Source organism: Chryseobacterium sp. OSA05B (genome assembly GCF_019970065.1).
In the GTDB taxonomy this organism is placed as follows: Bacteria; Bacteroidota; Bacteroidia; order Flavobacteriales; family Weeksellaceae; genus Chryseobacterium.
Window position 1 is genome coordinate 633,165 of record NZ_JAHXYH010000001.1, and the last position, 461,373, is coordinate 1,094,537.

The window sequence follows — 461,373 nt, forward strand, 5'->3', positions numbered from 1 at the left end:
AATCGCTTTCAGGATTATTTTATACCCTTGAATTTTAAACTTTAAGCTTTAAACCATATACTTGAATTTAAATTAGAAATTATGAAGTACATTCTTGAGTTAGTACTCTCAGCCATTGTTATTTTCTTTGTCTGGAATATCCTGAGAAGGGTGTTCTATAAATCTTTTTACAGTTATAGGTTTAATAACAATAGGGATAACAAACAGCAGCAGGATCTCAACAACTCGAATAAGAATAAACAGAACCTCAACTGGGATGCAGAAACAGTTGACTATGAAGAGGTAAAAGAAAGTAAAGATAAAAGGTAAATATTCCAAGAAATAAAAGATAATAACCAGCATGGCTAAAAATAAAAACTTAATTTATATTGCAATTTCACTCGTTGTATTTATAGTTTTAGCATTTTTATACTCCACCCCTGTTTTTTCAGGAAAACAGCTTTTTCAACATGATATCGTACAGTACAGAGGAGGCGCAAAAGAACTCCTCGACTACAGAGCCGATACCGGAAACGAAACCTACTGGAGTGATTCCATGTTTGGCGGAATGCCCACCTATCAGATGGGAAGCCAGTTCAAAGGTGACATCATCAAAAAGATCGACAGCAACCTGAACTTCCTGCCAAGACCGGTCAATTATCTTTTCCTCCTTTTTGCAGGATTTTTCTTCCTTGGAATGGTAGCCGTCAGAAACTGGAAGTACGCTTTACTGGGCGCCACTTTCTTTGGCTTATCCACCTATTTTTATATCATTATAGCGGCAGGACACAACGGTAAAGTAAATACTATAGAGTATTTCGCACCGCTTCTGGCCGGAATTATATTAGTCTATATCCGGAAACAATATATCTGGGGATTCATTGCAACTACCCTGTTTATGGGGCTTCAGATTGCAGCCAATCACCCTCAGATGACGTATTATCTCTTCCTGGCCTTAGGATTTTTATTCCTTTCTGAGCTGGTAAGAGCGATTCAGAAAAAAATTCCGATGAAGCATTTTCTGATTTCATCAGGAATTATTGCTGCTTCATGCGCGATTGGGGTCGGGATGAACTCTCAAAGGATTATGGCCAATTCCGAGTACATCAAAGAAACAGTACGTGGAAAGCAGATCCTTACCAATGACAGCCATACTTCAGGAGAAACAGGACTGGATAAAACCAGTATTCTGATGTGGAGCTACGGAAAACTGGAAACACTGAATCTTTTCATTCCAAGGTTGATGGGTGGCGGAAGCCAGGAACCTGAAGCTAAAGAAATGATGAATAAAGTTCAGGAAATTATTCAGGAAAATGTAGGCTCACAGGCTGAAATGGACAGGATCTCAAAAGGATTCAACGGGGTGACCTATTGGGGAGACCAGCCAGGAACTTCAGGCCCCGCCTATCAGGGAGCCGTGGTATGTTTCCTTGCTTTATTAGGATTCTTCTTTGCATGGAAAAAGTACCGTTACTGGATCCTCGGAGCATCCATTCTGACTGTTCTATTGGCGTGGGGAAGCAACTTTATGCCGCTGTCTGACTTCTTTATCGACTACGTTCCTTTTTACAGCAAATTCAGAGCACCATCTTCTATTCTGGTCGTTGTGGAATTATTATTCCCGCTGATCGCTATTATCGGGATCTACAGGTTCTTTACCGATGAAAAATTAACGGAGGAATACAAAAAGAAAATCCTTATGTATGTAAGCGGAGGAACTTTAGGGTTTCTTCTGATTCTTCTTCTTTTTGGAAAATCACTGCTTGGCTTTTATACAGACGGTGAGAAGACCTATTTCCCGCCTTTCCTTTTGGATTATCTATCTGAAGAGCGATTTAAATTATTCAGAATTGATGCGATAAAAGCATTACTCTATGTAGCTATAACAGCCGCAGTTCTTTTCATGACCATGAAGAAGAAACTGAGCCAGAATATCGCTTTGATCATCATCGGAGCCGTGAGTTTATTCGATCTTTGGACGGTAAACAAACGTTATCTGAATGATGAAAATTATGTAGACAAAGTATTTGCTGAAAATCCTTTCCAGACGGAAAGTTCAGATCTTCTGGCGGAAAAAGTTCAGGGAAATCCGAATTTAGAATCTATCGTGGCGAATGTGAACGTTAATAAAACGCTTGAAACCATTGCCGAAAAAGACAAAACACACTACAGAGTTTTCAATAATATTTTAGGAACATTCAGCGAGACGAATACGTCTTATTTCAAATCTTCAATCGGAGGCTATCATGCCGTAAAACTGAGAAGATATGATGACGTGATCAATGAATATTTCCAGGTGATGGACTCTGTGAAAGTACCCAATATCCTTAATCTTCTTAATGCAAAATACTGGGTAATGGGCGGTCCGGACAAGCCTCAGGCCATGCCGAATGCTAAAGCCAACGGAAATGCATGGTTTGTAAGCGACCTTAAGTTCGTGAACACCCCTGACGAAGAAATCAAGTCTATCGGGGTCATCGACAGTAAGAAAACAGCTGTGATGGCAGCAGAAGATAAAGCCTATTTCACAGGGAAAACAGTGCAGACAGATTCAACGGCATTTATCAATTTAACGAAATATCAGCCGAACGAACTGGAATTCAAATCTCAATCGAAAACCCCGCAGTTAGCTGTATTCTCTGAGATCTATTATCCTCACGGATGGAAAATGTTTGTCGACGAAAAGGAAGTTCCTTATATCAAGGCAGATTATCTTTTGCGTGCGGTACATGTTCCTGCAGGAACTCACAACATCAGAATGGTCTTTGAACCGGAAGTGATTGAAAAAGGTAAATGGCTGTCGCTGCTATGCTTCGGACTGTTTATCGCACTGAGTGCATTCGGGATCTTCTGGACGAATAAGAATAAGAAAAAAGAACAGCTCGTTGAGAAAACTGTTTAACGTTTAAAAGTTATTGTTCAAGGTTAATGGAACAAAAAAAAATACTGATTATCACCTATTACTGGCCTCCTGCGGGAGGTCCTGGTGTTCAAAGATGGCTGAAGTTTGCAAAATATCTGCCCGAATCCGGCTGGAGCCCGGTGATCTACACGCCCGAAAATCCAAGTTATCCCCTACTCGATGAAAGTCTTTTAAAAGACGTTCCGCAAAATATAGAGATTGTAAAAACCAAAATCTGGGAACCTTATCAGCTGGCTGAAAAGCTGAATAAAAGCAATAAAAAGTTCAAAGCCGGACAGTTTGATGTCGGCAAAAACCAAAGCTGGAAATCTAAGCTTTCGATCTGGGTGAGAGGAAATTTCTTCATTCCGGATGCCAGAGTTTTTTGGGTAAAGCCGTCCGTTAAATTCTTAGAACAGTATTTAAAAGAAAATAAAATAGATGTGATCGTGACTTCCGGGCCGCCCCACTCTCTTCATATGATTGGTCTCGGACTGAAAAAGAAGTTTACGGATCTGAAATGGATTGCCGACTTCCGTGATCCGTGGACAGAGATTTCCTATTACAAACATTTAAAGCTCACCAAAAGTTCCGACAACAAACACCGCCAGCTTGAAAGTGCTGTTTTTAAAACTGCTGATATCACTCTGGCTACAAGCTATACCGATGCTGAAAATTTCAGAAAAGCGGGAGCCAATGCCGTTTGTATCACGAATGGGTTTGATGAAAGTGATGCTTCTGCTCCACACATCGAAACAGCAAACAGACAAAATAGTGATTCTTTTACATTAAGCTATATCGGAGTTCTCGAGCAGTTAAGAAATCCTGAAAATCTGTGGAAAGTTCTTGATGAATTAGTCAAGGAAAATAAAGACTTTGCAGACCATTTTACATTGAAATTTGCGGGAAGGGTTGATGATAAAATTCTTCAGTCAATAGAAAATTCAAGCCTGAAAAACCACATCCTGAATTTGGGTTATATTTCCCATGACAAAGCTGTGGAAGAAATGGCGAGCTCCAACCTGTTACTGATCACCAACTTCCCAAATCAATCTTCGAAAGGAATTATTCCCGGGAAAATATTTGAATATCTGGCGACCGGAAAACAGATTATCTCTTTCGGTCCTAATGAAGCAGATGTGTCGAGGATACTTGAAGAAACTGCCTCAGGAAAACACTTCAGCTACGAAGATTTTAAAGCGGTTAAAGATTTCATCCTTGAGAAATATGAGCTTTGGAAAAAAGGAGATCTGCTTGAAAACACTCAGAATATAGAGCAGTTCTCAAGAAGAAATCTGACTAAAAAACTTGTTGAGATTTTAGGTTAATTTGGAACAAAACAAGAACAAAATATAATAGATGCTTCGACTACGCTCAGCATGACACTTAGTAAACTTTACGTTATATATTAGAGATGTCATGCTGAGCGTAGTCGAAGCATTCTTATTATAATCTTGCGTTATTTAATGATAATGAATTCACTAAATTGTCCACTGGTCATTCACAACAGCCACCAGATATTGTTTACCCTGAAATTCTTCAAAAACAAAACGGATGGTTTTCCAATCCATTTCACCATTCTTTTCAGTACCTTTTATATAGTTTTCGGTGAAGTCTTTGCCGGGATATATTTCCTTTAAATTATTAAGTGAATTTCCGCCAGCCTGAAATTTGTTTAATGAATATTGTGATCCTGTGAAATCTTTGGAGAAGACCCATTTCGTCAGATAATCATTGATGCTGGCTTTGTAAGGATCTCCTGAACCGTCCTGAGCACCCCAGGTAAATAAAGTCTTTGTCGGCTGAAACTTTTCGAAATCTTCTTTAGAAAAATGTTGGTCTTCCTTAGGATTTACAAATCCATACATTGAAAAACTGATTCCTTTTTCAGGATGAATGAATGATGTGAAGGTTTTATAATCTTTATTTTTCAAAGCCTGCAGAATTAAATCATTAGTTGCTTTTACAGCTGCTTCATCTGTTTTCTTCTTCTGTGCCGTGTTTTCAATATTCTTTTCCTTAGCCAGAGCCATAGAATCTACCACGTTGGGAACAGGCTTTTCCGGGGTTTTCTTACAGCCCGTCAATAGTGCTAATACGAATATTGGAATAATAAGGTTCTTCATCTTTTCAATTTTTTAATGCTGAAGAAACACCAAAACTGGTGCCAATACAATCGTATTCATAGATAAGTTCTGTTGTCTATTTTTCGCTTCATATCGTGGTTTTAAGTAAATTTGTTCTATGGAAATTTTAGACATCCTCATCATCGGAGGCGGCCCCATCGGTCTTAATTGTGCCCTTGAAGCCCAGAAAAATAATTTAACCCATCTGATCATAGAAAAAGGAACCATCGTCAATTCCTTATACAATTACCCTTTATACATGCGTTTTTTCTCTACGGCTGAAAAACTGGAGATAGATGGCATTCCTTTCATTTCTACAGCGCCCAAACCCGGACGTCAGGAAGCATTGGAATATTATCAGGGGATTGCAAGACAGAGGGAGGTCAATATCAATCTGTATGAAAGAGTTCTGAAAGTTTCCAAAAGCGGGAATATTTTTGATATTGAAACGTCAAAAGCAGTTTACAAAGCAAAGAACGTTGTTATTTCCACAGGATTTTATGACATTCCGAATCTGATGAATATTCCCGGAGAAGACCTTTCAAAAGTGAAGCATTATTATACAGAACCTTATCCTTATGCAAAGCAGAAAGTCGTTGTGGTGGGATCAAGTAATTCTGCAGTAGATGCAGCCCTAGAAACATATAGAAAAGGAGCCGATGTAACGATGATCATCCGACACTCTGAAATTTCACAAAGTGTCAAATATTGGGTAAAACCGGATATCGAAAACAGGATTGCCGAAGGAAGTATCAAAGCATATTTTAATTCAGAAATAAAAGAAATCACAGAAAAAACCGTCATTTTTAAAGATAAAAACGGGCAAACCAATGAAATTGACAATGATTTTGTTTTGGCACTGACCGGATATCTCCCTGATTTTGATTTTCTCAAAAACTCAGGAATAGAACTGCAAGGTGATTGTCTGAATCCACTCTATCATCCGGAAACGATGGAGACCAATGTCCCGAATTTATATCTGGCAGGCGTTGTTTGTGGAGGAAAGGATACGCATCTTTGGTTTATTGAGAACTCGCGTATTCATGCGGAGATGATTGTGGGGAATGTTATTTTAAAAAAAGAACCGAGAGCCTAGAAACAAGATTTAGATGCCAGATTTCAGACATCAGATATCAGATGTTCTTGTTATACTATACAAAATTCGTTAATCGAAAGATATACGGCTCAACACTATACAGTAACCCTTGCGCCCCTTCTGGTATATTCAATGTTTGAATAAAAATCTTTGATTTTTTGAGAACTTATGTGATTTGTTGTTGATACTTTTTCCCACAGATTTTCACTGATGTTTGCGCATATTCTCCTGTATAAAAGACACTCTAAACTCTCCAACCCTAAGACTCTCCCACTCTCTTCTTCAGCATCCACGGGATTACAAAATAAAACCCAAGTGCAATGCCTATCGCTAGTACACCGGTTCCTATCCATAGCGTATTGAACCCTAGCTTATCTGCAGTCATAGTCCCTACATAAGGTGTAATGATAAAGGCTAAAGCTACGGATATCCCGTTCATTCCCATGTATGCCCCTTTGTTGTTTTCACCGGAACGTAAAGCGGTTATCGTAGACATAAACGGCAGAGTCCAGATTTCACCGATACACAGCAGCGTCATGGAAACAATAAGAGTAAGGATGGAATAGTCAAATGCAAGCATTGCATAGGAAATACCGCACAATACAGTTCCTATGAGTAGCGTAAAGGCCAGACTGAAATACTTTTCCGCGATCTGTACAAAACCCATTTCAAGCAAAACAATTAGGAAACCGCTATAACCAAGGATATACCCAATATTTTGTTGGCTTAAATGTGCCGTATCTTTATAGAAAATAGTCAGTGTGCTGAATAACTGGAAAAAACAGATAGAAAACAGCATACAGAAGAAACTGTAAAGCAGGAATTTTCCATCGCGGTACGGGGAGTTCTCTTTTTTTACAGCAATGGCTTCTTTTACTTTTTTCGGTTTCAATGAGGCAAGCTTATTTCTTTTTCCAAAGAATCTGATGTACATCAAACCAGCCAGCAATGCGGCAAGGGCATTACTGAAAAATAAAAATTCATAAGAAATGGCAGATAATATTCCACCCAGTGCTGGACCTATAGAAAACCCAAGGTTGACAGCCATACGGTTAAGCGAGAAAGCTCTGGTGATATTTTCGGGTTTAGCATATTTAGTGATCGCCACAGAGTTCGCGGGACGGAAAGTTTCGCTGACAATACTCTGAATCAGAATAATAGCAGCCAGCCCCACTTCTGTTTTAAAAAGCGGAATCAGACAGAACAGAGGTACACTCAGCAGTAAACTCAGGCTTTGCACACGGTATTCTCCGATTTTATCCGTAATCAAACCTCCAAGCCATGAGCCCAATACGGAACCTATTCCGAAAAAACTCAGAATAATTCCTGAATTTTCTATACTGAAATGGAGATGACCCGTCATGTACACTCCTAAAAAAGGAAGTACCATAGAACCTGCACGATTGATGAGCATGACCAGCGCCAACATCCAGCTCTCTTCTGAGAGTCCTTTGAAAGAACTCGTATATACGCTAATTAATTTCACAATATTATTTTTTGGGGAGACAATCGAGTAAGCTGCAAATTTAAGCAAATTGGTCCGGAAAGCCCTTTAAAAGGTACTTTTTTTATCAATCACCTCAATAGAGGCAAGAATATACCACTTTGGGATAAAATCAATAAATATTCCACTCCTAACGTACGATCAGATTTTATAATTTTCGTAAATTGCAGTAACAATGGGATTTTTAAACTTAAAATTATAAAATCATAAGTAAAATTTCAACCTAATCAATACACACAAATGATAACTTACGAGAATTTACATGATACGCTATCGTTTTACAGTATTGACTGCCGGCAGTCTTATTACATCTCTTCCGGAAATCCTATTTTCGATTTTCCTGAGATGCCGTTCCGTATGGATTATTATGCCTTATGCATCTGTACGGCCGGAGATATAAACATTGAAATTGATAATCACAAATACCAGGTGGATGCCCACTCCTTTCTTGTTGCTGCCCCTTCTACCATCGTCAGGTTTCTGGAGACCAGCAGAGATTTTAAAATGAAACTGCTCTTTTTTGACAAAAACTTCCTGATCAAAAATATTTCCGATCCTTTTATCATTGAAAAGATGAATCTGTTTCCGAACGGGTCCTACAGCCTTGTCAAGACGAATGAGAAAAACTCGGCACTGCTGCAGAATCTCTTAGACTATCTGAAGAAAAAATCCAGAAAACAGGGAAAATTTACCGAAGACATTGTCCGCACCATTATTTTTAATCTGCTCTTGGAAACCGCTGACATTATGGAAACGGAACATGACAGCCTTGCTGATAAGGAGGAAAGCAAAAAAGATATTTTTCTCAAGTTCAGTCAACTGATCCGGGAAAATATAAGAAAGGACCGGACGGTTCAGTTCTATGCCGACCAGCTTTTCGTTTCCAGTAAATACCTTATCGAGGTCATTAAAAAGTCAAGCGGCAGAACACCTCACCAGGTCATTGACGAAGCGCTCCTGAAGGAAGCTTATATGATGCTGGGCAGTCCTGACCTGATGATCTCAGAAATTGCTTTTGAACTTCAGTTTAATTCGGCATCCGCTTTCGGTCGCTTTTTCAAAAAACACACTTCCATCTCCCCTTCTGAGTACAGAAACCGGGAAAATATACAGGTGTGAGAATTTGGGGATAGTAATTCTGACATTAGGGATAGACCCTGCATTTTGAATAGAGGTACCTTTATACTGTTAATTAAAACAATACATAATGAGTACGATCAATTCAAAATTCGACCAGGTTTTAAATGCTTCTGAACAATTCGGAAAAGTAAACCACGAACCGGATTCCAGTAAAGAAGTTCAGATTAACACTCCTGAAAAGACGATGCCTTTTTCAGACCAAATCGGAAACTATCAGCGTAATAAAGGAATTCCTTTAAAATCTTATGAAAACAGTAAAATTTATATTGTAGGGAGCGGTATTGCAGGAATGTCTGCAGCTTACTATTTCATCCGTGACGGCCGTGTTCCGGGAAAAAATATTATTTTCCTCGACCAGCTTAATGTAGAGGGCGGCTCATTGGACGGTGCCGGAAATGCAAAAGACGGCTACATCATCAGAGGCGGACGTGAAATGGACATGACCTATGAAAACTTATGGGATATGTTCCAGGATATTCCTGCCCTTGAACTTCCTGCACCATACAGCGTTCTGGACGAATACCGTCTGATTAATGATAATGACCCGAACTATTCCAAAGCAAGACTGATCCACAATCAGGGAGAGATCCAGGATTTCAGTAAATTCGGACTTGATAAAAAAGACCAGCTGGCCATCGTGAAACTTTTATTAAAGAAAAAAGAGGAGCTTGATGACCTTACGATTGAAGATTATTTTGCGGAATCTTTCCTTAACAGTAATTTCTGGTTCTTCTGGCGTTCTATGTTCGCTTTTGAAAACTGGCACAGTTTATTGGAACTGAAACTGTATATGCACAGATTCCTTCACGCTATTGACGGAATGAAAGACTTCTCCTGTCTGGTATTCCCGAAATACAATCAGTTTGACACTTACGTTACGCCTTTAAAAAACTTCCTTGTTGAAAAAGGGGTACAGATCCAGTTTAATACTTTGGTTAAAGATCTCGATATCCACATCAATACGGAGGGAAAAACAGTGGAAGGTATCATCACGGAACAGGATGGTAAAGAAGTGAAAATTCCTGTCGGAAAAGAGGATTACGTAATTGTCACAACAGGATCTATGACTGAAAGTACGTTCTATGGCGATAATAACACAGCTCCTGAAATCACACTGGACAACAGCAGTGCAGGACAAGGTCCAGGATGGATGCTTTGGAAAAACCTGGCCGCTAAATCAGAAGTCTTCGGAAAACCTGAAAAATTCTTCAGCAACATTGAAAAATCTTCATGGGAATCTGCTACACTGACTTGCCGACCTTCTGCTTTTACGGAGAAATTAAAAGAATTATGTGTGAACGATCCCTATTCTGGAAGAACCGCTACCGGAGGAATTATTACGATCACGGATTCAAACTGGGTAATGAGTTTTACCTGTAACAGACAGCCGCACTTCCCTACTCAGCCGGATGATATTCTTGTGGTATGGGTATATTCCCTTCTGATGGACAAAGAAGGAAACTACATCAAAAAAACAATGCCTGAATGTACCGGAAATGAAATCCTTGCGGAGCTTTGCTATCATTTGGGAATTACAGATCAGCTGGATAACGTGGTGGAAAATACAATTGTACGCATCTCATTCATGCCGTATATCACTTCTATGTTTATGCCAAGAGCTCAGGGCGACCGTCCGAGAGTAGTTCCAGAAGGCTGTACGAATTTAGGGCTGGTAGGACAGTTTGTAGAAACAAATAATGATGTGGTCTTCACCATGGAAAGTTCTGTAAGAACGGCAAGAATTGCGGTATATCATCTTCTTAATCTTAATAAACAAGTTCCGGATATCAACCCGTTACAGTACGACATCCGACATTTGTTAAAGGCTACCCAAGCCCTGAATGACTACAAGCCATTCATAGGGGAAGGTATTTTAAGAAAAGTATTGAAAGGAAGCTACTTTGAGCATATTCTGGTAGACCGTCCGGAGGAAAAAGAAGAACATGAATCTTTTATTATGGAACAGTTCGGCAGATTTCAGGACTGGATCAAAGGAGTAAAAGGATAACATTAAAAGGCTGGAAGAAGGAGGCTGGAAGCTACTATCGTACATCAATTTTCAATAGTTGTTCCAAAATTTGATAACACAGCCTTAAACAATTAACAAAACCGGGCGGATCATATATCAGTCCGGTTTTCTTATTAAAACTTTAAAAAACAAACCATTACACATAAATATCACTTGATTGGCATGATCATTTTGCTATTTTATCGTCCGTTCAAGGCTTTAAAATAAGTTTTTGTTTTTAGTTATATTGTTTTTAATTAGTCTAAATAAAGTGATATATATCATATGCAAAAATATCTCTATCGATTGGGATTTATAGTCTTATCACCTACATTTGTGCTGTTACATTATAAAACTAAACTATTGTACCATGAAAAAAATTAAAATCATTTCATTTGCAGTTTCTGCATTTACATTTTTATTAGCTGCCAATTCGTGCAGTACGGACAGTACAACAATGTCTGAGGAAGCAAACACCAATCATATTGCGTCTTCTTCTGCATAAAAAAATGCAGTTGAAGGAGGTCAGATTTATTACTTAAGCCCGGAAGATTTAGCGAAATGCGGTCTGACCAATCTTACCAATACTCCTGTGTACAAAAATCAGCTGCCAATACATCACCCGACCATAACTACCCCAAAATGGTATTCGCAGACCCCCAACAGCAATACTTCGCTGCCAGCAGACGATTGGTATTTTGATGCCCTTCAGAAACACATTACCACTGAATATTTATTACCGGCGGATCTGATCAAATTCAATACTTCAAGTATTACCCATCTTGAAAATGATCCCACTATTAAAAAGGCAACCATCAATATTTATCCTAACCAGCCTTATTACGATTTCGTTCCTCAAACCTATATCAGTGCTGCTACTGCTACTACGGTGATGCATGTGCTGTTTTTGAGAATAGAAGAGTTTATGAAAGGTTATAAAAAACCTTTGGTAGGTATTACGCTTTACATCGAACATACCATGTGCGGAGGGTATGCGGGAATGAGTGCAAAACTGTATTATGGTGATATCTAATTGATCGTACAAATAATAAAACCCCAGCTGAACTGTTTCAGCTGGGGTTTTTTTATGTTTTTTATTCCGGATAAAGATTATTCCGGTTTAAAAGAATCTTTCAAAGTTACAGTACGGTTAAATACCAGATTAGAATCCGTAGAATCCTGGTCTTTTGTAAAGTACCCGATTCTCTGGAACTGTAATGGTTCTCCTACAGCTACATCTTTTAAGCTTGGTTCAGCAAATCCTTTAATCGTAGTTACGGATTCCGGATTGATGAAGTTAAGGAAATCTACATCTTTCTCGGCATCAGGCTGCTCTACGGTAAAGAGTTTGTCATAAATCCTCACATCTACCGGGATCGCATGAGTAGCAGACACCCAGTGAAGTGTACCTTTTACTTTTCTTAAGCTTTCTTCAGTTCCGCTTCCGGACTTGCTCTTTTCATCATAAGTAGCATAGATTGTAGTAATCTCACCATTTTCATCCTTCTCTACTCTTTCCGCTTTGATGATGTACGCTGATTTTAAGCGAACTTCTCCACCTAATTTCAGTCTGAAGAATTTATTATTCGCTTCCTCTTTAAAGTCTTCTCTTTCGATATATAATTCTCTTGAGAAAGGAACTTCTCTTGTCCCTGCATTTTCCTGTTCAGGATTATTTTCCGTTTCAAGCCACTCTTCCTTGCCTTCAGGATAGTTTTCAATCACCAGTTTTACAGGATCTACCACTGCCATTACACGTTTCGCTACCTTGTTCAGGTCTTCACGAACACAGAAATCAAGCAATTGGATCTCGATCAGGTTTTCTCTTTTCGCAACCCCCACTTTTTCAATGAAATTTTTAATAGATGCAGGAGTGAAACCCTTTCTTCTCATCCCTGAAATCGTAGGCATTCTCGGATCATCCCAGCCTGTCACTGCATTTTCAGCAACCAGTCTCTGTAATTTTCTTTTAGACGTGATCATATAAGAGACATTCATCCTAGCGAATTCTCTCTGCTTCGGTGCCACTTTAGATTTGTCGTATACCTGCTCCAGATACCAGTTATAAAGGGGTCTGTGGTTTTCAAATTCCAATGAACATAATGAGTGTGACACTTGCTCTAAATAATCGGATTCACCATGTGCCCAGTCGTACATAGGATAAATTTTCCATGCTGTTCCGGTTCTGTGGTGAGGTCTTTTCAGGATTCTGTACATCACAGGATCACGTAAGTTCATATTCGGGGAAACCATATCGATCTGTGCACGAAGAGACATTGAACCTTCTTCAAATTCTCCGTTCTTCATTCTTTCAAACAGATCAAGGGATTCTTCTACCGGACGGTTTCTGAACGGCGACTCGATTCCCGGTTCTGCAGGATTCTTTCTCTGCTCAGTGATCACTTCAGAAGGCTGCTCATCTACGTAAGCTTTCCCATCCTTAATCATTTGTACGGCCCATTCGTAAAGCTGCTGGAAGTAGTCGGATGCATATAGCTCTTTATCCCATTTGAAACCTAGCCATTCAACGTCTTTCTTGATAGAATCTACGAATTCCTGTTCTTCTTTCTCAGGGTTCGTATCGTCGAAACGAAGGTTTACGGGAGCGTTGTATTTTTCGCCCAGACCAAAGTTGATGCAGATGGCTTTTGTGTGGCCAATATGCAAGTATCCATTGGGTTCAGGGGGAAAACGGAAACGGATCTGATCTTTATTCAGACCGTTTGCCATATCATCTTCAATAATTTGCTCAATAAAATTGAGTGATTTTTTTTCTTCTTCCATTATTAAATTAGCTTTTATTGTATGCAAAAAAAGTTTGACAAAGTTACGGAAAATTTAGGGCTTACGAAAATGATAATTTAAAAGCAAAACTGATGATAATTCAATATTTTTCATTAATTTAGATCAAACTAAAAACCGTTTGTAAAAATTACTGACTATGGCTGTTTATATCCTAAGCAATCGTAAGATCGTTCGCCATAAGGGTGAAAAAATAGACTCATTTTCCAATGATGAATACTCTATTCCCAATTTCAGGATCGCAAAATGTGATTTTGACACCTACAAAGAGCCTACCGCAGCAGCCAAAAAGAAGAAAGATTACACCAACAGAAATATTTTAAACTACAAATTATTTTCTGAGCCTGAAAAACAGGGCTATCAGGATGTTCTGGAAGTTTTACAGAACGAAAAAGGAATTAAAAAATCGGCACTTACAGCCAATAATCTCGGCGGAACCCAGCGAATGTTCTATGAACTCTATAAGAATATGTCTTCCACAAAAGACCGAAGTGATGTTCTGATCTTTATCCATGGATATGCCTATGATTTTGATGATGAATTAAAAGCCATCATTGATCTTAAAAAGCTGTTTATTGACAATCCGGCATCGCCTGTTGAACACATTCTGTTTGTAAGCTGGCCGGCTTCGAGTAGTATTGTTCCCCTCACTTATTTTGATGATAAGGCATCAAGCATCAATTCAGGATCATCACTGATGAGACTGTTTTATTTTTACACCCAATTTTTAAAAGACATTTTTTCTAACCGGGATCTGGCTCCCTGCAATCAGAGGATACATCTGATGGCCCATTCTATGGGAAACAGAGTGCTGCAAAGTATGCTGTACAGCTTAAAAAAGGAAAATATTCTGCGTGTGATTGATCAGGTACTCCTTCTGAACGCCGATGTGACGTATAAAGTATTTGAAGATTCCGAAGATTCTTTCAATAAACTGCCGCTACTGGCGAATCGCGTTTCTATTTATTTAAACAGAAAAGATACCATATTGGGAATTTCACAGTTCACCAAAAACATTCTGACTCCGAGGTTGGGTAAAAACGGACCGGGCGATCTTGAAAAGTTCAAAGATATTGTTTCCGTCATCGACTGCACTTTCGCAGAAGATGATGTGCTGAACAGTTTTAAATATGAAGTGGGAAACCATTGGGGATACCTTTCCAGTTCTATGGTACAAAAGGATATTTACCAGAATTTACATGGTGTGGACCGGAACCTAATCACCGGAAGATCAAAGAATAACGAGAATACATTTACAATTATTTCTTAACAATATATTAAAAAAAAGGCCATGAGATGAATCATATGTTAAACTTTAAACCTGTGTTTAAATTGGCACAAAGATTGTAAATTTTCATTAAACAGAGAAATACAAATTTTATCATGAGAAGAATAAAAAGCAAGTTTTCTTACTTATTGAATTATATTAAGAAAGCAATTTTCGTAAAAGACGTGATTTAATTGAAAATTATTAACCCTTAAAAAAACAAAGGCTATCCGACCCTAATACTACTTTTACCCCTACTTTCGAATACCCTGCTATCTTCCATATTAATTTCTGGAAGTATATTTTCATTTTATATTATTCACACCTTTTTTCAGGTACATAAAAATACATCACACAATCCACAAGTCCCAGATGGGTGAATTTAGTTAATTTACGTTAAATTTTTGTATAATAAAAAAAAGAGATTGATATTTACTATACCAATCCAATAAAAATCTTTATTATGAAAAATCAAACCGACAACATGAGAAAACTAAAAAAGGGTGAATTAAAAACCATCAAAGGAGGAATTGTCCCGATCGGCTGCGATAGCTGGGACCCAAGAAAAAGATGCTGCAGAGCATGGGATGATGAACACATGAACAATCCTGTATGCCCTGAGCTTTAATTCATCTTCTTAGATCGTTTTAAACCTGAGCAGTTCATTGCTCAATTCTAAGCTAGATTCAAAATTATTGACAAATAAAGATCCGGTGCCCAAACCTTGCGGCATCGGACTTTTTTTGGTGAAAGTATACTGTGCGATGGCATTAAGCCCAATATTGCTTTCCAGGGCTGAAGTGATCCACCATCCGATATTCTGTTCTTCTGCCAGAGAAATCCATTCGTCTGAACCTGCAAAACCGCCAACCAGCGCCGGCTTCAGAATAATATATTGTGGTTTGATAGCTTCCAAAAGTTTTTTCTTTTCGGCAAGATCTGTAATCCCAATCAATTCCTCATCCAAAGCGATAGGAGTTGGAGCCACCGCACATAATGATGCCATATCTTTCCAATTCCCTGCTTTAATAGGCTGTTCAATAGAATGAATATGAAGGTCGGCAAGCTGCTGTAAAACGATCCCAGCCTCTTCCCTGCTGAACCCGCCGTTGGCATCTACGCGAAGTTCCAGCTGATCTTTTGAAAACTTCTCTCTTAATTTCTGAAGAACCTTATGCTCAGATTCCCAATCCACTCCGATCTTCAGTTTGATGCAATGAAAACCTTTTTCAAGTTTTTCGCGGATCTGCTCTTCCATATAATGAACATCTCCCATCCAGATCAGTCCATTGATGACAATCGCAGATTTTCCTTCCGTAAATTCACTTGGGAAATACAGATGATCTCCATGTTTCAGATTCAAAACGGCCTGTTCATATCCGAACCATATGGATGGAAATTCTTTCAGTTCATCTTTTAGATACAAAACATCCTGATTGATATTTTCACAAAGCCACTGCAGTTTTTCCTCATAATCCGGCCGGTCATCAAAACTCAATCCTCTGAACACGGCGCACTCTCCTGTTCCTTTTTTCCCGTTGTCTTCAACTTCTAGAATAAAGGTCTCCTTTTCATGCAAAACGCCGCGAGATGTTCCGCTCGGGCGTTTGAATTCTAATAAATATCTGAAATATTTTGCTGTCATTATTTTACACTGTCGATCCGCATAAACTCCTCTGCTTTTTCCACCATGTTGATGCTTCCGCAGAAAAACGGAATTCTCTGGTGAAGCTCTGTAGGTTCTACTTCAAGAATTCTTCTGAATCCGTCTGTGGCTTTTCCTCCGGCCTGTTCAGCAAGGAATGCCATCGGATTACATTCATACAGTAATCTCAGTTTTCCGTTCGGAGCCTGAGAATATGAAGGATAAATATAGATTCCTCCTTTCAGCATATTTCTGTGGAAATCTGCCACTAAAGAACCGATGTATCTTGAAGTGTAAGGACGGTCTCCTTCTTCCATCTGGCAATACTTAAGATAGTTTTTTACGCCCTGAGGAAATTTGATATAGTTTCCTTCGTTGATGGAATAAATTTTTCCACTGGTAGGAAATGTCATGTTCGGATGAGAAAGATAGTAAGTTCCCAGTGATGGATCCAGAGTAAATCCGTTTACTCCATTTCCTGTAGTGTACACAATCATGGTAGAAGAACCGTAGATCACATATCCTGCAGCGATCTGGTTGATTCCTTTTTGAAGGAAATCTTCCAGCTGAACCGGAGTTCCCGGTTCTGTTACTCTTCTGTAAATAGAGAAAATAGTTCCTACGGATACGTTGACATCGATATTTGAAGATCCGTCCAAAGGATCGATCAGTACTACATATTTACTTAAATGACCATTTTCACCACACTTAATGTCAATAAAATCATCATTTTCCTCAGAAGCAATACCACAAACCACCTCTCTCTGAGACAAAGCCGTAATAAAAATTTCATTGGCAATCACATCTAGTTTCTGCTGTTCTTCCCCCTGAATATTCTGGTTGCCGGCAGCTCCTGTAATATCTACAATTCCGGCTTTATTTACTTCTCTGTTTACCACTTTCGAAGCCAATCTTATAGCGCTCAGTAGACGGGAAAATTCACCCGTAGAATACTGAAAATCGTCCTGCTTATCTATAAGAAATTCTCCTAAAGTCTGTAATGGTTGATTTGACATATTTTTCTTTTTACGTTTTCCCCAAATTTCGGAAAATTTATCGGAGAAATAAAGCTTTTATTACAAAAGACCTTAACCACTGTATACCAATACAATACAAATACACCCATCGGGTACGCTTAAATTTTTTATTACATTATTAATCCCCATTTGATGACAATAAATCAATAAAATTCTGATAATCCTCATCAAGTCTCAATTTTAATAAAATCTTAATTTCTTCCAATCGCCGGATACTTTCATATCTCGTTGTAAATTTATAATTTTGACCTCCGTAAAAAACTCATGTAATTTTTAATCTAACAATTTTATTTTAAACAAATTAATGAAAATTTTCAAGTTTGGTGGAGCATCTGTGAAAGATGCCGAAAGTGTAAAAAATGTGTCTATGGTTTTACAAAGCCAGGGATTTGCTAAGTGTTTGCTGGTTATTTCAGCAATGGGCAAGACGACGAATGAATTGGAAAAGGTTGTAGAACTTTATTTCAAGAAGGATAACTATCAAACTGAGATTGAAAAGATAAAACGAAAACACATTGAGATTGCGGAAGGTCTGTTTCCTGAAAACCATGCCGTTTTTGCTGAGATCAATGTATTTTTCGATGACATCGATTCTTTTTTACGAAGAAACAAATCTCCCAATTACAGCTTTGTCTATGACCAGGTGGTAAGCTGCGGGGAAATGATCTCTACAAAAATCTTAAGTGAGTACCTGAACGAAATTCAGTTTACCAATCAATGGCTGGATGCCAGAGATTATATCAAAACCGATAATTCTTACAGAGAAGGTACGGTAGACTGGGCAAAAACAGAAGAATTTATTGCAACTTTAAATCCTGAAATCTGCTATGTAACGCAGGGATTCATTGGGTCTGATGATAATAACTTCACTGTTACTTTAGGAAGAGAAGGTTCCGATTATTCTGCCGCTATTTTCGCTTACTGCCTTAATGCGGATGCCATGACGATCTGGAAAGATGTACCGGGAGTAATGACCGGAGATCCTAGAAAATTCAGTGATGTGACTCTTCTTTCCAATATTTCTTATGAGGAAGCAATCGAATTGGCTTATTACGGAGCCAGTGTGATTCACCCTAAAACCTTACAGCCCCTTCAGCAAAAAGCAATTCCTTTTTATGTAAAATCTTTCGTAGATCCTACCAAAGAAGGAACTAAAGTAGGAGCTTCAGACCACAATCAGCACGAAGAATCCTATATTTTAAAAGAAAATCAGGTCCTGCTAAAAATATCAACAAGAGACTTCTCATTCATTGCAGAAGATCATATGAGTCTTATTTTCGGGTACCTTTCCAAATATAAAATCAAAGTATCTCTGATGCAGAATTCTGCTATCTCACTGGCTTTATGTCTGGAAGATAAATTTGACCATGTAGATGAGCTTAATGAAGAACTTCAAAAAATATTTAAAACCAAAGCTGTTAAAAATGTATCTTTATTCACAGTAAGAAATGCGAAAATGGATCATATTGACAAATTTTACCAGGAAAAAAATGTATTATTGGAACAGATTTCTAAAAATACGGTTCAAATGGTAACACAATAATTTTAACTGCGACTAAACACATATGAGTTTAATTTCGAAAAACGATCTTATCACAGCTTCCGGCTTAAGCAAAATCGGGTTCCTGAAAAACCCGGTAGCATCTGCCGTGATGAGCATTGCCAAAATAAATGAAGTTAATAGATTATACGATAAACTAAAAGATAAAGAAGGCAAAGACTTTTTCGACTCATTTGTAAGAGAAAGAAACTTAAGTTATATCGCTTTTGAGGAAGATCTTGCAAAAGTTCCCAAAACGGGACCGTTCATTCTGGTTTCGAATCATCCGCTGGGTGCCATCGACGGAATTTTAATGTGCAAGATCCTCTCGGAAGTACGTCCAGATTTTAAGGTGATGGGAAATTTCCTTCTGGAAAAGATCAAACCTATGGAACCGTACGTGATTTCTGTGAATCCTTTTGAAAACAGAAAAGAAGCATATAGCAGTACTTCCGGCATGCGTGAAACCCTGAAACACCTTCAGAACGGAGGTTGTGTTGGTATTTTCCCTGCTGGCGAAGTTTCCAATAAAAATAATCCTTACGGAGAAATTCTCGACAGAGAATGGGAGAAACCCGCTCTTAAGCTGATCAGAATGGCTAAAGTACCGGTAGTTCCTTTGTATTTTCATGCTAAAAACAGTCGCCTTTTTTATCAGGTGGCCAAGCTTCATCCAAGTTTACAGACGCTGATGCTTCCTGCCGAAATGATGAATGACAGGGAGAAACCAATCAGAATCAGAATCGGAAAACCCATCACGGTGAAAGCAATGGATGAAAGTGAGACCATTGAAGAGCTTGGTGAGTTTCTGAAGCGTAAAGTGTATATGATGAAATCTTACTACGAAAAGAGAAAATCATTAGCACAAAGCATCAATCTTAAAAATTTAACGGTCAAATTTCCTCTTTTAAAAGAAGAAAACATCGTTCAGAACATCATTGATGAAACTCCTAAAGAAGACATTCTTAAGGATATCAACAGACTGAAAGGAACTGATAAAATGCTTTTCAGTAACGGAAACTACGAGATTTATTTCACGACTTACGAGGAAATCCCTTCTGTCATGAGAGAAATCGGGCGTCAGAGAGAGCTCACTTTCCGTGCTGTAGGTGAAGGAAGTAATCTTCCGTTTGATCTGGATGAATATGATAAGCATTATCATCACCTTTTTCTTTGGGACAGCAGTGCGGAGAAACTTGCCGGAGCCTACAGAATGGCTTTGGGTAAAGAGGTTATGAAGAAATACGGGATCAAAGGATTCTATACAAGCTCTTTATTTGAGTTTGAGCAGGATATCCACCCGTTCTTCAAGAAAGTAATCGAAATGGGCCGCGCCTACATCTGTGAAGAATATCAGCAGAAACCACTCCCGCTTTTCCTTTTATGGAGAGGAATTGTGCATGTATGTTTAAGAAATTCCGACCATAAATTTTTAATGGGTGGCGTAAGTATTTCCAATAAATTCTCAGAATTCTCGAAATCTCTGATGATTGAATTCATGCGTTCCAATTATTTTGATTCCGCAGTTGCACAATATATTACGCCTAAAAATGAGTATAAAGTAAAGTTGCGTGACAGGGATAAAAATATCTTTTTTGAGGAAATGGAGTCTGACCTTAATAAGCTGGACAAGATCATTGATGACCTTGAACCTGAATTAAGGCTGCCTGTTCTGATCAAAAAGTACATCAAGCAGAATGCAAAAGTAATTGCTTTTAATGTAGACCCGAACTTCAATGATGCCATCGACGGATTGATGTATATCCGGATCAGCGATCTTCCCGAAAGCACGATCAAGCCTGTATTGGAGGAGATGAGCGATCATATCAGAAAAGAACAGGAAAATAATTCGGCTGAAAATCAGTAAGTTTTATTTTTATTAAAAAAAAGTACGGTGAATACTTGCTTCATATGGGAAAACTTACTACTTTTGCATCACTTTAAAACAACGAAGTAAGTCAACAAAAATATAATGGTTTCTTAGCTCAGTTGGTAGAGCAATGGATTGAAAATCCATGTGTCCCTGGTTCGATTCCTGGAGAAACCACTTTAAAACCTCTAATTCATTTTAGAGGTTTTTTTGTGCTTATTAATTATGACATTTTCTATTTTTTGATCGTCTGCAATATTTGGGGAACAAATAAAGTTTTTACCACGCAAAGAAGAAGTCAATTTCATTGATCCTGATGAAGGGAATGGATACAGATTATGTAATTTTAATATTTCACGCAGATTATGGAGATTTGCAAATTCTTACTTTTACAAATCTGCTTTATACGCATCATCTGCTTGAAGAAAAATCCCAACCATCAAGATTCTCTTAAGCTTTTAAGAATATTAAGTTTTAGCTTTGCTTTAAGACGTCCAACTTAAAAAAATATACGTAAGATTTCCACCTGTAATACATTTTATACTTGGGAATGTAATATTTTTATACATTTACGCCACCAAACTATAATCAAATTCAAAATACATGAACAAAAAGATTCGCTTCCTGACTTTTCTTTTGCTGCTGTTTGCCGTAAAAACATTTTCACAGACCACTGACAACCCTGAACTTCAGAAAATGGCAGATGATGACCAGAATGCAAGGAAAATAAGTCCAATCAACTGGGAAGTTCTAAGCAAGGAAGACAGCCTGAGACGTGTCAGAATTTTCACGCTATTAAAGGAAGACAAAGTAAAGACCGCAAAAGACCATTTTAACTCCGGTATCGTGTTTCAACATGGCGGAGATACCATTTCTTCTGGAATGGCAGTCAAAAGCTTTGAAAACGCACTAAAAATGGATCCGAGCCTGAATAGATGGTGGTACGCCGCCGCAGTAGACAGAGATCTTATGTACAAAAAGAAGCCTCAGATCTACGGAACACAATTCTTCAAAGATAAAACCACCAATGGCAAATGGGCCAGATACAAAATGGATCCTTCAAAAATTACTGATGAACAGAGGAAATATTACCGTGTAGAAACTCTAAAGGAACAAGAACAAAAAGAAAGGGAAATGAATCAGACTCCATTAAATGATGCTTACGCTTCTGAAAAATCTGTTGACAAAATCATTAACCTCATTAAATCAGAACATAAAAAAGGGATCCAGTCTGTATATAATGTCAGTGAAAAGCAGATCAATAGTTTCGGTTACCAGCTGATTCGTGAGAAAAAAACTGATGATGCCTTGAAGATCTTTAAATTAAATATTCAGCTCTATCCGAAAGCATGGAACACGTATGACAGCTATGGGGAAGCGCTTTTACAAGTAGGACAAAAGAAGGAAGCCTTGGAAAATTATAAAAAATCACTGGAGCTGAATCCTGAAAATGAAAATGCAAAGAAAATTTTAAATGAATCCAAATAACTGACGACCAAATTGTTAAAATAAAAAATCGCCCTACTTAGGGCGATTTTTAAAAATAAATAATAAAAAAAGTTGCGCGGTATTGGAAAATATTATACTTTTGCACCCACGTTAAACAACGAAACAATTGGTTTCTTAGCTCAGTTGGTAGAGCAATGGATTGAAAATCCATGTGTCCCTGGTTCGATTCCTGGAGAAACCACAAACCGCCTTATTAAAGGCGGTTTTTTTATGTCCTTACCCCAACGTTTCTACAATTTATAATTGTATCCGATCTGAACGTAAAAAGGAAGCAAAGGCTTGGTTTTAAAATCCTGAGAAACCATATTTCCGAATTTTAAATAAATATCCTGATTTCCGAAAGAATATCCGCCCTGAGCACCATAGTAAAAATTCCCACCTGTTGCCGGTTCATACCATCCGTTTTTAACCTCAGGATATATTTCTTTGTAATGTTCGGAATGTTTAAAGTGCGTAACGATCGCTTTATCAAATCCTACTTCCACTCCGCCAAACCATTTGGGTCTGTAATATCCTACGACACCCGCCATGTCAAGCCCGAAATTCATTATGGCCGCATTTTCATTTTCAAATCGCCTGAAAACTCCCTGAACTCTGGTGGAAAACTGGAAACCATGAACCTTGATCCATCTTACATTGGCTCCGGCCTTTGCTTTATAATCATCCAATAGTGTACTCCCCGAAGGAATGGAAAATTCAGCACCGACCGTCATCGGAAACAATTTACTGTTCAATTTATAAGCATAACCTACGCCAAAAACCACTCCGTACTCAGCACCAATGTTAGCATTAAGGATATGTTTTTCTTTCCCCGTATTACCCCAATTGATAACCTGCGCATTCACCGTATTAAGCATCAGTCCCAGAAACAGGGCCGTTTTATATATTATATTCTTCATTTGTATTGTATTAAAGACCGTTCATCAGGTTAATTATTTTCGGTTTCGTCTGATTGTTCCAGGCAGTAGAATTAGTAACAATCCCGTCATGACCTACTCCTGATACTTTGACAACAGAAGGATTGTGGTAGCTTGCCGTAATCTTTTGAGCCCAGGAATCCGGATAGGCTTTATTTCGTTCACTGTAAAAGAATAAGACAGGTCCATTGTAATTCTGAATTCCTTGGGAAAAATCAATATTGTACTGTTCACCGATATCAAAAAGGGCATCCATAATCACAGCACCGCTTCTCCAGCTCATACTGGAATCAAAATCTCCTTCCCCTGTAATATCATTTTTGGAAGCAAGCATCGACATTTTATAGTCTAAGACCTCATGTTGGTCTTCTTTCCCTGAAATAAACTGATCCATATAAGCAGCATCATTAAGAATCTCACTCCAAAGCTTGAATGATCTGGATTCTTTCACGTAATCTTCAATATCATTCCACTTAAGTCCGCCGGGCTCGCATACAATCAGCCCCTGAATATCATCCGGATATTTTCCAGCATATCCGGAAGCCAGTATTGCTCCCCATGAATGCCCAAACAGAACTACTTTTTGTCCCGGCGTTTTGCGGTAATGAGCAATAATAGCATGCAATTCATTATAGATCAGATCCATGGCTCCGGCACCAAGTGAGGTATAGGATTTCTTGGAAAACCGCTGGGAAAGCCCCGAACCTCTCTGATCATAAAACACTACACGGAAACCTTCCGCTGCGAGATCTTTTCCATTGAGAAGATAGCGGTAATCTCCTCCAGGCCCGCCGTGAAGCGCGATAACAATCGTACCGTTTTCGGGACCGAAAGCCTCAGAATGAAGCATGGCCCCGTTGGCATATATTGAGGGCAGTGAAGAATCCTGATCCACTGTTTTGGGAACCAGATTTCCCGGCCCGTCAATGGTGCGTCCATCGGTGCAGGAAAATAATAAAGTAAAAATGGTGAAGGTTGCCAGAACGGCATTCCTTTTCTTAAAAGCTGTCATACTTTAGGGTTTAAAATTATGATGCAAAGATTCATCATTCCCTACAGCCAATCGCCCCAACAGGAAAGTTGAGACATCTTAAAACAACTATATAAGATTTTGATTTAAAACCACTTATGAAACATGAAACCTTTCCCCTGAAAGTTGAAACCTGAGATCATGGAGTTTTCTGATACTCACTGGGAGTCACTCCCGTATATTTTTTAAAATTACGGTTGAAAGATGTTTTGGAATTAAACCCGCATTCAAAAGCGATGGAAAGCAATGTATACTGCCTGCTTTCAGGTTGTGAAATCCTGTTTAAGAATTCCTCTATCCTTTTTTCATTGATGAGTTCATAGAAGTTTTTCTCCTCTTTAGAATTGATGACCTGTGAAAGATAATTCGGATGTGCATTCAGCATTGCTGCAAGCTCATTCAATGTAAGATTGGGATTGACAAATGGCTTTTCATCATTGAGAAGATTCATTAACCTTAAATGGATATCATCAATGTTTTCTTCCGTTAACGTAGATTTCTGATATTTCTTTTCAGCTAAAACAAGCGGTTCTTGTTCATTTTTATTTTCAGAAATAAGGTCTGCATTTTCAGTATTGGCTGCTAAAACAGATGTCGGCTGATTAAACACCTGAACCTGCTTGATCCCAAAATACCCCAGCCACAGGATAAATATGGTTACTGCCCCATAAATAACATTTACCTGCTCAGTAAAAAGAACGAGCCCCCAGATCACTGCAATCCAAATAATAAGATACAGCAGCCAGTTAAAATTGATTTTCTCCGTGTTGGAAAACTGCTGAACCATATTTTTTCTGAAACGATACAGAGCCGAGAACGAAAGAATGACATATACAATCCCTGAAAAATAAATGGAATATAATTTCAGAAACATTTCCGTCTCATATTCTCTTCCGTGATGTCTGAATATTTCCACCCTTTCTTCAAATGGAGCCATGTAAAATGAAAGAAACAAAAGATTACAAACTACCAATGGCACAAAATGCAGCAGGTATTTCCACGAAAACAGCTTAGGAGAAGTCTGTCTTTTGATATACAGGTATAAAAACGGACCATACACCAAGGGAAGTGAAAATCCAAAAAAGATAAACGACGGATAGAGTGTATACTGATTTGTGAGAAGCATATAATGCCCTGCCAAATTGAGTCCGATTGCCAAAAGCCATGCTGACAGCAGAAAATCTGCAGTATTTTTATTTCTTTTGGTGATTAAAAGAAAAGCTAAAAAAAAGGCTAGAAAAACTCCGGACAGGAAAAGCATAGGAAAGCTTCAGTATTTTATTAAGTGAAATATGATTAATAGTGTCACGGCAAAAATAGATATAATTTTAAAGCAAATTCATTCACAAGACATTTTAATGTGAAAAGTCAATTTTGCTTCGCAATTCAATAGTCAATGATGGACGGCTAGTAAAATTAACCAGTGACGATTTACGATTTACAATATACTTTAATGTGAAAAGTCAATTTTGCTTCGCAAGTCAATTGTCAATGATGAGCGGTAGTAAAATTCACCATTGACTATTCACTATTCACCATTGAAAACTACACATTAGCCCATTACTTGTTACGAAAACCAATGTTTTATTTTCTATTAATTTATACATTACATCCTGATTTTTGTTTAGTTTTTAATAATTTAGTTCTGAAGTATGTTAGTTTTTATTAAAATCATTAAGCATACCATTGACCCATGCACATACAATATGAAAAATATTCTTAACGAGTATTCTAAATATGGACCTTTGTTTCTGGTAGACGAAGAGCACTATGAAGAATTCTGCAGCCACCTCCGGGAAACAGTTTATAAAAAATCTGATTTTTTTCTTAAAGAAGGTGAAGAATGCCAGTACTTAGGTTTTTTGAAAACCGGATTTATGAGAACTTTTTACATTAATGAAGGTGGCGAAGATGTGAACTTCAATTTTCATTTCGACAATTATTTCTTCACGGATTATGAAAGCATCCTTTGTCATACCAAATCCAAAATGAATATTAAAGCAGTTAAGGATTCAGAAGTTCTGTTACTGCATAAAGATGATCTTCAGAAACTTTATAAAAAGGATGTGTATTGGCAGGAATTCGGAAGAAAAATGACAGAAGTAATTTACCTGAATGCGAAAAAAAGAATCGAAGAACTACTCTATTATTCTCCTGAAAGAAGATACAACAACTTATTGACTGAGAATCCAAGAATCTTTCAATTGGTAGCCCAGAAACATATCGCAAGCTATCTCGGAGTAAAACCACAGTCATTAAGCAGAATCCGGAACAGAACTTTAAAACGTTAACTAAAGTGAACATTTTTTAGAAAGTATACTTCTAAATTTGTGGTACAAAATGTAAAGAATAAAAATATGGAAAACAAAAATGTAACAATTATTTTAGTTCACGGAGCCTGGGGAGACGGATCTCACTGGAGACACATTATTGAAAATCTTCACAGCGAAGGCTATAAAGTACGCAGTGTTCAGAATCCATTGACTTCTATGGATGACGACATTCAGAAAACAAAAGACCTGATCGATTTACAGGAAGGAAAAGTTCTGTTGGTAGGACATTCTTACGGTGGAGCCGTTATTTCAGGAGCCGGACATCATGATAAAGTAGTGGGGTTGGTTTATATTGCTGCTTTTGCCCCGGATAAAGGAGAAAGCTTAGGCGGTATTTTCGGACGCAGAGAACAGCCTTCCGGAGGAGCTAATATCATTCCTGATGAAAAAGGATTTTTATGGATTAAATATGACAAATTCCATGAGAGTTTTGCTCAGGACCTGAATCCTGAAGACTCTGTGGTGATGTCTTTATCTCAAAAACCAATTCACGGAAGTATCTTCGCTGCTGAAGCCGGAGAACCAGCATGGAAAACAAAACCAAGCTGGTACCAGGTTTCTGACAATGACAGAATGATCCCGCCTGCTACGGAAAAGGAAATGGCAGAAAGGATGAATCCTAAGAAAATCATCCATCTGGATGCCAGTCATGCTTCATTGGCTACGCATCCGAAAGAAATCACAGAACTAATAAAGGAAGCTGTAGAAGCTGTTTCATAATCCGCTATTGATCTTAAAAATAATAAAAAGCAATAAACAGGTTTCGGCCTGTTTATTTTATTTTAAGAAAATCACGGCTGTCTTAAAATTCGTTAATATAGAGCCTTCCGGCATAAAATCGTCGTCTATATTTTGGAAAATAACTATCTTCGCCTACAAATCTAATTTGAAAATGAAGAAGATCATCTCCGGAGTATTGGCGTTCTGTTCTGTCGTTATCATGGCTCAGGAAGCTATACAATTTCAGGAATTACCGTTCAAAGACGTTATAGCAAAGGCAAAAAAAGAAAAAAAACTGGTTTTTGTCGATGCTTACACGACCTGGTGTGGACCATGCAAGATGATGGAGAAGAACGTGTTTACTAAAAAATCTGTCGGGGATTATTTCAATGCGAATTTTGTGAATGCCAGATTCGATATGGAAAAAGGGGAAGGAAGAGAAATCGCTGCCAAATACGGAGTGCGCTCCTATCCTACTTACCTGTTCCTGAATGGTGAAGGTGAGATTGTTTCCCAAAACACCGGGTATATGGAGGAAAGTATGTTTGTCACTATGGCTCAGGATATCAATTCGCCAGGAAATAAAAAAGGTTCTTTAAAAGAACGTTTTGCCAAAGGAGAAAAAGATCCGGAATTCCTTACCAATATTATGAAGCTGAACTCTTCTTCGGATTATGATTTTGCCAAAAAAGCTTCCGAGCGTTATTTTGAAAACAAAAAGAAAACGGAAGAAATTTCGAAAGAAGAAATCGGTCTTCTTTTATTTTTTGTAAAGTCTACAGAAGACAAAAACTACAGCACCTTTACCTCCAGAAAAGCGGATATCATCAAATATCTGCCTGAAGAAACCTATAACGAATTTGATAATCAACTTAAGCTTTCAAAAATCGTAGAGCAATCTATTGATGATAAAAATAAGAGAATCAACGATGAGTATTTCATGAAAACGGCCGAGCCATTAGTAGGAAAACAAATCGCTCAATCTAAACTAAACCAGACGAAACTCAGTTACTACGAGCAAAATGCCAATTTCCCCGAATTTGAAAAAGCAGCGTTAGAATATTACAAAAATTCCGATGCATTCGAGCCTAATGAGCTGCTGAGAGCGGCATGGGTATTCGGTGATCACATCAAAAATCCTGCATCATTAAAGAAAGCCTCAGAATGGGCTGAAAAATCAGTGATGCGCGGTGAAACACCGGAAAACACTTATATTCTTGCCAAGCTTTATTTTCTGACAGGAAACAAGGAAATGGCCCAAAACTATGCTGAAATGTCCAGAAATATGGCTACTCAGACAGGTAAAGACTCCAAACTCGCAGAAGAATTACTGAAACAAATAAAATAATGCTGAAACACAAATTTCTTACGACATCTATCGCACTCCTTTCTGTAGTAGCTCTTACCGCTCAGGAACAAGAACAGGAAAAAAGTCTGTACATTAAAGGAAATGCTCTTTTGGCTCCGATTGGAGTAATTAATGTAGGTGTGGAAAAACAATTAACATCAAAGATCACCCTGCAAGGTGACGTTCTGGTTTCACCATGGAAATCTTTCGCGGGACATGAAATGCAGTACTACTCGCTTTCTGCTGAAGGGAGATATTATTTCAATCATGCATTCAAAGGTTTTTACCTTGGTGCAAACATAGCAGTATCTGCTTTCAATGCTCAAAAATGGAGCTATTGGTCTGACGATCCTATAATAGACGACCGTGGAAAAACTTTCATCACCTCCAATCTATATCAAAAAGGATATTCTTTCATATTAGGTATCACCGGAGGTTACCAATTTAGATTGTCGGACCGCCTGAACATGGATATCTATGCTACAGTAGGTTCTTCTCAGGATTTCTATAAAGGATATGACCGTTCCACAGGTGATCGCTATGATTATGCACAAAAGTTCAACAAAAGTGGAGAATTCATTCCATATAGAGGCGGTGTGATGATCTCTTATAAACTAAAATAACAGCATGAAACTGCTCGGAAAAAATCATATTATCATTTCAGTGATCACTTTTGTGATCCTTTTTTCAATGAACTATATCGGAAACGATCTGCCCGATAAGCTTGAAAGAGCCTTAATGACAGCTTTTGCCGGAGTTATAGGATTATCTCTTGGGCTTTTCATTCTAAATAAGGGTAAGAACGATAAGAATCCTCCGCAGAATTTTGACTGATAAAAAAGTGAATTGTTAAATGTGAATTTGGCTTCGCCAGTGAATTTTTACAATCTCTAGATTCATGATTGGCCGGCGAAATCAAATTGACTATGACTTTCAAAATTACTCCTGATACATCACATACTTCGTACGAATCTTTTCAAATTTTTCCAAATCGCTTTTCCATGAAGATTTGATTTCCTGGATTGATTTTCCGGCGACAATCTGTTTTCTGAACTCATCAGTCCCGGCCAGCTTATCAAAGAACAGGTTCTCAAGAAAGAATCCCTGTTGTGGATTTTTATAGCTTTTATAAGATTTAATCAACCAGTCAAGATTCAATTCTCTCAGATCTTTTGAATAGGCTGAAAGATCTTCGCCGTAACATAACTTCCCGTTCAGGAAAGGATCTTTAGCTCCAAAATTCGGTTTTGGTGTAAACTGATAAGGTAATCCCTGTGTCCATGGAGATCCGTAGATCTGAAACGGAAGATTGGTTCCTCTTCCCACAGAAACCTGAGTTCCCTCAAAGAAGCATAAGCTTGGATACAAATTGATCGATTTATCGTTGGGCAGATTGGGAGAAGGTTTATCTAAGATCGGATAACGCTGTTTTTTGTGGTAATTTTTCATAGGAATCAGGGTATATTTAGCCTGAACTCCATTTTTCAGCCACTTTTCGCCATTCACCATTTTCCCGTACTCACCTATTGTTAATCCATAGACTACAGGAACTTCATGCATTCCTACAAAACTTGACCATTTCTTCTTTAAAACCGGTCCGTCTGTGTAGCCATCATGTGGATTCGGGCGATCCAGCACCATTATCTCAACATTATTTTCGGCTCCGGCTTCCATTAAATAAGCTAAAGTCGAAATATAAGTATAGAATCTTACCCCCACATCCTGAATATCGAAAACCACAATATCAATCCCTTTTAACTGTTCAGGTTTTGGCTTCTTATTGTTTCCATACAGAGAAATAATCGGGATTCCTGTTTTGGTATCCACTCCGTTTTTCACTTTTTCGCCGGCATCAGCATCTCCTCTGAAACCATGCTCCGGAGCGAATATCGCTTTGATTTTAATATTGTTTTTCACTAAAAAATCTACGACGTGGTCTTTATCACTCATCAGCCCGGTTTGATTCGTTACCACACCGATCGTTTTATTTTTTAGCAGGGGCAGATAAAGTTCGGATTGGTCCGCTCCGGTTTTAAAATCCGGTTTTACTTGAACCTGAGAATAATATTGGTTGAATACTCCTAAAAAAATTAGGCAAATCAGAAGTAAATTTTTAATTTTGAAATCTAAATTCATAAGCTTGAAATTTCCTTTATATTTCTCTAGAAAAATAGCGTTTTCCAAAGATAACAAAAATAACCTTTCAAGAGTTATCATCTTCATCGGCAGGCTTTCTGTAGCTTTGGGGATCATTGTTTCTCTGATTACGGTATCTACGGGCTTCGGTTCAAAGAAAGCCATCAAAGAGAGACTGGCAGATTTCAGCGGACATATTACGATTCGGTCTACCAGATCCAATTCTTCATACAACACCTCAGTTCTTGACAATCAGGGATTAAATATTCAAAAGATCAAAGAACTTCCCGATGTAGAAAGTGTTCAGAAATATGCTACGGTAACCGGAATTATGCGTAATGAACACAATTTTTCAGGCATAATATTCAAAGGAATCGGAAAGGATTTTGACAGCCTGAGATTCAAAAAATTCCTTGTAGCCGGAACGACTCCAAAAGTAACGGAGAAAGGATTTAACAATGATGTGACGGTTTCACAGAAGATCGCCAATGATCTTCATCTTAAAGTGAATGACAGCATTGTAACCGTATTTTCAAAAGCTGACCAAAAACCGATCTACCGTAAATTCAGAATTATCGGGATTTATAAAACGGATATCAAAATGATTGATGAACAGTTCGTTATCGGCGGAATCAATCATGTTCGAAAAATTCAGGAAATGAAGCCGGACGAAATAGGCGGCATCGATATATTCTTTAAAAACGTCAATGATATAGACAAAGATTTTCCGGACATTGAAAAACTGATCGGCTATAAAAACTACGCTGAAAAAGCGACAGAAAAATTCCCGCAAATCAATGACTGGATCAGTATCTTCGACACCAATATCGCCCTGATTATCATTATTATGCTGATCGTTGTGGTGATTAATATTATTATGGTTCTTCTGATTCTGATCATTGAAAGAACGAATTCAATCGGACTTCTAAAGACTCTTGGAGCCAGCAATTCACAGATAAGAGCGACTTTCATCAATTATACCCTGATCATCATGATCCCGGGACTTCTGTATGGAAATGCCATTGGTCTGGGTCTTATCTTACTTCAGAAGTTCTTCGGTATTATTAAACTGAATCCTGAAAATTACTACGTAAGTACCGTTCCGGTGGATTTAAATCCGGTTGCCATCATTTCTATTTCAGTAGGAATTCTTATTATTTCAGGTTTGGCTTTGATTATTCCAAGTTACCTGATCAGTAAGATCTCTCCGGTGAAAGCGATTAAGTATAACTAAAGGAAATGGCAAGTTCTGAAAGGTCAATGGTCAATTGCGAATAGTCAATGACTAATAACAGTGATTAATTTTATTGCAGTTGAAAATTCACTATTGACTTTTCGTCATTCACAATAATATGCAAAGGCATTTTTTAATAAAATTCACCATTAACCTTTCATCATTGACTTTATAAATCATAATCTTTAAATTACGCAGCTAAATTTTAAAGCATTATCTTTGCACCGCTTATAAAACATTTATGAAATACGCAAAAAATATTCTTGAAACGATAGGGAATACGCCTCTTGTAAAACTTAACAAAGTATTAGGAGAAGACTTTCCTGCATTGGTTTTAGCAAAAGTAGAGACATTCAATCCAGGAAATTCTGTAAAGGACAGAATGGCTCTTAAAATGATAGAAGATGCCGAAAAAGACGGCAGATTAAAGCCAGGAGGTACCATTATTGAGGGAACTTCAGGAAATACAGGAATGGGACTGGCGCTTGCAGCCATCATCAAAGGCTACAAATGTATCTTTGTAACCAATTCCAAGCAGTCTAAGGAGAAATGTGATATCCTTCGTGCTGTAGGAGCGGAAGTTATTGTCTGTCCTACTGACGTGAAGCCTACCGATCCGCGTTCTTATTATTCAGTGTCTAAAAGACTGGCTAAGGAAACGGAAAACGGATGGTATGTGAACCAATATGACAACTTATCCAACAGAACTGCCCACTATGAATCTACAGCTCCTGAAATCTGGGAACAGACGGAAGGAAAGCTTACCCATTTTGTGGCAGGTGCCGGAACAGGGGGTACAGTGACAGGTTGTGGTACATTCTTCAAAGAGAAAAATCCAAATATTAAAGTAATCGGTGTTGATACCTACGGTTCTATTCTGAAGGAATTCCACGAAACAGGTGAACTTCATTATGATCATGCTTATACGTACATTACGGAAGGAATCGGGGAAGATATTATTCCTGAGAACTACGATATGTCTGTCATTGATCATTTCGAGAAGGTCACTGATAAAGACGGTGCTGTCTATGCAAGAAAACTGGCTAAGGAAGAAGGAATTTTCTGTGGCTATTCTGCAGGAAGTGCAATTGCTTCTCTGATCCAGATGAAAGACCAGTTCACAAAAGATGATGTGATCGTAGTCCTTTTCCATGACCACGGTTCAAGATATGTAGGAAAAGTCTACAATGATGAATGGATGAAAGAAATGGGTTGGTTAGATTAATCAAAACCAGGAAGGTGAATCCTTTATATAAATAGAAAATCAGAGCAAATGCTCTGATTTTTTTATGATTTGATCTTTTTCTTTGCTACCTGTTTGAGTGTATCATAATCTGCTTTACTCATGGATTTCATTGGGAACATATAATTGAACTTTCCTTCTAAAGAAAGAAATTCATCATTGACATCAAAGTACTTAAAATCTTCCCATTTACTCATTTCTTCCTGATGATTGAGATTAACATTAAAAATCTCATCATTAAATCTGATCTCATAAATTTCAGAATCTTCCAGAGATTTTAAATATCTGTTCACCTCTTTTTTCCAACGGGAAACTTTGTTGATGCTCAAAGAAAGATACACCGTACACAGCAGAAATAAAAAGCTTACAAAATATAGGATTCCAAATTTTTCTTTGCTTAAATCATCTTTAAAAAAGAATAAAATCAATAGAATTAATCCTACAACGGCAGTAGTAACGGTTTTTCCTTGGGTCGTCTGTGAAAAAAATAAACTTCCCTGGTTACCACTGAAATAAATTTCTTCAAAATCCTTTCTGTTTACATGTAATTTAATGACTTTCTCTCCATTCATTTTTTAGAAATATTTAGTTTGTTTTAAAGATGTACAAAACTAAATTAAATATCTTCATATTGATCATTTATTGCAGAAAGTTTATTCATCAGATCACGGTTTCTCCGTTTTAAATCCTCCATTTTACGAAGCATATCACTGATGACTTCCAACCCGGGAAGATTGATTTCCAGGTCGTAATACCAGTTGGTAAACCTTTCGAAAACGGGCAGATCTTCATATAATAAATACCGGATTTCATTCTCTGTTTCCACGTTCAGTAAACCAACATCCACCAGTTCATCAAAAAAAGTGATCTCTATATTATAGATTTTTACGAGTTCCTCTCGCGATATTCTTTCACTCATGGCTTAGGAATTTTTAAGTTGTTCAAAAAGTTCTTTCTGCTTGTCTGTAAGATCAGTTGGCAGTTTCACCTCATAGGTCACGAAAAGATCTCCTGAATGACCTTCTTTTTTATACACCGGAAAACCTTTTCCTTTTAGTCTTACCGTTGTCCCGTTCTGGGTTTCAGGTTTTACTTTAAGATTAACACTTCCATCCAGTGTATTCACTTTTACGTCGCCTCCCAAAAGAGCGGTATACAAATCAATGGACACTTTGGTTTTCAAATCATCCCCGATTCTTTCAAAATTGGGATCTACCGGAATATTGAATGTGATGTATAGATCCCCGTTTGGGCCTCCATTAAATCCGGGGCTTCCATGGCCTTTCAGTTTGATTTGCTGACCATCGTAAACACCTGCAGGAATTGTAATTCTCACTTTCTTCCCATTGATATCAAAAGTCTGCGGATGAGTCCGTGCAGCATCTTTTAAGTTTAAATTCAGTTCAGCATTCACATCCTGTCCTTTGAATTTCCCGGAAGAACTTCCTCTTGAAGTTTTCCCAAAGCCACTACCTGCACCGCCAAACATACTCTGGAAAAAATCTGAAAAATCTTCCCCTTCACCGAAATCAGCACCGGAAAATCCGCCACTGCCTCCATAATTCTGCTGCTGGTACTGCCTTTGCTGTTGCTGAGCCTTTTCATATTCTTCACCATGTTTCCAATTCTCTCCGTATTTATCGTACTTGGCACGGTTTTCCGGATTGCTGAGAACTTCGTTGGCTTCATTCAGCTCTTTAAATTTCTTTTCGGATTCTTTGTCGTCCGGATTGAGATCAGGATGCAGTTTTCTCGCCATTTTTCGGTAAGCTTTTTTGATGTCATCCTGGGTTGCGCTTTTATCTACGCCTAAAATTTTATAGTAATCTATATAAGCCATAGAAATGGGGTTTACTCAAATTTATGAAATTTACACCTGAAGATTGTATAAAACAATGTTAAAAATAAACCTATCTTTGATAAAAAGCGATACATGAAAGAAGTACTGAACAACTACTCAGGAATTATACTTTTACTTTTAGGAATTGTTGCAGGAAGCATTATAGGCATTACTGCACCGGGTATTGTGGAATATATTAAACCACTGGGAGATATTTTCCTTAACCTTCTTTTCGTGAGTGTAGTACCGTTGGTATTTTTTGCTGTTTCCAATTCTATCGCATCTCTGGAACAACAGTCTAAGTTTGGAAAAATCATCCTTGTGATGTCCTTCACTTTTCTGTTTTTTATTTTAACGGCGGCAGTTTTTACGATTTGTGCGGTTTATGTATTTCCTGTTTCGGGAGTTTCCGGGAGTTCGGAAATGATTTCTGAAGCCGCCAGTGAAGACAGTTGGGGCAACAGAATCGTAAGTTTCTTCACCGTTGGAGAATTCACCCAGCTTTTTTCAAGACAAAATATGCTGGCTCTGCTGATCTTCGCTTTTATGACCGGATTTGCAGCCCGAAAGTCCGGAGAAAAAGGCCAGCCGTTCAGGCTTTTTATCGCTTCCGGATATGAGGTGATGAAGGAGCTTCTTTTATTGATCATGAAACTGGCGCCTATTGGTCTTGGAGCTTATTTTGCTTACCAGGTGGCCACACTGGGGCCTCAGCTTTTTGGATTTTATGCTAAACCGTTAGGACTTTATTATATTGCGGGAATCGTTTATTTCTTTGTCTTCTTTTCGCTGTACGCTTTTATGGCAAACGGACAAAAGGGGATCAAAAGTTTCTGGAAAAACGCAGTTTATCCTACTCTGACTGCCCTGAGCACATGTAGCAGCTTTGCCACAATGCCGGCGAATCTTCAGGCTGCCTCGAAGATCGGCATTCCGAATTCTATTGCGAACTTGGTAATCCCTATCGGAACCACGCTTCATAAGAATGGATCTTCCATGTCCTCTATTATCAAGATCTATGTTGCTTTTCTGATTATTGGAAAAGACTTTTTTGATCCGGCTAATTTACTGCTTGCCTTAGGAATCACAGTATTTGTAAGCATTGTAGCCGGTGGAATTCCAAACGGTGGCTATATTGGTGAGATGCTGATGATCTCGGTATATAAATTACCACAGGAAGCTATTCCGGCAGTGATGATCATTGGAACATTGGTGGATCCGTTAGCAACCGTTCTGAATGCTGTAGGAGATATAGTGGCGGCGATGTTTGTGAACCGGTTTGTGAAGGTGTGATGGAGAGAACACAGAACAAAGAATAAAGAGACATTTTTTTCCGGGTTCTTTTTCACTGTTATGTTTAAGCTTTCACAAGCTATCATATCAAAGAATATCAGACTATACCCATTTTATTCACTGCGTTTTACGGGTTCCAGGTTTTCATATTCTTCTTTGGTGAAAAGTCTGTAGTTGACTTTGAATGTTTTGCCTAAAGGGGTTTCCAGAGAAAATCCTCCCGGTCCGAAACCATCTGTTACATCCAATGTGAAGTGAGAATATTTCCAGTATTCGAATAAATCACGGTCTATCCAGAATTCATGGCCGTTGATAGTTCCAATCATAGCATCATTCATCCGGGGGAAAAATCCGCCTTTCTCGAAGCATTGCGGTTGGGTCCCTTCGCAGCATCCGCCTGCCTGGTAAAACATCAATGCTCCGTATTTATCTTCCAGTTGATAAATGACATCAAGTGCTTTTTCTGTTGCTGATAGTCTGGATATTGTGGTTTCCATTTTTTTCTTTTAATTAAACAGGTTTATTTGTATTAAGATACGAAGATTTTGATTAATTTTTTCTCTATAGCCTTCATTTTTTATAATTGCAAAGGCACTAAAGTTTTTTATCTTCATTCAGTTTTATGGGGAAAAGATTTTATCTCCGATTAAAATTGTATACTGCTGTTATGCTGATAAATGCAGCTTGTGCCTTCGCGCTGAAGAAATTCATAAGTTTTGTCTTCACGCAGATCACACAAATGACGCCGATTTTTCCTTGCTACCGAATGAATATTTAGATAGTGCATGTTTTCATAAACACTGTAACATCAGGAAGAAAAAAGCCCGGCAAATGATTTCGCCGGGTACATTAACTCATTATTTAATTTGAGCCGGCAATATCCAGGACGATTCTGCCGTCTATCTGTCCTTTCTTCATTTTATCAAAAACATCATTGATATCTTCCAGTTTTGCAGAGGTTACCGTTGCTTTTACAAGGCCTTCATTGGCGAAATCCAGCGCTTCCTGAAGATCTTTTCTTGTGCCGACAATAGATCCTCTCACGGTTATTCTCTTTAGTACGGTTTCAAATATAGGGAGTTCAAAAGAACCGGGTGGAAGTCCGTTGAGCGCAATGGTTCCTTTTCTTCTCAGCACATCTATTCCCTGTTTGAAGGCAATTGGGGAAACGGCTGTGATCAGGGCACCGTGCATTCCACCGACTTCTTTATGTAAATATTGTCCGGGATCTGTGGTTTTTGCATTAACTACAAGATCTGCTCCTAATTTCTTCGCCAGCTCCAGTTTGTCATCCGCTACATCAATAGCCGCCACATGCATTCCCATCGCTTTGGCATACTGAACAGCCACGTGCCCCAATCCTCCTATTCCGGAAATGGCTACCCATTCTCCGGGTTTTGTTTCGGTTTCTTTCAACCCTTTATAAACGGTTACTCCCGCGCATAAAATAGGGGCAATCTCTAAAAAGTTGACATCAGATTTTAAATGTCCTACATATCTTGAATCCGCAATAACGTATTCTGCAAATCCTCCATCTACACTGTAACCTCCATTTTTCTGAGCTTCACACAATGTTTCCCAACCGGTAATACAGTAATCACAGCATCCGCAGGCACTATACAGCCACGGAACTCCTACAGCATCTCCTTCCTTAACCTGTGCTTCGGGTCCGCAGGCGACTACGATTCCTACTCCTTCATGTCCGGGAATCAGGGGCATTTTGGGTTTTGCCGGCCAGTCGCCATCTACAGCATGTAAATCTGTATGGCAAACTCCACAGGCGATTACCTTGACCAATACTTCATATCTTCCGGGTACTTTTACCGGAACTTCTTCTATTTTCAGGGGTTGCCCGTAGCCCTGAACTACAGCAGCTTTCATTGTTTTTGGAATCATATTTTTTGAGTTTATTTGGTTATTTGGAGTCAATTGTCAATGGTGAATTGTAAATTTTACTATCAGTCGATTCATTGACTATTGACTTGCGTAGCAAAATTGACTTTTCACATTTAACTTTACTGTCTGTCACGGTAACAGAATTCCTGCTTACCCGAAATATTTCAGATAAGGAAGTCTATTTTCTGCGTGAGGGATAGGAAGGGCGGCGAGGAACGAGCCGGTGCGGAATGAAATGGAGCACCGAAACGAAGTGAAGCCCTGGAATAGCCCGACCGTTTTGCCCCGGCTCCGCCGGGGCAAACGGGCACGCCCTAATATTTAAAAATTAAAAGAAACCTAATTTATTTTTGTTGTAGGAGATCAGCATATTTTTAGTCTGACGGTAATGGTCAAGCATCATTTTGTGATTTTCTCTACCGATTCCCGACTGCTTATATCCTCCGAAAGGAGCTCCTGCCGGATACGAATGGTACTGATTCACCCAAACTCTTCCCGCCTGAATCTGACGCGGAACATTGTACAACTGGTGGGCATCTCTTGTCCAGACTCCGGCACCAAGTCCGTAGATGGTATCATTGGCGATTTTTACAGCTTCTTCCTCATCTTTGAAAGTCGTGAATGCCAATACAGGTCCGAAGATCTCTTCCTGGAAAATTCTCATTCTGTTATTACCTTTGAAAATAGTCGGCTGAATATAGAATCCGTCCTCAAGGTTTTCCCCTACATTGTTGATGTCTCCGCCTACAAGAACCTCTGCTCCTTCTTCTTTTCCAAGCTGGATGTAGGAAAGGATTTTATCTTTCTGGATCTGGGAAGCCTGAGCACCCATCATCACGGTCTTATCCAATGGATTTCCTACTTTGATGGCTTTTACTCTTTCGATTACTTTTTCAATGAAGGCATCTGCAATATCTTCCTGAACCAACAGTCTTGAAGGACACGTACAAATTTCTCCCTGATTAAGGGCAAAAAGTACAGCCCCTTCAATTGCTTTATCCAGGAATGCATCATCTGCATCCATTACTGAGCTGAAGAAAACGTTTGGAGATTTTCCACCCAGCTCAAGGGTTACCGGAATGATGTTTTCTGTAGCGTACTGCATGACAAGACGTCCTGTAGCTGTAGAACCTGTGAATGCGGCCTTTGATACTTTAGGATTAGTTACCAAAGCTCTTCCCAGTTCTGCTCCGAAGCCATTAACGATATTAATAACACCAGCAGGTAACAGATCTCCGATGATCTCCATTAAAACCATAATAGAAACCGGCGTACTTTCTGCAGGTTTCAGTACTACGCAATTTCCTGCCGCTAAAGCCGGAGCCAGCTTCCATACTGCCATTAAGATCGGGAAATTCCAAGGGATGATCTGCGCGATTACACCCAGTGGTTCGTGAACGATCAGGGAAACGGTATCTTTATCAAGTTCGTTGTGAGAACCTTCTTCCGCACGTACTACAGAAGCAAAGTATCTGAAATGGTCTATGGCAAGAGGTAAATCGGCAGCTAATGTTTCTCTTACAGCCTTTCCGTTATCGATGGTTTCAACGATGGCAAGGTGCTCAAGATTTTGCTCTATCCTGTCTGCAATTTTATTCAGTATGATGCTTCTTTCTGTAGAAGACGTATTTTTCCAGGTTTGGAATGCTTTGTCTGCAGCATTGACTGCCAATTCCAAATCTTCTTTGGATGAATGGGCTACCTGGGTGAAATTTTTCCCGTTAACCGGTGAAACTACATTGAAATACTGTCCGTTAACCGGAGGTGTAAATTTACCGTCAATATAATTATCATATTTGTTTTTGAATTCAGGCCACTGGAATGCGGTCTCTGATTTCGGTTCTGTAATTGTGCTCATATTAATGTAATTTTAATTTTTTCGTAATGCCAATTTACATTTACCCATGAAAAACGGATAGCACAATCGTATAAAAAAACATCACAATAGTGCAGATGTTCAATTTTATAGTTTTATTAACAACAGTGTAGGGCTAAAATTTATATATTTGAGTGATTGGGTTTTACAAAATGTTTAGAAATGAATAACGATAATAAATTTTTATTGAATACTCCTGAATTGAAGAAGGAGAGCCAATTATTGAACCTTGTTGAAAACCAGACAAAATTCAATCTAAACAACTGTGAGTTCAGCATATACGAAACTCATAAAGCCGCTTTCGGTGTCAAACTTCACTTTGAAAATATTGCGTTCACGGCTATGCTGAGAGGCAAAAAACACATGAAACTGGATAATAAAACGAATTATTTTGATTATTTTCCTGGTGAAAGTGTTCTGGTAGCACCCGGTGAAACTATGGTCATCGATTTTCCTGAAGCAGATGAGGCTCCTACCCAATGTATTTCTTTAAGCCTTAATCCTGAATTTATAGAGGATTCTCTTAATTATTTAAATTACACCCTTCCTAAAGTGGACGAAACTTCACAATGGAATATCCAGTTGGATGAATTTTTTCTCTTTAATAATCAGTCCTTAACTTCTGCAACCAACAACATTATGAGAATTGCTATGGATGATAATTCCCAAAAGGATATCATGGCAGATTTCGCTTTAAAAGAACTCCTGATCAGGCTTATGCAAACCCAGGCAAGAAGTATGGTGGAAAAGAATATTGCTAAGAATAAATCCAGAATAGGTTTTGCGGTAGATTATATCAGAAAGAACCTTCATCAGAAATTGTCTATTGACAGTATGGCAAAACTAGCTTACGTCAGCAAGTCTAATTTCTTTAAAATGTTCAAAGACGAATTGGGAACTTCCCCTAATGATTTTATCCTGCAGGAAAGAATCAATAGGGCAAAAGAATTATTAGCAACGCAGAATAGTATTAAGGAAACTGCCTATCAAACTGGTTTTTCGGATACGAATTATTTTACGAGGGTGTTTAAGCAACTGGTGGGTGTGACTCCGAAGAGTTATCAGACAAGCGTCATTTTTTCTAAATAATCTCCTATAATAGAAAACAAAAGCCCTGCTGTGCAGGGCTTTTATTAATTTATTGATATTTTTTAGTATCCGGGGAATTGTTTAATATTAGGATTACTTAAAATTTCTCCTAATGGGATAGGAAATGCTTTAAACTGATATTTAGATGAATTTAATGCAACTCCAGTCTGCGAATTAGTAAATCCTATACCATTTCTTTTAAGATCACGATATCTGAAACCTTCTAAAAATAATTCAACATTCTTTTGAAACAAGATCTCTTCCAGTAAATTCTGTCCTGTCCCTGTAAAAGTGTATCCCGGCACTCTGTACGTTGAAACATAAGCGTTAAGCTTAGCCAGAGCTGAAGTAGGATTTGTATAGTACAATGCTTCCAATTGATTGAATACAGCTTCAGATTCTCTCATTAAGATAACATCCGTCGCAGGAGTCTTATATTTAGCAACATCAACAGGTTTAGGATTGTCAGGAAAAGCAGATATTGCTGGTGAACCTACACTTGTTAAAGTAAACCAACTATTCTTTCTGACATCTGTATTGGGAAGCTTATTATAAAAAGCTCTAGTTGCAAAATTTTGTCTATACCTTCCTCCTGAATACCAAGTTGCTGTAATACCATCATTAGCTCCCGGAAGATCTTTATCATTAAACTCAAGCTTAAAAATAGTTTCACTTCCTCCTTCCACTGTAGCATCAAATATCGTTGGAGCCTGCGTAGCAGTGGCAATGTCTGAGAAATTACTGTTTAATATTTTCTGAGAATAAGTATCAGCTTGAGAATAATTCTTAATTGCTAAATAATATCTGCTAAACAACATATCTACAGCCGAATTGTTTATTTGTCTTTTATTGGTATTCAAAATTTTTCCTTCTGCAGCCGTAAGATCAGATAGAATCTGATTATAAACCTGAGCAACTGTAGACCTTGAAAGTCTTGAATTTACATCCAAAACCAAAGGAAGTGGAACACCCATATCCTGATTTCCATTCCCCGAAATTTCAGAAAAATGAGTAATAAGATCGTAAAAAGCCATTGCTCTGATAGCATGTGCTTGTGCAAAAAGACTGCCTGGAGTTTCGGATGTAGTAATGTCATCCTGAATTTTTCCTTCATAGCTCAATACGAAGTTTGCATTGGCAATGATACTATACAGGCCAGTCCATAAGGTAACAAAACCTGTCTGCTGTGGTACATAATATGATAAATCAGTCTGACGGGTACCCGCAAATCTATTTGAGTTTCTTAAACTGACAAAACTGTTATCTGCCAAAAGTTCATTCAGGGTAGGAATCATCGCTCCATAAGAATCCGTACTTTGTAGTGAATGATGTAATCCGAGGATGGCAACAGCAAGGTTTTTTTCATTGGTAATACCCTCTTTTAGTTCTACATCAACTTGTGGTTTTTCTTCTAAAAATTCATTACTGCAAGAAGTGGCTGAAACAATTATTAACAATGATTTTATAATATATTTTATGTTTTTCATTTTTTTCTTAATTAAATTAAAAATCTATACTAATTCCCAGCATGTACTGTCTAAGATTGGGTTGTGTTTGATCATAAACACCTAAATTAGAAGCAGTGTAGGTAAATGCATTTGAGTTGGATTCCGGATCGAAGTAAAGATTTTTATCAAATGCATAAGTGAACAAATTAACTCCTCTTGCATATACATAAATACCTTTAACCCTATCTATTTTTAAAACATCCTTTGTAAATCTGTATCCAAATTCAATATTTCTTAACCGGATATGGTCTCCATCAAACAAGTACCTTGTAGAAGCTGAATTGGCATTTTTGTTTCCACCGTACACATATTTTGGCTGAGAGGCGTTGGGATTATCAGGTGTCCATGAATCATGTAAAGCCGAGGATAATTGATTGAGATAGCCATACTGGCCACTGGAATCATAAACGAATGCCCATCTGTCAAATACTGAATAATTTCCCTGATAATTAATCAGGAATGATAATTTAAAATTTTTATAGTTCAATTCATTATACCAACTTCCAATATGGGTAGGAAGTGCATGCTTACCGGTAAAAGAAAGTTTGGCTAAACCGGAATTATTGGTCGTAGCAGTTTTTGAATCATCAGTATACCATAAAGGATCTCCATTTTTGGGATCAACGCCTGCCCAGAGTCTTGTGTAAAATTCAGTTGGATTATGACCTGGAAAAAAGGCTTTAAAACCTTCAATAGAAGTTGGATTAGCTTCTCCATTCAAGCTTTTAATTTTGCTGTCATTATAAGCATAATTAAATCTCGTATTCCAATTGAGCCCCTCACTATTTCCAACTTTAAATCCTAGAGTAGCTTCCAGTCCTTTTGAATAAGAATCTGCGATATTTTTTGTGATAGATGTAAAACCGGTAGATGGAGGATTGGGTACACTAAAAATTTGATCCGTATTATTATTTTTATATACCTCTACAGTACCATATATTAAGCCGTTTTTACCAAATGTAAAATCTAAACCTATATTAGATTTATCAGATTTCTCCCAATATAAACCATCAATCGGAGCCACATTAGAAACGTATCCTGCGTTGGAAGAGATATAGGCAGCTCTGTAAGAATACTGATCATATTTTGCGTAGGGACCAACAGCCTGGTTCCCATTTTCGCCATAGCTGGCTCTAAGTTTTAAGCTTTTAAAAAAGCCGGGAAGAATATTGGCTTTACCAAAATCGAAGCTTAGTCCTGCCCCCCAAAAATTACCGTTATACCCTGTAAACCCGGAATAACCATCTCTTCTGAAAGACCCGGTAAATGTCAAAAATTTATTGAATGTATAGGAAGCTCTAGTCACATAGCCTACTAAACTTCTAAAATCAGCAGATCCTCCGGCTCCGGTTGGGTTCGCGCCCACATCAGCATATTTTAATCTTGTCCCGGCGGGAAATCCCTGTTTGGAAAGAGAATTATATTCCCGTTCAGTTCTTGTGGCTTCAAGACCGACCGAAATAGAGACATCATGTTTATCTGCAAAAACTTTGTTATAATGCACAAAATTATACCAGTTCCAAGTTAGATAATTATTGAATTGTCTTGCAAGATATCCGTTCCCGTTCGTATCACCGTCAAATGTTCCGTCTCCAAAATCAGGATTCCAGTAAACCAGTTCATTTCCTGATGTATAATCCAATCCAAAATTAGAAGTGTATCTAAAATGAGGAAGAAACTGATAATCACTTCCAATACTTGTAATAACTTTATTAAAAGTACCTTTTTCTAAATTTTCATTCTGAATTCCAATAGGATTAAATTCTTCATTAATGTAATAAAGCTTAGTATTATAAGTTCCGTTTGCATTATAAAATGACTGGGTAGGTGATAGTAGTCTACCTGTAAATACAGGGTTACTAAATGAAGAACCATCTGTTGCACCCGTCTGAACTGATCTTGATAAATTAACAGACATATTCATCTTTAATTTATCACTTGCTTTCCAATCCGCCCTTAAAGCCGCATTATACCTGTCAAATTTAGAATCCCTGGAGACTCCTTCCTGCTGGAGATATCCTAATGATGCGAAAATCAAAAGATTTTCAACTCCCCCACTGTAATTAAAATTATATCTGCTGAATGCAGGATTTGCTCTTCTTACCGCGCGATTCCAATCATAATCTGAAACACCATCCCAGTTATATTCGGATTTTGCTAAATTATAGCCGTTTTGAAGCGTAGAAGCTTGTCCGGCGTTAAATAAACTGAGTCCAAATAATTTTGTTGACTCCTCTGCATTAAGCATTTTAAATTTTTCAAAAGCTACCTCACCTGATCCTATTTCACTGGTGAAATTAAGATCCGATCGTCCTTTTTTACCCGTTTTGGTAGTTATCACAATAACTCCATTTGCTCCTCTCGAACCGTAAACAGCAGTGGCTACCCCATCTTTTAATACTTCAATATTTTCAATATCTGCCGGATTAATTAGTGATAATGAGTTTTGTGACGTAAGCAGCCCTGAGACATCTCCTGAAGGAATAGGAACTCCATCTAAAATATACAAAGGATTATTCCCGGATGTTAATGAGCCAAGTCCTCTAATCAGCGTAATACTATTTGCCCCTGGCTGCCCGCTACTTGCTGTGGACATCAACCCTGCAACCTGTCCTTGTAATGCATTTTCTATAGAAATTGCTGAAGGCCTAACGAGTTTATCTGCTCCGATCTTAACACTTGATCCCGTAACCTGTTCAGCGGTCTGTCTGAATCCATAAGATCCAGTCAATACCACCTCATCAATCTCTCCCCGAATGGTGTCATTCTTCGCTTTCTGCGCAGACACAGCATGTCCTATAAAGAACAAAACTCCTGCACTTAACACACGTAATTTTACATTCATGTTTTTAATTTTAGCATTTAGAAAGCAAATATGTTAATAAAGCTTAACAATGTCAAAATTTAAAATACTGAAATACAAATAGATACGGCGTATTAATTTAATTAAAAGACAAGTAAAAGGAGTTTTTTAAAAAGTATTTGCATTGAAAAAATAAAAAATAATCTAAGAAAAGCAATTAGATAGAAATTTTAACCCGTGAAAAAAAAATCATCACAATTAAACAAAATCTACAAAATGATAAATAATATAAATGATTAATGAATTGATTAACAAATAAAATAAAGATTCGGTTTTAGCAATTCGTAAACAAAATCAAGCTTTACCCTATAATTTCCTCAAAAAATAAACAATAAAACACTAAAAAAGAAAAACCGTCTCTAATAAAAAGTACTTTTTTATGATTAATTAAGAATAAAATAACAATAAGTTCAATAATTTAATGGACGTATTTTGCATAAAAAGGACTTTTAATATAATCAGACTTGGTACAAAAGGAAGATTGTTTTAAATTTATTTGTAAATACATCTATGAGAACCTTCATTATCCTAGTCATTGTATTATTAACAGGAAGCAGATATACAGCCCAGCTTCAGGAAAATAAGTTTCAGATTTCAAAAAAACTGGAACAAATCCCTTTGTATACAAACCAAATGCCTGACAGACCCGGACCACTAGGAGCGGAAGTAATAACCGCCAAAGGCTCTGTAACAAACATCTCAACACCAAGATTGATTGTTCACCGTCCTGCAAAACCTAACGGAACCGCTATTTTAGTGATCAGCGGCGGCGGATACGCTCATATTGAAATTGGTAAGGAAAGCACCCCCACAGCCAACTGGCTTCAATCTGAAGGTGTAACTGCCTTCGAACTTATCTACAGACTGCCTTCAGAAAACTGGAAAAGCACCAATGTACCCTTTGAAGATGCTCAACGGGCCATGCGTATCATCAGAAGCCTTGCAGAAAAGTATAAGATTGATGCCAATAAGATAGGAATACTTGGGTTTTCTGCAGGAGGACATTTAGCTGGATTTATCTCAGCTCAACCAGATAAAAAGCTCTACAGTCCTTTTGATGAGATAGATTCTTTATCTGCAAGACCCAATTTTACAGGACTAATCTATCCTGTAATTTCTATGCTTCCTCCCAATAATAAGACCCATGCAAGGAAAAGTATTTTGGGAACAAATCCTTCTGTTCCAGAAGAAGCTGCATTTTCAGTAGAAAAACTTGTAAATTCCAATATGCCCGTTACTTTTTTGGCGCAGGCAATTGATGATCCTATTTCTTCTGTTGATAATAGTTTGCTGCTATATTCTGCTCTAAAGAAGGTGAATGTAAAAGCTGAAATGCATCTTTTTCCAACCGGTGGTCACGGCTGGGGATTAGGTAAAAAAGGAAGTCCTGTAGCTGTCTGGCCGGAACTTTTTAAAACCTGGATGAAGAATAATGGTTTGTGGAAATAGACATGTAAGGAAGTTGAAAGCTGGAATTGGGAAGTTATTATATTCCTACCCAGATCTATCGTCCAGTTTTATTAATTTTTTTTTAAATGAATAACCAACATTAACTTCCAACTTCCCTCCTCCAGCTTCCATCCAGATAAACATTAATTATTGATCCTGCTGATATATCTTAATCCTGATAACGATAATATCTCGCTCCTTTCAAAACAGGGTTTTCCGATTCTACCGATACTAAGCCAAAACCTTTGTATTGGCTGTTGACAGACTGGTCAAGCCGCTTTCTATGTAATTTTTCGTAGGTTTCAAAATCAATTGCTGTTCTGTTTTTTAAATGTTCAAACACCTTCCATTTTGAAACGGCTGTTTTCCAGTTTTCAGATATTTTACCGGCAAAAACCTTAGATTTTGATCCGCTTCCATAGCCCAAAAAGCCAATTTCTCTCCCGGTCAATTCTTCACCTTCATCATAAGAAACCTGAATAGCAGACAATAATGCCATAAAAATTGAAGCCGTATACATATTCCCTATTTCCGAAGAGGCTCTTTGTGATCGTTCTATTTTTTCATTAATAAAATTCAGGTAGTCTTCAGATTTTGCAACCGCTTTCTGCTCCTCAGACGTTTGATAAGGAAGTCCGTTTTCCATACTGTATATCTCCGTAAAAACTCTTTTGCCATGAAAGGCATATGGAAGGTGGAAGATAAGATACCTCCAGTCCTCATAAGGCTTTTCTATCCCTGAAATTTCTTTATAATGCTGATAAGCTTCCCTGATTCTATCCTGATAACACTGGTTTGAATACTGTCCGTCAAAAACGGGTTCATCCGTAAAGATTTCGATCTTGTCCGGAAAAGCATCCGGTGCTGCATTTAAATCTTCCTTGCTATATGATCTTCTCGGTTTGAAAAAATCAAAAACACTTTCGGTAGCAACGCCCCAGTTGTTTTCAATTTCAAGCAGATCCGGTTTTGATGAAACCAGTAGTGCTACTGCTCCTCCACCCTGCGTATATTCGCCGGAAGAAGCCAGTTCATATTTAGCATAATCGCTGGCAATGACCACGGCTTTTTTGTCCGGATTTACTCTTACAAAATCAAGAGAATTGTGAAGCGCATCCACCGCTCCGATGCAGGCAAAAGTCATATCCACAACATCACAGTTCCTGAAACATCTTTCACCAAACTCCTTTTCCAGCACTTGCTCTACCATCTGCATTGCATAAGAAGCGGTAGGTTTCGCGGCATCCAGCGCGCTTTCCGTTCCCAGATAAATTCTTGCGATATCTTTCGGATTGAGATGATGGTCTTTGATCAGTTTTAATAAAGCCTCTGCTGCCAATGTAGCTGCATCTTCATGAACATCCGGGAAACCCATTTTATGCAATCCCAGTCCTTTTTCCAGTTTTGCGGGTTCAATTCCCCTTTTCTCCGCCAGGTCTTTGATCTCTAAGTACAAAGACGGCACATAATAGCCCGCAGCCTCAATTCCAAAAGTCATTCTATTCTAAATTTTTATACGAATTTATAAAATGATGTTTGAATATGCCTCCCATTTATTATCCTAATTTCGTTTTTAAAAATAAAAATCATAAAAAAACTGCTGTTTTTCACAGCAGTTTTATATTCTCAATAATTGAAAGGATTTTTTTACTTAAAATCTTCAATGGTTTTATTAATTGCATCGATCTGTTTATTGATGCTTGCTGCATTTTGAGGATTCTGTCTCAGAAGTTCCATTTTTTTATTTAACCCATCTTTCAGCATCTGGGAAATCATCATTTTCACCTGAGGATTATCTCCCATCTCACCTTTTGCATGACTAATGATTTTTGTAATGTTTTCAGTAGCCTTCAGATTATCCGAGCTCATGATCCAGTTATACCCTTCTTCTGCAGATTTCCCCAGTTCCGGGTTTTGGAATTTAATGAAAGGATAAAATGCCACAAGAGGCGTGATATTGGACATCTGAGAAGTCACTTTATTTTTTACAATCACCGGTAACAGCTGGCCCAATAACTCGTCTGAAGCACCTTCAAGGTCGATCTTGTCAGCCAGCGTATTGGCTTTTGACGGGTCTATGCTTAAAACAGCGCTTAATGAAGTTCCCTTGACAGCATTGGACACCGCATTCACTCCTTTTTCAAAAACAGGAAGGTACTTTTTATCTTTAGTTTTAGCCAAAGCCGTAATCGCAGCTGCCTGAACCAAAGTTTTCGGATCATTGGACGCCAGCTTCTCTACATCAGCACCTAAAGCTTTCATCTGTTCAGTATTGGAAAGATCCATCAACTGAAGGGCCTTGATTCTTGTTCTGAAGTAAGGATCTTTTAACGCTGCAGCCAATAATTTCGTTGCAGCCGGACTTTTTCCGACCTGATCTTTTATAGCAGCTAACGCTTTGTATCTGCTCTTAAATTCTTTAGAGTTGGTGAACTGCATCAGGTTTTGTTCCGGAGTCTTGGTATCGGTAATTTCCGCCAGTAAAATTCCGTCTGCATTGATATTGATCAGATCCGGAGTTTTTGAAACATCAAAATTGAATGTATTCTTTGCTTCAGCATTGACCCATACGTTATATCTTTTTGGCTTTCCATTGTCATATACATCGATGGCAAGAGGGAATTCGAATGGCTGATCCTGCGTTTGATTAATCGTTACGGCTACCTGCTTTTTCACCGGCTCGAAAGTAAACGAGTAGTTCAGCTTTGGATTTCCGCTTCCGAAATACCATTGATTGAAGAACCAGTTCAGATCTTTTCCGGAAACCTTTTCAAAAGAAAGTCTCAGCTGATGAGCTTCTGCGTTTTGGTATTCATTGCTTTTCAGATAATCATTCATTCCTGCAAAGAAAGCATCGTCACCCAGATAATTTCTCAGCATATGAAGGATCCCGCCACCTTTCTGATAGGTCACCAGATCAAAAACATCTTCACGGGAATCATAATTAAATCTCACGAGGTCTTTCTTGAAATCAGAAGGATTATGGATGTACATATTCACATCGGTCATCTGGTGATAATCTGCTTGGTCTTTTCCGTATTTATATTCGTTCCATAAATATTCGGAATAATTGGCGAAAGATTCGTTCACGGTAAGGTTGCTCCAGCTTTCTGCCGTCACAAGATCTCCGAACCAGTGGTGGAACAATTCGTGGGCAATTGTATCTTCCCATTTGTTTTCATCGATCAATTGTCCCGGTTTCTGAAGGATATCGCTTCCGTGAAGAGTGGCCGTTGTATTTTCCATGGCACCGCTCACATAGTCTCTTCCTGAGATCTGAGCATATTTTGCCCAAGGATAATCGTACCCCATCTTTTTAGAGAAAAACTCGATCATTTCCGGTGTATTTCCGTAGATCTGTTTTGCATAAGGTTCGTATTCTTTTTCGATATAATAATCTACCGGAATATTTTTCCATTTGTCTTTAACGATGGCATATTCGCCTACACCCATAAAGAACAGATACGTAGCATGTCTTTTATCCATGACCCAATGGTCCGTTCTTAAGCTTCCTTCTTTCTGTGAATCTTTAAGAATTCCATTGGAAAGGGTGACATATTTATCAGGAACGGTCATATAGATCTCCTGCGTAGTCTTCTGATTCGGTTTATCGATGGTTGGGAACCATGCTGAAGAAGATTCCGTTTCCCCTTGTGTCCAGATCTGAGTCGGCATATCCGGATCCTGCCCCTGTGCATTGACGAAATAAAGACCTTTGGCATCATTGATGGCCATGCTTCCTTTCTGCTTTACCTCATTCGGACGTGCCGTATACTTGATATATACTGTATATTCCTGATTTTTCTGATAGGTTTTATCCAGGGTAATCTTCAGGATCTCGTCCTTATATTCATATTTCAGAGGTGACTTTTTTCCGTTGCTATCAAGAGCTACTTCGTGAATCAGCATTCCTTTTGCATCAAGCGTCAGTTCGTTGGTAGGATAGAAATACGGAGTGGCAGTCAGCCATTCTTCCCCGCCCATTTGCTCTTTCTGATAATCAAAATTGACTTTAAGCTTGGTATGTTTAAGTTCCGTTACTTTGGTATGTGTGGCTCTGTACGCCTTTTCTCTTCCTGAAGTTTCGGTCTGTGCTGATACGTTTGCGGAAAAGAAAATTCCGAGTATAGCAATGGACAAAATCGCCTTTTTCATCTGTTACTTTATTATTTTTTAGAATTATTTTTTGTTATTATATCAAAAATATCATTAACCAGGGTTTCATAGTCACCCGTTTTCAGCTGCTCTTTGGTCTTAGCAAAGGCTTTTTTCAGTTCGCTTTCCGGGTTTTCATCATCAATGATCTCTACCGAGGCTACTCCTTTCAGCTGCAGAACTGCATTTTGAAGTGCTGTAAGATCTGCATTATCTTCTGTATTGATTTTTAAATATTTCATTTTTATTGTTTCTTAAAGGTAAAATTATTGGCACCCTGCGAGAAGTCCATGGTTCCTTTTTCAGCATTGAACTTCATTTTGATGCCTGCCATTTCAAATTTAAATTCGATTTCAGAGACTGCTTCCAGCGGAAACGCACCCTGTCCTGTAGCCTGCCCCATCAGTTTTCCTTCTTCCTGGAAAATTTTTATATCCAGCGGGAAGCCTTCTGTCTTGTAAAGTCCTTCATATTTTTTCAGAATTCCAGTCGCTACGGAAACTTCTTTAAAATTAGGCATTTTAAAATCTTTTCCAACTGCTGTCTGGATCATTTTGATCGAAATATCATTATTATCGTAATCTGATTGATTGGTGATGGCGCTCACTGCTACTTTCAGGTCAGGAAAATAATACAATACCGATCGGAACTGATCAATTCCACCGTTATGTCCGTAGCCCGAATATTTTTCAAAAGGTACCTGTGCAATTCCGTAGCCATAGCCGTCGATAAAGTTTTTCATCCCGGAAAGGCTGGCTTTACTGATGAGTTTTCCGTTTTCCAGAGCAATGATAAACTTCAAAAGTTCAGTAGGCGTAGAAATAATATCTCCTGCACCCAGCGGAACGCTCATATCTGTTTCCTGCCATGGCTGATAGCTCCCGTTGGAATAGGTATAGGAAAGCGCCTGGTTTTTGGAAGGATCAATCTTTCCGCCCACTTCAGTAAGTGTCAACTTCAGAGGATTTGTAATTTTAGCCTTAAGCAGCTCTGCGTACGTTTTTTTATAGACCTTTTCCAGTATAAAGGTCAGCAGAATATAGTTGGAATTGCTGTATTCGTATTTGGTTCCCGGAGCAAAGTCGCTTTTATATTTTTTGATGATTGAGAACAGGGATTGCTCTGTCTGGGGTTTTGTATTGTACATCCAGTAATCCTGTTCATCCGTCAGATTATGAATTCCGCTTCTGTGCTGCAAAAGATTTTCCACGGTAATTTTATCTGCATTTTCTATTTCCGGATACCAGGCAGAAAGCTTGGTGTCAAGGGAGATTTTTTTCTCTTCAACAGCTTTCATCACAAGAACTGCGGTGAAGGTTTTGGAAATAGAACCTATGCGGTATTGGGTATTGATATTGGCTTTCTGCTGTTTTGAGGCATCGGAGAATCCCGTAGTTTTCAGAAAAGTAGACTGGCCGTTCTCTGCAATGGCAAAGCTTCCCATTACTTTATGACGAACAGAAAGTGAATCGAGATAATCCATTAATTTCTGTTTGTTTGCAATTTGAGAAAATGCCATACACGAAATACTTGCTGTTGCCACAAAAAACAGTTTTTTCAGAATCATATTATTAATTTTCCAATCAGTAGTAAAATTAAGGATTCTGTTACAGCAGGGAGCGTAGGAATATTAGTCGTAATCTTCAGAAGAGATCCCGTTATTTTCCAGCTGAGACATAATCTGATGATCCTCTTTCCACAGGCTGTCTTTTTTAAGGTAACTCAGGACTGTCTTTTTATTTCCCGGATTATTAAAAGAAAGAAGCATGGACACGTAACCTCTTTTATGATAAGTATTAATAGAATCATTTTCGATCAGATTTGCAAATTCTTTCTGCAACAGGTCTTTGTATTCCCTTTTGTGCCATGAGTTAAGGTATTGCAAAGCCGGTTGTCTATGATTTTCAAAGGCCTGTTTTGCGATCTGGCTTTTCAGTCCGTCGGAATACGTTCTGTTTTTCAATGCTGTTGCAAGGATAAGTTCCGAAGAATCCGGCATAAACAGAATCATGCTGTCGAGCTGTTTCAAATTTGGATCGGAGTGGAGTTCTTCCGGTTTCAGTTTGTAATACTGTGTCCAGTAGACCGGTTCTGCCGGATGATCATGACTAAGAATACACCCATTCTGTACGTGTACGATCCCTTTTCTGGAAAGCATTTTTTGGAAAACCGGAATTGTATATTGACTGTCCTTTTCTGACAGCCCGATGACAGCGTACACCGCGACTGCACTATTTTTATTATCTACTAATGACAGCAACTCCTCATTGGAAGCTGCTTTATATAATTTTTTGAAATTCCTGAAATTAGCAGGCGTGTCTGTGGCGCCTTTTCCTCCCTGTTCTGTTTCATAGATGTTTAAAGACGAAATATCTTTAACGATCTTTCTTAAATGCTGTGGCACATTTAAAGTATCAAAGACAGCATCTTTTGTATAATCAAAATCGTCGATCAACAGATTTGTAACAACCTGTTCTTTCTCTTCTTTTTTATGACAGCTGAAGAGAGCAATGGCAAGAATAACAGCGAAAATTCCCGGAATCTTCATTATACCGCCACAGGAGCTTTAATGCCCGGATGCGGATCATAATTTTCAAGGGTAAAATCTTCAAATGTAAATCCGAAAATATCTTTGATCTCAGGATTCAGTTTCATTACAGGAAGTGGTCTTGGGTCTCTGGAAAGCTGCTTATTCACCTGCTCAAAATGATTGTTATAAATATGTACATCCCCGAAACTGTGAACATAATCTCCAACTTCCAGGTCACATACCTGCGCCACCATCATCAGCAATAATGCATAGCTCGCAATATTGAAAGGCACTCCAAGAAATACATCAGCACTTCTCTGGTACAGCTGCAGCGACAGCTTTCCATCTGCTACATAAAACTGAAATAAAGCGTGACAGGGTGCCAGCGCCATATTAGGAATTTCGGCAGCGTTCCATGCAGAAACAATCAACCTTCTGGAATCCGGATTTTTTTTAATCTGATCAATTACTTCTGTGATCTGATCCACGATTTTTCCATCCGCTCCCTGCCAGCTTCTCCACTGCGCACCGTAAACAGGACCTAAGTCTCCATTTTCGTCTGCCCATTCGTCCCAAATACTTACTCCGTTGTCATTCAGATATTTGACATTGGTATCTCCTTTCAAAAACCAAAGCAGTTCATAAATAATGGATTTCAGGTGTACTTTTTTAGTGGTCACCATTGGAAAACCTTTAGATAGATCATACCTCAACTGGTACCCGAAAACACTTCTGGTTCCGGTCCCTGTTCTGTCCGTTTTATCTGTTCCATTGTCTAAAATATGCTGTAAAAGGTCTAGGTAGTTCTGCATTTTTGAAAGCGGGTTTTGATGGTTCAAATTTAGAAAAAACTAACCGATTTTGAGTTATCATAGATCATAAAAAAACAGCTGTGAAATTATTTTCACAACTGTTTACTATTATTTTTTACTTATTGAATCCCGAAGGATCCGTTAAAAATCAATGATTAATTTTTAATAATTTTCAGGCTAATTTTCTCTTTTCCATTATCCAATGAAAGAATATAAACACCCTGAAGCAATGCTTCCACGTTGATAGACTGGGATTTGGTTTCGCCAGACTGAACTACGCTTCCACGGGCATCAACAAGCTGATATCTGAATTCTGAACCGGATTGAGATTTGATCTTAATGATATCTTTTACCGGATTTGGATAAACACTGATTGTACTGTTCTCACCTGAAGTTTCGGCAATCAATGAAGAGACAGCTCCTGCAGAGTTGATTTTTAAGGTATAATCTTCAACCTGTCCATAGTTAAATGTTCCACACGATGAAGAAGGCACCGCATTGTATCTCATGATCACCCTCATTCTTGTATTTCCTGTAAGTGCAGTACTTGGAATGGTGATATTTCCGGACACAGGAGATGTTGTGCTCGCTGTTTTAGACCATGCTAGTTCTCCGCTATCTGTAAAGTCTCCATCGCCGTTATAATCAATATAAACCGCATATCCCTCACTGTATTTTATAGAGGTCCATGATGGTGTGATGGAAACGGTATAAGAAGTTCCTTTCGTCACACTTCCAATAACAGAAGTAAAGTTCTCATATCCTGCTGTACCTGTTGATGATTGATTAATATCCGCAAATTTCACATTACTGATACGTTCATCGGCCGTAGAGTTACCAGAAGATGAGCAATAGGTGACAGTACCTCCGCCAGATTGTGTGGTTATGCTCACCGCATTACTTGCTGCTGAAATATTTCCTGCTGCATCTTTTGCTTTCACGGTGAAGCTGTAGGCAGTAGCCGGCGTCAATCCTGTTACGGAGTACGTTGCAGAAGCCGTAGATCCAAGAAGACTTGTCCCTCTGTAAACATCATATCCTGTTACTGCTACGTTATCAGTAGATCCGTTCCAGGAAAGTATTGTGGAGGTTTGCGTGGTCCCTGAAGCAGTCAATTGAGGTGCAGTAGGTGCCTGAGTATCTGTTGTGGTTCCGCCGGAATAGGCTGTTCCTAATCCTACCGCATAAAATGCATTCTGAGTAGCCTGATGCTCTGCTGAATCTGCACCGTAAAGATCTTTTGCAGATTGAATTCCATAAGTTAAAGCGTTGTTATAATTAGAATTGGCGGTCAGATAAGAGGTTTCTAATCTGTAAACAATTTTTGCTGCTTTTTCAAATCCGATTCCTGCAACGGTGAAGTTGTTTCCAATATCATTGGTTCCTGAACCTCCCTGTACCAGAAGATAGAACCAATGATTCAGCACACCGCTGTTGTAGTGAACCCCACAGTTATCGTTAGTGTCAGGATTGGGAATACAGGAATTGCTGGCATCTTTCCAATAGGTTCCTTTGTAGGTATCCGGCTGTTTGGACAATCCTGAATTGGGATTGCTCATAGATCTTAAATAATTAGGCGCTACTTTAGTAATATCCTCCCCGATTAAAAAGTTTTGTTTCTCGGGGGCATAAGCATTTTCAATCACGGTTCCCCAGATATCGGAAAGCCCCTCATTCAATGCTCCTGATTCTCTTTGATACACCAGATTAGCCGTTTCCTGACATACGGCATGTCCTAATTCGTGAGCGGTTACGTCAAATGCCCCAAGAGGTTTAAATGTGCTGGCTCCATCACCATACACCATTGCACTTCCCGTCCAGGCTGCATTTTCCCATGAGTTTCTTACATGAACATAACTGTCAAGTACGGCTCCTTGATTATCATAACTATTTCTATTGAATGTATCTTTGAAATAATCGTATGTTTTTTCTACTCCCCAATGAACATCCAGTGCTACATCATTCCCTGTTGAAGAATGTTCTGCCGTTGTCCAGTTGTTGTCCGTATCCGTAATATTATTTTTTGTAAGACTGGTATAGTTTGCATTATTGTTATTGTAGGTATTGACCCCACCTCCTCTTGTGTTGTCTTTTAATGCATATTTTCCACTTACAAGGGTGGTTTCAATTGATTTTGTTCCACTGTATTTTGTCTGGGCGCTTCCGGCAACAAAAATTGATGCAAAATCCTTTTTTGACTGGTTCTCCGGTCCTGCAGGAGAAATACCGCTCATTCCCTTGCCATGAGAATGCTCTCCGGTATGCTTCATAATCTGGTCATTAAGCAATACAGCACCTGACTTGGCATCCACATATACATTAGACCTCAGGAAAGGTTCAGCGGAAAAGATATCAAACTTATAGGACAGTAAAAGTCTGTATTTACCATTGGCAGCTTCAACCGGTAATAATACAAGCTCTCCTTTTGGCTGATAATTAATCTCTCTGCCGTACTCTGTGTTGGTCATTAAAGCTTTCGCGCCAATATGTTTCACGGCAGTTTTAAGTGCAGCAGATTCTGAAACATCAGGCTGGGTATTCAGATCGTTGGTATCATAGAATTCTCCATTCATACTTACCAGATTACCTTTTACGTAATGCAGCATATAATTGGCAAATTCAACCTTAATCCCATTGTGATAGAGCTGATATTTTTCATCAGAAAAATCACTGAAGAGTTTTGCGGAATTAATTTTAACCATTTTAGATCCTGCGGGAAGATTTAAGATCTCGGAGAAGAATTTTCCGTTGTCGGATAATGCAAGATCTCTTGCATTGGTTCCTGGTTTGAATGTGATCATTGATGAATTACCCTCATCAATTCTTTGCTCAACATATCTTTGAGCCTGTAGGCTAAGTCCGCTTATCAAAAGCGGAACAAAAACCATAAGTGTTAATTTGTTTTTCATAAAAAATATTATTTTGGTGTGTTGTCAACCCAAATATAATAATTGAACTAATACAATTAACAAAAAAATTAAAATATAATTACGATATTCACATTTTTAACCAAACATGTTTGAAAAATAATTAATCAAAATTAATAATTAATATAAAAAAAATTAACTAAAATATTTCAAATTAAGAAAAAATGATCCATCAAAACTCTTAGATTAATTTAAATTTTTAACGATAAAAATTTATTAATATTTACGCTCAAATTTCCTTTATTTCTTTAAATCAGACCATGAATTTATCCTATTGATTCAAAAATTCTATTAATTTTTTAACGATAATTTATCACAAAAGGAATAAAAATTAATATCCCATGGTCGGATTTAAAAATTTTTACTTAGATTTCTTGTTTTCACCCCCATAATCTACCAGATATCTACAATCTTTTGGTGAATATTATTTACAACAAACCCTTCTGTAGATTTTTTACCTGACATCGCTTTCACCAGTGGAGATTCTGCAGAGACCGTCATAATCTTTTGTGCGCCTGAAATAATTTCACCTACAGATACCGTAATATAAAATAAACCCTTATCTGTTTTGACTAGAGCTCCGGTCTGTACCTTATCGGAAGGCTCAGTTGATATTTTCTGGATAACTGCCAGCTGATTCAAAGATTCGTTAAGCTGTCGCTGGAGATTATTAATTTCCTGCTGAAGCATTTCCCGGCCGGTTTCATACTTATCGCCCATGGAACTTTTGGTATCATTGCTCGAAGCACGGGTTTCTGCAATAAGGTCTTCAAAGGTTTGAATCTTGGTGGTAACTTTTGTTTTTATGATATTTAATAATTCCTGTTTGTTCATGTCATGAAAGTTTTCGTGTGAAAATCTCTTAATTTATCTTTCAAGAGGATGACCGTCCTCAAAAATAGATATTGGGCTAAAGCCCCTCTGCAAATATGCGTAAAAAAGCGGGCTAAAACCCGCTCCTATTGAATATTGTATTTCAGATAAGCTATTTATTTTTCAAAAACTGCGTAATCTGAAACTTTGAAAGCGAAATCTTTTCCACTGTCAAAATCTCTTTTTGTTCTGTCGAAAATATTGTGAAAAGTTCCCGACAGGTTTTGGTCTTCGATGGTAAAATTAACGGGTTCCTTTGACATATTCAGCACAACCAGAACTTCATCTTTTCCGTTTTTTCTTACGTAAGCCAGAATCTTGTCATTGGCTGTTGTATTCAGCAGATAAGTCGACACACGAGTATCTCCGCCCCTTAATGCAGGGTTGGAAGCTTTTAGGTCCAGTAATGTTCTATAGAATTCGGCCATCTGATAATCAGTGGTCCATTTGATCGCATCTTTTTCAAAGAATTCAAGTCTTTTCATATTGGGAAGTTCCTGGCCTGAATACAACAGTGGAACACCATTCCATGTTGCTGAGAATATCGCCATCGCCTTGGTAATTACTCCGTATTTTTCATATTCCGTTCCATTCCAGGAATTTTCGTCGTGGTTGGCTGTAAACCAAGCTCTCATGGAAGCATCTCCGATATTGGAATATTGCTGTAACAGATCTTTCAGTTCCTGCAGAGGCTCATTTTTCTTGTAATAATCTGCAGATTTATGCATCCATTTCCATGAATAGCTGGCGTCAAATACTTTTCCATATTCAGGACTTTCCAGTTCATCAAATTCACCCAGCCAGAAAAGTGGTTTTATTTTTTCCAATTCCGGACGGGCCTGCTGCCAGAAATCCACTTCCACCCACGAAGCGAGGTCACATCTGAAACCATCAATGCCCGTTTCTTTTACCCAGAATTTCATCGCCTCAATCATGGCGAGTCTCATTTCCTTGTTTTTATAATCCAGTTCAATAATGTCATCCATTCCGGAAGCAATATGGAATTTCCCGTCGGCATCTTTCAGGTAGAATTCAGGATGTGTTTTTGTCCAAATATGATCCCAACCGGTATGATTGGCTACCCAGTCTATGATGACTTTGAATCCAAGCCTGTGGGCCTCGTTCACCATATGTTTGAAATCGTTCATGGTTCCAAACTCCGGATTAATGGAAGTATAATCGGATGCTGCATAAGGGCTTCCGAGGCTTCCTTTCTTGTTCTGCTGAGCGATAGGAGTTACCGGCATGAACCAAAGTGTTCTGACCCCCATTTTTTTCAGGCGTGGCATTTCTTTTTCAAATGCCTTGAACGTTCCTTCGGGTGTATATTGTCTGATGTTTACTTCATATATATTGGTGGTGTGCTTCCATTCTTTCGGAGAATCCATAGTGTGTGTTGTATTTTGAGTGGTACAGGAAACAATTCCCAGACCAATTACTGCTAGTAGAATTAATTTCTTCATTCATCTATTTTTAACAAAAGTAAGGAAAATGAACTGTGTGAAGGTGAATTGTGAATTGTAAACCGTGAATTTTATGTGAATGGTGAATTGTCAATAGTGAATTTTACCAGCGGACCATCATTGACTATTGACTTGCGAAGCAAAATTCACAATTGACATAAAAAAAGCCCCGGACAAAAAATCCAGGGCCTTGTATTGTATTCAGATATTATCTTTCGTCATCGTTATCTTCTTCGTCTTCGAAAACATCATCGTTGTAGTTTTCTTCTTCCTCGTCATCGAAGTTGTCATCATCTTCATCTTCAAAATTGGTGCTTCCGCCAAAGTCATCTTCAAAGTTGAAATCATCATCAATCAAAGGCATTGCTGATCTCTTTTTGGATCCTCCAGAACCGCTTTTGCTTGGTGCTTTTAATGGAACGTTTCCGAATCTGTATACTGTGATTGGGTAAATAACCCCTTTTGTCTCGTCGATTACCTCTACAAGCTCGCAGAAGAATTCCCAAAGGTCAAGAAGCCCGTATTGAAACTGAGCTTTATCTCCTACACTTTCAAAAGCTTCATCAATGTACACATCTGACATAATTTCGCCATCACCATCGTCACTCATATCTTCCAGGGGAACACTTTTAACAATTGTTCCGTCATCTTCCAACATATTAAAAGTGGAAAGTTCATCGCCCTGAAGACTGAACGCACTTTTAATTCCCAAATGTAAGTTCCATAGTGATTGTTTTCCTTTTACTTCAATATCACGGAAAATATCCTCTTTCGCATCTAATATTACGCGGATCTTGTAAACCATATCAGTTTCTTAAATTACTTTTTTGCCTTAATTATTATGATAAATCTCTGTTGCAAATATATAATAAATGACATGTGACAAAAAAATATTTCAGGATTTTTTAAAATATTTTTTTTTCTTACATTTTACCGGAATTATTTGCTTTTTTCAAGCATAAAACTGAATTTAGTTCCTTCAAGATAAACACTTTCTACGGTTATATTTTCGCTATGGGCTTCCAGGATGTGCTTTACGATTGCAAGTCCGAGGCCGGAACCTCCTTCCCTTCTGCTTCTGCTGGTTTCCACGCGGTAGAATCTTTCGAAGATCCTTGGAAGAATCTCTGCTTTGATTCCCATTCCGTTATCGATGACCTCGATCAGGACTTTATTTTTAAGAACACTGGTTTTGACTACAACTCTCGCTTCCTGCCTGTTGGCATAATGGATGGCATTGGAAATTAAATTGATGAAAACCTGTGAAATCTTCTGTTTGTCGGCATCTACAAAGATTTGCGGATGTAGGGTCTGGATCTGTAGTGTGGTATTGTGTTTTTCCGCTTCAAACTCGAGAAGTTCAAAAATTTCTTTAATTAAAAGATTGACATCAAATTTTGAATTGGTGATACTGATCTCTCCTGCTTCCAGACGGTTGATCATATCCAGATCTGTAACAATAGCGATCAGCCTTTCCACTGATTTATCGATTCTTTCCAGGTATTTATCACGAATGGTAAGATTGTCCACACCGCCGTCTCTAAGGGTTTCTACATATCCCTGAATAGAAAACAAAGGGGTTTTAAGTTCATGGGAAACATTTCCGATGTATTCTTTACGGTAGCTTTCCATTTCTTTCATCATATCAATCTCCGTTACCTGCTGCTGGTTAAGATCCGAAAACCTTTCGCCCAGTTCTTTAATGGTGATGTTTTCGTTATTGTCATGAACAATTTCCTGCGGAAGCATCTGTGAAAGTCCACGAACCTGCTTTTTTCCGTAGTAGTTGAAGAGAAGCTCCAGAACAACGTAATTGATGATGAAAATAAGAATCAGACAGATAAAAAGGCCGATTTTAAAGAAAGGCGTCCGGTAATAGATATCCTTCAGCGAATCAAAGATGATCACTAAAAGAAACATCACCAGTGTCAGAAGACACGAGGCGACGAGTGTAAGTCTGTAAAATTTCAATTTTACAAGTTTTTATAGGTTATGTAAAGGTAGGAATTTAAGGTATTAAACGATAAGCTTATAACCGATTCCTTTTAATGTCTGGATGGTATTAATTCCCAGTTTTTCTCTTAATCTTCTGATGTGAACGTCAATGGTTCTTTCTCCCACGATCACGTCATTTCCCCATACTTTTTCAAGAATTTCTTCTCTTTTAAATACTTTTTCAGTGTTTGAAGCCAGAAGATACAACAAGTCGAATTCTTTTTTAGGAAGAAGGAACTGCTGTCCGCTTTTGGAAACTCTGAAATTGTCTTTATCGATAATCAGGTCACCAATTTCGATCAGTTTTGCATTATCAGATACCTGAGAAGTCAACTGTAATAAAGCATTTACTTTAGAAATCAGAATTTTTGGTTTGATCAGCTTTACAATATAATCATTAGCTCCGGCCTGGAATCCTGCAAGCTGTGAGAACTCTTCGCTTCTTGCGGAAAGGAAAACGATGAGTGTTTTCTGAAGTTCTTTTACTTTGCGAAGTTCCTGACATGTTTCGATACCGTCTTTTTCAGGCATCATAACATCTAACAGGATAAGGTCCGGGATGATCTCCTTGGCTTTATCTATACCTTCATTACCGTTTGTGGCAGTATAGATATCGTAGCCTTCTTTTTCCAGATTATAAGACAGAATCTCTAAAATATCCAGTTCGTCGTCTATTAAGAGTATTTTCTTTTGGTTCATTTTAAATTTTTACAGAGTCAAAGTTAATAAATTTTAAAGCACAGATGAACAAATCTATTATCGTTCACATAAAGTTAACAATAACTCCCTTTTATTAATGTTTAGTTAAAAAAAAATTAAAACACCCTAAACCATTTACCCCGTTAATCTTTTATTCCTTTGCACCGAAAGAATCTAGTAAATAAAGTAAGTAAAATAATGAAAATTAATAAACTTAGCATTGCAGTCGTATTTTTATCCGGATCAATGTTTTACGCTCAGGAAACGAAGCAGGACACGATTATAAAGGAGAAAAAAATTGATGGCGTAGTAATCCAGGGAAGCAGTAACAAGAAAACTGAAACTGCGGTATTAGGAGAACAAAAAAAAGCGGTTATTCAAAAACAGGCTGTAAGTGCTGAAGAGATATCCAGAAAAGGAATCTCTAACGTAGAACAGGGACTTACGAAAGTAACGGGAATCACTACGGTAGAAGGAAGAGGACTTTTCGTGAGAGGTCTTGAAGAACGATACAATTATTTATTGATCAACGGTCTTGGATCTCCTTCCAACAACCCATTCCAAAAGATCATTGCGCTGAAGCAGTTCCCAACGGATGTGGTAGGAAAATTAAATATCTATAAAACCTTCAACTCGAATCTTTACGGAGATTTTGCAGGAGCTACTTTTGATATCGAAACACTTACGATTGATAAGCCTTTTACAAAGGTGGAATTTAGTGTGGGAGTGAATACTTTGAGCACATTCAGAAATAATTTCAAAGTGGCTGAAGGCGCAGACGGAATGAACGGATATTTAGGATTAAATTCTAAAGACAGAAGACTTCCGGATGAGATTAGAAATTCAAGACCAAGCAACTATAGATTTACAGCGAATGAATCGACAAATTCATTCAAAGACTCCTGGAATGTAGATAATGTAAAAACAATGCCTAATACAAGTCTTGGATTTACTACTGCACAGAAAGTAAAAATGGGATCAGGAAATTTAGGCGTTTTATTCTCTTTAAACCAAGGGAGTAAGTTTGAATATAAAAACGGAGACAACAATCAGTTCAGATCGCTAGGTAAAGATTCATTCATTGATAATATGAATTTTCTTAACCGTAAACAATACACTTATGAAACAGAATCTTCCGTTTTATTAGGTTTAGGCTATAAGAACAAAGGGACCAGCGTTAACTTAAATGCTATTTATTTACAGAATACAAATAATATCATAGAGGATAACTTCGGATATAAAGACGGCCAGGTCCGTAACAAAGAAAGTGGTTTTTTCAGAACCAATCAGTTAGATATTTCAAGATTTTTAGACTTGCAGTTAACAGCTTCTCAAAAAATAGCAGACAGACATCAGGTAAAGGCCGGAGCGAGTTATGTAATGAATAATTATCAGCAACCTGACAGAAAGATTATAGAAGCTAACCGTATTGATCCTGTAACAAATCAAATGCTTCCTGACGGGTATGTTCAGATGCGTTACGGAGGAAATAACCTTATCCGTCAGTATCTGGATGTCGATTCAAGATTCTACGGTTCAGCTTTCGCAGAATATCAGTTATCACTGGGTGAAAAAGGAGACAGAAAAGACTACCCTATTCAGATTGCTGTAGGTTACAATGGTTTCTCTGATTTCAGAAAAACTTCTTACCGATTTATCTTCGGACGTACGTCAGGAACCTCAAATCAGGCTCATGTAGTTAATATTGACAGTCCACAGGATGTCTTTAATGCTTCAATAAATGATGGAAGTTTATTTTATCAGGAAGGTTCTGATACATCTCAGTTCTATTCCAGTTTTTATCAGATCATCAATGGTGGTTATGCCAATATCAATCTTAAACCGAATGATTCATGGGATATCTTATTGGGAGCAAGATATGAAAATGATATGACCCTGATCCGTTATTCCAAACAAAGTGAAGATAATAAGCAGAATTTAGAAAAAAATAAAGATTTCTTCCTTCCTTCATTATCCATTAAAAAGGCAATAAACAATAAACATAATTTAAGATTCTCTTTCAGCAAAACGGTTACACGCCCTATCCTGATCGAGACTATGCCAATTACCTATATTAACCCGGATAACGTAAACATTGTAGGTAACCCTGAAATTAAAAACAGTGAAAACTATAACTTCGACTTGAAATGGGAATATTTCCCTACCAACAAGGAAATGTTTGCTGTTAACCTATTTGCAAAAAGAATCGACAACGCTATTGAACGTTCATTAGTAGCGTCAGGAAATGCAACAGGTTCTACGATCACATTCTTCAATGCTAAAAAAGCTGATTTATTCGGAGTAGAACTGGAAGGGATTTTAAATTTAAGCAGAATCTCTGAATCTCTTCACAATTTCACTTTGGGTGCCAATGCAACCATCATGTATTCGGATGTTGAAAGAAGTGCAGATCAGTTGAAAATGGAAGAACCTGAATGGTTTAAAACAACTGGAGAAAAACTGCGTAAAAGAGGTTTACAGGGAGCTGCTCCTTATACTATCAATGCTGATTTAAAGTACGAACTTAAAAACCGCAATAACTTAGCGCATACATTCTCTCTTGTTTACAATGTATCAGGAAGTAAAATATATGCAACAGGAGGTGCAGGTACGGATAACTACTACGAAAAGCCGTTCAGCCAAATCGATTTTGTATACCAGGGACAGTTATCTAAAAACTGGAATGTAAAGTTTGGAGTCCAGAATATCTTAGACAGCAAATATAAAATCTTATTGGGTGACAAAAATTATCTCCCGCTTAATTTAGAGGAAGGAAATAATACATTGGTCAACTATTACAGAGGTATAACATTCAACTTTACCGTAGGATATACATTCTAAATAAATAAATTAATAAAAAATAAAAATAAAGTATAAAAATGAAAAGAAGAGTTTTATCATTACTATCGTTAACAGCCGTGTTAACATTAGCCTTAAATTCATGTACTATCGAGGTAAATGATGGCTTAGGAGACGGTACTACAGTTACTACTCCTGGAACTACTGAAAGTGTATTAAGCGGAAGCGGAACATTGTCAGGAACTATCTCAAAAGATATCCTTATCAAAAAAGGAAGCTATACATTAGACGGAATCGTAAAAATTACAAATAACGCTACCATCACTATCGAAGCAGGAGCTACTTTCAATGTAGTAACTTCTAAAACAAGTGGTTTAGTGATTCTTCAGGACGGAAAGATCAACGCTGTAGGTACGGCTGCTGAGCCAATTGTATTTACAACTTCTACCAAAACTCCTGGAGACTGGGGTGGAATTACCATCTACGGAAGCGCTCCTATCAAAGCGGTGAATGGAAATACACAGGCTCTTTCTGAAGACGGAAATAACGTTTACTACGGAGGGACTGATGCCAATTCAAATTCAGGAACCATGAAGTTTGTAAGAGTGGAATATGCAGGTAAAAAGATTGGTGATGGTACTTCTGAAACCAACTCTATGACGTTCTACGCTGTAGGAGCAGGAACTACTTTAGAGAACCTTGTAACCTACAAAGGAACTGACGACGGATATGAATTCTTCGGTGGAACTGTAAGTGCTAAAAACATCGTGTCTTACGGTAACTTCGATGATTCTTTCGACTGGCAGGATGCATGGAGCGGACAGAACAATACCAACTGGTACGCTTTCCAGACAGGAACAGGGAACTTCGGAATGGAAATCGAAGCTTCAGGTAATGCTGATAACGTAGCACCAAAAGTATCCAACATCACTTTAATCAGAGATACGAATACTAACCCGGAATCTGCAAACTCTCCCGAAATTTCTGCAATCCAATTCAAAAAACACGGAACAGGAATTTTCTCAAACGTTTATATCAGCGGTTATAAAAATATTGGAACGCAGAAAGGGTATGCTGTACTGATCCAGGATGATGCAACCAATACAAGCCAGGTAAATACAGGAAAAGTAGTAGTATCACCTCTTACTTACTTGAATTCGGACAATCCGGGAGTTTGGGGCTATGCTCAAACTAATGGTGGAAAAACGTTCACCAATGCTGCTACAGTTACCAAAGTATCTCTAACTCCTGGAGCTTGGGCTACAGTAGACGGAGTAAACCTTTTAGCAGGATTACAATAAGTAACTAGTTTCTTCATATCAAATTTTAAAAGCCATCAGGAATTTTTTCTGATGGCTTTTTATTGTATATTGGTTTTAATCATTTTTAATACTAATCTAAATATAGCATCATTCTAAAAACTTATTACCGGTACATACCTATTTTCGCAGAACCTGATGAACGCTTCAGAATTTCCGGGAGGCGGTTCTTCTCCGGTGATGCAGGCATAATCCGGCTTCAGATATCTTTTCATGCTGTAGTACATCAGCAAGCTCTCCCTCGAATCTACTTCGTTTCCATAAATAGAGGCTCCAAAAATCATTTTCCCATCATCAGTATACTGTAATGTAAACTGCTTTAACTCAGAAGTGTCAGCGAGGTTTTGCCAATACATAATATATTCAACATCCGGATTTTGATCGAGATAAATCAGCAGGTCTTTCAAATTATCAAAAATTTTCTCTTCTTCATTACCATATTGAGGTATCGGATAATCTGCATATAATTCTTCGTTTTGGGGTAAAAAATCATCAAGAAACTTGTAGACAAGGCCGGAATCTCTCGCATTAACCAAATAATATGAATCTATATATTGAAGCATCTTCCTATTTATTAGTTATTAATTATTGTCTGCAAAGTATAAACTAATAATCATTATTACAATACAAAGAAAAAGCCATCAGAAAATCCAATGGCTTTATTCACAAAAAACAAGTATATTAAAAAATATATATTTCAATTAAGGTCTCCAAAAAAGATTTCCTTCGTTCATGAAGGCTTCTGTTTTGGATATTCTGGAAACCGCTTCTGCAGAACATGAAGCATCAGCCAGCACAATGGAGGCTTCGTCACCCGGCTTTGGCCATTGCTGTTGTCCTTTGCCATCCAGCGGAAGAATACTTTGAGTCGCAAACTGAAGGGATCTGGACAGTTCAAATTCAGTTTCATATCCGTAAAGTTCGGCAATCAGATTCGCTTTCTGAAGCATGTTTCCCGAACCGAAGGTACTCCAGTAGTCCTGGACATTATCATTTCCGATCAGAACATTCACTCCATACTTTTTTAAGACAGGAATTGGCATTACCGTTCCTCTGAAGGGTACAGAAGAGGCAATTCCCACTTTTCCTTCAGCCAGTCTTTCTGCAATCTTTTCCGTTTCTTTTGGCGAAAGATGTCCTAAAGCAAAAGCGTGGCTTACAAATGTTTTTCCCTGCAACTGCGGATTTTCAATCGCTTTATCAATCAGATAATTGATTGTTTTCATCCCGGACTCTCCTGCTTCATGAAGATGGATGTCAATTCCCTTTTGATAGTCTAAAGCCAGCTGTACCGTAAAATCAAGCACTTTTTCAATATGACCGTCGATACTTAAAGGATCAAGTCCTCCGATAAAACCTACACTTTTCAGTTGGGCAGCTTCTTTCATCAAAGGAGCCGTATCTGTATAATACAACCCATGCTGTGGAAAAGCCACAAGTTCAGCTTTGAAAGAATCTTTTTTATGCTCCAAAGCCTTTTCCAGATTTTCCAAAGATTTTAACCCTGAAGTAGGATCAATATTAAAATGAGTTCTCGCAAAATGAGTTCCGTAATGCTGCAGCAGACTGATCAGTTGCTCCGCCCTTTCCACGGAGGTTTTTAAAAGTTCAGGAATGATTTCCTGTTCGTAAGCAATCATATCCTTTACGGTTCTCCGTTTGGGTGAAAGTGCCTGCCACGGAAGTCCGTACAATGTTTTATCCAGATGGATATGCATATCTCTGAAAGCAGGAAGCATCAGAAGACCTTTGGCATCCAACGCATCGGAAGCCGGATTATTCGGCTTTACAGCTTTGATTTTTCCACCTTCTATCTCCATACTGAAAAGATCAGTTGTTGTCCTGATCACTTCTCCTTCATCATATTCAAAACCCGTTTCAAGACGGACATTTTTGAGCGAATATGTTCCTTTTGCAACCAATTGATAGGGAAACTGCATAACTTATCTTTTAACAGGACAAAGTTACGCCGGCTTTGCTTCAAGACCGGTGTATCAATTATGCTTTGTTTTGTATGGATTATTATTTGAACTGCGACGGTGTCATTCCCGTCTGTGCTTTGAAGAACTTGGAAAAGCTCGCATGATCATAGAAACCAAGATCATAAACAATATCTTTTACCGACATTTCGGATACTTTTAAAAGCCGTTTTGCCTCCAGCAGAATTCTGTCCTGGATAAGAGAAGAAGCCGAAGCGTTCAGATTTTTTTTACAGACGATATTTAAATAATTGGCGGAAATATTAAGCTTCTCCGCATAGAAAGACACCGATCTTTCCGTTCTGAAATGCGCATCGATAAGCTGCAAAAACTTAGAAATAATAGGATTGGAATGGTACATTTCAAAATCTTTAAAAGTCCCCTCGACCGATTTACTGACCAGTAATCCGATCAGCTCACTCCTTTTTTGGATGACTTCCCAAAATATATGCTCCTCACTCACCTCTTTCTGAATGGCCTGAAATTCATACAGGAAAGTGCCAAAAGTTTCTTTGGAAAGACTGATAACCGGATGACTCTGATAATATGAGGCAGAAAACCTCAGCGAAGGCAGAAAACTCTCAAACCAGTCTCTGCTGATCATCAGCTGATACCCTACCGTTTCCTTTTCAATGACCCACTGATGGACCTGATCCGGAAAAACAAGATGAATCTGGCTGTTTCCCACTTCATATTCCGTAAAATCAATGGTGTGGCTACCTTTTCCGTGTTCAAAAAGATTAATGATAAAAAAATCATGTTTGTGGGGTTCATCAATGGAACGTTCACCATTCAGTTCATTAAACAGCAGATGACAGCCCTGAAGGTGGTTTTCGCTGAACTCCTGAATCCCTAAAATTGGAAAATGATCTGTATGATGACCCACTTGATCTGATTTTCTCTTAAAATTAGTAAAATTTATGCGAGAAATCTGAACGGATGGAGATATTTTCATTTTTAAACAGATATAATATTTTCTTAATCATAAAAGGAGCAAAAGTTTTAACCCTTTTAGTTCAATGAAGCTGACAATAAAACCACATAAAAAAACACATAAGTCTTTCAAAAATCTAAGATTTTTATACTTTCAAAGCAGTAGAAAACGTTCTCAATCATCTGTGAACTTCTGTGAAATCTGTGGGCAATAAATAACCACAAAGCAGTATTTTTTTAAAACACTTAAGTTATTTTAAGCTGAAAATATTGAGAAAAGATGATCACTTAAGCTTTTTTTAAAATCAAAGATTTTCAAAAGAAAGGATACAACTTTCATCTTATTCTTTTTAATACACCACATTTCCCTGATGAACCAATGATTCCACATTTGAAATTCTTGACACCGCTTCTGCAGAGCAGCTTGCGTTCATCAGCACAAAATTTGCCTGATCTCCGGCTTTTGGCCACTGTTGGTTTCCTTTATCATCCAATGGAAGAATATTTGCCGTTGCCAGCTTCAGACTTCTGGATAACAAAAATTCTGTAGAATATCCATACAGTTGCGCCATCTGATTTGCTTTCTGAAGTACACTCCCCGTCCCGAAAGTATTCCAGTGGTCTACAATACTATCATTTCCGGTTAGAACCGTTACATTATGCTTGTACAGCGCAGGAATCGGCATGATGAGGTTTCCGAAAGGGATGGTAGAGACAATCCCGATCTGAGCTCCCGCTAGTTTTTCAGCCATTTCTTCCTGTTTTGTTTTGTCTAATTTGGCTAAAATAAAACAGTGACTCAGGTATGTTTTTCCTTTCAGGGAAGGATTTTCATTGACTTTTTTAATAAGATATTCTACCGTATTCAACCCTGATTCCCCTATTTCATGAAGGTGAATATCAATTCCTTTTTTATGATCCAGTGCCAGCTGAACCGTAAAATCAACCGTTTTTTCAATGGCTCCGTCAATAGTAAACGGATCTACTCCACCGATAAAATCAATATCCATCTGAGCCGCTTCTTTCAGATAAGGCACCGAATCTGTATAAAAAACGCCATGCTGGGGAAAAGCTACCAGTTCAGCTCCGAATCCTTTCTTTTTATTTTCCAAAGCCTTCTGAAGGTTCTTTAATGAGTCCAGTTTTGAAGTAGGCTCAATATTGACATGACTCCTCGCAAAAGATGTTCCCTTTGACTGCAGCAGTTCAATCATTTTTTCTGCTTTGAACGTTGAGTTTTTAAGCATTTCGGGAAGCATTTTCTGCTCAAGCGCAATCATCCCTTTTACACCGCCTGTTCTTTTTCTGACTGCCTGCCATTTATCGCCGTAAAACGTTTTATCCAGATGAATATGCATGTCTTTAAATGCAGGAAGCATCAACCTACCTTTTGCGTCAGTGGCTTTAGCATTCGGTTGATTCGGAGCTATACTTTTGATTTTCCCGTTTTCGATTTCAATATAAAACAGATCGGTTTTGGTAGAAATGACTTCTCCTTCTTCATAGTCAAAACCGGTTTCCAGACGAACATTTTTAAGGCTTAATTTTCCTTTTGCCGAAACATTTTGTTCTCCAAGAAAAGGAGATGCTGCCATGATATTGGGCATTAAACTAAGTCCGGCTGCGGCCAGTGCTGAATTTCTTATAAAATCTTTACGGGATATCGTATTGTCAGAGGTCTTCATTTCCAATCTATTTCATACAAAAATAGAAAGAACGGAAAGGATGAAGGTGTATGGTTTATTACAATATCTGTATAATTTATTGAATGGCTTAATTTGTAGATGGTTTTCTTGAACCACCCCGTCAAAAATCCGTTGAATTTTTGCCACCCCTCCAGAGGATGGGAATTTAGATTTTTATAAAAATTTTTCTTTTTTGAGCAAAAAAAGAACCGGATTTTAAAACCCGGTTCTATTATAATTGATTTGTTTAAATCTTAAGAATATTCAAATTTTCTTACTGCTTCAAGCGTCATATCAATTTCTCTATCCTTGATCGCATCACTGATGAAATAGGTTTCATAACCGCTTGGAGGAAGATATACTCCATTCTGAAGCATCTGATGAAAGAAATTATTGAACAACGAATGATTGGAAGCCGCTGCTTCATCAAAATTGGAGACGCTGTTGATGTGGAAAAACACAGACATCATCGATCCTTTTCTGTTGATTTTGTGGGCAATTCCTTTTTCATTCAGAATTTTTCCGATTCCAAAATCTAGTGTTTCCGCCGTTTTGTTGATTCTGTTAAAGAATTCCGGATCATTTTTGATCAGCTGTAATGTTTTCAATCCAGCTCTCATCGCCAATGGATTTCCGCTTAAAGTTCCAGCCTGATAAACACCTCCTTTAGGTGCCAGATTGTCCATAATTTCGTTTCTTCCTGCAAATGCTCCTACCGGAAGTCCTCCACCAATCACTTTTCCGTAAGTAACAAGATCAGCCTTCACATTGTACAATTCCTGTGCTCCACCGAAAGCCAGTCTGAAACCGGTCATTACCTCATCAAAAATCAATAAGGCTCCGTTTTCATCGCAGATCTTTCTTAAGTTCTGAAGGAAGTTGTTTTCAGGAAGTACGCACCCCATATTTCCGGCAACCGGCTCAATGATTACGGCTGCAATTTGTCCCTGATTGTGACGGAAAAGGTCTTCTACCTGCTCAAAGTCGTTGTAACGGGCTAAAAGAGTGTCTTTGGCTGTTCCTTCTGTTACTCCAGGAGAATTCGGGTTTCCGAAAGTAGCTGCACCGCTTCCTGCCTTGATCAGGAATGAATCTGAGTGACCATGATAACAGCCTTCAAATTTAACGATCTTGTCTCTTTTTGTAAAACCTCTGGCCAGTCTTACGGCACTCATACATGCTTCAGTACCGGAAGAAACCATTCTGATCTGGTCAATATTCGGGACGTTTTCTATGATGAATTTTGCAATTTCTGTTTCCAGCTCTGTAGGGGCTCCGAAAGAAAAGCCTTTTTCAGCCTGTATTTTCAGCTCTTCCAGTACTTCGGGATGGGTGTGGCCTAAAATAGCCGGTCCCCATGAATTGATATAGTCGATATAGGTATTGTCATCTGCATCGGTAAGGTAGGCTCCTTTTGCCGATTTCATGAATACAGGAACTCCTCCTACTGATTTGAATGCTCGAACCGGAGAATTAACTCCTCCCGGAATGTATTTGTAGGCTTCATCAAATAAAGCCGAACTTCTTTGGTATTTCATATTTTAGTTGAACGTTGAGCGTCTATGATTAGCCAATTAACTAAAAACTGACAACCATAAATTAAACAACAAAAAATTAGTTTCGTGGTTTTTTATCAATCAAATAAATCAGCTGGCCTGCAGAAGGCTTTTGTCCTTCATCCATTCTGTTTTTTGCGTATAATTTATTTAATTTGATTCCGAATTTCTGAGCGATATCGTGCATATCTTCACCGGATTCGGCTTTATAGATGGCTGTATTTCCGGCAGAATTTTTAGATTCCAGGAATACAATATCGTTTTTCTTTAGTACATCGCTATCCAATTCATTCCATTTGATCAGTCTGCTTTCGCTCACTCTGAATTTATCTGCTATGAATTTAACGTTGGTATCTTCAGGAATGACAATGTATCTTAAACCTTCGTTCGGGTGGGTTTTGATAAGAATTGAATTAAGAATTTCAGCCTTTGTTTTGATTCTTTCCACTCTTTTTTGCTGCTGAGCATAAGAAGTCTGCTTATAAGGAACTTCTACAGTAACCTGATCTTTAGCTTTTTTGGTAACCGTTTTTGAAGGCTCCAACTGAGCCATAAATGTACGGTCATCTTTCAGGTCCGGATACATTTTAAGAACGGCGTACAGAACTTCTCTTGAGCTGGTATCATCAAATTCATACAGTCTGTATTTCTCAATTTTGGTGATCAGGATCGAAGCGTACCGGGGATTGGTTGCATACCCTGCTTTCTTAAGACCATGTGCCCACGCTTTGTAATCTTTCATATTCAGATTGAAAAGATTCGCGTAATATTTTCTTGTGGATAAAAATATGGAGTGATCTTCGTAAGACTGTCTTGGATCGTCGTAGACACGGAAACATTCATTAGGAGCGTCATCCGTATGCTTCATTGTTTTTCCTGTCCAGTCTTCTTTACATTTTATTCCGAAGTGATTTTTGCCTTCCTGAGCCAGTCTGCTCTGCCCTCCTCCGGTCTCTAAGAGTCCCTGAGCCAATGTGATAGAAGCCGGAATTTTGTATTTTTCCATTTCCTCTACCGCATATTTAGCGAATTTCTGAATGTACTGGTCTTCAGTAGCCCAAACTTGAGCTGAGAATTTTGATAAAACTAAAAGGCTTATGAGTAAGAAAAGTCTTTTCATGTTTTTCAATTTTTACTTATATAATTAAATTTCTATTCTGTTTTTCCAAAAGCAGATTAGCTCCTTCAATACCCTGCAATCCGCCGGTATGAAAGCACAAAATCCTGCTGTTCTCAGGAAAATATCCTTCATCTATCAGTTCGAAAACTTTCTGCATCATTTTTCCTGTATATACTGGTTCCAAAGGGATCCCGTATTTCTCTTTAAAATCATTGATAAAACGGATGTTTTCATCTTTTATTTTACCATAACCTCCAAAACATGAATCTATTAGATTAAAATTCCGTCCTGAAGTTAATTCTAAGATTTTATTCTCCAGTGAAGCATCGTCAACGACCTTAAATCCTATAACTTTCTGATTTTCTTCACAAAATTTTGCAATTCCGGCCACCGTTCCTCCGGTTCCGACTGCGGTGCAAAGATAATCAAAATCTTTTGTTTGGTCATTCAGCATCATTTTTACACCTTCTACAGCTTCTTCATTGGTACCTCCTTCAGGGATGATCAGGGCATTTGGAAATTCGTTTTGTAAAAATTCCGTCAGTTTTTCTTTATGGCGGTATTCCTCACGGGTGACAAATTTCAGATTCATTCCGTTTCTTTTCGCAAACAGCAATGTGGGATTATCACGCCATTTATATTCCAGTTCCTCCCCTCTGATGATTCCCAATGTCTGAATACCTGATAAATTACCTGTTGCAGAAACCGCAGCAATGTGATTGGAGTAGGCTCCTCCGAAGGTAATGAGATAAGGGTTTTCCGGGTTTTTCTCCAGATAATTATTGATATTATGGAACAGTTTCCAGTATTTGTTTCCCGAGATTTGGGGATGAATGAGGTCTTCTCTTTTAATGAAGAGTTTTATATTGTTCTGAAGAGGTATTTCCTGAATGGGAATGGGTTCTGCTGGGGCTTTTAATAGCATTTTTGTTGTTTAACTATTATCTGCAAAATTAGTAAAAGATTTACGTTTCTGTGGATTTATATAAATGATGCTAATCATTTTGTTTTTTACGTTAATGAAAGCAGAAAAATTTAAGGTTATTTCTTTAACCACGGATGACACAGATTTTCACAGATAATAATGCTAAATGCGTTTGTGATTATTTGTGGGAATATTTGTGCAATTTGTGTTTAAGTTTTTTTTGGTTTTGGCTAAAGCCCCTCCTATTGAATTTTAAGGTAAACATTTTACATTTTACATTTTACATTTTACATTTTACATTATTACAAATACTTCCTGAAATTCCAGAACTTTCTTTTCTTCAGATAATCCAGATCCCGTTCATTGGCATAGGCTTCCCGTTCAAATGAGATCCTTTTATAGGCCAGGAAACCGTCTTTGAGTTTGAAAAACCAGTAGTAATATTCGATGACATAAACAATATAAAAGAAAATAATAAGCATTTCCAGCTGCTGTCTCAAATGGATTCTTTCGTGATTGATAAGTACATTATTTTCCTTATCTTCGGGTTTCCTAATGAAGATAAAGGGAAAGAGAGCAATGCCGTTAATTTTTAATTTTTTTAAGGGCTTTTGGCATATAATTATCATACTAACAAATATAAAGTTTTTTAACTTAGAGATTTAACTTATGGCCCAATATGACATCAAAGAAGGTGAAGACTTCTACTACAATGAACAGGGGTACAAGGTTTTTACGGAAAAATTCCATCTGAAAAGAGGATATTGCTGTAAAAGCGGCTGCAGACACTGTCCTTACGGGTACGATAAAAAGACGGATACATTCATTAAAAACGATAAAAAAAATAAATAAAATGAAAAAATATATTTTTATTTTGTTAGCCACGGCTGCATTAGGCCTTACATCGTGTAGTCCTTTCCAGGTACGTTCAGATTATGCGGAAACGGCCAATTTTACGACTTATAAAACCTATAAGATCAGAATTGACGATCTGAAACTGAATGATATTGATAAAGACCGAGTTTTAAACGAGTTATCGAGACAGCTTCAGAGCAAAGGGCTTCAGTCCGGAGAGAATCCTGATTTGATCGTTAATGTAAAAGCGAATCATAAAAAAGTAACAGACATCACCAACAATGCTTCTCCTTACGGAATGTGGGGATGGGGCGGTCCTTTCGGATGGGGCGTAGGCATGAGCAGAACATGGACCAGCAACTATAATGAAGGTGCACTGATCGTTGACCTGATTGATTCTAAAACGAACAAACTGGTTTGGCAGGGAATCGGAAGCGGAATTTCTGTAGATTCTCCAAAATCCAAGCAGAGACAAATTCCTGAGATTATGGCTGAGATCATGAAAAATTATCCTCCTCAGAGAAAGTAAGATGTATTTAAATCAATTTGATATATATTCCGGTGCAGTTTTTCTGTGCTGGATTTTTTTCGTTCAAAATAACTGAAATTTCTTTTATCTGTCCTTTTGTCTTGAAATCATAGATTCGACGTAGTCAAACAAAAGAACGAAAAATTCAAGACTGGAATCTTCCGCTAAAAATTATTTATATTCTCTAAAAATTCTACAACTTCCGCGACTTCAATATTTGTTTTCGATTCAATATTCTTTTCGTGCTTCAAACAGTAGAATTTTCTTAATACCCCATCTTCCCAGAGTCGATTAGATTTTCCCTCTAAAGAAATCGTCTGCCTTTGACATAGATTTCCAATGGTCCAAAGTAAATTCTAGTCTTCATAAACTGCATGCTTTACATTTTAAAATTAACAATTATGTAATTTCTTATTCGTGAAAATATAGTATTCTTACAGAAATTTTATTGATATGAAAAAATTGATCTTATGTACTGTAATAGCGGGGTTTGCCAATGCCCAGGCTCCTGCAGGGTATTACAATTCAGCCAATGGATTAAGCGGTGCCGCGCTGAAAACGGCATTAAGTTCTATCATTACAAACGGACATCAGGACAAAGGTTACGGAGGTCTTTGGACAGGTTATAAAACGACTGACATTGACAAAAACTACGAAAATGACGGTTCGATCATGGATATTTATTCAGAAAAACCTTCAGGAGCCGATCCTTACAAATATACACCGGGGACCAATCAGTGTGGAACCTATTCTGTAGAAGGAAACTGCTACAACAGGGAGCATATTGTTCCTCAGAGTTTATTCAATGAATCTTCGCCTATGGTTTCCGATATTCACTTTATCAGAGCTACTGATGGAAAGGTGAATGGAATGAGAAGCAATTATCCTTTCGGGAAGGTGGGTTCAGCCACATTTACTTCTAAAAACGGATCCAAACTGGGAAGTTCTTCTTCTTCAGGATATGCGGGGACGGTATTTGAGCCAATCGACGAGTTTAAAGGAGATGTAGCCAGAATGATCTTCTATTTTGTAACCCGTTATCAGAGCAAGCTTTCTTCTTTTTCTTCAGGTAATATGTTAGGCAGTTCTACATTTCCGGGACTACAGACCTGGGAGCTGAATGTGCTTCTCGCATGGCACAATCAGGATCCTGTTTCGGCAGCTGAGATTGGCAGAAATAATGCATCTTACACTTATCAGGGGAACAGAAACCCTTTCATCGACAATCCTAATTATGTGAATCAAATCTGGGGTTCTTCCAATCCTGGACCTACAGATCCGGGAACACCAAACCCAGGAACAGGCTGTGTGAACGAAACGTTTGAAACAATTCCTGCTGCCAATGCTTCTTATACGACAAGAACATGGACTGGAAGCGGTATTTCATGGACTGCAACTGACTCCAGAACGGACCAGACTATTAACAGCAAAGCCATTACGGTAAGATCAGGATCTTTAACTTCGGGAAGTTCTGCGAACGGTATAGGATCACTTACGGTAACTACTCAGCTTAAATTTTCAGGAAACAACGGAACTTTTGATGTGAAAGTCAACGGAACAACGGTAGGTACGTTACCTTACACCACTACCGCGACCACTACCACTATCAATAATATCAATATTTCAGGAAATGTAACGGTCAGTCTTGTTAATGGCTCATCCAGCAACAGAGTGGCGATTGATGATCTTAAATGGACCTGCTATCCGGGAACGGCAAAACAGGCTCAGAAAACAGCCGCTGACGAAACTACAGTTCAGGTGCTTCAGGTGTACCCTAACCCAATCTCAGGACAGGAAATCTTCATAAAAGGAGACACTAAGGATGTCAAAAAAGCAGAGATCTATAATCTTCAGGGGAAAACACTTCAGACGATTAACAATCCTTTTAAAAATGGAAATTCTATTAAGATCAAAAATCTTGAGCAGGGAATTTATATTTTAAAGCTTGATCAGTCTACTTTGAAATTCATTGTAAAATAATCTGTTGATTAAAAATAATACAGCCGGTTCAAAACATTGAACCGGCATTTTTTTGCTGTAAAGTTTAATCTTAAAAAGTCTTTAATCTATTTACTGCTTAAGTTTGATGTACTTATTTTCCATCCCTTCATATGTAATGATCAATGTATCATTTTTAATGGTGTATTTACTTTCCGCCTTTTCTTTCGTATCTTTCTCAATAGTGATTATTTTATCATCCCGTAATTCGTAGGTTGATTCTACTGTGTTTTTCATTTGACCTTCCCCTACATGCTGAAGAAATTTCCCATCTTTGGTAAACTCCAAAACAATATGATCTATTAAACCTCCTGTTTTAGAATCTTTGAGACCTCCCTGCCATTTACCTATAAGTCTTACATCCTCTTTCTTTTGAGAATTACAGCTAAGTGCTATAAGACATCCTAAGATCATTAAAATATGTCTTGCTCTATTTTTCATTATATATCTAATTATATTCAGCATTATTTCATGTACTGATACCAGGGAGATCCCTGTGGAGTAGGATATTTCAATCCGAAGACTGCATCACTTCTGTAGGCATCTTTGGTCACGGTTACATATTTATTTCTGATTCTTCCATCGTCTTCAATAGAAATACTCAGGATGGAATAGTTTTTCCCGTCGTCCCAGAAAAAAGAAGTGGGATAGGTAAATGAGTTTTTCTCACCCTGGTTCCAGGACACTTTATCCGGTGCCACTTTCTTCAGCTTTTCAAAAATCTGCTTTACTATTTTAGCATCTACAGTGGCTTTGTCTGTCACGGTAGCGGTAGGTTTTCCATGTTTTCCTGCCATTTTTTCTACAAACTCCAGAGAGCTTTTTTCAGCGGCATTGGTATCAATGGCACCTACTTTTCCTTTGTATACGGTAATTCTTGTCCCCATTGTATTGTCCAAAGGAATTCCCGCATAGGTCAAACCTTTATTTTCATCTGCATAATATTGAACGACATCCGGTTTGCTGCCTTTATCTTTAAGAAATACATCTTTATTTTCAAGATCATATTTTTTTGAATCTTCGCCTAAAGAGACGGATGAAAGATCAAATGATTTATTTCCACAGCAGATATTGATCAATACCACGAAAATCAATACCAGGAATTTTCCTTTTTTCATAATAGTTTATATTTTGATTTATTAATGTCGCTCACATGTTCTTTGGAGAGAAACAGGTCAACTATTTTACTGTTTTAAATAGATGAACAGGATGCAGCATACATTGATCAAAGTGAGTGCCAGCCCTGCGGTCAGGGACCATCTTATTCTTTTTTTCATACCAGAAGATGTCCCGTAAGTGGCAAGTAGTGTTCCGAAAAATGCAACAACTCCTGTAAATATACCTCCAGCGGCCAGCATGATCCAATCCAGTTCTACAGCATTTGTACTATCCCGATTCTCAGCATCTGTAATTTTCACTTTTTCACCCAGAGCCGGCGGATCATTACTGGTGATATCGAGTGTTTTTATAATTTTTTTGCCATTGGCATCGGTATATTCCACTCTCGGAAAGAAGATCAATCTGTCGCTGTATGAGGAGTTGGAAAAGTTTTTACCTTTTGTGATTTCTTTTTTATATCCGATCACGGTTGCTGTATATTGGGGTTCATCAAAAGTTCTGTAGGCTTTCTCCCAAAAAAATGAGTAGGATAAAATAAATGTTAATGCATTTATGCAAACCATGATTAACGAAACAAAAAACAAAAGAAAGGCCTTCTCAAGAAAACCTCCTGTTTTTCCGGAATCTTGTTTTTTATCCGAAATTTTTGAAAAAATCCTGTATCCCAAGAATATGAAAAACAGAACAACCACCGCTACAAAACATCCAAAAAAAGTCATCAATTTGAAACTTTAAATAATACTAAATCCTTTTTCCTTCGTTCTCATGTGAAGCTTGATTTCCATTTCAATATTGCCCTGTTTTTCAAGGTCAGGACTTTTGAACTGAAGTGGCTGAGACCCGTCTTTTCTCATGAGTCTTACCAATTTACCATAGCCCATAATTTCAAGATGCAAATCGGCTTCATTAAGTTCCTCAACAGCTAAATTTTGGCCAAACAACTGACCTGCACTGTCTAAAAACCTTTTTTTCCGGTCTTCGGAATAATATAAAGCCTGCTCCTGGAGCTGCATTTTGTCATGAGACATTTCCAGGTACTTTCCGGCATTATGCTCAACCAATACTGCACGTATCTGTTTATAATATTTGAAAACATCACTGAAAAGGTCTTCTTTTTTTACGTCTTTAAAATCTACCGAATGCTGCCAACCGTCCAGTACAAAAGGAAGTTCTACTTCGATTTCGCTGGCCACATTAAATGTCGGATGCTGAACATTCTCTGTCAGTCCGTCCCATGGAGATTCCATTTTAGGGCGAAATTCAGCACGGGATGCCTTCCAGTTATCAAAATCTGCACAAAAGAAATCCACCGACAGGGTATCATCTTCATCCAAAACATTTTTTCCCAAACGCGGATACATTTTTCCGACCACCTGATATTTCCCGCTCTGAAGCAGCGCCTGGTTGATCATGGTATCTCCTCCGAATCCGCCTTCTTTGGTCTCATCTCCGTACCAGTCTATGACAGGAACATCATTCACATAGATGGTTCCCGAACAATACATTCTGGGATAAACGGAATATAATGGTTTTTTAAAATTATGCATACCTGAATTTAAGTTAAATATTTTTTATCCATATAGTAAGTTTCTTCTTTCATCACCTTTTCTTCTACTTTGAAATTACTTTTCCACCAGCCTACTTCACCTTCTATCTCTACAGAAAGAACGACTCCTGAAAATTTCAGAACAGGCTGGATAAATAATCCTGTCGTATCAGAATCCAGTACAATATCACCTCCAAAATAGGAATCTGCTTTGGCGGCGGCTTTAAAGGTTACAATGGGTTTTGCTTTGGTTCCTTTTACAGTTCCTACTTCAATACTGATACTAAGTTCTATGGTAGCTCCCATTTTCCCTCCGATCGTGGTTTTCCCCAGCATATTGATCCCGTTAATACTGTCAATTTTCAGGGCATCCACCATGATTTCCAGCTCACCATAAAATGTAGCGGTAAAGGTTACCGAGGCGCCCAGTTTTTCCAGTCCGCCTCTGAATTTATTGATAATTTTCGCTGCGGCAGGGTTCCCGGTTGCTCCGTAAGAAGCTACCGCAATGGCTGCACCTATGATATCAATAACGACTTCTGCGCCTATCAGGGGTTTGAAGCCAAAACCTACTTCTCCGATGACACTTAACGAAGCTCTCTCATTGACTCTCTCCAGATACCATTTTCCTACAACAGTAAATTTAGGATATCTGAGATTAAAGCCAACGGGAATAGCGGTTTCTTTTGCGGCACTCTGAGCATAGTTGATGGCATTCTGAACGATATTTACAGCCGTGGCGATCATTCTTGCGACTACCTCTATTTTATCTGCAAACTCGTTGGTAAAACTTCTTTTTTCCCGGCCGGCATCCCATTCTGCGGATAATCCTACACCTACATTGATCGGAACTTTTCCATCTTTATTCAGCTGCATTCTTTTGTACCCTGCCTGCCTGGACTTTTCCTGATGCTTGGCATAGATATTCCCCGGTGGCATATTGGATGCTTTATAATTGGAAACATTCACCTGGAATTCCAGTGCGAGTTCCCATTTAATATCCGGATAGGCTTTAATTAAAACCGTGGTTCTTTTATCGTTACTGAAATATCTGCAACTATGAATGTTCATATGGAACTGATTCGGATTGGTTGCTATAGGCCAGATATACTGTATGGGAGCAGCATTGAACCTTGACATGTTCGAGTAGACTTTATAGTTAAAAGAGGATGGCGCAAAAGTCTGTTTGGTATCTCCTTTATCTACCGCCTGACCTACATCGATCATCAGGATCTGCTTTTTATGCTTGTTTTTACTTCCGTGGTAGCATTCATTCGTATCAAATCCGGAGATATCAATCGTGAGGTCTTTTTTCGTTGACTCCGTCGGAGCTACGACTTCATAATTAATGGTTTGGGCATCGTGAGCATTGAATACAAAAGAAATATCTACTCTTCTGTTACTTTCGTAGTCCTTTTCATTTTTGAACCGGATGTTATCCTTCCCCATTTTATCGTCTGTAGGATCCACTTCTCCTTTCCCAACGGAAATGATCCTGCTTGGATCAAGACCTCCGTCTGCAAAAAATTTCTTTACGACATCGGCTCTTCTCTGGGACAGTCCTTTATTGTAATTCTGTTTTCCGATCACACAGGCATAACCGCTCAGATTCATGGTTGAATCTCTATGTTCCAGAAGAAACTTGAGTACATTATTGAGGATGGCTACTCCATCTTTATCGATGACCGTAGAGTCAAATTTATAATAGATTGTTCTCTCGATACGTTCCTGAAGGGCAGCTGACTGTATTTTTTTAATTCCTTTACCATTATCAAAAACAGTTACCGTCGTATTACTGGCTTTTCCGTCTTTGACTTCGCTTTCTGTGATCTTGATCATTTCGAAGCGGCACGGTTCCTGACGGACGGAATTTACATCCGGCTTGTATACTTTGGTAGGAGTCTGATTCTTACTGACATTGGCATTGGTAGTCACCACTTTATTTTTCACATTCAGATAAATGGCGTGAAGATCATCACCCAAATTATCTTTAATGTACTGTTTGGAAGCGGTATCTTTTACTTTGATATAAAATTCTTCTACATTCTGGATGTTATCTACATGAGCCATCCATGAGTAGGTATTTTCTATTTTTAAATTGACTTCCCCGTCTATTACCTGAACATTATTGTAGACATGAACCAGCTTATCTTTTTTTGCAGTCTGCTGATTCCAGAGTTCTATTGTTACTGTATTTCCGTTAAGGCCCTCTGTCATAAGATTAAGATAAACAACATGGCCGTAAGAAATGAAATTTCCCTTATTCTGGTTTTTGATACTGGTTTTACTTCCTCTTTGAGTCGTCCATTTGCTGGTAACAATTTTAGGATCACACCAGCCTTTTACATAGAGTCCTGTATTGTTTTTAGGGTCTCTTTTTCCGGACAGACTTGCTTCAATATAATAATGATAGCTTCCGCAAAACTGTTTGGAGATAAGGAATTTGTAGCCGCCTTTTGAGGGCGCCTGATTGATGATGATTTTCCGGTTATTGGTCTGCCTCATCCAGATAATTTCTTTCTTTTTATCTTCGGCAGTAGTCCCGGGCAGCCATTCTTCAACGCCAAAATAAACCCACTGATCAGGTTTTAATGTCACTCTCTGGCCTTTCACCGACATATCGGGATAGTAAAGTCCTTTTGTAACCTGTATTTTTTTTACACCTTTAGCCATTTGTCTGTCGTTTAGATTACACCATCCTGCCCACCGTAGGTAGGCTGCTCATTATACATTTCTTCTGAATCCACCAATGGATTGATCTGCTGCTGTACATCCTTATCCGCATTTTTAAAATTTTGCGGGCTGCCTTCCGTTCTCTGTCCGTGGTCTATGATCTCAATACACGGCGTGCCGGCAATGGCACAGATGGCTTTGCTGGTTTCTACAATAATATAGCCGCCATTGTTAAGCTGTACTTTTTCATAAAAATCTTTCCACTCTGTTACCATGATTTTGCAGGGCGGTGGCGGAACTCCCATTTTGATGCAGTTCCCGAATGTATTTTTCTCGAATGTGGCCGCTCCTATTTCTTTCGTGGTGACGATGAGTTTTTTGGAAGCGTTTTTATCATTCGCGTATTCTTTCTGGTGTGAGAGCACTTTGAGTTTGTCCGGAAGCTGTCCGAACTGGCATTTGCACATAGCACCCTGTACTACAATATGTTTTTCTGCCATGGTTAAAATTCTTTATTTGAAATTACTAGTCGGGTTAAATACTCATTCCCAAATTCAAGGCGGACAAAGGAAGAGTTCATCTTGAACGTCACAACAGTAAGAGCTTTTTCTGAATTTTCTTCCGTTTCTCCTACGGTCTGATAAAGCTGTGCGTTATATCTGGCAAAATTCCGTTTACATTCTGACGGTGAGCTACCGTTGAAAACCAAACCATGAGGTAATCCTGATACCATATCCTCCCCGTAATACTGAATGGCATAATATTCCAAACCGGTGCTCATATGGGCATAAATCATATTAAAATCATCGAAATCCCAGTTGGAATATTTTCCACCTTTGCAGTCTTTGCATTCCGGCTGAGTGGGCTGTACCTGTAAAAGTTTTGTAAAGGTCTCGGACGATGCCGGTAATGCTATAAACTGCTTCTTCCCGAACAGGTTCTGCAGTTTTTTTGATGCTTTTTTCTGCTTCGGATTTTCTGCGATCATATCCGTTGTCATTACAGCGGTAGTATAGGTAGTGGCTGTGCTGTCAGTTAGTGATTCATCATCATTTGAAGGTTCCGGGCGTTTGTAGGTTAAAAGAAATTCTTTAATCTCTTTCTCCACTTTACCGGTAGATTTGGTCAGTTTTGTATCTACTTCTTTCTTCGACCAGCTGTCCGGAATCACTTTTTCAAGAAAGACAGTGACTTTCGTGCTCTTTGCAGAGACTTTTTTCATATTGACATTCCATACGGCCTGTTGGATAAACTGTTTAGATTTAGCGCCATTTTTTAAAGCTAAATTCAGATAAGGATTTTTCTGGTCGCCTTCATATTTCAAATGATAAAGATCAACAGTGGTTGAGAAATCGGTATCTGATGCCGCGGCAGCTTTCGGTTCATCCTGGGTGAAATCATTTTTAAAATCAAAAATAGAATTCTGTAAGGTCTCGATATCTTTCGGGACATTAAATTCCACTTTTTGCCCGAAATGAAGGTTAAAGCTCAATATAAAAACAAGGATGGACAATTTATGATTTGGTTTAATTTTCATTTTGTTAGTTTTTTTTCCAATTATTCAGTCAGCATCGCAATGACTAGTGATATTTTCTTTTTCTTCTCAAGTTGCAGGTCACATTCTAAATACATTGATTTCACCAGTAAATTCTGCCCGTTCAGATAATACACGATCCTGAAATTTCCTTCCTGATTCATCACCGGAGTATCTTCAATGATCATCGAAAAGGGGGCTTTATTTATAAAATCATATACACTCCTTTCATCATTTAATTTCCCTTCGCCTTCTATATTAACCAGACCGGATTCTCCTTTCAGCGGATCAATCTCCAGTTTTATTTCATATTTCGGTTCTACCGGATTATCTGCCACCGGGAAACTTTCCTTTAATTCTGTTTCATAATCCTGTCCGAAACTCTGATAAACCCCGAAAAACAATGTTCTGATGAAATAGTCATTTCTAAGATAAAGACTAATTACCTCCGGCTCATCTATTATTTTTTCAATCTTTTCACAGTAGTTGTCTACCGTTTCTCCTTCAAATTCTTTATAAACTTCCTTTTTTACCGCTGCCCATCTTTCTTTAAACACTGAAGTATTTTCCACCGCATTGAATTTCCCCTGCTCATCCACACTGATCTGTAAGGGATACAAAACTTTGGATGTTTTATAGGCCAGCAGATCGGCTATTTCATTCACTTCCTCTTCGTTCAGAAAAAGATTGGACGTTCTGTCTATTTCAAAAAAATGCAGCCTTCTATCCATTTTCAGCCAACGTACTGAGGTTTCATATTTCAGTTCATTGTTATGGTCACTACTATCCATATTGATAGAAACTCCATATCTGTAGAATGAATTTTCAGGTTGAAAAACAAGACTGTTTCCTCTACCGAACGGTACCAGCCGGCTTTTATCCGTCACTGCTGTTCTTGGAAGAAAAAGTTCCTTCTGACCGGTAAGCTCAATCAGGATTATATCCTTGACATCGCAGTGGTTATTGTGAAATAATTTTAAAGCTCCTGCGTCTACCTGGTACATTGAAGCTATACTTTTCAGGCTCTCCCCTGCTTGGACGGTATGTATGTTAAATTTCTGCATAAAAATGATCCGGCATCCCTATTCTCTGTCAGTATTTCCTACTTAATGCTCATTATGTAAATGATCAGCAGCACGATGCCCGACACGATCAATATTAAATTTGTACTTCTGTTCTTATTATTTTTGGTAAAAAAGCTCACTACAATCTCTATCAAAAGCAATAAACACCATAAAGCGGTCCAGCAGACATTTAAGACCAGATGCATCGGAATGGACATCCCGCTGTTTCCTCCTATGGACTGAACCGGATGGAACCATGAGTCCCAATGGTCATAGACATAGATCAGGATAAATCCCAGTAATAAAATTCCTACTCTTAACGCCAGATGTTTATTCATGTTGCTAAGCTTTATGAATTACCCTTTCTCTGTCTGATGTAGGATCCATTCCGATGCCTTCTCTTCTTGCAGACCAGTGGAGATATTTATTTCTGAGGGTCCTCAGGTCATCCTGTTCCTTCATTTCTTTCTGGTAATCGGCATATTTCTGTTCCGGTATGGATGCCCCACCGTACGCGGTCTCAACATCTTTATATCTTTTAAAAACGTATTGTTTTCCATCTGCCATGGCATAAGGTCTCAAACGGTCTTTCACTCTTAGCAGCAACTGATCCCCTGAAATGGAATAGGTTTCGTCGGTAAGTTTTTTTATTTTGAGCGGAACGGTTTTTTCAACGCCGTACTCCGCCATAAAATGCAAGGGAATATAGCTGTATGTCTTTTTCAAAAGTTTACGTTCTCCTCTTAATGACAGATAAAATCCTGGGGTAATGGTAAGCTCTTCTTCCGTATACCAGGAATCATTGATCAGCTGCTGTCTTAAGGTTTTTAATTTTGCACTGGTGGTCCATGAGGTTTCCACTTCTTCCCAGACTTCAGGTCCTTCTTCATAAGCTCCGCCTACATCACAGTGTACACCGGGAAATATTTTTTCAACTCCTACACTTACATTCGTAAGGTCAAAATTTTCCCTGTGCTCATTTTCCGCGACAAAATGGATAATGGTTTGTGCTCTTCCGATATCATCCAGTCCCAGTTCTTCCACATCATTGTGGAAGTTGGGCTTTGGAGAAAAGTTTTTGGAGTAAGACGAAACCGTATCATAAATCCCCAGAAATCTCACTTTCAGTACACCTACTTCAATTCCGGCTTCCTGCAGTTTCAGCCCCAGATGTCCCCATTTCGGAAGATCCTCACCTTCTACACCGGTTCCATCACTGTCCGAGTGGGAAGTAATGGTGGTACCTTCATATGAAACCGTGGTGGTTTTAGCTTTATATTTTGATTTTCCTATTTCATGAACGAAATTTCTTGCTGCGGCGGCACCACGGCTGAAACCGAAAACATCAAAAGTAAGGACAGCAATTTTATCGGCTTTTTTTGAGCTTTTAATGTTCTTTACTTTTTTCACGATTTCTTCGCAGCCCTTTCTCACTTTTCCGCGAATCCCGGTATCTCCTGTTCCGAAGGCATATCCAAGCATAGAATCTTCCTCCTTATCTTCCGTTCCGATCCCTTCTATATAAATGCCAAAATTTTTATCGTAATTATCCCATAAACGCGCTACATTACTCCAGTCGTTATTATAACTGTTGTTGTCACTGGGTTTCCCTCCATTTTTCTTGTAGTCGGCCGTTTTATCCCTTCTTTCAACGGTATTGGTTTTGTTGTTCAAAGTTCCGTCAAAAAACACCCCAAGAGTAATATCTAACACTTCCTCTTTGGATATCTCAGGTGAATAATCTCCAAATTTATTATTGTGCATGGTTTTATTTTAATTTTTATTGACAGATTTTAACAGATACAGAAAATTCTTTTCACTGTTGCTTCTTACTCTATTTTACGGGAAAATCTGACCTTCGAATTTTTGATCGGCAGTTCTTCCTTTTCGTTCTTTAATGATAAACTCGCGCCGGTATTATCTGCATTCACTTTAATGATAAGATCTATATTCTTTCCTTTTCCAAGCTTATGGAACAGTTCAAAGATTTCTTTCTCGTCAAAAGCATCCACCCATACGGCGTATCTGTTTTTATTCTTATCTCTCCAGTAAAAACCGCAGAATTTCGGAACTGCGCGATTTTTATAGGTATCACTTTTCAGGCTTTCTCCGAAAAGGTTTTCCTGTTCGCCGTTATAGTTATTAAACCCGAAATCGATCCATTCACTTCCTTCCGGCAAGATCACTGTGGGTTTCCAGTTAAATTTTTCTCTGTACGCCTCATAGATATCCGGAGCGGGATAGCCTTCTTTTTCTATTTTAGCTCTGGTTTCCGGCTTGAATGTTTCATAGGAAGGATCTTTGAGCATTCTTTCTGCAAAACCTTCTTTCAACATATATTTCGCGTTATCATATGCCTTTTCCTGAGTAATAATGGTATCATGAGCCTGAAAAACACCCACTTCTTTCTGGTTTCCCGGACCGTTGATCCATAGAACGACCTTTCCTTTTGGAGCAAGTCCAACAATAAAATTGGTGTAGGTCGTTTTTTTACCGTTATCCTGATCGATAAAACCTTTTTCAAAAAGTCCCTTTATTTTTTCTTTATCCAGGTCCCATTTTCCGGTATAAAATGTATTTTCCACCAAAGAATACCAGGTAAATTCCAGCTTATTAGGAATATCCATCTGACGGGTTTCTACGCTCATGGTTCCGCCTTCATTTCCCCAGCCTGTATTTTGTGTGCCCCAGATCGCATCGAAACTGTAGGTAAAATCATCTGCAATGATGCCTCCTTTGTACACTTCCATAGGATATTCCATGGGTGCCGAAACGGTGCCTAGCCAGCTGTATTTTTGTTCCATTTTTTTATTTTGACAATTGATGAGTGAGAAACTTCCAGCAATAAAAAGAATCAGAATTCTTAATTTACTTGTTCCCATGAGACATTATTTTCTTATTGCTTGCCAAAACAAGGTTGTTCTTCTGTGCTTCCACATTGATCTTCTGCGCAATTTTTTCAACCTTTTTGCCTACATTCAGATGGTAAGTGTCATTGACCTTGATCTGTATATTTTTAGCTGTTTTGATGATCGCCATATCAGAAAAGTTTTGATTTTTCAGCACTGTTGAATTCTACAATCTTGCCGCTCTGCATCGTCATGTTCTCCAGTTCGCTGAACATGGATATTTCTCCGGCTATTTCATTGGACGTCTCAGACTGTCTTTTGAATTCTTTTTCTACCATTTCTGTTCTGGTATCCGAAGATTCACGGATATCACCTGTAGCGGTCTGAACTATATCTTTTCCAGCTGTAGAAATAATGCTGTCGTTCGCTGAACTGTTGATGCCTTCTCCCGCACTGATCGAAATTTCTTTTCCTGCGGTGATATTGATATTATCTCCGGCATTCAATGTAAAGTTTTTAGGAGCTTTCATGCTGATATTTCCTGCGCCATCCATAAAATAGATGTTTCCGCTGGGATCCATTATTTTTACGCTTCCTTCTTCATCATTCATTAAAATCCTGATTCCGCTTCGGGTCTGGATAGACTTCAAATGATTATTGATACCCCCACCTAAAGCGATTCCACCATGAAACATTCCTCCCATGACGAAAGGTCTGTCGGGATGGCTGTGAACGAAATTCACCATCACCTGATCCCCAACTTCGGGAATGGCTACATAGCCTCTGTTCTGTGTGATCTGATCTGTTCCTCCCGCATCAGGGCTCATCATTCTGATAAAATGGGTAGTATCGCTGGTCTGCCAGTCAAACTGCACCTGTATTCTTCCCTGTCCTTCCGGATCTGTATTGGAGATAACGGTGGCCGTCTGTGGCTCAGCTTTAGGAATTTTGTATTCCGGTCTTGGAAGAAATCCTGTATCGGCTGCTATTCCTGCAAAACTTCCTTTGTAATGACCTATGGTATCAATTTCATGCTCAGCTTCCGTGATCATAATTCTTGTAAAATAAGACGTCTCATTGGAATCCTGTTTACGCATCTGAACATCGGCTACACATCCCGGATGAAGAAACGGAACCGTAGTGTTTCCTGAAATAGAAAAAACATTGACCGCTTCACTTCCTGAAGCGCTTTTCTGTGAATATTCCACATCAAGATGGGTCGATGCTTTGATAGGCGCTATCTGAAGCGCAGGGGTTTTGTAGATGCTGTTATTATGATCGTAAGCTGTTTTTGCAATATCACTTACATGCTGGATCGGTGTAGATCCTGAAGTAAGTTTTTCATGTTTGTTGCTATTGTACCCGTAGTACTGGGGTTTGGTGTGTACAGCTTTCAGTTCCACCTTAATATCATTGGCACTGCTTCCGTAGGTCAGGGTAATGGGTTTGTTCTGAGGCGGAAGTTTCCCGAAATGCAGGACTTCGCCATCATAAAAGAACTGTTCACCATATGCTTCGGCCATTCTTGCCAGATAGTTGTAGTGAGTTTCGTCGTATTGGCTGCTGTAGATGATCTGGGAAAAATTATTGGCATCGATTCTTATATCAAAACGGCCTCTGTCAATTCCCTGTTTGATTACTTCTTCCGCGATAATTCCCATATTAACGGATTGATTTCCTCCAAAACTCTGGATATGGGCCGCTCCGTCCAATAGTATCGTGGGACTGCACCCGGTAAGGACAATATTCCCAAGGCTCATTTTCTCCTGGCTGAATGCCACTCCGGTGATGATTCCCACAAAAGTTCGTTCCGGGCTGTTCTCTATATCTTTATAGGAAATAACTGCTGTAAGACGTTTCCCGAGGAATTTATTGGCATCCTCCAGTGAGTGCGTCTGGCGGTCTCCCAAAGTATCGTGAGCCAGAGTCAGCGTGAATTCGTGGTGACGCTGGGTACTCTGTTTAAGTTTAAAATGCTTATAAAATTTGATAATTTTTCCTTCGATGACTAAGGAAAGCTTTACCAGACGGTTGATGCCGGTATGATGATTCTCGGATACCCCATCTGCATTCTGTGCCGGGCGAAAAGCTGCACCCTTTGGTTGTTCTGGTGTAGTAGACATATTTTATAAAGTGATTTGTGTTAAAATGTGTATATTATTCATCTAATCGGGAATTTTTGAAAATAAACAAAGATTCCTTGTCAGAAAATAGCGTTCACAACAGGTAAAAAAAGACCGTCTTGAGGGACAGTCTCTTTATATTTTTTACTAATCGGGACCTAGCTTAACGGCCAGAATCCTTCATAAAGTGAATTTCCGTATGAAATAGTTTCTGCACTTATTACAAAGCTTATCAGCATACTATTGGTATCGATCGCATCAAAATCCACTTCATGTTGGATCACGTATCCATTTTCCCACTTCAGGGCAATCAGTGTTCCTTCTTCATGAGATTTATTTAACGTAATTTCACCGCTTGTAGGCTTGTATTTACCGTTTAATAAGCTTTCCAGAATATCAGATTTTTCAGTCGCTTCTACGGTTACTTTGATCAATGCGTTTGATGGGTCAGACGCTACACGTCCTGAAACATCAGTAGATCTTGATACGCTGTAATTAAGCTTTAACAACTTTTGTCCTTCACCTCCATTGAATTTTAAGATTCCTCTTGAATTTCCTGCCATATTCTTATATTTTAATCATTTATGATTATACTATTCATAAAGTTAGTCTAACAAAGATAGAGTTCATGCTCTAATTTAAAAAGTTTTTATGTAAGAGATTTATATTTTGTAGTAATTCTACGACTTTTTTTTGAGTATCTTCAATTGCTATTAAAAAATATTGTCCCATTCTGATCTTTTTGTTTATTGATGAGCATGCAAATAAAAATGTCTATAATAATACGATATGATCATAATGACCAGATTGACAACAACCATGATTATCAGAATATTTCCGTACTTCCTTTTTTTATCTACAAAACTCAGGCCTAATGTAAACAGAAACAGGAGCAATGTATAAACAGCCGGGTACAGATGAAAAGCCTCTGAAAACTTCCCTTCAAAAACGAGCACAATGGCTCTCTGGGCACCGCATCCCAAACATTCAATTCCCAGAAATTTCTTGCTGGGACAGGTCAGCATAAAGTCTTCAATTTTCATCCGAAACGTTATGATGAAATTTTTGCTCTGGTATACTGATGGGGAAAGAAGCAGTCTTCTTGCATCTCAAATGATCCCTGCACAGCAATGTAGGGATTTCTCAGAATCTCTCTTGCCACAAAAATCAGATCTGCCTCTCCTTTTTCAAGAATCTCTTCAGCCTGTTCCACTTTGGTGATCAAACCTACAGCTCCGGTTTTCACTCCAGCTTCGTTTCTGATCTGGGATGAAAAAGGAACCTGATAGCCATCAAAAACAGGTATTTTGGCTCCATGAATATTTCCACCGCTTGAAACATCTACAAGGTCTACGGAATGTTCTTTTAAAATCTTAGCCAACTCCACACTATCGTTAATATTCCAACCATTTTCAGCGTATTCGGTAGCGGAAATACGGACAAAAAGAGCCACATCTTCATTCAACTCTTCATTGACTACATCTACAATTTCCAAAAGAAAACGAATCCTGTTTTCAAAGCTTCCTCCATATTCGTCGGTCCTGATATTGGAAAGCGGGGATAAAAACTGATGAATCAGATATCCGTGCGCCCCGTGAATTTCTATGAGATCAAAACCTGCTTTTACGGCTCTTTTAGCTGCTTCCTTAAAATTTCCGACCTGTTCTTTGATTTCTTCAACCGTAAGAACGTGTGGAATTCTTTCGGAAGGATGATACGGAATAGCACTGGGCGCAACGGTTTCCCAGCCCTCTTCAAGCGGAATCTGCAGATTGTTCCAGGTGGACCCTTTTCTTCCGGCATGAGCCAGCTGGATCCCGATCTTACTTTCTGATCTCGAATGCACAAAATCAACGATTTTCCCAAGTTCTCCTGCCTGCTGGTCGTTCCAGATTCCCATACAGTGATTGGTAATTCTCCCACGTGGTTCTACTCCGGTAGCCTCAACCATAATTAATCCTGTTCCGCCCTGAGACCTGCTTCCATAGTGTACAAAATGGAAATCATTGGCTAAACCATTTTCGCATGAGTACATACACATGGGAGACATGACCCATCTGTTTTTTAGCTCTATATTTCTGAATTGTATTGGTGTATATAGCATTTTATTTTTTTGAATTTCAATTTAATTATGGATAAAAAAAACATTGTCCACCTGATGAAAAAGAAGTAAATTTAGCCCCCCTTTTTAGTCTGACTAATATATGAAAAAAGACATACAGATCAGTTACGAGCACTTTAAAAACAGCAGTGAACTGAACGATATAGAAAAAACTCTTTTTGAAAGAGCAATCCAGGCCCGTGAAAATGCCTATGCCCCCTATTCCAACTTCCTGGTAGGATGTGCCGTTTTACTCGAAAACGGTGAGATTTACTCCGGAAACAATCAAGAAAATGCAGCCTATCCATCAGGATTATGTGCAGAAAGAACGACTCTTTTCTGGGTAGCCGCCAACTTTCCGAATATGAAAGTAAAGAAGATTTTCGTCGTAGGCGGTCCTAAGGAATTTCATGAGAAAAACCCTCCGATTCCACCTTGCGGAGCCTGCCGACAAAGCTTAATAGAATATGAAACAAAGCAAAATGAAGATATCGATCTTTATTTTTCAAGCATGAATGATGAAGTGGTTAAGGTGCACTCGATCAAGGATCTGCTGCCGTTTTATTTTGATTCAACGTTTTTGTAGAAGGAATTAAGAGTCAAGAACCAAGATACAAGAATCTAGATTTTAAATACGAACGCCTGGATTTTTGTCAAGAGTCAATTTTGCTTCGCAAGTCAATAGTGAATTTTAATGCTGTATATGTATGATTATCATTGACGATTCACTTGCGAAGCAAAATTCACCATTCACAATTTACCATTCACTTTTAGTTTTTTTTCAATTTCGCAGTATTGTATTCATTGGTGATCATTTATACATTAAAAAAAATTCTTTGCGAAGCAAAATTGACAATTCACCATTCACTTTTCTGCCTTTTTGTGCAATAGATTTAAAAAGTTATCTTTGCAAAAATTTTGGTTTCCAGCGTATTGGAAATAATAGGGAATTGGGTGAAACTCCCAAGCTGTCCCCGCAACTGTAAATCGCAATAAGATTTTCTGCAAAAAACCACTGTTCATACGGGAAGGTGCAGAAAGCGAAAGTCAGGAGACCTGCCAAAATACTAACTAAAAAACATATTACTTTCGGAGGAAAAGTAAAATAGTATGGATATAAAAAGATCTTTATTACTGCTTTGTTCGTCTTACGGCAGCTTTCTTTTCGGACAGGAGAAGGCCCTTGACACTATTTATATTTTTGACAGCCAGATGAGCAAGGTGAAACTTTTTCATCCGGTTCGTACAATCACTCAAAAAGACATCGAGAAAAACTCAACCAATCTTTCTGAACTTTTACGTTATCAATCTTCTATTTATATCAAAGAAAATGGCCGCGGTGCTGTTTCTTCGCCATCTTTCCGTGGAACTACTGCACAGCAGACCGCTTTTGTATGGAACGGAATCAACATCAATTCCAGTTTTTTAGGACAGGGAGATGTCAATAATATTCCACTGTTCGGATATGATCAGATCGACGTCAAAGCCGGCGGCGGAAGTGTTGTTTACGGAAGCGGAGCTATAGGTGGGAGTATTCATTTAAACAATGTTTTAGATTTTAACAGAGGTTTTAAAGGTTCTGTTTTCTCAGAAGTGGCTTCTTTTGACACCTATAATAATTTTGCACAGGCTTCCTTCAGCAATGAAAAGTTAAGTGTTAAGGTTTCCGGAAGTTATTTAACGAGTAAAAATGACTATAAAGTCCCTGAATTTGTAGTCGGAAGCACACCATTCGATAATATAAACGGAAAGTATTTTAATACTTCAGTCAACATTGGGGTTTCCTATAAAATTGCTGATCATCAGACTCTTTCGTGGCAAAACCAGATCTTTGATGCTTCACAGCACTATCCTATTTTCGAGGAGAATGGCAACAGAACAAAATATAATGCACAGACCTTAAGAAGTCTGATTGCATGGGATATCAAAAAAAGCGATCTTTCCAACAGCTTAAAAGTGGCTTACACAGAGGATAATTTCCAGTATTTTTCAGATGTCAACCAGCCTAAAGCAAGTGGTGCAGAGGGAAAGAATTACATTTTTAAAAATGATTTTAATTATTTCATCACACCAAAGATTAATATCAATGCTATAGGAGAATTTCAGTTGAATAAAGGGGAAGGTTACAAATCCGGAATCGGAGTCATCAGCAGAAATGTGGGATCATTAGCTGGATTGATAAGATATTTTGCGACTAAAGATCTTCGCTTTGAAGCCGGGATTAAAAAGGATTTTGTAGAAGATATCTCTTCTCCTCTTCTGTATTCTTTTTCAGGAAAATGGGATGCTACACCATGGTATCACGCCGGGATCAATTTTTCAAGGAACTTTAGATTCCCTTCATTTAATGATCTTTACTGGCAACCGGGAGGGAATCTGGATTTACTTCCTGAAACCTCCACCAATATTGATATGAACCATGAGTTCAGCCTGGGAGATTTTAAAATTACATTAAGTCCTTACTATATGGACATCAAAAATCTTATTACCTGGCTTCCTACTTCTTTTGGATATTGGGCACCGGTAAATACGTACAGAGTTCAATCTTACGGTCTGGAGTCGCAAGCCACCTGGAATAAAACATTCGGAAAGCATACTTTGAAGCTGGATGCGGGCTATACCTACACAAAATCTATTAATAAGGAGACTCAGATGCAGATGATGTATGTTCCGACTCACAAGGCTGTCGGAAATATCGAGTATGGATATTCTTTCCTTAAGCTGTATGCTCAGGGGTTATTCAACGGGCTTACCTATACTGCTTCCGATGAACGGAAATCTACAGCTATTGATCCTTATTTCATTTTAAATACAGGAATCTCTGCAACAGTCTTCAAAAAATACACCGTAGGGTTTAAGGTGAACAACCTTACCAACAAGATTTATCAGACGGTATCTCTCTATCCGATGCCGAAGAGAAATTACAGTGTTTATGCAACAATCAATTTTTAAACTTAAAATATTATGAAACTGAACAAACTTCTACATTTTCTTTTTGCTTTTACGCTTCTTTTAGGCATCGTGTCTTGTAGCAATGATAATAATGACGAACAGGAAGTATTCTATGGCAACGGTTTTTTAATCGCCAATGAAGGTACCTACGGAAAACCTGAAGGAGACGTCACTTTTGTAAGTGCAGACCTAAACTTTAAACAGGATAATCTTTTCGCACTTAACAACGGCGCACTATTGGGCGATGTTTTACAAATGATCGCTTTCAAAGGTGAAAACGCTTATCTGCTATTGAATAATTCCAACAGAATCCAGATCGTAAACCGTTTTAACTTTAAAGCCACAGGTGAAATTAAAGCTGAACTTAATAGTCCCCGCTACATGGCTTTTGCAAACAACAATATCTATGTAACGAATGATAAATTCAACGGCGATAAGTTTGTAAGTATTTATAAAGCTTCGGACCTTTCTTTCATCAAAAAAATTACTTTCACCGATGCTGTTGAGAGAGTAGTGGAAGCAGGAAATAACATCTTTGTACAGAATGCATCATTCGGTTTTGGGAATAAGATTACTTATATCAATACTTCTTCCAACGACATACAGTCCACCATCACATTACCGAACGGAAACATCAATAAAATTATTTCCAATAATCAGAATGTGTATGCTATTGCCGGTGGAACGACAGATTCTTATATCTATCAGATCTCCAGTACAGGTAGTATTACAAAAACAACTACTTTGACCGGTATCGCGAATGCTAAAAATCTTGAGATTTCGAATGGTAAGTTTTATTTTTCTTCGGATAAAAAAGTGTACACAATGGATATGAGTGCTACTACAGTACCTACAGCACCATTATTTACAGTAGCTAACAGTGTTGATAATTACTCTGCTTTATACGGATTCAGCGTGATCAATGACAAAATTTTCACTTCGGATTCCAATGGATTTACCCAGGCCAGCAAAATTGTGGTTTATTCCACTACAGGATCTGTTATCAGAACATTTACTTCAGGTATAGGTTCAAATTCAGTTTACGCAAACTAAGATATTAATACTTCGGTATTATCTATAAATTTTTATTTTTTTTCATCATTTGTGTTTTTTATCAGGCCGCTTCTTTGAAGCGGCCTGATTTTGTTTTTACAATGTATAAAAATCTTCGGCGGGACAAAGTCCCGCCGAAGATTTCTTATTTAATTTTAACTTAATTGTATTTTAATCCCAGCTTTTCCGCCTCAGCGATCACAAACTTTTCAGCTTCTTCCTTATCATTAAGGATCTCACCTTCAAGAATGGCTTCTTTTACTTTCTCTTTCAGGATTCCGATCTCTTTTCCGGGCTTAAGATTAAACATCTGCATGATTTCTTCTCCGGTAATGGGTGGCTGGAAATTACGTACCTGGTCTTTCTCCTCCACTTCCTTAATCTTCACCGCAACATATTCGAAATTCTTTTTGAATCGTTCCTGTTTTTTGGAGTTTTTAGTGGTAATATCTGCTTTACACAGTGTGAAAAGATCTTCCAGGTTTTCTCCGGCATCAAATAAAAGCCTTCTCAGTGCGGAGTCTGAAGCATCATCGGTGATCAGGGCAATCGGACGTGAGGAAAGCTTGACCATTTTCTGAACATATTTCATGTCACTTCCCAGCGGCTGTTTCAGTCTGTGAAAAAGGGTTTTTACCATTTTTGAGCCTAAAAACTCATGTCCATGGAAAGTCCATCCCGTTCCTTCCAAGAATTTTTTGGTTGGCGCTTTTCCTATATCATGCAGCAATGCCGACCAACGCAGCCAAAGGTTGTCTGTATTTTCAGAAATATTGTCTACAACCTCCAACGTGTGGTAAAAATTATCTTTGTGAGTCTGTCCTTCTACTTCTTCCACTCCCTTCAGCTCGATCAGCTCAGGGATGATAAGTTTCAGAAGACCTGTTGCTTCCATTAACCCCAGTCCGATGGATGGTTTTTTAGACATCATGATTTTGTTGAATTCCACCATAATTCTTTCCATAGAAACGATCTTAATCCTTTCTGCTTCCTGCTTAATAGCGTTAAGAGATTTCTCTTCGATGACAAAATTCAAGGTAGATGCAAAACGAACCGCTCTCATCATCCTCAACGGATCATCAGAATAGGTTTGGGTCGGTTCTAAAGGTGTTCTCAAAATACCTTTTTCAAGATCTTCAACCCCATTGAAAGGGTCTATAAGCTCACCGAAATTAGCTTTATTTAAAGAAATCGCCATTGCATTGATCGTAAAATCTCTTCTCTTCTGATCGTCTTCCAGTGTACCGCCTTCCACTTCAGGCTTGCGGCTGTTCTCGGTATAACTTTCTTTTCTGGCGCCTACAAATTCCAGCTCAAGATCTTTATATTTGATCATGGCCGTTCCGTAGGTTTTAAAAACAGAAACTTTTAACTTGGGGTCAATATCTTTTGCTACAGTTTGTGCAAGCTCAATCCCGCTTTGTTCCGTTACAAAATCAATATCCGTAGAGGCAGTTCTCTTCATCAAAAGATCACGTACATAACCACCGACGATATATACGGACTGATTATTTTTTTCCGCAGCATCAGCAATGATTTTGAATAGTTTTAAGTTTTTATTTTGGGTAAGATTAATTTTCATCGTAATAAATAGATCGTCTTTTTTCTGTCAATGTATCTTTTCCATTAATCATAATGGGCATACATTTTATTAATTTTTCCTTCATCGTCAAAAAACATGATTTCCACAGCATGTTTATCCATTATGGAGGTATAAAACAAAGCCACCGAATTCACACCTGCTGTTGATCTGATCAGTTCGAAATGCAGGTCCGGGAATTGAGCCAGTGCTTTTTCCCAATAATCACGGACAGCTGTTTTTCCCTTTAATGTGCTTTCTTTTCCTCCTGTTGCCAACGAAATCATGGGCGTTGTCACTTCAATATCTTCTGCATAATGGGACAGTATATCCTCAAGATCATGAGAATTCCAGGCACGGATCCATTCTTCAGCAAACTTTTGGTGGTTCATGGCAGTCTTTTATCAGTTGAAGAATGCAAAGATAGAAATTAAAAAAAAGAAATCCTGCCGATATACATGGACAAGATTTTAAAATGAAGGAATTATTATAGAATTTTATTCACGAAGAACCTTAATTCTATTATCACTCCATACCTTAATCACTGAAGATCCTGAATATTTCGAAACTTTATCTCTGTCTTCCTCTACCGCATAATCTACCAGCTTAATCATTTCCGGAGAAATATCCGAAAACTTCAACGGGCTTTTTTCACCGCTGAAATTGGCGGAAGTAGAAACCAAAGGTCTGTTTAGCTTGGTGATCAGTTTTTTACAGAAATCAGTTTTTATCAGTCTGATACCAATGCTTCCGTCTTCAGCAAGCAGTTCTTTCGGAAGTCCGCGGGGATTTTCATAAACAATCGTAACCGGTTTTTCGCTAAGGTCAATGATTTCCCATGCCATTTCCGGGACATCCACCAAATCCTGAAGCCTCTTTTGAGACTCTACCAGAATGATCATCGATTTATTTTTTTCTCTTTTTTTGATGTCAAAAATTTTATTGACCGCTTCTATATTGGTAGCATCACATCCTATTCCCCAGATGGTATCTGTAGGATAAAGAATGGTTCCGCCTGATTTGAGTATTTCAACAATATTTTCCATAATTTAAAAGAGTATTAAACCCGTGGATAAAGGTAAAAAAACGGGAAGGTTCAGCCAAGAAATATGGGATAAATGTTTGGTTTGGGTGAATTTTTTAGATTTCGGCTAAAGCCAGAATCAATTTATCTTTTTTATTAAATGGGCTAAAGCAAATTTCTATAGAATCTTTTTTTCATTACAATTCATTAAAAAATGCACTGAAATAGCTTTTTTTAGTTTCGACTTTGGTTTGATTCAAGATTTTCGTGAATTCTCTTTTTTCAAAATGTTGAGAAAACAATACAGGAAAATTGCCTTTTGCTCCTTCTTTTATTAATGTGTATAAAATTTCGTTGTCTTTAAAAAATACCAGTGTAGTTCGTTCATATAATTTTAAGCTAAAACCATCAGTAGGTTCATTAAGTAGTATGAGGTTGCCGGACCATTTTGAAATCCTGAAATTGTATTTTTTCCCATATTCAATAATTCTCTTTTTGGCTTCTTCTTTATGGATACTAAATTTTATTTTTTTTAATTTTTTCTCTGAAAACTTACAATATAAAACATATAAACAAAATGCAATTACACCAGTCAGGATAATATATTCAAATCTATTTTTTGAAAACGACTCTAATTCTGAAAAGCAAACGATCATTTCAAACATCAATACTATGAATAAAAAATAAACCAAAAATGTATCTAATCTTTCATTCCAGCTTTCTTCAAAAACCAGTTTTTTTGATTCAATGCTTTTATTGATGTCTAAATTTTTTAATGTCCTCATTGCGATTCGTCTAAAATCTTGTTTGAACTTTCTATCATTGAAAAACGGGCTAAAGCCCGTTCCTATCCAATATTTTTTATGTTACAGTTCATTAAAGCGTAGAGAAGTTCTCCCTGTATCCACCATCTTGGCTCTTGGCTCTTGGTTCTACAAACCTATTTCACCCCCGGCAAATACCTCTCTTTAATAATGCCTAAATGATGATAATTGTGTCCCACGATCAGTTTCCCGATTGTTTCCACAGCCAGTTTATTGCCGTTGGCGATACCTGTATTATTTAAAACACCGGGTTCAAGGGTTTCAATAAGGATTTGTGAAGACTTTCTTACAAGTTTATATTCTTCCAACAAGGATTCTAATGATCTGTCATTGGCAAAAGAGGCCGCAGCATATTCTTCTTCATCAAAACCTGGCAATTGGGCCTTATCTCCTCTTGCAAAGGCCAGAATTCTGTATTGGAATATTCTTTCGGTATCAGACAGGTGGAGTAAAAGTTCTTTCAGCGTCCATTTTCCGTCTGCGTAGGCAAAAAGAGACTGTCCTTCTGTAAGAGCTGCGTATATTTCTACTGTTTTTTCTCCTGATATTTTTAATTCTCCGATCCAGTCCTCTGAAGGGATCTGATCCAGATATCTTTGTACGTATTTTTGAAAATCAGACATGGGTTTTTGAGTTATAAGTTATGAGTGATAAATGATAATTGATAAATAATGAATGATCTATACCATGAATTCACAATTGACCATTCACAATTGACCTTTTCACTTCTCTTTGTTCGTCCATTCGTAAAAATTCACAGAGTCATAGAGTTCAAAGCCGCAGGCGGGATACAACTGGTTTCCCACATCGTTGCTTTTTCCTGTTTCCAGGAGAACTCCACAGGCATTGGATGATCTGCACAATTCTTTTGCTTCTTCGATCAGTTCTTTGGAATAGCCTTTCCCTCTATAGTTCTCATTGACATAAAGGTCATTCAAAAGCCAGTATCGCTGCATTCTTGTGGATGAAAATATCGGATACAGCTGAACAAAGCCAGTCAGTCTACCCTCTTCTTCTGCCACAAAAATTTCGGAATCTTTGCTTTCTATTCTTTCTCTGAGAAAATGTTCAGCAGCAGGAATATCAGATTCTTTGTGATAAAAAATCCTGTATTGGTCGAATAATTCCGCCAACTGATTCACATCTTCAAAGATTGCTTTTCTGGTATTTTTCATATGATTATAAATGATGATCGTAGCTCAATACCCTTTTCATTTTCCACTGCTTATCTTCCTGAATCCATAAAATGGTAAATTTGGCACGACTTCCCTGATTCCATTTTCCATTTGAAAGTTCGAAGAAATCATGTTCTCCTTCTTCTATGAAAGCGTACAGAACATTATTATTGTATAAAGGATAGACTTTCATGCTGTTCGGCACAAGGTCACGCCTTACTTTGTTTCGGTTACCACAGATATTATTTTTAATGGAAGCGGTAAAAGCAGGCTCACCGGAAGTAATTCCTCCTTTATCATGATAAAACTCCAAGTCTTTGCTGACTATAGATTTATAATGAGAAAGATCACACTTATTAAATCCTATATCAAATATCAGACTGTCCAGCTTTTTGGCCGTTTTATATAATTCATCGGTAGTTTTTACCTGTGAGTATACCATCTGACTGACAAAACTTAAGATCAAAAAAAATTGAATCTTTCTCATTATATTTTATTTTAAGGTGTTAAGAAAAAGCTTTCTCAAGATCTGCGATCAAATCTTCAGCATCTTCGATACCCACGCTTAAACGAACTAAGTCATCTGTAATACCAAGTTCCTCACGTTTATCGGCAGGAATGGAAGCGTGTGTCATCAATGCAGGGTGATTCGCTAAAGATTCTACTCCTCCTAAAGATTCAGCCAAAGTGAACACTCTTACTTTCTCAAGGAATTTTACAGCATCTTCTTTTTTACCGGATTTGAAAGTGAAGGAAACCATTCCTCCTGATTCTTTCATTTGAGATTTAGCAAGCTCGTACTGAGGGTGAGATTCCAGTCCCGGATAAATTACTTTATCCACTGCAGGATGCGTTTCAAGATATTTCGCTACAGCAAGTCCATTGTCAGAATGACGCTGCATTCTTAATGCCAATGTTTTGATTCCTCTTAAAACAAGATAAGAATCGTGAGGTCCTAAAATACCGCCGCTCGCAAACTGAATAAAGTGAAGTTTTTCTCCCAGTTCGGCATCTTTTGCGATCAGTGCTCCGGCGATAACATCTGAATGTCCGCCTAAATATTTTGTAGCCGAGTGCATCACGATATCTGCTCCCAAATCAATAGGTCTCTGGATATATGGTGTTGCAAAAGTATTGTCCACAGCAACCAGGATATCTTTTCCTTTTGCCATTTCCACTACTGCCTTGATATCTACCAGTTTCATCAGAGGATTGGTAGGGGTTTCTACCCAGATCAGTTTTGTTTTGTCCGTGATTACATCAGCAATTTTCGAAACATCATCAAAATTCACGAAAGTAAATTTAAGCTGATATTTTTCGAAAAGTCTTGTAAACATTCTGTAAGTTCCTCCATAAAGGTCATCTACCGCTACTACCTCATCCCCGGGATTCAGTAATTTCAAAACACAGTCGATGGCAGCCAGTCCTGAACCGAAAGCAAGACCTCTCGCTCCGTTCTCAATGCTTGCCAAAGAGTCTTCCAATGCCTGTCTTGTAGGGTTGGCAGCTCTTGAATATTCATATCCGGAATGTACTCCCGGGCTTTTCTGTGCGAATGTAGAAGTTAAAAATACAGGAACATTGACAGATCCTGTTGCAGACTCATGATGCTGCCCTCCGTGAATTACTTTTGTATTAAAATTCATAATATTTTTATTTTTTATAAGCCTCCCATGAAAAAATCAAGGCTCTTTGAAACGTTATCGGATTTCCTTTTCACTTCCAGCTTTCCGTTAAAGGCATAGGCCAGAACTTCTATATCTTCAGGAACTTTTTCAGGAACAGTAGTGGTAAAAGAAGCCTGATACTCACTGTTTTCATATTGATCCTTACCTGTTTCTTTCAATTCCTCAAATTTTCCGTTGATTTTGAGAATTATTTTTTTCAGGGAATCATCTATATAAGCAATATCCGAGCCGTTTCCTTTGATAAAATCATCCATACTGGGAACAAGCTCCATGATAGATTCACCTTCCATGTCGTGGGGATGAAGACTTCCTTTTAACATCGCAGCAGGAATCTCCTTTTCTTTGAATAAAGCGATATCCATAGCTGCGTTTTCAGAAACATTCTCTGTGCCGGAAACCTCTTTATTTTCAGAAGCCGGAAGTTTTTCTGCCGTGATAGCGGAATCCCCCGTTTTGCTTTCTTTGAGCTCCGTTTTTTTACTGCATGCGGCCAACAATACCGCTGTACTGATGAGTAAAAGTGCTTTTTTCATATAATTTTGTGATTGGTGTGGAGTTTGGGTCTTAAGATCTGATGGCTGATTTAATAGCGAATTCATCCGCTATCTGCTCCAACCATTCTGCTACATCCTCTTCTCCGGTAGCTCTCTGGTACGTACTCCCTAAAGATACCAAAATCTGGTGAATGAACATCTTCATCTGATCTACCGGCATTTCTTTGGTCCAAAGATCGATTCTTAAAGCTTCCATTGTTTTGTCATCCCACACAGAGATCATCGTCGCTTTTGTTTCCTCTTTTTCCACACCGCCGTCCTGAGCGTTCCAGGTTATGCTTTCAGGAATGTGGTTCTCATCCAACTCTACATCTATTGTAATCTGAGTTTTTCTCATATCAATCTAAAATTTTTCCGCAAAGTTAATACTTCTTAAGCTTATCTAAAATTTCTACGAAATTATCTTCATCAGGAAATGGTGTATTAAAATTAAAAATCTTTCCTTCCGGATCTATAATGATAAACCTTGGAATAGACTGTATCTTGTATTTATTCATAAACTGCTCTGTATTAGTCAGCCAGAACTGCGGAATATTGGATTTTTTGGTCTTCAGATAATTCTGCCATTTGGATTTATCCTGATCCAGACTTATAGAAATAAACTGAATATTGTCATAATATCGGTACTGATAACTTCTGGTTTCAAACACAGGACGGATCTGCTTACATGGACCGCACCAGGTTGCCCAGAAATCGATCACTACATATTTCCCCTTATATTTTGAAAGTTGATTCTTTTTATCCTGATCATTAAGCATCACAAGATCCGGAAATGCAGCCCCTTTCTGAGACCTGTTGATCTGGTCGATCTTTGAATATAGCATTTCTTTATAATCCTTATCGTTTACTTTTCCGATTTCAGCAGTAAAAAGTTGATTTCTTTTCAGAATGTCAGATTGCAGTTCAATGGCTTTTGCAAGATGTTTGGCCATCAGCTGATCTCTGGAAATTCCCTTAGGCATCTGATCGATTTTTACAAACAGAATGCTGTCAGGATTTGAAGCCTGGTCTTTATCTGAAAGCAATTGATCCAGTTTGTACTGAAGATAGTTGTCATTTTTACTTAAAAGAATTCCCGGTTTCTGAATATTTTCATTAAGTTCCTTCATAAAAGATGCCGGAGCTGCGAATTTCGGGTCGTTCCATGAGGTCATTTTTCTGTAATTATTGATCTCATTCAGGTATTCTATGGCCATCAGTTGTCTTCTGTATATTTTATACTCTTCTGAAACGGCATTATTTTCAGCATCGGCAAAAACATTTAAAACCCTTTTGTTCTCTTTCCAGTCAGATTCTGCCAGTTCATAGAACGTTTGTGGATCATTATTATAGTTTTGTTTCTCAAGAGCGTAACTGAATTCATCGCCAAAAGAGTTTTCCGTATTTCTATATACCTGATCGGCCTTCCGGTTAGATTTCACATAAGATACCATGTTCGCGCCATTAAGCTGAATCTCAAAATTAAACCAGTCACCACCGCCCATGAAGACAGGCAGTTTTTTATTCCCGACTTCCAGTACATATTCGTCCAGCGGAAGCACCTTCTTAGTCACCCAACTGAAGGTGTTGTCTTTAACTGCTGCCGCTCCGATCTTTTTGTGAAAGTCCTTCGAGTAAATCCGTACAGAATCGATTTTAAGATCCGTTTCCAGTTTTCCTTTGATCACAATGCCGCTTCCGTCACTTTGATATGGTTTCGGATTTTTAAACATATAAAGAAATCCTGCTGCTATGATCAGTGAAACTGCTGAAAATATAATCTGCTTCTTACTTTTAAGGAATGCATTCTTAAATCCTTTTTTGCTGTACCAAAAATAGCCTAGTGTAAGGAAAACAACCATCCAGAAAAGGCTCATATATTCTGAATAGGAGATAAAATGGTTCAGGTTTCTCACTTCCGGCGCCTTCCAGAAAGCGTATAATGAACTGTATGGATTAAAGAAATAAGACTGTTTCTGCACCACAGAAGTAATATTGGATGCCAGCCCAAGTATACCAATGAGAAATGACCAGATAAATCCCTGAAATACCACAGACACACAAAGCTGTAAAGCGGCAATTCCCAAAATGGTCATACAAACTCTTACAAAAGTCTGGATCATCCAAAAGGCATCGAAAGTCAATAGTTTAGCCGGATCCGGATGGATATAATAGTCTGCAAGTACTAAAACAATATTAAATCCAAAGTAGGAAATCACACAGATAAAACTTAGCAGCAGTAGAATAATATATTTGGAAAAATAAAGATCAAATCTGCTTACCGGCTGCGTCTCCATCAGTTGCCAGCCATTGTTTTTATGATCAGTTTGGGCTATCCGGTTGGCAGCAATAATCATAAACAGAAGCAGGATAAAAAGAATAAAAGATCGGATAGCATCTCCTCCTATCGCATCTTCAAAAATAGAATACGGAAGATCTCCTTCCTTTGCGATCTGAGATTTAAAAAAACCGGGAATAAAGCCTATCAAAGGAATCAAAGCTCCTAAAGCAATAGCAATATAAGTAAGTCCGAGACCTTTTGTTTTCAGCCATTCTACGTTGATGGCGGTCAGTAATTTTTTCATTTGTGTTTTAATTTTTAGTGATTTCCATGAACCAGTCTTCAAGACCTGCACTGTTTTTAATTTCAAAAATTTCAGCATCATTCATCACCAGCTTTTTAATGAGAACAGCAATATTCTCCTTCGATTCAGCGGTAATTTCAATGGTTGCCGAATCAATCATTTTCGGCGAATAGCTTTCAGGAATCCAGTCAATGAATTCGGAGGCATTGTTCAGACCGATCCTTATATGATCGTATCTGTACAGTTCATTCAAATCTTTGATGCTTCCGGTAAAACGGATTTCACCATGAGAAATAATCGCAAGATGCGTGATCATTTTTTCAATTTCCTGAAGAAGGTGGCTCGAAATAAATATGGTAACCCCTTCTTCCCTGTTAAGTTTGATCAAAAGTTCGCGTATTTCAAGCATTCCGTTCGGATCGAGACCGTTCACAGGCTCGTCAAGAATCAGCAGATCAGGTTTTCCCAGAAGGGTCATCGCTATGGAAAGGCGTTGTTTCATTCCCAGAGAATACCTTTTCATCTTCATATGTCTGCTTTCCCAGAGGTCTACAAGATGAAGCACTCTTTCACATTCAGATTCGGGCAGGTTTCTGAGTCTGGAAATAATAAGGAGATTTTCCCATCCGGAAAGATGGTCGTAGAAAGCTGCCGTATCGATAAGGCTTCCGATTTTATGAAACCCGTCAGGATAAAGCTCTGCCAAGCCTTGATCAAATATTCTGATGGCGCCCGATTCATCAGGAATACTGCCGATCAGCATTTTCATCGTCGTAGATTTGCCAGCACCGTTAGCTCCTAAAAATCCGAAAATACTTCCCTTTGGAACTGAAAGATTTATATTTTTAAGAACGGGTTTATGCCTGGAAAATTCAAAGTTTAAGTTTTGAATCTGAATTATATTTCCCATAAATGTGTATTTCTTTAGAGCAAAAATACAAATTAAATAGTAATATGCAATACAAAGTAGTATGTTTTTAAAAATTATTTCAAAAAAAAGCCTTCAAACTGATTTGAAGGCTGTTAATTATAGGAATACTTAAGGCTTTTTAGGTTTATACACCGCTTCATTAAAGATTTTGGTGGCATCAAGTTTTATGAATTCTTGAAGTTTAGTTTCCGGTTTTTGCTTGAAATAAGCTTTACAGATCTGCCATCCGGTAAAAATTCCAATCATAGGCGAAGACTCATTATCAATTTCCGTATAAAACTTTGAGAAAGGTCCGGGAGAAATGAAACGCTCTACCAGTCTTGGATCATCTCCGAAGATCAGATTACTTTCCACAAAATAATTCCAAATGTTCGATTCATTCGCTACAGCCCAATCGTATTGTTTTTTGGTGTAATTCATTTTCAGATAATCCGGTGTATCAGGAAGAAAAGCATCCTGCAACATCATGATTTTTCCGTTCAGAATAACTTTGTCAATGAATTTCTGATGATCAGGAGATTCTGTCACAATACTTTCAGCGAAAATCTGTGAAACTTTCGGAATGATATTCTGCGGGTTCATGGACTTCTGAAAATACAGCTCAAGTCCTTTGTAATTGGCATTGCCATCACCCATAAACCCTGTTAAATCAATAAACAGAAGATTTCCTTTTGAATCATAAAAAATAGGATCCTGAACCATCTGCAATGCCGAAGAAAACAGGTAAACTTTAGGATTTTTGAACTGCGGAAAATAATATTTCATATGAGCAAACAGATCCTGAAGCTCCTTCTGAAGTTTTGCTTCATCTATTTTTCCGGCAGCTTCTTTATAAATCTTAATTTCTTCTGCATCGGCTCTTCTTTTCCCGAAATCGGCATCAGAAACCGTTCCCTGGAACCATGGAAATTGGGCTTTAAACTGATCCAGAGGAATATTCTGATCATAAAACTCTTTGGAAATATCAGTTACTTCAACTTTTTCTGTGGTATTTTTCACTTCTACTTTCCATATGTTTTCAGGTTCTTTTTTACAGGAATCCAAAGCCAGAACTAAAATGGAAGAAAGGGCAATAATTTTAAAAATCTTCATTATTTTTACATGAAATTTAAGGACACAAAAATAAGGATTAAAAACACAACCGTTGATGAAAATTAAAATATTTGCAAGCCTTTGCCTGTTTATTTCAGGATTTTCTGTTTTCTATGCCCAAAAACTTAATTTTAAAGATCAAAACTTTGAAAAGGCAGCACTGGAAAATTTTGATCTTAATAAAAACGGTTCACTGGAACAGCTAGAAGCAGACATGGTTACCAATCTGTTTTTGGTTCAAAAGGGAATACGGTCAGCTGACGACATCAAGCTTTTTCCCAATGCTAAAATGATCATGTTGGATGATAATACCATTTCCGGTATTTCGATTACAGGTCTCCCAAATCTTGAGCTGTTTTCCTGCACGGGATGCAAGATGTCTTCTTTTAAGGGAGAAAGGCTTAAAAGCTTAGCTTCACTGTATCTTGACAATAACCTTCTGGAGAATATTTCGTTGAAGGAAACACCAAGAATTGATCAATTAACATTATCTTTAAATCAATTAAAAACCATCGATATCACTACGTTCAAAAATTTAAGAAAGCTGAACGTCGAACACAATAAGATCCAAAAGCTTGATATCTCCGGAAATCCAGCTCTTCAGACCCTGAATGTAGGCGGAAATAAAATGAAGGAAACGGATATTAAGATGGGAACGAAGACTGACGTGACGATTTTCGGAACTGAGCCCTAAAATATGAGCATGAAAATAGAAACAAAAAGACTTATCCTACGAAAGATTGAAGAAACAGATGTTGAAAGAATGTTTCTGCTGGATTCCAACCCGGAAGTCATGAAATACATCGGTGTTCCGGTACTTACCCATGTAGATGAAGCAAAAAATGTGATCAAAATGATCCGCGATCAGTATACTGAAAACGGCACCGGAAGGCTTGCCGTTATCGAAAAAGAAAGTGGTCTGCTGATCGGCTGGAGCGGTTTAAAACTGCTGACACAGCCAGTCAACGGCTATAAAGACGTTCTGGAGCTGGGCTACCGCTTCATTCCTGAATTCTGGGGAAAAGGTTATGCATTAGAAGCAGCTGAAGCGGCTCTTTATCTCGGATTTAGGGAGATGAATGCAGAGATCATCTACGCCTGCGCCCATTCTGAGAATAACGGATCCAATCATATACTAAGAAAATTAGGCTTTGAAAAAACTGGCGAATTTGGGGAATCGGACGGTATTTGTAACTGGTACGAACTCCAACGCAATAAATATGTCCCATAATAAGGTCTGATCGGGCAAGAAAATTATTATCCTAAGTTTGGTTACGAAAAAACCAGTAATTTTGAGATCTCATTTCCGTTTGAAATTCCATAGGTGAATGGTATGGCCGTTGAACTGATGAAGGACGGATTGAAAAATGTAAAGGGTGTTCTAAAATACCCCGAAGAATTTGGACTATTTTAAGAATTCTATCAACATGAAGAAGGTAAGAAGATTGCTTTCGGGTTGAAAAACAATAAATGTAAACACACTAAAAAATAAACAATGCAGACTCAAAAAGTAACAGATCATATTGTACAGTGGTTAAAGGATTATGCTGTAAAAGCTAACGTAAAAGGATATGTCATCGGTGTTTCCGGAGGTGTAGATTCCGGTGTGGTTTCTACTCTTGCTGCCATGACAGGCTTAAAAACCCTTCTGATTGAAATGCCGATACGCCAGAAACCGGATCAGATCGACCGTGCCTGGGAGCATATGAATGATCTGAAATCCAGGTTTCCTAATGTGGAAGCGATGTCCGTGAACCTTACCCCGGCTTTTGAAGAACTTTATAAAGCATTTGATGTAAAAGATGATCTGTATCCTAATGAAAAGCTGGCTTTTGCTAATACCAGATCGCGTCTGAGAATGCTTACCCTATATTATTACGGACAGATCAACGGTCTTTTGGTATGTGGAACCGGAAATAAAGTAGAGGATTTCGGCATTGGATTTTATACAAAATACGGTGATGGCGGTGTAGATGTCTCTCCAATTGCAGACCTTTACAAAACAGAAGTATATACGCTTGCAAGAGCCTTGAATCTGGTTAAAAATATTCAGGAAGCCATTCCTACGGACGGACTTTGGGATGTGGACAGAACAGATGAGCAGCAAATCGGAGCCACCTATCCTGAACTGGAAAAAATTCAGAAGGAATATGGAACCAAAACAGCCGATGATTATGAAGGCCGTGACAAAGAAGTCTTTTTAATTTTCGATAGAATGCACAAAGCAGCTCAGCATAAAATCAATCCTATCCCGGTTTGCGATATTCCTGAGGAATGGAGAGAAAGCTAATTCTGAGTGATGAATTATGAGTTATGAGTTACTAATGATAAGTTATAAGTTGATATGAACGGTAAAATAAGATCGGTGTTTTTTATTTGTCTGGGGCTTCTCTTCGGGATGTCTGTGATGTATATCTACAATAATTTTATTGCAGACAAAAAAGGAAATACAGAGATCACAAAAACAGAGGCTTCCGCCAACGGAAACATTTCTACTGATTCTCAAAGCTCCGGTGTAAATTCTTCGTCCCAGTCCATTGACCAGCTGACGGAGGAAAAAACAGTCATTAATTATGTAAAGCAGAACCACAGACTTCCTGATTATTACATCACTAAAAATGAGGCGAGAAAGTTCGGCTGGAATCCTTCAAAAGGTAATCTCTGTGATGTACTGCCGGGAAAAGCTATTGGCGGTGATTATTTCAGCAACCGTGAGAAAAAACTTCCCCAAGGTGAAAAATATTTTGAAGCAGATGTGAACTACAGCTGTGGAAACCGGAATGCAGACCGCATTATCTTTACAGGAAACGGTGATGTTTATCTGACTAAGAACCATTATAAAAGTTTTGAAAAGCAATAGTCTTTATGGCCTGCTGGCAATAGCATTTATGGGATTTTCATGCTCGGAAAAACAACTGCAACAGCCTGCGAAAAGCAGTAAGCCGATGACCATACTGATTCAGCCTTTCAAAGATTTCAATGCTGAAAATGTCACGAAAACAGCCGAAGAAATCAGGAAAATCTACCCCAATATAAAAATCCTTGAGGCTATTGATTTTCCGGAAAATGCTTATTACAAAGCAAGAAACCGTTACCGAGCGGATTCTATCATTAAATTTCTGGACAGCCGGACAAAAGACGGTTTTGTTACCATTGGACTGACCACAAAAGATATCAGCGTCACCAAAGGAAAGATAAAAGACTACGGAATCATGGGACTGGGCTACAGACCCGGAAAAGCCTGCGTAGCTTCAAAATTCAGGCTGAACAAAAAGAATGCGGATGAGCAGTTCTTTAAAATAGCTATCCACGAGCTGGGACATACTCAGGGACTGAAACACTGCCCTGAAAAAATATGCTTTATGAGGGATGCAGAAGGCGGAAATCCTACCGATGAAGAAACAGATTTCTGCCAGAAATGCAAAACCTTTTTAATCAGTAAAAACTGGAAATTTAATTCTATATGAAGACAATATATATCGATTTTACAGACATAGGCGACTATGAAGATTTTTATGCTCAATTAAAGGAAAAGTTAACTCTTCCTGAATATTTCGGGGACAATCTGGATGCACTGTCTGACGTTATTACCGGCGAACTGGAAATGCCGCTTGACCTTGAATTCGTTAATATGACGGTAGACCAGCTGGAAATCTTTGAAGATCTGCTGACCACTCTGGAAGATGCGGAGGATGACATGGAAGATTTCAGTTTCACTTATTATCTGGAACAATACGAAGATGATGAGAATGAGAATGAGGATCAGGATCAGGACGGGAAGAAAGAAGAAATATAATCATAGTCTCAACTGAAATAGTTTAACTAAATATTATCCTCTTTTCTAGTGTTTTTTCAAAATAAAAGATTAATATTTGCAGTATATCAATCATTAATCTCCTTGTAACATCAAACTATGAAAAGAGTACAATTTTCTATGATATTCTTATTGGTGAACTCTTTGTTCATCAATGCGCAAGTAGGCTTAAACAATCCATCTCCCGCTTCCACACTGGACATCAGTGCAAAGAATGCCACCGGAGCTTCTGCTAACACAGATGGATTGTTGGTACCTCGTGTAGACAGGCAAAGAGCCCAAAGTATGTCTGCCGTTCCCATATCAACACTGATTTATGTAAACAGTATCGCTACAGGAACACTAGCGGGTACAGCAGCTAATATTGATTCTGTGGGGTATTATTATTTTAATGGAACCATCTGGACAAAACTGGTTACTCCTCTGAATATCTATAGTTCGGATGGAACCTTAAACGGCCCGCGAACTGTAACGACCAACGGAAATGTTTTAAGATTTGTAAATGGGGCCAATAACATAAGAATATTTACCTCTGCAACCGAAGGGTTACTTTCGGCTAACGGCTCTTCAAGAGGATTTCTAAATCTGGTCGGAGGCTCTTCAAACCTTGATTATTATATAGAAACCAATGGTATTGCCCAGTTCAATTCTTCCGGAAATTCGACTAAGCTCAGTGTGGGTTCCACCAATGCAACTCCTCTTAGCTTAAAAACAAACGGCGTCGAAAGACTTACGGTTTTAAGTGGAGGAAATGTTGGCGTCGGAACTTCAGCACCCAATACAAAACTTGAAATATCTTCGGGTACAGCCAATGTTTCAGGAACAAGACTTACCAATCTCAATTCGGCATCTCCTATCAGTACAGGGCAAACCTTAGGCGTAGACAATCTTGGAAATGTGATAACAGTTGCCAACCCTACTGCTGCCAGTGTGACAACCGCGTCAGTTAACAGTACCACAGGAGCCACTTTCAACGTGAATGATACGACGGTTACCCTGATACCGGGAACCTCACAGCCTATCACCATTCCCACAGGCGGAAAAGCATTATTCATCAATTTTATGCTCGGAATTGATTACGGAAACAGTCCTGCCGGAAGTGGTGCATCGTATTATGAAGCAAGATTATACATAGACGGCGTTGCTACAGATTGTTATATGCGTACTCAGGAATATGGTCCGGGTGGATTCAGTGCCCAGTTCAGCTTTAATACGGTGAAATTTCTTGCGGCCGGAAACCATACAATAGATGTAAGAATGACAAGAACCTTTAATAACGGAGTGGCTTCAGGAGTTAATATGCTTTGTATCCCGATTTCCATGTCATTTAATGCTACTTATTTGAATTAATTTAAATAACAACAGCACAGACAGTTCTTACTGTATAAAATGAATTTTCATCTTAAAAAATTTCCCATGAAAAGAATACAACTTTCTATCATACTCTCTATTTTCGGTTCCTCACTCATCTTTGCGCAAATGGGCACCAATACCACTACCCCGCTTGCCACATTAGACATTACCGCTAAAAATACTACAGGTACTTCCACCAATGTAGATGGGATTTTGGTACCCAGAGTAGACAGACAAAGAGCCCAGAGCATGAGCAGTGTTCCGGTTTCCACCATGATCTATGTGAACAGCATTGCTACAGGAACCCAGGCCGGCACCGCTGCCAATATAGATGCAGTGGGATATTACTATTACAACGGAACTTCCTGGATCAAACTAAATCCTCTTAACAATATCTACACCTCAGACGGTACTTTAAGCGGAATGAGAACGGTAACCACCAATGGAAATACTGTAAATTTTGTCAACGGAACCAGCAGCGTAGGAATCACCACCACAGCAACAGAAGGAAGATTTTCCGCCAATGGCCCCACAAGAGGTACCCTAACTTTATCCTCCGGGACCAATATAGTGGATACCTATGTGGACAATGCTAATGCAGCCCAGATCAATACTTCGGGAACTTCCACAAAATTAAGTATCGGAACAACCAATGCAACCCCTCTTGCCCTTAAAACAAACAGTACAGACAAGCTGACTCTTCTGAGTAGCGGAAATGTAGGTGTCGGAACTACAGCCCCCTCCTCAGCATTTGAACTAGCCTCAGGAACGGCAAATACATCGGGATTAAGAATGACTAATCTTACTTCTTCCTCTCCCATAAGTACTGGTCAGGCACTCGGTGTAGATGCCGGGGGGAATCTGGTGACCGTTGCCAATCCCAGCCCCACGAATGTAAGCACTTCTTCGGTAAACAGTACGGTTGCATCCAACTTTAATGTCACTGATCTGGCTGCAACCATTGTATCCGGGACATCGCAGACGATAGCTGTGCCAACGGGTGGAAAAGCTTTATTTATCAATTTCATGCTTGGGGTAGATTACGTTAATAATCCTGCAGGTAGCGGAACAGCCTATTACGAAGCCAGATTATACATAGACGGAGTGGCCACAGACTGCTATATGAGGACTCAGGAAGTAGGGATAAGTACCAATGCGTCTTTCACCATCAGTACGATTAAGTTTCTTGCTGCAGGAAATCATACGATTGATGTCAGAATGCAGAGAACATTCAATAATGGTACGACTTCAGGAGCTACTATGATCTGTGCTCCCATATCGATGTCGTTTAATGCCTCTTATTTAAATTAAGCTTAAGCACAATAAGGTAGAGCAGTGTAAGCATTGCAAAAATTAATCATTATCTTAAACTTACGTCATGAAAAGATTTCAACTTTCAATTATATTTTTATTAACAGGCATTTCACTTGCCATGGCACAGACGGGAATTAATAATAACACTCCTTTGTCTACGCTGGATATCACGGCAAAGAATGCAACCGGAACCACCACCAATGTAGACGGCCTGCTGATCCCAAAAGTAGACAGACAAAGAGCGCAAAGTATGACCGCAGTTCCCACTTCAACATTGATCTATGTAAACAGCATCGCAACGGGAACATTAGCCGGAACGGCTGCCAATATAGATGCCACAGGATATTATTATTTTAACGGAACTGTCTGGACCAAAATAGATGCCTCTGTGAATATATATAACTCAGACGGATCATTGCCGGGTCAAAGAACAGTAACAACCAATGGAAGCCCTTTACTTTTTGTAAACGGAAATACTACTGTTGGAATCGTTACAAGTTCAGGTTTAGGAACAGTCGCTACAACCGCATCCACAAGAGGATCTGTCACCTTAACCGGAGGAACGGCTAACCTTGATATTTACACCGATGATGCCAGTCAGACACAGATCAATTCATATGGAAGTTCAACCAAATTAAGCATAGGAACTACTAATGCCGGCTCTCTTGCCTTAAAAGCCAACGGAGCAGAAAAAATTACCATCCTGAGTAACGGAAATGTCGGAATAGGCACTGCCACTCCCAATACAAAACTTGAAATAGCTTCCGGTACCGCCAATGTTTCGGGAGTAAAATTCACTAATCTTACTTCTGCTTCACCTATTGGAACAGGACAGTCTATAGGTGTGGATGCATCGGGAAATATCATCACGGTAGCCAATCCTACTCCTGCCAGTATTAACACATCCACGGTGAACAGTACTACCGGTGCCGATTATAATGTCAATGATCTGGGTGCTACTATCGTGACAGGAACCTCTCAATCTGTTACAATTCCAGCAGGCGGTAAAGCACTGTTTATTAATTTCATGCTTGGAATCGATTATGTAGGAAGTCCCGCCGGAGGTGGACAGGCCACTTATGAAGCAAGACTTTACATTGATGGAGTCGCAACAGACTGTTATCTTCGTATCCAGGAAGCTTCAGCCGGAGCTAATACGCAATTTACCATCAATACCGTAAAATTTCTTACCGCAGGAAATCATACTTTGGATGTAAGGATGACCAGAGCAGTGAATAACGGAACAACCTCCGGCGTTGACATGCCCTGCAGACCTATTTCTATGTCTTTCAATGCTTCTTATATCAACTAAGACTGAGTTGGAGAGTTTTCTTGTTTGAGGGTTTCGGGTTGAGAGCTTCGGGAAGTTATGAGTTATGGGTTATAAATTATGAGTTTTGTGATACGGGTTTGAGAGTTGAGTGTTACAAGGTGGTTTTGATTGCCAGTTACTGGTTCGTTAGTTGCTGGTTAGCAGTAATTAAACTAATGAGCTATTGTCTGAAATCTGATGTCTGAAATCTAGCATCTTGATTCTTGGCTCTTGACTCTTGATTCTCCAACCTACCATTGACTTTTTGACAACCTCAACCTTAATATCTCATGTCTAGTGTCTGAAATCTCACATCTAATCACATCATACACAAAACCCGCAGAAAATTCCTGCAGGTTCTTTTTGGTCAAGCCTTTTTAAGTACGTCTAATTTTTACTTTACTGTTTGATCAATTTAAAACTCTGTGAAGTCTCCCCTTTCACGAAAATCTGCAGAATATAATTTCCTTTTGACAAAGAAGAAACATCTATTCTGCTTTCCACAGCATTGTCTGTTTTTACTTTTTGGCCGACCATATTGTATATTTCCACTTTCTCAATCTTTGAGATTCCTTTGAAATAAAGAACATCTTTTACAGGATTTGGATAAATGGACAGGTTATTGTTCCGTTTTGTACTTTCATCAGTAGAAAGCTGTATTTTAGAAAGATCGAGATAAAAGGCAACGATCTGACTGGACGCATTGGTTCCTATGCCAGCAATTCTTTTTCCATCTCCGGAAATGGCAAGAGGAAGTGACATATTTACACCCTGGGTATTGATTCCCATACTGACTGCATAATCATTCAGGTTTACACGACCACCTGCGGCAGTCCATATAAAGCCTTCTCCGGACATTGGAGGCGCTGCGAAAGGTCTGAAAAATCCGACTACTTTTTTACCGTCGGCAGAGATTCCGGTTGCTCCTCCTCTGAAGAAGGCTGAGGAATTTGGATGGGTTATGTATGTAAGGCCGCTTACGCTGTTCCATACGTATGGATTGGGCATAGCAGATCCTATAATTGTCGTTCCGTCGGCAGAAACATCTCCTGCTTCGCCTACATATTCTCCGTTACTGTCTGTGATAAAACTTTCTACTCCATTGACCCATTTGGCACCGCTTCTGGTCCCGTTATCCTGATCCTGCCATCCCACAATTACGGATCCGTCGGAATTGATGGCATTCGCTCTTGAACTTCTGTTGGGTACAATACTTCCAAGATCTGTCACTCCGGTGGCAGCATTCCATTTTACAGCATGTGCGCTTCCTGCGGTGATCCATCCCAGTCCTACAATCGTATTTCCGTCTGAAGTCATTCCCCAAGTAGAACTTACATGTCCATCCCAGCCTGTAGGAACCAAACCTCCGTGATTGCTCCAAGAGGTTGAAGCCGTATCGTAAGTGGATATCTCATTAAATCCTGTTCCTGCATTGGTGGTGGAAGAGGCTATTTTAGTACCATCTCCGGTGATCAGTGTTCTTCCTGCTGCAGGATATCCGTTGGAGATTGAACCGATCTGTACCAGACCGTTGATCTCATCCCATTTAAAAATCTGCCCGCCACTGGTGTGCATGCTTACAATTCCACCATCAGAAATACCGCCTACGGTATAATTTCCAACCGCCATCACAGTGAGCTGGGCATCAGCCGATGCAAACCCAAACAGAAAGCAAGCATATAAAGCTTTCATTGAAATTTTGTAAATCTTTTTCATAATTACTTAAGTTTAATATTTTGAATTGGCAGAAACAATATTAATATTATATTTGCCTTTTCAAAAGAGTTTGGCTTACATAATTCGTGAAATTTAAAAGAATAAAAAATATAAATCATTAAAATACAACTATATAACAAAAATCTATTTTGAGGACAGATCGCCGGAAAGCTGTAAGTAAAACCGAAAAAAAATCTATTTTTTGTCGTACTATTTGGATTCAAACCGTTCAAATTTTACTGATCATTCTCTGTTCAGTTTGGACGAAGGGACAGTCCGGTCCCGACTTCAGCATTTTGGCTGACAAAGCATTTCAGAAATTATATCAGAATCCGGATGACTGTATCAGCTATTCACAAAGCCTTCTGATCAGCGACCAGAATCCTGAGCACAGAGTCGTACTGCAGAATATCATCTCCCAGGCCTATGCTATGAAGGGAGACTATATCCAGTCTGTCAATATTTACAGCCAGAAGGAAGATTCAAAGGAAAAAGAGAACCTCTCCTATTTCCTTCAGGCCGCCGGTGATTACAATCTCGCCGACCAGTACCAGAATCTGGATCTTTACAGCCAGTCGCAACGGATTATTTCCGGACTATTAGCGGACAATAAATTACTGAAAGGAGACATTCCACGGATGAATGTTATTACAGCCAAACTTTACCAGCTTCAGGCCCTTAATTTCGGAATTAACAGAAATTATAATGACGCATTGGAGAACCTCAGCAAAAGTGATCAGTACCTTGGTTTCAACAATCAGGAAAACAGGATTCTTGAAATGGAGAACAAGATTTTCAGAGCTTCTTTTTTTATGAGACAGAATAAACCGGAGGAAGCGAAGTATCTTCTTGAACGCACACTTGCTTTAGCTGAAAAAAGTACAGATTACTCCTTTATTCAGGCATTGGCTTATGAAAACCTGTCCCGTTATTATTTTTTTAAGGAAGACTATCATACTGCTGTGGACATTCTTGAGAAAGGACTGTCCAAAATAGAAAATCTTCCTTACAACAGCCTGAAAGCAAAAATCTATGAATCATTGTCCAAAAATTACTTCGCCCTTCATCACGACGAAAAATACCATCAATACAACAAACTTTACACTGAACTTAGGACCAGGCTGGACTCCAGCACCAAAGAAGGCATCCGCTATATCGTCAAACTCGTGGAAACCAACCAGAATAATAATCTGGAGTTTCAGAAACAGAAGCAACTGAAAAAGATAAGTCTGATCTCCGGAGGTTTCCTTATCATGATTATGGGTCTTCTGATTTATTTCTTAATTCTGAACAACAGCCTTAAGGATCTTAAAAAGCAGTCTGATTTTTTTGAAAAACAGAAAAATATGGAGCAGATCATCAATAAGGATGTTTCCAAAGAAGAATCTGCTATCGATAAAACCACCGAAAAAGATCCCAATAAAATTTCAAAGGAAAAAGAAGACGAGATCCTCCAGAAACTCGAAGAATGGGAAAAACAGCAACGGTATCTGGATAAAAGCATGACGCTTTCTGCATTGTCTTCGCAGATGGGCGTGAATACAAAATATCTTTCTGAAGTGATCAACAGCAGTAAAGGAAAAAATTTCAACGCTTACATTAATGAATTAAGGATTAACCATATTGCACGTCTGCTGAGAACAGACCCCGTTTATTTAAATTATAAGGTCAGTTATCTCGCTGAATATTCGGGGTTCTCTTCCCACAGTGCATTTACGACAGTATTTAAATCGGTAACAGGAATGTCTCCCAACGCTTATATCCAGGAAATCACCAAAAGCAGAATATCATGAAATTCGTATTAAAAATCGTCACCCTTGTTTTTCTGAATGTCTGTCTCTCCCTCTCCGGCCAGAAAACATCTTTCGATTCTCTGATGAAGGTAGCGCGACTTGAGATCTATGACAATCCAGATAATGCCATCAGGATCGGGAAAAACCTCATCACAAAGGAAAAGGATATTCATAAGCAAATCGGTATTTATCAGCTTCTTTCGACAGCCCATATCGCAAAAAGAGATTTCGACCATTCCCTTCAGTATCTGTTAAAAGCAAAAGAAACCGCGGAAAAGACGAATGATCTGAAGGTTCGTACAAGCGTCCTGATCTCAGCAGCTATCCAGTACCAGCAAATGGAGCTTTTCAGCAAAAGTCTTGAAACGCTGAATGAAGCCGACCAATATCTTGATAAGCTTCCGGATGATCTTCCTGAAAAACATATTGAAACCGCAAGAAGCTATGCCATCCGGGGAATGATTTATAAAAGCCAGTCGAATCCTGAAATTGCCCTTGAAAAATTTCTGATCTCCATTCAGAATTTTGAAAAAATAAAACACAAACAGACCACTTATTCCAATATGAGTGTGGTCTATTATAATATCGGCTACTGTTACCTGAATCTCAACCAGCTTGAAAAGGCTGATCAGGCATTCATCCGGTCTGCAGAATATGCCCGGAAAAACAAAGCCAAAAGCCTCGAAGCCTTTGCACTCAAAGGAATGGCTCAAATGTACAAACAGAAAAAGGAAAATGAAACAGCCCTGCAGCTGCTTATTAAAGCTGAAGACCTCAGTAAAAATACCGGCGACCTGATCCTTAATGAAGGAATTTACAAGGAAATGTCCGAAAATTATCTGGCGATGGGAAAGTCCGGTCTGTATCAAAATTACAGCAGAAAATATTTTGAGATGCGTTTTCAGAGAGAGCAGAATGAATTGAGCTCTATCAATCATTCCATCAATGAGCACAATAAAGAAACACTTAAGAAAAGTATGGAAATAAAAACCCGGTTTCATTATTTTGTTGGGATTATCATTGGTATCGGCAGTCTCCTCATTATTCTACTCACCTCTTTGATTTTCAGAATCAGGAAACGAAATCTTCAGTATAAACAAAAAATTCAAGAGCTGATATAGCCTTAATACCAAATCATTTCATATAACTTTAAAACGTTTCTGTCACTTTTTATATTTCACGTTCGACTTTTATTCAGAAATAGTCAGGTGATTCTGCTGATCCTGTTTCTGCTTTTCCGGTGATCTTCTTTTTTAGTTTAAATTTTTCTTAAACGGTTTTATTGTCTTTTCATACTTTTTTCACCTAATAATGCATTTTTCAGCTTGCATTTTCACTATAATCTGAAATAGAAAACCGCCTATTAATCAATGATTCCAAACGATTTGATAAAAACAAAGGGTCCCGGATTAAACTTTTTTAACTTTTTTTTCAAAAAATAAAAACCAAATAATCATTTATCTCGTATGTATCTGAAAGGAGGATAATATCCCTAACATGTAGAGGAAAATTTTTTAAAAAAAATAATTAAAGTCAATACCATACTATCATTCAAGTCATTATCTGAGTATTTTTTATAACACCTAAATAAACTAAAACTGCGATGAAAACTATGAATTGTATTATTCCTTTCCTATTGGCCGGCTTTTCCGTCGCCAAAGCACAAGTAGGAATTGGAATAGCTTCTCCCAATACCAATGCCCGATTAGAGGTGTCCAGTACGAATAAAGGTGTACTTCTTCCCAGACTGTCTCTTGTTGCTACCAACAGTGCCTCCCCGCTGTCAGCTCACATTGCCGGAATGACAGTATACAATACCGCTACCAATACTTCAGTACCCGCCAATCCGGTATATCCGGGAGAATATTATAATGACGGGACGCAATGGTTACGGAAATCTACCTGGAATGATGCCAGAATGATTACCGGAGGGAGCATAAGCGACCCAATTTCTCTGATCACCGCAGACGTTGTTGCTGAAACAGCATCCAATACCACACTGAGTACGGTTTCCTTTACTTTAGACAGACCCTCTACTGTAGAGTTCAGTGCCAATGTTTCTACAAAGTATACAGCTTCGGGAAGCAATACGACTCCTTTATCAGACGGAGCCATCAAGTTGTGTACGGTCAACTTTCAGTTCACTACAGCTCCGGCTGGAGTCTCTACAACTGCTTTTTTTGGTGATCATTCCACTTCTTACACGAATGCACTTTCTGCTGCAGTACCAGGAGATGTTTATCTGAATCCGTATAGCGTCGTCACTTTGCCGGTAGGAAGCTATGTCTTGATTGTAAGAGGAACGGTTTTAAGTGGAACTGCCTTTAGAATAGGTTTTGGCGGAGGTTTCCGTGATATGATCCAGGTCAGAGCTACCCCGTTACAGTAATGGAAAACCTGTCTGTTTTTAACATCAATAAGTATGAAACAATGAAAAAAATTAATTATATCATCCCGTTCTTCCTGCTTTTCTTTTTATTGACAAATGCGCAGGTTGGCGTGGGATTAACCAGTCCAAATGCTAATGCTCAGCTGGATATTACGAGTACCAACAAAGGATTTTTACTTCCCAGGCTGGCATTAACCGCTACCAATAATCCGTCACCGCTTTCAGCTCACGTAGCCGGAATGACGGTCTACAATACGGCTACCAATACTTCTGTCGCTGCCAATCCGGTATATCCGGGTGAATATTATAATGACGGAACCCAATGGCAAAGAAAATCCGCTTTGAACGATGTGAGAATGATAGCAGGAGGTACCATCGCTGATTTACTCTCCCCTATAACCGTCGATGTTGCAGCAGGTACTCCTGCCACTACTACTTTAAATACGTTTTCATTTACTCTGGACAGACCATCCAGCGTAGAGTTCAGTGGTAATATTTCCACATCTTTTACGGTGAGTGGTGACAGCAATACACCAGTGGGAGATTCGTCAGTAAAATTGGCAACCGTAAATTTTGTATTTACCACAGCGCCAGCAGGAATAGCAGTCAGTGCTCCATTTGGAGACAGTACAGTCACTTATATGAATGCCATCACAGCTAATATAACGACCATTACAGGCAATCTTTATACAGCTCCTCATGCTATCCTCCAATTACCGGCGGGAAACTATGTGGTCAATTTAAACGGAGTGGCATCCAGCAGTAATGCGTTCAGAATTATGTATGGATCCGGAGTCCGTGATATGGCTCAGATTAAGGCCACGCCTACAAAATAGATTCTAGGCTAAGGTCGAGGTTGAGAAACGTCAATTGTCAATTTTGCTTCGCAAGTGAATGGTAGAGTTGAGAGCCAAGAATCAAGATCCAAGAGTCCAGATTTCAGATTTCAGAGACACAAGACATCAGATTAATTTTAAGGCTATGGCTGAGATTGAGAAATGACAATGGTCTATTTTGCTACGAAAGTGAATCATGAATGATAGATTCAAGAACCAAGCACCAAGATTTCAGAACTTAATTACGACGAACCAGCAACTGACAACCAGTCCGAAACTATTAAACCTGTATCCCTAAACTTCAAATCCCTGATTTCAACTCAATAACTAAAACAAAATCATGAAAAATATATTTCTTACAATCCTTACTTTTCTAGGTATTTCAGCCCAAATGACAGCCCAGGTGGGAATAGGCCTTGCTTCGCCAAACAATAATGCAATGCTGGAGGTAAGCAGCACAAACAAAGGAATATTACTTCCCAGATTAGCACTTACAGCAACCAATAATCCGTCACCGCTTTCAGCACATGTGGCAGGAATGAGTGTATACAATACCGCCACCAATGCCTCTGTAGCAGCAAATCCGGTGTATCCGGGAGAATATTACAATGATGGAACGCAATGGCAGAGAAAGACAGCCTGGTCTGAAAAAGTAATGCTTTCAGGAGGTACAATAGGCGGAGATGCCCTTACTACAACCACTCTGGATGTTCCCGCAGCTACAACCAGCGGATCTATTACCACCATTACGCTGGCTACCCTATCTTTTACTTTAAGCAAGCCTTCTTTAGTAGAATTTAATTCCAATATCTCTGCTATTTTTACCAATTTTGGTATTGCACCTGGAGCTACAGGAGCAGGAATAACAGATAATGCCGTAAAACTGTGTAATCTGTACTACTCATTTACTGCTGCGCCAGCAGGTATACCTGTCAATAACGCATTCGGAATATCTTCTATATCTTATATTAATAGCTTTACCACTTTTATCACAACCGGTAATTTTTACCTTGTACCCCGCTCTACTCTTAATTTACCTGCCGGAAATTATACCATTACGGTCAACGGTGCGGGTGCCAGCGGAACGGCTTTCAGGATCACATTTGGTTCAGGAAACCGGGATGCCATTAATATCAGGGCGACGCCTTCGAAATAATATTTTTGCTATTTTCAATAAGTTGGAATGCTTGAAATCAGTAAAAAAAGAGATGCTACCTCTGCATCTCTTTGATTTGATAATATGTAAAAAATATCCCCCGATATTTTAGTACTTGCATTTCCGCTCAGGAACTGAAATAGTAAAGTAAATCATATACCAAGCCACGCTATCATTATATTTCTTCACAAATAGGTAAATGGACTATTTCGGTTGTTTTCAGGCAAACTCTATTGCAGCAGACATGCTTTGGTGGACATCTAAGGTCAACTGAACATGCTAAATCTCCACTACCCTTGATCATTTTTAGATTTTCTCTTGATAATTTTTTCATGACTAAATATTTAATTAATTAATTTTCTAAATATAATAATATATCTCCAATATTGGAATTAAATAGAAATTAATACTTAGACAAACACTTTGCATTAAAAAAAAACATTCCTTCTGGGAATGTTTTTTATACTATAAAAGGATTTAATTATCTTCCAATAACCTCCGTGATCGGGTTTCCTACATTTCCACTCGGGAACTGAATTTTCAGTAATGATGAAACGGTAGGAGCAATATCGGTCATGTTATACGCTTTATTGCTTTCTCCTTTCTGAATTCCCCAGCCCATAAAGATTAATGGAATGTGAGAGTCATACGAATTCCATACGCTGTGTGTAGTTCCTGTTTTAGAATACGGAGGAAGCATAGAATCGTGAGAGATCAGCTGGATATCGCCGCTTCTCTGTCTGTTGATCCCGTTGATGATCCTCTGTTTGATCGGTTCCGGGATGGTAGCTTCCTGAACTTCATCTACAGATACTGCATATAAAACTGTTGGATCCTTCTGCAATTCTTTGATGGTGAAATCTCTCAGGTCATCCAGTTCGATTTTATTATCCTGCATCAGCTTTCTGTCGAAATAAATCTGGTAGTTGTCTACTGCATTGATCAGCTTATCCACTCCGAATTTATCTTTCAGCTTCTGATTGATATCTTTTTCCATTCCTTCTCCGAAAAAGCCTGTGGTGATCTTGTGTTCCTTCAGGAAGCCTACAGAATGCGCTCCACCATGGTCAGCAGAAAGGAAAACAGTGTACTCTCCTTTTCCAACTTTTGAATCAAGGTAGGTAAAGAATTGAGCCAGATCCTGATCAAGTCTCAAATACACATCTTCCACCTCAATAGAATTCGGTCCGAATTTATGCCCAGCATAATCCGTAGAAGCTAGGTTGATTGCTAAAAAGTCGGTAATATTATCACCTCCTAATTTTTCTCCTTCCACAGAAGCTTCAGCCAGTTTCAGTGTCAGCGTATTTCCGAAAGGTGTATAACGGATATTATCTTTTTTCGTCTGATAATCCTGAGCTAAATTGCTGTAAGGGAAAACAGGTGTTTTTGCACTTCCCAACAGTCCTTCCCATGAAGAATTATCAGGAGAACTTTCTGTATATTGATTAATCGGAAGTAAAGTATTCCAGCCGTTCGCCACTAATTTTTCAGGCAGATTCTGAGCATTGAAAGACTTCATCCACTGAGGCAGGTCATTCATATACCATGAACTTGTAATGAAATTTCCGGTACTGTCATCAAACCAGAAGGCTCCGTTCGGCGTATGACCCGCAGGAAGAATGGAAGCACGGTCTTTTAACGAAACCCCGATTACTTTCCCCTGGAAGTTGGTAGCCAGTCTCAATTCGTCGGTTACGGTGGTAGACCAAAGGTTTTTTGGAGAATGACTTCCGGTTTTTGCATTGGTTGTTCCTACCGGTTGTACACTGTCGTCTGCTGTACAGTATACGTTTTTTCCGGTTTCTTTATCTGTCCAGTCGTTTCCGGCAATCCCGTGTATCGCAGGTACGGAACCTGTATAGATGCAGGTATGTCCCAAAGCCGTAATGGTAGGTACGTAAGGGATGTGGACGTTATTTAGAGAATATCCTGTATTCAGGAGTCTTTTGAAACCATCATTTCCGTATTTATTATAAAAGCGGTACAGATAGTCCCACCTCATCTGGTCTACAACTAATCCTACGACTAATTTGGGTCTTTCTAATTGAGAATTTTTGTTCTTCTGAGCATTGATTGTAATTACGGACAATAAAGCCGCTGCCGCAATTGAAATTTTCCTAAGCATCTAGTAAATTTTTGTTGACCACAAATTTACGGGTTTTGAATGTTTTGGAGTGTGAAATTTTATTAAATTTAATCAAACCCGTAAGCTATCAATTTCTATTAGTTCAGGTGACCTCCTATATAAAAATGTCTTTTATGTATGAAAGAGTCTGGACCAGCAAGTGTTTCAGAAATACCAGATTTATTACATTAGAAATTTACTTACTTTTACAGCCATAATTAATAGCTCAATTTATGCGCAAGTATATTCCCTTTTTTCTTATTTTCATTCTCATTAAAACAAGTTCACAAACCAATAAACAGCAAGTACTTGATGATTGGGCACTGGTAAAATCCAGAATGCTTGACGGAAGCCGAAATCTTTCAGAAAGATCTGATCGATTTTTAATCTGGAAACTTTCTGATCATCAACTTTGCGAATATCCAGATCCGATATTTGAAGATCGAAAAAAATGCTTAGATATTAAGATCGAAAATAAAAGCATCAGAACTTCACCAAAAACCTTCTATGAAATTGATAAGTTAACTAATGATACATTAAGTGTTATTGATAGAGCTGATGGAATCACCAGTAACGATAAAATAGAGAAAATGTGGTTCGTTCGAATTTCAAAACTTCAGAATGAATATATCAGTACATTAAAGAATGACAGCATCGCAGTAGCCAGCTCATATTTTACCCCTTCCCTTAAAAAGAATATTTTCTTTGAGATACCGGAAGACTATATGTACAATAGTAATCTTACTGGAAAAGGAAATATTATTATTTATCCAAAAAAACAAAAGGTTGATTTACAATATGAAAACACTCCTGAATCTAAGAAGAATACAAAAGGTATGGAATTTTTAAAATCAACTATTGAAAAAAGTTACCATCAATGGACCATTACAGCTTTTAAAAACTTTGATCAGGTTATTATCCCCTATTCTTTTAAACACAAGACTGAGTATCCACAGGCAACGATGAAATTTGCTTTTTTTAAAAATGAGCGTAATGATCCTGGTGAAATTCCTGTCATAATAAAAGATAAAACATTATCTAGCGAAACATACAACAAAGGAATTAACGCTCTGAACGATAAAAAATTAGATAAAGCCATCGAATTATTTAACAAAGCATTTGACCTCGACAATACCAATGTAGATGCCCTGTATAATACTGTTTCCATCAGCCTTGATAAAAAAGATATGACTACAGCATGTATTGCCTTAAAAAAATTAAAAGAGTTTGAACAAACCGAAGGAACACAACTTTTTAACCAAGTATGTACAAAAAACTGATTCATATGATCAAATTCAAATACGTCATTTTATACGTTGAAGATGTTGAAAAGTCCATGAACTTTTATCACCAGACATTTGACTTGCCGGTTAAATTCATCACACCTGAAAAAGACTACGGAGAACTGCTTACCGGAGAAACCAGTCTTTCTTTTGCCTCCATAAGTTTAGCCGGTTCCAATATAAAAAAGGGCTTTATATCTTCCAAATCTGAAGAAAAGCCTTTCGGAATCGAATTGGGATTTACAACGGATGATGTTGAGAAGCTGGTAGAAAAAGCAGTTGACAACGGAGCTGTTATTTACGAAGATGTAGCCGTAAAACCTTGGGGCCAAAAAGTAGCTTATGTAAAAGATCCTGATCATTATTTAGTAGAAATCTGCACAGAAATCCTGTAAAAAACAATCATACTTTTTATTTCCATGGAAATCAAAAAATTAGAAAAACTGACTGAAGATCCCACCTCAGGCTGGGGACTTAACGGATACACTACGGACAAAATCCTGTCCGTCTCTTTTGTTGAATATGGCGGTTCTTTTGAATTTGTACTCAAAGAAAAATCCATGACCTACTCCAAGGTCTGGGAGACCCATTCCACCGATATTGATGAGCTTAATGAGATCATTGAAAAGGGACAATCTTTCGGGGTTTTTGAAGATGGAGAGCTCATGGGCTGGATCATCTGCGAGCGCAGAACGTGGAACAACAGCTTCTACATCGAAAATATTCTGATCAGTGAAAAATTCAGAAGAAGCGGAGCCGGTGCCCAACTGATCAAACGGGCTGTCCGTGAAGCGAGACATTTAAACTGCAGAATCATTGAACTTGAAACGCAGAACACGAATTATCCGGCGATCCAATTTTACAGAAGGATGGGATTCAGCATAACGGGACTGAATACAAGATTGTACGACAATCCTGAGGAAACCGCTGTTTTTATGACTTTAGATCTGTAGGTTGAAGCGCTTTTACTCAATCATCTGCTTTTGTAATCGACAGAAACTATAAAACATATTGAATTTTTTATTTTGTACCGAATGGTACAATTGTATACCTTTGTCCCACAATTAATCCCAATGGCAGGAAGACCTAAAATATTTGACGAGCATGAAGTTGTAGCAAAAGCAACTGAAGTTTTCAGAGACAAAGGCTATGATACAGCTTCTGCCGAGGAACTCCTTCATGCTATGGGCATTGGAAAAGGCAGTTTTTATCTTACCTTCAAAGGAGGAAAGAAAGAACTTTATATGCGCTCTATCAGCCAGTTTTCAGACCATTTCTATCAAAAAATTTCAGAAAGCCTTGCTGCGTCTGACAATAAAATCCAATTCCTCAAACGTTTTTTTCTGAATATCGCCAACACTGCTGAATGCGACAAAGAGCCCGGCTGCTATCTGGGAAATGCGCTAGTACAGCTATCTGAAAAGGATGATGAGATAAAAAAAATTACCGCTCAAATGCTGAAAAAACTGCAGGTTCTGTTTGCGGAAACGGTCAGAAATGCACAGGAAAACGGACAAATCACCAGCACAGAAGATCCGGAACTTATCGGTTGGCATCTTAGTAATTTTTGGAACGGAATTCATGTGACCAAAAGAATGGAAAGCTCACCGGAAATACTGAAAGGTATTATTGAAATCAATCTTAAAATACTGGACTAAAATTTTTTAACCAATTTTGTACTGAATAGTACAATTTAAAAATATTTAATAATTTAATACCAAAAAATCATGAACATTACCAACAACACGATTTTAATTACTGGCGGAGGATCAGGAATCGGACTGGAAATTGCAAAATCACTGAATGCATCCAACAAAATTATTATTGCCGGAAGAAGCAAAGAAAAGCTTGATACCGCCGCAGAAGGTCTTGAAAATGTCTTCACTATTCAGGCGGACATTACCAATGAGAAAGATGTAGAACGATTGGTAGAGGAAATTAAGATCAATTTCGGGGGGCTCAATATTCTGATCAATAATGCAGGACACGCCTATGCTTACACACTTTCTGACGCATCAGATACCTACACTAAAGCTTCAGCAGAATTTGAGACCAATTATTTTGCTCCGATCCGTCTGACAGAAAAATTACTCCCTTTATTAAAACAACAGGAAAACGCGGCTGTTGTCAATGTTTCTTCTATTGTAGCATTTGCGCCGGGTTCTCATGTTCCCACCTATTCAGATTCTAAAGCAGCTCTTCACTCTTATACGCAATTGCTGAGACATGAACTGGCCAAAGATACCTCTGTTAAAGTTTTTGAACTGATGCCACCACTTGTCAATACAGATTTATCCGCAGAAATCGGAGGCAGGGAAAACGGTATTCCGGCTTCAGAGGTAGCTGATAGTTTGGTACAAGGCCTGATTGACGACGCGTATGAGATCCGTGTTGGAAATACTGAAGTTCTCTACAGCAGCTTCTTTGCAGGTTCTGAGGGTGCTTTCAGCATGATGAATCAATAACTGGTTCCTTATATATAACCTTACTGCGGGGAAGAAATATTTCTTCTCCGCAGTTTTATTTTTGTAATGTATCATAAGCTTCTATCCTGATATTTTTTAAATCACCTAATGATTTAATCTTTAAATTTTTAAATAATCTCATTTAAATCACCTATGCGTGTATTAAAAATACTTATATTAGTAATCAACAAATTAAAAATATTAACTGCTATGAAAAATTTAAAGAAATTAACGAGAAAACAACTTGAATTCATCAGCGGAGGCGATATCGCTTATGGCATGTGTGATGCTGACGGTAACTGCCCGCATACTATAGGATCATATTATTGTAATGATGGTATCTGCTACAGAGTTACAGGAGGAGGCCATCCAGGGGGAGGCTGTACTGAGCCGATGCATTTGTGTCAAGACTGGGAAACCGGATGCGGATGTGTTTATATTTAAAAAAATTTTGTTAGATAAATCTTGAGGGGCGGTCTTTTTACCGCTCTTTTTGTTTTTGTACTAATCTGAAAGTTATAGCGACGAAATATCATTCACTTTAATACTGTCGGCAATCTTTTCAACCTGTTTTTCAATAGAATTATCCGGTTTGAGGCTTTTATTTATTGAAAAAAAAAAAAGAGTCCGGCAATGCTACTGATCAACAGCATACTTCTTTTCATATTCTCGGGGATGATCTGATTATATAGTATAATCTTTAGATGCTTGAGGTATTAAGTTAAAAATAATATATTAGTACCATGAAATATTTAGAAAAAATTCAATCACTTCTGCCATTAGGGTATATTTATTTAATTATTCTTGGGCTTTTAAAGGAAACTATCCTTTTTTATCCTTTGGGAATCAATATTCTGAAGTATTCTTCTATTACTGATATCCTGATCAGTCCTATTTCAGATATGATCTCCAATCCCATACTGATTCTGATGGTGCTTTCGGTGGTTCTTCTTTTCTTTTTAATTCAGGTTTTATTTGTTAAATACAGTCATACCAACCTGGTTCAGAAAATACTGAAAAGCTATAGAATGAATCCGGATCTTGATAAACGGGAGCTTCGAAAGGCAATGATCCCGGCATTTGTCATCCTTGCAGGATTTGAGCTTCTTGCTCTGTTTGTAGGGTTAGGAATAGGTCAGGGTGAGAAAATCAAACAAAGGCTGGAAACCCAAACTTTAAAACATAATTATATCCTTACCAACGGTTCCGGAGAAAAGTCTCCGGTATACCTGATCGATATTAACAGCATCTATTACTTTTACGTTAAAAAAGACGAAAAACAGATTAAAATAGCTCCTGTCTCAAGTATTGGCCATCTTGAAGTCATCAAAAGAAACTAATATGAGAAACAAACTGATAACCGAATACACTGATGAAGAACTGATCAGCAGTGAAAAAAAACTCAAGATCCTTACTGTTATGCTTGGTGCGTCAATGGTAGTGCTATTTTCTGCGACAATCTTATTGACTATCAGAAAAGGTTTTACACCGATCATGATCGTCCCCATATGTCTTCTTCCGCTATTAGTCATCAACATTATTAACTGGAAAGGGTTAAAAAAAGAAAAAGAAAGGAGGAATTTAAAATAGGTTGAGTTCATAAAATCATATTAAAAAAACAATCTCTCACGGGTAATAAACCACCCCTCTCAACTGTTATTATAATATGAAAAACATCTGCTTACTCCTGTTATTATTTCTTGCCGTTAATTCTGTTTCAGCACAGGAAGGCAGTACTGAAAGGTCTTTTGAAACCTCTGATCATGTCAGGATAAACTATAAAGTTTCCGGAAAAGGGGAAGCATGTATTTATGTTCCGGGAGGTCCGGGGCAGGGATATCCGTCATTTGAACTCTTAGGTGGAAACAGCCTTGAAAAAAAGATGAAAATGATTTATATGGATCAGCGGGGTTCAGGGCAATCAGGGACATCAGATAATTATCATCTCGAAGCAATGGTTCAGGACATTGAAGAACTCAGACAGCATTTGAAAATTGACAAAGTTTTTTTGCTGGCTCATTCTTTCGGGGGAATTATTGCCACTCATTATGCTAAAAAATATCCTCAACATACCAAAGGGCTTATCTTGGCTAATATCACACTTCATTTCCTCAACAATGAATCTTTAAAAGAGCAGATTGAATATGGAAACAGCCTACTTCAACAACCCAATAAGACCATTTCTGACGACAGTCTTTCTACTGAACTATCAAAAATAAGTGCCGCATTAAGAAAGAAAAGAATCGGGTATAAATTTCTCACCGAAGACATTGAAACCATCAAACAGACGGACAAAATAGATTCCCTTCATCCAAGGATCATAGATTTTGGGATGGCCGTAATTTCTAAACCTAAAGATTTTCCGGAATATTACATGGACCATGCGCCGCTTACAAAAGACATCCATGTTCCGGTGTTAATTATCACCGGAAAAAAAGATAAAGCCGTAGGAACGCAGCATTACAAAACATTTAAGTTTCCTGACCAGAAGGTTGTTTCTATTGATGGAGGACATCTTTTGTATTATGAGAGAAATAAAGAATTCGTTAGTGCTGTTATCGATTTTGTGAATAAAATTAGGTGAAAATTTGTATTCGGCGCGGCCAGAGGCCGCGCCGAATACAAACAAATTCTCTTAAAAATCCTATACATATAATAGCTCAGCGCGGCCGAAGGCCGCGCTGAGCTATTATATAAAGCTTAAATCAATTAAAACTTAAGATCTCCGTTCACTTCTCTCACAGCATTAGCTGCTTCAGCAAACTTCAACTGCTCATCTGCAGTAAGAGTTACGTTGACGATCTTTTCTACCCCGTTGGCTCCGATAATAGCAGGAACACCAAGGCAGATATCATTTTGACCGTATTCACCTTCAAGCATTAGAGAACAAGGAATCATTTTTTTCTGGTCGCAAGCGATCGCCTGAACCATTACAGAAACTGCTGCACCTGGTGCATACCAAGCTGAAGTTCCTAATAATTTAGTTAATGTAGCTCCTCCTACTTTAGTTTCTTCGATAACGTATTTTTGTTGCTCGTCATCTAAGAATTCAGTTACAGGAACACCGTTTCTTGTCGCTTTGCTCAATAATGGAAGCATTCCGGTATCACTGTGTGCAGCGATTACCATACCGTCTACATCAGAGATTGGGCTTTCCAAAGCTTCAGCCAATCTGTATTTGAATCTTGCAGAGTCTAATGCACCACCCATTCCGATGATTTTGTGCTTAGGAAGACCTGAAGTTTTGTGTACTAAATAAGCCATAGTATCCATTGGGTTGGAAACTACGATGATGATAACTTCCGGAGAATTCTTTACCAGGTTTTGAGTAACTTCTTTCACGATACCAGCATTGATACCGATAAGCTCTTCTCTTGTCATTCCAGGTTTTCTTGGAATACCTGAAGTGATTACTGCTACATGAGAACCTGCAGTTTTGCTGTAATCTCCTGTTGTTCCGGTAATTTTTGTATCGAATCCGTTCAACGATGCAGTTTGCATCAAATCCATTGCCTTACCTTCAGCAAATCCTTCTTTAATGTCTACTAAAACTACTTCTGAACAGAAGTTTTTCATTGCGATGTATTCTGCACAGCTTGCTCCTACAGCGCCTGCACCTACTACAGTTACTTTCATATTGTATACTTTTTTTAAATTATTTTTTAGTTTAGTCTAAAAATTGAAACGCCCAAATTTAACAATTCCTGAAAATGTGGGCAATTTTTCAGGAATTTAATTAGGGTTCAATGGAATTAATTGACGTTCAGTAAAAACGTATATAGTTTTTTTGCTCCTGACAGGACTTCATTGTAGTTAGCTTCAGTCACTTCCGTATCCAGAACCTCTTTGAAGTTTTTCCACATCGGTCCTGTATTTTCCTGGTAGCATCCGAAGAAATTGAAAGTCACATGGTCAAAACCTTCTGTTTTAGAAAGCTGTTTAGCGATCACGTTCCCACCTAAAGTAGAACCTTCGATCACGTACATGGCTCCTAAAGCTTCATGTTCGTTGTCAAATTCAAGATCGTGGGAAGCAGTCTGGTTTTCCAGAGAAAGGCTTTCTAGATCTTTCTCAATAAGGGAAAGTTTCTTTCTGTTGTTAAGTTGAAGCTTTTCTGAATATTTATCAGAAAGACTTCCGAATATTTTATCTTCACTGTGAAGAAGCATCAGATAATTGGTATGGATGATCTTTTTGTAATCTTCCAGAGTGAACGTTTTATTAAAAATTTTTTCAGAATTGAAAAGTTTCTCCGCAGCATCGTGATATTCCGCTGTATTTTGCTTAAGATACTCTGATACCATAAATAAGGTTTTTAAAGTTTCCCAAATTTACGGTTTTTTGAACGTTAAAATGAAACAAGTCCCCTCTTTATTGTTATCATAATCCACATTTCCACCAATCCTTTTCATGATTCTGTGTACAATGGACAGCCCTACTCCATTCCCCTTAAATTTTTTCGCATTATCCATCCGGTTGAAGATCTTAAACATTTTGTGTTTTTCCTCCTGTGGAATCCCGATTCCGTTGTCTGAGATCCTGTACACAATATGTCCGTCCTCTTCCGCTCCCCAGATTTCAACCTTAGGTTCATCCTTATGAGAGGAGTATTTTACTGCATTATTGATGATATTTAAAAACACCTGATGAAGCATCGTTTTATCAGCGAGCACATCGGGACATTCCTTGATAATAATCTCACTATTCGGGCTTTCGAAAGTAATCTTTGCATTTTCAGAAATCTTCAGAATCGTATTGGCCGGCTGCAAGCGTTCTAATTCTATCTCGCTGTGTTTTGCACGGCTGAGCTGCAGAACATCATGCATCATTTCTGCCATACTGTCGATTTCTTCAACGATAGAGGTCAGTTTATTTTTATTTTTTTCTGTTTTTTCAAAATTGGCAAGCAGCATTTGTGCGTTCAGTTTCATGACGGTCAAAGGCGTTCCAAGGTCATGCGAAATCGTATACGAAAAACTGTCGAGTTCCTCATTGACCTTTCTAAGCTCATTGTTCAGGGCTTTGATGGCATTGTACTGCTTGTGCGAAGTTTCAAGTATCACATCCCGCACGGTCTGCACCGAACTGATGTCTCTTGAATTCCACCTTTTCGAATTTCCTTTAATATTCTCCGTGAAGATGTGAAAAGACGTTCTCGGAGAAATGATCTGCTTTTCTTCCCCGTTCTGAAGGACCACCCCGATTTTCTTCTCAGGATTTCCCGCCCAGCTGATATGCTCATCAAACTCTTTACGGAACCAGATCAGCATTTCCTTTTTTGTTCTTTCGATAAAATAGATAATGACTCCGGCCGCACTTTCATCCAGCCCCAATTCCTCTCCGTAATCTTTAAGAAAACTTCTGCTGACAAAAATACTTTCCGTGGTATTTTCGAGGGCCCAGTGCGCAATTGTATCAATTGTTCCACGTTCAGGAACCGTTCCTACAGTCACCATATCGCCCTCGGCAATAATTACCAGACCATCTGCTTCAGGCAGTTTCCTGATTCTTGCTTTATTGTCTGCCAACGAATCGAACAGATTATTATGTTTTAAAAACTCCGCTTTCAGCTGTGACGATTTCTCGTTCAGTTCCAGACGGTAGTTCAGTTCATTTTTTGATTTAAATGAAGAATAGGCATTAGAAGCCAAAGCCGTAAAAATACCGGCCTGCACTCGGTCTTCAAGATCAATATGTTTAGCCTCTGAATTCTGACAGGTTACCAGTCCCCAGAGATGGTCCTCAATAATAATAGACACACTGAAACTGGAAGATGCACCGGAATTTTTGATATATTGCCCGTGAACAGGTGACATCCCGCGCGATGCCGCAAAAGTAAGATCAATGGTTTCATCTGTCCTGCTTATCAACGGAACCGTATCTGCATACACATTGCTGAAAATTCTCTTTCTTTTTTTTAAATAAAGTTCTCTGGCCTGCTTTGGAATATCAGACTCCGGATAATGAAGACCGAGGTAGCTTTCCATATTTTCATCCCTCCGTTCTGCAATCACTTTTCCTGAGCCGTCCATCATAAATTTATACACCATCATCCGGTCATAATTCACGATCTTGGAAAGGGTGCTCAGTAACTGTTCCCAAAGCTCTTTTTCATTGTCGATGACATAGAAATTGTCATACTTATTGGAAATACGCTTGTTGGGGTTTTCCAGCACCGCTTCAAATTCCAGAAAAATATGTTTCCCGCTTCTGAAAATGGAAAAATGATATTCCTTACCACTGATAAATACCTTATCAAAATGCGTTTCGTTTTCTCTTTTTGTAAAGTCCTTCAGAGAAGTATAAAGATCCGAATCAAGAACAGTACGGAAGATTTCAGGAAAATCCATAAGGTATCTCCCAAAAAGCTGTTCCGCATTTTCGATTCTGAATATATCCGAAATATTCCTGCTGAAAAAAGTGATGGAATGAGATTCTGCATCAATGCCAATCAGGTATCCAAAACTTTGTATATACCCAGGAATATGGATGGGCTCCTCATGACACTCTACAAAATTCATATCTTTCTTTGATCTACCAAATATAACGATTTTTTTAACGACATATTATTTTGTGGTATGAAATCACGGAAGTCCTTAAAACACCATCATCCCTGCAATCCGTGACATGAATCTATCTGAATTTCAGCACTAATACGCTTGCTTTTTAGATAGTGATAATGGCTTTTAATTTATAATATACTAAAAATTTTGAGGCCGGTCAAGTTTAATTTTCCCATCATGATTCATCACATGAATTTTACATTAACTCTTAAAATAATTATGTTAATTAAACAAAATTTATTAAATTTATATCACCAAATAATGAATACGTTTAAAAATTGTTGATTTTTTTTGCATTATCTCCAATTAAATTCTCATTTAAATTCAAATAATACGATTATGAAAAAGTTCCCTTTAATTATCCTCACCCCCATCCTCATATCAGGAATCAGAATCCATTGCGAAGACAATAGAGAGGAAACCTACGAAGACCCGGAAAATATGATGAACACAAACTGTTCTATGAATTGGAGCAAGTCTCTTTCAAATTTCTAGGCTCCCAGATAATAATTCATTAAACACAAATACTATGACTCTTTTTTCAACCAAAAAGAGAAGTCTGATCTTTTGTGCCCTGTTGGCAGGTTTTTTCGCCGGTGCACAAATCCAGGACTCTCTGCAGCAGAACAAGCAGGAGGAAGACAACGTGAAATATCCGGTGCTTCAGATCAAAGGCCTTTTCCAGGCGCGTTATCTCGTAGGCATGAGTAAAGATGTAGACGTAAACGGTTTGCATCATGCGGACGGATCAGGAACCAGCAACAATTTCATGCTGAAGTACATGAGGGTTCAGGTACGCGCTCAGATCAGCAAAAGAACAGAAGTGGTAGCACTTGCCAACCTCGCTGATTTTAAAAACGATCCTAAAAGCAGAGTTCTTGAAAATGCTTACCTGAAATACACCTTCAACCCAAAACTCGCCTTTACGGTCGGTCAGTTCAGACCATGGTTCGGAATTGAAGAAACGTATCCTATTGACATCATCAAATCTCTGGATTGGTCCAATCAGTATACGGAATTTGGAAAACTCGGCTGGACAAGCTTCCAGATCGGACTTTCTGCAACGGGACAGCTTCAACTGGGGCAGATTCCTTTTCAATATGCGGTGTCAGTCGTTAATGGTAACGGAAAGAATCAGATCAACGACAACGATAACGGGAAGCAGTATTCTACGAGATTGGTTTTCGGTTTGTCTAAAAAATATAATTTCAATGTCGGCCTGAATGGAGGTGTAGGCGAAGTTTTAAGCAAAAAAGTATACGCAGTTGGGATTGATCTCAGCTCACTGATCCACTTTGACCCGAAATGGAGTCTGGATATGCAGCTGGAAGCCAAACAGGCGACCAATCATGTCCTTTACAACACCATCGATCCGGAACTGAGACCTTCGAATCCTGACCAATATCTGATCCGTGGAGCCTACTTCCTTCCGAATCTGCGGTACGAGATCAATCATAAAAACCTCAGCGCCTTTGAACTGTCCTGCCGGTATGAATATCTGGATACCAATTTCAGGCTGAATTCCAATCCAAGGCAGACGATTACTCCGATGTTTGGGCTGGAATTCCTGAAAAACTATGGAGCAAGAATCCAGCTTGGCGTACAGTTCGACCGATACAAACATCAGGTAGAAAATACATCACAATACAACAACAATCTCTTCATTGTTCAGGTGCAAAGTAGATTTTAACCGCTTAAATATTTATAGATCATGAAAGAAATTAATATCAGAAATATCGCGATAACGTTTGCCGTTGCGCTGATCATATGGTTTATTCCGGCTCCGGAAGGCGTTGCTGAGAATGCCTGGCATCTATTTGCTATTTTCGCAGCTACCATCTTAGGAATCATCCTTAAAGCAGCCCCTATGGGCACCATGTGTATGATGGCTATTGCATTTACAGCACTTACCCAGGTAGTCGCTCCCGGAGATGCCGGAAAATCCATCACGAAAGCACTTTCCGGATTCGGGGATAAAGTGATCTGGCTGATCGGGATCTCATTCTTTATCGCCAGAGGATTTATCAAAACAGGATTGGGAAACAGGATTGCTTTTTTATTCATCAGAATCTTCGGTAAAAGCTCATTGGGACTGGCTTACGGACTTGGACTGGCCGATGTGTGTCTTGCTCCAGCCATTCCGAGTAATACCGCAAGAGGAGGTGGAATCATCTACCCGATCATGAAATCTATGGCCATCAGTTTCGATTCTGTTCCAGAAAAACCGGAAACCCATCGAAAGCTGGGATCTTTTCTTACCCTGAACAGTTATTATATGAACCTCATTGCTTCATCCATGTTCCTTACCGGGACTGCGAGTAATCCGATGTGTCAGAAATTTGCAGCGAATTTAGGTATCAATATTACGTGGATGTCATGGGCTGCAGCCGGTTTCGTTCCGGGCTTAGTTGCATTCTTTGTGGTCCCGTTGGTTTTATACAAATTATATCCGCCTGAATTGAAAAAAACAGGGGATGCTCCGAAAATGGCGGCTCAGAAATTAAAGGAAATGGGACCTATTTCCAGAAATGAGTGGTTAATGTTACTTGCTTTCTTTATCCTGTTAGCCCTTTGGATATTTGGAGGAGCACTGTCAATTGATGCCACTACAACGGCTTTCATCGGACTTACCATGTTGCTTCTTACTTCCGTACTGACTTGGGAAGATATTAAGGGGGAAAAAGGAGCCTGGGATACCATCGTTTGGTTTGCAGTGCTGGTGATGATGGCCAGTTCTTTAAATGAGCTTGGTTTTATCGGCTGGTTTAGTGATCTGATTAAAGTAAAAATAGGCGGATTAAGCTGGCAGGTGGCCTTTCCGGTAATCATTGTCGTGTACTTTTTCAGTCACTATATTTTTGCGAGTGCAACAGCTCACGTGGCTGCCATGTATGCTGCGTTATTGGGCGTTGGTGTTTCTCTAGGAATCCCGCCTATGCTATTGGCTATGATGCTTGGTTTCTTAGGTTCAATTTATGGAGTACTCACCCATTACGGCCACGGCCCTGCTCCGGTATTCTACGGCAGCGGTTATGTAGATCTGAAAGCCTGGTGGCTGAGAGGTCTTGAAATCGGAATTGTTTTACTCATCATCTATATGGGAGTCGGAGGACTTTGGATGAAAGTTTTAGGATATTATTAATCATTAAATCAAAAATATGCTGTCAACCTTGTCAAGAAAAATGCTGATGTGCCTTACAGGACTATTCCTGAGCTTCTTCCTGTTGATCCATTTCTTGGGAAATCTCCAGCTGTTTCTTCCGCCGGAGCAGGCGCACCTTCAGTTTAATGCCTATTCGCATTTTCTATCAGGAAATATTCTGATCAAAATGGTTTCGTACGTCCTGTATGCAAGTATTATTCTGCATGCTCTGGACGGATTGGTCATTACTTTAAAAAATAAAAAATCGGGAGGGAGTTATCAGTCGGAAAGACGTGGGCGAGCCAGCAAATGGTATTCCCGAAATATGGGAATTCTCGGTACGTTGATCCTGATCTTTCTGATGATTCACTTTCAGAATTTCTGGTATGTTTACAAATTTGGAAACCCACCGCTGGATGACAACGGAAATAAGGATCTGTACATTCTTGTCGTAACGGTTTTCAAAGAATGGTGGTATGTCATCATTTATGTAGTATCAATGGGAGCTTTATGCTATCATCTGATTCATGGAATTCACAGTGCGGCCAGAACGCTGGGATTATTTCACCCCAAGTTTGTAAAATGGTTCAAAACCGCCGGAATTGTATATGCAGTCATTATCAGTATAGGTTTTGCGCTGATGCCCATTTATGTATTCTTTACTGCCCATTAAACAGAAAAGTTATGATCTTAAATTCAAAAATACCTCAAGGCCCGTTGGAACAAAAATGGGACAATTATAAAAAGAAGGCTAAGCTCGTCAATCCTGCCAACCGTAAAAAGCTTGACGTTATTGTCGTCGGAACCGGACTGGCAGGAAGCTCTGTTGCCGCTTCTCTGGGTGAAATGGGCTATAATGTCAAATCATTCTGTTTTCAGGACAGCCCGAGGAGAGCCCATTCGGTAGCAGCACAAGGTGGTGTGAATGCCGCTAAAAATTATAAGAATGATGGCGACAGTGTTTACAGAATGTTCGTAGACACATTGAAAGGGGGAGATTTCAGAGCCCGTGAAGCCAATGTTTACCGTATGGCTGAATGTTCTTTAAACCTCATCGATCAGGCCGTAGCGCAAGGCGTTCCGTTCGGGCGCGAATATGGTGGCTACCTTAATAACCGTTCCTTCGGTGGTGTTCAGGTAAGCAGGACGTTTTATGCAAGGGGACAAACCGGTCAGCAACTTCTTCTTGGAGCCTATCAGGCGCTGATGAGACAGGTTGGAAAAGGAACGGTACAACTTTATTCCAGACATGAAATGCTCGATCTGGTCATGATCGATGGTAAAGCAAGAGGCATTATCGTCAGAAATTTAGATACCGGAGAAATTGAAAGACATGCTGCTCATGCAGTCATTCTCGCAACTGGAGGTTATGGGAAAATTTATTATCTCTCCACCTTAGCCATGGGCTGTAATGGTTCTGCGATCTGGCGGGCTCATAAAAAAGGAGCGTTGATGGCTTCCCCCAGCTGGATTCAGGTGCACCCTACTTCTCTTCCGCAATCGGGAGATTATCAGTCTAAATTAACCCTGATGTCAGAATCATTGCGTAACGACGGAAGGATCTGGGTTCCGTCAAAGGTTGATGAAACCAGACCACCCAATGATATTCAGGAAAACGAAAGAGACTATTATCTGGAACGCAGGTATCCCGCTTTTGGAAACCTGGCTCCGAGAGATATTTCTTCCCGTGCCGCCAAAGAAAGAATTGATGCCGGTTTTGGAATCGGGCCTTTGAAAAATGCAGTTTATCTTGATTTTTCAAAAGCGATACGGGAACAGGGAAAGGAAAAGATTCAGGAAAAATATGGAAATCTATTTGATATGTATCTTAAAATCACAGGATACAACGCTTATAATGAACCGATGATGATTTCCCCTTCTGCCCACTTTTCAATGGGCGGACTTTGGGTAGATTATGAATTGATGACTACTATTCCGGGACTTTTTGCTTTGGGTGAAGCCAATTTTGCAGATCACGGAGCGAACAGACTGGGAGCCAATTCACTTCTTCAGGCTTCTGTAGATGGCTATTTTATCGCCCCTTATACGATTGCTAATTATCTGGCTGATGAAATCCATACCGGAAAAATATCAGCGGATGGTCCTGAGTTTGAAACCGCCGAAAATGCTGTAAAAAAACAGATTCAGGATTTCATCAATATCAGAGGAACCAAAACCGTTGATTATTTCCATAAAACGCTGGGAAAACTCTTATATGATTATTGTGGACTGGCAAGGAATGAAGAAGGGCTGAAATATGCCATCGGAGAAATCAGGAAATTAAAACAGGAATTTTATAGAGATGTACGGGTTTCCGGGCAGCGAGACACGATGAATACAGAACTTGAAAAAGCAGGCCGCGTTGCCGATTATTTCGAGATCGGTGAACTGATGTGTTATGATGCTTTAACCCGAAATGAATCCTGCGGGGCTCACTTCCGGGAAGAATATCAAACTCCGGACGGAGAAGCTTTAAGGAATGATGCCGAATATCAGTTTATCTCCGCATGGGCATGGACCGATGAAAACAGTGAACCTGAGCTGATCAGAGAGCCGCTGATATTTGAAGAGATACAGCCAACGGTAAGAAGCTACAAATAAAAAACAAAAATTATGGATTTACATCTTAAGATATGGAGACAGAAAGACAGAAAGAGCGAAGGGAAACTGGTCAGTTATGATCTGAAAGAACTGAATCCGCACATGTCTTTCCTGGAAATGCTGGATACTTTAAATGAAAAACTCATTACGGAGGGTGACGAACCTGTAGAATTCGATCACGATTGCCGTGAAGGGATCTGCGGACAATGTGGAATGATGATCAACGGAATTGCACACGGACCTTTAAAAAATACTACGACCTGTCAGCTTCACTTACGGTCTTTTAAGAACGGTGAAACCATTTTAATAGAACCTTTCCGCGCAGAGGCTTTCCCGGTAAAGAAAGACCTTAAAGTAGACCGGTCGGCTTTTGACAGAATTATTTCTTCAGGTGGATTTGTATCGGTGAATACAGGGCAAGCTCCTGATGCTACAGCCATTGCAGTTAATCATCAAACTGCTGAGGAAGCTTTTGACTCTGCCGCCTGTATCGGATGTGGTGCGTGTGTAGCTACCTGTAAAAACGGAAGTGCCGCTTTATTCACCTCTGCGAAAATCACTCATATGGTTCTTCTTCCGCAGGGTAAAGAGGAAAGAAGCAGCCGTGTTCTGAATATGGTCAGCCAGATGGATCATGAACTCTTCGGACACTGCTCTAACACCGAAGCCTGTGAGATAGAATGTCCTCAGGGAATTTCTGTACTGAATATCGCCAGGATGAACTATGAGTATGGAAGAGCACTATTCTTCAGGAAAAAATAAGTTTTGAAAAATACCCTTGTCAAGGTCCTGAATCTTGACAAGGATACCTTCCAGCTTAAGGATTGATAATCGCCACTACCCTGGCCGGCGCTGCAGATCCACCTACAATTTTCAGCGGAAATACACTGACTTTAAATCCCGAAGGAGGCAGTGCAGCGAGATTGGTAAGCTGCTCCATGTGCAAATATTCTTTTTCTATGCCGATACGGTGACCTTCCCAGAAATACTCAGGATCATTGAGTTCTTTTGCCTTTTTAGCCATATATTTTAATGGAAGATCCCAGCCCCACTGATCGATTCCCATTACTTTTACGCCCTGGTCGATCAGCCATTCGGTGGCTTCCTTGCTCATTCCGGTTCCTTTTTCTACAAAATCAGGGGTTCCCATCATTTTATCACGGTCGGTTCGGATCAGGACTATATTTCCTTCCTGAATCGTGATTCCGTTTTTATCGAGATCTTTTTTCAGGTCATCAATGGTGATTGCTACAAAATCTTCTTTGTGGGTACAGTCGATGACAATACCGTCACCATAGCACCAGTCAAGAGGAATCTGATCAATCGTTTTGGCAGGTTTTCCTTCAACCATCGGACCATAATGCCATGGAGCATCAATATGCGTCGTCGCATGAAGTCCCATATTTTTAATGGAATCATCTGCCCATCCTGTCCAGTTTTTCGGAAAAAGTCTGAACGGAAGATTCAATGCCAGACGGATCAGCCAATGCGACTTTCTGTGTGATTTATGCTTAATCTTAACCCTCATGAACCAGGGATCTCCGGCGTTGTACTGAATCGGTTTGGACAGATCGATAATGGTTGTTTTCATCTCACAAAGGAAGGAAAAAGGAGTGAAATCCCCAATACGAAAAGAGGACCAATTTAAAAATTAGCCCTCTTTGATTCTTTATATTTAGAATGTCAATGTTGAATTTTGCTTCGCAAGTGAATGGTGCGTTTTTGAGAGACAAGAATCAAGAACCAAGATTTCAGACAATCATCTTATCAACTTCATCACTACGAACCAGCAGCCAGCAACTGACAACCAGTCCAAAACTCTACAACCCTATCATTCTACAACTCTCTCACTCTCAAGCCCTAAATCAGGTTATTTTCGTTTGATTACACTTCTTTTTCGAAGTAAAGTCTGTAGTATTTTCCTTTGTCGTCCTCGCCCATTTCCAGTTTCTGTCTGTCGCCGTGAATGTAGATGTGGAAGTTTTTATCAAGTTTAATGATACTCTTGAAATGACGCTGTGTTTTCTTTACAGCCGCTTCACTGATCGGGAATTCTTCGGCAATATTCACCTGCATATCCTGCTCGTAATCGGTTTTAAAATTCACAAAGCTTTCAATGACATGCTCATCTCCCAATACTTCAGTTGCAAATTCATCAAGTTTAAATTCTTCTTTCTCTTTGAAGAAATTGATAGATTTATTTAAGAAATCTGCCTGGTCTGCTTTTGAAACTTCAAATTCCTGCGGAAGCTGTTTGGTGATATAATCTTTGTACACCATTAAAGCTTCCTGCGTGTGGAAATATTCATCGTCACGCTGTTTTACTTTCAGGAAATCCTCGAACCAATAGTACATATCCCCGTTTTTGTTGTTGTCAACCACAGAAAGTACGTAACCTGTTTCTTTATTGTTGTTGTAAATTAATGCTGCCTTGTCAATTTTAGACAAACCGATACCCTGGTCTTTTTCAATGTCAAAAGTTTCTTCCTGAGGAGAAATTTTAAGGAAAGATTCTCTCTTCTCTGTTTTAAAGATTCCGATTTTATCTACCTTATCCGGACGGTCACTTTCCTCTTCAAAAAGTACAATAAACAGTTCTCCACCCTGAACTCTAGGGTTTTCAGCAGCTTCAAAAAGGTGTTTTGCAATATTTTCAGACTCCCAAAGGAATTTGGCTTTGTCTTCAAAGATCTCGGATATGGAACTGTATACCGGATTATTGACCAAATACGTGTCACTGTAAAAATTGAAGGTCTCCTCCGATTTAAAAGAACCTAAAAAGTAATCTTCAAGCAATTCTGCCATTCCTTCTTCCAGCTTCAGCTCTTCCTGAGACAGCGTTAAAGATTCTCCGTTGATTTTATTTCCTACTCTGTGTACTATAATTTTTGAAAACATGTCCTGAATAATTTGGATTGCAAAGATATTCATTCTATTCTTTCCATCATACAAATAAAATAAGTCGGCTGATGTTGGGAGAAAATAATTGGATGATATTTTTTGTCTCTCGCGAATCTGGCAGATAATGCAGATTATCTTTCAAATGTGATTTAAACCATTAAGATCAATGAAAGGGATACGAAAATTAAGGTAAAATCAGATGATTTTTTTAAGGGAATAAGATTACAAAGCAGTGTTTCTTCAAATTCTTAAAAACGTATTCATTCTTAATGGTTTAGAAGTAAAAAATAGGTCCTCATCATTTCGTTTTGATAAAAACCTTATCATTTTGACATGCTTTTTTTGATTCTGGCATCCTTAACAAAACACATAACAAATTGATTTAAAATAAGTTATACTAAAATCACATTCAAAGGAACGCAATTCGCTTCATCATCTTCAAAACATACAATATGGACTTAAAGACATTAAACCGCATTGACAAGTTAAGAAGATTAAAAAGCAGAGGACCGGAAACCCCGAAGTGGCTGAAACCTTACCATCTGCTTCTCATGGCTTTTCTGACCGTTTTCTTCTTTGGAGCCATCATTAAACTATTAGAACAAAATCATTAATCATATGAACTATTCAGAAGCCGTCCGGGAAATTACAGAAGTTATTCCCGACTTTGAAAACGAACTTACGAAGACAATGCCCCAGAACTCGTACAGTGTAATCCGCACGTTCACGGAACGTATCAAAAATATGGTCCGACAGAATGACAGAAATATTTTATTCAAAAGCATCCAGAAAATGGACAAAATTTACACAAACGGAGATCTGGCGTTAAAAAATGCTATAGAAGGCGTTTTTATTTATTCTCTGGACAATTTTACAGCGTTCTGTAGCGGAGAATACCGTAAAGTAATCTTCAGTCATATGTCAAAAGAGCTGCAACAAACGTATTCGAGACAGATTTACAATCACGGAATTTAGAATTTTCATTACATTTTTCGTCTGTTTCATTACAAACGCAGATTTTGCTTTAAAATCAAAACCACTCAAATTCAATCGATTATGAAAACAAAAATCAGAAGAATATCGGACTGGAAAACCTGGAAAACCACGACCAACAGACACAATACAGAGCTATTGGTGACTCACATCGCTGTGATTATAGGTGTTTTTATTTTTGCTGCCATGCTGTAAATTTTGGTACACATTTCGCTGCAAGATAAATACTGAAAAATATTAATTATGATGAAAGTACAAATGCAGGCTATTAATAAAAAAATAGCCGTTGAATACTTAAAATTTTTCTATCCACCACTCCGAAGTGAAATCACTCAGTTATCTGTGCAGGAAAACTTTGCCGGTGTGATTCAGGCCACCATTAACTATTTAAAGGATATGCTGCAGGAATCGAAAATCTATATTGTAGCCCATCACATCAAACTGATGGACTGGATCTACAGAAACGGTGATTCTTATGTGAGAACCGTGATCGAAAACCTGTTTGTAAGATCGCTGGAAAGCTTTAAAAAACATTCAAAAATCCAGCAGTGGCAGCTTCTTTATCAGAATATGCCTGATAATTTTCAGCTTATTTATAATGAGCAGCAGAAACAGGACGAGATCTTTTTCGGTAAGTAAGAAATAATTTAATTTGTAAATAGGCTCTTCAGGCATTGTGTCTGAGGAGCTTTTTGTTTTCCCAAAATTATACTTTTCACCATTAAATATTTAATTTAATATCAATGGTTTATCATCAAGAACAGCCTGTTTTATTACACTTTCAACAAATTTCATGAAATATATTTCACGGTATGGTGCAAAATATTATCTTTACACCCAAGAATTTCACTATACAAGGAATTACTGATATACTGTAACTTCAACCGCCCCGGATTTTGTTCTTTTCTATTTCACAAGACCATGTCCGGAGTAAAAAACAGACTATGAGAAAATTTATATATGTAATGGCTGCCTTTTCTTTAGCAGTCTTGGGGAGCTGTACTAATGAGGCGGCAAAATTGGATGATAATCAGATGGCACGTACACCTGAACAGGTTATTAATATTACTTCATACGGAAGTTATCCTTCATCACTTTCAAAGTTTAACACTTTAGCAAAGGGAGCAACAGATCCTGATGATTTTACGGAAACCCGTGAATTTCAGTCTTCAGAATCGATAGTATTGCCTCATTTACAGGCATATATTTTTCCGGGCTCTCTTCTGAAAGGGAATTCTATCCAGAATATGGATTTTAAACCTATTTCGGCTTCGGTAAAGCCTGTTACCGTTTCTATGTCTATTCCGGCTTTGAACAAAAAAACAGCATTTACGATAGATCAGCCATCATTGTCTAAGACCAGACAAATGGTACAGGATTATATCCAAACTGCAGATTTTACACAGAACGGTACTTTAAGTTACAGTGTTGAACAGTTTACTTCTTATGATGAGCTGAAGGTAGCCTTCGGATCGAATGTGAACACCCGATCATTATTCGGGAAAAATTCTTCTTCTACCAATATCGAAGAGGGAATGATCTCAAAAAGAAGCGGATTTTATGTGAAATTTTATCAGACTTCTTTCACGCTGGATATGGATATTCCGGCAGGATCGCTTGTTAATGACAATAATTTTGACAGTGGCGGTGTGGAACCTGTTTATGTAAGTTCTATTTCTTACGGAAGAATGGGCGTTCTGTCTATTGAAACGAATGAGCAGGCGGATACCGCAAAAAAGACGATTAATGAGACCTTCAGCAAGCTATTTGTCAATGGAGAAAGCTCTCTGACCCAGGAGGAAAAAAACTTCCTGAATGGTGCTGATTTTAATTTATACCTGATTGGCGGAAGCGGCGTTACAGCAGTACAGTCTTTTCAGGGATATGCCGCTTTTGTAAATCATATTGCCAAAGGTACTTTCTCTAAAAGCCAGCCGGGAGTTCCTATCTTCTGTTCTTATTCTTATCTGAATGATAATTCTCCGGTGAAGACGACCTTCAAATTCGATATTAAAAAGAAACCTGTTTACGTAGAGCTGAAAATAGAAAATATAGAAAATTTCAGAACTACATTTGGACCTACACAGTTTGGTAAGATGGGAAAACTGACACTTCATTATTACGACAGCCGTTCCAGAACCAAAATGATTGCCCCACCGTATGTAAAGTTTAAGATTAAAGCAGACAGAACAGCAACGGGAGATAATATTCTGGGCATGAAGAGTCCTTTCATTGATCAATATACCTATCCAAGGGAAATTACACTCCAAAATGCCGGCGGTGATACTTTCACCAATGTTTCAGGGTTTTACTCTACATCATGCATTTTTGACATAGCCAATCCCAATAATGCCACTTACTGTGTAAACCCGCTGAACATTGTTCTGGATAACGAACTTAGAAATTTCGTGAACGGCCGAAATATGAGTCAGAGTGCAAAATATACCTATACTATTCTGCCTGATCCAGGCAACAGTTATATCGTAATCAATTAAATTATGAAAAAATCATTCTATATCATTCTTACTTCCCTGCTTGCAGTTTCCTGCAGCGGTAGTGATGATCAAATTATTGAAAATCCTAAACCTGTAGAAAAGGAAGTGTACCAGTTTCAGTACAAAAATTACACAGTACAGAATATTACAGTGTATAAAGGTCCTTCCGGCCAAAAAACTGATGTTTCGGAATCATATCTGAACAACTACTGGAGTACCTATCAGGAACCGGCCTGGAAAAAAATCAGTCTGGATCTGAAAAATAATTCCCTGCAGCTGATTTCAGGAAATTCGGCAGATATTACCTATAGCGTGAAGATTGAAAATGATTCGGTATTCATTAACGAAAATAATGAGCAGAATTTTATCGGGATCTTCAACAGAAGTGAATCTTCATTTACGCTTAAGAGATCGTTCAGATATGTGAAAAAGATGCCAAGGGAAAATGTGAACGCCCTAACCATTTCTCAGAAAACTGTTTTTGGAATGACAGCTTATCAGGATATTTTCGGGAAAAGTGCTTTCGACAACCCATCATCAATGGATACCACCGGAGATGATATTCTCTGGGTAAATATGGATTATTACTACAAAAACTTATAACAAATTTTCACGATGTGTAATCAGATCCTAGAAATATCCTTTCATACATTTATTTGATCTGAAAACAGCCTCCCCCGATAAATCATCAGGGGAGTTTTTTTTGGATTTTTTTTACAGATTTACATGATATTTATCACTACAAAGAGAACTATTTTAAATACAATCAAACAGTTACACTTCATTAATCTTTTATTAATAATGGTTAATGAAGATTTAATACATAAATATTTCACCAACTTGTGTAAAAACTATACTTTTAGCACCTCAAATTAAATTTATGAAAAGAATCATTTTACCTATCGCATTACTGGTTGTAGCCAGTATTACTTCAATCTCCTGCCGTCAGGATATCAATGAGGAAGCACAAACTGTTGTAGAAGGAGCAAAAGCTTCAAAACTAAATCCTGTTGTCGCTTTACCTTCCAAGTATTTAAATTATGACGAAGTATCCGTTGGCGGAAAAGAAGTAGCTTCTAAAACCACTACGGTAACATTAAACAGCGACCAGATGGTAGTAACCTCTCCTAACAAAACATTTATCGGAGGAGTTTACAATTCCACAACCCTGGACAATCTTTCGTACACACCGATCTCTTATCCTGTAAAGCCGATCACGGTTTCTTATTCATTCCCGTCTGACTTTATTGTGGACACGATTGAGAAGCCTACCCTTTCGAGCATGAGATCTTCTATCTTCAAAGCGATGCAGAGTGCTAACTTCAGTGGTCAGCAGTCACTTGCTTTTGATTACAACATCAAGCAGTTCTCTTATTACAGCGAACTTAAGATCGCATTCGGAGCTAATGTCAATATCGGAAGTATTTTCAGCATAGACATCAGCGGAAGCAACAATAAGGTGAAAAGAAATACAGGAATCTTTGCTAAGTTTACCCAGAAGAATTTCACCATCGATATGGATCTTCCGGATAACGGAAATATCTTCAAAAATGAATCTGACCTTAATCTGGCAGCTTCTAAAAATCCAGTTTACATCAACTCCATAACTTACGGAAGACTGGGAATCATCTCTCTGGAATCTGATTATTCTTATAACGAAACCGCATTTGCTTTAAAGGCAGCTTTAAATGCTAAAATGGTGAACGGATCTATCAGCATTGATGTTCAGAGTAAAAAAATTCTTGAAGAGTCTGATCTGAAAGTGTATATCCTGGGAGGTATCGGTTCTGATGCAGTACAGGTGGTACAGGGTTACACCGGATTTATCAACTTCATCGTGAACGGAGGTCAGTTTACGGCTAATGCTCCGGGAGTTCCAATCAACTTTACGGCAGCTCATGCTGGTGACAATTCAGTATACTACACTACGTTTACTGTAGATAAATAAACATGAAAAAATTAATTTATGTAATGGCAGCTATCTCCATAGCTGCCTTACAAAGTTGTACGAATGAGCTTGAAAGATCTGCAGAAGCTCAGGAAATGGTCCGTGCACCACAACAGGTGGTAAATGTGACCTCATTCGGAACGTATCCATCCGCATTATCAGGTAAGAACAGAAGCATGCTTGCAAAAGGTGGCAATGCAGAAGAATTTATAGAAACAAAAGAGTTTGAATCTTCGGAATCTATCGTGCTACCCCACCTCCAGATGTATATTTTCCCGGGATCTCTGCTGAAAGGCAATTCCATACAGGATATGAATTTTAAGCCCATTACGGCTTCCGTAAAGCCTGTTACAGTTTCTATGTCTATTCCGGCTTTGAATAAAAAGACAGCATTCACCATCGATCAGCCTTCGTTATCCAAAACAAGGCAGTTGGTACAGGATTATATTCAGTCTGCTGATTTTACACAGAACGGGACGCTGAGCTACAGTGTGGAACAGTTTACGTCGTATGATGAGCTGAAGGTAGCCTTCGGATCGAATGTAAATACGAGATCTTTATTCGGTAAGAATTCTTCCTCTACGAATATTGAAGAAGGAATGATTGCAAAAAGAACAGGATTCTATGTGAAATTTTACCAAACGTCTTTCACGCTGGATATGGATATTCCTGCCGGATCACTTGTTAATGACAACAATTTTGACAGCGGCGGTGTAGAACCTGTGTATGTGAATTCTATTTCTTACGGAAGAATGGGAGTTTTAACGATTGAAACCAATGAACTGGCAGAGACGGCAAGAACAACCATCAATGAATCATTCAGCAAACTATTTGTAAAAGGTGAAAGCTACCTGACTCAGGAGGAAAAGAACTTCCTGAACGGAGCAGATTTCAATCTTTATCTGATAGGCGGAAGCGGCGTGACAGCGGCACAGTCTTTCAAAGGGTATGAAGCTTTTGTGAATCATATTTCTAAGGGAACCTTCTCAAAAAGCCAGCCCGGTGTTCCGATTTTCTGTACATACTCTTATTTAAAGGATAATTCTCCGGTGAAGACCACCTTTAAATTTGATATTAAAAATCCACCGGTTTATGTAAAACTGGTGCAAGAAAATGTCACCAGCGGCCGTAATAGGAATGTGGACCTAAAGCTGTATTTCTATTCCAGTAAGAGCCAGACCAATACGATTGCCCATCCAAGTATCCGCTTTGTGATCAACAAAATATCAAAAGTAGGGAGAAAAAATGGCAGTATGAATGGACCATGGACTTACACCACTACCAATGAGCCTATTATTCTTCAAAATGCCGGAATGAATATTAATATGAGTATTCCGAATCAGGTATTGTCGCGTGAGAACGGGCCTTGTGTTCCAAGAGGAAGATTCGGGTGTGAAGTGGTACCGATCTACAGCGAACATGTGGAATACAGCATAGCACCAAGCGACAAGTACAACTATCTTGTGATCGATTAATAAGATACTTTACAGATGTATAATCAGATTACAGAGCTTTTCATCTGAATAAAAAACTCCCCGGACAATACATCCGGGGAGTTTCTTTTTATTTATCTTTTTTCACAAATACTTTCTGAATGGTCAGAAGTTCTTCTTTATTCATTTTTGAGCTTTTTTCCAGCTTGGCCATAAATGTGGTCACTTCATCAGGGGTTGCGGGCGACCCCAGATTATCACCTTTGCTGTCGAAAGAATCGGCAAGCACTTCTCCTTTTGAATTTAGAATCAGCCAGAAAGGAAGTCCGGCATTTTCTCCTTTGTACTTGTTCATCAGTTCCTGTCCGCCCGGATTTTCAAGTTTTTTCTTTTCTCCTCTTTCCTGAACATCAATATAAGTGGTTACAAATTTCTTATCAAAGATGGGTTTGGTTTCAGGAAGGTTCATATTTTTCTCCATCAGTTTGCACCAGCCGCACCATGAAGCATGGAATACAAGCAGGACATTTTTCTTTTGGGCTTTGGCTTCTGTAAGCGCTTTATTCAGTTCTATATCCGCTTTTTCCTGCGCAGCATTCAGCTGAAACAGAAATAAAGAGGCAACAAGGATTACTTTAAAAAATTTCATTTAAATTTTGTTTTGGATTTACTCATACGAATTTAGCTATTTTTCTTGTGATATCTTTTACTTATCCTGCAATGTCTTACTTCGTTAGAGTATATAAAAGATATAAATCTCATCTGATTAATACTTTGAGCCTTTTGCATAAAAAAACGGCTTCTGTTGTTGAAGCCGTTTTAATATATTTTTCTGACAAATTATTTTTTTAAATCTGCTTTTACATCTTTATAACCATCTGCCACTGCATCTGCACCTTTTACAGCAGTCTTTTTAACACTTTTTGCACCTTTGGTTGCTGTCTTACCTACCCATTTCGTGCCTTTTTTAACTCCTTTTTTTGTAGCTGTTGCTCCTTTTTTAGCTTTGTCTCCAACCCAGTCAGCGCCATCTTTAACTCCTTTTTCTGTGGCTTTTGCTCCTTTTTCAATGGCAGTGCCTACATTTTTTGCTTCCTGTTTTACCGTTTCCTGGGCATGAACAGCTGTTGCAAATAAACCGAACGCTAATAAGGTCAATATATTCTTTTTCATGTTGTCTTTTTTTTTAAGTTAGTTTGATCAATATAACATAAAACAAGCCAAACCTGTATGATATGAAAATAATTTAATTCAATTGAGGAAAAACAATAACAGTCGTTTTCCGTCCCTGCTTTCTTTACTGCTGCAACACGCAACCTGATTATTTCCATCACAATATGTTCAAAATGATCACTTCAGGACAGTTTCATCCACTGAAATAGGCTGTTCAAGAACAATCACCGGTTTTTTCTTTTTCAAGAGATCCAGTAATTTCTGAACTGAAAATGTCAGAATCATATAAAGTACAATTAACAATAATACGGATCCGATACCATGCTGTCTGTATCCGAAAATACCTTTACCCCAGGAAATTAGTATCCATTGGATCATATACATTGAGGTCAGATTCCTGCTGCAGTATTTTAAAAGGCCGGTGAACTTATTATCTTTCATTTTTAAGGTGATCCTGAAAATAATCCACAGGAAAATCAGTGTCCATCCGGCAAAATAGATCACTCCTCCGGGTCCCATGTGATAAAAACCATTGTAATTATAGGCATCAAATCCAAAAACCAAAGGAGCCCCAACAGCAACGAACACCAGTCCTACATACAGCATATTCTTAAATAGCTTCTTGCTGTCATGGTTCAGTTCCAGAAACCATTTTCCAAAAAACATTCCGATGATAATAAAAGACATCCACGGAAATACAGGAAAATAGATGTAAGCAGGATAATCATTGCTGAAAAAAAGATCTGATATATAATTAATCACCGGATAATCAATAATAGTTCCGCTGACTTCTCGGGATACCAATGCAATCAACAATCCGATAGCCAGAATAGCGTATTTATTTTTCACATACTCGCGGATAAAGCCAACAAACAGTAAAGAAATTCCCGCCAATTGTAAGATATCTCCCAGCATGACCAGATACATATATTGTTGTTCTATCGGGCCATGCCAACCATATTTCTGAATAAAATTATCCGGAGCAAACCCTAAAACTGCAGGAACAATAAACTTCATAAAGTTCATGAAAAAAGCAGCTAATAAGAGTAAACCGCCCCTTTTTATTGAGCTTTTTAGACTCTGATGACTGGACGTCATAAAGGTGATCCCCATACAGATCAGGAAAATAGAAGTTCCTCTTCCCAGAAAGACAATAAAACTTCCAATAACGGTCTCCGACTGCGACTTCACGTTCGCATAGATGAGTAAGGTATGGATGATAATCATACCGATCACACTCATACCCTTGATTAAATCCAGTGCTGCAATTCTTTTGCTTTGCTTTTCCATAGTTTTTTAAGTTTTTAATAGGCTACAAAACGTATCATGAATTAATTGATTGAGATTAGGCGATAGCCGTTCTGTAGTGGAATAAATTTCATTTTTATATATTAATATTTACTTATTCTAAATAAAAACAAATATACATATTAAAATTAAATAATAATTTATTCATTAATAAATTATCCTGAATATTCGTCACTAATAATCAAATTATCATCTTATTAAGCATGCTGTAGCTCACTTAACTGGCTCATCTATTTCACAGCAAAAAATTGAAAAACTTATGGAAACAAAAAAACCGCAGTAAACATTGTTTACTGCGGTTGTATAGTTAAAGGTAAGAGTTTACTTACACTTACTTATTTTACTTCTTCGAAGTCTGCATCCTGTACATCATCTGCACCTCCTGCATTAGCTCCGGCGTTTTGAGCACCTGCTCCGGCGTCTCCACCCTGAGCCTGCTGTCCAGCTGCATACATTTCTTCTGAAGCGGCCATCCATGCTGCATCTAAAGCTTCTGTTTTAGCTTTTACATCGTCAACATTTTTAGTTTCGAAAGCTGCTTTCAATTCTGTGTGAGCTGCTTCTACTGCTGCTTTTTTGTCAGCAGAAAGTTTATCACCGAATTCTTTCAACTGCTTTTCAGTCTGGAAGATCAATCCGTCAGCTTTGTTTAAGATCTCAACTTCTTCTTTTCTCTTGGCATCTGCTGCAGAGTTTTCCTGAGCTTCTTTCTTCATTCTTTCGATTTCTTCGTCAGAAAGACCTGAAGAAGCCTGGATTTTGATCGTTTGTTCTTTTCCTGTTCCTTTATCTTTAGCAGAAACGTTCAGGATACCGTTAGCATCAATATCGAAAGTTACTTCAATCTGAGGAACTCCTCTTGGTGCAGGTGGGATATCAGAAAGATCAAATCTTCCGATCTCTTTGTTATCGTTGAACATTGCTCTTTCTCCCTGTCCTACTCTGATGCTTACAGCCGGCTGGTTGTCAGAAGCTGTAGAGAATACTTCAGATTTTTTAGTTGGGATCGTTGTGTTGGCATCAATCAATTTAGTGAATACTGAACCCATTGTTTCGATACCTAAAGAAAGCGGTGTAACGTCAAGAAGCAATACATCTGTTACGTCTCCTGTCAATACTCCTCCCTGAATAGCAGCTCCTACAGCAACTACCTCATCCGGGTTAACTCCTTTTGAAGGTTTTTTACCGAAGAATTTTTCTACTTCTTCCTGGATGATCGGGATTCTTGTAGAACCTCCTACCAATAGTACTTCGTCGATATCAGAAGTAGATAGACCAGCATCTTTCAATGCTTTTGCTACCGGCTCCATAGATCTTCTTACAAGATCAGCAGCCAACTGCTCGAATTTAGCTTTAGTTAAAGTCTTCACTAAGTGTTTAGGACCTGTAGCTGTAGCCGTGATATAGGGTAAGTTGATCTCAGTCTGAGGAGAAGAAGATAACTCGATTTTTGCTTTTTCAGCAGCTTCTTTTAATCTCTGAAGGGCAATAGCATCACTTTTTAATTCTACCCCTTCTTCAGCTTTGAATTCGTCGGCCATCCAGTTGATGATCACATCATCAAAGTCATCACCTCCCAAGTGAGTATCCCCATTTGTAGACAATACTTCGAATACACCGTCTCCTAAATCAAGGATAGAGATATCGAAAGTACCTCCTCCAAGGTCATATACTGCGATCTTCTGATCTTTGTGGCTCTTGTCCAAACCGTAAGCTAAAGCTGCAGCGGTAGGCTCGTTGATGATTCTTTCTACTTTAAGACCTGCAATTTCTCCTGCTTCTTTAGTAGCCTGTCTCTGTGCATCGTTGAAATAAGCAGGAACAGTGATTACTGCTCTTGTTACTTCCTGACCAAGGTAATCTTCAGCTGTCTTCTTCATTTTCTGAAGCGTCATAGCAGAAATTTCCTGTGGTGTATATTCTCTGTCGTCGATTTTTACTTTTACGGTATCATTAGGTCCTGCTACTACTTCATAAGGTACTCTTGAAATTTCTTTAGCATCTTCCTTAAAATGAGTACCGATAAATCTCTTGATAGAGTATACAGTTTTCTTTGGATTCGTTACAGCCTGTCTTTTTGCAGGATCCCCTACTTTTCTCTCACCATCTTCTGTAAATGCTACAATAGACGGAGTCGTTCTTTTACCTTCAGCGTTAGGGATAACAACAGGGTCTTTCCCCTCCATTACAGCAACACAAGAGTTGGTTGTTCCTAAGTCAATTCCAATTATTTTACTCATAATATTTATATTTTTTCTAATTTTTATATTTAATTTACATTCTCAATTTCTCAATATCTGTACCATCTCCTATTTTGTGACAAAATGACAGAACCATGAATTTCCAAAGATAATAATGTCCTCCAGATTATGTTAATTTGTACTATTCAAGACAGTTTGAACATCGGACATCTGTAAAAATTAATCAAAGTTTAACTTTAGAAGTATGAATTAAACTTCACGAATTAGTATTTTTGATAAAATATACACTTTAGAATGTCAGTACACTTTAATCCGCGAGATATTACATGGCTTGCTTTCAATGAAAGGGTTTTACAGGAAGCCATGGACGAAAATGTTCCTTTACATTTAAGAATACGTTTCCTTGGAATTTTCTCCAACAATTTAGATGAGTTTTTCAGGGTGCGTGTAGCCGGATTAAAGCGTGCCATGGATTTTAAAGAAAAAGTGATTGCAGAATCTTTTTATCAGCCGCCTTCCAAAATTCTTCAGCGGATCAATGAAATCGTGATCAGACAGCAGCAGAATTTCGATAAGACCTGGAAACATATTCAGGTTGAAATGGCCAGCCTTAAGGTTTCTATTAAAAATGCTAAAAACCTCACCGCTAAGCAAAAGGAATTTGTAAGACAGTATTTTGACGAAGTGGTGGAATCCAATGTGATCCCGATCCTTCTTCATGAAAATACACCGATGCCTTATTTAAGAGATAAAAGTCTCTATCTGGGAGTTGCCATGAGAAAAAAAGACTGGCAGTATTCCAGTAATTATGCGATTATTGAAATTCCATCACGTTTTGTGGGAAGATTTGTCCTGCTGCCAACGGAAGACCCTGAAGAAAAGAATGTCATGCTGCTGGAAGATGTGATTACATTCAACCTTCCGCATATTTTCTCTTATTTCGGCTATGACGAATTTGCCGCCAATGCTTTTAAAGTAACCAAAGATGCAGAACTGGAACTGGATAATGACATCCGGACCAACTTCGCAGAAAAAATAGAAAAAGGACTTAAAAACAGAAGGAAAGGAAAACCGACCCGTTTTGTCTTTGATAAAGATATGGATAAAGCCCTGCTGGAGCTTCTTATCCGAAAATTAAACTTAACGAAAAAAGACAGCATCATTCCTGGTGGAAAAATTCACAATTTCAAACACTTTATGGATTTCCCGGATGTATTTGAAACCTACGCAAGACCGGTAGAGAGATCTTCTTTTACCCATCAGGCTTTTGAACATGGCGAAAGAGTGACTGATGTTATTTTAAAGAAAGATGTTCTCCTATCCTTCCCGTACCACAAATACAACCCTGTGATCGATCTTCTGCGTGAAGCGGCCATGGATCCGGATGTAAAATCTATACAAATTACAGCGTATCGTCTTGCCGGCAACTCAAAGATCAGCAATGCACTCATCTACGCTGCAAGAAATGGAAAGGAAGTAACGGTCATGCTGGAACTTCAGGCAAGGTTTGACGAAGAGTCCAATCTGAAGTGGAAAGAAATGTTTGAGCCCGAAGGAATCAATGTTCTTGTTGGTCTTCCGAATAAAAAGGTACACGCCAAACTCTGCATCATTAAAAAAAGAGCTCACAATAAAACACTCCAATATGGTTTTGTAAGTACCGGAAATTTCAACGAAAAAACAGCAAGGATCTACGGTGATCATTTATTGATGACGGCTGACCGTGGCATCATGGCAGATATCAATAAGGTATTTAATGTCCTGAAAAAACCGAAAGATGATTTTCTACCGGTGTTGAAAACCTGCAAAAACCTGATGATCTGTCCGCTATTTATGCGTGAAAAGATTGTTCACCACATCGATAAAGAGATTGAAGAAGCCAAAGCGGGAAGAAAAGCGGAGATCATCATCAAGGCCAATTCTATGAGTGACAGAGCCCTGATAGAAAAGCTTTACGAAGCTGCCTATGCCGGAGTGATTACAAAAACCATTGTAAGAGGAATCTATTGCCCGGTGAATCAAAAGGAATTTAAAGAAAAAATAAAAGCGATAAGCATCGTAGACGAATACCTGGAACATGCCAGGGTCATGTATTTCTATAATAAAGGCGCAGAAGACATCTACATCTCCTCTGCCGACTGGATGACCCGAAATCTGGACTACAGAATTGAGGCTGCAGCGAAGATCACAGACAAGGAACTTAAGAAGGAATTGAAAGATATTCTGGACATTCAGTTGAGAGATAACGTAAAAGCTCGTATTTTAGACAAAAAATTGAGCAACGAGTATGTCAGGAATGATAAAAAGGAATGCCGTTCTCAAATAGAAACCTACAAATATTTAAAAGCTAAAACAAGCAAAAAATGAAGATCGCAGCGATAGATATAGGGAGCAACGCCGCCAGACTTCTGATCAATGAAGTAAAGATCAGCAACAGAAAACCTGAATTTATAAAACTTAATCTTTTGAGAATCCCCCTGAGGCTGGGAATGGACGTGTTCACCATGGGCATGATCGGTGAGGAAAGGGAAAAAATGGTCATCGATTCGATGAAAATTTTCAGCGACCTTATGAGGATCTATAAGGTGGAGCATTACCGTGCCTGTGCCACCAGTGCCATGCGCGATGCCTCGAACGGCAATGAAATCATCAGACAGGTGAAGGAAACTTCGGGCATCAATATAGAGATTATCTCCGGTGACGAAGAAGCAACACTAATCTACGAAAACCATGTTGCAGAAGGTCTTGACAAAGAATTCGCCTATTTGTACATCGACGTGGGAGGAGGTTCCACAGAACTTACTTTTTACGAAAACGGAAAAATGGTATACGAAAAATCGTTCAACATCGGAACTATCCGACTTCTGAATAACCTGGTTACTCCAGAAAACTGGCAGGAAATGAAGGATGAGATCAAAGATAATATTGTCAGCAAAAGACCCATCGTAGCTATCGGTTCCGGTGGTAATATCAATAAGGTTTTCTCCATGAGCAAAACCAAGGACGGAAAACCGATGACGCTTGCCCATCTTAAAAAGGTGTACAAAGAGTTCAATGAGCTTTCTGTAGAGGAAAGAATGACCAAACATAATCTCAGAGAAGACCGAGCGGATGTTCTTGTCCACGCTTTGAGAATTTTCAATAATGTAATGTCATGGTCGGATATCAACAGAATTTTTGTTCCAAAGATCTCCGTAGCAGACGGATTGATCCACAATATTTTCAGTCAGCTGCACGAAAAAAAATAAATTTCTTACCCAGTATATTTTAAAAACCGGTCATCTTTGGCTGGTTTTTGTTTTATGTAAAAAACTGTGCATCAATATTATCTTCGGAAATGTATTTTTTTACTGTAAATTTAAAGTAATACGCTATCTTAGTACGTCATGCATAATATCAACAGAAGAAAATGAATCCAATCAAAATAATTCTTACAGGCGCAACCGGTATGGTAGGTGAAGGTGTTTTAATGGAATGCCTTGAAAATCCCAATGTTTCAGAAATATTAAGCGTAAGCAGAAAGCCTTCCGGAAAAAAACACGCCAAGCTCAAAGAATATTTAGTTCCGGATTTCCTGGCCATAGATCTCAGCGATGAAAACCTGAAAGGCTATGATGCCTGCTTTTTCTGTGCAGGAATCAGCAGCGTAGGCATGAATGAGGAAGAGTATACGAAGATCACATACGACACCACCATTCATTTTGCCAAGGTCGTTCTGAACCAAAATCCGGATATGGTTTTCAATTATGTGTCAGGAGCTCATACAGACAGCACAGAAAGCGGAAAGCAGATGTGGGCAAGGGTGAAAGGCAGAACCGAAAATGCATTGAAAAAACTGGGCTTCCGAAATGCGTTCAATTTCCGTCCAGGATTCATGAAACCCGTTGAAGGTCAGATGCATGTAAAATGGTTCTTCAAACCTATTATTTGGATTTTTCCTGTTTTTTTACCTTCAAAATCATTAACTTTACACGAAGTGGGCAGAGCAATGATCAATGGCGTAGATAAAGGTTATCCCACATCAGTTTTGGAAATCAGGGACATTAAAAATTTAGCGATATGAGAGATATGGTAAAAAGAATTGTTCTGGTCATCTTTGTACTCCTGGTCCTGACTGCGGTTTCAGGTTATTTTTATATGCAGAAACATCCGATAGATGGAAAAACATCTGTGAATAAAACAATGAATATCACAGGAAGTAAAGTCAGCAAGTAAGGTAACAAAAGGATGGGTTTTGCTGTTTTATATTACATTTCAGTAGCAACTGTTACCTGTTTGTTAAACATTTCTTAAAATTCCATTAAAATACTTGCGAGGTATAAAGTTCATTTTTGCATAAATCTAATGCAAGTAAAAAATGACCAACAACTATCTATTAAAAGGATCTGTCATTGCCGCATTCTTCCTTCATGGCGGGCTTTTCGGACAGACACTTATCCATTACTGGAATTTTAACAACAATACATCTGCTGCATCCATTACCACTCCCTCTTCCACTTTGGTAAGCGGATCTCTTGCTGCCATAGCCGGAGGAACCAGTGAAATAGATTTTGCGGGCGGCACCGGACAGAATTTCAATGTTGATAATTTAAATACAAGAAATGGTGATCCGTCCGGAACCCATTTGCGATTCAACAATCCGATAGGAGGCGCTTTACAGTTCAATCTTCCTACAACAGGGTATCAGAATGCCGTTGTCAAATTTGCAACAAGACGATCCGGACAGGGCGCAGGAACTCAATCATGGTCTTATTCAACGGATGGAACTACTTTTGTTCCGTACCAGACCATCAATCCTCAGGATGCCAATCCGCAGCTTGTCACTTTTGATTTTTCTGCAGTTTCAGGTGTTTCCAATAACCCGAATTTTAAATTAAAGGTAGAATTCTCCGCTACAGGAGGCGGAACGGTAGGCAATAACCGTTTTGATAATTTTACAATGGATGCCACTGCATCCGGAGGTGCTGACACGACTCCTCCTACGACCACTTATCTTCCCGCTCATAACACAAATAATGCTTCCACCACTGTAAACCCCACTATTTCTTTCAATGAAAATGTAAGGCTTACAGACAATTCCGCGATCACCGATTCTAATGCACAAAATCTTGTAGATTTCCGTATCGGAAATGCTTCAGGTACTTCAGTTCCCTTCACGACCACTTTCATCAATAATAAAATCACAGTAATTCCTACGGCTGCACTTATTCCCGGGCAGACCTATTATCTGGCTCTAAAACCCAATACGGTTGAGGATTTAAGTGATAATGGGGTTACAGCGGTAACATCTAGCACTTTTACAACAGCCGGAACGACGATTTCTCTGGATAAAAATTTCATCAAAGTGAATGAAAATGCAGGAAATCCGGCTTTCAAAATCAATGTTACCAATCCTTCGGCAGCTACGGTTAATCTTGTGGTAAAACCTGCTCCGTTCAGTACTGCCAACAGCAGTGATTTCACGTTAGCCAGTCAGACCATCAACATTACGCCTTCTACAACAAGTTATACGGTGAATATTCCAATCATCGATGACACATTGGAAGAGCAGCAGGCAGAATATTTTGTCCTAAGTCTTGAAAATCCAACCGGGGCAACAATTTCAGGCGATAACGCGGCCACTGTTTATATTGTGGATAATGATAAACCTGCTCCGGTTCCTTCAGGGCAGATTCAGCTGAGCTATGTCGGAAGTTTTGACCCTTCCGGAAACAATAACAGTTCTACAGAGATTGTAGTTCATGATCCTGCCAGCCAAAAGTTATTTACCATCAGTTCGATCACAGACGTATTTGATATCATTGATTTCACTAATCCGAACGCTCTTTCCGTAGTTAAAACAGTAAATATGGCACCCTATGGAGGAATCACAAGTATTGCCGTTAAAAACGGAATCATTGCAACGGCTTCCCCTAATGCTGATCCGCAGCAGAACGGTTCGGTAGTCTTTTTTGATATTAACGGAAACTTCCTGAAACAGGTAACGGTAGGTGCTCTTCCCGATATGATCACCTTCACTCCGGACGGAACAAAAGTGATTACAGCCAACGAAGGTGAGCCTAATGATGCTTATACCATAGATCCTGAGGGAACGATCAGTATTATTGATATTTCGGATGGTATCGGAAATCTGGCACAGAGCAATGTCACCACTCTTAATTTTAACAGTTTTGATTCCCAAACTGCGGCTTTAATGGCTACAGGATTAAGAAAAGTAAGAACCAACAATACCCTTTCTCAGGATCTGGAACCTGAATATGTAACGGTAAGCTCAGACAGTCAGAAAGCCTGGGTAACGCTTCAGGAAAACAATGCTGTAGCCGAAATCAATTTAGCCACAAAAACAATTTCAGGAATCTGGGGATTGGGTAAAAAAGATATGAGTCTTCCAGGTAACGGTTTTGATGCTTCAGATAACAATGGTGAAGTACTGATCGCGAACTGGCCTGTAAAAGCCTACTACATTCCGGATGCCGTTCAGAATTACAAAATAGGAAATACCCATTATATCGTAACCGCTAACGAAGGTGACGAAAAAGATCTTTCAGGATACAGCGAAAGAACCACGGTGGGAGCGAATACATATGCATTGGATCCTGTTCTCTTCCCTCAGGCATCTGTTTTAAAGGCATCTTATAATTTAGGCAGATTCAGGGTTTCCAGTGCGACAGGAAATACGGATGCAGATTCGGATTTTGAAGAAATTTCAGCTTTGGGAGCACGTTCATTCTCTATTTTTAATGCCGATACCAAACAATTGGTTTATGACAGTGGTGACCGGTTTGAAAGATATATTGCAGCCAATCATCCACTCATCTTTAATGCCGATAATGAAGGCAACGGTGCCAAGAACAGAAGCCGTGCGAAAGGCCCGGAGCCGGAAGGCGTTGCTTTGGCGATTATCAATGGACAGACTTACGCTTTCATTACTCTGGAAAGAACCGGAGGTGTAATGGCTTATAATATTACCGATCCCAATAATCCTACGTTTACCGATTATAAACATTCCCGTTCTACCTCAGCGTATGGTGGTGACAACGGTCCTGAAGGAATTACATACATCGCGCCGGCCAATACAACAACCGGAAAAGGTTATGTGATTATCGCCAACGAGATCAGCGGAACATTATCCATGTATGAAGTAGCTTCTCCTCCAACATTGGGAACCGGTGAAGTAAAAACAGAGAAAGCAACCTTCAATGTTTTCCCTAATCCTGTAACGAAAGGAAATGTGCTGTACTTCAACAGAGCGCAGGATTATGAACTTTATGATATGTCAGGAAAAATGCTTGGAAAAGAGAGAAATGCTTTGACAATAGATACTTCAAAACTTTCTGCGGGCGTTTATCTGGTGAAAACTTCAGAAGGACAGGTGAAGAGGGTAATTGTGAAATAGTGAGAGGTTGCGGGATTCGGGGTACGGGTTTGAGAGTCGGAGGGTTTGAGAGTTTCGAACTTTATCCGTCTGAAATCTTGGTTCTTGGTTCTTGAATCTACAATTCACCATTCACTTGCGAAGCAAAATTGACCATTGACGTTTTCTCAATCTCAATCTAAGCCTAAAGTCTAGTGTCTGCAATCTGTCATCTTAAATCTTGACAGCATTATACAAATAGAAATGCCTTACAAATATAATTGAGTTGATGGGGTCCCGGATTTTCCGGGGCTTTTTGTTTCTTGACATGGCAGAACAGCCGGAAGACAGAAAGATGCAGTGATCATAACACAAAGGTCTACTTCTGTTTAAAAATCATTAAAAATATAGCTTACTGACGAACCCGAATAAACATTTATTTAGCTTTACGCTTCAAGACCCACTGATTGGTGATGGCAGGATTCCATCTTTTAACTTCCCCTATTTTAATAGAGTCATCTTTAGAAAACGTAGAACAGTCAAAATACATAATACTGTCTCCTTTGATAACGTAACACTGATTGGTATGCGGCAGCTTTTTAAAGAAAATCCCCTTTTTGACCTCCAAAAATACCTTCTCTGAATTTCTGATACTTATTCCATCATCACCAGAATCTGTATGAATATTTAAATATAAAGATCCTCCTTTTATACGCATGACATCATATATTTTCCCTTTAATTGCTTTAGGAAAATATTCAGACTTCATATCATTTATATATGAATTTGGATCTGAATTGAAATACATAATCACAGCTAGAATCAGGAAAATAATCATAAAATGTTTAATATTCTTTTTCATCGTCAATAAAAACGGAAAATTACAGAAAATTCATATAAAAGACAGACCAGTTTTAATTAAATGGTCCATACATTAAAAGACTCAGGCGGAAAGCTTCGCTTTCCGCCTGAATTCACAAAAAAGACAGGTCATAAAAACCTGTCTTTACAATATCATTTATTTGAATTATGCCTGTGGACTATCTCCTTTCGGAGCTTCATTTCCCAGATTCATATCATCAAAATTCTTTTTCTCTTTCTTCTCCGGAACTGTTATAATTTTAACCTCATCCTGCTTTCCTTTCAGATATTCCGGTAAATTAAGACCGGCCATATTAAACAGATCGTTCAGCGGTGGTACTGTTTTCATCATTCCTGAAACGAAATTGGCGGTAGAGCCGTTTCCGTCCTGGCCGTTTCCGCTGTCCCAAACCGTAATTTTATCGATTTTAATATTTTTAACAGCTTCTACCTGGGTTTTAACCAATTCAGGAAGTTTTTCAATTAACAGCAACTGGAAGGCACTGTTGGTATCGCCTCCCGCAGCCTGTACGATCTTATCGTAACCCTGAGCCTGTTTGGTAAGGATTTCATAAAGACCTTTTGCTTCCGCTTCCATTTTAGCGAAAATAGCGTCTGCTTCCCCTTTTGCCTGTAGTCTGATTTTCTCAGCTTCTGCCTGCGCATCAATGATCGCTTTCTGTTTTGCGATTTCTGCGTGTACTACAATATTCGCCTGTTGGGTTGAACGTTCTCTTTCTCCCCTTGCGACTTCCGCTTTCTGTTCCGCCAGGTAAGATTCCTCCAAAGATCGTGCAGCCTGTACTTTTTCTGCAGCTGTTGCAATTCTCAATGCCTCTGCTTCTTTTTCTCTTCTTTCGGCATCAGAGTTGGCAATCGTAATTTTTGCTTCGTTTTCCCCTTTTACAGCGATAGAGTTCGCCAGAGAAGTCGCAATTCTCGATTCCTTTGCAGCTTCTGCCTTACCGATGGATTCGTCTTTTATTGCAGAGGCAATACTGATCTCTTTATCTTTTTGTGTGATCGCAATCTTTACGTCTCTGTCTCTTTGCGTTTCGGCGATCTGCGTGTCTTTTTCTCTGTCGGCAATTGCTTTTCCGGTTTCCCCGATCTTTGTTTGCTCGGCAACACTGATGATCGCTTCGTTAATCGCTTTTGCTGCCGCTTCTTTACCCAAAGCTTCGATATATCCAGACTCATCTCTGATATCCGTAACGTTCACGTTGATCAGCTTTAAACCGATTTTCTTTAATTCCGTATCTACGTTTTTAGAAATATTGTCTAAGAATTTATCTCTGTCTGAGTTGATCTCTTCGATCGTCATCGTAGCAATCACCAAACGAAGCTGACCGAACAGGATATCTTTGGAAAGTTCCTGAATCTGCTCCTGAGCCAATCCCAATAATCTTTCCGCTGCATTTCCCATAGAATCAGGTTCTGTAGAAATAGCGATGGTAAACCTACACGGTACATCTACACGGATATTCTGCCTGGATAGGGCATTGGTAAGATTGGCCTCGATAGAAATAGGTTTTAAATCGAGGTAAGCAAAATCCTGAATAACAGGCCATACGAAAGCACCGCCTCCATGGATACATTTTGCTGAGCTGCCGCCCGTTTTACCGTAAATAACCAAAATTTTATCCGACGGACATCTTTTATACCTTGAAATAAGGGCCAAAAATGTGACGAATAATACAAATACGATAACTAATGTTAAAATAAGACTTCCTGGTATTGCCATAAATAGTTTTTATAAAATGGTTGATAATGAATTAAATTTTTGAAACGACAAGGATCTTGTCATAGATGTAGGTTACCCTCACCGAATGACCGGATGGGATATTTTCCTTTTCTTCCGTCATTGCGGGAAGTTCATGGCTGGTTCCGTTCACAGAGATTGTGATCTTTCCTTTGCCGCTCATATCTGCCGGAATGGTAAGATAAACTTCTCCTGCCCTGCCGATGAGGTTTTCCATCTTAAAGGTATTGTCTTCCGTAAGCTTCATGATCTGAAGGATAAGGATAAAGAACAAGAATATAAATCCGGCGCCTACAAGCACGGCCACAAAGATGAGCAGTGATTTGTTTCCTATCGAACCATAGAATGCCACACCACTCCATCCGAATCCTAAAAGGAAGTTGACAAGGTTTCTGAAAGAAAATAACTGAAAAGGACTGTCAGCATGACTATCTCCGCTAAAATCAGCGTGAGCTACATCTCCATGACTGCCTCCGACAAATGTAAGGACCGTTTGAATCAGAAAGATAAAGCTGGCTGCGATGGCCGTATACCAGAACCCCTGTTGAAGTGGCTCTAAGTTTTGCAGAAATTCAAACATATGGTGCGTTTTTAACAAATATAATTAAAAAAGCTCAATAAGACCAATAAAAAACAGCATAAAACACACCTTTACAATATGGATTTGTGTGGTTTAAAAAAACAATTTTATTTGCCTTAAAACGCTCTAAAGTCCTTTTAAAGGGGATAAATTTTCAATACCTTCGCCGCTTTAAATATAATCATGAATAAAATTTTTACAAGTGTAGCACTGATGTTTGCATTGACCAGCATCAACGCTCAAATTATCAATTTAGATCCAAATTTTGGAAGTGGAGGAATGGTCTCGTTTCCATTAAACGGAGAAGCAGATGATCTGCAAATTTCATTAAGTCCGGACAATAAAATCTTTGCTTACGGAAAAGACATTACATCAGGGAATACTAACCCTAATAAAATTTATAAATTAAATCTTGACGGAAGTTTGAATATCGGTTTTGGAAATGGCGGAATACTGACGCTTCCCAACTACATCAGTGATTTTAAGGTAGTCCCTTATGGAAACAATAAAATTCTTGTCACATTTCAAAGAACATCAAATGATGCTTCTGCTGAAACAAGTATCCTGAGATATGATCTTAATGGTATTTTAGATTCCGGTTTCGGAAATAATGGTGAATTTAAAACTTCTTATGAGGGAACAAACGGTTTTAGGTACAACAATGTGATCGTTCTCTCCGATCAGTCTATTATTCTAGCGACAGGGAGCCGGTTTATAAAGTTATCTTCAAATGGAAGTATTGATACTTCTTACGGGAATAACGGAATGATCAATCAATCTAACAGTGGAAATATTCAGCTTTCCAATTCTGATATACTTGCTTTTTATGATCATAAAATTGATAAAATCAGTACCACTGCAGCCCCTGTCAATACATTTGGAACCAATGGAACTTTTACCTACCCGGGTTCAGGAAACTACTTTTCAAAACAAGCCTCAGATAACAGCATCCACACTTTAGATTTCGATGCCAATGTCTTCTACAACATCAGTTCTACCGGAACCACTTCCAATATCTTATCATTGACTGATGACAACAATACCCTGGATTTCTACACTGATTTTAGCTTTGCAGGAAATAAAACGTACTTCGTAGGCACAACATCTACCGCAACTCCATTCATCGTGAGCTATAATAATTCCGGCAGCATCAGCCCTCTGAATGCTCAAAACTCTTATAAAGAAACTGCATTGCCTGAAGGAAATTACACTTCAGTTTTAGCAAAAGACAATGTAATTTACGTAGGAGGTGACAAAAAAGACCTTTCAGCCAACAAATGGTATTACGTAGTGGCAAAATATAATGTATCGGCATCTCATTTATCAATACATGACATCCAGCCGGAAAGCCCAATTTCGTTTGAAAATCCTGCTACATCCAATTTGGTTTATTCGTCAAAAGAAAAAATAAGAAAAATTGAGCTCTATTCTGCAGACGGAAAGCTATTAAAAACAGTAACTGAAAATAATTCCAATATATCAAACCTGACTCAAGGTGTTTATCTTGTAAAGACTGAATTTGATAACGGAAAAACAATAACAAAGAAGTTAATTAAAAACTAATGATCTTATAAAAAGCCCATAGACTTTAAAGGTTAAATTTGATTATTAACCTTTAAAGTCTGTATATTTTACAACTTGAAATAAGATATAAATCTTTATTCTGTAAAATTTATGGGTAATTTTCATATTAATGATCTGAAATCAGAACAAAAAAAGACAGGCTGAAAAAACCTGTCTTTAAAAAATATTTCGTGTAATTTTTTACTCTACATTGATTACTTTTTGAATCTCCGGAGCATGTTGCTTGATGGTATTTTCTACGCCCAGTTTCAGGGTCGAGAAATTCAGCGAGCATCCGGAACAGTTCCCCAAAAGTTTTACAAAAACCTGGTTATCCTTCACGTCAATAAGCTCGATATCACCTCCATCCTTGTTCAGGAACGGCCTGATGCTTTCCAGAGCTTCCATTACTCTCGTTACTGTATCTTCGTGTGTTATATTTGTTTCCATATTTCTTTAGTTCAATTCGGTTTTTTTTCAAACTTAATTGAAAATAATTATTTTTTAGCTTTCGGCGAGCATCCCGCCATCGTTGAAATCTTGACAGCTTCTGTAGGCGGAAGATTTTTATTTCTTTCCAGTAGACTTTCTACCATTTTTCTTGCCGTTTCAGTGTAGATTTCTTCAATTTTAGAGCCTTCCTGAAGCGCAGCTGGTCTTCCGACGTCTCCTGCTTCTCTGATACTCTGAATCAACGGAATCTCTCCCAGTACCGGAATTCCCAGATCCTCAGCAAGATACTGAGCTCCCTGTCTTCCAAAGATGTAGTACTTGTTATCAGGAAGTTCTTCCGGCGTAAAATACGCCATATTTTCGATTAATCCAAGAACCGGAATGTTAATACTTTCCATCTGGAACATCGCGATTCCTTTTCTTACGTCTGCTAAAGCTACGTGCTGAGGTGTACTTACGATCACCGCACCTGTTACAGGTACTTCCTGAATAATGGATAAGTGAATATCTCCTGTTCCCGGAGGAAGGTCGATCAGTAAGAAATCAAGTTCTCCCCAGGCTGCATCTCTGATCATCTGGTTCAAAGCTTTTGAAGCCATAGGACCTCTCCAGACTACGGCCTGATTGGCTCCTGAGAAATAACCGATAGAAAGCATTTTTACCCCGTAGTTTTCAACAGGTTTCATCTTACTTTTTCCGTCAACGTCTACAGAAATCGGTTTTTCACCTTCCGTATCAAACATGGTAGGAACAGATGGTCCGTAAATATCGGCATCCAGTAATCCTACTTTGAAACCCATTTTAGCTAAAGTCACTGCCATATTCGCAGCCACTGTAGATTTTCCAACACCTCCTTTTCCGGATGCAATCGCAATAATATTCTGAATTCCCGGGATCTGTTTACCTTTGATCTGGCTTTGCTGGATCTCACTCGGTTCCGGAGAAACAATTTTAAGTTTTAAGTGAATATCCTCTCCAAACTCACTGGCAAAAGCCTGCTTCATCGCTGCCTCCAGCTTTTTCTTTTCGTGCATTGCCGGTGAATGGGCGGTCATGTCTATATACACATCGTTACCCATAATTTGAAAGTTACTCACCAAATCATCTACTTCTATCTCTTTAAGGAAATCTTGAACCTGTTCTTTCGTCAACATACTAAATATAAATTGTTCACAAATTTACGGTTTTTTTTAATAATTTAGAATCAATAAAATCTATAACCCCATGTGATAAATAAGATGACAAAAGAGAGGTCTTTCCTATTTCTTATCTTCACCTTTATCATGTCCATTCACCATCATAAAATATTACCCATGAATTCCACCGCCTATCCTTCTAAATATGCTTCTCCGAAAGGAATTTTCAACGTCGGAAAGACCAGGTTCAAATGGTATGATCTCGCTGAAGATCCAGCTAGTGTTTCATCTCATGATATCCATAATGCTAAAATATGTATTGAAAATGCTGTTGAAAATTTTCAGAACAAAGAAGATCTCGGATTTGTCATCATGCACAGATGCGGCGAAAAATATTTACTTCTGGTCTGTACGTGGAGAAGCGAAAACGAACTCTGGGAAAGTGTTTACTATGATGGTTCCGGAACCTTTGAAGTCTGGGACAGAAATACAGTTCATCTTCCGACCTATTGCGTATGGGAAATGGGCATTGTATATCACGAATCCCAATCCTGGAAAAAATTCCTGGGCACAGACCGTACAGAACCTCATCAGCAAGATTATTTACATGATATTTTCGAAGCGGAAGTTTAAGTTTTTTACCAAAAAAGGCGCAAAAGTTTTTTACACTTAAGTTAGCTTCGTTTATCATTTAATTCGCCCTGTTTTTCTCATCAAACTTTACACTACGGTCCGCCCCCTTCACCTTTTTATTCCCAAATGTATACGTCGCTGATAAAGTAAGCCTTCTGGCATCGTAATAATTATTGTAATAGTGGGTCCCTGTTGTATAATAGATTTCTCCACGGCTTCTCCCTTGTTTAAAGATATCCGAGACCAATAGATTCATCTGCAGAGTCTTCTCCATAAGGCTCAATTTAAGCCCTGCAGTAACAAGTCCTGCGTAATTCATATAGGAATTCCCAGAATTGGATGGCAGTCTGAACCAGTAATTGAAGATCAGCTGCACAGTTTTACTTTTATTAAGCGAAAGATTGTTCTGAAAATCAAAATTATAACTGTTTCCTTTTCTGGAGGCGGCATCAGTAGCAAAAACTTTCGTTTCCATATAAGAAACGTCCGTAGAATAATTGGCTTCCCAGAATTTAAAGAAGGTATCAGAATAATTGACCGTGATTCCCATACTGTTCTGGTTGTAATAATTTGCAAACGTACTGATCCTGTTTTCGCCCTGCAGATTGGCCAGCTGCCCAAATGCTTCTACCGTTCTCTGGAAATACGCAGATGTGGACAGTTTCCCTTTATAAACATGTGAAATTTCAAAATTATGGTTGATAGAAGGTGTCAGCAATGGATTTCCGGTAAAGTAAGAATTCACATTGATGTACCAACGGTAAGGATTGATCGCGCGGAATCCCGGTCTGTTGATCCTTTTAGAGTAATTTAAATTGAAAGTATTGTTTTCATCGCTTTTATAGCTGATATAAGCCGTAGGAAAGAATTTTCCGTAGGAGTTTTCTGTCTGCTGCCCTGAGGTTAAGGAATTTCCGTTCACTGTGGAATATTCATAGCGCAATCCTGCTTTTGCTGACCATTTTTCATTGAACTCTTTTTCAAAGCTGACATACGCCGCGTAGTTTTTTTCATTGTACTCAAATACATTGCTTTTTAAAGGATCTGTGATAAAATTTCCATTCGTCAGATTCTGATAAGAAATATCTGAATTGTTATCAAAATTGGTGAACTTGACTCCGGTTTCCATCTTTGCAAATTGGTATGGCAGGGTAAGATCAGCCTGTCCTGAGTAAATTTTATAATCAACAGTAGAAGGTGTTCTCACTACAAAATCGTCACCCGAACTTTCTGTAGTAGTAAAATCAATCAGACTTTCCGGGATATTGGAAAAATAATTTCCGGTAATGCTCAGTTTATGACCCTGCTTTCCAAACTTAAGATCGTAATATCCGCTTATCATCTGCTGAAGGCTATTGGCGCGGTGTTCCGCATAAGTAGACAGCGTATTCGTATACATTCCGTTCTGGAAATATCTCGACGTATTCTGAACATCCATATTGGAATGCCCAAAACCGTAATCGTAAATAAATCCTACATTGGATTTGGCATTAATCCGATAATCAACACTTAAATTAGCCCCAATTCCATTTCCGAAATCCCTTCTTTCATCCGAACTTTTTAGCCCGTCTGCACCATCAATGGTATAGTTTTCATAGGACCGTTTTTGATAATCGTAATGCCTTAATTTCAGTGAAGATCTTAGTTTTTCATTTTGATAATTGACTGTTGCATTATTTGAAAACCCGGTGTAAGTCTGTTGCTGAAGACTTGTTGTGAGACTTCCGCTCCAACCCAAGTTTTGATTTTTCTTTAAAACGATATTGATGAGCCCGCTATTTCCCTGCGCTTCATATTTTGCCGGAGGAGTCGTGATTACCTCGATCTTTTCTATATTCTCGGATCTTAAACTTTTTAGATACGTTACCAGCTCACTTCCTGAAAGATTTAGCATTCTGTCATTAATCATCACAGCGACTCCGCTTTTTCCAACGATTGAAATTCCTGCATTCTCATCCACTTTAAGCAATGGTGTCGTTGATAATGCTTCTGCTCCATCCATTCCCTGTGAAGCCACAGAATTGGATACATTAAAGATGAGACGGTCAGCCTTTCTTTCAATTAATTTTTTCCGGGCGGTAAGTGTGACGCCTTCAATTTGTTTTTCCTGTTTTTTCTCAAGGAAAAAATCATGCTTGGTCTCTCCGTTTATGGTAATTTCTGCTGAAGATACTTCTGCTCCGTCCTGGATCAGTTTGATATTATAATTTCCGTTATCCGGAAGTTTTAAAGAATAATTTCCTTTTTCATCTGAAATAGCCGTTTGTCTGGTCTGGCCTTTTACTGCAACAATTTCTGTGTATGAAACTGAATTTCCTGTCTGTGTTATTTTTCCTGTGATGCGCTGCGAAAAAGCAAGAACCGGCAGAAGCAGCACCACAGAAATTAATGTTTTCTTCATGTATTTTGTAGTAATAGTTTTTAATAAGACAATTCCTGACTTTCTTTTATTACATTCCGTTCTGCTGTTTTTTCAATATATTCGTGGACATAAATTGATGATATGAAAAACAGACTGGCCGTTTTCTCTTTATGCATTGCCCAGATCCTATATTCCCAGAATTATTCTCAGTATGTCAACCCTTTTATAGGAACCGGAGGCCACGGTCACACCTTTCCGGGAGCTATTGTTCCGTTCGGAATGGTACAGCTTTCACCGGACACGAGGATAGACGGAAGCTGGGACGGATGCAGCGGATATCACTATTCGGATTCTGTGATTTACGGTTTTTCACATACGCATCTCAACGGAACCGGGGTTTCGGATTACGGAGATATCATGCTGATGCCTACGATGGGTAATGCAAGCTTAAATTCTAAAGACTATTCATCCAAATTCTCGCATAAAAATGAAAAAGCTTCGGCCGGATTTTATTCTGTTAAACTGGACAAAAACAATATCGATGTCCGTCTGACCACCACCCAAAGAGTCGGCTATCACGAATATACTTTTAACAAGTCAGGAACAGCCAATATCATTCTTGACCTCAACCACAGGGACAAATTACTGGAAGGTGAGGTAAAAATCATTGATGATAAAACCATTGAAGTTTTCAGGAGAAGCGAAGCATGGGCTACCAATCAACAGATCTACGCCAGGATTGAGTTTTCAAAACCCATGTTTGAAACAAACGCATATGAAGAACATGCCATAGTGCCAAAAGGTACTATACAAAAAAACAACTTTTATTATGGAACTAAAGTAAAAATTGCTTTTTCCAATCAAGTTAAAAAAGGTGAGAAAATTCTTGTAAAAGTCGCTATTTCCCCGACAGGTTATGAAGGAACGGAGAAAAACATGCTGGCAGAAGGAAAATCCAATGATTTTGAAGCGGTAAGAAAACAGGCCGAAACCGATTGGAACAAAGAACTTTCAAAAATTGAAGTTAAATCTGATGATAAGGATAAACTTTCTGTCTTTTATACCGCGTTATACCATGTTTTCACCCAACCGAACATCAATATGGATGTGGACGGAAGATACAGAGGCCGCGATAATAAGCTTTATACCACAAAAGGATTTGACTATTACTCCGTATTCTCGCTTTGGGATACTTTCAGAGCTGCTCATCCGCTGATGACTCTGATCAACAGAAAAAGAACAGCAGATTTCATCAATACTTTTATTAAACAGTATGAACAGGGCGGAAAACTTCCGGTGTGGGAACTGGCTTCCAATGAAACGGAATGTATGATCGGCTACCACTCTGTTTCCGTAATAGCAGATGCGATGGCGAAAGGAATTAAAGGATTTGATTATGAAAAAGCATTCCAAGCCTCTAAAAACTCTGCCATGTTGGATATCTTCGGTTTAAATGCTTACAAACAGAACAATTACATCAGCATTGATGATGAACATGAAAGTGTTTCCAAAACGGTAGAATATGCCTACGATGACTGGTGTATCGCTCAAATGGCTAAAATTTTAGGCAAAAAAGAAGATTATCAGTATTTTATGAAGCGTTCCCAGAACTGGAAAAACCTTTATAACCAGAACAGCGGCTTTATGCAGCCAAGAAAGAACGGAAACTGGTATGAACCTTTTGATGCAAGAGAAGTGAACAATAATTATACGGAAGGAAATTCATGGCAATATTCCTATTCTGTACAGCAGGATATTCCAGGCCTGATCGCAGCTCATGGTGGTAAAGAAAAATTTGAACAATTTATTGATGCTATTTTCGCAGCACCGGATAAAACAACGGGCAGAGAGCAGGCAGATATTACGGGTCTTATGGGACAATATGCCCAGGGAAATGAACCGAGCCATCACATCGCCTATCTGTACAATTATGTAGGAAAGCCGGAAAAGACAGACGCCAAAATCAAATATATTCTTGATAACTTCTATAAAAATACACCGGACGGGCTCATTGGAAATGAAGACTGCGGACAGATGAGTGCGTGGTACATTCTAAGCTCGATGGGAATTTATTCCGTGACTCCCGGACTTCCGGAGTGGCAGACAACGACGCCTTATTTTGATGAGGCTAAAATCCATCTGGAAGACGGCACTACAAAAGTCATTACAAAAAACACCAGCAAATCTGAGCTTCAAAAATTAGGTTTTGAAAACATCCAACCGGCAAAAGATTTCAAATATACACAGCTGACTGCCTCACCGGTTATTGCATCAGACAGGATCTTTGATTTCTCCGCAAAAGTACAGATCACCCCGCTGAATACGGGTGATAAGGTCTATTATATGACCATGAATTCAGATGATGCCAATGTGAGAAAGACCTTCTCAGCATATAAAGGACCATTTACCATCAGTAAAACGACTCAGGTGCATGCCTATTCAGAAAGAAATGGCGAAAAGAGTTCTGTGACGGTTGCTAATTTTAACAGAAGGCCAAATTATTGGGACATTACCATCCATTCAAAAGCAAATCCGCAATATACCGCCAATGGAAAACTGGCGCTTATCGATGGGATTAAGGGTGATATAAACTGGAGAAAAGGTGAATGGCACGGCTATCAGGGACAGGATTTTGAAGCGGTAATTGATTTAAAATCACCTCAGGAGATCACGAAATTATCCTCTACCTATCTTCAGGACAGCAGAGCGTGGATTTTAATGCCTAAAAAAGTGGAATACTACGCATCGATGAACGGGAAAGATTTTATACTTCTAAAAAGCATTGACAACACCATTGACGCTAAGGATGAAAAAGTACAGGTTCAGGATTTCGGAACAGAAATTCTTCCGACTGAAGCCCGCTACATCAAGGTAAAAGCCTATTACTATGGCAAACTTCCGGAATGGCATCAGGGCGCCGGTGGTGAGGCCTATATTTTTATTGACGAGATTTCTGTGAAATAAAAATCTTCTTATAAATGAAAAAACTATTATTACTATTCTTCGTTCTCTCAAGTTTCATAAAAGTATCAGCCTGTAAATGTGTAAGAGATCCTTTACCGCAGGAGTATTTAAATGCTAATGTTGTAGGTGTTATCAAAATTATAAAAGTTTATGATGAAAATATTGAACAAAGAACATATAAAGCAGATGTTGAGTTTGAAAAATTATACAAGGGAACAAAATTTAAAACATTAACTGTAAGAGGATTAATCGGGAATTCATCCTCTGGTGCCTGTGAAATAGATATACAGCCCAACGAAAGATATTTGATTTTATTAAGTCGGTCAGGTGGCAACGGCTACACTATTTCTTCCTGCACTCCAAAATCTAATTTAAGTGCTATGTCTTCAAAAGATGAGAATTCACAGCTCGAAACTTTAAAGAAAACTTTTTCTTATTTAGATCAAAATAGATACAAATTTACAGGTCTTACATTTACCTTTTGTGAATATGAAACAAGCGATGATGGTCAAACAGATTTATCAAAAATCGTAGATTTTCAGCCGAAACACTCCTTTTCCATTTACAGAGTAAAGATCAATGAATCGTCTAAAATTGAAGAAATTGTCACAATTACTGGTTTTGGCAGTCAGGACAAGATAATTGAGGATGTTATAAAAAGAAAAATGATTGTTGACAGACCAATGTTTTCAAATAGCTCAGATAGAAAAGAATTTCTCATCTTACTTTTTTATCACAAAGAAAATTCAAAAACCCAATATAAAAATATCATTTCCAATTACTGGTAATAATAAAAACAAAGCCCTTCGAGTTTTTCGAAGGGCTTTGTTTTTATTATTAATTCATCCTCTCAGACCACTTGAGTTCTTCAGGCAGTTCCATATCAGAAAATTCTATATGGATTACCCTTCTCCTTCTTCCGTCTGTTGTTCTATTTGAACCGTGAAGTGTTAAAGGCTTCATAATCATAATCCCTCCTTTTTCCACGTTGCAGATTTCTTCAGTTTCCGTGTTCCAATCGATGGTTTCAGGTCTGTAGATTCCTTTGGCATGCGATCCCGGAACCACTTTTAATGCTCCGTTATTTTCGTCCGTATCATCCAGATGAATTCTAATGGTACAGATATTTTCCAGGATAGGCAGAGGTGGCTGTACGGCAAACTGATTTTTCTTGGTCGTCCATGGTCCGAAACCCTGCATTTCCAGTTTTTTATCGACTGAAATCGTCAGATCCTGATGATAGGCGACATACCAGTTTGAAGTTTCAGGCTTATCAAAATAAATGCTTTTCACCGCAAAATATCTTTCTCCGAAAAGCTCTCTGACAATGGTTTTAACAGCCTCATTGAACACCAGATCTTTAACTTCCGGAACTTCTTTTAAAAACTGTCTTACCGCAAACAGATCATCAGACTTTCTGAAGTTCTCTTTTGAAGTGTCTGCGTTTTGAATGACTTCGGCGATCTTTTCAATTTCCTCATCAGAAAAAACAGAATGAATGACCGTGAAGCCTTTTTCAAGAACATTTTCTTTATGACGCTGCAAAAACTCCTGTGTCATAGCTCTTAAACTTCCTGAGGCGTATTTTCAAGCTGCCCTTCCCATTTGGAAACCGCAGAAGTAGCCAGTGCATTTCCTAATACATTCGTCATACTTCTTCCCATATCACAGAAATGGTCAATCGGCAGGATCAGTGCAATACCTTCCGGAGGAATTCCAAACATAGAACAGGTTGCCACAATGATTACCAGTGAAGCTCTCGGAACTCCTGCAATACCTTTTGAGGTAAGCATCAGTACAAGAAGCATCGTAATCTGCTGGCCTATTTCCATTTCAATACCGTAGATCTGGGCAATAAAAATAGAAGCAAACGTCATATACATCATACTTCCGTCCAGGTTAAATGAATATCCTAAAGGCAGGATAAAAGAAACCACCCTGTTATTACAACCGAATTTTTCAAGCTCTTCCACCAGTTTAGGGAAAACAGCTTCTGAACTTGTGGTAGAGAACGCGATCAGTAAGGGTGCTTTAATTCTTCTCAGCAATTCGAAAAGACGGTTTCCTAAGATCAGGTAACCTACCAAAAGAAGCACAAGCCAAAGAACGGCTAAAGCAAAGAAGAAGTCTCTCAGATAAACAGCATAGACTTTAAATATTTCAAACCCATTCATAGCTACTACTGCAGCAATAGATCCTAAAACTCCAAACGGAGCGAACCACATGATGTATCCCACCATTTTAAGTATAGCATGGGCAATGATGTCAAATAATTTAACCACCGGCTTTGAATACTCCTCGCCTAAATTAGCAAGAGCTACTCCAAACATAATGGAAAAAACCACAATCTGAAGTACCTCATTGGTGGCAAAAGCTTCAAATAAACTTTTAGGGATCATGTGTTTTACAAAGTCTTCCAGAGAAAAACCTTTACTGCTTTTCAGAAGATCTTCTGCAGCAGCGGCATCCTGGATAGGCAGTTTGGTCACATGCCCGGGCTCCAGCCAATTGACAAGCATCAGTCCTATAAAGAGAGAAACCAGTGAAGCGGAGATAAACCATAACATGGCTTTTGTTCCTACCCTTCCGATCATTTTGATATCACTCATTTTGGCGATTCCCACGACAAGCGTAGTAAAAACCAGCGGCGCGATGATCATTTGTACCAGTCTGATAAAAACAGTTCCGAGCAGTTTGATATTTTTGGAAAAGGGTTCCGCACTTTCAGGATACTTAATGTGTACAACACCTCCAATTCCTACTCCCAGGATAAGCGCAACGATAATGGCTATAAAAAGTTTATTTTGTCCTTTCATATATATAGTTCAATTCCCACAAATATAATAGTTTTTCAATTGGTACAAGATTTTGTATGAATCCGGGTTAAGTTTAGATTAAGATTATAATACATTAAAATTAAATCGCTGATTCCGAAAATATTGCAAAAAATTTAAGAAACATTTATTGAGTTTTTATTCTTTTGGTACAAATTTTATTATTACATTTGATTGTATTAACAACATTAATAAATATACAATATGAAAAAAACTATCGCAATGGCTGCCTTAGCTGTAGCTGTATCTTTCGGAGCGGTTTCTTGTAAAAAGAAGATTTCTGATGCCGATCTTCAGACTCAGGCTACAACTGTCGTAACTTCTAATCCCAATGCTTCCGTAGAAGTAAAAGAAGGAGTGGCTCACTTAAGCGGAACTTTCGCTGACCAGCAGTCTAAGGATGCTATGATCACTAAATTAAAAGCTATCAACGGAGTAAAAGAAGTAATGGATATGTCTACTGTAGCAGCACCAGTTGCTGTAGCACCGGTAGAAACAGCTTCTGCTGTAGATCCTGCAGTTCAGAAAAAAGTTCAGGATGCGGTTAAAGATTTCCCTTCTGTAAAAGTTGAGGTTGTGAACGGACAGCTTACGCTTACAGGAAACGTTTCTGGTCTTCAGGCTAGAAAAATCAAAGAATCTGTAGATGCTTTGAAAATCGGAAAGTATAACAATAACCTAGTGGTAAAATAATTTTAAGATGAGTACATTACAAGATAAATATTCAAGTGTAGTTTCAGCAGCTCAGTCTGCAGGAATTTCTAATCTTCAGGTTCAGGAGCAGGATGGTATCCTTTATGTTTCAGGAAGCGCTTCCAACACCGCTGCAAAAGACGCAGTATGGAATGCTTTGGGAACTATCGACTCTACGTATTCAGCATCAGACATCAATATTGACGTACAGGTTGCAGGATTAACTTCAGGTGCTGCTTTAACGGTAGCTACAGAAGATTCTAACCTTAACATCAGACAGGAGCCTTCTACGGAAGCTGCTGTAGTAGGAAAAGCTGCTAAAGGTTCTTCTGTAACTTTAATTGAGCAGACTTCTGATGACTGGTGGAAAGTAAAGACTGACGACGGTCAGGAAGGCTATGCTTATTCAAGATATTTAAGAGCATAATTTTTCGGAAATTAATTTTTTGAAAAAAATCAATACAGACATCCCCAATCGGGGATGTTTTTTTATATTTTTACGCCTTCAAAGAAAGCACTGAATGAAGAAAATCTTATGGCTGCTGGTATTGGCATTCAATAGTATGGTCCTGTACGGGCAAAATTTGTACATTAACGGAAAGGTGTCTGATTCTGATCAAAAAGCAGTGGAAAACGCCACCATTTATCTTCTTAAAGAAAAAGATTCATCCATCATCAATTATACCGCGACGAACAAAGAAGGTAAATTTTCTCTGAAAACCGATGCTTTGAACGAGCCTTCCATTTTAAGAATCAACGCTGAAAAGCTTTCGCCCTATTCCAAAAAGTTAGAAAAAATCAGTCAGTCTCTTACTTTGGAAGACATTGAACTTGGAAAAAATAATGTTCAGAATATTGACGAAATTAAGATCACAGTATCTCCTGTCAAAATCAAAAAAGACACGATAGAATTTAATGCTTCCTCGATCAAAGTAAGTCCGGACAGTAAAATTGAGGAGCTTCTGAAAAAGATTCCGGGTGTAGAAATCGACAACGACAAAAAGATAAAGGTCAACGGGAAGGAAGTAGATCAGATCATGATCAACGGAAAACCTTTCTTTGACAAAGACGGAAAAATTGCGCTTCAGAATCTTCCGGCCGATATCATTAAAAACATTCAATTTACTACTACCAAGACGAAAGAGGAAGAATTAAGCGGAAAGAAACCCAAGTCTAACAATACGACCATCAATTTTAATATTGATGAGAAAAAAAATAAAGGACTGCTCTCCAGATTAATGCTCGGATACGGCTCAGACAAGCGCTATGAAGGCAGTGCCCTGCTGAGTTACTTTAAAAATGACACCAAAATCAGCCTTATCGCTTCATCCAATAATATCAATTCTCAGGGGTTTTCCAATGATGACGTATTTGACAGTATGGGAGAAGGCAGGAATTCATCGGGAATGCAGGGCGGAATGTCTTCATCAGGCAGAGGAAAAGGAATTCAGAGATCTACGACCGTCGGAATCAATTACAGTGATAAAATCGGGAAAGAACTGGATCTGGACAATTTCAGTCTGAGCCATTCCAATTCTGAGACGGAAACCGCTTCCAAATCATCCAGAACAACCCTTCTTCCGGAATATACGCTTACCACCCATTCTGAGATCAATGGAGAGAGCGAAACCCGCCAGAACAATGCAGATGCTTCAGCAAAAATTACCCTGGATTCTTTAAGCACCATTTATATTTCACCGAGATTTAACAACAGCCACAGTTCCAGTATAAGCCGTTCTAAATCTTCTACCATGAGAAATAGCGGACTGCTGAACGGAAGTGATTCTTACACCAGCAATGAATCTGAAAGCAATTCATTTAATCCTTATATTTATTATACCAAACAATTCAGAAAGGAAAGACGTGCCCTGAATGCTAAAATGAACAGTACAATTTCACAGTCTAATCAGGATAACCTTAATAAATCCCAGACTCAATTTTATCAGGGACCTGAACAGAATGACAACAGAAACCAGCTGTCAAAAAGCAGGAACCAGAATAGTATGTATAATTTCAGTGCCGGATATACGGAACCCATTTCGGATTCTGCTTCGGTCAGTTTTGAAATAGCTTATAATTCAAATATTTCCAGTAATTCCAGAGATGTGAATGATTTCAATGCGGCCACGGGACAATATTCTGACTACAATTCGCCTTTATCCAACAGCCTGAGACAGAAGATCAACCAAATTTCTCCTCAACTGTCTTTTGAAGTGAATAAAAAGAAATTCAGCCTGTGGGGAACAATGAATCTTGATATTTCGGATATGAATGTCAATTCTGTGTACAATGGCCAGCAATACAGTCTTCAGAAAAATTTTGCGCTTCCAGCCTATAATTTCAGCTTCAGGTATCAATTCTCCGAGAATAAAATGCTGAGCCTTTACAATTATTCAGCCTTTACCATTCCCGGCGCAGAACAGCTTACGCCTTATGAGGACACTTCAAATCCTTTGGTGACGTCTACCGGAAATCCTAATTTAAGAAACACATGGAGCAACAACTCTTCGCTGTTTTTCAATAATTACAATCTGGTAAAAAATATGAACTATTACGTGAGTCTTAATTTCACGTACAGAAACAATGATGTAGTCAATTATTCAAGATATGATGATGCGGGAAAGCAGCTTGTAACCTATGACAACATAAGTGGAAATAAGAATATGAGTTTAGGCGCCGGATTCAACAAAACGTTTAAATGGAAAGACAATAAACTGACGATAAGTCCGAGATTCAATTTGCAGTATAGTTATAATAAAGGTTTTATTAATGGTCAGTTTTTCACAAATGCATCGTACAACCTCACTCCCGGTTTGAATGTAATGTATGAACTTAAGGACAAATTCAGCATAAAGCCTTCTTATCGACTTGGCTATAATTTTTCAAAATACACCAATTACAGCATTGATAATGTGCACACAGCCAATCAGACCCTGAAACTGGAACTCACCAATTATCTGTTTAAAAGCAGACTGATTTTCGGAAATGATTTTGAATACAATACGAATTCCAATATTGCGCCCGGTTTCAAAAAGGATTTTTATTTCTGGAATACGAGTTTGGGCTATTCATTCTATAAAAAGCAGTTTACAGCCAAGATGAAGATCTATGATGTTTTAAACCAAAACCAGAGTGTCAGAAGAACCATTTCCAATTCTTATATTGAAGACCGTGAAGATCTTATCCTGAAACGCTACATCATGTTTTCACTGAGCATGAAGCTGAACAAATTTGCAGGAAAAAAAATGCAGTAAGAAAATTCATCTCATCTATAAAATCGGCAAGTGTAAAAATCTCCTGCGGATCACACAGATCACGCAGATGGAAAATCAAGCTGCTTATTTTTTTGCATTCTTGTGTATTTTCACTGAAAGATTGAGCATAAGTAGTATACCGGAGCTATTTTATTTTTAAATTAGCTGCAAATTTTATTTATGAAGATCCATATTTCAATTTTGTTTATTTTCTTTTTCATCCTTGGAAGGGCGCAGAGTACCGAGCAGAAGGATACTTTTGTAAAAGATAATTTTACCAAAAAGGAATTCTACATTCCGATGCGTGACGGCGTAAAGCTTTTCACAGCGATATACGTTCCGAAAGATATTTCAAACAAAAACAAATATCCTTTCCTGATGCAGAGAACCTGCTACAGCATTGCTCCTTATGGTGAAAATGAATACAGAGCGAAACTGGGACCTAACAAGTTCCTGATGAAGGATAAATATATTTTTGTATTTCAGGATGTACGCGGAAGGTATATGAGTGAAGGGACTTTCACCAATATGACCCCTCAGGTAGATCGCAAAACCAAAAAAGATGTAGACGAAAGCACAGATACCTATGACACGATAGAATGGCTGTTGAAAAACGTTAAGGACAACAATGGTAAAGCCGGACAGTACGGAACTTCCTACCCGGGATTCTATACTGCCGTAGGAATACTGGCACAACACCCTGCTTTGGTAGCTTCATCTCCACAGGCTCCTATTTCTGATTTCTGGAATGATGACTTTCTTCACAACGGAAGATTCATGATGGGATATTTCAGAACATTCCCTGTTTTTGGAATTCAGAAGACAAAGCCTGAAAACAAGGCATGGTATATGGATACTTTCGTAAAGCAGACTTCAGAAGACGGTCTTAAGTTTTACAGAGATATGGGGACTTTAAAGGATGGTTATGAGAAATATTACAAGGATAATTTCTTCATGACCGAGATTATGAATCACCCTAATTATGATGAATACTGGCAGAAAAGAAACCTCCTTCCCCATTTAAAAAATGTAAACCACGCGGTAATGACCGTTGGAGGCTGGTTTGATGCAGAAGATCTTTCAGGACCGCTGAATATTTACAAAACCATTGAAAAGACAAGCCCTAAAGCTAAAAACACAATCGTGATGGGACCTTTCTCTCACGGTGCATGGGCACAGGAACAAGGGAAACATTTCCATAACCAGATCTATTTCGGGGACAGTATTGCCACGTATTACCAGAAGAATATTGAAACTAAATTTTTCAATCATTATCTAAAAGGAAATACGAAAGAAGATGCCGGGCTTCCGGAAGCGCTGATGTATGATACGGGATCAAAAGAATGGAGAGAGTTTGCATCTTATCCTCCAAAAAATGCCCAGAAGGTTAATTTCTATCTAACGGACGGAACCTTGAAGGATAGCGCAGGACAAGGTTTCTCAGAATATTACAGTGACCCAAACAATCCGGTTTTAAGTTCTGATAATCTGAAAGATTTCAACGGATTTACACCTAAAAACTATATGTCGGAAGACCAGAGATTTGCCGTGGGAAGACCGGATGTCTTGACATTTACCACCGATGTTTTAACGGAAGATATGAGTTTTGCGGGAGAGATCATGGCTAAACTGAATATCGCATCCACTTCTACCGATGCAGATTTTGCCGTAAAACTGATCGATGTTTATCCTGAAGATTTCAAACCTCAGGAAAAGAAAGACGGTGTCATCTATCCTAATTACCACCAAATGGTAAGAAGTGAGATCATGCCGGCTAGATTCAGAAATTCAAGAGAAAAAGGGGAAGCATTGGTTCCTAATCAGAAAACAGCCGTGAATTTCAGACTGCAGGATGTGATGCATACGTTCAAAAAAGGACACAGAATCCAGATTCAGATCAGCAGCACATGGTGGCCGCTATTTGCGATCAATCCTCAGAAATTTATAGGAAATCAGAACTTTGCTACGAAGGCAGATTATACAAAAGCTTTTATCAAAGTGTATAATGACAGCTCTATTGAAGCTGAAGTATTGAAATAAAAAATAATGATGGTGGCTTCGGAAATCTCAGTTTCCGCTATCAGTTGATAAAATGTAAAATCCGGTCGCTGCGAGAAGAAATCAGCGACCGGATTTTTTTTATAGGCGATGGTGGCCTTGAGTGCCTCAGCCAACGTTTTTTACTCCTCAATCGTTCTGAAAGTTAGATTCATCCGTGGTGTTTTTACTTTTGTAGTGGGTGGAAGTCTGTGCAGCCAGTTTTCCTGTGTGGTTCCTTTCATGATCAGTAAACTTCCGTTTTCCAGTAATATTTCCACTTTCTCTTTGCTGGTTTTATGTTTAAATAAAAACTTTCTTTCTGCTCCGAAGGTCAGGGAAGCAATCGCTCCATGCTTTTTGAGATCCTTTTCGCCATCGCTGTGGTAGGCCATTCCTTCACTTCCGTCATGATATAAATTGAGTAGACAGGAATTGTATGTTTCTCCAGAGACTTCTTCACATTTGCTCTTGAGTTCAAGTAATTCCGGGGTCCAGAATTTGGCATATTTTGTCCGTTTTGAATAGGTATATTCAAAGGCTTTTTCTCCAAACCAGGCTACTTTTCTTTTCGTTAAAATCAGTTTTCCAAAGATCACCGCCTCATCATTTTCCCACGGAATCTGATGGAGCAGATAATCATAAAAGAAATCTGATCTTTCTTTATCAAAGACTTTTCCGTAATAATGGACCGTTCCGTCATTCGGAAGAATATTCAAGGGATACTCTGATATTTCTTCAAACAGGCTGTTCATGATTTTGAATTTTTAGAAAAAATGTAAGACGTATTGATGACTTTCACATTGTTTTTAAACCACAAAAGTCGCAAAAGTTTTTTACACTTAAGTTTTTAAATTATTAATAAAATGCTGAATAAAGTGCACTTAAGTTTTTTGAAAAATCCAAAATTTTATTCGGCAGTACTATTTTGAGTATTAACATCAATGGGAGCGGGCTTTAGCCCGTTTGTTTATAAATAAAACATTCAATCGGCTTTAGCCAAAACTTAAATATTACAGTACAATAGAATTTTCAGAGTACATATGCGAACTTTCCCAGCCTACCATCATCTGCTTTCTTTCGGTTCCCCACCTATAACCTCCGATATTCCCCGTAGACTGAATTACACGGTGACATGGAATAAGAAATGCCACAGGATTACTGCCAATGGCGGTTCCTACTGCTCTTGAGGCATTCGGGTTACCGATCTTTCCGGCCAGACTGCCGTAAGTAGACAGTTTTCCCATCGGGATAGAAAGAAGGCTTTCCCAGACTTTAAGCTGAAAATCTGTGCCTTTTAAATGTAATTTTATCGTATTGAGTTTTGTCCAGTCTTTATCAAATATGGACAGTGCGTTTTTCTGAAGAGCATCCTGTTTTTCAGAAAAAGAAGCATTGGGAAATGTATGTTTCAGATTTCCCAATGCTGTTTCTTTATCGTCTTCAAAAGCCATGTAGCAGATCCCTTTTTCAGTAGATGCTGCCATTACAGATCCAAAAGGACTTTTGGAAAAACTGTAATTGATCTTCAGGCTTTTTCCGCCGTTTTTATATTCCGCAGGAGACATTCCTTCTATGTTCACAAAGAGGTCATGAAGCCTGCTTGTGCTGGAAAATCCCGTCTCATAGGCGGTATCAAATAAAGTCGCTTTTTCTTCCTTCAGTAAATTTTTAGCATGTTCAAGACTGATGAACTGCAAAAACTTCTTCGGACTTGTTCCTGCCCAATCCGTGAATATTTTCTGAAAATGAGCCGGACTCAAGTGAATATTCTCTGCCACTTCCTCCAAACTTGGCTGAAGCCTGAAATTGCTTTGGATATATGATATCGCTTTAACAATTCTGTTATAATCGATCTGACTTTGTGCGGACATAATATAAGTGTTTTACCTCACAAATTTCCAAAGAATATACGGCAGAAAAAATCTGATTCTTGCGGAATTTTAGTTGTTGTTATAAATATGGTTGTAAGCAAGCATTTTGTAATATAACTTAGCTGCTAAGAAAGCAGTTGGCTTAGCCATCGGAGAATCCATTAATTCTACAATATCAAATGCCACTACGTTACATTTTTCAAATACTTTTCTCAATAATTCCAATGTAGGATACCACTGAAGTCCACCCGGCTCCGGAGTCCCTGTAGAAGGTGCAATAGACGGATCGAAAGCATCAAGGTCAATAGTGATATACACATTTCCTGAAACCTTTTCAAGAACATCATTGATCCAGTTGTCATTTACAGCAATTTCATGAGCAAAAAACACTCTTCCTTCCGGCAAATATTCAGCTTCTTCAGCATCCATAGAACGGATTCCCACCTGAACTAAGTTATGCTTCTGATTAGCTTCAAATACTGCACATGCATGGTTAGAAGTAGAACCATGGAATTCTGGACGTAAGTCTGTGTGTGCATCCAGCTGAAGAACCGTAAGGTTTTCAAACTTCTCTCCTACCGCACGGATAGAACCGATAGACACAGAGTGCTCACCACCGAAAAGGGTAAATACTTTTCCTTCGTTGTTCAAAAGCTCTTTTGTTTTTTGATAAACCGCTTCTGTCATGGCTTCAGGACTTGAATTTTCAGAAATCTCTCCTGCCAGATATACACCGTCAAGGAAAGGCTCAGTTCCTGTTTCAATATCATAAAGCTCCATATTTTCGGAAGCATCAAGGAATAATTCCGGGCCTTTATCAGCTCCTTTTCCCCATGTTGAAGTCCCATCGTAAGGAACGGTTACCAGCATTACTTTAGAATTTTCTAACGTTGCATTTTCTTCAGGAATTCCTGCGTATGTTCTCATGTTTTATTTAAAAATTTAAATGATTTAAAGATTGAAATATTCGGGGCAAAGATACGAAATACTGTTTGAGTTATGAGTTATGAATTATGAGTTATTAGTTTCGGGGTGCAGGATTTGAGTTTGAGAGTAAGAGAGGGTTTGAGGGTAAACGAGTTTGGAGCCGTTTGTCAGTTGCTGGTTGCTAGTTCTTAGTGGCTAAGTTAGTAGGATTCTTTTCTGATGTCAGGAGTCCGATATCCTGATTCCACAATTCACATTTCACTTGCGAAGCAAAATTCACCATTGACCTTTCTCGACCTCAATCTCAGCCTTAATCTCAATTCTTATATCCCGTATCTGAAATCTGACATCCAGCTTCCCCCTTTCAAACCAATTCCCTACTTTTGTAAAAAACAAAATATGTCCTTAAAAGCTGTTCTTTTCGATATGGACGGGGTTATTGTAGATACGGAACCACTTCACAGAAAAGCTTATTTTAAAACGTTTGACGAACTAGAAATTACTGTTTCCGAAGAATTATACACCTCATTCACCGGAGCTTCTACGAAAAGAGTCTTTGAAACACTCATCGGGAAATACAGTCTGCCTCAGACCCACGAAGGTCTTTCTGCCATCAAAAGAGCGTATTTCAAAGATTATTTCGATAATGATGAGGAATTTGACCTGATTCCGGGAGTAAAGGAACTCATTAAGCATTATCATGAGAATGGCGTTAAGCTTATCCTGGCTTCTTCAGCAACGATGGTCACCATCAATATGGTTTTTGAAAAGTTCGGGCTTGAGCAGTATTTCAGCGGAAAAATAAGCGGTGCAGCTTTGAAAGAGTCGAAACCTCATCCGGAGGTATTTCTTTTGGCAGCAGAAATGGCAGACGAGCCTGTAGCCAACTGTATGGTGATTGAAGATTCTACCAACGGAATTCTTGCAGCAAGCAGAGCTGAAATTTTCTGTGCAGCCTACAGAAGTCCCCATTCAAAAAATCAGGATTATACTTTAGCCGATATCGTGGTTTCAGATTATGAAGAACTGGAACTGGATAAGCTTTCAAAATATTTTTAAATGAAAAAAGCTCTCAAAATTTGAGAGCTTTACTTTTATATCTTATCATTCCGAAGATGAGATTGCTTCGTCACTTCGTTCCTCGCAATGACCATAGTTTTATTTGTAGCCTAAGATTTTCAAAATATCTTCCGGTTCCTGTTTTTCACGGAAAACCTCGTATTGAAGATCACCATTTTCATCTTTCTGGATCAGGACGTGTCTCGGCTGAGGCATCAGACAATGGTGAACACCGCCATATCCTCCGATTGTTTCCTGATACGCTCCTGTATGGAAGAATCCGATATACAGAGGTTTGGTATCGCTGAAAACCGGCAGATAGATAGCATTGGTATGTTGTTCGGAGTTATAATAATCATCAGAATCACAAGTCAATCCACCCAGGAATACTCTTTCATAGGTATCTTCCCATCTGTTCAACGGAAGCATGATAAAGTGTCTGGAGATCGCCCATGTATCAGGAAGTGTAGTCATGAATGAAGAATCAATCATATTCCACTTTTCTCTGTCGTTCTGACGTTTCTGAGAGATGATTTTGTAAAGGTTTGCACCGCTTTCTCCCACTGTAAAGCTTCCGAATTCCGTATAGATATTAGGTTCTTCTACCCCTTCCTCTTCACAGAATTTTTTGATCTGAGAAACGATTTCCTCCACCATATACTGATAGTCGTATTCGAAGTTTAAAGAAGTTTTGATCGGGAATCCTCCACCGATGTTCAGTGAATCCACTTCAGGAGCAATTTTCTTCAAACGGGCATATACACGAAGACATTTGTACAATTCGTTCCAGTAATAAGCCGTGTCTTTGATCCCGGTATTAATGAAAAAGTGAAGCATTTTCAGTCTTGCATTCGGGTGTTCGGCGATCTTCTGGCTGTAGTAAGGAATGATATCTCTATATCCGATTCCTAACCTTGAGGTATAGAATTCGAATTTAGGTTCTTCCTCTGAAGCGATTCTGATTCCGATATCGAATGTAGTATCAATACTTTCTGTAAGCTTATCCAGCTCACGGTAGTTATCCAGGATCGGAGTAATATTTTCAAAACCACTGTTGATCATCTCGGAAATTTTCGCCAGATAATCATCGGTCTTGAATCCATTACAGATGACCTCAATATTTTTATCTACTTTACCTTTCCCATAAAGAGATTTAACAATATCCATGTCGTACGCTGAAGAAGTTTCGATAGAAATATCATTCTTAAGAGCTTCTTCAAGCACAAAGTTGAAATGACTGGATTTTGTACAGTAACAGTAGGTATAATTCTTTTTATATTCGGCTTTCTCAAAAGCTTCCCTAAACCAGCTCTTGGCCTTCTGGATATTTTGAGAAATTCTTGGCAGGTAGCTAATTTTTAGCGGGGTGCCAAATTTTTCAACGACTTCCATTAAAGGAACATCGTGAAATAACAAATTGTTCTCAGAAACATTAAATTCCTCTGTAGGAAAATACAATGTCTGATCAATAAGTTCCGAGTACTTTATTTTCATTTCTTGACAAGTGAATTACGAAATGCAAAATTGCTAAAAAAGTTTGATTTTTAAGCGTTAAATTTATTATAAATTTAAAAATGACCCCGTTCGAAACTCCCTACAGATTATTAATTAGTGAACTTCTTAACATATTCTTCTCGCTTATTTTCCGAAATACCCAGAACCTGTTGAATATAAGCATCAATTGAACCATATTTCTTATTGATTTCATCAAAGGCCGCATCGAGGTAAGCGGTTTCTACCCAGCTTAGTTTTTCGAGAACTTTCACATCCATCTTAGGATACAAAAAATGCAGATTATCAGCAAGATTCAGTCTTTTGAGAACTAATTTTTTACGATAATTATTAGACAGGATATAATCGTTATCAATCGTTTCTTTATCAAATTTTAAAATCGTCAAGATCAAAGCTGTTGTAATTCCTGTTCTGTCCTTTCCTGCAGTACAGTGATAGAGAACCGGCTGGTCGGACTCCAGAATATCTGTAATGATTTTTTTAATGACTTCAGGGTTTTCCGTCACATATTCTCGATAGAAATCAGTCATTCTTTTATCTGCATCGGAACCATTTACTTTTCCTTTTAAAACAAGCTTTTTCGCCTGGGTCAGCTGATCTCCTTCATCTTCAAAAGCGGAATATTTTTTATAAATAATATCAGTGGGAAGGTTATCCGGCTTAGCTTCAATTTCTTTAGAATTTCTAAGATCAATGACCTCTTTTATTCCCAGACTTTCCAATTCTCTGAACGATTTTTTCTTCAGCTTATGAAGATGTCCGCTTCTGTAGAATTTACCTTCTTTTAAAGTTCTTCCTTCTGAATTTTTAATATTTCCTACCGTCCTGAAATTGTATACTTTTTTGATTTCAATCCGGTTTCCGGTTTCATTTTTGCCGTATTGCGGCTGTGTAAAATCCTGTGTCTTGCAGGAAAAAACACAAAATGAAGCGATGAGCACAACTGATATGTGTATAAACTGTTTCAATATATTCCGGGATATTCTATTTCATTAATTCCAACAAAAAACAACAGATCTCCGGATTCATACTGAATGGAAACCTCATCTTCAACGGCAAAATTCCTGGTCCCGATTCTCGAAGTAATGTTTAAACTTCCGTTATTCAATGGCCAGTTCAATCCTGTTGTCGTTATATTTTCAACGGAAGGAAAAGGATACAATGAAATCATTTTATTTTCAACTCCTTTCAGTTTAAAACTTTTCGGAACAAAATAATATTCAGAAAACTCATCATAAAATTTCAGATTCATTTTATCTTTAAAAGCATAAGCTACCGTCAGGTTTCCTAAAAAATGATCCTGTTCTCCGCCACTTCCTCCAAAAACATCAATTTCTGTAAACCCTTTTTCGAGAATAATTTCCAAAGCTTTATGAAAATCTGTTTTATCCTGATCCAGCGTTAAAATAAATTTGTCCTGATAAACGCTTTCATCCGACCCTGAATGAGAATCAAAATCGCCGGAAATAAAATCCAGTTTATCTAAAGGAAAACCCAGTTGCTTCAAATAATGAAAAGCGCCGTCTGTACAGGCAATTAAGCCGTATTGATCCGGATTTGGAAAAGTTTCTGGATGATCTCCGTTAATGAAAAGTAATGCTTTATCTTTCATTCGGATTCCAATATTCTTCCGGTTCGTTATTGATTTTTGAAATGTATCTTGCCAAAACAAAAAGATAATCTGAAAGTCTGTTCAGGTATTTGATCAGTTCAGGACGCACTTCTTCAGATTCATTTAAGAATACCAGAGAACGTTCCGCTCTTCTGCAGATGGTTCTTGCCGCATGTAAAAATGTTGCCGATTTTCCACCGCCGGGAAGAATAAAATACTGAAGCGGTTCCAGTTTATCTTCAAAAGCATCCATCCAGTTTTCCAGTTCTTCGATTTCCGTATCTGAAATAATCAATGGGAGACGTGATTTTCCGTTGGCCAACATTAATTTATCCACGGGTGTAGCAGCTTCTGAACCTACTGTAAACAGATCAAACTGAATTTTTTTCAACTGCTTCAAAACCTCTTCATCCTCAATATGACTTTTAGAAATACCAATGAATGAATTAAGCTCGTCTATATTTCCGTAGCTGTCGACTCTTGCACTGGCTTTGGAAACTCTTGTACCGCCGTATAAAGCGGTCTGTCCTTTATCTCCTGTTTTCGTATAAATTTTCATACTACTAAAATACTTTATTTTGTACAATGTGAAAAGTAAAATATGGGAATAGCTTCCTATTCGATCTAAAAAATAAAACTGACATTAGAAATTAATGTCAGTGAATATTTACGCAGACGGTTTTTTATATCTTTTGGATTACTTTCCCTTTGGTAAGCATGATAAAGCACTGCTAATTTTTTTATTTATAGATTAAAAAGTATAATTAACATTTAGCTGGAAAGTTGTTCCATTAAATCCGAACTGGTTTACCTCCCAAGGATATTTGAACCTTCCTCCAAGATCTGTTACTACATCTCCTTTACTGTCTATTACATCCGGATAAATATTAAATAAATTATTTACGACTCCGGAAACTTTAAGATCTTTGGTGATTTTATATGTTAAAACTATATCCGTAATTACCTTACCGGAAAATATCTGATCTTTGGTAGGATCAGTTGCATGTTGCCATGTAACAGAACCAAAATAAGTATTATTAAGATTAAAGTTAAACTTTGAAATGTCATACGAAAGACTAAGAATAGTTTTTGTTTTTGGCCTTGAAGAGATAATTCTGGATTGTTCTTTTCTATCAAAAAAGTTTTCTGAGTAACCATTTTCAGCCAAAATAGGCGGAACGGCAATATTATCTACTATTTTAGTTTCGTTATAATTGAAAGCAGCAATAACTCCCAATCTTCCTTTGCCAATAGCAGAAGTATAATAATTAGCTACGAAATCTACCCCTTCAGTAACTGTATTTACGGCATTCGTGAAAAACTTCAGAGAGGTAATTTTATTATTGTCTAATATTACTTCCACAGGGTTTGTTATATCCGGACTACCCGGAGCACCAGTCTTGTAACCAATATCTCCTGAGAAAAGCACCCGGTCTTTAATTTTTATTCTATAATAGTCTGCTGTAATTGTCAGGTTCTTAAAAGGTTTTATGGCAAATCCCCCGGTAATGTTAAAGGCTTTTTCAGCATTTAATTTTTGTACCCCAAGATCAGATCTTACAATTTGAGAGTCATTGTTAAAAGTACCCTGATTAGCTACAGTATTCCCTGTAATTTTGGTTTGAACATTGGAATAATAAATTTGGTGTAATGAAGGTGCCCGAAATCCTGTAGAAACAGACCCGCGGAAAACTAATTTATCATCTAGCAATTTATATCTTGCATTTCCTTTCCAGGAAACATTATTTCCAAAATCACTAAAGTTTTCATACCTCACAGTTCCTCCAAGTAATAAGTTTTTCGTAACATCCCATTCAGAATTAATATAAGCTCCAATATTCTGACGATTTTTATTGATTTCATTTTGAGGCTGCAGTCCTGGAAATGATTCTGCACCACTTCCTATATAAGATGCCTCTTCTCCTGCCTTTGCCTGATAATTCTCATTACGTATCTCAACGCCAGCCCCTAAAACAAACACACCAAAATTTCGATTGATATCTATGTTTCCTATAATATTACTAAACTGATGACCACCCGCTTTAAAACGGGTTGGTGAATTTCCTCCCAAAGATGTATTAATAGTGTTTCCTACAACATAATCTACCGCATTAGAGCCAAAGGCAGCACTACCATCAAAACTCCATTTTCCAAACATGCCCTTCCACCCGGAGGTTAAATTATAATCATAAACATCTGTTTTAAATTCCGGTTGAAATCCATTGTAAGGTTGTCCTTTTGGAGTTAATAAACCAAAATCTGAACTTACCCAATAGGGTGTTCTATATAAACCATAACTAGTTCCATTCCTGTAAGTTGTACCACCAAAAGCATAAAACTTGCCTGTTTCACCTGTTGGCAATTCAAAATTTACAAACATATTAGCAACTTTTGTCTCCGGTTGTCCTATAATCATTCCTAAACCAGGATTAGCCTGCGTCCAGGCATTATCAACACCAAAAAGTTCATCTTTTGTAACAGAACCAGCACGGTTGGTTTTATTTTGGGAAGAATATCCCAATGTAAGGTTCAAACTTCCATTTTTTGCAACTCTGATTCCTGTATTAAAATCTGCTCCGATATTAAAGCCGTCTCCTTTTGAAGTAATACCTGAAAAAAGATTGACTGTACTTTTTCCAACACTGTTCTTAAGAATAATATTGATCACTCCTGCAATAGCATCAGAGCCATATTGTGCAGATGCACCATCTCTTAAAACCTCTACATTCTGTAAGGCAGCAGATGGAATACTTTTCAGATCCGTACCTACCTCACCTTTTCCCGGCGTATCATTTACATAAATTAAAGCACTTTGATTTTTTCTTTTACCATTAACCAAAACTAATGTTCTGGAAGGTCCTAATCCCCTTAAATCTGCCGGATCAAAATGAGCCGTTGCATCAGAAACGGTTTGTTGTGATGAATTAAAAGATGGTACCGAGTACGTCAAAGCTTTATCAAAAGTAATTTGTCCTGTGGATTTTAGCTGCGCTGCCGAAATATTATCAATAGGAATTGCTGATGTAATTATGGTTCTAGGCTTAGTTCTACCTGTAGTAACCACCACTTCATCTATATTGTTTTCCTTTACAGTTTCCTGAGCATATACCATAGTACCCGCTCCGCTCAATACTAATACATAGATTTTTTTATTGAATGATTTTCTTTTCATATATTGTTAATAATTCAATAAATCTAGTAAAAATATAAATATTAAACAAAATAAATAAAGACATAATACAAATACCTTTCCCATCCTATGCAATGAATATTATTATTATTCTATAAAAAATAAGACTTGATTTATAAAACATGGTTACTTATTAATAATCTGAAAAGAAATAGTAATAACTTCCTATTCTGTCTGACAAAGTGAATAGCAGACAGTGGAATAAAATGATTTCATCTGTTCTAAAACGTATTTTTTAACAGAACTGCTTCACGAATGGCTCTCAATGACTGTGTATAAAAAATGGCCGGATAAATCCGGCCACTCACAAATTATTTATTTACCTCTACATATTGTATGATGGTCTGGTTTTTTGGGTTATAGATTATTGTACTGTTGTTCGGGAACCTTTTCAGTTTGTAATATTCTATACTTTTATCGGTCTTAATATCTTCAAGAAAACTGGTGTCGAAAGTATTTTCGGGAAGAAATTTCGAGACAAGACTTATTTTGTCGATGATGCTTTGTCCGTCTATTTTACGGGCCACTTTTTCGGATTTGTTTTCGTCGGAAGTAGGCTGTTTTTCAAGGAAAGGAAGCAATACTGCGATGTCTGATTTATATTTAAAGATGTAACCTTCGGAACCGTTCGGAAATTTAAACTTCTTTCCGGTTTCTTCTGAAACCACGGGCTTTCCTCCATCAGGAAATACCTGATTAAATTTTACGTCCTGGGAATTGGTTAAAGAATTAAGGGATTCGCTGACGGTCTTCTTCACAGTTTCTTCTACCGCCTGCTGGGCTTTCTGTTGCACCGTTTCGGTGGTTTTCTGAACAGTCTCGTCTATTTTCTCTTCAATTTTATTACATGAGATGAATAAAAAAAGAGGAATAACAGGCAAAATATACTTCTTCATTTCGAGATTTTAATAGCGTGGCATTTATTTATTCATGCAATTTACATCTAAACGGTAAAACATACCCATATATTTTAGCAAAGAAATAAAATATTTTTTTCAGGAGCAAAAACACTGCTGACAAACTGTTGTCATTACCCCGTCTTACCTTTGTATCAACAATAACAAACTAAAACAATACAATTATGACAACTACAGCAACAGCCACAAAACAGTTCATGACTTCCGACCAATTATTAGAGCACTGGCAGGGACACAGAAACCTGACAAGAAGAGTCATTGAAACTTTCCCGGAAAAAGAATTATTCGAATTTTCTGTAGGCGGCATGAGACCATTTGCAAAACTGGCAGTAGAACTGATCAGCATCGGAGGACCTGCTTTAAAGGGAATCGTGAATAAAAATATGGAAGCTTACAACGAGGAAGGATTCAACCCGACAACAAAAGAAGAACTTTTAAACAAATGGGATGAGGAAACGGGCGTGATCAACGAATATTTCAGCCAGATCACGGAAGAACGTTTTCAGGAAACTTTCAATTTATTCGGACAGTACGAATTTCCGGTGTATCAGAACATCCTTTATTTCGTAGACAATGAAATCCACCACAGAGGTCAGGGATATACGTATTTAAGAGCTTTAGGAATTGAACCCCCTTTTTTTTGGGAGAGATTTTAGGATCATTAATGCCTTTGCTAAAACTAAAATTGATGATTCAATTCAGACAAAAAGATGAAACGGCAGAATCTCAAAACCCATTATGCAGATTATCCATTCATTAAATATAGACCCCCCGGATTTGTTGTTTCTGATTTTTGTCTTTCAGTAAAGTAAAAGTTTCTTTATTCAAATTATATAAATTTCTAAAACCGCGGCTTCACTTTCGTGAAGCCGCGGTTTATTTTTATTCAGGTAAAATATTTTTTAAAAATTTAATGATATTTTCTTTTAGCTTGACAAAAGTTTCCGAAGTTCCGAATTCCTTGTTATCATATCCGATGGGAAATCCTTTCTCAACATATTCATTATTCTTATTCATGGTCAGAACCTGAAACTGATCATTCACTTTCCCCAGACTTTCCGTATGAATATCCAGAAATTTAACCTGAGCATTTTTTGAGAAATCCAGTTTACGGATATCAATGGTTTTAATTTCTTTTTTAAGATCCGAACGGAAATAGAGATTCATATTTTTTACATCAATCACCGTCTGCCATTCTCCGGCATAAATTGAGTTCAGAATATTCCATGCATAATCTACCGGCTTTTTGTCGTACTTGTAGTTGTTCAGCATATAATAAGCCCGGTTGTAGCGGTCTTCCCATTTTCCTTCTTTGGCAAAATCAAATTTTTCCTGTCCGCCTAAGAAATCAAATTTTTTAGCGTTGTCGAAATCTTTTTTATACTGGTTGTTGCATAAAAGTGGCATCGGCATATCTTTATCGGTCAGTACTTTATACTTTCCATTAAGCAAAGCGATGGTAGCTGTATTTCCTTTGGCATCACTCAGAAAAAAATGACTTCCCGCAGCATTCGGCCACCAGTCAATATTGGGACCTTCATTCAGATGATCTATCACTTCCTGTACAGACTGATAATTATCCAGCTGGTATTGAATCCACTGGGCCCAGAACATATTCGCCTGTTTTGGATTAAATACTTTTGTCGTTTCTTCAAGATATAGTTCAACCAGAAAAAGTCCCTTTTCATTCACTCCATAACATGGAAAGTCGTATCCGAGAAGATTGAAAGTCACCGATCCATATCTGGAAGTCCACTCTTTTGCAGATTTTAAATCATCAGTTGTAAGATTTTCCCAGCTGATATTTCTTTTCTGAATATCACGCTTGTTCACCACAATCATTCCCGGCATGGTTTTCCAGTTTTCATTAAAACCTACTACACAATGATCCTTTCCTTTCAGCAAAAATACCGAGCAGGCAGAAAGAATCCCGGAATATACAATTACAGCCAACAGAAGACTGCGTAAGAATATCGTTTTCATAAATTTATATTTATTAAAAGTAAGAAAGTTTGAGGCTGGAAGATGGAAGTTATTGAAGTCAAAAAACTACTACAAGCCTTTTTACTATTCTTTAAAGTTATTTCATCAAATTTGATGATCACAAGAAGTTGCAAGACTAACAGTAACTTCCCTCTTCCCTCCTTCTGTTATTCCAATTTTCTTGAAATACTTTCCGTTAAATGTCTGAGCTTCATTTTCAAAGATTCCGGTTCCAAAACTGTCGCATAATCTGCAAAAGTAATGAGCCAACGGGGAAAACCTTCATCAATCCATTCCGTATCAAAGGTCATTTCAATTCCATTTTCGGTCTCCGTTTCTTCAATAAAACCGTAGTACCTTTTTGAATTAACGATATGCCCGATTATTTTTTTCTCTACTAAAAGTCTAACCCTTGTTTTCTCCCCATTGGAATATCTTCTGTAATCGTTGATCTGTCCGTATTCCTGTGAAAACGGATTCTGAGTTTTAAAAATCTGTAAGATCCTGTCAACCCGGAACTGTCTGAAATCTTTTCTCAGGGTACAGAATGCCATGATATACCAGTAATTAAATTCAAAGAAAACACCGACCGCTTCAACTGTTCTGTTGGTTACTGTAGAATCCACGGTTTTATATTCAATGATCAATTGAGTTTTATCTGCAATACTTTCCAAAATGGTGGGAATCACATTTTTGATTTCACTTCCGGGCTGGGTATGGTGATTAAAAACATCAATCTGTTTTTCAATATTCCGGATCAGATTTTTATCTGAATGCCGAAGTACCGACCTTACTTTTTCCATCGCGGTCTGATAATGATCTCCAAGGCTTTGGTGGGAAAATTTCTGCATCAGTTTTTCAGCGGTGATAAAGCTCAGCACTTCTTCTTTTGTGAACATAATGGGCGGAAGTTTATAACCGTCCATCAGGGAGTATCCGTTCCCGGCTTCTCCTATAATAGGGATACCCGCATTCTCAAGTGTTTTCACGTCACGGTAAATCGTCCGGATACTGACATCAAATTTAGCAGCAAGGTCTTGTGCCCTTACTGTCGGTTTCGACTGCAGTTGTGTGAGAATAGCCGTTACTCTGTCCAGTTTTTTAAGATAGTGATCGTTCATATTAATATGACAAATCTATCAATCTTTTTTGGTCTGGAAAATATAAATCATGATTTTGATTGTTCGAATGAAGCAAATCCATAATGTATAAATGTCTGCAAAATCAGCAGGATCTGCTAGAACAAAAATTCTGATCAATTATCCTTAAAAGAATTCACCAGTTTATCCAGATTTAAACTTCTTGCCGAAGCATCAAAAATTTCACGGTACGTTCCATTAAGCTGAACCAGATCATCGTGAGTTCCGCTTTCCACTACCCTTCCTTTTTTCATCACGTAAATCGTATCCGAATCCAGGATCTGTGACAGTGAATGGGAAATAATAACCACAGTCCGGCCTTCTTTAATGGCATCCAGCGAATTCTTGATCTGCTCCGTAGCAATAGCGTCCAGACTGGCCGTTGGCTCATCAAGGAAAATAATCGGTGGATTTTTCAGGAATAATCTGGCTATGGCAATTCTCTGCTGCTGCCCTCCCGAAAGCTGAGTAGCATCATGCTGATAACCATCCGGAAGATCCAGAATCTGATCGTGCAGGTAGGCTTTTCTTGAAGCTTCCTGAATTTCCTCAAAACTGGCATTCATATCACCATATCGGATATTATCTTCAATGCTTCCCTGGAAAATATGGTTTCTCTGAAGAACAAGACCTAAATCGTTTCTCAGAAAAGTATTATTAAATTCATTTAAATCAACTCCATCCAGCAGAATCTCTCCGGAATTTGGAAGATAGAATTTACAGAGCAGATTGATCACCGTTGATTTTCCGGCTCCGCTCAGCCCTACGAGTGCTGTAGTTTTCCCGTTCTCAATTTTCATGGAAACATCGTGTAAGGCTTTTGTTCCGTTCGGATAACTGAAATCTACATTTTTCAGTTCAAAATTTCCTTTGATCTGCTTTTCTACATAGGTTCCGTTCTGTTCTTTTTCATCATCAGCATTCAGTATCTCAAAATAGCCTTCTGCATAGATCATGGCATCATTCATATCATCGTAAATTCTGTGAAGCTGACGAATAGGAGCTGAAATATTATTAAATAGCATAATGTGAAGCATGATTGCTCCGATCGTCATCTGCTGGTCCAATACCAAATACACCGTCAGAAGAATAATTAAAACCACTCCAAACTGCTCGATGAATGTTTTTAAACCATCATAAATAAAGTTGGTTTTCCTGGTGAACATCTGACTTTCCATCAACTCCATCTGCAGGTCATACTGTTTTTTACCTTCAAATTTTTCACGGACAAAACTCTTGATCACCATAATGGAATTGATCAGATTTAATAATCCTGAAGTTTTCCTTTCTCTTTGATTTCTGAGCTGACGGCGAACTCCCCCCAATTTTTTTGCCTGCAGTGAACTTATATAAAAATAGATCGGGACAATGATCGTAGAAACCATTCCAACATATACATTCTGCATGTACATAATGATTAAGGCAATGATGGCATTGGAAAACAGAGGTAATATATCAATAAAGAAGTTCTGCACCAGCTTCGTTAGGCTTTCAATACCACGGTCTATCCTGATCTGCAGCTTTCCGGACTCATGATTCTCATCATTGAAATAAGCTACCCTGTACGACAGGATCTTATCGATGGCAGATTGGGCCAGAACGGAACTCACATTGATCCTTATTTTTTCACCATAAAACTTCTGCCCGAAATTGATAAAAATATTGAGCAGTTCTTTTCCGAGTAAAATAATCGAGATGACCACCAGAATATGGATTCCTTCAGACATCGGGTGCGGAAGATGAGTAAGATTGGTCACCTCATCCACCGTATATTTTAATACAAGGGGGTTAACCTGTGCAGCAAGAGCGCCTAAAAAAGTAAGAAACAACGTCCCGTAAATCATTAAACGGTAAGGTCTGATAAATGGAACCAGCTGTTTATAGACTCCAAATAAGGTGACGGTTCTGTTAAAAGGTTTTGCCATGAGAATTCGTTAATCAAAATTTATACATTTTTTGGCAAAAATCGCTGTTTTTTTCCAATAAATGTTTAAAATCATATTGTTGTATTTTAAATACAACAAATAAAAATCTTTTTGTAGATTTGTCTCATTATTAAATAAAACAAGATGAATCCGAACCAAAAAAAATTAATCACATCGACGGTACCTGTTTTAAAAACGAATGGTACAGATCTTACGAAACACTTTTATGCAAGAATGTTTAAACATCATCCTGAGCTGAAAAATATTTTCAACATGAGCCATCAGGCCAGTGGAAAACAGCAACATGCTTTGGCCGGTGCAGTCCTTGCCTATGCGGAACACATTGAAAATCCGGAGGTCCTTATGAATGTTTTGAAGTCTATCGGCAATAAACATGTAAGTCTTAATATCAGCCCGGAGCAGTACGATATCGTTGGACATCATTTAATTTCTTCCATTAAAGAAGTGCTGGGAGAAGCTGCCACCGATGAATTGATTGAAGCGTGGACACAGGCTTATAACGAGCTCGCACAAATCATGATCTCTATTGAAGAAGATCTGTATCAGTCTACGCTTAAAAAAGACGGAGGATGGAAAGGTTGGAGAACCTTTGTTATTGCGGATATTGCTGAGGAGAGCAGTGAAGTTAAATCTTTCTACTTAAAACCACAAGATGAGGGTTCCATCGCAGATTATCTTCCCGGACAGTATCTTTCTGTGAAATTATTTATCCCGGGATTGGGTCATGAACAGGTCAGACAATACAGTCTTTCATCTGCTTTTAACCCGGAACACTATAGAATATCCGTAAAAAAAGAAGTCAATCCAAACGCTCCGGAAGGTGCAGTTTCCAATGTTCTGCATCAGAAAAATATCGGTGATGAAATATGGGTAAGTGCTCCTGCAGGGGTATTCCATGCGGGTGTTGACGGTAATCAGCCATTGGTATTAATCAGTGGTGGTATTGGGGTAACGCCACTTCTCAGCATGCTCGAAACCAATAAAAATAAGCTTCAGGAAAACACAACTGTATGGCTTCACAGCTGCCGCAATGAAAAAGTTCATGCCTTCAAGGACCAGATCGATCTATTGAACCAGGACAACGAGTGGCTGACTACCCATATTTTTTATGAAACGGTTTCAAAAAATGAAAATAGTGCTATAAAAGAAGGAAGAATTGATTTGGTAGAACTCAAAGACGAGGTACTGATTGATGATGCAAAGTATTATATTTGTGGTCCGGAAGTCTTTATCAAAGTGCAGTATAATTCTCTTATCAAACTTGGAATTGCACAGGAAAATATTTTATTTGAGGAGTTTGGACCTCAATTACTTCATTTTAATTAATTATCAATGAAACTGAATCACTTTACCGATTACAGCCTGCGTGTCTTAATCTATTTAAACAAAAAGGACAAAACCGCTTCATCTTCTTTGGATGAGCTGTCCGGGGAGTTGGATATATTGCGCAATCATCTCATTAAGGTGGTTCAGTTTTTATCTAAAGAAGAACTGGTCATTACGAAAAGAGGAAAAAATGGTGGTATTATAATATCTGACAAAGCCCTCAATACAGGACTGGGTACTCTGATTCACCTTTTGGAACAGGATGATTCTCCCGTCATCAACTGCCACTCCAAACCTTGTGTTTTTATGCCTTTCAGCTGTCAGTTGAAATTCTTTCTGGATACTGCTTATCAAGCTTTTATAGATAGCATGAACCAGCACAAACTCTCTGATATTGTGTTTAATAACTGGGAAAGTATCTTCGCAGGCCGTCAAAATGTTTGATTTTAGATATCAGATTTCAGACACTAGATGTGAGACATTAGGTTAAGGCTGAGATTGAAAAATGTGAATGGTCAATTTTGCTTTGCAAGTGAATGGTAAGTGGTAGATTGGAGAATCGTGAATCAAGAGCCAAGATGATAGATGTCAGACATCAGACAATAATCTTATTAACTTAATTACTACAAACAAGCAACCAGCAACCACCTCCAAACTCATTTACCCTCAAACCCTCTTACTCTCAAACCCCAAAACTCTCCGACGCTCCAACTGGTTACCCGGTTATTCAATTTATCCTTCGTAGAAATACGTTGTAAGGTAATGCAGTTCCGGCTTACTGGCTGCTTTAGATTCTGCTTCTGCCTGCTCCAAGGTATACTGAGAAGTCAGTTCTTTTCTTTGGAAAACGAAAGAATTATTGGCATTCTTATCTACCACTTCATTGAAGATATGTTCAATTTCTGAATTGGCAAGTGAAGCAAAACTGGCGTCTTCAAAGCCGTACATCAGTCTCAGATCATCAAACTGTCCGAAGTTTTCATCTACAAATCCCTGAAGCTGTGGTTTAGAATCAAAATTCCCCGCCCAGATGTTATAGATATATTTTTTCTTTTTCGGTTTGTCTAAAATACTCTGATATACAAAGTTCTCACCCAGATAAGCCTCTCTTACCTGCGGATCATTGGCAAGATCTTCCGGAAGTCCTTCTTTCAGGATCTTTCCTTCAAACATGATGTATGTTTTATTGGTAATGGCTAAGGTCTGCTGTACGTTGTGGTCGGTGATCAGGATCCCGATATTTTTGTCTACCAAACTTCTCACAATCTTCTGGATATCTTCCACCGCAATCGGGTCTACCCCTGCAAAAGGCTCATCTAGAAGGATAAAATTCGGACTGGTAGCAAGACATCGTGCAATTTCGGTTCTACGTCTTTCTCCACCGGAAAGAAGGTCCCCTCTGTTTTTACGTACATGCTGCAATGAAAATTCTTCAATCAGTTCATCACATTTGATCTGCTGCTCACGTCTTGAAAGCTTGGTAAGCTGTAAAACACCCATGATGTTTTCTTCTACAGACAGCTTTCTGAAAATCGAAGCTTCCTGTGCCAGATACCCGATTCCTTTCTGAGCACGACGATACATCGCATCCGTAGTAATTTCCTGCTTATCGAGGAAGATTTTTCCTGAAGTAGGCTTAACCAGTCCCACGATCATATAAAACGAAGTGGTCTTTCCTGCTCCGTTAGGACCAAGCAAACCAACAATTTCTCCCTGTTGAACCTGTACAGAAACGCCTTTTACTACTTTTTTAGGACCGTATTCTTTGATTAAGTTTTCTCCTCGTAAAATCATAGGAGCAAAGATAAAGTTTTTTTGAATTCAAATTTTAGATTATAAACTCTATCCCCGGTTTTTTGATGGATTGGTTTTAATTTCATTGATCATTCCTGCTATATTTAAAGGGGGCAAGCATGAATTTCATTAAAAAACTAAAGCATTTAAACCCTTATTTTGTAACTCCCTCCCTTTTTCTTCGACGTATTGGGAAATTATTTTATTCATCACCAAAAAAAATTAACAATGGAAAATTACGGTTATACCAAAACAGACGGCACACAAAACCAGCAGCAAAGTAATGTTCCTTACCGCTCGGAAAAGAAAATTCCTGCGGCGATATTAGGAATTCTTGTAGGCTGGCTGGCTTTAAATAAATTTTATCTGGGCTATACCAAAGAAGGTGTGATTCAGCTTGTCCTGAATATTGTCACTTTTGGGGCGGCTTCCATTATTCCTTTTATTGAGGGGATTTTATACCTGTTCATGAATGATAAGCAGTTTGATGATACCTATGTGTATGGGAAAAAAGGATGGCTTTAATGATGGGATGATTTGATGATTTGACGATTTGATGATGGGATGATGTGGAGATGGGGTGATTCGTTGATATGGACGTCTTCATTTTTGTTTTATTTCCTTATTTTTATGCCACCAAATCAAGAATTAATTTACTATGGAAAATAATCAAGACCTGACAGATCTGCTCGCGCTGGACCTGGGTGTCAATATTGTGAACAGAAGGCCTTACGCCAAAGAAGTTTTCAAATGGCAGGACATGGATCTTCTTCCCCATTCATCGGCAGACACTTTGCTGTGTGAGATCTTTGAATGGAACGGAAGAAACTGGAGAACTACGGAAAATAACCTCATCGGATTTCTTTTTTCCGGAGATGTTCTCAGTAAGGTAAAAGAACAGCTGGTGAATACACCGAAACATCCTGCGCTGATACCGGATTTTGAATTCACAAAAGACAGCATGGTTGAATATGGCCTGTCACTGCCTTCTCTATTCAATATCGGGGTGAACGGAAATATCAAAAATGCCACTAATTTTTCAGTACGCGTCAACGGAGTGACCAAATCAAGGGTGACGAATATCGATTCTCCCGGAATTGAAATTCTGAAAAACTACTCCCAGTTTACCCAGGACAAATCCAAAACGTACCGGAAAAATATCAAGTTTAACTATCTGAGTACTTCCCTGTTTTATGCGGAAAGTGTAGAGATCTTTCTTGAAAAGGAATCAGGGGTTGGGCTGGATGTCAGCTTCCAGACCACAGACGTCGAAGTGGATGCTAAAATAGATACGGATACTAAAAAACATTTTGTTTTAAAATATTCTGGAAATCAGGCTCCTTTCGCTGCTAAATTCACAAAAGGAAAAGATTTCAACATCATGTGATAAATTTTTATTATTTTAGTTTTAACTAACCTATACAATATTTATCATGAAAAAATTAACGAAAAAAGATCTGAAGAAAATTAATGGTGGAAAATTAAGATTTCCGGATGCCAACGGAAATTGCCCTGCCGGATGGTATCTTTGTCCAACAAACGTTTGTATAGATGATAACGGAGGAGAAAATCCTATTCAACCGGGAGACCGTGATTACAGAGCATGCTTCGGACACGATTAAGAACATTCTTACATCATATCATTGAACTGCCCCTGAAATATCATTTTCAGGGGCAGTTTATTTTTAGCTGATGATTGGGAATTATCTATTCAAGATCAATGCAGCTTCTTTGGCAAAATAAGTAAAAATCATATCTGCTCCGGCTCTTTTAAAGCACGTAAGACTTTCAATGATTGTTTTATCATTATCCAGCCATCCGTTCTGTGCAGCCGCTTTTACCATCGCATATTCTCCGCTTACGTTATAAACCGCGATCGGAAGATCAATGGCTTCACGTACTTTAGAAACGATGTCCAAATAAGGTAGTCCCGGTTTGATCATGATGATATCCGCGCCTTCATCGATATCTTTAAATACTTCGTTCAAAGCTTCACGGGAATTGTGGAAATCCATCTGATAGGTCTTTTTATCTTTCGGAATTTCCATATTGTCTTTCGGTGCGCTGTCCAGGGCACTTCTGAAAGGTCCATAGAAAGAGCTTGCATATTTCGCAGAATAACTCAGAATTCCTACATCAGTAAATCCGCTTTCTTCCAGAGCTTCACGGATCGCCAAAACTCTTCCGTCCATCATATCACTTGGTGCCACAATGTCAGCTCCTGCTTCAGCGTGTGATACGGACATTCTTGCCAGTGCATCATTGGTAGCGTCATTCATGATCTTTCCGTTTTCAATGATTCCATCGTGTCCGTAGATTGAATAAGGATCCAAAGCTACATCCGGCATTACAATCATTCCCGGTACGGCATCTTTAATCGTTCTGATCGTCTGCTGCATCAGTCCGTCCTTGTTCCATGCTTCTTTTCCGGTATTGTCTTTAAGATGCTCTGACACCTTCATGTACAGATTGACAGATTTTACTCCCAAAGAAAATAATTCCTTACATTCCTTCACGGTCAAATCTATGCTCCTCCTGAAAATTCCCGGCATCGACGGGATTGCTTCCTGCTGGTTTTCGCCCTCCATTACGAAGATAGGCATTACAAAATCATCAGTTGTAAGGATGTTTTCTCTTACTAAACTTCTGATAGATTCATTAACTCTAAGCCTTCTATTTCTTGAATGTATCATTTTGGAATACTTTTTGAATAAGTTTCTACAAATTTACTACAACTTATATAAAAAACTATTGTATAGAATTGTAGAATTGTTTATTTTTGTTTCAATACATTCGAGAAATTATAATTTGATGAAAAAACTTTTACTTTTATTTATATTTATTGGCGCTTTCGTTGGGTTTTCCAACAATATGCAAGCACAGCTGAGAGAGCCGGGTTCCCCAACACAGAAGTCTGATGACGGTGTACTGGTAGCTTACCCAAATCCCGCGAAAGATTTCCTTCTGATCAAAGCAAAAGATACTGCTTTAAAGATCAAAAGTGTAACTTTCTATTCCATTCTGGGAACACAGGTAGCCAATTATTCTGTCAACATGAATTCCGGAGAGATCAATATTGAAAAATTAAAACCCGGAAAATACTTGATTCGCTATATTTTAAGCGATAATACCCAAAAGGTTACTCAAATCGTAAAACAATAAAAATTAAATCCTGATAATCATCAGGATTTTTTCTTTTACCTCCGTTCTCCCCTAATATTTCCGTAAATTTAGGGACTTTTTTATACTCATTATAAAAACAATTGAATGCTTAAAGCTGAACATATCAGAAAGACCTATAGCGCCGGGAAGAAAGTGGCATTGGATGATTTCAGCATCCATGTACCTCAGGGCAGTATTTATGGTCTTCTAGGGCCGAACGGAGCCGGAAAAACTTCTTTTATCCGTATCATCAACCAGATTACCCAGGCAGATTCCGGAGATGTATTCATCAACGGTAATAAGCTTAATCCAACGCACATCAGAGATATCGGCTATATGCCAGAAGAAAGAGGTCTGTACAAAAATATGAGTGTGGGTGATCAGATTCTTTATTTCGGGGAACTGAAAGGAATGACCAAAAATGATGCTTTGAATGAAGCCAAAAAATGGTTTGAGAAACTGAACATCGACCAATGGTGGAAAAAGAAACTGTCTGAGCTTTCAAAAGGAATGGCCCAGAAGATCCAGTTCGTGGTAACTGTTCTTCACCGTCCGCACCTGTTGATCCTTGATGAACCTTTTTCAGGTTTTGACCCGGTGAACGCCAATTTGATTAAAGACCAGATCATCGATCTTAAAAATAACGGAACCACGATCATCCTTTCTACCCACAGAATGGAAAGTGTTGAGGAAATGTGTGATTATGTAGCACTGATCAATAATTCCAAGAAGATTATTGACGGAAGGGTTTTTGACGTAAGAGAAAAGTTTAAGAAGAATATTTTCGGAGTTACTATTTCTGAGGTGGATGAAGCTCAGTTTAACAGCTTCAAAGCCACTCATGAGATCTTTAATTTCACCAATGAAAATAATCTTATTTCTTTTGATCTGAAAAATGAAAGCGGACAGAATGACATCCTGCTGGATCTTGTGAACATAGGAAAAGTAAGATCATTCGACGAAAGAATTCCGAGCATGAATGAAGTGTTTATTAATGCCGTAAGTAACCATTCTTAATTTTTATGAACAATATTTATTTAATTACAAAAAGGGAATTTCTTACGCAGGTTAAGAAAAAATCCTTCATTATATTAACGCTGCTCGCTCCTCTTTTACTGGTTGGTTTTGGAGCGGTAATCGGGCTGATGTTTAAAGCCAATGAATCTCACAGCATTATTGAAGTGGTGGATAAAAGCGGGCTTTTTAAAGATCAGCTGAAATCGAATGACAAACTGAATTATGTATTTGTTTCCGCAGCAGATGAGAAAGCAAAAATCAATAATCTTAAAGACAATGAATCGCTGGATGGCATTCTGATCCTTCCTGAACTTAAAGATCATGATTACGCCAACCTTGAAAACAGCACTAGACTAATCGTCAATGCCAAGATGGGCTTTGATACGAAACAGAAAATCGTTTCGGATATCACGGATGTCATCAAAAAAGAAAAAATCAAACAGCTCGGTATTGAAGAATCCCAGCTAAACAGTCTTGATAAAAGCTTTACGTTAAAAACCATTAATGTTTCCAATAACAATAAGGAAGACTCTGACCTTGCTTTCGGCGTAAAAAGTGGCTTAAGCATCCTTCTTATGTATGTGACGTTTATGTTCATCATCATTTATGGAGTAAGAGTAATGAGAAGCGTTCTTGAGGAGAAGAACAACCGTGTGGTAGAGATTATCATTTCATCTGTTAAACCTTTTGAACTGATGATGGGTAAAATATTAGGTGTAACACTGGTAGCTCTGACTCAGTTTGTGATCTGGATCTCAATGTCTGTAGTAGGGGCTTTGGTTCTGAATACCGGCTTTGCTTCTTTTCAGAAAAATATTCCCGGAGGCAATGAGGCACTGGCAAGCAAGCTTGATATCGCACAGATCGCTACACAGATTTCTCACAGCCTTTTGGAACTGAATTTCCCGCTGATCATCTTTGTATTCATTGTATTTTTCCTTTTGGGCTATATTTTCTACAGCTCAATTTATGCAGCCATCGGTTCTGCCGTGGATAATGAAACAGAGACACAGCAATTCACCTTATTTGCAATTCTACCGCTTAGTTTAGGGATGTATGGAAGTTTTTCACTGATGAACAATCCTGACGGTCCTTTGGGCTTCTGGCTGTCTATTATCCCGTTCACTTCACCGGTTGCCATGATCGCCAGAATACCTTTCGGGGTTCCGGCGTGGCAGATTGCATTATCTATTACTTTATTACTGGGGACCACTATTTTAATGATATTCCTGGCCGGAAAGATTTACCGTGTGGGGATCTTAATGTATGGGAATAAGGCGACCTTGAAGGAGATCTGGAAATGGATAAGAGGATAAGTCTAAAAGTTCTTTTGTCTTGAAACAAAATGAACCAAAAATTCAAGGCTGGAATCTTCCGCTAAAAATTAAAACTTGCTCCTAAAATTCCCAAACTCGTGCGGATTTACTATTGCTTCTTCAATTCAATATTCTACCCGCACTCAAACAGTGGTAATTTTTTAACGGATCAAGATTTAATTTTTTTAACGCTACAGCTTCCTAGACCACTAGAAATAGATTTACTGACAAATTTTTGTCATATAACACAAAAATCCCGGAAATTGATTTCCGGGATTTTTTATGTCTGAATAACTTATTATTCTATTTGAAGATATAACTTAAGCTTAGGCTGATCACCTGCTCAGACTTGCCTTTGTTACTCCCTCCTTTTTCTTTGGCAAGATCAGGATAAGTATCTGAAAGACCTAGGTCATATTTAAGAGCTAATTCCAGCTGTCTTTTGTAGCTATAACCTACTCCTAATCCAAGGGCGAAATTAAAGCTTGCTGCTTTTCCGCTAACTCCTGCTGGATATGCAGAGTCTGTAATAACATAATCCGGGTCATAATAAGGTCTGCCTACCGGTGCATTTTTAACATTCTGACTCATCAGGAAGTTAAATCTTGGTCCAATCATTCCAAAGAATTCTGATTCAGCCTCAGAAAAATATCCTTTAAAATAGATGGGCACACTCAGATAGTTGTTACCATATACTGCATCATAACCGTCTTTTCCTTTAGCATCTTTATCTTTCCCCGTTTCTCCTGCACCATAGTACACGACCTCCGGCTGTAAATAAAACTGATTCGATTTTCCGATCGGGATAAGAGCTAAAGCTCCACCCTGAAACGCGTATTTCGGACCAGAAGGATTATGGGCATTTCTTACTCTGGAATAGTTACCTCCTGCCGTTAGACCAAATCTTGTACTTTTAAAGTCGATCTGGGCGAAGGACAGGGTTGAAAGGGTCAATGCTGAGGTTAATAAAAGTTTTTTCATATGTTTTGTTTTGTATAGCTATTATCCAAGAACTTTAGCAACGGTAACTCCGATATCAGCAGGAGAATCTACCACGTTGATTCCGTTCTCTCTCATGATCTGCATTTTAGCCTGAGCAGTATCTTCATCACCTCCTACGATAGCACCAGCGTGTCCCATAGTTCTTCCCTTAGGAGCAGTTTGTCCAGCGATAAATCCTACAACCGGTTTAGTAGATCCGCTAGCTTTGTACCATCTTGCAGCTTCAGCCTCAAGACCACCACCGATTTCTCCGATCATTACTACTGCTTCAGTTTCAGGGTCGTTGATGAATAATTCAAGAGCTTCTCTTGTCGTCGTTCCAATGATTGGGTCACCACCGATACCGATTGCTGTAGAAACACCGTAACCGGCTTTTACTACCTGATCAGCAGCTTCGTAAGTAAGCGTACCTGATTTTGAAACGATACCTACTTTACCTTTTTTGAAAACGAATCCTGGCATGATACCAATTTTAGCTTCTTCAGAAGTAATGATTCCCGGACAGTTTGGACCGATTAATCTACAGTCTCTGTCAGCGATGTAAGATTTTACTTTCACCATATCCGCTACAGGAATACCTTCAGTAATACATACGATAACTTTGATCCCTGCTTCAGCAGCTTCCATGATCGCATCAGCAGCGAATGCAGGTGGTACGAAAATGATACTTACGTTAGCTCCGGCTTTTTCTACAGCGTCTGCTACTGTATTAAATACAGGTTTCCCTAAGTGCTCAGATCCTCCTTTTCCTGGAGTTACCCCTCCTACTACGTTGGTTCCGTATTCAATCATCTGACCTGCGTGGAAAGTACCTTCGTTCCCTGTAAATCCTTGTACAATTACTTTAGAATCTTTGTTTACTAAAATTGACATTTTATTGATGTTTTAATTTATTTAAATATTTTATTAATGCTCACAAATTTACTTATTTTTCTTTGATTTCATACAAAACCAAGAGAATAGTTTATTTGAGATTTCTCAGCTTTACTTCTTTTTTCAGATAGCCTTTAAAATCTTCTGCAAACATCCCTATGTAGGTTCCTTTTTTAAGATCTCTGTTCACGCCTGTTTTACCCAGAAGGACAGATCCTCCTTCAATTGTGTTCCCGGAAGCAATACCCACCTGACCCCAAAGCGTCACCTCATCTCCAATGACACAGCATCCTGCGATTCCGACCTGTGAAGCGATCAGGCATTTTTTCCCGATTACGGTGTCGTGTCCGATTTGGATTTGATTATCCAAAACAGATCCTTCCCCGATGACCGTGGAATCCGTCACGCCTCTATCGATGGTACAGTTGTTTCCGATCTCTACATTGTTTTCAATAATGACGTTTCCTACAGAGATCAGACGGTCAAAATTTCCGTTCAGTTTTCTGTAATAGAAAGCGTCACCTCCCAATACTGTTCCGGACTGGATGATGACATTATCCCCGATTTCAGTTCTGTCGCCAATCACAACATTAGGGAAGATAAGACTGTTTTTTCCGATCTTCACATTATTTCCAATGACTGCCGTAGAGTGGATCCTTGTTCCCTCGCCTATTTCAGCATCGTGAAGTTCTTCCGTGAAATTATATATTCTCGTAAAGTGAGTATTGATTTTATTGAAGTCTCTGAAAGGATCATCAGAAACCAAAAGGGCTTTTCCTTCCGGACATTCTACCTTTTTGTCGATCAAGATGATCGTAGCGGCTGAATTCAGCGCTTTATCGTAATATTTCGGATGGTTGACAAAAACGATTTCACCTGGTTTTATCATATGAATCTCATTGGTTCCCAATACTTCAAAGTCTTCGGGGCCAACAAATTCCGAGCCTATTAAATCGGCAATAGTTTTGAGCTTTTGCGGAGAATGGAATCTCATAACAATTGATTTTCTTATAAAAACAAAATTCGGAATGCTAGTGCAAACCGAATTTATGTAAATTTTATGATTATTTTACTCTTTCTAAGTAGCTACCGTCTTCCGTATTTACTTTGATTTTATCACCTGGCTCGATGAACAAAGGTACATTTACTCTGGCTCCTGTTTCAACGATTGCGTTTTTAAGAGCATTAGTAGCTGTATTTCCTTTTATGCCCGGATCAGCTTCAATTACTTCCAGATAAACTGACTGAGGAAGTTCTGCAGAAAGTGGAGTTTCATCAATTTCTTTCAAAATAATCGTTACTTCTTCACCAGCTTTCATAAACTGAGCGTTTTCGATCATCTCTTTATCAAGATACAATTGAGAGAAATCATCATTATTCATGAAGTGGAAACCATTCTCATCATCGTAAAGATACTGAAACTTTCTGGTGATCACTTTTACTTCATCAATCTTGTGTCCTGCAGAAAAAGTATTATCAAGTACTTTTCCGTTGGTTACCGATTTTAGTTTTGTTCTTACGAAAGCAGGTCCTTTCCCTGGCTTTACGTGCATAAATTCAACTACTTTGAAAATGTCATTGCTAAATTCGATGCAAAGTCCTTTTCTTATATCGTTACTTGTTGCCATTAATGTATGTTATCTTTTTTTTATTTTGTTTTAAAAATTGGTAATCCTACCTGCATAGAACCTTTACCTGTAGCCGTTCCCGTTGGGTTCACCACTTTTCCTGATGGAGAAATAAATGATCCGTTGCTTGTATTATTAAAATTCAGATTATTTTGTTGCAGCTGGTTAGCATTGATCTGAACTTGAGAATTATTTTGATTTTTATTCAAAAATGATTCATTATACTTACTTTTCTGCATGAAAGTTCCAACATTATTTTTAGCTATACTATCATTCTGCTGCGTAGTATTTCTTTCAATAATCGGCCTTGAAGGCTTGCTTTCAACTTTCGAGCTTACTTTCTCCTGTCCCCATATCACTGAGAATGAAGAGAAAAATAGTAGGGTTAAAAATAATTTTTTCATTTGTATGCAGTTATGATTAATTTCTAATTGCTTTCCTTAGTAGTTCCGTATCCTTTCACAATACCTCTTGGAGAGTTTTGGATAAACTGAAGAATTTCATCTCTTTCAGCAGTCGGAAGCATTTCTTTTTCAATAAATGCCAAAGCCTGGGAAACGTTCATCTTCATCTGGAAGATTGCTCTGTAGATTTTCTGGATTTCAAAGATTTTCTCATTAGAGAATCCTCTTCTTCTTAATCCTACAGAATTGATTCCTGCGTAAGAAATCGGGTCTCTTGCAACTTTTACGTAAGGTGGAATATCTTTTCTGATCAGAGATCCTCCGGAAATCATGGTGTGTTTTCCGATCTTACCAAACTGCTGTACTGCAGATAATCCTCCCATTACGGTAAAATCACCTATTTCTACGTGTCCTGCAATACCACATCCGTTAGCGATGATCACATTATCTCCGATAATACAGTCGTGTGCGATGTGAGAAGTTGCCATAATAAGGCAGTTGCTGCCGACTCTGGTAAATCCTAACGCTTTGGTTCCTCTGTTGACCGTGACACATTCTCTTAAGGTAGTACTGTCTCCAATAATGGTGTGTGTATCTTCACCGTCAAATTTAAGATCCTGTGGGATCGCAGAAATTACAGTTCCCGGAAAAATTTTACAATCCTTTCCAATTCTTGCTCCATCCATGATGGTCACATTCGGTCCGATCCAGGTTCCTTCTCCTATTTCCACGTCCCCTGCAATTGTAGTAAAAGGTTCTACAATAACATTTTTGCTGATTTTTGCGCGTTTATCTACGGCGGCTAATTGATGAATCATTTAATCAACTTTATTTTTTGCAACTTGAGCCATTAACTCTGCTTCTACAACCACTGTACCGGCTACATATCCATATCCCTGCATATGTACGATACCTCTTCGGATGGGCTCTATCAATTCAATTTTGAAAATAATAGTATCACCAGGAACTACTTTTTTCTTGAATTTCACTTTATCAATTTTGATAAAATAAGTAGAATAATTTTCCGGATCCGGAACACTTGCCAATACAAGGATACCTCCCGTCTGTGCCAAAGCTTCTACCTGAAGAACTCCAGGCATTACAGGCTCTTTAGGGAAATGTCCCACGAAGAAAGGCTCATTCATGGTCACATTTTTCAGACCTACTACATGAGAATCTGAAAGTTCAAGAACTTTATCGATCAGTAAGAACGGAGGTCTGTGCGGCATAAGACGCATAATTCCGTTGATATCAAATACAGGTTCTTTGGTAAGGTCAAAATCGGGCACGTTTTTCTTTTTCTGAAGTTTCCACTGACGGTTCAGTTTTTTTGCAAACTGGGTGTTCACAAAGTGTCCCGGTTTGTTTGCAATGACTTTACCTTTTATTTTTACACCGGCTAAAGCAAGGTCACCAATTACATCAAGTAATTTATGTCTCGCCGCTTCGTTCGGATAGTTTAATGTAAGATTGTCCAGAATACCGTTCGGTCTGATTGAAACATTGTCTTTCCCGAAGGCTTTTTTCAATTTTTCTGTAGTTTCAGGTGTAAGATCCTTGTCTACGTAGACAATCGCATTGGAGATATCTCCTCCTCTGATCAATCCGTGATCCAGCAACATTTCCAGCTCATGTAAAAAGCTGAATGTTCTTGCAGAAGAAATTTCGTCTTTAAATTCTGAAATATTTTTAAGAGTGGCATTCTGAGTTCCCAATACTTTGGTTCCAAAATCTACCATGGTAGTCACTTCATAAGTATCTGAAGGAATAATCGTAATTTCTGATCCGGATGCAGGGTCTGCATAGCTCAAAACTTCTTTGATCACCAGGTATTCTCTGGCTATATTCTGCTCTACGATGCCTACACTTTCAATAGCCTCAACAAAGAATTTTGATGATCCATCTAAAATGGGAGGCTCTGAGGCATCCATTTCCAGAATAGCGTTATCTACATCACAACCTACCAGCGCAGCCAAAAGGTGTTCACACGTAGTAATTTTTACGCCCAGTTTTTCTAATGTTGTTCCTCTTTCTGTTGCTACTACATAATTAACGTCAGCTTCTACCTGAGGATGTCCCTCCAGATCTGTTCTTACGAACACAAAACCGGTATTTTCTTTAGCAGGTTTAATGGTAAGTTTTACTTCTTTACCAGTATGAAGGCCAATTCCAGAAAGCGTTACTTCTTCCTGGAGTGTTTTTTGCATATCACTCATTAGTTTTATCTTTTGAGGTATCCTCAAGATTATTTATTCTTCGTACAATTTCAGTGAAATTTCTGAAATGAACATAGTTTCTAAGATAGTCATTGTAGCTGATCGCGGGAGATCCGTACAGCGTCTCTTTATCATTCACGCTTGAATTCACCCCACTTTGAGCCTGAATTTTCACCTGGTTGCCAATTTTGATATGGCCTACCACTCCTACCTGTCCTCCAATCTGGTTCCAGTCTCCGATGGTTGTAGAACCTGCGATTCCGGCCTGTGCTGCAATAACGTTGTTCTGACCGATCTTCACATTATGAGCGATCTGAATCAGATTATCGATCTTCGTTCCTTTTCCGATGATGGTGGAACCAATAGTAGCTCTGTCGATGCTACAGTTTGAACCGATTTCCACATCGTCTTCAATGATCACATTACCTAGCTGAGGAATCTTTTTGAATCCTTCAGCGGTGGGCTGAAAACCGAATCCGTCGCCACCCACAACCGTATTGGAATGGATCACACAATTATCCCCGATAATACAATAGTCATAAATTCTGGCACCACTGTCAATTTTACAATTTTTACCGATCTTTACTCCCTTACCGATATACACATGCGGATAAATCTGCGCCCCTTCTCCGATCTTAGCTTTCTCCGAAACATAAGTAAATGCCCCGATGTACGCTTTATCACCGATCACAGCAGTTTCATGAATAGAGGAACCGGTTTCGATTCCCTCTTTTCTTCCCTGCATTTCCTGATACAGATTCATTAAGATCTGGAAAGAAAGATAGGCATCCTTTACAACAATTAAGGTAGGATTATAATTAACTTTATCTATAAGTTTTTCCGAAACAATAATAACGGAGCATTTTGAGGTATCTAAAAAATGTGAAAATCGATCTTGTGCTATAAAAGAAAGATGCCCTGATTCACCATTCTCAATTGGTGAAACCCCAGTAATAACCGTACTTTCGTCGCCTATTATTTGTCCGTCAATAAAACTTGCAATTTGCGAAGCTGTAAATTCCATATTCTGCAAAGATAAGAAATTCTGTAATTCGCAAACATTTTTTGATTTTAGGAACGTGAATTTTAATACTATTTAAGAAATTATGTTGGAAATATCCCTTGGAAATGTGAGAATATACCTGGCCGTCTTATGGACCATAAGCCCCGACAGCAGCTGGTCCTGGGACTCTTCCAGCCTTATCTTTTTACCATCTTTCTGAAGAAGGTAAATCGGCTGCTTTTCGGTATCATACGGCAGTAATTTTCTTTTTATCTCATGCACAAGCTCCTTTCCATTATCGATTCCGAAAAATTCATTGGTCTTTTTTATTTTTTCTTCAATAAATTCCGGATCAAAAGGACGCGTTGAAATTACCGTTTTGGGAAGATTTCGCTGAATGACGCACTTACACCAATAGGAAAGGATAAAGTCGTCAGAAGTCTGCCAGGATTTCATGGCATGAATTATATCATTATCATCAAGCTGGTTAAACCGATAAATATCCTCATCAGTCGCTGAACTTTTTGCGCGGTGCAGAAAATACTTCAGATTCTCCCCTGCCGGCAGATCCATACCCTGCGAAACCAGATATTTTGCTCTCTCCAAGATCTTAACCAAAAGAAACTCAGCCAGTGCCGATGTTTTATGATAATACACCTGCCAGTACATAAACATTCTGGCCGTCAGAAAATTTTCAATAGAATAAACGCCTTTAGCATCAATGACCAATTCGCCTTCACTGCAGACATTCATCATGGAAATAATTCTCTGGGTATTAATATTTCCTTCTGAAACACCTGTAAAAAAACTGTCTCTATTTAAATAATCCAGTCTGTCAACATCAAGCTGCGAAGAAATAAGCTGGTTGAAAAATTTTCTATGGTATTTCCCCTGAAACATTTCGATCGCTACAGAAAGCTGCCCTCCAAATTCTTCATTTAATTTATTCATCAGTAACAGCGAAAGTTTTTCGTGGTGCCAGTCGTCCATCAGCATATTTTCCAGAGCGTGGGAAAACGGTCCGTGTCCGATATCGTGCATCAGAATCGCAAGCATAGCCCCTTTTTCTTCCTCTTCGGTGATCTTAATTCCTTTCTGACGCAGGGTTTCCAATGCGGTAAACATCAGATGCATTGCTCCCAGTGCATGATGAAATCTTGTATGCGTAGCTCCCGGAAAGATGAGATTCAAAAGTCCAGTCTGACCTATCCTTCTCAATCTTTGAAAATAGGGATGTTCTATGACGTCAAATAAAATTTCGTGTGGGATTCTGATGAAACCATGAACGGGGTCGTTGATGATCTTTAGCTTATTCTGCATTGAAAGGTAGATATTAGTAAACAAAGTTAGGGATTTTAAATTTTAGCCTTATTTAATTTTCATTCATAATCATCTTAAAACTAACCAGAATCAAAAAAAAAAGGAATAAGTCCGGTCATCTCATTAAATTTAAGTATATTAATTTTTAAAATTATTCCTGCCATAAATTAATTAACATGAATAATTACTTTTCATCCAACACGCTAAACTATGAGTGACAAAAAATTTAATATTGCTATTCTTATTGATGGTGACAATGCTCAGGCTAAATTGTTAAAAGAAACCATTGAAGAGGTTTCAAAATACGGCAAAGCTACGATCAGGAGGATTTATGGAGACTGGACCTCCCAAAGTATGAATTCCTGGAAAGATCTTGTCAATCTCTATTCCATCAATCCTATTCAAAAATTCTCATATACCAGCGGGAAAAATTCAACGGATGGAGCCATGATTATTGATGCTATGGATATTTTGCACGGGAAAAGTGTTGAAGGCTTCTGTATCGTATCAAGTGACAGCGACTATACCGGTCTGGCCAAAAGGATCCGTGAGGAAGGCCTTTTTGTCATGGGTATCGGAGAGAAAAAAACGCCTGAAGCTTTTGTGAAATCCTGCGATATATTTACTTATACTGAAAATATCACCCCTAAAATAAAAAAGGAATCAAAAGCTGAAAACCAAAAGGTCAAAGAAAACAAAAGTAAAGATCCTGTAAAAAAAGAAGCTGTTACTCCTAAAATCCCTGAATTTCAAAGTTTTTTATCCAGGAAGGACGAGGAAACTATCGCAAAAGCATTTGAAATTTCTGCCAATGAAAATGATATGGCTTTTATTTCTACCCTAGGTACCAATATCAGAAAGATCGATCCCAGTTTTGACTCCAGAACCTATGGGTATTCCACTCTATCAAAATTATTTGATGACCTGCCTCATTTTGAAGTGGTGAGAAATGAGACGAACCATCCGTTAGTGAAAAAAAAATAGGTCTTATCAGCAACCGTCATTATAATTGACATTCAAATCCATAAGACCATTCTGATCAAAAATATAAAACGTCCTTCAGCAAGCTTTTACAATTTTTTATGAAGCTTACTTATGTTACGCTTTGCGTGATATTGGTTTTACATTTACCTTTGATCGCTTTAATAAACTAGTATCCCTTCATGAAAAGCTTATTCATTTTCATCATATGCTTTTTAAGTATCCCCTTTTCTGCACAAACTTTATCTGAGACTCAAAAACTGGAGTCGCTCTGTAAAGTCTGGGGATTTTTAAAATATTACCATCCTCATGTGGCAAAAGGAGACTTTGAATGGGATCAGGAGCTTTTAAAAAAGATAGACGAACTTGACCATATCCGTAACAAAGATCAATTGAATGAATTGTATTTTAAATGGATCAATAACCTCGGGAAAGTTGATGAATGTAAAAAATGTTCGACGGAGAATAAAGAGAAGGTTTATTTTCTGAGAAATTTTGATCTGGGCTGGATGAACGATAAACACTTGTTCAATGAAAAAGTAAGTCGTCAGCTTTTGTTTATTCAAAACAACAGAAATCTCGGAAGTAATCATTACATCGGAAATGGCGGAAAAAAGGTTTATTTCAAAAATGAGAATTCATACGGTTCAAAATTTACGACCAAACAGACGAGCCTGTTGGAACTTTTCAGATACTGGAATCTGGTAGAGTATTTTTTTCCTTATAAGTATCAGACTGATCAGAACTGGAATGATGTCTTAACCGAGATGATCCCGAAATTTCTCAATGTCAATACTGACGAAAGCTATCATCTTACGCTCGCTGAACTGGTGACCAAAGTGGATGACTCCCATGCTTTCCTGTATTCCCCTTTAATCAATGCCCATCAGTATGGGAGAAGAAAAGTTCCTGTAGAATATACATATGCGGAAGGAAAACTGGTGGTAACCAAGATTCTTCCCAATAAATTCAACGAAGAAATTCCTCTGAAAAAGGGCGATGTCATTTATGATCTGAATGGCCGGACCATCCCGCAAATGGTGAACAGTTTTGGAAAATATGTTCCTGCCTCCAATTCCTGGGGGAAAATTACAAAAGTAAAAAGCCTTTTTCTTTTCAGCAATAATGATTCTATTACGATTAAAATTGAACGGAACGGCCAGAATCTGAGTTTGACAACTCCAACCTATCTTCTCAAAGATATCGTCTGGGAAAAACCAGCAGCTATCCAAAAATGGAAGTTTCTGGATGCAGAGCAAAAGACAGGGTATGTGAATATGGGGATCATTGAAAAGAGTGATCTGGACGATATGTACAGGGAACTAAAATCTGCAAATTCCATTATTTTTGATCTGAGAAATTATCCCAAACAGACGATCTTTCCTTTAAGCAGGATGATTCTGCCGGAAAAATCAATTTATTATCAATTTAATTTTCCGGAGACCGATTATTTGAGTAAATTTTATAGCGCAAAAAACACCATCGGCAGAAAGAACCCGGACTACTATAAAGGAAACGTAGTGGTTTTGGCAGATGAGAATACGCAGAGTCAGGCAGAGACTACCACTATGATGTTTAAGCAGCATCCGAAAGCAAAAGTCATTGGCAGCAACACGTCAGGGGCCAATGGTGACATCATCAGGTTTAAAATTGCGGATCTGGATACCTGCTTTACAGGATTGGGTGCCTATTATCCGGATGGAAGGGAGACCCAGAGGATAGGAATCATTCCTGATATTGTGGTAAAACCTACGGTAAAAGGCGTACAGGAAGGAAAAGACGAAGTTCTGGAAAGAGCTTTAGAATATATAAAGACCGGTTTTTAAATAGATTAAATAGAAGTAATGATTCACCGGATTTTCATTTAACTAATATTTAACTATTATTCTCTCTAATTTGTGAGAATTTAAAAGGAATTGGTCAACATTTTGATACAATAACCATGTAAAAAATTAAATTATGTCGGAAAAGATATTATGGATAGATGATGAAATAGATTTACTCAAACCCCATATCGTATTTTTAGAAAAAAAAGGTTATCATGTAACCCCTGTTAATAACGTGAACGAAGCTCTGGAATTAATGGATTCAGAAAAGTTCGCGTTAACGCTTATTGATGAAAATATGCCCGGCATTTCGGGACTGGAAGCCATTCCCATGATTAAGGAGAAAGACAACTCTTTAAAGATCGTGATGGTCACAAAAAGTGAGGAGGAACATATTATGGAAGAAGCCATCGGATCTCAGATCGCTGATTACATTCTTAAGCCTGTAAATCCTAACCAGATTTTACTATCACTAAAAAAGAATCTGCAGGAGGACAATCTTGTGGAGCAAAAAACAATTCTTCAGTACCAGCAGGAATTCAGAAACCTATCTATGGAGCTTTCTTATCTGAGAACCTATCAGGAATGGGCAGAATATTATAAGAAGATATTAAGCTGGGAAATTAAGTTTGATAAGGTAGCAGATAATGAATTTGCAGATCTATTGCAGTCGCAGAAAGAAGAAGCCAATATTCAGTTCGCTAAATTCATTGAAAAAAATTATGAAGGCTGGCTTACGGATTCCGACAAACCGATGATGAGCCACACGCTTTTCAAAGAAAAAATCAAAACTGAAGTAGAAAAAGAAAAAGTTCTTCTTCTGATGGTGGATAACCTCCGTTATGACCAGTGGAAAGTGATCGAACCTTTATTTACAAAATATTACAATAAAGTTTCGGAAGATTATTATTACAGTATTCTTCCTACGGCTACCCAGTACGCAAGAAACTCCTTCTTTGCAGGCCTTATGCCGTCTGAGATCGAGAAACGTTTCCCGGAAAAATGGTTCAATGATAATGAAGAGGGAAATAAAAATGAATTTGAGCGTGACTTCCTGGATGACCAGATGAAGAGAATCGGTCTGGGATCTAAATCAATGAAATATCTAAAAGTTTTGAATGCAGATTTTGAGCGTAAGATTTATGATGATTTCAACCAGCACAAGAACAACGATCTATTGGTCATTGTTTACAACTTTATCGATATCCTTTCACATGCTAAGACGGATAATCATATTGTAGATCAGCTGATCCGTGATGATAAAACGTTCAGATCTCTTACCTATAACTGGTTTGAAAATTCATCGATTTTAAAAATCATTAAGTTAGCAGCAGAAAGCGGATACAAACTTGTGATCACTACAGACCACGGAACGGTGTACGTAAAAAGACCTAGTAAGGTAGTGGGTGACCGTGAAACATCAACGAATATCCGTTATAAAACAGGAAAAAGCTTAACCTACGACGACAGCGATGTGTGGGCCATCACCAATCCTGAAAAACTGTTCCTGCCTAAAGGAAATTTAAGTTCAAAATATATTTTTGCTAAAAACAATATTTTCCTGGCTTATCCTAAGAATTACAATCATTTTGTAAATTACTATAAAGAAACCTACCAGCACGGTGGAATCTCATTGGAGGAATGTATCATTCCTATCAGCATTTTAGAACCCAAGTAGTTTTTTTCATAGTTTATTTAAAATTTTGGGTTTAAGGCGGCAAAAATCGAATGATTTTTGCCGCTTCTTTTTTACAGCTCTTTCAATAATCTTAAAGAGTTTCTATCTTAGCAAAAAAACAATGTTTATTATTTCGCTGACGTACAAAACTTCACTTGAAGATGTAGAACATTTCATTCCAGAACACAATGATTTTCTAGACCAACACTACACTGCCGGGCATTTTATTGCTTCAGGAAGAAAAGAACCGAGGAACGGAGGAATAATTCTTGCCAATGCCGGTTCTAAGAATGAAGTTGAAGAAATCATCAGCAAAGATCCTTTTTATATTCATCAGGTAGCAGATTATGAAATCATTGAATTTATTCCATCAAAATACAACGAAAACTTTAAATTTTTTATAACAAACTCATGAAGTTAATCACCTATAATGTCAACGGAATCAGGGCTGCCTTTACGAAAGATTTCTTAGGCTGGCTGAAGACTGCTGATCCGGACATCGTCTGCATTCAGGAAAGCAAAGCGGGAAACGATCAGATCGATATCGAAAGCCTTGAAAAAATCGGTTATCACAGTTATTGGCATTCCGCAGTAAGAAAAGGCTACAGCGGCGTCGGAATTGCGTCTAAAATCAAACCGAGTCATGTGGAATACGGATGTGGTATAGAAAGCTATGATAATGAAGGCAGGATCATCCGTGCGGATTTTGACAGCTACTCTGTGATTTCAGTCTATGTACCTTCCGCAAGTAATATTGAAAGGCTGGAATTCAAAATGCAGTTCTGCCATGATTTCCTTACTTATATAAAGGAGCTGCGCAAAACGATCCCTAACCTTATTATTTCGGGAGATTTTAATATCTGTCACCAGGCGATCGATATTCACGATCCGATTCGTTTAAAGAACGTTTCCGGCTTCTTACCGATGGAAAGAGAATGGATGACCAGCTTTATCGAAGAATGTGAGCTGATCGACAGTTTCCGTTTTTTTAATAGCGAACCGGATAATTATACGTGGTGGAGCTACAGACAGAATTCGAGGGCAAAGAATAAAGGCTGGAGACTGGATTACAATTTTGCCACTTACACGCTTAAAGATAAGCTCTCAAGAGCAGTGATATTAAAGGAGGCCGTTCATTCCGACCACTGTCCTGCTTTATTGGAATTCAATATATAGAAAGGAGTACAAAAGTAAAAAGCCAGCTGAATCAGCTGGCTTTTTTAAATTTAAATCATAAATTTAGTCGACAATTTCATATTCAACCGGAATAGTACCATGACTGATATCTCCGATTTCATCGAACGCGGCTTTAGAAATATCTAATGCTCTTGATGCATGGAAAGGTCCTCTATCATTAATCTTCACTATCACCTGTTTTCCATTGTTCAGATTGGTAACTCTAATATTAGTTCCAAACGGAAGCGTTCTGTTTGCAGCGGTGAACTTTGAATTACTAAAAATCTCTCCGCTTGCTGTTTTTCTACCATTAAACTTATCGTGGTAGTACGATGCATAACTTGTTTTCTTCGCATCTAAGGTATTACCTGTAAAAGAATAAACACCTAAGGTTGAAATCATCATTATGATTACGAGAATGAATCTTTTCATCATCTTGAATTTTATTGGTTTTGACGGAGCAAAAGTATAAGGAATGTTGTAAAGTCCCTACTCCATATGTTAAAAACCGTTAACGAAAACAAAATTATATGTTAACAAAGCCTGTAAGTTCCTATTAACAGGGGTTTTAGACTACACTGTTAAAAAACGTTAAAAAAACGGGCCAAAAGTTAACATAATTAACTTATTATCGAAAAAATTCAAAATTCAAAAACTAAAAATGACTGATAATCAACATTTTACATAAATTATAAAAATTGAATAAAATCACTTCAATGATTTTAAAATCTAAAAGTTTTAAGAACCTTGATATGCAGAATCACTTGACAGAAGTCTTTTAAGGCTGTATACTGCAATCAGTACCCCTTATTTTAACAATGGTTTTTAACAGCTTCATGAATTTTTCTGTAAAAATCATTTAATTAAACTCCCATTTCCAGATCTGTTTTTTCAATGTTCTCTATTAATAGTAACAAATTGGATACCAAATGAGTTTTCTAATCAACTATAAACTATTATTCTGTGTAAAATAACACCGGGATCAGACGGCAAGATTCAGAGAGAAATATTAATTCTTAGCAGGTAACCTAAAAACGTTTCATTCTGATACCTTATATATAGTATACAAGACAACCCAAATCGAACTCTTGAATAAAGCTGCTTTTTTACCAGAGTTTGAAAGATAAAACCATTTTCCTGGTCCTCGTAAAAACTGGTTTATCTCCCTTTAAATTCAAAGAACATCTATGGCTCTCTTTAAAACAAAAAACCAATGATTGCTCATTGGTTTTATATTTTATACAGTATATAAGGGTTAAATCTTATTTTAAGTATTCTATTACATAGTCATATGTTCCCGAAGGGTAAACAACTGACATGCTTGGTGAACCTGTAATTGCATTTCCTGCACTGGTAGCTACAGTATAAGAGTATAAACTTCTGTCGTAAACAGTGTTTGTACCTGCTTTATAAATTGTAATACCATATAAAGTAGTCATCCCTGTAGGAGCAGGAATATCTACTGCAGTTGAAGTACCTGTAGCGGTGAAAGTTCCTTTTTTAGCAAAAAGTTGTTTATCAACGCCTACTCCTGTATTGATAAGGGTATTTGTAGCTGTTTCAGCAGTTCCAATAGTTACTTTAGGAGAAGTTGAAAGTGGTACCCATCTACCTGTAGAAGTTGCAAATGAATTCGCAACACCCCCTGTTGGGTTTGAGAAATAGTAGTATCCCGGAGTTACACTTGTGGTAATTCCTGAACTTGTATTCCCTGTACCATTATTATAAACAATCATACCATCGTAAGCAGTTGGAAAGTTATCCTCGTCAGTAACAGGAGTGACAAATGTGAAGGTAGTTAAGTTGGTTCTAGGAAAAACGATTCCTTTACCATCATTTGCACTATCACTAAATCCTCCACTACTGCCTGATGCATCTAAAAAAGCACCTTGTCCTTGTATGTTTCCGCTGGCAAAACCATTGGTTCTAACCTGCGCATTCGTATATTGAAGCATTGCCAATGTAGAGGCAAGAGCTAATAAAATTTTTTTATTCATAACTAAGTGTGTCTAAAAATTAAAAATTAATTATTGTGCTGAATATGATTGCCAAGCTGTACCATCATATACAAAACCAAGCCCTCTACCATTAACTGTCATTGAATTAACTGAAGCTGCACTTACTCCATTTACTGTAAGTGTTCCACCTCCAACTTTAACGAGAGTAATACTTCTACCTTTAACCGCTGCACTTACAGGTATTGTAGATAAGTCTGCATTAGTAGTAAGGAATACATAACCATCTAAATCGGCTGCAGATAAATCTGCTCCAGTAGCTGAGGTTCTAACCGGTGTAACTGCATTAGGAGTACTACCACCACCTCCAAAAGGCTTCCATTCAGGAACGGTATTATCAAAGTAGTAGAATCCTGCTCCGGTAATTTTAGCTTTTCTAGCACCAGAGCCGGTTCCAGAAGTAATGTAAACAAGGGCACCGTTCTGAGGAGCACCATAAGTACCAGAGGTATCATCTTTAGATGTTAATTCCGCTGCTGTCATACGAGGGACTAGTAAGGCATCAGGTCTGGCATTATCGGTAGTATTGGCTACTACGTCTAACGTTGAGGAAGGTGTAGTCGTGTTAATCCCTACACGTCCCTGCTGAGCCTTGGAAACTGCCGAAAGGCCAACGAGCATCGTCGCTGTTAATAAAAATTTTTTCATAAGTTTTTAAAGATTTAAATTACATTATTTTCCATCAATATTTCCAAATGGAAGATGCATCTCAACTTGTGCTTATCATTCAGGCTGTTTGTGTTCAGCTTTTATAATCAGGCAACTGCTTGAAGCATTTGATTTTAAAACATTGCTTATTGCGCAAATTTAAGACATAATTTTCAAATTTATTCACATTATATAAAAAAAATAAAATAGTTTTATATAACAAAATAATAACCTATTGAAAATCAACATGATCTATAATTAAGCGATTGTATAATTAGTGTTAAATTTTATTAATATTTTTAATTATTTGTGAAAAAAACAAAATAGCTATGACCGATGTAACTTACAAGTTATCAGATCAATTCTCCGTACAAGTCAAATTCTTCTGCAGACGTTATTTTAACCTCTGCAAACTCTCCGATAGATATGTAAGTTTCATCTGCTGAAACCAGCACTGTATTGTCTACATCGGGGGAATCATACTCTGTTCTTCCAATGAAATAGTTTCCTTCTTTTCTGTCGAATATACATCTGAAAGTCTTCCCAATCTTCTCCTGATTCTTCTCCCACGAAATCTGCGACTGAATCTCCATAATCTCTTCCACTCTTGCTTCTTTCACTTCCTGCGGCACATCATCTTCCAGTACATAAGCGCCTGTATTTTCTTCGTGAGAATAGGTGAAACAGCCTAATCTGTCAAATTTCTGCTCTCTTACCCAATCTTTCAGCTCCTGGAATCTTTCTTCTGTTTCTCCCGGGTATCCTACGATCAAAGTAGTTCTCACCGCCATATCCGGAACTTTTTCTCTGAATTTGGCTAATAAAGCGTTCGTCTTTTCATGCGTTGTTCCACGCTTCATAGATTTCAACAGGTCGGAATTGATATGCTGAAGAGGGATATCTATATAATTACAAACTTTAGGTTCTTCACGGATGATATCCAGAACATCTTCAGGAAAACCGCTAGGGAAAGCATAATGAAGACGAATCCATTCGATCCCTTCCACTTTCACCAATTCTTTTAAGAGTTCTCCAAGGGCACGTTTTTTATAAAGATCAAGACCATAATATGTAAGATCCTGTGCGATAAGAATAATTTCCTTAGTTCCCTTTTTCGCCAGTTTCTGAGTTTCCAAAACCAATTTTTCAATAGGAGTAGAAATGTGTCCTCCTCTCATTAAAGGAATAGCACAGAAAGAGCACGGCCTGTCACAGCCTTCCGAAATCTTAAGGTATGCGTAATGCTTAGGGGTTGTAGTCAGTCTTTCTCCTACCAGCTCATGCTTGTAATCCGCACCCAAATGCTTGAGCAGGATCGGAAGATCTCTGGTTCCAAAGTACTGATCTACATCCGGAATTTCCTTAACAAGATCCGGCTTATATCTTTCTGAAAGACAGCCAGTAACAAAAACTTTTTCGACTTCACCTCTGTTTTTTGCTTCTACATAATCCAGAATTGTATTAATGGATTCTTCTTTAGCATTATCAATAAATCCACATGTGTTGATCACTACGATATCTCCGCGGCCTTCATGAACCACTTCTTTTCCATTAGCTTTCAGCTGGCTCATTAATACTTCAGAATCATATACATTCTTGGAGCATCCAAGTGTAACCACATTGATTTTCTTCTTCCCTACAGATTTTGTGCGCATCGTTTTGATTTTGAGTGTGCAAAGATACAAAATAATAAAAGAGTAGTGACCAAAAAATAAAAACCACTTTAGCAAAGTGGTTTTCAAGGTTTTATTTAAAAGTTTTTCTCTCCGAAACCGGGTGCATTCACATCTTTTTCAGAAAGTATCATATCTTTTTCAGTAATCTTCCAATCTATCATCAGATCCGGATCGTTGAATTTTACGCTCCCTTCCGATTCTTTACTGTAAAAATTGTCACATTTATAAGAAAAAACGGCTGTTTCACTCAGCACGGAGAATCCGTGACCGAATCCTCTGGGAACATACATCTGTATTTTATTCTCTGCTGTAAGCTCTATTCCGAACCATTTTCCGAATGTTGGAGAATCTTCTCTGAGATCTACTGCCACATCCCAAACTTTTCCTTCCAGGCAGGAAACCAGTTTTGCCTGAGCATGCTCGCCTTTCTGCAGGTGAAGCCCTCTGAGTACGCCATAGGAGGATTTTGAGATATTATCCTGAACAAAGTGTCCGTTCATCCCCGTCAGTTCTTCAAATTTTTTCTCATTAAATTTCTCAAAAAAATAACCTCTCTCGTCTTCGAATATAGTGGGTTCTATGATATAACAATCCTTAAGCGGGGTTTCTTTTATTTTCATGTTTCAATAGTTTAAGAAGCTTTGGTCAGTTTTTTAATTTAAAATGGTTACTAATGTTTTCCACAAAATTTTCATATCCGTTTTGAACGACCTGTTCTCCAGATACAACAGATTCATTTTTACTTTGTGAGGAAAAAGAATCTCATCATTATATTTCAAAGGATCGTCCTGGTTATTCAGCAGGGTTTCTTCATTTCTGTATTCTATGCTGGCTTCGCATGTAAGTCCGGGTTTCAATTCAAGTACTTTTCTGTCTGATCCTTCGAGTCTGTCATAATATCCCTCTATATCCGGTCTTGGACCTACAAAGCTCATATTGCCTTTTACAATATTGAACAGTTGAGGCAGCTCATCCAGTTTAAATTTTCTCATCACCATACCAATCCGGGAACAGGTTCTTTTCTTTTTATGAATCGTTCTGAACTTATAGATCATAAACGGTTTTCCATACTGCCCGATTCTTTTTTGGACAAATAATCCTCCGGAAGCTGTATCCATTCCTGCTGTAAGTAATAAAATGATGAGCAGCGGCATCAGGAAAACAATCAGGAGTAATGCTAATATTCCGTCAAAAATGTTTTTCCAATAGGTATACTGACTCATCTGCTGGTCTGGAATATTAGGATGCGAAATAAGACTTAATTACACTGGCAATTCTTTCTCTTTCTTCATCTGACAAATTGGATCCTGAAGGCAAACAAAGTCCGTTATCGAAAAGTTTCTCCGAAACGTTGGTTCCATAGTACGGAGCATTTTCAAAAACAGGCTGTAAATGCATAGGTTTCCACAAAGGTCTTGATTCTATATTATCTTCCAGAAAAGTAAGTCTGAGACTTTCTCTGTCTTTCCCGGTAATTTCGGGATCTACGATGATGGCAGAAAGCCAGTGATTGGAATAATAATCATCAGCGGGCTCGGAAAATACGCTTACCCCGTCTATATCTTTGAAGATCTTTACATAGAAGTCATGCATGGCTCTGCGTGCTGCTACTCTGTCTTTAAGAACTTCCATCTGACCACGTCCGATTCCGGCTACGATATTACTCATTCTGTAATTGAAACCAATATGCGAATGCTGGTAATGGGGGGCATTGTCTCTTGCCTGTGTGGATAAAAAGACTATTTTATCTTTATCTTCCTGGGTGCGACATACTAAGGCACCCCCTCCGGAAGTCGTAATAATTTTATTACCGTTAAAACTTAAAATTCCGAAACGACCAAAGGTTCCACAGCCTCTTCCTTTATAAGAAGAGCCTAAAGCTTCTGCGGCATCTTCAATAACCGGAATCTGATATTCTTCTGCTATGGCTATAATTTCGTCCATTTTTGCAGGCATTCCGTAAAGATGTACTACAATGATGGCCTTAGGTTTTTTACCCTTTTTTATTCTGTCTTCTATTGCTTCTTTCAGGGCTTTGGGGCACATATTCCATGTATCGGATTCACTGTCTATGAATACGGGTAATGCACCACAGTATGCAATAGGATTTGCTGAAGCTGAAAACGTCATGGACTGACAGATCACCTCATCTCCATACTGTACTCCGCATTCTATAAGGGCTAAGTGAAGGGCAGCCGTTCCTGCTGAAAGTGCAGCTGCTTTTACATTATTTCCTAAAAACTGCTCCAGATCATTTTCAAATCCGTTTACGTTTGGTCCCAAAGGAGCTACCCAGTTTTCTGCGAAAGCTTCGTTGATATATTTTAGTTCGTTTCCGCCCATGTGGGGAGAGGAAAGCCATATTTTATTTTCCATATTAATCATTGAATTTTATTGGTTTTGCTGGAATTCCAACTGCGGTACAGTTGGCAGGAAGGCTTTTGTAAACAACCGCACCTGCTCCAACTATTGTATTCTCTCCTATTTCAAGAAGATTGATAATTTTTGCACCAGTACCGACATATACAGCTTCATTGATTATCACTTCTCCCGAAATATTTACCGTCGGCATAAATGAACTGTACTTTTTTATTTTTGTATCATGTCCTACAGTACAGGAAAGATTAAGGATGACAAAATCTTCAATTTCAATATCTATCGTAATGATAACCCCTGCACAGATAATGTTTCCTTTTCCAAATTTAACATTATCCTGACCGATAATTACAGATGGATGAATCAGATTGGGAAATTCAATAGTAGGACTAGTAATACTTTCGATAATTTTTTTCTTCGTTTTCGGATCTCCTATGGCAACCGCAATACATAGAGGTTCAGATCCTTCATTAATGTTTTCAATTTTTCCTAAATAAGGAATTCCATTGATAGGATGATCATAATGTTTATCATCATAAAAACCTACCAATTCAAATTGTCTTTCTTTTTGGTTAATATGATCGATTAACATTTTTACTTCACGTCCAAATCCTCCTGCTCCAATAATTGCTATTTTTTTCATATTTAATATTTCTTTTAACGGGCTGCCGTTGTTTTATAAAATTAAGAATCTGATGTCTGAAAACATTTTCGTATGATACAGAAACTATATTATTTTTTTATTTTATGTTTAAGGGATCAACTGACGTTCCACAACAAAAGCTTCCGCTCTTTCTACTCCGACGGTAGCTCCCCTATACATGGCTAATGCTTCAAAAGCCTCTATAGAACGGGAATGTGGAAACTTTTTTATCTGAGATCCAAAAAACTTCATTGCTTCTGTCTTTTTTGCAAAAACATCCGTAACATTTACGAAATGATTTGGTACGAAGGCTTTTTCCTGCATTGGTGTCCATTCTGTTTCAGAAAGAGTTTCATAGCAGTATATATTCAGTACTTTATCTTCACCCTGAGGTCTTGCTGCCACCAGAGAAGCTCTGTAGACAGCTTTATGATCCTGATGAATATCTCCAGGATGTGGCAGATATAAGTGCGTAGGTTTGATTTTCTGAAATACTTTTGAAATTTCCACCGAAATTTTAAACTCAGGAAAAGCATTCAATGCCGGAGCAGGAAATTCCAAGAAGATGGTTTCCTTAACCCCTAAAAACTGATGTGCCGCAACTGCCTCAGATCTGGTGCTTTCTATCATTTCCTGTGAAAACAATTCCGGAGCACCTAATGAAGCATTTGTTGCTATAACTACAGTAACCTCATCTCCAGACTGGATATGTCTGGCAATGGTAGCCCCACATCCTATTATTTCATCATCCGCATGAGGGGCTATTACAACTACTCTATTCATCTTTTAGTTTTTTTAAAATTGATTTTATTTTATAGATTTCGTCTTCAATATTATATCCCAGTTTATCCCCTACATTAATAGGAATAAGAGCATTATCTCTGAAGTTATATTCTTCAATCCAAAGTAACCCCTCACCTGTCTGTATCAGCAGATGCCCTTCTTCGTTTTTAAGCAAGACTCTTCCTATCACCCCTTTAAACTGAATCGCTTTTTCCTGGCGGCAAGACCATACAATCATTTTTTCATCTTTACAGTAGGTATAAGCGCCCGGATGCGGCTTTGAAACAGCTTTCACAAGACGATTGATATAGTGTGCCCCATTGTTCCAGTTGATCAGTCCGTCTTCTTCCTTTCTTATTCCATAGTAAGACGCAAGATGCTCACATTGTGGTATCGGGTTCCAAAATCCTTTTTTAAGTTCCGGAAGCCATTGGTCTAACGCCAAATCAATATTCTTCAATATTTTGATTTCCACATCAGATGCATCATCATTCTCATCTACTTCAAAAATAGACTGTGTAAAAACCGGACCGTCATCTGCCCCTTTCCCCATAAGAAAGAAAGTAGCTGACCCATAAGTTTGTTCCAATGTTACCCAGGCTAAAGGGGCTCTTCCTCTTCCAAGTGGCAGTCTTGTAGGATGAAATCCTATACAACCCAGTTTCGAAACTGAGAACCATTGGTCGTGTAACAGCTGTGAAAAGCCTACAGCAAAGATAATGTCCGGTTGTTTTTCTTTAGCCCAATTTAGATTTTCTTCATCATTGATCCTGGTAAATCCTTTGTAACCAATGTGAAGTTCTTTTGAAAGCACAGACAAATCTGCCCAACCGGAAACTCTGTCTTTATCTTTGGGCTCGTGCCCCAGAACTCCGACAACTTCCAAATCATGCTCTACCAGTTTCTGAATAATCTGTACTGTGGAATTGACAGCTCCAATTACTAATATTTTATACATTAGGATGTTTTATATATTTATCTTCTCCGTTAAGCAGTATCAGAAACGTCTTAAGAATAATTTTCGTATCTAATATAAAGCTTTGATTCTCTACATATTCTCTATCATATTTCCATCTTTCTTCCCATGTAAGGTGGATATTTCCGTTTACCTGAGAAAGACCTGTAAGTCCCGGTACAACTTCTATCCTTTTTTTACCGTCTTCATTAAATTCAGCGAGCTGTCTTGGCAGACAGGGACGCGGCCCTACCAAAGACATATCTCCATTAAAAACATTAATGATCTGAGGAAGTTCATCAATTTTAAAACGTCTTAAATAAAAACCTATTTTAGTAACTTCCGCATCATTTTTCATTATTTCCCTGTCTGCTACCCTTTCTTTATCATACATGGTTCTCACCTTATATATTTTGAATACCTTTCCTTGATACCCCAGCCTCTCCTGAAAAAAGAAAAACTTCCCCGGACTATCAATTTTCACTAATATATAAATGATTACAAACACAGGAAACAGAAACAGAATGACTGATAAAGCCAAAATTATATCTAAAAATCTTTTTATAAATGATTTATACATCGGCTTATGAAAATTTAAATGTGTTTAAAATTCTATATTTTACTTTTTTCTCCTGATAACTCATGAATTCCTATTATATGTTAAAATTACAAATCATTATACAGTTGAATTAATCTTTAGACAGATTCCTGGCATTTCCATCAAATTTATTCAGTTTCATATTTACTGTATTTTCTCTTAAATAAAGTCCAGTCGCAAAATTAAAAATATTGTTCTGTTCAATATCAATCTTCCCTTTCATTCCAAGATTTACAATGATACCATAACCTTTAAAAGATTTATTGGTAGTATTTACTTCATTATTTCTGATAGTAAAGTCATTATTATTAGCTTTATTATCCATCGAATTCAAAGAAATCCCCGTATTAAAAGTATGGATGATATTATCATTGATATATATTTGTTTGTTTCCATATTTATTTTTCAGCATAAAAGAGATTCCTACCGCAGCTTTGGTTCCTTTAATAATATTTTGAGAGATAGATACATCATCGAAATAACCAATAAGTGAGATATTATTATAAGAATTGTTTATTTTATTATTTTTAATTAATATATTTTCTGTTTTTACGTTCTCAAACTGATTTTGAAGCATAATAGCAGAATTAAGACCGGATATCGCAGTAATGGTGTTATTACTAATACTGATATTTCTGAAATTCCGGTTGCCTGCAGTGGTAGAGCTAGTTATTGAAGATGAATCATCCGGATTTTTTATGGTAATAATATTATCTGCAATTACAGTATTTTCTGAACTCCCATTAAATCTCACAGCACCCCACATCACATTACTGATTGTATTTCCCTTTACCGTAATATTATCACAGTCATCATAGAAATCGATAGCGAAAAGACGATGAAGACCCGCATTACTTCTTCCGGCATTATTTATGTAATTATCTATTATATCAACTTTTCCATTAATTTTTCCAAGTCCATAACCGGAAATTGCAGAAATTCCAAAATCAGGGTTATCATACGATTCGTTTTCAAATTTATTTTTGATAATCGATACCGCTCCATTAGGGCTCGAACCTATTACAACATGTTCGATTAAATATTTCTGATTCTGTTTTTTTGAACTGAAGATATTATCGTGAACGGATATCTTTCCAGAGCTTTCTGTAACCTGAACCGAGCGGTTGTATAAGTTTAAAAATTTAGAATTTTTAATTTCTATATTCTGACATCCTTTAAACCCCAATGCACTATTGTAAATATTGGGATAGTCCTTTTCTATATACACCGGCAAAGCTGTCCGGTACATTTCAACATTAATCCCATCAATAACAATATTATTAGAGTTTACAAAGTTTAAAAAGAATCCTGAAAATCTCTTATTTGAATATAAAACAGAGTTTTTAAAAGATAATTCTACATTATTCAGATTTTTAATACTAACTTCTTTATCGAATCCAATAGTATATCCGTCAATTACCCCAACAGCATTTTTTTTAGAAACATCCTGGAGAAACTTAGTCAGTGAAGCAGCATGATCTTTTTGAGATTTCTGTGCATACTGAGAATAGTAAACGACCGGTTTTTGTGCGTATATCATACTGCAGAAAAACAGGAACATTATTAGAATAATCTTTTTTTTACTTGTCATTAGGATTCTATTATTTTGTGATATGATCTGCTTACCTGAAATTCTCTTTCCAGAAATTCAAAACCATTCCTACTCATTGCTTCAAATTCAGTACCATCCATATTGATCATAGTATCCACTGCATCGATCATTGCCGGCAAATCTCCTGAATAAACTGACATTCCGCAGCAATTTTTCACAATATCAGTTCCAACATCTGTATTAGGATCTGTGGCTGCAAGAACCGGCATTCTGAACTCAAGATACGAGAGCAGTCTTGAGGGATAATTCGGGATTGTAAAATCTTTATGTAAGAAAATCAAACCTATATCACAAGCCCGTACCAGCAAATCGTAATCTGCTTTGGGAACGGCAGAAAGCAATAAAGCATTTTTAGGTTTAAAAGTATCAAACCAGCCTTTGATCTTATCGTACTCTGTTCCTGAACCGGCTATCACGAAGAATACATTGTCATCTTCTGATTTTGCTTTTAATGTTTCTATCAGAAAATCTATCCCCTGAGGCTTCCCAAGGTTCCCGCCATAGATAAAGACTTTTTTATCTGTCGGAATTCCGTATTTCGTTCTTAACGCAATTTTCTCCTGATCAGAAGGAGTTTTGGAGGGCTGCAGGCGAATAGAATTCGCATTAATCTCCACCTTTTCCTTTGAAATATATGAATTGTGATTCAGCACAAACTGCACATTGGCTTGAGACATACAACCTATTTTATCTGAAACCTTATACAGCTCTTTTTCTTTTTTCCTGAAATATTTGTACAAAACGCTCTTATCAGACATCAGTTTCATATCTACTGCATTTTGTGGGAAAATATCTTTCAGCAACAGATAAGCTTTGGCATTATCTCTCTTTTTGATGTATTTTATAACCCCCGTAAATGTGATAGGTGGTGTGGAATAAATAACCAGATCAAACTTCACCTCAGAAAAGTGTTTTTTTACTGCCCGTAAAAATAATTTTTCTATAGTCAGAGTGGAAATTCCTTTTTCTATAAAATTAGTTTTCTGGATATTTAAGGTCTTCACATTTAAAAAAACGGCATTGCCTTCTTTTTTTAATGTTGTTTTCTGGTTTTCGCGCCTTTCTACAGGAGATACAATATATACGTGATGCTGATGATCGGAAAACTCCCTCATCAGATCATGATAAATACCGCGTTCCTGTAATGTATTTATTTTCGCTAACGTAAGAAAAAGTATATTCATTCCTTAGCTCTTTCTCCAAACTACTCTGTTGATATAGTCGGTGTAACTTAAAATTATTCTGACCACTTTCTGCGAAACATTAGGCATCGAATAATCGGTAACCTGTCTGTAGTTCCTTTCTGCTCCTATTTTCTGCTCTTCAAGCTGTACCAGTCCCTGAAGAATTCTTTCAGGTGACATCCCTACCATCATTACTGATGCTTCTTCCATAGCCTCCGGTCTCTCATGGGCATCTCTGATATTGAGTGCTCTGAAATTCAATATTGAAGACTCTTCAGAGATTGTTCCTGAATCAGAAAGAACGGCATAACTTCTCATCTGAAGGGCATTATAATCATGAAAACCAAGTGGTTTTAAAAACTGTATTTCCGGTCTTACTTCCAGCTTCATTTTATCAATCATATTTCTGGTTCTCGGATGAGTAGAAACGATGATAGGATAATTGAATTTTTCAGCGATTGCATTCAGACTGTCTATTAAACCTCTGAAGTTCTTTTCCGAATTGATATTTTCTTCTCTGTGTGATGAAACCACGAAATATTTTCCTTCTTCCAGATTAAGTCTTGAAAGAACGTCAGAACTTTCGATCTCAGGAAGATAATGATTTAAAACTTCAAACATCGGAGAACCTGTCTTGATAATTCTGTCTGCCGGAAGACCTTCTCTTAAAAGATATTCACGGGCGATATCTGAATATGTTAAATTAACGTCTGACGTATGGTCTACGATTTTACGATTGGTTTCTTCCGGCACACGCTGATCGAAACATCTGTTTCCTGCTTCCATATGGAAAATAGGAATCTGTCTTTTCTTGGCAGGAATGGCACACAGACATGAATTGGTATCTCCCAGTACTAAAAATGCATCCGGCTGCTGTTCCTCAAGGAGCGGATCTATTTTAATCAGGATATTTCCAACAGTTTCAGTGGCTGTCTTTCCTGCAGCTTCCAGAAAAAAGTCAGGTTTTCTTAAGCCCAGATCTTCAAAAAAAATCTGATTAAGTTCATAATCATAATTCTGTCCGGTGTGGACAATGATATGTTCAACGGCTTCGGATGCATCCAAAGCGGATAATACTCTCGATAGTCTAATAATTTCCGGTCGCGTTCCCACGACTGTCATTACTTTTAATTTTTTCATTCTTAAAATTTATATAACTTAACCCTATTATAACTGCACTAAAATACCAAAGTTCAAAAGATGAATAGAGGCTCCCTGATGTTTGTGTCAAAACAAAATACTGCATGAAGAAAAAAGCTATTATACCGCTTTCTTTGTATTTGTCAATATTCTTTAGAATTTTCACAAAACCCTTTGTCACAAATTTATAATAACCTATAAACAAAAATAATCCTATTAATCCTGTTGACATCAATATATCAACAAATAAATTGTGGGCATACATTCCATCTTCAAATAAGATTCTCCCTCCCCACCAGGGATTATTAGTAAACTCTTCAATCCCTTTATTCAGAAAATGAGATCTTCCCGAAGCCTTGCCTTCAAAAACAGCTTCATTCAGTCTCTTAAAAAATAATATATCATTCTTAAATCCACTTTTATATACAATAAGAAGACCGATAATGGATATTAATACACTTAAACAAAAATACATCCAATATCGTCTGCTTTTTTTAAGTATGATAAATAGTAAAAGAATAATTGCAAATGCCAAAATAGGGCTCCTTGCAGCAGACATAAACATTGGAAATAGTCCAAGCAGGATCCCTAATAAATACACATAGTTTTTATTTTTTAAAAACAAAAAATTGTACAGTCCGATCAATACTAAGCTTAATCCATAATGTCCTGTTAAAATATAATAGGATCTGAATATTCCCCCACCATTTTTAAGTTTTACAAATAGCGTACTATGCAGAAAATTAACTCCTAAAATAATAAAAAGAAACCAAAAAATAATTTTATAAAATAATTTAAAATTTACCTTTTCATAATTGAAACTTAACAGTGCAACTACCGGCAAAGGTATGATGATTAAACAATAATAATAGAAATCATTCTTTAAAACCTGAAAGTCATCCGGAACGAAATAAGAATTAGTAAAAGTACAGGCTGCTTTTATCTGATATAGAAAATAAAACACAAGAAAAATAGCAATGGGCCAAATTCTTTGCTTTATGATCTTAAAATTCTGAAAGATGAAATATAATGATGAGAATAAAACCGTCCCCCGAATTAATAGATTAAAAAAGTGAGGTATTGTATCTGAAGGGTAAGGATCAACATAACAAAAAATATATCCAAACAGTGTCATAACCAAGAAATAGGTTTCAAGATTATTAGCTGACAGAGCCTTCAGGTTCACTATTTTATTCATTTAAACTAAACTTCTACAAAGTAAGTATCTGCGTCTTCCGGGTTAAAAGGTTCGTTGATCCAGAAGATGGTATATAATTCTTCATCCCCTATATTTTTGATATTATGGGTGTACCAGACCGGCATATCTACATAAGCAGGTTCCGTTCCGTCCAGATAAAAATCAAGAACTTCATCGGTATCTATTTTGCGCAGCTGAATCAGGGCTTTTCCTTTAATCACTGCAAATCTTTCTACTTTTCTTGTATGGAAATGGTTTCCGCGTGTAATTCCCGGAACTGTAGTGGAAAATGAACATTGTCCTCCGATTCCCAGTCTTATCACCTCAACAAAAGCACCTCTTGGATCTGTGTGTTGTGTAAATTGAACTGGATAATGATTTTTAATATCAAAATAACAACGGAATGTATTGAAAAGGTTTAAATCAAATTTAGACTCCAATACCGGAATTTCGCCATTATCAAAATACAGTTTTTTATAGTTTTCCAGTTTGGCCAGTACTTCCGAAACTTTATTAACGGATGTATGGGAAACTTCGTAGGCATTCCTGGTTTCTCCGGTCTCTATCTGACAGATAATTTCCTGAACAAGTTCTCCCACATAAATCAGCTTTACTTCGCCATCTTTATCAATCAAAGGAGTTTCTCCGTGGGTAAGCTTGTAACAGAAAGTAGCTACAAATGAGTTGTAATTAGGTTTCCCGAAAGGTCCAAAGACATTGGGAACGATCATTCCTGTAAATGTTCCTCCCGATTTTTTCGCCCAGTCGGCAAGGATTTCACGGCCTTCTTTTTTAGATTTCCCGTAGAGATTGTCTTTTTCCTCCTGAGATGAAGATGAAAAGAGTACGTGAGCTTTAGAGCCAGTTCTTTCCAGAGAGTCAGCCAGTTTTTTTACCAGTTCTACATTGCTTTCATAAATGATTTCAGGATCGGGATGACGATTCATGGCCGCAAGGTGAACAATTACGTCGCAGTGCTTTACAAATTCATCCATTTTTTCAGGAGTTTCGAAGTATTCTTTTTCAAAGTCTACTCTTTCAAAATCTTCCGGTCTTAAGCCTAATGTATTGTATAAATGCGAACCGACAAAACCTTTCTGCCCGGTAATTCCTATTTTCTTCATTATGATAATTTTTTAAAATAATCCACCGGAAACCGATAGTCATCATCAACTTCTCCCAAAGCATGATCTACCATCACCAGCAGTTTTGCTCCTTCTGTTTTCGCCTGTATTGCACTTACATATCCTTTAGGCATATAAAGTACATCGAGACTGTCTGCATTGACTTCAAATTCCAGTATTTCGGATTTTGCAGCGGGCGTTTCCCAGTTATTGATTTTTATTAATCTTATAAAAAAGCTTCCCTGTGTCGCTGAAAACCAGCGTTGCTCAATTTTATGGCCGGTCCATCCTCTGATCAATTCCGTATCTGCATTTTCTATAAAATAGATTCTTTTGATAGCGGCTACATTAAAATTGTTGTTGAAAAACAGGCTGCCTCTTTCATCAGAATATTTCCCACCTATAATCAATTCAGGTATCTCCATAAGATTTAGAGTGATTTTTTCAATATTTTCTGAGGTTAATTACTTTCAATTTTTATGGTCATCAATGTATTTTTTATACCAATACACCGTCAATTTAATTCCCGCCTCAATATCTACGGACGGAGACCATTTAAGCTGTTGTTTTGCTTTTTCCGGACTTACCGCTCTTCTTTTGATATTATCAATCTCTCTTTCGGGATGCTCTTCAACCATTAAGTCCGGAAGATGTATTTTTAAAATTGAAATAAGAGTATTGATAGAGACTTCATGGCCAGTACTTATATTAAATATTTCATTCATTGCTACATCTGATACTGATGATAAAATAGTGGCATTTACTGCATCATCAATGAATGTGTAATCTCTTGTTTGACTTCCGTTTCCAAAAACCTCTAAACTATCCCCTGTAAGTGCTCTATGTATAAATCTGCCTAAAACACCACAGTGCTCTTTATCAAAGGATTGACCATAACCATACACATTTGAATATCTTAAGATAGTCACAGGTATTTTATACTTTTCTGCATACATCATAGTATAATGCTCGCTTAAAAGTTTTGTTGCGGCATAATTGCTCACAATTTTTGGAGAGACCTCTTCATTAAATGGAATATCATACCCATCCATATTGCCGTATACTGAGGATGAGGAAGCAATAACAAATCGTTTAAGTTTGTCCGGATTATGATCTTTAAGGTAATTCAATATTCTCAATGTACTTAGCGCGTTTACGTTAAGATCATGTTCTGGATTTTCTCCAGATACAGTTATAGGTGAGCATGCTAAATGAAATATATAATCTGAGTCATCCATATGTTCTGAATAATCATCAATATTTAATACATCGGTTTTAAAAAAAACAATTTTATGCATATAGTCTGATAATACATCGGAACTACTGTTACAACAGTCATCTATGATAACTACAGAACAATCAAAACGGTCGATTAGGGCCTTCACTAAATTGTGTCCGATGAATCCCATTCCTCCCGTTATCATAATTTTTTTACTATTCAGAGCGGTTAAGAGCATACATTATTTGCATTTTTAAATTATATTAATCAGGAAATAGGGTTACCGATTGCTTTTCTTGCAATAATTTCGTAACTTAAATTTTCCTTTGCTGTTTTTTCAGCACCTTTTTTCATTTTATTCAGCTGTCCCGGAATAGAAATTAACTGTTCAATGGTTTCAGCAAATTTAATTGGAACAATATTATCTTTATCAATCTTAATAATGTTTTCATTAAAATTAAGATAAGACATATCCTGTTCTCCTGCATCTCCTGCAATCAATGGTAGATGCATCCCTATCGCCTGCTGCCATAAAACGGATTGGCTTGCCGGAAAAACGGCTACATCTGAAATTGCCATATACTGATAGAACATATCGGAAGACAGCCATCCGGTAAAATGGATCTGATGTCCGTATGCACTTTTTTCAAGTTCTCTAAAATATTCCTCAGAGCCATTGGCAGGAGCTCCAAAAACTATTAAATGAACATCTTTTCTATTTAAAATCTTTACTGCTTCAATCGCAATTTCCGTCATTTTTCTGATTTCCAGTTTACCACCTGTAATCAAAACATAATCATTACTGCCAATGTTTAATTTGTTTCTGACCGCATCCCTGTCCACTGTATTTATAATATCATCCGAAATATTGCAATCACATCCCAAAGGAAGCAATTCAGCTTCATTAAAAGGTACATCATAAACTTCCTTCAAAAACTTTGAACTAGCTGGGGTAGCAAAAAATATTTTATAAATATTTTTTTTATACTGATTTAAAACAGCTTTCCAGATTACCTTATGAAGGATATTCAACGATAACCAGTTTTGTGCAGAATTACTGTAATCAGTCTCGGAATACAGTATAATCTTACATTCTTTCTTTTTTTTATATCGAGCAGCATCTCTAAGATTCAGATGAACACCATTAAAAAAAATGAAATCAGGTTTTTCAGAACAAAGGATATTGTAAACATCTTCAAAACTCTTAATTCGCTTTTTTATATTTAACTTATAAGGCTGTCTGTATATTTTTATCCCATCATGCACTTCAATTGAAGACTTTTTACCTTCATAATAATTATGACTGTAAAAATCAAAAGGATTATCAGTAACAGAACATATTATAAAAACCTCAAACCCAAATTTTGTGTACTGTTTGGCTAATTCATTTTCAATATAAGTCAAATCATTTCCATAAAAATCCGTTATTATTGATATTTTCATTTCACATAATGATTTTTATATATTAAATAGATTGCGACAGATTAATCAGGGTACTGCATTGTATCTTCACCGAAAACTTCTTTTCTTATTAACGGAAGTTTCAGCAAAAGTTTTTTCATACCTTCTACATCCTGTTGTTCAGTATTATGTGAATGATAATCTTCAATTTTAGAAATATCACTCATACCTTCGGAAAAATACTGGGCATAATTCAGATCTCTGTTATCTGCAGGAATTCTGTAAAAATCGCCCATATCTTCAGCTTTAATCATCTCTTCACGGGTACAGAGTGTTTCATAAAGTTTTTCACCATGTCTGGTTCCGATGATTTTTATTGGGTTATCTACCTTAAACATTTCCTTTAATGCCTGAGCAAGTTCTCCAATAGTCCCTGCTGGAGCTTTATTCACAAATAAATCTCCAGGATTTCCATGTTCAAAAGCAAATAATACCAAATCCACAGCTTCCTCTAAAGACATCAGAAACCTAGTCATATTAGGATCAGTAATAGTTAATGCTTCTCCATTTTTGATCTGCTTGATAAACAATGGAATAACGGACCCTCTGGACGCCATCACATTTCCGTATCTTGTAAGGCATACTACAGTTTCATCAAGATTTCGAGCAGCGGCAACTGCTACTTTCTCCATCATCGCTTTAGAAATCCCCATCGCATTGATGGGATATGCAGCTTTATCTGTACTTAAGCAAATAACTTTTTTCACTTTATTTATAGCGGCGGCATCAATCACATTTTGTGTACCTTCTACGTTTGTCTTTACAGCTTGCATTGGGAAAAACTCACAGGATGGAACCTGTTTCAGTGCAGCAGCGTGAAATACATAATCAACCCCCCTCATGGCAGATTCTATGCTTTTATAATCTCTAACATCTCCAATATAAAATTTCAGTTTATCATTTTTAAACTGATTTCTCATATCGTCCTGCTTCTTTTCGTCACGGGAAAAGATACGAATTTCTTTAAAATGATCTGTATTTATAAACTTTCTTAATACGGCAGTTCCAAATGAACCTGTTCCTCCTGTAATAAGAAGTATCTTATCTTTTATCTGCATATGCGTTTTTAATATTTCTGTTTCCGTGATGCTTATTATTCTATTTCTGTATTAATTTTTCCTTTTCTTCAAAAGTAGGATAATTTATTAAAACAGCCTTATACACTCCTTTAAATACAAACAAACTTCCTGCTGCGACTCCTATTATACCATGTTTATCGATAACCTGTTTCACGTCATTCAAAGTACCTGCACCTCCCAAAACGGTAAGAGGAAGTGAAATCTTTTCACGCACTTTATTAATTAAAGCCATATCATAGCCTTTCATAACGCCGTCTTGATCTATAGAATTAATGACTATTTCACCAGCGCCAAGCTTTTGTGCTTCTTCAACAAATTTAAACGGATCTATTCCCGTAGATTTTTTACCATTGTGGGTATATACTTCGTATCCTCCAAAAAGTTTTTTCTTTACATCCAGGACTACGATCACACTTTGTGAACCTACACGTTCTGCGATCTGAGTAATAAGTTGTGGATTTTGAAGTACAGCGGAAGAAAGTGCAATTTTTTCAATTCCAAGTCCAAAAATCTTTTGGGCCTGTTCCACTGTTTTCACTCCTCCTCCATAGCAAAGTGGCATTCTGGACTGGTTCGCTATTCTTTCAATCAGGCTATAGTTTGGCTCAAGGCCTTTTGCTGTAGCATCTATATCAAAAATGGCAAGTTCGTCGACTTCCTTTTCGTTAAATATCCTCACGGCATTGATGGGATCACCGACGTATTTTGGATTCTTAAAATTGACAGTCTTTACAAGTCCATTATCCTGGATCAAAAGACTCGGTATAATTCTAGGCCTCAGCATTTGTGATTATAATTTTGAAAAGTTGTGTAATAAGATTTCGCCATAATGATGGCTTTTTTCGGGATGAAACTGTATTCCATACTTATTTTCATGATGGGCAGCCGAAGCAAATTCACCTCCATAATCTGTAATAGCCATGATGTCTTCCTGATTGTTACAGTGAAAATAATAAGTATGAAGAAAGTAAAAAATAGAATCAGTTTCAAGCCCTTTAAACAGCTCAAGATCTTTAACGGGTTTTACATCATTCCATCCCATATGCGGAAGTCTTGTTACCTGATGAATTTTTGTTTCGTCAAATTTTTTCACGGAAGCGTCGATCCATTTCAGACCGTCTAATTTTCCTTCATCACTGTTATTAGCCATCATCTGCATTCCTACACATATTCCAATAACGGGAATGTTCTGTCCAAGCACAAGATCATCGAGCTTATCTCTCATTCCAGAGTTATTCAGCTGAGTCATTGCGTGGTCGAAATGCCCTACTCCCGGAAGAATCAATTTTTCTGCTCCTTCCAGATCTTCTTTAGTTTTGGCTATTTTTACAGGAACATCAACCCTTTTATATACGTTTACAAAAGCATTGATATTTCCTACCCCATAATCAATAAGTGTTATCATCTAAATAATCTTTTTTCTAACCCCAATACTTTCATGGATTTTGCACCAAGCCCAATAAGTTGTCTTTTATTCTTGTAATCGTGGTATGTTTTGTTTTCACCTTCAAATATGGTCTGAAGTTCGTCGGTAGTAAGGTCTAATTTATGTGCTACGTATTCAAATTCTTTTTGTAAAAATTCATCAGAAAGTTCAGGTTTTGAAACCCTCTCTAACGCTTCTTCTCTTGTCATCTGCCCTGTTAATATAAGACTTGAAAAGTGTGCTTTTCTCTTTTCATATCCAAATTTTCTTGGCATCCAATAATCTTCGAAGAATCTGGTAAATCTTGATTCGTGGTGTTTATGTTGGAAACTCTCCCATCCATATCTGTCTAACAACAACTGTTCAACATCTTTTTTGATATATGGCAGACAGTTCAGAGGCTTATATACCTGCATTCCCAAAACATATTTGTAATACAGTTTATAGCTCATAATATCTACGATCGGAAAAGTTTTAAGATCTCTTTTTCCGAATTTTTTGTGAATATCCAAGATTAAGGTTTTATCAATTCCTGGATATGCTCCCCACTCTTCAGGCTCACGGCAGCATTCGGTAGAAAAGTTCCCACCTGTTAGAACATATTTTATTTTATTTTTTTTGGCAAACTTATAAAGACCCGAAAAGAATGCAATATCCTGCGGCATGTCCTGATCTGCAATCTGAGATTTCAAGAATGCAACTTGTAGGTCTTTCATTTCTTCCCAGTTGATCACTTCAGTATAAAGATCCAAATTCAGCCCGTTAACCAGTTTTTCAATATTACTTACAGCTCTGTCTGTATTCCACCCTGCATCTACGTGAAAAATAAGTGGACGTAATCCCATTATCTCTTTGGCTACATAGGCTGCATAGGAACTGTCCAGTCCACCGCTTAGTCCAATAATACAATCAAAGTCTCTGTTTTTACCATCTTTTTTTATTTTCTCTGCTTCCTGCTCAAGTTCTCTAAGCCCTCTTTCATCTGTATGCCAATGGGGTAGAATACTTTCTTTATAATTGATATAATAATCACTTTCTCCTTTTTCATTAAAAACAATATTAGGATCTGTAGTATCCATAATTGTTTTTGTGCAAATCTGGTATGAAATATCTTTTTTTTCCATTTAAATTTATGATCTTTATTTTACATATAAAATTATACAAAAGTGCGATTAATTAAATAATTCCAGTCTAAATATTTATCTCTTGTTTTTATTGAGGCTTCTTTCATCCTGTTATAAGCTTGATTATCTAATGTTATACTTTTTATATAATTAATTAAGTTTTCTTTAGTAATCTCATTTGGCCTCATTTCAAGTACTGCACCAAACTCATTGATATAATCAAGAGATTGCCCTCCGAAATCTCCAATGATTAAAGGAAGTTCTGATGCTATGGCCTGCAACCAAACAATTGACTGGCTAGCAGGAAATACTGCCAGATCTGATGCAGATAAGTATTCATATACTTCATTATTACTGATCCATCCTGAAAAATGAATATTGGGATTATTGGCAGCCAAAGCCTGTAATACTTCTTTATATTTTTGATTGGCAGCGTCAGCATCTCCTACTATAATAAGATGAAGATCCGGGTCATTAATATCATTAAAGGCTTCCAGGAGCAGATGAATTCTTTTTAATTCAGTGAACTTACCTCCGGAAAATATTAATTTCTGGTGATCCTTCATGCCATAGCGCTCTCTTATTTCAACTCTTTTACCACTTTTTTTAACTTCCTGAACACGATCCACATCAGCACCCAACGGAAGAACTTCCATTTGTTCTTTACGAACACCATATAAGTCTGTTAAAAAAGTTCCACTTGCAGGTATTATAGGGAAAAACTTCGTGATATGTTTTCTTACAGGATCAAGATAGACTTTCCTTCTTATAATTTTATGAAGTACATGTACGGATAACCAATTATTCCCGGAATTACTATAATCTGCATGATAATCCATAATCATTTTTACATGAGGATTTCTTTTTTTGTAGTCCAGCATTTCTAGCATATTAGGCATAATATCATGAATATACAGCAGATCCGGCTTAAACTCCTCGACGATATGACTAATATTTGGATACTTTTTTATTTTACCTCCAAAATTAAACTTAAAAGGTAATTTTATGATTTTCGCTCCATGATCGTAATATACTTTTTCCGGCTTTGAATTATCATGGACATTATTATAATAATCAAATACATTTTCATAGGTAGAAGTAATAACAGTAACTTCATGCCCATGCTTTTTATAATATTTTACTAAAAGATTTTCTTGATACTCTAAATTTTCTATATAGAGCTCACACAACATAAGAATCTTCATTATTTTTTAATTATATTATTATTATTAAGTAAAAACATGAAAAATAATAATCCCCCTGAAATTAAAGTTGTAAACATAGATACATTCATTAAGGCAACACAGGAAACCGTAATAAGCAGTATACCTAAAATTTTGCTACTATTGGTTGAAAATGAGTCGAATAAATAAAATATAAAAGACCCGAAAATACCCATGATAATGACTCCTGGATATCCTACTGAAGAAAGTCCATCGGTAATGAAAAAATTAGCATTGGCATTAAATCTATCAATATCAATAAAATAGGTTCCTACTTCAATTCCCAGTTGCTCTTTGTATGGATATTCTACTACTTTATTAATAATCGAAACGTGACTAAAATAGGTATGTGGATGGTTTTCAAAAAACACATTATAATATACAGACATTAATGTACTTGTATATAATGTTCTGAACAGAAAAATACCCGAAAGCGCAAAAACAATATCATTAACTATTTTAACATCAACAAATTCATTAAAGAATAATAACACAGCAGTGGGTATAATAAGAAATTTAAAAAATTTAAAAATTTTTCTCTTATCCTGTGATGCAAATAATTTGTAAATAAGATAAATCAGTACAATAGAGAAAATATACTGTTTATTAGCCATAGTCATATATAAAATGATAAGACCTCCAATACCTATTATTTTTTTCGATTTATCATTCTGAATAAGCCCTACACTTAAAATAAATGGGAAAAACGCATTACTAAGCCATAATATAATATGCCCTGCAAAAGCTGACTGTTCTTGGATTTCCTGTCCCGCAAAACGAGTTTCATATACTTCATCGGATGAGAATATATTTACAAACGTTAAACTGTTCCGGTACAAGAAAACAATATAGATAAGCATCGAAAAAACCACAAAATAAAAAAGAGTCCAGAAAAGACGGTGTGGAATGTTGAATGGTTTGGGCCTAAAAAGTTTCACTGCATAAAAAATACATAGACACATAAATCCTACACAATAGCTTAAACAGACAATGAGTTTTTGATCAAACAATATCTGTTTATCAAAAAATGCACCCGTAATCATAGGTATATAGGTAAGTATATAAAGTACCCAAAGGCCAAACATACTTGGTCTTACAATTTCTTTTGGAAGAAAAAAAGAAGGAAGTACTGCAAAAAGAATGTAAAAGCCCCACAACTTTATAGTTGGCTCATCTTTTTCCAAGCCAAAATATCCCCAGGTAGGTTCCAGATATGAAAGAAATCCGATTCCCAGCAGGACGCTGAATATCAAAGAAGAGATAATTAAATTAAATCTAAGTTCGGGTTTTAAACTTTTTATCTTCATTAATTGAAATTAAACGTTTTTTGTTTGGCAATTCTATATGATAATACTAAAAAAATAATATTAAAAAGTAGTGAATTTAAAGTAAATAAAATAAGAGATACAGATGCATTATTAAAGACTTTAAATCCTAAAAAAATCATGATCCCTCCTGCAACTGCATTCAAAAACTGAAGTCTCATAAGAATTTTCTGTTTTTCCCTGATATTAAACAATACATTAAGTGGAGTAGAAATAAACTCTACAAGCAGAAGTACTGACAAAATTCTTGCAAATATACCTGCATCATACCATTTTTGCCCAAATACAATAACAAAAAGATAAGGCGAGACTATAAATAAAAAAAGGTAAATCGGAAAAGACATTGCCACAAGCTTTTTAAATGTAGATTTATAAAGATTTTCACAATTCCCATTTTTCCTGATTTCATCAATAGCGTCATTTCTGAAAACATTTCCAATAGCTGTTGTTATGACAATATTGGGAAGCCTCAACATTCTATTAGCCATAGAGAAAAAGCCTACAACAGTAGTACTGTAAAGAGCAGAAAATAAAATAGGAATAAACTGCTGACTGGCAGTTAATGATAAATCTGAAAAAAGCATGTATCTGGGAAAAGAGCTATACTGTTTTGCAACCGATTTAATATCTGTAAATACAAACAGATCTTTTTTCAGATCTTTTTCAGAAACCACAATATAAAGACTTGAGATTATTGTTCCTAATATCAGTGATAAAATCATTCCTTCAGTTCGATGAAAAAGGCCAAAAACAATACTGCACAATGCTGTGAAAATAACCTGAATGGCATTCGCAATAGTGATCTTCTTATATTTTTTTTTTCTCTGAAGCCAATAAAGAGCTCCAGAAAAAACAGCTATGAAAAATATATAGATCGGAGCCAGATAAATCCACCAGTATTTAAAAATCTGAAGATCGACATGCTGTCCTAGGAGCTCCTTTAGCAGTGTAATTATTCCCAGATATATAGCCGAAATAAAAAAACCAATATATAATATAAGCTGAAATAATTTCTTAGCATCAGTATCTTTTTCCGGCAATCCCACTGCAAGTTCATATCTTCCTGTAGAAACGACTGCAGAAATCACCATATAACTTGTAAAAAGAGAAAGCAAGCCAAAAGCCTCCACAGAATACAATCTGGAGAGAAGAGGCGAAGATGCAACTACAATTGCCTGGCTAATGATCGTACCACTAGCCAATATTGCAACATTCTTAAAGAATGTATTGGATTGTATCCTGCTTATTATATTTCTAAAACTCAAACCTATTTAAATAATTTTTCATTCATAATCTTTTTCTTAGCCAAAGCCACAGAAATTTCCTCTGCCGGGCTTCCTATAACGGTCTGCCCATCTTCCACATTTTTTACTACCACTGCAGATAAGCCAATAGTAACATCATTTCCTATTTTCTTCTGATTAAGGATAGATGATGAAGGTGCTACCCATGTGTTTTCTCCGATCTCCACACTTCCTGCAACCATTGCATTGGCAATAATAAGGCTGTTTTTACCGATTTTTACACCATGAGCAATATGTACCAGATTATCTACCTTGACATTATCCATAAGAATAGTGCTTCCCAATACTGCTCTGTCGATACATGTATTATTTCCTATCTCTACATGATTTCCTATAACCACATTTCCTATATGAGGAATAAAAACATATTCACCGGTTTCATCTTTCTCATATCCGAATCCAACACTTCCGATGGTATTATTTGCTCCGATAATAACATGTTCTCCTACAATAGTTTCGCTTTTAAGCGTTGTATGATGATCGATCACGGTATGGTCTCCGATAACGCAGTTATCTTCTATAACGGCATATTCACCGATATAAACATGCTGTCCTATTTTAACATGATCTCCAATGATGGCTGTTTTTGCAATACCTGTTTTTTTGGCAGGCATAAAGAATTCAGTCAGTGCTTTCTGAAACGCAAGTCTGGGATTTTCAAATAAAAGGTAAGTGCAGCCTTCACTGATATATTCATCCGGAAACTCCCCACATAAAATAATACCTTTAGAAATATTTTTCAATCGGTCACTAAACTTAGGAGATACCCACATCAGTACATCATCTCTCTGGTTATCTGCATCTAACTGAATAGCGTTGATAACATTCTTTTCTGTATTTCCTATTATCCTTAAAGGATTAAGTTTTTCAATTATTTCTTTAAGTATTGCCATAATTTATTATTTTATTGAAAGTCTTACCACTTCAAAAGTTTCAGCGTATTTCACTCCGAACTGCACCCCTCTGGCAACCGCTAAAGATCTGATAAAATCAGCACTTAAGTAATCTCTGAATCCCTGAGATTTATATTCCTTCAAGGCGTCTATTTTCTTATTAATATGTTTTTCTTCTAACGAGATATAACTCTGTGTATTGAACGACAGGTTATTCCATATCAACTCATAGCTGAAGATGGATTTGGTTTTAAAAGCTCTGATTCCTTCGTTCGCTATGGTAGAGTGATCCTGATGAATATCATTTATACTTGGCAACAACACAAGATCAATATCATTGTGTACTCTTTTAAACCTGATCAGTTCTTCTAATATCTCCTGTCTTGCATAGTTAAGCTTTCTTACCTGATAGTTAAAAATGATAACATTCTCATCTTTCACTCCCAATACTTTGGTTGCAGCTCTTACTTCAGTTTTCAGAATATCCTTTGGAAAACCTTCCGGTACGGACTCTTCAGCTGTAGAAAAAGCCATATAATAAACTTCTGCTCCGTCTTCAATTAATTTGGAAATAAATCCTCCGGCTCCCAGTTCACCGTCATCTGTATGCGGTGCCAAAACTAATACTTTCTTAAAGTTGCTCATAATTGTCGTTTTTTTTCAGTGCATAAATTCTTTCAATAATATCCACTACTTTCAAGCCTTCAAGGGCATTGGTAGTAATCGTATTTCTGCCTTTCAGTACATCTACTACGTTTTCGATGATGTAATGGTGGTTGGCTGCAGATCCTTTGTAAGCACCGTAATCATTTCCAGGATTAGTAGGCGCCAGTACTGGCATTTCGTAATCTTTAACGTTACAAACCTCTACTTTGTCCATATACTGGCCACCGATTTTTACTGCACCGTTTTCTGCAATGATGGTCATGGAGCTTTCAAGGTTCTGATTCCATACTGAAGTGGAATAGTTCAATGATCCCATTCCGCCATTGACAAAGTCAAAACTGATAAAACCTGAATCTTCAAAATCTGTAAGGTCCTTATGGTTGAAATCTGCAAATTTTGCCTGAATATTGGTAATATCTCCAAAAAGCCAGTACATGATATCAATAAAGTGAGAAAACTGGGTAAACAGAGTTCCGCCGTCCAGATCTTTCTTTCCATGCCATGATTCAGGCTTGTAATATCTGTCGTCACGGTTCCAGTAACAGTTTAACTGTACCATAAATATTTTTCCAAGCTTTCCGCTTTCTACAATTTCTTTGATCCATGCTGAAGGCGGAGAATAACGGTTCTGCATTACGGCAAATACCTGCTTATGCTTGTGAAGCGCCTGAAAAATCAGCTGTTCCGCATCCTGCTTATTAAGAGTCATCGGTTTTTCTACCACGACATGTTTTCCGGCAGCTACCACCTGGTGAGCCTGCTCAAAGTGGAATCCGTTCGGGGAAGCAATATTGATGATATCCGCTTCAATACCTGAATTTAGAAATGCATCCAATGATGCAAAAAAAGGAACGTCATACGTTTCTATTCCTAACAATGATTTATCTTTTACGTCAATCAGAGCAACCAGTTCACATTCCGGATTTCTTGAAATCATCTCGGCATGTCTTTTCCCGATATGCCCGCAGCCTACTACTGCAAATTTTATTTTATCAGACATCTGTATTTTTTTAAATTTTCGAAACTTTATTATTTTCTAATCTGTATTGTTCTCCGCTCTCATCACACACAGCGATCCCTTGATCGTCAAAATGAAGACGTTGTCCGAATTCGCTCATCCATCCCATATGTCTTGCCGGATTTCCTACTACCAGAGCGTAATCCGGAACTTCTTTCGTCACCACAGCTCCTGCTCCAATAAAGGCATACTGACCAATATTGTGTCCGCAGACAATCGTTGCATTAGCTCCTATAGATGCTCCTTTCCCTACATGTGTTTTGAGGTATTCATTTTTTCTGTTAACAGCGCTCCTCGGGTTGATCACATTGGTAAAAACCATTGAGGGTCCAAGAAAAACGTCATCGTCACAGGTAACTCCTTCGTAGATCGATACATTATTCTGAACTTTTACGTTCATTCCCAAAACCACTTTAGGGGAAATCACTACGTTCTGTCCTATATTGCATTTCTCTCCAAGAATACAACCGGGCATAAGGTGTGAAAAGTGCCAAATTTTACTTCCGGCTCCTATCTGACATCCTTCATCAATAACAGCTGTTTCGTGTGCAAAAAAATCCGACATATTTATTTTTTTATGAGTTAAAATAATTTTTAATCTCTGAGATGATATAATCCAAAACCTCCTGATCAAATTCTGTATGAACCGGAAGTGAAATCACCTCTGAGCATAACTGTTCTGTCACCGGAAGGCTGAATCCATCCTGTACATACTGCTGGAAAGCTTCCTGTCTGTAAAGTGGCAACGGATAATATACCATACTTGGAATATTTTTTTCTGCAAGATATTTCTGCAGCCCGTCTCTTTTTCCGTTTTTTACTTTAAGGGTATACTGATGGAAAACGTGGGTTGAATTTTCAGCTCTTTTAGGAACAAAAATTTCGGAGATACCGGCTAAATTTTCATCGTAATAATCCGCCATTTTATTTCTGGCTGCAGAATATTCATCGAGATGCGTAAGTTTTACTTTTAAAACCGCTGCCTGAATAGTATCCAATCTGGAATTACATCCTAAAACTTTATGGTGGTATTTCTTTTCCTGCCCGTGGTTGGCGATCATTCTTATTTTTAAAGCTATTTCGTCATCATTAGTCATTAGAGCACCTCCATCACCGTAGCAACCTAGATTTTTTGAAGGAAAGAATGATGTACATCCGATATGTCCTATCGTTCCGGTTTTTTTAACAGTCCCATCGGAAAAAGTATAGTCGGAACCGATAGCCTGGGCATTATCCTCAATCACAAAGAGACTGTGTTTCTCTGCAAATGCAAGAATTTTCTCCATATCTGCACTTTGTCCGTATAAATGAACGGGAACAATGGCTTTGGTATTGGGCGTAAGGTATTTTTCCAGGCCTTCAAGCTGAATATCAAAAGTATCTTCATTGACATCTACCATGATAGGTATCAGTCCAAGAAGTCCCATTACTTCAGCAGTCGCTACATAAGTAAATGCCGGACAGATGATTTCTTCGCCAGGTTTCAGGCCAAGAGCCATCATGGCAATCTGCAGCGCATCTGTTCCGTTAGCACAAGGAATAACGTGCTTTACATTCAGGTATTTTTCGAAATCCTGCTGAAATTCTTTCACTGCAGGACCATTGATAAATGCCGTATTATTGATACAATCCTGAATACCTGCGTCTACCTCAGTCTTTATTTTTTCATATTGACCTTTAAGGTCAACCATCTGAATTTTCATATGTAATATAATAGGTGTTGAATTCCGTTTGTTGATGACGGAGTTTAATTTTCTATCAGTTCGCTAATTTTGTTTCCTATAGAAAGACATGATGTGGCAGCAGGCGAAGGAGCATTTCTTACATGAATAATATTTCCGTTTTTCACGATATCAAAATCATCAATCAATCCCCCGTTTCTGTCACATGCCTGAGCTCTTACTCCTGAACCTCCCGGAACAAGGTCACTTTCCTGTATTTCCGGCATCAGTTTCTGCAGTGCTTTTGTAAATGCAGATTTGGAAAGAGAGCGGTGCATTTCTCCCATTCCGGTTTTTCCGTATTTGGCGACAATTTTTCTGAAACCAGGCCACATCAAAGTCTGCATGGTCTCTTCAAAATTAAAGTCAAAAAAACTGTATCCTTCTTTTTTAAAGGCTAAAACAGCATTCGGGCCGGCTTCAATATTACCGTCAATCATTCTGGTAAAATGAACGCCCAAAAATGGGAAACTGGGATCCGGAACCGGGTAAATAAGATGTTTTACCAGGTGTTTTTTCTCATCCTTAATTTTATAATATTCTCCTCTGAAAGGAATAATGATCACATCGTTCTCTTTGTTGGTCATTTTTGTCAATTTATCTGAATAAAGCCCTGCGCATGAAACCAGCTTTTTGCCATTAAATTCAGCCGTATTGGTTTTGACAATAATTTCTGAACCTGTATTGGTAATGCCTTTAACTTCAGTGTTGAATTTAACTTCACCGCCAAGATCTTCAAAAAGTTCTTTTATTTTCTTAGCTATTCCGGGGTAATCTATAATTCCTGTCTGCGGAACTTTAATGGCTCTGATTCCTTCGCAATGCGGTTCTATTTCTCTGAACTCATCTCTTGAAAGGTATTGAAGGTCTTTAAGTCCGTTTTCAACCCCTCTTTTATAGATGTTGTCCAGCAGGAGAAGTTCTTCCTGCGATGAAGCCACAATGATTTTACCGCAGAGATCATACTTGATTCCATACTTTTCGGCAAAATTGATCACGGTATTATAACCCTCGATGCAGTTTTTTGCTTTAAGACTTCCCGGCTTGTAATATATTCCACTATGAATCACTCCGCTGTTGTGACCTGACTGGTGCAGCGCAACATCTTTTTCTTTTTCTAAAACAAGAATCTTAGAACCCGGATTCTTAAGTTTAGCCTGATATGCTGTAGCAAGACCTACAAGGCCTGCACCAACGATGATGATGTCATAGTTCATATCTGATTATAATCTTGCGTCTACCAAATTTCTGTCTAAACATGCTTTGGTATCAAAAACCACTGCATTTTCTTTCTTCAAGGTATTAAGGTCCATTTCAAGGAATTCGTTGTGAGAAACGGCAATCACCAATGAGTCATATTTTTTTCCTTCCTGAAGAGCGCCCAGAATATCAATTCCATATTCATGTTTTACTTCTTCTTTACTAGCCCAAGGATCGTAAATATCCACGTTTACACCATAATCCTTAAGTTCTTTATAGATGTCCACCACCTTTGTATTTCTTACATCCGGACAGTTTTCTTTAAAGGTAACTCCTAAAATCAGTGCATTTGAATCTTTAATTACTCCTCCTTTAGCAATAAGAAGTTTTACCACTTTAGAAGCCACAAATTTTGCAATGGAGTCATTAACTCGTCTCCCTGATAAAATAACATCAGGATGGTAACCTAACTGTTCAGCTTTATGCGCCAGATAGTATGGATCTACTGAGATGCAGTGACCTCCTACTAATCCCGGTTTATATTTAAGGAAGTTATATTTTGTTCCTGCAGCTTCCAGTACATCATTGGTATCAATACCAATTCGATCGAAAATTAAAGCAAGTTCGTTTACGAAAGAAATGTTCACATCACGCTGTGCGTTTTCAATCGCTTTAGAAGCTTCCGCCACTTTAAGACTGGATGCCTTATGCGTTCCCGCAGTAATAATTTTTTTATATAACTGGTCTACTTCTTCAGCAATTTCTTCGGTAGATCCCGAAGTTACTTTTTTCACACTGGTAAGCGTGTTTACTTTATCACCAGGATTAATTCTTTCCGGAGAATAGCCTACAAAGAAGTCTTCATTAAATGTAAGACCTGAATGTTTTTCCAGAACCGGTACACATTCTTCTTCTGTACAGCCAGGAAAAACCGTAGATTCATAAATAACAATATCACCTTTCTTTATGATCTCTCCAAGCATTTTGGATGCGGAAATCAGAGGATTTAAGTCTGGAGCATTATATCTGTCTATAGGTGTTGGAACTGTTACGATAAAAACATTGGCATCAGCAATTTCAGATAATTGGCTAGTCGCTTTATATCCTAAATTACCATTCGACTCTTTGTATTTTTTAAGCCCATTATTAAGCTTATCAAGATCTGCCTCCAGTGTGATATCTTCTCCATCGTTAAGCTGATCTACACGCTGTGTATTGATATCAAAACCTAATACGGGATAATGGCCGGCAAATTCAAGAGATAATGGAAGGCCTACATAGCCCTGACCAATAACAGCTATTTTATATGTTTTCATCATTAGCTAAATTTATTTTTAATTTTTTCAAACCATGTATGTTCCTTGTGGTTATTATATCCATAGCCATATTTGTTGCTGTACCCTAAATTTTCTCTGCTTACATCGTTAAGGACAAATCCAACATTTTTGATCTTGTTCTCATCAATATTGCTATTTGCAAATTCCATCAATGTTTTTTCAGTATACTTAGATCTCGTCACATAAATGATAACATCAGCAAGTTCAGCAATCAGGAACGTATCTGTTACCAGAAGAAGTGGCGCTGTATCCAGAATAATGTAATCATACTTCTCTTTTAATTCTTCTAAAAGATTCTCATATCGTCCATTAGACAGAAGTTCTGTAGGATTAGGAGGAATCATTCCTGAATATATTACATCCAAATTAGGATTAAAAGATGATACATTTATCACATCCTCCAGTTTTGTCTGCCCGCTATAAAGATATTCTGTGAGTCCTGTAAGCCCTTTTCGAGCAGGATTATATCTCTGAAGCTGTGGATTTCTGATATCAGATCCGATGATAATAGCTCTTTTCTTTGGGTTAGCCAAAGTCAATGCTAGGTTCACTGAAGCAAATGTTTTACCCTCACCTTTTACAGTAGATGTTACAAACACTATTTTACCTTTCTTCTCTTTAGGTAACATAAAGTTCATATTGGTAATAAGAATTCTGAAGGCTTCTGCCATTGGAGTGATATCATTCATCTGAACAATATCCGAATCTCCTTTTTCAAGACTGGGAAGCTCTGCTATGACCGGAGCATGTACCAATTTCTCAAGATCATGTTTCGTAACGATTTTATTATTAAGAAGCTGCGATAGGTATATAAAAATAAATGGCACCATTAATCCTATCACTAACGCAGCAATAAGGATCACACTGCTTTTAGGAGATACCGGTCCGGGAGAGGCATATGCTGCATCTACCACTTTTGCTTTAGGAGCCATAATAGACTGAGAAATAGCTGTTTCTTCTCTCTTCTGAAGTAAAAGCAGGTAGAGATTTTCTTTAATCTGCTGCTGTCTCTCAATACTTCTGAACATTTTTTCGATAGAGGGAAGTTTAGAAATTTTTCCTGACACCTTATTCTGTTCCCCCAAATATTCATTTCTTGCCAGTTCAAGACCAACTTTATTCCTCTGCAAACTCTGCATAATAGATGAACGCATGGAAGTAATCTGTTTAGTAACATCTACTACAGCAGGGTTTTCAGAGGTTGCCGACTCCAAAAGCCTATTTCTCTGTAATACTAATTGGTTATAAGTGGAAATCCCAGATATAGCTTCAGGATTATTTAATCCTACGTTGGCAGGTAACACCTGATATTGTCCCTGCTTGGAAACATATCCAATAAGAGCATCTGTTAATTCCACTTGTGCATCAACATCCATCTGTTTTGCTCTTGCAGCTGCAGAACTTTCCAAATTGATTTTGGCTTCAGTCTCAAGATCCGTAAGGTTATTTCTTGATTTAAAACTTTCTTTTTGGTTTTCTACCTCACCAAGCTCTCCTGATAGCTTCTTGATTCTGTCTTCAATAAAATCCAATGTTTTTTTTGACTCAGAGTTTTTGTCTGAAATTGCATCATTATTATAAGACATTACCAGGTTATCCAATATATCTTTAGCTTTCGAAACCTGCGGATACTTGTACCCAAGCTTAAGTACCGTTGCATCTTTAGTAGCCAAAGCCACATTAAGAGGCCCCTGAAGACTATTTACTTTTGCCTCTACCGTGGAAATATAAAGTTCCAGATTTTTAATATCCACTCCTTTTACCGTAGAAGGATCAAATTTTGGATTTTTAGTAATTATGATATTAGCATAAGGAAGACTAATTGTTCTCCCGTATGTAGTACTAATTTCTTTAGGAAGTTTTTCAGAACTTAAAGTAAGCTTTTCTCCATTTATAGCCAATTTCAATCCATTATTTGAAGATTTCCCTGGTTTCTCAGAAATTATTTTAACCTCAATAGGAGAAGTTTCTTTATATAGTTCAAGAGTGGTAAACTTTCCTTTTGCAGAAATATTGGTCTGAAGATTCTGATTAATGACTACTTCTCTCATCATTTTCTTTGACTTCAGGATTTCTATTTCATTAGCAATACTATTTGTCTTCAGCCCTCCAATACCTGAAAGATCAGGTAGGACGCCTAAGTCTGTTGCTACAGGGGAAGAAGAGTTTTTAGCATCTTTTATAAGTATAGTAGACTGTACATCATATACAGGAACCATAAATTTCAGTGAAATATAACCTAGCACAAGTGCAATAAAAGCACTTGCTACAAACCAAGGCCACTTTCGCAGATATGGCTTTATAATTTCACTAATATTTACATTTGAGTTGCTTTCTGCTTCTGAAAGTGTGGAAGATTGCTGGTGGTCCATCAATTTTTTTTATTTCTTATTAAATAAACTTACTACGACAGCAATAGCTGTCACTCCGATAGAAACGGCAGTTAAGATAAGTCCTGTATTTGGATTTTGTTTTGCGATAAGGTCTTTTGTATTGTTTGAAGAAACAATAATGGCATCTCCCTGCTTAAGATTATAATACGGAGAATTGATAAGATCAGCATCAAGAATGTTTATTTTACCATGGCTAATTACCCCGTTTTCCGTTCTTATAACCAATATCTCTTCTCTTTTTCCATACATGGTAAGATCTCCGGCAAGTCCCAGAGCATTCAAGATGGTTGCCTGGCCGTTTGCTATGACATAATCTCCCTGCCTGTTAACTTCTCCTAATATAGTCACTTTAAAATTTGCAAGTCTTATATTCACTGAGGGATTAATAACAAATTTAGTCATTCGCTCTCTCAGCTCATCTTTAAACTCCACCAGATTTTTATTGGCTGTATTAAGTTTTCCCAGTATAGGAAAGTCAATATCTCCATTTGCATCTACAATATAGGTAGGCCCTGTAATAAGCGTTGCTCCCTGATTAGGAGTATTACTTCCAGCAAAAATATTACTCTGAACTAGTTCGGAAGATGAGTAATTTTGGTTGAATGGTTTTACCACATCCATATCTTTTGCCGTAATCAGAATAACCAGCTGATCACCAGCCTGTATTGTAGATTTAGAGTTTTTTGCAGATGATTCTAGGGCTACCTTCTCTATATTCTGCATATAATTAAGGTCATTATGTGCATTTTGATTGGTCTTGCATGAGGCCAATGATAATGCCAGAGATATTGCCAATAATTTACTCTTCATATTTTAAAATTGTACAAATATACATTTATATTTTTCTATTTATCTAATACTTCGTAGACCGAATTATTACTCTTAAATTCAGGAACAATTGTTTTCAAAATCTTTACTACTTCTACTTTATCCTTCAATACTGAAGCATCTGTAATCAAATTGATCAGGCTTTCTATTTCTGAAAAAGTCATGGCCGGATCCTTGGAAATCATAATCTTTTCATTATGTGTAGGAAGTGTTTTGGCATTATCACTTAACAGCTCTTCATACAATTTTTCACCCGGTCTTAATCCTGTGTAGATGATTTTAATATCTATATTGGGTTCGAATCCTGAAAGTTTAATCATTCTTCGAGCCAGATCCAGGATCTTTACAGGCTCTCCCATATCAAAGACAAAGATTTCTCCTCCCTGCCCCATTGTTCCAGCATGAAGAACAAGTTCACAGGCTTCAGGAATGGTCATAAAGTATCTTACGATATCCGGATGAGTGATCGTCACTGGTCCACCGGCTTCAATTTGTTTTTTGAAATGGGGAATAACCGATCCGTTTGATCCTAAAACATTACCGAATCTTGTGGTAATAAACTTGGTGGTATTTCCTTCAACGTGCTGTAAAGACTGAACGAATAATTCAGCAGCTCTTTTGGAAGCCCCCATTACATTGGTGGGATTCACAGCCTTATCCGTAGAGATCATTACAAACCTGTTTACTTTATAACGGCTTGATAAAACTGCTATATTTTTAGATCCTAAAACATTCACACGGATCGCTTCATTAGGATTTTCTTCTACCAGAGGAACATGTTTATAGGCAGCAGCGTGATAAACCATTGAAAAATTATAGGTCTGAAACAGCGTCTCTACCCTATGTATACTGGAAACATCTGCCAAAACAAATTTAAATCTGATATGAGGAAATTTATCTTTAATTTCAAGTTCAATATCATATAGTGGTGTTTCTGCCTGGTCTAAAACAACAATCAATGCAGGATTAAACTGTGCAACCTGTCTTACAATTTCGCTACCGATAGAACCGGCACCGCCTGTCACCAGTATATTTTTATTGAAGTGTCTGCTTTTAACTTCTTCACTTTCTATTTTTATAGGCTTTCTGTTCAGAAGGTCTTCAATCTGCAGGTTTCTGATCGCAACTCCCAGATCACTGTCTCTTAATTTCTGTACGGATGGAGCTTTGAATATATTCAGATCTTTTTCTAAAAATAAATTCACCCACGAATTCATTTCATCTTTAGACATCATTTCTTTAACGATAATAACCCCATCAATAATAAGGTCATCTTTTGTTGCTTCTTCTATTCTTCTTTTTTCATAAATAGGTTTTCCCAATAGAGAAGCTCTTTTAGAGTCCGTTCGTTGAGTAAGAAAACCTACTACCTGATATGGCAGGCTTGGATTATCCAGAATAGCACGAGCTATCGCAATAGACTGTTCATCAATACCTAATACCAGAATTCTCTTTTTAAGAGAGCTTCTTCTGTATTCTCTTACTACATGAAAAAATTCTTTCACATACAATCTGAAGAGAAACAGCCCCATAAAGGAAATAATAAAATACAACACCAAAAACGGAGTTAATATAAATTTTCCTCCTGTGATCCAAAAATAGGTCAGGTTTACTATTCCTACAACGGTCATTGTAAAAAAACACGAGATCAGCAATTTGAACAGATCAATAAACGTAGAGTGCCTTATTATCCCTGCATATGTTTTGAAAAAATACATAAACATCGTGTTTATCACAATAATAAAAGCAAAGACAATGCTTTTTTGTTCATGATAAATAAACTCTTTCTGAGTAATTTTTTCAATAATATAAGTAGAGACAAATAATGACATTACTAAAATAATAATATCAATTACAAGTATGATCCATCTGGGAAGATATCTTACGTCTGAGAGATTGACAACATTATCCCCTCCAAATATTTTTTTCCTAAGAGAGCTGTACATTGTCTTTATTTGTGTTCATATTTTTATAATAAGGTATAAGATCTGATTATCCAAATTAGAGATAATACTGATACAATCATGCAAAAATAAAATAAAATTCGATCTGTCTATTTAAAATTCAAAATAATTTGACTTATTCTTTTTATGCATGCCTATTCGTTTGCGAAACTAACAATTCTATTCTACTAGACAAAAACCATTGACAAAAATCATACCATTAAAAAAAACTTAAAAATTTAAAATCGGCAATCAATATACCTGTTTAAGCTCGCTGACCTAAAAAAAAATCAATAAAGCAGCTTCAATTAACGATTTTTATACAAAACATTAATGAATAATTAATTCCCGATAGATTGAAATTAAAAGTTCTCATCAAAAGTTTCAGCTATTTTCTCATATTCAAAACCCCGGCTCATTAAATATTTTATCGTTTTAGATTTTTTTTGATATTCCTGTAAACCTTTTTGTTTGGAGGAATAGTCCTCAAATATCTTTCTGATCATTTTGTCATAATCATCCTCATGAATTTCATCAAAACAGTTGTTAATGAGCTTTTCAGAGATCTGTTTCTGCTTCAGGTGCATTTTTATCTTATTCCTGCCCCAGTGCTTGATGTAAAATTTACCCCTGATATAACTTCGTGTAAACCGTTCCTCATTCAGATAATTTTCCTTCAGAAGGTACAGGATGATCTCATCTTTAGCTTCCTCGATCAGCAGGAATTCCCGCATTTTCTGTTCAACTTCTGCATGGCAACGGTCCTGATAAACGCAGTAGTTCATCAGCTTCAGTTTTATTTCATCAAAAGTGAAAGATTTTTTCTCCATAATAGATATGAAAAAGAATGGACAAGATGCCCATTCTTTATTATACTGTTTAAAGTTAAATTAATAGTTGAACAGTGCTCTGCCTTCCATCAGTTCATTGACTTTCTTTCTTACAGAACCGATTACTTCTTCATTTTTAATATTGTCTACCACGTCAGAAATAAGTCCTGCAATCGTATCCATATCATTTTCTTTAAGTCCTCTTGTGGTGATCGCTGCAGTTCCCAGTCTGATACCGGAAGTAGTGAACGGCGACTTATCATCAAAAGGAACCATATTTTTGTTACAGGTAATATCTGCAAGTACTAATGCCTTTTCTGTTTCTTTTCCATTGACATTCTTATTTCTAAGATCTACCAGCATTAAGTGGTTGTCTGTACCTCCGCTTACAATGTCAAAACCTCTGTCGATCATCGCTTTTGATAATGCCTGTGCGTTGGCTTGAACCTGCTTAGCATACGTTTCGAATTGACCGTCGATAGCTTCAGCGAAAGCAACTGCCTTACCGGCAATAACGTGCTCTAGCGGACCTCCCTGAATTCCTGGGAATACGGCTCCGTCCAATACCTGGCTCATCATTTTCGTTTCTCCTTTCGGTGTTTTGTGACCGTACGTATTTTCGAAGTCTTTGCCCATCATGATCATTCCTCCTCTCGGACCTCTTAAAGTCTTGTGAGTAGTAGTAGTTACCACATGGCAGTGCTCGAATGGAGAGTTTAATAACCCTTTAGCCACTAAACCAGCCGGGTGAGCAATATCAGCCCAAAGCGTTGCTCCGATCTCGTCTGCAACCTCTCTGAATTTAGCATAATCCAAATCTCTTGAATACGCAGAGAAACCTGCAATCAGCATTTTTGGTCTTTCTCTTAAAGCTACTTCTCTCATCTGATCGTAGTCTATAAGTCCGGTTTCTATCTGAACACCGTAAGAAACTACCTGATACTGAATTCCGGAGAAATTCACTCCAGAACCGTGAGTAAGGTGCCCTCCCATTGAAAGGTCCATTCCCATGATCTTATCTCCTGCTTTCAAAACTGCAAGGTAAACGGCAGCATTAGCCTGAGATCCGGAATGCGGCTGTACGTTAACGTAGTCTACACCGAAAAGTTCCTTTGCTCTGTTGATGGCTAATGTTTCAACCTCATCTACTACTTCACAACCTCCGTAATATCTTTTTCCGGGATATCCTTCAGCATATTTGTTGGTCAGTACACTTCCCATTGCTTTCATCACGTTCTCAGAAACAAAGTTTTCTGACGCAATAAGCTCTAATCCATGGGCTTGTCTTTGTCTTTCTTTTTCAATCAGGTCGAAAATAATGTCCATTTTACTTTTAGTTTTTGAAATTTTTCACCCCAAATGTACGGAATTTACTTTAAGATTTCTGTATCAGAAAGTATGATTTTAGACCAAAATTTCGGGTTTTAAGTTTGAATCCGCTATTATTCGTAATTCCTTTTACTTCAGCCGGTATCTCTTTTTCAGATATAAACTTGCCTTAACCAAGACTATCAATACCGGAACTTCTATCAGAGGACCAATTACCCCTACAAACGCCTGCGAAGAATGAATTCCAAAAACCGCAATACTCACCGCGATGGCCAATTCAAAATTATTTCCTGTCGCTGTAAAAGCAATAGCAGCGTTTTTATCGTAAGGAACTTTGATCAGTCTGTTGACCGAAAAGCTAATGAAAAACATCAGTACAAAATAAATGATCAGCGGAATGGCAACTTTGACAACATCCATGGGCAGTTCAAGTATTTTATCTCCTTTCAGACTAAACATTAAGACAATCGTAAATAACAAAGCATATAAAGTGACAGGTGAGATCATAGGAATGAATTTCCGGCTGTACCATTCTTTTCCTTTCCATTTCGTGAGAAAATAACGGCTTAAAAAACCTGCTAAAAAGGGAATTCCCAGATAAATCAGAACACTTTCCGTTACATCTTCAATGGGTACCGAGACATTAAAATTCCCAAGCCCTAATTTATGAGGAAGCACATTGATAAACAGCCATACCAGAAAACTGTAGGATACGATCTGAAAAATGCTGTTTAATGCAATCAGCAAAGCGGCATATTCCCGGTTTCCCTGTGCCAGATCATTCCAGACAATCACCATGGCTATACATCTCGCCAGCCCGATAAGAATCAGCCCGATCATAAAGTCCGGCTCATTTTTAAGAAAAATTACGGCTAATACAAACATGAGAACAGGTCCTATGATCCAATTTAATACTAACGAAACGGATATTACTTTTTTATCCCTGAACACTTGTGGTAATAAAGCATAATCCACTTTCGCCAATGGCGGATACATCATGAATATCAGTCCGATCGCCAAAGGTATATTGGTTGTACCCGACGCAAGTGAATTGGTCATGACAGAAATACCCGGAAAAAAATATCCCAAACCAACGCCGGTCAGCATTGCCAGAAAGATCCAAAGGGTCAGATATCTGTCGAGAAGTTTTAATTTGGGCTTCATTCTGCATTATTTATTTTGGAAAAAACATAAAACATTTCGGCACCAATCTGCCTGCTTCTTTCTTTATACGTCTCGGTTTGTGTGGGTTGTCCATCTGAAATTTTCGGATCTTCAAATGTAATGGGAATCCGTTTCTCTGCCCCTGAAATAAAAGGACAACCTCCATCTGCCTGGGAACAGGTCATCACAGCAGCAAAACCGCTTTCCGGATTAAAAATATCATCATACTTTTTCGAAAATCCAATCACAGGCAGAGCGTTTTCAGAATATTTTACCGCATATACAGGATTTTCACTGTCACTTAGTTTCCAGATATGAAAACCGGCTTCCACGAATGTTTCGGCAATTTTGGGAAACAAAGCTGTGGTTTCTGTACCTCCGGAATAACAATGTACATCAGAAATTTTAAAATAAACTGCTGCTGTTTGTGCCCAGATCTGTGCAAGATGGCTTCTCCGTGAATTGTGGGTACAGATAAAATTAATATCTATTGCTTCCCGGTTTCTTTTTTTCTTTCCTATAAAATCAATTAAGGGCTGCAATACTGCCTTTCTTTCGTCGCTGATCTCCTGCAAAAGAATTTGTTCTATATGTTGTAGTAATTTAGGATACATTTCAACTATAATTAGGTTAATATTAGCAACAACCCAAATCCGGTGTGCAAGAAGAGTTTTGATCAGCTTTCAACTTGCTCAGATTGATCTTCTGCTTTTCCTGAGGAATACCACATGCTTCGTTAGCCAAACAGGCGGTCACCTTATTTTTTAACACAAAGTTTTTACCATTAAATTCCAGATCATATTTTCCAATCGTCTGGTCCTGGTATTCCACTTCAATTTCAAAATCTCCGATCCCTAGCTTTTCTTGGGATAAATTAATGATATGAAGCAGCTTTCCGGGTTTCAGTCGGTGTTCATAATCACCGGCATCCCAAAGCTGGAAATTTACCCTTTCTTCTTTTCTGACCGTTCCCCCGCAGTCGATAAAGCTTTTAGTTACCATTCCTACTTCAGTTACGTGGAAGTGTTCCGGCACCCATTTTCCGTTCTCCAGCTGGAATTCTACATTCTCCAATGCCGGTAAAATGTTCTTAATGTCTGATAATTTCATAAATTTTTGTTTTTATTGTTATAATGCAATATTACGATAATGAAAGTCAAAAAAAATTTTAGCAGCAGTTCTGCTTTTTCACCGTGGCAATAATGTTTGAAAAGAAAGCATTCAAAATTTCAAAAGCTTTTTCATCAATACAATAGCATACTGAATTTCCTTCGATATTTCCTTTGATCAAGCCTGCATTTTTTAATTCCTTAAGATGCTGGGAAACGGTAGGCTGCGCAAGGGGAAGTTCATTCACGATATCTCCGCAAATACATTCATTGACTTTAAGAAGGTATTCAATGATGGCAATTCTCGCCGGATGCCCCAAAGCTTTTGCAATGACCGCTATTTTGTTTTGCTCATCCGTAAAAAAATCTGTTTTTGTAGCTCCCATATCATTTAATTATATCGCAATATTACGATAATAAATTTTTACGGCAAAATATTTTAGTCATTTTTATCAGGCTAGGAAGTTCGAAGCACAAAGACTAAACTTGTTCTCATCAAATTTTAAGGTAACTGTTGAAAATGAATGTCCTATAATAACTTCCAGACACCCTCTTCCAGCTTCCAACCTGAACCCAGTTCAGGCAAAAAAATCCCTGCAGAAAATTTCTACAGGGACCGCACCAATTTATAATATATGAATATGAAATTCCAAATAAGATGATAAGAAAGGAAGCCAGAGGATGGAAAAAGGAAGTTACACTACTCTAAAAAAATACTAAGTCCTTTATTTTGTCAGAAAATTATTCGTCTGAACAAAACTTCCAACCTCACTTCCCAACTGGATAAATTAAAATATTTCTTCTGTAAGTTCTTTATTGACTACTGCTCCGGCAAAATTCCCCTGCGCTATAGCATTAGCGACAGATCTCATCATGGTCACATTATCTCCACATGCAAAAACACCGGGAATATTTGTTTTCTGCATCATGTCAACTTTAATAAATCCCTGCTCCGTAACCTCACAGCCGAGATCTCCGGAAGCATTGATATTTTGTTCAAAGGGTATTTTGGCATATAAAGCCTTTAAAGAAATTTCTTTTCCGGTTTTGAAAATAATTTTACGGATTTGCCCACCTTCATGTTCAATTTTTTCAACTTCATCTTCTACCAGGATGATATTATTCTCAGCCAGTTTATGTTTTTGCTCTTTGGAAAGAACCGATGGTCCATTCGTCAATAAATAAAGATCTTTCGTTAAGTTGTACACCAATTTTGAAAAGTCATAAGCCATATCACCGTCGGAAAGTATTCCGGTCACCTGATTTTTCACTTCATACCCATGGCAGTATGGACAATGCAGCACTGAAATTCCCCAACACTCAGAAAATCCTGGGATATCGGGCATCAGGTCTTTCACCCCTGAAGCCAGGATCAGTTTCTTAGTATTGAACTTTTCACCATCAAACGTTTCTACTTCAAAGCCTTCGTCTGTTTTTCTTACTTTAACCACAGAACCTTCATGAAACTGTATGGTGTCATATGCGGCAACCTGTTCGCGGGCAAGATCAGAGATTTCCTTTGGTGCTTTTCCGTCGTGGGTAATAAAATTATGGGAATGCGGAGTCTGTCTGTTGCATGGTTTCCCATTGTCAATGATCAGAACATTTCTTAATGATCTTCCCAAAGACATTCCGGCCGATAATCCGGCATAACTTCCTCCTATGATGATAACGTCGTACTTTTTCATGATTGATGAATGATAAATGATGATTGATGTGAGACGGTTTACCATAGTTCCACCGATCAACTTTTTGCTTTTGTTCTTTTGCTTTGACAAAGGTATAACAAAATTTCATTAAAGTAACAATGTTGCATTAATATTTTCTATCATGATTATCTGATGAAAGCAAGATTAAAGAAAAACAGCTGATTTTAAACCTGTAAAGAATTTAAAATCAGCTGTCAGTTGATATATTGATGGAAGAGTTTAGTTTGAAGAAAGGAAGTTTGAGGATGGAAGATGGAAGTTATGGAACACCAAATAAGAGATTTTCATTTTTTTTATCAAATTTCATTTACTTATCAGAGTTGGCAAGACGGAGAGTAACTTCCAGCCTTCCGCCATTTTAATCCTAATTTCCTGAACAGGCTAAATAGTTTAATTTTTAAACAGCTTGATAGTGTAATCTAACAGTTCCTGCCCTCCGATCTCTCCATGTCCCGGCATCACGATTTTAACATCGGGATATTGGGCTTTTACTTTTTCAACGGTTTGGGACCAGGCCTGAACATTGGCATCGCCCAGATAGCCTTTGGTAGCATCCACTTCTTTGATCAAACAACCTCCGAACATCGCTTTTTCATCGGGAATATAGGCCACCACATTATCTTTTGTATGTCCTTCTCCAAAGTATCTCAAAAAAATCTTATGTTTTCCGGCATTCAGCGTGATGGTGTCATTGAATCCGTGACCGGGGACATTAGCGCCAGTCTGTTTTGCTAACTCAATGGTTTTATTATTGGCGTAAGACGGAATATTATTTTTATCAAATTCTTTCAGTCCGCCCAGACAGTCATCATGGAAATGGGTTGCAACAACGGCATTTACTTTTGCATGAAGACTATTTTTGATCCACGTGATCAATTCTGCAGAACTTGTATCGTTGGTTGGGGTATCCAGAATTACCGTTTCATTGCCGTCTTTTACGATCATCCCGTTGCATTCCACTTTTCCAAAGGAATCCGTATTTAAATAGGATATGTGTTGATAAATGCCATCCGAGAGTTGAATGATGGACAGGTTATCAGTTTTGTACATTACTTTAGCTTTCTCCGATTTTTTCTGAGAAGTACAGCTAAAAGCAAACAATGCTGAAGATAACAGTAAAATTTTAGACAGTGATTTCATAGGTTGTTACATTACAGCGAAATTAGAAAATATTTCACGACCTAAAGTAATACATCCTAGTTAATTAAGTGTTAATATCACCATTTCATGGTATCAATTTCACTTTGAATTTTCTTCCTGATATCAATTTTAGCGCCCTCAAAACTAAAGACGGTAGTTCCTTTTTCCCGGGCAAATGTATTGACAATGGAATCGGCTGCTTTGCCGGTGTTAAAATAAGGACCTGTTTCTTTGAGCTCATCTTCGTCTTTGGAAAATTCTTTGACGCGGATCAGATTAACATACTTTTCACTCAGATCAAACCAATTGATGTAATCGGCGTTAAAGGAAACTGCTTTTATTCCCTTTTTTGAATAATAATTGATGGCTCCTGCCTGTCCGTAATTATCACAGAGAACCAATGTATTTCCGAATTTTGACAATATAGAATATTCTTTATCCACTTTTTCAGCAAGCTCTCTCCAGCCCTGCATATCCGCAAAATCCTGAGGCAAGGGATGATCTTCACCATCTTCCCAACGGAGCAGTCCCATTTTTTTATATGAATCCGGGTGACTGATGATGTATTCCGGACTTTTATTGGGAAAAGCGACCTGATACAACGGTAAAAACAGCAAAACAGGAATGACAATAAAGGCCGGTCTAAGGAACTTTTTCCAGCCATTGTCAAAAAGATGAGCCAGAAAAACAGCACCAAACGCTATTAATACAGGATAAAGACCAATCGCATAATAATCTTTAGCCTTAAAAAATACAAACAGGGCAATCGTCGCGACATACATCCAGAAGAAAGACCTGAATTTTTCAAACGGTTTATAAAATAACAAGGCATACAATCCTCCCATGATTACTAAAAATGAGCCTATAAAAAACAGGACCTGGGATTTAAAGAAATCAACCCGGTTGACATGCACCAGCTGTCTTTCTGCAAGTTCTTCCATATGATGAATCACGGGAAAGCCGTTATTGTACTGCCACAGCAGATTGGGCAGCATAATCATAAGGGATAATAATCCGGCACCGTAAAGATGGGGTTGAAGAAAGATCTTCCTCTGCTTTGTCAGGAGAACAGCGGGAATAATTCCCAACACGGAAAAGACAATATTGTATTTATTCAGGAAACCTATCCCGAAGAGCACAGCGGCTATGTAAAGCCATTTTATTTTTTCAGAATTGAAATACCTGATGAGTACATAATACAGAAGTGTCCATAATAGAACTTCCAAAGAAGTCGGCTGAAAAAGCATATTGAGACGGAGAAGTACGGAGAGCAGAATTCCTGTTGAAGCCAGAATTTTGGCGTATAAACTTCCCTGAAGTTCTTCAATTATTTTCCATACCACAACAATCGTCAATACTCCGAAGAGGGCAGGAAAAAATTTAACCCAAAAGACGGAACCTCCAGCTATTTTTACCAGCCAGGCCAGCCATGAATTAACGGGCGGCACAGAAAGATATCCCCATGCAAGGTGATTGCCCTGATCCAGATGTAAGTATTCATCCCGGTGCAGTTCATATTCCGGGCTGATGAGGGAATACTGGAGAATGAATTTTGCGATGATAAAGAAAAAGAGAATCAGGTAGTTTTTCTTCATGAAGGAGGATTTTAAGTTTTTTCAAATTTCTGACGGATTATTTCTGCATTGACATCTGATACTTTTCGCGTCCAAAATTGAATATATTCACGTTTTTCGGGAAACTCCTTGTTCGTTTTACTTTGGCCGCTAAGGACGTTGTTTTTGTACTCTTCCAAAGTATTTTTTAAGTACTCTTCATAGTCTTTAGGATTTTGTGGAATGTAACCAATCCCATCACATCCGCAGCTGTGAAAACACCTTCCTATGACAAACAGGCCTTCTACAATTTTCCATTCTTTAACAGCGGTTTTCTTTGGTGCTTTAAAATCCCATCCCAAATCGGCCATGAGATTTCCACATTCGGGACATTTGATCTTTCTTGCCTTGATCTCTTCTGTCAGTGCATCCAGTTCTTCTTTTTTAGCTTTTGTAAACACATCGCCCACATTTCTTATCGTTCCATCCGGCTGATGATAGACTTTTTCTTTCTCAATTCTTGAAAGAATATCATATGCATCGGTCTGTTTAAATGATTTTCTGCATTTAAAACAGGTGTAATGGGATTTATATGTTTTTCGGGCATACCTGCACATGTCTTTATTTTAATATCAAATCTAATAATTCTATTTCAGAGATGAACGAACCTGATTAATAAAAAAATCCTGAGAATAAATTCCCAGGATCTTACAGTTTAAATATATAGTGATTGTTTACTATTTTTTCTTTTCTTTAAGTTCTTCCTTGTCTTTATCGGAAGGGTTCCATACTTTCACTTCAGAGTCTTTGGTGATTCCTGAAATGATCTGTACATTGATTCCATCGCTGGCTCCTAATTTCACATATACTTTCTTGAATTTTCCATCCTTCTGCTTTACTTCTACGAAAGGCGTGTCTTTACCGTTTTTCTTTTCGTACTGAACCAGTGATTCATCCAACAGCAATGCGTTCTTCTCAGATTTAAGGACGATTTCTCCGTTGGCAGAGAATCCCGCTCTGATGTATTCGTTGTTAGGATTCGTTACGTCTCCTTCTACCGGGAATTTGATGGTTCCTAAATTGTCTTTTCCTTTAGGTGCAATCATCGTCAGTTTTCCCGGGAACGTTTTGTTCTGAAGGGCACCGATTACGATTTTCATATCCATTCCCTGCTTCAGTTTTCCAGCCTGGGCTTCGTCTATTTCTCCCTGGAAGATCAGAGAATTAAGGTCTGCAATGGAACAGATCGTAGTACCTGCGTTGAAAGAGTTGGCCTCAATCACCTGGCTTCCCACTTTTACAGGAACCTCAAGAACGGTACCTGATGCCTTGGAACGGATCTGCGTTGTAGCCAATCCCTGAAGTTCAGGAGTAGCTCCGGTTTTTACAATCTGTAGCCTTTTTTGAGCGGTGGCTAACTGCTGGTTGGCATTTCTAAGCGTCTGCTGTTGGGTATACAGCTGCTGCTGAGAGTTTAAATACTCCTGCTTGGAAATTACGCCCTGCTTAAACAGTTTTTCCTGCATAGCATATTGCTTCTGCATATTATCCACATTCAACTTGGCGTTACTGATCTGCAGCTGGGAGTTCACCACTTCCTGCTGAGCGTTGTTGACGTCAGCAATGTTAGGAATGATTCTCACGGTAGCGATCAGCTGTCCTGCTGTCACTTTATCTCCTTCATCTACCAAAATTTTATCAATGATTCCCGCAATGTTCGGCTTGATCTCAATTTCTTCTTTCGGAACGATTTTTCCCGTGGCCATTACCTTGTCTTCCATATTCTGGTACGATGGTTTTCTGGTCAGGAAAGCTTCACTCTCTTTAGAATTTGATTTCACGAGATACCCGATCCCGAAGAACAATGCCACTGCAAATAAAAGCCCCAGTACAATATAAATGGCTTTTTTCCAAGTGAATTTCTTTTTCATATATCTAGTTTATTTTTTACTATTAAAAGGAGGAAATCGACTAAAAGGATTTAAACATTAAAAAAATTCGTCCTTATTTTCAGATTTCCAAATTATTTCATTTTCAAATTAACACATTACCCCATCATCAAATCAACTCATCAACACATCATCAAATCACCACATCAATCTTATTCCGATCTCAAGGCTTCAATAGGTCTGATCTTTACAGCACGCTGTGCCGGGATCATTCCGATAATAAGGCCCAGGATCACCATGACCGCCATAGCTCCGAATACATTTCCGTAATTCACCGTCGGATTATAGAAAGGGAATTCATCCTGATTCTGCGTCACTGCATTTAAAATAATGAGGACAAAGATTCCGCACATGAATCCGAGAATCCCCGAGGACAGTGTAATCACTACACTTTCCAACAGAATTTGGTTTCTTACTTCGGCCGGTTTTGCGCCTAAAGCTCTTCGGATCCCAATTTCCTTGGTTCTTTCTTTTACGGTAATCAGAAGTATATTCGAGATGGCGATAACTCCGGCAAGAATGGTCAGCGTTCCTACGATAATGGTGAGAAGCTGCATTCCGGTAAGGAATCCCGTCAGTTTTTTAAATTCTTTTCCTAAGTTGAAACTTCCGAAAGCATTGGTATCTTCAGGAGATACTTTATTCTGAGTTTTCAGCACCTGCTTTACATCTTCCTCTACTCCGTTTACATTGGCATTAGGCTTACTTACAATCGCAAACATGTCAATCTGCTCTCCGGCGTTGTACATTTTGGTATAGGTGGAAAGTGGAATAAATGCAGTCTGGTCATTTTCAAATCCGCCTCCTTTTTTCACCCTGAAAACCCCGATCACATTAAAAAATATTCCTTTTATATTGACCTGTTTTCCTACCGGATTTTCTTTTTTCTTGGCATCAAAGAAGTTCTTGTAGATCTCTTCTCCGATCACTACTACATTTTTATTCCCCATCACATCGGCATCATTGATGTAGCGTCCGAAAATAAGTTTCTTTTCTGAAATTTTATTTCCCACAGAGTAATCTCCAGTAAGAGAATACGTCCCGTTTTTTCCGTTTCTGGACATAGATTCACCAGGTGTTCCGGTAAAGCTTCCCCTTGCATTTTGGGGTGAGATATAATCTATAGCACTCACTTTTCTTTTCAGCATATCCATGTCGGATAAGTTGAGATGAACTTGTCTTCCTTTAGGGAATCCATCATAAGGAATGGATGTTTTCTGAGCCCAAAGAAAAATAGAATTGGTTGCAAATCCGGAAAACAGTTTATCAAAACCATTCTCCATCCCTTTTGCCGCTCCAAGAAGACTCACATACAAAAACATTCCCCAGCCTACACCAATCATGGTAAGGAACGTACGAAGCTTATTATTCCTCAGTGAATAATAAATTTCCTGCCAAGTATCTTTTTTAAATAATATGTTCACTTCTTTGAGTTATAAGTTTAAAATAAAATATAATTGCTGATTGATAAATGATCATCACATCACTACTCGGTTCTTAACGCCTCTATCGGTTTAATTCTCGAAGCTCTGTATGCCGGAACAAATCCTGCAATAAGCCCTGAAAATACCAAAGCAATAAATGCCATAAAGATAGTCACCCAGCCTACGCTCGGGCTTTTGATAAAGTATTCTTCCAGGCTGTCGCCGATTAAGCTGAGCGCCAAAACACCTACTCCCACTCCAACAATACCCGAAACTACCGTTATCACGACACTTTCCTGTACAATCAGTGCTACAATACTTCTTGGTTTTGCACCGATGGCCTTACGGACACCGATCTCTTTGGTTCTTTCTTTTACGATATACACCATGATGTTACTGATCCCGATGATCCCCGCCAATAATGTTCCCAAACCGATAAAACCTACAATAATGGTCAGCACGGCCATAAACTGGAAGGTTTCATTCATGTTCTTGGCATTATTCCAGACACGGACTCCGTTTTCATCGTCAGGAGCAACATTCTTTCTTGATTTTAATCTGTCTTTAAGTTCATCACCATATTTAATGGCTTCTTCAGGACTCATCTTTTCATTGTAGGCGATATATACCGTAGACACCGTATCAGAGCCTTTTTTCATTTGCTGAAGTGTGGTAATAGGAACCGCGATATGTCTTTCATCCCAGTCTCCTCCGTCATCTGAAAATACCCCTACCACTTTGAACATGGTTCCATTGATGTTCAGATCTTTTCCTACCGGGCTTCCGTTCTTGATCAGGTCACGCTGAACCATTCTTCCGATGACCGCAACGTTTTGCTTTCTCTGAAGATCCATATCTGTCAGATAACGTCCGTCCAGCATCTTTCTGTTTTCAATGACCTTCTCCCCCGGTTCTGCACCGTTTACCTGATACGTCCCGCTTTCTTTTCCGTATTTCACCATTAAACTGGTAGTGTATCTCGGACTGGCATCACCTACTTTGTCTTTATCTGCATTGATCAGGAAGTCGTAGTCGTCATTATTCATCGTGACTGTTCTGTCAGACTGAAGCCCTTTATAGGCCATGGTGGTTTTACCGGTATAGATCGTGATAAGATTCTGTGCATCTCTTGCAAACCCCTCGGTAAAGGCATTCTGAAGCCCCTTTCCTATTCCGAAAAGAACCACAAAAATAAACAGTCCCAAAGCCACTGTAAACCCCGAAAGCACCGTTCGCAATACATTACTGCGAATAGAACTGAATATTTCCTGCCAACGATCTAGGTCAAACATTTTTTATTGGTATTTAAAGATTGAAAAATCTAAAGATTAAAATATTGGGCTCTAAATTTTCAAATGATCTCATTATCAAATTTTCAAATCAGCACATTCTACAAAACAACCTGCTTAATAAACTCATCACTTTCAATGATGCCGTCTTTCAGGATGACGTTTCTCTTGGTTTGTGCAGCTACGTCCGGTTCGTGGGTTACAACGATGATGGTTCTCCCTTCATTATTGATATCCTGAAGAAGCTTCATAATATCATGCGTTGTTTTAGAATCCAGTGCTCCGGTTGGCTCATCCGCAAGAACCACTTTGGGATCAGTGATCAATGCTCTTGCAATAGCTACTCTCTGTTTCTGTCCACCGGAAAGTTCGTTGGGTAAGTGATCTGCCCATTGTGCAAGACCTACTTTCTCAAGATATTCCATGGCTTTCTTGTTACGCTCTTTTCTGGGAACATTCTGATAGTATAAAGGAAGCGCTACATTTTCCAGAGCTGTTTTATAGCTGATCAGGTTGAAAGACTGAAATATAAAGCCCAGAAACTTACTTCTGTACTCTGCCGCTTTCACCTCGGAAAGATGTTCAATAGGAACATTGTCCAGCTCGTAAGTCCCTGAATCTTTTTCATCCAGAATACCGATGATATTAAGAAGCGTAGACTTTCCGGACCCGGAACTTCCCATAATAGAAACAAACTCGCCTTCGGAAATATTAAGATTAATACCCTTAAGAACGTGCAGCTTGCTTTTCCCCGTATCGTATGATTTATGTAAATCCTGAATTACTAACATTAAGTGATGCTTGTTTTATACCCATATAAGTAGACGATACTTTCAATTTGTTACAAGAACCATAATTTATTCGAACATTTTATTGTTTAACCTATTACTCCTTTGTTTATAGTACATTACATTAATCTGTTTAACTGTAAGTGTGTTTTTTCATTTATTTTTTCCTCATAACCCCTTCTAAGCCATTATTCGTGCTGGTTTCATGTAAATGTGGAAAACTTTTAGAGTTAAAACTCAGCCATTTAGTATTTACCCCTTTCAAAATCAGTTCTTTTTTTCGAACTTTGTCATTAGTTCTTTACAAGAAACCTCCAATCACCAATGTGAATATGTTTCTAACGTAAATACCAAACATACAAGAAGTTAAGCATTACTTCCACGTTATCCACAGTAATGCTGATTATTTAATTTTAAAGATATTTTAATATGGGAATTTTCGATAAGAGAGTAAGTTACAAGCCATTTGAATACCCTGAGGTTCTTCAGTTTGTAGAGGCGATCAACAAATCGTTCTGGGTGCATTCGGAAGTGGATTTTACTGCAGATGTTCAGGATTTTCATTCGCAGTTAGAGCCGAACGAAAAACACGCTGTAAAAAATGCATTGCTTGCCATTGCACAGATCGAGGTGTCTGTAAAGACATTCTGGGGAAACCTATACAACCACTTGCCAAAACCTGAATTCAATGGGCTGGGAGCTACTTTCGCAGAATGTGAATTCCGTCATTCCGAAGCGTATTCCCGTTTGGTAGAGGTATTGGGATACAACGAAGAATTTACCAACGTTATTGAAATTCCTGCCGTAAAAAAGAGAATTGACTTCCTTTCAAATGTATTGAAACACGCCAATTCTACTACGCCTAAAGAATACGTATCTTCCCTTTTATTATTCAGTATCCTGATCGAAAACGTATCGCTTTTCTCACAATTCGCGATCATCCTTTCTTTCACAAGATTCAAAGGATATATGAAGAACGTTTCCAATATTATCGCATGGACTTCTATCGACGAGCAAATCCATGCTAACGCCGGAATCTACCTGATCAACAAAATCCGTGAGGAACAGCCTGATCTGTTAACAGATTCTGACATTGAAGACATCTACACCCTTGTAGATCAGTCTATCGAGCTGGAAGGTGAAATCTTAGACTGGATCTTTGAACTGGGAGAATTAACCGTTTTCTCAAAAGAAGACCTTCTGAACTTCATGAAATACCGTGTAGACGACAGTTTGAAGAAAATCGATATGGAAACCCGTTACAACGTGACTCCTGAGCAGTACCGTCCAATGAAATGGTTTGAAGAGGAAGTTTTCGCAAACTCTATGGATGACTTCTTTGCAAAAAGACCGGTGGATTATACAAAACACGATAAGAGTATTACGGCGAACGATTTGTTTTAATTTAATATAGGTGGGCGCGAGCGAAGCGAGCGTCAAAGCAGATAGTATTAGAAATATCATTCTAAATCTGTCAGTGTACCTCACCCTATCAAATTCCTTCGTTCCCTAGAATAACAAAATATTACAAAGCACAAAAAATGATTAATGTAATCGTAACCTACACCGTAAACCCTGAATACGTTTCAGAAAACAAAACCCATATCCAAAAGTTTCTGGATGATTTTAAAAATCTGGATCAGGAGACATTTGAGTATAAGGTTTATGTAAAAGAAGACGGTGTTACTTTTTTACATTATTCAAACTATATCAATGAAGAGGTTCAGCATGAGGTTTTAAATGTACCGTCTTTTAAAGAGTTTCAACGATTAAGAGATGAAAGCGGACTGAACGGCACGCACAAAGTGGAAATTTTACAATCAATATAAAAAGCAACAAAATTCCGGAGCACAAACACTGCTCCGGAATTCGAAAATATAACATCTATGGAAGAGCAAAATTCAAATATATGGTGGCTCAATGAAGAGTCTGAGCAGATGCTGAACAGAGGATATCTGTTAAAAGGAGAAACGGTAGACGGAGCCATCGACAGAATTACAACGGCAGCTGCAAAAAAATTATACAAGCCTGAATTACAGGCTGCTTTCAAAGAAATGATCACCAAAGGATGGATCAGTTTCTCATCTCCTGTATGGGCGAACATGGGAACACAGAGAGGTCTTCCTATTTCTTGTTTCAACGTACACATCCCGGACAGCATTGAAGGCATTACCCACAAAATGGGTGAAGTGATCATGCAGACGAAGATCGGAGGTGGAACTTCAGGATATTTCGGAGAATTGAGAAACAGAGGGACTGCGGTAACAGATAACGGAAAATCTTCAGGAGCGGTTTCATTCATGAAATTATTCGATACCGCAATGGATGTTGTTTCTCAGGGAGGCGTAAGAAGAGGTGCTTTTGCTGCTTATCTGGATATCGACCATGGCGATATTGAAGAATTCTTATCCATCAAAGATATCGGAAGCCCGATCCAGAACTTATTTACAGGAATTTGTGTTCCTGATTACTGGATGCAGGATATGATCGATGGTGATATGGATAAACGTAAAATCTGGGCAAGAGTTCTTGAAAGCCGTCAGCAGAAAGGTCTTCCTTATATTTTCTTTACGGATAACGTTAACAGAAACAAGCCACAGGTTTATAAAGATCTGGGAATGCCTGTCAATGCAAGTAACCTTTGCTCTGAGATCATGCTTCCTTCTACCAGAGAAGAATCTTTCATCTGTTGTCTGTCTTCCATGAACCTGGAACTGTATGACGAGTGGAAAGATACAGATGCTGTAAAACTGGCTGTTTACTTTCTGGATGCAGTGTTAACTGAATTTATCGAAAAAACAGAAGGAAACTACTACCTGCAGGGAGCCAGAAACTTCGCGTTGCGTCACAGAGCGCTTGGATTGGGCGTTTTAGGATACCATTCTTATTTACAGAAAAACATGATTCCGTTTGAAAGTTTTGAAGCGACTCAGTTTAATGCGAGAGCTTTCAGACACATCAAAGAGCAGGCAGAAACTGCTTCAAGAGAATTAGCCAACATATACGGTGAACCGGAATTACTGAAAGGATATGGATTGAGAAATACCACGACCATGGCTATTGCTCCTACCACTTCAAGTTCCGCGATCTTAGGACAGACTTCTCCGGGAATCGAGCCGTTTGCTTCCAACTATTACAAAGCCGGTCTTGCGAAAGGAAACTTTATGCGTAAGAACAAATATCTGGCTAAATTACTGGAAGAAAAAGGTCTGGACAACGAAGAAACCTGGAGAACGATCATGCTGAACCACGGTTCTGTACAGCATTTGAAAGAGCTTACCGATGAGGAGAAAGCAGTATTCAAAACGTTCAAAGAGATCTCTCCGATGGAAATCATCTCTCAGGCCGCGCAAAGACAACAATACATCGATCAGGCTCAGTCTCTGAACTTACAGATCCCATCTACAATGCCGGTAAAAGACGTTAATTATCTTTACATTGAGGCATGGAAAAAAGGAGTAAAAACACTTTATTATCAAAGAAGTTCTTCTGTTTCTAAGGAAATGATGGTTAATTTCGTGAGCTGTTCAGCTTGTGAGGCATAAGATTTATAAATAATAAACATCAGCATATCGTAAAGCACGCTTTTTAGCGTGTTTTTTTTTGTTTAAAGGTTTATCATTTAGTAAAACAACACATATTCCGGGAAATAACAGCTATAAAGCATTCCAAAAAGGCTAATAAACAGTCCAATATAAAATTTAACAAAAATTTAACATTTACATTTGAAAAAGTTATTTTCCGTTAATCATTCATGAACATTGAAAATATAGGTCTTCCACTCCCCGACCAGTGAATCAAGTCCCTCTACTAAAGGCTTTTCATTATTAATATCAATCTATTTTATATACATTTGTTTAAAACTTACTAAACAAATTAACTTTTAAATAAAAATATTATTCAAAATCAGACATTTCCTGATCTTAAATAACGACAGAAACGGAGCTAAGAACTCTATTTAACACCATTAACCGAATGTGATTATTTAATGAGTATATCGTATGGTATAAAATTAAATATTTATAAGTAAAAAAGTAAAATCAGTAAAAATAATACATTTCTCCATTACGCTAAGAAATTAAGCATTATTTAATATTTAAAATAAAAAAGAAGAATATAGAAATATAGTAAAACAAGCAAAAACACACAAATAACCTATATACAATTCACAGAATGATGAATTTAGACACAACACAAATTTATAAATTAAAATTAATCATAAACAAATATCAGTTATAATATAAAATACACAAAAATTTCATATTAAACATTTAATTTTCTATTGGCAAGAAGTTTGTTAATAGTAGAAAACACACAAAAAAAATTATTTCGAACATGTACAAAATTATTACTTTAGTTTTGGTAATGGCTTTTTGCTCCATTACTGCACAGGTGGGTATTAATACCTCTTCACCTAATCCAAGCTCCGCTTTAGACGTTACAAGTACTTCCAAAGGAGTTTTACTGCCCAGAATCAGCAATCTTTCATTAGTAACCAATCCGGCAACAGGCCTCGTTATTTTTGACACCAACAAAAAATGTATCAGTCAGAATGTAGGCACTCCTGCAGCTCCGGACTGGGTATGTCTTTCTCCGTATGTGGCTAAGTTCTTCTACATGCCAAGCGTAGTTTTTGATACTACCACCACCGGAACGGGACAAACGAAAGATCTGTACACCCTGTATAAAAATCAGTTTTCGAATGTACCGACCAATGCAAGAAGTGCATCTGCTCCTGCTTCGATTCCGTTTTTTCCCAATGCAACAGATCTGTACTATTATGTAACGGGCTATGATACTTCTGTTTTCAAGATCAATAGCATCAGCAGCACGGGCGTATTGAATTACGATGTTTTATCCAATGCTACTTCAGCGTCTTTCATCAACATCGTTTTTGTTGTAAAATAAGCAGCTATGAAAAAGAATTATAAAGGGCTGTCTCTGATGAGCCTGGTTTTCGTACTGCTTACCAATTTCGTGTATGCGCAGACAGATAGTACTGAAGTAGCCAGTATTTATGGGTTTTATTCCTATTCAAGTTCGCTAATGAATGCTTCTTCGGCATCAGAACTTTCTATACAGGGAAATGCCTCACATACAGCTACCGGAGTACAGCTTACTCCCGCCAGTTCGGGCCAGTTCGGAGGATTATTTATCAACGGAAGAACTTTTACTTCGGTCAATGGGCTTCATGTTGAATTTGAATATGACATGAAAAATGGCACCGCCTTAGGGGGTACTTTTGGAGATGGTTTATCATTCTTTCTTTACGACGGAGCCGTAACCAACCCAACCATAGGATCACCGGGTGCGGGAATAGGATATTCTTACAACAGGACCAAGGATACGTATGCGAGCCAGAGAAAAGCAGGTTTATCAGGAGCATATCTGGGTATTGCACTGGATGAGTTCGGGAATTTCAAATCCAAACGTTTTCAAGGCGACTCCAGAGTGAATGGTATTTCAGGGGTTACCTGGAGCCAGGCGACCAGTCATGTCACTTTAAGAGGGGCAAGAGGGGCTGCCATCAATACAACAGGTTTAGGGGCAGGATTCACAGGATACCCGGTTCTGGTCACCCGTTCTACATTAAGCAATACCGGAACAGTGGGTAGAATTCTACAGACTGACAGAAGCTATCTGGCTACGTCCAATACACTGGCCTCGGTTTTTGATCTCAGAAACAATGCGGGAGAATTCAGAAAAGTATATCTTGATCTGATTCCTCACTTTACAAGTCCGACGACAACAGACGGATTTGATATCAAAGTGGATATTCAGACCACTCAAAATGGAACCCCTACGAATATCATTAATTATTATCATTACAAAACATCGGTGCCTTACACTGAAAATGCGAATCCGCAGACTTCTGACTTTAATACTTCAGATACGGAAGGAACCGCTACTTCTCAAACTCTGGATGCAACCGTTCCGGCTGTTCTGAAGTTAGGTTTTGCTGCCGCTACAGGAGCCGCGTTTCAGCAGCATATCATCAGAAATGTTAAATTAACACTTCCTTATGCAGCCGTGACGAACGATGATGTGACTTCTACCTGTAAGTTTCAGCCTGTGAATATTCCGGTTTTCGCTAATGATATAGCTTATAAAGGCGCTATCAGCATCACGACTCCGCCTACGGCCAGCAATACAAATATTGATTATTCTACTTTCAGCTTTACAAAAAGCAGTGATACAGACCTTACGCTGTACCGTAAAAAAGTAACTCCACAGGGAACATGGACTTATAATAAATCAACAGGTATTGTGACTTTCAATCCTTCAAGCGGGTTTACGGGAACAGCTACAATGACGTATACCGTAAAAGGAAGAACGGTAAAAGATTCAAACGGAAAGATCATTGAGCCTTATGGTGATACCGCTTACCGCTCAGTTCCGGCAACCATCACCGTCAATCTAAAAACCACAGGATGTATCTATTCCGTGATTTCCAACAGAATGGTAACACAAGGTGTAAAATAAGACTAAAACACAAATTCCATTATAAAAAAGCAGCATAAAACCATAGAATTTTCTATGGTTTTTGTTTTATATTTGTTAAAAAGTTTAATTTCTAAAAACTTCAGATATGAAATTCGGACAAGTAGAAGACCCATCAAAAATAGATTTTACACTTCCTAAAGACCATGCCAGAACCAAGGAAATTTTAAATCAAAATAAAAAAGGACTGGAAAATATTTCCATAGGATGTGCTAAATGGAATAAAACCGACCTTAAAGGATTTTACCCTAAAGGCACCAAAGACGAATTGACATATTACGCAAAGCAGTTTAATTCTATTGAACTGAACGCTACTTTTTATGGCATGCCCACGCCCGAGCAGGTGGAAGTCTGGAAAGAAAAAACACCGGAAAATTTTAAATTCTTTCCAAAGATCACCAATACGGTTTCTCATTTCAGAAGACTGATCGATGTAACTGAACCGGTGACCAACTTTGCATCAGCAGTGATGAATTTTGATAATAAACTGGGAATGGCTTTCCTGCAGCTTCATGATAACTTTAAACCTAAAGATTATGACAGGCTGGAGAAATTTGTCAAAGACTGGCCTAAAGAAGTTCCTCTGGCCATCGAGCTCCGCAACACCGAATGGTTCACCGATGAGGAAATTTTCAATACGACCTGTGAACTATTTGAAGCCAACAATATCACCAACATCATCGTAGATACCGCCGGAAGAAGAGATATGCTTCATATGCGTCTTACCACTCCAAACGCATTCATCCGCTACGTAGGTGCCAATGCCGAAAGTGATTATGAAAGACTGGATGACTGGATGAAACATCTGACAAAATGGAAAAAAGAAGGACTACAAAACGTGTATTTTTTTGTTCATCAGAATATTGAAAAGGCATCCCCACTGCTTTCTGCCTATTTCATTAAAAAGATGAATGAAGACTGGAAAACTGATCTTCATATTCCGCAGATGGCTACTGATAATAATGGAACGTTATTTTAGGGATTAGATGTTAGCTGTCAATGGCGAATTTTGCTTCGCAAGTGAATGGTAGATTCAAGAATCAAGAGCCAAGAGCCAAGATTTCAGATACGAGACTTTTAGATAGTAGTACTGGTGGTTTCGGGAGCCTCAGCCACCAGGTATCTGTTATTCGTTTATTGTTTTTAAATTCACAATTTCCAGCTCTAGACCCTCCAACTCTCAGACTCTAAAACCCTCAGATTCTCCCACGCTCAAACTCAAACCACGTACACCGAAACTAGACACTTCCCGAACCCGTATCGACTAACTTTTCAACAAAACCTGCAAAAAGATACCCACAAAGCTGTTTTTGTAGAAAAATTTTAGTATCTTAGGATGTACTGACGTTCATATTGGGCACAGTATTTCTAAAATACAAAATGTCATGGAAAAAGAAATTTGCACGATAAGCATCACGAGCACCTGGCTCGGCGATGATTATACGTTTTACGAAGATCATAGAATAAAAAGAGTCTACGATAACCACAGCCTGAGCGCCCACCGCACCGAATGGCTGGAACCGAATCAGATCAACAAACAGAACAAAGACAAACTGATTAAAAACTGTCCTGAAGAATTTAAGGAGCAGGTAATGCAGATTTTGGACTATCCATAATATATGAGTAATAAGCAATGAGTAATATTTAAATCACTAGTTTTATTATTACTCATTACCCATTACTTATTGCTTATTTTTTCTCAATAGAAGTACGAGGTTCAGAAACAGAAGTAAGAAATCTAAGGACACCCAGATTCCCAGCTTTGCATTTTCATAATTGTAAGCGTCTACCTCTTTTTTTGCTGTTTCGGAAAGTTTTACACTTTGATTAATGTAATTCTGTACTTCTACGATCTGGTCAATATTTTTGTTCGGAACGGAGTGCTGAGAGAAATAAACCATATTCTTTTTCCCCAGATAACCTATGATCCAATATTCATCGGACTTATCCATTTTAAGGTATTCGATCCTGTAATATTCCGGACGTATTTTCCCGATATGCTTCGGTTCCAGATTTCCGTTTTTGGCACTGTCTACTTTGACAAGATAAAAATCCAGGGTCTGAGGAAGCTTATTCACGACCTGCAAGCCTACTGAATTGTCTACAAAGCTTACCGCACTCTTTTTAATGAACCAGTACGTAAAAGTGGAGATTGAAAAAACCAAAGTGAGAATGCGAAACAGTTTTGCCCATTTTGCAACCCTTCCCGATTTTACTTTATACAAAATCAAAGAAAGCACACTGGCCCAGAAGATAACAAAAATGATAAATACCATACTGCAAAGATACTGATTTAAGATTTTTCGGGAGGAAGGTTAATCAACATTCCACTCTTTGAAAAACTGATCGAGGAATCCAAGCATATAGTCATGTCGTTGCTGAGCTATCTCTTTCCCCTTTTCAGTATTCATCAGATCCTTTAAAAGCAAAAGTTTTTCGTAGAAATGATTGATTGTAGTACCGTTGGATTTTTTATACTCGTCTTTAGACATATTCAGGCTTGGCTGGATTTCCGGATCATACATCGGATTATTTTTAAAGCCTCCGAAATTAAATGTTCTCCCGATTCCGATAGCCCCGATGGCATCGATACGGTCGGCATCCTGTACAATTTTAAGCTCAATCGGTAGTTCAGCCGGAGCCTCGCCTCTGTTTTTAAACGAAATATTTTTAATGATAAATAAAACCTTTTCTATCAAGTCTTCCGAAACCTGTTGTCTTTCCAGGAATTCTCTTGCTATTTTGGGAGCGATGGTTTCGTCGCCGTTATGGAACTTCGGATCTGCAATATCATGCAGTAAAGCAGAAAGTTCTACCACTTCCTGATCACAGCTTTCTGTTTCTGCTATTTTTCTAGATAGCTTCCATACTCTTTCGATATGGTACCAGTCATGTCCTGCTTCAGCGCCTTCTAATTTTTCTTTTACAAATGCTACGGTGTTTTCGATCGTACTTTTCATTAAGCTGTCAATTCGTTTAAAATAATATTCCAGAGTTTTTTATTATAGCTTCTAAAAAAATTGACGTGTCCGATTTCTTTTTTGTCGGATTCAGATGTTTTTACCAGCCTGTAGGAAGGCTTAAGGTTGGGATACGTATTGTTCAAAAGACTTAATACTCCTTTTTCAGTCAGCCACACATCATCCTCTGCCCGGATCACAAATACTTTTTGCGTCAGATTTTTAGAATAGTCATCAATTTTCTCCAACAGTCTGTTGGTTGATTTCCTGTTTAAAATTAAGGTTCTCCAGTCATATGCGCAATTTTTTGGAAGACTTTCTCCAAGCCCAAACCAATTGGCGGGAAAATATCCTAATAATCCGGTCGTTAAAGGCTGAACAATTCCGAAACCGAGATAGGCTTCTATTTTTGTCCTGAATTTCAGGTTTCCGACAAATGCATTCTGGGTTCCCACGAAAATGAATTCCTCAAACATTTCAGAATCTTTATTCATTCCCAGAATCAATGCGCCTACAGAATGTCCCAGACAGTACTTCTTATAGTCTGAAAATTCCTTTTTAAGGTACCGGGTAAGCGCTTTGTAGTCTTCAGAACCCCAGATCCTCATAGAAGCTTTAAAACCCTTCATATTTTCAGGTTTTGAAAGTCCTATTCCCCTGTAATCATACGTGATGACTGTGAACCCCTGTTCTGAAAAGTATTGGGCAAATGAGAAATACACCTGCTGCTTCACTCCCGTTGCCGAGTTGATCAGCAGCAGTTTTCCATTGCTTTTTTCAGGGCTGAAAAGATGAACCGCCAGCGATGCATGATCTTTTGTAATGAGTTCCAGTTTTTCCATAGGGTAAAAAGAAAAAATCCACTATAAAAGTGGAGATTTTACTTATATTTTTATGTTAAGTTTCTGACTTTCGATATGTGGTAAATAGCTTTAGGAATAGAAATCGGACATTCTCGGAAGACCGGTCTGTGAACCTTTCCCTCCGGAAACCCTTGAAGAAACTTCATTCCCGAATTTTACACATTCCTCTACAGAGTTTCCATGGCAGAGTGCTACGGCAAATCCTGAAGTAAAAGCATCTCCCATTCCCATTTTATAAACCGTCTCATCTTTGTCATTTCTAAAGTACTTCATTTCCGTACCGTCAAAATAGATGGTTGAATTGGTATCGTCTCTTACAAATACTTTGTTGAAATACTTCTTAAGAATCTCTTCTCTTTTATCTTCCCCGAAAACCGTGTGAAGCTCGCTGCTTTTTGCTACAATGAAGTCTACATTTTCAATAATCCCTTCACTGATTCTCATAGCCGGCGAGGCATAAAGTCCTACTTTTTTACCATATTTCTTGGCTTTTCTGATCGTATATTCCACCACTTCCATGGCGACTTCAAGCTGAACCAAAATAAGGTCTACAGTCTGGAAATATCGGTCTGCTTCTTCTATATGCTGTATGCTCAAGCGTTTATTGGCTGCAGGAACCACTACAATAGCTGCGTTTCCGTGGCTGGTCGTTACATAGGCAGTACCCGTAGATTCGGCATCCGTTTCATGAACGAAACCTACATTCACGTTTTCACCCACCAGATTTCTCATGATCTGTTGTCCCAAAGGATCCATCCCCACACATCCGATAAAATAAACGCTGGCTCCCAATCTTGCAGTACCTACGGCCTGATTGGCTCCTTTTCCTCCAAAATAGCTGTCTGAATTCACGGCTAAAACCGTTTCATTCGGCTGTGGAATTTTTTCGGTTTCTAAAACCAGATCGATCGAAGAGCTGCCTACAACAATAATTTTGGGTTGTTCTGATGAGAATTTCATTGGTGTTTTATGTTAGTTCAATAATGTATTCAGAAAACTAAGTTTCAAAAATAACTAATTTAATTAACTTATCTCAATAAATTCAGTAATTATCTTCACAGGCTTGTGATCTTTATCATACGCAATATAGCTGGCATAAAAACCTTCACCATAACCTGTTTCAAAGGCGAAAATAGTTCCGGGATGTTCGTCAGCCGGCTTCAGGAATGCATACTGATCGATAGCTCCTTTTTCGTCAAAGAAATACTCATGGAAAAACTCTTCATAGATCCCCATGAAATCTGCTCCTTTACTGTGATAAAGTCTCTTTTCCAGCTCGTTCAGGCTGTTTTGGGTATCTACATCCATAAGACATCCCATCCCGCTTTCTACGGGATACCCGAAGATTTCTTCTTCTCCTAGATCTTTCACATCCTGCCCTGCAGTTACAGCCATTTTCCATTCTGCAATTTCCGCAGTGCTGAAAATAACTTCTGCATAGGCGACACAGTTGCTTTCTCTTTCTTTATGCAGTAAAACAGAAAAATCTCCTTTCGGAAATTCTGTAGTGAAAGCCTGCATATCATTTGTGATCAAAGGATCACAGGCTACGAGCTTTCCACTTGAAAGATAGAGTTTCCCTACTTCGAAGCTTTCCAGTAAAGGACTTTCCACGAAGTTTTTTGAGAATAGTTTTTTTATGTTGTCTATGTGTGTCATTTATTCTTAATTAATCTACACCAGTCAATGTGATGTGTACATTTTCATTCCCTACATTGAGACAAAACAAAATATCATTCATTTCATCTTCCGGGCTTTCAATTATTAAAAGCTGATAGATTTTAGGGTCATTAGCCATTTCAATATCTTCTGCAGAAGAAATTCTGGCAGAAACTGCAAGGCTTGAATTTAAAACAATATTGACATAACTGTTTTCTATCAAATTTCCGTCCAACAATTCTCCAATCAGATAAAACTCTTTTTTTCTTCTGATTGTAAAACTGCTAATGACCCTAAAAGTCCCAACTTTATCTTTAAAGTTCATTACAAACTTTTCAGCTTCTCTTCTAAAATAGCAATTTTATCCTGAGCATCTTTCTGTTTCTGACGCTCTATCTCTACGATTTCAGGTTTGGCATTGGCTACAAATTTTTCATTTGAAAGCTTTTTGTCCACAGAAATCAGGAATCCTTTTAGATAGGCTACTTCTTCTTCTGTCTTCTTTTTCTCTTCAGCTAAATCTAAATTTTCACTTAGAGGAATAGAAACCTCAGTAGCGCCTACCAGGAATGTAAAGCTAGGCTTAGCTGTTTTTTCTCCAAAATGAATTTCTGTCACATTAGCCAGTTTTCTGATTACTGCTTCATTAGCAAATTCCGAAGCTCCGGTATACACCTCAACGGCTTCTCTAGGAGAAATTCCTTTGGTCTGACGGTAGTTTCTGATTCCTGAAATGATATCTTCAGCCGTTTCGAAGTTTTTAATGATCTCTTCATTAAATGGTTCCACTTTTTTCTGCTGAGCAATAATTAATGCTTCTTCAATGCTTCTTTCAGAAATAGTCTGCCATAATTCCTCCGTTAAGAAAGGCATAAACGGATGAAGCAACTTCATTAAATCTTCAAAGAAATATATTGTTTTATGATAAACTTCTTTAGAAATTCCCTCTCCGTAATTGGGCTTAATAGCTTCCAGATACCAACCGCAGAAATCGTCCCAGATTAATTTATAAATTAAATGCAGTGCATCTGAAATTCTGAATTTCCCAAACTGATCATTAATCTCAGCAATGGTTTTATTAAGTTTATTCTCAAACCATTCAATAGTTTGCTTATCTGCAGTATTGGCAGGTTTGTCTTCATGATTCCACATATTAATCAATCGGAAAGCATTCCAGATTTTTGTCGCAAAATTTCTTCCCTGCAACATCAGATCTTTATCAAAAAGCAAATCATTTCCTGCTGCAGAACTTAATAAAATTCCAACACGAACCCCATCTGCACCAAACTCAGAAATTAATTCCAGCGGATCCGGTGAGTTTCCTAAAGATTTTGACATTTTTCTTCTTTGGCTATCTCTTACAATCCCTGTGAAATATACATTTTTGAAAGGAACTTCTTTTTTGTATTCCAGTCCGGCCATGATCATTCTGGCTACCCAGAAGAAAATAATATCCGGTCCTGTCACCAGGTCAGATGTTGGGTAATAATAGTTGATGTCTTTATTTTCAGGATCCAGAAGACCATCGAATACAGACATTGGCCATAACCATGATGAGAACCAGGTGTCGAGAGCATCTTCATCCTGCTTCAAGTTATCAGTTGTCAGTTGCTCGTTGCCGGTTTTTTGCTTCGCCAATACCAAGGCGTCTTCAATATTTTCTGCAACTACAAAATCATTTTCTCCGTCTCCATAGTAGAATGCAGGAATCTGCTGTCCCCACCAAAGCTGACGGGAAATATTCCAGTCACGGATGTTTTCCATCCAGTGCTTATAGGTATTTTTGAATTTCTCAGGGTAAAATTTCACCTCATCATTCATTACCACCTCTAAAGCCGGCGGAGCCATCTCAGACATTTTCAGGAACCACTGAACAGAAACTTTAGGCTCAATAACAGCACCTGTTCTTTCCGAAGTTCCCACTTTATTTACATAATCTTCTGCTTTCAGTAAAAGATCTTTTTCCTGTAATTCTTTTGCGATCTGCTTTCTTACATCAAATCTGTTCTGACCTGCATAATGTAAACCGTGCTCATTAAGGTTTCCGTCATCATCCAAAGCATCGATCATTTTCAGCTGATGCTTCTGTCCGATCTCGTAGTCATTGGTGTCGTGAGCAGGTGTAATTTTCAATGCTCCGGTTCCGAATTCAATATCTACATATTCGTCTTCGATGATAGGAATTACTCTGCCAACGATCGGTACGATTACATTCTTCCCTTTCAGGTGAGCATACCTTTCGTCATTAGGGTTGATACATACGGCAGTATCCCCGAAAATAGTTTCGGGACGCGTTGTCGCTACGGAAAGAAATTCTTCCGAACCTTCGATTTTATATTTAAGGAAATATAATTTTCCGTTTTGCTCTTTAAATATAACCTCCTCATCAGAGATATTGGTCTTTGCTTCAGGGTCCCAGTTAACCATTCTGTAGCCTCTGTAGATGAGTCCTTTATTATAAAGGTCTACGAAACTCTTGATCACCTGCTGAGACAATTTTTCCTCCATGGTGAAACGGGTTCTGTCCCAGTCGCATGAGCATCCCAGTTTTTTCAGCTGCTCAAGGATGGTTCCTCCGTATTTATCCGTCCATTCCCATGCATGTTTTAAGAATTCTTCACGGGTAATATCTGATTTACTGACCCCTTCAGACTTCAGTTTAGCAACAACTTTGGCTTCAGTGGCAATTGAAGCGTGATCTGTGCCCGGAATCCAGCAGGCATTAAAGCCCTGCATTCTTGCACGGCGGACGAGAACATCTTGAATGGTATTGTTCAGCATATGTCCCATGTGTAATATCCCCGTTACGTTTGGCGGAGGAATTACCACAGTATATGGTGGTTTCTCATTAGGTTCCGAATGGAAAAATTTGTTCTCCATCCAGAAGTTGTACCATTTCTGTTCAGTTTCCTGTGGATTGTACTTTTCTGAAATCTGCATAAAATTCTATTTCTTTTGCTTACAATTTGCAAAAATAGTCTAAAGAAAAAAAATTTTAAGTATGAATTAAAATAATTTTTAACTTTGTTTCTCAAAATTTATCTAACAAACATATTAACATTCAAGAATATGAAAAAATTAATTGCAGGAATTGCATTATTTGGGACATTTGCATTAGCTTCTGCACAGACTATTACATTTGATAAAACGACTTTTGACTACGGTACTATCAAACCAAGTGCGGACGGTACAAGATTCTTTACAGTAACGAACACTGGTGATAAGCCTTTGATCCTTTCTAACGTAAAGCCTTCTTGCGGATGTACAACTCCTGAATTCAGCCAGGATCCAATCATGCCAGGAAAATCTGCTAAGATCAAAGTGGGATATAACACTACTCTTAACGGACCTTTCAACAAAATGATCGAGGTTTTCTCTAACGACCCTGCCAACAGCAGAAGCGTAATCTATATCAAAGGTAATGTAGATGCCAGCGCTCCTGAGCCGAAGCCATTGACCGCTGAAGAGCAAAAAGCAGCCGCTAAAGCTGAAAAGAAAGCCGCTAAACTTGCTAAAAAAGCAGCAGCAAAGTAAATCTCTACTAAAAAATAAAGGAACCGTCTCCATGGGAGGCGGTTTTTTTATTACATTTAAGTGAGATTTTAGATGCTAGATGTCAGACATCAGACGTCAGATTTAGAAGTTAGATGTTAGTCAGAGACTTCTCTTTAACTTCTTAATCATTCAATTTTTACATCTTTCAATCATTAAATATAAAATATAAAAAAAACATGGACACCAATTTCTCAGATGATTTCCTGGTAAAAGGAAAATTTTCAATAAAAAAAAGCTCAACAGAATATAAAGGAAAGCTGACCAAAGAAGAAGGCGGACAGCTTTTAATACAGGAAAAAGAAAAACTCCGTGAGCTGCAGGAAAAACTGTATGCAGACGGCAGCCAATCTCTTCTTGTGATCCTCCAGGCAATGGATGCAGCAGGAAAAGACAGCCTGATAGAGCATGTTTTCGGAGGGGTAAATCCTCAGGGCTGTAATGTGACCAGCTTTAAAACCCCCAGCTCAAAAGAATATTCCCATGACTTTTTGTGGCGACATTATCTGGCACTTCCACAGAAAGGAATGATCGGCATCTTCAACAGATCCCATTACGAAAGTGTTCTGGTATGTAAAGTTCATCCAGAGTACAACCTCAGCGAGAAAACCTGGTCTTCCGTAAAGGATTTCGATGATAAATTCTGGGAAAACAGATATGAAAGCATCCGCAATTTTGAACAGCATCTAGCCCACAACGGAACCACCATTGTAAAAATATTCCTGAATGTTTCCAAAGACGAGCAGAAGAAAAGATTACTGGACAGAATCAATGAACAGGAGAAGAACTGGAAATTTTCAGCCGCTGATCTTCCGGAGCGAGCTCTTTTCCCACAATATATGGAGGCTTATGAAACGGCTATTAACGAAACTTCAAAAGACCATGCCCCATGGTATGTGCTTCCTGCAGATAATAAATGGTTTGCAAGAGTAGCCGCTATCCAGATCATTATCGACACGTTGGAAAAGATGGATCTTAAGTATCCTCAGGTGGGTGAAAAGGAAAAATCTGAGCTCATGGAAGCTAAAAAAACACTTGAGAGTGAATAAACCAGAAACGTAAAATATTACATCATAGCTAAGTAACTGTAAATAAATTTAACCAAGAAGACACCTAAAAGTGAATAATTTATTGTTCATGTGCTTTTTTTTTATAAATTTATCAAAAATTAAATTTTTACCCCAAATTATTAAACTTTAGCTATGAAAAAACTTTTATTATTACCGGCAATCGCTGTAATAGGTCTTATCTCATGCAACAGTGAGGGAACTACTCTCAATACCGTACAGAGCATGAAGACTCCACAAATGGAGAATTTCGATAAAGCTTTTAAAAGTCTGGGAGATCCACAAAACAGACCTACCGAAGAGGAAAAAAACAGAAATACCTCTGAACTGAGCGACCGAAGAAAGGCTCTTCTTGTTCCCGCATCCAAAGAACTGATCCTTTCTTCCGGCGTTACAGAATCCGAACTCACCAGAAAAACCGGTGGCGACATGAGCCAGATTATTGTGTGGGCTACCAACATCTACATGCAGAAAAGTGACGAGATCCGTAAAAACTTAAAATCTGAGAAATAAATCATGAAAAAGTTTTTACTGCTACTAGGTATATGCTCTGTTTCTTCGGCATATGCTCAGGGAGGAATGCTGATCATTCAGAATTTCACCACTAATTATGATTTTCACGGAAATCTTTATGCCAATAACAACGTGGGCGGAGGATGCTACCCATTGGTTGTCTCCAAAGTTCCTGATCCGATTGTAGTCCCGGCAGGCGCTACTGCAAAATATGAAAATTACAGAGACCAATATTCTTCCTCAGGCTTTCCGGTTTCTACCTGGAATGTTTATTTGGGAGCAGGATCTCCTGCCTCACCAAGACCATGGAACCATCCCAGTCTGATGCCTGGCGGTGTGATTTCCAATAACACCAAATGGTCGATGTCCAAATTCCAGATGTATCATGCAGGCACTTCTGTCCCTGAGACTTACTTTAACGGAGATATCGGAGGAACCGCTCTTCCGTGTAATACTGCTCCTGATGTGGTTAATACAGCCTGGGGAAGCGCCAAGTGGTTCACCATCACTGCCGGCACAGATGTTTACACTTATCTAGTCATTCAATAAACCATTACCTTATATTACTATGAAAAAAATCTCATTACTTTTATCCGCTCTGGCAGGAGTTCTTGCTTTTGCGCAAACTTCTCCTCTCGTTATTCAGAACTACAGTGCCTATAATGCAGAGGGCAGACTTCGTACCAGCCCGATAAACGCACCTGGTCCTTATATGTACGCAGCCCCCAATATTCCTTATGGATCATTCACGATACCTGCAGGAGGGTTTACCCAGTACAATACATTCAGTACAGCCGGGACAGCTCCTTATGGGATCACATCATGGTACGTAGGAGACCCTACCAATCCGGCGAACAACGGAACATATGCCTATAACCATCCTTTTATTGCCACAGTAATGGATCCTAGTAATGTATGGGCGGGATTTGATTTCTTTCTTAAAGATCCTGTAACCCAAAACGGAGTTGATCATTTCCGGATGGGAGATCCTGCTGTTGATCCCTGGTTCGTCAGTACAGCAACGGGAGTTAATTCAAGTGCTGATTGGTTTACGATCACTACGCCTAGCGGCCCTACCACATATCTGCAGATCTTTTAAATAACAAACAGCTGTCCTGCAGCTGTCTGTTTTATTGAAAGCCATAGATCCGGAAAGCAACTGTTTTTGCTTTCTCAGGAAAACGTATGCTTACACTTCACATCTATTTTAAAACTTATACTAATATTTTTTAATCATGAAAAAACTCTTTTTATCAGCTATAGTAGCCATTTTAACCTTAGCATCATGTAATAATGAAGGCTCTGTCGTAAACACTGTGGAAACTATGAAAACACCACAGATGGAAAAATTTGACAAAGCTTTTAAAAGCCTTGGTGACCCACAGAATAGACCTACTGAAGAGGAGAAAAAAAGAAATACTTCAGAACTGAGCGACAGAAGAAAAGCTCTTCTTGTTCCCGCATCGAAAGAACTCATCCTTTCCACAGGTGTAAAAGAAGCGGAACTGATAAGAAAAACCGGAGGAGACATGAGCCAGATCATCGTTTGGGCGACCCAGATCTACACCCAGAAAAGTGATGAGATCAGAAAAAACATGAAATAAAATCCATAAACACTAACCTTTAAACGAATTATAATATGAAAAAACTAAGCATTATTCTAGGTCTTCTGGTGGGAATTGGTATTTCTGCGCAGTCTTCTACACTGGTCATCAATAATTACAGCGCTTATGACGCTGCAGGAAGATTTATGACGGTTGGATCGGCAGGTTCCGGTCCATCCCAGCCTTATATGTACGCTCTTCCAAACGCTCCCTACAGCATATATACAATTCCTGCAGGAGGCTATACCAAGTATGATAAGTTTGATAATACAGGCGGTGGCAATCCGATTCCGATTCCCGGATGGTATTATATTGATCCTTTAAACAGTGCCAATACGGGAAATTATCCCTACAACCATCCTATCATTACAGCCGTGACTGCCATCGACGAATGGATGGGATTTGCGTTCAACCTGACGGACAGTACAGGATATACTTATGATACTTTTGAGGTAGGAGATCCTGTACTTTCGGGAGGTTTTCTCCAATCTACTCAAAACGGACCCAACACCGGATCTTCCGCAGATTGGTTTACGATCACAACACCCGGTGGCCAGATTACTTATTTCCAGATCTTTTAATTTCTATTACACGATCAACAAACTTAACTTAATAAAACCTGATCATTAAAAAAAAATCTAACAATGAAAAAACAACTGTTATCCGCTGCTTTTGCCATTTTAACCTTAGTATCATGCAGCAATGAAGGCTCTGCCGTAAATACCGTGGAAACGATGAAAACTCCACAGATGGAAAAATTTGACAAAGCCTTTAAAAGCCTCGGAGATCCACAAAACAGACCTACCGAAGAGGAAAGAAAAAGAAATACCTCTGAACTGAGCGACAGAAGAAAAGCTCTTCTTGTTCCCGCATCGAAAGAACTCATCCTTTCCACAGGTGTTACAGAAGCTGAGCTTACCAGAAAAACAGGCGGCGATATGAGCCAGATCATTGTATGGGCGACTCAGATCTACATGCAAAAAAGCGATGAAATCAGAAAAAACATTAAATCTTAAAATTAAGCATCATGAAAAAATTACTAACCGTATTAGGCTTAGCCGCTTTTTCTCTTGGATATTCCCAGGGAGGAACACTTATTGTGAACAATTATACTCCTTTTGATTATTATGGAGCACTCATTGCCAATAATTTTGCAGGAGGATGCTACCCGCAAGTAAGTCCTAAAACTCCTAACGGTATGATCACCGTTCCTGCCAATGCCAATATGAGTACCGGAACTGAGCTGAAGTATGACAACTACAGAGACCAATACACCTCATCGCTGTACCCGATCAACGAATGGCAGGTTAACGTTTCAGCGACCAACGGACAGGGAAGATTATGGAATCATCCTGCGGTAGGGCCTGCTTCCCCTGTAGGTCTCAATACAAAATGGGGTGCTACAAAATTTCAAATGCTTTTTGCAGGAACTATGAATAATGTCCCGGGATATAACGCCAATTTAAGTGTCGCGGGAAATCCATGTAGTGGGGCTGATGACTTTTACACCACCCCATCCGGAGCTAACAGTGCAGAAATGTTTATGATCTCAAGCGGAGGCATCAATTACACCTATATCAATCTTTATTAATCTGATTTACTTATGAAAAAACTTTTTTTATCGGCTGTAGTAGCCGTTTTAACCTTAGGATCGTGCAGCAATGAAAGCGCTGCCGTAAACACCGTGGAAACTATGAAAACACCACAGATGGAAAAATTTGACAAAGCTTTTAAAAGCCTTGGTGATCCTCAGAACAGACCTACTGAAGAGGAGAAGAAAAGAAATACTTCGGAACTGAGCGACAGAAGGAAAGCACTTTTGGTTCCGGCTTCCAAAGAGCTCATCCTTTCCACGGGCGTTACTGAAGCTGAACTCACGAGAAAGACCGGCGGTGATATGAGTCAGATCATTGTCTGGGCTACACAAATTTATATGCAGAAAAGTGACGAAATCCGTAAAAACATTAAATCTTAAAATTAAGCATCATGAAAAAATTACTAACTATACTAGGCTTAGCCGCTTTTTCTCTGGGGTATTCTCAGGGAGGAACTCTTATTCTGAACAACTATTCTCAATATGATTTTTACGGATTCATCATTGCAAACAATCTTGCCGGTGGATGCTATCCTTATATCACCTCTGCTAATCCTGATATGGTAAGAGTTCCTGCCGATTCTCATATGGGCAACGGAAATGAACTGAGGTATGACAATTACAGAGATCAATTTGGTTCTTCATTATATCCTATGGCTCAATGGCATGTAAGTACATCCAGTGCTCTCGGTGTGGTGAGAACATGGAATCACGGTTCTTTAATGCCTGGCGGAGTTTTATCCAACAATACAAGATGGGCCACTACCAAATTTGTGATGTATTATCCGGGAACAACGAACCTGGCTCCGGATGATTTCAACGGTGCCATCACTATTGCAGCCAACTCATGTTATAGCGCATCTGATAATCTTATTTCGACTACGGGAAACAACAGTGCGGAAATATTTACGATCACCAGTGGGACTTCCAATATAACCTACATTCAACTCTATTAATCTGATTGAATTATGAAAAAGATTTTAGCTATCATAGGAACTGCGGCCGCTTCTTTTGTTTACTCACAGGGCACGATAATCATTAATAATTATTCAAAATTTGATTTTCATGGATTTATTATGGCTGCTAGTTCTACAGCCGGGTGCTATCCCCGTGTAGGAAATGACGGCGAGATTGTAGTCCCTGCCGATTCTCATATGGGTAACGGCAAAGAACTGATCTATAAAGATTACGATGGTCAGTACATGTCTTCTTTATATCCTACCGCCAACTGGGCTGTCACATTAAGCCCAACTAATTCTTCCATCATGGCCTGGAATAATCCCAATCTTTCACCCAGCGGTACCATTTCAACCACAACCCGATGGTTTGCCACAAAATTTGATATGACGGAGGCCGGAACGACTATATCCTCACCAGACTTTCGGGCCAATCTAAATCTGGCAAATCCTTGCAACCCTACCGCATATAGTTATTACACTACTCCGTCGGGAGACAACAGTGCGGAAATTTTCACCATTTCAGGCATTACTTATCTACAGCTTTATTAATTTTTAAAATCACTTTTAATACTGAAAGCATGAAAAAAATATTCACTATTCTCACACTATCATTACTGTCATCCGCTTATGCGCAGCACAGCATCATGATCGTCAATAACTATTCTACCAACTTTGACTTTCAGGGAAAAATTGGGGCTCACAATTTCGCAGGGAGCTGCTTTCCTTATGTAACATCGAGTACTCCAACATCCATCATTGTTCCGGCAGATTCGCATCAGGGTAACGGTAAAGAACTGGCTTACAAAAATTTCAAAGACCAGTATACAAGCTCCCTGTATCCTACCACTAACTGGACATTGCAGACCAGTGCCACTAACTCTTCGGTAAGATCCTGGAATCATCCCAGCATAGCACCGGGCGGTGTTATTTCCTATAATGTAAAATGGGCTTCTTCACAGTTTCAGATGTATTATGCGGGAACTTCCACTCCGGAGCCTGGTTTCAGCGGACAGATCGGGGAATCTCCTGATCCTTGCACAGGTGCCCCAGGGTATATTTCTACTCCATACGGAGATGCAGAATGGTTCAACATTACGACAGCGAACGTTACTTATTCTTATTTACAAATTTATTAATCAAAAAAAACTAACCTAAATTCTAATTTATTATGAAAAAACTTTTTATATCAGCCGCTTTTGCCACTTTAACCTTAGTATCATGTAATAATGAAGGAAGCGCAGTAAATACTGTAGAAAGTATGAAAACTCCTCAGATGGAAAATTTCGATAAAGCTTTTAAAAGTCTGGGAGATCCCCAAAACAGACCTACTGAAGAGGAGAAAAAAAGAAATACCTCTGAACTGAGCGACAGAAGAAAAGCGCTTCTGGTTCCGGCATCTAAAGAACTGATCCTTTCCACTGGCGTTACGGAAGCTGAAATGACGAGAAAAACAGGGGGCGATATGAGCCAGATCATCGTTTGGGCTACCCAGATTTATATGAAGAAAAGTGATGAGATCAGAAAAAATATTAAATCTGATCAATAATCAACCCTATGAAAAAAACAGCAGCTTTATTATTGGGTTTAACAGGAATATTTTCTTCTGCACAGACTTCATCTTTTGTATTTAACAACTACAATATTTATGATGCTGTCGGAAGGCTGATGACCTGCAGTCCTACCCCGGGAGCGATTCGTTATATGTATGCTTCGCCGAACGGGAATTTTGGTTCGTATACAATGCCGGCGGGAATTTCTTCGTCCTATGCCTCATTTGGAACTACAGGTCTGGCACCTTTTCCTATGAATATGAATCAATGGAATATAACAGATCCTACCAATACGGCGAATAACGTATCCTATCCGTACAACCACAGTTATATTACCTCTACCATGTCTTCTATCAACGAATGGGCTTCATTTCACTTTTTTCTGAAGGACAGTGCGGGCAATACAATTGATTCGTATCTGGTAGGAGCTCCGAATGTTGCTATTAATGCAGGCGTGACTGCCAATGCCTATCAGATAGGGACAAACAGTGGTATAGAATCCGAGTGGTTTACCATTACGACCTCTACCGGAAAGGTTACTTATTTCAGTATTTATTAAAAAGACCGGAGTCTGGAAGTTGCCATTGGGCTTATTATTTCTGACAGTTGGGTAAAATTGGATGAAATAACTTTTAAAGGAAAAAGAAAAAAAGGTTTGTGGTTATTTTCTTTTCTTTTGGAACCCAATGGTATCCCTCTTCCAGGCTCAGGCTTTCTTACCTTATCAAAAAGAAAAGCGGAGAAAATTCTCCGCTTTTTTATAATAACCAATGGTTTACCTACATAAAAATCGCGAGAAGATCTGTAAGCCGGATTTTGTTCTTCCGAAGAAGTGCCTGTTATTTATCTGCGTCTTACATTGCTGCAAAACTTGAGCTGATTACCCCTCGGCTTTCAGGACGAGCCGCCCCTAATTTCCATTACTGAAAAGAACCGATATACTTATCATTGCACCGCAAAGAGTTTACCTGGTTTCACTACAGCCGAACTGTACCTGCTTTCTGTTGCACTTGTCCTACCCTCACAGGTGACGGATGTTATCCGCTTTGCTGCTCTATGGTGTCCGGACTTTCCTACCCCTGCCGAAACAGGAATCAACAAGCCGATTTTCTCGCGGTTGCAAAGATACGGATTATTTGGTCATGTGGCGATGCGATGATGTAGTGATGTGGTAATTTGATGATGCGGTGATGTGATGATATGTCAGGAATCAATGTGGAAATTGTTGAGAGGATTGTTTTTAGGTTCTGGCTAAAGCCAGAGTGCTTTTTTCTCTTTTTGTTAAATGGGCTAAAGCCCATTCCTATTAAATATTAAATTGACCTATACATTCAAAAATTTTTAATCATCATCAAATCAATAAATTAACATATCGTCACATTATCAAATCATTATATCATCAAATCCGTACATCGCCAAATTATCACATTAACAAATTAACGCATCAACATATCAACAAATCACCGCATTATTATTATCTTCGTGCCATTATATATCTATGACTTCCAGAGAAAAAGAATTTGCGCAGCTTATCAAAGATAATCAGGGCCTGATTATCAAAGTTTCGCGTTTATATACCAATTCTCTTGAAGATGAAGAGGACCTGTTTCAGGAGATCGTACTGCAGCTTTGGAGAAGCTACGATTCTTTTAAAGGGAACTCTAAAATATCTACGTGGATGTACCGTGTAGCCCTTAATACAGCCATTACTCTTTTCAGAAAAAAAAGCAAAAGCCTTCCTACCAACGAGCTGGATATCAACCACAGAGATTTTGTGGAAGATGATGACGATAAGCAGCAGCAGATCTCGCTTCTGTATACCGTGATCAAAACCCTGCCCAATGTAGAAAGAGCGATTGTCATGATGTATCTTGACGACCTGCCTTATAAGGATATTGCAGAAAACCTTGGGATTACCGAGGTTAATGCGCGTGTGAAAATGAACAGATTAAAGAAAACCCTTAAAGAACAGATGGAAAAATATGCCTGATTTTGATTTAGACAGCTTTAAGAAAACATGGCAGGAGCAGCCTGTTCAACCGAAATACGACAGCACCGAGATCCTTCAGATGCTGAACAGAAAATCACGCAATTATGTGAAGTATATTTTCTGGATCAGTGTCATGGAATTTTTATTCTTTTCTGTTCTGGGATTATTTTATTTCTTTCAGGATGAAGAATCAGACAGTTTCCGTAAGATATTAGAAAAGCTGGGAGCCCAGGAAGCCCCTGAAATAGAAACTAACTTTGACCATGCGTATTTAGCCATAAAAATTATAAGCTTACTGATCACTGCTTATTTTGTCCTGAAATTTTATCAGAATTACCGCAAAATAAAGATTGAGGAAAACCTTAAAGGCCTGATTATTCGGATCATTAAATTCAAAAAGACGGTCAACGCTTTTATCCTGATCAGCATTGCACTTCTGGTTGCCTTTACGTTTGTCTTCACAGCATTTATTTTTTATATACTGAATTCACAGAATGTACAGCCTTCCAATTCAAATCTGATTATCGTTATTATCGGAATCATTGTAAGTACAGTCCTTTGTGTGCTTCTGATCTGGCTTTATTACAGACTTGTGTACGGAATTATTATCAGAAAACTGGATAGAAATTTAAAACAGCTTAAAGACATCGATTCTCAGGAAAATTAGTGCAAACAGGCATCAATTCAAGATTTTTCATTATTTTTATTCCACCAAATCTTAAACTATGCCATTATCTTATGTCTATGGAGCTTCCTCTGTTCCATTACTGGGACAAACGATCGGAGGAAATCTTAAAAAGACAGTTGAAAAATACCCCAATCAGGAAGCCTTAGTCTGTGTCCATCAGGATTACAGGGCCACATATCAGGAATTTTACAATCAAACGACTGCTGTTGCAAAAGCCTTAATTTTTTTGGGTGCCAAAGCCGGAGACAGGATCGGAATCTGGTCTTCAAACCGCTATGAATGGGTCCTGCTTCAATATGCAACCGCCAGGATCGGAACCATACTGGTGAATATCAATCCTGCCTACAGAACACACGAACTTACTTACGTCATCAATCAATCGGGAATCCGTTCTATATTTTCTTCTTTAAGCTTTAAAACAAGCAATTATAAGGAAATGGTAGAATATGCCAGGGAAGTTTGCCCCAGCCTGGAACATGAAATTTTCTTTGACGACAATTGGGAAGATTTTCTGAATAACGGACAGGAAATTTCAGACGACACGCTTCACAGCTTTGAAGAACATGTACAGTTCGACGATCCCGTGAATATTCAATATACTTCAGGAACCACCGGCTTTCCAAAAGGGGTCACTCTTTCCCATCACAATATTTTAAATAACGGATACTTCATCGGTGTACGCTTAAAGTATTCACAGAACGACCGCGTTTGTATTCCGGTACCGTTTTATCATTGTTTCGGAATGGTCATCGGGAATATATGCTGTACGGCTCACGGGGCCTGTATGGTGATCCCGAACGACAGTTTTGATCCGGATATTACGTTAAAAACAGTTTCTGATGAAAAATGCACTTCTTTATACGGAGTTCCAACCATGTTTATCGCCGAACTAGCGGTTAAGGATTTTGAGACCTATGATTTTTCAAATTTAAGAACAGGGGTTATGGCCGGTTCAGTCTGCCCGCCGGAGATTATGAAAAAAGTGGAAAACCTCATGAATATTAAAGAAATGAGCATCTGCTACGGAATGACGGAAACCTCTCCTGTTTCTACACAGACTTTGATAGGAACACCCCTGGAAAAACAAGTAAACACTGTGGGAACCGTTCAGGACCATCTGGAGATTAAAATCATTGACGAGAATGGAGGAACCCTGGAACGTGGCGAGCACGGCGAACTCTGCACCAGAGGCTATTCTGTGATGCTGAAATACTGGAATGATCCTGAAAATACTAAAAAAGTACTGGATGATGCCCGATGGATGCATACCGGCGATATGGCCGTGATGGATGATGACGGCTATATCACGATCTCGGGTAGGATGAAAGACCTGATCATCCGTGGGGGTGAAAATATTTCGCCTAAAGAAATTGAAGACTTTTTATACACTTATCCGAATATCCTGGATGTACAGATCATTGGAATTCCGAGTGAAAAATATGGTGAAGAAGTGATGGCCTGGGTAAAGGTGAGAAAAGGTTTTGAGGTATCGGAAACCGAGCTTCTGGATTACTGTAAAGGAAGAATTGCTCATTATAAAGTTCCTAAATACTGGAAATTTGTGGATGAATTCCCGATGACGATCTCCGGAAAAATACGGAAAGTGGAAATGCGTGAGATATCGATCAAAGAGCTAGAGCTGAATAAATTGAAACAGCGTTCTTAATTGTTTTTGTTTTTTGACACAAAGTTTACTTAAAACAGTGTTGATTTTTTCGGAAGGCCAAGAGCAGCTTCACCGTTGATTAAGCTACGTGATTACAAGTATCGCGTTTACTCAGACAGTTGACATTCACTTAAAAACAGAAAAGCCCGGACATACCGGGCTTTTACTTTTATGGATAACTTTTAAAGTTCTTTTCTTAATCTTGCTACCGGAATATTCAGCTGTTCACGGTATTTGGCGATTGTTCTTCTGGCGATATTGTACCCCTGTTCTTTCAGGATCACTACCAGCGCATCATCGGTAAGCGGTTTTCTTTTGTTCTCTTTCCCGATCACCTCCTGAAGATGGGTTTTAATCTCTTTCGTAGAAACTTCTTCTCCATCGTCATTGGTAAGACTGTCTGAGAAAAGATCTTTCAGATAAAGGATTCCGTTTGAAGTATCGGCATATTTGCTTTTTACCACTCTTGAAATGGTAGAAATATCAAATCCAGTGATATCTGCAACATCTTTCAGAATCATTGGTCTCAGAGATTTTTCATCCCCTGTGATAAAATAATCCTTCTGGAATTTCACGATAGCTGTAATCGTTTGCAACAGAGTGTTCTGACGTTGGTTAATAGCGTCTATATACCATTTTGCAGCATCTAATTTCTGTTTGATAAACAATGCCGCCTGTTTGTGCTCAGAAGAGTTTTTATCGTGGGAATACGTGGTCAGAATGTCCTTATATTCTTCAGAAACTCTTAAAGTCGGAGCATTTTTGCTGTTAAGCATTGGGATCACAACACCATCTTTTACCTGGATCACAAAATCCGGAATAATTTCCTGGTTGATGGTAATGGTCTGCGTATCAAAGTTCCCTCCTACTTTTGGAGAAAGTTTTGAAATTTCGTCCAGGGCATCTTTAAGATCTTCTTCTTCAATATCGTACTTCTGAATGATCTTATTGTAATGTTTATTGGTAAGAGCGTCAAACTGGTGTCTTAAAATATTGGCTGCCAGGGAAACTGCTTTATCAGAACTCACTTTCTTTTCGATCTGAAGCAACAGGCATTCCTGAAGACCTCTCGCTCCCACTCCCGGCGGATCCAGCTTCTGGATGTAGTTTTCCAGAATGTCGTCAACTTTTTCTTTTGTGGTATAAATTCCCTGTGAGAAAGCAAGATCATCTACGATCGCTTTGATTTCTCTTCTCAGATAACCATCTGTATCAAGGTTTCCAATCACATATTCTGCGATCTTCTCATCTTCTTCACTGATATTCACCAGGTGAATCTGTTCCAGCAGATAGTCGTATAATGACTGTCCTTCGGTTAGAAGACTTTCGTTATCGAACTCTTCATCGTCCGGAGAATAGTTGCTGGACGCAGTTTTATAGTTGGGTTCGTCATCGTAGATATACTCGTTGACGTCAAAATCTGTTTCAATGCTGGCCGTTCCTTCATCCTGATAAGCATCTTCAAGAGAAGAGAATTCATCTTCTTTTGGATCTTCCTTTACAATTTCCAAAGCAGGATTCTCTTCTAGCTCCCTTTCCAGCTCCTCTTCAAATTCCAGGGTATGAAGCTGAATAAGCTTCATCAGCTGGATCTGCTGAGGTGCCAGCTTCTGTCCTAACTTGAGTTGTAAGTGTTGTTTAAGCATATTAGTCTTTGTGTTTTAACATAACATATTCTACGAATTTAATAAATTAATTCGACAAAAAACACATTTAGCATGATTTTTGCATTATACTTCTTAACATAATAAACTATTAGAAAATAAAAAAGCCTTAATTTTTACATTAAGGCTTTTTTTATTGATCTAGAATTCAGCGCTTTTCGGTGTTCTAGGGAAAGGAATCACGTCTCTGATATTCGTCATTCCTGTTACGAAAAGAACAAGTCTTTCCAACCCTAAACCGAAGCCTGCATGTGGTACAGAACCGAACTTTCGGGTATCAAGGTACCACCAAAGCTCTTCTGCATCTACGTGCATATCTTCCATTTTCTGTTTTAATACATCCAATCTTGCTTCTCTTTCAGATCCTCCGATGATCTCCCCGATACCAGGGAAAAGAACGTCCATTGCTGCAACGGTCTTATTGTCATCGTTCAGTTTCATATAGAACGCTTTGATTTCTTTCGGATAGTCGAACAATACTACCGGGCATTCAAAATGTTTTTCCACCAGATATCTTTCGTGTTCAGACTGAAGATCCGCCCCCCAGTTTTCCACTGGATACTGGAATTTTCCTTTTTTATTTTCTTTAGAGTTCAGTAAGATCTCAATAGCTTCCGTATAGCTAACACGTTTGAAACGTTTAGCGATAACGTTCTGAAGTTTTTCGATAAGACCTTCTTTTGCTCTGTCTTTTTCAGGTTTTCCTTTCTGTTCCTCTTCAAAACGGGTGTTCAGGAATTCAAGATCATCTTTACAGTTGTCCAGAACATACTGGATCACATATTTTAAGAAATCTTCCGCAAGATCAATGTTGTCTTCAAGGTTGTTGAATGCCACTTCCGGCTCTATCATCCAGAATTCTGCAAGGTGTCTTGTGGTGTTTGAATTTTCCGCACGGAAAGTAGGCCCGAATGTATAAATTCTACCTAATCCCATCGCTGCAGTTTCTCCTTCAAGCTGTCCTGAAACCGTAAGGTTGGTTTTTTTACCAAAGAAATCCTGTGAGAAATCAATTTCACCTTCTTCCGTTTTTGGCATATTGTTCAGGTCAAAGTTCGTTACTCCGAACATTTCACCTGCCCCTTCTGCATCTGCACCTGTAATCACCGGTGTGTTAATATAGAAAAACTGGTTTTGATTAAAGAATGAATGCACGGCAAAGCTCACAGCATGACGTACTCTGAAAACAGCACCAAATACATTGGTTCTGAATCTTAAGTGTGCCTGCTCACGAAGTTTCTCTAAGCTGTGTTTTTTAGGCTGAAGAATCGTGTTCTGAAGTTCTTCCGTGAAGTTATCTCCTAAGATGATGATCTTTTTAGCAATAATTTCCACTGCCTGTCCTGCTCCCTGGCTTTCCACCACTTCTCCTATTACTTTCAGGGAAGAAGCTGTACTGATTTTCTTAAGGATCTCTTCATCAAAATTTTCGAAATCAACAACTATTTGCAAATTATTAATCGTAGATCCATCATTAAGGGCAATAAAGCGATTGGCACGGAATGATCTTACCCATCCGTAAACTGTAATGTCATGATGTAATACTTTCTTGTAATCCTGTAGGATTTCTTTAATCGTCTGCTTTTTCATTTGTTGATTATAAATTTTCGTTTAAAAATTAACGTCTGCAAAGTTACAAAAAAACAGCGCAACTTGATGATTACGCTGTATTTTTAAAAAATCATTTATTAAAATATTGAATCTAAAACTATGCTGTGGATATTATTTAGACGATGATACACTTTGTTGTTTGAATCTAAAAGGGGGGCATAAATGACCTATCAATGCAAAGATTCTTTTTTATTAAGACTGGCTTGAGTATTTTAAAAACATTACAACATCCCGGCCTTAAGATTCTTTTTCTTATTTCTCTTTTTGAATATCAGTGCTACCAAGCAAGGAAGCACTCCCAACATGCAAGCATAAATATGATAAAAGACAAATGCCAAGGCAGATTGGCCATCTTCTGCTGCGCCACCAATATTAAAGTAAAAGATAACAGGAAGCGAGAGTGGAAAGATCAGCATTATCATAAAAGCCAGACCGTAGCAAATCTTTATAGCCAAGCCATGCATTGCATTAATGATCAATGTATGGAAAATAAAGAATAAGACGATTGGTGCCAGTACAAACCAAGCTTCAAAATTAAATCTCACTAAGAGAAGTTCCAATACTACGGCTAGCAGGCAAATTAGCGGTACAATAAGTTTTTTCATTTTTATTAAGTTTAAATTTACTTTTTCTATTCAACAACCACATTTGGTTTATCAAGCCCAATGGGCATTCAAATTCTTTAGAATATAATCCGGATAGTTTATCGGGATGCAAAAAGGGAATAAAACCGCGTTACAGCTTTCCTTTTAAACATCAAGCTTCAGACTTGCTTACCTATTCATTACTTTAATTAAAAAATACGGTTTTCTTACGCTCTTTTCCGTTTCGGATTTTCCAGGCGTGATAGGAACTCGGTACATCGTATTGCCATTTCGGAAGCAGTAAGACAATTAAAATCACGTCAATATGAGACACAAACCCTAATGCAACTGTGAGATAAAATGCCCAGCCCGTTTGCTGAAATCCGATAAGATATGTAAAAGCAATCAGCAGGCTCAAACCCCACATTTTTGACACAAAAGCGTGGGTACAGGTTTCTTTCCCGAATTTCCAGATACTGATCACGTAGCAAAGCGCTTCCATGATGAAGATTAAAAGAATTCCCCGCCATTCATTTTTAATCAATTCAGGATTCAGAAAATAGGATGCGAACCCTAATGAAAGCCAGAAGATCAAATCGGTCTGACTGTCGAGTCTTCTTAACTTTTCTGATGAAACACCCACTTTTCGGGCAATGATTCCATCGAAAATATCTGTTAATAAGCCGAAATACATCAATCCTAAAATTAAAGATCCTGCTTCTGTTCCTTTAAAATAAGCTAATAACAGAATCACCGGAGCTAAGATAAACCTGGTTGCAATAAGCAGATATGGAAGTTGTTTCATGACTTTTTATTTTTAAAATTCCAATTGATCAGGGGAAGTTTTCTTTTTTCATTCTCATTCCAAAAACCGATCTGTATTCCCCGTGAATCTTTACACACATTGATTAAAGCCACCTGAACACCTCTGCATTTCTGACTTACGTTCGCAAGAGGAGAAATGACCACGCCTTTCGTTGTATGATGAAAATTGTACAGTGGTGATACAGCCATACCATTGATAACCGAAGGTGCACTGATATTACTAGACAGGCTTAATTCCAGCCCGTTGGTAACAGTAGGCTCCATATTAATAATAGAGAGCTGCATTCCGTTAATCTTATTCATTTTATCCGGTAAAGGATCCAAACCAATATCCTTAATTCCCCAATTGTCGATAGAGGTAATATTAACAAGGAATAATGCAGGAAAGAAAATTCCTAAACCATTAAATCCCAATCCCACTCCATTCACTTTCTTAGGCTGTATTTCCCGATCAATTTCATCATAATATTTAATCAGCATTCCATTAACGTTTTTAGTTTCTTTTGAAGGCGAAAAGCCAATAATCTTAGGTCTGTCCGATATCGTATGCAAACTATCCTGAGCATTGATGACACTCCCTGCAAAGAGACCGATCATCATTAAAAATTTTATTTTCATAACTCATTGTTTTAAAATTATACCTCAAAAGTATCTGTGAAAAACACAAATACGAATGCGAAAAAAAATTAAAATAAAGAAGTACATTTGTGAAAATCACAAAAACATGTATCAGGAACTTTTACTTAAGGAAATCCGAAAGAAAATTGGAGACAAATCTTTGAACGATGAGATCGCCAATATTCTGAATATAAGTTATGATGCATCTCACAGAAGAACGTCCCTGAAAGCAAAGTTCAGTTTTGAAGAAGCGCTGGAACTGGCAAAATATTATCAGATTTCCCTCAATCAATTCATAACTTCAGACCGGCAGCTCCTGGTTCAGAAAACTTCAGCTGTGAACAATACCGAAGATTTACAGTCGTTTTTCCAGAATAATCTGAGCATTTTCGAAAATCTACCGCTGTCTGATGAGATGACGGTTTATTATTCTGCGAAGGATATTCCTTTTTTCTATACGCTTTCAGATACCTTGCTTTCCCGTTTTAAAATTTATGTCTGGATGAATCTGCTTAATGCGAAACAGGTTTTTATTCCTTTTCTGCAGTTTTCGCCACCTTATTTTGAATCCAACACCCAGGAGCTGAAGAAAAAATACGAAGCACAAAACATCGTAGAATTGTGGAATGACAGGACTATTTCGAGTATTTTGCAGCAGATTTTATTCTATTATGAAACCAGACTTTTACAGAAAAATGAAGCTGAAATTATTCTGAACGAGCTTAAAGAACTTATAGAATATATCGAGCAGAAAACGGAAAACAATCCCAAATTTCACTTATATGAAAACGAGCTGATGCATCTGTCGAATGACATTTTTTTCCATCATCCGCACCAGTCATTGTTTGCTTTACCGGTAAATATGTTCGGGTATATTTTGATTAACGATGAAAAAACCTGTGATGAAGCACGGAATTATTTTGAACATCAGATTAAAAATTCAAAGTCACTGAACACTTCCGGAAACCGTGACAGGAAAATATTTTTCAATAAAATGTACGAGCAGATTGAAAATTTAAAACAAAAGCTATAATATGAAAAACCTCCATAATGGTGAATTTTTCGGACAAACCAATGAAACCCTGCGTTTCGATGGATTAACCATTACGGATACGGAATATACGCATCCCTACGTCGACTGGCATTATCATGAAAATCCTTATTTCACTTTTCTGCTACAGGGAAATATGACGGAAGGAAACAAAAAGGAAACTTATGACTGTCCTGCAGGAACACTGCTTTATCATCATTGGGAAGATGCTCATTACAATATCAAACCGGATGTTTTTACACGAGGATTTCATCTTGAACTGACAGAAGATTGGTTTGAAAAATTTGATATTTCTAAAGACGCTATTGAAGGTAGTTTTAATCTGAAAGATCCCGCTATAAAATTATTGATGTACAGGATTTTCAGGGAAACAAAACTGAATGATCCATCTCTTGAACTGTCTGTTCATGACCTTTTACTTACTCTATTCAATCAACTGACAGAGAAGAGCGGAAATTTCAACAGAAAGCCAACCTGGGTAAGTAAAATCGATGAAATACTTCATGAAAATTATACAGAAAAACTAAGCCTTACGGAACTTTCAAAAACCTTAGACGTCCATCCGGTTCATTTAAGCAGGGACTTTCATAAACATTTTCAATGTACTTTAGGTGTATACATCAGAAAACTGAAGATCAATAAATCTCTGACGCTTCTCAACGCAAATTCATCCCTGGCTGAAGTTGCACTGGAATGTGGTTTTTCAGATCAGAGTCATTTTATCCGATCATTCAGAGAATACACGGGAATTACGCCTTTGCAATACAGAAATCTTCTGAAGAAATAATAATGTTAATTTCATTCTATTTTTTCTGAAAACCGATTTATACTTTTGTCGAGATAAAATATTAAAATGAAATCTATTCTACTGTTTGTCTTATTTTTAAGTTTCGGACTTTCTTTCGGCCAGTCCAAAAATCTTACAGATCCCGATCCGATTACCCTTCCTCTACATAAAACATACATCAACACGATTGTTTTCTTGGATAAAGCCATCGCTCCGGACCAATTAAAAGAATCTGATTTTCTTAAGACGATGGAATTTCAGGAAGATAAGGATTTGGGCATCCATATTTTTATGGACAATGCTCTGGTTAATTATTTACATCAAATCGATCCTTCGCTATCCTCTGATGAGCTCCTGAAAAAAGGAAATTATCAATTCAATTTCTTTGTTGACGGAAAATTGATCTACACTGAAAATCTGAATACCGGAGCGGGAATTGCTGAAGACAAAAAGAAGAAAACTACGCTGAGAATTCCTCTGTCAAGTTCAAAAAATGAAGATTCGTGGGGAAGATATTTATGGATGAGATTCTATCTTGGTAACGGCGGAATAGATGCATTGGAAGAGGGAAAACATGTTTTGAAAATTGAAATCAGGCCTTATTTAAAAACGTCATCATTAAAAGTTGGAAACACGATTGCAGCAGGGGAAATTAACTTAATAATTCCGCATAAAAATATTCCAGAACAACAAATTGCCATTCAAAAAATACAGCCCAACAGCGGATGGAAAGTTTCAGATGAAAAACCGGATCAGGAAAAAATAAAGCTTTTAAATACAAAAATTGCAGAAAAACGGTTCAGAGAGATCACAAGTATTGTCGTGATCAAAAATGAAAAGCTTCTTCTGGAGGAATATTTCAACCAGTCCGGAAGAGATTCTTTGCAGGATACCCGTTCGGTGGGAAAGTCTTTTGCTTCAGCTTTGACCGGTATTGCCATAAAAGACGGCTATCTTAAAAGTGAAAACCAGATGCTGAAAGACTTTTATGATCTGAAACACTTCAAAAACTATTCATCCCGAAAGGATAGCGTTACCATTAAAAGCCTACTGACAATGAGCTCGGGATTTGACGGTAATGATCAGGATGAAAACTCGCCGGGAAATGAGGAAAATATGTATCCTACTGACAACTGGGTGAAGTTTACACTGGATCTTCCGACGACACAAAATAAACCAGGAAAAGTCTGGAACTATTTCACTTCAGGAGTTGTGGTAACGGGAGATATTTTAGATAAAAATGTTCCAAAAGGTCTTGAAAAGTATGCAGCTAAAAAATTATTTCAACCCCTAGGAATTACCCACTACAAATGGCAGTTCACCCCACAACAAAAACCATCCTTAGCCGGTGGATTACGTATGAAATCGCTGGATTTTGCCAGGTTCGGGCAGCTTTATAAAAATAATGGAGTATGGAGCGGAAAGAATGTTATCGACAAAAACTGGGTAAAAAAATCTTTCACCAATTATTTCACGAACGATCCTGATTCCGAAGGCTATGGCTACTTATTCTGGAGAAAAATCTATAAAGTTGGAAACAGGAATTTTGAAGCTTACCAATGCAGCGGAAATGGCGGAAACAAAATTATTATGTTCACAGAAATTCCTGTAGTGGTAGTAATTACGGCTAAAGCGTACAACAAATCTTATGCGCATGTGCAGTCGGAGAAGATGGTGCAGGAGTATTTATTGCCAGCCCTTGGTTATGAGTAATGGGTAATGAACAATTGGTAATAGGTAATTGAGTAATGCGTAATAGATCAGGATATTGTTGAATGGAAAAAAATGTATCTTTAGTAAAAATAAACCATGAGGATTTCACTTGTCTTATCGTTTTTCATTTTATCATCATGCTATAGTCCCAAAACTGATGTAGAAGAAGACAAACATCCTGAAATCCCTGAATTTCCTCATTTTTCAGATAAGACCGTTGTCTTAGAGAAGGTGATGGAGCTGCCGCTTTCACAAAAGGATAACTGCAGTTATTTGGTTAAAGGTAATTATCTTTTTGTCTATAATTTCCCACTTACAGATTCTCACCAAAATAACACCAACATGATTTTTATAATGAATGAAGGGAAGCTGTCTATTTTTGAGCAATGGAAGAACAAGCCGGGTATCAACAACCTGGCTTTCGTGGATGAAACAGGTAATGTATATGCCAATAACCGTAAATACCTGGCGCCGGATTTCCGTTCCAAAAAGCTCCTTCCTTTCTTTGACCTCAACGATATCACTAAAAAATACGAACATCTTTTCCATACCGGTGAACCTGAAAAAGACGCTGCACTTTTTAAAAAAATAGACGAAGAACAGGCTGTTCTTCAGAATAATGTTCTCGACAAAGCAGATCAGATTGTAATGGTAGCCGATGTCATGAATGCTGAAATTCCGGATCGTGCAATCTATGGTGGCAACTACCTGTTTAATCCCGGACAGAAAAACACTTATTTCGTGTCCTACAATCTCCTGCAGGAGCTGAAAACAAAAGATTCTGCTGCGGAAAAAGATCCTCTTTACGCCCAGCTTCGTCCCAAGATCAAACTTTCTCCAAACGAAAACAGCTTCTCTCCTGAAATCCGTACAGAGTACAGAGATACGGTATCATTCAAAATAAAGGATAAAATTGTTTCCGGAAACCAATGGTTCAGCACAGGAAATCATTTTGTGGCTTCGTTCGGATACCATCCGGTTTATATGTATTATTATGATGTAAAACTCGGCAACAAAACGGTTTCCACCAAAGAAGACCATACCAAAATAATCGCTTCTGATCCTATAAAGACCAAAACGGGAAAATATTTCTTAGTAAGTAATGTGAAAGAGGGTAAATTTCAGATTTATTATCTGAAAAACTGATTATTCGTCTTTTTTAGAGGATACTAAAAAAACGTCGATAAGTCCTTCCGGAAGCTGCATTTTGATGAATCTTTCTTCTCTGTTCACCTCCAGGATCCAGTCTTTAATGATGGGAATGACTACTTCTTTTCCGTCCAGGTTGGTTACGAAATAGTTTTGGGCAGTCTGATCGTTTACAGATCTTATCACACCGCATTCTTTATCATTTTCATCAAGAATATCGAAACCGATAATTTCGTGATAATAAAACTGCTTTCCGGAAAGTTGCGGAAGTGTAGCAAGCGGCAGATAAACATTTTTTCCTAAAGATTGGTCTACCAGTGTTTCGGAAGAATTTTTAAATGCAATGTTCAGAGCATCACTTTTACTCCAGGATGATTTGGTAATAAAAAATGGAACCAATAATCCGTTGATTTCAACGAATATTGATTCCAATTTATTGTAAAGCTCGGGTTGATCGGTATCCAATTTAAGGATAACATTTCCCGCAAGGCCATGTCTGCGTGTGATTTTTCCTAGTAAATAGCAATCTTCTTTACGCATACAGGTTTATTTTTAAGCTTCAGTGTTTTCTTCAGTTTCAGCAGCAGGAGCTTCTCCTTCTGTAGCTTCAGCAACAACTTCTTCAGCAGGTGCGTTAGCAGCTTCTTCAGCAGCTTTAGCATCAGCTTCAACTTGTGCAGCAGCAGCAACTCTAGCTTCGTTTACTTTAACTTCAGCTTCTAAAGCAGCTTTCTTAGCGTCAGCCTGAGCTTTAGTTAAACCTTCTACTTTACCTTGTACTTTTTGTTCTTTAGACTCTACCCAAGCACTGAATCTTTTTTCAGCTTCAGCTTCGTCAAAAGCACCTTTAGCAACTCCACCTTGTAAGTGTTTTTTGTAAAGGGCACCTTTATAAGAAAGGATCGCTCTTGCAGTATCAGTTGGCTGAGCACCGTTGTTTAACCACTTTACAGCAGAATCAACGTTCAAATCGATAGTAGCAGGGTTAGTAATTGGGTTGTAAGTTCCTAGTTTCTCGATGAATCTACCATCTCTTCTAGCTCTAGAATCTGCAACCACGATGTGGAAGAAAGGCTTACCTTTTTTACCGTGTCTTTGTAATCTGATTTTTACTGACATAATGTTGTGAATTTTACGGGAACTCGTCCCAGTTAAATATTTAAGAGTGCAAAGATAATAAAAAAAACTAATCCTCCATATAATAAATTACTTTCTCCAACATTTAACTTAATATTTTTATTTCATCCCTTAAAATTGCCGGAAAAAACAGGATATTTGAACAACAAAATTACAAAATGCTTAAGAACTTATTTTTCATTCTTATTATTTTATCTGCTGTAAAAATTCAAAGTCAGACTAAAGAAGAAAAAATCAATACCTTAGTTAATGCCTATACTAATCTGGACCGTTTTAACGGAAGTATTCTGGTTGCCGGTAAAGGAAAAATAATTTTCGAAAAAAGCTTTGGAATTCAGGATTTTCAAACCAAAGAAAAAAACACCAACCAAAGCATATACCGGATCTATTCTACTACAAAAACATTTACGGCTACAACAGCTCTCCTGTTAAACGAAGAAGGAAAATTATCTCTGAATGATAAACTCTCCAAATATTATCCGGATTTCCCTAAAGGAGACAGCATTACCATAGAGAATTTAATTACCCATACTTCGGGAATTCCTAATGATACCGGCCCCGAGAACACAAAAAATGAAGCCGTTTTTATGAAATCTATTTCCCAGCAGCCTTTTGTTTTTTCTCCGGGAAAAGGCTGGGGCTACAGCAATTCCAATTATTATATTTTAGGATACATTATTACAAAAGTAAGCGGGATGCCGTATCCAAAAACGATTCAACATTATATTCTCGATCCGTTGGGAATGAAAAATACAGGGTTTGGGTTTAAAGATTTAAAAGATAAAAACAAAACAACCGGCTACGAATATTTGTCTCCCCACAACTACCGTGAAGCGGTGGTTTATGATTACGACCACCCTCATGCGGCAGGTGCCATGTATTCTACCGTTGAAGATTTATACAAATTCGAACAGGGGATCAAAGCTTATAAAATCCTTAAAAAGGAGACTTTGAAAAAAGCACAGACTCCTTTCAAAACTTACGATTTCGGTTACGGCTGGCACAGGCAGATCATTAAAGGAAGAACAACCATTGGTCATGATGGAGCCGGACCTGGTTTTATAAGCCGATTCCTGACAATTCCTGATGAAGACATTGCTATTATTGTTTTGAGTAATAACAGGGATAACAGTGTTTTTGAAATAACCGACAAAATCATCGCTATTCTTGCCGGCGAGACGTATGATCTTCCTAAAAAAGTCAACATTGAAGCAAAATATGAAAAAGACCTGACAGGTTTATACCAATCAAAAAGCTCCTCTTTCTATATTTTAGCCAATGATAATGTGCTGAACTTTAAAGAAACCAATGAAGCAGAAGCTACACTTTTTACAGAAAGCAACACCAAATTTTATGTCAACAATCAAATTGGTGACCGAATCTATTTTGAATTCAAGCCCGACAGTAATGGTAAAAATTCAGTCTTAAACATTATTACTAAGGATAAAATTGTAAAAGAAGCGAAAAAAATTGACAATAATTTTCTTTGGGGTGTCACCGGAAGTGCTACTGCAAACGGTTGGAACGGTCCTGATATCAAACTGGTTCCGAATGAAAAGAATAAGGATATTTTAGAAGCCAGAAATATTCCGTTGAAATCCGGCCAGATCAAATTCAGAGGAAATAACGAATGGACCCTGGATCTTGGTATTAATGACAGTAACCAACTCGTTCAATACGGCAGAAATATCAACGTGGAAGCCGGAACTTACGACATCATTTTTGACACAACCAATCCGATACGTCCGTCTTATCAATTGATTAAAAAGAAATAAATTAAATCCTGGTATTTCGGAAATCAGTGAAATACCAGGATTTAAAAAAGCTTAAAGAGCTAGTTAAATTAATTATTATTTCCCATATAGAAAAGTCCCAGACATTTCTGGTTTTCTTCGATAGTCAAAGATTCCTTAAGATGGTTTACAATTGCAGGAGAGCTCCAGTAGCAGCCTACATTATGTGCTGTACAGGTAAGATACATATTCTGAACCGCCATGGAAACAGCCGCAATCTCTTCCCATTCCGGAACCATGCCGCTGAAATTCACGACGATGGAAACTACCGTGTCCGCTTTATTGATTTTAAAGCCGATATCCTGGTATTTTTTCTCTAAAAAAGTCTGTTCAGACTGACTCGCTTTGTAGATAGCCTGCATTTCCAAAGCCAGTTTTGCTTTTTCTTCCCCTCTGAAAATCTTAAAACGCCATGGTTTTGTACGCTTATGATTCGGGGCTAATGTCGCTGAGTGTAAGATTTCATCTATGACTTCCTGAGCGATTTCGGTCTCAGAATAATCTTTTGGAAAGATGCTTCTTCTCTGTTCTATGATGTCTTTTAAAATTTCTGCATTATTCATCCTGCAAATTTACAATATGAAATTGAATGCATTACAGTATTACATTGATTTAACTTTGATTTTTCACCAGTAACCGGTGGCTTTTATATGTTTTATACTGAGTTACCAAGAAGGTAAGCATCACAACAACGACCAGTATTCTCAATATCCACCGTTCCAGACCTTCACCTACAGGTCCCGGCCACGATAAACCAAGAAGACAGACGGTATACATCATACCGGCATTGATCCAGATACGGCCCGGCTCCGTATAGAATTTCAGGGTCATGGATTGGTTGTAGCCAAAAATCGGCATCAGTTTATGATGATCCCAGATCAGCAAAACGGTGACCGCAATCATCATGAGTGAAGTAATTACCCAGGTTCCGGTGAAGGAAAGGCTGATGGTAATGATCCAGATGTTCGTTAATATCGCTAAAAACATAAGAGCTCCCAAAAGCGCAAACCGCTGGGTCATCAGTAAAATTCCGGCCACTAGCTGCGAAAGTCCTAAAAAGTTCCAGTAAAATCCGGTCTGATACATCGCTTCGAAGAAAGCGCCTATAGGAGTATCTGTGGAAAGAACGGTAAATCTGTTTCCCAGTAATTTCGTCATACCTGAAGGAAAAAATGCAAATCCTACCAAATACCTTAGGTGAATGATGATCCACTGATTCAGTTTGTTAGTTCTTAATTTTTCAAATGTCATGGCTTGCTTTGGGTTGTAGGGTTTACGAGTTTCGGGGTACGGGTTTGAGAGTTGGAGGGTTTTAGAGTAAGTGAGTTTGTTGCTAGTTACTAGTTACTAGTTGCTGGTTATATAGTTTACAAAATTTGCTGTAAAACGGTCTCATGTCTGAAATCTTGATTCTTGATTCTTGATTCTAAAATTCACAAGTCACCCATTAAAACAGACAACTCCTGAATCATAGACCTTCATAATCTGATATCTAGCATCTTGACTCTTGATTCTTGATTCTAAAATTCACCCTTCACTTGCGAAGCAAAATTCACTATTCACTCATTAAAGCAGACCACTACTGAATCATAGACCTCCATAGTCTGAAATCTGATGTCTGACATTTAGCATCTTGACTCTCAAATCACCTCCACAATCTCCTGATGGATATTATTCAGGGTAAAGGCATCTCCGGATTTCATTCCCATCATTTTTTTAGCCATTGGGCTTTCGGGGGAAATAGCGTAGAACCGGTCGCCTTCAAAAAAGAATTCCCCCAATGAAACCGAAATATAAAAACGGGCTTTGTTGGTGATCACGAGAGAACCCAGCTGTATTTTTTCCGTAGATGTATTCAGAACTTTTGACATATTTCTTTTAAGATCATTCAAAGCTCCGAGTTGGCGCTGCATCTGATAAATCTCCTCCTGCATTTCCTCTCTCATGCTGTCATACTTCGGGGTCTTTTTTATATCACGACTTGCTTCCAGGGTAAACTCTATAAAATTTTTAAGCTTTTCTATTTTCTCAGAGATAACTGTTTTGACATAATGTCTTATATCACTTTTCACAAATACGATCTTCTCCATAAATCTAATCTTTACATAAAGATAATAATTTTTTAAAATACGAATCGATATTTATCCTTCATAAAAACAGATCATTTTCTATAAAACAGGACAGTAGATTCTGATGATAAAGCTTGTGGTTTAAAAAGTTCTCACAGATCAAATAAATTGCAGAGATTTCTCTCCGGTTAATAAAAAAGCCCTGTATTTCTACAAGGCTTATGTTTTTACTTTTCGGAAATCTTTTTAAGGTCTCCCAACCCCTGATCGAACATGGTTTTCATATTCATATCCATCATAGGTTTCATGATTTTCATCATCGTATTAAGTTCATTGTCTATGGACCATGTTACTTTCGTTCCGCTTCCTTCCGGGGTCAAAATAAATTTCGCAACCGCATCACCTTCAAAAGGCTTGATAAAATGAAGTTTCGTTACCAATTTATCATTCGGTACAATTTCTGTGACAGACTGCTCGCCCTCTCCTACTTTGTTATTGCCTTTCCAGTGGTAGGAATCTCCCACTTTATCACCGGCTCCGGAATAGGTGATGACAATATCCTTATCCGCTTTTGAAAATGGATCCCAGACATTGTATTCTTTTAATGAAGCTACGTGCTGCCATACTTTCTCTTTTGGCGCATTGATCACCACTGATCTTTCAAAATGATGTTTTTTGTCGAAAGCCAGTATCGCTACCACTGCGTAGATTACGGCCAAAAGGATTATGAAGCCAAGAATTTTTAAGAGTGTTTTCATAGTTTTGATATTTTGAGTTAGTTGTTTAGTTTTTTTAAACCACAAAAAGTGATGGTTTTCTGTTTTCAAAATTAGTCATTCCACCCTCGCCGCCTCTTTTCATATGACAAGATTATTAAAGATAAAGCATTTTTGTCACATCCCGATATCCGGGCATTATTTTTGCGCATTTCACCTGTGATTCCCAATGAATCATTAAATTTACCTTACCTAAAAATCAAAAAATGAATATTTTAACAGAGAAATTTACCACACCATATCACGCGGTGCCTTTCAGCGCTATTAAAAATGAAGATTTTCTACCTGCATTTAAAGAACTGATCAAGCAGTCTGAGGATGAAATTAATGGCATTGTCAATAATCCTGAAGCTCCTACTTTTGAAAATGTGATTGAAGCACTGGCTTATTCAGGAGATCAACTGGATGTGGCTTCAAGTATTTTTTTCAATTTAAATTCCGCGGAAACAAGTGATGAGATCCAAAAAATAGCTCAGGAAGTTTCTCCTCTTTTAACTGAACACTCGTCAAAGATCTCTCAAAATGAAGGTTTATTCAACAAGATCAAAAAAGTATTCGACGAAAAGGAAAAATATAATCTGAATGAAGAACAGGAAATGCTATTGAACGAAACATATAAAGGTTTTGTAAGAAGCGGTGCCCTGCTGAATGAAGAAGACAAGGAAAAACTGCAGAAGATCAATATGGATCTTTCCCTAAAATCCCTGCAGTTCGGACAAAATGTGCTGGCTTCTACCAATGCTTATTTTAAACATATCACCCATAAAGAAGATCTGGCAGGAATTCCGGAAGCTATTCTTGATCAATATGCCGAAGAAGCCAAGGAAAGAGAGCTTGAAGGCTGGGTGGTTACTTTGCAGTATCCAAGCTATATACCGTTCATGACATATGCAGAAAACCGTGAGTTGAGAAAGGAAATCGCTTTGGCCAGCGGGAAAAAATCTTTTGACGGTGGAGAATTTGACAACCAGGAACTGATTAAAGAACTTCTTCAATTAAAACAGCAAAAAGCAGAATTATTAGGCTATCAAAACTATGCGGACTATGTTCTGGAGGAAAGAATGGCCAAATCTCCAGTGAAGGTTATTGATTTTTTAAATGAACTTTTAACGAAAGCAAAACCTTACGCAGACAAGGAAATTGAGGAATTAAGATCTTTGGCCAAAGCTGATGGAATTGATGAATTACAGGGCTATGATCATGCTTTCTATGCTGAAAAACTCCGCAAGCAGAAATATGACTTTAATGATGAAGAACTGAAGCCTTATTTCCCGCTTGATCAGGTACAGGATGCTGTTTTCGGATTGGCAGGAAAACTTTTCGGACTTCGTTTTGAGGAAAGAAATGATATTCCAAAATACCATGAGGACGTGAAGGTGTATGAAGTTTTTGAATCAGCAAAAGACTCACCGGAAGAGCATTTCAAAGCTTTACTGTATGTAGATTATTTCCCGAGAAAAGGCAAAAGAGCAGGTGCCTGGATGACCAGCTATAAAAATCAGTATAAAAAAGACGGTGAAAATTCCCGTCCGCATATTTCTATTGTCTGTAATTTCAGCAAGCCAACGAAAGATACCCCGAGTTTACTGACTTTCCAGGAAGTAACGACTCTATTCCACGAATTCGGACATGCGCTTCACGGAATGCTGGCTGAAACCCAATATCCAAGTCTTTCCGGAACGTCTGTGAAATGGGATTTTGTAGAACTTCCGTCTCAGTTTCTGGAAAATTTCTGCTACGAGCCTGAGTTCTTGAAAACATTCGCGAAACATTATAAAACCGGTGAAGTACTTCCGGACGAAAAGATTGAAAAAATTGAGCAGTCTAAAAGCTTTATGGAAGGTTACCAAACCATGAGACAGCTTGGTTTCGGGCTTCTGGATATGAACTACCATACGAAAGTTGGAGAGTTAGAAGGCGAAAGCGTGAAGGCGTTTGAAGATAAGTATACAAAAGCGACCACTCTTTACCCGATCAATCCTGAAACGGCGATGAGCCCTAGTTTTTCCCATATTTTCCAGGGAGGCTATTCTGCGGGATATTATTCTTATAAATGGGCGGAAGTTCTGGATGCTGATGCCTTCCAGTATTTTAAGGAAAACGGGATTTTCAATCCTGAGACGGCTGCAAAATACAAAGTTCTCCTTTCCTCAGGTGGAACCAAAGATCCGATGGAACTGTATAAAAGCTTCAGAGGAAGTGAACCGAAGGTGGAAAGCTTATTGAAGAGAGCATTTGGATAATCTATAAGAATTGTTTGATGAAAGGTGAACTGGATAAGCTTAAAGCTATTTAAAAAAAATCATTAGAAGTAACGCTTAAAAATACTAACCCTGAAAATATTGATTTGATCTTAGACAAAAGAGATGAATCTGAATTTTCAGATGCATGGATGCAAGCTTTTCATTTGATTGAAAAAAAAGTAACCGATCCGGAAATAAAATCTGAAGTAGATGAGTTCAGGAAGGATATTTTTATTCTTACATTCAGAAGTACTGGATCGTCTGATTTACCTGCTTACATTTCTGATGATGTGGATCTGATATGTTCCTATTACGTGCATGGTATTGAAAGCAGATGGATCGCTCATTTACTTTTCACTTATCTCCATCATCAGATCCCACAGGGAATACTGATGGAAACAGATCAAACCCTGTATGAATTAATAAAATGAAGCTGCTGAAGGGCAGCTTCTTTCAAAATACACTACATAAAAAAACGTACAGATCTTTTGTACAGATGGTTAAATATTTTATAAATAGTATTGAGGGAATGTGTAAATTCGGAAGTTATCTGAAACTTAATAAAAATAATTAAAGACAGAAACTATGATTGAGAAACTGAATAAATTTGATCTAGAAAATTCGGAAGTTGAAAGACTAAAGGTCTTCGAATCATGGGACGGATTTATGCTTCTTGACGATACAGAATTTGATGAAATGGAAAATTATTTCAGTCAGTTTCCTGTTTATAAAAATATAGTTGCTTTAGTGACTGACGAAAATTCGAATTATTGGTGTCTAAATGTTAGCGGATCGATGAAAGGAATGATTTGTTACTTAAGTCATGACGAGCCCAATTTAGAACCCAGATTTAAAGATATTTCCAGTTTTCTAAAAGCAATTGAAAAAAATCCGGACGCTTATGACTTTGACGATTTAGATGAAGCATCTTTCGATTTCCCAAGTTCTAAAACTTTGGGTGAATTTAAAGAACGAAAACAAATCATCGAACAACTTAAAACTGACTTCACTTCAGAAAATGACGACGACATAAAGCGGCAAATTGCATTTTCAATTATGGCATTGACTTCAGCTGAGGAAGTTGAAGATAATATTTATCCATTTCTTACACATGATGATATGTATATTCAGGAGAGAGCTATTCAAATATTAGGTTTTCATAAATATAAGTCTGCAAAAGAAAAATTAATAGATTTAAGGACAACGGCAATGCCCAATGGAATAACAGCAATTGGAATTGCTTTGAAAAAATTTGAATAAAAATAAATAGCACACACAAAGTACTCCAAAATTTCATGAACATACAGGAACAAATTAAAGAATATATCAACAGCCAGCCTGAACCCAAACGTAACGATATGCAGGAGCTGCACCGCATGATTCAGGAAATATCACCAGGATGTAGATTATGGTTTCTGGATGGCAAAAACGATGACAATAAAACGGTCTCCAATCCCAATATCGGCTATGGATTTCAAACCATGCAATATGCTGATGGCAAAGCAAGAGAATTTTATCAGATTGGGATCAGTGCCAACAACACCGGAATTTCAGTTTACATTCTAAGCATTAAGGATAAGACCTATTTATCGGAAACGTATGGAGAAAAAATAGGCAAAGCGAGCGTCACCGGATATTGTATTAAATTCAAAAAGCTGAAAGACATCAACATTGATATACTGGAAGCGGCCATACGGGATGGATTTGAAGCAAAAAATTAAACAGTGATCTGATGAAGCCTTTATCAACAAATACTTATTTTACTATGAAATTTAAAATTCTCATCCTTAGTTTCCCTCTATTTTTATTGAGCTGTTCAAAAGAAAAAAAAGGCGAACGTTTAAAGTTCTCTGTCGATGAAAATCTGAAGAACAACAAAATTTTCAAGCAGATGGAATCTGAAAATGAAATTCAGATGAGGATTGATTCGGAGCCGCCCAAAAGCAAAAAGACCACAAAACTTATATTCGATGAAAGCAATGAGTACATTTGTGAACCCATATTTTGGAAGGATACGGACACACTCAATGTCAATATCGTGTATCATACAGGATTCACTTCTGCAGGATTCAATATACAGATTCATGACCATAGATTTGAGGTTTCACCCTACAGGATGAGTGATCATATAACAGACAACGAAAAATCTTCAACGTTTAAAAATCCTCAACAAAAACTGATCCTCGATAAAGCATCCTATCGACCGAATGACAGCATTTACGGATATGTAGAATTTGAAAAAACGGAATACGATCCATATGGAAACGTTATCCCACACAAAGGAAAAGGGTATTTCAGAGGGAAGATTGAATATGTAAAATAATTCAGATCATCATGACCAGAAGTTATGATCTCATGCGTTTGTCAGATAAGCTCGGAAATTAAATAATGCTCCTCTATAAATCTTTTTAAAAATTGAAAAAAATACTAAGCCTAATCATCCTCATTGTAGCATCCATCCATCTCTATTCACAAAACACCTACGTCTTTATCGGCTCATTTAACAGGGACAAAACCACCGAGGGAATTTACGTGTATAAACTGGATACCATTAAAGGAAAATTATCCAAAGTAACCTCTCTGAAAGGAATTTTAAACCCTTCATTTCTGACTTTATCTGCAGATGGCCGGTACGTTTTTGCCTGTACCGAAAGTAAAACTCCTAATGCAGGAAGCGTCAGCAGTTTTAAATTCAATCCCAAAGATGAGACGCTTACGTTCATAAACAGTCAGAAAAGTGGCGGTGAAAACCCGGTTTATGTGAGTGCTCACCGGAATGGCAAATGGCTGGTGAATGCCAATTATACTGAAGGCAGTGCGTCCATTTACCCGGTCTCTGAAGACGGAACCATACAGCCGGCTGTACAGAATTTTCAGTTTTCAGAGGGAAGCATCAATGAAGGCAGGCAGGACAGATCGCACGTCCATGCTGCTGTTTTCTCCCCGGACTTTGATCATTTATTTCTAACCGATCTGGGAGCAGATAAAATCAGGTCCTATACTTTTGACAGTGATCAAAAGGAGCCTGTACAACCTGGAAAACAACCTTACATCCCATCCACATTAGGAAGCGGACCAAGACATTTTACTTTTCATCCCAATGGAAAATTTGCCTACTGTATTGAAGAATTATCAGGAACCGTCAATGCTTATCAATATGAAAATACTATTCTGACGAGTATTCAGAGAGTGAATACCCATACGGAACAGTATAAAGAAGATTTTGAAAGTTCGGATATCCACATTTCTCCGGACGGAAAGTTTCTGTATGCTGCTAATCGTGGCTTTGAAAATAATATCGCTATTTTCTCAATTCTTGAAGACGGAACTTTAAGGAATGTGGGCTATCAGTCAACGATAGGGAAACATTCAAGGGTATTTGATATTGACGAGACGGGGAAGTTTGTCATTGTGGCCAATGCAGGCAGTGGAAATATTGTGGTATTTAAGCGCGATCCTCAAACCGGGTTATTGAAAAAAACCGGGAACAAAGTAAAAGTTAAAAGTGCTTCCAGCGTAAAAATCAGGAAATATTGATTTTACGAACTGAATATTTACAAACATCATTTAAAGTGAAGATTACACGAAAGTCAATCCTATTTAACGCAATTTTATTCATTGCCCTTTTGCTGAATTTAGTCAACCTTAAATTATTTGAAAAAACCATTATTCCCATAAAAATTATTGCTACTTTTTATGCCTTGGGGATTTTATCCTTTATACTCTTCAAAAATAAGCTGAAAGAATTAAGTCCCTGGAACCCTATTAATAATTTCATCCTTTGTCTCTTTGTTGTAGGCAGTTGTACCACAGTATCATTTTTAGGAATTAACTATTATTTCGCCGAGAAAGCAACTGAGAATAGGACCTGTAAAATCATCAGAAAAACTGAAATTCAAGGGCCCAAGTACAACCGTGGTAAAAAAACACCGGCTGTGATTATTGAAACGAAAAAAAACAGTACAAAAAGAATAGAATTTAAGCGAAGTATGAGAGCAAAAATTGACGAAGCCCATTTCCTTGAATTGGAATTATCCAATGGATTCTTTAATTTTGATATTATCCGCAACACAAAACTGAAATAAAACGCCGGAAAAAAGTTAAAAACGCTTCCAGCGTGAAAATCAGGAAATATTAATCTTTTTTATCACACAGATAATAGGGTAGTTTTAAATTGTTGAAATAAAACAATGACTTACCCTTTTTCAAAACTTTAGCCCTTATTATTATTCTATTTGATTTTTTTTAGTAATTTTCAGATGAAGTTCCTTTTAAATGAAATTTTCAATCATTATTGCTGACATGAAAATACTTACTGAGTCTGACACCAAAACGTGGATCGGATTAAGTAAAAAACTCGCTGAACCTAAAGCTGAAACGACTCCTGAATTAAAAGAAATCATTACCCTCATCAAATCCAGATTTCCTGAACTTCCGAACACCATGGTTTGGGGGAATTATTTAATCTTCGAAGAATTTGCCGACTTTTTCACCCTAGATATCGATTACGATGACATCAAAACATTGGAAAATGAAATTGTAGATATTGTGCTGGAAAAGGGTTTTGCCGTACTCATCGGAAAAGAGAACAAAATATATAAACCAAAAACATAATATAATGGGATTTAATTTTACAGGAATCTTAATAAACAGCCATGCTGATGAGCAAAAAATTAAAAGCCTCTTTGATGCTGAAATTGCTTACATAAAAGAGGTAGACTTTGACGAATCGACTGACAGTTTCCGGGATGAAAACACCGTTGATATGGTACAGACTGAAACCGGAACACTCATGATCACCGGATTGGGGCAGATTTACGATATTTCAGATTTTGACGGAGAAATCATTCAGTTTATGATTTCCGATGTTTCGGACACCTATTATTTTGAGAAGTACAAAGACAAGGTTCTGGTACGGAAATATATTTATTCCCAGGGCGAAATTACAGAAGATGAAGGAAATGGAATCATAAAAGAGAACGAAGATTTCACCGATCAGATCTGGGAGCTCGCAGACCGGTATTTACAAAATAATTTTAAAACCAATCTGTTTGATCAGCAGTTCAAACGATACCAACTATAATTTTTTTACACGCAAACTTCACATCCTATGGCTGGAAAATTCAAAAAAATATCAGATATCTTTTTTACGGTTCTAGGATCAATCGTGCTTGTAGGTGGATTAGTCGTTCTTATCTTTATAGAAAATCCTGTCAGATATTTTTTATACGCTGTACTTCTGGTCATTGCCACCAATTTTAAGAGCTTCCGGAATTTCAGAACTGATTTTAAAAAAGTGGTCAGTAATTTACTGATTGCAACCGGTGTGGTCTATTTTGCTTTAATTACCCTATTATCTCTTTCCCCGTTTTTGAAAACCCTGGAATTTAAATGGTCCCATCCAGATTGGAAACCTGTGAATGCCCAAAGGATACAACCATTTGCATCATGGGACACAGGATATAAACGGAAAGGAAATTCTTATGTTAATATTGATTATGAATATCAGTTTAACGGAACAATGTATAAAAATTCAGAGCCTGAAGCTCTGTATAGGTATTATCCGTTTTGGAACGGAAAAAAAAGCCGGGAGCTGGTGGAGGAGTTTTCAAAATCGGTTTCAGAAAAAATACAGAAAAGGGAATATCTTATTCTCACCAATCCTCATCAGCCTCAGGAAAGTAAACTGTTTTTATCCACAGATCTATTTTATTTTCAGGGGTCATTATTCTACGATATGGTAACAGGTCTGGTTGTTTTTATCCTGATCTTTTTAGGAATCATCGGAGCTATTTTTCTATGCCCATTGAAGACACAACGGAAATAAAAACTGAACAGATGAAAGAGATAATCCCAACCTTCTGATTCTTAATTAAGCTGTAAAAAAACATGAATATCCATTTAATCAAAATATTAATCTATGTATCAGTAATGCTGCTCCAGCTGTTTTTAATCCTGGAAATTGAACGGTGCTGGCTCCTGCTAAAGGGAAAGAAAAGTGAGACGTCGAAAAAAATACTGAAATTTATACAACTGCCCTTTGCATCAGTGATTAAAAATCAAAAAACATTACAGATTGTTTCCTTTTTACTTTATCCGATCCTGTTTGGAGTAATCACTGCCGGAATCATCCCCTTTTTGAATATGGGGCGGGGAATGAATATCCAATTAGGTAATCCTTGGGGATATATTGCTATGTTCGGTATCGGATATGTGGGTACGAATATTTTGATACTGATATCATGTATTCATACCAAAATAACTTTTGGAGCCTCATCTATTAACCTTACCGCTTTTATGATACTTTTTTATATGGCTGTATTCATCCTGGTGACTTATTTTCAATTCAGTTTATTCCTGAAATGGAACACCTGAAAAATTATTTTTTTCATCTTCAAGTTCACCTTATATAATTTTCATTAATTTAGTTTTATAAAAAAACTTTGGGAACGGCCGCCGTTGCGATATTCAAACATTTCTAAGCCGTTTTTAACATGTCCTATAGCTATCCTATGAAAGAAAATAAATACGACAAGTCGTCCTTCTTCGAACAATACGAAAAAATGCTCCGCTCTCAAAAAGGGTTGGAAGGTGCCGGAGAGTGGCCTGCACTGAAAAAAATGCTGCCGGATTTTACAGGAAAAAATGTTCTTGACCTGGGTTGTGGTTTTGGCTGGCACTGTAGGTATGCGATTGAAAACGGAGCAAAATCAGTGATTGGGGTTGATCTTTCAGAAAAAATGCTTGAAAAAGCCAAAGAGATCAATCAACTAAATGGTATCGAATATGTAAGAAAAGCTCTTGAGGACCTGGAGTATCCTTCAGAAAAATTTGACCTCGTATTGAGCTCTCTGACTTTTCACTATGTAGAATCATTTGACAGGCTTATTCATCATATTTACCAATGGCTCAAACCAGGTGGACATTTCGTATTTTCTGTGGAACATCCCGTTTTTACAGCACAGGGAAAACAGGATTGGATCTATGGTGAAAATAATCAAAAACTGCACTGGCCCGTTGATCATTATTTCATAGAAGGAAAAAGAGACACCACATTTTTAGGAGAAAATGTAATAAAATACCATAGAACACTCACTTCCTACCTGAATATTTTGCTGAAGCAGGGTTTCAAAATCAATGAACTGATTGAGCCGGAACCTAGCGAAGAAATGCTGAAAGAATTTTCTGATATGAAAGATGAATTGCGCCGCCCTATGATGCTGTTGATCTCAGCAGAGAAATAATGGAAATGATTATGATGATTACGTGTGGTCATTGTCAGCAGACATTTACGGCATCCGGAGAACAAGTTTCATTCATTCTGGGTTCAAAGAAAAAAGGAATGCAGTTTATCATGCTGGAATGTCCTTCATGTTATAGTGGCTTCTCTTTGAATCCACAAACAATGAATCAGCCTGCTCCACAGAAAACAATGAATCAAGATCATTTACGATGTCCTGAAAACTCCTGCTATGGCCTGATTTCTTATGTACAAGACGAAAAACCATTCTGGGGTTGTGGTGAATGCGGAACGGTATGGTTTACCCAGCCGGATTTGTTTGAGGCCATTGAACACATTATTGAAAAATATCCTTATCGGGCAGAAGTCTACACTAAAAAAGGAAATATTTTTTTCCCGGTTCCGTTAGAAAATGAGCCAAACAACTACGAAGAAACCGTAGCTAAAGAATAAAAATCTGAACAGTCAATAAAATTTAAAACATCATCTAAAACTATACCTCATGTTACTAGCCATCTTACTTCCCTTTCTGTCCTTTATGATCCGTGGAAAAATTCTTACCGGAATCGTCTGTCTTATTTTACAGATCACTTTGATTGGATGGCTTCCTGCAGCTATCTGGGCTGCCTTATCATTAAATAATGCACGAGCAGACCGACGCAATGAGAAACTGATTAAGGCGATGAAACAGAATCAGAGATAAAAGAGAGTTCAATGGTGGGATTTGTCCATATATCCTACTCAAATTATTGAAATGTAACTTTTTGGCCAAGAAATGAACTCATTATTCAACTATGCTATTTCGGCCAAATTGTAAACCCATGAAACATGTAGTCTTTATTTTAGCCTTTATTTTTTCAGTGAACCTTTCTGCTCAGAATAATGAAAAAAAATACGCGAAAGAACTGAACGAATATTTTACGGCATTAACAAATCTCGGGAAGTTTAATGGAAATGTGCTGGTATCACAAAACGGACACATTCTTTTGGATCAGAGCTACAATATTCCGGGGAAAGCCGTCGAATTGAATGTCAGCAAAAAAAGCACGTTTATTATTGCTTCCGTTTCAAAGATTTTTATAAAATACGGAATTCTGAAGCTTGCAGAGCAGGGGAAAATTAAACTATCAGACCGTCTCAATACATTTATTCCTGATTTCCCTAATGGCAACAAAATTTCAGTGGAACATTTACTGTATCACCAGTCCGGGCTGCCAAGAGAAATTAAAGAGTATGAAAAGTATGAAAGTCTAAGCCTGGAAAAAAGCATAGAACTGGCCAAATCAGAAGCACTGCAATTTGAGCCCGGAACCAGCACGCTCTATTCCAATGTGGGCTACTTCATTCTTCATTATATCATTGAAAAATCCTCTGAAAAGGGATATCAACATTTTATTGACAACGAAATTATAAAAAAATATCAACTAGAAAATACCGGAGAATTTAATTCTGCCCGTTCGGTATCCAATTTCGCTTACGGATTTTATAACGAAGAAGGTAAAACACTTCCTATTTCCCAGGCGAGTATTAACAGATTTGAAACGGGTAATTACTACTCCACAACTGCTGATCTTTACGCGTTCAGTAAAAAGCTTCTCTCGGGAGAACATATGAAGAAGGAACAGGCTCTGAAAATGTTTAAAGACGGTCTTATCATTCAGGCCGGTGGAAGACCTGGCTACAGAGCTTATTATTATCAGAACTTAAGATCCAATGTAACATTTATTTTCACTGCCAATTTCAGCGATATGCCTTTTCAGAAGGTGACAGACGATATCATCAGTCTTTTGGAAGGCAAGACTTACACGGTTCCCAAAGAAATCAACAAAAAAGCCATTACCGTTTCTGAAGATATTTTAAAACAATATATAGGACAATTTACATTGGATGTTGATAAATCCCAGACATTTACGGTCACTTTAGAAAACCATTTTCTTTATATTACAGATAAAGAAGGAGAAAAAACAAAAATTTATCCGGAATCACAAACATCTTTTTTTGATACTCCTGATTCGGAAGACGGTTATATATTTTCTTCAAAAAGTGACGGAACCTACGATCTGACTATTATTTCAACAGGTCTTACCCTAAAAACAACTCGGACAAAATAACTCATAAAAACGGAAGATGAAGAGAACTTTGGAAACCTGAAAACTTGCTGCCCCTTATAACCGTTTCTTCATTAAATTTTAATCTCTCAAAAAAATATACGACAATCAGCAACTTCCATCCTCCCTCTTCCTTCTTCCATTCCCTTTAATCTACCAAAAATCAGATTAAAAGTTATTTTTAACGAATCACTACAAAGCATAACATAGTAATAATAAATATTTATATCTTTGCATAACAAAATAATAATTATGATTACTCTAAAACTTTTTTCAATGTTTCTTTTGCTTTTTTGCAGTATAATCGATGCACAATTCCAGGAAAAGAAAATAGACAGCTTAATTACTACTGAATTCAATGATCCCAACGGACCAGGAGGTGCATTCATGATTGCTCATAAAGGAAAAACCATCTACCGCAAAGCTTTTGGAAAAGCCAACCTGGAGCTGAATGTGAATATGACTCCTGATCAGGTTTTCCAGATCGGTTCTATGACCAAGCAGTTTACATCCGTGGCTGTTCTTATGCTGGAGCAGCAGGGAAAGCTGAATATCAATGACCCGATTTCAAAATACATCAAAGACTATCCTTCTGGGGATAAAATAACCATCCATCATCTGCTGACCCATACTTCTGGAATCAAGGATTTCACAAAAATGAAAGCGATATCCACCATCGCCCAGAAAGAAATGAAGCCTGAAATGATGGTTGATTTTTTCAAAAACGAACCTGTAGATTTTGCCCCGGGAGAAAAATTTGAGTACAATAATTCGGGATATGTGGTTTTAGGGTATATTATCGAACTGGTTTCAGGACAGACGTATGAAAATTTCATCAAAAAAAATATCTTTGAAAAAGTGGGTATGAACCATTCTTACTATGCTACAGACCGACAGATTATTCCGAAAAGAGCGTATGGATATCATCAGAAAGAACACGGGTTTGTCAATAAAACAGTGATCAACTTCAGTGTTCCTTTTTCATCCGGTTCTTTGATGTCTACGGTAGATGATTTGTTGAAATGGCAGAAGGCTTTGAACGAAAATATCCTTCTCAATCCGGCAGAAACTAAAAAAGCTTTTCAGAAATATAAACTGAACAGCGGAGAAGAATTCACTTACGGTTACGGATGGCATCTGAAAGATATCAACGGAAGCCCGGACAGGGAACATGGCGGAAGTATTTTCGGATTTAAAAGTATGGGCGTCTATATTCCCGATGAAGATATTTACGTTATAGGGTTGAGCAACTGTGACTGTCATTCGCCGACAGAGATTATCCGAAGCATTACAAAGATTGCATTGCAGTCTGTTAAAAAATAATCCGCAGAATGAAAATTACAACACCTAAAGGAAGATTTTTTGAATTCAGACAAAATACAGAAAACTGGGAAAGCCTTGACAATTTCTCTTACAGTGGCTTATCCGGGACCGATCGAAGTCCTGTTTTCGGATTTGAGAACGATTTCCCTAACGAATATGTCAAACGTATTGATTTTGAACAGTGCCTGGGAGAATTTATTGATTTTTACATAGATAACAGGTCAAGAATCATCTCTGAAACGAAAACAGCCGTTAATGGTCTTATTGCACATAATCATGACATGGGTAAAGAAGATATGAATTATATTAACTACTTTGTTGAAATTCTAAACCTTGCATCTTATGAATTTAAAATTCATTTTGTGTTTATGTATGGCTATGTCTATTATGAAATTTCTTATCTCTTCCTTTCGCCTGAGAACTTTCTGATCACCAAAATAGATCGTATTTTAACCAATTAATATTTTTTATTGGTCTCAATTACAAGCTTTAAATACGTACACTGTATTGACAGAGTAAATAAATTTGTACATCGAATAATGAAGTAATATCTTTATGATTCAATCCATTAATATGAAAAGAATTTCACAGATTTTGTTATTTTTAGTAAGCAGTTCTGCATTTTCCCAAACACAGTTTAATATTGAATTGATGGCCCCTTCATTTGAAAAAGATTCTCTGCTGCTGGCACCTCCCCCTACTTCAAGAAACATTATTTCGCTGTATAGTCTGAATTTAAATGCGAATAATAAAAATGTTAAAACTATCGGAAATTCAAAAGGAGCGCTCATTAAAATTCAGCCTGAGAATAACATCATCAGCGGAACTGTTCCCTGTCCTATGCCGGTGATTATGATGGGGCCAAAAGAAGATAAAAAAGGATTCCAACAATCGAAAATGTTCTTCATTGAAAACGGAAATTTAAAAATTCAGGTCGCTGATAAAAATTTAACATTGGTCATCCCACCTGATGCTGTTATCAACAACGACTATAAAAAGCTGAAAGAATATCTTCAACCGGCGGACGAAAAACTCAAACCGTTTGAACAAAATAATCCAGCCGACCTTGACAATAAAGAAAAACTGTTGAAAGCATACATCAAAAAAAATCCGGAATCATATCCTGCGTTTTGGGAGATTATAGATGCTTTTTCAAAATATGGTTTTCATAAAAATTATCTGGCAGATCTTCCGTTATTTTCAAAAAAAATAAAAGCTTCTTCATGTTTTAAGGATTTTGAAAACATATTAATTCTTGAAAACTCAACCAATGTAGGGGGAAATTTTCCTGATATTGATTTCGGTCCTGAGAGTAAAATCACCAAAGCAACTTTCTCTGATTATAAAATTACACTGATCGACTATTGGTCTACCAGCTGTAAACCCTGTATTAAAGAGCTTCCCGAGCTTGTTAAACTGTATGACAAGTACAAAGAAAAAGGTGTGAATTTCATCAGTGTAGCAGACGACAAAACGCAGCAGAGAATGGATCTGGCCAATAAAATATTCAAGGAGAATAAGGTCACCTGGAAAAGCTATTTTGACACGACAAAAGAATTCACCAGGAAACTCAACGCTGGAGGATATCCGCTTTTCATCATTGTAGACCGAAACGGAAAAATCGTTTCAAAAGAACTGGGCGGACAGGAAACGCTGGATTCCACAATAGAAAAGTATTTGAAGTAATTAAGGGCTTGGAAGCCGGAAGATGGAGGATGGAAGTTACTTTTGGACATTCATTTACAACTTAGAGTCTTTTAGTTTTGTTTTAGGAAGTATATAGTCCGGAACTTTTGCAATCGAAAGCAGAACAATAACCAGACAGACAATATTCACAGCCAAAGCAACCGAAAAAGCCAGGTGATAGTTTTGTGGAGAAGGTTTTGTTCCGAGAAAATAATAGAAAATACTTCCCACCACGATAATTCCTACGATAGCAGCAGCCTGCACAAAGGTATTGTAGACTCCCGAAGCATTTCCTGCCAATGTAGATGGCAGTCCGGACAGCGCAATATTCGCAAGTGAAGGAATAATGGAACCCACCCCGATTCCGTGGAAAAAAAGTAAGAGACAGAGCACAAAAAATGGCGTTTCCTTATCGAATAAAAGGATTTGCAGGACCAGAACCGCCATGATCAAAACCAATCCGGTCATTAAAAACCTTTTACCATATCTTAAAATAAATCTTGCAGAAAACACAGAAGCCAGAATAAAACCAAGTCCCTGGAAAACAATAATTTCCCCTGCCGCCATTGACCCGATTTGAAGCCCATCCTGGAAAAAAAGTGAAAGAATATAAAAATAAGAATCCAGCATAATGAAGAAGAAGGAAACGGCCAGTATTCCCAGATTGAAGTTTTGATAGCTGAATACATTAAAATCCATCAGGTAAGATTTCCCTTTCTCTAACCTCATCTTTTGATTTTTGATAAAACAGATTAAAATACATATTGAAATCACTGCCAGTACTATACTTTTGATCTGAATTCCCTGATGCTCAGACATCGTAAGCGCATAGGTAAAACAAAAAAGTGCTGTAGCCAATAGAATAACTCCAAAGAAATCAAAAGTCTTTTTTTCTGCTGAAACCTGAGACTCATTCAATATTTTTTTGCTGAAAAGCAAGGCCATCAGACATATCGGAATATTGATCAGGAAAATAAGCCGCCAAGATTCTTCTATCCAGGTTACCGACGAAAAATAACCTCCCAGAAACTGACCTGAAATGGTTCCCGCTCCAATGGTAATTCCATACCACCCCATCGCTTTTGTTCTTTCTTCATGGGCTGTAAACAGAACCTGTATCATTGACAAAACCTGCGGAGACATCATCGCCGCACTGATTCCCTGAATAAAACGGGAGATCACAAGAACTTCCGGTCCAACCGAAATTCCACACGCCACCGAACTCAGCATAAAAAATACCAGCCCGATCATGAAAATCTTTTTTCTCCCATACAGATCACCCAACCTTCCACCCGTAATAAGGAATGAAGCAAAGCCAATCAGATAAGACGCGATCATCAGCTGCATTTCTCCGTTGGAAGCATGAAGGTCACGCTGTATGGACGGAATGGATACATTGATGATGAAGATATCCATGATCGTCAACAGCTGACCGGATAATATCACGATCAATTTCAAATATTTAGGATTCATTTTTATATAGATATATCTATTTTTTAAAGGAGAAAAAAATTAAGACAACTGAGCCTTAATCATTTTTTGGATTTGATCAAAAGAATCTGTGTTTTTATGGATCGTAGAAGTGACTACAGCACCTTCTATCAAAAGAAAAATTTGTTCCGTAAGCATATCTGTATCGATATCCTTTTTATTTTCGGCATGTTCATTGACCATTGTTCGGATCATTTCCTTTTGTTTTTCCTTGTGCTGTCTGGCAAAATCAGAAACAGCAGGACTGCTGTCTCCTACTTCGGCCACAATTTTTATAAAATGGCAGCCTGCAAATTTTGAAGATTTTTGTAATTTTTTCCGGTAATCTATCAGCGAAAGGAGTTTTTCTCCCGGGTCAGAAATTTTGGAAGAATGTTCTTCAAAACCGTTGAACCATTCTACTTCCTGTTTGATCAAATAAGCCTGGAGAAGATCATTCTTGGATGAGAAGTGATTGTACAGTGATCCGATCGCAATATCTGCCTCAGCAATAATCTGGTTGATTCCCGTTGAATTGAAGCCTTGTCTGTAAAACAGATCCGAAGCCACTCTGATGATTCTTTCCTGTACTTTTTCTTTTTTCATCCTGAAAATTTTTACAAAGGTAAGATAAAAATAGATAAGTCTATCTATTTTTATCTTTTCACAAACCGTTTCGAATTGAGATGATACTCAGGTTTTGGCTAAAGCCTATTTTTATTGAATATTACCTTGTTTTAGTATCAATATGTTCTTTCCAATTTAAAAATATCTCTGTAATTTCCATCCCTAATCCCATGTGTAAAAATGAAAAAGCTAATGATAAAGAATAAAGAAATTCCGTTTGTACGATTTTTATATGGTTCCATTACCCTTTTACTCCTCTTATCCTGTAACCCTAAAGAAAAAAATATGAATCCTTCCAATCCTGTTGTTTACTTCGAAATTCCTGTCACTGATATGAAACGTGCCGAGCATTTTTACACGGCTGTTTTTAATTTCACTTTTGAAAAAGAAGATATTGACGGTTATGAAATGTCTTTATTTCCCTTTGAAGAAAAAAGCAGTGGTATTACCGGAGCACTGGCAAAAGGTGATGTGTATCAACCGACAAAAGATGGAATTATTATTTATTTTAAAACAGAAAATATTGACCGCACATTAGCAAGGGTGCTTCAGAATGGCGGAAAAATACTCTATCCTAAAAAAATCAATGAAAAGTATGGATTTGCAGTCGCTGAATTGGAAGACTCTGAAGGAAACCGGATTGCCCTTCATGAAACCATCAAAAATGATTAATCATTCACTGCATAATATTTTTGATTTTAATCGCTACATATTTCGTATCTTTAGGTACCATTTTGGAAAAGATCATGTGGTATCAAGCAATGGCAGAAGAACTTTATTTCATCAAAACGAATCCGAATATTGCTAAAATCAATTTGTACAATAAAATCTGCCGTGAGGAAGAAAATGTCCTGAGTTTTCTCCAGGCTGATGCCAAAGTAAGCCTTGAAATTATCAAAAATAAAGTAAAAGATTCTGTGGAAGACCTTTCCAAAGAAGAGCTTTCAAGTATTTTCACGTGGTTCAGTAATGCATACCCAACAGATAGTGAAGAAGCTAAAACCCAGCTGTTCATCCATGGTCTCGATCTTTTCTACGAAATCCCGAAAGAAGAAAATGTACATTCTTTCCAGGAAATTCTTTCCGATTACGAGAAGTACTCCAAACAGAAGCTTGATTTCAGAGTGAATTCTCAAAATTTCAATCAGTTTCTGATCTATGGTCTGTTTTTCACAGACATTGCGCTGGAGGAAAAAGGAAGCTGTGCAGTACTTTCCCATTATTTAAAAACGGAACATCCGGCTTTATATGCCCTTGCAGAAGAGCAGTTCCGGGCAAAAGGATCCGGTCAAAGTAACGATCTTGCACTACAGCATTATTTCGGAGAACTTTATGATCTGACGAAATATTATAAAGGATCTATTATTCAGCTTTACACCCCGTAAAAAGAGGCTTTTTCAAGCCCCAGAAGATTTTTATTTTTCATCAGATAATCCAATGCTTCTTTTACGGCCAGTTCGGGACTTTTTGGATTAAACCCCAATTCATTTCTGGATTTGGAAATATCAAAATCCTGCTGAAGTCCGGAGAACATCGCAATATCTTTCCTCGTCAGCAAAGGTGGTTTTCCATTGAATTTTGCGGTCACCTCCATAATTCCTGCAATAGCATACAGTAAAAGTTTGGGAACTGAACCCGGTACTTTTACATCCAGTTCAGGATATAATTTACCTGCTAAAATAGTGGTATCTGTTATTGTCATACACTTTTCATTAGCTAAAATATAACGTTCACCCGGGCGTCCTTTTTGGGCAGCGAGATAGCATCCTTCTGCTACATCCTTTACATCAATCCAATTCAGTGTGATCTTTGTATCGACTGGGATTTCTTTATTCAGAATAAGCTTCAGGATATTGTAGGAAACATTCAATGGGAAAAAAGCATCACTGCCAATCATTGCGGAAGGCATTACGGAAACCAGTTCAACACCCAGCTTCTGCGCCAATTCGAAAGCCAGTTTTTCGCCATCATTTTTAGAATTGTAATACATATCTCTTCTGTCCGGATTATAGCCACCAATCTCTCTTGCCGGAAGTTTTGAATAATTTAAAGCAGCAATTGAGCTTACATAAACTATTTTCTTTACACCGGCTTCAGCTGCCGCTTCTATCGTATTCCGGGTACCGTTGATATTCACGTCATAGATTTCCTTTTTCGGATCTTTTGCCCAAAGTTTAAAGGCAGCGCCCACAGCATAAAAAGTTTCCACGCCCTGAAGTGCCTGTACAAAAGAAGTTTTATCTGTGATATCAGCCTGTACAAGCTCACAGTTCAGCCCTTCGAAAGGTTTTGTGTTGTTCCTATTTCTCACTGCTGCCCGTACTGGAATCCCCTTTTTTAATAAAAGCCTTACCACATTATTTCCCAAATGTCCGTTGGCCCCTGAAACCAGAGCCAGATTGTTCTTGATCATTGCATTGATTTTAATGCTGTAAAGTTCACCATCCCTGCTCCGGAACCACTTGACTTTTGTTAGTTTTTGTTGCTGTTTGGCAGTTACTAGTTGACAGTTGCTAGTTCAAACCGCGAAACACGCATCCCGAAACTTTATGACTAGCTGAAAATTAATGTAAAAGTCCCGTGTCTGAAATCTGATGTCTGTTATCTGACATCTAAAATCTTCATTCACCATTCACTTGCTAAGCAAAATTGACCATTGACTTACCAAAATTGATTAAAGTCTGATGTCTGATGTCTAGCATCTTGGCTCTTTGTTCTTGGTTCTTAATCAGTTAATTATTTTCCTCCGTATCCTACTCAGACTTTCCGGTTTCATTCCCAAAAAAGAAGCGATATACTGAATGGGAACATTCTGAATGATCTCCGGATAATTGTCTATCAGTTGAAGATAACGTTGTTCTCCATTCAAGACCGACAGTTCTCGGGAACGATTTTCATTGTAAGCAATAGACTTCTGAAACACGGAAATGCTGAAATCCTTCATCACCTGACTGCTGCTGACCAGCTTATCAAGATTTTCTTTGGTGATTCTTAAAAGGGTGCAGTCTGTAATACACTGTACACTATCTTCAGATCTCGTTTGGCTGATAAAATGGGTATAAGAGGTGAAAAATCCGGGAGGGCAATTGATATGTGTTGTGACTTCATTACCGCCCTCATCCATATAAAACAGCCTGAGATATCCGGATACAATATAGTACAAATGTCCGGGAATATTTCCTGCCTCTTCAAGGAGAGTATTTTTTGGATAACTGACTGGTTCAAAGTACATTTTAACCGTTTCAATTTCATCAGAACTGAAATTAAAATCAGAATTCATCTCCTGTAAAAGCCTGTCATGCATGATGAAATATTTTTCGGAATATATTACAAAAATAGCCAAAACAAAACCTGATTTACTGAAAGCTTCTCTATTTTTTCCAACTTCTTATGTAATGCCACCGGTTGATGGACTGTTATATGTGAAAAGCCAACCATGAACCGAAAGATTATTCTTCTTTTAAGTCTTGTCTCATCCACTTACTTTTTCGCACAAAGCCTTGAAGGCACAGTGACCGACCTGCAGAACAAACCTGCCCCGGAAACTGAAGTACTCATTACAAAAGCGGATACCAAATTTTCTGCGATCACAGACGAGAACGGGATGTTTAAAATTCCATTAAAAGAGGATGGAAACTATATTCTTGAAATTATTAAAAACGGGGTAAAAACCAACAGTGAAACTATTACCGTAAAAGGAAATTCAAAAAAAGACATCCAACTGAAAGAGGTTCCGGTAGAACAAAAACTGGAAGGCGTCACTCTTACTGCCAGAAAAAAATTATTTGAAAGAAAGGTGGACCGATTGGTCTTCAATGTCGAAAATTCTGTAGCTTCACAGGGAGTTGATGCTGTGGAAGCACTTGCAAAAACGCCAATGGTTCGTGCCACGGATGATGCGATCAGTATCGCCGGGAAAAGTAATGTCGCTGTCATGATCAATGATAGGCTTCTGAATCTGAACGGCCAGGAACTGATCAATTACCTGAAAACGATCCGTTCGGATGATATTTTAAAAATCGAAGTCATCACCACACCGCCTGCCAAATATGAAGCGGAGGGAAAAAGCGGACTGATCAATATTGTGCTTAAGAAAAACTCCAGTCTGGGCTGGAACGGTTCCATTCAGACTTCGGGAAGTTCATATTGGGGAAGGCCCACAACATCGACCAGAAGTGGTGCCACTTTTAATTACCAGGGAGAAAAACTTTCGATTACCAGCAACTTATCTATCGGTGACAATTATTGGGAGAACCGTTCTTATAATTATCTTACCGGCACTACGGACAACAATTACTGGAAAACAAACAGTATCAATACAAACAATTACCGCTATAAAGGAGGTGGCTTAAAGGGTGAATATAAAATCAATGAAAAAAATCTGATCGGGTTCAATTACAATTATTCCTTCAGCAATCCGATCGAACAGGGTGAGAGTAAAGCCAGTATTTTTGATAAGGACGGCTATCTGGATGTTGCCTCAAATTTCAATAACAGAAACCGCAGAAATATTCACAATGCGAGTGCATTTTATGATGTGAAAATTGATTCTTCAGGAAGTAAGCTGAGTTTAACCGCGAATATGATGCTCAATAATTCCAATGCGAGAAATTTCTACAATACCATTACTTCGGACATTGTTTCTACTTTTGCAAATCCAGTGAGCAAGTACAGGATTTATTCCGGGCAGGCAGATCTTGAGAAAAATTTCGGTAAGATTAAAACAGAAGCGGGACTGAAGTATACCAAGATCAAAAATGATTCTGAATTTAATTTCTTCAATATTGAGAATGACCAGTATATGCTTAACACAAAAAGAACGAATACTTTCTTTTACAACGAACAGAATTATGCCGCCTATGCTTCCGCGAATTTTAAGATTAATGATAAATGGGACGCAAAAGCAGGACTTCGCTATGAATATACAACCCTGGAAGGAATTTCCATGAATGATGATTCTTCCGCGAAAATCAAATACGGGAAACTATTTCCTACCGCTTACATCAGTTATAAACCGAACGAAAATCATTCATTCTCCCTGAATTATTCAAGAAGAATTTCAAGACCGTATTTCGGAAATCTGAATCCTTTTAAATTCTATGTTTCGGAATTTGAGTACAGTACAGGGAATCCTTATCTGTTGCCGTCGTTCTCGGATAATATGGAGTTCGGCTATGTTTTAAATAATAATTTTAATGTCACCCTGTACTACAACAAAACGAAAGATGACTGGGACAGAATTCAGGTCGTGGAGGGGAAATCGAAATACAGTATTGTGAAAAATTTCTTTAATGAAGATCAGACCGGAATCAATATCAGTTATAATTACAACAAGCTGAAATGGCTGGAATCCAATGTTTTTGTGAATGCTTTTTATTCCAAAACAAAATCCTACGATCCAACGGCGATAGCTGCACCCAAGGGATACAGCGCCAATTTTAATGTTGATAATAATTTCTTTCTGAATAAAAACAAGACGCTTACTTTAATGTTTGGACTTTGGAGCAATCTCCCGAACAGAGACGGAAATACCTATTATTTTGCCAATACCTCCGTTTATACCGGGATGAAACTGAATCTGATGGAAAAGAAGCTTCTGATCAATCTGTATGTGAATGATATTCTGAACACCAACCGAAACAAAGGGATAGAATATTATCCCAACTATGACGTGGAATATTACAATAAAGGCATTACCAGAAACCTTTATCTTTCCGTAACGTACAAATTCGGGAACAATAATGTGAAAGGAGCCACGAAAGAAGTGAAATTTGAAGAATCCAAGCGGGCAGGCGGAGGAAATTAAACTTTATTTTATAATTTAGAAGCAGATACAATTTGACCATGCTGCTACAAAAAATACTGACCGGCAGTTTCCTGATATGTACAGGATTTCTGCTGGTCTCCTGCTCTAAAGACTACAAACCTGATTTCTTCAATGGTGAATGGCTATCCGATTCATTGGTTACCAAAGACAACGATCATTGGCGGGAATTTCTGCATTTTGAGAACGGTCAGGCCGCACGTACAACCTATTGGGGTAAAAAGTATCTGCTCAATAAGAATCTTCAGATAAAAGGATTGGAAATGTATGATCGTGACAAGGTCTTATTTCAAATAAAGGTTTTAGATTCCAACAAGATCATTGTAGAAGGAAAAGGTTATTTTGGAAGTTTTTTTCGAAGTGATTTCCAATTGGATCATATGAAAAAAGCGATATCAAGGGCTGAAGAAACAGAAAGACAAAGGAAAAGACTGATCGGCAAATGGAAAACTGTTGATTTTAAAACAATTTCTTTATCTACCAATGAGGAAGATGCATTGATCATACAATCGCCGGAACAAAGAAGAATAGCCGGAGTTCCAACCAACGAAATTACTTCTGTGGATTTCGGCTATAATATGCTTTTATTTCATTGCAATACCCGTACTATTCCCTTCGAATACAGCGCAGAACCTGACACCATAGAATTCCGCTCCGGAGACGTAATTTATTCTTTGAAATTTTATTTTGAAAAGGAAAGACTGATTATTGAATATCTTACATTCAGGAATATTTTAAATTCTATCACCCTTGAAAAAACTCAATAATCTGTTCTTGAGAAAATAATAAACTACACCTCCAGCAAGATAAGCTACAACATCCAAAATATCTCCTGTAAATCTTTCTGAAAGCATCGGGCAGACAACTTCAAACAAAATTGAAAGGTAGAGTGTTGAAGACAGAATAAATTTAAAATCGGGTTTCCAGTGATAGCCCAGAATGTTATTCATCAGATATTCTATGATATACGCGTACATGGGAACCGTGATAAAATCAGTCAGATGATTGCTCATCACCGGAATAACAATTCCTTTCCTTCTCAGAAAAATAATCAATAGCCAGACGGCAATTCCTAGCAAAAACCAGCATGAAATTTTATTTTTCATCACATATGAAGTATGGCCATAATGAATCCTATGATAATCTGCAGGATTTTCACCAGTGTTTCCTGTACCGCTTTTCCCTTTTGGGCGCTTCTGTTTTCAGCAGTTTCGTAATTGAATATTTTTTTTCCTTCCATCCCGGTAGATTTTATAATGCAAAGATATAAAAATTAGAACAAATGTTCTAATTTTGAAATATGATTTAAAGTCTCTTATATTTGGACTATGAAAACCAAGGATAAAATATTATCAAAAGCATTGGAGTTATTCAATGAAAAGGGCTACAACAATATCACCACGAGGCATATTGCAGCCGGACTTAACATTAGTGCGGGAAATCTGCATTATCATTTTAAGCATTCGGAAGATATTATTAAGATCCTTTTTTCTGAACTGATCCTTAAAATGGATGTTTTAATGAATGATCTCCGGAAAATAGAAAACAAAACGCTGGAAGATCTGTATCATTTTACTTTTTCAACCTATGAGGTTTTCTATTCTTTCCGCTTCATCTTCATGAATTTCTTTGATATTCTAAAAAAAATTCCGGTCATAGAATCACAATATGAATCAATTAACATCACCAGAAAAGATGAGTTCAGGGAAATTTTCGAAGGTTTTCAGAAAGACCATATTTTCAGAAATGACATTCCAGATTTTATCCTGGGAAGCCTCACCACACAGATTTTTATCATCGCAGACAACTGGCTCATCCACAACAGCCTTTCTTTTAAACTCAACAAAGAAGAGGCAGTAAAGCATTATGCATTGATTCAGATGAATCTTTTTTATCCTTTGCTTACTACTGAACAGCAGAAAATTTACAAATCAAAATATATCAGCTAATCATGATCATCAGAAAAGCAACTCCCGGCGATCTTGCAGAAATGCGCACCCTTTTTTCAGATACCGTCACTTCTGTCTGTAAAAACGATTATGACAGTGATCAAATCAATGCATGGAAATCCGGCGCGGAAAATGAAGAAAGATGGCTCAGGGTCATCGATCATCAATTCGTCATCGTCGCTAAAGTTAATGGTCAAATGGCAGGGTTTTGTACCCTTGATCAGGGAAATTATATCGATCTTCTTTTCGTTCATAAGGATTTTCAGCAACAGGGAATTGCCCGGAAAATGTATACCTTTATAGAACAGGAAGCCACGGTCCGCAAGGAAAAGATTCTGGCCGCCGATGTCAGTAAAACAGCGAGACCTTTCTTTGAAAAAATGGGTTTTAAAATGATCAGGGAACAAACCGTTGAGGTAAAAGGAATCGGTCTTACCAACTATAAAATGGAGAAAGAGTTAAATTAACCTGAGTTTGGGATAAGAAAATTAAGCGTTTTTAGAGAATTTTGAATTTTGGATTATGGATTTTGAATCTTATTATCCGCCACTAATTCACCATTCACTTGCGAAGCAAAATTCACCATTGACATGATAATTTTGAATTATTGATTTTGAATTTTATAAACACGCAGTTAAGAATTGACAATTCACTTGGGAAGCAAAATTCACCATTGCCTTATAAAAAATCTTTGTCATGCAGGAATCACAACCGGAATATCACCAGCTTAAAATATCAGTTCCCCAGGAATTTGAAAGTGTATTCACTCATTTTTATTTCGCGGAAAACGGTTCTTCCCATTCTGTGACGAAAACCCTGCTTCCCTCCTACCAAACGATTATGCTGTTCTCTTTCGGGGAAAATGTTTTTATGACCACTCAGGAAAATACAGTGGCTGAAGTGGACAAATGTGTTGTTTTAGGCCCTGTACGACAGGCTTTTGACTATACACTGCCTGTGGGAAGTTCTATTCTCGTGGCTAATTTTAAAGACAATGCTTTTTACCGTTTCTTCGGAAAAGCGATGATTTCCAGCCACGGCACTGACCCTGATGAGCTTTTGCAGGACAATTGTTTTACGGAACTCTGGCATCAGATCTCTGAATTCGATTCTCCACAGGAAAAAACCACACATATTCTTGAATTCTGCCGTCCTTATCTTCAGGATCAGGATGAAACAAGCCGCTTGCTGAGTAATTTTGAAAACATCGGTCTTAACCCTGTAAAAACCATTGCAGAACAAACCAGTCAAAGCGAGAGAAATATCCAGATGAAACAGAAAGATCAGTTTGGCTATTCCTCCAAAGAACTTGCCCGTTACAGCCGCTTTCTTAAAGCAATTACCCTCATTGAGAAAGAACAGGAAAGGAACAAAAAGATCGAATGGTTCAGTATTATTGATGAATGTGGTTACTATGATCAGAGCCAGCTTATCCATGATTTTAAGCATTTTATTAATATTTCTCCATCCAAATACGTAAAGTTCCAAAAGGATATCTGCCGCTCCGGATCGGACTGATTCAATTTCGTTTTCTTACAATTTTTGCGGCTTCTGCTGCTCTACATTTGTCTTATTCATTTAAACAATAAAAACGATGAGACATTTAATCATTTACGCACATCCCAATGAAAACAGCCTGAACAGCGGTTTGCTTCAAACCGTTATTGAAAGCCTGGAAAAAGACCAATACGAAATAGTAGTAAGAGACCTGAACAAAATAGGATTTAATCCGGTTTTCTCTCTGGAAGACATGCAGGGACAGTTCGCAGGGAAAATTGCAGACGATGTAAAAACAGAGCAGGACTATATTTCCTGGGCTGAACAGATTACATTTATTTACCCCATCTGGTGGACCGGGATGCCTGCCATCATCAAAGGCTATATTGACCGGGTTTTCAGTTATGGCTTCGCCTACCGATATGATCAGGGTGTACAGAAGGGATTGTTAAAAGGAAAAAAAGCAGTCATTATCAATACCCACGGAAAATCTCATGAAGAATATGAACGTATGGGCATGGACAAAGCGCTTACCCTAACTTCCGACAACGGAATTTTCCTGTACAGCGGTTTTGAAATCATTCAGCACTTCTTTTTTGACAAGGCTGATAAAGCAGCTCCCGAGGAAGTGAACATTTGGAAAGAGCAGATCAGAAACACGTATTCACAGCCGGTTTTTAACCTTTAAAATCAATAAAAATGGAAAAATTAGCAGCAAAACAGACCGTCGGTCCTCTATTATTCAGGACATATAAGCTAACCAAGAAAATCATTAAATACGCATTATTTATAACGATTCTTTATTTTGCATATAAAGGATTTATGGCATGGAATTAGCTGCAGGAGCGATAAGTAAAATTGTTTTTGAAACCTTTATTTTAAGCCATTAGGACTGTTAAACTGTTAAGAACAGTGAGTTTTTTTATAAATCTTAACTGATATGGAACTTTACAGCGGGTCTTAATGGTTTAGATATTGGATTATCATCAAAAAGCTTTTATATTTACATGATCAATGAAACATTTAAACAGCATATTGCGTCTTCCTTTTTTCAGTGAGTATTACTCCCCGGCGAAACGTTCGGGAAGACTTTCTATATCTGTAATTTAATAAGAATAATCTAATTTATATATAGAGCCCGGACAGCATTGTCCGGGCTTTTTTTGTTTTAAAAACCCAATTATTATGATCAGTACATTACAAGAAAATGCAGCCATCATCCTACCGGAAAACGGTCTGGAACAAAAACTCAAACAGGCTGAACAGGAAAACAGGAAATTAATTATCAAACTGGGATTTGATCCTACCGCTCCGGATTTGCATCTGGGTCATGCTGTCGTGCTCAAAAAACTGAAAAAGTTTCAGGAACTGGGACATCAGATCGTGATCGTGGTTGGAAGTTTTACAGCCCGAATTGGTGATCCGACCGGAAAAAACAAGGCCAGAAAACCGTTAAGTGTTGAAGATGTCAACCATAATGCGCAGACGTACATCAATCAGCTATCGAAGATTATTGATGTGGAAAAAACCAAAATTGTTTTTAATTCAGACTGGCTGGATGCCTTGAATTTTTCAGAGGTCATTCAGCTGATGTCAAAGGTCACGGTAGCCCAACTGATGCACAGGAATGATTTCAATAAAAGATTTACGGAAAACACTCCGATTGCTATGCATGAGCTTGTGTACCCTATCCTTCAGGGTTTCGATTCTGTACAGATTAAATGCGATATTGAGATGGGCGGAACGGATCAGCTTTTCAACTGTACCATGGGAAGGCAGCTTCAGGAAGTTCATCAGATGTCAGCGCAGGTTGTCATGTGTATGCCTCTGCTCAAAGGTCTTGACGGCAAAGAAAAAATGAGCAAATCACTGAACAACATTATCGGACTTACGGACGAACCTAATGATATGTTTGGAAAAACCATGTCGATCCCGGACAATCTTATCGATGAATTTATTGACCTTGCTTCTGATTTTTCTGCTGAGGAAAAGAAAGATTTACATTTAAAAATACAAAACGGCGAAAATCCAATGAACATTAAGAAACTGATCGCTAAGAATATCATTACCCAATACCATGATCACGCAGCAGCAGAACTGGCAGAAGAATTTTTCAGCAACCAGTTTCAAAGTAAAAACGCCGAAGAAAAAGTCTATGAACCGGTTTCTTTAGTTTCACTTCAACATCAAGAAAACCTGATCACATTGGTGGAATTGTGCAGTCAGCTTAAAAGTGACCTCAGCAAATCAGCAGTCCGCAGAATGATCCAAAGCGGAGGCATTCAGATTAATCAGATCAAAATAACAGATCCGGATGAAGAAATTGAATTACTCCCACAGACAAAGGTGAAAATCGGAAGAAGAGATTTTTTTGAACTCTTTTAAATCTTAAGAGTCGTGAGGTAATTTTCAATATATTCGTTTGATTAAATAAAAGTGATGAGCTATATTATGGTGGATATTGAATCGGATGGCCCGATTCCCGGAGATTTTTCGATGATCTGCTTTGGAGCGGTCCTTGTGAATGAGGAACTGGATACTACGTTCTACGGAAAACTGAAACCTATTTCGGAAAAATTCAATCCGGATGCTTTGGCGGTTTCGGGCTTCAGCAGAGAAGAAACGACGCAGTTTGATGATCCCAAAGAAGTGATGCTGGAATTTGAAGAATGGATTGAGAAAAACTCCAAAGGAAGACCTATTTTCATCAGTGACAATAACGGTTTCGACTGGATGTTTATCTGCTGGTACTTTCATCATTTTACCGGAAAAAATCCTTTCGGTTATTCATCAAGAAGACTGTCTGATCTGTATTGCGGGCTGGAAAAAGATACTTTCGCCCAATGGAAACATCTCCGTAAAACAGAACATACGCATCATCCTGTAGACGATGCCAAAGGAAACGCAGAAGTTTTGCTGTATATGAAAAAAGAAATGGGTCTGAAAATAGGTTTGAAATAATTTACAGATACAAGTACGTGGGAAGAAATACCGAAATTTATATGTTCGATAAGGAGAAGGCGTCTGCCCGTCTTTATGAGGATCTGCAACACAGAACATTCCACACCGGAACATTTAAAGCGTTTCTGGAAGACAGAAAAAAAGAAATCGGCACCTATGATATCACCCTTGAAAAAGTACTCGAAAAGATTAGAAATGACATCAATACCATAACGCCCGATGAACTGTTTGAGATCAATATTTTTCTCAGCGAAGATATGTATTCAGAATATACAGGGAGCGATTATGCCACAAGGGAAAAATATTTTGAGGAATTGTATGACCGTTATGGACTTATCCGGCTGTATGAACTTCCCACCTCAACGATTTGTACCAGCTATATGTTTCAATATGCGAACTATACGCATTATTTCCCCATTTACGAACTGGAGAATTATGGATTAAAGAAATGTGACGGCGGTATTAATATAGATTCAACAGATTTTTTAAAATTCAATGATTATATGATCCTGCTGATGAAAATGATCCTGGATAGAAAAATGGACGGTTATGAATATGACTTTACAAAAAACGAAGAGGACATCATCCAGCGTATAACGGCACACCATCAGAATAATCTGATTCTGTTCAAAGAAATTGAAAGTGAATGTGATTTTATAAAAGACTGTTCCTCTGATGAAAAGGGTCCTTACGCACAGACCATCTACTATGCCTATGCCTTTTTTAAACAGTCCATTGAAATGAAACTGAGAATTAATGCGGAAAAAAATCCTAGAATCGTTATCTTAGATTCCTATTAATTCTTGGCGGATAACAACGATCTGCCTCAAAAAATCAGATCTCCTACACAACCTATGAACAAGACGATCACCTATAGAAAAGCCTCAGAAAACGACATTGATTATCTTCTTGATCTAAGAACGAAAACCATGAATCAGCATTACGCAGATTCCAAGCTCCCAACGGACAGAGAAACAACGCTTCAGAGAATCCTGTATCAGTTCGACAAAGCCCATATCATCCTTTTAAACGATAAACCTGCCGGATTATTGAAGATCAACAAGACTGATGAAAAAACAGAAGTTCTGCAGCTGCAGATAGACCCCATCCAACAAGGGAAAGGGCTTGGAAAAATGATTTTAACAGCTATTCTGAGAGAAGCTTCCGAAGCAGGAAAAACAGTAGCATTAAGCGTCTTAAAAACCAATAAAGCCCAACATTTATATAACAGTCTGGGGTTTAAAACTGTAGATGAGGATGAGCATTCTTATTTTATGGAATTTCCCCTATAGGAGCCTGCAATCATTTTATTAAATTATCAAGCCATACATATACATCAATATCACCGGGAATATTTAATTTCTTTCGTAATTTATATTTTTTCGTCTGCACGGTTCTTACCGAAATATAAGTGTATTCTGCGATATCCTTGGTAGAAAAATTCAAATACAGATAGGCACAAAATCTTAGCTCTGAACTTTGAACAGCATCATTAACAGACAATATTTTCGCCGAAAATTCAGGAAACAACTGATTGAATCTTGTCAGAAATTCAGGTTTATTGCCTTTGGCAAGTAACACAACTTCTTTAAACGATTCATTATATTGATCCATTCCGGTTAAGTCACTTAAAGGAATATCTTTTTTATCCAGAGTCTTTTCTTTATATTTTTTATAAAAAAAGAAGGCAAAGTAAATGAGTCCTGTACTGACCACAAGGATGATGACCAGTGTATCAATCAATATTTCATTGCTGCTTTTCAGATTTTGCATTTGCTTTCGGTCTCTGATATCCAAAGACTTATTGAAGTTGATACCTGTCTTACTGTTATTTTTCTGGAGCTCAACTATTTTCTTCAAATAGTAATTAATACTGTCCTTTCTTCCCTCTCTTTCATATAATTCGAGCAAGGAGTTATATACAGCAAGCTTAGTATCATACCTTGGCAAATATTTCTCTTCGATTTTTTTGGCCATAAGATAGTAGTTCTGTGCTTTCCCATAGTCTTGATCCTCCATGTATACAGATCCGGCAGTCTGGTACGTATAATATTTAATATCTGCATTTCTCACATCATCCAAATGGTCAGCATTCCCTAAAGCTTCTTTAATGTACATTCTGGCTGAATCCAGTTTATCCATACCAAGATAAACAGCCGCTAAATAAGCAGTAGATTTATAACTGTCTTCGATTTGAGCCTGATGTTTTTTCCCGGGTATCATGTCAAGGTTTTTTTTCTCCCGGCATAATTTTGAAATTTTATATGCCTCCCTGAAACATCTTAAAGACTCAGCATTATTTTGCATAAATATATTGATGCTTCCCCGCATTAATAAAATAAAATAATTATAATAAGGGTAATTTTTGGCCCGAGGTTCTGCAGAAAATTCATTAAGCTCGTCTAGTGCTTTTACATATTCTCCTGAATATATGTATATATTGGACTGCAAACACTTCAAACTGAAAAATTCTTCCAAACTTGTATCTGCAGTAATTAGCTGCCTGCTGTTTATTTTTTCAATATACTCTAAAGCTTTCGCATTATTATCGTTTTTGCTGTAAATCCGGGCAATTTTGAGATAGCCTGTCCCTTCACATGCCTCACATTTTTTTATGATATTTTGAATTTTCAGAATGTCTTTATCATTTGCAGGCATGAGATCTATATCACGGATGATTTTTTTTAGCTGATCATCCGTCAGATTTTGAGTACAGCTGAAAGAACCTAAAAACACACTTAATGAGAAGAAGAAAAAAAATAATTTTTTTACCATTTTTTAATACTATTTAATTGAATGCTAAAATAAAAACACTTATCCTCTTTATAACATACGTATTACCTACTACATTTTGATAATCAAATATTTAAAATAAAAATTTATGAAAAATCAAATGACTATTTCTCAATTCTCTATTAAATGTTGTTTAAATAAAATCCTGTTTCCAAACACCCAACCTGAATAATCCGGTCCAGACTTTTTCTGCTTAAGCATATTTATTAATTCTTTATCCAAAAATAGCTGAGCCTAAAGTCTTATTTTACACTTCCATACATTTACCTGATGTCCTTAAATATCTACGTATCCCATACTGCTTCTGCTGTGTTCCTTTTTTGGAGTGCTCATATTTTAATGTAAATACCTAATTTCGGATCATTCAAAAATCGTCACGTATTTTTTTCATTAGTGTTAGTGTATTTTTTAAACTTGAGCAGGCTGGCTATTTCAAAAACAGCCTGTCTTAAGTGTTAGAAAGTTTCAGAACCATCCCATATTACCTTAGCAATTTTTTAAATCTTATACCTATTAACAATTAAATTTTTTTTTACATGCAAACAAAACTACTTTTTCAATGGACTATGATCATTTTCTTCATGGCTCTAAGTCCAAAAAGCTTCGGCAGAACAATCATTCTTAACATCAATAATGCCAACTCAGACGGCTCTCTTTATCAGAGAAATGAAAATGTTGTCATTGGAGACAAAATCAGGTTTACCAATAATTTACCGTACACGATTAACCAACAAAACAGCAGCTTTATCAATGACGGGGCAGGCAGTATTCCTGTCAACATTCCTCCTGGAGGCTTTCATGAGATAGAACTAACTTCTGCCTCAAAAACCCAGTTTACATTTGTTCATATGCTTATGGCCCAAAACAAATACTACAACAGCAGGATCAATCTAACTTTTCCGGCGGCTTTAGGGGTGGACGATACCGTAAACAAAACAAAAAGTAAGACCCAGGTTTTTCCGAATCCATGCAGTGATGTCTTGAATATCACCTCGGCAGAAAACATCAGTGGACTGGATCTTTATGATGTCACAGGGAAATTACTGTTTACTCAAAAATCAACAGGTTCAAAGGAGGAAAACAAGGGAAATATTAAAATGAATTCTTACTTAAAAGGTAAATATTTTTTAAGGATAAGAAATACTGACGGCTCATCTTCTGTAATAAGCGTTGCTAAAAAATAATTGAAATAGCTGACAAACCCAAACTGGTAAATTATACTTTCTTCCGGCTTTATTTTCTGGAATCATACTTGGAAAAAAAAGGCCGGAAGAAATTTTAGCACAATTTATTTATCAAAAGATTTTCTGAAAATCGCTTGCTTTTCTTTTCTGATTACCCCTAAATAAAACGATTGATATCAATTGATTGGATTAAAAATTACCCACACAAATTTTCTTTCTTTTCTTTATGTTGAAGAATTGCTTGTCTGGCTTTTAGTGAAAATTGCCTTGGTATTTCCGTTTATACCGTTTATACTCTCACGGTATAAACTACTCTTTATGGTCGCCAAAAACACGGTACTCATATCCGTACTTATTTTGGATACTGCTTCTGCTCATAAAATATTATAAAAATTAAATATCAGATCACAATTAGTTCACTCTATTGGTTCGCCAAAGTAACAAATATCAGCCTTCCCCCTTCTTCAGCAGACAAAAGTATTTTCTTACCATCCGTCAGTTCCACCATAGATCCCGGCGGAATCTCTTTCTGTTCCGTAACATCCTTCATCGAAGTCAGACTCTGATTCACCAGCACCCATCTTCCTTCATGAAAAGTGAAATATCCGACAGGCATTTTATCCTGCATCGTAAGGTTTTCATTTCTGATAACCTTTCTTGACACATGCCATTTGAATAAATACTGATTGTTATAAACCATTAGTCTGTGGTTTTCAGGTTTCCAGACTTCATCATCAAATTTAAAATACAGATCCAGTACAGGAAGCGGTCCCCGGTGTGGTGTTCCACAGAAAGGGCATTTCGGATTGCTGGTATTATCGAAGACGTACCATTTTTCGGTACATTCCGCATTGTAGCAAGGCTGAATCAGATCGGCGGTCTTTAACAGCGCGGTTTCCCATTCATTGGCGGTGGGACGTCTGATCGGATCGTGAAGCCCGTCTATAAATGCTTTTTTAAACAGTTCGGAAAGATAAGGACCCGCAGCCGTAAAAGGAATTTTCTGAGGATCACCCCAGAATGCGTCCCATTTTCTGAGATGATCCGCTTTTACCTGATTGGACGGATCCTGGAAATGTTCTATGAATAAAGCTTTTTCACCCATTGAAATCACCTCATCTTTTTCCGAATCCAGATCCCAGATTTTCCCTCCTCTCAAAGGATGTCTTCTGAACAGGTACATATAAATCAGCACCGCCAGTGCATGAAGATCTGTTTTCTGATTAGGGAGATGCCTTCCCGGATCCTGCATGCTCAGATGTTTGGTCTTTAAAACTTCGGGAGCAATAAAATCTGCCGTTCCTATGACTTCCGGCGGGAAGAGTTTCGGAACAACCAATCCGTCTATATCAATGATGCAGGCAGATTTCGTCACAGGATCTATCAGAATATTGTTGTAGGAAAGATCGGAGTGCGCCAGTCCCATCTGATGAAGCTTTTTCACGCCCCTGCTGATATTGATGGTAATCTGAAAATAGCTCAGCCAGTCCCCAAGTTCCGAATGATCCAGCCTCAACGGATATTGCTGATTCCTGAACATCGGAGCCGTAAACCATTTCCCGACTTTATCCTGACCCTGAATATTATCTGATCCGATATACCCTTTCGCAAAGAAGAATTTTTTATGGTAAATGGGAACCACAATTCCCGTCAGCTTATTTTTTTCTACAATATCATACGGCCATCTGAAAATTTCATTCAGAAAATAATCTGATGAATTTCCGTTTCGTATATTTCCGAGATACGTGGAAACAATCCTCATGAGACGCTCTTTCTGTCCGGCATCCAGAGGAGTCCGGTAGAAGGCCACCACATATTCCCTGTCCGGCGAAAAATAAACATCTTTCACTCCGCCTCTGATTGGGCTTTCGTCTACGTATTCATAGGATTTTGCTGTATCCAGGATAGAAGCAACGGTAACGGTTTTTTTCATGTTTAATAGATTATGGCCAGTGTTCTGTCATCATGATTTCCCCGGCTCCAGAAATCGGTCCAGGCAAGAAGCTGTTGATCAATATGATTATCGTTAATAAAATCTACTTTCGCCCGGTCATCGTTGTTTCCGGCCAGATCATTAAAGAATGCTTTCCAGCTGCCGATATCTTCAAGCTTACTTTCTGTCACGAATTTTGGATCGTAAATACCATCCGTCATCAGTACGAGATAAGAAAAATCATGAACGCAGTTTATTCCAAATCTTGAAGCCGGATCATCGTTGAAAATCTCTTTCATCGTGATGAAACGGGTTCCGCCACCAAATTCTCCAATATCCATTTGATTTAAAAGTTTTACTTCAGAAAAATCCGGACTGATCAGGTTGATCGGGCAATCTCCCACTCCAAAAGTGAGAATGACATAACCGAAATCAAACTTTTTTGTCAGTACAAAAATCAGTGTCGTATGGAAATCCTTTATCGAAAATGAATGCTCTGTTGCCATTTGATCCAAAACATCATAAACATGAAGAATGCCTTTATACAGAAGTTTTAAAACGTTTTCTCCCGCTTCGGACCGTGTTTCTTTTGATGAATCAGAACCATTGTAAACGATTTCAATATTTTGTTCGATTATGTTTAAAGTTTCTTCTGAATTGAAAAAACTGTTTACAGAAACCACTGCCAGTCTTGAACCTTCTCTTGCCATAACAGCAGAACCGGCACCATCTGCCATGGAAACAATATTCCAGCCTGCAGGAAGTTGATTTACAGCAAAATCATCATCTCTGAATTTTCCTTCATGGGCATGGGAACGTCCTCTTTTTGAGACAACGGTGATTTTTTTATCCAGAAATTTCCCTTTGTAGGAGGTTTCATCGGGTTTATGGTAAATATTGTTGGTGTCGGATGGAATGTTTTTCCAAAGGTCTTTCGGATCTGCATTGACGAACAGATGAACTTTTTTGATCTCTGCAGTGGTTTCATCATGGATATGACAGAATTCAATATCCAGATCATGGACAGTGTTTACATACGGAATTCCGGATATTGTATTGTTTTCGAAGGTAAGTCCTGTCTCCTGAAGATTGGCGATATTTTTAATCTTTATATTCGGAAAGTCATCCATCTCAAAACGGTGTTCATAAAACTGCTTTGAGTTGGCATTTTTAAGCACCAGATGAACTTCTTTAAATTCTTCAATTTCTCTGTAAATAAGAGCTTTTTCCATGGTTCGTGTTGGGTTTCAGCAATAGGATTTCCTTTCGTTATCCCAGCGTTCGGTTAATATCAAATCCTTCGCTGGAAAATCCGTAATAATCCGAAGTTCCGCACCATGGGCATTTGTTGTACCCTTCTCCCTTCAAGCAATGAATTCCGCCACATGAGCAGGTTGCCAATGCAATGGGATTGGCACAATGAGGACATGACGTGCCTCCCTGAAGTTCTTCAATCGAAATTTTAAGATTATTTTTCTGGGAAGAAGAAAGCCTGTAATAGGATTTTTCATCAATTTTATAGGCTCCATCCAGTCTGTAATATCTGGTAGACATTCCCGGTATGCTTGATTCGGCGAATGTCTTTTTAAATTTCATTAAATACAGTTTCTCTGTTTCTGAACATTTCCCGTTTAAAACAACAAAATTATTGTCCGGAAACTTCTGCTCGAGTTCAGGGTTTACTTTTTCAAGGATAATAGAATCGATTTTGGAAAGATTAATTCCTTCTTTATTGGCTTCGGTAACACTCTGGCTTGTTGTTTTAATGGAATCAGTCACCCATTTGAAAAATTCTTTATAAGAATTTTCATCAGAATTGTTGAACAATAAAACATTGTCCGACAAGGTTCCAAGCAGTTTATAATTGGTATTTTCTCCTATCGAAACCGCAATCGTATTGGATTTTCCGTGGTATTTATTATTCCATCTTTCAATCGCTTTTGTAGCATCATCGGTAGGAACGCCGTCTGTAAAAAGAAAAACAATCGGTTTCCAATCACCTTTTCTTTCATAAGTTGTTTTCACAATATCCCTGTCTATGCAGTCCATTACTTTAATAAGCCCCTGAGACAGCGATGTACCACTACCAATCGGGATCTTCGGCGGATAAAAACTGATGATATCCTGAAGCGGCGTAATAACCTCAGCCTCTCCCGCGAAACCTATAATAGAAATATAGACCGTTTCCAGTGAATACGGATCTTTCTTTAATTCTCTGATGATATTGGCAATACCTTCCTGTACCTGCTCAATAGGTTCTCCAACCATAGATTCGGAGACATCAACTAAAAAATAAATGGGCAGTCTTCTCATGATTATAAAGACAAGTGATTTAGATAATAATATTAAGCTCGGATGGCGGCGGAGGCAGCGGTGTACTTTCTCCCGTTCCCTGTGATTTTCCTCCCATCGTAATGGATGAACTTACCCATTTGAAAAATGAGGACAGTGTAATCGCATCGGTAGTATCCAGTTTTACCACGTGATCTGTAAGCTCCTTCAGGAACTGTTCATCTGCTTTTGGACCTGCAGCACAACCTACGATAGCCCCAAATTCAAGATCTCTGATCACCGGGATCATCTGTCTGTATTTCTGGATATCAGATGGTTTTCCGTCTGTAAATATAAACAGTAACGGTCTCCAGTCTTCTTTTTCATCCGAAGAACCTCTGATCAGTTCTTTCTCCACAAGTTCCGCAACCATCTCCAATGCTGCACCGGTATGGGTGGGTCCACTGTCCGGGCAAGTAATTTCCATAGGATAAAAACTGGCCAGATCGGTAAGCGGAATGATATTTTTAACCTCACGGTCAAAAGTGATCACGCTCAGATGAAGGCTGTCCATTGCCTGGGGATCTGCCCGGAGCATGCTTATCAGCCCGTTAAATCCATTATTGAGTGCCTGGATGGGTTCTCCGTTCATAGAACCTGAAGTATCCAGTAAAAAGTATGCTAATAGTCTCCTGCTCATGGTATGGTGTTAATTTTGAAGCCGGCAGCGAAAGTTGAAAACTTTCCTGCCGGCTTTTTAGTTTAATCAATATTCAGGTTTAATTGCTGTACGCGTACTGCTTAAGGATTTCAATAAAGTTATCCGTCTGGTGAGGCTCTCCGATAGCACGGAATTTCCAGTCGCCATTATGACGGTAAGCTTCGGCAAAAACCATCGCACATTTCCCATTCATACTTGCATCGCCTGAAAGACTGTATTTTGTAATCTCTTTACCTTTCGCATCTACTGCTCTGATAAAGGCATTTTCAATCATTCCGAAATGCTGGTTATTTTGTTTTCCCTGGTAAATTGTCACCAGGAATAATATTTTCTGATAGCTTTCATCCAGCTGGTCAAGTTTCACGATGATCTGTTCATCATCACCATCTCCGGCACCGGTTCTGTTGTCTCCGGTCAGCCATATATTTCCGCTTGGATGCTGCATAGAATTAAAAAAGACCACATCACCCTGATAAAGCGCGATCTGTCTTCCGTCATTCGTCTGTACCGTTTTTCCCAAATTGGCTACTTTACCGTTTCCGTCTAAAAGAAATGCAACGGCATCAAGATCATATTCCGCCTCTTTGCTGAACAGTTTTCCAAAGAAACCGCCCTGCTTTCTTACATCCCATCCTAAACCGATCGTTACTTTTGAAAGATCGTAAACATTTTCTCCACGGTCATTTTTTCTTAAATCAATCGTCTGACCTTTCTGTAAATTAATTGCCATAGTTATCGTTTTGTGTATTTGAAAATATAATTATTTAATGATCTGCCCTTTGTAGTATTTCTCCAAGAAGAAAGCAAGGTCTGCTCTATAACCGATACCTGAGGCTTCAAATTTCCAGCTTCCGTTTCTTTTGTACAGTCTCCCGAATTCTACTCCGGTTTCGATAGAGAAATCTTCATCAAGCTCATATTTTGCGATCTCCTGATGGGTGCTGTTATCCACAATTCTGATGTATGAATTTCTCACCTGCCCGAAGTTCTGTTTTCTTCTTTCAAAATCTTCAATGGTCACTACAAAAAGTATTTCTTCCGCTTTCGGATCTACTTTTTCAAGATCTACAATAATCGCCTCATCATCGTCCCCATCACTGTTTTTACCACTCGGATCATCTCCTGTGTGAGTCAGTGCTCCATCAGGAGACTGGAGGTTATTATAAAAAACAAAACATTCCTCATTGATTAATTTTCTGTCTGAGTCAATCATGATGGCAGAAGCATCCAGATCGAAGTCGAAACCTGTTCCTTCATTCGGGTCCCAGCCCAGTCCTATCGTCATTTTTGTCAGCCCTATATCGATCTTTTGTCCTTTCTGTAAATTAATTGCCATAGTGTTTTAGATTATTAATTATTTTTTGTTTAAGATAAATTCGATTTGCGAATTGACCAAATTTATTGATAAAAAAATAAATGACGTGTGATCACCACGATAAATGTTTAATTTTAATAGGGTTTTAACATAAGATATAGCTTCAACGACGGCTATCTATTTTCATTTGATATGCGAAAAAAAAATAAACCTTATAGCCTTTGAAACCTATAAGGTTGGTTGTAGTAAAATCGACATTAAAAAAGCCCGGTTAAAAAACCGGACTTCTATAGATTAAAAAACTTTCGTAAAATTAATTTTTAAATTCCTGATCGGAAACTGCCTTTTCTCTTGCTTTAGCCAGCATCGGAATAGAAATCAGTCCCATGACCAACATAATGGTAATCTGCAACGGAAGTGAAATAAATGAATAGGTCAGTCCCATTTCGCCCCCTAATTCAGCACTTTTACCTATAGAGATGAAAAGCGCCATAAATCCGAATTTCATCGCCAGATTGAAAGCGCCTATGCCGCCACTGGCAGGAATAATCATTCCCAACGTACCGACAACAATAATAAAAAAGCCGTCAGCAATAGTAAAATTGGAGGTTTCGGGCAGTGCAAAACATACAAGATACGCTGCAAAGTAGTATGAAATCCATATTCCTAATGTATACAGGATGAATTTCCCTTTTTCTTTCAGCTTAAATATGGTTGCCAGTCCTTCGAAAATCCCGTCAATAAAATTCACGATCTTTCCTAAAAACGGAACGTTGGCGAGTCTCTTTCTAAATACAAAGAACCCTACCGTACCTGCAGCCAGTATCAAAAGAACCAGCAATACCTTATTGGGATTGATATTAACACCTGAGTTTTCATAAAAAGACAGAATAGCGTCATATTTAAAGAGCAGCGTTAATCCAAGAAATCCCATCATACATATAAGGTCTACCACTCTTTCCAGAATAATGGTTCCGAAAGACTTGTCTACCGGAACTTTTTCCACCCCATATAAAGCGGTAGCTCTTGCCAGTTCACCACTTCTCGGAATGGTAAGATTCATCAGATATCCAAAAGATATGGACCAAAGTGAGTTTGAGTTTGAAATTCTGTGCCCCATGGGTTCCAGCATCAGATTCCAGCGCACAGCCCTGAACCAGTAAGCCAGAATACCAAATACAGAAGCAAAGAGTACCCAAAGATAATTGGCCTTGGCCAAAGATGCCTGAATCACTTTAAAATCAAGACCTTTTAAGGCAAGCCATAAAAAAAAGCCTGCAAAAGCAAGCGATATTACTATTGTTAGAATTGATTTTAAAGGATTCTTTGATTTTTTCTCCATGGATCAGGTTAGAAGATTTGTTTTTTCATCCGGGAAAACGATTTTCGGCTGGAAGACTTTGGCTTCTTCAGGCGTCATCTGCGCATAAGCAATGATAATAATGATATCATCACGCTGTACTTTTCTTGCAGCCGGCCCGTTCAGACATACTTCTCCGGATTTTCTTTTCCCTTTGATAACGTAGGTATCAAAACGCTCTCCATTGTTCACATTGACGATATAGACCCTTTCTCCCACTACCAGTCCGGCAGCTTCTATAAGATCTTCGTCGATCGTTATACTCCCAATATAATTTAGGTCTGAGGCCGTAACCCGTACCCTATGGATCTTAGACTTGAAAACTTCTATTAACATACTGCAAATTTATTAATAAAAATTAATAAATCGGTCTTTTGAAATCATTTTAAAACTCCCACAAACCCAGCCATTTAATTTTATATTACACAAGTTTTCAAGGCATTATTTATAAATTCTACAAACATATCCTTAAAAATATTAATACTTTATACGAAATTCAGGATTTAATAAATGGAGTAAATAATATTAATTTTTTGCTAAAGTCAATACTCATAAGCATTTGGCATGATTTTAGTGAGCCGTAACGTAGATTTTACGTGAAAAGTCAAATTATCATATTTTAACTGTTTTCACCGAAAAGCAAAAAAATTTTATAAGTTTTAATAAAATAATTGCACAATTAGAAAATAGTATTATATTTGCTATAATTACGAACTAACTTTAATATTAAAAATTATGAACAAGTCTGAATTAATCGACGCAATCGCAAAAGATGCAGGAATCACTAAAGTTGCAGCTAAAGCTGCTTTAGAATCATTCATTGGTAATGTAACTACTACTCTGAAGAAAAAAGACGGAAAAGTTTCTTTAGTAGGTTTCGGTACTTTCTCAGTAGCTGAGAGAGCTGCTAGACAAGGTATCAACCCTGCAACTAAAAAACCGATCAAAATTGCTGCTAAAAAAGTTGCTAAATTCAAAGCAGGAGCTGATTTATCTAATGCAGTTTCTGGTGCTAAGAAAAAATAATCATTCAGATTAAGAAAATTCAAGGGCCGTTTCTCAGGAAGCGGTTTTTTTTGTGACTTTCGGGAGCCTCAGCCACCCAGAGATCTTGTCATCCCCAGAATTCGGAAGGCATTTACAGATGACCGCAATGTTTTTATTATTTCAGGTTTTGGCTAAAGTCTTTATGATGCCATAAAATTGAAAGCGGGCTAAAGCCCGCTCCTATTGAGTTTTAAATAATATTTTATATATAGTATACATTGAAATTAGATTCAATCAGTCCAGCACCTATTAGAATAAGAAACGCCACCAAATTCGGATATCACTCATCAGAACTCCCATCTTCCAACATCCACCTTCCAACATCTAATTTCTAGCTTCTAATTCCTACGGTGCCAATCGTGAAATCTTCCAGTCCAGACCGTCAAGCCTGTAAATAATCCTGTCATGAAGACGGTTCGGTCTTCCCTGCCAGAACTCAATTTCGTAAGGTTTTGCGATATATCCGCCCCAGTTAGCGGGTCTTGGTACTTCGCTGTTTTCGTATTGTTTTTCGAGTTCTTTTAATCTTTCTTCCAGGAATTCTTTATTTGGAATCACCTGACTTTGTGGGGAAACAGCAGCTCCCAGCTGGCTTCCTTTCGGCCTTGAATGGAAATATCCGTCACTGAGATTTTCAGCTATTTTTTCAAGATCGGCTTTGATAATGATCTGTCTTTCGAGGTTTGGCCAAAAAAAATGAAGGCAGGCCTTGTGATTGTTTTCTATGGCTTTTCCCTTTCTGCTGTCGTAGTTGGTATAGAAAATAAACCCTTCGTAGGTATATTCTTTAAGTAACACCATTCTCGTCCTTGGACATCCGTCTTCTTCTAACGTAGAAACCGCCATGGCATTGGCTTCAGAGACCGTCGGACTGGTGTTGGCATCCAAAAACCAGTCTCTAAACTGTTCAATGGGATTTTGTTTTATCTCACTTTCAATAAGTTGGGAGTTCTCATACACTTTTCTTTTGTCGTGCAGGTTTTCCATAAATATTTTTTATTAAATTTGAGTATGAATTACTCATACAAAGGTAAAATATTAATTTCCACCCCTGACATTTCCGGAGATATTTTTTCGAGGTCCGTCGTGCTGATCGTTGAGCATAACGAAAGCGGTGCCTTTGGATTGATATTGAACAAGAAAAACAGCCAGATGAGTAATAAGTTCAAAAACTTTTTTGACTTCAAAATAGAGGTCTATGACGGCGGACCTGTAGAAAACGACAAAGTCTTTTTCATCGTTAAAGAAAAGAAGGTTACTGAGATCTATTCCGAGATCAGCAAGGATTTCTATATTACGGAAGATATTGAAAGTATTATCAGCGCGGTATTGAATAAGGAGCTGAGTATTCATGATGTAAAAATCTTCTCAGGCTATTCTGGATGGGCTGCCGGACAACTTGACGAGGAAGTTCAGAGAAAACTCTGGACGGTGGTGGATGTCTATAATCTGGATTATACACTTCCCAATGACCATACGCTTTGGAAATCGATTATGCAGAACCTGGGTGGAGAATATCTGCTTTGGGCCAACTCTCCTGAGGATATTTCACTTAACTAACTGAATGCGTTTTTGATACGCTGTGAAAACATTAACAAACTTTAAGATTATGTTAACCAATTTTAAAGAAAGAATTCACGTTATTTGAACAACCAAAAATCACTACCATGAGAGGATTTAAACTACTTGCTTTATCAGCCTTTTCCGCTTCATTTTTATCCTTTACCCCGATCAACAAGAAATACATCGTTATCGATGCCGGACACGGCGGAAATGACATGGGATCTGTTTATGGAAAAATCTCAGAAAAAGAGATTACTGTAAATATTGCAAAAGAGATTAAAAAATTCAATGAAAATCAGGACCAGTATGAAGTGATTCTCACCAGAGATTCTGATACTTATCCTACTCTTCAGGAAAGAACGGCTATGATCAATAAGCTGAATCCGGAAATCGTTATTTCTCTTCATATGAACAGCAACCCTGAGAAGGAAACTCCGAAACAGGGAACTGAAGTATATGTTCAGAACACTGAAAATTCAAAAAAACTTGCTGAAAAAATTTCAAAGAAATTTGATGTTGCCAAAATCGAGGAACGCAATCTCCACATGCTGAGAGAGACGAAAGCACCCGCGGTTCTGGTAGAGCTTGGCTTTATGAATAACACCAAGGACAGAGATTATGTTACCAGTGAAAAGGGGCAAAAAGAAATCGCACAAAAATTCACAGATATCATCCGTGAATACTAAATAAAGAAACAATTTCTGATTAAATCAGAATAAAACCCGGTAAAGGACTTGGGTACTTTGTTGTTTACCGGGTTTGTCAATTATTGAAAACTATTTTTCCAGCCTTCCACCATTTCTATAAAGCGGGAGCTTTCAAAAGTTTTATTTCTTATTTTACCAACAGAAAATACACCTTTCTCGTCGGAGATCATTAAAATCTCTTCGGCTTTTTGTGATTCAAAAGCAATAATTTCATGCTCCTGAATATCCGCAAGGTTATTTTTATGCAGGAAAGTGACAAAATTTTCCATCAAAGGAGAAATGTATGCGCCTTCGGACTGCTTGGGAACTTTGATCACATTGCCTTCCAGAAACAATAAATTTCCTGAAGTGGTACGCGCAATTCTTTTATTGGGATTAAGCAGAATCACATCATCCAGATCATTTTCCTCTGCATAGATGCCTCCGTAAATATTTTCCGGACAGTGAACTCTGATATTGCTCAATAAGTTATTATTGACATTAATTTCCTTGGTAAGGTCCATTTCCAGGGGCCTCTGATGAACCGTAAGGACATCATCGGATTCCGTTACTTCATAAAAGTAGGACACTGAAGATTTTGAAACCGTTACAGCGTCATTATTCCTGAAAACCTGAAAATTGATAATTCCGTTTTGAATGCCTTTACCATCGATAACATCGTTATGAAAAAGGGTCTGAAAATACTCCAGCGTATAGGTAAGCGGAATGTTCATTCTCATCTTTCTCATGGAAGCCATCAGGAAGAAATAGCATTCTTCATCCATGATCAGTCCTCCGTTTCTTATGAAGAAAGAAACCTTAACTGCGTCGCCTAAAAGGAACGCTCTATTCTTTACATTTAACCCGTCTGATGTAAAATATTGATTTTCCAATTTTTGATGTGATTTATTTATAAAAAAATAATGAACGATAAATCGTTCATCAGTTTTACCATTTAATCGCGTCCGGCTTATGCCGCACCTAATTTTATTCTAAGGTTTTCTATCAGGTTTTCCCAGTACAATGCATTCTCTTCTTCAGAACCTTCTTCGCAGAAATCTGTAATATTCAGAGCCAGATCTTCTGTAATATCGTCTATTGTGATAGTCATTTCAAAGAAATTTTTAGTCCCCTCATCTTCTTCCCATCTGAAACGTACGAAACCTTCCGGCTTATATCTAATCAAAGTGGCCTTTTCGGCAGGTCCTCCGCCCCAGCTAAAAAAGAAATCATCGCCTTTCTCTGTAACCTCATCCGCAAACCATTCAGATAGCCCCTCCGCCGTTGCCAGATATTCATATAAAATCTCTGATAAACAATGCATTGGAAATTCGTAATGGACTTTATGTTTCGCCATATAATCTTTGTTTTTATCGTCCCGCAATATATAAATTAATTTTTTTATTACACAAAAAAGCAATTACTTTTTTAAAGAATCTTCATGATATTTATCACTGGTTTTAAAACTCTGTCGAATATGATTTTCAGGAGAAAAAATACCATGTAATGCATAAAAAAAGTCTCTCCGGAATGGAGAGACTGTATCATTTAATCTTCGTTCAGAACATCCAGAATGATCTGACATCCCTGTCTGATTTCGTCTGATGAAATGGTAAGTGGGGGAGAGATCCTCATGTACTCATTTCTATAGAGCTGCCAGAATACAATAAGACCCTTTTCCATGCATTTTTTGGCTACGTCAAGGGTATACTCAGGTGTCCCCAAATTAACGGCAAGCATGAGCCCCATTCCGTTGATATTTTTAATCTTCGGATGCACCAGAAGTTCCCTGAACAATTTTTCTTTTTCGGCCGTTTTTTCCATCAAGCCGCTTTCCAGGACTTCTTTCAAAGTAGCATGACTAGCCGCAGCAATTAAGGGGTTCCCTCCAAACGTTGTAATATGTCCTAATTTAGGCGAATGTGACAGTGTTTCCATGATTTCCCAAGAACTCATAAATGCACCTACCGGTACTCCGCCTCCCATTCCTTTCCCCATAACGAGAATATCCGGAACAATTCCGAAATGCTCGAAAGAGAACAGTTTTCCTGTTCTTCCGAATCCGGGCTGGATCTCATCAAGAATCAGAAGAGCTCCTACTTCTTCACATCTTTTTTTCAGCTTAATCAGATAATCCCCTTCAGGCACTAAAAACCCTGCTGCTCCCTGAATGGTTTCCAGGATCACACATGCTGTTTTTTCTGTAATCTGATGAAGATCATTTTCGTTATTGAATTCAATAAAGCTGACCATTGGCAATAATGGACGAAATTCTCTTTTATGGGTTTCGTTTCCTGATACACTCAATGCTCCGTGCGTATTGCCGTGGTATGAGTTTTTAAAGGAAACAATTTCTTCTCTTCCTGTATACCGTTTGGCCAGTTTCAAACTTCCGTCTATCGCCTCTGCTCCACTGTTCACCAGATAAGTGATTTCCAGAGGATCGGGCGTAGATTCTGCCAGCAGTTTACACAATGCAATAGGTTTTTCCTGTGCATATTCTCCGTACACCATGACGTGCAGGTATTTGTCCGTCTGTTCTTTGATGGCCTCTACCACCTTAGGATGTGAGTGTCCCAAAGTATTGGCAGAAACGCCGGCTACAAAATCCAGATATCTTTTTCCATCTGTTCCGTAGATATAGCTTCCTTCTGCTTTTTCAACTTCAAAACCTGCTGCAAATTTTGTGGTCTGTGCCTGATATATAAAAAAGTCCTTGTGCATCTCCATTGTCGCGAAAATTTTCAGCAAAGCTAAAAAAGATTCAGCACATGCAGAAATTATCCGTCGGGAATAAAAAAAATCACCCCTGATGATCTCAAGGGTAATTTAATATAAATAATAAAAAGTAGAAGACTGATTTAAAGTACCTTTTCCACCGTAACAAAGCTGTTATTAATTACGTTATAGGCAGTTGTTCCTCCAAGTTCTGAAATCGCTTCCAGGGTGATGTACTGTCCCTGAACGATATACACTGAGAAATCTAAGCTGATTTTCCGGACTGTACCATCGAAATTCACCGTATTTTCGAGAAGCTGAAATCTCTTGGCATCATTGACATATAAACTTGCTCCTAACCTGCTGCTGAAAGCGCCTGCTGCCCCTGTAAAATTCAGGTTTACATTCACTCTGTACAATCCGCTCTGACGGATATAAAGCCTGTTCAGATCTGCGCCTGTTGTTGCTGTATTGGTTTTAAGTTTTAACGGATCTGCTAAAAAATTAGGTTTATCAATCAACGAATTAATAGGAAGCATAACGGCACCTGAACTGGTATTGACCGGATTTATAGAAAATCTTGAAACGTTATCAGATTCTATTTCAAATGCTTTACTCCAAACTAGCCCGTCAAATACCATGACCTGACCCGTATTTTTTACAAACAGCAGCATTCCGCGTAAAGCTTCTATTCTGGTTACAGGTGCATTTACGCCTGTATTAGGCAAATCTGTAGCAGTTTCAACAGCAGGTAAACCAAACCCTTTGACTCCTGTTGCTTCACTTGTATTGGTGATATACATCATCACCTGATCATTACCATTCGCATTGGAATCGGGATTAGGTATATTGGTAAAATTAACCTGTGCGCTGTACATGCTTAATGAAAACATGAACAGGCAGAATATATATTTTTTCATGGTTAGTAGGCTTTAATTAAACGTGCTCCGATATATGAATTTATAGAATTGCTATCTGTCCCGTAAGCAGACAGAGATCCTCCTGAACCTCCAACAGTTGTTATCGTAGGAACAACCCTCAGTTCAGCACCTGCAGGCAAGGATACGGTTTGTGCGAAACTGGATGTTTTGCTTCCCTGGGTATCGATGATAAATACAAGAGAATAGTTCGTCTTGGTAACAATGGTTTCCCAGTCTGAAGCCGGTGTATATTTCACCTGTAATGTCAGTTTAAATTCCGTAACTCCCAATTGAGCACCTACACTGCCTCCCGTAAAACCAAGAGCTGCAGCTATGTCGTACATGCCGTTTTGTTTTATGGTCACCGAACTTGCATTTTTCAGAAGTAAATTATCCACAAGCACCTGACTTTTATTGTCCGGGGCAAGATAAACCGGTGCGCCCAGAGAAAGACATATTCCAAGACCAAAAGCCAGACAAGGAATGGTAATTCCTGAGGAAATGCCCAGTCTTGAACCTTTAGGCTGAAAAATCCCCTGTATCTGTCTTGCAGGATTCCAGGCAAAACCGTCATACTTATAATATTGGTCATCAGCTTTATTGTAGATAAGACCCCCTACAAGATTGGGATAGTCGCTGAAGAGATCTGATGATGCAGCGTCATACTTAGGAAAAGCGGTATAGGTCGTGGAATATGGAAGGATTACTCCTTTCGTTCCATCCTTTACTTTCAGTATATTCTGATTGCTGACAATATTGTCCCCAATCACTACTTGTGCATTTAAACCATATTGAAATAAAAGCACTACAATTACTATGATCTTTTTCATCTTATTGCATGTTTATTTTTTCGACAATAATTTCTGACACTGCATTTCCTGTTGTATTCATTGAAAAAGACAATACATTCCCTCCAATAATCCCGGTGCAAACTCCTGTTCCGATGTTCTGATTTCCATAAAACCTGAGGCGTAAGTTATCACCTGCTTCAAAGCTACCGATATACGTAAGAACCAATGACTGTCCTACATCAATGGATCCCGGCGATAAACTTCCTAAGGACAGTGCACCGCTGGTCGAACTGGTCGAATTGTTTGTAATAGGTCTCCAGGTAGTGGGAGTGGCCGCTGTGCTTGTTTCCAGGTCAACCTTTGAGTATAAATTAATGGTTACGCCTACGCATAGGGCCGGTGTTTTCACATCAATGGCGCCACTTTTAAAGGAGATTTTATACAATCCCTTTGTTTTGATATTAATGACATTACTGGTAGCAGCGGCAAGCGAGACATCTGCTGTCATATCATTATAGCTTGGACTGGCGCTTGTAAAAGGAACATCCACTGCTCCTCCGGCCTGTGGACAAAGCCGGTTGACTCCTCCACATCCCAATCCGCAGGTACCGCAATCTGCAGTGATGGCGGCGCTTCTTATGAAACGGGCCATCTTGTTGTTCTTCAATGTTGTTACGATGGGATCTGATATTTTCCACGTTGCTCCGTCGTTCTGTACAATACTTCCGGTTTCCCTGTTGAAGATAATGGAACTTTGGGTACCGTTTCCTGAAGTACCCGTAGCAGAAGTTGGCAGAGCAGCTGCTGTGTTGGACCTGGGCATCCGTGCTGCATTGTTGTCTTGTTTTACATGCAGAAGTGTTCTTTCGTCAGGTTGAAAACCGGGTACTTTCGCAATCCCAACCTGTGCGTTGATTCCTATAAAGCAAAGCATAGGAACCAAGAGGAAATAATTGATTTTCATTTGTAAATTTTTTTATCATTCTAGGTGTATTAAATGTATAAAATATTATTATTGAAAGAACAACCTTGGTGAAAATTTAATGTTAAATAAGAATGAAAGAATAAAAAACATAGATTTTAAGGGCTATTCTGCGACTAAGAAAAAAGCTTATCACTTAAATATAAGTCTATAATTTTACTAGATTTTCAAAATAATCCTGATTTTCGGGTAAAAATAAATCACCATTTCTTAATAAAAAATGGTGATTTATTGTTTTCGGTGAAAATTTTTGTTTCTTATTTTCGTACCCGTTTCGGTTTCTTGGCTTCTTCTTTGGCTCTTTCTTTATCTACGGCCTCCTGAGCTTTATCAAACAACTCATTATCAGAGGTATATTTAATTTCCTCGTAGTTAGGAGTATCTACCAGGATATCCTGCCATTTTCTGATCCGGTCTTTGGTATTCCAGTTAAAATCGGAAAACTTTCTCTTGTCCGGTTCTATCATACTCATGGGGTAGGTATCTGAATTAGCTCCGATGCTGCAAGATATAATCTGTAATCCGGTTTCTTCAAACAGGGCTCCAATGATCCCGCAGGTAGAAAGCGTAATCCCGATTCTTTGCGGCTGTTTGGTTTCCTGATCGACATCGTCTACATAAGCGATGGATTGGGCATTCCCCACGACTCTGGCTTCTTTGATCTCGTTATTCTGATAATAAACGGTCATGAATTTTCCTTTCACCTGGTTGAATTCGTCTTTCAGGTTTAAGGAATCAACTTTGCTTATCGCAAAAGCATTTCCGATTACTTTCAGTGAATCTATATTTTCAGTTTTTGTATTGAAATAGGCTTCTACTTTGTCTCCGGTCACCTGTTTTTCACCACTCCAAAGAATCGGATTGGTGTACATATGCATGATCCCGTCTGTTTCATTGAAGGCGATAGAATCTGCTCTTCCCTGTGCATTGGATTTAAAGATACGTCCTTTTTTATAGGCTCTTAAAAAGCTTTTCTTAATGGTAATATCCGCTGAATCAGGTCGCTGGTAAGAAAGGATTTTCTCTGCGGCAAAATAGATAGAGTCTTTTTCCATGATCTTTACCGCATAAGGGCTTTTAGTCATCATGGCTGAATCTTTCTTCTGGAAAACTTCTCCATATCCTCCTTTGAGGTATCTCCTCTCCTTGGGGTCATCCAAAGTAACGTTTCCGGTTGCTTTACCGAAACCAGTAATATTGTTAAAATACATATCGTCACCCGTCAGAATCTTGTCGTTATAGAATATCCTGGAGTTTTTATTAAGAAAAGCTTCCTTGGTCTCCATTCTGTACGTTCCTCTTTCCGTGTAAATCCTGTTTTTGGGATTCGCCCGGTTGGTGATCGTAGTAGGTCCAAAGAACTCAGCTACCTTGGTATTCTGGTTCTGTTTGATATTGGGACCTTCAATAATATAATCAGGACTGTCTATTTTTACATTCCCCACAAAATCGATCATTTTGGTATTGAGAAAATAGGTCGCCGATTTCGTGTACATCACATTTTGTGCATCACTGATCGTCCCTCCTGTATTGAAGTAGGCCTGATTGGCAAGCCTGTCGTAATAAAGAATGTCTGTTTTAATGGTCTGTTTCGGATCGGTAAGGACAACGTCTTTTTTGGCCACCCCTTTTTGGGTCACTCCGTTATATTCCATTTCATGTGCAGTAATTACAGAACCGTCTGCGTTCTGCAGTTTTGCATTACCAATGGCTTTTACAAGACTTTGATCGTTATAAAGAATAACCTCATCGGCATAGAGAACAGATCCCTGATGCTCTATCTGAACATGACCTACCATGTACTGGTTCCCTTCGTATTTAGTGTCTTTTTTAAATTCATCGGCATGGATGATTTTCACCTTATCTTCAGGACGTACAGCCGGTAAAGGCTTCCCTTTATTTTGAATATAAGGATCCATCTGCGTGGTTTTATTGTCCTGTGCGGAGCTGAACGCAGAAATAAAAATTAACAGAAAAAGGATTATTCTCATTGATTAATCATTCTTGGTACCATAGAAATACAGCGAATGCGAATCAATATTTACGCCAAATGCTTCTTCAATTGCTTCTTTAATTCCCTGGATTCTCGGATCGCAGAACTCGATGATTTCTTCAATTTCTTTATCAGAGCCTTTTTTGTAGATCACCAAATGGTCATGCTGCTTGTCAAAATAAGACTTCTCATAAGATGAAGAGGTCAATGTTTTTTCTCCAAACTGATGCTTACGGATCAAGCCTGCATCAAGGAAAATTTCAATAGTGTTGTAAATGGTTGCTTTTGAAACATGATATTTCTTCTGCATCATCAGGAGATACAGATCATCCACATTGAAGTGGTGATCCATATTATAAATCTCTTCTAATATCGTATATCGTTCAGGTGTGTTTCTGAAACCCTTTTCTAAAAGGTAATTTCTTAAAACATCCTTGATCAAGGCAATATTTTTTTCTTTTTGTATTGTATCCATCAAAAAAATTATCTACAAATTTATTGATTTTTATTTAAATAGACCTCATGGTTTACTGCCCGAACTTTTAGGAGTTGTGACGGATGAAGCCAGACTGCTCAATCTTGTTGTCATAAATCGTAAGTTCTGTGATAGGCGCAGACTCCACTTCCACGTTGTGTGAGGATACTCCCCAGGCCTTGAAATCATCGCTTCCGATGTACTTCACAAAATTGTAGATATTGAGTACAATCTTCTGTTTAACCGTTAAAAGTATATCGTTAATATACGTATTATCTATAATCACATACTTCAGATCCGGCGGGATATTATGAGCTCTCAGAGAAGGATGGCTGCTTCTTGAAGGAATGGTTCCATCAGCCATAAGATCTTTCAGGACCATATTAAAATAATCATTGATCCTTCTGTCTACTTTAAATCCTAAAAGGAAATTGACTTTGTATACAGTTCCCGGCAGGATTTCATCTACGGTATATTTAAAAGTATACGGATCTTCCTGATTGACAATACTTAATATAAAATAATGATCTGCTCTCTTCGGCTGCTTTTTGATAATGGAATAGATAATTTTAGATTCTACCTCATCATTTCTTTTAGCTCTGCTCAGGTAAGCAAGATTGGTTGCATATTTTGGAATGCTCTCATCCAACTTCATGTCTTTTATGATCGATACGTATTTCTCTATTTTTACAAACTGGATAAATGTTGTTTTTATCAGTCGCCCATTGTACCATGCGTACATAGAGATACCGATAGAACCGGCCAATACCACTGTAATCCAACCGCCTTCCATGAACTTGATGATGTTTGCACTAAAGAATCCTAGCTCAATAGCCAGATATACCAAGGCAAAGAATAGAATCAATGCTTTACTTACTCTGTGTTTTAATAACCAGAAAATAAGAAGAATCGTTGTCATCAGCATCGTGACTGTGATGGACAATCCATAGGCGGCTTCCATTTTTCCTGACTCTCTGAAATGGAGAACTACAATAATACAAAGGATGAGAAGCCCCCAGTTTATTCTGGGAATATACATTTGCCCTTTAACACCTGAAGGATAATCGATTTTCTGATTAGGCCACAGGTTAAGAGACATTGCTTCAGAGAAAATGGTAAAAGAACCTGTAATTAACGCCTGACTTGCAATAATTGCCGCGGCAGTTGCCAAAATTACTCCCGGTACGATCATCCACTCTTCCATGATTCCGAAGAATGGGTTGACTACAGAGAATCCGGGTTTTGCATGATTGGTTAAAAGCCATGCCCCTTGTCCCAGGTAATTTAAAATAAGCATGATTTTCACAAACGCCCAGCTCACTCTTATGTTTTTGGCACCACAGTGTCCCAAGTCTGAATAAAGAGCTTCGGCCCCGGTGGTACAAAGGAAAACAGCACCAAGAATAACGATTGCACTTGGAGAATTAGCAATAAGCTTGTACGCATAATAAGGATTGAAAGATCTCAGAATTTCGAAATTTTCGCTTAAATGCATGACTCCCAAACCACCTAAAACCAGGAACCAAACCACCATTACAGGTCCAAAAAACTTCCCGATAAAACTGGTTCCAAATTGCTGTACCACAAATATTACAATCAGAATCCCGATCGTAATAGGAACAACAGGGGTATGAGGATTATAAATTTCAAGACCTTCAATAGCTGACATCACTGTAAGCGACGGTGTGATCACTCCATCTGCAACAAGTGCTGCTGCCCCTACGATGGCTATAAGATACAGCCACCCTTTTTTAAGGTTTTTAACTAAGGAGAACAAAGCCAAAATACCTCCTTCTCCTTTGTTGTCTGCCCTTAGAGCAATGATTACGTATTTTATCGTAGTCTGAAGAGTAAGGGTCCAAATAATACAGGAAAGAGCTCCTTCTATGTATTCGTTGAAAGGCATATTACTGCCACCGTCTCTTGCATTTACAATCGCTTTCATTACGTAAAGCGGTGATGTGCCAATATCTCCGAAAACAATTCCGAGAGAGACTAAAACTCCTATAAAAGAAAGTTTTTTTATGTCAAAATGATAACCATCTTCTGTAACGTCTGCCATGTGAGCTTATTTTTTTAAACGCGCAAATTTATACTAATTTTATGACGCCGAGAACTATTCTTCATGAATAGAATAAATGAAAAAACTTCCTTTCGGAAGTTTTTCTCTATAATAGTTATTTTACGTACATCGCTTTTTTGATCTCCTCTTTCACTTTTTCAAGCTTAGGGAACCATTCTGCAAATAATGCAGCTGAATACGGTGCAGGGGCATCAGGAGTAGTAATTCTCTTGATAGGAGCATCCAGGTAATCAAATGCTTTCTGCTGTACCATATAAGTAATTTCTGAAGATACTGAACCAAATGGCCATGCTTCTTCAAGAATTACCAGCCTGTTTGTTTTTTTAACGGAAGCTAAAACGGTATCAAAATCAAGAGGACGAACTGTTCTAAGGTCGATCACTTCTACAGAGATCCCTTCTTTAGCCATATCTTCAGCAGCCTGGATAGCCAGCTTCATGATCTTACCGAAAGAAACCAAAGTAACGTCTGTACCTTCTCTTTTGATATCTGCTTTTCCAATCGGCAGGTAATATTCTTCTTCAGGAATTTCCATTTTATCACCATACATCTGCTCAGATTCCATGAAGATCACCGGATCATTATCCTGGATAGCTGTTTTCAACAATCCTTTCGCATCGTAAGGGTTTGAAGGAACCACAACTTTAAGTCCCGGAACGTTGGCAAACCAGCCTTCAAAAGCCTGAGAGTGTGTAGCTCCCAATTGTCCTGCCGAAGCAGTAGGCCCTCTGAAAACAATAGGACAGTTCCACTGACCACCGCTCATCTGACGGATCTTAGCCGCGTTATTAATAATCTGATCAATACCTACCAAAGAGAAATTGAACGTCATATACTCTACAATTGGTCTGTTACCATTCATCGCAGCACCTACAGCAATCCCAGTAAAACCAAGCTCAGCAATGGGTGTATCGATTACTCTTTTAGGACCAAATTCATCCAACATTCCTTTTGAAGCTTTATACGCACCATTGTATTCTGCAACTTCCTCCCCCATTAAAAAGATGGATTCGTCTTTACGCATTTCCTCGCTCATTGCTTGTGCAATTACCTCACGAAAAGTATATTCTGCCATATTTATTTGAAAAATTTAGACTACAAAAATAGTGTTTTTTTATTACTAACATAACAAAAAAGGCATCTCATTGAATGAGAAACCTAATATCCATTGAATTAAAAAGGTTTTTCTTCCGCACTACTAAGTTATCTGCAGTTTTTTCTGAGATCGGACAGAATTTTATCATAAGTCCTTTTATAAATCTTATCAGCATTAAATAAAAAAAACGGCATCTCATTGCTGAAATGCCGTCTTAATATTCTATTTAAATTTGATTAGTTTACTTTATCCCAGGTTTGAGTTCTTCCGAACACAGAAACACCCATGTATCCTCTTACATTCAGTTTGTCACCACTTTTTGTGATGGTACACTTGTAAGTTTTACCTGATTTCGGGTCTGTAATGGTTCCTCCTGTAAATTCGTCACCATCTTTTTTAAGACCTCTGATGATTTCCATTCCTACGATTGGTTTTCCTTTTCTGTCGTCTTTACATGCCGTACAGTTTGGATCTGCCGGCTTGATAAGTAACTGGGAAACTTTTCCGTAATATTTTCCGTCTGACTTTTTATAGATTTCTACTACAGATTTAGCCTGCTTCGTTTCATCATCGATAGTCTTCCACTTGCCTTCAATCTGTGCAAACGATAATACGCCAAACAGAGACAGCACGAATGTTAATAATAATTTTTTCATATTTCTTATAGTTTTAATTCCGATATACGTTTTTTGTTATGTATCTATTGCTAAAAGTATAAATTAAATTTTAAACAGGCAAAAACTTTTATTATACAGAGCATATGATAGGCCAAAGTTTCGGGATGCGGGTTTCGAGTTTCGGGGTGTGAATCAGCAACTATCAACCAGCAACAAAAACTCCAAAACCTTCAAACCCCTCCGACTCTCAAAATTTCCGACTCTCAAACTTATTTAAGTTTTCTGTTGATCACCCTGTCCATATAATCCTGGAACCAGGCTTTAGCCGTCTGCATTTCTTTTTCTGTTTCCGGGGTTTTCAATTGACCCATCAGGTTCTTTTCAAAGCCGAGGTCATTTTTATCGTATATCCCTGTGATTTGCTTTCCATCGAAACGGTACATGTGCTCCCCGATGATGAACTGCTCTGAACTTCCATCAGAATTCACCACAATAGAAGGGTATTTTTTATCACTCACAAGACTTCTTCCCCAGCTTCTGATCTGTTTGTTGTACCCGATAAGATCTGCCAGCGTAGGGTAAATATCGATTTGCTGAGCGGTTTCAGGGTTTACACCTTTCAGGTTGTATGCCGGATTTGGAGAATATAATATCAGCGGAACGGCAAATCGGTTCATGGCTTTTTCATATTCACCGTAAGCAATCTGGTTGGTATGGTCTCCTGTGAACACGAAAATGGTATTATTGAACCAAGGTTCCTTTTTAGCCGTTTCAAAGTATTTTTTGATTGAATAATCCGTGTATTGCATCGGCTCATGCATTTCTATGGTTCCTTTTTTGAATTTCCCTTTGTATTTCTCAGGGATTTTGAACGGATGGTGTGAAGAAGCTGTAAATACCGTAGTCATAAAAGGCTGTTTCTTTCCTACATTCTTTGCAAAATACTGCAGAAACGGTTCATCCCAAATGGCCCACATTCCGTCGAAATCTTCATCGTGGTTGTATTCATTTTTCCCGAAATAATGTTTGAATCCTAAGATATTTCCAAATCCAAGGAAGCCCATAGATCCGTTCGGAGCCCCGTGATAAAAAGAGGTATCATAGCCCAGATCATTACAAACCGAAACAATAGACTGAATTTTCTGATTGGAATACGGTGAACTTGTAAACGCATCCGTAAGACTCGGAATACCCGCCAATACACTGCTCATCCCGTGGATAGACTGTCTCCCGTTCGCAAAAGTATTAGGAAAAATCAAACTCTGTCCGGCAAGACTGTCTATAAAAGGGGTATAAGAAACGTAGCCATTGATATTTTTATCCTTATTAAAAGCTCCTGAATATTCTCTTCCAAAAGATTCAACGATAAATATGACAATATTGGGACGGTTTTCCACCTTTCTGTCGTATATTTTATAAGGTTGAACATTGTCTGTGATGAATTTTTCGTCCACAAAATGAACTTCTTTAAAATTATTCGTCCCTAATGTTCTGAAAAATGAAAATGTACTGTTCAACACGATATTTCCCTGAAGCGGATTCACGACAAAACGGTTGGCATCCACTAAATTGATAGGTCTTGTACTGTGTTTGAAATCACCACGGATTCCTCCGATCACCAAAACAATTGTCCCACAAAGAACAAGCACTGACCAAATAAAGTAAGGAATGAGTTTTAAAGGTTTCTGTTCTGTCACCTTCACCTTTTTGTAAAGGAAAATCCAAAGTGCCATTAATACGACAAACCAGATCAGAACAAAAGGATGCTGTCCTACGGAAACCATGAATACTTTAAATACATTGGATTCATGTTTTGCCACCTCCATAGCGGTAGAGGTCAGTCTTGCCTGTGAAAATTTGTAGTAGATAAAATCCCCGAAATTCATCGCATACGCAATGCCATTGGTGATAAAGTACAGCCAGAACAAAACAGCCTGATAGCCTTTTTTCGTATTGATAACAATGGGCACAAGGCTTAACAGAATAAACAAAGCATTCACATACAAGATCGCCGTTGTATCAAAAGCGGTCCCATGAAACGCCAGGTTGAAATAATCTGAAACAGAGTCTACTTTGATGAGTTCTTTATTGAAATACCAAAACAAAAGCCGGGCAATCTGATAAAAAACGTATGCTAAGAAAATCCTGTACAAAAGCGCCAGAACTTCCTGTTTTCTAAATTCTTTAAAAAATTTCATTCGGCAAATTTACATCAAAAACCGATTAATGTATTTTTTCATGCATAATATTTCGGTATAAAATTTGGAAAAACTGTATTTTTGTTGACATGAATTTCATAAAAAATAATCTTGCCAATTTATTGACCCTTGCCAATTTATTTGCAGGCTGTGTAGGTGCGATACATCTTATTCTGGGCGATTACCAGACTACGGCCATCTGTATGATTCTTTCTTGCATTTTCGATTTCTTTGACGGGTTTGTAGCCCGCGCTGTAAAATCAAACTCCAATCTGGGACTTCAGCTGGATTCTCTGGCGGATATGGTGAGTTTCGGACTGATCCCCGGTCTTACGATGTATAAAGCTCTGGAACCGTTCGGTAATGAAATTTTAGGACTGCACCTTCCTTTTGATATCAGTTATATCGGTCTTCTCGCGACCATTTTCTCATGCCTTAGATTGGCTATTTTTAATCTTGATGAGGAGCAGCGTTATTATTTCAAAGGTCTGAATACGCCTACCAATACGGTATTGCTGTTTGGGCTGTATTATGCCTTCAAAGAAACAGGAGCTTTTGGATTCTTATTTGACAATTCACTGTTTTTGATTGCATTGACGGTTATCACCTCATGGCTTCTGATCAGCCCGATCAAGATGATGGCGATGAAATTCAAATCGAAAACGCTGCAGGACAATTACCCGAAAGTTATTTTATTAGTCGGTGGAATTGCTATCCTGATTATATTTCAGATTGTAGGCATTCCTATGCTTGTTATTTATTATATATTAGTGTCGCTGGTTTTTCAGAGACAACTGAAATAGAAATTAGAGGCTAGAAGTTAGAAATTAGTATATCAACTTATCATCAAATCAGCGCATTATCACATTAACCCATTTTCAAATTAAAGAAATGAATTTAAAACTCCATAAACCCCTTTGTATTTTTGACCTTGAAACTACAGGAACGAATATCGGAAAAGACAAAATCGTAGAAATCTGCATTTTAAAAGTAAACCCGGATGCCTCCAGAGAAAGCAAAACCTGGCGTGTAAACCCGGAAATGCCTATTCCCAACGAATCCAGCTTAATCCACGGAATTTATGATGAAGATGTAAAGGATGCTCCAACGTTCAGAGATATCGCTCCAAAAGTGATGGAAATGCTTGCAGGGAGTGATTTGGGAGGATTTAATTCCAATCGTTTTGATGTACCGCTTCTGGCAGAAGAACTTCTTAGAGTTGAAATTGATTTTGACTTGAGTAAATTCAGACTGGTAGATGCACAGACTATTTTTCATAAAAAAGAACCCAGAAACCTGGGAGCTGCTTACCAGTTCTACTGCGGAAAGGTATTAGAAAATGCTCACTCTGCAGAAGCTGATGTGATGGCTACTTTCGAGGTATTGGATGCACAGGTGGGAAAATATGATGATATCCCGAATGAGATTGCTCCTTTAAGTGAGTTCACCTTTCATAATAAGAATGCTGATCTTGCAGGATTCATCGGATATAATGATAAAACGGAAGCTGTTTTCAACTTCGGAAAATATAAAGGACAGGTGGTAAAAGCTGTTTTCCAAAAGGATTTAGGCTATTATGGATGGCTTCAGAATGCAGATTTCCCGTTGTACACGAAGAAAGTCTTCACCAAAATTCAACTATCAAGCAAGTTTTAATACATGTCAAATCTGGTCCGTTTTAAATTCTACGAAACAGCCCTTGAAGCCAACAGGGACAAGCAGATCCTTGCCGAAAACGGAGTGAATGGCTTCATTGCAAACGAACAGCTGATCCAATCTGACTGGCTGCTTTCACAGGCTGTGGGCGGCATTCAGCTTCAGGTTTTTGAGGATGATCTGGAGAAGGCAAAACAGGTTCTGCAGGAATATAATGACAATGAAGCGTATTCTCTGGAGGTAGAACACACCATCAAGGATCCGGCATTTGATTTTGTATGCCCGAAATGCGGTTCAAACCATATTTACAGGGACGACAGGGCGACGAGCTTCTTTGGGATCTCAATTTTGTCCAGCCAGAAGTTTGTATGCTATTATTGTGGGAATGAGTTTATGCATTAAGATTTTTTTAGCTAAACTTATACATGAAAAAAATTAAGAAGGTCTTATTATTCATTTTAATCGGTATTGTTTCAATCCCGGTTTTTATCATGGCCTATTATTTTATATCATGGAAACACACTGAAATAGACCCCTATTTAGCCAAAAATCCGATTTATAAAGCTTTTGACCAACAAAAACAAAGAACAATTTTTGAAAGTGACTCGGAGAATGTGAAGTCTAATAATTTTAAAATAAAAGTAAAAAACCAGACCGGCGAAGAATATTATTCATGCGCCGTATATGATCAAAAATATAATCTGGAAATTATTTTTAAAGCAGGAGACGGTTTCAGTGGCGGCGGTTATAAAATACAAAACCTTGGAAACAGATATAAGATTGATCATTATTCTTACACAGACAATCCCTCTTCTCATACACCGGAAGAATACACTAAATTACTTGAAAGCAAATTGATTTTAGATAAAAGTGCTTATAAAAAAGGAGACCCTATTTTCGGATATGTACGGTTTAAATTTCAGAAAAATTACGGTTTAGAAAAATATTTTGAAGAAGGAGAAGGCTTTTTTAAAGGAATTGTACAATAATAGATCACAGGATTCATTAACTAACGGACAGCTTCATTTCTTTCAATGATAAATGAAGCAAAATAAAATAACATAAGAATTATGAAAATCATTTGTATTGGAAGAAACTACAGCGAACATGCGAAAGAATTAGGAAATGAAATCCCTGAAAAACCGGTTATTTTCATGAAACCTGACACAGCGGTTTTGAAAGGAAACGATTTTTACATTCCGGAATTTTCAGATGATATACACTATGAGCTGGAAGTGGTTGTGAAGATTTCAAAAGGTGGGAAATACATCCAGAAAGAAGCTGCTCACAAGCATTATGACGAGATCAGCTTAGGAATCGATTTTACGGCGAGAGATCTTCAGAGCGAGCTTAAATCCAAAGGTCTTCCCTGGGAGCTTGCCAAAGGCTTTGACGGTTCGGCAGTAGTAGGAAACTTCTTCAACAAAGAAAGCTACGACCTTGAAGGACTTCAGTTTTCATTACTCAAAAACAAAGAAGAAGTTCAGGACGGCAACACCAAAGATATGATCTTCAGTATTGATGATATCATCGCTTTTGTTTCGCAGTATTTCACCTTGAGAGTAGGTGACCTTATTTTCACCGGGACACCCAAAGGAGTTGGCAAGGTAAATGAAAACGACGTACTGGAAGCTTATCTGAAAGATGATAAAATTCTTGACATCCGAATATTATAAGTATTTAACATAAATTTTTGGCATTTTTTTCTTACCTTTAGAATAACAAAATTAGAGGTCATGATAAATATTGTACTACCCGTAGATTTTGGGGACAAAACAGAACAGCTTGTAGAAGGAGCCGTAAAATTTGCAAAACAGTTAAACGGCAGAATCTTTCTGATTCATGTAGCGCCATCGGATATTGGTTTTGCTATCGGTGATATGGGATACCAATATTTTCCTGAGGTAGAAGCCAACGAGATCAGAGATGAGCTTGTTCAGCTGAATAAGATCGAGCAGCGAATTATAGCACATGATGTGGACTGCGAGCATCTTTTAAAACAGGGAATCGCCAAGGATACTATTCTTGACTATGCCAAGGCTAAAAATGCAGATTATATCGTCATGGGATCCCACGGAAGAAGTGGAATTTATGATGTTTTTGTAGGAAGCTTAACGAAAGGACTTACAAAAGACTCACCCGTTCCGGTACTGGTACTTCCCATCCACGACTAAAAAAGATTACATTTTAACTGTTAATAAAAAAACCGATCAGACCTGAGTCCGATCGGTTTTTTACTATATAACCAATTAATTAACCTTCTTTTTTATAGATCTTCGGATCGTAGTAAGGGTTCTTACCCTCAGTTGGAGAATAATAGTCTTTATCTTTATCACCACCAAGAGTTACTACCAGTACATAGCACCAGTAAGTAAATAGCACACAGCAAACGATAAATAAAATCCAGTTCAGAACATTTCCAAATGCATCAAAAAAACCAAAGGCCCATTTGAAAACTTTACTTAAGAATAACCAGAAAGACGTCATTATTTTCCTTTTTTAAATTAACTTTGTACAAATTTATAAAAAATGTTTAAATTACTTTCAAAAGAAAGCAATATTTTTTCAATTCCTGTTTATATTGGTTTTCTTCTATTAGTAGTTATAATATTTAACATACTGAATTTCAACACTTATGAAGCAATTATTGCCGGGGTAACTTTCCTGGGAATTGCTTTGGGATATTTTTGTTTTCACAGCATTGCACTGAATTATCAGACGCATCTGCCATTATTCTTATACACATTTTTTATTTTCGGGCTTTATCCCGGAAATCTGGACATCGGAATTGCAGTTTCGCTGCTCACCAATTCTTTTCTGCTTCTTCTTCTGACGAGTGCAGATGAAGATATCAGAAAGAAGTCGTATGTTCTGGTAGGAGCCATCGTTGCTTTGAACTTTATTTTCCTGCCTACGACTTGGCCTATGGCCCTTTTCGTGATTGTTCACGTGATCGCCACTTCACAAAAGATAAGTTTAAACCTCTTCAGATTTCTCTTAGGAACCATATTGATAGCCTTCAGTTATTTCTCCATTATGTTTTTTTTCAGTTTTACCTCGTGGAATATAGATTATTTCCCGTTTGGAAAAATGAAACCCATGACGGATTATATAGATCTTTTTCCATTGATTCCTATTTTACTGATGCTTATGTACGCCGTATACGACCATTTCACAAACTATAACAAGAAAAGCCCGATAAGCAGGTATAAGTATACATTTCTGCTTGTCTTTTCACTGGCTCAGCTGGTGACCATTATTCTGTACATGAATAAAAACTATGAGTATTTACTGCTTCTGGCATTTCCATCAAGCATTATCCTGAGCAGGATGATGAGATTTTTGCCTAAATACTGGATGCGGGAGGTAAGCTTATGGCTTATCATTATAAGTTTGATTGCTTTTAAAGCAGGTACGTATTTTAATTTATTTTAAAGATTATGATTCAGATAGACGATAAATTGATTTCAGAGGATATATTTTCCGAAGAATTTGTTTGCAACCTTACGAAATGTAAAGGTGCATGCTGTGTGGAAGGAGATGTAGGAGCTCCGCTAGATAAGGATGAGCTTGAGATTTTAGACAGTATTCTTGATAAAATAAAGCCTTATCTTACACAGGAAGGCATCAAAGCCCTTGAAGAGCAGGGAACATGGACTACAGATCCGGAGGACGGAATGTACGTGACTCCCATGGTGGAAGACCGCGAATGTGCTTATGTCACTTTCGACGAAAGAGGAATCACGAAGTGTGGTATTGAAAAAGCGTATGAAGACGGTGCTATAGACTGGCAAAAACCGATTTCATGTCACCTCTACCCGATCCGTGTTACAGAATACTCTACGTTCACTGCCTTGAACTACCACGAATGGAGTGTATGCAGCGATGCTTGTGCTTTAGGAAAAGAACTGCAGGTTCCTATCTATAAATTCCTGAAAACTCCTCTGACCAGAAAGTACGGTGAAGCATTCTACGGCGTTCTTAGTGAAGCTGCCGATGAATGGAAAAAAGCATATGGCTCTTAAACAATAAAAAAACCGCAGACTGATCTGCGGTTTTTCTTTTATCAATTATTCTGAAAATATTATTTAACGACTGTTGCGCCTACTACTGCAGGTTTTGCATCAGTTTTTTTAGTATTTTCCCATCCGTCTTCCGGCATCAGGGTCGCTGTGATTTTTCCTTTGGCCAGGTATTTCTTAGCCACACCCTGAAGGTCTTTTACGGTAAGCGCTTTTACTTTTTCCTGATAGTTCAGGATGTCATATTTATCGCTGCCGTCTAACTGGTTTTTAGCAAGAGAATTCAACCAGAACATATTATCCTTAAGTTCTGTTTTATTGTCGTTGTATTCCCCTTCTTTGTACTTGTCAAGGTCTTTCTGCTCAGGACCTTTGTCGATTAGTTTCTGAAGTTCAGCAATGGCACTTTTCGTCAATTTATCTGCATTTTCAGGTCCGCAAGGGAAGCTGATGCTGAAATTGTAAGTGCTGTAAGGAATTTTGTTCATACTTCCTCTGGCTCCACCACCGTAGATTCCGCTTTCATCTTCTCTCAGTTTTTCGATCACTTTGATGGTCGCTACTTCTCCAAGGGCTGCAAGGGCTAAAGCTTCTTTCTCGTTGTAAGGCGCTTCTCCACTGTAAGAGATCGTCACCATACTCTTAGGATCCTTTCCTTTTTTGTACACTTTCGAATGATCTCCGGTAAGCTGTCTATAGCCCGTATCTTTGAACGTTGAAGTTTTTCCTGCTGACGGAAGGCTTCCGATGTACTGAAGCACCTGCTCTTTGAACGTAGCCTCATCTATATTTCCTACGAAATAGAACTGGAAGTTTCCGGCATTGGCAAATTTCTCTTTATAGATATCGTATGCTTTTTTATAATCCGTATTGGCCCAGTCTTTCTCCATCGGGAATAATCCGATGAATCTAGGGTTCTTCTGGTTCATGAATTTCGCATGTTCATTGGAGAAATAAGCCTGAGGATTAGATAGAAGGTTGTCCAGCATGGCAGACTGCTTTTCTTTATATGCATTGAATGCGGCAGGATTGTAATTTAAACCTGTAAAATAAGCATAGGTAAGCTCCATGGCGGTTCCTAAATCTTTCTGGGAAGTTCTTCCTGAAATCCCTTCAAAGTAAGGTCCAATCATTGGGTTTACGCTCACCTGCTTACCTGCAAGATAGTTGGTAAGATCCGCTTTTGACAATCCGCCCACTCCTGCTTCGGATAATGCCCCGAAAGCGAACTGAGTTTTGATAAAGTCAGCATCAGAGATCAGAGAGTTCCCCCCTAAGCTTCTTGCTGAAAACACAATTTCGTCATCTTTGAAATCCGTCTTCTTGAAAGTCACTTTAGCTCCGTTGCTCAATGTCCAGGTTGTTGTCCCCAGTTTAGCATCCGTCTCAGTTTTAGCAATTTTCCCTTCAGATTTAAATGGTTTTATTAAGTTTTTAATCGCTGCTTTTTCTTCGTAAGGCTTAAGATCAGCCATTTTTACAGATTCAAAGGTGTTCAGAACCATTGCTTCTGTTGGCATTGTAACGTTATCCTTTTTAGGTCCTGTGATTACAATTACTCTGCTGTCATCCTTCACCATTTTCTTGATCACCTCATTGGTTTGTGCCAAAGTAACTTTAGGAAGGAAAGCTTTCGTATCATCATATTCCCAGGCAATTCCCGGCATCGGTTCCTGCTCGAGGAAGTTTCTTACATACTCGTCTACTAGCATATCGCTTTCCGTCTTGTCACGGTTGTTGTAAGATCTTTCAAGATTAGACAGCATCTGTGCCTTTGCTCTGTCAAGTTCAGTTTGTGTAAATCCGAATCGTTTCGCTCTTTCCACTTCTTCCAATAGAACCTTCAGAGCGTTCAGCTGATTTCCTTCTTTTACCATGGCAAATCCCTGGAAAGCTTCTTTACTTCTTGCATAAGTCCCTCCATGATAAACAGATCCGAATGTAAAAGGCGGATTGTTTGAATTGATCAGTTCTTTCAGTCTGTTGTTTAACATCGTTGTAGAAAGACCTTCGATAATAGTCTGGTTGTACTGTTCAACCGTTACATCCGGCTTATAAGCCTCAGCATCTTTCATAATGAACTGAACCATAGAATTGGTCGCATCCGGATCAGTTTCTATCGCTACCAATGTTTCTTTATGGTTCGGCAGGTCAAATACTTTTCGCTCTCTTGGTTTGGAAGGATTTTTATATTTGCTGAAATTATCTTTGATTTTCTTTTCAACTTCGTCTACGTTGATGTCTCCTACTACCACGATCGCCATCAGATCCGGTCTGTACCAGTCCTGGTGGAATTTTCTGATCACATCCGGCTTGAAGTTTTCCAGAACGTCTTTTTTACCGATCGGAAGTCTGTCTGCGTATTGTGATTTGTATAATAATTTAGGAAGATATTTATCGGCCATTCTTTTATCTGCACCCAGACCCAATCTCAGCTCTTCCAGAACAACGCCTCTTTCTTTGTTGATCTGTGCATCAGAAAGTGTTGCGTTAAAAGCCCAGTCTTCCATTACTTTCAGTCCTGCATCCAGGTTTCCCGGCTTATCCAATGGAACGGGAAGCATATATACGGTTTCGTCAAAGCTTGTGTAAGCGTTAAGGTGCTGTCCGAATTTCACCCCGATGGACTGTAGAAAATCTACGAGTTTGTTGTCCGGGAAATTCTTGGTTCCGTTGAAGTTCATGTGCTCCATAAAGTGAGCCAAACCTCTCTGGTTTTCGTCTTCAAGAATAGATCCGGCATTGATGGCCAGACGGAAATCTACTTTCTTTTCAGGTAATGTGTTTTTTTTGATGTAGTACTTCATTCCATTGGAAAGGGTACCAATTCTCACAGAAGAATCCACGGGGATATTCTGACCGAATACATTTGAGGACATCAGGAAAATGACCGCAAATGATGATAAAACTTTCTTCATATAATTTGAATTTATTTTCGTGCTAAAAGTATCAATTATTCACCACGTGAAGAAATGTTAAAATTCGCATTATAGTTAAAGTTGAGTTAAAATTATTCAGGCCACAAAAAAGCCGGAAAATATCCGGCTTTAGTCTTACAAAATGATGGTTGCTATTTAAAATCTGCATCAGAAACGGGAGCATTTAAAACAACCTTTGTCGTTTTAATCGTCACTTTCTGGCCATTTCCATCGATATCTACTTCAGAAGGGAATTTCAATCCTTCTACCGTAATGTAATTTTTTACGACAACATTTCCTTGTCCTACTGTAGATTTATATAAAAGTCCTGTACCAGCGTCAAAGTAAAATTTTCCCTTTTCTGAAGATAATACATTATAATCTTTACCGTCAAGTTTCTCTACTGTAGCCGTTTGAAAGTTCGCAGCGTTAAAACCTAAAGCCTCAACGGTTGTTCCTTTTTTCAGTTCAGCAATATTCTCAGCAGGGAAATCTGTTTTCTGTCCTGCTCTTTCTATATATCCTTTTTCACCGTCAAAAACCTGGCTCACGGTTTGTCCCATGGCAGTTTGTACAGACTTGAATTTACTGCCCATTTTCGTGGTGCTCATGGTGATATCCATCCCCTGAACGCTAAGGCTGTTATCAATAACCGTAGATTTTACGGCTTCCAGTTTAGCCTTACCTCCTAAAGCTTTGAAATAATTGTCTATAACTTCTTTTGGTGTCAGTTTAGATTTCACGACTTCCGTCTTTGCGGGAGCTGCGCTGGTCTGCTGGGCTGCTGCCGGCACTGAAAATAGTACGGCACAGAAAAACGGAATGATGATCTTTTTCATATCTATAATAAGTTTTAAAGTGTAAATATATGAATAATGACCGCAACAAATAAGGCAAAGGATATTTATCCCAATACTTTATAATTCCTGTAAGTTTACATTAAGATTTTTTAAGAAAAGAGGGCTGTGAAAAGATGATGCGTAAGAGAGTGACAGGGGGGCGAAAATTGGTATTTTACAGAAAGGTAGAATTTCCTTTTGTGCCTTTGAATAACCATTTCAAGGTTTTGAACCCTGACATGGTTAACAGAACCACTCAGATCCGGATAGCTTCCAACTTTCTTGCCCATTAAAAACAAAAAGTTCTTATCCTGCATTCAGGTTAAATAAATAAAAACTCCTTTAAAATGGACATAAAAAAACCTCCGGTTTCCCGGAGGTTTTAAAATATTTATATCGAAATAAATTATTTCTTAAGTTCTTCTAAAAACTCGTCGTGAGAAATTTTAGTTTCTTTTTTTCCTCCTTTTTCAAGGATTACATCTTTTAGTTTAGCCATAGCTACTTCAGAAGAAATTTGTCTTACCTGCTCCTGGTCTTTCAACATTTCAACAGCGTATTTCTGGATTTCTTCATCACCTAAGTGGTGGATTCCGTAGATCGCCAATTGGTTTCTTACCAACTGCTCAGCCTGTGCCAATACATCAGCATAGTCTAACTTGATCTCGTTATCTGTCATTAGTTTACCTTCAATGATCTGGTATCTTAACTGACTTTTCTCTGCTTCAAGAATTTCTTTAGCCTGATCTTCAGACTGGATATTCTGGTTAGAGAAAATTAACCATTTTACTAAGAAGTTTTCAGGAAGTTTCACTTCTTCTTTTTCAGTAACCTGCTCCAATACTTTATTCACATAGTGAACGTCAGCATTTTGCTGGAAGTACTCATCCAATTCAGATTTTACTTTTTCTTTAAGTTCTTCTTCAGATGTAATAGTTCCTTCTCCGTATACTTTGTCGAATAGATCCTGGTTCAGCTCAGCTAAGTTCAATGCATAGAAATCTTTTATTTTAACTTCTACTTCAGCATGGTGTAAGTGCTCAACTTCTTCTTTAGTGAATCCTAATTCTTTAGCTAATTCTTCGTCAGAGGCAAGAGTTTCCTTAGATACTTTTACAGAACCGTCCATTTTCAAAGCTTTTACCAATTTGAAAGCTTCTTTGTTTTCAGCTGTAATGGTAACGTTCTTTGGGTGGTGGTGGTGCTCTCCTTCAGCATCTTCTTCTACAACCTGAGAAATCTCTAAAGCGATATAAGAATCTTTACCGATTTTATCCTGAGGAACCTGCTCGGCAAAACGTCTCTGCATGTTCTCAATGCTCTTCGTGATTTCTTTGTCAGAAGCCTCTACTTTATAATGAGGAGCCTCATATTTAGCTAAATCTATAGTGAATTCAGGCTCATATCCTACCTCGAAACCAACTTCAATTTGATCAGCGTTGTAGTCCAATTGGTTTACTGGCTGAGGAACAGGCTGTCCAACTAATCTTAACTTGTTTTCGTTAACGTAGTTGTTCAATGCGTCAGAAACCTGTTTGTTGATTTCTTCGAATGCAATACCTGCTTCATATTGTTTTTTAACCATACTCAAAGGCACTTTCCCTTTTCTGAAACCAGGAACTTGCGCATTTTTAGCATAATTAATCAACTGCTTTTCTACTTTTTCTTTGTAGTCAGATTTTTCCAATGTCACTGTAAGTAATGCACTTACGTCATCATGGTTTTGTGCGGTAACCTTCATTATTGATTAAAATTTTAGGTTGCAAAAATATGAAAATTTTATGAGAATAACCTACTTCTAATCAATTCTTAGTCTCCAAATGTCTATAAATAAAAAACCACTGAAAATATCAGTGGTTTTTTGTTTATGTGAAGTATTTCTAATTACTTAGGTTATAAGTAGCTTCTGCATCTGTTTCTCCTCCCACTACACTTCCCCAGGCAGTTCCGGCCTTGGCGTCATTTACACTTTGAGGCTCATGAATCAGGGTAAGTTTCAGGAATGGAGCAGTTCCTCCAACAGCCTGGGTCACATCCCATTTTGTTTTTAATCCAACTCTTTTTCCATCATTTCTAAGGTCACCTCCATCCAATCTGGTCACCGTGATATTTGATTTTGGAAAATCGAAAATAAGGAAATGTTCATTTTTAGCATCAATGATTTCCTGTGTAGCATCCTCGTTTCCGTTTCTGAATTTTGCTTCTACCGTATAAGACTTTCCGTCTTTCAAAGGAATCGTAGGAACTCCTCCCGCTCCGATGCTGTAATTATATTCGATAGCCGTAGCTCCAGGAGTATCTTCTTTCACCAATAAAATGATATTGGTAAGCTCTTCCTGAGGAAGATCATCCTCTGCTACAGAACCGTCTCTCTGACAAGAAATAACAGTAAATGTGATTAATAAAACGGCTAATAATCTGATGATATTTTTAGTATTGAATAGTGTCTTCATTTTTAGAATTTTAAGTTTGTAAAATTTTTAATGTAATATTTTTTCTGAATCCTTAGAATTTGTATCTAAAGTTTAAAATAAAGTTTCTTCCTGCCTCATCCGCGAAGAACCTCAAACGGTTCAGATAATCTCTGTACGAAGTATTGAAGAGATTGTTCACGATAAGTCCTGCAGAAAGGTTTTTGCTGATATTGATTCCCGTTTGGATATTCCAAAGTGAATAACTGTTTGGAGGTGTACTCAAATCAATGGTTTTATCCACCAGTTCGCCATCCACATAAACCTCAAGGTCAACATTTCGGATCGGGAATCTGGTTTGTTTTAAAAACGTTTGGTTTTCTACCGTAAAATAGAAATTATTCCATTTTTCCTTTTTAAACTGCAATGCATTAGAAAAATTCGGTGGCATCATCAGGATTAAAGGTTCATGATCGGTATCATTCTGCCCATATACATAACTTCCTTTTCCTACGTAAGTAAGGTCATCCGTAAGTTTCCAGTTGATATCCAGATCTACCCCGTACATTTTGGCATCGATCTGCTGGTATTCCCATTCAGGAAAAACACCCCTGATTGTTCCCTTAATTCCTACAGGAACCTGGTTGATAAAGTTTTTAGTAATGAAAAAGTATGGATTTACGGAAACATTCAGTCCTTTTAAAACATTGAATTTTGAATCTACCGTTAAGTTAAACTGATGTCCCTCTTCATTTTTCAATCCCATATTTCCGGTCTCAATCACCCCTGCTGAATGGTGCAATCCGTCTGAAAACAATTCTGCCACATTCGGAGATCTGCCCACTTTCGCATAATTAAATTTCAAATCAAAGCCGGAATTAGGACGGTACTCCAAACCTGCATTGAAAGAAACATTATTATAATTAAGCTGAGGACGCGTCAAAATCCTATTTTGATCTTTCTTCACATAGAACTGTGGAAAAGTGTTCGCATATAATTTATCCCAGTCAGCCTGATCATACCATTTGGTGACATCATAACGGGTGAAATCATATCTTGCTCCTGCTTCAAAATTAAATTCATGAGAGATTTTGTATTTAAAAACAGAATACACTCCAGCGGCATATTTATCATAATTGGGGATCAAACGTCTTGCTTTTGTTGCAGGATCTGAATAATTGTTCTGAAAGCTTCCGTCAATTCCTGTTTCCAGTGACCATCTTTCTCTTTCCAGTAAATCATTAAGGTTAAACTGATGCGTCATTAGTTCCAAATCTAAAGAAGGCGTATCTTTCAGTTCCCCTCGTCTGATGTCATACTCCTGTCTGTGGTTATACTGATAACTGTACGTTGTGGAAAGCTTTCCGATATTGGCGAATCTCTTGAACGCTGAAACTTTAGCGATATGATGCTCAATCACCTGTCTCGGATTATCAATATCATAGCTGAATTTCCCTGAATAAACAGGAGGATTCGCCGTCATTGCTCTGTCATAATCTCCCGAACTGGAAACGTGTGAATCTCTCAGAATTCCAATATTCTGATTGGTCAGATAATAATCAAAAGAAATTCCTCTTTCGTAGGTATTATTCTGAACTGTGAAATTAAAGGAAGAGAAATCCATTCCCGTATTCTTCAGGTTATAATCTGGAGCACTTTGATCTCCTAATTTCTTGATGCTTCCACGCGTTTTTACGGCCCATCCGTTTTCCCAAACCTTCGCAACATCCACATCCAAACCAAGCCCTCTGCCATTGGAAATTCCGGTAAGTCCTACTGAACCTTTGATCGTATCTTTTTTAGGAAAAATTTCAGGCTCCAGCACCACGACTCCACCTATGGCATCACTTCCGTATTTCAGCGCGGAGGCACCTTTTATCACATCGATATGCTGGAAATTATTAATATCAACATTGGGAGCATGTTCCACGCCCCATTCCTGTTCTGCAAGCTTCACTCCGTTATTGAAAATAGCAATTCTGCTTCCGTATAACCCGTGGATAATAGGTTTTGAGATATTATTTCCGGTTTTTAAAGTGGCAACCCCTGAAATTTTCGATAACAAATTCCCGAGATTATCCGTAGAATTTCTCTCGATTTCAGATTTATCAAGGGTTTTAATCACTAAAGAACCGTTGGATTTATGGCTTCCATGAATGGTCACCGTTTCAATATCCTGGCTATGGTGCTCCAGTGTAATTACCAAGTGTACATCCTGAGTAACTGCTATATTTTCAGTATAATCATTACAATCAGGATGTTTGGCAATGAGTATATATTTTCCCGCAGGAATTTTGTTAAACGTGAACTTACCCTTAGTGTCTGTTTTCGCAGTGAATCCGCCGATGTTCACCACGGCATTTCCCAGCATGGTTTTATCGTGAAAATCCTGAACGGTTCCTTCCACCGAGTACGTTTTTTGTGCACTTATCAATGCCAGTCCGCAAAGGACCAACATCAGACTATATATCAATTTCATTGTCTATAGATTGATTGTGTACCGTTTCAGGTACATTTTTTTTCGTAAAAATTTTGTTAAAGGGCTTATTCTAAACTGTAAAAAGTACAATGTAAAATGTACGAATGACTGATATGGTAAGTGATGAGATTTCTGATGTTAGATTTCAGATGTCAGATACCAGATTTCAGACGTGAGACTAGAGATTTTTTCTTAATAAAGTTTCGGGATGTGAGCTCCTAGATTCGAACCGATAACTGTGAACCAGCAACCTAAATTCATCCTCGTATACTCTTGAACCCTCAAACTCAAAAACCCGAATCTCGAACCTCGCATCCGCTCAACAAGAAATGATATTCCTACTTAAGACCTGCAGAGACTTCTGTCTTCCCTCTTCCATCTCCCAGCCTTAAACACCGAACTCAAAACTCGCATCGCGAATCCCGAAAACCTGAATTCCACATACTGAATCCATTCACAAGAAATGATATTCCCACTTAAGAACTGCAGAGACTTCTGTCTTCCCTCTTCCATCTCGCAGCTTTAAACACCGAAATCAAAACCCGTATCCCGATAAACCCGAACCTCGTATCCCGAAATTCTCATCTATCAGCCATTAGCTTTTAAACCCAAAGTAGTGAACTTTAAAATCAATTAAAGCCCATAAAAATCTATGATTTATGAAACTGCGGGAGGCCCCCGAAGTTGAAAAGTGAATTTGGTCTGAGACCATATTTTTTCCTGAACGGCAATCACCTGTTCTACTTCGTACGAAAAATGATCGAAGGTAAAATGGTACTCGTCCGGAATTAATGTATTTCCTGTCGCTAAGAAATGACATGCCAGACAGTCGCCCGGCTTTTCTTTAGCTGAAGTTTTAGCAATGGTATTTTCTGTCTTTTTAAAGTGGAAACTTTTAAAATAATCGACAGCATCGTGGTGGTGAAAACTTTGGGAAAACAGCGCAATGAAGTAAATCCCAAACAAAAGTTTGGAAATAAAGTTCTTCAGATTTCTGCTTTCCTTAAAAATCATGTTTCAAAAGTATGAAAATAATTTAAGTTTTGTTAAAGACTATGTAAAAACTATTCGATAGGTCGGTGAAAGTGATCGTTTGTTACGGGGAGAGAGTCAAGAGTCAAGAGCCAAGAATCAAGATGCTAGAATTCAGACATCAGATTTTAGACACGAGATGAGAGACATGAGACTTTTGTGGTAAATTTTAGTTTCGGGATGCGCGTTTCGTGTTCGAACCAGCAACTGTCAACCAGCAACTAGTTTCACTACTCTCAAACCGGAATCACGAATCCCACAACTCTTCTTAGCTCAACTGAGAACCCAAATGTTCCCATTCCTGTAGAGCAACCTCTAACTCTTCCTTCGTTTTATTGTATTTTTCTAAAGTTTCCTCAGAAGGATTTTCTTTGGTGAATGAAGCTTCATATTTTTCAATTTCTGCTTCAAGTTCGGAAATTCTTTCTTCTACTTTCTTTAGTTTATTCTGAATATTTTTTTGCTCCTTACTTACGATAGTTGATGATTTTTCTTCAACTTTTACTTCTTTCGGAGCCGGTTTTAACTCAACTTTTTCTTCGCTGTGAAGTTTTGCTTTTTCAGCAGAGATTTCTCTAAGGGTTTCTTTTTGTCTGTATTCAAGGTATTCTCCAACGCTTCCAAGGAATTCTTTCATTCTTCCGTCACGGAATTCGTAGATTTTATCACAAAGTCCGTCTAGGAATTCTCTGTCGTGCGAAATTACGATCAATGTTCCTTCGAAATTCTGTAAAGCCAGTTTGATAATTTCCTTAGACTGAATATCAAGGTGGTTGGTAGGCTCATCCATGATCAGCGTGTTGAATGGACGAAGCAACAGTTTACAAAGTGCCAGACGGTTTCTTTCTCCTCCGGAAAGTACTTTTGTCTTCTTGGAAACAGCCTCACCCTGGAAAAGGAAAGATCCTAATAAGTCTCTTACTCTTGGTCTCGTTTCTTCCGTTGCTGCATCTTCAGCTTCTTCTAAAACGGTTTTATTGGGTGTCAGAACTTCTTCCTGGTTTTGGGCAAAGTATCCGATGTTTACATTGTGGCCTAAATTCCAGGTTCCTGTATGGTCTTTAATATCTCCGGCAAGGATTTTCGCTAAAGTGGTTTTACCCTGTCCGTTCTGTCCTAAAAGAGCAATTCTGTCTCCTCTCTGAACAATAAAGTCTACTTTATCGAAGATTTGCTTCTTCCCGTATGCTTTTCCTAAATTTTCTGCTTCAAAAATTACTTTTCCGGGAACCATAGACTGTACGAAACGGATGTTGAATTTTGAAACATCTTCATTATCCACTTCAATACGTTCGATTTTGTCCAGTTTTTTGATCAATGACTGTGCAAAAGATGCTTTGGTAGCACTGGCACGGAACTTATTGATGTTGTCCTCCATCTGCTTGATCTCCGCATCCTGGTTCTTTTTCGCCCCTATCAGTTTCTCACGGCGCTCTTCACGCATTACGAGATATTTGGAATAGTTGGCTTTGTAGTCGTCAACTTTTTTATTGTTAATGTCAAAAGTTCTGTTGCAGACAGCGGTCATAAACTGCTTATCGTGACTTACCAGAACAATAGCACCGGGATAATCTTTAAGGAAGTTTTCCAGCCAGATAATGGATTCCATATCCAGGTGGTTGGTAGGCTCATCGAGAAGCATGATATCATTTTTCTGAAGCAGCAGTTTTGCCAGTTCAATTCTCATTCTCCAGCCTCCTGAAAATTCATCGGTGATTTTTTGGAAATCATCAGCTCTAAAACCTAAACCGAACAATACTTTCTCCATATCGCCTTCAAGATTGTAGGCGTCATGGTTCATCAGAAGGTCATTAAGTTCTGTCATTTTATTGATCAGATCCGTGTAAGCATCACTTTCGTAGTCTGTTCTTACAGCCATTTGGTGATTCACATCTTCCAGTTCGTTTTTCCAGGCGTTGATTTGTTCAAAAGCCTGCATGGTTTCTGCCCAGACCGTTCTTCCTTTTACGAAATCCAGATCTTGCTTCAGAAAACCGATGGTAGCACCTCCTTCGCGGACTACATTTCCTTCATAGAAATTAATTTCCCCGGAAAGCATTTTCAATAAAGTAGATTTCCCTGCTCCATTTTTCCCTACGAGACCTACTTTATCATCCTTTTTAATGGTGAAATTTGTATTTTGAAACAGATAGTTTCCTGAATGATGTAATCCTAAACCTTGAACCGAAAGCATTGTGTTAAATAAAAATTAGTGATGAGTAATGAATTTTCGGGTGCAAAAGTACGGAAAAAGAAATGAATAGCCCAGAAATAAAAACCGACCGTCTCAGAGCACCGTTATTGGGTACAATAAAAGGGATGTCCTGCCAGACATCCCTTCGTAACCTAAATTTAAAACTGAAAAGTACTAACGTATTTATCTAATTCTGTTCTGCCGCTACGGATCTCATTTCGATCGTACGGCTCCAGATATCGTTATTCGGAATATTGGTCCCATACAGGAAATCTGCTACAAAACTGTCTTCGGGAAGATGCAGCTCGGTAAGAAGTCTGGTATGAATTCCCCGGTCTATGGATGTACTGCTGGGTACATTCAGGCCGTTATTGATAAGCTCTGCTTCTATTTCCTCTACGGTTTTATGATCGGACGGATCTCTGTACATCCCGTAATTGGCTGAAATATGCGTATAATCTGCCAAACCTGAATAATCATATTTCGGTTTCATATCCAGTGTAAAGCTTACGACATAGGCTGAAAGGGCTTTATAAAAATCAGAAAGGAATGGATCATTGGTAATCTCAAGACCTGACTGGGTAAGATCCGCATTAAATATTCCGGGCACAGCATTATTGGTTTCCTCCAGCATGATCCGCCCATACACAAACGGAAGCGTGTTCAGAACGAGCTCTCTTGAAATATAAGCCTGCGAGAGCACAACTCCTTTCTCAATTTTAAAATCTGAAAGCAATGCATCCCAGATCTTATTTCCTTCGGCATCGGTTTTTGCGTTTCTTACATCTGAAACATAGTCATTCAAATCATTCACATTAATAAAATCTGTAGAAATATATACGGAATGTGCGGCCGGCAAATATCCTCCCCCAACATCAGCGTGGGCTCCGGGAACAAAAACTTCTTTCCACACAGAACCAGCCGTTTCGGTTTTGGTATCCTGAATATTTTTTGAGTTCTCAAAAAAGCCTGTAAGCGGAAAAAAGAACCGGCACTCATTGACCGCGCACATATGCAGGGCATTCTCTACTTCCTGCGGCAGCCCCATTTCATAGGTGTTAAAGGGTTTGGATTCAACGGTATCAAAAACACCCAGGAACTTTATCCTTACATTGACTTCAGGATATTTCGTCACCAGCTGATTACAGAACTCTCTTGCCAGCATGCTTCCTCTGCTGAATCCATAGACATAAAACTGGTACTCTATAGTTTGATCAACAACAAGATTCTGCACATATATATCTGCTTTCTGTAACTTGTCATCAGAAGAATAGCCCTGTGCATCCGGTGGATTGGAACATGTAGCCATAGCGAAATTACTGTCTTCACCTCCTGTAACCGTCCCTATTCCTTCTACATATACTTTACTGTCTCCTTTGAATAAATTGAATAATTTAAAAATATTAGTGGGTGCTCCTTTGTAGCTTTCATTGTTGGATGAAGGTCTGACAGAAGCTGTTGTATTAATCCCGTTATTTCCTGTTCCGTCAAAAAAAATTCCGACAGATCGTATTGTATCTTTTTCCATCGCTGTGTTTTGCTTTAATTGTTAAAAGTTTTCCTCAACATCTTCATGATCTGATTCTGCTTTGATTTCCGTAAAAACTTATTTTTCAAATTAACGGAAGAAGGAAAAGCAATACTAGCGTGAAAAATACCAAATAAAAAATTCCGTATTTCTACGGAATCACATTTTATCTAGAGAATATATATTGTTCACAACGGCGTAGATGACAATCCCTACCGTGTTCTTTGCCCCGATTTTTTCCAGAATCCGCTGGCGATGGCTTTCTACCGTCCTGGGGCTGATGAAGAGCTTCTCACCTATCTCGTTATTGGTGTATTCCTGGCAGATCAGTTTTACGACGTCTTTTTCCCGTTCAGACAGTTCGTCTTCCATTTCAAAAAGAGATTTCTTCTTGGCAGAGCTGTTCATATAGGTAAACAGCATCTGATGGTCTTCGGCAGTAAAGAAAACGCCATTTTTATGAACCATCGTAATGGCATCGATAAATGTTTTCTTGTCCGAGTTTTTAGGGAGAAAAGCAGAAACCCCCAACTTGACCATATATCCCAGAATGGAAGTTTTGTAGTGGGAAGAAAGGATGATAATTCTGAGCTCAGGATGTTTTTCTTTAAGAATTTCTACCAGTTCAAAGCCGTTCATAGGCTGCATCTGTACGTCTACCAGAGCTATATGAGGAAAATCGTCTTCGGAAAGGTCTCCCAGTTTCTCTATAAAATCAGGGCCATTATTGGACGTAAGGCAAACGGAAATATTCTTTTCATTCGAAAGCAGCATTTTGACCCCTTCCAGGATCAGCTGTTCGTCATCAATTAAGGCTATTTTGATTTGGGAGTTCATTGTTTTTTGGAATTATAATGATTAAACGGGTTCCTTTATTTAAGGTACTTTTCCATTTATGGACGGCGTTCATGGATTTTATTCTGGATTCGATGTTCTTGATTCCCATTCCTTTTTTCACGATATCATAATCAAATCCCTGCCCGTTGTCTGAAATGATCACCGCCATATTTTTGGGATAATCTTTGATATAAATCCAGAGATCCGTCGCTGTGGAATGTTTGATCACATTGGTCGTAAATTCCTGGATAATCCTGTAGAGCTGTACTTCCACAAAGATATCTTTTTTCTCATATCCGGGCATCACCTGCATAGAGATATTAATTTTGTGCGAAAGGTTGGCGATCAGTTCTTCTACATACAGTACAAATCCAACCGATTCAAGGTTGACGGGGTATAATGAATGTGAAATACTGCGGGCCGCATCAATAAGAGATGACATCTGACTGTAAATATTTTTCTTGATCACCTCGTCGCCTTTGGTATCCAGATTATTCATCCAAAGTGAAAGGATATTGAGACGGTTTCCGATATCATCATGAATCATGACCGCTATTCTTTTTCTTTCTTCTTCCTGTGCTTTGATGTTTTCAAGTACCAGTTTTTTCTGGTGAAGAACTTCCGCTTCATGCTGAACATTTTTCTCCTTAATGATACGGCTGATAAAAGAGCGATAGGCAATGAGAATAAAAGATACGATAACTGCTATGGTAACAATTATAAGGATCAGCAGGCTAATATTTAAGGTTACTTCTTTAATTTGATGAAGGTATATAAAAATGAACAGTATAAAATGCTTGACAGAATATTATTCGCGCTTAGAATAATATAATAGTCATTTTCTGACAGATTCGCGATTTGGTGCTGAATAATAAAAATAAAGACCGAAACGGAATAATAGAAAAAAATACATGCATCTACAAGAAGAAAACGGTTCTGTGTAGAAGCATCTTTGATTTCCCGGATCAGGGCAACCCCTGAAAGGCAGATGATGATAATGTTGGAAATCACCTTGACAATATCACTGTTAAAAGGGTAATTAAATACATACTTCGATACCATAAATCCAGCCGCCAGTAACGCTGTGATGCCCAGAAAATACTTGGGAACCTCCAGTTTCCTGATAAACAAGGCGGTAACCAGAAAGAATTCCCCGGCTATGTACAGAGGATACAGAAAGGAAGTATCATTAAGATTGAACACATAAGGCAGAACGAGGTTCAGCAGTTCTATAAAAAAAAGAAAAGCAATACAGTGAAAATATTGCTTCTCTTTATTATTCAGTATACGGTATTTTGCTGCTCCCAAAAGTATGATGGACAGAAGCAGACCATAGTTTAGGAATAAAATTGCTTTAAAAAAATCTGTCATTCCTATCTATACTACGTATTTAAAATCCAAGTTCAGGAATACGGCAAACAGGCGGACATGGTTTCGCCCAATCGTAGGTATTTGAAATAGTTTCTGTGCTTTCTCCATCCTGAAGAAGTTGATGGAACGAGATGAAGATCACTGTTACCAGCATTCTCTGGTAAATATCGTTGTATTTGAGACCAAACGAACATTTGATCCCGGTAACTTCCGGATACGGGTGAGAAAGATCCGCCATAGGAATATAAAATCTTTTAAAAATTCTCTCTCCTCCGAATTCTGTACACTCGCGGAAGAACCACTCCATGCCTTCATTTTTCCAACGCTCAATCGCTTCTACAGCGATATCCTGGTCAAGAATTGGCTGGTTGGTTACCGGAAGATTTGTATTGGTATTGTCATCTATTTTTGCAAGGTCACTGGAAAGAACAGCGTTTTTTACAATGGTAAATTCTTTTGTTTCCTGCAGTCTTATATTTTGTTTAAATACCTGGAGCTTGGTGTATTGATATTCCACAACACTTTTGTCAATATGTCCTGTCTCATCCAAAGGAAGGAAAATCAGAACCATGCAGCCTTCAAATACGCCCACTTCCGCACAGAGGTCCGGGTAATTATTTTTCTCTTTGATTTTATCAATCTGCTCTTTAGACAGTTCAAAGATTTGATTGGTTTGTGTGATCAGCTGTGTGATCAAATAGTAATCTGACCGATATTTGCGCCACTCAGCGACTGCCAGTTTATAATCGTTCTCGTTCATAATTTCATGGTTTATTTAGTCGCATAAAATTATATAAACTAAACCTCCTGCACAAATAATCGTATCATAAATTTATTATTCGTAAAACAAATTTAATTTTAAGACACAAAAATTGGCAAAACATTACAAAGCAGTTGGTGATATATGATGGACAAGTCTATTCAGACAGCAGGATACAACAATGACAGGTATAATATGAGATGAAAATTGTTTAACGAATTGCGGGGTATTGCAGGAATTAAAATTGAAAGAAAATGAGGAAAAGGAAATCAATAATTCCTTACCGTAATATGATAACAGCTCTGCTGCCTTTCTTTGATGTAATAAATTCTACCGGCCGCTGCATAATACTTTAAAACTTTTTCCAGTGCCACTTCCATTTTCGGATTGTACTTCAGAACATCATTAAACCGGATATAAGAAATATCAAAAGAGTTTCCGTAATTGTGGGAACTTATTCCCATTGAAGCATTCGAATTCACCCTTCTCAGCCTGCACTGATCCTCAAGTGTTCTGGTGATGGATGAAACAGTGAACGTATGTCCTTTTGTTTCTTTACTGAATCTGGATGCCATTTTTTCCAATGTAGCTTTCGCTTTGGAAACCATATAGGCACGGCTGTAATCAAGTTTCTGAACACGGTAGCCTTTTCCGCTCTTTTTTATTTTATGAAATTTTCCGCTGTTGATGTATTTCTGTACCGTTTTTGAGTCTGTCAGCAGCTTTACCCCAAAACTTCGGGAAGCATCCAGATGCGACTTGTACAGTGCCGTTGGCTCTACTTTCAGTACCGATGAAAGATCATAACAGGGAAGTGCTTTTTTTGTTCCCTGAGAATAATAAAAGCTATACATAAAAGGCACGAAGGCCACACACAAAAACTTTCTCATTAACCATGCTTTTAAATTACTAAACGAAAGATAAACATTTATGCCATATCATTCAACCCCCGCATAATGCCATCCTAAAAAAATTCCCAACAAACATCAAACCAAATTATTAAATCTCTAATTTTAAGTTAAGAAAACATAAAATATTTTTCTATTTTAACTTTTTATTTTAAAATTTAAATTTTACATTTGAGATACATTTAAATAATAAACAACATGATTAAAAAACTTTTTGCTGAATTTTTCGGCACATTTTGGCTTGTTTTCGGTGGCTGCGGAAGTGCAGTTTTTGCTGCCGGAGTTCCCGATATCGGAATTGGCCTGCTGGGCGTAGCTTTAGCTTTTGGTCTTACCGTTCTTACGATGGCTTATGCCGTCGGGCACATTTCTGGCGGACATTTCAATCCGGCAGTATCGTTTGGACTTTTGGCAGGAGGCAGATTTTCTGCCAAAGATCTTATCCCTTACGTTGTAGCGCAGTGTCTTGGGGCATTGGTTGCTGCAGGATGTCTTTACGTGATCCTTAACGGCTCCGGAGCTGTAGATTTTTCTAAACCGGGAGCTTTTGCCACCAATTTTTACGGAGAAGCCGTTTACAATGGAAAAGCTTTTAGTATGGGAGCCGCATTCCTTGCAGAATTTTTACTAACAGCCTTCTTCCTGATCGTGATCATGGGAGCTACAGACAAATGGGCTAATGGAAAGTTTGCAGGTATCGCTATCGGTCTTGCATTAACATTGATCCACCTTATTTCTATTCCAATTACCAATACTTCAGTAAACCCGGCCAGATCGCTTTCACAGGCAGTATTTACTGGTGGGCTTGCGATGTCACAGCTTTGGCTGTTCTGGGTAGCGCCTATTGCAGGAGGAATTGTAGGAGGACTGATCTACAAGTTTTTGCTTCAGAGAGATTCAACGGAAGTCGTTGCGGATTAATACCCAACATTATAAAAAAAAACATAGGCTGTCATTTTTTGGCGGCCTATTTTATGATCGTGTTGGAAGTAGTTGCAGGGTGTGAGTTTGAGGGTTGGAGTGTTTTTGGGTTTGAGCGTGTATGAGTAGAAAATTAGTTGCTGGTTGATAACTGCTGGTTCGAATCCCGAAACCCGCATCCCGAAACTAAAATTCACCCCAAAAGGTCTTATGGATACAATCATGATTCACCATTCACTTACGAAGTAAAATTGACCATTGACTTATTAAAATAGTCTGATGTCTGCCATCTACCTCACTTCTTCATATCAAAAGGATTTTTAAAGATAAGTTCTTCCTGTTTTCCTTTGATTTCCATTTTACGCTGCAGTAAATTCAGGGCCATTTTACGGATAAAAAGATCCTTGTCATTCAGTTTCCAGTAAGGATCTTCATGGACTCTTTTCGGGCTGCGGATAAGATAAAATTCCGTTTCCCAGGTATCTTCATTATGGTAAAATTCAATAATTCCGCAGTGCTCCGGAATCAAACTATGGTCTACCATACCCATCGGAAGCAGAAAACTGAACGTATTGCAGATATAATCGCCACAGGAAATTTTATCATGTTTCAGAAATTTCTCTCCTGTTTCTTTATTGAGATATGATTTTTTGAAATCGTTTTTAAAATCGCTTTTAGAAAGCTTGATCTCTATTTCATGGCTGAAACCATCAGCATCTATGAACAGCATATCCGCTTCCCAGTCGGCCTGGAAATAATTCGTCAGCACAATTTCTTTTTCAAAATCGCAGTGGGAATGAATATAGGCATGAACAAGTTCTTCTATTTTCAACATGACTGTTACCGTTTAAATTGAGTTTATTTCCTTTGCAGTTCGACGACTCCGTAATGCAGCCATATCCCGAAAATGCCAGTTTTAGTAAGATAAGTTTCCTCTTTTCCGAATGCAACGGTTGTATTGGGTGGTGTCTGACAAATAAAAAAATGCCCTCCGTCCATACAATTCATTTTCCCTTCTTTATGCAGAGCTGTCCAGCCGAATTCTTTGTAAGCATCTTCGTCATTTTCTGCATCAAATAAAAACCGCTTAACCGTGATTTTATCTTTACCGCCGTCTCTTTTTGAGGTCATGGACCAGCGAACCAGATCAGATTTTTCTTTTCCCGGGACTTCCTTAACATCAGCATCCTTAATTCTGGCAATCACCAAAGTATCTGTCGTAGTGGAAACTCCGTTACTCATTTCATTGACCATATAGGTTCCCGACCAGATATCCTTTTCTGTCTTCTTTTGTGCAGACACCAAGCCGGATAATCCGGTCAGCATCAAAACTATAAAGCCTTTTTTCATGAGATCCATAAGACTCGTTATTTGAATTAAGAAACCAATAAACTGCATCCGCGGATATCGGAGTGATCTATTCTTCCCAGTACCTGAAATGTATCTCCCGGAAGCGTTTTACCTAAATCCTGTGTCGCAATAAAGCAGCATGAATGGATATTAGCCAGATCTATAATATTGACCGCCCCTGTTCTGCCTTCCTGTTCATATGAAAACGGATCTTCTGCATTGCGGACCAGTATTTTCATCCAGCTGGGGCACTTATACTCGTTATTTCCCAATGAATAGGCCTGTGAAAGAAGTTCCGTCATGGAATATTCTGAGTAGATTCTGTTTGTTTTAAAACCATTCTGCAGAATTTTCAGAAGTTCATCTTTTGTCATTTCTTCTTTTCTGCCTTTCATTCCTCCAGTTTCAATGATGGTCAGATCTTTAGATCCTTCAATAGAAAAATTAAGAGACTCAATGGAATCCAGGAAATCTAAAAGTGCAAAAGACACACCGAAAAGAATGACTTTTTTATCTTTCAAACAGTTTAGAAGTTCAAACAGTTCGGAATGATTGTAAAGAAAATATCCGTTTTCAGGTTTTGCAGACTTCTTCATAAGATAATCTACCATATAGATCAGGGAAGAATTCTGCTTCTCCAGATAGCTCGGAAGCAAACCCAAGAAAATAAAATTTTCCGGCTTTCCTATAAACTGTTCAAAACTTTTATAAATGCTTTCTTCATAAAGATTAGGGTCTGCAATAAAATGTTTTGAAAGATTCATCTGTGTAGTCCCCGAACTCTGAAAAAACAGATCTGTGGAGGCATTCCTGTCCAGAATCTGGTGGTTTTTGAACATTTCTATCGGCAGAAAGGGAATCTTCACCAGACTATTGACCTCATCCGGGTTTATGTTCAGATAATCCACGAACTTTCTATATATCTCAACATTTTCATACTGGTAATGAAAAGCTGCCAATGAGGCATTCAGAAAATCCTGTTCTGTCTGTATGCTGAATATATTTTCCAATTTTCAAGACTATTTTTAAACTTATTATCAACTCATAATGAATGAATTAGATAAAAAAGCATATTTTTTTAATATTTTTTTAATCGAAGCGTTACACTTTGGTAAACTTCTTGCAAGGATTTACTCGGAATATGGATTAAAAACAAGAGTGGGCTTCGGTTCATTCGAAAATTACCTCTCTCAGGGGTAATTTTTTTTTGTGCCTTCTTTAAAGGTCATCAGCTCAAAATCGCTTTCAAAAACTCCGTAAGTAAAATAAGAGATCCAGTCGCCCAGATTGATGTACTTTGCTTTCTGCTCAAGATCCAGCACCATTGGAAGGTGACGGTGGCCATAGATAAAGTAGTCAATCTTCTGGCTTTTCAGTTTTTCTTTTGAATAGATGATCAGGAATTCTTTATCTTCTCCTAAAAATGCCTTATCCTCGTCCCCGGAGATCATTTTATTTTTCTGCGAAAGATATAAAGCAATCTTCATGGCAATATCCGGATGTAGCCATTTGAAAAACCATTGTGCCACAGGATTTGTGAACAGTTTTTTCATTCTTTTGTAGCCTTTATCACCAGGTCCGAGACCATCCCCATGAGCCAACAGAAATTGCTTTCCGCCCATCTCAAAATACTGCTTCTGATAAAAAACGGTACATCCGATCTCTTCCTCAAGATAGTCCTTCATCCACAGATCATGATTTCCCACAAAGAAATAAATATGAATTCCTCTGTCTTTCAGTTCTGCTATTTTTCCGAGAACACGTACATATCCCTTTGGAATCACATGTTTCCATTCGTGCCAGAAGTCAAAAAGGTCACCCATTAAAAACAACACCTGAGCATCTTCTTTGATCTCGTCCATCCAGCGGATAAATTTCTCTTCGCGCACTTTACTCTCCTTAAGCGTAGGAGCACCAAAATGCTGATCTGAAGCGAAATACACTTTTTTTCCAGGTTCTAAATTAATGATCGTTTTTAACACCGGTCTGAATTTTTATGGATAAATTACTGTTACTTATTATCTTCTGCGAACCATTCTCCATAAGAGTTTTCCGTTTCGTGAAGTTTAAGGTAGGCCAGAGAAACCTCAGCCGGAAGTTTTGATTTTATTTTGGCAGCAATGGCGTACAGCATATTCTCGCAGGTAGGCTGAAAGCTGCAGTAAATTACTTTATGTCCTTTATTCTCAAGATCTTCGCCCAGTTCTTTATGGGGCGACAATGCATTCACAAGAACCGCATGATCCCAAAGATCCACGATCTCAGATTTCACGATACTTTTAATATCTCCAAAATCCACTACCATCCCGTTTTTGGAATTCTCCAAATCATTAATCACTTTTCCTTTTACCGTTACAAACAGTTTGTAGGAATGTCCGTGCATATTTTTACATTTCCCATCGTAGTTGTACAGCACATGGGCTGTCTCGAATGTGAAAATTTTTGTAATACGTATCATACTCAATGTATTATTTTTAAATAACTGATTTCCATGAAATTAGATTTGAACCCAATAAACGAAAAGTTCAAAATCGTGGTCAACTCTTATAAAAATCATAAAATAATGTTCAAATTTAAAATAAAAAAGAGCAGGAAAAAAACCTACTCCTAATTTTGTTTTGCAAGTTGCTGATATTATTCATTTTATTCTTTGAATTAATCCTATTCTCTGAAGATTATATCCGAAGAATTTTCATTTTTAAATTGATCTGTTTTAATAAATCAAAATTATTTTCCGATCAAGTCTAAAAAATTCAGATTTACCGACATCTGTAAAAAATTGACATTCGTAGGAGATTCATTGACAAAAGTATTCGCACAGTTTAAATTTTACAGATTTTTCTTTCAGTTACTTTTTACGCTATTAAAAAATAATAAATCAAAATATTGTGATATAATATTTTAAATGATATATTTGCTTTTTATTACTCCATGAGTATTAAAGTTATAATGATCCGGATTGTACCCCTTATTTCAAAGCATAAATAGAAACTATAGATTATTAAAGCAGATTGTGTTATACTTTAATTTGCAGATGTACGAGAGGTGAAAAAGTAGAATGTAAACACGAACTATAGTACTGCCCACCTAAACGACATACTCATTTTAAAAATAAAGTAAAATATGAAAAAAGCAATTTTTATCATTCTGGCATTGAGCACTGTAGCTTGTAATTCTGAAAATTATGAGGATTCAATACCGGTATCATCTTACACATCCAAAAATTCCGATCTGGCTACTGCTTCTAAAACAAGGCCCCAAAAATGGGCTAAAAAAGTCTCAGGAACACCTTTTGATAATCTGTACAAAGTCAATGATGACGTCTATAGAAGTGAACAGCCCGATACTGATGGTTATAACTATTTTCAGCAAAATAATGTGGCTTCTATTCTCAATCTGAGATCAGGCCACACAGATAACGTCGGAGGAACCAATTACAGAGGTAATTTGTACACAGTTCCAATGACTGCCTCGTCAGTTTCCGATGTGGAAATTATCCAGGCTTTACGAATTATAAGAACAGCTCCAAAACCCATAGATATACATTGCCATCATGGAAGCGACAGAACCGGTGTAACTATGGCCATGTACCGTATTGTTTTTCAAAACTGGAGCAAACATGACGCTACTGAAGAAATGACTGATGGAGGTTACAATTTTCATCCACAGTATACCAATTTGGTTAATTATATCAAGAATGTGGATGTAAACTATATCAAGACACAAGTATTTAACTAACCTTTTATTTAAAATTTTACACCTTTTTACAAAAGAAAAACACCTGGTAATCAGGTGTTTTTATTATAGAAGTGAATCCGGAGCTATAAACTGAGTTATTCTGTAAGTTTTTCCAGCCAGTCACTTTCCAGTCTTTTCATCTTTTGAGTTTTAAGATCGACTAAAACCCAAAGCGTACTTGAATCTACAACAAGCTTATCATTACAATAAAATTCAACTTTTCTAGGTTGTTTCACGCCTTCCGGAGCCTTTGGATAGGTTTTCACCGTTATTACATCATGGAGATAAACCTGTTTTTTGTACTGAATATGATGATCAACGAGTATCCATGCCCATTCTGCATATTCTGTTTTATGTTTTAAAGAATCCCAGTGTTCACCGGCAATTTCTTCTACCCAATGAACGTACTGTACATTATTGACATGATGATTCTGGTCTATATGCTCTTCAGTTACCTGAATCTGTTTCTGATAAATTAAATCCATTGTTTTTTCGGCTTCATGAATAGTCAAATATATGAACTTTTGATCCCGACTACAGTGACAAATTCATTAAAAGTGAATTAAATTTCTAGTGTTTTTCAAGAAATTATCCTACAAAAAAGAGATGAAGCAGGCCGGCCCATCGGCGCATACTTCATCATCATCATTTGTGTTTTTAGAATCTACTTTTTCCCTCTTACGACGATCATCTTTTATGACATTTAATTTTCAATAGGCTACAGCGGAAAACCATTTTTTTCATCTTTACTTTGTGTTTGAGATATTCCATACTGCTGCTTTATTCAGCGATGATCTAAAATCATGGGCATTGGCAAGGGCGCCAATTTTTTTTATATCCGGATTATATAGTCCGGATGTGTATTTTTTTCTAAAGAAATCCTGTACAATAGGAAATCAATAATATAATTACTGCACTAAGGATCAAACCGAAAATAAAACTTGGGGCAGAAAAGAGAATATTTTTTGTTTTCATAAAAGTGTTTTTCAAACCGTGAAACCATACATTAAAATTCAGTGTCATTTCCTTTTGTTCAAAACTAGGATAAATGATAAAAAAAATAAAACGATTATAGGAGCTGTTAACAACGATAATATATAAAATACTGAATATCAACAAATAACATACACAATGTTAACGCATTTCTTTTCAAAAGATAACACTTTATTAACAAAAAAAGGCTGTAACAGTCTCGTGAAGCACGTAAAAAATTAAGCAAAATACTACTATATTGTGAAAAATTTGAAAAAGAAGACCAGTGATGGATCTTAATAATTAAAATGCATTGTCATTATCTTGATATTTTTTTCATAATTTCAATTGACTATTAACTTCTTTTTCGTTCAAAAAAAACCTTCCCAATCATGAGAAGGTTTGCTATTTATAAAAATTAATGGAAAATAATCAATGGAACTGTGCCGTTTCTGTAGAATCCTTCATCGCTACCGTTGCAGAAGAACCATTAGTCACAACATTCTGGATCTCATCAAAATATCCTGTTCCTACAAATGACTGGTGTTTCACGGCTCTGAACCCTTTCTGCTGAAGGGCAAATTCACGTTCCTGAAGTTCGGAATATCCCGCCATTCCTCTTTCTTTATAAGCTAAAGCAAGTTCAAACATGGCAGTATTCAGTGCATGGAAACCAGCTAGTGTAATAAACTGGAATTTATAGCCCATCTTTGCAAGCTCTTCACGGAAATTAGCCATTTCTTCGACACTTAACCTCGCAGCCCAATTGAATGATGGTGAACAGTTGTAAGCCAACATCTTTCCCGGAAACTGAGCATGAATTCCTTCTGCAAATTTTCTGGCCTGCTCCAGATCAGGATTAGAGGTTTCCATCCAGATCAGATCTGCATACGGCGCGTAAGAAAGTCCCCGGTCTATTCCCTGCTCTACTCCATTATTTACGACATAAAAGCCTTCGGAAGTTCTTGCCCCGGTTACAAATTTCCGGTCTCTTTCATCGATGTCAGAAGTCAGAAGGTCTGCCGCATCAGCATCTGTTCGGGCAATAATGATACTTGGCACACCCAATACATCTGAAGCCAAACGGGCCGCAACCAATTTATTAATGGCTTCCTGAGTAGGAACCAAAACTTTCCCGCCCAGATGTCCGCATTTTTTTGCTGAAGAAAGCTGATCTTCAAAATGAACTGCCGCAGCTCCTGCCTCAATCATCTGCTTCATCAGCTCAAAAGCATTCAGATTTCCACCGAATCCGGCTTCCGCATCTGCAATGATAGGAACCAAATATTCTTTATCTCCGTTTCCACTTACCGACTGGATCTGATCTGCTCTCAATAAAGCATTATTAATCTTTTTCACCACAGAAGGCACTGAATTCGCAGGGTATAATGATTGATCAGGATACATTTCACCCGAAAGATTAGCATCCGCAGCCACCTGCCACCCTGAAAGATAGATAGCCTCCAGTCCTGCATCAACTTCCTGAACCGCCTGATTTCCTGTTAATGCACCAAGTCCGGCTACATAATCCTGGCTATTCAGTTTCTCCCAGAATTTTTTAGACATTTCTGTCGCAATGGTATAATCAATTTTGTAGGAGCCTCGAAGTTTTAATACTTCTTCAGCAGTATACGTTCTTTTTATTCCTGTCCAGCGGGGATTGTTCAGCCAATCCTGTTCTATAGCATGGATCTGTTCTTGTCTTGTTTTCATAATATTTTGGATTTGTTATTTTGTATTAAAGAAAGAGAGTCGGAGTGTTTGAGAGTTGAAGAGTTGCTGGTTCGAATCCCGAATCCCGAAACTTTAAAATCCGCCCACTCTCAAACGCTATCACTCAATAAAAGGATAGGCTTTCAAAGTAAGGAATTCTTCGAATTTTTCTGAGAATATAAGTTCGTTGAAAAGCTCTTTGGCCAGATTGAATTTCCCGTTTTTGAAACGTTCTTCGCCTACGTAGTTTTCGATGCGGTCTATTTCTTCAAGTTCCCACTGGAGTATCATTTCCCGAGTCAGTATCTTGCCGTCATTAAGCTTAGCTTCATTCTGTAACCACTGCCAGAGCTGCGTTCTTGAGATTTCTGCGGTTGCGGCATCTTCCATAAGATTGTAAATGGCTGCTGCACCTACTCCCATCAGCCAGCTTTCCAGGTACAAAATACCTACGTTGATATTTTTTCTGACTCCTTTTTCTGTGATTTCACCTTGTGGAACTTCCAGCAGATCCTTTTCTTTGATATGGTATTCAAATTTTTCATCAATCTGGTTCTGTGCCGGCATATATTGATCAAAAACCTCTTTCGCAATGGATACTAGCGCCGGATGTGCCACCCAGGTTCCGTCGTGACCGTTTTTCACTTCACGTTCTTTGTCTTTTCTTACTTTTTCGAAAGCAGCTTGGTTAGCTTCGTCATCATTTTTGACAGGGATCTGCGCTGCCATTCCTCCTATCGCATGAACGTTTCTTTTATGACAAATCTCGATCACTCTTTTTGAATAGGCACTCATAAACGGTGACGCCATGGTCACCTGATCTCTGTCCGGAACCATAAATTCAGGAAGATTTCTGAATTTTTTGATGAATGAGAAAATATAATCCCATCTTCCGCAATTCAGGCCTGCGCTGTGCTCTTTTAGTTCAAATAAAATTTCATCAATCTGAAATGAAGCGGTAATGGTTTCTATTAAAACAGTTGCTTTGATTGTTCCTGTGGGAATTCCCAGATAACTTTGGGCAAAAACAAAAACCTCATTCCACCAGCGTGCTTCTTTATAATGTTCTAATTTGGGAAGGTAAAAATAAGGACCACTTCCACTTTCCAGCAACTGTTTTGCATTATTAAAAAAGTAAATTCCAAAATCTGTCAGTGAGCCGGATGCTTTTTCTCCATTGATCTCTATATGCTTTTCCGGAAGATGCAATCCTCTTGGGCGAACCTGGAGAACAGCCGTTTTTTCGTTCAGCTGATAGGATTTTCCATTTTCAGCATTGAAATCTATATTACGTCTTATGGCATCCGCCAGATTCATCTGCCCCTGAATACAGTTGTCCCAGGTGGGCGAGCTGCTGTCTTCAAAATCAGCCATAAAAGTTGATGCACCGGAATTAAGTGCGTTGATGATCATTTTCCGGTCTACAGGACCTGTGATCTCTACCCTTCTATCCAAAAGATCAACAGGAAGCGGAGCACATACCCAATTTCCATTTCTCACCTCCTGAGTTTCGGGCAAAAATCCCGGAAGATTTCCCAAATCAAAAAGCTGCTGTGTTTTTTTTCTTTCTTCTAAAAGCGTTAATCTATTTGGATTGAAATTCTGATGAAGTGATACCAGAAAATCAGTCAGTTCAGGAGTAAAAACCTCTTTAAACTGCTTTGGGGCTTTTATTTCTAATTGAGTTTTAGTTTCCATAACCTATTGATTTTGTGATTTGATGTTACAAACATAAATAAAAATTTTCACAACTAGCGAACGTTCGCTAATTATTTTTAAAATTTATTATGCGGATAATCGCATCCAATTATTTATATTTGACTATGAATTCAGAAAGCGATTTTATCAAAACAGTTTTCGGACTAAAGCTCAAGCAGCTTAGACAAAAGAAAAACTGGTCTCTGCAGGATCTTGCTGTAAAGACCGGTCTGTCCAAATCTTACCTTAATGAGATTGAAAACGGAAAAAAATATCCGAAGCACGATAAGATCATCCAGCTTTCAGAATCGCTGAGCTGTACTTTTGATGAACTGGTTTCCACTAAACTTGATAAAAGCTTAGCGCCGTTCAACGAGATCCTGCAGTCGGATTTTTTCAAAGAAGTGCCACTTGATCTTTTTGGCATCAGCAAAAACAATCTGATCAGTATCATTAGTGATGCTCCCAAAAAAGTAACTGCTTTTATCAATGCACTGATTGAGATCTCGCAGAATTATAATTTAGGAAAAGAACGTTTTTATTTTGCAGTACTCAGATCTTTCCAGGAGCTTTATGACAATTATTTTCCTGAAATTGAGGAGAAAACAGTAGAGTTTATCAAGGAAAACGGACTGGATATCAGTAAGGATCTGAGAGCCTCCGTTTTAGAAAACATTCTCACTGAAAAATTTCATTACAGCATACGATCAGAGGATTTTGAACAGTTCGGAACCCTGAACAATCTGCGATCCCTTTATATTCCCGAGCAGAAACTCCTGCTTTTGAATAAGAAACTTGAAAAAGATCAGCGAACTTTTATCATGGCTAAAGAAATCGGATTCAATGTTTTGGAACTTAAAATTCGTCCGAACACGTATTCATGGCTGGATTTTGGAAGTTTTGAAGAAATTTTAAATAATTTTTACGCATCTTATTTCGCCGGCGCTTTATTAATTTCAAAGGAAAAAACGCTTGAAAAAACCTCAGAATTTTTACTCCAGCACACCTGGGAGCCCAAAAGTTTTGAAGCGCTGATTGAAAGTTTTACAGATTCTCCTGAAACTTTTTATTACAGACTCACCAATCTGCTTTCATCTGAATTGGGTATAAAAGATCTGTTTTACCTGTGCCTGGTCAAGAAAAAAGATTCGGATAAGATCCAGATTTTAAAGGAGCTCCATCTGAACCACCAGCAGGCACCGCATGCAAATGCCATGAATGAACATTACTGCAGAAGATGGATCGCTGTCAAAAATTTACACCATTTAAAGGAGAATGAAACGCTTACGGATGCTCAGATCTCGCATTACAAGGATCAGGGAGTAAGCTATCTTGTGATTTCAACTTCACAAAAAAATCCGTTTTCAGACGGCAGCAACAGAAGCTACTGTCTAGGTATTTTACTGAACTCGCAGACCATTAAAAAAATTGGTTTTGTAAAATCTCAGACTTTAAAAACGGTCAATGTAGGGGTTACCTGCGAATCCTGCAGCATTCCGGATTGTGAAGTACGACAGGCCCCGCCGGTCCGACTGGAAAAAGAACAGTTTAACCTCAGTATGAAAAATGCAATTGAGAAGATCAGAAAACAGATGATGGGTAATGAGTGATGAGTGATGAGTGATGAGTGATGAGTGATGAGTGATGAGTGATGAGTGATGAGTGATGAGTGATGAGTGATAGCTGCAAAATTACAAATTCCACCTCTAAATTCTAATTTCTAACTTCTAATTAAAAAAACACACAAATGATATTAGATTTATTTTTCCCAAACCGCTGTATTCACTGCAGCCGGATCATAGGCGCAGAGCTTTTGGTCTGCAGTTTATGTTTTGAACAGATTCATTTTACCCACTTTGATTATTTCGGGGATCATACGATCAAAGAAAAATGTAAACTCATGTTCCCTGTTGAGAATACGTATGCCCTGATGAAATTTGAACAGGACGGATTGAGCCAAAAAATCATCCATGAACTGAAATACAAAAGCAGGGAAAATGCAGGCAAAACTCTTGCAGAATGGACTACAGAGCGGCTTGATTTTAAAGATGAAAAACCTGACCTACTGGTTTCAGTTCCTCTTCATCCTAAAAAATTAAAAGAAAGAGGTTATAATCAACTCCATTTATTTACAGAGACTTTGTCAAAATTTTATGGTATCCCATCCGATTACGAATTAATTCAAAGAAATCATTATTCCAAAGCACAAGCCTTAAAAGATAAAAAAAATCGCCTGGAAACAGCAAACCCCTTTTCACTTTCAAAACCGATTTCCGGAAAACATGTTCTTTTAATAGACGATGTTTTCACCACTGGAAATACGGTATCCTCTATTGCCTGGGAGATTTTAAATGCGGGTAATAACAGAGTGAGTATTTTGGTGATGGCAGTCGATGTATAGGAAGTTTTAGGGTTTGAGAGTATTAGTGTGGGAGGGTTTGAGATTTTCGGAATTCGCGTTTCGGGATTCGAGCTAGCAATTATTAACTATCAATTCTAAAACGCTCCTACACTTCCACTAGCGCACTCAAACCCTCGAACTCGTACCGGAAAGTTCAATTCTTTTTCTTAATTTTCCAGTAAACTTTTGATTATGAAAAATCTGCTTTTACTGCATGGAGCATTGGGCCACTCTAATATTTTTAAACCTTATGAGAAGGAGTTGTCAAAATATTTCAATATCCATACGCTTTTGTTTTCAGGACACGGAAATACTGAACTGCCTGAAAGCGGTATCAGCATTGAAAAATATACGGCAGAAATAAGGGATTATTTAGAAAAAGAAGACCTCACAGATGTTTGTATTTTCGGACACAGCATGGGAGGTTATGCTACACTTAACTGTGCTCTGAGATATTCTGAAAGAATTAATTCCATTATGACCCTGGGTACAAAATTCAACTGGACTGAAGAACAGGCTTTAAAGGAAAGTAAAATGCTTGATCCGGAATCTATTCTTTTAAAGGTTCCCAAATATGCGGAACAGCTGGAAAAACAGCATGGTGCAAAATGGAAGCAGCTACTGCCGGCTATTGCTCAGATGATGGTTTCACTCGGTAAAAATCCACCTCTGAATGAAAGCAGTCTGTGGGCAATTACTATTCCCGTACAGATTATGACCGGGGATAAAGACAATATGGTGAGTATAGAAGAAAGCATCCGTGCCTACCGAAATATTCCGAATGCAAAATTGGCCATACTCCCGGACACAAAGCATCCTATGGAAAAAGTACGGCCCAATTTATTATCTGATCTGATGAAAGATTTCTGGAATCTCTCTTAATATTTATCGTTGTAGTTTTTCACCGTAGCTTAAATCTCCGGCATCACCAAGTCCTGGTGTGATATATCCTTTTGAAGTCAATCCCTCATCGATTGCTCCTACCCAAATTTTCGCATCAGGATAAGCTTTCTCGATAGTTTCCACTCCTTGCCTGGAAGCAATTGCCGCTACAATATGCAGCTGAGTTGGTGTTCCGTTTGTCAAAAGGTCTTTGATGGCTTCAATTAATGAGGCACCTGTTGCTAACATGGGGTCAGCTACAATTAATGGTCTTCCTTCAATATTCGGGCAGGTAAGATAATCCTGTTTGATAGAGAAATAATCATTGGCATCGTGCTTTCTGTACGCAGCAACGAAACCGCAGTCTGCTCTGTCCAGGTAGCTCAAAATCCCTTCAAATAAAGGAACTCCTGCTCTTAATATAGTGGTAATCACGGGCTGAACGGCTATTTCCTGAACTTTGATCTTATCTAAAGGAGTTTGAATTTCTACTTCTTTGTATTCCAATCCTTTACTGATCTCAAATGCTGCAATTTCCCCTATACGTTCCATATTTCTACGGAATCTCATTCTGTCATGCTGGATGTCTATATTCCTAAGCTCATTGATCCAGGAGTTTATTAAAGAAGACTGTTTTGACAATACAATTGTATTCATTATTCTGAAAAAACTTTTTATTAAAAATATTAAATTTAATATGAATAAAATCCCTCTTAGAAAAATCTAAAAGGGATTAATTTTTTATTTTTGTCTGAAATACACTTCAATAGGAACTCCGGTAAACCCGAATTGCTTTCTCAATTGGTTTTCAGTAAATCTTTTGTAAGGTTCTTTTACATATTGAGGAAGGTTGCAGAAAAATACAAACTGTGGTGACGGCGTTGGAAGCTGTACACAATATTTGATTTTAATATACTTTCCCTTGTTAGCTGGTGGCGGAGTCTGCTCAAAAATAGGGAGCATCACTTCGTTTAATTTTGAAGTTTTGATCTTTTTCTTACGGTCTTCGTATACAACCATTGCCATTTCCACAGCTTTCAAGATTCTCTGCTTCGTTAATGCTGAAACAAAAAGAATTGGAATATCACTGAACTGACCGATCTTCTCTTTAATTGAATTTTCAAAATCCCTAACAGTATTGGTTTTCTTATCTTCAATAAGATCCCACTTATTCACAACGATCACAATTCCTTTTCTGTTCTTTTGTGCCAAACCGAAAATATTCATATCCTGAGATTCCCAGCCAAGCGTTGCATCCACCATAATGATCACAACATCTGAAAATTCAATAGAACGAATAGATCTCATTACCGAATAAAATTCCAAATCCTCATTTACTTTAGATTTCCTTCTCATTCCGGCAGTATCAACTAAAACAAATTCGTGTCCGAATTTATTGTAAAGAGTCTGAATACTGTCTCTTGTAGTACCAGCAACATCGGTTACGATGTTTCTTTCTACATCAAGCAAAGCATTCGTTAATGTGGATTTACCAACATTGGGACGACCTGCGATCGTAATTTTCGGCAATCCTTCGAAAGGATCTTTATAATCTGTTGTAGGGAAATCTTTAACGATATCATCTAAGACTTCTCCTGTTCCGGAACCTGTAGCAGAAGACAAAGTGTAATATTTTTCAATTCCTAACTGATAGAATTCAGTAGCGTTTATTTCCTCTTTGGCAGAATCTACTTTATTGATAACGATATAAACGGGTTTATTTGCTCTTCTCAGAAGTTCGTAAATTTCGTAATCGGTATCAGTAAGGCCTTCTTCTACATTCATCATAAAAATGATAGACGTAGCTTCGTCTATTGCCAGCTGAACCTGTTTACGAATCTCTTCTTCAAAAATATCATCCGTTCCTACATCATATCCGCCTGTATCTATAACTGTAAAATCTACCCCGTTCCAGTCAGATTTCCCGTAATGACGGTCTCTGGTAACACCAGCCGTAGAATCTACGATGGCTTCTCTTCTTTCTAGTAAACGGTTAAAAAGTGTGGATTTTCCTACGTTGGGACGCCCAACGATTGCGACAATATTTGACATAAAAATGTTTAATAAATGAAATTATTAATGGGTATCTCCAACTTTTGGAGCCCAATTTTTTGCAAAGATAAGATTTTATTATTTAGCTGCTGAAAAATTGATCTCTATAAATTGTTTACAAAAACAAAATATCTGTTTATCTATTTTGTTAAAAATCATACAATTACAGATAAACACAGTCTTTCCGGCTGTTAATCCGTCAAAAAATATTTTTTTCAATCAAATTTTTTTTATAATTTCGCGCCACCAAAATAAAGCAGACCTATAGTGTAACGGTAGCACTCCGGTTTTTGGTACCGTCAGTCGGGGTTCGAATCCCTGTGGGTCTACACATTATTTTAAACCATTTGATTTTCAAATGGTTTTTTTGTTTTCTCATCACACCCTGCAATTTAAGTATTCACTTCTTTATTTGATCTTCAAGTCCTTTAATCTTCTTTCCAGTATTTCCAAATTATCTTTATAAAAAAGATCATTTACCAAATTCTCAATATATCACCATCCGTTGAACAACAAGGTACTATAAATACTACTTAAATAACCCACAATAAATAAACAAACTCAGTTTTTATTATCAAATATTAAAACAAACAGACAAAAATGATAGATATCTACTATATGTTTTAATTTTCGTGCCTATTAACTTTGCCTTCAAGATAATACCGATACCATTCGGTAAAAAAAACACAAATAACCTATGAACCTAAACAAGCCCTGAGGCTCGTTTAGGGTTTGTAATGATACAATTGAAAAAATGAAAAAAAAATTGATTTTGATAGGTGTAACCTTATACACCTCACACACGTTCGGACAGGTTAGTATTAATTCCGAGACTCCCCATCCTTCAAGTATTCTTACCATAGCTCCTACAGATCTAAAGGGACAATATAAGGGAACCATTTTAAGTCCAATGACAACAAGCCAGATCAACAATATACCCAATCCGGCTAAAGGATTAATCGTGTATGATACTCTCGTAAAATGTTTAAAAGTGAATAAGGGTACTCCAACTGTATCCCAATGGGTGTGCATAAAGACCAAATAATAAAAATGAATTGTATGAAAATGAATAAACTAAATGCCGCAGCATTTATAATAGCAGGTATAATTTTTTCAAAAGGACAAGTTGGAATAGGAACTGCAACACCGGATACATCTACCAATTTACATGTAGCACCAACTAACATCTCCAACCAGTACAAAGGAACATTACTGGGAACTATGTCTACCACTAACAGAGATTCTATTTCCCAGCCGGCAACAGGCCTTATGATTTATAATACAACTGATAATTGTTTGCAGATTAACAATGGAACACCAAGTGCTCCCCGTTGGGAATGCCTGAGCGAGGAACCGGATCTTCCTTTTGGAACTATGACTTTTGGACGTTATAAGCCTATTTACCCGGGGATTACCGCTAGTACAATCTCTATACCTCCACCTCAATATAGTCCTACCAACACTCAGCTCTATGGGGCTTATCCTGCCAATGGAAATTTTGCCTACAATGATCTGTTTCGAATTGATGTAGGAAGAAGAACCGGGGATACTTATTCAACCGTCTTATATAATGTTTCAGGAGAAAGAATTACTTTCAACTATAATAGTAATGCATATCACAATCCGATAGTGGGTAGTAATATCAGTTTATATGATACTCAGGGAAGATTTATAGATGGTGATAATATTACCTACTACACAGAGGCTCAGAATTGTTATGTAACTGTTACTTCTCCAGCTAAATGGGCAGGAAGAAAATTTTTAATAGGAGTAAATATCTTTAAAGAAGATGTTTCGAATGCTATTGCCACTGGAGGAAACGGAACCGGAAAGGAAAATCAATCTATGCTTACGTATATTTTTGAATTTAAGTGATATTTGTTGGAATCCTTCATCACATTAAAAAAACACATTTTATATATAATGGTTACAGGCCTTTTTTAAAAGGCTTGTAATCTAATAAAAAAGATGAAGCCTCATTTCATAATTACAAATGCAGCCGGCTCCCTTTATACAATTTCATTCAGTTTAACATTCATAAGTAAATAAAGAATTAATGAATTTTAAAAATATACATATAGGTCAGATCATTCATAAAAGAGTATTGGAACGCAAAATTGAGACGCTCCGCATTTGTAAATTTCTTAAATGTTCAGAAAATGAAATCAATACCATGTATACTTTAAAAAGTCTTGATTCTGAACTCTTATTGAGATGGAGCAAACTTTTAGAATATGATTTTTTCAGGATGTATACCCAGCATTTGATTTGGTATTCTCCGGTAATTGTAAAAAATCAGTCTGATATAAAACAGGAATCAGAATTACCTAAATTCAGGAAAAACATTTATACAAAAGAAATTATTGATTTCATTTTAAACCAGATAGCAAACGGAGAAAAAACTAAATCTCAGGTTATCCTGGAGTACAAAATTCCGAAAACCACCTTATACAAATGGCTTGGAAAATATAAATCCTAGAATACGTACTTATAAATACAAAAAATTATGGAAACTCATGAACCTGATTATGTGAAAATTTTTTCAGATATCATTTCGAAAAAATTTCCGGAAAAAAAATCCAGCTGCAAGAATTTCCTGGAAAAGGGAAAGCTATCCTCATTGGATGTTATAACTCTCAACCGTATTTTATTTCAAGATGGTGAAATAGCTAATGAGCATAAATCTTATGATGATGAAAGTATTACCGAAATACTGGAATATCAAATAAAAACAAGGATGACAAACACAGAAATTGCTTCCGTATTTAAATTAAGCCGTAATACTTTAGCGGTCTGGAAAAAAAAGTACTACAACAAACAATAAAAAGACTTCACCCATAAAATTTATCGATATGAATAGTAAAAAATATTATTTCCACGATAAGAACCGGAATATCATATCAGAAGATCAGTTAATTGGAAAAAAAATAGACGATCTCGAATGCTTTTTTTCTAGTTATCAGGTAGAAAAATTTCATACGAACGAGCGCATTTTTATTTTGAAAAAATATTTTTTTGGAATATTTAAATTAAGACTGCATTTATATCTTACTGAAAATACAGTATATGAGTACGCCATTCAAAAATAAGCTTCTTTTTACACATATAACATTGCATCGGTATATTTTTTATTCTTTCCATCTTATTTTTTTAGAGTTTTGACTTAACTCCCTTCTATCATTTTTGTTTGGATACCGATGCTTTGTTTTATTTCGATTTCATTATCACTAAAAGCTTTATTGAATCTGACTTTAAACACCCCAATCTAATATTTGATAAAAGTCATTTAAGGCAAATTTATCATCACTCGCACTTCTAACCATTTCTCATAAAAACAGCAGAGGACATAAACATGTTAAATTTTGTGTCTGTTTTCCCTTTGGCAAAACAATCTATATTTGTAGAAATTATTGATTTTACTCAGCTATAATTGGTATAATTATCGCTATAAACAATACATCAGACACATTTTATATAATAATACCCATTTTATTTAATGTTATGAAAAAAAAGATAAACCCAATAGATGTACAGCAGCTTTATGATTTTTTTGCAAAGAACAGTGAGCTCCCTAAAAATTATTTTGATTTTTTTGCAGATTCAATTAATAATGCAAAAAGTTTCTCTATAGGACCTTATTTCTGGTGCATTACCAACAATACTAAAATGAGAACAGAGCGGATTAGTGAGAATGTTGAGCAATTTACCCCTTACAGCAAAGAAGAATGGCTCAATTCGGATACTGATTTTTTCATGAATCTTTTTCATCCACAAGACAAACCGCACATCATGGCCGCATTTGTATTTTCCGCCACTTTACGTTTGCAGCTTCTAAGGGAAGGAAAACCCGAAGTAAGATTCAATTATTATGGTAGAATGATCGACCGGAATGGAAATTATCGCTGGATATTATTGCAATCACCTCTTCAAATTATTAACAATTACGAAATAAAAGCCTCTTTAGTAGTTATTTATGATCTTTCCCATTTCATTATTCAAAACCTGCCATTACTTTCCATCATAGATTTTTCTGATAATGAAGTGCAGTATTTCAAGCATATCGATCAAGGCCTCCATAAAATAGATATGGAAAAACCGCATATAACCCATCGTGAAAAAGACGTTTTAATGCTTATGGCACAAGGATTTAACAGTCCGGAAATCGCAAAAAAGCTTTTTATCTCTTATAGTACAGTGGAAAACCATAAAAGTAACCTTCGAAAAAAAACAAATACTAAAACTTCAGCGGAACTTATTGCCTATACGATGAATCACAGCTTGCTTGTGCTTTAAATAAAAACATGGGGAAAATATAGGATTAACTATTAAGAAAAAAATAAGGCCAAAAAATAAGCCACTATAAAATAAAAACCAGTACATAATAAAATAACCGTTTTTTAAATCAAGCGGTTATTCTTTTTTCATCATTTATGTTTTTTAACTCTCCAGAATTTTTTTTAAGCTTCCCAACCTTTCATAAAAAAATTCTATCATGCTTTCATACTATTCAGCACCAAATAAACAATTAATAAAAAGATCGCCAAATAAAAAATTAACTCAAACTTTTTCAGTCTTTTAACCAACTGATAGGTCTTGGTAATTTTTTTTAACTCATCATCTGTGTAGTTCTTCATTGGTTTACTTCTTTTTTTTTGAAGATTTGAGTAAAACAGTGAAGCAAAAATAAATTATACCGTTTTAAAATCAAGTATTTGAAGCGTTACTTTTTGTTAACTGCGATTAGATAAAACATTAAAAAACCGTTAACTTTTAATCACAAGAAACTAATTAACAGAATATTAAAACCAAAACAACTGTATTTTAAAATCAGTTTAAAATCTTACACAAAAATATTCAAAAAGTAAAAAAATTGGGTCAGCCCATTCGAAATATGGTCAAAAATAAATTTGAAAATACTGTATTTTGATATAAATAATTTAAAAGAACAGACAGTTATATACTTTTTAAGAATGTATTCAGTATGGATTCTTTCCCGATATTCATTTTAGTTTTTATTTTAGTTTTATACACCCTTGCACTGCCTTCCGTAATATTCTCTAATAACGAAATTTCTTTGGAAGAGAAGTCCAGTTTGTAATACACACAGAACTTCAGTTCATTATTCGTCAGTGAAGGAAACCTTTCGGAAAGCTTCTGAATAAACTGCTTATTTTCCTGAGAGCTCTCGTTAATCAAGTCATAGTTCTTTCTGTCAATTTGGATCAGATTATTAATTTTGAGAAAAAGATCAGTGATTACCTGTTCAGCATCAACATTTTTTAACTTTTTCATCTTTTTTATATTCTCCAGAAAAGTTTTTTCAGTTTCTATTTTCAGATTGAGATTCAAGTGCAGATTGGTAATCTTTTCCTCCTGACGTTTAAGGTCCTGTTCAAGGATCTTTTTATTTTTCATCAGAATAATTTTCTCTTTTGATGCAAGCTCTTTGTCTCTTTTACTAATATTTCGGATAATATATATAGTAACTCCAAAAATAATAAGCACAATACATATCGCTGTAAGCATCAGCCTATTCTTAAATTTTTGTTTTTCTATTGTGTATTGGTGTTTTTGGTTGATACTCTTAATCGTAAAGTTGTTAAGTACATCTGAAATATAGGTGAGTTTCTGATTAGATTCTTCTTCATGCCTATTATGTAACTTAATTAATTTTCTGCAGAAAGTTTTTACCATTCCAGGGTCATTGATCTTTAAATAATATCCCTGAACCATTTCACTGATTAAAATTTTATCAGATACATCCTTTATTTCAGGCTCAATAGACTGACTATAATCCATAATCTCCTTCATTTTATCTATCTGATTGGTTTCACCATACAAATCAAATAGTTTGGTAAGGTTATCTACAGTATCATGATTATTTTTTTTGTTTCTCCTTTGAAAATCTAACTCCTGAAGAAGAAGCCTTTCCGCTTCGTGAAAATCTTTTATCTTATAGTAATAGAATCCTACATTCCCTTTTACACTGGCTAAAAAGGACGTTTCTTCAGAGTTTAGATTACTTCCGTTTTCCAGAATTTTCACCGCTTCTTTAGCTTCTTTTAATGCAAGATCAAAGCGAGCCATTTTTTCATAAGTCAATGCAAAATTGTTATGCATAGAAGAAATAAAAATGAGATTATGTCTCGTTTTTTCAAGACTTTGAAGAGACTTATTAAAGAATATCAGTGCCTGGGAATAATTTTCATTATTAAAAAACAGCCTTCCTTTTAGATGGTACAAATGGGGCAAAAAATATTTTTTACTTGATTTCTCATCAACCATAATCGCTTCATTAAGGAACCGCATCGCAAGCTTTGGAGATTGTTGCTCAAACTGAAAGGCAAGATTAAAGTTGGATGCAATCGTAATATAATCATACTCATTATTGTTGAGCATCAATAGTTCATACACTACTGGAATCTGATTTGAATTATTGTAATTGTAAAACAATTCAACATACCGGCTGCTAATCTGGTATTTCCGATCACCGGTATTTTCATACTTTTTCTGCTCTCTGACTTGTAAGGCTTTAATTTTTTCCGGTTGCCCAGCAATTTTAGAAATCTCGTTATTAATATTATAAAAATAAATGTTGGCTTCATCTTTTTCAGACGACCCACACGAAACAACAAGCACAGAAAAGACTAAAACAATTAAAGCTTTAATAATTTTATTTTTCATCCATTCATTTTTAAAACACTATCCTTAGTTATACAATAAAAAAATACGCTCAAATAAAACCATTTAAATACTTTTCAGGTAATTATTTAATATGGATTCTTTTCCGATATTCATTTTAGTTTTTATTTTAGTTTTATACACCCTTGCACTACCTTCCGTAATATTTTCTAATAACGAAATTTCTTTGGAAGAAAAGTCCAGTTTATAATACACACAGAACTTCAGTTCATTATTCGTCAGTGAAGGAAACCTTTCGGAAAGCATCTGAATAAACTGCTTATTTTCCTGAGAGCTCTCATTGATGAGATCATAGTTCTTTTTATCAATTTGGATCAGATTATTAATTTTAAGGAAAAGATCAGTAATTACCTGTTCAGCATCAACATTTTTTAACTTTTTCATCTTTTTTATATTCTCCAGAAAAGTTTTTTCAGTTTCTATTTTCAGATTGAGATTCAAATGCAGAGTGGTAATTTTCTCCTCCTGCCGTTTAAGATCCTGTTCAAGGATCTTTTTATTTTTCATCAGAATAATGTTCTCTTTTGATGCAAGCTCTTTGTCTCTTTTATTAATATTTCGGATAATATATATGGTAACTCCAAAAATAATAAGCACAATACATATCGCCGTAAGTGTCAGCCTATTCTTAAATTTTTGTTCTTCTATTGTGTATCGGTGTTTTTGGTTGATACTCTTAATCGTAAAGTTGTTTAGAACATCTGAAATATAGGTGAGTTTCTGATTAGATTCTTCTTCATGCTTACTATGCAAATTAATTAATTTTCTGCATAAAGTTTTTACCATTCCGGTGTCATTCATCTTTAAGTAATAAGACTGAACCATTTCATTAATAAGAATTTTATCCGATACATTAGGAATTTCAGATTCTACAGACATACCCAATTCCACAATCTCCTTCATTCTATCATTCTGATTGGTTTCATTATACAGATCAAATAATTTTGTAAGATTGGCTACAGTTTCATGATTATTTTTTTTACTTTTTCTATGAACCTCAAATTCCTGAAGAAGAAGCCTTTCTGCTTCGGGAAAGTTTTTTTTCTTAAAGTAATAAAATCCCATGCTTCCTTTTATACTTGTTAAAAAAGCTATTTCCTCCGGCTGCAAATCCTTTACGTTTTCCAAAATCTTTGCAGCTTCAGTGGCTTCTTTTAATGCAAGATCAATGTACCCCATTTTTTCATGACATAATGCAAAATTATTATGCATGGAAGCGATAAAAATCAGATTATGCCTTGTTTTATCAAGAATTTGAAGAGATTTTCTGAAGTAAATTAATGCCTGGGAATAATTTTTATTATTAAACAACAATCTTCCTTTCACATGATACAAGTGGGGCAAGTAGTATTTTTTACCCGACCTTTCATCAAGCTTAATTGCATCGTTAAGAAACTGCATCGCAAGTTTAGGTGATTTATGTTCAAACTGATGAGCCAGATTAAAATTACATGCAATTGTAATATAATCGTATTCGTTATTATTCAACATCAACAGTTCATACACTATTGGAATCTGTTTGATAGCAATTTCATCATTTGGGTTTTCAGAGCTACCTTTATAAGAGTAAAACAATTCAATATATCTACTGCCTATCTGATATTTACGATCCCCTGTATCTTTATATTTTTCCAACTCTCTGTCATGTAAGGCTTTAATCTTTTCAGGATTATTAGCAACATTAGAAACCTCTTCATTAATATTATAAAAATAATTATTGGCCTCATCTTTTTCAGACGAGCTACACGAAACAATAATCACAGAAAAGACTAAAACAATTAAAACTTTAATAATTTTATTTTTCATCATTCATTTTTTCAACATTATCCTTAGCTATACAATAAAAATATACAATAATAAATATCGTAGAATCAACATATTCGCATCCTGTATATTAAAATTATAATGTCTATTTCAAAAATAGAGCCGAAATAGAAAGATTCTTATGCATACCCTATATTTTTTCAAACACCATCATTAAATCATCAAAACAATTAATCATCAATAGATTAGAAATATTATATCCTGTTTATTCCATACTTTAATGGAAATATCCTATCATGATAAAAGATTCCTAAAATAAATAGTATAATTAGTTGATGTATACAGTAATATCTTAAACAAAGTTCCCCCGGCAGAATGGCCGGGGGAACTCACTTTATCAGTTATTTCCTAATCTCTTTATTTCAGATCAAAGCGGTCTAAATTCATTATTTTAGTCCATGCTTTGATAAAATCTTTTACAAATTTTTCCTGTGCATCACTGCTTGCATACACTTCAGCAATTGCTCTCAGTTCAGAATTCGAACCGAAAACAAGGTCTGCACGGGTAGCAGTCCATTTCGGTTGTCCTGTTGAACGATCAGTTCCCATATACAGTTCATTATCATCCGAAATTGATTTCCATTGCGTACCCATATCCAGAAGATTCACAAAGAAATCATTCGTAAGCAACCCGGGACGGCTGGTGAATACTCCATTTTTGGATCCGTCAAAATTCGCATCTAAGGCACGCATTCCACCAATTAGTACAGTCAGTTCAGGAGAGGTAAGGGTTAAAAGCTGTGCTTTATCAATCAATAACGATTCTGTAGACACGCTGAATTTTCTTTTCTGATAATTCCGGAATCCATCCGCTGCAGGTTCCATATAATTCATAGATTCTACATCGGTCTGCTCCTGTGAAGCATCCATTCTTCCGGGCGTAAATGCTACTTTAATATTATGTCCTGCATCTTTCGCCGCTTTTTCCACTGCAGCAGTTCCTGCCAAAACAATGATATCAGCGATTGATATTCTCTTTCCTCCGGCTTGAGAATCATTAAATTCTTTCTGAATTCTTTCCAATCCATCCAAAACCTTCTGAAGCTGAGAAGGATTGTTGACAGCCCAGTCTTTTTGAGGAGCCAGTCTGATTCTTGCTCCGTTCGCACCACCACGTTTGTCACTTCCTCTAAACGTAGAAGCAGAAGCCCACGCCGTAGATACCAATTCCGAAACAGTCAGTCCTGAATTTAATATTTTATCCTTTAATGTATCAATATCCGTGTCATTCACCAATTCATGATTCACTTCAGGAATAGGATCCTGCCAGATCAGTTCTTCCTGTGGAACATCCGGTCCTAAATATCTTGCTTTAGGGCCCATATCCCTGTGGGTAAGTTTAAACCAGGCTCTTGAGAAAGCATCAGCAAATGCATCCAGGTTTTCGTAGAAATGTCTTGATATTTTTTCATACTCCGGATCCAGTCTTAATGAAAGGTCCGTGGTAAGCATGGTCGGTCTGTGCTTTTTATTGGGATCAAATGCATCAGGGATAATCTCTGCACCATTTTTAGCAACCCACTGATGAGCTCCTGCAGGGCTTTTGGTCAACTCCCATTCGTTTTCAAATAGGTTTTTAAAGAAATAATTGCTCCATTCGGTTGGTGTTTCAGTCCAGGTTACTTCAAGACCACTGGAGATGGCATCTGTTCCTTTTCCTGATTTATAATTGCTGCTCCATCCTAATCCCTGAAGTTCAATTCCTGCAGCTTCCGGTTCTTTTCCTACATTATCGGCAGGTCCGGCACCATGTGTTTTTCCGAATGTATGTCCACCGGCAATCAAGGCTACTGTTTCCTCATCGTTCATCGCCATACGTCCGAAAGTATCTCTGATATCTTTAGCCGCTGCAATAGGATCCGGATTTCCGTCCGGGCCTTCAGGATTTACATAAATAAGTCCCATCTGTACGGCAGCAAGCGGTTTTTCCAGGTTTCTGGAGTGAATATCACCGTCTGCATCATCATCGGTAGGAAGGACACCATGTTGCTCTACTACTCCTTCTGATCCGTGAGCATAACGTAAGTCGCCGCCCAACCATGTTTTTTCCGAACCCCAGTAAATATCCATATCCGGTTCCCATACATCTTCACGCCCGCCCGCAAAACCGAATGTTTTAAAGCCCATTGATTCAAGAGCAATATTTCCGGTAAGGATCAAAAGGTCTGCCCATGAAATTTTCTTTCCATATTTCTTTTTGATAGGCCATAATAATCTTCTGGCTTTATCTAAACTCACATTGTCCGGCCAGCTGTTCAAAGGCGCAAAACGCTGCTGTCCGGCTCCGGCGCCTCCTCTTCCGTCTCCAACACGGTAAGTTCCTGCACTGTGCCATGCCATACGGATAAACAGTGGACCATAATGCCCAAAATCGGCAGGCCACCAGTCCTGAGAATCTGTCATTAAAGCATGAAGATCTCTTTTTACTGCCTCAAGGTCCAGGCTTTTAAATTCCTCAGCATAATCAAAGTCTTTATCCATAGGATCTGAAAGTGATGAGTGCTGACGCAGAATATCTACTCTCAGCTGCTCAGGCCACCAGTCAAGATTTTTGGTTCCTCCACCGGCTACGGCTTCTTTTTTCATTGTTCCGTTATGAAACGGACATTTACTGATGTCATTTAAATCATTTTCCATTGTCGTTTAATATTTTTTATGTTGATTAATACAGTTTATTCTTAAAGACATGACAAATCTACAAAGCTTAATTTATAAATACAATCTATTAATTCTAATTTAAACAATAGTTAAAAACTATAATAAATTCAATTTTACAAATTCTCTGACTCCATGGTAGCAAAAGAGATAATAGTGCAATTAAGTTAATAAAATTCAAGAACATCTGTATAAAAGCAAAAGCAAACAGGCATATTTAGAATGATTCAAATGAAACTGATCCTGGTTCACAGCTATTATCGTCAACAATCACTAAATTTGAGCGTTAAACATTTTTGAAAGCAGAAATATATGATCTAAAACTGTACAAAACAGTGAATTTTTCAGAAGAATTTGAGAATGTAATAGCTGCTCAGCGAGCATACACCAATTGACCCCATTCATTGATTTTAACAACTACATTATGGCAACAGAAAATATGAATTATAAGGATAAAGGATTCCTAACATCTGATATATTTATGCAGCTGGCATTCCATTACATTAATGAAGAATTAAAAAAAGCTGACTATATCTTTACAAAGAAAGAAGAGCTTCAGGAATATCACAGGATGGTAATCAATGGTGAGATGGGAGGTTGGTTTGCTTTTCTTTGGGATTCCTATATATCAGACTCTTCGGAAGAACAGACCATGATTCAAATTCTTCAAAATGTAAAAAATAGTATTCAAAATAAAGGAAGTTATATTTCAACGGCAGAACTGCAGTCAATTCCTACTAAAGATGGAGATTTTAAAATATTCTACAACAAACCTTTTCCTACAGAAGATCTCAACAAAATAATAGGTGCCCTTATAAAAATGTTAGAAGGAACCTGGGATTTAACTAATTATGATATGTACATTAATTACTATTATTCGCGAGTTATCGTAATACCACACTCATCATAGAAACAGCAAAAGTTACAGGATAGAAGAATATAAAGATGGAATCTTATCTAAAATTTCTTATTTTTATACTATAAACAAGAATTCGATATGAAAAAAATAGTGGTTATCCTTCTCGTAGCATTTATCATCATACAGTTTTTTCCCATCGATAAAACCAATCCGCCGCCTACTCCGGGAATGGATTTCCTCAAGATTAAAAACACGCCGGAACCTATTGCAAAGATCATCAGCACCTCCTGTTACGACTGTCATTCCAACGAAACCCAATATCCGTGGTACGCAAGTATTTCACCGGCCTCATGGTTCGTTAAAAATCATATAGATGAAGGCAGAAAGCATCTTAATTTCTCTACCTTTGCCATGTATGAACCCAAACAACAGGCTCATAAACTGGAAGAATGTATAGAAATGGTCGGGAAAGAAGAAATGCCACTGGAATCTTATTATGTAGGACACCAGGATGCCAAATTGACTCCCGAACAGCGTAAAGAACTCGTGAAATATTTCAAAAAAGTAAAAGAAGACACCGAAAGGAAAATGTTATTCTAAATATCAACATCATGCAGGAGAACTGGGAAGATCAGCATATTGTGTTTTTTGACGGCGAATGTGGCGTCTGTAATTTTTGGGTGCAATGGGTTCTCGAACGGGACAAGCATGACCGGTTTATGTTTGCATCGTTACAATCTGATTTCGGACAGAAATTTCTGACTGAAAGAGGTCTGGAAACAAAAGTGTTCAACACACTGTATCTCTGGAAGCCCGGACAGTATTACTATACGAAATCACGTGCAGTTTTACAGATCGCAAATGTTTTGGGTGGAGTTTATAAGCTGTCGGCTGTTGGAAAACTTGTCCCAGCATTTTTAAGTGATCAGGTGTATGATCTTGTTTCGAGAAACAGGATGAAGCTGGCGAATCAGAAATGTTTTCTTCCGGACCGGGAGCAAAAGAAGAAATTTATTGAGGTTTGAGGTTTTTAAATTTAACCACGGATTTCACAGATGATTGCGGCTGCGATGTATTATGATTTTGGCTAAAGGCAATTGATTTTTCTTAAAACGACAAACGAGCTAAAGCCCGTTCCTATTGAATATTTCTATCATACATAAAAAAGCAAGGATAAGTTACCCTTGCTTTTTGTTTACATCGTTAAAAATTTTATTGGTTCAGTGACCATATTGAATAACTTTTTGGTGGACACTGGATTTTCACCCACTTGTCGCCCTGTGTCGTCGGATACCAGCTTGAATGACCAGTGAAGTCTTTCATTTGCTGGCTGCTCCAATTGGTTTCCACCCATCTTTCCTGCCAGCTTGTCGAATTATTGATATAGACTACAAGTCCGGGATTTCCGTTGTAGCCATTACGTCTTGCGATATATTCGTCATTATCGGTGTAGAGGATTGAGGTGGTTCCGGTGGCTTTGTTGTTGTGGATCCAGATCAGGTTGTTCAGTCTTTCTTTATTCAGCCATTCTTCATAATCGCGGTAAAAAATGGTCGGATACCCTTCATGGGTAAGAATGTAGGCATAGGCCGGCATTTTGTTATTGATGATATCGGTATCATGATTGGCTACGAAAGTCACGGCTTTGTAAGGATTTCTTTTCCACATCATATCATCATTCAGGACATTTAAATTTCCGTTGTCGAAAGCATCGTCCATCTTATAGTAGGCTGCAAAATCGAAAACGGAGCTGTTGGCATTATTGGCCCACCATTCTAAGGTATTCACATTGGAATCCCACAATTCACCCACGGAAAATCCGCCCACATTGCTATTCCAGTTATTGACGACCCAAGGTCCGAAACCTTTCACATAATCGAATCTCCAACCGTCAAATTTCATCACATTTTTATAGTATTTTCCCACAGAATCATCTCTTCCCCAAAGCCAGTCCTGTACATAAGGATTCGCATGACACAGATCCGGGAATCCTCCGAAAGCGCCTTCATCATTATTCCCATAAGAATTTTTATAGAAGTCATTATAACTTCTCGGGAATTTCCCTGAAGCTATTCCTGAGAAATCAGTCCATGTATTGGTTCCCGTAAAAGGATTGGCCTGAGACTGCCCGCCACTGTTGTGATTGATGACAATATCTGCGTAAACCTGCATATTTTCGGCGTGAGCTTTTGTAATTAAAGCTTCCAGCTCTGTCCGGGACCCAAAACGGGTTTCTGTGCTTCCGTTCTGGTTAAAATTTCCGAAATCATAATAGTCGGTGGGGTCGTATCCCATTGAATAGGCTCCGTTCTGAGCTTTTGACGCGGGAGGAAGCCATACTGCCCCGATTCCTGAATCTGACCAGGAGGTCAGTTTGTCCTTTACAACATTCCACCAGGTACCACCTTCCGGAACATCCCAGTAAAACCCCTGCATAAGCACTCCGCCTCCGGGACCGGATACAAACTTTCCGGCTACAGATCCGCTTCCGGTACTGAAGGGACGGCCGTCATGCGTAGTAACATTGACAGTCTTTGTATGGGACTCTGATTTCCTGGGATTGTCATTGTCGGTTTCATCATTATTCCGGCAGGCACTAAAAACTGTTAAAACCAGCATCGAAACGAGAAAATGTGTTTTTTTCATACTCTTATTTTAATTATTAACCTATTAACTAAATTACAATTTTATTAAAATAAATTCTACAAAACGGGAAATATTTTCATTTTCACCGAAAGATCTTCAGAAAAGACTGCATAAATATTTCATTAAAAAATCATAAACTTTTAATATTTTCAAAACAATTTTTCTTTTAATCCATATATTTGCATATTATGGAATATAACACCCAAAGAACTCAGCTTCACATGCCGGAATACGGCAGAATCATACAGCAGCTGGTTGAACGCTGCAAAGAGCTCCCTACCAAAGAGGAAAGGAGTGAAATGGCTATGGCCATTATCGATTTTATGGGTCAGAGAAACCCTCAACTCCGTGACGAAGAAAATTATAAACATAAACTTTGGGATCATCTTTTCATTTTAGCAGAATATGATCTTGACGTAGACTCCCCATATCCTTTCCCTACCAGAGAACAGCTTGCAGAAAAACCTAAAAGAATGGAATACCCTAAACTTCAGGGTGATTTTAAATTTTACGGAAAAAGTATCCTTCAACTGATCGATAAAGCTATCGAACTGGAGCCAGGCGACGAAAAAGAAGCCCTGATCGAAGTGATTGCCAACAATATGAAGAAGTCTTACAATGTCTATAACAAGGAACATGTGACGGATGACGTGATTTTCCGTCACCTGAAAGAGCTGTCTGAAAACAGGCTGGACCTTACGGGAATAGAATCTCTCGAAAAGAGCAAGATCTATTACACCAGCAACAACAATAGCCGAAATAACAACAGCAACAACGGCAGAAACAATAACACACGAAACAACAGCAACACGAGTAACAACAAAGACCAGACTAATAAGAGAAGGCATAACAACAACCATAAAAACAGAAAGTAATGAGTGGAACATTTCAGATAAGAGGAGGAAAAAGGCTGCATGGGGAAATCACTCCACAAGGGGCTAAAAATGAAGCTTTACAAATTTTATGCGCTGTCCTGTTAACAGATGAGGAGGTAAGAATTAAAAATATTCCGGATATCCATGATGTAAACAGACTGATTGAAATTTTGGGTGACTTTGGCGTAAAAGTAACCAAGAACGGCCAGGGCGATTTCACGTTCAAAGCCGATAAGGTCAATTTCGATTATATAAAATCAGACGAATTTAAAAAAGACGGTGCTAAACTGAGAGGTTCCATTATGCTGATGGGTCCGATGCTTGCCCGTTATGGTGAAGCTTATATGCCAACTCCGGGTGGTGATAAGATCGGAAGAAGAAGACTGGATACGCATTTCCAGGGACTTGTTGAACTGGGTGCTGAATTCAATTATGATGAAGAAGAATATTTCTATTCATTAAAAGCTAAAGAATTGAGAGGGAAATTTATCCTTCTTGAAGAGGCTTCTGTAACGGGAACAGCGAATATCGTAATGGCTGCTGCCCTTGCCAAAGGAAAAACAAGAATTTACAACGCTGCCTGCGAACCTTACCTTCAGCAATTATGCAAAATGCTGAACAGAATGGGCGCGAATATTTCTGGAATCGGATCTAATCTGGTTACCATTGAAGGGGTAGAACATCTTCGCGGTACGGAACACACGATGCTTCCGGATATGGTAGAGATCGGATCATGGATAGGTCTTGCCGCCATGACAAAATCTGAAATCACCATCAAAAATGTAAACTGGAGCCAGCTTGGCGTTATCCCGAATACATTCAGAAAATTAGGAATCCAGCTTGAACAGAGTAATGATGATATCTTCATTCCTGCTCAGGAAAATTATAAAATCCAGAAATTTATCGACGGATCTATCCTTACTATTTCAGATGCTCCATGGCCGGGATTCACACCCGATCTGTTGTCTATTATTTTAGTGGTGGCTACTCAGGCGAAAGGAAGTCTTTTGGTTCACCAGAAAATGTTTGAATCTAGATTATTCTTTGTGGATAAACTGATCGACATGGGTGCCCAGATTATTTTATGTGATCCGCACAGAGCTACCGTAATCGGACTGAACCAGGAAGCTCCTTTAAGAGGAACTACGATGGTTTCTCCGGATATCAGAGCCGGAAACGCACTTCTTATCGCAGCACTTTCTGCAGAAGGAAAATCTATCATTCACAATATTGAGCAAATCGACAGAGGTTACGAAAATATTGACGGAAGACTGAAAGCGATTGGTGCTGATATTGAAAGAATTTAAGAATACATTTATTCCCATAAAAAAAAAGCGTTCAAAGTAATTTTTGAACGCTTTTTTTTTCAAGACTGTGGCTACCAGCCACCGCCTCCACCACCTCCGCCTCCACCGCCGGAGAATCCACCGCCACCGGATCCGCTACTGGAACTGGATGGTTTGGTAGATGCAGACTGTATGGACTGCGTAAGACTTGAGTTTAACGTATTCCCGAAAGCATAATGATTCATTACGCCTCCGTAATACCAGCTATTGTTATATTCAGCTGATGTTCTTTTCAAGAGGTCATCAAATTTCTGTCCCCAGATCTGGTCCACGCCCATCACCATGGCAAAAGGAAGGAGAGTTTCAAAAACCTGCGGGGTCATCTGCGGAGGATTATGAAATTTTATCTGCTCATTTTCTGCTGCTCCCATATACATTTTGAAACCGTCTATCAGAGATTTTTTTCTCAACTTTTCTTTCGATGGCTGTTGTATTAAATATTGATATAACACCATCACCGAAAATCCAAGGGCAAGAAAAATATAGCAGACACTAAAATTGACACTTTCGGCATCTGTCCCTTCCTGAGAAATGATTCCTCCAATTCCTAAAGCAATACTTAGGGGAATGGGAACCAGAAACAGAAGCTTCCATGATAATTTCTTTGCTAAAAATGCAATTAAAACAAATGCAATAAAAAGAATAATATATAAAATAACTCCGGCAAATATTCTTTCAGCTTCAGGCAATATCTTATAGCTTATCAATAAACCTAGACCATAGACCATAGTGATAACCAACCACGGCAACACCAGTTTTTTGGTGTTATTTCCTTCATTTAAAAAGTCTTCGTACTGAAATTTGAGTGTTTCTTTGAAATTAAGAACTGCTTTTTCAATTTTTGAATCATATTTTCCATCAAATTTAATGGAATCTTCATACTGCGAAAAGAAGCTGTTCATCAGATTAATCTCTTCTTTTGAAAGGGATTCATCGGCTGCTTTCAGTTTTTGCAGTGTAAAAGTTTTGGTATTGAAAAATCCCAGCAAACCGGAATCTTCACCTTCAATGATCTTTACATAGCCTTTAACAGCAAGATTGACAACAGCAGCTGTCAAGTATTTATTTTTGAAGCTTTCAGAATTGATATACCCCATAGAAGCCGGAGAAAGGTTTTCCGGAACATTAAATTGCGGATAAACCGTCGGGGATTCGGGATCTATCCCATATTTTCTCCATGTTGAATAAAGATACAGCATCAGCCCAAAGAATATCATAGATGCCCCAATCAGAATTCCATACTTTTCAAGGAAAGTAGGTGGTGGTGGTGGTACCATAATTCCTTTTTTAAAACCTACTGCTATGGTAAGACCTTCATTGGCTTTAAGCCCAGATGCGTTCCATTCTATGGACTGATCTGACAGTACTCTGACGGTACAGTTCTGGCTATTACTGCCATATTCTCCGGTGTAACAGGAATTCTGGATAATTCCGGCACCTTCCGGAAGCGTTACTTTTGCTGAAATAGAATCTACATCGAAATCCCAGTAAGCACCATTGACATTCCAGTAGAATTCATCATACTTCGGAAAAAATCCGATCTGGTTTTCTGTTTTGTATTTTATCTCGTAGTCGTAAGTTCCGGGATCAAGAATGATATCTTTGTTTCCTGCGTATATTTTCAAATATCCGTCTCCTGTTTCCTCATGGTAGTTTTCATCAATGCCGTTTTTTTTCACAGAAACAATATCGTATTGTACTCTCTGCGTTTTATTATTCAGGTTTCTGGATAAAGGAAGAGCCCGGAAAATTCCTCTTTTGATATTATTTCCGAGGCTGTATACTTTAATGTTTTCTGTAACGGTTATTCCTGAATTTTTATCAACCTCAATATCAGAGTGGAAAGAAATAATCTTTTCCGGCCCGATAATAGACAGCTGATCTGCCCGCGCCAATTCATTCTGAGCAAAGGCAATGAAAAAGAACTGAAGAAAGAAAAGCTGTAACCACTTTTTCATTTCCTAGAATTTTACAGTTGGTACTTCTCTTTCTGCAATATTGTCCAGTTCGAAGAACGGAGATTTTTCAAATTTGTACATATTCGCGATGATATTGCTTGGGAAAGATTCCACCAGTGTATTGTTCTCACGGACAGTTCCGTTGTAATATCTTCTTGATTTTTCCACATCATTTTCTATGGAAGTAAGTTCGCTCTGTAATTGCTGAAAGTTCGTGTTAGCCTTCAGATCAGGATATTGTTCAGCTACCGCAAATAAATTCATCATCGCCTGGTTCAGATTTTTCTCTGCCGCCTCTTTGGCCTGAACGGAATCAGCACCTACGGCCTGAGTTCTTGCTCTGATCACGCTGTCAAGAGTTTCACGCTCATGAGTAGCATAGCCTTTTACCGTTTCCACAAGATTGGGAATAAGGTCATGACGTTTTTTAAGCATTACATCAATACTGCTCCATGCCTCCTGAACCAGATTTCTCAGTTTAACAAGGCGGTTGTAGATGGATACTCCATATAAAACGAATGCTACGATTAAAACAATAATAACTATGGTCATAATTTTTTATTTTGTATGCTTTAAAAGTACAGTTTTTTTGAATCGGAAATGGAAGTTTAAAAATACGACAGGTTTATTTTAATGAAATTTATTCCAAACCATTAAAAATATTGAAAGAATAAAGAGAAGTTCAGTATTTTTTTAGAATATTATTTTGCTCTGATATCAAAGATTCGATATCATCAAACAGGCTGGAACCAATCAATCAGCAGCCATCATTTTTCACAAAAAAAGTACCCGGAAAACCGGATACTTTCTGTAATTAAAACTATATGAATCTCCCCTAAAAATACTTACGGCAGTGGTATTCCACCATGGTATTTAAAAGTTTATTTTTATTCAGATAAAACTCCAGCTTCTGGTAGTCTTCTGAATTAACATTAATATATAACTGTACTGAACCAAAACTGTTTCCATTCACATACTCTACATTGGCAGACAACACCCTGTGGCATATCCCAAACTGATTATAAATGGTATTCATCAAATGCTCAAATTTCATTTTGCCATTCAATTCTATTTCCAGTATCAGTTCTTTTTTAGGCAGTCCAATCTTATTATTGGGTATTATCTGCAGCGTAGGATTAGGTGTAATCATCACTAAACAATTTTTTGGTTAAACATTTTCTAGATCATGGTTGCTTTCTTGCGTTAAATCTTTGACAAAAATATAAAAAATTATTAGTCCACCAAATTAGTAGACTAATAATTTTAAATTTTAACATCTTTATTTTTCAATCCGGGAAATAAGGAGAATATATACTGAACAATCTTTGTACTTAATAGTCTCTCACAGATTGAACTGATTGTGCAGATTTTTTAAAACAAAAATATTTCCCACGGATGACACTAATGACACAGATTTTCTTTTAATCATCATACATCAGCAAGTCCGCTTCATCGAATTAACGGAGTTAATTCCCTTTTTGCCACCTTAAAGTCTTCATGATTATCATAGAGCTTTGCGTTTTAAATATTACCCACAGATTCAAGCACATCTTTAAATACAAAAAAACACCCTTAAAGATCATCCAATTCTTTAAGGGTGCTAGTATTTATGAGATTTTATTTACAGCTCTCCTACTCTTTCCAGTTTATCGGAAGCCGCCAATCCATTAGGGTTGCATCCTGGTTTTCCTTCCGGAACTTCTAAGTTTTTCTTCTTGTAAAATTCAGTCCAGAATTCATTGATCTTTCCGGTTTTTGGATCGATGAATGTCATGGGCTCCAATTTGAAGATATTATTTTCACGGAACGCCCTCTCAATATAATCTGAGCAGTAGTAAGAATTTTCGTCTAAAATATAATTGAAGTTATAGGGTTTCCCAAGCATGGTTTCTGCTTTTTTAAGCGCTGCCGGGACAGATTTCTGATATTCAGACTTCAACCGGTAGATCACTACTTTCTGTCCGTCATCAGACTGATCTTTAAGGAAAGAAGCAAGTTCCTGTTTTTGGGAACCTCCTTTTGGTGCGGCATGAAGCACATACCAACGATTATTTTCCTTTTCTGCAATTCCGATATGATCAAAGGATGCTTCTTTTTGTTTTTGAGTGACATTATTGATTGCTCCCGAAAGTCCGGTTTCTTTTGCCGTCACAAAAAGCAGGTCTCCGTTTTTTAAAGGTCCGGTTTTGGGATGTGGCGCACATTGCTGCAACAAAACCGTTACAGCAAAGAAAAGAACATAGGTGAATATCTGTACCGTTTTCTTCAACGGGTCTTTATTAAATTTAATCATCGGATATTATCATTAAGTGGTCAAATTTACAAATTGCATTCATAACAGGTATGTGAAAATACTTAATTACCTTTGCAGGACAGCAATAAAACCAGATTTCTATGCCCCATATCCTACTCGTTGAAGATGACAAAAGACTTTCGCAGCTGATTGTGAGAGGACTGATGGAACATGATATGGAAGTCAATACCGCTGCTGACGGTGAAACAGCCTTAAAGCTTACTGAATTGCTGAACTTTGACCTCATCATTACAGATATTATTCTTCCAATGAAAAACGGTCTGGAATTTTGCAAAGAAATCAAAGCTCTTAAACCTGAAATCCCTGTTATTATGCTTACCGCGTTAGGAACTACGGATGACAAACTGGAAGGTTTTGATTCGGGCGCAGATGATTATCTGACCAAACCTTTTGAAATGCGGGAGCTTTTGGCCAGAGTCAAGGTTCTGCTTAAAAGATATTCCACTTACCGTCCGGAAACCTCAACATTACTGCAATATGAAGATATTGTGATGGATCTGAAGCTGAAAACCGTTACCCGTTCCGGAAATCTGATCAAATTGACACCCAAAGAATTCAATCTGATGAAATTTCTGCTTGAAAATCCTGAGAGGGTGCTTTCCCGTCATGAGATTGCAGAGAATGTTTGGGATACTCATTTTGATACTGGGACGAATTTCATTGATGTTTACATTAATTATATCAGAAAAAAAATAGACCGCAGCTTTGAAACCAAGCTTATCCATACCAGGGCGGGCATGGGATTTATTTTAAAGAAAGGCTACGAAGACAGTTCCAATACTTAAAAACTTCGGAATGAAAGTTAGAACCAGGCTTACTTTACTGTTTACATTAGTGACTGCAATGCTCATCAGTTTTTATGGGGTTGCCATTTACTATTCGTCAAAGGAAGCCAGGGAAACTTCGTTTTATACAGAACTTAAAAGTGAAGCTGTAGCCAAAGCCAACCTCTTTTTCCAGGGTGCTTTGAGTGAAAAGGAAATGCACCAGCTGTACAAAAATAATACCCAGACTTTAAGCGAAGTGCAGGTAGCTATTTATGATTCCGGGTTCAATCTTGTGTATCATGATGATTCGAAAGTGGATTATGTGAAGGAAAATACCGAAATGCTTTCCAAAATTTTCAAAAGTAAGCAGCTTTTCTTTTTTCTGGATGATTTTCAGGTGGCAGGAATCGTTTATTCGCATAATGGGAAACAGTATGCCATCACTGCGGCGGCTTATGATCAGTACGGTTATAATTCGATTAATCATTTATTAACCATCAGTATTATTTCATTCATCATTATTCTCGTGCTTATTTATCTTGCGGGTCTTTTTCTTTCGAAAAAAGCACTCAGTCCGGCGGTGAAAATGGTGGAACAGATCAAAAGGATCAATGCTGGAAAACTACAGTTGAGACTGAATGAATCTGAAGAGAAAGGGGAATTTTACGAACTTGAAAATAGTTTTAATCAAATGCTGGAAAGGCTGGATCATTCCTTCAGTACCCAAAAACATTTTGTATCCAATATTTCCCACGAACTGAATACTCCGCTTGCTGCTATGACTGCCGAACTGGAACTGGCCCTACAGAAAAATTACACGCAGGAAGAATATCAGGAAATCATTCTGAATGCATTAACGGATGTAAAAAACATGAGCAGACTTTCGGGAAGCTTAATGGATCTTGCCAAAGCCAGCTATGATCCTGCAGAAATAAGTTTTTCTGAGATCAGAATTGATGAAATCCTGATGGATTCTTATACGAAGATCAGAAAAGAAAATCCGCAGTATACCATCCATCTGAATATTGATCCCGAGATAGACGAGCAAAAACTGATTCACAGAGGAAACCCTTATCTTCTTCTGGTGGCCTTCAACAATCTTATCGATAATGCCTGTAAATATGCTTCAGATGACACCTGCCTCATTGACGTCACATTGGTCTCCGATCATCTTTCCATTAAATTTATAAATAACGGGAAGCCCATTTCTGAAAAAGATCAGCAGAATATTTTCAAACCTTTCTACAGGGCAGAAAATTCTTTTGATAAAAAAGGATATGGCATAGGCCTCTACCTTACCCAAAAGATCATCGATCTTCATCATGCCCGAATTAAGGTCTCTTCGGGGGAAAATACGACTACTTTTCAGATCCTGTTTACATGAATGAATTGATTTGAGACATCAGATGCCAGATATCAGATATCAGATTTCAGACAGAATCGTGGTAAACTAGAAATTTATATTTATTTTAATCGTTAATAAAGTTTCGAGATACACGTTTCGGGTTTTGAGGTTTGAACCGGCAACTTGTCAACTCGCAACCAGCAACTAAATTCCACTTTCATATACTCTCGGACTCTCAAACTCTAATACTCTATCTAATACTCTCTAACTTCTAGCTTCTAAAATCTAATCTCTCTAATAGAATTCTAATAACATTCTAAAACATCTCTAACGGCCTGCCACAGCCATTACTTCTACTTTTGCAGCAAAATAATTCAAACTATGGACACAGATCCTGCCAGTTATTATCAACCTTAAGGCTTTTCTGAGCATGCTTTTTCTGTATGCCTGAAAAAAGGCCTGCAAAAAAGAAAAAGTTATGAACACATTAGAATTTGGGACACGATTACTGACCGCACTCATTTTGGGAGCATCCATCGGTTTTGAAAGACAGTGGCATCAGAAAAGCGCGGGCCTCAGAACCAATACACTGGTATGTCTGGGATCGGCTGCATTTGTTTTATTATCCCTCAGAATCGGAGGTGATGCTACGGGAAGAATAGCTTCCTATATTGTGAGTGGCATTGGCTTTCTCGGCGGTGGCGTTATCATGAAGGACGGACTTACCGTACGTGGACTGAATACCGCTGCGACCATCTGGTGCTCTGCATCCGTAGGCTCACTGGCGGCTTTGGGATTTGTTACCGAAGCAGGAATCACTGCCGGACTTATTATCTTAACCCATACCATATTACGTCCACTGGGAAAAACTTTAGGCTCCCCGACCATTCGCGTCAGCACTTCAGAATACCTGATCACCATTAAATGCAGAACGGAAATTGAAAACCATGCGAGAGTTTTGCTGATGCAGTCATTCAATTCCACCGATCAGATCTTGCTCAAATCACTTACCAGCGACGATACTGACACACCTGAAAACATTATTATTTCCGCCGAAGTATATTCAGCTTCGCCACAGGATAATATTATAGAAAAAGCAGTGAGCAGACTCACCCTAGAAGACAAAATCACGCGGGTAAGCTGGGAAATAATCGGCACCGAAAGCGATTTATAAACCTAAAAATCAATGTAAAATGATCCATCTAAACAATGAACAACGACCTCTAAACATAGGCTCTATGAAAATACTGATTTTTTCTTCTGTTCTTGCCCTTATCATTTCCTGTAGTGGTAAAAAAGAAGAACCTCAACACAAAGAAGCGTTTCACATTCAGGGAAACCGTGTTACCATAACGAACAACGATCCCGTCTTGAAGAAAATTACGACAGAAACTGTGACTGAGCAAGAGTCCAGCAATAGCATCACCTCAGCAGGAACCATAGAAACCATTCCCAATAATTATGCGGAAATAGCGAGTCCGTTTTCGGGAAGGATCATCAGATCCTTTGTCAGTATCGGACAGCACGTCAACGCAGGAAGTCCGGTTTTTGAAATTCTTGCCCCCGGATATTCTTCTGTTCAGAAAGACTATTCCGATGCATTGAATGATGTAAGACTGGCAGAAAAAAATTATAAACGTCAGCAAGATCTTGTTAAGCACGGTGTTGGTATCCAAAAAGAACTGGAAGGGGCAGAAACAGAGTATAAAAACAAAAAGACATCTCTATCCAATGCTTCATCAACATTGAATGCCTATAACAGCAAGGGTTCGGGAGGAACCTATATTATCAGAGCCCCGATCAGTGGAGAAATTATTTCCAGTAAAATCGTCACCGGGCAATATTTAAAAGAAGACTCAGAACCGGTGGTGATTATCGCTGAACTTTCAAAAGTATGGATTAGCGGTGCTGTGAAAGAGAAAGACATCCGTTTTATCAGTCCGGGAGATCCTGTATCGGTGAAAGTCAATACCTATCCGGATATGGAAATTACAGGAAAAGTGTATCATATCAGTGAACTGGTAGATGAAGATACCCGAAGTATTAAGGTACTGATTCAATGTGATAATCCACAAAAAAAATTAAAGCCCGGAATGTACGCAGCCGTTACCTATTCTGCGGGAACAGAAAAAGCTGTGGTTATTCCTTCCGGTGCTCTGATGCAGCAGGGAGACCGTCAGTATGTGTGGCTACAATCTGGCAAACAGGAATTTACAAAACGTATCGTTGTTCCCGGTAATACTACTGAGAAAACAGTAAGGATTAATTCCGGGCTCAAACCGGGAGATATCGTCATGACTCAAGGTGGAATCTACATGCCGGACACGAAATAATAACCCTTCAAAAGTCGGAAAACTATCGCATGGCAAAGAAAACGGTTTCCTGACATTCAATTACTCTTATGAAAAAATTACTCACACTCTCCATACAGAAGAGATGGCTGATGCTTGCCCTTTTCTTACTATTAGGAATTTTCGGATATTATTCATGGACTCAACTCTCCGTGGAAGCCTATCCGGATATTGCCGACACGACATCACAGGTGGTGACCCAGGTTCCGGGACTGGCTGCCGAAGAAATAGAACAGCAAATTACCATTCCTTTGGAAAGATCACTAAACGGTCTTCCGGGAATGCACATTATGAGAAGCAAAAGCACCTTCGGATTATCTATCATCACGATGGTTTTCGATGACGGTGTAGATGATTACTGGGCAAGACAGCGCATCCAGGAAAGATTATCCGAAGCGGAACTTCCTTACAATGCTCAACCCGGGTTGGATCCTTTAACCTCTCCTGTGGGCGAAATTTACCGCTACATCATTGAAGGTAATGGACAAAGCCTGAGAGAACTTACCGATCTGCAGAATTTTTTCATTATTCCAAGAATCAAACAGGTGACGGGGATTGCGGATGTGACGAATTTTGGCGGAATCACCACCCAGTTCCAGATCGAATTGAATCCTCAGAAGCTGGACCAGTATGGATTATCTTTATCTGAAGTCACTGAAACCATTACCAAAAACAACAGCAACGCCGGAGGAAGCATGCTCCCGAGAGGTGACCTGGCTTATGTCGTACGTGGAATAGGACTCATCAAAGATTTAGATGATCTTGGAAAAATTGTCATTAAAACAGAAAAAGGAGTTCCTGTATTTCTGAATGACGTGGGAACTTTGAAATACGGCAATCTTGAAAGAAAAGGAATTCTAGGCTATACAGACAGGAACCGTAATTATAATGAAAGTACAGGAGGAATTGTATTGCTGTTAAAAGGACAAAATCCTTCTGTCGTTTTAAAGGATGTTCATCAGGCTATTGAAGAACTGAACACCCGTACTCTTCCGGCAGGCGTAAAAATTCATGCTTATCTGGACCGTACCGATCTCGTGAATACAACACTGACAACAGTTACCCATACTTTAACGGAGGGAATTGTTCTGGTCATTATTATCCTGATTGTATTTCTGGGAAGCTGGAGAGGAGCATTACTTGTAGCCATCACCATTCCACTGTCGTTACTTATTGCATTTATCCTGATGTATTTTACTCATATTCCGGCTAATCTTTTGTCATTAGGTGCGATAGATTTCGGGATTATTGTAGACGGATCGATCGTGATGCTGGAAGTGATTCTAAAAAAGAGAGAAGATCATCCGGAACTGGAACTGGAAGAAAAAACCATCATCCAGAGAGCGACAGAAATTGCAAAACCTATTTTCTTTTCGACTGTCATTATCATCACCGCTTATCTTCCGCTGTTTGCTTTTGAGCGGGTGGAAAAGAAACTCTTCACTCCTATGGCTTTTACCATCGGATATGCATTGCTGGGAGCATTGGCGGCGGCACTGATCTTAATTCCCGGACTGGCTTACCTCATCTATAAAAAACCACAGAAGATTTTTCATAACCGATGGCTTGAAAAAATAAGTAGTCTGTATGGTAAAAGAATCGAAAGGATTATTAAAGCTCCAAAAAAAATGTTGATTCCCGCAGGTATCATATTGTTTTCCGCAGGACTCCTTTCTTTTATGGTGGGTAAAGATTTCCTGCCGGAGCTGGATGAAGGATCTATCTGGCTTCAGGTACAGCTTCCACCCGGAATTTCATTAGACAAAGCGAAAGAAATGAGTGATTCTTTACGTACTCAGACCATGAAACATTCCGAAGTGACTTATGTGATGGTACAGGCCGGAAGGAATGACGACGGAACTGACCCGTGGACCGCTTCCCATTTTGAAGTTTCTGTCGGAATAAAACCTTACAAAGAATGGACATCAGGAAAAACCAAAACAGATCTTATCAAAGAACTGGCGGATGATTATAAAAATATGCCGGGATTTTCCGTAGGATTTTCCCAACCTATGATCGATGGGGTTATGGATAAAATTTCCGGAGCACACAGTGAACTGGTCGTAAAAGTATATGGTGATGAATTTGACGGAACCAGAAAAATTGCCGAACAGATCCTTGCCACTTTAAAAAAGATTCCGGGTTCTGCTGATCTTGCCATCGATCAGGAACCGCCACTTCCTCAGCTGCAAATCATTGCGGACCGGGATAAAATTGCACAGTACGGTCTGAATGTTTCCGATGTAGCCGACCTCATCGAAACTGCTCTGGGTGGAAAAGCGATTTCACAAATATTTATCGGCAATAAAGTCTATGATATTTCGTGCCGGTATGCCGAAGACAGCAGGAATACTCCGGATAAGGTCGGAAATCTTCTGCTGACTTCAGCTTCAGGAGCCAAAATACCACTTTCACAAGTGGCTGAAATTAAATTAAGCACCGGAGAAAGTACGATCACCAGAGAAATGAATAAAAGACATCTTACGGTAAAACTGAATTTAAGGGATCGCGATTTATCTTCTTTTCTGAAAGAAGCGCAGGATACCATTGAAAAAGATATCCGCTATGATCATCAGAAATACCAGATCAAATGGGGCGGACAATTTGAAAATAAAAACAGAGCCTATTCGCGTCTGGCCTTCATCGTTCCGCTGGCTTTGGCAGTCATGTTTTTATTGCTTTACGGAGCATTCGGAAGTTTCAGACAGGCACTTGTTCTCATGAGTATTATTCCTCTTGCTTTATTCGGAGGTATGCTCGCATTGAATGTACGCGGGATGACTTTAAATGTTTCTTCGGCGGTTGGTTTTATTGCGCTGTTTGGAGTGGCGGTACAGAACGGAGTGATCATGGTCTCTCATATCAATACGCTCAGAAAACAGGGATTGAATTTAAAAACCTCAGTGATCAGAGGAGCAGAAGACCGCTTCAGACCTGTACTGATGACTGCTTCTGTGGCTGTCATAGGATTATTCCCTGCTTCACTGGCCACAGGAATTGGTTCAGATGTGCAGAGACCTTTAGCTACAGTGATCGTGTACGGTCTTATGTTTTCAACGCTCCTTACTTTATTTATCCTGCCGGCTATTTATTATCTCGCAGAATATCGTTTTGACCAACCTAAATTAACATCAGATGAAAGCTAAAATCAATTTAATCATATCAATAAGCCTATTATTTCCAATTGCATTGAAAGCCCAGGAAAAGGAAACTTTAAATTTCTCCGATTATCTGAATGAAGTCAGGGAAAAAAATTTAAGCTACGCTGCTCAGAAATACAATGTGAGTATGGCGGAAGCTTCCATCCTGACAGCAGGTATATTTCCCGATCCTCAGCTTGAAATGGAAACCTCGGATAACGGAGTTTCAAAAAAGATGGGTTACACGATAGGAACTTCATTAAGCTGGACACTCGAACTTGGCAGAAAAAGAAAAGCCAGGATAGAAACGGCAAAAAATCAGGCTGAATATACCAAACTTCTGCTTCAGGATTTTTTGAGAAATCTTGTGGCCGACGCTTCTCTCGGATATATTGAAGCTTTAAAGACAAAAGCTCTCGTAGACGTTCAGAAAGATTCTTATCTCAGTATGCAGCAGCTAGCCCAATCCGACAGTATTCGGTACAAACTGGGCGCTATTTCCCAAGTCACCTCCAAGCAAAGCAAACTGGAAGCTTCTTCTTTACTGAATGATCTATATATGGCAGAAAGTATCAGCAGACAGGCTTTTTCCACACTTTCCGTATTTTTAGGAACAGGTTTGGCAGAAAAGAATATCAGCGGAGATTTCAAAGCTTTTAGCAGAGATTTCAATCCTGATGATCTGGTTACTGAAGCGTTCAGTAACAGAACAGACCTACAGGCCTCAAAACAAAATATAAATACGGCCACCAGTTTGGTTAAACTTGAAAAAGCGAACCGTGTCATCGATTTAGGATTAAGTGTAGGCGCAGAGCATAACACATGGGCTACGAATGAAATTGCTCCCTCACCTGCTGTGAATGCGGTAAAACTGGGAGCAGGTATTCCATTAAAATTTTCGAACCACAGAAATGCGGATCTGAAGATCGCTGAGATGGGACGAATGCAGGCAGAAACAGAATATAAACAGATTGAAAACAGCGTCCGAACGGAAGTAACACAGGCTTATCAGCAGTATGTGGCAACACAAAAGCAGCTGAAACAGTTTGATAACGGAATGCTTTCAGAGGCGAAAAACATTCTGGATGGCATCAGCTACAGTTATCAGAGGGGTGAAAGTTCTATATTGGAAGTTTTGAATGCACAGAGAACGTATAATGATGTCAGACAGCGTTATATTGAAACGTTAGCTGAAAATGCGGTAGCACTTGTAGAACTGGAACGGAAGACAGGAATTTGGGATATTAATTTTTGAGGTTAATGATTGGGCGTCTTTGGTTATTAATATTCTTTTTTTAACCACAGATTTCTCAGAGGGACACAGATGATTATGGATATTTGTGTAGAAAAAATTTAAGTTAAAAGGGGACTTTGAGAGCCTCAGCCCCCAGAAATATTTGTCCTCAAAAATTATAGTCGTAACGAAGTAAGTAAAGAGTCTGTTTTTTAAACGGGCTCTTTTACTTTTTAAGCTGGCTTTCGTAAATACTGATCCAGTCTTTCACCGTCATCTTTTTACTGACCTCAGCGATAAGCTCAAAAGGAATATCCTCTGGCTTTTTGAAGCGGACACATGATTTTCCCATATCCAGTTTTCGTTTGGAATGTTTAGGGTATTCAGCCACAAACCAGTCCAGCAGCTCAGGATTGGCGTACATTCCCATATGATAGAAAGCAATGAAATTCTTTTGCGAAGCCAATCCCATAAAAGGCAGCGCCGAACCCGGTGTACAATGATAGCCTGCAGGATATGTTTCAAGAGGAACATTCCATCCTATCATTCCGGAACTGACCCCTTCCTGAAAGCCTTTCGGCAGATTATCATTCACGGTATCAAATAATTTCTTGAATGCTTCCTGTCTTTCTTCAGGAATTTTTGAGATATAATCGGCTACGGAGTCAGCTGAAATTTGCATATTTGGTCAGGTTTTATAATCTCCCAAAATAACAAAATTTATCAATATCCTGATTGAAAATTAAATCAAAAAAAGCGACAGTACATGAATGCACTGTCGCCCAACTTTATTGACATTAAAAAAAATTATTTTTTGATTGCCTTCACCGTAGACCGTGAACCATCTTTGAAATAGATCGTTACAAAATACAATCCTGTGTTCAGTGTACTCAGGTCAAGCTCTTTCACAGCACCGGTAAATGTTTTCACGGTTCTGCCTGAAGTATCTCCTACTGTTACAGATTTCACTTCTCTGGTATCTGAAATGTACAGAATATCTTTGAATGGATTAGGATGAACAGATGCTTTCTTTACACCGTCTTTCACTTCTGAAGTGCTTAGCTGAGCACTTTCAACCTTAAAGTTGTCAACATAAAAATTATAATCTGGATCATCATTTACAGTTCCGTCGCTTCCATAAAAAGCAAATACGGTATTAGCACTGTTGTATCCCGTTAAGGTATAAGAATATGGTGTTGACGTATTGGTAGGTGCATTGTTTGCATTCCATGTTTCCAGAACTGTCCATGTAGATCCGCCATCATTCGATACCAGGAACTGAATCAAATCGTCAGATCCCATCGGTGAAGAATTGGTACTAAGATAAGCCGCAACTCCATAATCGAATTTAACTTTATAGGAACCTGCAGAAAGATTAAATGGCAGTGTTTTCAGCCAGCCTATTCTGTTGGTAGAATACAGATTGATCGTTGCTGATCCGCCTGATCCCGTTCCTAAGAATCCACCTGATGCCCAAAGGCTGGTTGTCCCTGTAGGACCTGTGGCAGGAGTACCTCCGGAAAGATTACTGGTCCAGCATGTTCCCGGGAAGGTGCTGAAGTCATTCGTATAGGATGGAACCACAGTACCGCATAAAGTAGTAAATGTTCCTGATTGAGACCATACGCTCTGAGCCGTTGCTGTGCTACAATTGGTTCTTACCCAATAATAGTAAACCGTACTTGATGATAAGGAAGGAATGGTAAAGGAAGTTCCTGTAACTCCAGGATGATTCGGCACTGTTGCAGCGGTAGGAGGCGTATTGGTTGTACTGTAGTATACATCATAGCTTACTGCCTGAACGGTGGCCGGTACCGTCCATGAAACCTGAGCTGAACCTGAAGTAAGTGTACCTACAGGCTGAAGTGTTGGAGCTACACAATCTGTATAGGCATCCGCTGAAAAAGCAAAAACATTGGCGATTCCTGTACCACTGACTTTAGTCACCGTAACACTTTGAATAGGTTTGGTCTGATTGGCGGCATCAAGTGTCAACATGGACTGATACAGTCTTGGATTTGTAGAATTCGGTTCTAAAACATTATTTGCTCTGTTGATTCGTCCGATGCCACGAATGGCATAGTTTGATCCGTCATACCAGTCAGAGATCGCTACTCCCGAAAACGTCTGAGTGGTGTTATCCGTAAAGTTAACCGTTACATTCACTGTACACGGTCCGCTTCCTCCGGTAGCCAGCATATATACTTTAAAGGCAGGAATAGGTGTGGTAAATGATAATGTTCCGCTGGCAGCATTGGTAGAAATTTTAAGAGAATTATTCCCATAAAGATCTCCCAGTTTGAAGCTCAATCCAGGTGTAGAAGCCACTGCAGAATTAACGATCCCGTTTACAGGAAGTCCGTAGGTGAGTGCCGTACTTGTAGAGGTAAGTTTAAAATCCCTTGCCACAAAAGCAAAAGACACACCATCAACGTCTTCTGTGGTGCTTGATAAGGCAGAACCCACATCATTGGCAATGACATCTGCCGTGTATCCGGACTGGACTGGCATGGTCTGATAATTTTGGGCATTCATAGCGGGTGCCGCAAAAAGAGTCACAAGAGAAATGACTCTCAATGGTAAAAGTGTTTTCATAATTATTTTTATTATTGGCGAAATTTAATAAAAAATACAATACAAAATTGATATTTTTATTAAATAATCAAATAAATGTTAATAATATTAAGATATCGATATTTTAACATATATGGAAAAATTATTCTGCGACCAAATATTTTATTCACATTTTAATATGCTATTTTAACAATTTCGAGCATTTTTACCTATAATTAATCTCCACCAGTTCTATTTTTAACAAACTGAAGACCAGCATCAAGCATCAATAAAAAGGATTACGTTTGCAATTAAAAGAACGGGCAAGAATCAATTTTAAGGTATTGATTTCCAAAAGCATTCAAAAGCATTCAAAATGGACAACAGGTTATTTTATTATTGAGAAATTAAATCCTATTTTTGCCATACAAATTTTTTGAACAATGCCGAATATTTCAAACAGAGCACAGCATATGCCGCCATCGCCGGTAAGAAAACTGGTTCCTTACGCTTTAAAAGCGAAACAGCAGGGAATAAAAGTATATCACCTTAATATCGGGCAGCCTGATATTGAAACACCGGAAACGGCTTTAAATGCTTTAAAGAATATTGATCTTAAAGTATTAGAATATGCACTTTCTGAAGGTAATATAGAATACAGAAAAGCCCTTACGGAGTATTATCATACCTTAGGTTTTTCAGATCTTACTCCAGATAATTTCATTGTAACCAATGGTGGTTCTGAAGCACTGAACTTTGCAATTTCCACTTTATGTGATGACGGCGACGAGGTGATTATTCCTGAGCCTTACTATGCCAATTACAACGGTTTTACCAGCACATTCAACGTACATGTGGTGGCTGTTCCGTCTACGATTGACACAGGTTTTGCTCTTCCTCCGATCGAAGAATTTGAGAAAAAAATTACAGAAAAAACAAGAGCAATCGTTATCTGCAATCCAGGTAACCCTACCGGATATCTTTACACCCGTGAAGAGCTTCAGAAGCTGGCAGAAATTGCTTTGAAATATGATATCGTTGTCATTTCAGACGAAGTATACCGAGAATATGTGTATGACGGAAAACAGCAGATTTCTATGCTGGATTTCCCTGAACTTAGCGAAAACTGCATCATCATCGATTCAGAATCCAAGCGTTATTCTATGTGTGGCGTAAGAATCGGATGTATGCTTACCCGTTCTAAAAAAATCCACGACGCAGCCATGCTTTTTGCACAGGCAAGACTGAGCCCGGTTCTTTTGGGTCAGATTGCAGCTACGGCGGCACACCAGAATGACGGAGCCTACATCAGAGCAGTAAGAGAAGAATATACACACAGAAGAAATATTTTAGTAGACCTTCTGAATGCTATTCCGGGGGTTATCTGCCCTAAACCAAGAGGAGCATTCTACTGTGTGGCTGAACTTCCGGTAGATGATACCGAGAAATTTGCACAATGGCTTTTAGAAAAATATTCTCTAAATAAAGAAACGATCATGGTAGCTCCTGCAGGAGGTTTCTACAGTGATCCTGAACTGGGAAAAAAACAGGTAAGAATTGCTTATGTTCTGAAAGAAGCAGATCTTAGAAGAAGTGCTGAAATCCTGAAACAAGCGCTGAAGACCTATAGAGAAGAATTCAGCCTATAAAAAATACAATCTATGATGCCGGCAATAAAAAATAATTACCTGAAACTTCTGTTTTCGCTATTTTTGTTGCCGGCATTTTTTTCCTGTGACAGGAAAAAAGAACAGATTTCTGCCACTCATCAGCGTCCGAATGAGATCACCTTCATCAGCTTATCCCATATCGGAGGCGAGCGTGGAGATTACAAAATCATCAAAGTCACTAAGGATTCCATCCATGCAGAAAAGGGCGTCGCAGATCAACAGACTCATCAGCAATGGAACTCGGCCATCACGGCACAGAACTGGAAAAATATGATCGCTTCAATTAAAATTAAAAATCTTGATGAGATACAAAGTTCTCCCAGCCAACAGTCTGTAGACGGCATCGATGAAACTTTTCAGATCAGAACTCCGAAAAAGTCACATATCTATGTCAATTCTTATGCAGATACCGTGCATTACAAACAGCTGAAACAGTTTAAAGAACAACTTAACCTCATTCTTCCCACAGAATACCAATAAGAATATGCAAGAAAATTTTTCTCTAAAGCCTTACAATACATTCGGCGTTGACGTCAAAGCAAAATACTTTATTGAAGTACAAAACCTTGAAGAACTCAGGGATGCAGTCAATTATTCTAAAAATCACCATCTTCATATTTTATTTTTAGGAGGAGGAAGTAATATTCTTTTGACGAAGGATTTTGACGGTATTGCGATTAAACTCAGCTTAAAAGGAATTGATGAAAAAGATCTGAATGACAATGAAATTCTGGTAACGGCAAAAGCTGGAGAAAACTGGCATGAATTCGTGATGTACAGCCTTGAAAAAAATTATGGCGGCCTGGAAAACCTTTCTCTCATCCCGGGAAATGTAGGCACTTCACCGATGCAGAATATCGGAGCTTACGGAACGGAAATCAAAGATATCTTCGTCAGCTGTACTGTTTTAGATCTTGAAAATCTTGAGCTTAAGACATTCAACCTCGAGGAGTGCCGTTTTGGCTACAGGGATTCTATTTTCAAGCAGGAAGGAAAAGGAAAGTATGTGATTTTGGAAGTCACTTTCAGGTTAACAAAAAAGAATCACCTTATTAAAACTGAATACGGCGCGATAAAAACTGAACTGGAAAATTCAGGAATTACGCACCCTACCATTCAGGATGTTTCTAAAGCTGTGATCAATATCAGACAGAGCAAATTACCCGATCCCAAAGAAACTGGAAACGCCGGAAGCTTTTTTAAAAATCCCACTATTCCTTTAGCCCAATTTGAAGATCTGAAACAGAAATTTGAAAATATCCCAGGCTATCCCAACGGAGATGTGGTAAAAGTACCTGCCGGTTGGCTCATCGAGCAATGCGGATGGAAAGGGAAACAAATCGGAAACACAGCTTCGCATAAACTTCAAGCCCTGGTCATCGTGAATGCTACAGGAAACGCTACAGGAAAAGAAATTTTTGATTTTTCTACTGAGATCATTCATTCCGTACAGGAGAAGTTCGGGATAGAACTGGAACGGGAAGTCAATATTTTATAATACAGAAGCTGTTTTCAAACCAATTGGAAGCAGCTTTTTTATAATTAGACCGTCATGAAGAAATAAAAATATTATTTTAGCTAAAAAAAGAGCACAGATATGAAAATAGCCATTCTCGGAGCCGGCAATATGGGGCTGTCCTTTTCTAAATCATTTTTAAAATATGAACTGATCAAGCCGCAGGATCTTCATCTGATCACACGAAGTGAGGCCAAAATCTCTAAGATAGCAGAAGACTTTCCAAAATCTCAGATTTCTACCTTTGAAGAAACTAAGGAACTGGATGCCGATCTTATTATCATCGCCGTAAAACCTCAGGATTTCCAGCATGTAACCCAAAATTTCAGATTTACATTAAAAGAAAATCAGATGGTTCTGTCTATCATGGCCGGGATCAAAATTGAAAAAATTCAGACTTTACTCAATCATCCCCTTGTTGTACGAGCTATGCCGAACTCTCCTACCCTTCTGGGAATGGGGATCACAGGTTATACCGCAGCCGGAGGGATTTCCTTCAGCCAGCTGATCAATATTGAAAGATTACTGAACAGCACAGGAAGATCTGTCTATCTCGAAAACGAAGATCTTCTGGACGGCGTTACAGCGCTTTCAGGAAGCGGGCCTGCTTACTTTTATTATATCGTGGATGCTATGATCAAAGCAGGTGTAGAAATGGGTATCGATGAAAATCTTTCCAAACTCTTTGTACAGCAGACGATGCTGGGTGCCTATCACCTGATCAACAATTCTGAGAAAAGCCTTGAAGAGCTCATTAAAGATGTGGCATCCAAAGGTGGAACCACTGAAGCTGCTTTGAAAACTTTTGAAGACAACAGTTTTAAAGACATTTTAAAAAACGGAATTTTAAATGCTGAAAAACGGGCTAAAGAACTAAACGGCTAAATTTCTTTTCGGTCAATCTACAAAGTAACCACCCCAGATAAACGCCGAAGGTATTCAGAAGAATATCATCCACCTCAAATATGCCCATTCTTGTAAAATACTGGAGTGCTTCAACAATGACAATGGCAGAAATAAAGGAGTACAGCAGCGTTTTCAGCTCTTTAAACTGAGGAAAAATCCAGCCCAGAAACCCGAAAGGAATAAACATGACTACATTACCCAAAACAATAATCACGATATCTTTCCACCCGATCGTATTGTGAATAAACTCCAAAGTAGAAAAAATAGGTTCTACGGTAATCAGATGATCATCATATTGGAATCTGCCCATCCCCCAAAACATAAGGTAGAGCAAAAACAGGATATACGGAACAATAATGATTTTGTAAAACTTCTTTAACATCATTTGCAAATTTATTCATTTCAAAAACATTAAATTTGTGTGTTAAATTAATTTAATGAAATACATTTTACTTACCCTCATTTCAGCGATGTTGCTGTCTGTTTCCTGGCCTACTTACGGAGTTCCGTTCTTCATATTTTTTGCCCTTGTTCCGCTTCTGATGATGGAACACGGCATATCCAAATTTTCAGCTTACAAAAGAAAAAGCTGGATGGTCTTCGGGCTCTCCTATCTTTGTTTCGTCATCTGGAATATTGTGACGACCGGATGGCTGTATGGTGCTAAGAATCCGGATGGAAGCCATTCTATGATGGCGGTTGTATTCCCTGTCCTGGTCAATTCTTTTCTGTATTCTCTTGTTTTTCAATGCTATCACTGGTACAAAAACGCACAGGGAACGTATTGGGGATTAGGATTTCTGATTGCGATATGGATGAGTTTTGAAAAATTCCATCTGAACTGGGAACTTACCTGGCCATGGCTGAATTTAGGGAATGTATTTTCAGATTATCCTAAATTAATACAATGGTATGACACCTTAGGAGCCACCGGAGGAAGCTTCTGGATACTATTAATTAATGTTTTAATTTTCTATACCATAAGAACCTGGGAAGCCGGAAGAAAAAGAAAAGACCTGATCAGAAATGTATCCATTGTAGCTGTTTTAATCATCCTTCCGATGGTTATTTCAATGGTCAAGTACAATAATTTCAACGAGAAACCTTCCGGACAGGTCAACGTTTTGATGCTGCAGCCCGAGCTTGATCCTTATGCTGAAAAGTATTCAAAGGACAGCCTTACGATTGAAAATGATCTTTTAAGCCTTGCAGAAAGCAATTCAAAAGGAAAAATAGATTATTACATCGCTCCTGAAACAGCTCTTCCGGGAAGAGGTTCTATTTCTGAAACCGCTTTTGAAAAGAGCTTACTTTTAAATAACATCAAAGGATTTTTAACGAAACATCCCGGAGCTGTTTTCGCAACCGGAATTTCTTCCCACCGTTTTTACAAAAATCAGGAGAAGATGCCTAAAGAAGCCTACCAGATCAATCCCGATCTTTGGGTGGAAAGTTATAATACGGCTATTCAGGTTGCTCCACAGGAAAAAGTTCAGTCCTACCACAAAGGAAAACTGGTTCCCGGCGTTGAAATATTCCCTTATATAAGTGTTTTAAAACCTATCCTGGGCGACGCCATGCTTAACTTGGGTGGGACAGTTGCTTCTTTAGGAATAGACAAGGAAAGAAAGTCATTTGCAAATCCTTACAATAAAGGAAAAATGGCACCCATCATCTGCTACGAAAGCATCTATGGTGAGTTCACAACAGATTACGTAAAAAAAGGCGCCAATTTTATGGGTATCATGACCAACGACTCATGGTGGGGTGTTACAGAAGGACACAAACAGCTACTTTCCTACGCAAAACTGAGAGCCATTGAAAACAGAAGAGAAATTGCCCGCGCTGCCAACAGCGGTATCTCAGCCCATATCAATGCTAAAGGAGAAATAGTAGCCGACACATTCTACGGCGATAAAACCACCCTATTCGCAAAAGTGAATCTGTATGAAACCATGACTTTCTATACAAGAGCCGGAGATCTTCTATCAAGGTTTTCCATTTTTGTACTGGGCTTTTTATTATTTTACTTTTTGATTGAGAAGTTCAGGAGTAAGATAAAGAAGGCTTGATTTTTTAACACGAATAACACTAATGTTTTACACAAATCGGCACAGGCGGATCACAAAACAGAATAGTAAATAAGTGAGAATTTCGACCACAAAAGTTTTAACACTTAAGTTTTTAAAGTTTTGTCAAAAGGAAGATCACATAAGTTTAAAAAAAATTAAAGATTTTCACTTCACTGATTCATTTAAAATCACAAGGAGGCACTCGAAGCCCGCATTCATCACAACAAAAAATCCAACACTAACTTAAAAGCACTTTATCCGGCGGGATAAAGTGCTTTTTTTTAAGATAACAAATAATAAAATAGAAAAGCCAGCTGGACGTCTGGCTTTTCTTACTAATAGAACTTTTCAGTTTTATTTAATAATAAGTTTTTGAGTGGTTATCTCGTTTTTAATTTTCAGCTTTAATATGTAAACTCCTTTCGTAAGATGTGAAACATTGACAGACTGGTCGTTGTTCAAAACAACAGTCTGTTTCCTTCCATCTATAGAATACATTTCAACATCCGAAACTTTTTCTCCTTTGATGAATACTTTCTCAGATGCCGGATTCGGATAAATGGAAACCTGACTGTTTACTAGCACATCACGCGTTCCCAATGTGCCCTGCGTTGAAGCATCCGAAAATACTTTTGAAGCATCAATAGATTTTACACTCCAGTATACATTCTGAATGGAAGAATCAAGATCCAGAAACCAGGATGGTGTTGTCACTACATATTTAGCAAGGTTTGCGGCTCCGGGTGTTGATCCTACTTTTATCTCGTATCGAAGAGCATTCGTAGGCGTTTTATCATCTGAGGCACCACTCCAGGAGAATTTAAAACGGTTTCCTGTTTTTACTACATTAAGGACTGCGGGAGGTACAGGTTTGAGATTAACTTCAGTAGAAGTATTTTTGAAGAATTTGGTAAGTGAAGGCATGCCCGGATCTGCCCAATCAAATCCGGCCAATAAAACATCCAGATGGTGGTCATTGTCAAAGTCAAGTAGATTCACAAAACCTGGCCCTCCTAAAGTATGCAGTCCTGTAGGTATATTTTCAGTAAAATTCTGATTCGAAGGATTATATAAAAAAGTTTTCACGACGGCATCATTGTTATCATCATTTCCGGAAACGATAAAATCATAGTAGCCGTCATTATTCACATCACCGGTAGTGACAGATGAATCTGCAATCTCCGCAACGTTTATCTTCTGTAAGTTTAAGTGGCCGGTTCCATCATTCATAAGCACGGCAAGAAACCCTTCATAACTGGCATCCTGTCCTGTAATCACAATATCCTGGAAACCGTCTGCATTAAAGTCCGCATACTCCATTTTCCCGCTTGTAAGCGCGGTAAAATCCTGTGAAAGCGTTAATGTTCCTGACTGATTCAGAAAGACTTTGCAAATAGGATTATCGCCATCAGCTACTCCCAGAATAACGAGATCAAGAAAGTTGTCATTATTAAGATCCACAAATTTGAAGCTCCCATTTTGTGTTCCCGGTTGCCAACCTTTTGTCAACTCAAAATCAGTTGTAATATTTCTGTAAAAATCAAGATTATTCACAAAACCGGTTCCTTCTACATATTGAGTTCCATTGATGGCATAATCCACTTTACCGTCATTATCGAAATCAAAAGCTTCCAGAGATCCGTAGATTTTTCCGGCAAGATCGGCAGCCTTTTCAAAATTTGTTCCCGTATTTTTAAATCGGTAATGCTTATAGTTGACAATATCATTATAACTCAGCCCTGTAGAAATAATATCCAAAAGGCCGTCATTATCAAAGTCCATGAATTTGATATCTCCCAGATGGGTTGCATTGGCTCCCAGATTGGCATAAGGCACCAGTGAAGTCCCGTTATTTTTGTATACTTCGTTAAAAGATGTATCTACATTTCCATCACCATCACTGTCAATAGCTCCATTGATCACCACATCCTGCTTTCCGTCACTGTCCATATCAGCCACATCAGCTGATCCATAGTAGAAATTCTTCATACCGGTCTGGATTTCAGTATAGTTTTGAGCCATCAGCCCAACAGGAAGCATAGATAAAAGAATACAGATCCTCTTCATATTATTTTTATTTAGATTAATTAAAAACAAAGGTAAAGTATTCGGATTTGCTTTTACCACAAAGCTTACATGAAATATATCAGTCACTTGGCTCAGAGTGTCTCGGGATTTATTTTATTTTAAAATTCATGATTATTAATCAGTCAGTTATTTGTAAATATTTTCCAAAACATTTGTCTATATAAAAAATTCTTCGTTATTTTGCACTCTCAAATATTATACAAATAAGAACATCGAGATATGTCAAGAATTTGCCAAATAACAGGAAAGCGTGCAATGGTTGGTAACAACGTTTCTCACGCTAATAACAAAACGAAGCGTCGTTTTGAAATTAACTTATTAGAGAAGAAATTTTACCTTCCGGAGCAAGATAAGCACGTAACACTGAAAGTATCAGCTCATGGATTGAGAGTGATTAACAAGATTGGAATCGAAGAAGCTATTGAAAGAGCTACTAGAAACGGATTGATTAAAAAGAATTAATAAATCATGGCAAAAAAAGGAAATAGAGTTCAAGTAATCCTTGAATGTACGGAGCACAAAGAGAGCGGTATGCCAGGAATGTCTAGATACATTTCTACTAAGAATAAAAAGAACACTACAGAGAGATTAGAGCTTAAAAAGTACAATCCTGTTCTTAAAAGATCTACCCTTCACAAAGAAATCAAGTAATTTATAAATATAATTTACCATGGCAAAGAAAGTAGTAGCAACCCTACAAAGCGGACAGTCAAAAAAAATGACTAAAGTTGTGAAAATGGTTAAGTCATCTAAGTCAGGTGCTTACGTTTTCGAAGAAAAAGTAATGAATGCAGACGAAGTAGACGGTTATTTGAAGAAATAATCTCCACTTTATTTACAATATAAAAAACTACTCATATTTTGGGTAGTTTTTTTGTTATCTTTGTTCACCAGATTATTAATCAATTCAATATACACCAATATGAAAAAGATTCTTGTTCTGGTTTTCACAGCAATTTTTCTATTTTCATTCGGACAGAAAAAGATGAACAATGTAGAATACAAAAACTCGGCGGAAGTTTTTACCATTAAAGGATTGTCCCAATCAACAAGTATTGACTGTGGAAACTCCAGAATGATTTTACTGTCCGGACAGGTTCCATTGGATGCTGCAGGAAATCTCGTAGGAAACGATGTCGAGAAGCAGACCCAACAGGTTTTTAAAAACATTGAAAGCATCCTGAAAGAGTATGGAGCAACAGCAAAGGATATTGTAAAACTGGGAATATTCATCACCGATATTTCCAAAACACCAGACTTTAGAAAAATCCGTGACTTATACATCAACCTTCAAAATCCTCCCGTGAGCAGCCTTGTGGAAGTAAGCCGTCTTTTCAGAGACGATGTACTGATAGAGGTAGAAGCCACGGCAGTTATAAAAAACAAATAAGAATGAACTATGAGTTGGTTTAAAAATATTTTCAAAAAAGAAGAAAAGGAAACTTTAGATAAAGGTCTGGAAAAATCCAGCCAGGGTTTCTTTGAAAAAATGACGAAGGCCGTAGTCGGTAAAAGCAAAGTAGATGACGAAGTACTGGATAACCTGGAAGAAATACTGATTGCATCTGACGTAGGCGCATCCACAACCATCAAGATCATAGAAAGGATTGAAGAACGTGTTGCCCGTGATAAATATGTAGGGGTCAATGAACTGGATGACATTCTTCGTGAAGAAATTTCAGGACTGCTTCTTGAAAATCCTCATGCAGGAACAGGAAATATAGACAGTTCGAAAAAGCCTTACGTTATTATGGTAGTTGGGGTAAACGGTGTAGGAAAAACAACAACTATCGGGAAACTGGCTCACCAGTTCAAGTCCGAAGGCAGAAAGGTTGTTCTGGGAGCGGCAGACACCTTCAGAGCGGCAGCTGTAGATCAGTTGGTCATCTGGAGCGAAAGAGTCGGTGTTCCTATCGTTAAGCAGGACATGGGCTCAGATCCCGCTTCCGTAGCTTTTGACACCGTACAAAGTGCCGTAGCACAAGATGCAGATGTAGTGATCATAGATACTGCAGGAAGACTTCATAACAAGATCAACCTGATGAACGAGCTTTCCAAGATTAAAAGAGTCATGCAGAAGGTGATTCCAGATGCTCCTCACGAGATCCTGCTTGTTCTTGACGGTTCTACAGGACAGAATGCATTTGAACAGGCCAAACAGTTTACTGCAGCCACAGAAGTGAATGCATTAGCCGTAACAAAACTAGACGGAACTGCCAAAGGCGGTGTTGTCATTGGTATATCAGATCAGTTCCAGATTCCGGTAAAATATATTGGGGTGGGCGAAAAGATGACGGACCTCCAACTTTTCAATGGTACGGAATTTGTTGACTCATTTTTCAAGAAAAGATGATTTAGATCATGTTTTCCCTTAACTTAGCAAACAAATCAATACATATTAACATTTAAAAAATTTGCAACTATGGGAATTTTAACATGGATTATATTCGGGCTACTGGCTGGAGCCATCGCAAAAATGATTATGCCGGGTAACCAGGGAGGCGGTTGGCTGATCACCATTATACTTGGGATCATCGGAGCTTTCGTGGGCGGTGCAATAGGAGTTTACGTCCTGCACTGGGGAGACGTTACCTCATTCTGGAATCCAAGAAGCTGGATTCTCGCTATCGGAGGTGCTTTAATCGTTCTCTGGATCTACGGAATGGCTACCAAGAAAAGCTGATGCAGCAGATAAAAAATAAAATCCCGGAACTGAAATTCAGTTCCGGGATTTTTTGTACAATATAATTTAGTTTAGTTGATCTTGATCTGGTAAGGCATTTCCATTTTCACCTCAGACTTCAGTTTCTCATCTGTGATCTGCTGAAGAATTTCATAGTTGGCTTTACCTATTTTATTTTTGATAATTCTTGCTGAGATATCGTCTTCGTTCAGGTCTTTGAAGATCTGCTCGAAAGGAGTCATTCTTTTTGGATAAGAAGAAACATGATAAGATTTTAACCCTGCTTTCTGAGCGGCAAATTTTACAGCATCATTCAATGTTCCCAATTCATCAACAAGACCGATTTGCTTGGCACGAACACCACTCCATACTCTACCACCTCCTACATTGTCGATTTGCTCAAAAGTCTGTTTTCTGTTTTGAGTCACAAAATGCACAAATCTTTTATAAGTTCCTTCTACACTTCTTGTGATCAGATTTACTCCGTAAGGTGTAACTCCGTTTAATGCGGAATAATATTGAGAATTGGCATTGGTAGCCACAATATCTGAGCGGATACCGTTTTTGTTCGCCAGGTCTTTATAATAAGGAATCACTCCGAAAACTCCGATAGATCCTGTCAGCGTATTAGGCTCTGAATAAATTTTATCAGCTGCCATTGCAATATAATACCCTCCGGAAGCTGCGTAGTCACCGAAAGATACCACTAAAGGTTTTTTCTTTTTAAGCTGCTGAAGTTCAAATAAAATTTCATCTGAAGCATTAGCACTTCCCCCCGGAGAATTGATTCTGAAAACAACCGCTTTTACTTTTTCATCATCCTGAAGTTCCTTGATATACTTCACATATCTTTCTGAAAAGATTTCGTTGTAGCCATCACCATTGTTAATTCCTCCTGAAGCATACAATACAGCTACTTTCTCTCCTGACTTATCTTCGTCTGCATAAGAACTGATATAACCAGCTAATGATACCTTATTCAACTTCTCTTTTTCTTTAAGACTAAGCTTTGATTTGATCATCTGATCATACTCCGTTTTCTGGATCAGTTTGTCAGCCAGTTTATATTTTAATCCTAATTCAGGAATCATTCCGTATAAACTGTCAACAACCGTTTTGAACTGAGCGGTGTCCATTTTTCTGGAAACTGCCATTTTAGTTGAAGTACTGCTCCAGATATCATTTAAAAGAGTACTTAACTGCTCTTTATTTTCCGGAGAAATATCATTCCTTAAGAAAGGCTCTACTGCAGACTTGAATTTCCCATGTCTGATCACTTCAATACCAATTCCGTATTTATCCGCAAAATCTTTAAAAAACGCGACTTCAGTAGCCAGTCCTTTTAATTCTATCATTCCTGACGGATTAAGGTAATACTGATCTGCCACAGATCCTAAATAATAAGCAGACTGCGAAACAGCATTTCCATAAGCGTACACAAATTTCCCACTCTTTTTAAAATCTTCTATAGCATTTCTGATATCATCGATTTGGGTCATTCCTGCATGCAGGTCATCAGCTTCAATACTTATCCCTTTAATATTATCATCTGTTTTAGCTTTTTTAATAGCTTCCAGGACGTCATACAAAAGCACACTTTTGCTTTTATCGCTGATATTGAACAATCCTACTTCTTCTTCTGTAGGGCTGTCTATTATATTAGTCTTTAAATTAATCGTCAGAACAGAATTGT

General features: G+C 37.9%; 440 protein-coding genes, 3 tRNA genes, 1 other RNA gene, 1 pseudogene and 1 riboswitch (1 of these 446 cut by a window edge). Of the genes and pseudogenes, 202 read left to right on the top strand and 243 right to left on the bottom strand.

Annotated features, from left to right (window positions below):
• Positions 1-81: 81 nt before the first annotated feature.
• The 3 genes from LC419_RS02810 to LC419_RS02820 are packed head-to-tail and all read left to right on the top strand — an operon-like array spanning position 82 to position 4,209.
• Positions 82-309 carry a hypothetical protein gene (locus LC419_RS02810; RefSeq protein WP_034729133.1) on the top strand — a complete coding sequence of 76 codons (228 nt, stop codon included), beginning with the start codon at positions 82-84 and terminating at the stop codon, positions 307-309.
• A gap of 31 nt (positions 310-340) precedes the next feature.
• Positions 341-2,881, top strand: coding sequence for a YfhO family protein (locus LC419_RS02815; protein ID WP_223605922.1), 2,541 nt, complete (start codon positions 341-343; stop codon positions 2,879-2,881).
• A 26-nt stretch (positions 2,882-2,907) separates the two neighbouring features.
• On the top strand, positions 2,908-4,209 hold the full coding sequence (locus LC419_RS02820; protein WP_223605923.1) for a glycosyl transferase family 1: 1,302 nt from the start codon (positions 2,908-2,910) through the stop codon (positions 4,207-4,209).
• A gap of 153 nt (positions 4,210-4,362) precedes the next feature.
• On the opposite strand, the gene LC419_RS02825 is transcribed toward LC419_RS02820, so the two are convergent.
• Complete coding sequence (locus tag LC419_RS02825; RefSeq protein WP_223605924.1) at positions 4,363-5,007, bottom strand: hypothetical protein; 645 nt, start codon at positions 5,005-5,007, stop codon at positions 4,363-4,365.
• A gap of 118 nt (positions 5,008-5,125) precedes the next feature.
• Between LC419_RS02825 and LC419_RS02830 the strand changes: the two genes are divergently transcribed.
• On the top strand, positions 5,126-6,103 hold the full coding sequence (locus LC419_RS02830) for a YpdA family putative bacillithiol disulfide reductase (protein WP_223605925.1): 978 nt from the start codon (positions 5,126-5,128) through the stop codon (positions 6,101-6,103).
• Between the two features lie 259 nt (positions 6,104-6,362).
• On the opposite strand, the gene LC419_RS02835 is transcribed toward LC419_RS02830, so the two are convergent.
• Complete coding sequence (locus tag LC419_RS02835; protein WP_223606729.1) at positions 6,363-7,532, bottom strand: MFS transporter; 1,170 nt, start codon at positions 7,530-7,532, stop codon at positions 6,363-6,365.
• Positions 7,533-7,847: 315 nt separating this feature from the next.
• Here LC419_RS02835 and LC419_RS02840 point away from each other — a divergent pair, with 315 nt between their 5' ends.
• The 4 genes from LC419_RS02840 (at position 7,848) to LC419_RS02850 (ending at position 11,788) form a co-directional block, all read left to right on the top strand.
• Positions 7,848-8,726 (top strand): AraC family transcriptional regulator, encoded by an 879-nt coding sequence (locus LC419_RS02840; RefSeq protein ID WP_223605926.1) that lies wholly within the window; start codon positions 7,848-7,850, stop codon positions 8,724-8,726.
• An 88-nt stretch (positions 8,727-8,814) separates the two neighbouring features.
• Positions 8,815-10,755 carry an oleate hydratase gene (locus LC419_RS02845; RefSeq protein ID WP_223605927.1) on the top strand — a complete coding sequence of 647 codons (1,941 nt, stop codon included), beginning with the start codon at positions 8,815-8,817 and terminating at the stop codon, positions 10,753-10,755.
• 370 nt (positions 10,756-11,125) lie between these two features.
• Positions 11,126-11,260, top strand: coding sequence for a hypothetical protein (locus LC419_RS24105; protein WP_262901684.1), 135 nt, complete (start codon positions 11,126-11,128; stop codon positions 11,258-11,260).
• 87 nt (positions 11,261-11,347) lie between these two features.
• On the top strand, positions 11,348-11,788 hold the full coding sequence (locus LC419_RS02850) for a hypothetical protein (RefSeq protein WP_223605928.1): 441 nt from the start codon (positions 11,348-11,350) through the stop codon (positions 11,786-11,788).
• A 77-nt stretch (positions 11,789-11,865) separates the two neighbouring features.
• Here the strand turns inward: LC419_RS02850 and LC419_RS02855 are convergent, their stop codons facing one another.
• The gene (locus LC419_RS02855) at positions 11,866-13,539 is read right to left on the bottom strand and encodes a glutamine--tRNA ligase/YqeY domain fusion protein (RefSeq protein WP_223605929.1); all 1,674 of its coding nucleotides are present in this window, start codon (positions 13,537-13,539) and stop codon (positions 11,866-11,868) included.
• Between the two features lie 157 nt (positions 13,540-13,696).
• On the opposite strand from LC419_RS02855, the gene LC419_RS02860 reads away from it, so the two are divergent.
• The gene (locus tag LC419_RS02860; RefSeq protein ID WP_223605930.1) at positions 13,697-14,827 is read left to right on the top strand and encodes an alpha/beta hydrolase; all 1,131 of its coding nucleotides are present in this window, start codon (positions 13,697-13,699) and stop codon (positions 14,825-14,827) included.
• A 460-nt stretch (positions 14,828-15,287) separates the two neighbouring features.
• The gene (locus LC419_RS02865) at positions 15,288-15,452 is read left to right on the top strand and encodes a hypothetical protein (protein ID WP_223605931.1); all 165 of its coding nucleotides are present in this window, start codon (positions 15,288-15,290) and stop codon (positions 15,450-15,452) included.
• 9 nt (positions 15,453-15,461) lie between these two features.
• On the opposite strand, the gene LC419_RS02870 is transcribed toward LC419_RS02865, so the two are convergent.
• A complete protein-coding gene (locus LC419_RS02870) occupies positions 15,462-16,469 on the bottom strand; it encodes an o-succinylbenzoate synthase (RefSeq protein ID WP_223605932.1) in 1,008 nt (335 codons plus the stop codon).
• Positions 16,469-17,485: a class 1 fructose-bisphosphatase gene (gene fbp, locus LC419_RS02875; protein WP_034728811.1), complete on the bottom strand. Its 1,017-nt coding sequence runs from the start codon at positions 17,483-17,485 to the stop codon at positions 16,469-16,471. The genes LC419_RS02870 and fbp overlap by 1 nt, the downstream gene beginning before the upstream one ends.
• A gap of 325 nt (positions 17,486-17,810) precedes the next feature.
• Here fbp and LC419_RS02880 point away from each other — a divergent pair, with 325 nt between their 5' ends.
• The 5 genes from LC419_RS02880 (at position 17,811) to LC419_RS02900 (ending at position 22,606) form a co-directional block, all read left to right on the top strand.
• Complete coding sequence (locus LC419_RS02880) at positions 17,811-19,049, top strand: aspartate kinase (RefSeq protein ID WP_223605933.1); 1,239 nt, start codon at positions 17,811-17,813, stop codon at positions 19,047-19,049.
• A gap of 22 nt (positions 19,050-19,071) precedes the next feature.
• The gene (locus LC419_RS02885; RefSeq protein WP_034728807.1) at positions 19,072-20,913 is read left to right on the top strand and encodes a lysophospholipid acyltransferase family protein; all 1,842 of its coding nucleotides are present in this window, start codon (positions 19,072-19,074) and stop codon (positions 20,911-20,913) included.
• Between the two features lie 107 nt (positions 20,914-21,020).
• Positions 21,021-21,093, top strand: a tRNA-Phe gene (locus LC419_RS02890).
• A 426-nt stretch (positions 21,094-21,519) separates the two neighbouring features.
• On the top strand, positions 21,520-22,404 hold the full coding sequence (locus tag LC419_RS02895) for a tetratricopeptide repeat protein (RefSeq protein WP_223605934.1): 885 nt from the start codon (positions 21,520-21,522) through the stop codon (positions 22,402-22,404).
• Between the two features lie 129 nt (positions 22,405-22,533).
• Positions 22,534-22,606 (top strand) — tRNA-Phe (locus LC419_RS02900).
• A gap of 49 nt (positions 22,607-22,655) precedes the next feature.
• Here the strand turns inward: LC419_RS02900 and LC419_RS02905 are convergent.
• From LC419_RS02905 to LC419_RS02915, 3 genes are all read right to left on the bottom strand, one after another.
• Positions 22,656-23,324, bottom strand: a complete 669-nt coding sequence (locus LC419_RS02905; protein WP_223605935.1) for a hypothetical protein — start codon at positions 23,322-23,324, stop codon at positions 22,656-22,658.
• A 10-nt stretch (positions 23,325-23,334) separates the two neighbouring features.
• A complete protein-coding gene (locus tag LC419_RS02910) occupies positions 23,335-24,354 on the bottom strand; it encodes an alpha/beta fold hydrolase (RefSeq protein WP_223605936.1) in 1,020 nt (339 codons plus the stop codon).
• Positions 24,355-24,511: 157 nt separating this feature from the next.
• Positions 24,512-25,633, bottom strand: a complete 1,122-nt coding sequence (locus LC419_RS02915) for an AraC family transcriptional regulator (RefSeq protein WP_223605937.1) — start codon at positions 25,631-25,633, stop codon at positions 24,512-24,514.
• Positions 25,634-26,078: 445 nt separating this feature from the next.
• Here LC419_RS02915 and LC419_RS02920 point away from each other — a divergent pair, with 445 nt between their 5' ends.
• The 5 genes from LC419_RS02920 to LC419_RS02940 all read left to right on the top strand — a co-directional run bounded on the left by LC419_RS02920 (position 26,079) and on the right by LC419_RS02940 (position 29,607).
• Complete coding sequence (locus LC419_RS02920; RefSeq protein ID WP_223605938.1) at positions 26,079-26,663, top strand: Crp/Fnr family transcriptional regulator; 585 nt, start codon at positions 26,079-26,081, stop codon at positions 26,661-26,663.
• A 66-nt stretch (positions 26,664-26,729) separates the two neighbouring features.
• Positions 26,730-27,425, top strand: a complete 696-nt coding sequence (locus LC419_RS02925) for an alpha/beta hydrolase (RefSeq protein ID WP_223605939.1) — start codon at positions 26,730-26,732, stop codon at positions 27,423-27,425.
• A 172-nt stretch (positions 27,426-27,597) separates the two neighbouring features.
• Positions 27,598-28,773, top strand: a complete 1,176-nt coding sequence (locus LC419_RS02930; RefSeq protein WP_223605940.1) for a thioredoxin fold domain-containing protein — start codon at positions 27,598-27,600, stop codon at positions 28,771-28,773.
• On the top strand, positions 28,773-29,396 hold the full coding sequence (locus tag LC419_RS02935) for a DUF3575 domain-containing protein (RefSeq protein ID WP_223605941.1): 624 nt from the start codon (positions 28,773-28,775) through the stop codon (positions 29,394-29,396). Before LC419_RS02930 ends, LC419_RS02935 begins: the two co-directional genes overlap by 1 nt.
• Positions 29,397-29,400: 4 nt before the next feature.
• Positions 29,401-29,607 carry a hypothetical protein gene (locus LC419_RS02940; RefSeq protein ID WP_223605942.1) on the top strand — a complete coding sequence of 69 codons (207 nt, stop codon included), beginning with the start codon at positions 29,401-29,403 and terminating at the stop codon, positions 29,605-29,607.
• Positions 29,608-29,712: 105 nt separating this feature from the next.
• Here LC419_RS02940 and LC419_RS02945 read toward each other — a convergent pair whose 3' ends face one another.
• Positions 29,713-30,909 carry an exo-beta-N-acetylmuramidase NamZ domain-containing protein gene (locus LC419_RS02945; protein WP_223605943.1) on the bottom strand — a complete coding sequence of 399 codons (1,197 nt, stop codon included), beginning with the start codon at positions 30,907-30,909 and terminating at the stop codon, positions 29,713-29,715.
• Between the two features lie 4 nt (positions 30,910-30,913).
• On the opposite strand from LC419_RS02945, the gene LC419_RS02950 reads away from it, so the two are divergent.
• Positions 30,914-32,143, top strand: coding sequence for an FtsX-like permease family protein (locus LC419_RS02950; RefSeq protein ID WP_223605944.1), 1,230 nt, complete (start codon positions 30,914-30,916; stop codon positions 32,141-32,143).
• Positions 32,144-32,384: 241 nt separating this feature from the next.
• Entirely contained in the window at positions 32,385-33,368 is a 984-nt protein-coding gene (locus LC419_RS02955; protein ID WP_034728797.1) for a PLP-dependent cysteine synthase family protein, read from the top strand.
• A 62-nt stretch (positions 33,369-33,430) separates the two neighbouring features.
• On the opposite strand, the gene LC419_RS02960 is transcribed toward LC419_RS02955, so the two are convergent.
• The 3 genes from LC419_RS02960 to LC419_RS02970 are packed head-to-tail and all read right to left on the bottom strand — an operon-like array spanning position 33,431 to position 35,226.
• A complete protein-coding gene (locus LC419_RS02960; RefSeq protein ID WP_223605945.1) occupies positions 33,431-33,958 on the bottom strand; it encodes a hypothetical protein in 528 nt (175 codons plus the stop codon).
• A 44-nt stretch (positions 33,959-34,002) separates the two neighbouring features.
• Positions 34,003-34,305 (bottom strand): chaperone modulator CbpM, encoded by a 303-nt coding sequence (locus LC419_RS02965; protein ID WP_223605946.1) that lies wholly within the window; start codon positions 34,303-34,305, stop codon positions 34,003-34,005.
• A 3-nt stretch (positions 34,306-34,308) separates the two neighbouring features.
• Complete coding sequence (locus tag LC419_RS02970) at positions 34,309-35,226, bottom strand: DnaJ C-terminal domain-containing protein (RefSeq protein ID WP_223605947.1); 918 nt, start codon at positions 35,224-35,226, stop codon at positions 34,309-34,311.
• Positions 35,227-35,319: 93 nt separating this feature from the next.
• On the opposite strand from LC419_RS02970, the gene LC419_RS02975 reads away from it, so the two are divergent.
• A complete protein-coding gene (locus LC419_RS02975) occupies positions 35,320-36,519 on the top strand; it encodes a dicarboxylate/amino acid:cation symporter (RefSeq protein WP_223605948.1) in 1,200 nt (399 codons plus the stop codon).
• A gap of 113 nt (positions 36,520-36,632) precedes the next feature.
• Here the strand turns inward: LC419_RS02975 and LC419_RS02980 are convergent, their stop codons facing one another.
• The 3 genes from LC419_RS02980 to LC419_RS02990 all read right to left on the bottom strand — a co-directional run bounded on the left by LC419_RS02980 (position 36,633) and on the right by LC419_RS02990 (position 40,273).
• Positions 36,633-37,016, bottom strand: coding sequence for a DUF779 domain-containing protein (locus LC419_RS02980; RefSeq protein ID WP_034728787.1), 384 nt, complete (start codon positions 37,014-37,016; stop codon positions 36,633-36,635).
• Between the two features lie 364 nt (positions 37,017-37,380).
• A complete protein-coding gene (gene adhP, locus LC419_RS02985; RefSeq protein ID WP_034728785.1) occupies positions 37,381-38,415 on the bottom strand; it encodes an alcohol dehydrogenase AdhP in 1,035 nt (344 codons plus the stop codon).
• 328 nt (positions 38,416-38,743) lie between these two features.
• On the bottom strand, positions 38,744-40,273 hold the full coding sequence (locus tag LC419_RS02990; RefSeq protein ID WP_223605949.1) for an aldehyde dehydrogenase family protein: 1,530 nt from the start codon (positions 40,271-40,273) through the stop codon (positions 38,744-38,746).
• Between the two features lie 180 nt (positions 40,274-40,453).
• On the opposite strand from LC419_RS02990, the gene LC419_RS02995 reads away from it, so the two are divergent.
• Positions 40,454-41,380: an AraC family transcriptional regulator gene (locus LC419_RS02995; protein ID WP_223605950.1), complete on the top strand. Its 927-nt coding sequence runs from the start codon at positions 40,454-40,456 to the stop codon at positions 41,378-41,380.
• 62 nt (positions 41,381-41,442) lie between these two features.
• On the opposite strand, the gene LC419_RS03000 is transcribed toward LC419_RS02995, so the two are convergent.
• A complete protein-coding gene (locus LC419_RS03000; protein WP_223605951.1) occupies positions 41,443-42,867 on the bottom strand; it encodes a RagB/SusD family nutrient uptake outer membrane protein in 1,425 nt (474 codons plus the stop codon).
• 16 nt (positions 42,868-42,883) lie between these two features.
• A complete protein-coding gene (locus tag LC419_RS03005) occupies positions 42,884-45,733 on the bottom strand; it encodes a SusC/RagA family TonB-linked outer membrane protein (RefSeq protein ID WP_223605952.1) in 2,850 nt (949 codons plus the stop codon).
• A gap of 528 nt (positions 45,734-46,261) precedes the next feature.
• Here LC419_RS03005 and LC419_RS03010 point away from each other — a divergent pair.
• Positions 46,262-47,200, top strand: coding sequence for an alpha/beta hydrolase (locus LC419_RS03010; protein ID WP_223605953.1), 939 nt, complete (start codon positions 46,262-46,264; stop codon positions 47,198-47,200).
• Positions 47,201-47,369: 169 nt separating this feature from the next.
• Here LC419_RS03010 and LC419_RS03015 read toward each other — a convergent pair whose 3' ends face one another.
• The 12 genes from LC419_RS03015 to LC419_RS03070 all read right to left on the bottom strand — a co-directional run bounded on the left by LC419_RS03015 (position 47,370) and on the right by LC419_RS03070 (position 62,654).
• Positions 47,370-48,698 carry a hydroxymethylglutaryl-CoA synthase family protein gene (locus LC419_RS03015; protein ID WP_223605954.1) on the bottom strand — a complete coding sequence of 443 codons (1,329 nt, stop codon included), beginning with the start codon at positions 48,696-48,698 and terminating at the stop codon, positions 47,370-47,372.
• Between the two features lie 149 nt (positions 48,699-48,847).
• The gene (locus tag LC419_RS03020) at positions 48,848-51,355 is read right to left on the bottom strand and encodes a M1 family metallopeptidase (RefSeq protein ID WP_223605955.1); all 2,508 of its coding nucleotides are present in this window, start codon (positions 51,353-51,355) and stop codon (positions 48,848-48,850) included.
• 11 nt (positions 51,356-51,366) lie between these two features.
• Positions 51,367-51,597: a hypothetical protein gene (locus tag LC419_RS03025; RefSeq protein ID WP_223605956.1), complete on the bottom strand. Its 231-nt coding sequence runs from the start codon at positions 51,595-51,597 to the stop codon at positions 51,367-51,369.
• A 2-nt stretch (positions 51,598-51,599) separates the two neighbouring features.
• Positions 51,600-52,922 (bottom strand): serine hydrolase, encoded by a 1,323-nt coding sequence (locus LC419_RS03030; protein WP_223605957.1) that lies wholly within the window; start codon positions 52,920-52,922, stop codon positions 51,600-51,602.
• A 63-nt stretch (positions 52,923-52,985) separates the two neighbouring features.
• The gene (locus tag LC419_RS03035; RefSeq protein ID WP_223605958.1) at positions 52,986-53,903 is read right to left on the bottom strand and encodes a hypothetical protein; all 918 of its coding nucleotides are present in this window, start codon (positions 53,901-53,903) and stop codon (positions 52,986-52,988) included.
• Positions 53,903-54,697 carry a thymidylate synthase gene (locus LC419_RS03040; RefSeq protein WP_034728766.1) on the bottom strand — a complete coding sequence of 265 codons (795 nt, stop codon included), beginning with the start codon at positions 54,695-54,697 and terminating at the stop codon, positions 53,903-53,905. Before LC419_RS03040 ends, LC419_RS03035 begins: the two co-directional genes overlap by 1 nt.
• 155 nt (positions 54,698-54,852) lie before the next feature.
• On the bottom strand, positions 54,853-57,606 hold the full coding sequence (locus tag LC419_RS03045; protein WP_223605959.1) for a M4 family metallopeptidase: 2,754 nt from the start codon (positions 57,604-57,606) through the stop codon (positions 54,853-54,855).
• A gap of 411 nt (positions 57,607-58,017) precedes the next feature.
• Entirely contained in the window at positions 58,018-58,458 is a 441-nt protein-coding gene (locus tag LC419_RS03050; protein ID WP_223605960.1) for a hypothetical protein, read from the bottom strand.
• Between the two features lie 155 nt (positions 58,459-58,613).
• Positions 58,614-59,960, bottom strand: coding sequence for an alpha-amylase family glycosyl hydrolase (locus tag LC419_RS03055; RefSeq protein ID WP_223605961.1), 1,347 nt, complete (start codon positions 59,958-59,960; stop codon positions 58,614-58,616).
• A 208-nt stretch (positions 59,961-60,168) separates the two neighbouring features.
• Entirely contained in the window at positions 60,169-60,765 is a 597-nt protein-coding gene (locus tag LC419_RS03060) for a plasmid pRiA4b ORF-3 family protein (protein WP_223605962.1), read from the bottom strand.
• A 134-nt stretch (positions 60,766-60,899) separates the two neighbouring features.
• Entirely contained in the window at positions 60,900-61,931 is a 1,032-nt protein-coding gene (locus tag LC419_RS03065) for a cell wall metabolism sensor histidine kinase WalK (protein WP_223605963.1), read from the bottom strand.
• 45 nt (positions 61,932-61,976) lie between these two features.
• Positions 61,977-62,654 carry a response regulator gene (locus LC419_RS03070; RefSeq protein WP_034728755.1) on the bottom strand — a complete coding sequence of 226 codons (678 nt, stop codon included), beginning with the start codon at positions 62,652-62,654 and terminating at the stop codon, positions 61,977-61,979.
• A 198-nt stretch (positions 62,655-62,852) separates the two neighbouring features.
• Here LC419_RS03070 and LC419_RS03075 point away from each other — a divergent pair, with 198 nt between their 5' ends.
• Entirely contained in the window at positions 62,853-65,495 is a 2,643-nt protein-coding gene (locus LC419_RS03075) for a TonB-dependent receptor plug domain-containing protein (protein ID WP_223605964.1), read from the top strand.
• 38 nt (positions 65,496-65,533) lie between these two features.
• Positions 65,534-66,754, top strand: a complete 1,221-nt coding sequence (locus LC419_RS03080) for a hypothetical protein (RefSeq protein ID WP_223605965.1) — start codon at positions 65,534-65,536, stop codon at positions 66,752-66,754.
• A 113-nt stretch (positions 66,755-66,867) separates the two neighbouring features.
• Here the strand turns inward: LC419_RS03080 and LC419_RS03085 are convergent, their stop codons facing one another.
• The 8 genes from LC419_RS03085 to LC419_RS03120 form a co-directional block, all read right to left on the bottom strand.
• The gene (locus LC419_RS03085) at positions 66,868-67,335 is read right to left on the bottom strand and encodes a hypothetical protein (protein WP_223605966.1); all 468 of its coding nucleotides are present in this window, start codon (positions 67,333-67,335) and stop codon (positions 66,868-66,870) included.
• A gap of 138 nt (positions 67,336-67,473) precedes the next feature.
• Positions 67,474-68,712, bottom strand: coding sequence for an amidohydrolase (locus LC419_RS03090; protein ID WP_223605967.1), 1,239 nt, complete (start codon positions 68,710-68,712; stop codon positions 67,474-67,476).
• A gap of 82 nt (positions 68,713-68,794) precedes the next feature.
• Positions 68,795-69,637, bottom strand: coding sequence for a helix-turn-helix domain-containing protein (locus tag LC419_RS03095; protein ID WP_223605968.1), 843 nt, complete (start codon positions 69,635-69,637; stop codon positions 68,795-68,797).
• 397 nt (positions 69,638-70,034) lie between these two features.
• The gene (locus LC419_RS03100; protein ID WP_223605969.1) at positions 70,035-71,369 is read right to left on the bottom strand and encodes an amidohydrolase; all 1,335 of its coding nucleotides are present in this window, start codon (positions 71,367-71,369) and stop codon (positions 70,035-70,037) included.
• Between the two features lie 254 nt (positions 71,370-71,623).
• Positions 71,624-72,907, bottom strand: coding sequence for a glutamate-1-semialdehyde 2,1-aminomutase (hemL, locus tag LC419_RS03105; protein WP_223605970.1), 1,284 nt, complete (start codon positions 72,905-72,907; stop codon positions 71,624-71,626).
• Positions 72,908-72,983: 76 nt separating this feature from the next.
• Positions 72,984-74,045, bottom strand: coding sequence for a glucosaminidase domain-containing protein (locus LC419_RS03110; RefSeq protein WP_223605971.1), 1,062 nt, complete (start codon positions 74,043-74,045; stop codon positions 72,984-72,986).
• A 16-nt stretch (positions 74,046-74,061) separates the two neighbouring features.
• The gene (locus LC419_RS03115; protein WP_223605972.1) at positions 74,062-74,970 is read right to left on the bottom strand and encodes a 1-aminocyclopropane-1-carboxylate deaminase/D-cysteine desulfhydrase; all 909 of its coding nucleotides are present in this window, start codon (positions 74,968-74,970) and stop codon (positions 74,062-74,064) included.
• 302 nt (positions 74,971-75,272) lie between these two features.
• Positions 75,273-75,599, bottom strand: a complete 327-nt coding sequence (locus LC419_RS03120; RefSeq protein ID WP_223605973.1) for a hypothetical protein — start codon at positions 75,597-75,599, stop codon at positions 75,273-75,275.
• 40 nt (positions 75,600-75,639) lie between these two features.
• Here LC419_RS03120 and LC419_RS03125 point away from each other — a divergent pair, with 40 nt between their 5' ends.
• The 3 genes from LC419_RS03125 to LC419_RS03135 all read left to right on the top strand — a co-directional run bounded on the left by LC419_RS03125 (position 75,640) and on the right by LC419_RS03135 (position 78,334).
• Positions 75,640-75,822 carry a DUF5522 domain-containing protein gene (locus LC419_RS03125; protein WP_048502239.1) on the top strand — a complete coding sequence of 61 codons (183 nt, stop codon included), beginning with the start codon at positions 75,640-75,642 and terminating at the stop codon, positions 75,820-75,822.
• A 1-nt stretch (position 75,823) separates the two neighbouring features.
• The gene (locus LC419_RS03130) at positions 75,824-76,354 is read left to right on the top strand and encodes a DUF4136 domain-containing protein (protein WP_223605974.1); all 531 of its coding nucleotides are present in this window, start codon (positions 75,824-75,826) and stop codon (positions 76,352-76,354) included.
• 453 nt (positions 76,355-76,807) lie between these two features.
• Positions 76,808-78,334 carry an endonuclease gene (locus LC419_RS03135; RefSeq protein WP_223605975.1) on the top strand — a complete coding sequence of 509 codons (1,527 nt, stop codon included), beginning with the start codon at positions 76,808-76,810 and terminating at the stop codon, positions 78,332-78,334.
• A 90-nt stretch (positions 78,335-78,424) separates the two neighbouring features.
• Here the strand turns inward: LC419_RS03135 and LC419_RS03140 are convergent, their stop codons facing one another.
• The 16 genes from LC419_RS03140 to namA all read right to left on the bottom strand — a co-directional run bounded on the left by LC419_RS03140 (position 78,425) and on the right by namA (position 93,364).
• Positions 78,425-78,793 (bottom strand): hypothetical protein, encoded by a 369-nt coding sequence (locus LC419_RS03140; RefSeq protein WP_223605976.1) that lies wholly within the window; start codon positions 78,791-78,793, stop codon positions 78,425-78,427.
• 23 nt (positions 78,794-78,816) lie between these two features.
• Positions 78,817-79,470 (bottom strand): hypothetical protein, encoded by a 654-nt coding sequence (locus tag LC419_RS03145; RefSeq protein WP_223605977.1) that lies wholly within the window; start codon positions 79,468-79,470, stop codon positions 78,817-78,819.
• Between the two features lie 66 nt (positions 79,471-79,536).
• The gene (locus LC419_RS03150; RefSeq protein WP_223605978.1) at positions 79,537-80,190 is read right to left on the bottom strand and encodes a hypothetical protein; all 654 of its coding nucleotides are present in this window, start codon (positions 80,188-80,190) and stop codon (positions 79,537-79,539) included.
• Positions 80,191-80,202: 12 nt separating this feature from the next.
• Entirely contained in the window at positions 80,203-81,018 is an 816-nt protein-coding gene (locus LC419_RS03155) for a hypothetical protein (protein WP_223605979.1), read from the bottom strand.
• An 8-nt stretch (positions 81,019-81,026) separates the two neighbouring features.
• Complete coding sequence (locus LC419_RS03160; RefSeq protein WP_223605980.1) at positions 81,027-83,690, bottom strand: OmpA family protein; 2,664 nt, start codon at positions 83,688-83,690, stop codon at positions 81,027-81,029.
• Between the two features lie 11 nt (positions 83,691-83,701).
• A complete protein-coding gene (locus tag LC419_RS03165) occupies positions 83,702-84,190 on the bottom strand; it encodes a DUF4280 domain-containing protein (RefSeq protein WP_034704346.1) in 489 nt (162 codons plus the stop codon).
• Positions 84,191-84,192: 2 nt separating this feature from the next.
• Positions 84,193-85,227, bottom strand: coding sequence for a hypothetical protein (locus LC419_RS03170; protein WP_223605981.1), 1,035 nt, complete (start codon positions 85,225-85,227; stop codon positions 84,193-84,195).
• A 20-nt stretch (positions 85,228-85,247) separates the two neighbouring features.
• Entirely contained in the window at positions 85,248-86,228 is a 981-nt protein-coding gene (locus LC419_RS03175) for a hypothetical protein (protein WP_223605982.1), read from the bottom strand.
• 98 nt (positions 86,229-86,326) lie between these two features.
• Positions 86,327-86,626 carry a hypothetical protein gene (locus tag LC419_RS03180; protein ID WP_223605983.1) on the bottom strand — a complete coding sequence of 100 codons (300 nt, stop codon included), beginning with the start codon at positions 86,624-86,626 and terminating at the stop codon, positions 86,327-86,329.
• A 4-nt stretch (positions 86,627-86,630) separates the two neighbouring features.
• Positions 86,631-88,052: a DUF2235 domain-containing protein gene (locus LC419_RS03185; protein WP_223605984.1), complete on the bottom strand. Its 1,422-nt coding sequence runs from the start codon at positions 88,050-88,052 to the stop codon at positions 86,631-86,633.
• 65 nt (positions 88,053-88,117) lie between these two features.
• A complete protein-coding gene (locus LC419_RS03190) occupies positions 88,118-89,092 on the bottom strand; it encodes a DUF2931 family protein (RefSeq protein WP_262901686.1) in 975 nt (324 codons plus the stop codon).
• Between the two features lie 64 nt (positions 89,093-89,156).
• Entirely contained in the window at positions 89,157-89,327 is a 171-nt protein-coding gene (locus tag LC419_RS03195; RefSeq protein WP_156122705.1) for a hypothetical protein, read from the bottom strand.
• Position 89,328: 1 nt separating this feature from the next.
• Complete coding sequence (locus LC419_RS03200; RefSeq protein WP_223605986.1) at positions 89,329-91,260, bottom strand: type VI secretion system Vgr family protein; 1,932 nt, start codon at positions 91,258-91,260, stop codon at positions 89,329-89,331.
• A 158-nt stretch (positions 91,261-91,418) separates the two neighbouring features.
• The gene (gene tssD / locus LC419_RS03205) at positions 91,419-91,823 is read right to left on the bottom strand and encodes a type VI secretion system tube protein TssD (protein ID WP_223605987.1); all 405 of its coding nucleotides are present in this window, start codon (positions 91,821-91,823) and stop codon (positions 91,419-91,421) included.
• A gap of 183 nt (positions 91,824-92,006) precedes the next feature.
• Positions 92,007-92,303, bottom strand: a complete 297-nt coding sequence (locus LC419_RS03210) for a DUF2752 domain-containing protein (protein WP_223605988.1) — start codon at positions 92,301-92,303, stop codon at positions 92,007-92,009.
• 8 nt (positions 92,304-92,311) lie between these two features.
• The gene (gene namA / locus LC419_RS03215; protein WP_223605989.1) at positions 92,312-93,364 is read right to left on the bottom strand and encodes an NADPH dehydrogenase NamA; all 1,053 of its coding nucleotides are present in this window, start codon (positions 93,362-93,364) and stop codon (positions 92,312-92,314) included.
• 100 nt (positions 93,365-93,464) lie between these two features.
• Here namA and LC419_RS03220 point away from each other — a divergent pair, with 100 nt between their 5' ends.
• The 3 genes from LC419_RS03220 (at position 93,465) to LC419_RS03230 (ending at position 97,366) form a co-directional block, all read left to right on the top strand.
• A complete protein-coding gene (locus LC419_RS03220; RefSeq protein WP_223605990.1) occupies positions 93,465-93,947 on the top strand; it encodes a cytidine deaminase in 483 nt (160 codons plus the stop codon).
• A gap of 316 nt (positions 93,948-94,263) precedes the next feature.
• Positions 94,264-94,440: riboswitch (cobalamin riboswitch) on the top strand.
• Between the two features lie 31 nt (positions 94,441-94,471).
• A complete protein-coding gene (locus LC419_RS03225) occupies positions 94,472-96,313 on the top strand; it encodes a TonB-dependent siderophore receptor (RefSeq protein WP_223605991.1) in 1,842 nt (613 codons plus the stop codon).
• 12 nt (positions 96,314-96,325) lie between these two features.
• Positions 96,326-97,366, top strand: a complete 1,041-nt coding sequence (locus tag LC419_RS03230; protein ID WP_223605992.1) for a YncE family protein — start codon at positions 96,326-96,328, stop codon at positions 97,364-97,366.
• Between the two features lie 160 nt (positions 97,367-97,526).
• Here LC419_RS03230 and LC419_RS03235 read toward each other — a convergent pair whose 3' ends face one another.
• From LC419_RS03235 to LC419_RS03295, 13 genes are all read right to left on the bottom strand, one after another.
• On the bottom strand, positions 97,527-98,948 hold the full coding sequence (locus LC419_RS03235) for a CCA tRNA nucleotidyltransferase (protein WP_223605993.1): 1,422 nt from the start codon (positions 98,946-98,948) through the stop codon (positions 97,527-97,529).
• A gap of 44 nt (positions 98,949-98,992) precedes the next feature.
• The gene (locus LC419_RS03240) at positions 98,993-99,337 is read right to left on the bottom strand and encodes a nuclear transport factor 2 family protein (protein WP_223605994.1); all 345 of its coding nucleotides are present in this window, start codon (positions 99,335-99,337) and stop codon (positions 98,993-98,995) included.
• Between the two features lie 105 nt (positions 99,338-99,442).
• Positions 99,443-99,991 (bottom strand): L-threonylcarbamoyladenylate synthase, encoded by a 549-nt coding sequence (locus LC419_RS03245; protein ID WP_223605995.1) that lies wholly within the window; start codon positions 99,989-99,991, stop codon positions 99,443-99,445.
• A gap of 175 nt (positions 99,992-100,166) precedes the next feature.
• On the bottom strand, positions 100,167-100,754 hold the full coding sequence (locus tag LC419_RS03250; RefSeq protein ID WP_223605996.1) for a hypothetical protein: 588 nt from the start codon (positions 100,752-100,754) through the stop codon (positions 100,167-100,169).
• A 155-nt stretch (positions 100,755-100,909) separates the two neighbouring features.
• Complete coding sequence (locus LC419_RS03255) at positions 100,910-101,416, bottom strand: DinB family protein (RefSeq protein WP_223605997.1); 507 nt, start codon at positions 101,414-101,416, stop codon at positions 100,910-100,912.
• 99 nt (positions 101,417-101,515) lie between these two features.
• Positions 101,516-101,968, bottom strand: a complete 453-nt coding sequence (locus LC419_RS03260; protein ID WP_223605998.1) for a GNAT family N-acetyltransferase — start codon at positions 101,966-101,968, stop codon at positions 101,516-101,518.
• A 4-nt stretch (positions 101,969-101,972) separates the two neighbouring features.
• Positions 101,973-102,455, bottom strand: coding sequence for a DUF4440 domain-containing protein (locus tag LC419_RS03265; RefSeq protein ID WP_223605999.1), 483 nt, complete (start codon positions 102,453-102,455; stop codon positions 101,973-101,975).
• Between the two features lie 19 nt (positions 102,456-102,474).
• On the bottom strand, positions 102,475-103,617 hold the full coding sequence (locus LC419_RS03270) for a cystathionine gamma-synthase (protein ID WP_262484397.1): 1,143 nt from the start codon (positions 103,615-103,617) through the stop codon (positions 102,475-102,477).
• 11 nt (positions 103,618-103,628) lie between these two features.
• On the bottom strand, positions 103,629-104,189 hold the full coding sequence (locus LC419_RS03275) for a hypothetical protein (RefSeq protein WP_223606000.1): 561 nt from the start codon (positions 104,187-104,189) through the stop codon (positions 103,629-103,631).
• A gap of 31 nt (positions 104,190-104,220) precedes the next feature.
• A complete protein-coding gene (gene gldC / locus LC419_RS03280) occupies positions 104,221-104,547 on the bottom strand; it encodes a gliding motility protein GldC (protein WP_034745586.1) in 327 nt (108 codons plus the stop codon).
• 25 nt (positions 104,548-104,572) lie between these two features.
• A complete protein-coding gene (locus LC419_RS03285; protein ID WP_223606001.1) occupies positions 104,573-106,774 on the bottom strand; it encodes a thioredoxin-like domain-containing protein in 2,202 nt (733 codons plus the stop codon).
• 7 nt (positions 106,775-106,781) lie between these two features.
• Entirely contained in the window at positions 106,782-107,684 is a 903-nt protein-coding gene (locus LC419_RS03290) for an ABC transporter ATP-binding protein (protein WP_223606002.1), read from the bottom strand.
• 129 nt (positions 107,685-107,813) lie between these two features.
• Complete coding sequence (locus tag LC419_RS03295) at positions 107,814-108,797, bottom strand: gliding motility protein GldB (protein WP_223606003.1); 984 nt, start codon at positions 108,795-108,797, stop codon at positions 107,814-107,816.
• Positions 108,798-108,852: 55 nt separating this feature from the next.
• Between LC419_RS03295 and LC419_RS03300 the strand changes: the two genes are divergently transcribed.
• The 9 genes from LC419_RS03300 to LC419_RS03340 all read left to right on the top strand — a co-directional run bounded on the left by LC419_RS03300 (position 108,853) and on the right by LC419_RS03340 (position 116,590).
• Positions 108,853-109,491 (top strand): leucine-rich repeat domain-containing protein, encoded by a 639-nt coding sequence (locus tag LC419_RS03300; protein WP_223606004.1) that lies wholly within the window; start codon positions 108,853-108,855, stop codon positions 109,489-109,491.
• Positions 109,492-109,500: 9 nt separating this feature from the next.
• The gene (locus LC419_RS03305; protein ID WP_223606005.1) at positions 109,501-110,028 is read left to right on the top strand and encodes a GNAT family N-acetyltransferase; all 528 of its coding nucleotides are present in this window, start codon (positions 109,501-109,503) and stop codon (positions 110,026-110,028) included.
• A 264-nt stretch (positions 110,029-110,292) separates the two neighbouring features.
• Entirely contained in the window at positions 110,293-111,087 is a 795-nt protein-coding gene (nadE, locus tag LC419_RS03310) for an NAD(+) synthase (protein ID WP_223606006.1), read from the top strand.
• Between the two features lie 54 nt (positions 111,088-111,141).
• Positions 111,142-111,657 carry a ribonuclease domain-containing protein gene (locus LC419_RS03315; RefSeq protein ID WP_223606007.1) on the top strand — a complete coding sequence of 172 codons (516 nt, stop codon included), beginning with the start codon at positions 111,142-111,144 and terminating at the stop codon, positions 111,655-111,657.
• Positions 111,644-112,264, top strand: coding sequence for an archaemetzincin (locus tag LC419_RS03320; protein WP_223606008.1), 621 nt, complete (start codon positions 111,644-111,646; stop codon positions 112,262-112,264). The genes LC419_RS03315 and LC419_RS03320 overlap by 14 nt, the downstream gene beginning before the upstream one ends.
• Positions 112,261-112,593: a barstar family protein gene (locus LC419_RS03325; protein WP_223606009.1), complete on the top strand. Its 333-nt coding sequence runs from the start codon at positions 112,261-112,263 to the stop codon at positions 112,591-112,593. Before LC419_RS03320 ends, LC419_RS03325 begins: the two co-directional genes overlap by 4 nt.
• Before the next feature lie 117 nt (positions 112,594-112,710).
• On the top strand, positions 112,711-113,961 hold the full coding sequence (locus LC419_RS03330; RefSeq protein ID WP_223606010.1) for a hypothetical protein: 1,251 nt from the start codon (positions 112,711-112,713) through the stop codon (positions 113,959-113,961).
• A 66-nt stretch (positions 113,962-114,027) separates the two neighbouring features.
• Positions 114,028-115,275, top strand: a complete 1,248-nt coding sequence (locus LC419_RS03335; RefSeq protein WP_223606011.1) for a hypothetical protein — start codon at positions 114,028-114,030, stop codon at positions 115,273-115,275.
• A 67-nt stretch (positions 115,276-115,342) separates the two neighbouring features.
• On the top strand, positions 115,343-116,590 hold the full coding sequence (locus LC419_RS03340; protein ID WP_223606012.1) for a hypothetical protein: 1,248 nt from the start codon (positions 115,343-115,345) through the stop codon (positions 116,588-116,590).
• A 399-nt stretch (positions 116,591-116,989) separates the two neighbouring features.
• Here the strand turns inward: LC419_RS03340 and LC419_RS03345 are convergent, their stop codons facing one another.
• Positions 116,990-118,306: a T9SS type A sorting domain-containing protein gene (locus LC419_RS03345; protein ID WP_223606013.1), complete on the bottom strand. Its 1,317-nt coding sequence runs from the start codon at positions 118,304-118,306 to the stop codon at positions 116,990-116,992.
• Positions 118,307-118,602: 296 nt separating this feature from the next.
• On the opposite strand from LC419_RS03345, the gene LC419_RS03350 reads away from it, so the two are divergent.
• From LC419_RS03350 to LC419_RS03370, 5 genes are all read left to right on the top strand, one after another.
• Positions 118,603-120,099 (top strand): helix-turn-helix domain-containing protein, encoded by a 1,497-nt coding sequence (locus LC419_RS03350; protein ID WP_223606014.1) that lies wholly within the window; start codon positions 118,603-118,605, stop codon positions 120,097-120,099.
• Positions 120,096-121,220, top strand: a complete 1,125-nt coding sequence (locus LC419_RS03355) for a lipopolysaccharide assembly protein LapB (protein WP_223606015.1) — start codon at positions 120,096-120,098, stop codon at positions 121,218-121,220. The genes LC419_RS03350 and LC419_RS03355 overlap by 4 nt, the downstream gene beginning before the upstream one ends.
• A 482-nt stretch (positions 121,221-121,702) precedes the next feature.
• Positions 121,703-122,488 (top strand): hypothetical protein, encoded by a 786-nt coding sequence (locus LC419_RS03360; protein WP_223606016.1) that lies wholly within the window; start codon positions 121,703-121,705, stop codon positions 122,486-122,488.
• Positions 122,489-122,529: 41 nt separating this feature from the next.
• Positions 122,530-123,324 (top strand): hypothetical protein, encoded by a 795-nt coding sequence (locus tag LC419_RS03365; RefSeq protein ID WP_223606017.1) that lies wholly within the window; start codon positions 122,530-122,532, stop codon positions 123,322-123,324.
• Positions 123,325-123,664: 340 nt separating this feature from the next.
• A complete protein-coding gene (locus LC419_RS03370) occupies positions 123,665-124,480 on the top strand; it encodes a hypothetical protein (protein WP_223606018.1) in 816 nt (271 codons plus the stop codon).
• A 175-nt stretch (positions 124,481-124,655) separates the two neighbouring features.
• On the opposite strand, the gene LC419_RS03375 is transcribed toward LC419_RS03370, so the two are convergent.
• Both LC419_RS03375 and pafA read right to left on the bottom strand, forming a co-directional pair.
• Positions 124,656-124,814 carry a hypothetical protein gene (locus LC419_RS03375; RefSeq protein ID WP_223606019.1) on the bottom strand — a complete coding sequence of 53 codons (159 nt, stop codon included), beginning with the start codon at positions 124,812-124,814 and terminating at the stop codon, positions 124,656-124,658.
• Positions 124,815-124,961: 147 nt separating this feature from the next.
• Positions 124,962-126,608, bottom strand: a complete 1,647-nt coding sequence (pafA, locus tag LC419_RS03380; RefSeq protein ID WP_223606020.1) for an alkaline phosphatase PafA — start codon at positions 126,606-126,608, stop codon at positions 124,962-124,964.
• 233 nt (positions 126,609-126,841) lie between these two features.
• Here pafA and LC419_RS03385 point away from each other — a divergent pair, with 233 nt between their 5' ends.
• The 9 genes from LC419_RS03385 to LC419_RS03425 all read left to right on the top strand — a co-directional run bounded on the left by LC419_RS03385 (position 126,842) and on the right by LC419_RS03425 (position 132,940).
• Positions 126,842-127,888, top strand: coding sequence for a lipopolysaccharide assembly protein LapB (locus tag LC419_RS03385; protein WP_223606021.1), 1,047 nt, complete (start codon positions 126,842-126,844; stop codon positions 127,886-127,888).
• A 5-nt stretch (positions 127,889-127,893) separates the two neighbouring features.
• The gene (locus LC419_RS03390; RefSeq protein WP_223606022.1) at positions 127,894-128,286 is read left to right on the top strand and encodes a VOC family protein; all 393 of its coding nucleotides are present in this window, start codon (positions 127,894-127,896) and stop codon (positions 128,284-128,286) included.
• A gap of 24 nt (positions 128,287-128,310) precedes the next feature.
• Positions 128,311-128,844 carry a GNAT family N-acetyltransferase gene (locus LC419_RS03395; protein ID WP_223606023.1) on the top strand — a complete coding sequence of 178 codons (534 nt, stop codon included), beginning with the start codon at positions 128,311-128,313 and terminating at the stop codon, positions 128,842-128,844.
• A gap of 120 nt (positions 128,845-128,964) precedes the next feature.
• Positions 128,965-129,549 carry a TetR/AcrR family transcriptional regulator gene (locus LC419_RS03400; protein WP_223606024.1) on the top strand — a complete coding sequence of 195 codons (585 nt, stop codon included), beginning with the start codon at positions 128,965-128,967 and terminating at the stop codon, positions 129,547-129,549.
• A gap of 69 nt (positions 129,550-129,618) precedes the next feature.
• Positions 129,619-130,356, top strand: a complete 738-nt coding sequence (locus tag LC419_RS03405; RefSeq protein WP_223606025.1) for an SDR family oxidoreductase — start codon at positions 129,619-129,621, stop codon at positions 130,354-130,356.
• 210 nt (positions 130,357-130,566) lie between these two features.
• A complete protein-coding gene (locus LC419_RS03410) occupies positions 130,567-130,800 on the top strand; it encodes a hypothetical protein (protein WP_223606026.1) in 234 nt (77 codons plus the stop codon).
• A gap of 299 nt (positions 130,801-131,099) precedes the next feature.
• Positions 131,100-131,696: a hypothetical protein gene (locus LC419_RS03415; protein WP_223606027.1), complete on the top strand. Its 597-nt coding sequence runs from the start codon at positions 131,100-131,102 to the stop codon at positions 131,694-131,696.
• A 1-nt stretch (position 131,697) separates the two neighbouring features.
• Positions 131,698-131,946 carry a hypothetical protein gene (locus tag LC419_RS03420; protein ID WP_223606028.1) on the top strand — a complete coding sequence of 83 codons (249 nt, stop codon included), beginning with the start codon at positions 131,698-131,700 and terminating at the stop codon, positions 131,944-131,946.
• 76 nt (positions 131,947-132,022) lie between these two features.
• Positions 132,023-132,940 (top strand): alpha/beta fold hydrolase, encoded by a 918-nt coding sequence (locus LC419_RS03425; RefSeq protein ID WP_223606029.1) that lies wholly within the window; start codon positions 132,023-132,025, stop codon positions 132,938-132,940.
• A 125-nt stretch (positions 132,941-133,065) separates the two neighbouring features.
• Here LC419_RS03425 and LC419_RS03430 read toward each other — a convergent pair whose 3' ends face one another.
• The 3 genes from LC419_RS03430 to LC419_RS03440 form a co-directional block, all read right to left on the bottom strand.
• Positions 133,066-133,992 carry a malate dehydrogenase gene (locus LC419_RS03430; protein WP_090023522.1) on the bottom strand — a complete coding sequence of 309 codons (927 nt, stop codon included), beginning with the start codon at positions 133,990-133,992 and terminating at the stop codon, positions 133,066-133,068.
• 116 nt (positions 133,993-134,108) lie between these two features.
• A complete protein-coding gene (locus tag LC419_RS03435; RefSeq protein WP_223606030.1) occupies positions 134,109-134,660 on the bottom strand; it encodes a biliverdin-producing heme oxygenase in 552 nt (183 codons plus the stop codon).
• A gap of 27 nt (positions 134,661-134,687) precedes the next feature.
• Entirely contained in the window at positions 134,688-136,877 is a 2,190-nt protein-coding gene (locus LC419_RS03440; protein ID WP_223606031.1) for an ATP-binding protein, read from the bottom strand.
• Positions 136,878-137,448: 571 nt separating this feature from the next.
• On the opposite strand from LC419_RS03440, the gene LC419_RS03445 reads away from it, so the two are divergent.
• Genes LC419_RS03445 through LC419_RS03465 form a run of 5 tightly spaced genes read left to right on the top strand, consistent with a single transcriptional unit; the run spans position 137,449 to position 143,424 of the window.
• Entirely contained in the window at positions 137,449-138,609 is a 1,161-nt protein-coding gene (locus tag LC419_RS03445) for a porin (RefSeq protein ID WP_223606032.1), read from the top strand.
• 21 nt (positions 138,610-138,630) lie between these two features.
• Complete coding sequence (locus tag LC419_RS03450) at positions 138,631-140,061, top strand: anion permease (protein ID WP_223606033.1); 1,431 nt, start codon at positions 138,631-138,633, stop codon at positions 140,059-140,061.
• A 16-nt stretch (positions 140,062-140,077) separates the two neighbouring features.
• Positions 140,078-140,734, top strand: a complete 657-nt coding sequence (locus tag LC419_RS03455; RefSeq protein WP_223606034.1) for a succinate dehydrogenase cytochrome b subunit — start codon at positions 140,078-140,080, stop codon at positions 140,732-140,734.
• 11 nt (positions 140,735-140,745) lie between these two features.
• The gene (locus tag LC419_RS03460; protein WP_223606035.1) at positions 140,746-142,662 is read left to right on the top strand and encodes a fumarate reductase/succinate dehydrogenase flavoprotein subunit; all 1,917 of its coding nucleotides are present in this window, start codon (positions 140,746-140,748) and stop codon (positions 142,660-142,662) included.
• A 12-nt stretch (positions 142,663-142,674) separates the two neighbouring features.
• Positions 142,675-143,424, top strand: coding sequence for a succinate dehydrogenase/fumarate reductase iron-sulfur subunit (locus tag LC419_RS03465; protein ID WP_223606036.1), 750 nt, complete (start codon positions 142,675-142,677; stop codon positions 143,422-143,424).
• A gap of 55 nt (positions 143,425-143,479) precedes the next feature.
• Here LC419_RS03465 and LC419_RS03470 read toward each other — a convergent pair whose 3' ends face one another.
• The gene (locus LC419_RS03470) at positions 143,480-144,253 is read right to left on the bottom strand and encodes a cyclase family protein (RefSeq protein ID WP_223606037.1); all 774 of its coding nucleotides are present in this window, start codon (positions 144,251-144,253) and stop codon (positions 143,480-143,482) included.
• A gap of 293 nt (positions 144,254-144,546) precedes the next feature.
• The gene (locus tag LC419_RS03475) at positions 144,547-145,560 is read right to left on the bottom strand and encodes a nucleoid-associated protein (RefSeq protein WP_223606038.1); all 1,014 of its coding nucleotides are present in this window, start codon (positions 145,558-145,560) and stop codon (positions 144,547-144,549) included.
• 455 nt (positions 145,561-146,015) lie between these two features.
• Here LC419_RS03475 and LC419_RS03480 point away from each other — a divergent pair, with 455 nt between their 5' ends.
• The 8 genes from LC419_RS03480 (at position 146,016) to LC419_RS03510 (ending at position 152,474) form a co-directional block, all read left to right on the top strand.
• Positions 146,016-146,177 carry a hypothetical protein gene (locus LC419_RS03480; protein ID WP_223606039.1) on the top strand — a complete coding sequence of 54 codons (162 nt, stop codon included), beginning with the start codon at positions 146,016-146,018 and terminating at the stop codon, positions 146,175-146,177.
• A 4-nt stretch (positions 146,178-146,181) separates the two neighbouring features.
• Positions 146,182-146,538, top strand: coding sequence for a hypothetical protein (locus tag LC419_RS03485; RefSeq protein WP_223606040.1), 357 nt, complete (start codon positions 146,182-146,184; stop codon positions 146,536-146,538).
• A gap of 81 nt (positions 146,539-146,619) precedes the next feature.
• On the top strand, positions 146,620-146,751 hold the full coding sequence (locus tag LC419_RS24110) for a hypothetical protein (protein ID WP_262483641.1): 132 nt from the start codon (positions 146,620-146,622) through the stop codon (positions 146,749-146,751).
• A gap of 48 nt (positions 146,752-146,799) precedes the next feature.
• Positions 146,800-147,195, top strand: coding sequence for a hypothetical protein (locus tag LC419_RS03490; RefSeq protein WP_223606041.1), 396 nt, complete (start codon positions 146,800-146,802; stop codon positions 147,193-147,195).
• 305 nt (positions 147,196-147,500) lie between these two features.
• Complete coding sequence (locus LC419_RS03495) at positions 147,501-149,051, top strand: thiol-activated cytolysin family protein (RefSeq protein WP_223606042.1); 1,551 nt, start codon at positions 147,501-147,503, stop codon at positions 149,049-149,051.
• 3 nt (positions 149,052-149,054) lie between these two features.
• The gene (locus tag LC419_RS03500) at positions 149,055-149,654 is read left to right on the top strand and encodes a hypothetical protein (protein WP_223606043.1); all 600 of its coding nucleotides are present in this window, start codon (positions 149,055-149,057) and stop codon (positions 149,652-149,654) included.
• A gap of 277 nt (positions 149,655-149,931) precedes the next feature.
• Positions 149,932-150,999 (top strand): thiol-activated cytolysin family protein, encoded by a 1,068-nt coding sequence (locus LC419_RS03505; RefSeq protein WP_223606044.1) that lies wholly within the window; start codon positions 149,932-149,934, stop codon positions 150,997-150,999.
• A 2-nt stretch (positions 151,000-151,001) separates the two neighbouring features.
• On the top strand, positions 151,002-152,474 hold the full coding sequence (locus LC419_RS03510; protein WP_223606045.1) for a thiol-activated cytolysin family protein: 1,473 nt from the start codon (positions 151,002-151,004) through the stop codon (positions 152,472-152,474).
• 88 nt (positions 152,475-152,562) lie between these two features.
• Here LC419_RS03510 and LC419_RS03515 read toward each other — a convergent pair whose 3' ends face one another.
• The 4 genes from LC419_RS03515 to dnaK all read right to left on the bottom strand — a co-directional run bounded on the left by LC419_RS03515 (position 152,563) and on the right by dnaK (position 157,153).
• Positions 152,563-153,081 (bottom strand): thioredoxin family protein, encoded by a 519-nt coding sequence (locus tag LC419_RS03515; protein ID WP_223606046.1) that lies wholly within the window; start codon positions 153,079-153,081, stop codon positions 152,563-152,565.
• A 191-nt stretch (positions 153,082-153,272) separates the two neighbouring features.
• A complete protein-coding gene (locus LC419_RS03520) occupies positions 153,273-153,605 on the bottom strand; it encodes a hypothetical protein (protein WP_223606047.1) in 333 nt (110 codons plus the stop codon).
• Positions 153,606-153,782: 177 nt separating this feature from the next.
• Positions 153,783-154,895: a heparan-alpha-glucosaminide N-acetyltransferase domain-containing protein gene (locus LC419_RS03525; protein WP_223606048.1), complete on the bottom strand. Its 1,113-nt coding sequence runs from the start codon at positions 154,893-154,895 to the stop codon at positions 153,783-153,785.
• Between the two features lie 353 nt (positions 154,896-155,248).
• The gene (gene dnaK, locus LC419_RS03530; protein ID WP_223606049.1) at positions 155,249-157,153 is read right to left on the bottom strand and encodes a molecular chaperone DnaK; all 1,905 of its coding nucleotides are present in this window, start codon (positions 157,151-157,153) and stop codon (positions 155,249-155,251) included.
• Positions 157,154-157,408: 255 nt separating this feature from the next.
• Here dnaK and ppk1 point away from each other — a divergent pair, with 255 nt between their 5' ends.
• The 5 genes from ppk1 to LC419_RS03555 all read left to right on the top strand — a co-directional run bounded on the left by ppk1 (position 157,409) and on the right by LC419_RS03555 (position 164,510).
• Positions 157,409-159,481 carry a polyphosphate kinase 1 gene (gene ppk1, locus LC419_RS03535; RefSeq protein ID WP_223606050.1) on the top strand — a complete coding sequence of 691 codons (2,073 nt, stop codon included), beginning with the start codon at positions 157,409-157,411 and terminating at the stop codon, positions 159,479-159,481.
• Positions 159,478-160,362, top strand: coding sequence for an exopolyphosphatase (locus LC419_RS03540; protein WP_223606051.1), 885 nt, complete (start codon positions 159,478-159,480; stop codon positions 160,360-160,362). The genes ppk1 and LC419_RS03540 overlap by 4 nt, the downstream gene beginning before the upstream one ends.
• Positions 160,363-160,523: 161 nt before the next feature.
• Entirely contained in the window at positions 160,524-161,177 is a 654-nt protein-coding gene (locus LC419_RS03545) for an NAD-dependent epimerase/dehydratase family protein (RefSeq protein ID WP_223606052.1), read from the top strand.
• Entirely contained in the window at positions 161,174-161,329 is a 156-nt protein-coding gene (locus LC419_RS03550) for a hypothetical protein (protein ID WP_223606053.1), read from the top strand. Before LC419_RS03545 ends, LC419_RS03550 begins: the two co-directional genes overlap by 4 nt.
• Before the next feature lie 142 nt (positions 161,330-161,471).
• Positions 161,472-164,510, top strand: coding sequence for a choice-of-anchor I family protein (locus tag LC419_RS03555; protein ID WP_223606054.1), 3,039 nt, complete (start codon positions 161,472-161,474; stop codon positions 164,508-164,510).
• Between the two features lie 394 nt (positions 164,511-164,904).
• Here LC419_RS03555 and LC419_RS03560 read toward each other — a convergent pair whose 3' ends face one another.
• The 3 genes from LC419_RS03560 to LC419_RS03570 form a co-directional block, all read right to left on the bottom strand.
• Entirely contained in the window at positions 164,905-165,237 is a 333-nt protein-coding gene (locus LC419_RS03560; RefSeq protein ID WP_223606055.1) for a hypothetical protein, read from the bottom strand.
• Positions 165,238-165,495: 258 nt separating this feature from the next.
• On the bottom strand, positions 165,496-167,073 hold the full coding sequence (locus LC419_RS03565) for a flotillin family protein (protein WP_223606056.1): 1,578 nt from the start codon (positions 167,071-167,073) through the stop codon (positions 165,496-165,498).
• Between the two features lie 31 nt (positions 167,074-167,104).
• Entirely contained in the window at positions 167,105-167,671 is a 567-nt protein-coding gene (locus LC419_RS03570; RefSeq protein ID WP_223606057.1) for an NfeD family protein, read from the bottom strand.
• Positions 167,672-167,854: 183 nt separating this feature from the next.
• Between LC419_RS03570 and LC419_RS03575 the strand changes: the two genes are divergently transcribed.
• The gene (locus LC419_RS03575; protein ID WP_223606058.1) at positions 167,855-169,234 is read left to right on the top strand and encodes a T9SS type A sorting domain-containing protein; all 1,380 of its coding nucleotides are present in this window, start codon (positions 167,855-167,857) and stop codon (positions 169,232-169,234) included.
• Positions 169,235-169,435: 201 nt separating this feature from the next.
• On the opposite strand, the gene LC419_RS03580 is transcribed toward LC419_RS03575, so the two are convergent.
• Both LC419_RS03580 and LC419_RS03585 read right to left on the bottom strand, forming a co-directional pair.
• Entirely contained in the window at positions 169,436-169,684 is a 249-nt protein-coding gene (locus tag LC419_RS03580; RefSeq protein WP_051890476.1) for a NifU family protein, read from the bottom strand.
• Between the two features lie 47 nt (positions 169,685-169,731).
• The gene (locus LC419_RS03585; protein WP_223606059.1) at positions 169,732-170,841 is read right to left on the bottom strand and encodes an Mrp/NBP35 family ATP-binding protein; all 1,110 of its coding nucleotides are present in this window, start codon (positions 170,839-170,841) and stop codon (positions 169,732-169,734) included.
• A 159-nt stretch (positions 170,842-171,000) separates the two neighbouring features.
• On the opposite strand from LC419_RS03585, the gene LC419_RS03590 reads away from it, so the two are divergent.
• Positions 171,001-171,456 (top strand): hypothetical protein, encoded by a 456-nt coding sequence (locus tag LC419_RS03590; RefSeq protein WP_223606060.1) that lies wholly within the window; start codon positions 171,001-171,003, stop codon positions 171,454-171,456.
• Positions 171,457-171,514: 58 nt separating this feature from the next.
• Here LC419_RS03590 and LC419_RS03595 read toward each other — a convergent pair whose 3' ends face one another.
• On the bottom strand, positions 171,515-173,857 hold the full coding sequence (locus tag LC419_RS03595) for a TonB-dependent receptor family protein (protein ID WP_223606061.1): 2,343 nt from the start codon (positions 173,855-173,857) through the stop codon (positions 171,515-171,517).
• Between the two features lie 102 nt (positions 173,858-173,959).
• Between LC419_RS03595 and LC419_RS03600 the strand changes: the two genes are divergently transcribed.
• On the top strand, positions 173,960-176,782 hold the full coding sequence (locus tag LC419_RS03600) for a GH92 family glycosyl hydrolase (protein ID WP_223606062.1): 2,823 nt from the start codon (positions 173,960-173,962) through the stop codon (positions 176,780-176,782).
• A gap of 14 nt (positions 176,783-176,796) precedes the next feature.
• The gene (locus tag LC419_RS03605; protein ID WP_223606063.1) at positions 176,797-177,570 is read left to right on the top strand and encodes a hypothetical protein; all 774 of its coding nucleotides are present in this window, start codon (positions 176,797-176,799) and stop codon (positions 177,568-177,570) included.
• A gap of 49 nt (positions 177,571-177,619) precedes the next feature.
• Here LC419_RS03605 and LC419_RS03610 read toward each other — a convergent pair whose 3' ends face one another.
• Together LC419_RS03610 and LC419_RS03615 are read right to left on the bottom strand one after the other, a co-directional pair.
• Positions 177,620-178,342 carry a phytanoyl-CoA dioxygenase family protein gene (locus LC419_RS03610; protein WP_223606064.1) on the bottom strand — a complete coding sequence of 241 codons (723 nt, stop codon included), beginning with the start codon at positions 178,340-178,342 and terminating at the stop codon, positions 177,620-177,622.
• A 5-nt stretch (positions 178,343-178,347) separates the two neighbouring features.
• Positions 178,348-179,598, bottom strand: a complete 1,251-nt coding sequence (locus LC419_RS03615) for a dicarboxylate/amino acid:cation symporter (protein WP_223606065.1) — start codon at positions 179,596-179,598, stop codon at positions 178,348-178,350.
• Between the two features lie 222 nt (positions 179,599-179,820).
• On the opposite strand from LC419_RS03615, the gene LC419_RS03620 reads away from it, so the two are divergent.
• The 4 genes from LC419_RS03620 to LC419_RS03635 all read left to right on the top strand — a co-directional run bounded on the left by LC419_RS03620 (position 179,821) and on the right by LC419_RS03635 (position 185,603).
• The gene (locus tag LC419_RS03620; RefSeq protein WP_223606066.1) at positions 179,821-180,309 is read left to right on the top strand and encodes a BON domain-containing protein; all 489 of its coding nucleotides are present in this window, start codon (positions 179,821-179,823) and stop codon (positions 180,307-180,309) included.
• A gap of 7 nt (positions 180,310-180,316) precedes the next feature.
• Positions 180,317-180,736 (top strand): SH3 domain-containing protein, encoded by a 420-nt coding sequence (locus LC419_RS03625; protein ID WP_034731900.1) that lies wholly within the window; start codon positions 180,317-180,319, stop codon positions 180,734-180,736.
• Positions 180,737-180,830: 94 nt separating this feature from the next.
• A complete protein-coding gene (locus tag LC419_RS03630; protein WP_223606067.1) occupies positions 180,831-183,563 on the top strand; it encodes an outer membrane beta-barrel protein in 2,733 nt (910 codons plus the stop codon).
• Between the two features lie 180 nt (positions 183,564-183,743).
• On the top strand, positions 183,744-185,603 hold the full coding sequence (locus LC419_RS03635; RefSeq protein WP_223606068.1) for a CocE/NonD family hydrolase: 1,860 nt from the start codon (positions 183,744-183,746) through the stop codon (positions 185,601-185,603).
• Positions 185,604-185,743: 140 nt separating this feature from the next.
• On the opposite strand, the gene LC419_RS03640 is transcribed toward LC419_RS03635, so the two are convergent.
• The 3 genes from LC419_RS03640 to speB form a co-directional block, all read right to left on the bottom strand.
• The gene (locus tag LC419_RS03640) at positions 185,744-186,355 is read right to left on the bottom strand and encodes an alpha-ketoglutarate-dependent dioxygenase AlkB (protein WP_223606069.1); all 612 of its coding nucleotides are present in this window, start codon (positions 186,353-186,355) and stop codon (positions 185,744-185,746) included.
• Between the two features lie 258 nt (positions 186,356-186,613).
• Positions 186,614-187,474 carry a methylated-DNA--[protein]-cysteine S-methyltransferase gene (locus LC419_RS03645; protein WP_223606070.1) on the bottom strand — a complete coding sequence of 287 codons (861 nt, stop codon included), beginning with the start codon at positions 187,472-187,474 and terminating at the stop codon, positions 186,614-186,616.
• A gap of 69 nt (positions 187,475-187,543) precedes the next feature.
• Positions 187,544-188,401: an agmatinase gene (gene speB, locus LC419_RS03650; protein ID WP_034731916.1), complete on the bottom strand. Its 858-nt coding sequence runs from the start codon at positions 188,399-188,401 to the stop codon at positions 187,544-187,546.
• A 399-nt stretch (positions 188,402-188,800) separates the two neighbouring features.
• Here speB and LC419_RS03655 point away from each other — a divergent pair, with 399 nt between their 5' ends.
• Positions 188,801-189,460 carry an HAD family phosphatase gene (locus LC419_RS03655; protein WP_223606071.1) on the top strand — a complete coding sequence of 220 codons (660 nt, stop codon included), beginning with the start codon at positions 188,801-188,803 and terminating at the stop codon, positions 189,458-189,460.
• 99 nt (positions 189,461-189,559) lie between these two features.
• Here LC419_RS03655 and LC419_RS03660 read toward each other — a convergent pair whose 3' ends face one another.
• From LC419_RS03660 to LC419_RS03685, 6 genes are all read right to left on the bottom strand, one after another.
• The gene (locus LC419_RS03660) at positions 189,560-190,954 is read right to left on the bottom strand and encodes an arginine decarboxylase (RefSeq protein WP_223606072.1); all 1,395 of its coding nucleotides are present in this window, start codon (positions 190,952-190,954) and stop codon (positions 189,560-189,562) included.
• A 110-nt stretch (positions 190,955-191,064) separates the two neighbouring features.
• The gene (locus LC419_RS03665) at positions 191,065-191,940 is read right to left on the bottom strand and encodes a tyrosine-protein phosphatase (RefSeq protein WP_223606073.1); all 876 of its coding nucleotides are present in this window, start codon (positions 191,938-191,940) and stop codon (positions 191,065-191,067) included.
• Positions 191,937-192,584, bottom strand: a complete 648-nt coding sequence (locus LC419_RS03670) for a thiamine diphosphokinase (RefSeq protein WP_223606074.1) — start codon at positions 192,582-192,584, stop codon at positions 191,937-191,939. The genes LC419_RS03665 and LC419_RS03670 overlap by 4 nt, the downstream gene beginning before the upstream one ends.
• A complete protein-coding gene (locus tag LC419_RS03675; protein WP_034731935.1) occupies positions 192,574-193,143 on the bottom strand; it encodes a cob(I)yrinic acid a,c-diamide adenosyltransferase in 570 nt (189 codons plus the stop codon). Before LC419_RS03675 ends, LC419_RS03670 begins: the two co-directional genes overlap by 11 nt.
• 192 nt (positions 193,144-193,335) lie before the next feature.
• Positions 193,336-195,756, bottom strand: coding sequence for a TonB-dependent siderophore receptor (locus LC419_RS03680; protein ID WP_223606075.1), 2,421 nt, complete (start codon positions 195,754-195,756; stop codon positions 193,336-193,338).
• A gap of 329 nt (positions 195,757-196,085) precedes the next feature.
• Positions 196,086-196,670 (bottom strand): hypothetical protein, encoded by a 585-nt coding sequence (locus LC419_RS03685; protein ID WP_223606076.1) that lies wholly within the window; start codon positions 196,668-196,670, stop codon positions 196,086-196,088.
• Positions 196,671-196,855: 185 nt separating this feature from the next.
• Here LC419_RS03685 and LC419_RS03690 point away from each other — a divergent pair, with 185 nt between their 5' ends.
• On the top strand, positions 196,856-197,347 hold the full coding sequence (locus LC419_RS03690) for a DinB family protein (RefSeq protein ID WP_223606077.1): 492 nt from the start codon (positions 196,856-196,858) through the stop codon (positions 197,345-197,347).
• A 226-nt stretch (positions 197,348-197,573) separates the two neighbouring features.
• Here LC419_RS03690 and LC419_RS03695 read toward each other — a convergent pair whose 3' ends face one another.
• The 3 genes from LC419_RS03695 to LC419_RS03705 all read right to left on the bottom strand — a co-directional run bounded on the left by LC419_RS03695 (position 197,574) and on the right by LC419_RS03705 (position 201,657).
• The gene (locus tag LC419_RS03695) at positions 197,574-198,674 is read right to left on the bottom strand and encodes a linear amide C-N hydrolase (RefSeq protein ID WP_223606078.1); all 1,101 of its coding nucleotides are present in this window, start codon (positions 198,672-198,674) and stop codon (positions 197,574-197,576) included.
• A 167-nt stretch (positions 198,675-198,841) separates the two neighbouring features.
• Positions 198,842-199,795 (bottom strand): YafY family protein, encoded by a 954-nt coding sequence (locus LC419_RS03700; protein WP_223606079.1) that lies wholly within the window; start codon positions 199,793-199,795, stop codon positions 198,842-198,844.
• A 134-nt stretch (positions 199,796-199,929) separates the two neighbouring features.
• A complete protein-coding gene (locus tag LC419_RS03705; RefSeq protein ID WP_223606730.1) occupies positions 199,930-201,657 on the bottom strand; it encodes an ABC transporter ATP-binding protein in 1,728 nt (575 codons plus the stop codon).
• Between the two features lie 225 nt (positions 201,658-201,882).
• Between LC419_RS03705 and hmpA the strand changes: the two genes are divergently transcribed.
• Positions 201,883-203,085 carry an NO-inducible flavohemoprotein gene (gene hmpA / locus LC419_RS03710; protein WP_223606080.1) on the top strand — a complete coding sequence of 401 codons (1,203 nt, stop codon included), beginning with the start codon at positions 201,883-201,885 and terminating at the stop codon, positions 203,083-203,085.
• A 6-nt stretch (positions 203,086-203,091) separates the two neighbouring features.
• On the top strand, positions 203,092-203,529 hold the full coding sequence (locus LC419_RS03715; protein ID WP_223606081.1) for an Rrf2 family transcriptional regulator: 438 nt from the start codon (positions 203,092-203,094) through the stop codon (positions 203,527-203,529).
• Between the two features lie 624 nt (positions 203,530-204,153).
• Here LC419_RS03715 and lptB read toward each other — a convergent pair.
• A pseudogene (lptB, locus tag LC419_RS03720) lies at positions 204,154-204,879 on the bottom strand (LPS export ABC transporter ATP-binding protein); the annotation flags it as partial.
• Positions 204,880-205,107: 228 nt separating this feature from the next.
• Here lptB and LC419_RS03725 point away from each other — a divergent pair.
• From LC419_RS03725 to LC419_RS03735, 3 genes are all read left to right on the top strand, one after another.
• Positions 205,108-205,404 (top strand): TM2 domain-containing protein, encoded by a 297-nt coding sequence (locus LC419_RS03725; RefSeq protein ID WP_223606083.1) that lies wholly within the window; start codon positions 205,108-205,110, stop codon positions 205,402-205,404.
• 133 nt (positions 205,405-205,537) lie between these two features.
• Positions 205,538-206,266 carry a hypothetical protein gene (locus LC419_RS03730; protein WP_223606084.1) on the top strand — a complete coding sequence of 243 codons (729 nt, stop codon included), beginning with the start codon at positions 205,538-205,540 and terminating at the stop codon, positions 206,264-206,266.
• 46 nt (positions 206,267-206,312) lie between these two features.
• Positions 206,313-206,501, top strand: coding sequence for a bacteriocin (locus LC419_RS03735; protein ID WP_223606085.1), 189 nt, complete (start codon positions 206,313-206,315; stop codon positions 206,499-206,501).
• A gap of 81 nt (positions 206,502-206,582) precedes the next feature.
• On the opposite strand, the gene hemB is transcribed toward LC419_RS03735, so the two are convergent.
• Positions 206,583-207,572, bottom strand: a complete 990-nt coding sequence (gene hemB, locus LC419_RS03740; protein WP_223606086.1) for a porphobilinogen synthase — start codon at positions 207,570-207,572, stop codon at positions 206,583-206,585.
• A gap of 118 nt (positions 207,573-207,690) precedes the next feature.
• Here hemB and LC419_RS03745 point away from each other — a divergent pair, with 118 nt between their 5' ends.
• The 3 genes from LC419_RS03745 (at position 207,691) to LC419_RS03755 (ending at position 210,374) form a co-directional block, all read left to right on the top strand.
• Positions 207,691-208,041, top strand: a complete 351-nt coding sequence (locus LC419_RS03745) for a T9SS type A sorting domain-containing protein (protein ID WP_034731965.1) — start codon at positions 207,691-207,693, stop codon at positions 208,039-208,041.
• Positions 208,042-208,146: 105 nt separating this feature from the next.
• Positions 208,147-209,058, top strand: a complete 912-nt coding sequence (locus tag LC419_RS03750) for an ABC transporter ATP-binding protein (protein WP_223606087.1) — start codon at positions 208,147-208,149, stop codon at positions 209,056-209,058.
• 5 nt (positions 209,059-209,063) lie between these two features.
• Positions 209,064-210,374 (top strand): ABC transporter permease, encoded by a 1,311-nt coding sequence (locus LC419_RS03755; RefSeq protein WP_223606088.1) that lies wholly within the window; start codon positions 209,064-209,066, stop codon positions 210,372-210,374.
• Between the two features lie 303 nt (positions 210,375-210,677).
• Here LC419_RS03755 and LC419_RS03760 read toward each other — a convergent pair whose 3' ends face one another.
• From LC419_RS03760 to LC419_RS03800, 9 genes are all read right to left on the bottom strand, one after another.
• Entirely contained in the window at positions 210,678-211,355 is a 678-nt protein-coding gene (locus tag LC419_RS03760) for a porin family protein (protein WP_223606089.1), read from the bottom strand.
• 21 nt (positions 211,356-211,376) lie between these two features.
• On the bottom strand, positions 211,377-212,249 hold the full coding sequence (sucD, locus tag LC419_RS03765) for a succinate--CoA ligase subunit alpha (protein ID WP_034704619.1): 873 nt from the start codon (positions 212,247-212,249) through the stop codon (positions 211,377-211,379).
• A 91-nt stretch (positions 212,250-212,340) separates the two neighbouring features.
• A complete protein-coding gene (locus LC419_RS03770) occupies positions 212,341-213,243 on the bottom strand; it encodes an LpxD N-terminal domain-containing protein (RefSeq protein ID WP_223606090.1) in 903 nt (300 codons plus the stop codon).
• 70 nt (positions 213,244-213,313) lie between these two features.
• Positions 213,314-213,877 carry an elongation factor P gene (efp, locus tag LC419_RS03775; RefSeq protein ID WP_223606091.1) on the bottom strand — a complete coding sequence of 188 codons (564 nt, stop codon included), beginning with the start codon at positions 213,875-213,877 and terminating at the stop codon, positions 213,314-213,316.
• A 20-nt stretch (positions 213,878-213,897) separates the two neighbouring features.
• Positions 213,898-214,281 (bottom strand): hypothetical protein, encoded by a 384-nt coding sequence (locus LC419_RS03780; protein WP_223606092.1) that lies wholly within the window; start codon positions 214,279-214,281, stop codon positions 213,898-213,900.
• Positions 214,282-214,304: 23 nt separating this feature from the next.
• Positions 214,305-215,099, bottom strand: coding sequence for an acyl-ACP--UDP-N-acetylglucosamine O-acyltransferase (lpxA, locus tag LC419_RS03785; RefSeq protein WP_223606093.1), 795 nt, complete (start codon positions 215,097-215,099; stop codon positions 214,305-214,307).
• Positions 215,100-216,497 carry a bifunctional UDP-3-O-[3-hydroxymyristoyl] N-acetylglucosamine deacetylase/3-hydroxyacyl-ACP dehydratase gene (locus LC419_RS03790; RefSeq protein ID WP_223606094.1) on the bottom strand — a complete coding sequence of 466 codons (1,398 nt, stop codon included), beginning with the start codon at positions 216,495-216,497 and terminating at the stop codon, positions 215,100-215,102.
• The gene (gene lpxD / locus LC419_RS03795; protein ID WP_034729171.1) at positions 216,490-217,521 is read right to left on the bottom strand and encodes a UDP-3-O-(3-hydroxymyristoyl)glucosamine N-acyltransferase; all 1,032 of its coding nucleotides are present in this window, start codon (positions 217,519-217,521) and stop codon (positions 216,490-216,492) included. The genes LC419_RS03790 and lpxD overlap by 8 nt, the downstream gene beginning before the upstream one ends.
• Positions 217,522-217,593: 72 nt before the next feature.
• On the bottom strand, positions 217,594-218,820 hold the full coding sequence (locus LC419_RS03800) for an HD domain-containing protein (RefSeq protein WP_223606095.1): 1,227 nt from the start codon (positions 218,818-218,820) through the stop codon (positions 217,594-217,596).
• Positions 218,821-219,030: 210 nt separating this feature from the next.
• On the opposite strand from LC419_RS03800, the gene LC419_RS03805 reads away from it, so the two are divergent.
• The 5 genes from LC419_RS03805 to LC419_RS03825 all read left to right on the top strand — a co-directional run bounded on the left by LC419_RS03805 (position 219,031) and on the right by LC419_RS03825 (position 224,481).
• Positions 219,031-219,804, top strand: coding sequence for an NYN domain-containing protein (locus LC419_RS03805; RefSeq protein ID WP_223606096.1), 774 nt, complete (start codon positions 219,031-219,033; stop codon positions 219,802-219,804).
• Positions 219,805-219,983: 179 nt separating this feature from the next.
• Complete coding sequence (locus tag LC419_RS03810; protein WP_223606097.1) at positions 219,984-221,627, top strand: S41 family peptidase; 1,644 nt, start codon at positions 219,984-219,986, stop codon at positions 221,625-221,627.
• A gap of 133 nt (positions 221,628-221,760) precedes the next feature.
• Entirely contained in the window at positions 221,761-223,305 is a 1,545-nt protein-coding gene (locus tag LC419_RS03815; protein ID WP_223606098.1) for a bifunctional response regulator/alkaline phosphatase family protein, read from the top strand.
• A 121-nt stretch (positions 223,306-223,426) separates the two neighbouring features.
• Positions 223,427-223,720 carry a YciI family protein gene (locus LC419_RS03820; RefSeq protein ID WP_223606099.1) on the top strand — a complete coding sequence of 98 codons (294 nt, stop codon included), beginning with the start codon at positions 223,427-223,429 and terminating at the stop codon, positions 223,718-223,720.
• Positions 223,717-224,481 (top strand): exodeoxyribonuclease III, encoded by a 765-nt coding sequence (locus LC419_RS03825; RefSeq protein WP_223606100.1) that lies wholly within the window; start codon positions 223,717-223,719, stop codon positions 224,479-224,481. Before LC419_RS03820 ends, LC419_RS03825 begins: the two co-directional genes overlap by 4 nt.
• Positions 224,482-224,544: 63 nt before the next feature.
• Here the strand turns inward: LC419_RS03825 and LC419_RS03830 are convergent, their stop codons facing one another.
• From LC419_RS03830 to LC419_RS04075, 50 genes are all read right to left on the bottom strand, one after another.
• Entirely contained in the window at positions 224,545-224,916 is a 372-nt protein-coding gene (locus tag LC419_RS03830; RefSeq protein ID WP_034729183.1) for a septal ring lytic transglycosylase RlpA family protein, read from the bottom strand.
• 827 nt (positions 224,917-225,743) lie between these two features.
• Positions 225,744-226,478: a hypothetical protein gene (locus tag LC419_RS03835; protein WP_223606101.1), complete on the bottom strand. Its 735-nt coding sequence runs from the start codon at positions 226,476-226,478 to the stop codon at positions 225,744-225,746.
• Between the two features lie 30 nt (positions 226,479-226,508).
• Entirely contained in the window at positions 226,509-227,117 is a 609-nt protein-coding gene (locus tag LC419_RS03840) for a hypothetical protein (protein ID WP_223606102.1), read from the bottom strand.
• A gap of 380 nt (positions 227,118-227,497) precedes the next feature.
• Positions 227,498-228,799 (bottom strand): 30S ribosomal protein S12 methylthiotransferase RimO, encoded by a 1,302-nt coding sequence (gene rimO / locus LC419_RS03845; protein WP_223606103.1) that lies wholly within the window; start codon positions 228,797-228,799, stop codon positions 227,498-227,500.
• A gap of 95 nt (positions 228,800-228,894) precedes the next feature.
• Positions 228,895-229,440 (bottom strand): dTDP-4-dehydrorhamnose 3,5-epimerase, encoded by a 546-nt coding sequence (gene rfbC / locus LC419_RS03850; RefSeq protein ID WP_223606104.1) that lies wholly within the window; start codon positions 229,438-229,440, stop codon positions 228,895-228,897.
• Positions 229,441-229,473: 33 nt separating this feature from the next.
• On the bottom strand, positions 229,474-230,043 hold the full coding sequence (locus tag LC419_RS03855) for a sugar transferase (protein WP_223606105.1): 570 nt from the start codon (positions 230,041-230,043) through the stop codon (positions 229,474-229,476).
• 16 nt (positions 230,044-230,059) lie between these two features.
• Positions 230,060-231,196, bottom strand: coding sequence for an aminotransferase class I/II-fold pyridoxal phosphate-dependent enzyme (locus tag LC419_RS03860; RefSeq protein WP_223606106.1), 1,137 nt, complete (start codon positions 231,194-231,196; stop codon positions 230,060-230,062).
• Between the two features lies 1 nt (position 231,197).
• Entirely contained in the window at positions 231,198-231,839 is a 642-nt protein-coding gene (locus LC419_RS03865) for a NeuD/PglB/VioB family sugar acetyltransferase (RefSeq protein WP_223606107.1), read from the bottom strand.
• Between the two features lie 108 nt (positions 231,840-231,947).
• Entirely contained in the window at positions 231,948-232,622 is a 675-nt protein-coding gene (locus LC419_RS03870; protein ID WP_223606108.1) for a PIG-L deacetylase family protein, read from the bottom strand.
• A complete protein-coding gene (locus tag LC419_RS03875) occupies positions 232,615-233,580 on the bottom strand; it encodes a methionyl-tRNA formyltransferase (protein WP_223606109.1) in 966 nt (321 codons plus the stop codon). The genes LC419_RS03870 and LC419_RS03875 overlap by 8 nt, the downstream gene beginning before the upstream one ends.
• A complete protein-coding gene (locus tag LC419_RS03880; protein ID WP_223606110.1) occupies positions 233,573-234,157 on the bottom strand; it encodes a sugar transferase in 585 nt (194 codons plus the stop codon). Before LC419_RS03880 ends, LC419_RS03875 begins: the two co-directional genes overlap by 8 nt.
• Positions 234,158-234,266: 109 nt before the next feature.
• Entirely contained in the window at positions 234,267-235,766 is a 1,500-nt protein-coding gene (locus LC419_RS03885) for a hypothetical protein (RefSeq protein ID WP_223606111.1), read from the bottom strand.
• Positions 235,766-236,971: a glycosyltransferase family 4 protein gene (locus tag LC419_RS03890; RefSeq protein WP_223606112.1), complete on the bottom strand. Its 1,206-nt coding sequence runs from the start codon at positions 236,969-236,971 to the stop codon at positions 235,766-235,768. Before LC419_RS03890 ends, LC419_RS03885 begins: the two co-directional genes overlap by 1 nt.
• A 3-nt stretch (positions 236,972-236,974) precedes the next feature.
• Entirely contained in the window at positions 236,975-238,111 is a 1,137-nt protein-coding gene (wecB, locus tag LC419_RS03895) for a non-hydrolyzing UDP-N-acetylglucosamine 2-epimerase (RefSeq protein ID WP_223606113.1), read from the bottom strand.
• Entirely contained in the window at positions 238,059-238,955 is an 897-nt protein-coding gene (locus LC419_RS03900) for an O-antigen ligase (RefSeq protein ID WP_223606114.1), read from the bottom strand. Before LC419_RS03900 ends, wecB begins: the two co-directional genes overlap by 53 nt.
• A gap of 359 nt (positions 238,956-239,314) precedes the next feature.
• The gene (locus tag LC419_RS03905) at positions 239,315-240,433 is read right to left on the bottom strand and encodes an NAD-dependent epimerase/dehydratase family protein (RefSeq protein WP_223606115.1); all 1,119 of its coding nucleotides are present in this window, start codon (positions 240,431-240,433) and stop codon (positions 239,315-239,317) included.
• The gene (locus LC419_RS03910; protein ID WP_223606116.1) at positions 240,433-240,858 is read right to left on the bottom strand and encodes a WxcM-like domain-containing protein; all 426 of its coding nucleotides are present in this window, start codon (positions 240,856-240,858) and stop codon (positions 240,433-240,435) included. Before LC419_RS03910 ends, LC419_RS03905 begins: the two co-directional genes overlap by 1 nt.
• A 45-nt stretch (positions 240,859-240,903) precedes the next feature.
• The gene (locus tag LC419_RS03915) at positions 240,904-241,857 is read right to left on the bottom strand and encodes an NAD-dependent epimerase/dehydratase family protein (RefSeq protein WP_262901687.1); all 954 of its coding nucleotides are present in this window, start codon (positions 241,855-241,857) and stop codon (positions 240,904-240,906) included.
• Between the two features lie 62 nt (positions 241,858-241,919).
• Entirely contained in the window at positions 241,920-243,095 is a 1,176-nt protein-coding gene (locus LC419_RS03920; RefSeq protein WP_223606118.1) for a glycosyltransferase family 4 protein, read from the bottom strand.
• Between the two features lie 41 nt (positions 243,096-243,136).
• Positions 243,137-244,171, bottom strand: a complete 1,035-nt coding sequence (locus LC419_RS03925) for a polysaccharide biosynthesis protein (protein WP_223606119.1) — start codon at positions 244,169-244,171, stop codon at positions 243,137-243,139.
• A gap of 40 nt (positions 244,172-244,211) precedes the next feature.
• Positions 244,212-244,976 carry an AglZ/HisF2 family acetamidino modification protein gene (locus LC419_RS03930; protein ID WP_223606120.1) on the bottom strand — a complete coding sequence of 255 codons (765 nt, stop codon included), beginning with the start codon at positions 244,974-244,976 and terminating at the stop codon, positions 244,212-244,214.
• A gap of 6 nt (positions 244,977-244,982) precedes the next feature.
• Positions 244,983-245,597, bottom strand: coding sequence for an imidazole glycerol phosphate synthase subunit HisH (hisH, locus tag LC419_RS03935; protein WP_223606121.1), 615 nt, complete (start codon positions 245,595-245,597; stop codon positions 244,983-244,985).
• Positions 245,594-246,742, bottom strand: coding sequence for an N-acetyl sugar amidotransferase (locus LC419_RS03940; protein ID WP_223606122.1), 1,149 nt, complete (start codon positions 246,740-246,742; stop codon positions 245,594-245,596). Before LC419_RS03940 ends, hisH begins: the two co-directional genes overlap by 4 nt.
• 32 nt (positions 246,743-246,774) lie before the next feature.
• Positions 246,775-247,947 (bottom strand): glycosyltransferase family 4 protein, encoded by a 1,173-nt coding sequence (locus tag LC419_RS03945; protein WP_223606123.1) that lies wholly within the window; start codon positions 247,945-247,947, stop codon positions 246,775-246,777.
• Complete coding sequence (locus LC419_RS03950; protein ID WP_223606124.1) at positions 247,947-249,272, bottom strand: hypothetical protein; 1,326 nt, start codon at positions 249,270-249,272, stop codon at positions 247,947-247,949. The genes LC419_RS03945 and LC419_RS03950 overlap by 1 nt, the downstream gene beginning before the upstream one ends.
• On the bottom strand, positions 249,272-250,555 hold the full coding sequence (locus LC419_RS03955) for a lipopolysaccharide biosynthesis protein (RefSeq protein WP_223606125.1): 1,284 nt from the start codon (positions 250,553-250,555) through the stop codon (positions 249,272-249,274). The genes LC419_RS03950 and LC419_RS03955 overlap by 1 nt, the downstream gene beginning before the upstream one ends.
• Before the next feature lie 2 nt (positions 250,556-250,557).
• Positions 250,558-251,487 carry a UDP-3-O-(3-hydroxymyristoyl)glucosamine N-acyltransferase gene (locus LC419_RS03960; protein WP_223606126.1) on the bottom strand — a complete coding sequence of 310 codons (930 nt, stop codon included), beginning with the start codon at positions 251,485-251,487 and terminating at the stop codon, positions 250,558-250,560.
• 6 nt (positions 251,488-251,493) lie between these two features.
• Entirely contained in the window at positions 251,494-252,132 is a 639-nt protein-coding gene (locus LC419_RS03965; RefSeq protein ID WP_223606127.1) for a PIG-L deacetylase family protein, read from the bottom strand.
• Entirely contained in the window at positions 252,119-253,153 is a 1,035-nt protein-coding gene (locus tag LC419_RS03970; RefSeq protein ID WP_223606128.1) for a Gfo/Idh/MocA family protein, read from the bottom strand. The genes LC419_RS03965 and LC419_RS03970 overlap by 14 nt, the downstream gene beginning before the upstream one ends.
• A 10-nt stretch (positions 253,154-253,163) precedes the next feature.
• Positions 253,164-253,736, bottom strand: a complete 573-nt coding sequence (locus tag LC419_RS03975) for an acyltransferase (protein WP_223606129.1) — start codon at positions 253,734-253,736, stop codon at positions 253,164-253,166.
• A gap of 10 nt (positions 253,737-253,746) precedes the next feature.
• The gene (locus tag LC419_RS03980) at positions 253,747-254,874 is read right to left on the bottom strand and encodes a DegT/DnrJ/EryC1/StrS aminotransferase family protein (RefSeq protein ID WP_223606130.1); all 1,128 of its coding nucleotides are present in this window, start codon (positions 254,872-254,874) and stop codon (positions 253,747-253,749) included.
• A 44-nt stretch (positions 254,875-254,918) separates the two neighbouring features.
• A complete protein-coding gene (lhgO, locus tag LC419_RS03985) occupies positions 254,919-256,109 on the bottom strand; it encodes an L-2-hydroxyglutarate oxidase (RefSeq protein WP_223606131.1) in 1,191 nt (396 codons plus the stop codon).
• Between the two features lie 6 nt (positions 256,110-256,115).
• The gene (locus LC419_RS03990) at positions 256,116-257,411 is read right to left on the bottom strand and encodes a nucleotide sugar dehydrogenase (protein ID WP_223606132.1); all 1,296 of its coding nucleotides are present in this window, start codon (positions 257,409-257,411) and stop codon (positions 256,116-256,118) included.
• Positions 257,411-259,801, bottom strand: coding sequence for a polysaccharide biosynthesis tyrosine autokinase (locus tag LC419_RS03995; protein WP_223606133.1), 2,391 nt, complete (start codon positions 259,799-259,801; stop codon positions 257,411-257,413). The genes LC419_RS03990 and LC419_RS03995 overlap by 1 nt, the downstream gene beginning before the upstream one ends.
• 9 nt (positions 259,802-259,810) lie before the next feature.
• Positions 259,811-260,632, bottom strand: coding sequence for a polysaccharide biosynthesis/export family protein (locus LC419_RS04000; RefSeq protein ID WP_223606134.1), 822 nt, complete (start codon positions 260,630-260,632; stop codon positions 259,811-259,813).
• A 35-nt stretch (positions 260,633-260,667) separates the two neighbouring features.
• Positions 260,668-262,596, bottom strand: a complete 1,929-nt coding sequence (locus LC419_RS04005; protein WP_223606135.1) for a nucleoside-diphosphate sugar epimerase/dehydratase — start codon at positions 262,594-262,596, stop codon at positions 260,668-260,670.
• A 359-nt stretch (positions 262,597-262,955) separates the two neighbouring features.
• Entirely contained in the window at positions 262,956-263,423 is a 468-nt protein-coding gene (locus LC419_RS04010; protein WP_223606136.1) for a regulatory protein RecX, read from the bottom strand.
• Between the two features lie 60 nt (positions 263,424-263,483).
• Positions 263,484-264,749: a serine hydroxymethyltransferase gene (gene glyA, locus LC419_RS04015; RefSeq protein WP_223606137.1), complete on the bottom strand. Its 1,266-nt coding sequence runs from the start codon at positions 264,747-264,749 to the stop codon at positions 263,484-263,486.
• A 132-nt stretch (positions 264,750-264,881) separates the two neighbouring features.
• Positions 264,882-265,916 (bottom strand): ACR3 family arsenite efflux transporter, encoded by a 1,035-nt coding sequence (gene arsB / locus LC419_RS04020; protein WP_223606138.1) that lies wholly within the window; start codon positions 265,914-265,916, stop codon positions 264,882-264,884.
• Complete coding sequence (locus LC419_RS04025; RefSeq protein ID WP_223606139.1) at positions 265,913-266,530, bottom strand: low molecular weight phosphatase family protein; 618 nt, start codon at positions 266,528-266,530, stop codon at positions 265,913-265,915. Before LC419_RS04025 ends, arsB begins: the two co-directional genes overlap by 4 nt.
• Positions 266,531-266,552: 22 nt before the next feature.
• Positions 266,553-267,026 carry a DUF6428 family protein gene (locus tag LC419_RS04030; protein WP_223606140.1) on the bottom strand — a complete coding sequence of 158 codons (474 nt, stop codon included), beginning with the start codon at positions 267,024-267,026 and terminating at the stop codon, positions 266,553-266,555.
• A 58-nt stretch (positions 267,027-267,084) separates the two neighbouring features.
• Positions 267,085-267,411 (bottom strand): helix-turn-helix transcriptional regulator, encoded by a 327-nt coding sequence (locus LC419_RS04035; RefSeq protein WP_223606141.1) that lies wholly within the window; start codon positions 267,409-267,411, stop codon positions 267,085-267,087.
• 402 nt (positions 267,412-267,813) lie between these two features.
• Positions 267,814-268,713 carry an NAD(P)/FAD-dependent oxidoreductase gene (locus LC419_RS04040; protein WP_223606142.1) on the bottom strand — a complete coding sequence of 300 codons (900 nt, stop codon included), beginning with the start codon at positions 268,711-268,713 and terminating at the stop codon, positions 267,814-267,816.
• Between the two features lie 411 nt (positions 268,714-269,124).
• Positions 269,125-269,874 (bottom strand): subclass B1 metallo-beta-lactamase, encoded by a 750-nt coding sequence (gene bla / locus LC419_RS04045; protein WP_223606143.1) that lies wholly within the window; start codon positions 269,872-269,874, stop codon positions 269,125-269,127.
• 77 nt (positions 269,875-269,951) lie between these two features.
• Positions 269,952-271,469: a glycosyltransferase family 39 protein gene (locus tag LC419_RS04050; protein WP_223606145.1), complete on the bottom strand. Its 1,518-nt coding sequence runs from the start codon at positions 271,467-271,469 to the stop codon at positions 269,952-269,954.
• 11 nt (positions 271,470-271,480) lie between these two features.
• Positions 271,481-272,044: a hypothetical protein gene (locus LC419_RS04055; RefSeq protein ID WP_223606146.1), complete on the bottom strand. Its 564-nt coding sequence runs from the start codon at positions 272,042-272,044 to the stop codon at positions 271,481-271,483.
• A 120-nt stretch (positions 272,045-272,164) separates the two neighbouring features.
• Complete coding sequence (locus tag LC419_RS04060) at positions 272,165-273,358, bottom strand: efflux RND transporter periplasmic adaptor subunit (protein ID WP_223606147.1); 1,194 nt, start codon at positions 273,356-273,358, stop codon at positions 272,165-272,167.
• 170 nt (positions 273,359-273,528) lie between these two features.
• Positions 273,529-274,800, bottom strand: a complete 1,272-nt coding sequence (locus LC419_RS04065) for an ABC transporter permease (RefSeq protein WP_223606148.1) — start codon at positions 274,798-274,800, stop codon at positions 273,529-273,531.
• A 62-nt stretch (positions 274,801-274,862) separates the two neighbouring features.
• Positions 274,863-276,092 (bottom strand): ABC transporter permease, encoded by a 1,230-nt coding sequence (locus tag LC419_RS04070; RefSeq protein WP_223606149.1) that lies wholly within the window; start codon positions 276,090-276,092, stop codon positions 274,863-274,865.
• A 98-nt stretch (positions 276,093-276,190) separates the two neighbouring features.
• On the bottom strand, positions 276,191-276,880 hold the full coding sequence (locus LC419_RS04075) for an ABC transporter ATP-binding protein (protein ID WP_223606150.1): 690 nt from the start codon (positions 276,878-276,880) through the stop codon (positions 276,191-276,193).
• 426 nt (positions 276,881-277,306) lie between these two features.
• Between LC419_RS04075 and LC419_RS04080 the strand changes: the two genes are divergently transcribed.
• The 7 genes from LC419_RS04080 (at position 277,307) to LC419_RS04110 (ending at position 284,994) form a co-directional block, all read left to right on the top strand.
• Positions 277,307-278,281 (top strand): ribonucleotide-diphosphate reductase subunit beta, encoded by a 975-nt coding sequence (locus tag LC419_RS04080; protein WP_034729294.1) that lies wholly within the window; start codon positions 277,307-277,309, stop codon positions 278,279-278,281.
• Between the two features lie 137 nt (positions 278,282-278,418).
• Positions 278,419-278,706: a hypothetical protein gene (locus LC419_RS04085; protein WP_223606151.1), complete on the top strand. Its 288-nt coding sequence runs from the start codon at positions 278,419-278,421 to the stop codon at positions 278,704-278,706.
• Between the two features lie 48 nt (positions 278,707-278,754).
• On the top strand, positions 278,755-280,422 hold the full coding sequence (locus LC419_RS04090) for a ribonucleoside-diphosphate reductase subunit alpha (RefSeq protein WP_223606731.1): 1,668 nt from the start codon (positions 278,755-278,757) through the stop codon (positions 280,420-280,422).
• Between the two features lie 790 nt (positions 280,423-281,212).
• Positions 281,213-281,785 (top strand): hypothetical protein, encoded by a 573-nt coding sequence (locus tag LC419_RS04095; RefSeq protein ID WP_223606152.1) that lies wholly within the window; start codon positions 281,213-281,215, stop codon positions 281,783-281,785.
• 6 nt (positions 281,786-281,791) lie between these two features.
• Positions 281,792-283,360 (top strand): hypothetical protein, encoded by a 1,569-nt coding sequence (locus LC419_RS04100; RefSeq protein WP_223606153.1) that lies wholly within the window; start codon positions 281,792-281,794, stop codon positions 283,358-283,360.
• A 106-nt stretch (positions 283,361-283,466) separates the two neighbouring features.
• Positions 283,467-284,357: a DUF72 domain-containing protein gene (locus LC419_RS04105; RefSeq protein ID WP_223606154.1), complete on the top strand. Its 891-nt coding sequence runs from the start codon at positions 283,467-283,469 to the stop codon at positions 284,355-284,357.
• 406 nt (positions 284,358-284,763) lie between these two features.
• Positions 284,764-284,994, top strand: coding sequence for a hypothetical protein (locus LC419_RS04110; protein ID WP_223606155.1), 231 nt, complete (start codon positions 284,764-284,766; stop codon positions 284,992-284,994).
• 66 nt (positions 284,995-285,060) lie between these two features.
• On the opposite strand, the gene LC419_RS04115 is transcribed toward LC419_RS04110, so the two are convergent.
• From LC419_RS04115 to LC419_RS04145, 7 genes are all read right to left on the bottom strand, one after another.
• Positions 285,061-285,654, bottom strand: coding sequence for a hypothetical protein (locus LC419_RS04115; RefSeq protein ID WP_223606156.1), 594 nt, complete (start codon positions 285,652-285,654; stop codon positions 285,061-285,063).
• A gap of 39 nt (positions 285,655-285,693) precedes the next feature.
• A complete protein-coding gene (locus LC419_RS04120) occupies positions 285,694-286,338 on the bottom strand; it encodes an HD domain-containing protein (RefSeq protein ID WP_223606157.1) in 645 nt (214 codons plus the stop codon).
• Positions 286,338-287,180, bottom strand: a complete 843-nt coding sequence (locus LC419_RS04125) for an alpha/beta fold hydrolase (protein ID WP_223606158.1) — start codon at positions 287,178-287,180, stop codon at positions 286,338-286,340. Before LC419_RS04125 ends, LC419_RS04120 begins: the two co-directional genes overlap by 1 nt.
• A gap of 90 nt (positions 287,181-287,270) precedes the next feature.
• Complete coding sequence (locus tag LC419_RS04130; RefSeq protein WP_223606159.1) at positions 287,271-288,161, bottom strand: ribokinase; 891 nt, start codon at positions 288,159-288,161, stop codon at positions 287,271-287,273.
• A gap of 63 nt (positions 288,162-288,224) precedes the next feature.
• Positions 288,225-288,860, bottom strand: a complete 636-nt coding sequence (locus LC419_RS04135) for a DUF4241 domain-containing protein (protein WP_223606160.1) — start codon at positions 288,858-288,860, stop codon at positions 288,225-288,227.
• A 10-nt stretch (positions 288,861-288,870) separates the two neighbouring features.
• Entirely contained in the window at positions 288,871-289,185 is a 315-nt protein-coding gene (locus LC419_RS04140; RefSeq protein ID WP_223606162.1) for a hypothetical protein, read from the bottom strand.
• A complete protein-coding gene (locus LC419_RS04145; protein ID WP_223606163.1) occupies positions 289,185-291,800 on the bottom strand; it encodes a valine--tRNA ligase in 2,616 nt (871 codons plus the stop codon). Before LC419_RS04145 ends, LC419_RS04140 begins: the two co-directional genes overlap by 1 nt.
• Before the next feature lie 129 nt (positions 291,801-291,929).
• On the opposite strand from LC419_RS04145, the gene LC419_RS04150 reads away from it, so the two are divergent.
• The 15 genes from LC419_RS04150 to LC419_RS04220 all read left to right on the top strand — a co-directional run bounded on the left by LC419_RS04150 (position 291,930) and on the right by LC419_RS04220 (position 300,258).
• A complete protein-coding gene (locus tag LC419_RS04150) occupies positions 291,930-292,394 on the top strand; it encodes a DUF1573 domain-containing protein (RefSeq protein WP_034729320.1) in 465 nt (154 codons plus the stop codon).
• Between the two features lie 197 nt (positions 292,395-292,591).
• A complete protein-coding gene (locus LC419_RS04155; protein WP_223606164.1) occupies positions 292,592-293,461 on the top strand; it encodes a polyphosphate kinase 2 family protein in 870 nt (289 codons plus the stop codon).
• A gap of 153 nt (positions 293,462-293,614) precedes the next feature.
• The gene (locus tag LC419_RS04160; protein WP_223606165.1) at positions 293,615-293,992 is read left to right on the top strand and encodes a hypothetical protein; all 378 of its coding nucleotides are present in this window, start codon (positions 293,615-293,617) and stop codon (positions 293,990-293,992) included.
• A gap of 3 nt (positions 293,993-293,995) precedes the next feature.
• Positions 293,996-294,541, top strand: coding sequence for a hypothetical protein (locus LC419_RS04165; protein WP_223606166.1), 546 nt, complete (start codon positions 293,996-293,998; stop codon positions 294,539-294,541).
• Between the two features lie 19 nt (positions 294,542-294,560).
• Entirely contained in the window at positions 294,561-295,091 is a 531-nt protein-coding gene (locus LC419_RS04170; protein ID WP_223606167.1) for a hypothetical protein, read from the top strand.
• A gap of 136 nt (positions 295,092-295,227) precedes the next feature.
• Positions 295,228-295,596, top strand: coding sequence for a hypothetical protein (locus LC419_RS04175; RefSeq protein ID WP_223606168.1), 369 nt, complete (start codon positions 295,228-295,230; stop codon positions 295,594-295,596).
• 35 nt (positions 295,597-295,631) lie between these two features.
• Complete coding sequence (locus tag LC419_RS04180; RefSeq protein WP_223606169.1) at positions 295,632-296,177, top strand: hypothetical protein; 546 nt, start codon at positions 295,632-295,634, stop codon at positions 296,175-296,177.
• 63 nt (positions 296,178-296,240) lie between these two features.
• Entirely contained in the window at positions 296,241-296,612 is a 372-nt protein-coding gene (locus tag LC419_RS04185) for a hypothetical protein (protein ID WP_223606170.1), read from the top strand.
• An 11-nt stretch (positions 296,613-296,623) separates the two neighbouring features.
• A complete protein-coding gene (locus LC419_RS04190) occupies positions 296,624-297,187 on the top strand; it encodes a hypothetical protein (RefSeq protein WP_223606171.1) in 564 nt (187 codons plus the stop codon).
• Between the two features lie 12 nt (positions 297,188-297,199).
• Complete coding sequence (locus LC419_RS04195; RefSeq protein ID WP_223606172.1) at positions 297,200-297,571, top strand: hypothetical protein; 372 nt, start codon at positions 297,200-297,202, stop codon at positions 297,569-297,571.
• An 11-nt stretch (positions 297,572-297,582) separates the two neighbouring features.
• The gene (locus tag LC419_RS04200; RefSeq protein ID WP_223606173.1) at positions 297,583-298,146 is read left to right on the top strand and encodes a hypothetical protein; all 564 of its coding nucleotides are present in this window, start codon (positions 297,583-297,585) and stop codon (positions 298,144-298,146) included.
• Between the two features lie 12 nt (positions 298,147-298,158).
• A complete protein-coding gene (locus LC419_RS04205) occupies positions 298,159-298,698 on the top strand; it encodes a hypothetical protein (RefSeq protein WP_223606174.1) in 540 nt (179 codons plus the stop codon).
• 29 nt (positions 298,699-298,727) lie between these two features.
• The gene (locus tag LC419_RS04210; protein WP_223606175.1) at positions 298,728-299,285 is read left to right on the top strand and encodes a hypothetical protein; all 558 of its coding nucleotides are present in this window, start codon (positions 298,728-298,730) and stop codon (positions 299,283-299,285) included.
• Between the two features lie 32 nt (positions 299,286-299,317).
• Complete coding sequence (locus LC419_RS04215) at positions 299,318-299,695, top strand: hypothetical protein (RefSeq protein WP_223606176.1); 378 nt, start codon at positions 299,318-299,320, stop codon at positions 299,693-299,695.
• An 8-nt stretch (positions 299,696-299,703) separates the two neighbouring features.
• Positions 299,704-300,258, top strand: coding sequence for a hypothetical protein (locus LC419_RS04220; RefSeq protein WP_223606177.1), 555 nt, complete (start codon positions 299,704-299,706; stop codon positions 300,256-300,258).
• Positions 300,259-300,488: 230 nt separating this feature from the next.
• On the opposite strand, the gene rnpB is transcribed toward LC419_RS04220, so the two are convergent.
• Positions 300,489-300,813, bottom strand: an RNA gene (gene rnpB, locus LC419_RS04225) — RNase P RNA component class A.
• 384 nt (positions 300,814-301,197) lie between these two features.
• Here rnpB and LC419_RS04230 point away from each other — a divergent pair.
• The 3 genes from LC419_RS04230 to LC419_RS04240 are packed head-to-tail and all read left to right on the top strand — an operon-like array spanning position 301,198 to position 304,043.
• Positions 301,198-301,689, top strand: a complete 492-nt coding sequence (locus tag LC419_RS04230) for an RNA polymerase sigma factor (protein WP_034729370.1) — start codon at positions 301,198-301,200, stop codon at positions 301,687-301,689.
• On the top strand, positions 301,682-302,356 hold the full coding sequence (locus LC419_RS04235) for a beta-carotene 15,15'-monooxygenase (protein ID WP_223606179.1): 675 nt from the start codon (positions 301,682-301,684) through the stop codon (positions 302,354-302,356). Before LC419_RS04230 ends, LC419_RS04235 begins: the two co-directional genes overlap by 8 nt.
• A gap of 58 nt (positions 302,357-302,414) precedes the next feature.
• Positions 302,415-304,043, top strand: a complete 1,629-nt coding sequence (locus LC419_RS04240) for an AMP-binding protein (protein ID WP_223606180.1) — start codon at positions 302,415-302,417, stop codon at positions 304,041-304,043.
• A gap of 182 nt (positions 304,044-304,225) precedes the next feature.
• On the opposite strand, the gene rpoN is transcribed toward LC419_RS04240, so the two are convergent.
• The 5 genes from rpoN to LC419_RS04265 all read right to left on the bottom strand — a co-directional run bounded on the left by rpoN (position 304,226) and on the right by LC419_RS04265 (position 309,345).
• Complete coding sequence (gene rpoN, locus LC419_RS04245) at positions 304,226-305,689, bottom strand: RNA polymerase factor sigma-54 (RefSeq protein WP_223606181.1); 1,464 nt, start codon at positions 305,687-305,689, stop codon at positions 304,226-304,228.
• A gap of 159 nt (positions 305,690-305,848) precedes the next feature.
• The gene (gene asnS / locus LC419_RS04250) at positions 305,849-307,297 is read right to left on the bottom strand and encodes an asparagine--tRNA ligase (protein ID WP_223606182.1); all 1,449 of its coding nucleotides are present in this window, start codon (positions 307,295-307,297) and stop codon (positions 305,849-305,851) included.
• A 242-nt stretch (positions 307,298-307,539) separates the two neighbouring features.
• Positions 307,540-307,923, bottom strand: a complete 384-nt coding sequence (locus tag LC419_RS04255) for a hypothetical protein (RefSeq protein WP_223606183.1) — start codon at positions 307,921-307,923, stop codon at positions 307,540-307,542.
• A gap of 184 nt (positions 307,924-308,107) precedes the next feature.
• The gene (locus tag LC419_RS04260; protein ID WP_223606184.1) at positions 308,108-308,707 is read right to left on the bottom strand and encodes a CDP-alcohol phosphatidyltransferase family protein; all 600 of its coding nucleotides are present in this window, start codon (positions 308,705-308,707) and stop codon (positions 308,108-308,110) included.
• Positions 308,704-309,345, bottom strand: a complete 642-nt coding sequence (locus tag LC419_RS04265) for a hypothetical protein (protein WP_223606186.1) — start codon at positions 309,343-309,345, stop codon at positions 308,704-308,706. The genes LC419_RS04260 and LC419_RS04265 overlap by 4 nt, the downstream gene beginning before the upstream one ends.
• A gap of 106 nt (positions 309,346-309,451) precedes the next feature.
• Between LC419_RS04265 and LC419_RS04270 the strand changes: the two genes are divergently transcribed.
• The 4 genes from LC419_RS04270 to LC419_RS04285 all read left to right on the top strand — a co-directional run bounded on the left by LC419_RS04270 (position 309,452) and on the right by LC419_RS04285 (position 314,042).
• Positions 309,452-310,378, top strand: a complete 927-nt coding sequence (locus LC419_RS04270) for an XRE family transcriptional regulator (protein WP_223606187.1) — start codon at positions 309,452-309,454, stop codon at positions 310,376-310,378.
• A gap of 1 nt (position 310,379) precedes the next feature.
• Positions 310,380-311,183, top strand: a complete 804-nt coding sequence (locus LC419_RS04275; protein WP_223606188.1) for an AraC family transcriptional regulator — start codon at positions 310,380-310,382, stop codon at positions 311,181-311,183.
• 66 nt (positions 311,184-311,249) lie between these two features.
• Positions 311,250-312,896: a serine hydrolase gene (locus LC419_RS04280; RefSeq protein WP_223606189.1), complete on the top strand. Its 1,647-nt coding sequence runs from the start codon at positions 311,250-311,252 to the stop codon at positions 312,894-312,896.
• A gap of 96 nt (positions 312,897-312,992) precedes the next feature.
• Positions 312,993-314,042, top strand: coding sequence for a hypothetical protein (locus LC419_RS04285; protein WP_223606190.1), 1,050 nt, complete (start codon positions 312,993-312,995; stop codon positions 314,040-314,042).
• Here LC419_RS04285 and rimM read toward each other — a convergent pair whose 3' ends face one another.
• Positions 314,043-314,585: a ribosome maturation factor RimM gene (gene rimM / locus LC419_RS04290; protein ID WP_223606192.1), complete on the bottom strand. Its 543-nt coding sequence runs from the start codon at positions 314,583-314,585 to the stop codon at positions 314,043-314,045.
• 12 nt (positions 314,586-314,597) lie between these two features.
• Complete coding sequence (locus LC419_RS04295; RefSeq protein ID WP_223606193.1) at positions 314,598-315,164, bottom strand: 30S ribosomal protein S16; 567 nt, start codon at positions 315,162-315,164, stop codon at positions 314,598-314,600.
• 176 nt (positions 315,165-315,340) lie between these two features.
• Between LC419_RS04295 and LC419_RS04300 the strand changes: the two genes are divergently transcribed.
• Entirely contained in the window at positions 315,341-316,957 is a 1,617-nt protein-coding gene (locus LC419_RS04300; RefSeq protein ID WP_223606195.1) for a serine hydrolase, read from the top strand.
• A gap of 68 nt (positions 316,958-317,025) precedes the next feature.
• On the opposite strand, the gene LC419_RS04305 is transcribed toward LC419_RS04300, so the two are convergent.
• The 4 genes from LC419_RS04305 to LC419_RS04320 all read right to left on the bottom strand — a co-directional run bounded on the left by LC419_RS04305 (position 317,026) and on the right by LC419_RS04320 (position 319,802).
• Positions 317,026-317,538 (bottom strand): nitroreductase, encoded by a 513-nt coding sequence (locus LC419_RS04305; RefSeq protein WP_223606196.1) that lies wholly within the window; start codon positions 317,536-317,538, stop codon positions 317,026-317,028.
• Positions 317,539-317,587: 49 nt separating this feature from the next.
• Positions 317,588-318,226, bottom strand: a complete 639-nt coding sequence (locus tag LC419_RS04310) for a DoxX family protein (RefSeq protein WP_223606197.1) — start codon at positions 318,224-318,226, stop codon at positions 317,588-317,590.
• Positions 318,227-318,615: 389 nt separating this feature from the next.
• Positions 318,616-319,065 carry a hypothetical protein gene (locus LC419_RS04315; RefSeq protein ID WP_223606199.1) on the bottom strand — a complete coding sequence of 150 codons (450 nt, stop codon included), beginning with the start codon at positions 319,063-319,065 and terminating at the stop codon, positions 318,616-318,618.
• A gap of 206 nt (positions 319,066-319,271) precedes the next feature.
• A complete protein-coding gene (locus tag LC419_RS04320) occupies positions 319,272-319,802 on the bottom strand; it encodes an SRPBCC family protein (protein ID WP_223606201.1) in 531 nt (176 codons plus the stop codon).
• Positions 319,803-320,026: 224 nt separating this feature from the next.
• On the opposite strand from LC419_RS04320, the gene LC419_RS04325 reads away from it, so the two are divergent.
• From LC419_RS04325 to LC419_RS04410, 18 genes are all read left to right on the top strand, one after another.
• Entirely contained in the window at positions 320,027-322,063 is a 2,037-nt protein-coding gene (locus LC419_RS04325; RefSeq protein WP_223606202.1) for a M3 family metallopeptidase, read from the top strand.
• Positions 322,064-322,167: 104 nt separating this feature from the next.
• Positions 322,168-322,494, top strand: coding sequence for a hypothetical protein (locus LC419_RS04330; protein WP_223606203.1), 327 nt, complete (start codon positions 322,168-322,170; stop codon positions 322,492-322,494).
• 154 nt (positions 322,495-322,648) lie between these two features.
• Positions 322,649-323,323 carry a HEAT repeat domain-containing protein gene (locus LC419_RS04335; protein WP_223606204.1) on the top strand — a complete coding sequence of 225 codons (675 nt, stop codon included), beginning with the start codon at positions 322,649-322,651 and terminating at the stop codon, positions 323,321-323,323.
• Between the two features lie 35 nt (positions 323,324-323,358).
• On the top strand, positions 323,359-323,784 hold the full coding sequence (locus LC419_RS04340; protein WP_223606206.1) for a DUF1801 domain-containing protein: 426 nt from the start codon (positions 323,359-323,361) through the stop codon (positions 323,782-323,784).
• Between the two features lie 44 nt (positions 323,785-323,828).
• Positions 323,829-324,386 (top strand): hypothetical protein, encoded by a 558-nt coding sequence (locus LC419_RS04345; protein WP_223606208.1) that lies wholly within the window; start codon positions 323,829-323,831, stop codon positions 324,384-324,386.
• Between the two features lie 92 nt (positions 324,387-324,478).
• Positions 324,479-325,600 carry a lactonase family protein gene (locus tag LC419_RS04350; protein ID WP_223606210.1) on the top strand — a complete coding sequence of 374 codons (1,122 nt, stop codon included), beginning with the start codon at positions 324,479-324,481 and terminating at the stop codon, positions 325,598-325,600.
• 35 nt (positions 325,601-325,635) lie between these two features.
• Positions 325,636-326,148 carry a hypothetical protein gene (locus tag LC419_RS04355; RefSeq protein WP_223606211.1) on the top strand — a complete coding sequence of 171 codons (513 nt, stop codon included), beginning with the start codon at positions 325,636-325,638 and terminating at the stop codon, positions 326,146-326,148.
• Positions 326,149-326,338: 190 nt separating this feature from the next.
• The gene (locus LC419_RS04360) at positions 326,339-326,677 is read left to right on the top strand and encodes a hypothetical protein (protein WP_223606212.1); all 339 of its coding nucleotides are present in this window, start codon (positions 326,339-326,341) and stop codon (positions 326,675-326,677) included.
• A 4-nt stretch (positions 326,678-326,681) separates the two neighbouring features.
• Positions 326,682-327,146: a hypothetical protein gene (locus tag LC419_RS04365; protein ID WP_223606213.1), complete on the top strand. Its 465-nt coding sequence runs from the start codon at positions 326,682-326,684 to the stop codon at positions 327,144-327,146.
• 27 nt (positions 327,147-327,173) lie between these two features.
• The gene (locus LC419_RS04370; RefSeq protein ID WP_223606214.1) at positions 327,174-327,890 is read left to right on the top strand and encodes a hypothetical protein; all 717 of its coding nucleotides are present in this window, start codon (positions 327,174-327,176) and stop codon (positions 327,888-327,890) included.
• Between the two features lie 62 nt (positions 327,891-327,952).
• Positions 327,953-328,438: a hypothetical protein gene (locus LC419_RS04375; protein ID WP_223606215.1), complete on the top strand. Its 486-nt coding sequence runs from the start codon at positions 327,953-327,955 to the stop codon at positions 328,436-328,438.
• 137 nt (positions 328,439-328,575) lie between these two features.
• The gene (locus tag LC419_RS04380) at positions 328,576-329,307 is read left to right on the top strand and encodes a bifunctional 2-polyprenyl-6-hydroxyphenol methylase/3-demethylubiquinol 3-O-methyltransferase UbiG (RefSeq protein WP_223606216.1); all 732 of its coding nucleotides are present in this window, start codon (positions 328,576-328,578) and stop codon (positions 329,305-329,307) included.
• A gap of 11 nt (positions 329,308-329,318) precedes the next feature.
• On the top strand, positions 329,319-329,756 hold the full coding sequence (locus LC419_RS04385) for a hypothetical protein (RefSeq protein ID WP_223606217.1): 438 nt from the start codon (positions 329,319-329,321) through the stop codon (positions 329,754-329,756).
• Between the two features lie 49 nt (positions 329,757-329,805).
• Entirely contained in the window at positions 329,806-330,006 is a 201-nt protein-coding gene (locus LC419_RS04390; RefSeq protein WP_223606218.1) for a YqaE/Pmp3 family membrane protein, read from the top strand.
• A 118-nt stretch (positions 330,007-330,124) separates the two neighbouring features.
• Complete coding sequence (locus LC419_RS04395; RefSeq protein ID WP_223606219.1) at positions 330,125-331,414, top strand: serine hydrolase; 1,290 nt, start codon at positions 330,125-330,127, stop codon at positions 331,412-331,414.
• 273 nt (positions 331,415-331,687) lie between these two features.
• The gene (locus LC419_RS04400; RefSeq protein WP_223606220.1) at positions 331,688-332,734 is read left to right on the top strand and encodes a serine hydrolase; all 1,047 of its coding nucleotides are present in this window, start codon (positions 331,688-331,690) and stop codon (positions 332,732-332,734) included.
• Between the two features lie 8 nt (positions 332,735-332,742).
• On the top strand, positions 332,743-333,195 hold the full coding sequence (locus tag LC419_RS04405) for a hypothetical protein (RefSeq protein WP_223606221.1): 453 nt from the start codon (positions 332,743-332,745) through the stop codon (positions 333,193-333,195).
• Positions 333,196-333,307: 112 nt separating this feature from the next.
• Complete coding sequence (locus LC419_RS04410) at positions 333,308-334,420, top strand: TlpA disulfide reductase family protein (protein ID WP_223606222.1); 1,113 nt, start codon at positions 333,308-333,310, stop codon at positions 334,418-334,420.
• A 54-nt stretch (positions 334,421-334,474) separates the two neighbouring features.
• On the opposite strand, the gene LC419_RS04415 is transcribed toward LC419_RS04410, so the two are convergent.
• Together LC419_RS04415 and LC419_RS04420 are read right to left on the bottom strand one after the other, a co-directional pair.
• Entirely contained in the window at positions 334,475-335,893 is a 1,419-nt protein-coding gene (locus LC419_RS04415; RefSeq protein WP_223606223.1) for an MFS transporter, read from the bottom strand.
• Between the two features lie 39 nt (positions 335,894-335,932).
• Complete coding sequence (locus tag LC419_RS04420; protein ID WP_223606224.1) at positions 335,933-336,496, bottom strand: TetR/AcrR family transcriptional regulator; 564 nt, start codon at positions 336,494-336,496, stop codon at positions 335,933-335,935.
• A 213-nt stretch (positions 336,497-336,709) separates the two neighbouring features.
• Between LC419_RS04420 and LC419_RS04425 the strand changes: the two genes are divergently transcribed.
• A complete protein-coding gene (locus tag LC419_RS04425; RefSeq protein ID WP_223606225.1) occupies positions 336,710-337,189 on the top strand; it encodes a VOC family protein in 480 nt (159 codons plus the stop codon).
• 89 nt (positions 337,190-337,278) lie between these two features.
• A complete protein-coding gene (locus tag LC419_RS04430; protein WP_223606226.1) occupies positions 337,279-337,902 on the top strand; it encodes a hypothetical protein in 624 nt (207 codons plus the stop codon).
• On the opposite strand, the gene LC419_RS04435 is transcribed toward LC419_RS04430, so the two are convergent.
• Entirely contained in the window at positions 337,890-338,930 is a 1,041-nt protein-coding gene (locus LC419_RS04435; protein ID WP_223606227.1) for an NAD-dependent epimerase/dehydratase family protein, read from the bottom strand. The two genes, LC419_RS04430 and LC419_RS04435, sit on opposite strands and share 13 nt — an antisense overlap.
• A 315-nt stretch (positions 338,931-339,245) precedes the next feature.
• Entirely contained in the window at positions 339,246-339,821 is a 576-nt protein-coding gene (locus tag LC419_RS04440) for a Crp/Fnr family transcriptional regulator (protein WP_223606228.1), read from the bottom strand.
• A gap of 132 nt (positions 339,822-339,953) precedes the next feature.
• On the opposite strand from LC419_RS04440, the gene LC419_RS04445 reads away from it, so the two are divergent.
• A complete protein-coding gene (locus tag LC419_RS04445; protein ID WP_223606229.1) occupies positions 339,954-342,323 on the top strand; it encodes an outer membrane beta-barrel family protein in 2,370 nt (789 codons plus the stop codon).
• Between the two features lie 38 nt (positions 342,324-342,361).
• Positions 342,362-343,108 carry a hypothetical protein gene (locus LC419_RS04450; protein ID WP_223606230.1) on the top strand — a complete coding sequence of 249 codons (747 nt, stop codon included), beginning with the start codon at positions 342,362-342,364 and terminating at the stop codon, positions 343,106-343,108.
• Here LC419_RS04450 and LC419_RS04455 read toward each other — a convergent pair.
• Entirely contained in the window at positions 343,076-343,447 is a 372-nt protein-coding gene (locus LC419_RS04455) for a hypothetical protein (RefSeq protein WP_223606231.1), read from the bottom strand. The genes LC419_RS04450 and LC419_RS04455 overlap by 33 nt on opposite strands.
• Positions 343,447-343,581, bottom strand: a complete 135-nt coding sequence (locus LC419_RS24115; protein WP_262901688.1) for a hypothetical protein — start codon at positions 343,579-343,581, stop codon at positions 343,447-343,449. The genes LC419_RS04455 and LC419_RS24115 overlap by 1 nt, the downstream gene beginning before the upstream one ends.
• 88 nt (positions 343,582-343,669) lie before the next feature.
• Between LC419_RS24115 and LC419_RS04460 the strand changes: the two genes are divergently transcribed.
• From LC419_RS04460 to LC419_RS04495, 8 genes are all read left to right on the top strand, one after another.
• Entirely contained in the window at positions 343,670-344,290 is a 621-nt protein-coding gene (locus LC419_RS04460; protein ID WP_223606232.1) for a TetR/AcrR family transcriptional regulator, read from the top strand.
• Positions 344,291-344,292: 2 nt separating this feature from the next.
• Positions 344,293-344,757, top strand: coding sequence for a GNAT family N-acetyltransferase (locus LC419_RS04465; protein WP_223606233.1), 465 nt, complete (start codon positions 344,293-344,295; stop codon positions 344,755-344,757).
• A gap of 229 nt (positions 344,758-344,986) precedes the next feature.
• Positions 344,987-345,808: an AraC family transcriptional regulator gene (locus LC419_RS04470; protein WP_223606234.1), complete on the top strand. Its 822-nt coding sequence runs from the start codon at positions 344,987-344,989 to the stop codon at positions 345,806-345,808.
• Between the two features lie 76 nt (positions 345,809-345,884).
• Positions 345,885-346,475, top strand: coding sequence for an NAD(P)H-dependent oxidoreductase (locus LC419_RS04475; protein WP_223606235.1), 591 nt, complete (start codon positions 345,885-345,887; stop codon positions 346,473-346,475).
• 497 nt (positions 346,476-346,972) lie between these two features.
• On the top strand, positions 346,973-348,172 hold the full coding sequence (gene tyrS, locus LC419_RS04480; protein WP_223606236.1) for a tyrosine--tRNA ligase: 1,200 nt from the start codon (positions 346,973-346,975) through the stop codon (positions 348,170-348,172).
• Between the two features lie 54 nt (positions 348,173-348,226).
• Positions 348,227-348,748 carry a 3'-5' exoribonuclease gene (locus LC419_RS04485; protein ID WP_223606237.1) on the top strand — a complete coding sequence of 174 codons (522 nt, stop codon included), beginning with the start codon at positions 348,227-348,229 and terminating at the stop codon, positions 348,746-348,748.
• A 17-nt stretch (positions 348,749-348,765) separates the two neighbouring features.
• Positions 348,766-349,548 carry a hypothetical protein gene (locus LC419_RS04490; RefSeq protein ID WP_223606238.1) on the top strand — a complete coding sequence of 261 codons (783 nt, stop codon included), beginning with the start codon at positions 348,766-348,768 and terminating at the stop codon, positions 349,546-349,548.
• A gap of 54 nt (positions 349,549-349,602) precedes the next feature.
• Positions 349,603-350,040 (top strand): N-acetyltransferase, encoded by a 438-nt coding sequence (locus LC419_RS04495; RefSeq protein ID WP_223606239.1) that lies wholly within the window; start codon positions 349,603-349,605, stop codon positions 350,038-350,040.
• Between the two features lie 10 nt (positions 350,041-350,050).
• Here the strand turns inward: LC419_RS04495 and LC419_RS04500 are convergent, their stop codons facing one another.
• Positions 350,051-351,523 (bottom strand): hypothetical protein, encoded by a 1,473-nt coding sequence (locus LC419_RS04500; RefSeq protein WP_223606240.1) that lies wholly within the window; start codon positions 351,521-351,523, stop codon positions 350,051-350,053.
• A gap of 554 nt (positions 351,524-352,077) precedes the next feature.
• Here LC419_RS04500 and LC419_RS04505 point away from each other — a divergent pair.
• Positions 352,078-352,725 (top strand): T9SS type A sorting domain-containing protein, encoded by a 648-nt coding sequence (locus tag LC419_RS04505; RefSeq protein ID WP_223606241.1) that lies wholly within the window; start codon positions 352,078-352,080, stop codon positions 352,723-352,725.
• Positions 352,726-353,146: 421 nt separating this feature from the next.
• Here LC419_RS04505 and LC419_RS04510 read toward each other — a convergent pair whose 3' ends face one another.
• The 8 genes from LC419_RS04510 to panD all read right to left on the bottom strand — a co-directional run bounded on the left by LC419_RS04510 (position 353,147) and on the right by panD (position 360,661).
• Positions 353,147-354,658: a helix-hairpin-helix domain-containing protein gene (locus LC419_RS04510; protein ID WP_223606242.1), complete on the bottom strand. Its 1,512-nt coding sequence runs from the start codon at positions 354,656-354,658 to the stop codon at positions 353,147-353,149.
• A gap of 2 nt (positions 354,659-354,660) precedes the next feature.
• Positions 354,661-355,890 (bottom strand): PP2C family serine/threonine-protein phosphatase, encoded by a 1,230-nt coding sequence (locus LC419_RS04515; RefSeq protein ID WP_223606243.1) that lies wholly within the window; start codon positions 355,888-355,890, stop codon positions 354,661-354,663.
• 37 nt (positions 355,891-355,927) lie between these two features.
• Entirely contained in the window at positions 355,928-356,971 is a 1,044-nt protein-coding gene (locus LC419_RS04520) for a TerY-C metal binding domain-containing protein (protein WP_223606244.1), read from the bottom strand.
• 19 nt (positions 356,972-356,990) lie between these two features.
• On the bottom strand, positions 356,991-357,629 hold the full coding sequence (locus tag LC419_RS04525) for a VWA domain-containing protein (protein WP_223606245.1): 639 nt from the start codon (positions 357,627-357,629) through the stop codon (positions 356,991-356,993).
• 79 nt (positions 357,630-357,708) lie between these two features.
• Positions 357,709-358,380, bottom strand: coding sequence for a TerD family protein (locus tag LC419_RS04530; protein ID WP_223606246.1), 672 nt, complete (start codon positions 358,378-358,380; stop codon positions 357,709-357,711).
• 30 nt (positions 358,381-358,410) lie between these two features.
• Positions 358,411-358,986, bottom strand: a complete 576-nt coding sequence (locus LC419_RS04535; RefSeq protein ID WP_223606247.1) for a TerD family protein — start codon at positions 358,984-358,986, stop codon at positions 358,411-358,413.
• A 292-nt stretch (positions 358,987-359,278) separates the two neighbouring features.
• Complete coding sequence (locus LC419_RS04540) at positions 359,279-360,307, bottom strand: lysylphosphatidylglycerol synthase transmembrane domain-containing protein (RefSeq protein WP_223606248.1); 1,029 nt, start codon at positions 360,305-360,307, stop codon at positions 359,279-359,281.
• Between the two features lie 3 nt (positions 360,308-360,310).
• A complete protein-coding gene (gene panD, locus LC419_RS04545; protein WP_034706528.1) occupies positions 360,311-360,661 on the bottom strand; it encodes an aspartate 1-decarboxylase in 351 nt (116 codons plus the stop codon).
• A 399-nt stretch (positions 360,662-361,060) separates the two neighbouring features.
• Between panD and LC419_RS04550 the strand changes: the two genes are divergently transcribed.
• Positions 361,061-361,351 carry an HU family DNA-binding protein gene (locus tag LC419_RS04550; protein ID WP_002976900.1) on the top strand — a complete coding sequence of 97 codons (291 nt, stop codon included), beginning with the start codon at positions 361,061-361,063 and terminating at the stop codon, positions 361,349-361,351.
• A gap of 366 nt (positions 361,352-361,717) precedes the next feature.
• Here the strand turns inward: LC419_RS04550 and pdxH are convergent, their stop codons facing one another.
• Positions 361,718-362,359, bottom strand: a complete 642-nt coding sequence (gene pdxH, locus LC419_RS04555) for a pyridoxamine 5'-phosphate oxidase (RefSeq protein WP_223606249.1) — start codon at positions 362,357-362,359, stop codon at positions 361,718-361,720.
• A gap of 24 nt (positions 362,360-362,383) precedes the next feature.
• On the opposite strand from pdxH, the gene LC419_RS04560 reads away from it, so the two are divergent.
• Positions 362,384-362,932, top strand: coding sequence for a YqgE/AlgH family protein (locus LC419_RS04560; protein WP_223606250.1), 549 nt, complete (start codon positions 362,384-362,386; stop codon positions 362,930-362,932).
• 107 nt (positions 362,933-363,039) lie between these two features.
• A complete protein-coding gene (locus LC419_RS04565) occupies positions 363,040-363,621 on the top strand; it encodes an N-acetylmuramoyl-L-alanine amidase (protein WP_223606251.1) in 582 nt (193 codons plus the stop codon).
• 80 nt (positions 363,622-363,701) lie between these two features.
• Here the strand turns inward: LC419_RS04565 and LC419_RS04570 are convergent, their stop codons facing one another.
• The 12 genes from LC419_RS04570 to LC419_RS04625 form a co-directional block, all read right to left on the bottom strand.
• Positions 363,702-364,514: an aminotransferase class IV gene (locus tag LC419_RS04570; protein ID WP_223606252.1), complete on the bottom strand. Its 813-nt coding sequence runs from the start codon at positions 364,512-364,514 to the stop codon at positions 363,702-363,704.
• 77 nt (positions 364,515-364,591) lie between these two features.
• Positions 364,592-364,978 (bottom strand): START-like domain-containing protein, encoded by a 387-nt coding sequence (locus LC419_RS04575; RefSeq protein ID WP_034731603.1) that lies wholly within the window; start codon positions 364,976-364,978, stop codon positions 364,592-364,594.
• 191 nt (positions 364,979-365,169) lie between these two features.
• A complete protein-coding gene (locus LC419_RS04580; RefSeq protein ID WP_223606732.1) occupies positions 365,170-366,345 on the bottom strand; it encodes an aspartate aminotransferase family protein in 1,176 nt (391 codons plus the stop codon).
• Positions 366,346-366,482: 137 nt separating this feature from the next.
• Entirely contained in the window at positions 366,483-367,259 is a 777-nt protein-coding gene (locus tag LC419_RS04585; RefSeq protein WP_223606253.1) for a hypothetical protein, read from the bottom strand.
• Positions 367,260-367,261: 2 nt separating this feature from the next.
• Positions 367,262-368,089 (bottom strand): hypothetical protein, encoded by an 828-nt coding sequence (locus LC419_RS04590; RefSeq protein WP_223606254.1) that lies wholly within the window; start codon positions 368,087-368,089, stop codon positions 367,262-367,264.
• Between the two features lies 1 nt (position 368,090).
• The gene (locus tag LC419_RS04595) at positions 368,091-369,014 is read right to left on the bottom strand and encodes a hypothetical protein (RefSeq protein ID WP_223606255.1); all 924 of its coding nucleotides are present in this window, start codon (positions 369,012-369,014) and stop codon (positions 368,091-368,093) included.
• A gap of 275 nt (positions 369,015-369,289) precedes the next feature.
• Positions 369,290-371,023, bottom strand: coding sequence for an OstA-like protein (locus LC419_RS04600; protein ID WP_223606256.1), 1,734 nt, complete (start codon positions 371,021-371,023; stop codon positions 369,290-369,292).
• 3 nt (positions 371,024-371,026) lie between these two features.
• Complete coding sequence (locus LC419_RS04605; protein WP_034731532.1) at positions 371,027-371,500, bottom strand: Fur family transcriptional regulator; 474 nt, start codon at positions 371,498-371,500, stop codon at positions 371,027-371,029.
• A 67-nt stretch (positions 371,501-371,567) separates the two neighbouring features.
• The gene (locus LC419_RS04610) at positions 371,568-373,562 is read right to left on the bottom strand and encodes a KUP/HAK/KT family potassium transporter (RefSeq protein WP_223606257.1); all 1,995 of its coding nucleotides are present in this window, start codon (positions 373,560-373,562) and stop codon (positions 371,568-371,570) included.
• Between the two features lie 115 nt (positions 373,563-373,677).
• On the bottom strand, positions 373,678-374,658 hold the full coding sequence (locus tag LC419_RS04615) for a pyruvate dehydrogenase complex E1 component subunit beta (protein WP_223606258.1): 981 nt from the start codon (positions 374,656-374,658) through the stop codon (positions 373,678-373,680).
• Positions 374,659-374,915: 257 nt separating this feature from the next.
• On the bottom strand, positions 374,916-375,335 hold the full coding sequence (locus tag LC419_RS04620) for a DUF2147 domain-containing protein (protein WP_223606259.1): 420 nt from the start codon (positions 375,333-375,335) through the stop codon (positions 374,916-374,918).
• Positions 375,336-375,565: 230 nt separating this feature from the next.
• Entirely contained in the window at positions 375,566-377,494 is a 1,929-nt protein-coding gene (locus LC419_RS04625) for an LTA synthase family protein (protein WP_223606260.1), read from the bottom strand.
• Between the two features lie 89 nt (positions 377,495-377,583).
• On the opposite strand from LC419_RS04625, the gene LC419_RS04630 reads away from it, so the two are divergent.
• From LC419_RS04630 to LC419_RS04655, 6 genes are all read left to right on the top strand, one after another.
• A complete protein-coding gene (locus LC419_RS04630; RefSeq protein WP_223606261.1) occupies positions 377,584-378,297 on the top strand; it encodes a phosphatidylcholine/phosphatidylserine synthase in 714 nt (237 codons plus the stop codon).
• 88 nt (positions 378,298-378,385) lie between these two features.
• On the top strand, positions 378,386-379,150 hold the full coding sequence (locus tag LC419_RS04635; protein ID WP_090023708.1) for a 3'-5' exonuclease: 765 nt from the start codon (positions 378,386-378,388) through the stop codon (positions 379,148-379,150).
• 3 nt (positions 379,151-379,153) lie between these two features.
• Positions 379,154-379,552: a DUF2007 domain-containing protein gene (locus tag LC419_RS04640; RefSeq protein WP_223606262.1), complete on the top strand. Its 399-nt coding sequence runs from the start codon at positions 379,154-379,156 to the stop codon at positions 379,550-379,552.
• Positions 379,553-379,575: 23 nt separating this feature from the next.
• Entirely contained in the window at positions 379,576-380,139 is a 564-nt protein-coding gene (locus LC419_RS04645; protein WP_223606263.1) for a hypothetical protein, read from the top strand.
• A gap of 81 nt (positions 380,140-380,220) precedes the next feature.
• A complete protein-coding gene (locus tag LC419_RS04650; protein ID WP_223606264.1) occupies positions 380,221-380,826 on the top strand; it encodes a fumarylacetoacetate hydrolase family protein in 606 nt (201 codons plus the stop codon).
• A gap of 60 nt (positions 380,827-380,886) precedes the next feature.
• Complete coding sequence (locus tag LC419_RS04655; protein ID WP_223606265.1) at positions 380,887-381,324, top strand: universal stress protein; 438 nt, start codon at positions 380,887-380,889, stop codon at positions 381,322-381,324.
• Positions 381,325-381,403: 79 nt separating this feature from the next.
• Here the strand turns inward: LC419_RS04655 and LC419_RS04660 are convergent, their stop codons facing one another.
• Complete coding sequence (locus LC419_RS04660; RefSeq protein WP_034731512.1) at positions 381,404-381,637, bottom strand: hypothetical protein; 234 nt, start codon at positions 381,635-381,637, stop codon at positions 381,404-381,406.
• Between the two features lie 42 nt (positions 381,638-381,679).
• On the opposite strand from LC419_RS04660, the gene LC419_RS04665 reads away from it, so the two are divergent.
• Together LC419_RS04665 and LC419_RS04670 are read left to right on the top strand one after the other, a co-directional pair.
• The gene (locus tag LC419_RS04665; protein WP_223606266.1) at positions 381,680-382,585 is read left to right on the top strand and encodes a DUF6427 family protein; all 906 of its coding nucleotides are present in this window, start codon (positions 381,680-381,682) and stop codon (positions 382,583-382,585) included.
• 5 nt (positions 382,586-382,590) lie between these two features.
• Positions 382,591-383,175, top strand: coding sequence for a DUF3109 family protein (locus LC419_RS04670; protein ID WP_034731509.1), 585 nt, complete (start codon positions 382,591-382,593; stop codon positions 383,173-383,175).
• A 59-nt stretch (positions 383,176-383,234) separates the two neighbouring features.
• Here the strand turns inward: LC419_RS04670 and LC419_RS04675 are convergent, their stop codons facing one another.
• From LC419_RS04675 to LC419_RS04735, 13 genes are all read right to left on the bottom strand, one after another.
• On the bottom strand, positions 383,235-386,090 hold the full coding sequence (locus tag LC419_RS04675; RefSeq protein ID WP_223606267.1) for a pitrilysin family protein: 2,856 nt from the start codon (positions 386,088-386,090) through the stop codon (positions 383,235-383,237).
• A 152-nt stretch (positions 386,091-386,242) separates the two neighbouring features.
• On the bottom strand, positions 386,243-386,929 hold the full coding sequence (locus LC419_RS04680; protein ID WP_223606268.1) for a hypothetical protein: 687 nt from the start codon (positions 386,927-386,929) through the stop codon (positions 386,243-386,245).
• 406 nt (positions 386,930-387,335) lie between these two features.
• The gene (locus LC419_RS04685; RefSeq protein WP_223606269.1) at positions 387,336-388,670 is read right to left on the bottom strand and encodes a trigger factor; all 1,335 of its coding nucleotides are present in this window, start codon (positions 388,668-388,670) and stop codon (positions 387,336-387,338) included.
• A gap of 139 nt (positions 388,671-388,809) precedes the next feature.
• A complete protein-coding gene (locus LC419_RS04690; RefSeq protein ID WP_223606270.1) occupies positions 388,810-389,382 on the bottom strand; it encodes a hypothetical protein in 573 nt (190 codons plus the stop codon).
• A 52-nt stretch (positions 389,383-389,434) separates the two neighbouring features.
• Positions 389,435-391,819, bottom strand: a complete 2,385-nt coding sequence (locus LC419_RS04695; protein ID WP_223606271.1) for a TonB-dependent receptor — start codon at positions 391,817-391,819, stop codon at positions 389,435-389,437.
• A 657-nt stretch (positions 391,820-392,476) separates the two neighbouring features.
• Positions 392,477-392,833, bottom strand: a complete 357-nt coding sequence (locus LC419_RS04700) for a hypothetical protein (RefSeq protein WP_223606272.1) — start codon at positions 392,831-392,833, stop codon at positions 392,477-392,479.
• Between the two features lie 286 nt (positions 392,834-393,119).
• The gene (locus LC419_RS04705) at positions 393,120-395,045 is read right to left on the bottom strand and encodes an ABC-F family ATP-binding cassette domain-containing protein (protein WP_223606273.1); all 1,926 of its coding nucleotides are present in this window, start codon (positions 395,043-395,045) and stop codon (positions 393,120-393,122) included.
• Positions 395,046-395,232: 187 nt separating this feature from the next.
• Positions 395,233-396,573, bottom strand: coding sequence for a DUF2235 domain-containing protein (locus LC419_RS04710; RefSeq protein ID WP_223606274.1), 1,341 nt, complete (start codon positions 396,571-396,573; stop codon positions 395,233-395,235).
• A gap of 159 nt (positions 396,574-396,732) precedes the next feature.
• Positions 396,733-397,410, bottom strand: coding sequence for a response regulator (locus tag LC419_RS04715; RefSeq protein WP_223606275.1), 678 nt, complete (start codon positions 397,408-397,410; stop codon positions 396,733-396,735).
• On the bottom strand, positions 397,379-397,957 hold the full coding sequence (locus LC419_RS04720) for a sensor histidine kinase (RefSeq protein WP_223606276.1): 579 nt from the start codon (positions 397,955-397,957) through the stop codon (positions 397,379-397,381). Before LC419_RS04720 ends, LC419_RS04715 begins: the two co-directional genes overlap by 32 nt.
• Before the next feature lie 200 nt (positions 397,958-398,157).
• Positions 398,158-398,781, bottom strand: coding sequence for a hypothetical protein (locus tag LC419_RS04725; protein ID WP_223606277.1), 624 nt, complete (start codon positions 398,779-398,781; stop codon positions 398,158-398,160).
• A 19-nt stretch (positions 398,782-398,800) separates the two neighbouring features.
• A complete protein-coding gene (locus tag LC419_RS04730) occupies positions 398,801-399,541 on the bottom strand; it encodes a hypothetical protein (RefSeq protein WP_223606278.1) in 741 nt (246 codons plus the stop codon).
• A 269-nt stretch (positions 399,542-399,810) separates the two neighbouring features.
• Positions 399,811-400,431: a DUF5715 family protein gene (locus tag LC419_RS04735; RefSeq protein WP_223606279.1), complete on the bottom strand. Its 621-nt coding sequence runs from the start codon at positions 400,429-400,431 to the stop codon at positions 399,811-399,813.
• 219 nt (positions 400,432-400,650) lie between these two features.
• Here LC419_RS04735 and aqpZ point away from each other — a divergent pair, with 219 nt between their 5' ends.
• Positions 400,651-401,370 carry an aquaporin Z gene (aqpZ, locus tag LC419_RS04740; RefSeq protein ID WP_034731472.1) on the top strand — a complete coding sequence of 240 codons (720 nt, stop codon included), beginning with the start codon at positions 400,651-400,653 and terminating at the stop codon, positions 401,368-401,370.
• A 295-nt stretch (positions 401,371-401,665) separates the two neighbouring features.
• On the opposite strand, the gene LC419_RS04745 is transcribed toward aqpZ, so the two are convergent.
• The 5 genes from LC419_RS04745 to queD all read right to left on the bottom strand — a co-directional run bounded on the left by LC419_RS04745 (position 401,666) and on the right by queD (position 405,178).
• Positions 401,666-402,205 (bottom strand): hypothetical protein, encoded by a 540-nt coding sequence (locus LC419_RS04745; protein WP_223606280.1) that lies wholly within the window; start codon positions 402,203-402,205, stop codon positions 401,666-401,668.
• Between the two features lie 23 nt (positions 402,206-402,228).
• Positions 402,229-402,729, bottom strand: coding sequence for a phosphate ABC transporter permease (locus LC419_RS04750; protein WP_223606281.1), 501 nt, complete (start codon positions 402,727-402,729; stop codon positions 402,229-402,231).
• 17 nt (positions 402,730-402,746) lie between these two features.
• The gene (locus LC419_RS04755; RefSeq protein WP_223606282.1) at positions 402,747-403,730 is read right to left on the bottom strand and encodes an acyl transferase; all 984 of its coding nucleotides are present in this window, start codon (positions 403,728-403,730) and stop codon (positions 402,747-402,749) included.
• A 180-nt stretch (positions 403,731-403,910) separates the two neighbouring features.
• On the bottom strand, positions 403,911-404,702 hold the full coding sequence (locus LC419_RS04760) for a UDP-2,3-diacylglucosamine diphosphatase (protein WP_223606283.1): 792 nt from the start codon (positions 404,700-404,702) through the stop codon (positions 403,911-403,913).
• 29 nt (positions 404,703-404,731) lie between these two features.
• Positions 404,732-405,178, bottom strand: coding sequence for a 6-carboxytetrahydropterin synthase QueD (gene queD, locus LC419_RS04765; protein ID WP_034731429.1), 447 nt, complete (start codon positions 405,176-405,178; stop codon positions 404,732-404,734).
• 665 nt (positions 405,179-405,843) lie between these two features.
• Here queD and LC419_RS04770 point away from each other — a divergent pair.
• Positions 405,844-406,458: a tyrosine-protein phosphatase gene (locus LC419_RS04770; RefSeq protein WP_223606284.1), complete on the top strand. Its 615-nt coding sequence runs from the start codon at positions 405,844-405,846 to the stop codon at positions 406,456-406,458.
• 95 nt (positions 406,459-406,553) lie between these two features.
• On the opposite strand, the gene LC419_RS04775 is transcribed toward LC419_RS04770, so the two are convergent.
• The 3 genes from LC419_RS04775 to aceB form a co-directional block, all read right to left on the bottom strand.
• Positions 406,554-406,943: a thioesterase family protein gene (locus LC419_RS04775; RefSeq protein WP_223606285.1), complete on the bottom strand. Its 390-nt coding sequence runs from the start codon at positions 406,941-406,943 to the stop codon at positions 406,554-406,556.
• A 919-nt stretch (positions 406,944-407,862) separates the two neighbouring features.
• A complete protein-coding gene (gene aceA, locus LC419_RS04780; protein WP_368734493.1) occupies positions 407,863-409,146 on the bottom strand; it encodes an isocitrate lyase in 1,284 nt (427 codons plus the stop codon).
• Positions 409,147-409,263: 117 nt separating this feature from the next.
• Positions 409,264-410,841, bottom strand: a complete 1,578-nt coding sequence (gene aceB / locus LC419_RS04785) for a malate synthase A (RefSeq protein ID WP_223606287.1) — start codon at positions 410,839-410,841, stop codon at positions 409,264-409,266.
• A gap of 125 nt (positions 410,842-410,966) precedes the next feature.
• Here aceB and LC419_RS04790 point away from each other — a divergent pair, with 125 nt between their 5' ends.
• The 3 genes from LC419_RS04790 (at position 410,967) to LC419_RS04800 (ending at position 414,124) form a co-directional block, all read left to right on the top strand.
• Entirely contained in the window at positions 410,967-412,451 is a 1,485-nt protein-coding gene (locus LC419_RS04790; RefSeq protein WP_223606288.1) for a helix-turn-helix domain-containing protein, read from the top strand.
• A 137-nt stretch (positions 412,452-412,588) separates the two neighbouring features.
• Positions 412,589-413,242 (top strand): ComF family protein, encoded by a 654-nt coding sequence (locus LC419_RS04795; RefSeq protein WP_223606289.1) that lies wholly within the window; start codon positions 412,589-412,591, stop codon positions 413,240-413,242.
• Between the two features lie 192 nt (positions 413,243-413,434).
• A complete protein-coding gene (locus tag LC419_RS04800; RefSeq protein WP_223606290.1) occupies positions 413,435-414,124 on the top strand; it encodes an alpha/beta fold hydrolase in 690 nt (229 codons plus the stop codon).
• 3 nt (positions 414,125-414,127) lie between these two features.
• Here LC419_RS04800 and upp read toward each other — a convergent pair whose 3' ends face one another.
• Both upp and der read right to left on the bottom strand, forming a co-directional pair.
• Positions 414,128-414,781: a uracil phosphoribosyltransferase gene (gene upp, locus LC419_RS04805; RefSeq protein ID WP_223606291.1), complete on the bottom strand. Its 654-nt coding sequence runs from the start codon at positions 414,779-414,781 to the stop codon at positions 414,128-414,130.
• Between the two features lie 84 nt (positions 414,782-414,865).
• Positions 414,866-416,176 carry a ribosome biogenesis GTPase Der gene (gene der, locus LC419_RS04810; protein ID WP_090023737.1) on the bottom strand — a complete coding sequence of 437 codons (1,311 nt, stop codon included), beginning with the start codon at positions 416,174-416,176 and terminating at the stop codon, positions 414,866-414,868.
• Between the two features lie 258 nt (positions 416,177-416,434).
• Here der and LC419_RS04815 point away from each other — a divergent pair.
• The 6 genes from LC419_RS04815 to LC419_RS04840 all read left to right on the top strand — a co-directional run bounded on the left by LC419_RS04815 (position 416,435) and on the right by LC419_RS04840 (position 420,469).
• Positions 416,435-416,505 (top strand) — tRNA-Gln (locus LC419_RS04815).
• Positions 416,506-416,930: 425 nt separating this feature from the next.
• Entirely contained in the window at positions 416,931-417,221 is a 291-nt protein-coding gene (locus LC419_RS04820; protein WP_223606292.1) for a hypothetical protein, read from the top strand.
• Positions 417,222-417,241: 20 nt separating this feature from the next.
• Complete coding sequence (locus LC419_RS04825; protein ID WP_223606293.1) at positions 417,242-418,051, top strand: hypothetical protein; 810 nt, start codon at positions 417,242-417,244, stop codon at positions 418,049-418,051.
• Between the two features lie 298 nt (positions 418,052-418,349).
• Positions 418,350-418,655, top strand: coding sequence for a hypothetical protein (locus LC419_RS04830; RefSeq protein ID WP_306666570.1), 306 nt, complete (start codon positions 418,350-418,352; stop codon positions 418,653-418,655).
• Between the two features lie 51 nt (positions 418,656-418,706).
• Positions 418,707-419,000, top strand: a complete 294-nt coding sequence (locus tag LC419_RS04835) for a helix-turn-helix domain-containing protein (protein ID WP_223606295.1) — start codon at positions 418,707-418,709, stop codon at positions 418,998-419,000.
• Between the two features lie 677 nt (positions 419,001-419,677).
• Positions 419,678-420,469 carry a LuxR C-terminal-related transcriptional regulator gene (locus tag LC419_RS04840; RefSeq protein ID WP_223606296.1) on the top strand — a complete coding sequence of 264 codons (792 nt, stop codon included), beginning with the start codon at positions 419,678-419,680 and terminating at the stop codon, positions 420,467-420,469.
• 660 nt (positions 420,470-421,129) lie between these two features.
• On the opposite strand, the gene LC419_RS04845 is transcribed toward LC419_RS04840, so the two are convergent.
• From LC419_RS04845 to katG, 3 genes are all read right to left on the bottom strand, one after another.
• Entirely contained in the window at positions 421,130-422,860 is a 1,731-nt protein-coding gene (locus LC419_RS04845; RefSeq protein ID WP_223606297.1) for a tetratricopeptide repeat protein, read from the bottom strand.
• A 63-nt stretch (positions 422,861-422,923) separates the two neighbouring features.
• Positions 422,924-424,684: a tetratricopeptide repeat protein gene (locus LC419_RS04850; RefSeq protein ID WP_223606298.1), complete on the bottom strand. Its 1,761-nt coding sequence runs from the start codon at positions 424,682-424,684 to the stop codon at positions 422,924-422,926.
• Positions 424,685-425,059: 375 nt separating this feature from the next.
• Positions 425,060-427,339 carry a catalase/peroxidase HPI gene (gene katG, locus LC419_RS04855; protein ID WP_223606299.1) on the bottom strand — a complete coding sequence of 760 codons (2,280 nt, stop codon included), beginning with the start codon at positions 427,337-427,339 and terminating at the stop codon, positions 425,060-425,062.
• Between the two features lie 442 nt (positions 427,340-427,781).
• Here katG and LC419_RS04860 point away from each other — a divergent pair, with 442 nt between their 5' ends.
• The 3 genes from LC419_RS04860 to LC419_RS04870 all read left to right on the top strand — a co-directional run bounded on the left by LC419_RS04860 (position 427,782) and on the right by LC419_RS04870 (position 429,241).
• Entirely contained in the window at positions 427,782-428,267 is a 486-nt protein-coding gene (locus LC419_RS04860) for a hypothetical protein (protein WP_223606300.1), read from the top strand.
• Positions 428,268-428,354: 87 nt separating this feature from the next.
• On the top strand, positions 428,355-428,816 hold the full coding sequence (locus LC419_RS04865; RefSeq protein ID WP_223606301.1) for a heme-binding domain-containing protein: 462 nt from the start codon (positions 428,355-428,357) through the stop codon (positions 428,814-428,816).
• Positions 428,817-428,827: 11 nt separating this feature from the next.
• Complete coding sequence (locus LC419_RS04870; protein WP_223606302.1) at positions 428,828-429,241, top strand: thiol-disulfide oxidoreductase DCC family protein; 414 nt, start codon at positions 428,828-428,830, stop codon at positions 429,239-429,241.
• Positions 429,242-429,428: 187 nt separating this feature from the next.
• Here LC419_RS04870 and LC419_RS04875 read toward each other — a convergent pair whose 3' ends face one another.
• Complete coding sequence (locus tag LC419_RS04875) at positions 429,429-430,862, bottom strand: alpha-amylase (protein WP_223606303.1); 1,434 nt, start codon at positions 430,860-430,862, stop codon at positions 429,429-429,431.
• A gap of 188 nt (positions 430,863-431,050) precedes the next feature.
• Here LC419_RS04875 and LC419_RS04880 point away from each other — a divergent pair, with 188 nt between their 5' ends.
• Complete coding sequence (locus LC419_RS04880) at positions 431,051-431,737, top strand: DUF4290 domain-containing protein (RefSeq protein ID WP_034731364.1); 687 nt, start codon at positions 431,051-431,053, stop codon at positions 431,735-431,737.
• Positions 431,737-433,044, top strand: a complete 1,308-nt coding sequence (murA, locus tag LC419_RS04885; protein ID WP_090023750.1) for a UDP-N-acetylglucosamine 1-carboxyvinyltransferase — start codon at positions 431,737-431,739, stop codon at positions 433,042-433,044. Before LC419_RS04880 ends, murA begins: the two co-directional genes overlap by 1 nt.
• A 71-nt stretch (positions 433,045-433,115) precedes the next feature.
• Here the strand turns inward: murA and LC419_RS04890 are convergent, their stop codons facing one another.
• From LC419_RS04890 to LC419_RS04905, 4 genes are all read right to left on the bottom strand, one after another.
• Positions 433,116-435,041, bottom strand: coding sequence for a DUF2207 domain-containing protein (locus LC419_RS04890; protein ID WP_223606304.1), 1,926 nt, complete (start codon positions 435,039-435,041; stop codon positions 433,116-433,118).
• 3 nt (positions 435,042-435,044) lie between these two features.
• Positions 435,045-435,593: a LemA family protein gene (locus tag LC419_RS04895; RefSeq protein ID WP_223606305.1), complete on the bottom strand. Its 549-nt coding sequence runs from the start codon at positions 435,591-435,593 to the stop codon at positions 435,045-435,047.
• Between the two features lie 283 nt (positions 435,594-435,876).
• On the bottom strand, positions 435,877-436,191 hold the full coding sequence (locus LC419_RS04900) for an NIL domain-containing protein (protein ID WP_223606306.1): 315 nt from the start codon (positions 436,189-436,191) through the stop codon (positions 435,877-435,879).
• Between the two features lie 471 nt (positions 436,192-436,662).
• On the bottom strand, positions 436,663-437,334 hold the full coding sequence (locus LC419_RS04905; RefSeq protein WP_223606307.1) for a YiiX/YebB-like N1pC/P60 family cysteine hydrolase: 672 nt from the start codon (positions 437,332-437,334) through the stop codon (positions 436,663-436,665).
• A gap of 101 nt (positions 437,335-437,435) precedes the next feature.
• On the opposite strand from LC419_RS04905, the gene LC419_RS04910 reads away from it, so the two are divergent.
• The 6 genes from LC419_RS04910 to LC419_RS04935 all read left to right on the top strand — a co-directional run bounded on the left by LC419_RS04910 (position 437,436) and on the right by LC419_RS04935 (position 446,213).
• On the top strand, positions 437,436-438,140 hold the full coding sequence (locus tag LC419_RS04910; RefSeq protein ID WP_223606308.1) for a response regulator transcription factor: 705 nt from the start codon (positions 437,436-437,438) through the stop codon (positions 438,138-438,140).
• A gap of 10 nt (positions 438,141-438,150) precedes the next feature.
• Entirely contained in the window at positions 438,151-439,506 is a 1,356-nt protein-coding gene (locus LC419_RS04915; protein WP_223606309.1) for an ATP-binding protein, read from the top strand.
• 439 nt (positions 439,507-439,945) lie between these two features.
• Positions 439,946-440,641, top strand: coding sequence for an MgtC/SapB family protein (locus tag LC419_RS04920; RefSeq protein ID WP_223606310.1), 696 nt, complete (start codon positions 439,946-439,948; stop codon positions 440,639-440,641).
• Between the two features lie 64 nt (positions 440,642-440,705).
• A complete protein-coding gene (locus LC419_RS04925; RefSeq protein WP_223606311.1) occupies positions 440,706-441,800 on the top strand; it encodes an efflux RND transporter periplasmic adaptor subunit in 1,095 nt (364 codons plus the stop codon).
• Between the two features lie 68 nt (positions 441,801-441,868).
• Positions 441,869-444,964, top strand: a complete 3,096-nt coding sequence (locus tag LC419_RS04930; RefSeq protein WP_223606312.1) for an efflux RND transporter permease subunit — start codon at positions 441,869-441,871, stop codon at positions 444,962-444,964.
• Positions 444,954-446,213, top strand: a complete 1,260-nt coding sequence (locus LC419_RS04935) for a TolC family protein (protein ID WP_223606313.1) — start codon at positions 444,954-444,956, stop codon at positions 446,211-446,213. Before LC419_RS04930 ends, LC419_RS04935 begins: the two co-directional genes overlap by 11 nt.
• A gap of 205 nt (positions 446,214-446,418) precedes the next feature.
• On the opposite strand, the gene LC419_RS04940 is transcribed toward LC419_RS04935, so the two are convergent.
• Together LC419_RS04940 and LC419_RS04945 are read right to left on the bottom strand one after the other, a co-directional pair.
• Positions 446,419-446,874, bottom strand: coding sequence for a DUF1801 domain-containing protein (locus LC419_RS04940; RefSeq protein ID WP_223606314.1), 456 nt, complete (start codon positions 446,872-446,874; stop codon positions 446,419-446,421).
• A gap of 125 nt (positions 446,875-446,999) precedes the next feature.
• Positions 447,000-448,787, bottom strand: a complete 1,788-nt coding sequence (locus tag LC419_RS04945; protein WP_223606315.1) for a T9SS type A sorting domain-containing protein — start codon at positions 448,785-448,787, stop codon at positions 447,000-447,002.
• A gap of 401 nt (positions 448,788-449,188) precedes the next feature.
• Between LC419_RS04945 and LC419_RS04950 the strand changes: the two genes are divergently transcribed.
• The 4 genes from LC419_RS04950 to proC all read left to right on the top strand — a co-directional run bounded on the left by LC419_RS04950 (position 449,189) and on the right by proC (position 452,816).
• The gene (locus LC419_RS04950; RefSeq protein WP_223606316.1) at positions 449,189-450,394 is read left to right on the top strand and encodes a pyridoxal phosphate-dependent aminotransferase; all 1,206 of its coding nucleotides are present in this window, start codon (positions 449,189-449,191) and stop codon (positions 450,392-450,394) included.
• 12 nt (positions 450,395-450,406) lie between these two features.
• Complete coding sequence (locus LC419_RS04955) at positions 450,407-450,895, top strand: hypothetical protein (RefSeq protein WP_223606317.1); 489 nt, start codon at positions 450,407-450,409, stop codon at positions 450,893-450,895.
• A 4-nt stretch (positions 450,896-450,899) separates the two neighbouring features.
• Positions 450,900-451,913: a UDP-N-acetylmuramate dehydrogenase gene (gene murB, locus LC419_RS04960; protein WP_223606318.1), complete on the top strand. Its 1,014-nt coding sequence runs from the start codon at positions 450,900-450,902 to the stop codon at positions 451,911-451,913.
• A gap of 99 nt (positions 451,914-452,012) precedes the next feature.
• Positions 452,013-452,816, top strand: coding sequence for a pyrroline-5-carboxylate reductase (proC, locus tag LC419_RS04965; RefSeq protein WP_223606319.1), 804 nt, complete (start codon positions 452,013-452,015; stop codon positions 452,814-452,816).
• Here proC and LC419_RS04970 read toward each other — a convergent pair.
• Entirely contained in the window at positions 452,797-453,222 is a 426-nt protein-coding gene (locus LC419_RS04970; RefSeq protein ID WP_306666571.1) for a VanZ family protein, read from the bottom strand. The two genes, proC and LC419_RS04970, sit on opposite strands and share 20 nt — an antisense overlap.
• Before the next feature lie 52 nt (positions 453,223-453,274).
• Between LC419_RS04970 and lnt the strand changes: the two genes are divergently transcribed.
• The gene (gene lnt / locus LC419_RS04975; RefSeq protein ID WP_223606320.1) at positions 453,275-454,909 is read left to right on the top strand and encodes an apolipoprotein N-acyltransferase; all 1,635 of its coding nucleotides are present in this window, start codon (positions 453,275-453,277) and stop codon (positions 454,907-454,909) included.
• A 354-nt stretch (positions 454,910-455,263) separates the two neighbouring features.
• Here lnt and LC419_RS04980 read toward each other — a convergent pair whose 3' ends face one another.
• A complete protein-coding gene (locus tag LC419_RS04980; RefSeq protein WP_223606321.1) occupies positions 455,264-456,976 on the bottom strand; it encodes a T9SS type A sorting domain-containing protein in 1,713 nt (570 codons plus the stop codon).
• Between the two features lie 240 nt (positions 456,977-457,216).
• Between LC419_RS04980 and rpmB the strand changes: the two genes are divergently transcribed.
• From rpmB to LC419_RS05010, 6 genes are all read left to right on the top strand, one after another.
• Positions 457,217-457,459 carry a 50S ribosomal protein L28 gene (gene rpmB / locus LC419_RS04985; protein ID WP_002976757.1) on the top strand — a complete coding sequence of 81 codons (243 nt, stop codon included), beginning with the start codon at positions 457,217-457,219 and terminating at the stop codon, positions 457,457-457,459.
• Positions 457,460-457,465: 6 nt separating this feature from the next.
• Entirely contained in the window at positions 457,466-457,648 is a 183-nt protein-coding gene (gene rpmG, locus LC419_RS04990; RefSeq protein ID WP_027373683.1) for a 50S ribosomal protein L33, read from the top strand.
• Between the two features lie 19 nt (positions 457,649-457,667).
• Positions 457,668-457,820: a DUF4295 domain-containing protein gene (locus tag LC419_RS04995; RefSeq protein ID WP_002976755.1), complete on the top strand. Its 153-nt coding sequence runs from the start codon at positions 457,668-457,670 to the stop codon at positions 457,818-457,820.
• 99 nt (positions 457,821-457,919) lie between these two features.
• A complete protein-coding gene (locus tag LC419_RS05000; protein WP_223606322.1) occupies positions 457,920-458,387 on the top strand; it encodes a RidA family protein in 468 nt (155 codons plus the stop codon).
• Positions 458,388-458,396: 9 nt separating this feature from the next.
• Positions 458,397-459,350 carry a signal recognition particle-docking protein FtsY gene (gene ftsY / locus LC419_RS05005; protein WP_223606323.1) on the top strand — a complete coding sequence of 318 codons (954 nt, stop codon included), beginning with the start codon at positions 458,397-458,399 and terminating at the stop codon, positions 459,348-459,350.
• Between the two features lie 69 nt (positions 459,351-459,419).
• On the top strand, positions 459,420-459,680 hold the full coding sequence (locus tag LC419_RS05010; RefSeq protein ID WP_034723756.1) for a GlsB/YeaQ/YmgE family stress response membrane protein: 261 nt from the start codon (positions 459,420-459,422) through the stop codon (positions 459,678-459,680).
• A 71-nt stretch (positions 459,681-459,751) separates the two neighbouring features.
• Here LC419_RS05010 and sppA read toward each other — a convergent pair whose 3' ends face one another.
• Positions 459,752-461,373: the 3' portion of a signal peptide peptidase SppA gene (gene sppA / locus LC419_RS05015; RefSeq protein WP_223606324.1), read on the bottom strand. The gene runs 133 nt beyond the window's last position; the window shows 1,622 of its 1,755 coding nt (coding positions 134-1,755); its start codon lies beyond the right edge, outside the window — the gene reads right to left on this strand; its stop codon occupies positions 459,752-459,754.

Coding starts and splice junctions, on each gene's coding strand:
- LC419_RS03475 (WP_223606038.1), bottom strand. CDS start 145,560: ATGTTTTCAAAAATTATAGTACACAGAGTAGGAAATAAAATCAACGGA.
- LC419_RS04030 (WP_223606140.1), bottom strand. CDS start 267,026: ATGAAATTATCAGACATTAAGAACATTTTACCGGCATTGGAGAATGTA.
- LC419_RS04310 (WP_223606197.1), bottom strand. CDS start 318,226: ATGACATTTGAAAAATTAAGAACTAACAAACTGAATCAGTGGATCATC.
- LC419_RS04610 (WP_223606257.1), bottom strand. CDS start 373,562: ATGGCAGACGTTACAGAAGATGGTTATCATTTTGACATAAAAAAACTT.
- LC419_RS04860 (WP_223606300.1), top strand. CDS start 427,782: ATGGCAACAGAAAATATGAATTATAAGGATAAAGGATTCCTAACATCT.
- LC419_RS04515 (WP_223606243.1), bottom strand. CDS start 355,890: ATGGAAAAAGCTCTTATTTACAGAGAAATTGAAGAATTTAAAGAAGTT.
- LC419_RS03165 (WP_034704346.1), bottom strand. CDS start 84,190: ATGGCAGAAAAACATATTGTAGTACAGGGTGCTATGTGCAAATGCCAG.
- LC419_RS03725 (WP_223606083.1), top strand. CDS start 205,108: ATGGAAAATTACGGTTATACCAAAACAGACGGCACACAAAACCAGCAG.
- LC419_RS03365 (WP_223606017.1), top strand. CDS start 122,530: ATGAAAAAAATTAATTATATCATCCCGTTCTTCCTGCTTTTCTTTTTA.
- LC419_RS04120 (WP_223606157.1), bottom strand. CDS start 286,338: ATGAAAAGTACGATCGAAAACACCGTAGCATTTGTAAAAGAAAAATTA.
- LC419_RS02965 (WP_223605946.1), bottom strand. CDS start 34,305: ATGAGTGAAAGAATATCGCGAGAGGAACTCGTAAAAATCTATAATATA.
- LC419_RS03450 (WP_223606033.1), top strand. CDS start 138,631: ATGAAAGAAATTAATATCAGAAATATCGCGATAACGTTTGCCGTTGCG.
- LC419_RS04380 (WP_223606216.1), top strand. CDS start 328,576: ATGAAAGAAAATAAATACGACAAGTCGTCCTTCTTCGAACAATACGAA.
- LC419_RS03750 (WP_223606087.1), top strand. CDS start 208,147: ATGCTTAAAGCTGAACATATCAGAAAGACCTATAGCGCCGGGAAGAAA.
- rimO (WP_223606103.1), bottom strand. CDS start 228,799: ATGCGCACAAAATCTGTAGGGAAGAAGAAAATCAATGTGGTTACACTT.
- LC419_RS03020 (WP_223605955.1), bottom strand. CDS start 51,355: ATGAAAAAGGCGATTTTGTCCATTGCTATACTCGGAATTTTCTTTTCC.
- ppk1 (WP_223606050.1), top strand. CDS start 157,409: ATGTCAGTACACTTTAATCCGCGAGATATTACATGGCTTGCTTTCAAT.
- LC419_RS03550 (WP_223606053.1), top strand. CDS start 161,174: ATGAGAGATATGGTAAAAAGAATTGTTCTGGTCATCTTTGTACTCCTG.
- LC419_RS04385 (WP_223606217.1), top strand. CDS start 329,319: ATGATGATTACGTGTGGTCATTGTCAGCAGACATTTACGGCATCCGGA.
- LC419_RS04005 (WP_223606135.1), bottom strand. CDS start 262,596: ATGTACAGCTCTCTTAGGAAAAAAATATTTGGAGGGGATAATGTTGTC.
- LC419_RS04050 (WP_223606145.1), bottom strand. CDS start 271,469: ATGAAGAAAAACTACCTGATTCTCTTTTTCTTTATCATCGCAAAATTC.
- LC419_RS03490 (WP_223606041.1), top strand. CDS start 146,800: ATGATGAAAGTACAAATGCAGGCTATTAATAAAAAAATAGCCGTTGAA.
- LC419_RS03240 (WP_223605994.1), bottom strand. CDS start 99,337: ATGAACCACCAAAAGTTTGCTGAAGAATGGATCCGTGCCTGGAATTCT.
- LC419_RS03480 (WP_223606039.1), top strand. CDS start 146,016: ATGGACTTAAAGACATTAAACCGCATTGACAAGTTAAGAAGATTAAAA.
- LC419_RS03260 (WP_223605998.1), bottom strand. CDS start 101,968: ATGAAAAATACCAGAAAAGCAATCTTTGAAGATGTGAATCAGTTGGCG.
- LC419_RS04660 (WP_034731512.1), bottom strand. CDS start 381,637: ATGACGTCTTTCTGGTTATTCTTAAGTAAAGTTTTCAAATGGGCCTTT.
- LC419_RS03700 (WP_223606079.1), bottom strand. CDS start 199,795: ATGAACGATCACTATCTTAAAAAACTGGACAGAGTAACGGCTATTCTC.
- LC419_RS03125 (WP_048502239.1), top strand. CDS start 75,640: ATGGCCCAATATGACATCAAAGAAGGTGAAGACTTCTACTACAATGAA.
- LC419_RS04880 (WP_034731364.1), top strand. CDS start 431,051: ATGGAATATAACACCCAAAGAACTCAGCTTCACATGCCGGAATACGGC.
- LC419_RS03595 (WP_223606061.1), bottom strand. CDS start 173,857: ATGAAGAAAACATTAATTTCTGTGGTGCTGCTTCTGCCGGTTCTTGCT.
- LC419_RS04150 (WP_034729320.1), top strand. CDS start 291,930: ATGAAAAAATTAATTGCAGGAATTGCATTATTTGGGACATTTGCATTA.
- LC419_RS03155 (WP_223605979.1), bottom strand. CDS start 81,018: ATGCATAATTTTAAAAAACCATTATATTCCGTTTATCCCAGAATGTAT.
- LC419_RS04405 (WP_223606221.1), top strand. CDS start 332,743: ATGAAAATTACAACACCTAAAGGAAGATTTTTTGAATTCAGACAAAAT.
- LC419_RS03425 (WP_223606029.1), top strand. CDS start 132,023: ATGAAAAACATCTGCTTACTCCTGTTATTATTTCTTGCCGTTAATTCT.
- LC419_RS03170 (WP_223605981.1), bottom strand. CDS start 85,227: ATGAAAATTAAACCAAATCATAAATTGTCCATCCTTGTTTTTATATTG.
- LC419_RS04215 (WP_223606176.1), top strand. CDS start 299,318: ATGAAAAAACTTTTTATATCAGCCGCTTTTGCCACTTTAACCTTAGTA.
- dnaK (WP_223606049.1), bottom strand. CDS start 157,153: ATGAGTAAAATAATTGGAATTGACTTAGGAACAACCAACTCTTGTGTT.
- LC419_RS04750 (WP_223606281.1), bottom strand. CDS start 402,729: ATGGATCTCATGAAAAAAGGCTTTATAGTTTTGATGCTGACCGGATTA.
- LC419_RS04920 (WP_223606310.1), top strand. CDS start 439,946: ATGAACACATTAGAATTTGGGACACGATTACTGACCGCACTCATTTTG.
- LC419_RS04085 (WP_223606151.1), top strand. CDS start 278,419: ATGATTAATGTAATCGTAACCTACACCGTAAACCCTGAATACGTTTCA.
- LC419_RS04470 (WP_223606234.1), top strand. CDS start 344,987: ATGCAGGAATCACAACCGGAATATCACCAGCTTAAAATATCAGTTCCC.
- LC419_RS04400 (WP_223606220.1), top strand. CDS start 331,688: ATGTTTCTTTTGCTTTTTTGCAGTATAATCGATGCACAATTCCAGGAA.
- LC419_RS03190 (WP_262901686.1), bottom strand. CDS start 89,092: ATGGAACAAAAATACAGCTGGCTAGGCACCGTTTCGGCACCCATGGAA.
- LC419_RS03645 (WP_223606070.1), bottom strand. CDS start 187,474: ATGTCCGCACAAAGTCAGATCGATTATAACAGAATTGTTAAAGCGATA.
- LC419_RS03145 (WP_223605977.1), bottom strand. CDS start 79,470: ATGAAAAAAGGAAAATTCCTGGTATTGATTTTCGTGGTATTGATCAAT.
- LC419_RS04680 (WP_223606268.1), bottom strand. CDS start 386,929: ATGAAAAAGATCATCATTCCGTTTTTCTGTGCCGTACTATTTTCAGTG.
- LC419_RS03035 (WP_223605958.1), bottom strand. CDS start 53,903: ATGAAGATTCCGGGAATTTTCGCTGTTATTCTTGCCATTGCTCTCTTC.
- LC419_RS04125 (WP_223606158.1), bottom strand. CDS start 287,180: ATGGAAAAACTGGAACTCATTACAAAAGATCATGCATCGCTGGCGGTT.
- LC419_RS03995 (WP_223606133.1), bottom strand. CDS start 259,801: ATGGACCACCAGCAATCTTCCACACTTTCAGAAGCAGAAAGCAACTCA.
- gldC (WP_034745586.1), bottom strand. CDS start 104,547: ATGAGAAAAACTCAGATTACAATAGATGTAGAGTTGGATGAGAACCAC.
- LC419_RS03780 (WP_223606092.1), bottom strand. CDS start 214,281: ATGAAAAAATTATTTTTAACCCTACTATTTTTCTCTTCATTCTCAGTG.
- LC419_RS03185 (WP_223605984.1), bottom strand. CDS start 88,052: ATGCACAATAATAAATTTGGAGATTATTCACCTGAGATATCCAAAGAG.
- LC419_RS04505 (WP_223606241.1), top strand. CDS start 352,078: ATGCAAACAAAACTACTTTTTCAATGGACTATGATCATTTTCTTCATG.
- LC419_RS03005 (WP_223605952.1), bottom strand. CDS start 45,733: ATGAATGTAAAATTACGTGTGTTAAGTGCAGGAGTTTTGTTCTTTATA.
- LC419_RS04040 (WP_223606142.1), bottom strand. CDS start 268,713: ATGAAAAAGTACGACGTTATCATCATAGGAGGAAGTTATGCCGGATTA.
- LC419_RS04850 (WP_223606298.1), bottom strand. CDS start 424,684: ATGAAAAATAAAATTATTAAAGTTTTAATTGTTTTAGTCTTTTCTGTG.
- LC419_RS04315 (WP_223606199.1), bottom strand. CDS start 319,065: ATGGAGAAGATCGTATTTGTGAAAAGTGATATAAGACATTATGTCAAA.
- LC419_RS04195 (WP_223606172.1), top strand. CDS start 297,200: ATGAAAAAACTTTTTTTATCGGCTGTAGTAGCCGTTTTAACCTTAGGA.
- LC419_RS03440 (WP_223606031.1), bottom strand. CDS start 136,877: ATGAATTTTGTAGAGTGTCATGAGGAGCCCATCCATATTCCTGGGTAT.
- LC419_RS03180 (WP_223605983.1), bottom strand. CDS start 86,626: ATGAATAAACATCTGGCGTTAAGAGTAGGAATTTTATTACTGGGATTT.
- rpmG (WP_027373683.1), top strand. CDS start 457,466: ATGGCAAAAAAAGGAAATAGAGTTCAAGTAATCCTTGAATGTACGGAG.
- LC419_RS03130 (WP_223605974.1), top strand. CDS start 75,824: ATGAAAAAATATATTTTTATTTTGTTAGCCACGGCTGCATTAGGCCTT.
- LC419_RS03395 (WP_223606023.1), top strand. CDS start 128,311: ATGGAAATCAAAAAATTAGAAAAACTGACTGAAGATCCCACCTCAGGC.
- LC419_RS03115 (WP_223605972.1), bottom strand. CDS start 74,970: ATGCTATTAAAAGCCCCAGCAGAACCCATTCCCATTCAGGAAATACCT.
- LC419_RS03015 (WP_223605954.1), bottom strand. CDS start 48,698: ATGACTTTTGGAATTGAGGCTGCGGGCTATTATGTGCCGTCTTTGTAC.
- LC419_RS04735 (WP_223606279.1), bottom strand. CDS start 400,431: ATGAGAAAGTTTTTGTGTGTGGCCTTCGTGCCTTTTATGTATAGCTTT.
- LC419_RS04430 (WP_223606226.1), top strand. CDS start 337,279: ATGGCAGAAGAACTTTATTTCATCAAAACGAATCCGAATATTGCTAAA.
- LC419_RS03660 (WP_223606072.1), bottom strand. CDS start 190,954: ATGAAAATAAAGTACTCGGAACTTATTGATCAGACATTGTATTTTCCT.
- pdxH (WP_223606249.1), bottom strand. CDS start 362,359: ATGGAAAACCTGCACGACAAAAGAAAAGTGTATGAGAACTCCCAACTT.
- LC419_RS03980 (WP_223606130.1), bottom strand. CDS start 254,874: ATGAAAATTCAGATGGTTGACCTTAAAGGTCAATATGAAAAAATAAAG.
- LC419_RS03175 (WP_223605982.1), bottom strand. CDS start 86,228: ATGTACCAGGTAGACGCAGGAGCTTTAAAATTATTTCACAATAACCAC.
- LC419_RS03735 (WP_223606085.1), top strand. CDS start 206,313: ATGAAAAAATTAACGAAAAAAGATCTGAAGAAAATTAATGGTGGAAAA.
- LC419_RS04075 (WP_223606150.1), bottom strand. CDS start 276,880: ATGTTAGTAATTCAGGATTTACATAAATCATACGATACGGGGAAAAGC.
- LC419_RS03135 (WP_223605975.1), top strand. CDS start 76,808: ATGAAAAAATTGATCTTATGTACTGTAATAGCGGGGTTTGCCAATGCC.
- LC419_RS04895 (WP_223606305.1), bottom strand. CDS start 435,593: ATGACCATAGTTATTATTGTTTTAATCGTAGCATTCGTTTTATATGGA.
- LC419_RS04930 (WP_223606312.1), top strand. CDS start 441,869: ATGAAAAAATTACTCACACTCTCCATACAGAAGAGATGGCTGATGCTT.
- LC419_RS03590 (WP_223606060.1), top strand. CDS start 171,001: ATGAATTCCACCGCCTATCCTTCTAAATATGCTTCTCCGAAAGGAATT.
- LC419_RS04270 (WP_223606187.1), top strand. CDS start 309,452: ATGTATCAGGAACTTTTACTTAAGGAAATCCGAAAGAAAATTGGAGAC.
- panD (WP_034706528.1), bottom strand. CDS start 360,661: ATGTTAATAGAAGTTTTCAAGTCTAAGATCCATAGGGTACGGGTTACG.
- LC419_RS03815 (WP_223606098.1), top strand. CDS start 221,761: ATGTCGGAAAAGATATTATGGATAGATGATGAAATAGATTTACTCAAA.
- LC419_RS04845 (WP_223606297.1), bottom strand. CDS start 422,860: ATGAAAAATAAAATTATTAAAGCTTTAATTGTTTTAGTCTTTTCTGTG.
- LC419_RS03420 (WP_223606028.1), top strand. CDS start 131,698: ATGAGAAACAAACTGATAACCGAATACACTGATGAAGAACTGATCAGC.
- murA (WP_090023750.1), top strand. CDS start 431,737: ATGAGTGGAACATTTCAGATAAGAGGAGGAAAAAGGCTGCATGGGGAA.
- LC419_RS04525 (WP_223606245.1), bottom strand. CDS start 357,629: ATGAGCAGGAGACTATTAGCATACTTTTTACTGGATACTTCAGGTTCT.
- LC419_RS04510 (WP_223606242.1), bottom strand. CDS start 354,658: ATGAAAAAAACCGTTACCGTTGCTTCTATCCTGGATACAGCAAAATCC.
- LC419_RS04010 (WP_223606136.1), bottom strand. CDS start 263,423: ATGGAGAAAAAATCTTTCACTTTTGATGAAATAAAACTGAAGCTGATG.
- LC419_RS03100 (WP_223605969.1), bottom strand. CDS start 71,369: ATGAAGACCTCTGACAATACGATATCCCGTAAAGATTTTATAAGAAAT.
- LC419_RS02825 (WP_223605924.1), bottom strand. CDS start 5,007: ATGAAGAACCTTATTATTCCAATATTCGTATTAGCACTATTGACGGGC.
- queD (WP_034731429.1), bottom strand. CDS start 405,178: ATGATACGTATTACAAAAATTTTCACATTCGAGACAGCCCATGTGCTG.
- LC419_RS03965 (WP_223606127.1), bottom strand. CDS start 252,132: ATGAGCAACTTTAAGAAAGTATTAGTTTTGGCACCGCATACAGATGAC.
- LC419_RS03400 (WP_223606024.1), top strand. CDS start 128,965: ATGGCAGGAAGACCTAAAATATTTGACGAGCATGAAGTTGTAGCAAAA.
- LC419_RS03485 (WP_223606040.1), top strand. CDS start 146,182: ATGAACTATTCAGAAGCCGTCCGGGAAATTACAGAAGTTATTCCCGAC.
- LC419_RS03540 (WP_223606051.1), top strand. CDS start 159,478: ATGAAGATCGCAGCGATAGATATAGGGAGCAACGCCGCCAGACTTCTG.
- LC419_RS04280 (WP_223606189.1), top strand. CDS start 311,250: ATGAAATCTATTCTACTGTTTGTCTTATTTTTAAGTTTCGGACTTTCT.
- LC419_RS04300 (WP_223606195.1), top strand. CDS start 315,341: ATGCTTAAGAACTTATTTTTCATTCTTATTATTTTATCTGCTGTAAAA.
- LC419_RS04035 (WP_223606141.1), bottom strand. CDS start 267,411: ATGGGAGCTACAAAAACAGATTTTTTTACGGATGAGCAAAACAAAATA.
- LC419_RS04730 (WP_223606278.1), bottom strand. CDS start 399,541: ATGAACGAGAACGATTATAAACTGGCAGTCGCTGAGTGGCGCAAATAT.
- rpoN (WP_223606181.1), bottom strand. CDS start 305,689: ATGCTTAAACAACACTTACAACTCAAGTTAGGACAGAAGCTGGCACCT.
- LC419_RS03585 (WP_223606059.1), bottom strand. CDS start 170,841: ATGTTGACGAAAGAACAGGTTCAAGATTTCCTTAAAGAGATAGAAGTA.
- LC419_RS02970 (WP_223605947.1), bottom strand. CDS start 35,226: ATGGCTTATATAGATTACTATAAAATTTTAGGCGTAGATAAAAGCGCA.
- LC419_RS03655 (WP_223606071.1), top strand. CDS start 188,801: ATGTCCTTAAAAGCTGTTCTTTTCGATATGGACGGGGTTATTGTAGAT.
- LC419_RS03925 (WP_223606119.1), bottom strand. CDS start 244,171: ATGCAGATAAAAGATAAGATACTTCTTATTACAGGAGGAACAGGTTCA.
- glyA (WP_223606137.1), bottom strand. CDS start 264,749: ATGGACATTATTTTCGACCTGATTGAAAAAGAAAGACAAAGACAAGCC.
- LC419_RS04285 (WP_223606190.1), top strand. CDS start 312,993: ATGAGGATTTCACTTGTCTTATCGTTTTTCATTTTATCATCATGCTAT.
- LC419_RS04025 (WP_223606139.1), bottom strand. CDS start 266,530: ATGTATCCTAAATTACTACAACATATAGAACAAATTCTTTTGCAGGAG.
- LC419_RS02865 (WP_223605931.1), top strand. CDS start 15,288: ATGAAAAATCAAACCGACAACATGAGAAAACTAAAAAAGGGTGAATTA.
- LC419_RS03635 (WP_223606068.1), top strand. CDS start 183,744: ATGAAGATCCATATTTCAATTTTGTTTATTTTCTTTTTCATCCTTGGA.
- LC419_RS03570 (WP_223606057.1), bottom strand. CDS start 167,671: ATGTTTGAATTTCTGCAAAACTTAGAGCCACTTCAACAGGGGTTCTGG.
- LC419_RS03640 (WP_223606069.1), bottom strand. CDS start 186,355: ATGAACAGCCTGTTTGAAGAAATATCAGAGTATCCCTTGAATATTCTT.
- LC419_RS03150 (WP_223605978.1), bottom strand. CDS start 80,190: ATGACTTTTTTTGGATGTTTTGTAGCGGTGGTTGTTCTGTTTTTCATA.
- LC419_RS04600 (WP_223606256.1), bottom strand. CDS start 371,023: ATGAGAATAATCCTTTTTCTGTTAATTTTTATTTCTGCGTTCAGCTCC.
- LC419_RS04840 (WP_223606296.1), top strand. CDS start 419,678: ATGAAAAAAAAGATAAACCCAATAGATGTACAGCAGCTTTATGATTTT.
- LC419_RS03045 (WP_223605959.1), bottom strand. CDS start 57,606: ATGAAAAACAAATTAACACTTATGGTTTTTGTTCCGCTTTTGATAAGC.
- hemL (WP_223605970.1), bottom strand. CDS start 72,907: ATGAAATACCAAAGAAGTTCGGCTTTATTTGATGAAGCCTACAAATAC.
- LC419_RS04390 (WP_223606218.1), top strand. CDS start 329,806: ATGTTACTAGCCATCTTACTTCCCTTTCTGTCCTTTATGATCCGTGGA.
- bla (WP_223606143.1), bottom strand. CDS start 269,874: ATGAAATCACTGTCTAAAATTTTACTGTTATCTTCAGCATTGTTTGCT.
- LC419_RS03770 (WP_223606090.1), bottom strand. CDS start 213,243: ATGAGATTCCATTCTCCGCAAAAGCTCAAAACTATTGCCGATTTAATA.
- LC419_RS04255 (WP_223606183.1), bottom strand. CDS start 307,923: ATGAAAAAACTTATTGTACCGCTAATTTGCCTGCTAGCCGTAGTATTG.
- LC419_RS03255 (WP_223605997.1), bottom strand. CDS start 101,416: ATGTCTGATTTTCAAAAATACGTACAAAGATATCTGGATCAGATCCCT.
- LC419_RS03555 (WP_223606054.1), top strand. CDS start 161,472: ATGACCAACAACTATCTATTAAAAGGATCTGTCATTGCCGCATTCTTC.
- LC419_RS03690 (WP_223606077.1), top strand. CDS start 196,856: ATGACAACTACAGCAACAGCCACAAAACAGTTCATGACTTCCGACCAA.
- LC419_RS03245 (WP_223605995.1), bottom strand. CDS start 99,991: ATGGAAAATATTGTTGAAATACTCAAATCAGGCGGAACCATTCTTTAT.
- LC419_RS03030 (WP_223605957.1), bottom strand. CDS start 52,922: ATGATTCTGAAAAAACTGTTTTTTGTGGCAACAGCAAGTATTTCGTGT.
- LC419_RS02980 (WP_034728787.1), bottom strand. CDS start 37,016: ATGGAAACCACAATATCCAGACTATCAGCAACAGAAAAAGCACTTGAT.
- LC419_RS04160 (WP_223606165.1), top strand. CDS start 293,615: ATGAAAAAACTTTTATTATTACCGGCAATCGCTGTAATAGGTCTTATC.
- proC (WP_223606319.1), top strand. CDS start 452,013: ATGAAAATAGCCATTCTCGGAGCCGGCAATATGGGGCTGTCCTTTTCT.
- LC419_RS04105 (WP_223606154.1), top strand. CDS start 283,467: ATGAAATTCGGACAAGTAGAAGACCCATCAAAAATAGATTTTACACTT.
- LC419_RS03385 (WP_223606021.1), top strand. CDS start 126,842: ATGCGCAAGTATATTCCCTTTTTTCTTATTTTCATTCTCATTAAAACA.
- LC419_RS03745 (WP_034731965.1), top strand. CDS start 207,691: ATGAAAAAACTTTTACTTTTATTTATATTTATTGGCGCTTTCGTTGGG.
- LC419_RS04770 (WP_223606284.1), top strand. CDS start 405,844: ATGAAAAAAGCAATTTTTATCATTCTGGCATTGAGCACTGTAGCTTGT.
- LC419_RS03600 (WP_223606062.1), top strand. CDS start 173,960: ATGAAAAACAGACTGGCCGTTTTCTCTTTATGCATTGCCCAGATCCTA.
- LC419_RS04370 (WP_223606214.1), top strand. CDS start 327,174: ATGGCTGGAAAATTCAAAAAAATATCAGATATCTTTTTTACGGTTCTA.
- adhP (WP_034728785.1), bottom strand. CDS start 38,415: ATGATTCCAAAAACAATGAAAGCTGCTGTAGTTCAGGGCTACGGGCAA.
- LC419_RS04260 (WP_223606184.1), bottom strand. CDS start 308,707: ATGAAACAACTTCCATATCTGCTTATTGCAACCAGGTTTATCTTAGCT.
- LC419_RS03865 (WP_223606107.1), bottom strand. CDS start 231,839: ATGAAAAAAATAGCAATTATTGGAGCAGGAGGATTTGGACGTGAAGTA.
- LC419_RS04980 (WP_223606321.1), bottom strand. CDS start 456,976: ATGAAGAGGATCTGTATTCTTTTATCTATGCTTCCTGTTGGGCTGATG.
- LC419_RS03405 (WP_223606025.1), top strand. CDS start 129,619: ATGAACATTACCAACAACACGATTTTAATTACTGGCGGAGGATCAGGA.
- LC419_RS04650 (WP_223606264.1), top strand. CDS start 380,221: ATGAAAATCATTTGTATTGGAAGAAACTACAGCGAACATGCGAAAGAA.
- LC419_RS04475 (WP_223606235.1), top strand. CDS start 345,885: ATGAGACATTTAATCATTTACGCACATCCCAATGAAAACAGCCTGAAC.
- LC419_RS04175 (WP_223606168.1), top strand. CDS start 295,228: ATGAAAAAACTCTTTTTATCAGCTATAGTAGCCATTTTAACCTTAGCA.
- LC419_RS04720 (WP_223606276.1), bottom strand. CDS start 397,957: ATGATTCATGATGATATCGGAAACCGTCTCAATATCCTTTCACTTTGG.
- LC419_RS03000 (WP_223605951.1), bottom strand. CDS start 42,867: ATGAAAAACATAAAATATATTATAAAATCATTGTTAATAATTGTTTCA.
- LC419_RS03680 (WP_223606075.1), bottom strand. CDS start 195,756: ATGAAAAGAAAATCATTCAATAAAAAAATCTATGTATTAGTATTGAGC.
- LC419_RS03470 (WP_223606037.1), bottom strand. CDS start 144,253: ATGAAAACAACCATTATCGATCTGTCCAAACCGATTCAGTACAACGCC.
- LC419_RS03360 (WP_223606016.1), top strand. CDS start 121,703: ATGAAAACTATGAATTGTATTATTCCTTTCCTATTGGCCGGCTTTTCC.
- LC419_RS03970 (WP_223606128.1), bottom strand. CDS start 253,153: ATGTCTGATAAAATAAAATTTGCAGTAGTAGGCTGCGGGCATATCGGG.
- LC419_RS03060 (WP_223605962.1), bottom strand. CDS start 60,765: ATGGTTTACAAGATCCGCGTAATATTAGATGCGAAAGAGGATATTTTC.
- wecB (WP_223606113.1), bottom strand. CDS start 238,111: ATGAAAAAATTAAAAGTAATGACAGTCGTGGGAACGCGACCGGAAATT.
- LC419_RS03355 (WP_223606015.1), top strand. CDS start 120,096: ATGAAATTCGTATTAAAAATCGTCACCCTTGTTTTTCTGAATGTCTGT.
- LC419_RS04465 (WP_223606233.1), top strand. CDS start 344,293: ATGATCATCAGAAAAGCAACTCCCGGCGATCTTGCAGAAATGCGCACC.
- LC419_RS04185 (WP_223606170.1), top strand. CDS start 296,241: ATGAAAAAACAACTGTTATCCGCTGCTTTTGCCATTTTAACCTTAGTA.
- LC419_RS03340 (WP_223606012.1), top strand. CDS start 115,343: ATGAAAAGATTTCAACTTTCAATTATATTTTTATTAACAGGCATTTCA.
- LC419_RS03855 (WP_223606105.1), bottom strand. CDS start 230,043: ATGAGTCAGTATACCTATTGGAAAAACATTTTTGACGGAATATTAGCA.
- LC419_RS03870 (WP_223606108.1), bottom strand. CDS start 232,622: ATGAATAGAGTAGTTGTAATAGCCCCTCATGCGGATGATGAAATAATA.
- LC419_RS04890 (WP_223606304.1), bottom strand. CDS start 435,041: ATGAAAAAGTGGTTACAGCTTTTCTTTCTTCAGTTCTTTTTCATTGCC.
- LC419_RS04585 (WP_223606253.1), bottom strand. CDS start 367,259: ATGAAAAAATATATATTCTGCCTGTTCATGTTTTCATTAAGCATGTAC.
- LC419_RS03940 (WP_223606122.1), bottom strand. CDS start 246,742: ATGGAAAAAAAAGATATTTCATACCAGATTTGCACAAAAACAATTATG.
- LC419_RS03975 (WP_223606129.1), bottom strand. CDS start 253,736: ATGTCGGATTTTTTTGCACACGAAACAGCTGTTATTGATGAAGGATGT.
- LC419_RS03920 (WP_223606118.1), bottom strand. CDS start 243,095: ATGAAAATATCAATAATAACGGATTTTTATGGAAATGATTTGACTTAT.
- LC419_RS03250 (WP_223605996.1), bottom strand. CDS start 100,754: ATGAGGACATTAAAAAATTTAGACATCAATAAAAGCATTGAATCAAAA.
- LC419_RS02810 (WP_034729133.1), top strand. CDS start 82: ATGAAGTACATTCTTGAGTTAGTACTCTCAGCCATTGTTATTTTCTTT.
- LC419_RS03875 (WP_223606109.1), bottom strand. CDS start 233,580: ATGTATAAAATATTAGTAATTGGAGCTGTCAATTCCACAGTACAGATT.
- LC419_RS03495 (WP_223606042.1), top strand. CDS start 147,501: ATGAGAAAATTTATATATGTAATGGCTGCCTTTTCTTTAGCAGTCTTG.
- LC419_RS03120 (WP_223605973.1), bottom strand. CDS start 75,599: ATGATAATTATATGCCAAAAGCCCTTAAAAAAATTAAAAATTAACGGC.
- LC419_RS04590 (WP_223606254.1), bottom strand. CDS start 368,089: ATGAAAAAGATCATAGTAATTGTAGTGCTTTTATTTCAATATGGTTTA.
- LC419_RS03075 (WP_223605964.1), top strand. CDS start 62,853: ATGAAAATTAATAAACTTAGCATTGCAGTCGTATTTTTATCCGGATCA.
- LC419_RS03345 (WP_223606013.1), bottom strand. CDS start 118,306: ATGAAAAAGATTTACAAAATTTCAATGAAAGCTTTATATGCTTGCTTT.
- LC419_RS03580 (WP_051890476.1), bottom strand. CDS start 169,684: ATGGAAACAAATATAACACACGAAGATACAGTAACGAGAGTAATGGAA.
- der (WP_090023737.1), bottom strand. CDS start 416,176: ATGTCAAATATTGTCGCAATCGTTGGGCGTCCCAACGTAGGAAAATCC.
- LC419_RS03560 (WP_223606055.1), bottom strand. CDS start 165,237: ATGAAGTCTGAATATTTTCCTAAAGCAATTAAAGGGAAAATATATGAT.
- LC419_RS03300 (WP_223606004.1), top strand. CDS start 108,853: ATGAAAATTAAAATATTTGCAAGCCTTTGCCTGTTTATTTCAGGATTT.
- LC419_RS04070 (WP_223606149.1), bottom strand. CDS start 276,092: ATGTTTGACCTAGATCGTTGGCAGGAAATATTCAGTTCTATTCGCAGT.
- LC419_RS04210 (WP_223606175.1), top strand. CDS start 298,728: ATGAAAAAAATATTCACTATTCTCACACTATCATTACTGTCATCCGCT.
- LC419_RS03625 (WP_034731900.1), top strand. CDS start 180,317: ATGAGTACATTACAAGATAAATATTCAAGTGTAGTTTCAGCAGCTCAG.
- LC419_RS04800 (WP_223606290.1), top strand. CDS start 413,435: ATGAAAAATCTGCTTTTACTGCATGGAGCATTGGGCCACTCTAATATT.
- LC419_RS03290 (WP_223606002.1), bottom strand. CDS start 107,684: ATGGGAAATATAATTCAGATTCAAAACTTAAACTTTGAATTTTCCAGG.
- LC419_RS04645 (WP_223606263.1), top strand. CDS start 379,576: ATGAAAAAAATTAAGAAGGTCTTATTATTCATTTTAATCGGTATTGTT.
- LC419_RS04450 (WP_223606230.1), top strand. CDS start 342,362: ATGCTGCTACAAAAAATACTGACCGGCAGTTTCCTGATATGTACAGGA.
- LC419_RS03455 (WP_223606034.1), top strand. CDS start 140,078: ATGCTGTCAACCTTGTCAAGAAAAATGCTGATGTGCCTTACAGGACTA.
- LC419_RS03330 (WP_223606010.1), top strand. CDS start 112,711: ATGAAAAGAGTACAATTTTCTATGATATTCTTATTGGTGAACTCTTTG.
- LC419_RS02815 (WP_223605922.1), top strand. CDS start 341: ATGGCTAAAAATAAAAACTTAATTTATATTGCAATTTCACTCGTTGTA.
- LC419_RS04575 (WP_034731603.1), bottom strand. CDS start 364,978: ATGGCGAAACATAAAGTCCATTACGAATTTCCAATGCATTGTTTATCA.
- LC419_RS02845 (WP_223605927.1), top strand. CDS start 8,815: ATGAGTACGATCAATTCAAAATTCGACCAGGTTTTAAATGCTTCTGAA.
- LC419_RS04955 (WP_223606317.1), top strand. CDS start 450,407: ATGATGCCGGCAATAAAAAATAATTACCTGAAACTTCTGTTTTCGCTA.
- LC419_RS04865 (WP_223606301.1), top strand. CDS start 428,355: ATGAAAAAAATAGTGGTTATCCTTCTCGTAGCATTTATCATCATACAG.
- LC419_RS03945 (WP_223606123.1), bottom strand. CDS start 247,947: ATGAAGATTCTTATGTTGTGTGAGCTCTATATAGAAAATTTAGAGTAT.
- LC419_RS04205 (WP_223606174.1), top strand. CDS start 298,159: ATGAAAAAGATTTTAGCTATCATAGGAACTGCGGCCGCTTCTTTTGTT.
- LC419_RS04910 (WP_223606308.1), top strand. CDS start 437,436: ATGCCCCATATCCTACTCGTTGAAGATGACAAAAGACTTTCGCAGCTG.
- rimM (WP_223606192.1), bottom strand. CDS start 314,585: ATGCGTAAAGAAGATTGCTATTTACTAGGAAAAATCACACGCAGACAT.
- LC419_RS04580 (WP_223606732.1), bottom strand. CDS start 366,345: ATGCACAAGGACTTTTTTATATATCAGGCACAGACCACAAAATTTGCA.
- ftsY (WP_223606323.1), top strand. CDS start 458,397: ATGAGTTGGTTTAAAAATATTTTCAAAAAAGAAGAAAAGGAAACTTTA.
- LC419_RS04420 (WP_223606224.1), bottom strand. CDS start 336,496: ATGAAAAAAGAAAAAGTACAGGAAAGAATCATCAGAGTGGCTTCGGAT.
- LC419_RS04900 (WP_223606306.1), bottom strand. CDS start 436,191: ATGATTACACCTAATCCTACGCTGCAGATAATACCCAATAATAAGATT.
- LC419_RS02940 (WP_223605942.1), top strand. CDS start 29,401: ATGAAACTGCTCGGAAAAAATCATATTATCATTTCAGTGATCACTTTT.
- LC419_RS03860 (WP_223606106.1), bottom strand. CDS start 231,196: ATGGAAAATAAAATATGGCTTTCCTCTCCCCACATGGGCGGAAACGAA.
- LC419_RS02860 (WP_223605930.1), top strand. CDS start 13,697: ATGGCTGTTTATATCCTAAGCAATCGTAAGATCGTTCGCCATAAGGGT.
- LC419_RS02945 (WP_223605943.1), bottom strand. CDS start 30,909: ATGAATTTAGATTTCAAAATTAAAAATTTACTTCTGATTTGCCTAATT.
- LC419_RS03880 (WP_223606110.1), bottom strand. CDS start 234,157: ATGTATAAATCATTTATAAAAAGATTTTTAGATATAATTTTGGCTTTA.
- LC419_RS03410 (WP_223606026.1), top strand. CDS start 130,567: ATGAAAAATTTAAAGAAATTAACGAGAAAACAACTTGAATTCATCAGC.
- LC419_RS03055 (WP_223605961.1), bottom strand. CDS start 59,960: ATGAAGAAATTAATTCTACTAGCAGTAATTGGTCTGGGAATTGTTTCC.
- LC419_RS04745 (WP_223606280.1), bottom strand. CDS start 402,205: ATGTTGAAAATAGAAGAACTTGTTCATGCCTATATTCATTCCCACTGC.
- lpxD (WP_034729171.1), bottom strand. CDS start 217,521: ATGGAATTTACAGCTTCGCAAATTGCAAGTTTTATTGACGGACAAATA.
- upp (WP_223606291.1), bottom strand. CDS start 414,781: ATGAATACAATTGTATTGTCAAAACAGTCTTCTTTAATAAACTCCTGG.
- LC419_RS04460 (WP_223606232.1), top strand. CDS start 343,670: ATGAAAACCAAGGATAAAATATTATCAAAAGCATTGGAGTTATTCAAT.
- LC419_RS03335 (WP_223606011.1), top strand. CDS start 114,028: ATGAAAAGAATACAACTTTCTATCATACTCTCTATTTTCGGTTCCTCA.
- LC419_RS03830 (WP_034729183.1), bottom strand. CDS start 224,916: ATGATGAAAAGATTCATTCTCGTAATCATAATGATGATTTCAACCTTA.
- LC419_RS04200 (WP_223606173.1), top strand. CDS start 297,583: ATGAAAAAATTACTAACTATACTAGGCTTAGCCGCTTTTTCTCTGGGG.
- LC419_RS04940 (WP_223606314.1), bottom strand. CDS start 446,874: ATGCAAATTTCAGCTGACTCCGTAGCCGATTATATCTCAAAAATTCCT.
- LC419_RS03705 (WP_223606730.1), bottom strand. CDS start 201,657: ATGATTTACGGGACGTTGTTTCTTACTTTTTTAGGCGCTCTTGCTGCA.
- LC419_RS03565 (WP_223606056.1), bottom strand. CDS start 167,073: ATGGCAATACCAGGAAGTCTTATTTTAACATTAGTTATCGTATTTGTA.
- LC419_RS04220 (WP_223606177.1), top strand. CDS start 299,704: ATGAAAAAAACAGCAGCTTTATTATTGGGTTTAACAGGAATATTTTCT.
- LC419_RS03760 (WP_223606089.1), bottom strand. CDS start 211,355: ATGAAAAAACTTTTATTAACCTCAGCATTGACCCTTTCAACCCTGTCC.
- LC419_RS03465 (WP_223606036.1), top strand. CDS start 142,675: ATGGATTTACATCTTAAGATATGGAGACAGAAAGACAGAAAGAGCGAA.
- LC419_RS03610 (WP_223606064.1), bottom strand. CDS start 178,342: ATGACACAGGAGTTTTTGCAGCGTCATAAAGAAAATGTTCTTGAAAAA.
- LC419_RS03950 (WP_223606124.1), bottom strand. CDS start 249,272: ATGAAGATAAAAAGTTTAAAACCCGAACTTAGATTTAATTTAATTATC.
- LC419_RS03885 (WP_223606111.1), bottom strand. CDS start 235,766: ATGACAAGTAAAAAAAAGATTATTCTAATAATGTTCCTGTTTTTCTGC.
- LC419_RS03305 (WP_223606005.1), top strand. CDS start 109,501: ATGAAAATAGAAACAAAAAGACTTATCCTACGAAAGATTGAAGAAACA.
- LC419_RS02870 (WP_223605932.1), bottom strand. CDS start 16,469: ATGACAGCAAAATATTTCAGATATTTATTAGAATTCAAACGCCCGAGC.
- LC419_RS04155 (WP_223606164.1), top strand. CDS start 292,592: ATGGACACCAATTTCTCAGATGATTTCCTGGTAAAAGGAAAATTTTCA.
- LC419_RS04550 (WP_002976900.1), top strand. CDS start 361,061: ATGAACAAGTCTGAATTAATCGACGCAATCGCAAAAGATGCAGGAATC.
- LC419_RS04060 (WP_223606147.1), bottom strand. CDS start 273,358: ATGAAAAAGAAATTCACTTGGAAAAAAGCCATTTATATTGTACTGGGG.
- LC419_RS03790 (WP_223606094.1), bottom strand. CDS start 216,497: ATGAGTGATATGCAAAAAACACTCCAGGAAGAAGTAACGCTTTCTGGA.
- LC419_RS03890 (WP_223606112.1), bottom strand. CDS start 236,971: ATGAATATACTTTTTCTTACGTTAGCGAAAATAAATACATTACAGGAA.
- LC419_RS03525 (WP_223606048.1), bottom strand. CDS start 154,895: ATGGAAAAGCAAAGCAAAAGAATTGCAGCACTGGATTTAATCAAGGGT.
- LC419_RS04340 (WP_223606206.1), top strand. CDS start 323,359: ATGAACATACAGGAACAAATTAAAGAATATATCAACAGCCAGCCTGAA.
- LC419_RS03445 (WP_223606032.1), top strand. CDS start 137,449: ATGACTCTTTTTTCAACCAAAAAGAGAAGTCTGATCTTTTGTGCCCTG.
- LC419_RS02855 (WP_223605929.1), bottom strand. CDS start 13,539: ATGGAAGAAGAAAAAAAATCACTCAATTTTATTGAGCAAATTATTGAA.
- LC419_RS04995 (WP_002976755.1), top strand. CDS start 457,668: ATGGCAAAGAAAGTAGTAGCAACCCTACAAAGCGGACAGTCAAAAAAA.
- LC419_RS03575 (WP_223606058.1), top strand. CDS start 167,855: ATGAATAAAATTTTTACAAGTGTAGCACTGATGTTTGCATTGACCAGC.
- LC419_RS03090 (WP_223605967.1), bottom strand. CDS start 68,712: ATGCAGTTTCCCTATCAATTGGTTGCAAAAGGAACATATTCGCTCAAA.
- lpxA (WP_223606093.1), bottom strand. CDS start 215,099: ATGATTCATCAATTAGCCGCCGTAGATAAACGCGCAAAAATCAGCAAA.
- LC419_RS03315 (WP_223606007.1), top strand. CDS start 111,142: ATGAACGGTAAAATAAGATCGGTGTTTTTTATTTGTCTGGGGCTTCTC.
- LC419_RS04100 (WP_223606153.1), top strand. CDS start 281,792: ATGAAAAAGAATTATAAAGGGCTGTCTCTGATGAGCCTGGTTTTCGTA.
- arsB (WP_223606138.1), bottom strand. CDS start 265,916: ATGAAGCCCAAATTAAAACTTCTCGACAGATATCTGACCCTTTGGATC.
- LC419_RS03675 (WP_034731935.1), bottom strand. CDS start 193,143: ATGAAAATTTATACGAAAACAGGAGATAAAGGACAGACCGCTTTATAC.
- LC419_RS04945 (WP_223606315.1), bottom strand. CDS start 448,787: ATGAAAACACTTTTACCATTGAGAGTCATTTCTCTTGTGACTCTTTTT.
- LC419_RS04115 (WP_223606156.1), bottom strand. CDS start 285,654: ATGGTATTTATCATTTTTGTTATCTTCTGGGCCAGTGTGCTTTCTTTG.
- LC419_RS03685 (WP_223606076.1), bottom strand. CDS start 196,670: ATGAAGAAGTATATTTTGCCTGTTATTCCTCTTTTTTTATTCATCTCA.
- LC419_RS03800 (WP_223606095.1), bottom strand. CDS start 218,820: ATGCAGAATAAGCTAAAGATCATCAACGACCCCGTTCATGGTTTCATC.
- LC419_RS02915 (WP_223605937.1), bottom strand. CDS start 25,633: ATGCTTTTCCTGTCCGGAGTTTTTCTAGCCTTTTTTTTAGCTTTTCTT.
- LC419_RS04705 (WP_223606273.1), bottom strand. CDS start 395,045: ATGCTTTCGGTTCAAGGTTTAGGATTACATCATTCAGGAAACTATCTG.
- LC419_RS03230 (WP_223605992.1), top strand. CDS start 96,326: ATGAAACTGAACAAACTTCTACATTTTCTTTTTGCTTTTACGCTTCTT.
- LC419_RS05000 (WP_223606322.1), top strand. CDS start 457,920: ATGAAAAAGATTCTTGTTCTGGTTTTCACAGCAATTTTTCTATTTTCA.
- LC419_RS03695 (WP_223606078.1), bottom strand. CDS start 198,674: ATGAAAACGATATTCTTACGCAGTCTTCTGTTGGCTGTAATTGTATAT.
- LC419_RS03275 (WP_223606000.1), bottom strand. CDS start 104,189: ATGAAAAAAGCACTTTTACTCATCAGTACAGCGGTATTGTTGGCCGCA.
- LC419_RS03670 (WP_223606074.1), bottom strand. CDS start 192,584: ATGAAAGATAAAGCATTACTTTTCATTAACGGAGATCATCCAGAAACT.
- LC419_RS03160 (WP_223605980.1), bottom strand. CDS start 83,690: ATGGCTAAAGGTGTAAAAAAAATACAGGTTACAAAAGGACTTTACTAT.
- LC419_RS04905 (WP_223606307.1), bottom strand. CDS start 437,334: ATGATTAAATTTAATAAAGACCCGTTGAAGAAAACGGTACAGATATTC.
- LC419_RS04685 (WP_223606269.1), bottom strand. CDS start 388,670: ATGAAGGTTACCGCACAAAACCATGATGACGTAAGTGCATTACTTACA.
- asnS (WP_223606182.1), bottom strand. CDS start 307,297: ATGAAAAAGCAGACGATTAAAGAAATCCTACAGGATTACAAGAAAGTA.
- LC419_RS03010 (WP_223605953.1), top strand. CDS start 46,262: ATGAGAACCTTCATTATCCTAGTCATTGTATTATTAACAGGAAGCAGA.
- LC419_RS04715 (WP_223606275.1), bottom strand. CDS start 397,410: ATGAACTCCCAAATCAAAATAGCCTTAATTGATGACGAACAGCTGATC.
- LC419_RS04500 (WP_223606240.1), bottom strand. CDS start 351,523: ATGGTAAAAAAATTATTTTTTTTCTTCTTCTCATTAAGTGTGTTTTTA.
- LC419_RS04530 (WP_223606246.1), bottom strand. CDS start 358,380: ATGGCAATTAATTTACAGAAAGGTCAGACGATTGATTTAAGAAAAAAT.
- LC419_RS03415 (WP_223606027.1), top strand. CDS start 131,100: ATGAAATATTTAGAAAAAATTCAATCACTTCTGCCATTAGGGTATATT.
- LC419_RS04665 (WP_223606266.1), top strand. CDS start 381,680: ATGTTTAAATTACTTTCAAAAGAAAGCAATATTTTTTCAATTCCTGTT.
- LC419_RS03930 (WP_223606120.1), bottom strand. CDS start 244,976: ATGCTGAGGCCTAGAATTATACCGAGTCTTTTGATCCAGGATAATGGA.
- LC419_RS04360 (WP_223606212.1), top strand. CDS start 326,339: ATGAAATTTTCAATCATTATTGCTGACATGAAAATACTTACTGAGTCT.
- LC419_RS04055 (WP_223606146.1), bottom strand. CDS start 272,044: ATGTGCAGGTATGCCCGAAAAACATATAAATCCCATTACACCTGTTTT.
- LC419_RS04145 (WP_223606163.1), bottom strand. CDS start 291,800: ATGCAGATTTCAGAAAAGTACAATCCACAGGAAACTGAACAGAAATGG.
- LC419_RS04560 (WP_223606250.1), top strand. CDS start 362,384: ATGAATTACTCATACAAAGGTAAAATATTAATTTCCACCCCTGACATT.
- LC419_RS03435 (WP_223606030.1), bottom strand. CDS start 134,660: ATGGTATCAGAGTATCTTAAGCAAAATACAGCGGAATATCACGATGCT.
- LC419_RS03510 (WP_223606045.1), top strand. CDS start 151,002: ATGAAAAAATTAATTTATGTAATGGCAGCTATCTCCATAGCTGCCTTA.
- LC419_RS04135 (WP_223606160.1), bottom strand. CDS start 288,860: ATGACACACATAGACAACATAAAAAAACTATTCTCAAAAAACTTCGTG.
- LC419_RS02930 (WP_223605940.1), top strand. CDS start 27,598: ATGAAGAAGATCATCTCCGGAGTATTGGCGTTCTGTTCTGTCGTTATC.
- LC419_RS03825 (WP_223606100.1), top strand. CDS start 223,717: ATGAAGTTAATCACCTATAATGTCAACGGAATCAGGGCTGCCTTTACG.
- LC419_RS03545 (WP_223606052.1), top strand. CDS start 160,524: ATGAATCCAATCAAAATAATTCTTACAGGCGCAACCGGTATGGTAGGT.
- LC419_RS04875 (WP_223606303.1), bottom strand. CDS start 430,862: ATGAAAAAAACACATTTTCTCGTTTCGATGCTGGTTTTAACAGTTTTT.
- LC419_RS03200 (WP_223605986.1), bottom strand. CDS start 91,260: ATGTCTACTACACCAGAACAACCAAAGGGTGCAGCTTTTCGCCCGGCA.
- hmpA (WP_223606080.1), top strand. CDS start 201,883: ATGAATCCGAACCAAAAAAAATTAATCACATCGACGGTACCTGTTTTA.
- LC419_RS04935 (WP_223606313.1), top strand. CDS start 444,954: ATGAAAGCTAAAATCAATTTAATCATATCAATAAGCCTATTATTTCCA.
- LC419_RS03225 (WP_223605991.1), top strand. CDS start 94,472: ATGGATATAAAAAGATCTTTATTACTGCTTTGTTCGTCTTACGGCAGC.
- LC419_RS04615 (WP_223606258.1), bottom strand. CDS start 374,658: ATGGCAGAATATACTTTTCGTGAGGTAATTGCACAAGCAATGAGCGAG.
- LC419_RS04435 (WP_223606227.1), bottom strand. CDS start 338,930: ATGATCAAGAACAATCTGGCTCTGGTTTCAGGGGCCAACGGACATTTG.
- LC419_RS03615 (WP_223606065.1), bottom strand. CDS start 179,598: ATGAAAGGACAAAATAAACTTTTTATAGCCATTATCGTTGCGCTTATC.
- LC419_RS03080 (WP_223605965.1), top strand. CDS start 65,534: ATGAAAAGAAGAGTTTTATCATTACTATCGTTAACAGCCGTGTTAACA.
- LC419_RS04170 (WP_223606167.1), top strand. CDS start 294,561: ATGAAAAAAATCTCATTACTTTTATCCGCTCTGGCAGGAGTTCTTGCT.
- LC419_RS03070 (WP_034728755.1), bottom strand. CDS start 62,654: ATGAACCAAAAGAAAATACTCTTAATAGACGACGAACTGGATATTTTA.
- sucD (WP_034704619.1), bottom strand. CDS start 212,249: ATGTCAATTTTAGTAAACAAAGATTCTAAAGTAATTGTACAAGGATTT.
- LC419_RS04095 (WP_223606152.1), top strand. CDS start 281,213: ATGTACAAAATTATTACTTTAGTTTTGGTAATGGCTTTTTGCTCCATT.
- LC419_RS02905 (WP_223605935.1), bottom strand. CDS start 23,324: ATGAAGAATATAATATATAAAACGGCCCTGTTTCTGGGACTGATGCTT.
- LC419_RS03605 (WP_223606063.1), top strand. CDS start 176,797: ATGAAAAAACTATTATTACTATTCTTCGTTCTCTCAAGTTTCATAAAA.
- LC419_RS03620 (WP_223606066.1), top strand. CDS start 179,821: ATGAAAAAAACTATCGCAATGGCTGCCTTAGCTGTAGCTGTATCTTTC.
- LC419_RS03050 (WP_223605960.1), bottom strand. CDS start 58,458: ATGAACAAACAGGAATTATTAAATATCATAAAAACAAAAGTTACCACC.
- LC419_RS04165 (WP_223606166.1), top strand. CDS start 293,996: ATGAAAAAGTTTTTACTGCTACTAGGTATATGCTCTGTTTCTTCGGCA.
- LC419_RS04655 (WP_223606265.1), top strand. CDS start 380,887: ATGATAAATATTGTACTACCCGTAGATTTTGGGGACAAAACAGAACAG.
- LC419_RS04540 (WP_223606248.1), bottom strand. CDS start 360,307: ATGGAGAAAAAATCAAAGAATCCTTTAAAATCAATTCTAACAATAGTA.
- tssD (WP_223605987.1), bottom strand. CDS start 91,823: ATGGCAGGAAATTCAAGAGGAATCTTAAAATTCAATGGAGGTGAAGGA.
- LC419_RS03505 (WP_223606044.1), top strand. CDS start 149,932: ATGAAAAGAATCATTTTACCTATCGCATTACTGGTTGTAGCCAGTATT.
- LC419_RS03210 (WP_223605988.1), bottom strand. CDS start 92,303: ATGAAAATTGAAGACTTTATGCTGACCTGTCCCAGCAAGAAATTTCTG.
- hisH (WP_223606121.1), bottom strand. CDS start 245,597: ATGATAACACTTATTGATTATGGGGTAGGAAATATCAATGCTTTTGTA.
- LC419_RS03500 (WP_223606043.1), top strand. CDS start 149,055: ATGAAAAAATCATTCTATATCATTCTTACTTCCCTGCTTGCAGTTTCC.
- LC419_RS03840 (WP_223606102.1), bottom strand. CDS start 227,117: ATGCTCGTTGGCCTTTCGGCAGTTTCCAAGGCTCAGCAGGGACGTGTA.
- LC419_RS04000 (WP_223606134.1), bottom strand. CDS start 260,632: ATGAAGAGTAAATTATTGGCAATATCTCTGGCATTATCATTGGCCTCA.
- LC419_RS03805 (WP_223606096.1), top strand. CDS start 219,031: ATGAGTGACAAAAAATTTAATATTGCTATTCTTATTGATGGTGACAAT.
- LC419_RS03195 (WP_156122705.1), bottom strand. CDS start 89,327: ATGGCGATCATCAAAACAGCTAAAAATATACAGATCAAGGTCAATGAC.
- LC419_RS03295 (WP_223606003.1), bottom strand. CDS start 108,797: ATGAAGATTTTTAAAATTATTGCCCTTTCTTCCATTTTAGTTCTGGCT.
- LC419_RS04630 (WP_223606261.1), top strand. CDS start 377,584: ATGAATTTCATAAAAAATAATCTTGCCAATTTATTGACCCTTGCCAAT.
- LC419_RS04595 (WP_223606255.1), bottom strand. CDS start 369,014: ATGAAAATCAATTATTTCCTCTTGGTTCCTATGCTTTGCTTTATAGGA.
- nadE (WP_223606006.1), top strand. CDS start 110,293: ATGCAGACTCAAAAAGTAACAGATCATATTGTACAGTGGTTAAAGGAT.
- LC419_RS03915 (WP_262901687.1), bottom strand. CDS start 241,857: ATGATAACGGGAGGAATGGGATTCATCGGACACAATTTAGTGAAGGCC.
- lnt (WP_223606320.1), top strand. CDS start 453,275: ATGAAATACATTTTACTTACCCTCATTTCAGCGATGTTGCTGTCTGTT.
- LC419_RS04295 (WP_223606193.1), bottom strand. CDS start 315,164: ATGTCAGTAAAAATCAGATTACAAAGACACGGTAAAAAAGGTAAGCCT.
- LC419_RS04445 (WP_223606229.1), top strand. CDS start 339,954: ATGAACCGAAAGATTATTCTTCTTTTAAGTCTTGTCTCATCCACTTAC.
- LC419_RS02830 (WP_223605925.1), top strand. CDS start 5,126: ATGGAAATTTTAGACATCCTCATCATCGGAGGCGGCCCCATCGGTCTT.
- LC419_RS04695 (WP_223606271.1), bottom strand. CDS start 391,819: ATGAAATTGATATATAGTCTGATGTTGGTCCTTTGCGGACTGGCATTG.
- LC419_RS02990 (WP_223605949.1), bottom strand. CDS start 40,273: ATGAGCACAATTACAGAACCGAAATCAGAGACCGCATTCCAGTGGCCT.
- LC419_RS04240 (WP_223606180.1), top strand. CDS start 302,415: ATGCCATTATCTTATGTCTATGGAGCTTCCTCTGTTCCATTACTGGGA.
- LC419_RS04950 (WP_223606316.1), top strand. CDS start 449,189: ATGCCGAATATTTCAAACAGAGCACAGCATATGCCGCCATCGCCGGTA.
- lhgO (WP_223606131.1), bottom strand. CDS start 256,109: ATGAACTATGACATCATCATCGTTGGTGCAGGCCTTGTAGGTCTTGCT.
- LC419_RS04670 (WP_034731509.1), top strand. CDS start 382,591: ATGATTCAGATAGACGATAAATTGATTTCAGAGGATATATTTTCCGAA.
- LC419_RS02840 (WP_223605926.1), top strand. CDS start 7,848: ATGATAACTTACGAGAATTTACATGATACGCTATCGTTTTACAGTATT.
- LC419_RS04795 (WP_223606289.1), top strand. CDS start 412,589: ATGATATTAGATTTATTTTTCCCAAACCGCTGTATTCACTGCAGCCGG.
- LC419_RS04495 (WP_223606239.1), top strand. CDS start 349,603: ATGAACAAGACGATCACCTATAGAAAAGCCTCAGAAAACGACATTGAT.
- LC419_RS04635 (WP_090023708.1), top strand. CDS start 378,386: ATGAATTTAAAACTCCATAAACCCCTTTGTATTTTTGACCTTGAAACT.
- LC419_RS04230 (WP_034729370.1), top strand. CDS start 301,198: ATGACTTCCAGAGAAAAAGAATTTGCGCAGCTTATCAAAGATAATCAG.
- LC419_RS04140 (WP_223606162.1), bottom strand. CDS start 289,185: ATGAACTTTAAAGATAAAGTTGGGACTTTTAGGGTCATTAGCAGTTTT.
- pafA (WP_223606020.1), bottom strand. CDS start 126,608: ATGCTTAGGAAAATTTCAATTGCGGCAGCGGCTTTATTGTCCGTAATT.
- LC419_RS04605 (WP_034731532.1), bottom strand. CDS start 371,500: ATGGATACAATACAAAAAGAAAAAAATATTGCCTTGATCAAGGATGTT.
- LC419_RS02885 (WP_034728807.1), top strand. CDS start 19,072: ATGAGTTTAATTTCGAAAAACGATCTTATCACAGCTTCCGGCTTAAGC.
- LC419_RS02935 (WP_223605941.1), top strand. CDS start 28,773: ATGCTGAAACACAAATTTCTTACGACATCTATCGCACTCCTTTCTGTA.
- LC419_RS04275 (WP_223606188.1), top strand. CDS start 310,380: ATGAAAAACCTCCATAATGGTGAATTTTTCGGACAAACCAATGAAACC.
- LC419_RS03960 (WP_223606126.1), bottom strand. CDS start 251,487: ATGGCAATACTTAAAGAAATAATTGAAAAACTTAATCCTTTAAGGATA.
- LC419_RS04320 (WP_223606201.1), bottom strand. CDS start 319,802: ATGAAAACACTCTTAAAAATTCTTGGCTTCATAATCCTTTTGGCCGTA.
- LC419_RS03715 (WP_223606081.1), top strand. CDS start 203,092: ATGAAACTGAATCACTTTACCGATTACAGCCTGCGTGTCTTAATCTAT.
- LC419_RS04690 (WP_223606270.1), bottom strand. CDS start 389,382: ATGAAGACACTATTCAATACTAAAAATATCATCAGATTATTAGCCGTT.
- LC419_RS04265 (WP_223606186.1), bottom strand. CDS start 309,345: ATGAAAATAAAATTTTTAATGATGATCGGTCTCTTTGCAGGGAGTGTC.
- LC419_RS03375 (WP_223606019.1), bottom strand. CDS start 124,814: ATGAAAAAATTATCAAGAGAAAATCTAAAAATGATCAAGGGTAGTGGA.
- fbp (WP_034728811.1), bottom strand. CDS start 17,485: ATGTCAAATCAACCATTACAGACTTTAGGAGAATTTCTTATAGATAAG.
- LC419_RS02910 (WP_223605936.1), bottom strand. CDS start 24,354: ATGACAGCTTTTAAGAAAAGGAATGCCGTTCTGGCAACCTTCACCATT.
- rfbC (WP_223606104.1), bottom strand. CDS start 229,440: ATGAAAATAAAAGAAACCCCGCTTAAGGATTGTTATATCATAGAACCC.
- hemB (WP_223606086.1), bottom strand. CDS start 207,572: ATGATACATTCAAGAAATAGAAGGCTTAGAGTTAATGAATCTATCAGA.
- LC419_RS04675 (WP_223606267.1), bottom strand. CDS start 386,090: ATGAAGAAAGTTTTATCATCATTTGCGGTCATTTTCCTGATGTCCTCA.
- speB (WP_034731916.1), bottom strand. CDS start 188,401: ATGAGAACATACGCAGGAATTCCTGAAGAAAATGCAACGTTAGAAAAT.
- LC419_RS02835 (WP_223606729.1), bottom strand. CDS start 7,532: ATGTTGGCGCTGGTCATGCTCATCAATCGTGCAGGTTCTATGGTACTT.
- LC419_RS02880 (WP_223605933.1), top strand. CDS start 17,811: ATGAAAATTTTCAAGTTTGGTGGAGCATCTGTGAAAGATGCCGAAAGT.
- LC419_RS04325 (WP_223606202.1), top strand. CDS start 320,027: ATGAATATTTTAACAGAGAAATTTACCACACCATATCACGCGGTGCCT.
- LC419_RS04565 (WP_223606251.1), top strand. CDS start 363,040: ATGAGAGGATTTAAACTACTTGCTTTATCAGCCTTTTCCGCTTCATTT.
- LC419_RS04235 (WP_223606179.1), top strand. CDS start 301,682: ATGCCTGATTTTGATTTAGACAGCTTTAAGAAAACATGGCAGGAGCAG.
- LC419_RS02960 (WP_223605945.1), bottom strand. CDS start 33,958: ATGAATGGAGAGAAAGTCATTAAATTACATGTAAACAGAAAGGATTTT.
- LC419_RS04335 (WP_223606204.1), top strand. CDS start 322,649: ATGATTGAGAAACTGAATAAATTTGATCTAGAAAATTCGGAAGTTGAA.
- LC419_RS04110 (WP_223606155.1), top strand. CDS start 284,764: ATGGAAAAAGAAATTTGCACGATAAGCATCACGAGCACCTGGCTCGGC.
- LC419_RS03110 (WP_223605971.1), bottom strand. CDS start 74,045: ATGAAAAGACTTTTCTTACTCATAAGCCTTTTAGTTTTATCAAAATTC.
- LC419_RS24105 (WP_262901684.1), top strand. CDS start 11,126: ATGAAAAAAATTAAAATCATTTCATTTGCAGTTTCTGCATTTACATTT.
- LC419_RS04535 (WP_223606247.1), bottom strand. CDS start 358,986: ATGGCAATTAATTTACAGAAAGGACAAAAGATCGATATAGGGCTGACA.
- katG (WP_223606299.1), bottom strand. CDS start 427,339: ATGGAAAATGATTTAAATGACATCAGTAAATGTCCGTTTCATAACGGA.
- LC419_RS03520 (WP_223606047.1), bottom strand. CDS start 153,605: ATGAAAAAGAATATATTGACCTTATTAGCGTTCGGTTTATTTGCAACA.
- LC419_RS24110 (WP_262483641.1), top strand. CDS start 146,620: ATGAAAACAAAAATCAGAAGAATATCGGACTGGAAAACCTGGAAAACC.
- LC419_RS04925 (WP_223606311.1), top strand. CDS start 440,706: ATGAAAATACTGATTTTTTCTTCTGTTCTTGCCCTTATCATTTCCTGT.
- aceB (WP_223606287.1), bottom strand. CDS start 410,841: ATGGAAACTAAAACTCAATTAGAAATAAAAGCCCCAAAGCAGTTTAAA.
- LC419_RS04970 (WP_306666571.1), bottom strand. CDS start 453,222: ATGATGTTAAAGAAGTTTTACAAAATCATTATTGTTCCGTATATCCTG.
- LC419_RS04305 (WP_223606196.1), bottom strand. CDS start 317,538: ATGAATAATGCAGAAATTTTAAAAGACATCATAGAACAGAGAAGAAGC.
- LC419_RS02975 (WP_223605948.1), top strand. CDS start 35,320: ATGAAAGAAGTACTGAACAACTACTCAGGAATTATACTTTTACTTTTA.
- LC419_RS04620 (WP_223606259.1), bottom strand. CDS start 375,335: ATGAAAAAATTATTATTAACATTCGTGCTGTCTCTGTTTGGCGTATTA.
- LC419_RS04440 (WP_223606228.1), bottom strand. CDS start 339,821: ATGCATGACAGGCTTTTACAGGAGATGAATTCTGATTTTAATTTCAGT.
- LC419_RS03285 (WP_223606001.1), bottom strand. CDS start 106,774: ATGAAAAAATTACTGACCGCCATCAACGTAGAATGGCTGAAAACAAAA.
- LC419_RS03085 (WP_223605966.1), bottom strand. CDS start 67,335: ATGCTTCAATATATAGATTCATATTATTTGGTTAATGCGAGAGATTCC.
- LC419_RS04700 (WP_223606272.1), bottom strand. CDS start 392,833: ATGATTTTTAAGGAAAGCAGAAATCTGAAGAACTTTATTTCCAAACTT.
- LC419_RS05010 (WP_034723756.1), top strand. CDS start 459,420: ATGGGAATTTTAACATGGATTATATTCGGGCTACTGGCTGGAGCCATC.
- LC419_RS03025 (WP_223605956.1), bottom strand. CDS start 51,597: ATGAAATATTTAAAAATCAATACAGAAGATAATGCAGATCTTACAGCA.
- LC419_RS02995 (WP_223605950.1), top strand. CDS start 40,454: ATGAATAACGATAATAAATTTTTATTGAATACTCCTGAATTGAAGAAG.
- LC419_RS04410 (WP_223606222.1), top strand. CDS start 333,308: ATGAAAAGAATTTCACAGATTTTGTTATTTTTAGTAAGCAGTTCTGCA.
- LC419_RS03370 (WP_223606018.1), top strand. CDS start 123,665: ATGAAAAATATATTTCTTACAATCCTTACTTTTCTAGGTATTTCAGCC.
- LC419_RS04395 (WP_223606219.1), top strand. CDS start 330,125: ATGAAACATGTAGTCTTTATTTTAGCCTTTATTTTTTCAGTGAACCTT.
- LC419_RS04820 (WP_223606292.1), top strand. CDS start 416,931: ATGAAAAAAAAATTGATTTTGATAGGTGTAACCTTATACACCTCACAC.
- LC419_RS03325 (WP_223606009.1), top strand. CDS start 112,261: ATGAAGACAATATATATCGATTTTACAGACATAGGCGACTATGAAGAT.
- LC419_RS03910 (WP_223606116.1), bottom strand. CDS start 240,858: ATGGAGATACCTGAATTGATTATAGGTGGGAAATATTCTGATGAAAGA.
- LC419_RS04180 (WP_223606169.1), top strand. CDS start 295,632: ATGAAAAAACTAAGCATTATTCTAGGTCTTCTGGTGGGAATTGGTATT.
- LC419_RS04485 (WP_223606237.1), top strand. CDS start 348,227: ATGAGCTATATTATGGTGGATATTGAATCGGATGGCCCGATTCCCGGA.
- LC419_RS03730 (WP_223606084.1), top strand. CDS start 205,538: ATGGAAAATAATCAAGACCTGACAGATCTGCTCGCGCTGGACCTGGGT.
- tyrS (WP_223606236.1), top strand. CDS start 346,973: ATGATCAGTACATTACAAGAAAATGCAGCCATCATCCTACCGGAAAAC.
- LC419_RS04080 (WP_034729294.1), top strand. CDS start 277,307: ATGGGAATTTTCGATAAGAGAGTAAGTTACAAGCCATTTGAATACCCT.
- LC419_RS03430 (WP_090023522.1), bottom strand. CDS start 133,992: ATGAAAGTAACTGTAGTAGGTGCAGGCGCTGTAGGAGCAAGCTGTGCA.
- LC419_RS04345 (WP_223606208.1), top strand. CDS start 323,829: ATGAAATTTAAAATTCTCATCCTTAGTTTCCCTCTATTTTTATTGAGC.
- LC419_RS04520 (WP_223606244.1), bottom strand. CDS start 356,971: ATGAGAAGACTGCCCATTTATTTTTTAGTTGATGTCTCCGAATCTATG.
- LC419_RS02820 (WP_223605923.1), top strand. CDS start 2,908: ATGGAACAAAAAAAAATACTGATTATCACCTATTACTGGCCTCCTGCG.
- LC419_RS02955 (WP_034728797.1), top strand. CDS start 32,385: ATGAAATACGCAAAAAATATTCTTGAAACGATAGGGAATACGCCTCTT.
- LC419_RS04455 (WP_223606231.1), bottom strand. CDS start 343,447: ATGAAAAATAAAATTTCATGCTGGTTTTTGCTAGGAATTGCCGTCTGG.
- LC419_RS04365 (WP_223606213.1), top strand. CDS start 326,682: ATGGGATTTAATTTTACAGGAATCTTAATAAACAGCCATGCTGATGAG.
- namA (WP_223605989.1), bottom strand. CDS start 93,364: ATGCTATATACACCAATACAATTCAGAAATATAGAGCTAAAAAACAGA.
- LC419_RS03835 (WP_223606101.1), bottom strand. CDS start 226,478: ATGAATAAAAAAATTTTATTAGCTCTTGCCTCTACATTGGCAATGCTT.
- LC419_RS03040 (WP_034728766.1), bottom strand. CDS start 54,697: ATGCAGAACTACCTAGACCTTTTACAGCATATTTTAGACAATGGAACA.
- LC419_RS04415 (WP_223606223.1), bottom strand. CDS start 335,893: ATGAATCCTAAATATTTGAAATTGATCGTGATATTATCCGGTCAGCTG.
- LC419_RS03810 (WP_223606097.1), top strand. CDS start 219,984: ATGAAAAGCTTATTCATTTTCATCATATGCTTTTTAAGTATCCCCTTT.
- LC419_RS03460 (WP_223606035.1), top strand. CDS start 140,746: ATGATCTTAAATTCAAAAATACCTCAAGGCCCGTTGGAACAAAAATGG.
- LC419_RS04190 (WP_223606171.1), top strand. CDS start 296,624: ATGAAAAAATTACTAACCGTATTAGGCTTAGCCGCTTTTTCTCTTGGA.
- LC419_RS04790 (WP_223606288.1), top strand. CDS start 410,967: ATGAATTCAGAAAGCGATTTTATCAAAACAGTTTTCGGACTAAAGCTC.
- LC419_RS04625 (WP_223606260.1), bottom strand. CDS start 377,494: ATGAAATTTTTTAAAGAATTTAGAAAACAGGAAGTTCTGGCGCTTTTG.
- LC419_RS03220 (WP_223605990.1), top strand. CDS start 93,465: ATGAAAAAAGACATACAGATCAGTTACGAGCACTTTAAAAACAGCAGT.
- rpmB (WP_002976757.1), top strand. CDS start 457,217: ATGTCAAGAATTTGCCAAATAACAGGAAAGCGTGCAATGGTTGGTAAC.
- LC419_RS02920 (WP_223605938.1), top strand. CDS start 26,079: ATGAAAAATATTCTTAACGAGTATTCTAAATATGGACCTTTGTTTCTG.
- LC419_RS04640 (WP_223606262.1), top strand. CDS start 379,154: ATGTCAAATCTGGTCCGTTTTAAATTCTACGAAACAGCCCTTGAAGCC.
- LC419_RS03265 (WP_223605999.1), bottom strand. CDS start 102,455: ATGAGAAAGATTCAATTTTTTTTGATCTTAAGTTTTGTCAGTCAGATG.
- LC419_RS03755 (WP_223606088.1), top strand. CDS start 209,064: ATGAACAATATTTATTTAATTACAAAAAGGGAATTTCTTACGCAGGTT.
- LC419_RS03630 (WP_223606067.1), top strand. CDS start 180,831: ATGAAGAAAATCTTATGGCTGCTGGTATTGGCATTCAATAGTATGGTC.
- LC419_RS02925 (WP_223605939.1), top strand. CDS start 26,730: ATGGAAAACAAAAATGTAACAATTATTTTAGTTCACGGAGCCTGGGGA.
- LC419_RS04830 (WP_306666570.1), top strand. CDS start 418,350: ATGTATACTTTAAAAAGTCTTGATTCTGAACTCTTATTGAGATGGAGC.
- LC419_RS04375 (WP_223606215.1), top strand. CDS start 327,953: ATGAATATCCATTTAATCAAAATATTAATCTATGTATCAGTAATGCTG.
- LC419_RS04725 (WP_223606277.1), bottom strand. CDS start 398,781: ATGACAGATTTTTTTAAAGCAATTTTATTCCTAAACTATGGTCTGCTT.
- LC419_RS24115 (WP_262901688.1), bottom strand. CDS start 343,581: ATGGAAGGAAAAAAAATATTCAATTACGAAACTGCTGAAAACAGAAGC.
- LC419_RS04710 (WP_223606274.1), bottom strand. CDS start 396,573: ATGGAAAAAGATACAATACGATCTGTCGGAATTTTTTTTGACGGAACA.
- LC419_RS03235 (WP_223605993.1), bottom strand. CDS start 98,948: ATGAAAATTAATCTTACCCAAAATAAAAACTTAAAACTATTCAAAATC.
- efp (WP_223606091.1), bottom strand. CDS start 213,877: ATGGCAACAAGTAACGATATAAGAAAAGGACTTTGCATCGAATTTAGC.
- LC419_RS03390 (WP_223606022.1), top strand. CDS start 127,894: ATGATCAAATTCAAATACGTCATTTTATACGTTGAAGATGTTGAAAAG.
- LC419_RS04130 (WP_223606159.1), bottom strand. CDS start 288,161: ATGAAATTCTCATCAGAACAACCCAAAATTATTGTTGTAGGCAGCTCT.
- LC419_RS04825 (WP_223606293.1), top strand. CDS start 417,242: ATGAATAAACTAAATGCCGCAGCATTTATAATAGCAGGTATAATTTTT.
- LC419_RS04915 (WP_223606309.1), top strand. CDS start 438,151: ATGAAAGTTAGAACCAGGCTTACTTTACTGTTTACATTAGTGACTGCA.
- murB (WP_223606318.1), top strand. CDS start 450,900: ATGCAAGAAAATTTTTCTCTAAAGCCTTACAATACATTCGGCGTTGAC.
- LC419_RS03905 (WP_223606115.1), bottom strand. CDS start 240,433: ATGAAGAAAATAGGAATTACCGGGCAGAAAGGTTTTGTCGGTTCGCAT.
- LC419_RS03990 (WP_223606132.1), bottom strand. CDS start 257,411: ATGATGAAAACATATAAAATAGCTGTTATTGGTCAGGGCTATGTAGGC.
- LC419_RS03140 (WP_223605976.1), bottom strand. CDS start 78,793: ATGAAAAATAGAGCAAGACATATTTTAATGATCTTAGGATGTCTTATA.
- LC419_RS03515 (WP_223606046.1), bottom strand. CDS start 153,081: ATGAAATTTTTTAAAGTAATCCTTGTTGCCTCTTTATTTCTGTTTCAG.
- LC419_RS03820 (WP_223606099.1), top strand. CDS start 223,427: ATGTTTATTATTTCGCTGACGTACAAAACTTCACTTGAAGATGTAGAA.
- LC419_RS04775 (WP_223606285.1), bottom strand. CDS start 406,943: ATGGATTTAATTTATCAGAAACAGATTCAGGTAACTGAAGAGCATATA.
- LC419_RS02895 (WP_223605934.1), top strand. CDS start 21,520: ATGAACAAAAAGATTCGCTTCCTGACTTTTCTTTTGCTGCTGTTTGCC.
- LC419_RS04425 (WP_223606225.1), top strand. CDS start 336,710: ATGATAAAGAATAAAGAAATTCCGTTTGTACGATTTTTATATGGTTCC.
- LC419_RS04870 (WP_223606302.1), top strand. CDS start 428,828: ATGCAGGAGAACTGGGAAGATCAGCATATTGTGTTTTTTGACGGCGAA.